At 45.0% G+C, this 461373-nt stretch carries 402 protein-coding genes, 10 tRNA genes, 3 rRNA genes, 8 pseudogenes, 3 riboswitches and 1 other annotated feature (1 of these 427 only partly in view); of the genes and pseudogenes, 317 read left to right on the forward strand and 106 right to left on the reverse strand.

Annotated features, from left to right (window positions below):
* Positions 1-529: 529 nt before the first annotated feature.
* The 6 genes from ABFV83_RS00005 (at position 530) to ABFV83_RS00030 (ending at position 5853) form a co-directional block, all read left to right on the forward strand.
* Positions 530-2061: ribosomal RNA gene (locus ABFV83_RS00005) — 16S ribosomal RNA — on the forward strand.
* 97 nt (positions 2062-2158) lie between these two features.
* Positions 2159-2276 (forward strand): 5S ribosomal RNA (rrf, locus tag ABFV83_RS00010).
* Between the two features lie 7 nt (positions 2277-2283).
* A tRNA-Ile gene (locus tag ABFV83_RS00015) sits at positions 2284-2357 on the forward strand.
* Positions 2358-2438: 81 nt separating this feature from the next.
* Positions 2439-2511 (forward strand) — tRNA-Ala (locus tag ABFV83_RS00020).
* 278 nt (positions 2512-2789) lie between these two features.
* A 23S ribosomal RNA gene (locus ABFV83_RS00025) occupies positions 2790-5682 on the forward strand.
* Together the 16S, 23S and 5S rRNA genes with 3 tRNA genes alongside form the textbook arrangement of a ribosomal RNA operon.
* Before the next feature lie 98 nt (positions 5683-5780).
* A tRNA-Gly gene (locus ABFV83_RS00030) sits at positions 5781-5853 on the forward strand.
* Between the two features lie 94 nt (positions 5854-5947).
* On the opposite strand, the gene ABFV83_RS00035 is transcribed toward ABFV83_RS00030, so the two are convergent.
* The 8 genes from ABFV83_RS00035 to ABFV83_RS00070 all read right to left on the reverse strand — a co-directional run bounded on the left by ABFV83_RS00035 (position 5948) and on the right by ABFV83_RS00070 (position 12905).
* Positions 5948-7207: a tyrosine-type recombinase/integrase gene (locus ABFV83_RS00035; RefSeq protein WP_349946719.1), complete on the reverse strand. Its 1260-nt coding sequence runs from the start codon at positions 7205-7207 to the stop codon at positions 5948-5950.
* Positions 7208-7561: 354 nt separating this feature from the next.
* A complete protein-coding gene (locus ABFV83_RS00040) occupies positions 7562-8569 on the reverse strand; it encodes a replication protein (protein ID WP_349946721.1) in 1008 nt (335 codons plus the stop codon).
* 356 nt (positions 8570-8925) lie between these two features.
* Positions 8926-9654, reverse strand: coding sequence for a hypothetical protein (locus ABFV83_RS00045; protein ID WP_349946723.1), 729 nt, complete (start codon positions 9652-9654; stop codon positions 8926-8928).
* A complete protein-coding gene (locus tag ABFV83_RS00050; protein WP_349946725.1) occupies positions 9644-10270 on the reverse strand; it encodes a hypothetical protein in 627 nt (208 codons plus the stop codon). The genes ABFV83_RS00045 and ABFV83_RS00050 overlap by 11 nt, the downstream gene beginning before the upstream one ends.
* Positions 10271-10361: 91 nt before the next feature.
* The gene (locus tag ABFV83_RS00055; protein ID WP_349946726.1) at positions 10362-10754 is read right to left on the reverse strand and encodes a hypothetical protein; all 393 of its coding nucleotides are present in this window, start codon (positions 10752-10754) and stop codon (positions 10362-10364) included.
* Between the two features lie 236 nt (positions 10755-10990).
* Positions 10991-11446, reverse strand: a complete 456-nt coding sequence (locus tag ABFV83_RS00060; protein ID WP_349946728.1) for a helix-turn-helix transcriptional regulator — start codon at positions 11444-11446, stop codon at positions 10991-10993.
* A gap of 202 nt (positions 11447-11648) precedes the next feature.
* Positions 11649-12401, reverse strand: a complete 753-nt coding sequence (locus ABFV83_RS00065) for a hypothetical protein (protein ID WP_349946730.1) — start codon at positions 12399-12401, stop codon at positions 11649-11651.
* 279 nt (positions 12402-12680) lie between these two features.
* Complete coding sequence (locus ABFV83_RS00070; protein ID WP_349946732.1) at positions 12681-12905, reverse strand: helix-turn-helix transcriptional regulator; 225 nt, start codon at positions 12903-12905, stop codon at positions 12681-12683.
* 168 nt (positions 12906-13073) lie between these two features.
* Here ABFV83_RS00070 and ABFV83_RS00075 point away from each other — a divergent pair, with 168 nt between their 5' ends.
* The 10 genes from ABFV83_RS00075 to ABFV83_RS00120 all read left to right on the forward strand — a co-directional run bounded on the left by ABFV83_RS00075 (position 13074) and on the right by ABFV83_RS00120 (position 31086).
* Positions 13074-13814 carry a hypothetical protein gene (locus ABFV83_RS00075; protein ID WP_349946734.1) on the forward strand — a complete coding sequence of 247 codons (741 nt, stop codon included), beginning with the start codon at positions 13074-13076 and terminating at the stop codon, positions 13812-13814.
* A gap of 24 nt (positions 13815-13838) precedes the next feature.
* Positions 13839-14705, forward strand: coding sequence for a hypothetical protein (locus ABFV83_RS00080; protein WP_349946735.1), 867 nt, complete (start codon positions 13839-13841; stop codon positions 14703-14705).
* 507 nt (positions 14706-15212) lie between these two features.
* Positions 15213-16673: a hypothetical protein gene (locus tag ABFV83_RS00085; protein ID WP_349946737.1), complete on the forward strand. Its 1461-nt coding sequence runs from the start codon at positions 15213-15215 to the stop codon at positions 16671-16673.
* A gap of 27 nt (positions 16674-16700) precedes the next feature.
* Entirely contained in the window at positions 16701-17606 is a 906-nt protein-coding gene (locus tag ABFV83_RS00090; RefSeq protein WP_349946739.1) for a DUF4238 domain-containing protein, read from the forward strand.
* A gap of 258 nt (positions 17607-17864) precedes the next feature.
* A complete protein-coding gene (locus ABFV83_RS00095) occupies positions 17865-19364 on the forward strand; it encodes a hypothetical protein (RefSeq protein WP_349946741.1) in 1500 nt (499 codons plus the stop codon).
* 79 nt (positions 19365-19443) lie between these two features.
* Positions 19444-24216, forward strand: a complete 4773-nt coding sequence (locus ABFV83_RS00100) for an SMEK domain-containing protein (RefSeq protein ID WP_349946743.1) — start codon at positions 19444-19446, stop codon at positions 24214-24216.
* A gap of 702 nt (positions 24217-24918) precedes the next feature.
* On the forward strand, positions 24919-26589 hold the full coding sequence (locus ABFV83_RS00105; protein ID WP_349946744.1) for a S8 family peptidase: 1671 nt from the start codon (positions 24919-24921) through the stop codon (positions 26587-26589).
* A 426-nt stretch (positions 26590-27015) separates the two neighbouring features.
* A complete protein-coding gene (locus ABFV83_RS00110) occupies positions 27016-28746 on the forward strand; it encodes an ABC transporter ATP-binding protein (protein WP_349946746.1) in 1731 nt (576 codons plus the stop codon).
* Complete coding sequence (locus ABFV83_RS00115) at positions 28743-30599, forward strand: ABC transporter ATP-binding protein (RefSeq protein ID WP_349946748.1); 1857 nt, start codon at positions 28743-28745, stop codon at positions 30597-30599. Before ABFV83_RS00110 ends, ABFV83_RS00115 begins: the two co-directional genes overlap by 4 nt.
* A gap of 58 nt (positions 30600-30657) precedes the next feature.
* Entirely contained in the window at positions 30658-31086 is a 429-nt protein-coding gene (locus ABFV83_RS00120) for a MarR family winged helix-turn-helix transcriptional regulator (RefSeq protein WP_349946749.1), read from the forward strand.
* A gap of 127 nt (positions 31087-31213) precedes the next feature.
* On the opposite strand, the gene ABFV83_RS00125 is transcribed toward ABFV83_RS00120, so the two are convergent.
* The 8 genes from ABFV83_RS00125 to ABFV83_RS00160 form a co-directional block, all read right to left on the reverse strand.
* Positions 31214-31612 carry a hypothetical protein gene (locus ABFV83_RS00125; RefSeq protein ID WP_349946751.1) on the reverse strand — a complete coding sequence of 133 codons (399 nt, stop codon included), beginning with the start codon at positions 31610-31612 and terminating at the stop codon, positions 31214-31216.
* 13 nt (positions 31613-31625) lie between these two features.
* The gene (locus ABFV83_RS00130) at positions 31626-32477 is read right to left on the reverse strand and encodes an AraC family transcriptional regulator (RefSeq protein ID WP_349946752.1); all 852 of its coding nucleotides are present in this window, start codon (positions 32475-32477) and stop codon (positions 31626-31628) included.
* 427 nt (positions 32478-32904) lie between these two features.
* Positions 32905-32977 (reverse strand) — tRNA-Lys (locus ABFV83_RS00135).
* Positions 32978-32980: 3 nt separating this feature from the next.
* Positions 32981-33052: transfer RNA gene (locus ABFV83_RS00140), tRNA-Gln, on the reverse strand.
* Positions 33053-33090: 38 nt separating this feature from the next.
* A tRNA-His gene (locus ABFV83_RS00145) sits at positions 33091-33166 on the reverse strand.
* A 34-nt stretch (positions 33167-33200) separates the two neighbouring features.
* Positions 33201-33274, reverse strand: a tRNA-Arg gene (locus tag ABFV83_RS00150).
* Positions 33275-33277: 3 nt separating this feature from the next.
* A tRNA-Gly gene (locus ABFV83_RS00155) sits at positions 33278-33348 on the reverse strand.
* A gap of 47 nt (positions 33349-33395) precedes the next feature.
* Positions 33396-33470, reverse strand: a tRNA-Pro gene (locus tag ABFV83_RS00160).
* A 420-nt stretch (positions 33471-33890) separates the two neighbouring features.
* On the opposite strand from ABFV83_RS00160, the gene ABFV83_RS00165 reads away from it, so the two are divergent.
* Positions 33891-34370, forward strand: a complete 480-nt coding sequence (locus ABFV83_RS00165; protein ID WP_349946753.1) for a methylated-DNA--[protein]-cysteine S-methyltransferase — start codon at positions 33891-33893, stop codon at positions 34368-34370.
* A 110-nt stretch (positions 34371-34480) separates the two neighbouring features.
* Positions 34481-35188 carry a hypothetical protein gene (locus ABFV83_RS00170; RefSeq protein WP_349946755.1) on the forward strand — a complete coding sequence of 236 codons (708 nt, stop codon included), beginning with the start codon at positions 34481-34483 and terminating at the stop codon, positions 35186-35188.
* Between the two features lie 64 nt (positions 35189-35252).
* On the opposite strand, the gene ABFV83_RS00175 is transcribed toward ABFV83_RS00170, so the two are convergent.
* The 3 genes from ABFV83_RS00175 to ABFV83_RS00185 are packed head-to-tail and all read right to left on the reverse strand — an operon-like array spanning position 35253 to position 37699.
* Positions 35253-35831, reverse strand: a complete 579-nt coding sequence (locus ABFV83_RS00175) for an ATP-binding cassette domain-containing protein (RefSeq protein WP_349946756.1) — start codon at positions 35829-35831, stop codon at positions 35253-35255.
* A 3-nt stretch (positions 35832-35834) separates the two neighbouring features.
* Positions 35835-36605, reverse strand: coding sequence for an ABC transporter permease subunit (locus ABFV83_RS00180; RefSeq protein ID WP_349946758.1), 771 nt, complete (start codon positions 36603-36605; stop codon positions 35835-35837).
* Between the two features lie 32 nt (positions 36606-36637).
* Positions 36638-37699 carry an MqnA/MqnD/SBP family protein gene (locus ABFV83_RS00185; protein ID WP_349946760.1) on the reverse strand — a complete coding sequence of 354 codons (1062 nt, stop codon included), beginning with the start codon at positions 37697-37699 and terminating at the stop codon, positions 36638-36640.
* Positions 37700-38020: 321 nt separating this feature from the next.
* On the opposite strand from ABFV83_RS00185, the gene ABFV83_RS00190 reads away from it, so the two are divergent.
* From ABFV83_RS00190 to ABFV83_RS00210, 5 genes are all read left to right on the forward strand, one after another.
* Positions 38021-38851 carry a purine-nucleoside phosphorylase gene (locus tag ABFV83_RS00190; RefSeq protein WP_349946762.1) on the forward strand — a complete coding sequence of 277 codons (831 nt, stop codon included), beginning with the start codon at positions 38021-38023 and terminating at the stop codon, positions 38849-38851.
* Positions 38852-39128: 277 nt separating this feature from the next.
* Entirely contained in the window at positions 39129-39368 is a 240-nt protein-coding gene (locus ABFV83_RS00195; RefSeq protein ID WP_349946764.1) for a (2Fe-2S) ferredoxin domain-containing protein, read from the forward strand.
* A 2-nt stretch (positions 39369-39370) separates the two neighbouring features.
* A complete protein-coding gene (locus ABFV83_RS00200; RefSeq protein ID WP_349946765.1) occupies positions 39371-41101 on the forward strand; it encodes a [Fe-Fe] hydrogenase large subunit C-terminal domain-containing protein in 1731 nt (576 codons plus the stop codon).
* Positions 41101-42282 (forward strand): SpoIIE family protein phosphatase, encoded by a 1182-nt coding sequence (locus ABFV83_RS00205; protein WP_349946767.1) that lies wholly within the window; start codon positions 41101-41103, stop codon positions 42280-42282. Before ABFV83_RS00200 ends, ABFV83_RS00205 begins: the two co-directional genes overlap by 1 nt.
* A gap of 55 nt (positions 42283-42337) precedes the next feature.
* Positions 42338-43789 (forward strand): 4Fe-4S dicluster domain-containing protein, encoded by a 1452-nt coding sequence (locus ABFV83_RS00210; RefSeq protein ID WP_349946769.1) that lies wholly within the window; start codon positions 42338-42340, stop codon positions 43787-43789.
* 52 nt (positions 43790-43841) lie between these two features.
* Here the strand turns inward: ABFV83_RS00210 and ABFV83_RS00215 are convergent, their stop codons facing one another.
* From ABFV83_RS00215 to ABFV83_RS00255, 9 genes are all read right to left on the reverse strand, one after another.
* Positions 43842-44087: a spore coat protein gene (locus tag ABFV83_RS00215; RefSeq protein WP_349946771.1), complete on the reverse strand. Its 246-nt coding sequence runs from the start codon at positions 44085-44087 to the stop codon at positions 43842-43844.
* Between the two features lie 13 nt (positions 44088-44100).
* Complete coding sequence (locus ABFV83_RS00220) at positions 44101-44274, reverse strand: hypothetical protein (RefSeq protein WP_349946773.1); 174 nt, start codon at positions 44272-44274, stop codon at positions 44101-44103.
* A gap of 104 nt (positions 44275-44378) precedes the next feature.
* Positions 44379-46250 (reverse strand): phosphate/phosphite/phosphonate ABC transporter substrate-binding protein, encoded by a 1872-nt coding sequence (gene phnD / locus ABFV83_RS00225; protein ID WP_349946775.1) that lies wholly within the window; start codon positions 46248-46250, stop codon positions 44379-44381.
* Between the two features lie 167 nt (positions 46251-46417).
* Positions 46418-46543 (reverse strand): hypothetical protein, encoded by a 126-nt coding sequence (locus ABFV83_RS00230; protein WP_349946776.1) that lies wholly within the window; start codon positions 46541-46543, stop codon positions 46418-46420.
* Positions 46544-46670: 127 nt separating this feature from the next.
* On the reverse strand, positions 46671-48416 hold the full coding sequence (locus ABFV83_RS00235) for an NADH-dependent [FeFe] hydrogenase, group A6 (protein WP_349946778.1): 1746 nt from the start codon (positions 48414-48416) through the stop codon (positions 46671-46673).
* A gap of 17 nt (positions 48417-48433) precedes the next feature.
* Positions 48434-50221, reverse strand: a complete 1788-nt coding sequence (gene nuoF / locus ABFV83_RS00240; protein WP_349946779.1) for an NADH-quinone oxidoreductase subunit NuoF — start codon at positions 50219-50221, stop codon at positions 48434-48436.
* Positions 50222-50233: 12 nt separating this feature from the next.
* Entirely contained in the window at positions 50234-50611 is a 378-nt protein-coding gene (locus ABFV83_RS00245; RefSeq protein WP_054739161.1) for an NAD(P)H-dependent oxidoreductase subunit E, read from the reverse strand.
* A 34-nt stretch (positions 50612-50645) separates the two neighbouring features.
* Positions 50646-51203 (reverse strand): ATP-binding protein, encoded by a 558-nt coding sequence (locus tag ABFV83_RS00250; protein WP_349946781.1) that lies wholly within the window; start codon positions 51201-51203, stop codon positions 50646-50648.
* A gap of 11 nt (positions 51204-51214) precedes the next feature.
* The gene (locus ABFV83_RS00255) at positions 51215-51709 is read right to left on the reverse strand and encodes an NAD(P)H-dependent oxidoreductase subunit E (protein ID WP_349946783.1); all 495 of its coding nucleotides are present in this window, start codon (positions 51707-51709) and stop codon (positions 51215-51217) included.
* A 209-nt stretch (positions 51710-51918) separates the two neighbouring features.
* Between ABFV83_RS00255 and ABFV83_RS00260 the strand changes: the two genes are divergently transcribed.
* The 9 genes from ABFV83_RS00260 to ABFV83_RS00300 all read left to right on the forward strand — a co-directional run bounded on the left by ABFV83_RS00260 (position 51919) and on the right by ABFV83_RS00300 (position 58610).
* Complete coding sequence (locus ABFV83_RS00260; RefSeq protein ID WP_349946785.1) at positions 51919-52269, forward strand: DRTGG domain-containing protein; 351 nt, start codon at positions 51919-51921, stop codon at positions 52267-52269.
* Positions 52266-52688 carry an ATP-binding protein gene (locus ABFV83_RS00265; RefSeq protein ID WP_349946787.1) on the forward strand — a complete coding sequence of 141 codons (423 nt, stop codon included), beginning with the start codon at positions 52266-52268 and terminating at the stop codon, positions 52686-52688. The genes ABFV83_RS00260 and ABFV83_RS00265 overlap by 4 nt, the downstream gene beginning before the upstream one ends.
* Positions 52689-52755: 67 nt before the next feature.
* Complete coding sequence (locus ABFV83_RS00270) at positions 52756-54168, forward strand: [Fe-Fe] hydrogenase large subunit C-terminal domain-containing protein (RefSeq protein WP_349946789.1); 1413 nt, start codon at positions 52756-52758, stop codon at positions 54166-54168.
* Positions 54146-54496, forward strand: a complete 351-nt coding sequence (locus tag ABFV83_RS00275) for a hypothetical protein (RefSeq protein ID WP_349946790.1) — start codon at positions 54146-54148, stop codon at positions 54494-54496. The genes ABFV83_RS00270 and ABFV83_RS00275 overlap by 23 nt, the downstream gene beginning before the upstream one ends.
* On the forward strand, positions 54477-55193 hold the full coding sequence (locus ABFV83_RS00280) for a PHP domain-containing protein (protein WP_349946792.1): 717 nt from the start codon (positions 54477-54479) through the stop codon (positions 55191-55193). Before ABFV83_RS00275 ends, ABFV83_RS00280 begins: the two co-directional genes overlap by 20 nt.
* 165 nt (positions 55194-55358) lie before the next feature.
* Positions 55359-56318, forward strand: a complete 960-nt coding sequence (locus ABFV83_RS00285; RefSeq protein WP_349946793.1) for a polysaccharide deacetylase family protein — start codon at positions 55359-55361, stop codon at positions 56316-56318.
* A 263-nt stretch (positions 56319-56581) separates the two neighbouring features.
* Positions 56582-57016 carry a GntR family transcriptional regulator gene (locus ABFV83_RS00290; RefSeq protein ID WP_349946795.1) on the forward strand — a complete coding sequence of 145 codons (435 nt, stop codon included), beginning with the start codon at positions 56582-56584 and terminating at the stop codon, positions 57014-57016.
* Positions 57013-57720 (forward strand): ABC transporter ATP-binding protein, encoded by a 708-nt coding sequence (locus ABFV83_RS00295; protein WP_349946797.1) that lies wholly within the window; start codon positions 57013-57015, stop codon positions 57718-57720. The genes ABFV83_RS00290 and ABFV83_RS00295 overlap by 4 nt, the downstream gene beginning before the upstream one ends.
* 17 nt (positions 57721-57737) lie before the next feature.
* The gene (locus tag ABFV83_RS00300; protein WP_349946799.1) at positions 57738-58610 is read left to right on the forward strand and encodes a hypothetical protein; all 873 of its coding nucleotides are present in this window, start codon (positions 57738-57740) and stop codon (positions 58608-58610) included.
* Between the two features lie 388 nt (positions 58611-58998).
* Here the strand turns inward: ABFV83_RS00300 and ABFV83_RS00305 are convergent, their stop codons facing one another.
* From ABFV83_RS00305 to ABFV83_RS00315, 3 genes are read right to left on the reverse strand one after another with little or no spacing between them, the layout of a single operon-like run.
* Positions 58999-60204: a class I SAM-dependent rRNA methyltransferase gene (locus tag ABFV83_RS00305; RefSeq protein ID WP_349946800.1), complete on the reverse strand. Its 1206-nt coding sequence runs from the start codon at positions 60202-60204 to the stop codon at positions 58999-59001.
* 14 nt (positions 60205-60218) lie between these two features.
* Positions 60219-60740, reverse strand: coding sequence for a hypothetical protein (locus tag ABFV83_RS00310; RefSeq protein WP_349946802.1), 522 nt, complete (start codon positions 60738-60740; stop codon positions 60219-60221).
* The gene (locus ABFV83_RS00315) at positions 60737-61168 is read right to left on the reverse strand and encodes a DUF4430 domain-containing protein (RefSeq protein WP_349946804.1); all 432 of its coding nucleotides are present in this window, start codon (positions 61166-61168) and stop codon (positions 60737-60739) included. Before ABFV83_RS00315 ends, ABFV83_RS00310 begins: the two co-directional genes overlap by 4 nt.
* Positions 61169-61379: 211 nt before the next feature.
* On the opposite strand from ABFV83_RS00315, the gene ABFV83_RS00320 reads away from it, so the two are divergent.
* From ABFV83_RS00320 to ABFV83_RS00340, 5 genes are all read left to right on the forward strand, one after another.
* A complete protein-coding gene (locus ABFV83_RS00320) occupies positions 61380-61997 on the forward strand; it encodes a hypothetical protein (protein ID WP_349946805.1) in 618 nt (205 codons plus the stop codon).
* Positions 61998-62068: 71 nt separating this feature from the next.
* Entirely contained in the window at positions 62069-62677 is a 609-nt protein-coding gene (gene hisH, locus ABFV83_RS00325; RefSeq protein WP_349946807.1) for an imidazole glycerol phosphate synthase subunit HisH, read from the forward strand.
* An 11-nt stretch (positions 62678-62688) separates the two neighbouring features.
* Positions 62689-63450 carry an imidazole glycerol phosphate synthase subunit HisF gene (gene hisF / locus ABFV83_RS00330; RefSeq protein ID WP_349946809.1) on the forward strand — a complete coding sequence of 254 codons (762 nt, stop codon included), beginning with the start codon at positions 62689-62691 and terminating at the stop codon, positions 63448-63450.
* A 38-nt stretch (positions 63451-63488) separates the two neighbouring features.
* Complete coding sequence (gene ung / locus ABFV83_RS00335) at positions 63489-64163, forward strand: uracil-DNA glycosylase (RefSeq protein ID WP_349946810.1); 675 nt, start codon at positions 63489-63491, stop codon at positions 64161-64163.
* 18 nt (positions 64164-64181) lie between these two features.
* Positions 64182-65015, forward strand: coding sequence for an undecaprenyl-diphosphate phosphatase (locus tag ABFV83_RS00340; protein ID WP_349946812.1), 834 nt, complete (start codon positions 64182-64184; stop codon positions 65013-65015).
* Positions 65016-65081: 66 nt separating this feature from the next.
* Here the strand turns inward: ABFV83_RS00340 and ABFV83_RS00345 are convergent, their stop codons facing one another.
* Entirely contained in the window at positions 65082-65351 is a 270-nt protein-coding gene (locus ABFV83_RS00345) for an HPr family phosphocarrier protein (RefSeq protein WP_349946814.1), read from the reverse strand.
* 278 nt (positions 65352-65629) lie between these two features.
* Complete coding sequence (locus ABFV83_RS00350) at positions 65630-66658, reverse strand: 3-deoxy-7-phosphoheptulonate synthase (RefSeq protein ID WP_349946815.1); 1029 nt, start codon at positions 66656-66658, stop codon at positions 65630-65632.
* Positions 66659-66831: 173 nt separating this feature from the next.
* On the opposite strand from ABFV83_RS00350, the gene ABFV83_RS00355 reads away from it, so the two are divergent.
* From ABFV83_RS00355 to tyrS, 8 genes are all read left to right on the forward strand, one after another.
* Positions 66832-67119 (forward strand): hypothetical protein, encoded by a 288-nt coding sequence (locus tag ABFV83_RS00355; RefSeq protein ID WP_349946817.1) that lies wholly within the window; start codon positions 66832-66834, stop codon positions 67117-67119.
* 28 nt (positions 67120-67147) lie between these two features.
* Positions 67148-67930: a MurR/RpiR family transcriptional regulator gene (locus ABFV83_RS00360; RefSeq protein WP_349946819.1), complete on the forward strand. Its 783-nt coding sequence runs from the start codon at positions 67148-67150 to the stop codon at positions 67928-67930.
* A 187-nt stretch (positions 67931-68117) separates the two neighbouring features.
* Positions 68118-69719: a PTS transporter subunit EIIC gene (locus tag ABFV83_RS00365; RefSeq protein ID WP_349946821.1), complete on the forward strand. Its 1602-nt coding sequence runs from the start codon at positions 68118-68120 to the stop codon at positions 69717-69719.
* Positions 69720-69750: 31 nt separating this feature from the next.
* A complete protein-coding gene (locus ABFV83_RS00370) occupies positions 69751-71076 on the forward strand; it encodes a 6-phospho-alpha-glucosidase (protein WP_349946822.1) in 1326 nt (441 codons plus the stop codon).
* A gap of 269 nt (positions 71077-71345) precedes the next feature.
* Entirely contained in the window at positions 71346-72716 is a 1371-nt protein-coding gene (locus ABFV83_RS00375; protein ID WP_349946824.1) for a PhoH family protein, read from the forward strand.
* A gap of 135 nt (positions 72717-72851) precedes the next feature.
* The gene (pdxS, locus tag ABFV83_RS00380; RefSeq protein WP_349946827.1) at positions 72852-73724 is read left to right on the forward strand and encodes a pyridoxal 5'-phosphate synthase lyase subunit PdxS; all 873 of its coding nucleotides are present in this window, start codon (positions 72852-72854) and stop codon (positions 73722-73724) included.
* An 8-nt stretch (positions 73725-73732) separates the two neighbouring features.
* Positions 73733-74293: a pyridoxal 5'-phosphate synthase glutaminase subunit PdxT gene (pdxT, locus tag ABFV83_RS00385; RefSeq protein ID WP_349946828.1), complete on the forward strand. Its 561-nt coding sequence runs from the start codon at positions 73733-73735 to the stop codon at positions 74291-74293.
* 69 nt (positions 74294-74362) lie between these two features.
* Positions 74363-74619, forward strand: a binding site (T-box leader).
* 39 nt (positions 74620-74658) lie between these two features.
* A complete protein-coding gene (gene tyrS / locus ABFV83_RS00390) occupies positions 74659-75882 on the forward strand; it encodes a tyrosine--tRNA ligase (protein ID WP_349948839.1) in 1224 nt (407 codons plus the stop codon).
* A 49-nt stretch (positions 75883-75931) separates the two neighbouring features.
* Here tyrS and ABFV83_RS00395 read toward each other — a convergent pair whose 3' ends face one another.
* Positions 75932-77257 carry an HD domain-containing phosphohydrolase gene (locus ABFV83_RS00395; protein ID WP_349946830.1) on the reverse strand — a complete coding sequence of 442 codons (1326 nt, stop codon included), beginning with the start codon at positions 77255-77257 and terminating at the stop codon, positions 75932-75934.
* Between the two features lie 210 nt (positions 77258-77467).
* On the opposite strand from ABFV83_RS00395, the gene treR reads away from it, so the two are divergent.
* From treR to treC, 3 genes are all read left to right on the forward strand, one after another.
* Entirely contained in the window at positions 77468-78181 is a 714-nt protein-coding gene (gene treR / locus ABFV83_RS00400; RefSeq protein WP_349946832.1) for a trehalose operon repressor, read from the forward strand.
* A gap of 149 nt (positions 78182-78330) precedes the next feature.
* Positions 78331-79740: a PTS system trehalose-specific EIIBC component gene (gene treP / locus ABFV83_RS00405; RefSeq protein WP_349946834.1), complete on the forward strand. Its 1410-nt coding sequence runs from the start codon at positions 78331-78333 to the stop codon at positions 79738-79740.
* Entirely contained in the window at positions 79741-81399 is a 1659-nt protein-coding gene (gene treC / locus ABFV83_RS00410) for an alpha,alpha-phosphotrehalase (protein WP_349946836.1), read from the forward strand.
* Here treC and ABFV83_RS00415 read toward each other — a convergent pair.
* The 3 genes from ABFV83_RS00415 to ABFV83_RS00425 all read right to left on the reverse strand — a co-directional run bounded on the left by ABFV83_RS00415 (position 81396) and on the right by ABFV83_RS00425 (position 84008).
* Positions 81396-81959: a manganese efflux pump MntP family protein gene (locus tag ABFV83_RS00415; RefSeq protein WP_349946838.1), complete on the reverse strand. Its 564-nt coding sequence runs from the start codon at positions 81957-81959 to the stop codon at positions 81396-81398. The genes treC and ABFV83_RS00415 overlap by 4 nt on opposite strands.
* A 135-nt stretch (positions 81960-82094) precedes the next feature.
* On the reverse strand, positions 82095-82616 hold the full coding sequence (locus ABFV83_RS00420) for an NYN domain-containing protein (protein ID WP_349946840.1): 522 nt from the start codon (positions 82614-82616) through the stop codon (positions 82095-82097).
* A 3-nt stretch (positions 82617-82619) separates the two neighbouring features.
* Positions 82620-84008 carry an MATE family efflux transporter gene (locus tag ABFV83_RS00425; RefSeq protein WP_349946842.1) on the reverse strand — a complete coding sequence of 463 codons (1389 nt, stop codon included), beginning with the start codon at positions 84006-84008 and terminating at the stop codon, positions 82620-82622.
* Between the two features lie 651 nt (positions 84009-84659).
* Here ABFV83_RS00425 and aspS point away from each other — a divergent pair.
* The 5 genes from aspS (at position 84660) to ABFV83_RS00450 (ending at position 90631) form a co-directional block, all read left to right on the forward strand.
* Positions 84660-85991, forward strand: coding sequence for an aspartate--tRNA(Asn) ligase (aspS, locus tag ABFV83_RS00430; protein ID WP_349946843.1), 1332 nt, complete (start codon positions 84660-84662; stop codon positions 85989-85991).
* Positions 85992-86091: 100 nt separating this feature from the next.
* Positions 86092-86385, forward strand: coding sequence for an Asp-tRNA(Asn)/Glu-tRNA(Gln) amidotransferase subunit GatC (gene gatC, locus ABFV83_RS00435; protein WP_349946845.1), 294 nt, complete (start codon positions 86092-86094; stop codon positions 86383-86385).
* Positions 86386-86397: 12 nt separating this feature from the next.
* Positions 86398-87879 (forward strand): Asp-tRNA(Asn)/Glu-tRNA(Gln) amidotransferase subunit GatA, encoded by a 1482-nt coding sequence (gene gatA, locus ABFV83_RS00440; protein WP_349946847.1) that lies wholly within the window; start codon positions 86398-86400, stop codon positions 87877-87879.
* Positions 87880-89313, forward strand: coding sequence for an Asp-tRNA(Asn)/Glu-tRNA(Gln) amidotransferase subunit GatB (gatB, locus tag ABFV83_RS00445; protein ID WP_349946849.1), 1434 nt, complete (start codon positions 87880-87882; stop codon positions 89311-89313).
* Positions 89314-89344: 31 nt separating this feature from the next.
* Entirely contained in the window at positions 89345-90631 is a 1287-nt protein-coding gene (locus ABFV83_RS00450) for an aminotransferase class I/II-fold pyridoxal phosphate-dependent enzyme (protein ID WP_349946851.1), read from the forward strand.
* A 69-nt stretch (positions 90632-90700) separates the two neighbouring features.
* Here the strand turns inward: ABFV83_RS00450 and ABFV83_RS00455 are convergent, their stop codons facing one another.
* From ABFV83_RS00455 to ABFV83_RS00470, 4 genes are all read right to left on the reverse strand, one after another.
* Entirely contained in the window at positions 90701-91579 is an 879-nt protein-coding gene (locus ABFV83_RS00455; protein ID WP_349946853.1) for a LysR family transcriptional regulator, read from the reverse strand.
* A gap of 100 nt (positions 91580-91679) precedes the next feature.
* Positions 91680-92228 (reverse strand): GNAT family N-acetyltransferase, encoded by a 549-nt coding sequence (locus ABFV83_RS00460; RefSeq protein WP_349946855.1) that lies wholly within the window; start codon positions 92226-92228, stop codon positions 91680-91682.
* 87 nt (positions 92229-92315) lie between these two features.
* Entirely contained in the window at positions 92316-93512 is a 1197-nt protein-coding gene (locus ABFV83_RS00465; RefSeq protein ID WP_349946857.1) for an NADP-dependent isocitrate dehydrogenase, read from the reverse strand.
* A gap of 72 nt (positions 93513-93584) precedes the next feature.
* Entirely contained in the window at positions 93585-94004 is a 420-nt protein-coding gene (locus ABFV83_RS00470; protein ID WP_349946859.1) for a metal-dependent transcriptional regulator, read from the reverse strand.
* Positions 94005-94309: 305 nt separating this feature from the next.
* Between ABFV83_RS00470 and ABFV83_RS00475 the strand changes: the two genes are divergently transcribed.
* On the forward strand, positions 94310-96427 hold the full coding sequence (locus ABFV83_RS00475) for a penicillin-binding transpeptidase domain-containing protein (protein WP_349946860.1): 2118 nt from the start codon (positions 94310-94312) through the stop codon (positions 96425-96427).
* A gap of 45 nt (positions 96428-96472) precedes the next feature.
* Here the strand turns inward: ABFV83_RS00475 and ABFV83_RS00480 are convergent, their stop codons facing one another.
* Together ABFV83_RS00480 and ABFV83_RS00485 are read right to left on the reverse strand one after the other, a co-directional pair.
* Entirely contained in the window at positions 96473-98269 is a 1797-nt protein-coding gene (locus tag ABFV83_RS00480) for a BlaR1 family beta-lactam sensor/signal transducer (RefSeq protein WP_349946862.1), read from the reverse strand.
* A 2-nt stretch (positions 98270-98271) separates the two neighbouring features.
* Positions 98272-98655, reverse strand: a complete 384-nt coding sequence (locus ABFV83_RS00485) for a BlaI/MecI/CopY family transcriptional regulator (protein WP_349946864.1) — start codon at positions 98653-98655, stop codon at positions 98272-98274.
* A 162-nt stretch (positions 98656-98817) separates the two neighbouring features.
* Here ABFV83_RS00485 and ABFV83_RS00490 point away from each other — a divergent pair, with 162 nt between their 5' ends.
* From ABFV83_RS00490 to ABFV83_RS00500, 3 genes are all read left to right on the forward strand, one after another.
* Positions 98818-99132: a FeoA family protein gene (locus ABFV83_RS00490; protein WP_349946866.1), complete on the forward strand. Its 315-nt coding sequence runs from the start codon at positions 98818-98820 to the stop codon at positions 99130-99132.
* Entirely contained in the window at positions 99123-100421 is a 1299-nt protein-coding gene (locus tag ABFV83_RS00495) for a ferrous iron transporter B (RefSeq protein ID WP_349946868.1), read from the forward strand. Before ABFV83_RS00490 ends, ABFV83_RS00495 begins: the two co-directional genes overlap by 10 nt.
* A 171-nt stretch (positions 100422-100592) precedes the next feature.
* Positions 100593-101888, forward strand: coding sequence for a cytochrome c biogenesis protein/redoxin (locus ABFV83_RS00500; protein WP_349946870.1), 1296 nt, complete (start codon positions 100593-100595; stop codon positions 101886-101888).
* A 76-nt stretch (positions 101889-101964) separates the two neighbouring features.
* Here ABFV83_RS00500 and ABFV83_RS00505 read toward each other — a convergent pair whose 3' ends face one another.
* Positions 101965-102672, reverse strand: a complete 708-nt coding sequence (locus ABFV83_RS00505; RefSeq protein ID WP_349946872.1) for a FadR/GntR family transcriptional regulator — start codon at positions 102670-102672, stop codon at positions 101965-101967.
* Positions 102673-102949: 277 nt separating this feature from the next.
* On the opposite strand from ABFV83_RS00505, the gene ilvD reads away from it, so the two are divergent.
* The 11 genes and pseudogenes from ilvD (at position 102950) to ABFV83_RS00560 (ending at position 119416) form a co-directional block, all read left to right on the forward strand.
* Positions 102950-104665, forward strand: coding sequence for a dihydroxy-acid dehydratase (gene ilvD, locus ABFV83_RS00510; RefSeq protein WP_349946873.1), 1716 nt, complete (start codon positions 102950-102952; stop codon positions 104663-104665).
* An 18-nt stretch (positions 104666-104683) separates the two neighbouring features.
* Positions 104684-106051, forward strand: coding sequence for a gluconate:H+ symporter (locus tag ABFV83_RS00515; RefSeq protein ID WP_349946875.1), 1368 nt, complete (start codon positions 104684-104686; stop codon positions 106049-106051).
* Positions 106052-106203: 152 nt separating this feature from the next.
* Positions 106204-106347, forward strand: a complete 144-nt coding sequence (locus tag ABFV83_RS00520) for a hypothetical protein (RefSeq protein ID WP_349946877.1) — start codon at positions 106204-106206, stop codon at positions 106345-106347.
* 661 nt (positions 106348-107008) lie between these two features.
* Complete coding sequence (locus tag ABFV83_RS00525) at positions 107009-113593, forward strand: doubled motif LPXTG anchor domain-containing protein (RefSeq protein WP_349946879.1); 6585 nt, start codon at positions 107009-107011, stop codon at positions 113591-113593.
* A 308-nt stretch (positions 113594-113901) separates the two neighbouring features.
* Positions 113902-114372 carry a methylated-DNA--[protein]-cysteine S-methyltransferase gene (locus ABFV83_RS00530; protein ID WP_349946881.1) on the forward strand — a complete coding sequence of 157 codons (471 nt, stop codon included), beginning with the start codon at positions 113902-113904 and terminating at the stop codon, positions 114370-114372.
* A gap of 23 nt (positions 114373-114395) precedes the next feature.
* Positions 114396-115166 carry a DNA alkylation repair protein gene (locus ABFV83_RS00535; protein WP_349946882.1) on the forward strand — a complete coding sequence of 257 codons (771 nt, stop codon included), beginning with the start codon at positions 114396-114398 and terminating at the stop codon, positions 115164-115166.
* Positions 115167-115244: 78 nt separating this feature from the next.
* The gene (locus tag ABFV83_RS00540; RefSeq protein WP_349946884.1) at positions 115245-115808 is read left to right on the forward strand and encodes an Ada metal-binding domain-containing protein; all 564 of its coding nucleotides are present in this window, start codon (positions 115245-115247) and stop codon (positions 115806-115808) included.
* Positions 115809-115914: 106 nt separating this feature from the next.
* Positions 115915-117546, forward strand: coding sequence for a recombinase family protein (locus ABFV83_RS00545; protein WP_349946885.1), 1632 nt, complete (start codon positions 115915-115917; stop codon positions 117544-117546).
* Between the two features lie 12 nt (positions 117547-117558).
* Positions 117559-118404 (forward strand): annotated as a pseudogene (locus ABFV83_RS00550) (nucleoside recognition domain-containing protein); the annotation flags it as partial.
* 66 nt (positions 118405-118470) lie between these two features.
* Positions 118471-118698 carry a hypothetical protein gene (locus ABFV83_RS00555; RefSeq protein ID WP_349946887.1) on the forward strand — a complete coding sequence of 76 codons (228 nt, stop codon included), beginning with the start codon at positions 118471-118473 and terminating at the stop codon, positions 118696-118698.
* A gap of 517 nt (positions 118699-119215) precedes the next feature.
* Entirely contained in the window at positions 119216-119416 is a 201-nt protein-coding gene (locus tag ABFV83_RS00560) for a hypothetical protein (RefSeq protein WP_349946889.1), read from the forward strand.
* A gap of 258 nt (positions 119417-119674) precedes the next feature.
* Here ABFV83_RS00560 and ABFV83_RS00565 read toward each other — a convergent pair whose 3' ends face one another.
* The 3 genes and pseudogenes from ABFV83_RS00565 to ABFV83_RS00575 form a co-directional block, all read right to left on the reverse strand.
* The gene (locus tag ABFV83_RS00565; protein ID WP_349946891.1) at positions 119675-120142 is read right to left on the reverse strand and encodes a DUF4430 domain-containing protein; all 468 of its coding nucleotides are present in this window, start codon (positions 120140-120142) and stop codon (positions 119675-119677) included.
* 106 nt (positions 120143-120248) lie between these two features.
* Positions 120249-120928: pseudogene (locus ABFV83_RS00570) on the reverse strand (helix-turn-helix transcriptional regulator).
* A gap of 893 nt (positions 120929-121821) precedes the next feature.
* Complete coding sequence (locus ABFV83_RS00575; protein ID WP_349946892.1) at positions 121822-122220, reverse strand: bacteriohemerythrin; 399 nt, start codon at positions 122218-122220, stop codon at positions 121822-121824.
* A 290-nt stretch (positions 122221-122510) separates the two neighbouring features.
* Here ABFV83_RS00575 and ABFV83_RS00580 point away from each other — a divergent pair, with 290 nt between their 5' ends.
* The 7 genes from ABFV83_RS00580 (at position 122511) to ABFV83_RS00610 (ending at position 128940) form a co-directional block, all read left to right on the forward strand.
* The gene (locus ABFV83_RS00580) at positions 122511-123299 is read left to right on the forward strand and encodes a pseudouridine synthase (RefSeq protein WP_349946894.1); all 789 of its coding nucleotides are present in this window, start codon (positions 122511-122513) and stop codon (positions 123297-123299) included.
* Between the two features lie 10 nt (positions 123300-123309).
* On the forward strand, positions 123310-125247 hold the full coding sequence (gene ligA / locus ABFV83_RS00585; RefSeq protein WP_349948840.1) for an NAD-dependent DNA ligase LigA: 1938 nt from the start codon (positions 123310-123312) through the stop codon (positions 125245-125247).
* 3 nt (positions 125248-125250) lie between these two features.
* Positions 125251-126171 carry a homoserine O-succinyltransferase gene (metA, locus tag ABFV83_RS00590; RefSeq protein WP_349946896.1) on the forward strand — a complete coding sequence of 307 codons (921 nt, stop codon included), beginning with the start codon at positions 125251-125253 and terminating at the stop codon, positions 126169-126171.
* Between the two features lie 332 nt (positions 126172-126503).
* Positions 126504-126749, forward strand: a complete 246-nt coding sequence (locus ABFV83_RS00595) for a hypothetical protein (protein ID WP_349946897.1) — start codon at positions 126504-126506, stop codon at positions 126747-126749.
* A gap of 116 nt (positions 126750-126865) precedes the next feature.
* The gene (locus tag ABFV83_RS00600) at positions 126866-127048 is read left to right on the forward strand and encodes a hypothetical protein (protein ID WP_349946899.1); all 183 of its coding nucleotides are present in this window, start codon (positions 126866-126868) and stop codon (positions 127046-127048) included.
* A 146-nt stretch (positions 127049-127194) separates the two neighbouring features.
* Positions 127195-127323 carry a hypothetical protein gene (locus ABFV83_RS00605; RefSeq protein ID WP_349946901.1) on the forward strand — a complete coding sequence of 43 codons (129 nt, stop codon included), beginning with the start codon at positions 127195-127197 and terminating at the stop codon, positions 127321-127323.
* Between the two features lie 201 nt (positions 127324-127524).
* Entirely contained in the window at positions 127525-128940 is a 1416-nt protein-coding gene (locus ABFV83_RS00610) for a glycosyl hydrolase family 18 protein (RefSeq protein WP_349946903.1), read from the forward strand.
* A gap of 85 nt (positions 128941-129025) precedes the next feature.
* Here the strand turns inward: ABFV83_RS00610 and ABFV83_RS00615 are convergent, their stop codons facing one another.
* The 3 genes from ABFV83_RS00615 to ABFV83_RS00625 all read right to left on the reverse strand — a co-directional run bounded on the left by ABFV83_RS00615 (position 129026) and on the right by ABFV83_RS00625 (position 132413).
* Positions 129026-129736 (reverse strand): hypothetical protein, encoded by a 711-nt coding sequence (locus tag ABFV83_RS00615; RefSeq protein ID WP_349946905.1) that lies wholly within the window; start codon positions 129734-129736, stop codon positions 129026-129028.
* Positions 129720-131261: a DUF1538 domain-containing protein gene (locus ABFV83_RS00620; protein ID WP_349946906.1), complete on the reverse strand. Its 1542-nt coding sequence runs from the start codon at positions 131259-131261 to the stop codon at positions 129720-129722. Before ABFV83_RS00620 ends, ABFV83_RS00615 begins: the two co-directional genes overlap by 17 nt.
* Before the next feature lie 177 nt (positions 131262-131438).
* The gene (locus ABFV83_RS00625; protein WP_349946908.1) at positions 131439-132413 is read right to left on the reverse strand and encodes a helix-turn-helix transcriptional regulator; all 975 of its coding nucleotides are present in this window, start codon (positions 132411-132413) and stop codon (positions 131439-131441) included.
* A 242-nt stretch (positions 132414-132655) separates the two neighbouring features.
* Between ABFV83_RS00625 and modA the strand changes: the two genes are divergently transcribed.
* From modA to ABFV83_RS00645, 4 genes are all read left to right on the forward strand, one after another.
* Complete coding sequence (gene modA / locus ABFV83_RS00630) at positions 132656-133549, forward strand: molybdate ABC transporter substrate-binding protein (protein WP_349946909.1); 894 nt, start codon at positions 132656-132658, stop codon at positions 133547-133549.
* A gap of 29 nt (positions 133550-133578) precedes the next feature.
* Positions 133579-134277, forward strand: coding sequence for a molybdate ABC transporter permease subunit (gene modB / locus ABFV83_RS00635; RefSeq protein WP_312445114.1), 699 nt, complete (start codon positions 133579-133581; stop codon positions 134275-134277).
* Position 134278: 1 nt separating this feature from the next.
* Positions 134279-135331: an ATP-binding cassette domain-containing protein gene (locus ABFV83_RS00640; RefSeq protein WP_349946911.1), complete on the forward strand. Its 1053-nt coding sequence runs from the start codon at positions 134279-134281 to the stop codon at positions 135329-135331.
* A 216-nt stretch (positions 135332-135547) separates the two neighbouring features.
* On the forward strand, positions 135548-135757 hold the full coding sequence (locus ABFV83_RS00645) for a TOBE domain-containing protein (protein WP_025234675.1): 210 nt from the start codon (positions 135548-135550) through the stop codon (positions 135755-135757).
* A gap of 85 nt (positions 135758-135842) precedes the next feature.
* On the opposite strand, the gene ABFV83_RS00650 is transcribed toward ABFV83_RS00645, so the two are convergent.
* On the reverse strand, positions 135843-137393 hold the full coding sequence (locus ABFV83_RS00650; RefSeq protein WP_349946913.1) for a polysaccharide biosynthesis protein: 1551 nt from the start codon (positions 137391-137393) through the stop codon (positions 135843-135845).
* A gap of 233 nt (positions 137394-137626) precedes the next feature.
* On the opposite strand from ABFV83_RS00650, the gene nifS reads away from it, so the two are divergent.
* The 6 genes and pseudogenes from nifS to ABFV83_RS00680 form a co-directional block, all read left to right on the forward strand.
* Positions 137627-138811, forward strand: a complete 1185-nt coding sequence (gene nifS / locus ABFV83_RS00655; RefSeq protein WP_349946915.1) for a cysteine desulfurase NifS — start codon at positions 137627-137629, stop codon at positions 138809-138811.
* A gap of 69 nt (positions 138812-138880) precedes the next feature.
* Complete coding sequence (gene nifU, locus ABFV83_RS00660) at positions 138881-139318, forward strand: Fe-S cluster assembly scaffold protein NifU (protein ID WP_349946917.1); 438 nt, start codon at positions 138881-138883, stop codon at positions 139316-139318.
* A 47-nt stretch (positions 139319-139365) separates the two neighbouring features.
* Complete coding sequence (mnmA, locus tag ABFV83_RS00665; protein ID WP_349946919.1) at positions 139366-140445, forward strand: tRNA 2-thiouridine(34) synthase MnmA; 1080 nt, start codon at positions 139366-139368, stop codon at positions 140443-140445.
* Complete coding sequence (locus ABFV83_RS00670) at positions 140442-141581, forward strand: N-acetylmuramoyl-L-alanine amidase (RefSeq protein ID WP_349946921.1); 1140 nt, start codon at positions 140442-140444, stop codon at positions 141579-141581. The genes mnmA and ABFV83_RS00670 overlap by 4 nt, the downstream gene beginning before the upstream one ends.
* A 136-nt stretch (positions 141582-141717) precedes the next feature.
* Complete coding sequence (locus ABFV83_RS00675) at positions 141718-142605, forward strand: patatin-like phospholipase family protein (protein WP_349946923.1); 888 nt, start codon at positions 141718-141720, stop codon at positions 142603-142605.
* A gap of 48 nt (positions 142606-142653) precedes the next feature.
* A pseudogene (locus ABFV83_RS00680) lies at positions 142654-142773 on the forward strand (GNAT family N-acetyltransferase); the annotation flags it as partial.
* 83 nt (positions 142774-142856) lie between these two features.
* Here ABFV83_RS00680 and ABFV83_RS00685 read toward each other — a convergent pair.
* Positions 142857-144083 (reverse strand): argininosuccinate synthase, encoded by a 1227-nt coding sequence (locus ABFV83_RS00685; protein ID WP_349946924.1) that lies wholly within the window; start codon positions 144081-144083, stop codon positions 142857-142859.
* A gap of 273 nt (positions 144084-144356) precedes the next feature.
* Between ABFV83_RS00685 and argC the strand changes: the two genes are divergently transcribed.
* From argC to ABFV83_RS00725, 8 genes and pseudogenes are all read left to right on the forward strand, one after another.
* Entirely contained in the window at positions 144357-145397 is a 1041-nt protein-coding gene (argC, locus tag ABFV83_RS00690) for an N-acetyl-gamma-glutamyl-phosphate reductase (protein WP_349946926.1), read from the forward strand.
* 38 nt (positions 145398-145435) lie between these two features.
* Positions 145436-145806 (forward strand): annotated as a pseudogene (locus tag ABFV83_RS00695) (GNAT family N-acetyltransferase).
* A 47-nt stretch (positions 145807-145853) separates the two neighbouring features.
* Complete coding sequence (gene argJ / locus ABFV83_RS00700; protein ID WP_349946927.1) at positions 145854-147077, forward strand: bifunctional glutamate N-acetyltransferase/amino-acid acetyltransferase ArgJ; 1224 nt, start codon at positions 145854-145856, stop codon at positions 147075-147077.
* A 110-nt stretch (positions 147078-147187) separates the two neighbouring features.
* Entirely contained in the window at positions 147188-148078 is an 891-nt protein-coding gene (argB, locus tag ABFV83_RS00705) for an acetylglutamate kinase (RefSeq protein WP_349948841.1), read from the forward strand.
* Complete coding sequence (locus ABFV83_RS00710) at positions 148068-149267, forward strand: aspartate aminotransferase family protein (protein WP_349946928.1); 1200 nt, start codon at positions 148068-148070, stop codon at positions 149265-149267. The genes argB and ABFV83_RS00710 overlap by 11 nt, the downstream gene beginning before the upstream one ends.
* A 188-nt stretch (positions 149268-149455) precedes the next feature.
* Positions 149456-151603 carry a methyl-accepting chemotaxis protein gene (locus ABFV83_RS00715; RefSeq protein WP_349946930.1) on the forward strand — a complete coding sequence of 716 codons (2148 nt, stop codon included), beginning with the start codon at positions 149456-149458 and terminating at the stop codon, positions 151601-151603.
* Between the two features lie 510 nt (positions 151604-152113).
* A complete protein-coding gene (locus tag ABFV83_RS00720; RefSeq protein WP_349946931.1) occupies positions 152114-153052 on the forward strand; it encodes a nucleoside hydrolase in 939 nt (312 codons plus the stop codon).
* A gap of 82 nt (positions 153053-153134) precedes the next feature.
* Positions 153135-154022 (forward strand): ribokinase, encoded by an 888-nt coding sequence (locus ABFV83_RS00725; protein ID WP_349946933.1) that lies wholly within the window; start codon positions 153135-153137, stop codon positions 154020-154022.
* A 57-nt stretch (positions 154023-154079) separates the two neighbouring features.
* Here ABFV83_RS00725 and ABFV83_RS00730 read toward each other — a convergent pair whose 3' ends face one another.
* Positions 154080-154619, reverse strand: coding sequence for an ECF transporter S component (locus ABFV83_RS00730; RefSeq protein WP_349946935.1), 540 nt, complete (start codon positions 154617-154619; stop codon positions 154080-154082).
* A 368-nt stretch (positions 154620-154987) separates the two neighbouring features.
* Here ABFV83_RS00730 and ABFV83_RS00735 point away from each other — a divergent pair, with 368 nt between their 5' ends.
* Together ABFV83_RS00735 and ABFV83_RS00740 are read left to right on the forward strand one after the other, a co-directional pair.
* On the forward strand, positions 154988-155620 hold the full coding sequence (locus ABFV83_RS00735) for a cyclodeaminase/cyclohydrolase family protein (RefSeq protein WP_349946937.1): 633 nt from the start codon (positions 154988-154990) through the stop codon (positions 155618-155620).
* A gap of 14 nt (positions 155621-155634) precedes the next feature.
* Positions 155635-156471, forward strand: a complete 837-nt coding sequence (locus ABFV83_RS00740) for a bifunctional 5,10-methylenetetrahydrofolate dehydrogenase/5,10-methenyltetrahydrofolate cyclohydrolase (RefSeq protein ID WP_349946939.1) — start codon at positions 155635-155637, stop codon at positions 156469-156471.
* Between the two features lie 97 nt (positions 156472-156568).
* Here the strand turns inward: ABFV83_RS00740 and thiT are convergent, their stop codons facing one another.
* Positions 156569-157240: an energy-coupled thiamine transporter ThiT gene (gene thiT / locus ABFV83_RS00745; protein WP_349946940.1), complete on the reverse strand. Its 672-nt coding sequence runs from the start codon at positions 157238-157240 to the stop codon at positions 156569-156571.
* A gap of 26 nt (positions 157241-157266) precedes the next feature.
* A riboswitch (TPP riboswitch) is annotated at positions 157267-157365 on the reverse strand.
* A 328-nt stretch (positions 157366-157693) separates the two neighbouring features.
* Between thiT and ABFV83_RS00750 the strand changes: the two genes are divergently transcribed.
* The 7 genes from ABFV83_RS00750 to rlmH all read left to right on the forward strand — a co-directional run bounded on the left by ABFV83_RS00750 (position 157694) and on the right by rlmH (position 163803).
* Positions 157694-158119 (forward strand): DMT family transporter, encoded by a 426-nt coding sequence (locus ABFV83_RS00750; protein ID WP_349946942.1) that lies wholly within the window; start codon positions 157694-157696, stop codon positions 158117-158119.
* Positions 158120-158221: 102 nt separating this feature from the next.
* Positions 158222-158977, forward strand: a complete 756-nt coding sequence (locus ABFV83_RS00755; RefSeq protein ID WP_349946944.1) for a helix-hairpin-helix domain-containing protein — start codon at positions 158222-158224, stop codon at positions 158975-158977.
* 21 nt (positions 158978-158998) lie between these two features.
* Positions 158999-159700 (forward strand): response regulator transcription factor, encoded by a 702-nt coding sequence (locus ABFV83_RS00760; RefSeq protein WP_349946946.1) that lies wholly within the window; start codon positions 158999-159001, stop codon positions 159698-159700.
* 175 nt (positions 159701-159875) lie between these two features.
* Positions 159876-160382, forward strand: coding sequence for a GNAT family N-acetyltransferase (locus ABFV83_RS00765; RefSeq protein WP_349946948.1), 507 nt, complete (start codon positions 159876-159878; stop codon positions 160380-160382).
* 12 nt (positions 160383-160394) lie between these two features.
* Complete coding sequence (locus ABFV83_RS00770; protein WP_349946950.1) at positions 160395-162251, forward strand: DUF6320 domain-containing protein; 1857 nt, start codon at positions 160395-160397, stop codon at positions 162249-162251.
* Between the two features lie 29 nt (positions 162252-162280).
* Positions 162281-163312 carry an alpha/beta hydrolase gene (locus tag ABFV83_RS00775; protein WP_349946952.1) on the forward strand — a complete coding sequence of 344 codons (1032 nt, stop codon included), beginning with the start codon at positions 162281-162283 and terminating at the stop codon, positions 163310-163312.
* Between the two features lie 11 nt (positions 163313-163323).
* The gene (rlmH, locus tag ABFV83_RS00780) at positions 163324-163803 is read left to right on the forward strand and encodes a 23S rRNA (pseudouridine(1915)-N(3))-methyltransferase RlmH (RefSeq protein WP_349946954.1); all 480 of its coding nucleotides are present in this window, start codon (positions 163324-163326) and stop codon (positions 163801-163803) included.
* Positions 163804-164035: 232 nt separating this feature from the next.
* Here rlmH and ABFV83_RS00785 read toward each other — a convergent pair whose 3' ends face one another.
* Together ABFV83_RS00785 and ABFV83_RS00790 are read right to left on the reverse strand one after the other, a co-directional pair.
* Positions 164036-165625 carry a response regulator gene (locus tag ABFV83_RS00785; protein ID WP_349946956.1) on the reverse strand — a complete coding sequence of 530 codons (1590 nt, stop codon included), beginning with the start codon at positions 165623-165625 and terminating at the stop codon, positions 164036-164038.
* 54 nt (positions 165626-165679) lie between these two features.
* Positions 165680-167398, reverse strand: coding sequence for a sensor histidine kinase (locus tag ABFV83_RS00790; RefSeq protein WP_349946958.1), 1719 nt, complete (start codon positions 167396-167398; stop codon positions 165680-165682).
* Between the two features lie 260 nt (positions 167399-167658).
* Between ABFV83_RS00790 and ABFV83_RS00795 the strand changes: the two genes are divergently transcribed.
* From ABFV83_RS00795 to recN, 35 genes are all read left to right on the forward strand, one after another.
* Positions 167659-168987: an extracellular solute-binding protein gene (locus ABFV83_RS00795; RefSeq protein WP_349946960.1), complete on the forward strand. Its 1329-nt coding sequence runs from the start codon at positions 167659-167661 to the stop codon at positions 168985-168987.
* A 21-nt stretch (positions 168988-169008) separates the two neighbouring features.
* Positions 169009-169881 carry a sugar ABC transporter permease gene (locus ABFV83_RS00800; RefSeq protein WP_349946962.1) on the forward strand — a complete coding sequence of 291 codons (873 nt, stop codon included), beginning with the start codon at positions 169009-169011 and terminating at the stop codon, positions 169879-169881.
* 14 nt (positions 169882-169895) lie between these two features.
* On the forward strand, positions 169896-170720 hold the full coding sequence (locus tag ABFV83_RS00805) for a carbohydrate ABC transporter permease (protein WP_349946964.1): 825 nt from the start codon (positions 169896-169898) through the stop codon (positions 170718-170720).
* A gap of 33 nt (positions 170721-170753) precedes the next feature.
* Positions 170754-171854, forward strand: a complete 1101-nt coding sequence (locus tag ABFV83_RS00810) for a Gfo/Idh/MocA family oxidoreductase (RefSeq protein WP_349946966.1) — start codon at positions 170754-170756, stop codon at positions 171852-171854.
* Positions 171851-172750: a sugar phosphate isomerase/epimerase gene (locus ABFV83_RS00815; protein WP_349946968.1), complete on the forward strand. Its 900-nt coding sequence runs from the start codon at positions 171851-171853 to the stop codon at positions 172748-172750. The genes ABFV83_RS00810 and ABFV83_RS00815 overlap by 4 nt, the downstream gene beginning before the upstream one ends.
* A gap of 9 nt (positions 172751-172759) precedes the next feature.
* Positions 172760-173482, forward strand: a complete 723-nt coding sequence (locus tag ABFV83_RS00820) for a glucosamine-6-phosphate deaminase (RefSeq protein WP_349946970.1) — start codon at positions 172760-172762, stop codon at positions 173480-173482.
* Entirely contained in the window at positions 173479-174564 is a 1086-nt protein-coding gene (locus ABFV83_RS00825) for a carbohydrate kinase family protein (protein WP_349946972.1), read from the forward strand. The genes ABFV83_RS00820 and ABFV83_RS00825 overlap by 4 nt, the downstream gene beginning before the upstream one ends.
* A 189-nt stretch (positions 174565-174753) precedes the next feature.
* Positions 174754-175413 (forward strand): pentapeptide repeat-containing protein, encoded by a 660-nt coding sequence (locus ABFV83_RS00830; RefSeq protein ID WP_349946973.1) that lies wholly within the window; start codon positions 174754-174756, stop codon positions 175411-175413.
* A gap of 228 nt (positions 175414-175641) precedes the next feature.
* Positions 175642-175926, forward strand: coding sequence for a CD3324 family protein (locus tag ABFV83_RS00835; RefSeq protein WP_349946975.1), 285 nt, complete (start codon positions 175642-175644; stop codon positions 175924-175926).
* Positions 175927-176053: 127 nt separating this feature from the next.
* A complete protein-coding gene (locus tag ABFV83_RS00840) occupies positions 176054-176770 on the forward strand; it encodes a DUF1062 domain-containing protein (RefSeq protein WP_349946977.1) in 717 nt (238 codons plus the stop codon).
* A 520-nt stretch (positions 176771-177290) separates the two neighbouring features.
* Positions 177291-177854: an alkyl hydroperoxide reductase subunit C gene (gene ahpC, locus ABFV83_RS00845; RefSeq protein WP_349946978.1), complete on the forward strand. Its 564-nt coding sequence runs from the start codon at positions 177291-177293 to the stop codon at positions 177852-177854.
* Between the two features lie 12 nt (positions 177855-177866).
* Positions 177867-179396 (forward strand): alkyl hydroperoxide reductase subunit F, encoded by a 1530-nt coding sequence (ahpF, locus tag ABFV83_RS00850; RefSeq protein ID WP_349946980.1) that lies wholly within the window; start codon positions 177867-177869, stop codon positions 179394-179396.
* Positions 179397-179622: 226 nt separating this feature from the next.
* Positions 179623-180162, forward strand: a complete 540-nt coding sequence (locus ABFV83_RS00855; protein ID WP_349946981.1) for a DUF3877 family protein — start codon at positions 179623-179625, stop codon at positions 180160-180162.
* A gap of 26 nt (positions 180163-180188) precedes the next feature.
* Positions 180189-180746, forward strand: a complete 558-nt coding sequence (locus tag ABFV83_RS00860) for a C40 family peptidase (RefSeq protein WP_349946983.1) — start codon at positions 180189-180191, stop codon at positions 180744-180746.
* Between the two features lie 165 nt (positions 180747-180911).
* Positions 180912-181919, forward strand: a complete 1008-nt coding sequence (gene spoIIIAA / locus ABFV83_RS00865; protein ID WP_349946985.1) for a stage III sporulation protein AA — start codon at positions 180912-180914, stop codon at positions 181917-181919.
* On the forward strand, positions 181912-182442 hold the full coding sequence (locus ABFV83_RS00870; RefSeq protein ID WP_349946987.1) for a stage III sporulation protein AB: 531 nt from the start codon (positions 181912-181914) through the stop codon (positions 182440-182442). The genes spoIIIAA and ABFV83_RS00870 overlap by 8 nt, the downstream gene beginning before the upstream one ends.
* 10 nt (positions 182443-182452) lie before the next feature.
* Positions 182453-182647, forward strand: coding sequence for a stage III sporulation protein AC (gene spoIIIAC, locus ABFV83_RS00875; protein ID WP_013273849.1), 195 nt, complete (start codon positions 182453-182455; stop codon positions 182645-182647).
* A gap of 8 nt (positions 182648-182655) precedes the next feature.
* Positions 182656-183042, forward strand: coding sequence for a stage III sporulation AC/AD family protein (locus ABFV83_RS00880; protein ID WP_349946989.1), 387 nt, complete (start codon positions 182656-182658; stop codon positions 183040-183042).
* Positions 183043-183059: 17 nt separating this feature from the next.
* A complete protein-coding gene (locus ABFV83_RS00885) occupies positions 183060-184235 on the forward strand; it encodes a stage III sporulation protein AE (protein WP_349946991.1) in 1176 nt (391 codons plus the stop codon).
* 5 nt (positions 184236-184240) lie between these two features.
* The gene (locus ABFV83_RS00890) at positions 184241-184924 is read left to right on the forward strand and encodes a stage III sporulation protein AF (RefSeq protein ID WP_349946993.1); all 684 of its coding nucleotides are present in this window, start codon (positions 184241-184243) and stop codon (positions 184922-184924) included.
* Positions 184872-185498 carry a stage III sporulation protein AG gene (locus ABFV83_RS00895; protein WP_349946995.1) on the forward strand — a complete coding sequence of 209 codons (627 nt, stop codon included), beginning with the start codon at positions 184872-184874 and terminating at the stop codon, positions 185496-185498. The genes ABFV83_RS00890 and ABFV83_RS00895 overlap by 53 nt, the downstream gene beginning before the upstream one ends.
* A gap of 15 nt (positions 185499-185513) precedes the next feature.
* Entirely contained in the window at positions 185514-186302 is a 789-nt protein-coding gene (locus tag ABFV83_RS00900; RefSeq protein WP_349946996.1) for a SpoIIIAH-like family protein, read from the forward strand.
* Positions 186303-186472: 170 nt separating this feature from the next.
* Positions 186473-186850: an Asp23/Gls24 family envelope stress response protein gene (locus ABFV83_RS00905; protein ID WP_349948842.1), complete on the forward strand. Its 378-nt coding sequence runs from the start codon at positions 186473-186475 to the stop codon at positions 186848-186850.
* Between the two features lie 134 nt (positions 186851-186984).
* Positions 186985-188412: a diguanylate cyclase gene (locus ABFV83_RS00910; protein ID WP_349946998.1), complete on the forward strand. Its 1428-nt coding sequence runs from the start codon at positions 186985-186987 to the stop codon at positions 188410-188412.
* 101 nt (positions 188413-188513) lie between these two features.
* Complete coding sequence (locus tag ABFV83_RS00915) at positions 188514-189299, forward strand: aspartate dehydrogenase domain-containing protein (RefSeq protein WP_349947000.1); 786 nt, start codon at positions 188514-188516, stop codon at positions 189297-189299.
* Between the two features lie 94 nt (positions 189300-189393).
* Entirely contained in the window at positions 189394-190302 is a 909-nt protein-coding gene (locus tag ABFV83_RS00920; protein ID WP_349947002.1) for an NAD(P)-dependent oxidoreductase, read from the forward strand.
* Positions 190303-190367: 65 nt separating this feature from the next.
* Complete coding sequence (nusB, locus tag ABFV83_RS00925) at positions 190368-190811, forward strand: transcription antitermination factor NusB (protein WP_025234595.1); 444 nt, start codon at positions 190368-190370, stop codon at positions 190809-190811.
* Positions 190812-190814: 3 nt separating this feature from the next.
* Entirely contained in the window at positions 190815-192089 is a 1275-nt protein-coding gene (gene xseA, locus ABFV83_RS00930; RefSeq protein ID WP_349947004.1) for an exodeoxyribonuclease VII large subunit, read from the forward strand.
* A 56-nt stretch (positions 192090-192145) separates the two neighbouring features.
* On the forward strand, positions 192146-192358 hold the full coding sequence (gene xseB / locus ABFV83_RS00935) for an exodeoxyribonuclease VII small subunit (protein WP_013273837.1): 213 nt from the start codon (positions 192146-192148) through the stop codon (positions 192356-192358).
* Complete coding sequence (locus tag ABFV83_RS00940) at positions 192348-193235, forward strand: polyprenyl synthetase family protein (RefSeq protein WP_349947006.1); 888 nt, start codon at positions 192348-192350, stop codon at positions 193233-193235. Before xseB ends, ABFV83_RS00940 begins: the two co-directional genes overlap by 11 nt.
* Positions 193236-193295: 60 nt before the next feature.
* Positions 193296-195221, forward strand: a complete 1926-nt coding sequence (dxs, locus tag ABFV83_RS00945; RefSeq protein ID WP_349947007.1) for a 1-deoxy-D-xylulose-5-phosphate synthase — start codon at positions 193296-193298, stop codon at positions 195219-195221.
* On the forward strand, positions 195218-196024 hold the full coding sequence (locus ABFV83_RS00950) for a TlyA family RNA methyltransferase (protein WP_349947009.1): 807 nt from the start codon (positions 195218-195220) through the stop codon (positions 196022-196024). Before dxs ends, ABFV83_RS00950 begins: the two co-directional genes overlap by 4 nt.
* Positions 196025-196069: 45 nt before the next feature.
* A complete protein-coding gene (locus ABFV83_RS00955) occupies positions 196070-196927 on the forward strand; it encodes an NAD(+)/NADH kinase (RefSeq protein WP_349947011.1) in 858 nt (285 codons plus the stop codon).
* Between the two features lie 11 nt (positions 196928-196938).
* Positions 196939-197388: an arginine repressor gene (gene argR / locus ABFV83_RS00960; protein WP_349947013.1), complete on the forward strand. Its 450-nt coding sequence runs from the start codon at positions 196939-196941 to the stop codon at positions 197386-197388.
* Between the two features lie 11 nt (positions 197389-197399).
* Entirely contained in the window at positions 197400-199058 is a 1659-nt protein-coding gene (gene recN, locus ABFV83_RS00965; RefSeq protein ID WP_349947015.1) for a DNA repair protein RecN, read from the forward strand.
* Positions 199059-199489: 431 nt separating this feature from the next.
* On the opposite strand, the gene ABFV83_RS00970 is transcribed toward recN, so the two are convergent.
* Positions 199490-200323 carry a prenyltransferase gene (locus ABFV83_RS00970; RefSeq protein WP_349947017.1) on the reverse strand — a complete coding sequence of 278 codons (834 nt, stop codon included), beginning with the start codon at positions 200321-200323 and terminating at the stop codon, positions 199490-199492.
* A gap of 55 nt (positions 200324-200378) precedes the next feature.
* Positions 200379-200819: an ASCH domain-containing protein gene (locus ABFV83_RS00975; protein WP_349947019.1), complete on the reverse strand. Its 441-nt coding sequence runs from the start codon at positions 200817-200819 to the stop codon at positions 200379-200381.
* 589 nt (positions 200820-201408) lie between these two features.
* On the opposite strand from ABFV83_RS00975, the gene spoIVB reads away from it, so the two are divergent.
* From spoIVB to ABFV83_RS01025, 10 genes are all read left to right on the forward strand, one after another.
* On the forward strand, positions 201409-202683 hold the full coding sequence (gene spoIVB / locus ABFV83_RS00980; RefSeq protein WP_349947021.1) for a SpoIVB peptidase: 1275 nt from the start codon (positions 201409-201411) through the stop codon (positions 202681-202683).
* Between the two features lie 531 nt (positions 202684-203214).
* Complete coding sequence (gene spo0A, locus ABFV83_RS00985) at positions 203215-204021, forward strand: sporulation transcription factor Spo0A (protein ID WP_349947023.1); 807 nt, start codon at positions 203215-203217, stop codon at positions 204019-204021.
* A 97-nt stretch (positions 204022-204118) separates the two neighbouring features.
* Positions 204119-205564, forward strand: coding sequence for a glycogen synthase GlgA (gene glgA / locus ABFV83_RS00990; RefSeq protein WP_349947025.1), 1446 nt, complete (start codon positions 204119-204121; stop codon positions 205562-205564).
* Between the two features lie 37 nt (positions 205565-205601).
* The gene (locus ABFV83_RS00995; RefSeq protein WP_349947027.1) at positions 205602-206171 is read left to right on the forward strand and encodes an HD family phosphohydrolase; all 570 of its coding nucleotides are present in this window, start codon (positions 205602-205604) and stop codon (positions 206169-206171) included.
* A gap of 13 nt (positions 206172-206184) precedes the next feature.
* A complete protein-coding gene (locus ABFV83_RS01000; RefSeq protein WP_349947029.1) occupies positions 206185-206643 on the forward strand; it encodes a divergent PAP2 family protein in 459 nt (152 codons plus the stop codon).
* Positions 206644-206846: 203 nt separating this feature from the next.
* Positions 206847-207404, forward strand: coding sequence for a putative ABC transporter permease (locus ABFV83_RS01005; protein WP_349947031.1), 558 nt, complete (start codon positions 206847-206849; stop codon positions 207402-207404).
* 81 nt (positions 207405-207485) lie between these two features.
* On the forward strand, positions 207486-208079 hold the full coding sequence (locus ABFV83_RS01010; protein WP_349947033.1) for a Maf family protein: 594 nt from the start codon (positions 207486-207488) through the stop codon (positions 208077-208079).
* Positions 208076-208858 carry an HAD family hydrolase gene (locus ABFV83_RS01015; protein ID WP_349947035.1) on the forward strand — a complete coding sequence of 261 codons (783 nt, stop codon included), beginning with the start codon at positions 208076-208078 and terminating at the stop codon, positions 208856-208858. The genes ABFV83_RS01010 and ABFV83_RS01015 overlap by 4 nt, the downstream gene beginning before the upstream one ends.
* Before the next feature lie 23 nt (positions 208859-208881).
* Positions 208882-209853 carry a peptidylprolyl isomerase gene (locus tag ABFV83_RS01020; protein ID WP_349947037.1) on the forward strand — a complete coding sequence of 324 codons (972 nt, stop codon included), beginning with the start codon at positions 208882-208884 and terminating at the stop codon, positions 209851-209853.
* A 29-nt stretch (positions 209854-209882) separates the two neighbouring features.
* Positions 209883-210116, forward strand: coding sequence for a hypothetical protein (locus ABFV83_RS01025; protein WP_349947039.1), 234 nt, complete (start codon positions 209883-209885; stop codon positions 210114-210116).
* 13 nt (positions 210117-210129) lie between these two features.
* On the opposite strand, the gene ABFV83_RS01030 is transcribed toward ABFV83_RS01025, so the two are convergent.
* Together ABFV83_RS01030 and ABFV83_RS01035 are read right to left on the reverse strand one after the other, a co-directional pair.
* On the reverse strand, positions 210130-210702 hold the full coding sequence (locus ABFV83_RS01030; RefSeq protein WP_349947041.1) for a hypothetical protein: 573 nt from the start codon (positions 210700-210702) through the stop codon (positions 210130-210132).
* Positions 210703-210856: 154 nt separating this feature from the next.
* Positions 210857-212143: a M18 family aminopeptidase gene (locus ABFV83_RS01035; RefSeq protein WP_349947043.1), complete on the reverse strand. Its 1287-nt coding sequence runs from the start codon at positions 212141-212143 to the stop codon at positions 210857-210859.
* A 357-nt stretch (positions 212144-212500) separates the two neighbouring features.
* Between ABFV83_RS01035 and ABFV83_RS01040 the strand changes: the two genes are divergently transcribed.
* The 8 genes and pseudogenes from ABFV83_RS01040 to ABFV83_RS01075 all read left to right on the forward strand — a co-directional run bounded on the left by ABFV83_RS01040 (position 212501) and on the right by ABFV83_RS01075 (position 219744).
* Positions 212501-212998 carry a DUF5721 family protein gene (locus ABFV83_RS01040; protein WP_349947045.1) on the forward strand — a complete coding sequence of 166 codons (498 nt, stop codon included), beginning with the start codon at positions 212501-212503 and terminating at the stop codon, positions 212996-212998.
* A 173-nt stretch (positions 212999-213171) separates the two neighbouring features.
* The gene (gene htpG, locus ABFV83_RS01045; protein WP_349947046.1) at positions 213172-215175 is read left to right on the forward strand and encodes a molecular chaperone HtpG; all 2004 of its coding nucleotides are present in this window, start codon (positions 213172-213174) and stop codon (positions 215173-215175) included.
* A 170-nt stretch (positions 215176-215345) separates the two neighbouring features.
* Positions 215346-215633 (forward strand): sulfate transporter, encoded by a 288-nt coding sequence (locus ABFV83_RS01050; RefSeq protein WP_349947048.1) that lies wholly within the window; start codon positions 215346-215348, stop codon positions 215631-215633.
* 218 nt (positions 215634-215851) lie between these two features.
* The gene (locus ABFV83_RS01055; RefSeq protein WP_349947050.1) at positions 215852-216694 is read left to right on the forward strand and encodes a DegV family protein; all 843 of its coding nucleotides are present in this window, start codon (positions 215852-215854) and stop codon (positions 216692-216694) included.
* A 188-nt stretch (positions 216695-216882) separates the two neighbouring features.
* Positions 216883-217979 (forward strand): annotated as a pseudogene (locus tag ABFV83_RS01060) (family 1 glycosylhydrolase); the annotation flags it as partial.
* A 188-nt stretch (positions 217980-218167) separates the two neighbouring features.
* On the forward strand, positions 218168-218371 hold the full coding sequence (locus ABFV83_RS01065; protein WP_349947051.1) for a hypothetical protein: 204 nt from the start codon (positions 218168-218170) through the stop codon (positions 218369-218371).
* Between the two features lie 52 nt (positions 218372-218423).
* Positions 218424-218630 carry a hypothetical protein gene (locus tag ABFV83_RS01070; protein ID WP_349947053.1) on the forward strand — a complete coding sequence of 69 codons (207 nt, stop codon included), beginning with the start codon at positions 218424-218426 and terminating at the stop codon, positions 218628-218630.
* A complete protein-coding gene (locus tag ABFV83_RS01075) occupies positions 218542-219744 on the forward strand; it encodes a CapA family protein (RefSeq protein ID WP_349947055.1) in 1203 nt (400 codons plus the stop codon). Before ABFV83_RS01070 ends, ABFV83_RS01075 begins: the two co-directional genes overlap by 89 nt.
* Before the next feature lie 2 nt (positions 219745-219746).
* Here ABFV83_RS01075 and ABFV83_RS01080 read toward each other — a convergent pair whose 3' ends face one another.
* Positions 219747-220691 carry a TIGR01212 family radical SAM protein gene (locus ABFV83_RS01080; protein ID WP_349947057.1) on the reverse strand — a complete coding sequence of 315 codons (945 nt, stop codon included), beginning with the start codon at positions 220689-220691 and terminating at the stop codon, positions 219747-219749.
* 304 nt (positions 220692-220995) lie between these two features.
* Here ABFV83_RS01080 and ABFV83_RS01085 point away from each other — a divergent pair, with 304 nt between their 5' ends.
* Complete coding sequence (locus tag ABFV83_RS01085; RefSeq protein WP_349947059.1) at positions 220996-222291, forward strand: galactokinase family protein; 1296 nt, start codon at positions 220996-220998, stop codon at positions 222289-222291.
* Between the two features lie 82 nt (positions 222292-222373).
* Positions 222374-223021 carry a cytidylate kinase-like family protein gene (locus tag ABFV83_RS01090; protein ID WP_349947061.1) on the forward strand — a complete coding sequence of 216 codons (648 nt, stop codon included), beginning with the start codon at positions 222374-222376 and terminating at the stop codon, positions 223019-223021.
* Between the two features lie 173 nt (positions 223022-223194).
* On the opposite strand, the gene ABFV83_RS01095 is transcribed toward ABFV83_RS01090, so the two are convergent.
* Both ABFV83_RS01095 and ABFV83_RS01100 read right to left on the reverse strand, forming a co-directional pair.
* The gene (locus ABFV83_RS01095) at positions 223195-224514 is read right to left on the reverse strand and encodes a DsrE/DsrF/DrsH-like family protein (RefSeq protein WP_349947063.1); all 1320 of its coding nucleotides are present in this window, start codon (positions 224512-224514) and stop codon (positions 223195-223197) included.
* Positions 224505-225644 carry an FAD-dependent oxidoreductase gene (locus ABFV83_RS01100; RefSeq protein WP_349947065.1) on the reverse strand — a complete coding sequence of 380 codons (1140 nt, stop codon included), beginning with the start codon at positions 225642-225644 and terminating at the stop codon, positions 224505-224507. Before ABFV83_RS01100 ends, ABFV83_RS01095 begins: the two co-directional genes overlap by 10 nt.
* Before the next feature lie 279 nt (positions 225645-225923).
* On the opposite strand from ABFV83_RS01100, the gene ABFV83_RS01105 reads away from it, so the two are divergent.
* Together ABFV83_RS01105 and ABFV83_RS01110 are read left to right on the forward strand one after the other, a co-directional pair.
* Positions 225924-226469 carry a glutathione peroxidase gene (locus ABFV83_RS01105; protein WP_349947067.1) on the forward strand — a complete coding sequence of 182 codons (546 nt, stop codon included), beginning with the start codon at positions 225924-225926 and terminating at the stop codon, positions 226467-226469.
* A gap of 41 nt (positions 226470-226510) precedes the next feature.
* A complete protein-coding gene (locus ABFV83_RS01110; protein ID WP_349947069.1) occupies positions 226511-226954 on the forward strand; it encodes a MarR family transcriptional regulator in 444 nt (147 codons plus the stop codon).
* A gap of 85 nt (positions 226955-227039) precedes the next feature.
* Here the strand turns inward: ABFV83_RS01110 and ABFV83_RS01115 are convergent, their stop codons facing one another.
* A complete protein-coding gene (locus tag ABFV83_RS01115) occupies positions 227040-228431 on the reverse strand; it encodes an FAD-binding oxidoreductase (RefSeq protein ID WP_349947071.1) in 1392 nt (463 codons plus the stop codon).
* Positions 228432-228641: 210 nt separating this feature from the next.
* Here ABFV83_RS01115 and ABFV83_RS01120 point away from each other — a divergent pair.
* Positions 228642-228743 (forward strand): annotated as a pseudogene (locus ABFV83_RS01120) (LysM domain-containing protein); the annotation flags it as partial.
* A 4-nt stretch (positions 228744-228747) separates the two neighbouring features.
* Here ABFV83_RS01120 and ABFV83_RS01125 read toward each other — a convergent pair.
* Positions 228748-229206: a hypothetical protein gene (locus ABFV83_RS01125; RefSeq protein WP_349948963.1), complete on the reverse strand. Its 459-nt coding sequence runs from the start codon at positions 229204-229206 to the stop codon at positions 228748-228750.
* A 128-nt stretch (positions 229207-229334) separates the two neighbouring features.
* Between ABFV83_RS01125 and ABFV83_RS01130 the strand changes: the two are divergent.
* A pseudogene (locus tag ABFV83_RS01130) lies at positions 229335-230054 on the forward strand (LysM peptidoglycan-binding domain-containing protein); the annotation flags it as partial.
* Positions 230055-230088: 34 nt separating this feature from the next.
* Here ABFV83_RS01130 and ABFV83_RS01135 read toward each other — a convergent pair.
* A complete protein-coding gene (locus ABFV83_RS01135) occupies positions 230089-230295 on the reverse strand; it encodes a hypothetical protein (protein WP_349948964.1) in 207 nt (68 codons plus the stop codon).
* Positions 230296-230429: 134 nt separating this feature from the next.
* Between ABFV83_RS01135 and ABFV83_RS01140 the strand changes: the two genes are divergently transcribed.
* From ABFV83_RS01140 to ABFV83_RS01170, 7 genes are all read left to right on the forward strand, one after another.
* The gene (locus ABFV83_RS01140) at positions 230430-230900 is read left to right on the forward strand and encodes an acetylglutamate kinase (RefSeq protein WP_349948965.1); all 471 of its coding nucleotides are present in this window, start codon (positions 230430-230432) and stop codon (positions 230898-230900) included.
* 199 nt (positions 230901-231099) lie between these two features.
* The gene (locus ABFV83_RS01145; RefSeq protein WP_349947073.1) at positions 231100-231549 is read left to right on the forward strand and encodes a GNAT family N-acetyltransferase; all 450 of its coding nucleotides are present in this window, start codon (positions 231100-231102) and stop codon (positions 231547-231549) included.
* Between the two features lie 154 nt (positions 231550-231703).
* On the forward strand, positions 231704-232045 hold the full coding sequence (locus tag ABFV83_RS01150) for a GIY-YIG nuclease family protein (RefSeq protein ID WP_349947075.1): 342 nt from the start codon (positions 231704-231706) through the stop codon (positions 232043-232045).
* Between the two features lie 21 nt (positions 232046-232066).
* The gene (locus ABFV83_RS01155; RefSeq protein WP_349947077.1) at positions 232067-232654 is read left to right on the forward strand and encodes a helix-turn-helix domain-containing protein; all 588 of its coding nucleotides are present in this window, start codon (positions 232067-232069) and stop codon (positions 232652-232654) included.
* 281 nt (positions 232655-232935) lie between these two features.
* Positions 232936-233574 (forward strand): GntR family transcriptional regulator, encoded by a 639-nt coding sequence (locus ABFV83_RS01160; protein ID WP_349947079.1) that lies wholly within the window; start codon positions 232936-232938, stop codon positions 233572-233574.
* Between the two features lie 117 nt (positions 233575-233691).
* Entirely contained in the window at positions 233692-234828 is a 1137-nt protein-coding gene (locus tag ABFV83_RS01165) for an ABC transporter ATP-binding protein (protein ID WP_349947081.1), read from the forward strand.
* Positions 234825-236390 (forward strand): glycine betaine ABC transporter substrate-binding protein, encoded by a 1566-nt coding sequence (locus ABFV83_RS01170; protein ID WP_349947083.1) that lies wholly within the window; start codon positions 234825-234827, stop codon positions 236388-236390. The genes ABFV83_RS01165 and ABFV83_RS01170 overlap by 4 nt, the downstream gene beginning before the upstream one ends.
* A 439-nt stretch (positions 236391-236829) precedes the next feature.
* Here ABFV83_RS01170 and ABFV83_RS01175 read toward each other — a convergent pair whose 3' ends face one another.
* Both ABFV83_RS01175 and ABFV83_RS01180 read right to left on the reverse strand, forming a co-directional pair.
* The gene (locus tag ABFV83_RS01175; protein WP_349947085.1) at positions 236830-237276 is read right to left on the reverse strand and encodes a hypothetical protein; all 447 of its coding nucleotides are present in this window, start codon (positions 237274-237276) and stop codon (positions 236830-236832) included.
* 322 nt (positions 237277-237598) lie between these two features.
* Positions 237599-238279 (reverse strand): AraC family transcriptional regulator, encoded by a 681-nt coding sequence (locus ABFV83_RS01180; RefSeq protein ID WP_349947087.1) that lies wholly within the window; start codon positions 238277-238279, stop codon positions 237599-237601.
* 408 nt (positions 238280-238687) lie between these two features.
* Here ABFV83_RS01180 and ABFV83_RS01185 point away from each other — a divergent pair, with 408 nt between their 5' ends.
* The 5 genes from ABFV83_RS01185 to ABFV83_RS01205 all read left to right on the forward strand — a co-directional run bounded on the left by ABFV83_RS01185 (position 238688) and on the right by ABFV83_RS01205 (position 241885).
* Positions 238688-239299, forward strand: coding sequence for a MarR family transcriptional regulator (locus ABFV83_RS01185; RefSeq protein ID WP_349947089.1), 612 nt, complete (start codon positions 238688-238690; stop codon positions 239297-239299).
* A 1-nt stretch (position 239300) separates the two neighbouring features.
* Entirely contained in the window at positions 239301-239834 is a 534-nt protein-coding gene (locus ABFV83_RS01190; protein ID WP_349947091.1) for a cation diffusion facilitator family transporter, read from the forward strand.
* A gap of 167 nt (positions 239835-240001) precedes the next feature.
* Complete coding sequence (locus ABFV83_RS01195) at positions 240002-240370, forward strand: metal-dependent transcriptional regulator (protein WP_349947093.1); 369 nt, start codon at positions 240002-240004, stop codon at positions 240368-240370.
* A gap of 332 nt (positions 240371-240702) precedes the next feature.
* A complete protein-coding gene (locus tag ABFV83_RS01200; protein WP_349947095.1) occupies positions 240703-241326 on the forward strand; it encodes a hypothetical protein in 624 nt (207 codons plus the stop codon).
* 271 nt (positions 241327-241597) lie between these two features.
* On the forward strand, positions 241598-241885 hold the full coding sequence (locus ABFV83_RS01205) for an AraC family transcriptional regulator (RefSeq protein ID WP_349947097.1): 288 nt from the start codon (positions 241598-241600) through the stop codon (positions 241883-241885).
* A gap of 75 nt (positions 241886-241960) precedes the next feature.
* Here ABFV83_RS01205 and ABFV83_RS01210 read toward each other — a convergent pair.
* A tRNA-Ser gene (locus tag ABFV83_RS01210) sits at positions 241961-242048 on the reverse strand.
* 291 nt (positions 242049-242339) lie between these two features.
* Between ABFV83_RS01210 and ABFV83_RS01215 the strand changes: the two genes are divergently transcribed.
* The 3 genes from ABFV83_RS01215 (at position 242340) to ABFV83_RS01225 (ending at position 245194) form a co-directional block, all read left to right on the forward strand.
* A complete protein-coding gene (locus ABFV83_RS01215) occupies positions 242340-242552 on the forward strand; it encodes an HPr family phosphocarrier protein (RefSeq protein ID WP_349948843.1) in 213 nt (70 codons plus the stop codon).
* Positions 242553-242785: 233 nt separating this feature from the next.
* A complete protein-coding gene (locus ABFV83_RS01220) occupies positions 242786-244369 on the forward strand; it encodes a ClC family H(+)/Cl(-) exchange transporter (protein WP_349947099.1) in 1584 nt (527 codons plus the stop codon).
* An 87-nt stretch (positions 244370-244456) separates the two neighbouring features.
* Positions 244457-245194, forward strand: a complete 738-nt coding sequence (locus tag ABFV83_RS01225; RefSeq protein ID WP_349947101.1) for a peptidoglycan recognition family protein — start codon at positions 244457-244459, stop codon at positions 245192-245194.
* Positions 245195-245251: 57 nt separating this feature from the next.
* On the opposite strand, the gene ABFV83_RS01230 is transcribed toward ABFV83_RS01225, so the two are convergent.
* Positions 245252-245677 carry a C-GCAxxG-C-C family protein gene (locus tag ABFV83_RS01230; RefSeq protein ID WP_349947102.1) on the reverse strand — a complete coding sequence of 142 codons (426 nt, stop codon included), beginning with the start codon at positions 245675-245677 and terminating at the stop codon, positions 245252-245254.
* Between the two features lie 44 nt (positions 245678-245721).
* Complete coding sequence (locus ABFV83_RS01235) at positions 245722-246498, reverse strand: hypothetical protein (protein ID WP_349947104.1); 777 nt, start codon at positions 246496-246498, stop codon at positions 245722-245724.
* Positions 246499-246756: 258 nt separating this feature from the next.
* Here ABFV83_RS01235 and ABFV83_RS01240 point away from each other — a divergent pair, with 258 nt between their 5' ends.
* The 9 genes from ABFV83_RS01240 to ABFV83_RS01280 all read left to right on the forward strand — a co-directional run bounded on the left by ABFV83_RS01240 (position 246757) and on the right by ABFV83_RS01280 (position 258446).
* A complete protein-coding gene (locus ABFV83_RS01240; protein WP_349947106.1) occupies positions 246757-247530 on the forward strand; it encodes a basic amino acid ABC transporter substrate-binding protein in 774 nt (257 codons plus the stop codon).
* 18 nt (positions 247531-247548) lie between these two features.
* Positions 247549-248241, forward strand: coding sequence for an amino acid ABC transporter permease (locus tag ABFV83_RS01245; RefSeq protein ID WP_349947108.1), 693 nt, complete (start codon positions 247549-247551; stop codon positions 248239-248241).
* A gap of 4 nt (positions 248242-248245) precedes the next feature.
* On the forward strand, positions 248246-248980 hold the full coding sequence (locus ABFV83_RS01250) for an amino acid ABC transporter ATP-binding protein (RefSeq protein WP_349948844.1): 735 nt from the start codon (positions 248246-248248) through the stop codon (positions 248978-248980).
* Positions 248981-249309: 329 nt separating this feature from the next.
* Positions 249310-251400 (forward strand): glycosyl hydrolase family 18 protein, encoded by a 2091-nt coding sequence (locus ABFV83_RS01255; RefSeq protein WP_349947110.1) that lies wholly within the window; start codon positions 249310-249312, stop codon positions 251398-251400.
* Between the two features lie 398 nt (positions 251401-251798).
* The gene (locus ABFV83_RS01260; protein WP_349947112.1) at positions 251799-253157 is read left to right on the forward strand and encodes an aldehyde dehydrogenase family protein; all 1359 of its coding nucleotides are present in this window, start codon (positions 251799-251801) and stop codon (positions 253155-253157) included.
* Between the two features lie 11 nt (positions 253158-253168).
* Positions 253169-254284: a 4-hydroxybutyrate dehydrogenase gene (locus tag ABFV83_RS01265; RefSeq protein WP_349947114.1), complete on the forward strand. Its 1116-nt coding sequence runs from the start codon at positions 253169-253171 to the stop codon at positions 254282-254284.
* Positions 254285-254311: 27 nt separating this feature from the next.
* Positions 254312-255760 carry a 4-hydroxyphenylacetate 3-hydroxylase family protein gene (locus tag ABFV83_RS01270; protein WP_349947116.1) on the forward strand — a complete coding sequence of 483 codons (1449 nt, stop codon included), beginning with the start codon at positions 254312-254314 and terminating at the stop codon, positions 255758-255760.
* Between the two features lie 39 nt (positions 255761-255799).
* Positions 255800-257116 (forward strand): acetyl-CoA hydrolase/transferase C-terminal domain-containing protein, encoded by a 1317-nt coding sequence (locus ABFV83_RS01275; RefSeq protein ID WP_349947118.1) that lies wholly within the window; start codon positions 255800-255802, stop codon positions 257114-257116.
* Positions 257117-257120: 4 nt separating this feature from the next.
* Positions 257121-258446: an acetyl-CoA hydrolase/transferase C-terminal domain-containing protein gene (locus ABFV83_RS01280; RefSeq protein ID WP_349947120.1), complete on the forward strand. Its 1326-nt coding sequence runs from the start codon at positions 257121-257123 to the stop codon at positions 258444-258446.
* A gap of 102 nt (positions 258447-258548) precedes the next feature.
* Here ABFV83_RS01280 and ABFV83_RS01285 read toward each other — a convergent pair whose 3' ends face one another.
* Positions 258549-258836 (reverse strand): NifU family protein, encoded by a 288-nt coding sequence (locus ABFV83_RS01285; RefSeq protein WP_349947122.1) that lies wholly within the window; start codon positions 258834-258836, stop codon positions 258549-258551.
* A 120-nt stretch (positions 258837-258956) separates the two neighbouring features.
* Here ABFV83_RS01285 and ABFV83_RS01290 point away from each other — a divergent pair, with 120 nt between their 5' ends.
* The 5 genes from ABFV83_RS01290 (at position 258957) to ABFV83_RS01310 (ending at position 263923) form a co-directional block, all read left to right on the forward strand.
* Positions 258957-259874 (forward strand): LysR family transcriptional regulator, encoded by a 918-nt coding sequence (locus ABFV83_RS01290; RefSeq protein ID WP_349947124.1) that lies wholly within the window; start codon positions 258957-258959, stop codon positions 259872-259874.
* A 157-nt stretch (positions 259875-260031) separates the two neighbouring features.
* Complete coding sequence (locus ABFV83_RS01295; protein WP_349947126.1) at positions 260032-261183, forward strand: acyl-CoA dehydrogenase; 1152 nt, start codon at positions 260032-260034, stop codon at positions 261181-261183.
* Between the two features lie 12 nt (positions 261184-261195).
* Positions 261196-261978 (forward strand): electron transfer flavoprotein subunit beta/FixA family protein, encoded by a 783-nt coding sequence (locus tag ABFV83_RS01300; RefSeq protein ID WP_349947128.1) that lies wholly within the window; start codon positions 261196-261198, stop codon positions 261976-261978.
* 23 nt (positions 261979-262001) lie between these two features.
* Entirely contained in the window at positions 262002-263045 is a 1044-nt protein-coding gene (locus tag ABFV83_RS01305; RefSeq protein WP_349947130.1) for an electron transfer flavoprotein subunit alpha/FixB family protein, read from the forward strand.
* A gap of 185 nt (positions 263046-263230) precedes the next feature.
* Positions 263231-263923, forward strand: a complete 693-nt coding sequence (locus ABFV83_RS01310; RefSeq protein WP_349947132.1) for a response regulator — start codon at positions 263231-263233, stop codon at positions 263921-263923.
* 78 nt (positions 263924-264001) lie between these two features.
* Here the strand turns inward: ABFV83_RS01310 and ABFV83_RS01315 are convergent, their stop codons facing one another.
* Together ABFV83_RS01315 and glpK are read right to left on the reverse strand one after the other, a co-directional pair.
* Positions 264002-264715: an MIP/aquaporin family protein gene (locus tag ABFV83_RS01315; RefSeq protein ID WP_349947134.1), complete on the reverse strand. Its 714-nt coding sequence runs from the start codon at positions 264713-264715 to the stop codon at positions 264002-264004.
* A gap of 32 nt (positions 264716-264747) precedes the next feature.
* Positions 264748-266244: a glycerol kinase GlpK gene (gene glpK / locus ABFV83_RS01320; RefSeq protein ID WP_349947136.1), complete on the reverse strand. Its 1497-nt coding sequence runs from the start codon at positions 266242-266244 to the stop codon at positions 264748-264750.
* Between the two features lie 214 nt (positions 266245-266458).
* Here glpK and ABFV83_RS01325 point away from each other — a divergent pair, with 214 nt between their 5' ends.
* The 22 genes from ABFV83_RS01325 (at position 266459) to ABFV83_RS01430 (ending at position 290289) form a co-directional block, all read left to right on the forward strand.
* Positions 266459-267259: a CoB--CoM heterodisulfide reductase iron-sulfur subunit B family protein gene (locus tag ABFV83_RS01325; RefSeq protein WP_349947138.1), complete on the forward strand. Its 801-nt coding sequence runs from the start codon at positions 266459-266461 to the stop codon at positions 267257-267259.
* Positions 267256-267627 carry a 4Fe-4S dicluster domain-containing protein gene (locus ABFV83_RS01330; protein WP_349947140.1) on the forward strand — a complete coding sequence of 124 codons (372 nt, stop codon included), beginning with the start codon at positions 267256-267258 and terminating at the stop codon, positions 267625-267627. The genes ABFV83_RS01325 and ABFV83_RS01330 overlap by 4 nt, the downstream gene beginning before the upstream one ends.
* A 22-nt stretch (positions 267628-267649) precedes the next feature.
* Complete coding sequence (locus tag ABFV83_RS01335; RefSeq protein ID WP_349947142.1) at positions 267650-269638, forward strand: CoB--CoM heterodisulfide reductase iron-sulfur subunit A family protein; 1989 nt, start codon at positions 267650-267652, stop codon at positions 269636-269638.
* Positions 269629-270078 (forward strand): hydrogenase iron-sulfur subunit, encoded by a 450-nt coding sequence (locus ABFV83_RS01340; protein ID WP_054739539.1) that lies wholly within the window; start codon positions 269629-269631, stop codon positions 270076-270078. The genes ABFV83_RS01335 and ABFV83_RS01340 overlap by 10 nt, the downstream gene beginning before the upstream one ends.
* Positions 270066-270941, forward strand: coding sequence for a 4Fe-4S dicluster domain-containing protein (locus ABFV83_RS01345; RefSeq protein WP_349947144.1), 876 nt, complete (start codon positions 270066-270068; stop codon positions 270939-270941). Before ABFV83_RS01340 ends, ABFV83_RS01345 begins: the two co-directional genes overlap by 13 nt.
* Positions 270941-271987, forward strand: coding sequence for a 4Fe-4S dicluster domain-containing protein (locus tag ABFV83_RS01350; RefSeq protein ID WP_349948845.1), 1047 nt, complete (start codon positions 270941-270943; stop codon positions 271985-271987). The genes ABFV83_RS01345 and ABFV83_RS01350 overlap by 1 nt, the downstream gene beginning before the upstream one ends.
* Positions 271980-272813 (forward strand): FAD/NAD(P)-binding protein, encoded by an 834-nt coding sequence (locus ABFV83_RS01355; protein ID WP_349947146.1) that lies wholly within the window; start codon positions 271980-271982, stop codon positions 272811-272813. Before ABFV83_RS01350 ends, ABFV83_RS01355 begins: the two co-directional genes overlap by 8 nt.
* Positions 272814-272824: 11 nt before the next feature.
* Entirely contained in the window at positions 272825-273499 is a 675-nt protein-coding gene (locus ABFV83_RS01360; RefSeq protein WP_092244266.1) for a 4Fe-4S dicluster domain-containing protein, read from the forward strand.
* A gap of 11 nt (positions 273500-273510) precedes the next feature.
* Entirely contained in the window at positions 273511-275112 is a 1602-nt protein-coding gene (locus ABFV83_RS01365; RefSeq protein ID WP_349947148.1) for an FAD-dependent oxidoreductase, read from the forward strand.
* 13 nt (positions 275113-275125) lie between these two features.
* A complete protein-coding gene (locus ABFV83_RS01370) occupies positions 275126-275968 on the forward strand; it encodes a fumarate hydratase (RefSeq protein WP_349947150.1) in 843 nt (280 codons plus the stop codon).
* 90 nt (positions 275969-276058) lie between these two features.
* Positions 276059-276616 carry a Fe-S-containing hydro-lyase gene (locus ABFV83_RS01375; protein ID WP_349947152.1) on the forward strand — a complete coding sequence of 186 codons (558 nt, stop codon included), beginning with the start codon at positions 276059-276061 and terminating at the stop codon, positions 276614-276616.
* Positions 276617-276718: 102 nt separating this feature from the next.
* The gene (locus tag ABFV83_RS01380; protein WP_349947154.1) at positions 276719-277831 is read left to right on the forward strand and encodes an Ldh family oxidoreductase; all 1113 of its coding nucleotides are present in this window, start codon (positions 276719-276721) and stop codon (positions 277829-277831) included.
* Positions 277832-278023: 192 nt separating this feature from the next.
* The gene (hemA, locus tag ABFV83_RS01385) at positions 278024-279187 is read left to right on the forward strand and encodes a glutamyl-tRNA reductase (RefSeq protein WP_349947155.1); all 1164 of its coding nucleotides are present in this window, start codon (positions 278024-278026) and stop codon (positions 279185-279187) included.
* Positions 279184-279828, forward strand: a complete 645-nt coding sequence (locus ABFV83_RS01390) for a bifunctional precorrin-2 dehydrogenase/sirohydrochlorin ferrochelatase (RefSeq protein ID WP_349947157.1) — start codon at positions 279184-279186, stop codon at positions 279826-279828. The genes hemA and ABFV83_RS01390 overlap by 4 nt, the downstream gene beginning before the upstream one ends.
* Positions 279818-280720 (forward strand): hydroxymethylbilane synthase, encoded by a 903-nt coding sequence (gene hemC / locus ABFV83_RS01395; protein WP_349947159.1) that lies wholly within the window; start codon positions 279818-279820, stop codon positions 280718-280720. Before ABFV83_RS01390 ends, hemC begins: the two co-directional genes overlap by 11 nt.
* A 13-nt stretch (positions 280721-280733) precedes the next feature.
* On the forward strand, positions 280734-282311 hold the full coding sequence (cobA, locus tag ABFV83_RS01400) for a uroporphyrinogen-III C-methyltransferase (RefSeq protein ID WP_349947160.1): 1578 nt from the start codon (positions 280734-280736) through the stop codon (positions 282309-282311).
* Positions 282308-283585 (forward strand): glutamate-1-semialdehyde 2,1-aminomutase, encoded by a 1278-nt coding sequence (gene hemL / locus ABFV83_RS01405; protein ID WP_349947161.1) that lies wholly within the window; start codon positions 282308-282310, stop codon positions 283583-283585. The genes cobA and hemL overlap by 4 nt, the downstream gene beginning before the upstream one ends.
* 227 nt (positions 283586-283812) lie before the next feature.
* Positions 283813-284379: a hypothetical protein gene (locus ABFV83_RS01410; protein ID WP_349947162.1), complete on the forward strand. Its 567-nt coding sequence runs from the start codon at positions 283813-283815 to the stop codon at positions 284377-284379.
* 164 nt (positions 284380-284543) lie between these two features.
* Positions 284544-285278 (forward strand): hypothetical protein, encoded by a 735-nt coding sequence (locus tag ABFV83_RS01415; protein WP_349947163.1) that lies wholly within the window; start codon positions 284544-284546, stop codon positions 285276-285278.
* A gap of 261 nt (positions 285279-285539) precedes the next feature.
* Positions 285540-286043 (forward strand): flavodoxin family protein BilS, encoded by a 504-nt coding sequence (bilS, locus tag ABFV83_RS01420; RefSeq protein ID WP_349947164.1) that lies wholly within the window; start codon positions 285540-285542, stop codon positions 286041-286043.
* Positions 286044-286066: 23 nt separating this feature from the next.
* Positions 286067-287944, forward strand: coding sequence for an ATP-dependent zinc metalloprotease FtsH (gene ftsH / locus ABFV83_RS01425; protein WP_349947165.1), 1878 nt, complete (start codon positions 286067-286069; stop codon positions 287942-287944).
* Positions 287945-288099: 155 nt separating this feature from the next.
* Positions 288100-290289, forward strand: coding sequence for a methyl-accepting chemotaxis protein (locus ABFV83_RS01430; protein WP_349947166.1), 2190 nt, complete (start codon positions 288100-288102; stop codon positions 290287-290289).
* A 708-nt stretch (positions 290290-290997) separates the two neighbouring features.
* Here ABFV83_RS01430 and ABFV83_RS01435 read toward each other — a convergent pair.
* Entirely contained in the window at positions 290998-291906 is a 909-nt protein-coding gene (locus tag ABFV83_RS01435; RefSeq protein ID WP_349947167.1) for a radical SAM protein, read from the reverse strand.
* 97 nt (positions 291907-292003) lie between these two features.
* On the reverse strand, positions 292004-292882 hold the full coding sequence (locus ABFV83_RS01440) for an AraC family transcriptional regulator (protein ID WP_349947168.1): 879 nt from the start codon (positions 292880-292882) through the stop codon (positions 292004-292006).
* Positions 292883-293148: 266 nt separating this feature from the next.
* On the opposite strand from ABFV83_RS01440, the gene uxuA reads away from it, so the two are divergent.
* From uxuA to ABFV83_RS01455, 3 genes are all read left to right on the forward strand, one after another.
* Positions 293149-294204, forward strand: a complete 1056-nt coding sequence (gene uxuA, locus ABFV83_RS01445) for a mannonate dehydratase (protein WP_349947169.1) — start codon at positions 293149-293151, stop codon at positions 294202-294204.
* Positions 294205-294247: 43 nt separating this feature from the next.
* Complete coding sequence (locus ABFV83_RS01450; RefSeq protein ID WP_349947170.1) at positions 294248-295096, forward strand: SDR family oxidoreductase; 849 nt, start codon at positions 294248-294250, stop codon at positions 295094-295096.
* A gap of 451 nt (positions 295097-295547) precedes the next feature.
* On the forward strand, positions 295548-297587 hold the full coding sequence (locus ABFV83_RS01455; RefSeq protein ID WP_349947171.1) for a methyl-accepting chemotaxis protein: 2040 nt from the start codon (positions 295548-295550) through the stop codon (positions 297585-297587).
* Positions 297588-297660: 73 nt separating this feature from the next.
* Here ABFV83_RS01455 and ABFV83_RS01460 read toward each other — a convergent pair whose 3' ends face one another.
* Entirely contained in the window at positions 297661-297864 is a 204-nt protein-coding gene (locus ABFV83_RS01460) for a hypothetical protein (RefSeq protein ID WP_349947172.1), read from the reverse strand.
* Between the two features lie 184 nt (positions 297865-298048).
* On the opposite strand from ABFV83_RS01460, the gene ABFV83_RS01465 reads away from it, so the two are divergent.
* Complete coding sequence (locus ABFV83_RS01465) at positions 298049-298570, forward strand: LytTR family DNA-binding domain-containing protein (RefSeq protein ID WP_349947173.1); 522 nt, start codon at positions 298049-298051, stop codon at positions 298568-298570.
* Between the two features lie 207 nt (positions 298571-298777).
* Here ABFV83_RS01465 and ABFV83_RS01470 read toward each other — a convergent pair whose 3' ends face one another.
* Positions 298778-299659 carry an aldose 1-epimerase family protein gene (locus tag ABFV83_RS01470; RefSeq protein ID WP_349947174.1) on the reverse strand — a complete coding sequence of 294 codons (882 nt, stop codon included), beginning with the start codon at positions 299657-299659 and terminating at the stop codon, positions 298778-298780.
* A 411-nt stretch (positions 299660-300070) separates the two neighbouring features.
* On the opposite strand from ABFV83_RS01470, the gene ABFV83_RS01475 reads away from it, so the two are divergent.
* The 15 genes from ABFV83_RS01475 (at position 300071) to ABFV83_RS01545 (ending at position 315167) form a co-directional block, all read left to right on the forward strand.
* Positions 300071-300787 carry a transglycosylase domain-containing protein gene (locus ABFV83_RS01475; protein WP_349947175.1) on the forward strand — a complete coding sequence of 239 codons (717 nt, stop codon included), beginning with the start codon at positions 300071-300073 and terminating at the stop codon, positions 300785-300787.
* Between the two features lie 84 nt (positions 300788-300871).
* Positions 300872-301540 carry an exonuclease domain-containing protein gene (locus ABFV83_RS01480; RefSeq protein ID WP_349947176.1) on the forward strand — a complete coding sequence of 223 codons (669 nt, stop codon included), beginning with the start codon at positions 300872-300874 and terminating at the stop codon, positions 301538-301540.
* A gap of 107 nt (positions 301541-301647) precedes the next feature.
* Positions 301648-301851, forward strand: coding sequence for a hypothetical protein (locus ABFV83_RS01485; RefSeq protein ID WP_349947177.1), 204 nt, complete (start codon positions 301648-301650; stop codon positions 301849-301851).
* The gene (locus tag ABFV83_RS01490) at positions 301839-302372 is read left to right on the forward strand and encodes a GNAT family N-acetyltransferase (RefSeq protein ID WP_349947178.1); all 534 of its coding nucleotides are present in this window, start codon (positions 301839-301841) and stop codon (positions 302370-302372) included. Before ABFV83_RS01485 ends, ABFV83_RS01490 begins: the two co-directional genes overlap by 13 nt.
* Before the next feature lie 226 nt (positions 302373-302598).
* Positions 302599-304245, forward strand: a complete 1647-nt coding sequence (locus ABFV83_RS01495) for an ABC transporter substrate-binding protein (RefSeq protein ID WP_349947179.1) — start codon at positions 302599-302601, stop codon at positions 304243-304245.
* Positions 304242-305252, forward strand: a complete 1011-nt coding sequence (locus ABFV83_RS01500; RefSeq protein ID WP_349947180.1) for an ABC transporter permease — start codon at positions 304242-304244, stop codon at positions 305250-305252. The genes ABFV83_RS01495 and ABFV83_RS01500 overlap by 4 nt, the downstream gene beginning before the upstream one ends.
* Complete coding sequence (locus ABFV83_RS01505; RefSeq protein ID WP_349947181.1) at positions 305249-306073, forward strand: ABC transporter permease; 825 nt, start codon at positions 305249-305251, stop codon at positions 306071-306073. The genes ABFV83_RS01500 and ABFV83_RS01505 overlap by 4 nt, the downstream gene beginning before the upstream one ends.
* A gap of 11 nt (positions 306074-306084) precedes the next feature.
* A complete protein-coding gene (locus ABFV83_RS01510) occupies positions 306085-307020 on the forward strand; it encodes an ABC transporter ATP-binding protein (RefSeq protein ID WP_349947182.1) in 936 nt (311 codons plus the stop codon).
* 1 nt (position 307021) lies between these two features.
* Positions 307022-307630: an ATP-binding cassette domain-containing protein gene (locus ABFV83_RS01515; RefSeq protein ID WP_349947183.1), complete on the forward strand. Its 609-nt coding sequence runs from the start codon at positions 307022-307024 to the stop codon at positions 307628-307630.
* A gap of 112 nt (positions 307631-307742) precedes the next feature.
* Positions 307743-308486 (forward strand): nickel pincer cofactor biosynthesis protein LarB, encoded by a 744-nt coding sequence (gene larB / locus ABFV83_RS01520; RefSeq protein WP_349947184.1) that lies wholly within the window; start codon positions 307743-307745, stop codon positions 308484-308486.
* A 1-nt stretch (position 308487) separates the two neighbouring features.
* Positions 308488-309849: a nickel pincer cofactor biosynthesis protein LarC gene (gene larC / locus ABFV83_RS01525; RefSeq protein ID WP_349947185.1), complete on the forward strand. Its 1362-nt coding sequence runs from the start codon at positions 308488-308490 to the stop codon at positions 309847-309849.
* The gene (larE, locus tag ABFV83_RS01530) at positions 309849-310679 is read left to right on the forward strand and encodes an ATP-dependent sacrificial sulfur transferase LarE (protein WP_349947186.1); all 831 of its coding nucleotides are present in this window, start codon (positions 309849-309851) and stop codon (positions 310677-310679) included. Before larC ends, larE begins: the two co-directional genes overlap by 1 nt.
* A 675-nt stretch (positions 310680-311354) precedes the next feature.
* Entirely contained in the window at positions 311355-312818 is a 1464-nt protein-coding gene (locus ABFV83_RS01535; protein WP_349947187.1) for an aminoacyl-histidine dipeptidase, read from the forward strand.
* Between the two features lie 83 nt (positions 312819-312901).
* Positions 312902-314824 carry an oligopeptide transporter, OPT family gene (locus tag ABFV83_RS01540; RefSeq protein ID WP_349947188.1) on the forward strand — a complete coding sequence of 641 codons (1923 nt, stop codon included), beginning with the start codon at positions 312902-312904 and terminating at the stop codon, positions 314822-314824.
* Positions 314814-315167 carry a PqqD family peptide modification chaperone gene (locus ABFV83_RS01545; RefSeq protein WP_349947189.1) on the forward strand — a complete coding sequence of 118 codons (354 nt, stop codon included), beginning with the start codon at positions 314814-314816 and terminating at the stop codon, positions 315165-315167. Before ABFV83_RS01540 ends, ABFV83_RS01545 begins: the two co-directional genes overlap by 11 nt.
* Before the next feature lie 270 nt (positions 315168-315437).
* Here ABFV83_RS01545 and ABFV83_RS01550 read toward each other — a convergent pair whose 3' ends face one another.
* The 3 genes from ABFV83_RS01550 to ABFV83_RS01560 form a co-directional block, all read right to left on the reverse strand.
* On the reverse strand, positions 315438-317111 hold the full coding sequence (locus ABFV83_RS01550; protein ID WP_349947190.1) for a S8 family peptidase: 1674 nt from the start codon (positions 317109-317111) through the stop codon (positions 315438-315440).
* Positions 317112-317187: 76 nt separating this feature from the next.
* Positions 317188-317658, reverse strand: coding sequence for a hypothetical protein (locus tag ABFV83_RS01555; RefSeq protein ID WP_349947191.1), 471 nt, complete (start codon positions 317656-317658; stop codon positions 317188-317190).
* A 109-nt stretch (positions 317659-317767) separates the two neighbouring features.
* On the reverse strand, positions 317768-318697 hold the full coding sequence (locus tag ABFV83_RS01560) for a LysR family transcriptional regulator (protein ID WP_349947192.1): 930 nt from the start codon (positions 318695-318697) through the stop codon (positions 317768-317770).
* 191 nt (positions 318698-318888) lie between these two features.
* Here ABFV83_RS01560 and ABFV83_RS01565 point away from each other — a divergent pair, with 191 nt between their 5' ends.
* The 11 genes from ABFV83_RS01565 to ABFV83_RS01615 all read left to right on the forward strand — a co-directional run bounded on the left by ABFV83_RS01565 (position 318889) and on the right by ABFV83_RS01615 (position 335296).
* Entirely contained in the window at positions 318889-319722 is an 834-nt protein-coding gene (locus ABFV83_RS01565; protein ID WP_349947193.1) for an ABC transporter permease, read from the forward strand.
* On the forward strand, positions 319715-320497 hold the full coding sequence (locus ABFV83_RS01570) for an ABC transporter permease (RefSeq protein ID WP_349947194.1): 783 nt from the start codon (positions 319715-319717) through the stop codon (positions 320495-320497). The genes ABFV83_RS01565 and ABFV83_RS01570 overlap by 8 nt, the downstream gene beginning before the upstream one ends.
* Before the next feature lie 11 nt (positions 320498-320508).
* Positions 320509-321543 (forward strand): ABC transporter ATP-binding protein, encoded by a 1035-nt coding sequence (locus ABFV83_RS01575; protein WP_349947195.1) that lies wholly within the window; start codon positions 320509-320511, stop codon positions 321541-321543.
* A gap of 73 nt (positions 321544-321616) precedes the next feature.
* Positions 321617-322687 (forward strand): ABC transporter substrate-binding protein, encoded by a 1071-nt coding sequence (locus ABFV83_RS01580; protein WP_349947196.1) that lies wholly within the window; start codon positions 321617-321619, stop codon positions 322685-322687.
* A gap of 13 nt (positions 322688-322700) precedes the next feature.
* Positions 322701-324398, forward strand: coding sequence for an adenine deaminase C-terminal domain-containing protein (locus ABFV83_RS01585; protein WP_349947197.1), 1698 nt, complete (start codon positions 322701-322703; stop codon positions 324396-324398).
* A gap of 124 nt (positions 324399-324522) precedes the next feature.
* Complete coding sequence (locus ABFV83_RS01590) at positions 324523-325860, forward strand: amidohydrolase (protein WP_349947198.1); 1338 nt, start codon at positions 324523-324525, stop codon at positions 325858-325860.
* Between the two features lie 314 nt (positions 325861-326174).
* A complete protein-coding gene (gene rpsO / locus ABFV83_RS01595) occupies positions 326175-326441 on the forward strand; it encodes a 30S ribosomal protein S15 (protein ID WP_054739605.1) in 267 nt (88 codons plus the stop codon).
* A gap of 360 nt (positions 326442-326801) precedes the next feature.
* Positions 326802-328931 (forward strand): polyribonucleotide nucleotidyltransferase, encoded by a 2130-nt coding sequence (locus ABFV83_RS01600; RefSeq protein WP_349947199.1) that lies wholly within the window; start codon positions 326802-326804, stop codon positions 328929-328931.
* A gap of 376 nt (positions 328932-329307) precedes the next feature.
* The gene (locus ABFV83_RS01605; RefSeq protein WP_349948846.1) at positions 329308-331911 is read left to right on the forward strand and encodes a cation-translocating P-type ATPase; all 2604 of its coding nucleotides are present in this window, start codon (positions 329308-329310) and stop codon (positions 331909-331911) included.
* Positions 331912-332020: 109 nt separating this feature from the next.
* On the forward strand, positions 332021-333322 hold the full coding sequence (locus ABFV83_RS01610) for a DUF1576 domain-containing protein (protein WP_349947200.1): 1302 nt from the start codon (positions 332021-332023) through the stop codon (positions 333320-333322).
* A gap of 90 nt (positions 333323-333412) precedes the next feature.
* The gene (locus ABFV83_RS01615) at positions 333413-335296 is read left to right on the forward strand and encodes an ABC-F family ATP-binding cassette domain-containing protein (protein WP_349947201.1); all 1884 of its coding nucleotides are present in this window, start codon (positions 333413-333415) and stop codon (positions 335294-335296) included.
* A gap of 213 nt (positions 335297-335509) precedes the next feature.
* On the opposite strand, the gene ABFV83_RS01620 is transcribed toward ABFV83_RS01615, so the two are convergent.
* Positions 335510-337285, reverse strand: a complete 1776-nt coding sequence (locus ABFV83_RS01620) for a methyl-accepting chemotaxis protein (protein WP_349947202.1) — start codon at positions 337283-337285, stop codon at positions 335510-335512.
* Between the two features lie 620 nt (positions 337286-337905).
* Here ABFV83_RS01620 and ABFV83_RS01625 point away from each other — a divergent pair.
* Positions 337906-338979 carry a PTS transporter subunit EIIC gene (locus ABFV83_RS01625; RefSeq protein WP_349947203.1) on the forward strand — a complete coding sequence of 358 codons (1074 nt, stop codon included), beginning with the start codon at positions 337906-337908 and terminating at the stop codon, positions 338977-338979.
* 121 nt (positions 338980-339100) lie between these two features.
* Here the strand turns inward: ABFV83_RS01625 and ABFV83_RS01630 are convergent, their stop codons facing one another.
* Positions 339101-339400, reverse strand: a complete 300-nt coding sequence (locus tag ABFV83_RS01630; protein ID WP_349947204.1) for a hypothetical protein — start codon at positions 339398-339400, stop codon at positions 339101-339103.
* Positions 339401-339616: 216 nt separating this feature from the next.
* Between ABFV83_RS01630 and ABFV83_RS01635 the strand changes: the two genes are divergently transcribed.
* From ABFV83_RS01635 to ABFV83_RS01685, 11 genes are all read left to right on the forward strand, one after another.
* Complete coding sequence (locus tag ABFV83_RS01635) at positions 339617-343393, forward strand: hypothetical protein (RefSeq protein WP_349947205.1); 3777 nt, start codon at positions 339617-339619, stop codon at positions 343391-343393.
* 457 nt (positions 343394-343850) lie between these two features.
* Positions 343851-344549: a GntR family transcriptional regulator gene (locus ABFV83_RS01640; protein ID WP_349947206.1), complete on the forward strand. Its 699-nt coding sequence runs from the start codon at positions 343851-343853 to the stop codon at positions 344547-344549.
* 381 nt (positions 344550-344930) lie between these two features.
* Positions 344931-345701, forward strand: a complete 771-nt coding sequence (locus tag ABFV83_RS01645) for an acyl-CoA dehydratase activase (RefSeq protein ID WP_349947207.1) — start codon at positions 344931-344933, stop codon at positions 345699-345701.
* A gap of 15 nt (positions 345702-345716) precedes the next feature.
* On the forward strand, positions 345717-346955 hold the full coding sequence (locus ABFV83_RS01650) for a 2-hydroxyacyl-CoA dehydratase (RefSeq protein WP_349947208.1): 1239 nt from the start codon (positions 345717-345719) through the stop codon (positions 346953-346955).
* Positions 346955-348073: a 2-hydroxyacyl-CoA dehydratase family protein gene (locus ABFV83_RS01655; protein WP_349947209.1), complete on the forward strand. Its 1119-nt coding sequence runs from the start codon at positions 346955-346957 to the stop codon at positions 348071-348073. The genes ABFV83_RS01650 and ABFV83_RS01655 overlap by 1 nt, the downstream gene beginning before the upstream one ends.
* A 15-nt stretch (positions 348074-348088) precedes the next feature.
* The gene (locus ABFV83_RS01660; protein ID WP_349947210.1) at positions 348089-349222 is read left to right on the forward strand and encodes a hypothetical protein; all 1134 of its coding nucleotides are present in this window, start codon (positions 348089-348091) and stop codon (positions 349220-349222) included.
* 40 nt (positions 349223-349262) lie between these two features.
* On the forward strand, positions 349263-350846 hold the full coding sequence (locus tag ABFV83_RS01665) for an AMP-binding protein (RefSeq protein ID WP_349947211.1): 1584 nt from the start codon (positions 349263-349265) through the stop codon (positions 350844-350846).
* A 12-nt stretch (positions 350847-350858) separates the two neighbouring features.
* Complete coding sequence (locus tag ABFV83_RS01670) at positions 350859-352001, forward strand: acyl-CoA dehydrogenase family protein (RefSeq protein WP_349947212.1); 1143 nt, start codon at positions 350859-350861, stop codon at positions 351999-352001.
* A gap of 28 nt (positions 352002-352029) precedes the next feature.
* Positions 352030-352815 carry an electron transfer flavoprotein subunit beta gene (gene etfB, locus ABFV83_RS01675; protein WP_349947213.1) on the forward strand — a complete coding sequence of 262 codons (786 nt, stop codon included), beginning with the start codon at positions 352030-352032 and terminating at the stop codon, positions 352813-352815.
* 26 nt (positions 352816-352841) lie between these two features.
* Positions 352842-354023, forward strand: a complete 1182-nt coding sequence (locus ABFV83_RS01680) for an electron transfer flavoprotein subunit alpha (RefSeq protein WP_349947214.1) — start codon at positions 352842-352844, stop codon at positions 354021-354023.
* 14 nt (positions 354024-354037) lie between these two features.
* Entirely contained in the window at positions 354038-355282 is a 1245-nt protein-coding gene (locus tag ABFV83_RS01685; protein ID WP_349947215.1) for a CoA transferase, read from the forward strand.
* Between the two features lie 343 nt (positions 355283-355625).
* On the opposite strand, the gene ABFV83_RS01690 is transcribed toward ABFV83_RS01685, so the two are convergent.
* Positions 355626-357134 (reverse strand): helix-turn-helix domain-containing protein, encoded by a 1509-nt coding sequence (locus ABFV83_RS01690; protein WP_349947216.1) that lies wholly within the window; start codon positions 357132-357134, stop codon positions 355626-355628.
* A gap of 170 nt (positions 357135-357304) precedes the next feature.
* Between ABFV83_RS01690 and ABFV83_RS01695 the strand changes: the two genes are divergently transcribed.
* From ABFV83_RS01695 to ABFV83_RS01830, 28 genes are all read left to right on the forward strand, one after another.
* Complete coding sequence (locus tag ABFV83_RS01695) at positions 357305-360118, forward strand: acetoacetate decarboxylase family protein (RefSeq protein ID WP_349947217.1); 2814 nt, start codon at positions 357305-357307, stop codon at positions 360116-360118.
* Positions 360119-360205: 87 nt separating this feature from the next.
* The gene (locus tag ABFV83_RS01700; protein WP_349947218.1) at positions 360206-360982 is read left to right on the forward strand and encodes an SDR family NAD(P)-dependent oxidoreductase; all 777 of its coding nucleotides are present in this window, start codon (positions 360206-360208) and stop codon (positions 360980-360982) included.
* Positions 360983-361182: 200 nt separating this feature from the next.
* On the forward strand, positions 361183-361344 hold the full coding sequence (locus ABFV83_RS01705; RefSeq protein WP_349947219.1) for a hypothetical protein: 162 nt from the start codon (positions 361183-361185) through the stop codon (positions 361342-361344).
* A 770-nt stretch (positions 361345-362114) separates the two neighbouring features.
* The gene (locus tag ABFV83_RS01710) at positions 362115-363473 is read left to right on the forward strand and encodes an aldehyde dehydrogenase family protein (RefSeq protein WP_349947220.1); all 1359 of its coding nucleotides are present in this window, start codon (positions 362115-362117) and stop codon (positions 363471-363473) included.
* Positions 363474-363485: 12 nt separating this feature from the next.
* On the forward strand, positions 363486-364601 hold the full coding sequence (locus ABFV83_RS01715; RefSeq protein WP_349947221.1) for a 4-hydroxybutyrate dehydrogenase: 1116 nt from the start codon (positions 363486-363488) through the stop codon (positions 364599-364601).
* Positions 364602-364717: 116 nt separating this feature from the next.
* Positions 364718-366166, forward strand: coding sequence for a 4-hydroxyphenylacetate 3-hydroxylase family protein (locus tag ABFV83_RS01720; RefSeq protein ID WP_349947222.1), 1449 nt, complete (start codon positions 364718-364720; stop codon positions 366164-366166).
* Between the two features lie 121 nt (positions 366167-366287).
* The gene (locus ABFV83_RS01725) at positions 366288-367604 is read left to right on the forward strand and encodes an acetyl-CoA hydrolase/transferase C-terminal domain-containing protein (RefSeq protein ID WP_349947223.1); all 1317 of its coding nucleotides are present in this window, start codon (positions 366288-366290) and stop codon (positions 367602-367604) included.
* Positions 367605-367608: 4 nt separating this feature from the next.
* The gene (locus ABFV83_RS01730; protein WP_349947224.1) at positions 367609-368922 is read left to right on the forward strand and encodes an acetyl-CoA hydrolase/transferase C-terminal domain-containing protein; all 1314 of its coding nucleotides are present in this window, start codon (positions 367609-367611) and stop codon (positions 368920-368922) included.
* Positions 368923-368943: 21 nt separating this feature from the next.
* Positions 368944-369267 carry a hypothetical protein gene (locus ABFV83_RS01735; protein WP_349947225.1) on the forward strand — a complete coding sequence of 108 codons (324 nt, stop codon included), beginning with the start codon at positions 368944-368946 and terminating at the stop codon, positions 369265-369267.
* A 142-nt stretch (positions 369268-369409) separates the two neighbouring features.
* Positions 369410-370300 carry a LysR family transcriptional regulator gene (locus ABFV83_RS01740; protein ID WP_349947226.1) on the forward strand — a complete coding sequence of 297 codons (891 nt, stop codon included), beginning with the start codon at positions 369410-369412 and terminating at the stop codon, positions 370298-370300.
* Between the two features lie 20 nt (positions 370301-370320).
* The gene (locus ABFV83_RS01745) at positions 370321-371046 is read left to right on the forward strand and encodes a MaoC family dehydratase (RefSeq protein WP_349947227.1); all 726 of its coding nucleotides are present in this window, start codon (positions 370321-370323) and stop codon (positions 371044-371046) included.
* Between the two features lie 6 nt (positions 371047-371052).
* Positions 371053-371289, forward strand: a complete 237-nt coding sequence (locus tag ABFV83_RS01750; RefSeq protein WP_349947228.1) for an acyl carrier protein — start codon at positions 371053-371055, stop codon at positions 371287-371289.
* Between the two features lie 18 nt (positions 371290-371307).
* Positions 371308-372384 (forward strand): acyl-protein synthetase, encoded by a 1077-nt coding sequence (locus tag ABFV83_RS01755; protein ID WP_349947229.1) that lies wholly within the window; start codon positions 371308-371310, stop codon positions 372382-372384.
* On the forward strand, positions 372374-373573 hold the full coding sequence (locus tag ABFV83_RS01760) for an acyl-CoA reductase (RefSeq protein ID WP_349947230.1): 1200 nt from the start codon (positions 372374-372376) through the stop codon (positions 373571-373573). The genes ABFV83_RS01755 and ABFV83_RS01760 overlap by 11 nt, the downstream gene beginning before the upstream one ends.
* A gap of 1 nt (position 373574) precedes the next feature.
* The gene (locus tag ABFV83_RS01765; RefSeq protein WP_349947231.1) at positions 373575-374987 is read left to right on the forward strand and encodes an AMP-binding protein; all 1413 of its coding nucleotides are present in this window, start codon (positions 373575-373577) and stop codon (positions 374985-374987) included.
* Positions 374988-375037: 50 nt separating this feature from the next.
* The gene (locus ABFV83_RS01770; protein ID WP_349947232.1) at positions 375038-376219 is read left to right on the forward strand and encodes an acetyl-CoA C-acetyltransferase; all 1182 of its coding nucleotides are present in this window, start codon (positions 375038-375040) and stop codon (positions 376217-376219) included.
* Between the two features lie 40 nt (positions 376220-376259).
* Complete coding sequence (locus ABFV83_RS01775) at positions 376260-377036, forward strand: enoyl-CoA hydratase-related protein (RefSeq protein WP_349947233.1); 777 nt, start codon at positions 376260-376262, stop codon at positions 377034-377036.
* Positions 377037-377085: 49 nt separating this feature from the next.
* Positions 377086-377925, forward strand: coding sequence for a 3-hydroxyacyl-CoA dehydrogenase NAD-binding domain-containing protein (locus ABFV83_RS01780; protein WP_349947234.1), 840 nt, complete (start codon positions 377086-377088; stop codon positions 377923-377925).
* A 22-nt stretch (positions 377926-377947) separates the two neighbouring features.
* Entirely contained in the window at positions 377948-379243 is a 1296-nt protein-coding gene (gene larA, locus ABFV83_RS01785; RefSeq protein WP_349947235.1) for a nickel-dependent lactate racemase, read from the forward strand.
* 21 nt (positions 379244-379264) lie between these two features.
* Complete coding sequence (locus tag ABFV83_RS01790) at positions 379265-380692, forward strand: FAD-binding oxidoreductase (RefSeq protein WP_349947236.1); 1428 nt, start codon at positions 379265-379267, stop codon at positions 380690-380692.
* A 34-nt stretch (positions 380693-380726) separates the two neighbouring features.
* A complete protein-coding gene (locus ABFV83_RS01795) occupies positions 380727-381863 on the forward strand; it encodes an acyl-CoA dehydrogenase family protein (protein WP_349947237.1) in 1137 nt (378 codons plus the stop codon).
* Positions 381864-381880: 17 nt separating this feature from the next.
* Positions 381881-382657: an electron transfer flavoprotein subunit beta/FixA family protein gene (locus tag ABFV83_RS01800; protein WP_349947238.1), complete on the forward strand. Its 777-nt coding sequence runs from the start codon at positions 381881-381883 to the stop codon at positions 382655-382657.
* A 12-nt stretch (positions 382658-382669) separates the two neighbouring features.
* Entirely contained in the window at positions 382670-383653 is a 984-nt protein-coding gene (locus tag ABFV83_RS01805) for an electron transfer flavoprotein subunit alpha/FixB family protein (RefSeq protein ID WP_349947239.1), read from the forward strand.
* Positions 383654-383685: 32 nt separating this feature from the next.
* Entirely contained in the window at positions 383686-385227 is a 1542-nt protein-coding gene (locus ABFV83_RS01810) for an L-lactate permease (RefSeq protein WP_349947240.1), read from the forward strand.
* A 16-nt stretch (positions 385228-385243) separates the two neighbouring features.
* Positions 385244-386032, forward strand: a complete 789-nt coding sequence (locus tag ABFV83_RS01815; RefSeq protein ID WP_349947241.1) for an electron transfer flavoprotein subunit beta/FixA family protein — start codon at positions 385244-385246, stop codon at positions 386030-386032.
* Between the two features lie 11 nt (positions 386033-386043).
* The gene (locus tag ABFV83_RS01820) at positions 386044-387237 is read left to right on the forward strand and encodes an FAD-binding protein (RefSeq protein ID WP_349947243.1); all 1194 of its coding nucleotides are present in this window, start codon (positions 386044-386046) and stop codon (positions 387235-387237) included.
* Between the two features lie 2 nt (positions 387238-387239).
* Positions 387240-388643, forward strand: a complete 1404-nt coding sequence (locus tag ABFV83_RS01825) for an FAD-binding oxidoreductase (RefSeq protein ID WP_349947244.1) — start codon at positions 387240-387242, stop codon at positions 388641-388643.
* A gap of 459 nt (positions 388644-389102) precedes the next feature.
* Positions 389103-391526 (forward strand): hypothetical protein, encoded by a 2424-nt coding sequence (locus tag ABFV83_RS01830; protein ID WP_349947245.1) that lies wholly within the window; start codon positions 389103-389105, stop codon positions 391524-391526.
* Here the strand turns inward: ABFV83_RS01830 and ABFV83_RS01835 are convergent.
* Together ABFV83_RS01835 and ABFV83_RS01840 are read right to left on the reverse strand one after the other, a co-directional pair.
* The gene (locus ABFV83_RS01835; protein ID WP_349947246.1) at positions 391512-392783 is read right to left on the reverse strand and encodes a hypothetical protein; all 1272 of its coding nucleotides are present in this window, start codon (positions 392781-392783) and stop codon (positions 391512-391514) included. The genes ABFV83_RS01830 and ABFV83_RS01835 overlap by 15 nt on opposite strands.
* 91 nt (positions 392784-392874) lie before the next feature.
* A complete protein-coding gene (locus ABFV83_RS01840) occupies positions 392875-393798 on the reverse strand; it encodes a tyrosine-type recombinase/integrase (protein ID WP_349947247.1) in 924 nt (307 codons plus the stop codon).
* Positions 393799-394010: 212 nt separating this feature from the next.
* Here ABFV83_RS01840 and ABFV83_RS01845 point away from each other — a divergent pair, with 212 nt between their 5' ends.
* Positions 394011-394433, forward strand: a complete 423-nt coding sequence (locus tag ABFV83_RS01845) for a DUF6508 domain-containing protein (RefSeq protein ID WP_349947248.1) — start codon at positions 394011-394013, stop codon at positions 394431-394433.
* Positions 394434-394583: 150 nt separating this feature from the next.
* Here ABFV83_RS01845 and ABFV83_RS01850 read toward each other — a convergent pair whose 3' ends face one another.
* Both ABFV83_RS01850 and ABFV83_RS01855 read right to left on the reverse strand, forming a co-directional pair.
* On the reverse strand, positions 394584-395381 hold the full coding sequence (locus ABFV83_RS01850) for an ABC transporter permease (protein ID WP_349947249.1): 798 nt from the start codon (positions 395379-395381) through the stop codon (positions 394584-394586).
* Entirely contained in the window at positions 395374-396141 is a 768-nt protein-coding gene (locus tag ABFV83_RS01855) for an ATP-binding cassette domain-containing protein (protein WP_349947250.1), read from the reverse strand. Before ABFV83_RS01855 ends, ABFV83_RS01850 begins: the two co-directional genes overlap by 8 nt.
* A gap of 323 nt (positions 396142-396464) precedes the next feature.
* On the opposite strand from ABFV83_RS01855, the gene rimP reads away from it, so the two are divergent.
* The 10 genes and pseudogenes from rimP (at position 396465) to ABFV83_RS01905 (ending at position 406407) form a co-directional block, all read left to right on the forward strand.
* Positions 396465-396932 carry a ribosome maturation factor RimP gene (rimP, locus tag ABFV83_RS01860; protein ID WP_349947251.1) on the forward strand — a complete coding sequence of 156 codons (468 nt, stop codon included), beginning with the start codon at positions 396465-396467 and terminating at the stop codon, positions 396930-396932.
* 29 nt (positions 396933-396961) lie between these two features.
* Positions 396962-398137: a transcription termination factor NusA gene (nusA, locus tag ABFV83_RS01865; protein ID WP_349947252.1), complete on the forward strand. Its 1176-nt coding sequence runs from the start codon at positions 396962-396964 to the stop codon at positions 398135-398137.
* Between the two features lie 48 nt (positions 398138-398185).
* Positions 398186-398455: a YlxR family protein gene (locus tag ABFV83_RS01870; RefSeq protein WP_349947253.1), complete on the forward strand. Its 270-nt coding sequence runs from the start codon at positions 398186-398188 to the stop codon at positions 398453-398455.
* A pseudogene (locus ABFV83_RS01875) lies at positions 398448-398750 on the forward strand (ribosomal L7Ae/L30e/S12e/Gadd45 family protein); the annotation flags it as partial. The gene ABFV83_RS01870 and the pseudogene ABFV83_RS01875, both read left to right, overlap by 8 nt.
* An 82-nt stretch (positions 398751-398832) precedes the next feature.
* A complete protein-coding gene (gene infB, locus ABFV83_RS01880; RefSeq protein ID WP_349947254.1) occupies positions 398833-401994 on the forward strand; it encodes a translation initiation factor IF-2 in 3162 nt (1053 codons plus the stop codon).
* 88 nt (positions 401995-402082) lie between these two features.
* Positions 402083-402445 carry a 30S ribosome-binding factor RbfA gene (gene rbfA, locus ABFV83_RS01885; protein WP_349947255.1) on the forward strand — a complete coding sequence of 121 codons (363 nt, stop codon included), beginning with the start codon at positions 402083-402085 and terminating at the stop codon, positions 402443-402445.
* 12 nt (positions 402446-402457) lie between these two features.
* Positions 402458-403408 carry a DHH family phosphoesterase gene (locus tag ABFV83_RS01890; protein WP_349947256.1) on the forward strand — a complete coding sequence of 317 codons (951 nt, stop codon included), beginning with the start codon at positions 402458-402460 and terminating at the stop codon, positions 403406-403408.
* A gap of 12 nt (positions 403409-403420) precedes the next feature.
* Positions 403421-404326, forward strand: coding sequence for a tRNA pseudouridine(55) synthase TruB (gene truB / locus ABFV83_RS01895; RefSeq protein ID WP_349947257.1), 906 nt, complete (start codon positions 403421-403423; stop codon positions 404324-404326).
* A gap of 49 nt (positions 404327-404375) precedes the next feature.
* Positions 404376-405329 carry a bifunctional riboflavin kinase/FAD synthetase gene (locus tag ABFV83_RS01900; RefSeq protein ID WP_349947258.1) on the forward strand — a complete coding sequence of 318 codons (954 nt, stop codon included), beginning with the start codon at positions 404376-404378 and terminating at the stop codon, positions 405327-405329.
* Positions 405330-405363: 34 nt separating this feature from the next.
* Complete coding sequence (locus ABFV83_RS01905; protein ID WP_349947259.1) at positions 405364-406407, forward strand: NlpC/P60 family protein; 1044 nt, start codon at positions 405364-405366, stop codon at positions 406405-406407.
* Between the two features lie 78 nt (positions 406408-406485).
* Here ABFV83_RS01905 and ABFV83_RS01910 read toward each other — a convergent pair whose 3' ends face one another.
* From ABFV83_RS01910 to ABFV83_RS01935, 6 genes are all read right to left on the reverse strand, one after another.
* Entirely contained in the window at positions 406486-407196 is a 711-nt protein-coding gene (locus tag ABFV83_RS01910; protein ID WP_349947260.1) for an ABC transporter ATP-binding protein, read from the reverse strand.
* Entirely contained in the window at positions 407183-408049 is an 867-nt protein-coding gene (locus ABFV83_RS01915) for an ABC transporter ATP-binding protein (protein WP_349947261.1), read from the reverse strand. Before ABFV83_RS01915 ends, ABFV83_RS01910 begins: the two co-directional genes overlap by 14 nt.
* Positions 408049-409203 (reverse strand): branched-chain amino acid ABC transporter permease, encoded by a 1155-nt coding sequence (locus tag ABFV83_RS01920; protein ID WP_349947262.1) that lies wholly within the window; start codon positions 409201-409203, stop codon positions 408049-408051. The genes ABFV83_RS01915 and ABFV83_RS01920 overlap by 1 nt, the downstream gene beginning before the upstream one ends.
* Positions 409204-409213: 10 nt before the next feature.
* Positions 409214-410095: a branched-chain amino acid ABC transporter permease gene (locus ABFV83_RS01925; protein WP_349947263.1), complete on the reverse strand. Its 882-nt coding sequence runs from the start codon at positions 410093-410095 to the stop codon at positions 409214-409216.
* A gap of 119 nt (positions 410096-410214) precedes the next feature.
* Entirely contained in the window at positions 410215-411393 is a 1179-nt protein-coding gene (locus tag ABFV83_RS01930) for an ABC transporter substrate-binding protein (RefSeq protein ID WP_349947264.1), read from the reverse strand.
* 372 nt (positions 411394-411765) lie between these two features.
* On the reverse strand, positions 411766-413370 hold the full coding sequence (locus tag ABFV83_RS01935; RefSeq protein ID WP_349947265.1) for a CTP synthase: 1605 nt from the start codon (positions 413368-413370) through the stop codon (positions 411766-411768).
* A 294-nt stretch (positions 413371-413664) separates the two neighbouring features.
* Here ABFV83_RS01935 and ftsH (ABFV83_RS01940) point away from each other — a divergent pair, with 294 nt between their 5' ends.
* The 5 genes from ftsH (ABFV83_RS01940) (at position 413665) to ABFV83_RS01960 (ending at position 422481) form a co-directional block, all read left to right on the forward strand.
* Positions 413665-415644, forward strand: a complete 1980-nt coding sequence (gene ftsH, locus ABFV83_RS01940) for an ATP-dependent zinc metalloprotease FtsH (RefSeq protein ID WP_349947266.1) — start codon at positions 413665-413667, stop codon at positions 415642-415644.
* A 293-nt stretch (positions 415645-415937) separates the two neighbouring features.
* Entirely contained in the window at positions 415938-417299 is a 1362-nt protein-coding gene (locus ABFV83_RS01945) for a Wadjet anti-phage system protein JetA family protein (RefSeq protein WP_349947267.1), read from the forward strand.
* A complete protein-coding gene (locus ABFV83_RS01950) occupies positions 417296-417946 on the forward strand; it encodes a DUF4194 domain-containing protein (protein WP_349947268.1) in 651 nt (216 codons plus the stop codon). Before ABFV83_RS01945 ends, ABFV83_RS01950 begins: the two co-directional genes overlap by 4 nt.
* Positions 417927-421307, forward strand: a complete 3381-nt coding sequence (locus tag ABFV83_RS01955; RefSeq protein ID WP_349947269.1) for an SbcC/MukB-like Walker B domain-containing protein — start codon at positions 417927-417929, stop codon at positions 421305-421307. The genes ABFV83_RS01950 and ABFV83_RS01955 overlap by 20 nt, the downstream gene beginning before the upstream one ends.
* The gene (locus ABFV83_RS01960; protein ID WP_349947270.1) at positions 421291-422481 is read left to right on the forward strand and encodes a Wadjet anti-phage system protein JetD domain-containing protein; all 1191 of its coding nucleotides are present in this window, start codon (positions 421291-421293) and stop codon (positions 422479-422481) included. The genes ABFV83_RS01955 and ABFV83_RS01960 overlap by 17 nt, the downstream gene beginning before the upstream one ends.
* A 247-nt stretch (positions 422482-422728) precedes the next feature.
* Here ABFV83_RS01960 and ABFV83_RS01965 read toward each other — a convergent pair whose 3' ends face one another.
* From ABFV83_RS01965 to ABFV83_RS01975, 3 genes are all read right to left on the reverse strand, one after another.
* Entirely contained in the window at positions 422729-423085 is a 357-nt protein-coding gene (locus ABFV83_RS01965) for a hypothetical protein (protein WP_349947271.1), read from the reverse strand.
* Between the two features lie 58 nt (positions 423086-423143).
* Entirely contained in the window at positions 423144-423542 is a 399-nt protein-coding gene (locus ABFV83_RS01970) for an ATP-binding cassette domain-containing protein (RefSeq protein ID WP_349947272.1), read from the reverse strand.
* Positions 423543-423960: 418 nt separating this feature from the next.
* Entirely contained in the window at positions 423961-424386 is a 426-nt protein-coding gene (locus ABFV83_RS01975) for a class I SAM-dependent methyltransferase (RefSeq protein WP_349947273.1), read from the reverse strand.
* Positions 424387-425146: 760 nt separating this feature from the next.
* On the opposite strand from ABFV83_RS01975, the gene uvrA reads away from it, so the two are divergent.
* The gene (uvrA, locus tag ABFV83_RS01980) at positions 425147-427972 is read left to right on the forward strand and encodes an excinuclease ABC subunit UvrA (RefSeq protein WP_349947274.1); all 2826 of its coding nucleotides are present in this window, start codon (positions 425147-425149) and stop codon (positions 427970-427972) included.
* Between the two features lie 230 nt (positions 427973-428202).
* On the forward strand, positions 428203-429744 hold the full coding sequence (guaA, locus tag ABFV83_RS01985) for a glutamine-hydrolyzing GMP synthase (protein ID WP_349947275.1): 1542 nt from the start codon (positions 428203-428205) through the stop codon (positions 429742-429744).
* 119 nt (positions 429745-429863) lie between these two features.
* Here guaA and ABFV83_RS01990 read toward each other — a convergent pair whose 3' ends face one another.
* On the reverse strand, positions 429864-430730 hold the full coding sequence (locus ABFV83_RS01990; RefSeq protein ID WP_349947276.1) for a MerR family transcriptional regulator: 867 nt from the start codon (positions 430728-430730) through the stop codon (positions 429864-429866).
* Between the two features lie 458 nt (positions 430731-431188).
* Here ABFV83_RS01990 and ABFV83_RS01995 point away from each other — a divergent pair, with 458 nt between their 5' ends.
* Complete coding sequence (locus tag ABFV83_RS01995; protein WP_349947277.1) at positions 431189-432184, forward strand: helix-turn-helix transcriptional regulator; 996 nt, start codon at positions 431189-431191, stop codon at positions 432182-432184.
* A 176-nt stretch (positions 432185-432360) separates the two neighbouring features.
* Here ABFV83_RS01995 and ABFV83_RS02000 read toward each other — a convergent pair whose 3' ends face one another.
* From ABFV83_RS02000 to ABFV83_RS02020, 5 genes are read right to left on the reverse strand one after another with little or no spacing between them, the layout of a single operon-like run.
* Entirely contained in the window at positions 432361-433479 is a 1119-nt protein-coding gene (locus ABFV83_RS02000) for a metal ABC transporter permease (protein ID WP_349947278.1), read from the reverse strand.
* Positions 433463-434389, reverse strand: a complete 927-nt coding sequence (locus ABFV83_RS02005) for a metal ABC transporter permease (protein ID WP_349947279.1) — start codon at positions 434387-434389, stop codon at positions 433463-433465. Before ABFV83_RS02005 ends, ABFV83_RS02000 begins: the two co-directional genes overlap by 17 nt.
* Positions 434389-435141 (reverse strand): metal ABC transporter ATP-binding protein, encoded by a 753-nt coding sequence (locus ABFV83_RS02010; RefSeq protein WP_349947280.1) that lies wholly within the window; start codon positions 435139-435141, stop codon positions 434389-434391. The genes ABFV83_RS02005 and ABFV83_RS02010 overlap by 1 nt, the downstream gene beginning before the upstream one ends.
* A gap of 14 nt (positions 435142-435155) precedes the next feature.
* Positions 435156-436094, reverse strand: a complete 939-nt coding sequence (locus ABFV83_RS02015; RefSeq protein WP_349947281.1) for a zinc ABC transporter substrate-binding protein — start codon at positions 436092-436094, stop codon at positions 435156-435158.
* Between the two features lie 28 nt (positions 436095-436122).
* Complete coding sequence (locus ABFV83_RS02020; protein ID WP_349947282.1) at positions 436123-436779, reverse strand: metal-dependent transcriptional regulator; 657 nt, start codon at positions 436777-436779, stop codon at positions 436123-436125.
* A gap of 411 nt (positions 436780-437190) precedes the next feature.
* Here ABFV83_RS02020 and ABFV83_RS02025 point away from each other — a divergent pair, with 411 nt between their 5' ends.
* Positions 437191-437682, forward strand: a complete 492-nt coding sequence (locus ABFV83_RS02025; protein WP_349947283.1) for an iron dependent repressor, metal binding and dimerization domain protein — start codon at positions 437191-437193, stop codon at positions 437680-437682.
* Positions 437683-438033: 351 nt separating this feature from the next.
* Here the strand turns inward: ABFV83_RS02025 and ABFV83_RS02030 are convergent, their stop codons facing one another.
* Positions 438034-439248: a cation:proton antiporter gene (locus ABFV83_RS02030; protein ID WP_349947284.1), complete on the reverse strand. Its 1215-nt coding sequence runs from the start codon at positions 439246-439248 to the stop codon at positions 438034-438036.
* A 52-nt stretch (positions 439249-439300) separates the two neighbouring features.
* A riboswitch (Fluoride riboswitch) is annotated at positions 439301-439377 on the reverse strand.
* 285 nt (positions 439378-439662) lie between these two features.
* Here ABFV83_RS02030 and ABFV83_RS02035 point away from each other — a divergent pair.
* Complete coding sequence (locus ABFV83_RS02035) at positions 439663-440235, forward strand: MgtC/SapB family protein (protein WP_349947285.1); 573 nt, start codon at positions 439663-439665, stop codon at positions 440233-440235.
* A 112-nt stretch (positions 440236-440347) separates the two neighbouring features.
* On the opposite strand, the gene ABFV83_RS02040 is transcribed toward ABFV83_RS02035, so the two are convergent.
* Both ABFV83_RS02040 and ABFV83_RS02045 read right to left on the reverse strand, forming a co-directional pair.
* Entirely contained in the window at positions 440348-440938 is a 591-nt protein-coding gene (locus tag ABFV83_RS02040) for an isoprenylcysteine carboxylmethyltransferase family protein (RefSeq protein ID WP_349947286.1), read from the reverse strand.
* A gap of 138 nt (positions 440939-441076) precedes the next feature.
* On the reverse strand, positions 441077-441964 hold the full coding sequence (locus ABFV83_RS02045) for a DMT family transporter (RefSeq protein WP_349947287.1): 888 nt from the start codon (positions 441962-441964) through the stop codon (positions 441077-441079).
* A 363-nt stretch (positions 441965-442327) separates the two neighbouring features.
* On the opposite strand from ABFV83_RS02045, the gene recQ reads away from it, so the two are divergent.
* The 14 genes from recQ to ABFV83_RS02115 all read left to right on the forward strand — a co-directional run.
* Positions 442328-444187 carry a DNA helicase RecQ gene (gene recQ, locus ABFV83_RS02050; protein ID WP_349947288.1) on the forward strand — a complete coding sequence of 620 codons (1860 nt, stop codon included), beginning with the start codon at positions 442328-442330 and terminating at the stop codon, positions 444185-444187.
* A 232-nt stretch (positions 444188-444419) separates the two neighbouring features.
* A complete protein-coding gene (locus tag ABFV83_RS02055; RefSeq protein ID WP_349947289.1) occupies positions 444420-445322 on the forward strand; it encodes a diguanylate cyclase in 903 nt (300 codons plus the stop codon).
* A 357-nt stretch (positions 445323-445679) separates the two neighbouring features.
* Positions 445680-448715, forward strand: coding sequence for an AAA domain-containing protein (locus tag ABFV83_RS02060; protein ID WP_349947290.1), 3036 nt, complete (start codon positions 445680-445682; stop codon positions 448713-448715).
* Between the two features lie 118 nt (positions 448716-448833).
* Positions 448834-450003 (forward strand): exonuclease SbcCD subunit D, encoded by a 1170-nt coding sequence (locus tag ABFV83_RS02065; protein ID WP_349947291.1) that lies wholly within the window; start codon positions 448834-448836, stop codon positions 450001-450003.
* Complete coding sequence (locus ABFV83_RS02070; protein ID WP_349947292.1) at positions 450000-453173, forward strand: SMC family ATPase; 3174 nt, start codon at positions 450000-450002, stop codon at positions 453171-453173. Before ABFV83_RS02065 ends, ABFV83_RS02070 begins: the two co-directional genes overlap by 4 nt.
* 123 nt (positions 453174-453296) lie before the next feature.
* A riboswitch (Fluoride riboswitch) is annotated at positions 453297-453370 on the forward strand.
* Positions 453371-453585: 215 nt separating this feature from the next.
* A complete protein-coding gene (locus ABFV83_RS02075) occupies positions 453586-453891 on the forward strand; it encodes a hypothetical protein (RefSeq protein ID WP_349947293.1) in 306 nt (101 codons plus the stop codon).
* A complete protein-coding gene (locus ABFV83_RS02080) occupies positions 453801-454379 on the forward strand; it encodes a chloride channel protein (RefSeq protein WP_349947294.1) in 579 nt (192 codons plus the stop codon). The genes ABFV83_RS02075 and ABFV83_RS02080 overlap by 91 nt, the downstream gene beginning before the upstream one ends.
* A 98-nt stretch (positions 454380-454477) precedes the next feature.
* The gene (locus ABFV83_RS02085; protein WP_349947295.1) at positions 454478-455101 is read left to right on the forward strand and encodes a hypothetical protein; all 624 of its coding nucleotides are present in this window, start codon (positions 454478-454480) and stop codon (positions 455099-455101) included.
* A gap of 21 nt (positions 455102-455122) precedes the next feature.
* Positions 455123-455614: a dihydrofolate reductase gene (locus ABFV83_RS02090; RefSeq protein ID WP_349947296.1), complete on the forward strand. Its 492-nt coding sequence runs from the start codon at positions 455123-455125 to the stop codon at positions 455612-455614.
* Positions 455615-455876: 262 nt separating this feature from the next.
* Positions 455877-456767 (forward strand): sulfide/dihydroorotate dehydrogenase-like FAD/NAD-binding protein, encoded by an 891-nt coding sequence (locus ABFV83_RS02095; protein WP_349947297.1) that lies wholly within the window; start codon positions 455877-455879, stop codon positions 456765-456767.
* Complete coding sequence (gene gltA, locus ABFV83_RS02100) at positions 456767-458155, forward strand: NADPH-dependent glutamate synthase (RefSeq protein WP_349947298.1); 1389 nt, start codon at positions 456767-456769, stop codon at positions 458153-458155. Before ABFV83_RS02095 ends, gltA begins: the two co-directional genes overlap by 1 nt.
* 133 nt (positions 458156-458288) lie before the next feature.
* Positions 458289-459677: an MATE family efflux transporter gene (locus ABFV83_RS02105; RefSeq protein ID WP_349948847.1), complete on the forward strand. Its 1389-nt coding sequence runs from the start codon at positions 458289-458291 to the stop codon at positions 459675-459677.
* Between the two features lie 196 nt (positions 459678-459873).
* Entirely contained in the window at positions 459874-461124 is a 1251-nt protein-coding gene (locus ABFV83_RS02110; protein ID WP_349947299.1) for an NlpC/P60 family protein, read from the forward strand.
* Positions 461125-461282: 158 nt separating this feature from the next.
* Positions 461283-461373 carry the 5' end (the start) of a nitrogen-fixing protein NifU gene (locus ABFV83_RS02115; RefSeq protein ID WP_013273550.1) on the forward strand. 602 nt of this gene lie beyond the right edge of the window, so 91 of the gene's 693 nt are visible here — the first part of the coding sequence; it begins with the start codon at positions 461283-461285; the stop codon falls past the right edge of the window.

Raw genomic sequence — 461373 nt, forward strand, 5'->3', positions numbered from 1 at the left:
ATAAATGTTGACTTTTGTCGAATGCTTTGGTATGATATAACTCGCCGCTGAAAACGGCGGCAAATTTCTTCTAAAACACATCGATGAACGATGAAAAAAGTTTTGAAGAAAATTCAAAAAAAGATTGACAGAAACAACCAGTTATGATATCCTATAAAAGTTACTGCTGAGACAGCGACACAGGAAAAAGCACTTTGAAAACAGAAGATTGAACAGTATGTAAAACCCTGAAAATTCTAATAAAACAAGTCATGTTTGATGACTTTGAATGAGAAAATTCAGAACGAATACAAGCAATTGTATACGAACCAAACAACAAGTAAAACGGGAAATAAATTAGCTAGTTAGTTGATTTTGACCCCGGATTGAACCGAATGGCAAGTCCAAGCGGTACGCTCATGAAGCTTTGCTTCATTCGCTACCATTTGCTTCGCAAATGTTCGGAGATTCGCAAAAAAAGTCCTTATGAAAGCGAACTTTCAACAGACTTTTCTACAAATCACCGACCGCTTTCAAAGACTATCTGCTTAAATTTGAGAGTTCGATCCTGGCTCAGGATGAACGCTGGCGGCGTGCTTAACACATGCAAGTCGAGCGAAGCGATTTTAAAGAAGTTTTCGGACGGAATTAAAATTGACTGAGCGGCGGACGGGTGAGTAACGCGTGGGTAACCTGCCTCATACAGGGGGATAACAGTTGGAAACGGCTGCTAATACCGCATAAGCACACAGTGCCGCATGGTACGGTGTGAAAAACTCCGGTGGTATGAGATGGACCCGCGTCTGATTAGGTAGTTGGTGAGGTAACGGCCCACCAAGCCGACGATCAGTAGCCGACCTGAGAGGGTGACCGGCCACATTGGGACTGAGACACGGCCCAAACTCCTACGGGAGGCAGCAGTGGGGAATATTGGACAATGGGGGAAACCCTGATCCAGCGACGCCGCGTGAGTGAAGAAGTATTTCGGTATGTAAAGCTCTATCAGCAGGGAAGAAAATGACGGTACCTGACTAAGAAGCCCCGGCTAACTACGTGCCAGCAGCCGCGGTAATACGTAGGGGGCAAGCGTTATCCGGATTTACTGGGTGTAAAGGGAGCGTAGACGGCAATGCAAGTCTGGAGTGAAAGCCCGGGGCTCAACCCCGGGACTGCTTTGGAAACTGTGTTGCTAGAGTGCAGGAGAGGTAAGTGGAATTCCTAGTGTAGCGGTGAAATGCGTAGATATTAGGAGGAACACCAGTGGCGAAGGCGGCTTACTGGACTGTAACTGACGTTGAGGCTCGAAAGCGTGGGGAGCAAACAGGATTAGATACCCTGGTAGTCCACGCCGTAAACGATGAATACTAGGTGTTGGGGAGCAAAGCTCTTCGGTGCCGCCGCTAACGCAATAAGTATTCCACCTGGGGAGTACGTTCGCAAGAATGAAACTCAAAGGAATTGACGGGGACCCGCACAAGCGGTGGAGCATGTGGTTTAATTCGAAGCAACGCGAAGAACCTTACCAAGTCTTGACATCGGAATGACCGGTCCGTAACGGGGCCTTCCCTACGGGGCATTCCAGACAGGTGGTGCATGGTTGTCGTCAGCTCGTGTCGTGAGATGTTGGGTTAAGTCCCGCAACGAGCGCAACCCTTATCCTTAGTAGCCAGCAGGTAGAGCTGGGCACTCTGGGGAGACTGCCAGGGATAACCTGGAGGAAGGTGGGGATGACGTCAAATCATCATGCCCCTTATGATTTGGGCTACACACGTGCTACAATGGCGTAAACAAAGGGAAGCAAAGGAGCGATCTTAAGCAAACCCCAAAAATAACGTCTCAGTTCGGATTGTAGTCTGCAACTCGACTACATGAAGCTGGAATCGCTAGTAATCGCGGATCAGAATGCCGCGGTGAATACGTTCCCGGGTCTTGTACACACCGCCCGTCACACCATGGGAGTTGGTAACGCCCGAAGTCAGTGACCCAACCGTAAGGAGGGAGCTGCCGAAGGCGGGACTGATAACTGGGGTGAAGTCGTAACAAGGTAGCCGTATCGGAAGGTGCGGCTGGATCACCTCCTTTCTAAGGAAGAAGAAGTAAGGGTTTTATATACTGTTGAGTCTTTGGTTTTCAAAGAAATAAAAAAGAATAATAGAAACACCAAGAAAGACAAAAGATTTCTGGTGCCGATGCGCTTAGGGGAGACACCCGTTCCCATCCCGAACACGATGGTTAAGACTTAAGCGGCCGATGGTACTATGCTGGAGACGGCATGGGAGAGCAGGTGGGTGCCAGATTATTTATGGGCTTATAGCTCAGCTGGTTAGAGCGCACGCCTGATAAGCGTGAGGTCGGTGGTTCGAGTCCACTTAAGCCCATTGGTTTATTAAACCAGATGATAATATAATAAAAGAATATAGGGATTGCCTTTACAGGGTAGACTCACATCCAAGTATTTTGGGGGTGTAGCTCAGTTGGGAGAGCACCTGCCTTGCAAGCAGGGGGTCAAGAGTTCGAATCTCTCCATCTCCATTTGGTGTAGTTACGAAGTGTATTTTTAACTGATAATCCTTCTGATTGCATCACGCATGTACCTTGAAAACCACATATTGAAATATATCTAGATAAAGTTTTTATACGTCAAAGTATAAAGACAATATCAAGACATCCGAGGTGTTACATCGCAAGATGTAACCAAACAAAACTCATTAAAGTAACCGTAACGTACGGTGAAATAACAACCTAAGACCAGAGATACAACGCTATGTATCTTAGATCAGTAGCCCGCACCCGCAGGTGAACATCGAATTGGTTAAGCTATAAAGAGCACAGGGTGGATGCCTTGGCACTAAGAGCCGATGAAAGACGTGATAAGCTGCGAAAAGCTTCGGGGAGGAGCAAATATCCTTTGATCCGGAGATATCTGAATGGGGAAACCCAGCTGAGCAAACCTCAGTTGTCGTATGGTGAATAAATAGCCATACGTCGGGAACCCGGGGAACTGAAACATCTAAGTACCCGGAGGAAAAGAAAGAAAACTCGATTTCCAAAGTAGCGGCGAGCGAAATGGAAGGAGCCTAAACCAGTATGCGTGCATACTGGGGTTATGGACTGCAATAAGTGAGACGATTTGTTACCAGAACGGTCCTGGAAAGACCGGCCATAGAAAGTGAAAGCCTTGTATGGGAAAGCAATAGTCAGCGAGCAGGATCCAAAGTACCACGAGACACGAGAAACCTTGTGGGAATTCGGGGGGACCACCCCCCAAGGCTAAATACTACTTAGTGACCGATAGCGCATAGTACTGTGAAGGAAAGGTGAAAAGGACCCCGGGAGGGGAGTGAAAGAGAACCTGAAACCCTGTGTTTACAAGCTGTGGAACCACGTTAAAGGTGGAACCGCGTACTTTTTGTAGAACGGTCCGGCGAGTTACCGTTACTGGCAAGGTTAAGCACTTAAGGTGTGGAGCCGAAGGGAAACCAAGTCTTAATAGGGCGAATGAGTCAGTAAAGGTAGACCCGAAACCGGGTGATCTACCCATGTCCAGGTTGAAGTTTCCGTAAAAGGAAATGGAGGACCGAACGCACATCCGTTGAAAAGGGTGGCGATGAGGTGTGGGTAGGGGAGAAATTCCAATCGAACCCGGAGATAGCTGGTTCTCCTCGAAATAGCTTTAGGGCTAGCCTCGTATTAGTCTGCCGGAGGTAGAGCACTGAATTTCCTAGGGGGCGTCAAAGCTTACCAAAGAATATCAAACTCCGAATGCCGGCCAGATGATGTACGGGAGTCAGACTGCACGAGATAAGTTGGGTAGTCAAAAGGGAAAGAGCCCAGACCACCAGCTAAGGTCCCAAAGTGCGTGTTAAGTGGAAAAGGATGTGGGATTTCACAGACAACTAGGATGTTGGCTTAGAAGCAGCCACACATTCAAAGAGTGCGTAATAGCTCACTAGTCGAGAGGTCCTGCGCCGAAAATGTCCGGGGCTGAAACACGACACCGAAGCTGTGGAATGTGTATTCATACACATTGGTAGAGGAGCATTCTTAACGCACAGAAGCATTACCGTAAGGAGATGTGGAGTGTTAAGAAGAGAGAATGCCGGAATGAGTAGCGAGATGGAGGTGAGAATCCTCCAGGCCGAATATCTAAGGTTTCCAGAGTAAAGCTGATCTGCTCTGGGTAAGTCGGGGCCTAAGGCGAGGTCGAAAGACGTAGTCGATGGACAACAGGTTGAAATTCCTGTACCGCATATCATCAGAACTGTGGGGACACAGAACCGAAGAAGAACCCGGGAATGAAAAGACCGGGGCAAGCACTGGACTGGCTGGGAAGGCAAATCCGCCCAGCAACAGGAAGGTGTGACGCGTACCGAACATAAGTAGGGAAGTCTTTGTAGGGGCTGTCAAGAAAAGCCGCTATTGTGTGATATGTGCCCGTACCGTAAACCGACACAGGTGGATGAGGAGAGAATCCTAAGGCCGGCGGGAGAAGCATTGTTAAGGAACTCGGCAAAATGACCCCGTAACTTCGGGATAAGGGGTGCCTGGGAAACCAGGCCGCAGAGAATAGGCTCAAGCAACTGTTTAGCAAAAACACAGGTCTATGCAAAACCGAAAGGTGAGGTATATGGGCTGACGCCTGCCCGGTGCTGGAAGGTTACGAGGAGGGGTTAGCGGCAACGCGAAGCTCTGAATTTAAGCCCCAGTAAACGGCGGCCGTAACTATAACGGTCCTAAGGTAGCGAAATTCCTTGTCGGGTAAGTTCCGACCCGCACGAAAGGCGTAATGATTTGAGCGCTGTCTCAACAATGCACCCGGTGAAATTGAAATACCAGTGAAGATGCTGGTTACCTGCGCCAGGACGGAAAGACCCCATGGAGCTTTACTCCAGCTTGATACTGGGATTCGGTACTGCATGTACAGGATAGGTGGGAGGCTATGAAACAGGGACGCCAGTCTCTGTGGAGCCGATGTTGGGATACCACCCTTGCGGTATTGGATTTCTAACCTGCAGCCATGACCTGGCTGGGGGACAATGTCAGGCGGGGAGTTTGACTGGGGCGGTCGCCTCCGAAAGGGTATCGGAGGCGCTCAAAGGTTCCCTCAGAATGGACGGAAACCATTCGAAGAGTGCAAAGGCATAAGGGAGCTTGACTGCGACACCGACGGGTGGAGCAGGTAGGAAACTAGGACTTAGTGATCCGGTGGTATAAAGTGGGATTGCCATCGCTCAACGGATAAAAGCTACCCTGGGGATAACAGGCTTATCACTCCCAAGAGTTCACATCGACGGAGTGGTTTGGCACCTCGATGTCGGCTCATCGCATCCTGGGGCTGTAGTAGGTCCCAAGGGTTGGGCTGTTCGCCCATTAAAGCGGTACGCGAGCTGGGTTCAGAACGTCGTGAGACAGTTCGGTCCCTATCCGGCGTGGGCGTAGGATATTTGAGAGGAGCTGTCCTTAGTACGAGAGGACCGGGATGGACTGACCTCTGGTGTATCTGTTGGCTATCAAAGCCATGGCAGAGTAGCCAAGTCGGGAAGGGATAAACGCTGAAGGCATCTAAGCGTGAAGCCCCCCTCAAGATGAGATATCCCATCGCAAGAGTAAGACCCCTTGAAGACGACGAGGTAGATAGGGCAGAGGTGGAAGCATGGCAACATGTGGAGCTGACTGTCACTAATAGGTCGAGGGCTTAACCAGGTTGGTTTAGGTAAGAGGAAGAACGGATGAAGATAGATATGTAACAATGTGTGGTTTTGAGGGTATATGCCTCAAAAGAAAAAGTTAAAAAGAGATGTGCGCGAGTGGCTCAGTTGGTGGAGTACGACCTTGCCAAGGTCGGGGTCGCGGGTTCGAGTCCCGTCTCGCGCTCTTTTTATTGGTAGCGGAAACCTAGGTTTTATCAGGGTTTCCGCTATTTTTTGATTTGTGAAAATGTCTTTTTTGGGGTAGACCGGGGTAGACATTAAACCGCTAAAGCTTTTTCCATATCGGATTCATTTTCTATGTTGGTTTTCCGGTTGAAACAGTAGTTTTTCAGGGTGGTGCGCTCGTCCTCATGACCGACTTGTTTTCGTATCTCATTGATGTTAATGCCCCCATCGAGTAGCGATGAAATATAGGTCTTTCTAATCGTATGAAGTCCTTTCTGCCTGATATTGATATGGTCGCAGTATTTACGGATACGGGTATCAACGGCTCTGGGATTGATTCGTTTTCCACCATGGATAAACAGGAAGCCATCATCATAGAAGCCATTCTCCTTATTGGAATCAAGAATCACTATAATAATACGCCTTGCTTCCTCTGTCAGATAAATCATGCGGTCACCAGCGGAGGATTTTGTATGCTCTACGGCTTCCCATCTGGCAGGATACCATGATCCGTCCGGGCGTTGCAGTTCTTGTTTCTGAACCATTCGTTGAATATGTAGGTATTTTCCGTCTGGGGAAATGTCGGTTTCTTTGATTGTTATAAGTTCTCCTAAGCGTACTCCTAATTGAAATGCTAGTGGAATGGCTAAGGCAGAAGTACAGCCCTTTTCCTCAAAGTCTAACCATGCTTCACACTCAATCAATGGGCGTTCATTGGTTAAAAATACTTGTGTCCCATCTTCCGGCTGTTTTACTTTCTTTAACAGCTTTTTGTCTACGGTAAACTGATTATAAGGATTTAAGGGAATCAGTTCATGGTCAACGGCATAATCAAGGCACTGACGGATAATCATGGACATGTTATAATACTGGGTTTTAGTTAGTTCTTTGTCCCTGACCTTATTTAATGCCCATTCCTTTAGGGTGGCTTTTGTAAAGGTTCGGATATCCATGTCAATGATAGAGTCGTTAACATAATAGGCGTTCCAGTCATTGTCTATGCGTCTGATATAGCTTGTGGCGGTTGTTTCCAGACCTTTGATATTCAGCCATAAAGGATAGATATTCCTTACGGTTGATAGCCGTTCCTGCTCTTTCTGGCTTTCTTCCTGCTGTTGCCGTTCCAGATAAAAGTTAATGATCTTTCGCTCCAGCTTTTCTTTCGTTGTAGCGGTAACGGGCTTTCGTCCCTTTGGTTTTGTGAAATCAGGAAGATACGAGAGAAAAGCTCCTTTGTCGTTTGTCCAGATATGGTAAAAGTTTTCAATGTGCTCTTGTAGAATGGCATTCTCTTTTTTAAGTTGTTTTTTCATGTCAATTAATTCGAGAAGCTCTTCTGTACTTAAGTCCATTATATCACATTTAGACAAATATATCCATCTATTTTGTTGTGTCTCATCTGATTTATTGTTAAAAATACACAATTATTATCACCTACTCGGTGCTAAGTAACTAGCAATTTTGTATTTGTTGTATTCAAAATTAAAGGCCTTTAAAATTGTTTAATCTTAATCTATTCTATATAAACCCAGGATTTGGAGTAAAATTGGGAAAGTGGAATCGTCATTCCACTTTTTTGTAAAACTATAGCTTTGATTTTTTTGCATTTGATTGCTTCTATAACTTCGGGAAGCGGTATCCCTGAGATTTTTGATAATTCAAAAGCTGTTACGAAAATTTCTTTAATGATGATACCTCCATATATTCTATTTGAACGGTAGGCATTGCTGTTCTTCTTTGCTTAATTTATGGAATTTTTCATGCCTTTTCAAATATTCCTCGACTGAATCGTAAGTGGTAACTTTTTCTTTTGTATAGACTTTTACTTTATGTATACGCCTTAAGAACGCTTTCCAGGTTTCACCGTCACCCTCCTGTATCTCAGGATATTGCTTTTCTAAAGACCAGTTCGATATTATGTAAACTACATTATAGCAGGCATACTTATTATTGAATCTTGCAGGTAATTCTAGTGGATAAATATCACAATAATTTAACATTTCCCTGATACGGAGAGAACTTCTAAATTCGTCAAAGACAAGGATAGGCTGGCAAGTATATCCATCAAAGGGGTGGTCGTAGTCGGTTACGCGATAAACATTCTCACACCCATGCTCTTGTAACACACCGCTGGTCTTGCCCGAACCAGTTTCACCATATACGTAGATCACTCGTAAATCAGTACGAAAAATCCCCTTAAATTTTTCCGTTAGAAGAGTAGTACGCACTTTGTCTATTTTATCCATGTTTAAAATATAATCTTGATTTATTGCGAGAATTTCAGCATTTGAAAGACCATCGGATACCATCTGGTATAGCTCGGTCATGTCGCCAAGCTTACCCTTACTGTCAGGCGGTGGGGTTCCATACTCGATGAAACTACCACCCACTTGTGTACCATGTTTGATATCATCTTGCCATTTACCAGATTTTTTTATGTAGGTAATATTATCAGTGACGGTACCTTTGCAGCTTTCTATATGAACCTCTGGAAAATGCTTCTGTATCATTGAAAACCGAACCCTTGAATCAAAGACTACAAAAATATGGGTATGGAAAGTTAAGCCTTGTTCATCTGCCATACAGCAGTAATTTAGGGTCTTAAAATTGTTCCTTAGAGTTTCAAAAATTTTTTCGTGGGTGTATCCCTTTTCGATGGGATTGTTAATGGTAAGCTGGTATTTATTGGATTGACTATCCTTTTTTTGTGCCATGTTGTTTTTCCCTTCTTGCCCGTTTTTTCTATGAATCCTAGGCATTTATCTAAGATAAAGTATATATGTGTTTGAGAAAACGTTCGATGGCCGAAACAGCAAAGTCTTGCCAGAAGAGCAATATTTTCATAAATACCTTGTTTTTGTTGCCCCATCATTTCTCTTTTCGTATTTTGTGCAGTTTGTGCAGTGATAACGAACATTGCTTTTCCCCTTGTAGTTACTGGGCTTTTTCATGTTTGTTCATTTTCGGGGTAATAGTAACCCGAAAAACGCAAGCGTAGCTAGCATTGCTACATTTGGGACTGCTTCGCTTTGGGCTTCGCCCACGCTATGCAGTCCCAAACTACGCAATATTACTTTTTGCTTGCATACTTCCTTAATAAAACCTTTAACTCCTCTTTGTTCGAAATACGAGGAATTACAAGGGGTTTTAAGGGCTGTCCATCGATTAGGATTAAGCCTTGCCCCTGACCGGGATCATACGTTTCCTCGAAGGCTTCATCTTCGAAATGCTCCCCAGCGAATAATGATTTACGGCTTTCAAAGTTTAACCTTGACATACCAACACATATTTGGTAATTATCTATCGCTCCTATGCCACTAGGGAACAGGCTGGCGCTCATACGTTGCTGGATACACCAGACGTAACAATGGCGTGAACGTCCCAACATCAGCAAATTTGAAACCTTTCCTTTAATTTCTTCGCACTTTTTTTTGTCGGCTTGTGTCAGCCATGTAATATAGCCAGCATATTCATCTATTATAAGCAATTTTATTGTTTTATTATTTTCTGGTGTTTCCTCAAAGGTCTTGTAAAAGTCCTCAATTAGATTAGTTACTTTGTCAAACTCTGAAAAGTTTTTACTCAATCCCTTATAGTCGCCAGATTTTTTGAAATCTCCTACCCAGAGTTCAACGTTTCCTACTGTTTTTAGAAGATTGTACAAAAAGTATAAAACTGCCATCGATTTCCCGGAACCAGTGCCTCCGATACAGCACAGATGGCCTATGTCGGAGAAATTAGCAACAATAGGGGTTCTGTATTGGGCATCATACCCCAGTTTTACTAGATTAATCTTCAAAATCTCCCCCGTCTCCTTCAAGTTCGCGTTCTAACTCATCATCAACAACAGGTTTAACCGAATTTTTTACTATGATTTCGGCTTGCCTTTTCTTGGTCATGACTAATCTTTTGAGATTTTCTTTTTCGGCATCTGAAACTGCATAGACAAGAAGGAGTTTATAACTGCTTTCTTCTAATTTCTGGAAACATATATTGTTATAAAAGCCTTGCAATCCACACTCTGCCATATGCTCTTTAAATACGTTGTTTAAAATATTCCTTATAATAGGAAAGTTTTCATCATTTTTACATACTATATGGATTGCGATGGCTGGCAATTTAAGCTTTGAATATGTACAAAGCTGCCATTCAGTGTAGGCTATAGGAAGCTCGTTATATGGTGCAAGACTTTCCATGAGCTTTCTGATCAAGACCTCATCAGGGATGTACTGGCTGTACTGAATTTGATCATCATTTGAAAACAAACCTATAAAAAATCTTAAAAGCTTTAAAATAGCAGTATCTACGACAGCTTTCGCGGTATTGGTATCGGTTTTTGCCATTACCTGGTATAAAGCGATTACGGAAGCGTACGCAAGAAACAAACTCATCATTAGTATAATTAAATCTTTCATGCCTTAAGTCTCCTTTCATTATTAAAGATATCTGGTTGGGGTTTCCGGCATAAGGTAATCAAGCCTGGAAATCCTCAACCTAAATCAATGTTTAATTTTCTGACAACTTTACAAATGGGACAGTAATTGAAAGAAATACCATGCCAAATTCCAATTTATAAATCTTTATTATGGCTTCATCAATAGGTATATTTAAGTGAATAGCTTCTGTAGCCTTATCAATGGTATCCTGCTCAATCACTGGTTTTGTAGTATTCACCTTGAATGTGACACTGTTGAATGTAAGAGGGTCGACGCAGGAATAGCTAATGCTATCAATTATATCTGTCTTTTTTCCACCGTCATAACGGAAGTTGATCTTTACCCCTCGTAAAACAAAATCTTCACTTTCAAAAAAAACTTTTCCTGTAAGAACTAAATCCTTAGCTTTAATTTTGTTGTCGCTCATTCTGATCGTATTGCTCAACATAATTGGATTGCTCATTCTATTTTCCTCCTTGTCATTTTGGCACCATAGATTTTTTCATCGGTGCATCGTTGTCTACTTGTGCAAATCTTTATGCAGTTTTTATAAACGGCATTGCTTTTCTCCTTTCTCGTTCCCAAAACCCAGAACGGCTATCTAAAAAAAGTATACAATAGATACAGAAAACGTTCGGTGCTGAAATGACAACATCTTGCCTGAAATATTGCTTTTCTGGCAAGATGTTATTTTGTAGTTTATTTATTATCCTGCAAAACTTTTTCCATGAAAGGCTGACGTCTATCTTCTGGTAAAAAATTCAGCATTGTTGATATTAAACAGTGGAAATTGCTTTCGTATTCCTCTGGAGCGTCTATATGATGGAGTTCCTTAATATCTGTACGACCCAATAAGTAATCAATAGAAACATTGAAATATTTTGAAAGTTTTAATATATGCTGTAGTGAAAATTTTCTTTCGCTGTTTTTTATTCTAGACAAGGAACTTCCATCTTCATATCCCAATATTCTTGAAAGCGTTTCATAATTTATATTTTTATCTTTCATCAAGTCTTTAATCCGGCCCCACATGACTTTCTCATATTCAACATCGGGGATTAAGTCTACTTCGGTATGATACTTCGTCTGGTTTTCCCTTGTTATTTCTGCATTTCCTTTTTTGTTTTCTACAACAGTTTCTTTAATCTCTTTCATATTATTGTCCTTTGGGACAAGTACTTGTCTTTTGTATTTCAGCTGATGAACTCATTATAGCTAAATAATGAAGTTCCAAAAAGAGAACACAAAAAAAGAGAGCCTTGTAGTTTGCTCTCTTTGCTTTACAGTCCTCTATATAAACATTTCTGTCCTAAACATAAACATATCCGTCCTAAGTAAGAAAATAGGACGGAAAACATTAAAAATTTTTATTTTTATTATAAACTATGCAGGAATTCACCTTTTCTAGATGTTCCCGAAGACATTTTTTATAGCTGTTAAGTGTCAGATTATCAGAACGCAAAAGTTCTGTATACTTGGTTGATTCTAAAAAAGCTTTGTTCCTTTCAATGGCATTCTGCTCTGCCTTAATTTCTCCCCTGGATTTTATAAAAGCAGTGGCAATCTGCATATTAGGCAGATATAAAAATTCCTGAATCAATTTATCGATGGTTTTGCTCTCATCCCTATAGCCATAGCTGTTCGATGATGAAAAGCGTGCTTCAGCAAATTTATGAAGTTTTGGTAAGGTGTTATTGTTTATAGGAATAAGGCATTCTTCTCCGGTAAATATAGAAGAATGTAGATGGGTTACTTTGGAAAGTCCGTTGATTTTCTTCTTAGCGGTAGTGTCTTCGCTCAATGCATTTATGGCGGTGTAATTTCCATGCATGATATCATCATAATAATCGTACGTTATATCAAACAAGCCATAGAAGTTAAAGTTTTCTACAGATTTTTTAGATACATAGGATACCTCATTTTTAATGAATATCTTAGTTTTTATGGTCACTTCAATAGGAAATTTTGTTTCCAGCCTGAATTTGCTGTCCCTTTCGTTAGGGTCGGATTGATCCCAAACCTCTTTATATGTTTTTCTCCAAAGTTTAGAAAATATGTACCAGTTTACACATAGAATGTGTTTTGCTTCCAGTCTTATTTCTTCCTGCATATGCGATTCTCCTATGAAAAGTTCAGGAATGGTAAAGATATGAATGGTAATCCATAGAGAAGGTATCGTTTACCATTCCTTTGATTATTAATATTAATTTTTATCAAAAGCATCTTTTTAAACTATTTTAAAAGAAAGTCAGCGCTTACCTGAAAAACAGAAGCAATAACAGCAACTTCATAATCAGCTACAAAACGAGTGCCTTGCTCCGCTCTTAAAACGGTAAGAATTTTCCCGGGTTATCTTATGGCTCTTCCGGCATGAGACATGGGTACTGTGTTAACGAAATTCAAATAATTTAGCAACCGGAATACTCAAGACTTTTGCAATGGTAAAAATTACATCAAGGGATACCGCACAGTCGTTATTTTCAATACGGGACATATGGGTACGGCTTATATCAACTTTATCAGCAAGTTGCATTTGAGACAGGCCTTGCTCTTTCCGATAGTATGCAATATTTAATCCAAGCTTCTTGTATTCTTCATGATGTTGTCGTTTCATACACTATATCACCTCCCGATATAGCGTATAAAATTTTCTTAATCAATGCGACAACGTATAATATAATATTTGTGATGATATACGTTGCAAAATGTGCTCTGTATGTGATATAATCATTGATATATTACAATATCTTAGCGTGTTGCTATTATAAAGGAGGAAAATACATTGGGAAAACAGGTAAGGAAAGTGTTAATCTTATCAGGATTAGTGTCATTAACATTGTTTAAAGGTAACGTAACAGCATTTGCAAGTGAGTCCGGGGCATATCTGTACGGAAATGAAGTTGCAGCTGTAAATGGAAGAATACAGGATTATTTTGCTATAGTCATAGGGGATTCAGATGGAATAATAGATAGAAACGAGTTGACCTTAGACATTGGAAATAGTGCCTTTGGATTTAGAAATATGGTCACTATAGGAAATGAAAGCGTCTCTACTTCAACAGATGATTTTGGGAATCCAATACCGGAACTGAAGAAGCAGAATGGTAAGTGGTTAAGTCCTCAGGAATTAATGAGTGGTTATTCATATCAATATAATGTCGGAGTAGCATTGGATTTTTATATTAGCAAGAACTCAGCTGATGGAGGAATGGTAAGTGGGCTAGGAGTTGTAAAACTACCTGATGGTGTAAATGTTTCGGAATTAAGTGCAGAATTGCAGAAGTATGTCATATATGCAAAGGATGTACAAGAAAAACAGCAAGGTTGGAAGTATGATAAATTTGGATGGTGGTATGTAAATGAAGATGGTACATATTTGGTAAATCAATGGAAGGAGATAGGTGGAAAGTTTTACTATTTTGGGGAAGACGGATACATGCTTGCAGGTACCCGTACACCTGATGGGTATTACGTGGGTTCAAACGGAGAATGGGTAGAGAGCAGATCACGATACAAGGTATAAAATATTAAAACTTTGATTAGGAGGATGAAAATAAAACGTATGAAAAATAAAAGTTTGTTAGCACTTTGCATGGGTGTAATAATAATTTTTGCATTTTCTAATATAGTTTATGCAGAAACAATTAATGGTTACACCAGAGAGGACTTTTTATCATCATATTATGGTTTACCGCCTGAAGAGTGGACGGATAGCGGAACTTATAGCGGTGAGGATGGTGGGACGTATGCGGTAGGTAAATATAATGCAGAGATAGACAGGCGTACAGTGCGTAGTGTTTACGGGGGTAAGTACAGTGGTCAAGTAGGATATGCAGATGCCAATATGAACATGGTAATTCCATTCACCGACAAGTGGGATAGTGTAGAGGATTTTTATAAGGGAAGGGCAATGACTACATACAATGACCGTGGAGTAGATGCATCTGGAAAATACTATAGTTATGATATGAGATACCTAATAGATGTTAATGGTAATGTACTTAACGAAATTAAATTGAAGTATAGTGGAGGTAATTTCGACTACAATGCTCGTGGTGGTTCGCTTATTACGTCAGATGGAGAAAAGTACTACTATCAAATATCTGGATTTGAAAAGCCTAAAGAATCTGCTGGGCTTGATGTAGAGGTTATTAAATACAGTGATGGAAGTTACTACAATCATTTCTATTCGTTTACTGACTATCCATTCCTCATTGATAGGTATAAGGAAGGAACACATGGAAATTCCTTAATGTTGTCAGACTTTGATAAAAATGGAGTGGCTGAATTAAAGTGCTACGATACGGATTCATGGGAATATCATCAACCAGTAGGAATAGGGGATTCAGGTTGGAGTTACACAAGGACAATAACCTTAGGAAAGATAACCATATGGGGAACTGTGATGCAATAAGTGTTTAGGGAGATAAAAGTATAAGTTTATTAAACAAGCTAGGAAAGGTGAAGAATCTTTCCTAGCTATTTCAATTTTTAGGTTTTTCTTTTCTGCTACAAGCTATCAAGGGCAAGCGTTGTTCCTGTGGAACCTTTGACAGCTTTTCTCTGTAATGCCAAAGTTTTGACGTTAGAGTATAGTAGAGGGGGGTAAGAAGCACAATAATTTTTATTTGATCTCTCTGGGTTAATTCCCCACATCTTGCTGAGAGGGCGTTTATTACATACTTTTGGTGAAAAAGTAAACTAGCTAACCTTATAATAAAATTGTAAAGAGTTGTTTTTATCTTTTATATTTTCTTTTCTTGTGCCAATCATCAATAGTTCTAATAATAGTATGGATATTTATATATTAGTGTGATAAAATGACTTTATTATTTAATTTAAAATGTAATTATAACAAAAATCATAATTTTAGTCGCTATTTACCATTGAAAATGTAGCTTGATAATAAGGTGTAAAGTATATGCGAAAGGAGAAAGTTTTGAATACGCTCGACTTGTCAGATTCAGATATCAATGAATATGAAAAGACAATAATATGTATTATTGCATCATATTTAAGGGTTTATCCAGTGGGTTTAGATAATTCACAATGGTATGATATTTCGGAATTTCTATGTATTAAAGTTGATTTTATAGAAAAACTGCTTGCTTTTGCAAACACCCAAAATGAATTTGGGTGTTCTCATTTAAATATAAATGGGGAAATTATAGATTTATCAGAATATTGGCTTAGCTATCAAATATTTGAATGTTTGCTTAATTATTATTTTATACGAAATTGTATTAGTCAAGTTTTAATTAATAATAAAAGAGCATCATTAAAAAGTAATTATCAATTATATCAAAGTGCTAAACATAATATGAATATGATGAATGTGTGCGCAGGTGCATATGAATGTTTCTGCAACCAAAAATTTTCTAGAGAGTATGCGCCGCAATCTTTTGAAAGCTTTCATCCAGATTGTTACATTGATGAATTAGAGATGTATTTATTCTCTGATGACTATTTTAAATTAAATAATAATATGTTACCTATTGTATATAGAATTATTAATTACGAAATTTTGTCCCATGCAAATTCAATGTATTTAATAGTGATATTTCAAATATTAAAGCACTCGATTTTTTATAATGATATTACACATAATATTGCTAAAGAGTTATATAATAATTTACATTTGTTGCTCAAGGATGCTAGGGTGGTTTCTGTTCAAACCAATTATTTATTTCAAGATACACACAAAAGTTATGATAAGAGAAATAGACAGACAGACAATACAACAAGATTACATATTGTCTATGGGTTTGATAATTATGACACTTATAGTTTACGACTTGATTTATCCCATAAGGGTATTGATTGGATTCATTATAATAATAATTCTCCAGGTGGAGTAAAGAGTTACTATTTTACACAAACAGATTACGATATAATAATTCAGGATATGCCTGACATGAAGAAGTGCTTTATTAATCAAGGAAATAAATGGTATTTGAAAGAAAAATGTAATTGTAACTTAAACCAAGAAGAAAATGAGTTATTTGATTTAATCCAAAGGCGAAATGAACATACTCACGTTTTTAATACTATATATTCAGAAGAAGATGTAATAACATTTTTAAATGAAATCAATAAATTTCTGTCAAATTTATCTGCGGGTGGCATAGATAAAACTGGAAAAAATGCAAAATACTGCTTTAATTTTGACAAGTTGATGAGTTTACTTGAGCTATTCCATGTTTGCCAAGTGAATTCGGATGCTGAAGGTATTGATAAGTTTATGAAATTGATTGTAGAAAGAGCTATAATTTATGATATTATTCTGCCATCTGATAAAAAGTGTTTTTTATCAAATGAGGGGATTCAAATAATAATTGATTTAGCTTATGATAGATGCTATCTAAAGAAACAAACTTTATAGAATCATTGCGAGGTGAATTAATATAAAATGAGTGAACCTAAAAAACAGCACTATGTGCCTCAAACATACTTGAGAAAATTTTCGTTTTCTGATGGCTCTGTTCAAAAGATCTTTTCACTACATAAAGACCAAAGCAAGATAATTTGTACAAATATTAGAGATACAGCTGCCGAAAGGCACTTTTACACTATAAAAAAAAGTGATGACCAATATATTTGGGAAAACATTTATGCCAAGGAAATAGAGCCTTTAATGAGTAATATTCTCTCACAAATAACTTCACAGTGTGAAAATGAGCTTATACAAGATTATTCTTTTGTTTTAACGCAAGAAATGAAAAAACAATTGTCAATAACCATGATATTTCAACTTCTTAGGGGCAGACAAAGTAGAGAATTTCAACGTAATATTTACTCTGAGGTTGTGCTATCCGTAATTAAAGATGTCCGTGAGCGTTTTTTGCCAATAGATGAGACAAAGGAGAAAATATTAAAGGCTGCTATTGAGGAAGATGATTATTTTAAATTAGCTTCTATGCAGGCAACATTTGATATTAAGAGACTTGAAAAATATATTAATATTCTTATTCGAAAGTGTTTTTTGGTGTATAGAATTATTGATAATGCAGAGTTTATTACCAGTGATAATCCGGTTATGTGTTTAGATGCTTTATCTTTGAGTGCTAAGCCATTTAATAATGGCCTTGCGCAAAACACCACTGTCATATATTTCCCGGTAACTTCCAGACTTCTTATAGCTGCATATGATTCGAGTTTTTATTTAGGAATGCTTTCAGAATATGATAAAAGGATTATTTTTCTTGATAGTTGTAAAGATCAACCTTTTATAAAAATGCAGAATCAAAAGCAATATGAGCAATGTTTTAATCAAGTGTACGCCAAAAGAAAAGAAGTATTGGAAGAACTCTACTGATAGAAATAATATACGGAATAAGTGTAAGGTATGTATAATTTCTTGTAGGCTAATTATGTTTAAGTATATAAAAAAGCATAATATAAGCAGGTATCACGGTTAAGAAGAAAACTAGTTATCATAGTCTGTAATTTTTAATTTGATTGAATCAAGTAACTATTTTGAAGCATGTTTTATAGTATTATATACAGTCCTTGTTTGCACTTATTTAATGATATATTAAAATAATTTATAAAAGGGTTCAAGAGGTGCAAGAAAATGATAGTAGATATTTCCGGATTTAATGACAGGTGCGTAAAAAGTTTTTTGTTTTATTTAATAACTTTTTTTCAGCCTTATTCAATTGATAACAGTAAGAATCAACGTTTGGTTGAAAGAATATTGAGAGATAAAATCCCTATGGGTGAGGAACTTTATAATTATTTGATGCGAGATATAACAAATATAAATAATATCTCAAAATTAGTAGATAATAATGGTAAGGAATATATAATAAAAAAAAAGAATGACATTTACAATTATTCACTGGGAGTTTTCTCGTTTGAAAATATGGATGAGTTAATAAATTTAATTAATGTAATAGGAAACACCGTAATAATTGAAGAAGAAAATTTAATATATCTACAAGGCTTACAAGAAGTTATTACTTTTTGGAACTATGGAATTAATTTTATTGAAGGCAAACGATTTTATGAGTTAAATGGATTTTATCCGGAAATTAAGGATTTAATTAATGGATATTTACAATCCCAGATAAGAAGCTTTAAATCTATGTTTAGTATTTTCTATAATTCAGCTGTAGAAATACATGTTTTTGATAAATATAAAAAAACTATAAATAATTACAAAAGAATGGTTAAGGATGAGATAAAATCGAAAAGTTTGACTATTAGATTTGTTTTAGCTTGTTTAGCATTTTTAGACTCACCGTTTTATTCTGATGATGAAAAAAAATTAATAGAAATTATTTATAACCAGACAAGAGAGATTTTAGTTAATTGTGATATTCATAATATTTATTTAGAACAGTCAGTGTTCTACAATTCAGAAATACCAGATGAGGAAAAAGGTTCCAAAGATAAAACAACAAGAATCCAAATGATTTTTTCCTTAGAAAACGATGATATTTATAGTTTGCGATTTGATATGCCACATAAGGGAGTAGATTATATTCATCTAAACATGGAAGAAGTGAAGGATGGAAAGGTGTTTTGTAGCGCGTTACCAATTACAGAGCGAAAAGAAGTTTTTTTAGTAAAAAAAATATGTGGAACTAAAGAGAAGAATTTTTTTATTGACTACGGCAACATGTGGTTCAAAAAAGATTTTACTAATAGTGTTGAGAGATCTATACTAGAAGAGAATAATAAAACTTATCTATTAGATCTGTATAAAAGAAATTCTCATTATAGAATAGACATTAAAAATGGGGTGGATTATTATGGGATATTTAATGAGTTTAGTAAGTTTCTAAAAGTTTATAATGAAGATTCTATAGTAATGCCAACAGAAAAAGTTGATATAGCTTTAATGATTTATAAAGCTAGAATAAAAAAATGGTTAAGAGATTATTGGGAAATTACAATTTTGAAAGTTATTAGTGGAGTGGATATTCATGATCATACAAAAAGAGCAAAAGAGAATATTATACACATTTTGTTTGATGAGTTAAGATATCAGGAGTTTTCGCGAAGCGATATGGAAGAGCTTGATTTCCCAGATATAATTGATATGATTTCAGAGTATATTAATTACTAAAAATTTGGATTGTGATTTTTCCAGTTGGGAAGGGGAAAATATCTTGTCCCAGCATTTCCATTGGTTAAGAGGTGAGATTATGAAAAATTCTGCTGAGAGAATTCAATATATTACAGAATATCTAATAAGTTATAAGCAAAAAATAGAGGCTTTGAATAAGAATGGGTTATTTGATGCAGCAACATTATATGAATTGTTTGCACTTGAAGTGTGTGCTTTATGGTTTGGACAGAAGTTCTCAAATCTTAATTCAGATACAGCCAATTTTCCGTATGTTGATCTGATATCAGCAGATGGTCAATTATATGTACAAGTAAGTACAGCACAAGATATTCCAGCAAAGGTTAAGAAAACTCTTGAAAAAATAAGTGATGCAAAATCCGGTAAGATTTCAGGTGTTAAACAGTTGTTCTTCTTTGTATTGGGGAATGGAAGTATAAACAGTATCAAGGATTATTCCGGTGCTGAAAAAATAGGTAATATTGATTTTGTTTCATCAGAACACCTTATAACCATCAATAATATTATAGAAAAATCTAAGAACAATCTTGAATTTCAAATAGGTTTATATGATGTTCTTTACAAGGAATCAGAGTTCTATAATATTAATGCTTTGAAGTTAAGTGAAATGTTAGACCTTGGGAAGGCACTTGTTTCAAAAAATATAGATAACCTGATAAATAACGAGTATGAGATTAATAGAGAAGAAATAATTGCTTCCATAAAAAAGGATAATCATCAATTTATATCAATACAAGGTGATGCTGGCGCTGGTAAATCTGCATTATGTAAGAAATTAGTGTTAGAAGAAGAACTTGTATTATATGCTCGTGCTGAAAGATTCACAGAAGTAACTGATTTAGATAGTATATGGGGAATAAGTGTTTGCAGAACATTAAAATATCTTAATGGAAAGAGAATTATTTTTTTTATTGATGCTCTTGAGTTTATTGCAGATGGAAAAAAGACAAAGATTGAACTCTTACAGCAGTTGTATGAATTGGCAGTACATAATGATAATGCATTTATTATTACATCATGTAGAACTTGCGATAAAACGGCATTTATTAAGCTTGAGGCGAATTATAACATATATGCATATCAATTACCAGAATTGACTGATGAAGAAATTATTCTTGTCGCTGATAAGTATCCGCTAATAAAAGAGATGTGGAATCTACATTCCTATACACAATTACTTAGAGCACCGTTTTATTTAAATCTGATTGTTAGTCAGATGAAGTCTGTAGATAACATAACAGATGTGAATGAATTAAGAAATTATATCTGGCAGAATATAATCTGCTTAAAGAACAAACAGATGCAAAATGATATCAATACATCAGATATCTATAATGCGGTTAATTCAATTGTTTTTACGAGAGCAAAAGAGTTTTCAACTGGGATATCGAGTGAGAGTATTAATAGCAAGATACTAACACTCTTAATTTCAGAAGGAGTGATCACAGAATCTGAAAATAAAGTTCGTTTGAAATATGATGTTTTTGAAGATATTTGTTTTGAACATTTCTTTGATGAAAAGTTTGATAATTGCAAAGGAAATTATTACACCTTTTTTTCTGAAATTGAGAGTTTAGGAAGGTGTGTTTATAGACGATATCAGATATGGGTTGAGAATAAGTTATTTGCAAAAAATAACCGAGAAAAATTTCTGTATAGCCTTATTGCTGCAAATATTATTCCGGAAACATGGAAACAGCAGACAATAATAGGGATGGTTAAGTCACGATTTTGTACGGATTTTTTTGAAGAATATGGAAGATATATTGCTGAAAACAATATAAAAGAATTTTTGAAAATCGTAAATATGTTTTCGTTTGAAACAAAAATCGTTTTGCCTAAGAGTGGAAATTCTTATACAGCTTTGAACCCTATTGGATATGGTCGTTCTTGCTTGATTAAGCTATTAAGAATAACCGATAAATATAAAAGTCTACCCCTAAAACAAGACTCGGTAAAAATATGTTCGGATTACGCCAGATGTACTGATATGGAATTAGAAACGGCTTCTGCTGCATGTGAAATATTAGAATATTATGTTGAAAATGTAATGGTAGATTTGAATAAAGAAAAGATTTATTCTTCTGATAAAATTGTTAATGAATATCTTGCTTCCATATATTTAATGGCAGAATATGCAGATGCTTGGATAAAGAAATTCTGGGAGCAGGTGGTTGCTGATTATAAATACCAAAATAATAAACAACAAGGTCAACTAGCAGAAGAAATAATAGAAAATGTATTGAATCACACAACAGCAGCTCTTGTAAAAAAATTGCCAGTAGAGCTTTGCCTTCTTGCAGAGACCTATTGGATATATGTTCCTGAAGATAATGGTAGCAATCTATATAGGATGTATCATGGAACTTCAATGTCCAGAAGTGAAGAATACGGATTAAATGATAATGCAGATCATTATTCTTATGAATTTAGATCTGTTGATGATAATGTATTTTTCTGGATGTTGACGAAATTCAATTATGCTGTCGCATTAGACTGGGCAATTAAAATGACAAATTATGTCGCAACCACATATAAAGAGAAAAATCCACAGTATGTACTGGACATAGAGATTGTGGTAAATGAAACCGGACAGTTGAAAAAATACATTGGAAGTCCAGAATTTTGGTTGGCAGGCGTACAAGAACATCGAATTCATGATTTAATCGGAGACATCATATACATTCTGAAACAGCAGGCTTTGGGATTAATTGAAAATAAGTATGTAGGCGAGCAGTATATAAAACGGTTTGCTGAATATTTGAAGAAGAGTATTTACGAAAAATCTAACAACATTATTATGCTTACAGTGATAGAAGAGATTGGACATCGATGCAGCCAAGTCTTACCAGGATATGCAATAGAGCTTGCAAGTAGCATAGAAATTATAATGTGGGATATTCAGAGAGTTGCACTGTTGCTTCCAGATTTTAATCGTATGCTGTTAGAAAAACAAATACTACTTGCTATGGGTATTCCATCTTTGGAATGTCGTTATTCTGTTAAAAAGGAATCTGTATATACTATGCAAGAATATGTGATGCGTATGCAAATGTGCAAGGACGAAAAAATAAGATTGAAAGCAGAAAATGTATTAGATTATCTTTATTCAAAGATACCAGATGATGCTGATAATGCTCATTATCATTTGCAAATTCAAAAAATGGATTTGAGAAATGCACAAATCTATAAGGTTAATGACAATACGTTTGCTATATCGCCTCAGATTTCTGGAGAAGCTGAGAAGATTGTAAATAATAATCAGAATGGTAACTTTAATATTGAACAAAAGTATATTTCAGAGATTGTAGATGAGTGCAACAAGAAAGTGAATGAAGAAACGTTTAGCACGGCCGAATGTTTAGCTGCTATAGATAGATTGTATAATATTGCTTCTTCGTCAGATCTTCCTTATACAACTGAAAAAATTCTCATAATGCTTATTTCTTGCGCACTTAGCAAAGATGATTTGAATAGAACTCGAAGATCAGAGTTGTGTAGGGTGTGGATTGATGGCATCAATAAGATTTTTAATAATAACAGTTTTACATACGATCATATACTATCAACAATGCTTTTTAAGCAAATTGAAGAAGAACTGGAAGATACTGTATCAGTAGCTTTAAAACAATTGATGTTGGATTGCTTATTGTATCATGGCCAGCAGGGAATAATATCAGACATAGCCAGATATCTTAAAGAATATTTACCTTCTAACCAGAAGTTGGCTAGAGCTCTTTTCAATACAATTGTGGCGCTATCAGAAGATGAAATGAACCACCATGTATTTAATGTTAATTATGCAGTAAAAAGAAATAAGAAAAAGCCCTTTGCCTATATAGCTAATAGACAACAACCCCCATATTGGATCGACAGAATAATTAAAGAAAAAGGGAAAAAGGGATTTAAGAGCAAGAGAGATGAATTAATATCAAAGTATCTTATGAATGAAGAAGAATTAGAATTAATAAATTTCGATATTAACCGCTATGATATTGCAACATTGTGTTATGTAGCTAATTGCGGATTAAATCTCAATACTTCTGCATTCTATAATGTTTTGAATGAAATTATCATAAACATGATCGATATTTGGCACTCTTGCGACGATTCTCATCATTTTTTGGATACATACGCTCGATGCGAAGTTACACATTTCTTTAACAAAGAACTTACATGTTCAGATGATATTAACTTAGCACTAGATTTGTTGTTTGCAGGTATAGACTATTCAAAATTTACAAAAGAAGTCTACGAGTTTTATGAAGATATAATGCTCCATTTTCTACCTGTATTTTTTGATGCTTACAACAATCCATCGGTACGGGAGCGTTGCATTAATAATATTCGAAATGTAGAAAAAAGGCTTATATCGATAACAAATGAAAAAGTTCGAACTGAGTTGTCAAAAATAATGTTCTCGACGTTAGGGAGATTTCATTTAAATGATTGGAATAAGCTTACGACTAGTTTTTCATATTCAGATAAATGTTTTCTGAATGATCTTTGGTCAAAATACGGAAAAAATCACCCAATTGGAATGCTTAATGTTATTCATCAGATGCACATAGACGAGTTGCTACCTGAAGTCCTAGTTTCAGTAAATAATTGTTTTGATGAGGTTAATAAGAAACCGGATTCATTTAGGCGTGCTATTAAAGAAGCAGAATTTATAGTAAATATACTTATTACAAAGGCTTTTTTGGATTTTAATGATGAAATAAAGCAAGATGAAGAACTGACACAAGCATACGAGAATATTCTTGAAACACTAATGACAGTAAATTTTGAGGAAGCAGCAGTTCTTTTAGATGAATTCAGAGTACATTAGACGTGGAGAGGTATTGAAAATAAATAGTGAGAAGACTTAAAAACCAATAATTAGAACATATCGTGAAATACCGTGTTACCTTAATTAAGTTTAACGCCTGAAAATCCATATCAGCTTATCCTTGCGTATTTAAAGAGTACAGAGGAATTTAACAGAAGGAAGAATTAACTGCGACAAATACCAAATTGAAGGGAGGGGACTTTCCCCCTTAGAAGTTAAAATGTGGGGTAGAGTATGGGATAGAGTACAGAAGAGCAACTCCAAAACCTCCTTTATTTACTGTGTTTTCGGAATGATGATGGGGTTCGAGTCCCGTCTCGCGCTCTTTTTATTTATAGCGGAAGCCTTTATTCACTAGGGTTTCCGCTATTTTTGCGTATTTGCAGCCTGTAAACAGTTGTATACAGCTGTTTACAGGCTGAAGAATACAACCTTCAGAACATTTATCTTACCATTTTGATGCAACAAATGAATTATAGGTTTCTGTTAAACTTTACTGGAATCTGGCTGCGGGATAGCCGGTATCTAGATTCTGACGGTAAGTGGTTCTGGCATAGTCCTCATATTCTTTCCCCTTCTGCCATAACATTTAATATGCATATCAGCCCGGCATCAATATCGGGATACTCCAATTTTAGACAGCCAATTTCATTTTGTCTATTGCATGATTGCTGCTGTCAGTAATCGTAAGGAGACTTAACTGTGAAAAAAATTTTGGATAACAATTATTTTGATTTAATCTTTACTAACCCAGTAATTTCAGCTCCCGACAATGATAGCATTACCTATTTAAACAACCGGCATTCCCTGCTGCATGTCCCGATTTCTAGCGTAAATATTTGTGAATTGGCAAGGTATCCCGTTCACACTTTTCCGACCTTGTTTACTCTCAATTCTACAGTCAGTCTTGAACAGACCGGTGTTGGGGAGGTGCAGCGGAATCCTGCCTTAGCCCTGTTCGGACAGGACGTAATTGTTGTAGTCATTGATACAGGTATTGATTATCAACATCCTGCTTTCCGCAACAGCGACGGTTCGACCCGTATCCTTACCATATGGGACCAGACTCAACAGGAGGGAACTCCTCCTGATACATTCACCTTTGGTACGGAATATAGCCGGGAGACAATCAATACCGCATTGAATTCTGAAGATCCCCTATCCGTTGTACCATCAACAGATACCAATGGACACGGAACGGCCATGGCAAGCGTTATGGCCGGCACTCCCAATATACTGGAAGCCTTTAGCGGGGTAGTCCCACAGTCTGATCTGGTAATCATAAAACTAAAGGAAGCAAAACAGAATCTAAAGAGTTTTTATTTTGTTCCCGATGATGCTTTATGCTTTCAGGAATCCGATCTTATGCTTGGCTTTCGTTATTCCCTTACCATCCAGGAAAGGTTTAACCGCCCTGTGGTTACCTGCTTTGCCGTTGGAAGCAGCCAGGGAGGCCATGATGGAAGAGGCCCCCTAAGCGGTTACCTAAATGACTTGGTATTGCAGCCCGGTATCGCCACATCCGTCTCGGCCGGTAATGAGGGAAACAGCCAAAGGCATTATTTTAATTCCACTGCATTAGAGCCTTATTACAATGATTTCGAATTAAGAATAGGGGAAAATGACAAAATGTTTGCTATGGAAATTTGGTCACATTCTCTAGGACGGGTTTCCATTGACATTTCCTCACCTAACAGGGAATCTACCCAGCAGATTTATCCTGCAATCGGTGATTGCAGAATGTTCAATTTTGTTTTTACTCCTACTACCCTTTATGTTAACAATTATATTTTTGAAGAGGAGACAGGAGATCAGATGATCCTGGTTCGTTTTCAGAACGCTATTCCTGGAATTTGGCGTATGCGGATCAGGAGCATTGAAAATGAGCCCTTAGCCTATCATGCCTGGCTTCCTGCAGGCAATCTTATATCCAACCAGACCTACTTTATTAACTCATCTCCGGATACCACCATCACAGCACCTGGAAACGGCAATCGCCAGCTGACTGTAACTGCCTACAACCAGACTAATAATTCAATGCTTGGCGAATCAAGCAGGGGTTATACAAGAATGGGCCTTGTTAAGCCGGATATTGCAGCTCCCGGTTACCAGCTCACCTGTGCAGTTCCTGGAGGCGGATATGGTTCTGTAACAGGAACAGGAGCTGCTGCTGCCCATACAGCCGGCATTATTTCCATGGTTTTTGAGTGGGCCATTGTCAGGGGAAATTACAGGACGATGAACGGAGTCAATGTCAGTCGGCTGATGATGAGGAGTGCGGTGCGAAGCAGCTCATACACCTATCCCAATAACATATGGGGATATGGCCAGGTGAATGTAGCCAGTCTGTTTAGGCAGTTTTCCAGTATTTAACCTCATCAGGTAAAGTCCCCCGCTTCAATGTCGGAAAGGCATAAGTGGCGTGTGGGACTTACTTGTGTCAGAAGGGAGCAAGCCTCTTCTGACAAGCTTTCGATAGCAGTTATAAAGTTATGCCCGGTAGAGCGGGACACGCTGTGAGCAAGTAGCGAAGCGGATTGCGAATATCCAATTGACTGGAATGGATTCAATAATATAGAACAAAATAAAATCAGTGCATAAGAGGTTGGTAGAGAATTCGGTCTACCAACCTCTTTACCTTATCCCGCAAATTTCACACATTCCGGATAAGGTATTTTTCTTATCATGGACAAATACTCATATAATCCATTGACAATTCGATGAATCAGGATATAATAGTTATGTGTGCAACTGTTGTAAGTGCAATAGTTGCCAAAACAACTAATGCGGGAGCCTGATATGAAAAACTTATTTTTCTATACAAAAAAATACAAAAAAGAATTCATTCTTGCAATCATCTTTATTGAGGCTGAAACCATTTTTGAATTAGTTATCCCCATGATTATGGCTGATATCATTGATGTGGGAGTTGCAAACGGTGATAGAAATTACATATTTCTAAAGGGATTTCAAATGGTATTCTTTGCCGTTCTTTCTCTTTTTCTGGGCCATGCATGCGCCCGGTATACCGCAATCTGCGGAAATGGTGTGGGGGCCCAGATCCGAATGGCTGAGTTTCAGAAAATGCAGTCTTATTCTTTCGCTAACACGGACCGGTTCAGCACCCCTTCTCTGGTAACAAGGCTTACAAGCGATATTACCACGATCCAGAATTCCATTACAAACGGAATGCGTCCCGGTTTCCGTTCTCCAGTGATGATGATGACGGCATTGATCGTTTCTTTCCGGTTGAATGCGGAACTGGCTGTGGTATTTTTAATTGCGGCCCCTGTACTGGCCGTTATTTTATTCACAATTATCAAAAACGTAAAACCCTTATATGCAAAAATGCAGGGAGCCGTTGATCTTGTGAACCGGATCATTCAGGAGAATCTGATTGCCATCCGCGTAGTAAAGGCTTATGTCCGGGGAGATTATGAGATAAGTAAATTTAAAGAGGGAAACATGAATTTACAGAATTCCTCCGAAAGGTCCTTTTCCCTGGCGGCCTTAAATATGCCTGCCTTACAGTTTATTATGTACGGGACCATATTAAGTATCCTGTGGTTCGGCGGAAACCTGGTTATGATCGGAAACATGAAGGTAGGCGCACTGACCAGCTTTCTCAGCTACGTGCTGCAAGTGCTTAATTCCCTTATGATGTTTTCCAATGTGTTTCTTTTGTTTACCCGGTCCTTAACCTCATGGAAGAGGATTTCAGAAGTCTTAGAGGAGGAACCGACCATTAATGATGACCGGGCAAAGGATATCTCCATCAAGGAAGGAAAAATCCGGTTTGAAAACGTATATTTTAAATACAAGGAAGATGCAAAGGAATATGTTCTTTCTGATATTTCCTTTGAGATTGGTCCCGGTGAGACCGTTGGAATCATTGGTCAGACAGGTGCAGCCAAAAGTACCCTGGTACAGCTGATTCCAAGACTCTATGAGGTGACAAGCGGTAATATTATTATTGACAGCCATCCCATATACGAATATACCCAGGATCATTTAAGGGATTCCATTGCCATGGTGTTACAGAAAAACACCCTTTTTTCCGGCTCAGTGAAGGAAAATCTTTACTGGGGAAAAGAGGATGCAACGGATGAAGAAATAGAAAGAGCATGCAGCATTGCCTGTGTGGACGAATTCATCGGCCGCCTGGACCATGGATATGATACGGAGCTGGGGCAGGGAGGTGTTAATGTCTCAGGCGGACAGAAACAGCGGCTTTGCATTGCAAGAGCCATCTTAAAAGCGCCAAAGGTGCTTATTCTGGATGATTCCACAAGCGCCCTTGATACTGAGACAGAAGCAAAAATAAAAGAAGGTTTGGAAAAATCCCTTCCTGGAATGACAAAGATCATTATCAGCCAGCGGATCTCCTCTATCATGGATGCCGACCAGATCATTATTCTTGATGACGGAAAAATAAATGCCATTGGAACCCATGAACAGCTTCTGGCTGATAATGAAATATATCAGGATATTTATTTTTCCCAGCAGAAAGGAGGCGGCCAGTCCTTATGAAGAATACCGGACATGTAAAACCAAAAGACACAAAAAAAGCCATGGTAAAGCTTTTAAGATATATAGGCCATTACAAGTTTTCCATGATGTTCATAGCTATCCTGGTAATCATCAGTGCATTTTCCGGAATCATGGGAACCTATTTGCTGAAACCGGTCATAAACGAATATATTCTGCCGGGAAATATACCCGGTCTTGTGAGAATGATTTTTATAATGGGACTGATCTATCTGGCGGGAGCCATTTCCTGTCTGCTTTATAACCGAATGATGGTCCATGTTTCCCAGCAGGTGGTCAGTGAGATAAGGATAGACTTATTCCGCCATACCCAGAAGCTGCCTTTAGAATTTTTTGATACCCATACACACGGGGATCTGATGAGCCATTTTACAAATGATGTGGACACTATCTCAGAAGCCCTCAACAACAGCTTTACATTGCTGATCCAGAGCTTTATCACTTCCGCAGGTACCATTATCATGTTAATTCTCCTGGACTGGAAGCTGTCATTAATCGTTGTATTTTTTCTTCTGATTATGTTAATATATATTCGTCACAATGGAAGGCTCAGCAAAAAATATTTTGCAGAGCAGCAGAAAAATCTGGGGAATATTAATGGTTATGTAGAGGAAATGGTGGAAGGCCAGAAAGTAGAAAAGATTTTCCGCCATGAAAAACAGGATCTTAAAAAATTTTGTGAACTGAATGAGAAATTGAGGATTTCCTCTACAATGGCCGCAACCTATACGGGCATTACCGTTCCTACGATTGTTTCTCTTTCTTACATTAATTATGCCATTTCTGCCTGCGTGGGCGGATTGTTTGCTCTTTCCGGACTGATTAATATGGGTACTCTGGCCTCCTATCTGGTTTATGTCAGGCAGAGTGCCATGCCCATGAACCAGTTTACCATGCAGATCAATTTTCTTATGGTGGCGTTGGCCAGTGCAGAAAAGATTTTTAATATGATGGAGGAAGAGCCTGAATGGGATGAAGGAACCGTCACCTTAAAGAGGGTGGTGCAGGAGGCCGATGGCAGCCTTAAGGAAACGGATGTTTATACCGGTTCCTTTGCCTGGAAGGTTCCTGACCGGGACCGTGGATATCTTCTGGTCCCTTTAAAGGGTGACGTGCGATTCCACGATGTGATTTTCGGTTATACAGGCGGAAACAGGATTTTAAACGGCATCAGCCTGTATGCCACGCCTGGTCAGAAGATCGCATTCGTCGGTTCTACCGGCGCGGGCAAGACGACAATCATCAACCTGATCAACCGATTTTATGAATTAAATGGAGGAACTATAACCTATGATGGAATCGATATCCGAAGCATAAAAAAGGATGATTTAAGACGTTCCATTTCTCTGGTCATTCAGGAAACCCACTTATTTACCGGAAGCATTGCCGATAATATCCGGTACGGAAGGCTGAATGCTTTCCATGAAGACATACTGGCAGCCGCAAAAATCGCAAATGCGGATTCCTTTATAAGACGTCTTCCTAATGGATATGATACCATGTTAGAAAGTGACGGCAGCAATTTATCACAGGGCCAGAGGCAGCTGATCGCCATTGCCAGGGCTGCCATATCACAGCCGCCTGTTCTTGTCATGGATGAAGCCACCAGCTCCATTGATACACGAACGGAAAAACTCATTGAAAAAGGTATGGATGCCCTTATGAAGGACAGGACGGTATTCGTCATCGCCCACAGGCTTTCCACCGTAAGAAACTCAGACGCCATTTTGGTTCTTGAAAAAGGAGAGATTATTGAGCGGGGCAGCCATGACGAATTGCTGCAGGAAAAAGGGAAATATTATCAACTGCATACAGGGCAGTTTGAATTAGAATAGGGGCACAACCTGTTTCATGATTTATTTGTGCCCTGCGCGAAGGGAAAGGGAAAAATATATGAAGCGACATAATGTGAGAGAGCTATTGGTTCGTGAAGAAAAGGCCAGAAAACAGATTGTTTCTCCCCTTCTGTCAAATATCGGACTGACGCCTGGGCAGGGACATGCCAGGGTCTTATATCACCTTTTACAAAAGGATCATGTCACCCAAAAAGAGCTGGCAGACCGATGCCTTTTCGATGCCGCAACCATGTCAAGAAATATAGACAAGCTGCAGGATATGGGGTTCCTTCTCAGGGAAAATAATCCGGACTGCAGACGTTCCGTTTTGATCAGTCTGACAGAAAAAGGGGTTGCTGAAGCCGAAGAGGTAAGAAAAGTTTTTCAGCAGTTTGAAGAGCTTATCTGCTCTGGTATCCCAGAAGACGAAATAGCCGTATTCTGTAAAGTATTAATGAAAATGTGTGATAATCTGGAAGCTTATTAAATTCCGGTAAGCCATAAAACAAAGGAGTGTGCAGCATAATGTTATGAAATCAGCGGCCATTTCACGCAGAGCCTGCCTTTTGGAATATCTCCATAGCAGTAAGCCGCTTAATGATTGGCCGCTGTTATTATGGGTTTAACTCTTTTTGCTCCCCATCCAGATGGAAGTCGTATCCCATGAGACATTTAGGGTTACATTCCTCTGGATTTATTAACCGCTTACACACAGATGCTTTTTTGATTTCATTCTTCATTTTTTCCGGCAAAGTATTTAAAAAGTTTTCATAAGCTTTTATGTGTTCCGGATAGATCCGTAATCTCATTCCGGCTTTCCGAAACACAAAAGTTGCTAAAACTTTTTTTGCAGTCCCCAGTTTATAAGAAGCGATAAATCCATTTTTGGCAGATTTGATTTCGCATTTACAATTGTTTTGTGTGAGGTATTCATTTATTTCCACAACGAAATCTTTATCGCGTTTATCTACTGCTTCAAGAAAAGCAGTAAAGTTTTCATTTGGCCTATCCATGGCTATCTCCTGGTTATTTCTTTACAACGGGTATCCATACTTCAAAGTTAGAGTTTTGGGGGTCAGGATTCAGATAGACTTCAATATCTGGTCCGTTATCGTATTCGTACCCAGAAGTGGGAAGCCAGTCGGTCACAATTCGTTTTTCTAAATCTTGTATTGCTTGAGGACATTGTCCTTCTCCGGAAAATATAGCCCATGTGAAGGGGGGAACAACATATTCCTCCAATGTATCATCAATTTCTTTTGTGCTGGCAGCGGCAATAAAGTACCGCCATTCTTCCGAGTCATTGCAGACGCTGACTCCTAATATCCCTGCAGGGGATCCCTCTATCATAGCAGCTAATTTAGGGAGTGTTCCGTCAACAGCAGCCTTGTACCACATTTGAGGTACGATCTCAAAATTCTTTTCAATTTCACGGTGTAAGGGCTGTACCGTACCTACAATCCGGAACGATTCCTTTTTTTCTATTCGATAATTCAATTCCTCCGCTCCTTTTATTGTTATTTTAAAACCAATGGGTGGATATGATTTTATGAATGCACCGCTTTCTTTTAGACGGGATGGTGCGATACCATGTATGTTCTGAAAAGCCCGGTTAAAAGCGGTTGGAGAATTATAACCGTATTTAAGTGCAACATCAATAATTTTATTATCCCCATTCTGCAGATCAACCGCGGCCAGGGACATGCGCCTGCGCCGGATATATTCAGATAATGGCAGATTTGCCATATATGCGAACATTCTTTGAAAATGATAAGTAGAACAGCAAGCTAGTTTTACAACTTGTTCATAGTCTATCTCTTCCGTTAAATGCTCCTCAATATACTCCATTGACTTATTTAATCCCTCAATCCATTCCATAAAATGCAATCCTTTCACACATATTGTATTTGCTATTTATTGGCCTGTCCTCTCTTTTTATGTACAAATTAGAGAGGAGATGTGTAACAAGTGCTGTGATTACTATTATAAATATTTAGGAACAGATAAACAATCCTTTCTTGCTTAAACTTTAAAAGCAAGTTGTTCAGGAAGGTTATCAGACCTATATGTAAATATAGAAGGAAACGTCTGCTAATCGCTTTTAAAGCGTTCATATGGCTACATGGCTATAAGGTAATGAAGACCGGGGATTGGAGGGCAGAAGAGGCATATAAGGCGTTATAGGCTGAAGTTATATAAAGCGAGGAATGGGAGAGGAAACGAGAAAGATCCTTATACCAGTTAAAACAGACAAAGCAAAAGACCGGGAAAATCATCTGATTTCCCGGCCTTTTCCGATCATTCATGAGACACCGGGGACTCGAACCCCGGACAACTTGATTAAAAGTCAAGTGCTCTACCACCTGAGCTAGTATCCCATACTGGGCTAGTTGGATTCGAACCAACGAGTGCAGGAGTCAAAGTCCTGTGCCTTACCGCTTGGCGATAGCCCAATAAAACTTGTGATAAAAAAAAATTCCCTAGAAGGGAAAGGTGAGTACAGGGATTCGAACCCTGGGCCTCCAGAGCCACAATCTGGCGCGATAACCACCTTCGCCATACCCACCATAAAATTTTCACATCTTGGTCAGAGATGTGAAACGAGCCTGAAGGGATTCGAACCCCCGACCCACGGCTTAGAAGGCCGTTGCTCTATCCAACTGAGCTACAGACTCAAAAGCGGGTGATGGGAATCGAACCCACGTATCTAGCTTGGAAGGCTAGTGTTCTACCATTGAACTACACCCGCAAAAGGCAAGAGAAACTAAAACTACCATTGACGGTTTTTCTCTTAAATCGGGGTGACAGGATTCGAACCTGCGACCCCCTGGTCCCAAACCAGGTACTCTAGCCAAGCTGAGCCACACCCCGATAGTGAAAGTATTTTTCGTCTTTCTCTTAGTTGCTTTTCCGCAACGCAAGAGTTATTATATATGATGGATATCATTTTGTCAATAATATTTTAGAAAAAAATTCAAATTCGTTATTAAGCCTGTATTTATGCGGTTTTTAAGGGAAAAAATACCCCTGAAATGGGAGGAACCGGCAGGTACATATCATGTTCCTGCCGGTTGAGTATGAAAAATAAAAAGTCAATGTTAAAAGGGTGGGGTTCCTTTTCAATAATTAGTATACGCGGAAAATATGACGGAAGTTTGACTAAGCCATAAACATTTCATAAAAAAACTAAAAGAATTATGAGGAATATTTGAAGAAACAGAAATCTTCCTTATGGTATAATGTATCCATATGAAAACGTGGTACAACTCACAACAGAAAGAAGGATTTGGAATGAAGTACTGGGAAGTTTATGAAAGCAAAATAGGACCTCTCACCTTACTATGTGACGATGAAGCGCTTCTGAGTATAGATTTTGGAAGGTCAGAGCCTAATGAAGCCATAAAAAAGCGAACCGGGCTGATCGAAAAAACCATCAGTCAATTGGAAGAATATATGACTGGAAAGAGAAAGAACTTTGATCTGCCTCTTAAGCCGGCAGGAACGGAATTTCAAAAAAGGGTCTGGGACGCACTTTTAACAATTCCTTACGGAGAAACAAAGAGCTATAAGGATATTGCGGTTCAGATTCATAACCCCAAAGGATGCCGTGCTGTGGGAATGGCAAATAACCGAAATCCCATACCTGTCATCATTCCCTGCCATCGGGTGATCGGAGCCAATGGAAGCCTGGTGGGTTATGGCGGAGGCATGGACATAAAGGTGAAATTGCTGGAGCTGGAGTGCCCGGATGCTTCCGCCTGTAATTATTAAGAATTTTTGGTGATTCTTTCAGTTCCTTTAATCCCCTATACATTTGATTCAGATAATGTTATAATCCTCATCGTCACCAGGAATAAGATTGATGATGAGGAGTGATTAAAATGAGAAAAAACAAAATGCTGGCAGTAATTGCAATCGCCATGGCAGTCATGATGGCGGCTACGGCCTGTGGATCAAAAGATAATGGTAAGTCCTCGCAGGATAATCCTACAGAAGTCAATGCTGCTGAGACGAAAGTAACAGGAGATGAATCAGAAGGTACAGATGAGACTACATTAGGTGAGGATGATTCTGACAGTGAGGAAGATGGAACCGCCGAAACTACGGAAACGACTGCTTCTGATGCAGGAACTTTGTCTTCCGGTGTCTTTACTTCCAAATCTGGAAAATATCAGATTACGCCGCCTCAGGGCTGGACCATTGAGGACGACGGAGATGAAAGCGCAGTGGCATTCACTTCTTCCAATGGCAGCGATATGCTGGAAGTTACTTATGTAGAAGGCGATGAGGCTGACGGAGCCAGAGAGATCTATCCGGATACCATGGAAGAATACAAGGAATTAGTCAGCCGTGGTGAGGATATGGAATTTGTCCGTTATAATGTAGAAAACGGCAGCGACGGAAGCCAGACCTTCCGCTATGCGATCCGGTATAAGACTTCTCAGGATGGGATCCGCTACTATGCAATTTCCGGTTCCTATAATGCTGCTACAAAGAAATACATCAGTGCGGCAGGAACGGTTGAATCACCGGACAGCGCGGTAGAAGGCCAGATTGAGGCAGCTCTTGATACCTTGAAACTGAAATAAAGCAGGAAATATGATATCAAAAAAACAGGGGCTAAAGCGGAAATATCTGCTTTAGCCCCTGTTTTTATAGTTTCATAAGGGTGCCGTTAAGGAGTTCTATATCCTCCTCCTGGTGGGTGCTTATGATGATCAGCTTGTCACGGGTCTTTTCTTTGATGTATTGGATTACGGTCAGTTTTGTGTTCTCATCAAGACCGGTAAAGGGTTCGTCCATTAAGACCATGTCGCAGGGAACCGACAAAGCTCTTACAATGGCCACACGGCGCTTCATTCCGCCGCTTAAGGTGGAGACGGGGCGGGATAAGGCTTCTTCAGGAAGAAGCCTTAAAAGCTCTTCTCTGGCCTGTTTTCTGTTTTGGGAGGAACGGCCGGGAATTACCATGGTAATGTTGTCCACCGGGGTAAATGACTGGCACAGACGGTTCTCCTGAAACACGGCGGAGGCTCTTATGCCTTGAAGCCCTTCAATGGAGCCGGAGTCGGCCTGCTCAAGTCCCAGAAGGATACGTAAGAATGTGGTTTTACCGGATCCTGAGGGTCCCATGAGACAGTAGATCTGGCCAGAACGAAGGGAAAGATTTACCTGCATGAGCACTTTAAGGCTTCCAAAGGACTTGGACAGATGATTTACCTTTAATTCCATGGATCAAACCTCCTGTTTTTTATGGGATTTTTGGCCGGCATCTGCAAGGCTTAAAAGCCATAAAAAGAATTTTTCGAAAAGGGCACTGATTATGATAATGACAAGGGTCCAGGCAAAAAGATCTGCAGTACTTAAATAAATTTTTGCCATATAGAGCTTTTCGCCGATGGAATGGTTTGGGACTCCAATCACCTCTGCGGCGACTCCGGATTTCCAGCCCATGCCCAAAGCCACCCTGCAGCCGCTTATGAGGTAGGGGAGAAGGGCGGGGCGGTAAATATATAAGAGCTTCTTTTTGCCTTGCATATGGAAAACCCGGGCCATTTCCAAAAGCTTTGGATCCGTACTCATAAATCCTGCCATGGTATTTATGTAAATGATGGGGAATACCACAAGAAAGGCAATAAAAACGGACAAATTTTCAGAACCTACCCAGATCAGGGCCAGTATGACAAAGGAAGCCACCGGAACCGACTTGATAAGGGACATAAGCGGTTCCAGCAAGTCCTTTAAAAGGGGGAAACGCCATGCAGCTCCCCCGGCCAGGATTCCTGTTCCAAAAGCCAGGAGGAATCCAAGGCTTATCTTTCCAAAGGAGAAGGCAATGGTTTTCCAGAAGCCGGACATGGCTGCCTGAATCCATAAAGCCTGGATTACCTCCAAAGGGCCTACCAGTATGATGCTGTTGCGCACGAACAGGCTTGCCGCCTGCCATGCCAGAAGCCAGAGAAAGATGATACCGGCCTTTTTAACCGGGAGAGCTGTTGGTTTCATAATGGGAATCTCCTTACAAAGCTTTACCTTAATTATGGCATATAGTAGAAATCATCGGCTGGCAGCGTTCCGCCCACGGAAGACGGCTCCATATCAAAAAGAACCTTTAAGTAACCGCTTAACAGGGACTTCATCTGGTCTCCGTCCACATAGGTGATGCTGCAGTATGGGATGGCTTTTTCTGCAACCGGGGCTTTCTCAATAATTCCGGCAGCAGCTACCAGAGCCGCGGTTTCGGCTACATTGGCATTGGCAAATTCAGCGGATTCCTTATGTTCCGCCATAAAGGCAGCAATGGCTTCCTCGTGATCTTTGATCACGTCATTGCGGCAGATGGTAACTCCGGTCACAAGACTGCCGCCGTTTTCACCGGCTGTGGCATCCCATTCCTTTGTCAGGTCAAGAACCATTTTAAGGGCGTCATTCTGAGCCATGGCTGCTGTTACAAAAGGCTGTGGAAGAAGACCCACTGCATCAGGCTTTTCCTTCAGGATCGAAGCGACCTCAGCGGCTTCGGATTTATATTCCAGGGTTACGTCGTCAGTGGTTAAGCCGTTGGCTTTAAGCACATGCTGAAGGGCATAGTCCGGTGTGGCTCCTTTGCCGGTTAAGTAAACGGTCTTTCCCTTTAAGTCTGCGGCTGTTTTGATGGAATCATCGGCAGATACCCCGTAGAGAACACCCAGGGTGTTAATATCCAGGACCGTCACCTCATGATTGGTTTTGTTATAAATGATAGAGGCCATATTGGCAGGCACAAGTGCCACATCCAATTCCTTGTTTACAATTTTTCCAAGGAGTTCGTCGGCAGCAGTCACCATGGTAAAATCATAGGAGCCTTTTGCATCGCCTTTTTCGGACTGGTCCATCAGCTTTACAAGACCCATGGAGGTAGGCCCTTTCAGGGAACCTATTTTTAAGGTATAGCTGTCGGCAGGTTTTTGGGCCTCAGACGTTTCTTCTGCTGTCTCAGAGGTAGTTTCCTTTTCTGAGGCAGAGGTTGTCTGGGTATTTTCGGTGCCGCCCTTTGCACAGCCGGAGAGAAGGGCAGCCGTTACGGCAAACGCCGTTAAAACTGATAATACTTTTTTCATAATGATCCTCACTTTCTGTCCGTACCTGTCATGTTTTTTTCTTTACGATTATGGAAAAAATCCCACACCAACAGGCATGGGATTTCCGGTTTACGTATTCTCCTCGCCTTCGCCGTCAGGGATCCTTCCGGGTTAGTACGAACACCTTCAGTATATCATTATTCCCCCATATTTGTCAAAATATTGATACAGAAATATGGGGAGATGTGGTATACTGTATATACCTATGTCTATCAAGTTTGACAGGAGTGTGAAACACCCTGCGGGTATCCCTGCATGTCTAAAAAGTGTGGACGGTAACAATGAAAGGAGAAAAGGTATATGAATGAAGTATATGCAAAGCTTAAAAATTGTTTGGAAAGTGTACGGGAGAAGACTGACTTTGTCCCGGAAATAGCTCTGATCCTGGGGTCTGGCCTTGGGGAATATGCAGAGGAGATAAAGGTGGAGGCATCCATTGATTATAAGGACATTGAAGGATTTCCGGTATCAACGGTGGCAGGACATAAAGGAAGGTTTGTATTTGGATATGTAAACGAGGTTCCGGTTGTCATCATGCAGGGACGGGTGCATTTCTATGAGGGGTACCCAATGACGGATGTAGTGCTTCCGGCAAGACTGATGGGTCTTTTGGGAGCAAAGGTCCTGTTTCTGACCAATGCCTGCGGCGGTGTTAATAAGGACTTTAAGCCAGGCGATTTCATGCTCTTAAGGGATCATATTGCAAGCTTTGTTCCATCTCCGTTAATTGGGGCTAATTTAGAAGAACTGGGACCCAGATTCCCGGACATGAGTGATGTTTACAGTAAAGAGCTGCAGCAGACCATCAGAGAGGCAGCAGGAGAAGAAGAGATCAGTCTTAGGGAGGGTATTTACATGCAGCTTTCCGGTCCGGCTTATGAGTCTCCGGCAGAGGTACAGATGTGCCGCATTCTGGGAGCTGATGCGGTTGGAATGAGCACAGCCTGTGAAGCGGTAGCTGCAAACCACATGGGAATGAAGGTTTGCGGTATTTCCTGCATCACCAATATGGCCTGCGGCATTACGGATCAGCCTTTAAGCCATGGAGAGGTACAGGAGACAGCAGACCGGGTTGCACCTTTGTTTAAACGGCTGATTACAGCTTCTATTACAAAAATCGCGGGCAAATAAGAACGAAAGGCACAGGCAAGAAGTCTTGGAACCGGGGATAGTATGAATCCTTCCATGACTCTTGCCTTTGTCAGCCTTCCGGCGGCTTTTAAAGCCGGGGTTTCATACATATGGGCTGATTGACGTAAAGAAGCAGGAGATAGCGGAGACAATTATTTCCTGTATTTGAAAAAGAACAGGAAACCGATAAAAAATTATTGATAAAAATATAACGATATGCGATAATATTTAAAAAGGGCAATCAAATACAAGGTATTTAATTGGAGGGAGAATATTCATGAGAGTAACAATTTGTATAGGGAGCGCATGCCATTTAAAGGGTTCCAGAGACATTATCGCCCAGCTGCAGACCCTTGTGAAAGAGAACCGCCTGGAGGATAAGGTGGACTTAAATGGTTCCTTTTGCTGCGGTGACTGCGTAAATGGCGTCTGTGTGACCGTGGAGGGTCAATTATACTCTTTAAAACCAGAAGATACAAAGGAGTTTTTTGACAAAGAAATCATGGGGAGGCTGTAATCATGGGAATCATTGATTTCAAGGCTACTAAATGCAAGCACTGTTATAAATGTATTCGTAACTGCGAAGTCAAGGCAGTCATGATTCGGGATGAGCGGGCTGAAATCATGCCGGATAAGTGCATTTTATGCGGAAAATGCATGCAGGTCTGTCCCCAGTCGGCTAAAACCCTGGTAAGTGATTTAGAACTGGTAAAGGGCTTTATTGACGCAGGGCTCCGGACGGTCATTTCCCTGGCCCCGTCTTATATGGGCTTGTTAAGCTATAAGACCATCGGCCAGGTAAACGGAGCGCTTCGGAAGCTGGGATTTGAGGATGTCCGGGAAACTTCGGAGGGAGCGGCTGTTGTAACAGCGGAATATGCAAGGCTTTTGGAAGAGGGGGAGATGGAGAATATCATCACCACCTGCTGTCCAAGCGTCAACGATTTAATTGAAATTTATTATCCTCAGCTGATTCCATATATGGCTCCTGTGGTATCTCCTATGATTGCCCATGGAAAGATGATAAAAGAAGAATTGGGATCTGAGGTAAAGGTGGTTTTCCTTGGACCGTGCATAGCAAAGAAAAAGGAAGCAGGAGACCCCCGCCATGATGGCTATATTGATGCTGTCCTGAATTTCAATGATATTTCCAGATGGCTTTCCGAAGAGGAAATTACCATTGAAGACTGCGAGGATGTCCCGTTTACCAGGGATCCCAGAGTCAACCGCCTTTATCCGGTTACCAATGGAGTGGTGAATTCTGTTCTTGCCACGGAAGAGGGACGGGATGGATACCGGAAGTTTTATGTCCATGGCAGCCTTAACTGCATGGATCTATGCGAAAGCATGCTGCGGGGAGGAATTAAAGGCTGCTTTATTGAGATGAATATGTGCTCCGGCGGCTGCATAAAGGGGCCAACCGTGGATGATGAGAGCGTATCCAGATTCAAGATCAAGCTTGATATGGAGGATGCCATTGAAAAGGAACCGGTGCCGATTGAGGAGTTGAACCCTGTCCTGGAACGTATTTCCTTCAGGAAGTTGTTTATGGACCGGGCGCCAAGAGATGTCATGCCAACGGAAGTCCAGATCCAGGAGATATTAAAAATGACCGGAAAGACCAGGCCTGAGGATGAGTTAAACTGCGGTGCCTGCGGATATTCCACCTGCCGGGAAAAGGCTATAGCAGTTTTCCAGAAAAAGGCGGAGCTTAATATGTGCATTCCCTTTATGCATGAAAAGTCAGAGTCCTTATCCAATCTGGTGATGCAGACCTCTCCCAACATTGTTCTGATTGTGGATAAAGATATGAAGATATTAGAGTATTCTGCAGTGGGGGAAAAGTATTTTGGAAAGACCAGGCAGGAAGCCTTAACCATGTATTTATATGAGTTTATTGATCCTTCTGATTTTCAGTGGGTTTATAATACCCATCAGAAGATCCATGGAAAAAAGGTGACTTACGGGGAATACCGTATTTCTACTCTTCAGAATATTATATACATCGAAAAAGAAGATGTGGTATTAGCCACCTTCATAGATATCACCAAAGAGGAAGAACAGGCAAGGCAGGAATACGAAAAGAAGCTGGAGACCATTGAACTGGCACAGAAGGTCATTCACAAGCAGATGATGGTGGCCCAGGAAATTGCAGGTCTTTTAGGGGAAACCACTGCGGAGACCAAAACTACCTTAACAAAGCTTTGCAGATCCTTATTGGATGAGGGAAGTGAAAGTGAGGTCAAGTGATGGGAGTTACCGTTGATGTTGCATACACGAGCCTGAATAAATTCAAGGAAGTATTGTGCGGTGATAAGGTAGAGCTTTTGCAGACCGAGGATTCCAATATCATGATTCTCGCTGACGGCATGGGCAGCGGGGTAAAGGCCAACATTTTAGCGACCATGACCTCCAAGATTCTTGGAACCATGTTCTTAAATGGTGCGACCCTGGATGAGTGTGTGGAAACCATTGTAGAAACTCTTCCGGTATGCCAGGTGCGCCAGGTGGCCTATTCGACCTTCAGCATCCTTCAGGTATTTCATGACGGCGAAGCCTATCTGGTAGAATTTGATAATCCCGGCTGCATCTTTATCAGGGACGGAAACCTGGTTTCCATACCTCAAAACGTCAGGATTATCCGTGATAAAAGGATCAATGAATACCGTTTTAGGGTGAAAAAAGGTGATGCGCTGGTCCTGATGAGCGATGGGACCATTCATGCAGGAGTTGGGAAGCTTCTGAACTTTGGCTGGCTGTGGGAGGATGTTGCTTCCTATGCTGTGAAGCAGTACCGTCTGACCATATCCGCAGCCCGTCTTGCTTCTGTTTTGAGCCGTGCCTGTGATGAACTGTATCAGTACCGGCCTGGCGATGATACTACGGTTGCTGTCATGAGGATCATTGACCGCAAGCCGGTGCATTTGATGACAGGCCCTCCAAAGAAGCCGGAGGATGACTGCAGTATGGTGAATGATTTTATGTCAGGAGATGAAACTGCCAAGAAAGTTGTCTGCGGAGGGACCAGTGCAAATATTGTTTCCAGGGTAACCGAAAGGAAGCTGTCAGTTTCCCTGGATTATGATGACCCGGAAATTCCACCCATCGCTTATATCGATGGAATTGAACTGGTTACGGAAGGTGTTTTGACTTTAAACAAAGTTTTAAAGCTTTTAAGGCGTTATGTGGAGAATGAATCCGTTACAGAGGAGTTTTTCCTGGAACTGGATAAGCCAAACGGCGCTTCCATGGTAGCGAAGATGATCATTGAGGATTGTACGGAGCTTAATTTATACGTAGGAATGGCCATTAACAGCGCTTACCAGAACCCTGGCCTGCCCTTTGATTTGGGGATACGCCAGAATCTTGTGGAGCAGTTAAAGCATGTAGTGGAAGAAATGGGGAAAAGGGTTATAGTAACCTATTATTGATTTGGAATAGACATTGATACAGCCACAAGATGTGGAAGTTACAAGGAGGAAAAATATGGCAACAAATGATGCAACATTACTTCGCATAAAGCATCAGGTTTTAAATGAAGTGGCGAAGCTTGCATGGGAAGGGAAGCTGGAGGCAGAAAGGAATGAGATTCCTTATAAGATCATTCAAGGCCCCAAGGCCCAGTTCCGCTGCTGCATTTACAGGGAACGGGAAATTATCAGAGAGAGAATCCGCCTGGTGGAAGGCCTATGTCCCAGCGGAAGGGATACGAAAAACATAGTCCAGGTAATCAGCTCTGCCTGCGAAGACTGTCCCATTACCCGGTATGTGGTAACCGATAACTGCCAGCTGTGTATGGGCAAGGCGTGCCAGGGTTCCTGTAATTTTGATGCCATCAGCATGGGACATGACCGTGCCTATATTGATCCTGATAAATGCAGGGAATGCGGAAAATGTTCTCAGGCATGTCCTTATAACGCCATTGCGGACCTGACCCGTCCATGTAAAAAGAGCTGCCCTGTGGATGCCATCACCATGGATGAAAACGGCATTGTAGTCATTGATGAGAGTAAATGCATCCAGTGCGGTGCCTGCATTCACGGCTGCCCCTTTGGAGCCATTGATTCCAAGACATTCCTTGTGGATGTCATTAACCTTATTAATGCAGGGAAACGGGTGGTTGCCATGGTCGCTCCGGCGACGGAAGGCCAGTTCGGCCCGGAAATCACCATGGCAAGCTGGAGAACGGCCTTAAAGAAAATCGGTTTTCAGGATATGATTGAGGTTGCTCTGGGCGGCGATTTAACCGCTGCAGCAGAAGCGGAAGAATGGGCGGAGGCTTATAAGGAAGGCAGGAAGATGACTACCTCCTGCTGTCCGGCCTTTGTAAACATGATCAAACAGCATTATCCTATGCTCCTTGAGAATATGTCCACCACCGTATCTCCAATGTGCGCCGTATCCAGAATGTTGAAGGAAAAAGACCCGGAGACGATTACTGTTTTCATTGGACCATGTATTGCAAAGAAGAGCGAGACTTTGGATTTGAATATTAAGGACAATGCAGATTATGCCCTGACCCTGGGAGAGATTCAGGCAATGATGGCAGCAAAGGGCGTGGAACTTGAGCCGGAAGAAAATACTTATCAGGCAGGATCCGTATTTGGTAAGCGTTTTGGAAATGGCGGCGGTGTGACTGCAGCTGTTCTGGAATGCTTAAAGGAATCGGGAGAAAGTACGGAGATTGAAGTCCTTAAATGCAATGGAGCAGCTGAGTGTAAAAAGGCTCTGATGCTCCTTAAGATTGGCAGGCTTCCTGGAGACTTTATAGAAGGAATGGCATGCGTGGGAGGCTGTGTAGGCGGCCCAAGCAGGCATAAGAGCGAGAATGAAGCAAAGAAAGCCCGCGATCTGCTGATCAAGCAGGCAGACGGAAGGGAAGTTCATGAGAACTTACGAAACCAGGGCCTTCAGGAAGTACCGATGCACAGACATTAATAAAAAAAGCTATGGCTGCCCCTTTTACGGGAACACCCATAGCTTTTTTATTTTACATTCCTGCGAACTGGTTCTTGACTTTGGAAAGTTTCTGCTGTTCTGCCTGATCTGTGGTATACCATCCCTTTGCAGTCATTTTTTTGTAGATATCGCTCTGCATGCACAGGCTGTCGTTTAATGCGGTATCAAAGGTCTGATGCACGTTCATGGTAGGAGATTCGATGGTTCCATGCAGGTATAAGTCACACACCCCTTTTGCGGTGTGGAGCAGATTCTCCATAATAAGCTTGTCATCCATATGTGATTCCTCCTTACACTAAGTTATAGAAGCTGTCAAAAATCTGCTGGTGCTTCTGTAAAAGCTGTTGTGCACAAGCTTTTAATTCAGGATCCTGCAGATTCTGTGTTGCTTCCTGGCACTGGGTTTTTAAAAATTTTTCATGACCAAGAGCATCTTCAATATAATTTAATTCTTTTGGGCTCATGTCTCATCACCTCCAGTCTTAGTATGGTGATTTTCACATAATCCATTCACGCTGGGATTAATTCTTTACTGATGGATTAAAATGGAAAAATTATGTATTCAAAATTAGTTGTTTAACCGTCTGATAATATCGTACGCTTTATCTTCATTCCTGACAAAGCCCTGAACAGTCGTATCAATCCCGCTGTGATTGCTGAAATCCACAAAGGCACTGCGGAGCTTTTCCATGAGCATCGAGGGCATGTCTTTTCTGACAGCCAGGGCATCTTTGGGAATTTCCTCCGTACGGGCAACAATGATCAGCTCATCCGTGAAAAGCCCGTCTGCATGTGCCTGATTGTAAACCTCGTCATAGGTAGCGCCTGCGTCCACTTCTCCGGCCAGAATGGCGTTGACAACATTATTGTGGTTGCCCAAAAAGACGACCTTTTCAAAAATAGTGTCCGGATCCATATGGTTTTGCTTCATCATATCCCGGGCGTACAGATACCCTGACGCGCTTTTTTTATCGACGTAGGCAAAGGTCTTTCCTTTTAAGTCATTGAGGGTATGTACCCTGCCGTCCTTGCGGGCCACAATGTAGCCGTGGTAGGAGCAGCGGCCCTGGACCTTTGGTGTAACGAGCACATTCGCCCCACATTTTTCATGGGCGCTTACATACGCGAACGGAGAAAACCAGCCCACGTCAATGATGCTCTTTTCCACGCTTTCACTGAGGGCATCATAGCTTCTGACGATTAAGGGGCGGCATTTCAGCCCTACGCTGGCACATACCTGCTCAAGGATGGGCACATAGGTTTTCCGGATACGTTCAGGCTCGATAAAGGGATTGACACCGAAGATAATTTCGTCCGGCTTTTTGAAAGCCATGGCACCCTGCTGCAGTATTTCTGCAGTTTCCCCGATTTTGTTGCAGAAGGAAAGAATGGTTTCGTTTTTCTTCTGCTGGACATTTACCATATCAATGGCGGAGCTGGAAACATGGTGGGTTTTTTGTACCGCCTCTGCCACATTCTCCACTGCGTTTTCAATCTCAGCCGCCGTATTCTTCTGAATCATCGACTCCTGGGTAAGACCGGAAATCGCCTTCTGAACATCCTTAAGGATCGAGTTGATTTCCTGAATGATCTGAGAGGATTCTGTGACAATGTTGTCCACATTTTTCATCTTGTCGCCGATTTCGGTCATGGCTGTGTTGGATGTCTGTATTTTATCCACAATATTTTTGACCACGCCTTCAATGACGGAGATCGCGTCGTTGGTCTGCATGGCGAGCCGCCGGATTTCCCCGGCAACAACGGCAAAGCCCCTGCCAGCCTCTCCGGCCCGGGCGGCCTCTATGGAAGCATTCAGTGCAAGAAGATTGGTCTGGCTTGATATTGTTCGGATAGAGTCCACAATTTCATTGATTTTCGCAGAGGATTCTTTAAGCGCCAGGTTGCTGTCGGAAGCGGCCTTGATGACTGTCGTAAGATCGAGGATGAAACTCCCGATGCTTTGGAGAGTCTGCTCATTTTTGTCCAGCATTTCAATGGAGGTTTTGGAATGATCCTCGATTTTTATAATCCCGGAATTCAAATTGGTACATGCTCCGACCAGCTCGTTGATGCCAGCATTGATTTCTTCCGAACTGGCTGCATTTTGTTCGCTGAGCTTTTCAATCTCATAAGAAAACTTTGCAACCTTTTCAAAGGTTTTCATGTTGTCGTTGGAAAGCCAGATCAGCTGCTGTGAGTCAAAGCCCATGGTTTCCGCGATCTGAAAAAGCCGTTCCCCCAGGTCGTTCTGCTGGACGGGGCGGGATTCCCCGCCGGTTTTTCTAAACAGGGCGGAGACGGCAGCCAGAATCAGGATGCTCCCGATCACGGAATAGAGAAAGCCGCCCATTCCACTGAATTGGAACAATAATCCTGCCGCCTGAAGAATGAGAATTGCAATTGCAGAAATAAGGACTGGTTGTTTCGATGTAAGTTTCATTTTTCTACCACCTTAGCAATCAAAAATTTTAGTTCAAAATTGATAAAGTTTCATTTCTTTACTTTCATGTTTCTTATGTACATAATTTTATTTTAAATCTTATAATCTAACAATGCTCTGCCAGTTTTCCGGTCAGAATCAGTTCCCGATACATCTACGGTCTTTGTTCATGCAGAAAGCTCAGACGGAGCAGTCCATATTTCCTCAAGTTGCAAACTCGGCTTTCCCGTCAATTTTAATGTTTGATAAAGCAGACCGTTAATTTTTGTATATTCAAATTCAAACTTTTCCATAAAGCAAATCCTCCAACAAAGATTATTTACAATTCATCGGTAATCGTTTGGCCATGAACTAAACAACTATGATTTTCGTAAACATCCTTATTGGAGGATTTCTAATTATAAAGGGTGTTTTTTTAAGTTAAACTTCGTTTATTTTCCTCTTAACGTAGGTCGTGTGAAGCAGGTGATGAGCCTTCTCACTTCCCGGCTCTCCAAGGTAGGTTTCATAAAGTTCCTTGATTGCAGGGTTTTCGTGAGATTTACGAATGGTCTTGGCAGCATCTTCATCATAAAGAACCTTGGCGCGCAGGCTGCGGATGTCGGTTGTATTACGTACATAGCCAGGCTGCTGGGGCTGGCCGCCTCCGTTTACACATCCGCCGGGGCATCCCATGATCTCGATGAAGTGATAGTTTGCCTCTCCGGATTTTACCCGGTTAAGGAGTTCTCTTGCATTGCCCAGGCCGGAAGCAACTGCAACATTGACATCCATATCGCCTACACGGTACGTGGCCTCCTTAATTCCCTCTGTTCCCCGGACATCGGTGAAGTCAGGTCTTTCAAGCTCTTCGCCGGTCAGGCTTTCTACAGCGGTTCTTAAGGCTGCTTCCATAACGCCGCCGGTGGCTCCAAAGATAACGGCTGCACCGGTACCAAGCCCTAACGGTGTGTCAAAATCTTCGTCCGGAAGTTCTGTAAACCGGATTCCGGACTGCTTGATCATTCTGGCCAGTTCTCTGGTGGTCATGGAATAATCTACGTCAGGAGCGCCGTTGGCATCCTGGTCATCTCTTCCGATCTCGAATTTCTTAGCAGTACATGGCATCACGCTGACGGATACAATATCCTCCGGCTTCAGACCCATCTTTTCCGCATAATAGGATTTGGCGATGGCACCGAACATCTGCTGCGGGGATTTGCAGGAGGATAAATTCTCTGTCATATCCGGGAAGTAGTGCTCGCAGTATTTGATCCATCCTGGAGAACAGGAGGTGATCATCGGAAGAACGCCGCCGTTTTGCACGCGTTCAATGAATTCATGTGCTTCTTCCATAATGGTCAAATCGGCACTGAAGTTGGTATCAAATACCTTGTTAAAGCCCAGTCTTCTTAACGCGGCCGCCATCTTGCCTTCCACATTGGTTCCGATGGGATAACCGAATTCTTCTCCCAGGCCTGCACGTACGGCAGGAGCGGTCTGGACGATCACATGCTTTGACGGGTCTGCAATGGCAGCAGCCACTTCGTCAATGCTGCTCTTCTCATAGAGAGCGCCGGTAGGACATACTGCGATACACTGCCCGCAGGATACACAGCTTGTTTCCCCAAGTCCCTTTTCAAAGGCGGAGCCGATAACAGTAGCAAATCCACGCTCATTAGGTCCGATCACGCCGATTCCCTGAACCTTTTCACAGATAGCGGAACAGCGGCGGCACAGGATACATTTGCTGTTGTCACGTACCATATGGGCTGCACTTTCATCAGGAGTAGTAGAAGTTTTTGCTCCATCGTAATAATCATCCACTTCAACGCCCAATTCCTTACATAAGGTCTGTAACTCGCAGTTTCCGCTGCGGACACAGGATAAACAGGAACGGTCGTGATTGGAAAGGATCAGCTGAAGCGTTTTCTTTCTGTAATCACGCAGCTTGGGCGTATTGGTCCATACTTCCATTCCTGGATTGATAGGGTATACGCAGGAAGCAGCCAGTCTGCCGCCATTGATCTCAACGGTACAGATACGGCAGGCAGCGATTTCATTCATATCTTTTAAAAAGCATAAAGTCGGTATCTCAACATGGGCCAGTCTGGCAGCTTCCAGGATGGTGGAGCCTGCCGGAGCGCTTACGTCCATGCCATTGATTTTTATTGTGATATTCTCCATGATCCAATTTCCCTCCATTATTTCTTGTAGACAGCGTCAAACTTACATTTCTCCATACATACGCCGCACTTGATGCACTTCTCAGGATCAATGACATGTGGGTTCTTAACGGAACCGGAGATGGCGTTAACCGGACAGTTTCTGGCACAAAGGGTACAGCCCTTACATTTCTCAGCATCAATATGGTAGGAGAGAAGCGCCTTGCACACACCAGCCGGACATGTCTTGCCGATAATATGGGCATTATATTCGTCGCGGAAGAACTTAAGGGTTGACAGAACCGGGTTTGGCGCTGTCTGGCCCAGTCCGCAGGCAGAGTTTTCTTTTATATAGTAGCACAACTCTTCCAGACGGTCTAAATCTTCCAGTTTGGCCTGTCCCTTGGTGATCTTTTCGAGGATTTCCAGCATTCGCTTTGTACCGATACGGCATGGCGTACATTTTCCGCAGGATTCTTCTACGGTGAATTCCAGGAAGAATTTTGCGATATCAACCATACAGTCGGTTTCATCCATTACGATCAGACCGCCGGAACCCATCATGGAGCCGATTGATATCAGGTTGTCGTAATCAATAGGAATATCGTAATGTTCCATTGGGATACAGCCGCCGGATGGTCCGCCGGTCTGGGCAGCCTTGAACTTTTTGCCGTTTGGAATGCCGCCGCCGATTTCTTCGATGATCTCACGGAGAGTAGTTCCCATAGGAACTTCTACCAGTCCGGTGTTATGGATCTTTCCGCCTAAAGCGAATACCTTTGTTCCCTTGGATTTCTCAGTACCCATGGAAGCAAACCATTCTGCTCCGTTTAATATGATCTGCGGAATATTTGCATAAGTTTCAACATTATTTAAGATGGTTGGCTTGCCGAATAAACCTTTCTGCGCTGGGAACGGAGGACGTGGCCTTGGCTCTCCGCGGTTGCCTTCGATGGAAACCATAAGGGCGGTTTCTTCGCCGCATACGAATGCACCGGCACCTAAACGAAGGTCAATATTAAAGGAGAAGCCTGATCCAAAGATATCGTCGCCTAAAAGCTCCATCTCTCTGGCCTGGTCAATGGCAATTTTTAAACGCTGTACGGCGATCGGATACTCTGCACGCACGTAAATGTAACCCTGGGAAGCTCCGATTGCGTAGCCGGCAATGGTCATAGCCTCCAATAGGGCATGAGGATCACCCTCTAATACGGAACGGTCCATAAATGCGCCTGGATCACCCTCGTCTGCGTTACAACAGACATACTTCTGGTCCGCATCGTTTTGACTGGCCAGCTTCCATTTGAGGCCGGTAGGGAAACCTGCGCCGCCCCGCCCTCTTAATCCACTGTCTAAGAGAGTCTGGATCACTTCGTCCGGAGCCATCTCGGTAAGAACCTTACCAAGGGCCTGATATCCGCCGGTACCAATGTATTCTTCGATTTCTTCCGGGTTGATGACACCGCAGTTGCGCAGAGCAATTCTGTGCTGCTTCTTATAGAAGTCCGTATCGCTTAAAGCCTTAATGCCGGCCGGAGTCACTGTCTCATCATAAAGAAGTCTTTCCACCGGACGTCCTTTTAATAAGTGCTCGGATACGATTTCTGCAATATCATCTTCTTTTACCATTGCATAGAAGGTGGCATCCGGATAAATGATCATGATCGGGCCTAAAGCGCAAAGGCCGTGGCAGCCGGTCTGTACAACGGATACTTCCTGATCCAATTCCTGTTTCTTTAACTCATCTCTTAATTTAACCATAATCTGCTGGCTTCCGGAGGAAGTACACCCTGTGCCGCCGCAAACTAATACATGTGAACGATACATCCTGTTTCCTCCTTATTTGATGTCAGCTGAAGCCAACGTGTAGTTTTGAACAATATGGCCACCCAGTAAATGCTCTTTATAAACTTCTTCTGCTTTTTCAGGGGTCATCTTGATATAAGTAACTTTTTCTTTTCCAGGTTCCAGAATCTCAACGATGGGTTCATACTGGCATAAGCCGATGCATCCGGTCTGGGTAACGGAAAAACGGTCTGTCATCTGGTTTTCCTGAACCAGGTTTGACAATGTATTAAGAACAGGTCTTGCACCGCTGGCAATTCCGCATGTAGCCATGCCCACCAGAATGCGTGTGCGTCCGTGGTCTTCACCGCGCATGCTGACCTGACCCTGCATCTTTTCTCGAATTGCTTTTAATTCTTCAAGAGTCTTCATGTTATTCCTCCAATTCAACTTTGATCCGACGGGCCTAAATGGCCGCGCCTCCGTCTGTTTCCAATTTGTTTTCACTGAGATATTCCTTTATGTAAACCGATACTTCTGGGGTATCAAAGGGGATATCTCCTAAAATCTCGCGGAAGTTTCTGGTATCCAGCTCAAATGACGCTTGGTTGTAACGATAGATATAGAGAAAGTCTGTGTCCGGATGACAGGTGATAAGGGTTTCAATGGTACTGTTTATATCACCAAGGGGCATGCGGTCGATATGGGATAGTCCAAAAACAGCGGTTACCACTGTTCCGGTTCCCGGCTCTGACTCAATGGAAAAACTTCCGCCTGTGCTTTCCGCCGCATATTTGAAAAACGGAATGCCAAGGCCCACCTTTCTGGTTTTTCTGGTGGTAAAAAAGGGATCGGTCACCTGATGTACCTGTTCCTTTGTCATGCCGCAGCCGTTGTCTTTAATGGTGGCAATCAGCTTATCTGCCGCAGAATCAACGGATACAAGAATGGTAACCAGGGCAGCCCCTGCCCGTGTGGAGTTTTCCGCCACATCCAGAATATTTAAAGAAATCTCTGTCATCATAAGCGTAATTTTTATTCGTACTTAGCAAGAATATCAGGAACATCGTCAGCGGTCAGCCTGCCGTAGACCTCTCCGTTCACCATCATGACGGGAGCCAGGCCGCAGGCACCTACACAGCGGCAGGAATCAAGGGAGTACTTTCCATCCGGTGTGCATTCACCGTTGGTAATTCCAAGGATTTCTTCAATCTTATGGAAGATGTCTCCGGAACCCTTTACATAACATGCAGTTCCAAGACAGACGGATATCTGGTACTTGCCCTTTGGCTGAAGTGCGAACTGGGCATAGAATGTTGCAACACCATAAATTTTCTCAAGCGGTATGCCCGTTTCATCAGAAATTATGGTCTGGACTTCAATTGGAAGATAGCCATAAATCTCCTGTGCCTTTTGCATGATAGGCATGAGAGATCCCTTTGTGTCTCTTAGCAGGGCGATTGCTTCTTTTAAAGCAGCTTCCTGCTCCTTTGTCCCATTAAACTGGACGCCTTGTTTTTTACAAGCCATTTGATAACCTCCTTAAATGTTGCTTATGCAATGTATCTGATATTTTACCATGTTATTGAGAAAAAATCTATAGTTTAATCAATATTCGACAAAAAAATAACAATCCTTCCGTGTAATATTTCTATACCTGACGTGCTATTTATGATATAATGATCAAAAATGATATGAATTGCGTGAATTGAGTGAATGAAGGAAAGGGGAGCGTTAATATGACAGTAAAAGATGTGAGAGATATACTTGGTGCCCGGGTGCTGGCAGGAGAGGACCATCTGGATGAGGAGGTCCGGAGTGCCTGCGGATCTGATATGATGAGCGATGTTCTGGCGTTTTCCAAGGATCATTCAGTTCTTCTTACGGGACTTTGCAATCCCCAGGTGATCCGTACGGCGGAGATGCTTGACATTGTCTGTATCGTGTTTGTCAGAGGCAAGATGCCGGATGAGTCAATGCTTTTGATGGCGGAGGAGCGGGGTCTCATTATTCTGTCTACCGGGCACCGCATGTTCTCGGCCTGTGGCATGCTTTATGAGGCAGGGCTCCATGGAGGTGCTGTTTCATGACGGATATGATAACGTTTCACTACAGGATTTCTCCTGATGATTTTACAAGGGCGGGAGAAGCCAGCAGTGATGTAAAGAGTAAGCTGAAAAAGATGGGGGTCACCCCGGAAGCTGTGCGCAAGGTGGCCATTGCCATGTATGAAGGGGAGATCAACATGGTAATCCACGCGCATGGAGGAGAAATAACCGTTAACATAACTCCGGACCGGATCGAGATGATCCTGGCTGATGTGGGCCCCGGAATACCGGATATCGGTTTAGCCATGCAGGCAGGATATTCCACTGCGCCGGACGCGGTGCGTTCCCTGGGCTTTGGAGCCGGAATGGGGCTTCCGAATATGAAAAAGTATTCGGATGAGATGGAGATCGATACGGTAATCGGAAAAGGAACGACCATTTGTATGGTGGTGTATATATGAGAACCTTCTTCTTTTAAAGAAGCGCCGCCAGAGGGCGTGGGCGATAACATGGAAACGAGGTAAAAAGGTGGATAAATTTTATCATTCCGTAAGGCTTGACGAGGAGCTTTGCATGGGGTGCATCAACTGCATCAAGCGGTGCCCTACCCAGGCCATCAGGGTGAGAAACGGGAAGGCACAGATCAACAGTAAATTCTGCATTGACTGCGGCGAGTGCATCAGGGTATGTCCTCACCATGCAAAACATGCCACATATGACAAGCTGGAGGCTATGAAACAGTATGAATATACGGTAGCATTGCCGCCGCCATCCCTGTACAGCCAGTTTAATAATCTGGATGATGTGAATATTGTCTTAAATGCCCTTCTCATGATGGGATTTGATGATGTATTTGAAGTAAGTGCCGCGGCGGAGCTGGTAAGCGAGGCAACCAGGGAGTATTTAAGTGAAAATCCGGACAAACTTCCGGCCATCAGCACCGCCTGCCCTTCTGTGGTGAGGCTCATCCGGGTCCGGTTTCCAAACCTGATTCCAAATCTGCTGCCCTTAATTCCTCCGGTGGAGGTGGCTGCCATTCTTGCGGCCAGGAAAGCCATGGAAAAAACCGGACTTGAAAGGGATAAGATCGGAATCATTTTCATTTCCCCCTGTCCCTCCAAGGTCACCTATGTAAAGTCCCCTCTGGGTACGGAGCACAGTGAGGTGGATAAGGTATTTGCCATAAAGGATTTATATCCCCAGCTTTTGCCCTGCATGAAGGCGGTGGGAGATGATCCGCCGGAGATCGGGACCTCAGGTAAAATCGGAGTCAGCTGGGGGCGCAGCGGCGGAGAGGCAAGCGGCCTGTTTACTGAAGATTACCTGGCAGCAGACGGCATTGAAAATGTTATCCGGGTCCTTGAGGATATGGAGGACCAGAAATTTACGAATCTGAAATTTGTGGAGCTGAGCGCCTGCAACGGCGGCTGCGTGGGCGGTGTGCTCACGGTGGAAAACCCGTATGTAGCAGAGGTAAAGCTGAAACGGCTCCGGAAGTACATGCCTGTGGCAAGAAACCATATGCATGCAGAGGCAGAGGAACTGGTGAAGTGGACCAAGGCGGTTCAATATGAACCGGTGTTTAATTTAGGTGAGACCATGATGGAAAGCTTTGCACGGCTTAACCAGGTGGAAAGACTTTTAAAGAAGCTTCCCGGCTTAGACTGCGGCTCCTGTGGGGCGCCCACCTGCAAGGCCCTTGCTGAGGACATCGTGCGGGGAGAGGCAGTGGAATCGGACTGCGTCTATTTCCTCAGGGACAATGTGCATAAGCTGTCGGAGGAGGTTTCCAGACTGGCGGCCGGTATCGTGGAAGGCGACAGGGACAGTTATGAGAAATTCAAAGTCATGACAAAGTACATTGAGAGAATTTCTGATGAAATGACTCAGCTTGACAGAAAAGAGGGGAGAAAACGAAATGACGGTAAAAGAATTGATTGACAGCAATTTATTTGAAGTGATAAATGCAGGAGAAGAGCTTGACCGTGAGATAAAAAAGCCGTTTTGCTGTGATTTATTAAGCATTGCAATGGGAAGAGCAGAAGAGGGGTGCGCATGGGTAACGGTGATGGGAAACATAAACACCCTTGCAGTAGCCTCCCTTGCCGACGCCGCCTGCGTGATCATGGCAGAGGGAACTGCTCTTGACGAAGCGGCTGTAAAAAAGGCGGCAGACCAGGAGATCACGGTTTTAAAAACAGAGCTGCCCATCTTTGAGGCTGCCCTGCTGATCTATCAAAGGCTGCCTCATGATGAACTTAACCTATGATCTTCATATTCATTCTTGCTTATCACCGTGCGGGGATGATGATATGACACCGGCAAATATTGTGGGAATGGCCGCCTTAAAAGGACTTGACGTGATCGCGGTGACGGATCACAATTCTTGCAAAAATTGTCCGGCTGTACTGCATTTTGCAAAGGAATACGGGATTGTTGCCCTGCCGGGTATGGAGGTCTGTACATCGGAGGAGGTACATGCGGTATGTCTGTTTTCTGATCTTGAAAAGGCCATGGAGTTTGATGCGTTCGTCTATGAACGGCTGATGGCATTTCCCAATAATGAGGAAATATTTGGAAAGCAGCAGATATATAATAAGGAAGATGTCCTATGCGGAACAGTGCCAAATCTTCTTATTAACAGTGTGGACATCTCTTTTGACCGGTTATGGGGTCTGGCCCGGTCTTATGGAGGCGTCATGTTTCCGGCTCATATTGACAAATCCGCCAACAGCCTGATCTCCAACTTAGGCTTTGTGCCTCCTGACAGTCAGTTTGCCACGGCGGAGGTAAAAGACCTTAAAAAGCTTCATGAACTTAGGAAAAACAACCCTTATCTGGAGGGCTGCCGGATCATCAGCAATTCTGATGCCCATTATTTGGAGGACATTCATGAGCCTGGGCTGACAATCCAGGCAGAAGAAAAAAGCATGGAGGCAGTGGTCCGGGCGCTTTTGCATCATTAGACTTTTTTTATTTAAGTTTAGAAATTTTCTTCCAATTTCTTCCTGTTTCCTGTATAGTAGTGGTTAGTATCCGTAATAACACCCTGCGGATATACCTGTACACCCAATAAAGCGGGTGGTCCTGCTTTAAAAGCATGGGCAAAATGGGGAAAGGAGAGATGCAGCATGAAAAAACTATTACAATGGGGCTTCGGCCTGATGACCGTGGCACTTGTGACAGCGTTCGTACCAGCGACACCGTTTCCTTCCATGGCGGATGAAGCGGCGTCGGGCCAGGAGGCAACGGAAGTACGGAATGGCTGGATAGATGAAAACCTGGGCCCTGGTGTAGCCAGGTGGGTAGATGGAGATGGAAATATTTCAGAGCAGCCGGGAAAGCAGGAGGAAGACGGGACTGGTGGTGAGAGCCAAAGCAGCGTGGAAACCCAGGACGCAAATGCCGGAACTGCAGCAGAGGGGCAGCAGGAAGCCGCTTCAGAGGAAAGCCAGGAGCAGGCGCAGACAGGACGCCAGATCGACCCTTCAAGGCCCATGGTAGCTCTGACCTTTGATGACGGGCCTTTTGCTCCCGTGGGAAATCAGATTATGGATTGTCTGGCCCAGTACGGTGGAAAGGCCACGTTTTTCGTGGTAGGCAGCCGGGTTTCCTCTTATGGGGCGGAACTGCAGCGCATGGTTGCGGAAGGGCATGAAATCGGCAATCACACTTATGAGCACAAAAATCTGACCAAATTAAGCGGAGCCCAGATCCAGAGTCAGATCAACCTTTGCAATGACGCGGTACAAGCTGCCAGCGGCGTTAAGCCTGCCCTGGTAAGAACACCGGGAGGAGCCAAAAATGGCACGGTTCTTGCAAATGTACATGCTCCTGTGATTATGTGGAGCATTGATACACGGGACTGGAAGACGCGGAATGCTAGTAAGACGGTAAATGCGGTAATGAGCCAGGTGCGGGATGGGGATATCGTTCTGATGCATGAGCTTTATTCCCAGAGCGGAGCGGCTGCCCTTGAAATTATTCCCAGACTTACAGAGGCAGGTTACCAGCTTGTCACGGTAAGCGAGATGGCCGCGCTCCGGGGAGGAGTTGCCCCAGGCGGAGTTTATTTTCACTTTTATCCATAAAGGATGAAGGAGCTCCAGAGATTTTAACCGAATCAAGTAGGGTCGCGGATTGCGAATATCCGCTTGACTAAGGAACTGAAAATGTTTGAGCATCCCTGTGTGGGGTGTTCAAACATTTTTTTATTCACGGTAAAAACCAATTTGATTTTTTAAATGCCCACATAGTCATCAGCCTGATCCATGAAGGGAGTATGCAATAAACAAGTTTTGGAAATAGTTTGAAAAGCAATATTAAAAAAATTATTGACAAATACGCAGAATAATTGTATTATTGTATTAACCGATTAGTACAACAATACAATAATACAAAAGGAGGCGGTATTATGATCTGGAAACTGACCGATGACCGGCCGATTTGGATACAACTTGTTGATCAGCTCACTTTGCGCATCGTATCCGGCGTATATGCTTCCGGCGCGGCTGTGCCAACGGTACGGGCCCTGGCCGGCGAGGCGGGGGTTAATCCCAACACGATGCAGCGTGCGCTGGCAGAGTTAGAGAGCAGGGGGCTGGTGGAAACGCGCCGCACAGCAGGGCGGCTGGTTACAGAGGATTTATCACTTATCCGCAGTGTGCGGGAGGAGCTTGCCTATGGGCGAATGGAGGAATTTCTTGCGTCCATGCGTGCCCTGGGCTATACCGATGAACAAACCCGCCAGCTGCTTGCAGCATGGGATAAAAAGGAGGAACATTTATGAATCAGGAACTCATTACTGCGCGCGGCCTGACTAAAATTTACGGCTCAAAGCCCGCGCTGGACCATATTGATCTGACGGTAGGACGTGGCCGCATTGTCGGCCTTCTGGGTCCAAACGGCTCAGGCAAGACCACCTTTATCAAGCTATTATGCGGACTCTTGCAGCCCACATCCGGTACGCTGGAGATAAACGGCAATGTCCCCGGCGTGGAGACCAAGACAGTTATTTCTTACCTGCCGGACCGCATGTATTTTGCCGACTGGATGAAGGCCTGTGACCTGACCGACTTTTTTGCCGATTTTTATATAGATTTTGACCGTACAAAGGCATTGGAAATGTTCGGGGCTCTTGGCATCCGGCCAAGTGACCGGCTAAAGACCATGTCTAAGGGGACGAAAGAAAAGGTGCAGCTTGCACTCATCATGAGCCGTAAGGCGCAGCTTTATCTGCTTGACGAACCGATCGGCGGCGTTGACCCGGCTGCACGTGACTTCATCCTGAATACGATTCTGACCAACTATAACGAAAATGGCACGGTTATGCTGTCCACACACCTGATTTCTGACATTGAGCGTGTGCTGGATGAGGCTATTTTCCTGCAAAACGGCAAGGTTGTGCGCCACGATACCGTGGATAACATCCGTGAACAGGAAGGCAAGTCAGTGGATCAGCTGTTCCGCGAAATCTTCGCGTACGGAAGCTGAGAAAAGGAGGAAGTAAGATGTTTGGCAAACTTTGTAAATACGAATTTAAATCCATTGTGCGCACGCTTGCGCCAATTTATCTGGCGGTTATCGTCATATCCATTCTTAATGCGTTTATGGGCGTAGGCTCGCTGGTCAACGGCTATTATAACAACCTGATGTCTGGCTTAAACTTTGGCAGCGGCCTTATGGGGCTGATTCAGTCGGTCTCTGTGATTGCCTACTTCGGCGTTCTGATTGCGATGAGTGTACTGACGCTGATCATTGTCATTCAGAGGTTTTATAAAGGACTTCTGTGCGATGAAGGCTATTTGATGTTTACCCTGCCGGTGAAACCCTGGCAGCTGATCGCAGCAAAGGGTACGGTAGCATTTGTGATGTCCCTGGCCAGCTTCCTGACGGCCATGGTATCCATTTTTATACTGGTGCTGGGCACCGCAGGTACTTCCAAGGTTTTTGCAGCATTGACCGATCCTCAGGTTTTGGATGTTATCAACAGCGGGTTAGCTCAGGTTCCATCCTGGCCGCTACTTGTGTTTGAGATGATTATTCTGGCTATCACCGGTGGGCTGGTAAAGCTTTACCACATGTACTTTTCCATGGCACTGGGCCATCTGGCAAACAAGTACCGAGTGATGATGTCTGTTGTAGCTTTTATTGTAATATCTATGATTTTTAGCTTTATTAACGGCTTGTTGATGATCATAATGGCAAATATACCATCCTTTCAGGCGTTCATCAACAGGATTGATACCATGCCTGACGTACAGGGGATTTCCTTAGTCATGCATTTGACCTTCATTGGTTCGGCTATTTACAACGTAATTCTGCTTGTAATATTCTTTTTCGGCACGGAGCGCATCTTGTCAAAGCGCCTTAATCTGGAGTAATTAAAAAAGTCTGAACATAAAAGCAGCAAAAGAGAGTGCCCATTAGCCAGTGACATTAAGCTAAAGGATTTATAAAATTCAACAATCAAAAATCCTGCCTCGCAATTAACTAAAAAATTAATTGTGAGGTGTTTTTTATGATTTGGATCCATTCGAACCCTTGATTCAGGAATGACAGCAAGGGGCACCTGTTATAAAAAAATGAAGGAGGCCGGCCCGCTGTTTTTGGAAAAAAAGGGATGATAATAAGAGGTACAAAATTGGGGAATAAGGTGATGGCAATATGCAAGTAATTGGTCGAGGGTATCCCAAAAGTTAAATTTAAAAATACTTTTGGGATACCCTCGGCCGATTGATTCAGAATGATAGAAGATATGATGAAATCCGTTTATTTCTCATCACAAACCTGAAAAATATAAAATTTCAGGTAATAAGAGGTTTCATCGCCTGCCCACAGAATGGGATGATCCGCTGCCTGTGTCCGGTATTCTACCTGGCGGAGCCGTTTGTGGACGTTAGCGGCTGCCTCCCGGATGGTTTTGGTGAAAAGTTCGGGGGTCATGAAATGGGAGCAGGAGCAGGTGGCTAAATAACCGCCGTCCCTGACCAGTTTCATGCCGCGAAGATTGATTTCACGGTAGCCTTTTACCGCATTTTTCACGGAGTTCCTGGATTTGGTGAAGGCAGGAGGATCCAGAATCACCACATCAAAGGTTTCCCCTTCTTTTTCCAGCCTGGGAAGAAGTTCAAAAACATCGGCACACTGAAAATCTACCCGGTCAGACAGGCCGTTTAATGCAGCATTTTCTTTTGCCTGGGCGACACCAAGCTCAGAGGCATCCACGCCAAGGACCTCCCTGGCTCCGGCAATGCCGGCATTTAAAGCAAAGGAACCGGTGTGAGTAAAGCAGTCTAAGACCCGCTTGTCCTTACATAAGCGCTGAATGGCAAGACGGTTGTATTTCTGGTCAAGGAAAAATCCGGTCTTCTGGCCTTCCTGGACGTCAACCAGGTATTTAACACCATTTTCTGTGATTTCCACTTTCGTGTCAAAGGAAGGTCCGATGAAGCCCTTAAAGCGCTCCATGCCCTCCTGGAGGCGGACCTTGGCGTCGCTTCTCTCGTAAACACCACGGATTTTTATTCCGTCTTCTTCCAGAACCTTTTTCAGCTTTTCCAGAATTACAGGCTTTAACCGGTCAATGCCAAGGGCCAGGGATTCCACTACAAGGACATCGTCGAACTTGTCCACCACGATGCCGGGAAGGAAGTCGGCCTCACCGAAGATGAGACGGCAGCTGGAGGTATCCACAGTGGCTTTGCGGTATTCCCAGGCGTTGCGGACCCGCATTTCAAGGAAGCTTTCGTTTATTGTTGTATCTTTTTTCCGGGACATGATGCGGACAGTTAACTTAGAATTGGTATTGATGAAGCCATGGCCCAGGAAATAGCCGTCAAAGTCCTCTACAGATACCATATCACCGTTGGTATAATCACCGGTGATGGTATCGATTTCATTATCATAGATCCACAGGCCGCCGGCTTTTAATGAACGGCCTTCTCCTTTTTTTAATCTTACGGTTGCTGATTCCATAAGCATACACTCCTTTATTGATGAGATTGACCTCGTTTCAGCGAGGTGAGCAGCCGGTACAACGGCTGGAACAAAATGAGGGACAGAAAGAAATTCCCTGTTCCGTGGATGATATCGTATGGAATTCCTGCAGCCCACCAGGTCAGGGCTGCACCGGGGCCTCCTGCAAGGAAGTAGAACCCGGAGCAGAATAATCCAAACAACATTCCAAAGATTCCGGAAACCAGGGATATGCCAAATGTCTTTGGCGTTTTGTTTTTGTAAATCAAAAATACGGCGGCCGGGAGAATGGGCCACACATACAGATAGGAAAACCACCAGAGGCCGAAGCCGTAGACCAACCCTTCCAATACAACAAACACGTATAGGATGAGCCATACGTGTTTTCGGAATACGAGGGTGTATAAAATTAGAAGCAGGGATACCAGTTCAATGTTGGGAAGCCAGGACAAACTTACCTGGCTGACAAATAAAAGGGCTGAAAGCAGTGCGTCTAATACCAGCTCCCTGGTGGTAAACAGGGGATGGTTTTTCATGATTTTTTTGTTTCCTCAGAGGACAGGGTGTATTGAAAGGTATAGCGCTCTCCATCCTTGATGGCCTGCTGGCTCACTCCATAATTGCAAGGTTCTCCGTTGCAGAGAAGAGCCCAGTAAGCGCTGTCCTTTTTGTAGTCTGCCCGTTTTCCATTAATTGTAGTGACCATCAGGCCAAGTTCTTCGGAAGTGGTTCCATCGATTTGAAGGTTTGGTATGGATTTTAGCGCTTCTGAGAGAAACTGCGCTTCTGTAGTTATCTGGTAATGGTCCGTAACTCCGTTATCATATACCACTTCAATGGAAATGCTTTTTGGCCCGGCCATTGGAACCGGTTTTGTCAGGGTATATACGACCAACAGAAGTGCCAGGACCGCAATGGCGGCGCAGCCTCCCAAAAAGGGAGAAAGCCTTTTAAACTTATTCATAATCTGCTGACTTCCTTTTTTATTATTTGCCTCCTATTGAATCAAGAGGATATGAATCAAGAGGGTATGCAAGCATTCCTGAATCTGACTAAATGCTTGCATTAGTATAGCATATATCCATGGCAGGCCGCAAGAACAGAATTTCCATCTTTTCTTAAAATACCCTTTGATGTATAATAAATGGGTATTGTTTGGGAAAGAAGGTGGATAGATGACTGTGAATGAGCAGATTTTAGAGGAAATAGCAGCTTGCGAAAAGCTTTTGATCGGAATCGGAGAGGAATGGAAGGCAGAGGGAATACCGGATATGGGAAGTCTTTATGAGAAGATGAACGGACTCATAAAGGACAAGGATTATTTTATTGTAACCACAGTTACCGATGGAGAGATACTGGGATCCCCTCTGGAACAGGGCCGGCTGGTAGCTCCCTGCGGGAACGAGACATGGAGGCAGTGTTCCAAATCCTGTACAAAAGATATCTGGGAGCCGGGTGAGATTCCCCAGGATGTCTGTCCCCATTGCGGGGAACCTCTTACGGGTAATACCATAGAGGCAGAGGATTACATAGAAGAGGGATACCTTCCCCAGTGGAAGGCATATACCACGTGGCTGGCAGGAACTCTTAATAAAAAGCTGCTGGTTTTGGAACTGGGGGCAGGCTTTAAGACTCCTACGGTCATCCGCTGGCCCTTTGAGAAAACCGTGTCCATAAACAATAAGGCCCATATGTACCGGATTCACCGGAAGTTTGCCCAGCTGCCGGAAACTGTAAAGGGAAAGGCTGACGCTGTTTTAGAGAATTCTACGGAATTCTTTCGGAAATTATAGCCTTATTTTGCGTTGTACATTACACGTTACTGTGTTAAAATGTTGGAAAAAGGCGTAAAGAGGTGACGGCTATGATTGCGATAATCGACTACGATGCTGGAAACTTAAAAAGTGTGGAGAAAGCCCTGACCGCTCTGGGAGAAAAACCGGTGGTAACCAGGGAAAAGGAAATCCTCCTTTCTGCGGATAAGGTGATTCTTCCGGGTGTTGGTTCCTTTGGCGATGCCATGGAAAAGCTTCATCAGTATGAGCTGGTGGATGTGATCCATCAGGTGGTTTCAAAAGGAACGCCTTTACTGGGGATATGCCTGGGACTTCAGCTTTTCTTTGAAAGCAGCGGAGAGTGCGAAGGGGTCAGGGGACTTTCCCTGCTTCCGGGTAAGATTGTAAGATTTCCGCAGACGCCGGGGCTTAAAGTTCCTCACATGGGCTGGAACCGTCTGGATATAAAGCCTGATGCAAGACTTTTTAAAGGGATTGATTCCGGGGCATATGTGTATTTTGTCCATTCATATTATTTAGAGGCGGGACGGGAATCTGATGTGGCCGCATCTGCAGTCTATGGAATCAGGTTCGGGGCATCGGTGGAACGGGAAAATCTTTTTGCCTGCCAGTTCCATCCGGAGAAAAGCGGCGATACTGGGTTAAAGATTCTGAAAAATTTTATTGAATTGACTTAAGGAGGTGCCGGATGCTTACGAAGAGGATCATTCCATGCCTGGATGTAATGGACGGAAGAGTGGTAAAGGGTGTTAATTTCGTGAATTTAAAGGATGCCGGGGATCCGGTGGAGATTGCTGCGGCTTATGATAAGGCCGGTGCCGATGAGCTGGTATTTCTTGATATCACCGCATCCTCTGATCACCGGAATACGGTGGTGGATATGGTGCGCCGGGTGGCGGAAAAGGTATTTATCCCCTTTACTGTTGGCGGAGGGATCCGTACGGTGGAGGATTTTAAAATGCTCTTGAGGGAAGGCGCGGATAAGATATCCATTAATTCCTCAGCCATCAACACCCCCCAGCTGATCTCCGAGGCAGCAGGCAAGTTCGGGCGCCAATGCGTGGTGGTTGCCATTGATGCCAGAAGGCGGATCGATGGAAGGGGCTGGAACGTATATAAGAACGGAGGCCGGATCGATACCGGGCTGGATGCGGTGGAATGGGCCATGAAGGCAGACTGCCTTGGAGCAGGAGAGATCCTGCTTACCAGCATGGATTGTGACGGAACAAAGGCCGGATACGATGATGAGCTGAACCGCATCATAGCAGAGAATGTTTCCGTGCCCGTGATCGCTTCAGGCGGTGCAGGCACTATGGAGGATTTCCATCACGCTCTGACATACGGAAAGGTAGATGCAGCTTTGGCGGCATCCCTGTTCCATTACAAGGAGCTTGAGATCATGGAATTAAAACGGTATTTAAAGGCCATGGAAGTACCGGTGAGGATTTAAGGATAAAAGTAAAACAAGGAAAATGCAAAGGAGAAAAAATGGGAGCAATTGAGAACGACTGGCTGGAACCCTTAAGCGGAGAGTTTAAAAAGCCATATTACAGGGAACTTTATCAGAAGGTGAAGCATGAATATGAAATGACCCAGGTCTTTCCGGACCCAAACGACATTTTTAATGCATTTCAGTTCACCCCCCTTTCCAATGTAAAGGTAGTGATTTTAGGGCAGGATCCTTATCATAATAATGGGCAGGCCCACGGGCTGTGTTTTTCCGTAAAGCCTGATGTGGATATTCCCCCGTCCCTGGTGAATATTTATCAGGAGCTGCGGGAAGATTTAGGCTGTGAGATTCCTAATAATGGATATTTAAAAAAATGGGCTGACCAGGGGGTCATGCTCCTTAATACGGTGCTTACCGTGCGCGCCCATGCGGCCAATTCCCATCAGGGGATCGGATGGGAGACCTTTACGGATGCTGCCATAAAGATTTTAAATGAACAGGACCGGCCCATGGTATTCCTTTTATGGGGACGTCCGGCTCAGAATAAGAAGGTGATGCTCACAAACCCCAGGCACCTGATTTTAGAGGCGCCTCATCCCAGCCCTCTTTCCGCTTACCGTGGATTTTTCGGATGTAAACACTTTAGCAGAACCAATGCTTATTTAAAGGAAAATGGGCTTAAGCCTATTGACTGGCAGATTGAAAATATTTAAAAAGACAGGGGAAAAGGAATGAATATCATTGAGATTTTAAAAGTAATTGTTCTTGGAATTGTGGAGGGCTTTACAGAGTGGCTTCCCATAAGCAGTACAGGGCATATGATCCTGGTGGATGAAATCATACACCTAAATCAGCCGACCGCCTTTAAAAACATGTTTTTGGTGGTAATCCAGCTGGGGGCGATCCTGGCAGTTCTGGTTCTGTATTTTGATAAGCTCAACCCCTTTTCAACCAGGAAGAAACCGGCCCAGAATCAGGCGACCCTGATTCTCTGGTCAAAGATTATTTTAGCCTGTATTCCGGCTGCAGTAATCGGGGTCCTGGTAGATGATATCCTTGATGAGTATCTGATGAACGGCTATGTGGTGGCAGCTACCCTGATCCTCTATGGTGTGTTGTTTATCATCATAGAGAACCGGAACCAGTACCGGAGTTTTGATGTGCAGAAGGTGGGGGATATTTCGTACCAGACAGCTCTTTGGATCGGCTTGTTTCAGCTTCTGGCCCTGATTCCGGGCACCTCCCGTTCCGGCGCTACTATTCTCGGAGCCATGATCCTGGGATGTTCCCGGGCAGCTTCAGCAGAGTTTTCCTTTTTCCTGGGAATCCCGGTGATGTTCGGAGCCAGCCTTTTAAAGGTTGTGAAATATGGATTGAATTTTACCGGTCCTCAGATATTCTATCTGATATTAGGCATGGTGGTGGCTTTTGTGGTTTCTATCTATTCTATTAAGTTCCTGATGGGATATATCAGACAGCATGATTTTAAATTCTTTGGATATTACAGAATTGTATTGGGCGCAGTGGTGCTTGTGTATTTTATCATTACGGCAATTCTTGGTTAAGGAAATAATGAAAAGAGAGTTGATAATCAGCGTTATGCTAATATCAACTCTCTTTTGGATGATAATTCATGAAGGTTCCTTTCTGGCGGATAATGGCTGAAACAGCATTTCAATCCGTCCTTCGGCGGCCTGTTCATCAATGCCGTCGAAATTAAACTGTAAATTCCGGTTCTGCGTGTTAACCCCTTTTTTCATCTCATCGTAGTCCTTGACATTTACCTTTGTTAAGCCATAGTCAATATAAATATCACAGTCAAAGGAATTAGCGACTTTGATTAAGAGTGCGAGAGGGATAGGGGGGTAACGCAGCTGGATATCGACTTCAATGGTCCGCATACCCATACCTCCTTTTCCAGGCGGCCGGATCAGACCGGCATGAACGTGTCAACAACTACATAGAGGTTTATAGAGGTACCAACAGAATGAAGATTCATTTCACTAACTGCAATTATATTTTACCATTTCTTATTGGAAAAACAAGAGAAAATTGAAAAATAATTAAAAAATGGGACGAATACTAACAACAATCAGGGGATAAAAGGAAAAATAAGCAAAATAAAATACCAGAAACAGTAAAAGATGTTTCTGGCATGATCTTAAATTAAGATGAGATTTTATGCATTTTCAGCGATTTCATATATCAGACGTTCGGAATCTTCCCAGCCCAGACAAGGATCGGTAATGGATTTTCCGTAGCAGTGTTCTCCTACCTTCTGGCTGCCCGGCTCGATGTAGCTTTCAATCATTAAGCCCTTAACCAGAGCACGTATTTCAGGTGAATGCTTTCTGCTGTGAAGGACTTCCTTGGAAATACGAATCTGTTCCCTGTATTTTTTGTTGGAATTGGAGTGGTTGGTATCCACGATGCAGGCCGGGTTCAGCAGATTGCGGCGGCTGTACATCTCATGGAGACGGAATAAGTCTTCAAAATGGTAGTTGGGGATGCACTGGCCGTGTTTGTTGACAGCGCCCCTTAAAATGGTATGAGACAGTGGATTACCGTTGCTTCTTACTTCCCAGCCCCTATAGGTAAAATCATGGGCCTGCTGTGCGGCCACAACGGAATTGAGCATAACGGAAAGATCACCGCTGGTAGGATTTTTCATGCCAACGGCAACGTCACAGGCGCTGGAGGTCAGCCGGTGCTGCTGGTTTTCCACGGAACGGGCGCCAATGGCAATGTAGGACATAATATCATCAAGGTATCCCAGGTTTTCCGGATAAAGCATCTCATCGGCTGTGGATAAACCGGTTTCTAAGAATACCTTCATGTGCATTTTGCGGATAGCGATCAGGCCTTCCTTAAGGTCCGGTTTCTTTTCCGGGTCAGGCTGGTGAAGCATTCCTTTGTATCCTTCGCCGGTGGTCCTTGGCTTGTTGGTATAGATCCTGGGGATGATGATCAGACGGTCTTTTGTTTTTTCCTGTACCTTAACAAGACGGCTTACATAATCGGAAACAGACTCTTCGTTGTCGGCGGAGCAGGGACCAATGATAACAAGGAATTTGTCGCTTTTCCCGGTAAGTACGCTTCTGATGGCCTGGTCTCGCTCTGTTTTGAGTACTTTTGCTTCTGGTGAAATTGGAAATTGTTCTTTGATCTCTTCCGGGCTCGGCAGATTGCTAATGTATTGAAATCCCATAATATCCTCCTGTGTATGTGCTTATTCTGTGTTTTTTCAGTTGATTATATAACAGAATGCAGGAAAAATCCAGCATTCATCGAAAATTTGGCAATGTGCTTCCCTAAAGTGTTTCTTTTTAACGAAAAATGGTGTATGATTGCATGGAATGAAAAGAGGAAGGATTGATTTCTATGGAACGATATTGGAATTGGCAGGGAAACTATATCGGTGTAAGGCAGAGGGATTATCTGGCTGCCTGTGACGGAAAAATTCTTGGAAAGTTTTTTGGTAAGGAAATCTATGACCAAAATGGGCATTATATAGGAGAGGTGGGCAGAGGCGGCCGGCTGATCAAAAATAAGACAAAAGAAGATTTTCGCCGCCAGGGATTCAGCGAGTATGTGAAAGGGACCATAACCGCACCTTTAAAGAACTGCGCTCCTTACCCCATGATCCATGGGTATGAAGATTTTTTCTAATAAGAGAACTCAAAAAGAGGGAAGAAAGATGGCAGGAATGGTAGATTTAAGCAAACTGACAGCAGGAAAGAACTTAACAGAAGTAGAAGACAGTGTGCTCCGCTACATCATTGATCACATGGATTCCATGCTGAAAATGGGAGTACGGGGAGTTGCAAAGGAAAATTTTACGTCTACTTCAACGATCATGCGCCTGACAAAAAAGCTGGGCTACAGCGGGTTTGTGGATATGTATTACAAGCTGCTTCCCCTTGTAAACAGCGCCAGGGACAATGAGGATGCCGGCATGCAGTTTATCAACAGCTTTTGCACCAATTCCCTCTTAAAATACAATTCCTATGAGGATATCCAGGAATTTGCCAGGCGGATCAGCCAACTGGAGGGGGGATACGTATTTTTGTATGCAACCGGTTTTTCCGCCATTCCGGTTGAATATCTGACAAAAAAGCTTCTGGTGCTTGGGATAAAATGCATTTATTCCAATGGAATGGATTCCATCGGAGTTTTTGAAAATAATCTGGAGAACATGAAAATGCTGATCGTGGTTTCCAGGTCCGGGGAAACGGACTGGGTGGCGGACCGGGTGAAAACTGCCGGGGAAAATGGAATTTTCACCGTGTCTTTTACCAATGAGGCGGAAAACCGGGTCAGCTCCATAACGGATATGCAGTTTCGCATAGAGGACAGCAATAAGCTGGACGATAGAAACATGATGGCAAACACATTTTTCCCCAACGTGTTTATGCTAATGGAGATTCTCATCTATGAGTACCATAGGGTGCTTCAAAATATGGATAAAGAAGAAGGATAAAGGTTCCGGATAACGCTTAAAAGGGCGGTATCCGGGACCTTTTTTGAAACCTGTTACTACCTGGAATAACAGGTTCCTATCCTTTCCCAAAGTATATACAAAGAGTGAGATGGCGACTATAATGTGGATATGATTTCACGTGAAATGAAAAAAGAAAACGAATCATTAATTATTGGAGGAAAAGAGAATGAAAGAAAAAGTGATGGATCAGCTGCAGCGCTTTTCAAAAGCAATGTTCATCCCGGTTTTAATTCTGCCCATCGCAGGTATTTTAATCGCTGTCGGAAACTTGTTTACAAATGCAAAGCTGCTGGAGTTTCTGCCATTTTTGGATAATCCGGTGACAAAGGGCTTTGGCACCATCCTGTCAGGTTCTTTGGTATCTATCTTAAATAACTTAGGACTGATCTTCTGTGTGGGACTTGCAGCAGGTCTTGCCAATAAGAAAAAATATGAGGCCGGATTTACTGCTCTTTTGGGATTCCTGGTATTCATTAACGCTATGAACAAATTCATGACACTGACGGGAATCCTGTTTACAGGGGAGTCTTTAAGAGGGACGGGTCAGGCCATGGTGATGGGAGTACAGATCCTGGATATGGGCGTATTCCTGGGAATTATTCTTGGAATTGTAACAGCCATGGTTCACAACAGATTTTGTGAAACAGAATTTAAAAATGCTTTTCAGATATATGGCGGATCCAGGTTTGTATTCATCGTATTGATCCCTGTAACCGTTCTTCTGGCAGTCCTTCTTACCTATGTATGGCCTTTTGTCCAGATGGGAATCACAAGCCTTGGGGTATTCATCAATCAATCCGGTAACTTCGGGATTTTTATTTACGGCGCGCTGGAACGTCTTCTCATTCCCACAGGCCTTCATCATCTGGTTTATACCCCGTTTTTATATACTTCCCTGGGAGGTGCTGCAACCATTGGAGGAGAAGTGTTTGAAGGAGCCAGAAACATTTATTATGCCGAAATCGCAGACCCTGCCATCGATATTCTGTCTAAGTCCGTGATCTGGGATGCCAGAGGAATCTCCAAAATGTTCGGCTTAATGGGCGCCTGTCTTGCCATGTATCATACGGCCAGACCGGAGAACCGCAATAAAATAAAAGCTATCCTGATTCCTGCCGCATTTACTTCTTTTATTGCAGGTGTTACAGAGCCCATTGAATTTTCCTTTATGTTCGTAGCTCCTGTTCTGTTTGTTGTTCATGCGGGTTTAAGCGGATTGAGCATGGTGGTTCTCAATATTTTAAACGTCCGCGCCATCGGTCCTAACGGCTTTTTAGATTTCCTGCTTTTCAATGTGCCTTTGGGAATCCATAAAACCGGATGGCCCATGTATATTGTCACCGGTCTTGGATTTTTTGTGATCTACTATGTAATATTCCGCGTTCTTATTACAAAACTGAATTTAAAGACCCTGGGCCGTGAAACGGAAGGGATGGAAATGAAGCTTCATACCAAAGCAGAGTACAAGGAAAAGATGGCTTCTGAGAAAGAGGGAAAGCTTGGGAAAGACGGCGAGGATGTGGATGCCGCACTGATCGTGAAAGCCCTGGGAGGCGCCGGAAATATTGAAAAGGTGGACAACTGCTTTACCCGTTTGCGCCTGATCATTACCAATCCTGATCTGGTTCAGGAAGATATTCTGAAAAATGACACCGGAGCCAATGGAGTAATGAAAAAGGGAAATAACGTTCAGGTAATCTATGGTTTAAAAGTAACTGCTGTAAGAAAGGCTGTTGACGAGGAACTGGGAAACAACGAAAATAGCTGACAGATCAGATGAAGCAAGGAGGAAAATTATCGTGAAAAAATTCTCAATCGTAATTGCCGGCGGCGGAAGCACCTACACGCCTGGCATTGTAATGATGCTGATGGATAACCTGCACCGGTTTCCTATCCGCTCTTTAAAACTTTATGACAATGACGGAGAGCGTCAGGAGACCCTGGCAAAGGCCATTGAAATTGTTATGAATGAAACAGCGCCTGATGTGGAGTTTTCTTATACAACAGACCCTAAGGAGGCTTTTACCGATGTGGATTTCTGTATGGCTCATATCCGGGTGGGCAAATATGCCATGCGGGAGCTGGATGAAAAAATCCCCATGAAATATCATGTGGTTGGACAGGAAACCTGCGGACCCGGCGGCATTGCATATGGAATGAGAAGCATTGGCGGGATGATGGAGCTGATTGAACTTATGGAAAAATATTCTCCGGACTGCTGGATGCTCAATTATTCCAATCCTGCTTCCATTGTGGCAGAGGCTTGCCGTGTATTAAAGCCTCATTCCAAGGTCTTAAATATCTGCGACATGCCGGTGGGAACCAAACGGCGTATGGGATATATTGTGGGCAGGGATCCTAAGGACATGGATGTAAAGTATTTCGGGCTGAACCACTTTGGCTGGTGGACCAGTGTAAAGGACAAAGATGGAACCGACCTGATGCCCCGGCTTTTGGATTATGTGTCTAAAAACGGATATTTAACGGAAAAGGCCGTGGAGACCCAGCATATGGATGCAAGCTGGCAGCTGACCCATAAAAAGGCGGCGGATTTATTAAAGCTGGAGCCTGACTTTCTTCCCAATACTTATTTAAAATACTACCTTTACCCGGATTATGTGGTGGAGCATACAGATCCTGACCATACCAGAGCCAATGAGGTAATGGAAGGAAGAGAAAAAGAGGTATTTGATGCCGCAAAAGCCATCATACAGGCAGGAACCGGAAAAGGCGGGGAATTCTCCATTGATAACCACGCTTCTTTCATTGTAGATTTAGCCTGCGCCATTGCCTTTAATACCCGTGAGCAGATGCTCTGCATCGTGGAAAATAAAGGTGCCATCTCTAATTTTGATCCAACTGCAATGGTGGAAGTGCCTTGTCTCGTAGGAAATGAAGGTCCGGAACCTATCTGTCAGGGAAATATTCCTACCTTTGAAAAGGGAATGATGGAAGAGCAGCTTGCTGTGGAGCGTCTGGTGGTGGAAGCATGGACCCAGGGAAGCTATTTAAAGCTGTGGCAGGCCCTGACTTTATCAAAGACTGTGCCAAGCGCTTCCGTTGCAAAACAGATTTTAGATGATCTGGTAGAGGCCAACAGGGAATACTGGCCGGAATTAAAGTAGGATTTTCTTAACTTCAATGATAAAAAAGATTCTTAGGGAGACTTTAGCCTCGTTCTTTTGACAGGACGGGGCTTTTTTTTGTTATATATTAACATTGCATTCCATCGATACGCTACAATTAAAATATTTTAAGTAAAAATATAGGCATGTATGAATACTTATAACTTTAAATTTACTTTCATTTTACTACAGATTGATAGATAAGTTTACATAATGCATTTATACTGGAAGTAGTAAAAAATAATACATATGTAGAAAGTAGGAGTGTAATGCCTAAAACTTATGTGCTAGATACCAATGTACTGATTCAGGCCCCTTATGCCTTAGAATCCTTTGAAGAGAACTGCATTGTCCTTCCCTTAGCAGTACTGGAAGAGCTTGACAGGCTTAAAAACTCCGACGGAGAACGCGGCAGCAACGCCCGGCAAGCGATTCGATTACTGGAAAATCTGCGCCTTTCCGGAAGCCTCAATGAGGGCGTTCCCCTTTCAAACGGTGGGTTTCTCCGATTGGAAGTAAACCATGTGGACGTTCCTCTGCCAGAAGGAATGCAGCCCAATAGCCAGGACAACCGCATCCTGAAAGTGTGCAGGGGATTGTGCAATCAAGGAGAATCTGTTATTTTAGTTACCCGGGATATTGTAGTCCGGATCAAGGCACAGATGATGGGAATTCCTGCGGAGGACTTTACTACCGATCAGGTTCCCGTTTCTTCGGGACAGTATACCGGGCGAGCGGAAGTATATGCTCCCGATGAAACCCTGTCCTCTTTTAAGAAAAAAGGAGTGCCGGCTGATCTGCTTTACACCATAGATGATCATGGGATATTTGTTCCGGTAAAACTTATGGAGAATCAGTTTGTACTGATCCGCTCGGATATTTCGGAAAAAAAGACGATACTGGGCCGCTTTCAGAAGGGGAAAGTTGTAGCTCTGGCCTACAAAAATATCCGGCCTTTCGGGGTAAAAGCCCGTAACGTGGGCCAGCAGTTTTTGCAGGAGGCCTTGATGCTTCCCGCTGATGAGGCACCTTTAGTGATTGTAAAGGGCCCTGCGGGTACGGCTAAGACGTTTTACGCTCTGGCGGTCGGATTGGAAAAAACAGTGGAACAGGCGCAGAAAGAATATCGCAAGCTTCTCATCTGCCGTCCCAATGCGCAATTTGATCAGGACATTGGATTTCTTCCGGGAAGTGAGCAGGAAAAAATCTCTCCTCTTCTCCGCCCCATCGTGGATAACCTTGAAATACTCTTAGACCATGGGCCCCATGAATCCCGCTGGGATGAAAAGGAACTGCACGGCAGAATCGATTATCTTTTTACGACAGGCATTATTTCAGCCGAAGCTATGAATTTCATGCGCGGGCGTTCCATCACCGATACCTGGCTTATTATCGACGAGGCACAAAATCTGACGCCACGGCAGGTGAAAGGGATTGTTACCCGGGTGGGCAAGGGCACTAAAGTTATTTTGCTGGGAGATCCGGCTCAGATAGACCATCCTCTTCTGGATGAGCGTACCAACGGTCTCTCTTATGCGGCAGAGCGGATGAAGGGCAGCCCGCTCAGTGTTCAACTTGCGATGCTCCCAGATGAATGCGTGCGCTCCGATCTGGCTTTGGACGCGGCCCAAAGGATGTAAATGCAGATGGGCAGTTGCTCTTAAAACTCCTAACTGGTATTGTTAAATAAATATAAACTGGCACTTTTGATAAGTCCAGTTTTGGGGCATAATAAGTGTATTAACTTAGACCCCAAAATACTAGGAGGATTTATTATGTCAGAACAATATGAACTCAATAAAAATCTGGCCCAAATGCTAAAGGGCGGCGTAATCATGGACGTCAGCACCCCGGAACAAGCACAAATAGCTGAAAAAGCCGGTGCGTGCGCTGTGATGGCACTGGAGCGGATTCCCGCCGACATTCGGGCTGCAGGCGGCGTTTCCCGGATGAGCGACCCTAAAATGATTAGAGGGATTCAATCAGCGGTTTCCATTCCCGTAATGGCAAAGGTACGCATTGGGCATTTTGTGGAAGCACAGCTTCTGGAAGCCATCGAAATCGACTACATAGATGAAAGCGAAGTACTTTCTCCGGCTGATGACATCTATCACATTGACAAAACTAAATTCCGCGCACCCTTTGTCTGCGGTGCCAAGGACCTTGGAGAAGCATTGCGCCGTATTGCCGAGGGCGCGTCGATGCTTCGTACCAAGGGCGAGCCAGGGACTGGAGACGTGGTGCAGGCAGTGCGGCATATGCGGAAAATTCAAAGCGAAATCCGGATGCTCACTGCATTGCAGGAGGATGAATTATTTGAAGCTGCTAAACAACTGGCTTCCCCATTGGATCTGGTGAAATGGGTGGCACAAAACGGCAAACTGCCTGTGGTGAACTTTGCAGCAGGAGGCGTGGCGACTCCTGCTGATGCCGCGCTGCTGATGCAGTTGGGAGCGGAAGGTGTGTTTGTGGGTTCTGGTATCTTTAAATCCGGCAATCCGGAAAAACGTGCCGCTGCCATTGTGAAAGCTGTTGCCAATTTTAATAATGCAAAATTAATCGCAGAACTTAGTGAAGACTTGGGAGAAGCGATGGTAGGTATCAACGAGCAGGAAATCGCCCTCTTGATGGCAGAACGTGGAAAGTAGAGTGAACGATGCGAATTGGAATACTTGCCTTGCAGGGCGCATTTATAGAGCATGGAAAGATGTTGTCAAAACTGGGGGCAGACAGCTTTGAAATCCGGCAGCGGGCAGATTTTACCGAAGAAATGAGTGGCTTAATTTTGCCCGGAGGCGAAAGCACGGTGATGGAAAAGCTGATGCGGGAATTAGAATTAAAGGAGCCAATCCTTCAGATGATTCAGAGTGGTTTCCCTGTGATGGGTACCTGCGCTGGTATGATCCTGCTGGCGAAAACGGTTATCGGAGGAGAAAACCATCTTGCCTGTATGGACATTACAGTGGAGCGCAACGCTTACGGGAGGCAGCTGGCCAGCTTCAAAACTGAATCGGAATTTGGCGGTGCGGGAACCATCCCCATGGTGTTTATCCGTGCGCCATATGTTGCAGATGTTGGTCAGGGAGTGGAGGTTTTAGCAAAGGTTGACGGAAAAATCGTGGCTGCCCGGGAAAAGAATATGCTGGCTTGTGCTTTCCATCCAGAGCTGACGGAAGATACGACCGTTCATTCTCACTTTTTGCACATGTGCAGATAAAAAATGAAAAAACCCCTCTTGACAAATAAAACTAAACAACATATACTAGTCAATAACTTCATAAAACAAGTAAAAGCGTTGATAAGAACAAGTAGCAGTACGATGGACCACACAGAAAGCAGCCGGCAGATGAGAGGCGCGTGGAAAACGAATTGCGAATACATCTTTGAGCTTCGCACCCAACGGCTGAGAGGCCAAGTAGGCTGCGACGGATTCCCGCACCCGTTATTGTGCTAGAGTATCGCATCAGGTACTCAAAGAGGTAGGCAGCGTGAGCTGTTTATAAACTTAAGGTGGTAACACGAGACTTCAGCCTCGTCCTTTTGATAGGACGGGGCTTATTTTTATGAAAAAGGAGAATAATGATGACAATTTATGACGAATTGAAAGCCCGTGGCCTGATCGCCCAGGTGACTAACGAAGAAGAAATCAGCAAAATGGTAAATGAAGGAAAAGCCGTATTCTATATCGGATTTGATCCCACGGCCGACAGCCTTCACGTAGGACATTTTATGGCCCTGTGCTTAATGAAGCGCCTTCAGGAGGCAGGCAATAAGCCCATCGCCCTGATCGGAGGCGGAACCGGTATGGTTGGAGATCCTTCCGGAAGAAGCGACTTGCGCCAGGTGATGACAGTGGAAACAATCCAGCATAACTGTGACTGCTTTAAAAAGCAGATGAGCCGTTTTATCGACTTTTCTGAAGGAAAGGCCCTTATGGTCAATAACGCAGACTGGCTGCTGAACTTAAATTATATCGATTTTCTCCGGGAGGTTGGCCCCCATTTCTCCGTCAACCGCATGCTGACTGCTGAATGCTATAAGCAGCGTATGGAAAAGGGCTTAAGCTTCCTGGAATTCAACTACATGATCATGCAGAGCTATGACTTCTATGAGCTGTTTAACCGTTATGGCTGCAACATGCAGTTTGGCGGAGATGACCAGTGGAGCAATATGCTTGGCGGCACAGAGTTAATCCGCCGGAAGCTGGGAAAAGATGCCCATGCCATGACCATTACCCTGCTTTTAAATTCCGAAGGAAATAAGATGGGAAAAACCCAGTCCGGCGCCGTATGGCTTGATCCGGAAAAGACTTCACCCTTTGATTTCTTCCAGTACTGGAGAAACATTGCCGATGCGGATGTGTTAAAGTGCCTGCGCATGCTGACCTTCCTTCCCATCGAGCAGATTAACGAGATGGATAGCTGGGAAGGCAGCCAGTTAAATGAAGCAAAAGAAATTCTTGCCTACGAGCTGACCAATCTGGTCCATGGGGAAGAGGAAGCGGAAAGGGCCAGGGAGAGTGCCAGAGCGCTGTTTACCGGCGGCAATGCGGCTGATATGCCCACCTGCGAACTGGAAGAGGCAGATTTTACGGACGGAAGCATTGACATCCTTGCCATTCTCCAAAAATCCGGTCTGGCTCCCACACGTTCCGAAGCAAGGCGCAATGTGGAACAGGGCGGAGTGACCGTAGAAGGTGAAACTGTTTCTGATGTAAAAGCTGTTTTTGCGAAAGAGAAATTCTCCGGAGAAGGAATTATAGTAAAACGCGGCAAGAAAAAGTTTGTAAGGGTAATTGCAAAATAAAGAAAAGAAGGTAGAAAAATCCGGCTGATTCCAGCCGGATTTTTCTACTTTATGGCCATGATGGCATTAGCTCCGGATCCTTTAAGGTAAGTGCAAAATGAAGCTTTTCATCATAGGACTCTAAATAAGGAAGAGATTCATATTCTTTTCTCAGCTTCTCGTAAATGCTTAATATAGGCTGACAGCGGATAGCGGTGGTGTCAAGGATTTCATCAAGATGTTCCACTGCCAGGTCAACGATGGCTTCATCCAACAGGCCGTCCCCCTTCATACTGAAGAGGATGGACAGAATGTGATCTTTTGGAAAGGAGTCTTTATAGCTTCTTGTACCGGTTAAGGCACTGATGATGTCGGCAATGGCTACCAACCGTTCTTCCGTAGTCAAATCTCGGGCTTTCAGCTTATTAGGATACCCGGATCCATCCAGCTTTTCATGATGACGCAGTGCGATGCGCTCAATGGCTTTATCAATACTGCCCCCGAATATTTTCTCCGTGTAATTTACATGGGTCCTCATAATTGCCATGGCCTGCCTGCTTAATTTTCCCGGATACTCAAGAATTTCCACCGGAACCGCGATTTTACCCAAATCGTGGAGCAGTGAGCCGCAGAGGACCATATTTAATTGTTCCTCATTAAAGGACAGGAGTTTTCCCAGCTCATAGCTGATGCTGGTGGTAGTTATGGTATGGGTCACCGTATGATGGCTTCTGAAATCAATGATAAAGACCAGCATTTTCAAATACTCTGTAGTCTCTTCTTCGGAAAGGGGAATGCTGGTTAAAAAGTCAAAGTATTCGGAATCGTTTCTCCATTCATTTTCAATGGAATCCTGAAAGTCAAGCTTAGAGGCAAGATCTACAATATGAGGTGCGAAAATGTTGTTGGCTCCCTGGGTTATCAGCTGGAGAGTTTCCTCCCAGGAATTCTTTTCCAGTGACATGGAGACATCAATGCGGTCTGCAATGTGAAGAATTTGTGCCAGATTTTTAATTTTTGTACTGGGCTCGTCCCCTTTTTCCAGGAAATTCCAGGTGATATGGTGTAAAAGCACTGCAGGAGCTAACTTTTTGAGGGGGGAAAAATATCGTATGAAAAGGTATCCGTAGAAGGAATGATTCCAAACATCATCGGTTTCAAATTGAAGCATTTTGGAGATTTCTTCTGTCTTATATGCCCCGATATCATGAAGCTGGGCCAGAAAACAGATATCACGAAGCTCCTGACTGGAATATTGCCCGGTATTTCGCAGCATGCGGGAAATGATATAAGCCACGTGGGAACCGTGTTCTGTCAGCCGTGGATCAATGTAACCGCAGAAGCGCCGGATAATGCCTAAGACGCTTTTGTTATTTATATTTTTTGTATACTGCATTTGCATGCATGAATCCTCCTTTGTAGTCATTGCTCTAAAGACAGTTTACCATATCAGTCCATATATGGAAAGAATAGAAAAGAGTTTGCTGCATAATAATTTGCTTTCATGTTTGAAACCGAATTATTTGACTAAGGTATACGTATATGTTAAAATAATAACCGATATCTAAATCAATGGAAATGACAGGTAAAGTGAGGATGTTAGCTTATGGAAAGTAAATACAGGCGTCTTTATAAGGAACTGCTTGAAAAAATAGAAAAACGGGAATACCGTCCGGGAGACAAGCTTCCGGCGGAAGGGGAGCTGATGGAAATTTACGGCGCATCCCGTGACACCGTCCGCAAGGCCCTGGGACTTTTGGAGGAGGATGGCTGCATCCGAAAAGCCAGGGGAAAAGCCGCCGAGGTAGTGGATAAGAGCAAGTTTAATTTTCCGGTATCGGAGATAGCAAGCTTTAAGGAAATCTACCGTTATTCGGAATCCAGGCCCAGAACCTTTGTGGAGAATTTAGAAATCGTCAAAAATAATAAAAAGCTTATGGAGGCGCTTCAGATCGGCCCGGAGGATGAGGCTTTTGTGCTGGAACGGGTCCGGGAGATCGATGGGGAAAAGATCATCATTGATAAGGATTATTTTTCCAGGAAGGTTGTGGAGAATCTGCCTTTGCGTGCTGCCCAGGATTCTGTTTATGAATACCTGGAGAATGAACAGGGGCTTAAAATTGGTTTTGCCATGAAGGAGATCACGGTCCATATGGCGGCCGATGAAGATTACCGCCTCCTTGATATGGGGCGTTATGATATGGTTGTGGTGGTAAAGAGTTATACGTATCTGGAGGATTCCACCCTGTTCCAGTACACCGAATCCCGCCACAGGCCGGACAAGTTTAAATTTGTGGATTTTGCCCGCCGGAAATTATAATTGCTGTCTTCACTGCCCTTGCCTGTATGCCCACAAGTTAATTTTCTTTTCTGCATATTGACAAAGTTATACGTATATGTTATAGTATGATTACAAAATAAACATATAAGTTCGCGAACGCCAAAAACATGTATGAAGGGAGTATGGATATGGGTAAGTATGAGAGCGATGCAAGGAAACTGTTAGAGTATGTGGGGGGAAAGGAAAATATAGGGGCAGTGACTCATTGTATGACGAGAATGCGTTTTGCACTGATTGACCCGGAAAAAGCGGATACAAAGCAGATCGGAGCCCTTTCAAGCGTCAAAGGCACCTTTACACAGGCCGGACAGTTTCAGGTAATTATTGGAAATGATGTACAGTCCTTTTACAATGACTTTGTTTCTGTATCCGGCGTGGAAGGAGTATCAAAGGATGAAGTAAAGAAAGAGGCAAAAGGAAACTTAAATCTTTTGCAGCGGGCGGTGGCGGATATTGCGGAGATTTTTGCTCCGTTGATTCCGGCGATCATCGTAGGCGGTCTGATCCTTGGCTTCCGCAACATAATAGGAGAGATCAAGTTCATGAATGGGGGAGCAGAAACCCTTATTCAGGTATCTCAGTTCTGGGCCGGTGTTCACAGCTTTCTCTGGCTCCTTGGTGAGGCGATCTTCCATTTCCTGCCCGTAGGAATCACCTGGTCTGTCACAAAAAAGATGGGAACCACACAGATCCTTGGAATTGTTCTGGGACTTACCCTTGTGTCTCCCCAGCTTTTAAATGCCTATGCCATGGCATCAGGCGCTGAGGTTCCGGTCTGGGACTTTGGATTTGTAAAAATGGAGATGATCGGCTACCAGGCTCAGGTCATTCCGGCTATTTTAGCAGGCTTTGTACTTGTTTATCTGGAGAGGTTCTTTAAGAAAATCACGCCTCAGGCGATCTCCATGATCGTGGTTCCATTCTTTTCCCTGCTGTTAGCAGTGATCGCTGCTCATGCAGTGGTAGGCCCTATTGGCTGGGTCATTGGTTCCTGGATTTCAAAAATTGTTTATGCAGGGCTTACTTCCAGCTTCCGCTGGCTGTTTGCAACCTTATTTGGCTTTATCTATGCTCCTTTAGTTATTACCGGCCTTCATCATATGACCAATGCCATTGACTTACAGCTGATGGCAGAGTTCGGAGGAACCATGCTGTGGCCTATGATCGCTTTATCCAACATTGCACAGGGTTCTGCAGTTCTTGGTATGATGTACCTTCAGAAAAAGAACGAGGAAGCAAAGCAGATCTCCATTCCTGCCTGCATTTCCTGTTATCTGGGAGTTACGGAGCCGGCTATGTTCGGTGTGAATTTAAAGAGGGGCTTCCCGTTTCTTTCTGCCATGATCGGTTCTGCTATAGCTGCTACAATTTCCGTGGGAATGAATGTTATGGCAAATTCCATCGGTGTGGGAGGCATTCCCGGAATCCTGTCCATTCAGCCTCAGTATATGGGAATATTCGGCTTGTGTATGCTGATTGCAATTGCAGTGCCCTTTACCCTGACAGTTATGGTTGGAAAAAAGAAAGGGATCGTATAAATGGAGAACTTTAAGAAATCATGTGTTTATCAGATCTATCCCAAATCCTTCCGGGACAGCAACGGAGACGGGATCGGAGATTTAAAGGGAGTGATGGAAAAACTGGATTACTTAAAAATGCTGGGAGTGGATTACCTCTGGCTGACCCCGTTTTTCTTATCTCCTCAGAATGATAACGGTTATGATATTAAGGATTACTGCCGGATCGATCCCCTGTTCGGGACCATGGAGGATTTAGACAGGCTGATCGCAAAGGCCGGTAAGCTGGGTATGGGGCTGATGTTTGATATGGTCTTCAACCATACATCCACAAGCCATGAATGGTTTCAAAAGGCATTAAGCGGTGATAAGAGGTACCGGGATTATTATTTCTTTAAGGAAGGAACTCCTGGAAACCCGCCTACCAACTGGCAGTCAAAGTTTGGCGGCAGCGCATGGGAATATTCGGAGGAAACCGGGAAATATTACCTCCATCTGTATGACAAGACCCAGGCTGATTTAAACTGGGAGAATCCCATGGTACGGGAAGAGATTAAAAAGGTGATCCGTTTCTGGAAAGAAAAGGGGATTAAGGGATTCCGGTTTGATGTGATCAATCTGGTATCCAAGCCTTCTGCCTGGGAAGACGATGAGGAGGGAGACGGCCGCCGGTTTTACACCGACGGTCCCCGGATTCATGAGTATCTGCAGGAGATCGTGGTGGATACGGGACTGGATGCCGATGATATGATTACGGTTGGAGAGATGTCCTCCACCACCATTGACCACTGCATCCAATATACCAATCCGGATGAAAAGCAGTTTAAGATGTGTTTTAATTTTCATCATTTAAAGGTGGATTATAAGGACGGAGATAAATGGTCTTTGATGCCCTTTGATTTTGAAAAGCTGAAAAAGATTTTCCACACATGGCAGACTTCCATGGCCGAAGGAAACGGCTGGAATGCGGTGTTCTGGTGCAATCACGACCAGCCCAGGGCCGTATCCAGGTTTGGCGATGACGGAATATACAGAAACCGCAGTGCAAAGATGCTGGCCACCGTCATACACGGGATGCGGGGAACACCCTATATTTACCAGGGAGAGGAAATTGGCATGACCAACGGGTATTTTACCCATATTTCCCAGTACCGTGATGTGGAAAGCCTTCATTATTTTGAAATATTAAAAGAACAGGGAAGAGCGGAAAAAGAGATTTACCAGATTTTAAGAGAGCGGTCCAGAGATAACAGCAGGACCCCCATGCAGTGGGAAGCAGGAGAGCAGGCCGGATTTACTACAGGCACTCCCTGGATCGGTGTCAATGAAAACTGTGAGGAGATCAATGTGAGGGAGAGCCTTGCAGAGCCTGATTCAATCTTTTTCTACTATCAAAAGCTGATCGAGCTGAGGAAACGCCACAACGTAATCAGTGAAGGAAGCTATGAGCCTGTACCCCTAAAGCAGGAAGGGATATTTGCCTATAGAAGAAGCTGGCAGGAAGAGAAACTTCTGGTCTTTGCAAATTTTACAGGAAAGCACCAGGAGATAGAAGGAATGGAGAACCTGGAGAACTGGGAGGTTCTGTTATCCAACTGCGGCTCCCCAAAGATCAATGGGAAAAAGCTTGAACTGGATCCATATGGCGCAGTGATGCTGTATTCCTGTGAGAAGGCTTAAAGTCCCAGCAAATGCTGTACCAGGATTTTGAGTCCCATAAGGATCAGGATCAGGCCGCCTGCAAATTCTGCCTTTGATTTATACCGTGTTCCAAATACATTTCCTACTTTAACTCCCAGGACTGACAGGGCAAAGGTGGTGGCTCCGATAAAGGAAACAGCCGGAACGATCTGTACCTGCAGGAATGCAAAGGTAACCCCCACTGCCAGAGCATCTATGCTGGTTGCGATTGCCAGCGGGATCATGTTTTTGGGGGCCATAGGGGAAACCTCACATTCTTCTACTTCTTTGCTGAAGGATTCCTTAATCATGCTGAAGCCAATGGCTCCAAGCAAAATAAAAGCGATCCAGTGGTCAAAAGCAGTAATGGCTTCCTTAAACTGTGACCCCAGCAGGTAGCCAATAAGAGGCATTCCCGACTGGAATCCCCCAAAATACAAACCTGCTATGATCCCATGGTTCCAGTTCATCTTTGGCATGCATAATCCCTTACAGATGGAGACTGCAAACGCATCCATGGATAAGGCTACCGCGATGATGAACAATTCCAGTAATGACATGAGATATTCCTCCTGTGTATTCGTTTTATAACTTATCTGAACTTGCCATGCAAGTGAAGATAAAAGGGGCGTATTTTGCCCCGTCCATCCGATTATCGAAAGCGTTTTTGGGCTTTCGGTAATATAAATATATGCCTAATCCTTTTTATTCAGCCGTATTTTTTCCAGATACTCCATAAGCTCCGGATCAACATTGTCGAAGAGGCGGTTTTTCTTTGAGGGAATTCGTTCCAGATGTTCCTTCTTAATCTCTAAATTTGTCTCTTCGATTTCTTTTTTTAAATCCCTGGCGGAGAGGCGTGTGCAGCCTTTTCCCAGAATGATGATCTGTTCCAGTTTGTCCGAAGTGGCTACCCGTACCTGATACTGCCTGCCGATTTGCTGGGAGATTTTTTCTATATACTGGTCCGCGGTTTCCGCTTCCTTAGTGAAAATTACGTGAATGTTGTGGTATTCCATGACCGTGCCCGGGTTTCCCTTGACTTTGTAACCGTCAAAGACCAGAATGACATTGCATTTTTTATAGCCCTGGTAGTTACATAGCATATCCTGAAGTTTCGTTCTGGCGGAGTCCATATTGGTCTCCGCCAGTTCTTTTAGCTCAGACCAGGCAAATATGATGTTGTAGCCGTCTATTAAAAGATAATCGGAACTCATTTTTTAACCTCTGTGAGAAACCTGTAGTTTTTTGATACGGTTTTCATAAATTCGTTTAAACAGGATGGTGCTTAAGACCAGGGCTATGATTTCAGCCATAGGGAAAGCATACCAAATTGCATTAAGACCAAATGCTTTCGCGAAAATATATGCAAAAGGCAAAATACATACAAGCTGTCTTGCAGCAGATACGATCAGGCTGTAGATGCCGTTTCCAAGAGCCTGAAACACGGAACCAATGATGATGCTGTAACCGGCAAAGAGGAACCCTGAGCTGATGATGCGAAGAGCAGGGACGCCGATGGAAATCATGTGCTCGGAGGCATCAAACAGGAGTAAAAGCTGCTTCGGGAAGGCCTGAAATATGATAAGTCCCAGGAACATAATGGAGACAGATCCTATGACGCTGGAGCGTATGGTTTTCATGATACGGTCCTTGTCTTTAGCACCCCAGTTATAAGCTACAATAGGAACCATACCGTTATTGAGTCCGAATACAGGCATGAAGATGAAGCTTTGCAGCTTAAAGAAAATGCCGAATACGGAGACAGCGGTTTCGGAAAACAAAAGAAGGATCTTATTCACACCAAAGGTCATGACAGAACCAATGGACAGCATGATAATGGATGGAAGCCCTACCTTATAAATATCAATAATGGTTTCTTTATGGGGACGGAAGCCCCGCATGTTTAAGTTAACATCAGGATTCCTGGTTAAATTAAAATACAAAAGGAGCAGCATGGCAATGATCTGGCCGATGACAGTTGCGACAGCGGCTCCGGCAATGCCAAGGCGGGGAAGGCCGAAGAGTCCGAATATAAGGATCGGGTCCAGTATGATGTTGATAATGGCTCCAAGCCCCTGGGTGATCATGTTATAGATGGTGCGGCCGGTGGACTGCATGATCCGTTCAAAAGCGATCTGCATATAAACACCGAAGGAGAATATGGTACAGATGGAAAGATAAGTGGTTCCCTGGCTGATGATCTCTTCATTGCCTGTCTGCACCGTAAAATAAAACCTGGAAAAGAAAATTGCTAACAGGGCGGAGACCAGATAGCTGAGAATGAAAACGAATATTCCATTAACTGTGGCCAGATTAGCCGCTTTCTGGTTCTTCTCCCCTAAGGAACGGGAAAGGAGAGCATTGACTCCCACACCGGTTCCTACGGCGATGGCGATGATCAGATTTTGTATGGGAAATGCAAGGGAGACTGCGGTAAGGGCTGTTTCCCCTATCTGCGCCACAAAAATGCTGTCGACTACATTGTAAAGCGCCTGTATCAGCATGGAAATAACCATGGGAATAGACATGGTCAGCAAAAGCTTGTTCACCGGCATGGTTCCCATCTTATTTTCTTCAGGTCTTAAAGCATCCATTGTCTCAGACATAAAAAAAGCCCTCCTGATTCTTTCGTAAACGTGATCATAATTGTAACTGTTTCCATAGAAAAAGTCAATATTGTATGATTTTTTAGGTTCTGTTTCCTAATATTGGAGGGAATTTGTGAAAAATAAATATTGCAGGTTAAAATGGATTGTGATATTATAAGTGAAATTCATTGTAGTGAAGTGATGAACTGTTATAAAACAGGCCTGTACAGGGAATCATGAAACTGCAGGAGTTATATTGTTAAAGGCAGAGAAGGAGACTCTGGCCTATGGACCTCTACAGGAAGAGGGCGTCACCGACTGAGAGCGCCGTCATGTGGGACTTGGCTAAGGGAACACTCCGGAGCCGATATGCCGAAGCGGCGGTCAATTCTTTCAGGGATAGACGGTGACATGAGTAGGCATATCCGTACACATGCGTTAAATGTTTGAGTGGGGGCATTTGCTTATCCGGCTGACATATCTGCGGCCGGAGGAAGAAGCAGCTGTCTCAATGCGGGTGGTACCGCGGGAACTTATAGCCATATAAATCCCGTCCCGGAATATGTAACTGTATTCCGGGGCGGGATATTTTTATGCTTAGCATGGCTAAACGATAAAATACCTTTACCGGAATCAAGACAATTACATTCAGGTAAGGAGAATGCAGATATGGAATTTATCAGTGGTGTAAAAGAAAAGGATATGGTCCCAATGGACCGCATTAAATCCGGCGGTTATGAGGGCCGGACCGTAAAAATGGAAGGATGTGTCCATACCATAAGGGATATGGGAGAGGTTGCTTTTGTGATCCTTCGGAAAGCAGAGGGCCTGGTGCAGTGCGTGTATGAGGAGGGGAAAACGGCTTTTGACTTAAGTCTTTTAAAAGAAGAGTCAGCGGTCCGGGTCACTGGAATCGTAACAAAGGAAGAGAGGGCTCCTCATGGGTTTGAGATCCGTCTTTTGGAGATTGACTTATTGTCCCAGCCGTCAGAGACCCTTCCTGTGGCAATCAGCAAGTGGAAATTAAACACTTCCCTTGAGACAAAGCTGACGCTGCGCCCTATTACCCTTCGAAACCCCATGGAAAGGGCAAAGTTCCGCATTCAGGAAGGAATTGTAAGAGGATTCAGGGACTTTCTTCACAGCCAGGGTTTTACGGAAATCCGTACACCAAAGATCGTAGCCCGCGGAGCGGAAGGCGGCTCCAACGTATTTAAACTGGATTATTTTAATAAAAAAGCAGAACTGGGCCAAAGCCCCCAGTTTTATAAGCAGACCATGGTAGGCGTGTATGACCGGGTATTTGAGGTCGCTCCTGTCTTCCGTGCGGAAAAGCATAATACAACAAGACATTTAAATGAATATACCAGTATGGACTTTGAAATGGGATACATTGACAGCTTTCAGGAGATCATGGAAATGGAGACAGCTATGCTCCAGTATACCTTTGGACTTCTTTGTGAGGAATACGAAACAGAGCTTAAGATGCTTAAAGTCACACTTCCCAATGTATCCAATATCCCGACAGTCCGCTTTGCAGAAGCAAAGGAGCTGGTTGCCGGAAAATACAACCGAAAGATCAAAAATCCCTATGATCTGGAGCCGGAGGAAGAAATGCTTATCGGCCGGTATTTTAAGGAAGAGCATGACAGTGATTTCGTGTTTGTCACCCACTACCCGTCAAAGAAGCGTCCTTTCTATGCAATGGATGATCCGGCACACCCTAAGTATACCTTGAGCTTTGATTTATTGTTCAAGGGGCTGGAAGTGACTACCGGAGGCCAGAGAATCCATGATTATGAAGCTATTATAAAGAAAATGGAGGCAAGGGGCATGAATCCGGAGGATATTTCTTCCTATTTAATGATATTCCGATACGGCATGCCGCCTCACGGAGGCCTTGGAATCGGTCTGGAGCGTCTTACCATGCGCCTTCTTGACGAAATGAACATAAGGGAAACCGCTTTGTTTCCAAGAGATGTAACGAGACTGGAACCATAAACACCCTGCGGGTATACCTTTATGCCCGGAAGGCGTGGGCAGGAAAATACCTTTACGCTCAGAATACATGGGCAGGAAAAAGGAAAGGTGAAAGAAAAAGATGGCACACATGATCGATGATGCTACAATCGAATACGTAGGAATCCTGGCACAGCTTGAACTTGACCGGACGGAAAAGGAAGCGGCAAAGAATGATATGGGCCGTATGCTGGATTATATTGATAAATTAAACGAATTGAATACCGAGGGCGTGGAGCCCATGTCCCATGTATTCCCGGTACGCAACGTTTTCCGTGAGGATGTGGTGGAAAACGGTGACGACAGAGAGAATATCTTAAAGAATGCTCCGGAAAGCAAGGATGGAACCTTTAAGGTACCAAAAACAGTGGAATAGGGGGAGTCTGGTATGACAGCGAAAGAAATATTATCCCTCACAGCGGTACAGTTGGGGAAAAAAATAAAAGACGGAGAGGTTACCTCCGCAGAAGCGGTAAAAGCAGTCCTGGGCCAGATAAAGGCCATGGAGCCGGTGCTTAACAGCTTTGTGACTATAGAGGAAGAAAAAGCACTGAAGCAGGCAGAGGAGGTGCAGAAACGGATCCAAGCCGGCCAACTGACCGGCCCTCTGGCAGGTGTACCGGTGGCGGTGAAGGATAACATCTGCATCGAAGGAATGAAAACCACCTGCAGCTCAAAAATCCTCTCTGATTTTGTTCCATCTTATACGGCTTCAGCGGTGGAGAATTTAAAAAAGGCCGGAGCGGTGATCCTTGGAAAAACCAACATGGATGAGTTTGCCATGGGAAGCACCACGGAAACCTCGGCCTACGGGGTCACGAGAAATCCATGGAACCCGGACCATGTTCCCGGCGGTTCCTCCGGCGGTTCCTGTGCGGCAGTTGCGGCGGCGGAATGCTTTTATGCCCTGGGTTCGGATACAGGCGGTTCTATCAGACAGCCTGCCTCCTTCTGCGGAGTTACAGGATTAAAGCCTACTTACGGGACCATTTCCAGGTACGGGCTTATTGCTTATGGATCTTCCTTAGACCAGATCGGCCCTGTTGCAAAGGATGTGACGGATTGTGCCGCGGTCCTGGAGGTTTTAGCTTCCCATGATGAAAAGGACAGCACATCCGTGGAGCGGAACGACTGTGACTTTACTGAGGCTTTAAGAGATGATGTGAAGGGTATGCGGATCGGCATTCCCGCGGATTATCTGAGCGAGGGCCTTGATCCTGAGGTAAAGGAGTCAGTTTTAAAGGCTGCCAGGGTCTTAGAGGAAAAGGGAGCCGTCTTAGAGACCTTTGATCTGGGGATGGTGGAATATGCGATCCCGGCATACTATGTGATCGCATCCGCAGAGGCCAGCTCCAACTTATCCAGATTTGACGGTGTGAAATACGGCTATCGGGCAAAGGAATACGAAGGACTTCACGGCATGTATAAAAAAAGCCGTTCCCAGGGCTTTGGACCGGAGGTAAAACGCCGCATCATGCTTGGCTCCTTTGTATTAAGCTCCGGTTATTATGACGCCTATTATCTGAAGGCTTTAAAAACAAAGGCTTTGATAAAGAAAGCATTTGACCAGGCATTTTCAAAATATGATGTGATTCTGGGGCCGGCTTCCCCTTCCACGGCACCAAAGCTTGGAGAGAGCTTAAGTGATCCTTTAAAGATGTATCTGGGCGATATTTATACCATTTCCGTGAACCTTGCCGGTCTACCTGGCCTTACGGTTCCCTGTGGCAGGGACTCCAAAGGACTGCCCATAGGAGTTCAGTTTATCGGGGACTGCTTTAAAGAAAAGAACATCATCCGGGCAGGCTTTGCTTTTGAGCAGAGCAGAAGCTATGAGATGCCCCCTATGGCAGGAAAGGAGGAGAGGTAAATGAGCAAACAGTATGAGACCGTCATTGGTCTGGAAGTCCATGTGGAGCTTGCCACAAAAACGAAAATCTTCTGCGCCTGCTCTACGGAATTCGGCGGAGCGCCCAATACCCACACCTGTCCGGTCTGCACCGGTATGCCAGGTTCCCTTCCTGTCCTTAATAAGCAGGTGGTGGAATATGCTCTTGCAGTAGGCCTTGCGGCAAACTGTCAGATCAACCAGCACTGCAAGTTTGACCGGAAGAATTATTTCTACCCTGATAATCCGCAGAACTATCAGATCTCCCAGCTATATCTTCCCATCTGCCATGACGGCTTTGTGGAGATTAACACACCGGCAGGAAAGAAGAAAATCGGGATCCATGAGATCCATATGGAAGAAGATGCGGGAAAGCTTATCCATGATGAATGGGAGGATTGTTCCCTGGTGGACTTTAACCGGAGCGGGGTTCCCCTCATTGAGATCGTGTCAGAGCCTGATATGAGAAGCGGAGATGAGGTGATCGCCTATCTGGAAAAGCTGAGACTCATCATTCAGTATCTTGGGGCTTCCGACTGCAAGCTTCAGGAAGGCTCCATGAGAGCCGATGTGAATCTATCCGTCCGTGAGGCAGGTTCAGCGGAATTTGGAACCAGGACGGAAATGAAGAATTTAAATTCCTTTAAGGCCATTGCCCGCGCCATTGAAGGAGAGCGGAAACGCCAGATCGAATTGATTGAAGAAGGAAAACAGGTGGTTCAGGAAACAAGGCGGTGGGATGACAACAAGGAATCTTCCTATGCCATGCGGTCCAAGGAGGATGCCAGGGATTACCGTTATTTTCCGGACCCGGATCTGCCTCCTGTGGTCATAAGTAATGAATGGATCAGCAGCATAAGGGCCAGGCAGCCGGAGCTGCGGACCGAGAAGATGGCCCGCTATCAGGAGGAGTTTAAGCTCTCTGAGTACGATGCGGATATCATCACCGGCTCCAAGCATATGGCGGATATTTTTGAGGCTGTCACCGCTATCTGCCATAAGCCGAAGGAAGCTGCAAACTGGCTGATGGTAGAGGCCATGCGGCTTTTAAAAGAGCATGACATGGATCCCGAAAAAATGACATTTTCTGCGGAAAACCTTGCAAAATTAATTGATTTAGTAGATAATGGTACCATTAACCGTACCGTGGGCAAAGAGGTTTTTGAAAAGATTTTTGCTGAAAACATTGATCCGGAGCAGTATGTGGAAGAGAACGGATTAAAGGTTGTTAATGACGAAGAAGAGCTGCGCAGGGTAATTGAGGAAATAGTTTCCGCAAATCCCCAGTCCGTGGAGGATTACCACAATGGGAAAGAAAAGGCTATTGGGTTTTTGGTTGGCCAGACCATGCGGTCCATGAAGGGAAAAGCCGATCCGGGAGCGGTAAACAGGATACTTAAGGAGCTATTAGGTTAAAGGAGTCTTTATGAGGAGGAAAAAGAAATCTATGAAGCCATATGTTGAGATGACAAAGGAAGAGTTACAGGAACTGAGAAAACAGCTTTCTGTGCAGTATAAGGAGTTTCAGGGCAAGGACTTAAGGCTTGATATGTCCAGGGGAAAGCCCAGCACGGAACAGCTGGATATATCCATGGGAATGATGGATGTATTGAGCAGTGACGACGATCTGACCTGTGATGACGGGACTGACTGCCGTAACTATGGGGTGCTTGACGGAATCAAGGAAGCAAAAGAGCTTCTTGCCGATATGATGGAGGTTGCGCCTGATCATATTATCATTTACGGCAATTCCAGCTTAAACGTCATGTATGATACGGTTTCCCGTTCCATGACTCACGGCGTTATGGGAAGCACTCCCTGGTGCAAGCTGGATAAAGTGAAATTCTTATGCCCTGTTCCAGGGTATGACAGGCATTTCTCCATTACCGAATACTTTGGGATCGAGATGGTAAATGTTCCCATGACCCCAACCGGTCCGGATATGGATATGGTGGAAGAACTGGTGGCAAATGATGATTCCATTAAAGGAATCTGGTGCGTTCCCAAGTATTCCAATCCTCAGGGAATTTCCTATTCCGATGATACGGTACGCCGTTTTGCCCGGTTAAAACCGGCTGCCAAAGATTTCCGCATTTACTGGGACAATGCGTACACCATCCATCATTTATACGACAGGGACCAGGATCATCTCATTGAAATCCTTGCAGAGTGCAAGAGAGCCGGAAATCCGGATATGGTTTACAAATTCGCCTCCACCTCAAAGGTCAGCTTTCCTGGCTCCGGTATTGCAACCATCGCTGCCAGCCAGAATAACCTGGTTGACATAATGAAACAGTTAAAGATTCAGACCATCGGCCATGACAAGGTGAACCAGCTGCGCCATGTGCGTTTCTTTGGAGATATTCACGGCATGGTGGAGCATATGAGAAAGCATGCGGACATCATGAGACCGAAGTTTGAAGCAGTGATCCAGATTCTGGAAAGAGAGCTGGGCGGACTTGGAATCGGAGAATGGACCAGTCCCAAAGGCGGCTATTTCATTTCCTTTGATTCTCTTGACGGATGCGCAAAGGCCATTGTGGCAAGGTGCAAGAAATCCGGCCTGGTCATGACCGGAGCAGGAGCCACCTATCCTTACGGCAAGGATCCCCGGGATAACAATATCCGCATTGCTCCTTCTTATCCTCCTTTATCTGATCTGATTCTGGCTATGGAATTATTCGCCCTCTGTGTGAAGATCGTAAGCATTGACAAGATTCTAAAGGAATTATAAATAAAAGCGCCGGAAAATGACAGCAGTTTCGTCATTTTCCGGCGTTTCTCTTTGGCCCGGCCTGGTCTTTTATTCGAACAGCACCAGATTGATAAAAGCCTGAAATGCTTCTGTCTGGAATTTATCTTTATGAAATACCACATGATTCATGCAGCTGATATCCAGGTTCTTCACTTCTATTTCCGTAACTTCCCCTTTTTTAACGGATTCATCAGCGAAAATCCTTGGAACAATGCCGATTCCGATATTTTCCTTTACTGCCTGCAGGATCACATCCGAATTGGTGCTGGACCAGAGAGGCTCCACTGATAAATTGTTTAAGGCCAGGGCACAGTCAAAGGTATCTCTGATGGTACAACCCTGTTCCCGTAAAAGCAAAGGCTCTTCAATGAGCCGGTCCAGCGCTACCGGCTGTGCAAGGCGTCCGGCAAAGGGATGGCCGGGGGCACAGATCACTGCGATAGGATAGGAAGAAAAAGGAATTCTTTCTAACTGTTCTTCCGCTATGACACCCTCGATAAGTCCAATGTCAAGTTCATTTTTTAAAAGCTTATTTGTGATCTCAAGGGAATTATCTACGGTGACCTTTAGCTGGATATCAGGATTAGTCAGGGCAAAGCGGGTGACCACCTTGGGAAGCAGGTAGCTGGCCAGGGTCACACAGGAACCGATCCGTAAAGGGGCCTGGAGATGCAGGACCCCGGAATAGTTTTCCAGATCCTGATACAATTCCAGGAGAGGGATGACCTTTGACAAATAAAATTTTCCGTTCTCATTAATAACCACTCTGCGGGATACACGGTCAAACAAAGGAGAACCAACGGATTCTTCCAGTTCATTGATGGCGTGGGAGATGGCAGGCTGGGTCATGGACAGCGCTTTGGCTGCTCCGGTGATGCTGCCTTCTTCACACACCGTTTTAAAGATAGTAAGATGTCTTAAGTTCATGTCAGAGATCCTTCCATTACCAAGATGTTATATAATAATCTTCATTATATCATTTTGATAATGATATGAACAGGGATTTTGGAAAAAATATGGAAAATTTTTAAAGCCTTACCATCATCAGATGGGCGGCCGCATAGCTCCCATCCCGGTATTTAAAACAATACTCTCTGATACCATAAGTCTTAAAGCCAAACTTTTTATAAAGAGCCAGGCCCCGCTGGTTTTCCTGCACCATTTCCAGTTCCAGCTGTTCATAGCCCATTTCCCGGGCTCCCCTTATGACGGCGGAAAGGAGATGAGAACCGATCCCAAGCCCCCAGTATGCCTTGCATATGGAGATGCCAAAGGAGGCCCGGTGGGCGTAACGCTCAAAGCCTGCGACGGGGTTGATTCCGGCATTTGCAATGATCTTTCCATTTACTACGGCACAGATCATTAAATCTTTCTGGCTTTTAAGGGTGGAAGAAAGAATATCCTGTTCATGGTGGAGGGAAATGTTGATCTCATCTGCGTACCTGGCCATATAGCTGGTTTCTTCTGAGGTCTGGATCATGAGTTTCAGGATCCCAGTTGCGTCGCAGGGGCCTGGACTTTTTAAGAGGCAGGGGCTCCCGTCTTTTAACAGGACTTCTTTTGGTTTGTATTCCATAATCGAATTACCTCCTGAAAGGAAAAAGAAAGCAGCTGATTTTGCGGCTTTCTTTTTCTGTCATAGTTTATTTGTAACCAGGTATCTTTACAGCCGTTTTGCAATGGCTTTTATAAATTCTTCACTGTTTAATACCGTTGGATCAGGAATGGTAGTGATAAGTGCCAGATCCTTTGTCATCTCACCGGCCTCAATGGTGTCGATGGTGGCCTGCTCCAGTTTATCTGCAAAAGCGGCCAGTTCTGGGTTTCCATCCAGTTCTCCCCGTTTTCTCAGTGCCCCGGTCCATGCAAAGATGGTTGCAACGGAGTTTGTGGAGGTTTCCTCTCCTTTTAAGTGCTTGTAGTAGTGGCGCTGTACGGTTCCGTGGGCGGCCTCGTATTCATAGTCCCCATCCGGAGATACCAGTACAGAGGTCATCATGGCCAGGGAGCCGAAAGCTGATGATATCATATCGCTCATCACATCGCCGTCATAGTTTTTACATGCCCAGATATAGCCGCCCTCTGATTTCATGACACGGGCTACTGCGTCGTCGATCAGGGTATAGAAATAGGTGATGCCGGCAGCCTTAAATTTGTCCTCATAATCAGCCTCAAAGATTTCACGGAAAATATCCTTAAAGGTATGGTCATATTTCTTTGAAATGGTATCCTTGGTGGCAAACCATAGATCCTGACGGGTGTCAAGAGCGTAATTAAAACAGCTTCTGGCAAAGCTTTCAATGGAATTGTCTAAGTTGTGCATTCCCTGTACGATTCCAGGACCGTTAAAGGAATGGACCAGTTCCCTTGCTTCGCTTCCGTCTTCTGCAGTATAGACCAGTTCCACTTTGCCGGCTCCCGGGATCTTCATTTCAGATCCTTTATAAACGTCACCGTAAGCATGCCTTGCTATGGTAATAGGTTTTTTCCAGTTTATCACACATGGTTCGATTCCCCTGACAACAATGGGGGCGCGGAATACGGTTCCGTCTAAGATTGCACGGATGGTGCCGTTGGGACTTTTCCACATCTCTTTTAAGCTGTATTCCTTTACACGGTCTGCGTTGGGAGTGATGGTGGCGCATTTGACGGCAACCTTATATTTTTTGGTGGCATTGGCGGAGTCAATGGTAACCTGGTCGTTTGTCTTGTCACGGTATTCCAGGCCTAAGTCGTAGTATTCAGTATTTAGATCAATATATGGCAGCAGAAGGTGATCTTTGATCATCTGCCAGAGAATCCTGGTCATCTCATCGCCATCCATTTCGACGATAGGGGTTGTCATCTTAATCTTATCCATGTGTTTGTCCTCCTTAGAAATGTTCGTGTTATGCTATAGTATACGATGAATTATAAAATCACACAAGCGTTTCTATGTAAACTTATCCAGCCATTTTTCAATATTATACACAGTTTTTGGCTCAATGAAATGTTCCACCTTTTCCACCTGCTCCAGTTCATTGGTATTTTGATTGATATAGCAGAAAAAACGGCGGAGGACTTCGTGGCGGAATAATAGGTATTCTCCCAGTTCCAGCCCCTCTTCCGTCAGGGAAACGGTGCCGTATTTCTCAAAGCGCACCAGCCCCTGTTTCCTTAAGTTCCCGGTCATTTTAGAAGCGGAGGAAGGCTTTACATGCAGGCATTCTGCCAGCTCCTTGATGCGGACAGGCTGGCCGTCACGATGGAGTCTGCATATCATTTCCAGATAATCTTCCATGGAAGAGGTGATTTGCGTATGCTCCAAAAGGGAGTAGCCTTTTAGAGTATAAAAATTATCGGTTTGGGCCATGGTTGATCCTTTCTCTTAACCTTTGAATATTACTTATATTTATTCTCTTCCACGGAGATCTATGAATGGGCAGGGCCTATTGCTGCAGTTTGGATGTCAACCCCATGATACTTTTTGATACAACAGTAGATATGTTTTTATAAAAAAGTTTACATCGGAATAAAATCCGTGTATAATGAAATCTTACAGATGTAAGATTAAAGGAGAAACAATTTGCACAGTTATAAATAATGGAAAAATAAGAAATTTTCCGGGCTACATATGGGGTGACGTGGCGAAAGGGACGGATTAACAGGAGGTATGTAATGAAGCATAGAAAAAGGGGATTTCTATTTAGTACTGTTTGCACACTGTTTATTTTGCTGGCCGGCCTGGCAGGAGCGGCACTGTTCTTTTGTATTCAGGGGAAAATCGGGGCGTCAGGGAAAAAACCGGATGTGCTGTTCCAGGAATACGTGGAATGCCTTTCTAAGGCAGATTATAAGGCCATGTATGAGATGTTAGATGAGCAGAGCCATTTAAATATCAGGGAAGAGGATTTTATTAACAGGCATAAAAATATCTACGAAGGAATTGAAGGCTCCGGAATAACCGTCCAGATCAGACAAGTAGAAGAAAAAGACGGGGAAGCAGTGGTCAGCTACAGCATGAGCCTTAGCAGCATTGCAGGGGAGATCAGCTTTAACAATCAGGTGAAATTCCGGAAGGAAAAGAAAAAAGGCTATGAGATGGTATGGGACCACAGCGTGATCTTTCCGGAGCTGGGGGCCGCCGATAAAGTGAGGGTATCAACGGATAAGGCCCAGAGAGGAAGTGTTTTCGACCGGAACGGTCTGATTCTTGCAGGAAAAGGCACCGCTTCCTCCGTGGGCCTGGTTCCCGGAAAAATGAGTGGGGATCCGGAAGGAGATCTGGAGAACCTTGGGAACCTCCTTGGGATGTCTGCGGATTCAATCAGGAAGAAACTGTCTGCCAAGTGGGTAAAAGAAGATTCTTTTGTACCGTTAAAGACCATTAAAAAGGTCGATGAGCTTAATTTAAATTCCATGGAGCCACGGGAGGACAATGTTAAAAATAAGGAATTCCAGGATGAACTTCTGGCTGTTTCTGGAGTCCTGATCACAGATACGGCTGTGCGCTATTACCCACTGGGGGAGAGCGGGGCTCATCTGGTGGGATATGTCCAGAATGTGACGGCAGAGGATCTGGAAAAGCATCCGGATGAGGACTATCTTTCAGACAGTGTTATCGGAAGGAGCGGAATGGAGGCATTGTTTGAGAAAGAACTGAAAGGGACCAATGGACGGACAGTCACCATTACTGATTCCGGCGGAGCCATTAAGAAAACCCTGGCAGCAAAGCCGCGGACAGACGGATCGGATATTACCCTGACCATTGACAGCACCCTTCAATCTGAAATTTATCAAACATTCAAAGAGGATAAGAGCTGTACGGTGGCCATGAATCCTTATACCGGCGAAGTGCTGGCCCTTGTCAGCACGCCATCCTACGATGATAATGATTTTATTCTTGGGATGTCTGAAGAAAAATGGGCTTCTTTAAATGATGACGAGAGAAACCCTATGTTTAACCGGTTCCGCCAGAGATTTGCCCCGGGATCTGCTTTTAAGCCCATAACCGGAGCCATCGGGCTTACCACCGGAGCCATTGATCCCAACGAGGATTATGGAAATGTGGGGTTAAGCTGGAGAAAGGATGAAAGCTGGGGAAATTACCATGTTACCACCCTTCATGATTACAGTCCTGTCATACTGGAAAATGCATTTATTTATTCGGATAACATTTATTTTGCAAAGGCTGCCTTAAAAATCGGCTATGATGATTTCATGTCCGGTCTGGATAAACTGGGGTTTAATCAGGAGATTCCTTTTGACATATCCGTAACAAAGTCTCAATATTCCAATACGGAACGGATCGAAACCGAGGTGCAGCTGGCTGACAGCGGATACGGACAGGGTCAGATGTTAGTTAATCCCATACACTTAGCCTCCCTTTATACCATGTTTGCCAATGATGGAAATGTCATGAAGCCGTATCTGCAGTACAAACCCGAGCCGCAGCCTGAAGTCTGGCTGTCCGGTGCATGTTCCCCGGAGATTGGGGACAGGATCCGGACCGCTCTCTGTAAAGTAATCAGTTCCGAACATGGGACCGGACACGCGGCATACCGAAGTGATATAGAGCTTGCAGGAAAGACAGGAACCGCTGAGATCAAGGCATCAAAAGGCGACAAAAGTGGTACGGAGCTTGGCTGGTTTGCTGTCTTTACAACGGATCCAAAGCTTGAGACTCCCATTCTTCTGGTCAGTATGGCAGAGGATGTAAAGAATCGGGGAGGAAGCGGCTACGTGGTAAGAAAGGACAAAGCCATATTAAATTCCTATATTCCAGGGGGACAGTAAAAAAGGCTGCCATACCGGTATGATTTCGCCGGTACGGCAGCCTTTTTATGGTGACTGGGTATAGATTCCTTTATCATTTAAAATATCCAATGTGATTTTTCCTGCTGTGCTGCCGTTAGCCGGTGTCTCCCCCTGAATATTGGTTGCAAACACATAGGTTTCTTTTCCGGTCTCCACAAAACCGATGAACCAGCCGTTCACATTTTCCCCTTCCACGGTCCCGGTTCCGGTTTTCCCGTACAGGGAGGCACTACCAGATGAAGAGAGGAATAAGGTCTCTTTTACCGCCTTTATATTTTCCTGGCGGAATGGAAGTGCATCCTGACAGAAACGGGCCAGAAGCTTTACCTGTTCCACCGGTGAGATCTTTAAGGAGGACTGGATCCAGTAACGCCCCAGGCCGCCGGATAAGTCCCTGTTGCCATAGCCTATGGTATCCAGGCATTGTTTTAACCTGGAAAGACCGGTCTTTTCGTCCAGGGAATTGAAATACCAGTTGACTGAACGCTCCATGGCAGTGTCCAGAGTCTGATCCTGGTTCCAGGCTTCAATAGGATAATTGGTCCCATCCCAGGAAAGCATGGAGGCTTCCGGGGTTATGGACCCATTTTCCAGGGCGGCTAAGGCACTGTAGATCTTATAGGTGGAATTAGGGGAAACCCTCCTTGTTCCGGCTTCCCGGTTATAGATGGAGTATTGTCCTGAATGTAACTCATACAGGACAAAGCTGCCATTGTATCCGTAGAAATAGGAGGATAAATCCAGGGAGATTACATTTTTTTCCTTGAAACTATATTCTGTACCGGTGCAGGCATTTGCAGACAGCACCGGGGTACAGCCCAAAACAACTGCTGCAATTACGGTAAAGAGGATCCTGCCCTTCACCTGATGCCAACCGGATTCTTTACGGTAACCGGCAATGTTTATAATGCGCTTTTTTATTTCCTTCCTGGTACCGCCTATTCTGGCAGCGGAATAGGAAAAAAGGGATATCTTTTCAGCAAAATTTATCAGCGTGTTTCCATAATCCAGGTAGCTGTTCTCATCAAGAAGGGACAGGACCGACGAATCGCAGGCGATTTCCCGGTCGCTTTGCATTTCGCTGAAAGCAAACCAGACAAGGGGATGGAACCAGTAAATGATCTGAGCCAGGGCCATAAGCCTGTTCACCAGAAGGTCCTTGTGTTTGCAGTGGAAAAGCTCATGGAGAAGGATGTACCGGATTTCTTTTTTGGAAAGCCCGGAAAGCATATGAATGGGAACAATGATGCAGGGATTCCATAATCCGGCTGCAATGGGAGAGGATACATAGGCGCTGCTATAGACAGGAATTTCTTTTTTAATTCCCGCTTCTTCCCTGCATTTTGTAAATAAATCCCGTACCTCTTTATTCTGAAGAGGAAGACAGGACTTTTTTAACTGCCTGATTTTTAAACAGGAATAAATGCTAAAGCCGGCCATCAATACCATGCCACCGATCCAGATCCCGGTTAAAGCAGAAGGAAAGGCCGGAAGGGCTCCATGGCTTACGGAAACAGAAAAGTCCTGCAGGAAATATTCGGTGGCTGCTGCGGTTTTATAGGAAGTTCCCATGGTTCCGGCATTTTCAGACGTAAAGGAGCCGCCCAAAAACCACAGCAGCCTGAAAATGTATCCGGTAAATAGATCAGAAAAGGGAAGAAAGGGGACAGCCAGCACAAACAGGAACAAAAACCATAGATTGTACCGGATCCTCGCTGTCAGATGCTGTTTCAATAAATTCCGGACCAGCAGGATTGCAGCAGGCAGAATAGTCAGGATGATGCTGTTAAGAAAAAAGCGCGTCATAAAAGAATCGGGCATTGTCAGTTTTCCTCCTCCTGACCGTTTAAAAGCAGCCTTCTAAGCTCTGCCAAGTCTTCGCTTGAAACGTGGTCACTGTTTAGATAGCTGGTCACCATGCTGGAGATCTTTCCATTATAAAAGCGGTTTAAAAAATGATCATTTTCTTTTCTTAAGTATTCTTTCTTTTCTACAAGCGGTGTATAGACGAAAACACGGCCTTCCTTCCGGTAAGTGGCGGCGCCTTTTTGGACCAGCCTTTTTAAGAGCGTGTGGATGGTCTTTGGGCTCCAGCTGGTGGTCTTTTCCAGCTTGTCCGTCACTTCGTTGGTACTGATGGGGGCATCATTCCATAACACCTTCATTACTTCATACTCTGCTTCAGATATTTGGGGCAGATGATTCATGTGCAGTCTCCTGTTCTGACAGTTGTAATAATATTATTATAAGAGCAGGCCACCCCCATGTCAATGGGTGGAAAAGGCAGTGTGAATAAAATGGAACCTGATTTTTATCTTCTGCATATGTTAGGATATGGAAACATTTTATAGAGAAATGGAGGCAAAGGGATGTCAGAGAAAATTTGTTTAACAGATTTAAAGAGGGGACAAAAGGCGGTGATCGCAAGGCTTTCCGCCTATGATGATATGAGAAGGCGCCTGCAGGATATCGGCCTTATTGAGGGCACCACAGTGGAATGTCTGGGAAGAAGCCCTTTAGGGGATCCTACGGCATTTCTAATACGCGGTGCGGTGATCGCCCTTAGAAGCGAGGACTCAGGCCGTGTTCTGGTGCAGTCAAATGGAGAGGAAAGGGAGAAAAGCCATTATGGTGAGGAGATGGTGGTTGCGAACCTTTCTCTGGAGGAAAAGGTATGGGATTAAGCAGGGAGTCAATGGGAATAAAGTCTGTGGACTGTGGTCTGGAAATCAAAAAGCGGAAGGAAGAGGATAAGGTCATTGCGCTGGCCGGAAATCCCAATGTAGGCAAGAGCACGGTGTTTAATCAGCTTACAGGAATGAATCAGCATACAGGAAACTGGCCGGGAAAGACGGTAGCCAATGCCCAGGGCTGGTGCACGGATGGCAGGCAGGGGTACGTTATGGTGGATATTCCGGGCTGCTATTCCCTGATGGCCCATTCCACGGAAGAAGAGGTGGCCAGAGACTTTATTTGCTTTGAGAACCCGGATGCAGTGGTGGTAGTCTGTGACGCCACATGTCTGGAGAGGAACTTAAATCTGGTATTGCAGATCATGGAGGCCACGGCAAATGTTGTGGTATGTGTAAACCTTATGGATGAGGCGAAAAAGAAAAAGATTTTCCTGCGCCTTGATATGCTGGAACAGCGCCTGGGAGTCCCGGTTGCGGGGACGGCTGCCAGGAGCAATGAGGGACTGGATCAGATTTACACCGGCTTAAACCGCTGCATGGAAGAAAAAGAGGAGAACGCTGCTCTCATCCAATACCCCCAATATATTGAAGACGCCATTAAAAGGCTCCTTCCTGCAGTGGAAAATATGGCTCAGGGAAAGACAGAGGCCCGATGGCTGTGCGCCAGACTGCTGGATGCCAATGAGAATCTGATGGAAGCGTTAAGGAAATATCGAAAGGCTGTTGCAGAGTCCGAAGAAGTATCTGCCTGCCTTGCTGAAATTTGGGAAGAATGGAGGGAGGCCGGGATCAGCCAGGAGCAGGTAAGCGATGACATGGCCACTGTTTTCATAAATAAGGCGGAAGATTTATGCAGCGGTGTAGTGGAATATGAAAGCCAGACCTATGACCGGAAGGACCGGAAGCTGGATCAGCTTTTTACCAGCAAGGCCACGGGCTTTCCCATTATGTTCTTAATTCTCCTTGGAACGTTCTGGCTCACCATAACAGGAGCTAATTATCCCTCTGAGCTGTTAAGCAATGTGTTGTTTAAAGTGGAGGATTGGCTATTCGGGCTGGCTAACGCTGCCGGTGTACCGGTCATTCTGTCAGAACTGCTGATTCACGGCGTGTACCGGGTTCTGGCCTGGGTGGTATCGGTTATGCTGCCTCCTATGGCAATCTTTTTCCCGTTGTTCACTCTTTTGGAGGATTTTGGATACCTTCCCAGAGTGGCATTTAATTTAGACCGCTGCTTTAAAAAGTGTTCCGCCTGCGGAAAGCAGGCGCTTACCATGTGACAAAAGAAATCTATGCTTTTTTGCTGGTTCTGCAATGATTGTCTTGACACGTTTTCGTGGAAATGATATAGTTACACCTGTAAACTGTAACTGAAAATAGTACAGAATCTTTGCTAAAAAAATAACAAAAATCAGTTAAAAATGGCGCAGCCTTAAAAGGAGGTACAGTATTTGGGATTTTCTATTGACGTAAGTATTCCTATTTTAACCGTGTTTCTTCAGGGGATAATCAGCTTCTTTTCCCCCTGTGTGCTTCCCCTCATTCCGCTTTACATAGGGTATCTGTCGGGAGGAACGGGAGTCCGTGGGGAGGATGGGCGGATTTATTATAAACGCAGCAAGGTCATGGTTCACACCGTTTGCTTTGTTATTGGTGTCAGCTTTGCATTCTTCCTGCTGGGACTGGGGTTTTCTGCTCTTGGAAGCTTTTTTAAATCAAACCAGCTTCTTTTTGCAAGAGCAGGTGGAATCCTGGTAGTTTTATTCGGTTTATACCAACTGGGAGCCTTTGGGACCTCTAACCTGCTTGGAAAGGAACGCAGACTGCCATTTTCCCTTGATGTCCTGGCCATGTCTCCCTTAACTGCGCTTATAATGGGATTCACCTTCAGCTTTGCCTGGACGCCCTGTGTGGGTCCGGCCCTTGCCAGTGTACTTCTTATGGCCGCTTCGGCCTCCACAAAGGCTATGGGCTTTGTCCTGATCGGAGTGTATACACTGGGATTTGTTCTGCCGTTTCTGGCAGTTGGATTCTTTACCACCACGGTGCTTGAATTTTTTAAATCTCACGGCAATATTACAAAATATGGGGTAAAAGTCGGAGGAGCTCTCATGGTATTTATGGGAATTTTAATGTTCACCGGAAAAATGAATGCGGTGACCGGATACCTTTCCTCCATTCCTTCTCCATCGGCTACAGAATCAAGAGAGGCACCGGAGCCGGAAACAACTACAGAAGCAGGGAAAGAAGAATCCACATCTGAGCAGGAAAAAACAGGGGAAACAGATGAAACCAAACAGCTTCTTCCGGCAGTTGATTTTACCTTAACAGACCAGTACGGCAATACACATTCTCTTTCTGATTATAAAGGAAAAACGATCTTTTTAAATTTCTGGGCAACCTGGTGTCCCCCGTGCAGGGCGGAGATGCCGGACATCCAGAAAATATATGAAACCGCTGATACAGAGGGAGATAATGCGCTGATCGTTCTGGGAGTGGCAGCCCCTAATTATGGCAGTGAAAAGGACGAAGCTGGAATTAAACAATTCCTGGAAGAAAACGGATACACATATCCGGTTCTTATGGACACCAATGGGGATCTGTTTGACGCATATGGAGTATTCTCTTATCCGACCACGTTTATGATTGATAAGGATGGAAATGTATTTGGTTATGCAAGCGGCCAGCTTTCCGAAGATACCATGCGAAGCATCATTGAGCAGACCATGAAGGGGCAGCGGAAATAATCTGCCGGCATTATTTATAAAAATTGTAAAATTTAAGGCATTCCAAAGTCGAAAAAAGATCTTTGGAATGCCTTTTTTATTGAGCAGAATTACTGGGGGTACTTTTTCCCCGGGCCTTGTGCAGGCGGTCCCGGTTGTAAATGAGATGAAGAGTCATGGCATCCTGTGCGGCAATGGCATCATTATTCTTCATGGCATTTACAATCGCCATATGTGTTCTTATGGTTTCTTCTTTTAACTCGGAATGGGTAATGTCAATAAACATATCAATCGCATGCATGATAAGAGGCTCAAGCTGAGGGACGATGACATTTCCGCTGATCTCTGCGATCCTGGCATGGAAGAGAGCATCGGCTTCTGAGTGGGACTTTCCTGCGTCATAGCATTCCGCCACCCGGTTTGCCAGGTGGAGAAGCTCTTCGGCCTGAGCCGGGGTGGCCTTTGATGCGGCCAGAGCGGCAACCCTTGGCTCGATCATCATGCGGAATTCCAGAAGATCAGCTACCAGTTTTTCTTTATCTTCTATAAATGTGAACCCCAGGGGATCATCAGCTACGCCTGTATTATGGCAGACGTAAATGCCGGATCCCTGCTGAACCGTCAGAATGTTGCGCGAAACAAGCGCGCGTATGGCTTCCCGCAAGGTGCTTCGCCCCACTCCCATAAGAGAGGAAAGCGTGGTTTCATTGGGAAGCTGTGCGCCTTCCTTTAATTTGTTATCAATAATGTATTTGATGATTCCTTCGGCTGTTGTATCGGCAAGAGATTTATGTGATGAGGTCATAGTGATTTCCTTTCAGTTGGTGGTAGTCTTATCTGAATTATAAACGCAATTCATGATTCCTTCAAGTGTAAATAAATCAGATGAATTTTATGAATAATAATATATTGGTCAGATGATTTTGAACTAATAATAAGAGATAGTAAGGCAATGTGCATAAAATAATGGGATGAAAATGAAAAAAACAATAACAAAAGCTAAAAAAATAGTTGACAATCATCTGATGACTTATTATAATATAGGATATCAAATATAAGATAAATGTGAAAGGAGCGTTGTTATGGTTAGTCAGGAGATTCGAAAGCTGGCTCCGGAAATGGACCCTCTCCGGATGGGCATGGGCTGGAAGGCCGAAGATCTTTCAAAAATGCAGATCATGGTGGAGAGTACCTTTGGTGACAGCCATCCGGGAAGCGCTCACCTGCTGGAACTGGTGGCCAGTACCGTAGATGGGGTGAAGGAGAAGGGAGGAAAAGCGGCAAGATATTTTACGACAGATATCTGCGATGGAATGGCTCAGGGCCATGACGGCATCAACTATTCCCTGGTTTCCAGGGATACGATCTGTAATATGATTGAAATCCACGCAGGCGCAACTCCCTTTGACGGCGGGGTATTTATTTCAAGCTGTGATAAAGGGGTGCCTGCACATCTTATGGCAATCGGCCGGGTGAATATGCCTTCCATTCTGGTGACCGGAGGTGTTATGGATGCCGGCCCGGATCTTCTTACCCTGGAACAGATCGGAAAGTACAGCGCCATGTGCCAGAGAGGTGAACTGGAGCCGGAAAAGCTGGAATATTATAAGCAGCATGCCTGTCCATCCTGCGGGGCCTGTTCTTTTATGGGAACGGCATCAACCATGCAGGTCATGGGAGAGGCCCTTGGCCTTATGCTTCCAGGATCCGCTCTTATGCCGGCAACCTGCCCGGATCTAAAAGAGATGGCTGCAAGAGCCGGCCATCAGATCATGGAGCTTGCAGCAAAAGGAATAAGGCCAAGAGATATGGTTACCATGGAATCCTTTGAGAATGCTATTATGGTCCATGCTGCCATATCCGGCTCAACCAATTCCCTGATACACATTCCTGCCATTGCTCATGAATTCGGTCTGGAAATAGACTCTGAAATGTTTGACAGGCTGCACAGAGGCGCCCATTACCTTCTTGACATCCGGCCAGCCGGAAAATGGCCGGCTCAGTACTTCTATTATGCAGGCGGAGTACCGAGGATTATGGAAGAGATCAAGTCAGTGCTTCATTTGGATGTAATGACAGTGACAGGAAAGACTCTGGGTGAAAATCTTGAGGCGCTGAAACAAAATGGCTTTTATGACAAATGCGATGAGTATTGCGCAAAGGTGGGAGTGAAAAAGGAAGAAATAATCCGGCCTTTTGAGGAGGCGATTGGAACCGATGGTGCAATTGCCATTTTAAAAGGAAACCTTGCACCGGAAGGTGCGGTCATCAAGCATACCGCATGTCCAAAGGAGATGTTCCAGGCAGTGTTAAATGCACGTCCTTTTGACAGCGAGGAAGAAGCGATCGACGCGGTTTTAAACCACCGTGTAAAGCCCGGGGATGCTGTGTTCATCCGGTACGAAGGCCCAAAGGGAAGCGGAATGCCGGAAATGTTCTACACGTCTGAGGCCATCTCCTCAGATAAGGAGCTTGGACGTACCATTGCCCTGATTACGGATGGTCGTTTTTCCGGGGCTTCCACCGGTCCTTCCATCGGCCATGTTTCACCTGAGGCAGCAGAAGGCGGGCCCATTGCCCTGGTAGAAGAAGGGGATATGATCCAAATCGATATTCCCAATAGATTCCTGGCAATCGTAGGCGTAAAAGGCCAGCGGAAAACAGAAAGCGAAATGGAAGAGATTCTTAAGGAACGGCGGGAAAGATGGCAGCCAAGACCATCAAAATACCCGTCAGGAGTATTGAAAATATTCAGTGAACGTGCAGTATCTCCAATGAAGGGCGGATACATGGATTGATAAAGTGGAGGAGAAGTTATGAATGATGCTTTTACAGCTGATCCAACAAGGCTTGTAATTGCCGCAGTATGCGGTTTGGCAATTTTGTTATTCTTGATAACAAAGGTAAAGTTTCAGGCATTTATTGCAATTTTAATATCAGCTCTGGCAATCGGTTTAATAGCAGGAATGCCGGCAGAACTGATTACCAGCACAGTGACAAAGGGAATGGGGGAAACTTTAAAAGGAATTGCACTGCTTATTGGACTTGGGTCCATGTTCGGCGCAATCCTGGAAATCTCAGGAGGTGCGGAACGGGTGGCCGTCACCATGATGAGCACCTTTGGCGAAAAGCGGGCCCCGTGGGCTTTAGGGATCACGGGCATGGTGGTTGCCATTCCTGTGTTCTTTGATGCAGGACTGATTATCCTGATTCCCCTTGCTTTTTCTCTTGCCAAGCGGTGCAGAAAATCGGTCATGTTTTATGTAATACCGCTTTTAGCTGGTTTGGCGGTTGGACATGCGTTTATTCCTCCAACTCCTGGTCCGGTTCTGGTTGCCAATATGTTAGAGGTTGACCTTGGGATTGTAATTGGCCTTGGAATTATCTGCGGTGCCTTTTCCATGGTGGCAGCAGGCCCGATCTGGGGGAAATACTGTGGAAGCCATTACGATGTGCCGGTTCCTGCCCAGTACGCAGAAACAAAGGAGTTTGACATTGATAAGATGCCTTCCTTTGGTACGGTAGTGACTATTATTTTGATTCCGCTGATTTTGATTATTGTAAATTCCATTCTTGGCGTAATTCCGAAAGGCAGCAGTGTGGACTTTTTAAGACCAATATTCAGCTTCCTGGGAACGCCGTTTGTGGCTCTTTTACTTGCCACCATTGCATCAGTATTTCTCCTTGGCACCCGTCACGGCTATACCAAGGAGGAACTGGAAAAGGTAATGACAAAATCCCTGGAGCCAACAGGCATGATTATGTTGGTGACGGCAGGGGGCGGTGTTCTTCGATACATGCTCCAGGATTCCGGTCTTGGAACGATTATCGGCAATGTGATCGGAGCGTCCTCCTTCCCCCTCATTGTAGTTGCATTCCTGATTGCATGTGCGGTTCGTGTTTCCGTAGGCTCTGCAACAGTTGCAATGACAATGGCTGCCGGTATTATCGCTGCCATGCCTTCAGTCTCCGGTTTGTCACCTTTATACAAGGCATGTCTGGTCATGGCCATTGCAGGTGGATCTACCGTATGCTCCCATTTTAATGACTCAGGTTTCTGGCTTGTGAAATCATTATGCGGGCTGGATGAAAAGACAACCTTTAAAACGTGGACTATTATGGAGACCATTGTGGGATTGACCGGTTTTGGCGTTGCATTAATCATTACATTATTTATTGGCTGATAATATGAATGGAAAAGGGTATGGTACAATAGCTGCCATGCCCTTTTTCCATCCCTGAAGGAATATCCGGGATTTTGGAAGTGGCTGACCGGAGGACTTTCCAGCATATGGTACAATCCGGCAGGAATAAGATTTCTCAGGAGGTGCATGAAATGGATTCATCAGATCAGGTAACCTATGAGGAAAAAAATATGACCGTAAAGGTGGAGCGGGTTTTTATTGGTGAAAAAACAGCAAAAGAGCTGGTTTTGGAATTATTGAAGAAACGGCGGGAGGCCGGGGAGTTTCAGTCATGACCGGAGCCAGCCATGATTGTTACTCAGGGCAGTATAAAGCAGGACTTAACAGGCCCTCCAATGGAGGAGGGGACCGGTCAAGTCCTGTTTTTTATATCTAATTTGCCTGTTGCTTAATGGGAGAATCATGGTGCATGCAATCTTAAAGAAATCTATGGATAAATATTCCGTTTGGTGAACAGAAATTACATGCAGGGCATATTTTTGTGGGTAAGAGTTGATGATAAATGGATTAAGGGCTGTGGCTGTCAGAAAGTTGAGTTTGCTGCCAGGAATGTCTGCCGGATAAAGATTCAATTAGAAATTGATGGAAATAATTGGAAATATAAGTGAATTGCCGCTGGAAATATTTTATAATGTAACCGGTATGTAATTGCAGTTGTATATGATATACGAAAGATAACATCAAACTGAAAATCCTGAAGTAGGAAATTGTATTCGTGGAAGGATGAATTTGATTATGTATAGAGAGCCTGGCTGTCACGTCCTGGAGCTTTTCAGGATAATTGCCATTTTGAGATTGCTCTCTCTTATATGTAAATGAAAAGGGGGTAAGAAAGGAAATGAAAAGGCGTTTACAGGATAGGATAAAGGGGGTCATGTTTATGCCCTTAAAAATACTTAACAATATTGGAAGAGCTTAGGCTGGAAAGGAGATTATATGAAAGGGCTAAAAAGGAAGTTCAGACAGAGTCTTGCAGGCATCCTTGCATTTTGCCTGACTATGACATCATTTAATATGGTGTCCTGGGCAGATGTGGAGAAGGCGTTTGAAAATGAGAATGCCATTTTTTTGATAAATGGAGATGATTTGAGGGATTCTGCACAAGCTGCTATTGATTCAGGCGAAACATTCCATGTAGAGGATTTAGGCCTTGGGGATAGGGATTTATCCCTGAAAAGGGAATATGAAAAATTACTTGGGGGAGGCATGGTATATGAATTTTTGCCCGCCTATGACATGGATGAAGAGGCCAACGCCGATGGAGCGGAGCTTCGCATGTTCATCCGTGTACCTGACAACCATGACGGTTACCGGTTGACAGGTAATGAAAAGGTCATATTCTTGTATGTAAATGAGTCTGAAAGCAAGATCACTTTCAGATCTGATATTGACGGATACCTGACCCAAAAGGTCAGCGTAAAAGCCTTTTCCCAAAATGCAGCGGTTGTTCCCGGTGAAGGCGCAAACGGTGGCTCCGGAGTAAATCCAGATGGGGAAGAACCTGGTGAAAGCGGTGCGAATCAGGAGGAAACCACAGCCGTTGATGAAACAGCAGGTAATGAAACAGAGGTAAATCAGGGCGAAACGTCAACTAATGAGACAGAGATAAATCAAGGTGAAACGGCAGATGAAGAAACAGAGGTAAATCAGGACGAAACAGCAGATGATGAAACAGAGGTAAATCAGGACGAAACAGCAGATGAAGAAACAGAGGTAAATTCTGGTGAAACAGCAGATGAAGAAACAGAGGTAAATTCTGGTGAAACAGCAGCTGAAGAAACAAAGGTAAATCCCGGTGAAACAGCAAATGACGAGACCCAGGTAAATTCTGGTGAAACAGCAGCTGATGAAGCTCCGGCAAGCTCCGGTGGGTCTTCTGCAGATGACGGAGCAGCAAAAGCGTCAGAGGAAGGAAAGGCGGTTAATAACAGCCGCCAGGATACGAAAAATAATGACAGCCAGCCTGACCATGACAATGCAGCTTCCAAAGACCAGGCGTCTGCGGATGTTCAGGCATCTATTTCAAGGCATGTGATTTCCGTTCTGTCATCATCAGAAAACAGTGCATTTAAGGAAGAATCCGACGAAGAGAAGAAGGATTTTTCTTATACAGAGTCCACGGTTTCGGAAGCGGATAAAGCTGAAAGTGGCGGAACGTCCGGCGGAAAAGCTTACGGTGCGGTGCTGTTAGATGAATCTTATTATGCAAAAGCATATGTTGCGACCTTAAATCAGCTTCACGTCGATGTATCGGCAGAAGGCTATGGAGTGACCTATGCCGTAGAACCCGTTGGAACGGCACACGCACAAGGGCCTGAAGCGGTAGCTGAGGACGGAACTCTTTCATTTACCGTGACACCGCAGATAGGCTATGAAATCAGTGGGGTTACAGTGAATGGAGAGACAGCAACGGCTGATGAAGTGGAAAATACCGATGCATCAGAACATGGAAAACGCCGCTATACCATAACCGGAGTGACAGAGGAGCAGGAGGTTGTCATAACCACGGCTGCAACCGGAGATCATCCGGAGTTTAAGTTTGAAAAGGCGATTAACGGAGTTACCGTAAACCTTCATGCCGAACAGGGAATTCTTCCGGCAGGAACAGAAGCGAGGATCATAGAAGTAACCGATAAAGTGGCGGAGGCTGTCAAGAAAAAAACGGCAGAAGAGGCAGCGGCGGAAAGCTCGGTCAATGATGTGCTTGCATACGACATAAAACTGTATTATAAGGGCGAAGAGCTGGATAACAGCTGGAGTGATCAGGGATATGTGAACGTGACCTTTTCCGGTGCGCTTATTAAAGAGAAAAGCCTAGCCGCAGATAGTGTTGAGATCATACACATGAGTACAGACGTGGAGGTGGCAGCTAAGACAGTGGAAAAAATCTCCGCAGAAGAAGTAACCGGTTTGGAAGCCGTAGCGGAACCAATTGCAGTAGACGGCGGAAAACAGGTGAGCCAGGTGTCATTTGAAGCGGAGCATTTCTCTGTATATACCATTACATTTTCCGGGAAGGCTGTTTTGAAAGTGCATGTAATGGATATAAAAACGGGAAATGAAATCGGAACAACAGCTGGAAGCCTTACACAAGATGGGGGGAACGGACAGGAATATACTGCTTCGCAGCTTGCTTCCTTAATACTAAACAAAATGGGTGAAGACGTAAAGAGGCAATATAGCTTTTCGAAGGCTACCCTGGCTGGCGGGAAGGAGCTGGATAGCTTTTATTATTCTTCGGGAAAGCTGTATACTACAAAAATCTGGAACTTATATTTTAATCAAATAACAGGTGATGTGTATTTTTGGTATCATTCCTTCAACGTTACTTTTGATTCTAATGGAGGGAATGGCGGGCCAGAGAAGGTGGCTGTAAACGGAACATTCGTATTGCCGGATCCGTCGACTCTGGGAATAAGCAAAAACGGCCGGATATTTGCAGGCTGGTCTACAGATAAAACAGGACGGGGAAGTGTCTTTGTATCAGGAATTGAAAATACAATAACAAAAGATACCACATATTATGCAATTTGGATTGATAAAAACGGTGAGGATAATACCAATGTTGCTTATTTTTATATCAGAATAGATGGTGAGATCCAATATGAACCAGCCGGTTATAGTAACAATTATTACTATCCTCTGGAATCGGCAAAGACTTTGCAAGGTAAGTTGAGAACCCCGGCAGCTGTTAACAACAACCTGGATAATGTGGCGGCAAATTTACAGGTGATACCAACTGATGAGGCTATAAAAGCGGTTTTGAACAAAGGAGGGGTCTCCTACGATCCGAATACCCAGCACATTCTCTGGTATGTAATTAAATACCGGGATAAAGACAATAACAAAACATATTGGAATGTAGATGGTATTGTCCGCGATAATGAAAAATATGAATTGATTTATAATCCCAACGGTGGGAATACCTCTGTCCCTGGCAGCAATGAATATAAAGCCGGATATAATGTAAAGATTCAATATGACCCGGCGCCCTCAAAAGCGGGATATGAGTTCCTGGGATGGGATGAGGATAAAGAGGCAGGATCACCGGCGTATAAAGTGGGAAGCAGCGCATTCCTTACTATGCCTGACCATGATGTGATCTTATATGCAATATGGAGGCCATCGGAAGCAACTGGATTTAAAGTGAATCATTGGCTGCAGAGATCAAATACAGCAGGAGATAAGAGTGATGATTTTGACCTGACAGATGAATCTCCGGAAATAAAGTATAAGGCTACGGAAAGTAAAGTGTATGATAAGGATTATGCAAAAACCATCAGCGGTTACATGTATGAGGAAGGAATCATTGATAATCTGACCGAAGCAGTTGTAAACGGAAACGGTACTACAGAATTAAATCTTTATTATCTCAAGAAATTGACCGTAAAGATAACCGCAGAATCAAAGACTAAAACCTACGATGGCAAATCGCTAACAGGCGGGTATCAGATCGATGGGGAGCTTCGTGCCGGTGATAAAGAAGAAGTGGCTGTAAGCGGCTCTATTACGGATGCGGGAGAGGAAGCAAACAAAATAGTAAGCTGCAAAATTAAGGATTCCAACAATGTGGATGTCACTGATAAGTATGTAATATCAACGGTTAATGGAACCCTGAAGGTAGACAGGGCAACTGCTAAAATAACAGCAAAGAGCGAAACAAAGAAATATGGAGAACCGAACCCGGAGCTGACCTATACGCCTGAAGATTTCTTAAACGGAGATAAACCAGAGACTCTGGGCATAACGGTAAATTTGAAGACAGAAGCCAATGCGGCCAGCAAGAAGGGCACTTATGCGATTACCTTTGATTCTCCGGTTACTCAAACAGACAACTATAATATTGCATATGTAGGCGGAACCTTAACTGTAACTAAAGCAGATGTAACAGTGACGGCCAATGATATTTGGAAGCAATATGGTAAGGATATGCCGGAGCTGACTTATACGGCAGCCGGATTTGTTAACAATGAATCCCCTGAAAGCCTGTACCTTAACTTAAAGCTTCAAACTGATGCGGTAAAGACCAGTGGAGCAGGAACGTTTGATATTACCTTTGCGGATAAAAAGGAAGCAGACAATTATAATATTACCTATGTAGATGGTAAGCTGCATGTAACTCCGAATCTGGATCATATCATCATTAAGGCATCAGATGCAATGAAGGTGTATGACGGAAAAGAATTGACCAAAGCTTCGTACAGTATGACAGGACGTCTTGCAGACGGAGACCGTATCAAAGAGGTCATAATGAAAGAGGATTCCAGGACTACAAATGCAGGAACAAAGGAAAACGGCATTGATCATGTAGTCATTGTAAATGAAAATGGTGACAATGTGACCTCCTGCTATGAAAACTTAAGGCTGGCTGACGGCCGGCTGATTGTGATAAAGGCACCTGTATTTGTAATGGCTAAGCCAGCATACAAAGCATACGGTGATGTCAATCCGAAGCTGGCTTATGAGGCTTCAGGCTTTGTAAACGGAGAGACGCCGTCCGGCCTGGGCATTGAACCAAAGCTGAAAACCAATGCAGATGAGAAGAGCCCGGCAGGTATCTATTCAATCACCTTTGATGAACCTGTAACGAGTACAGCCAATTATTCTATTATCTATATACCCGGATTTCTGGTTGTAAAGCGGAATGCATGGGATATTGTGATTACGGCAAAGAGCGGAACCCAGGTATATAATGGAACTGCACTGACAGAAAACGGCTATGAAGTAAGCGGCCAGCTTGCGTCCGGTGATTATGTTTCCAGTGTGGAGATGACAAAGGAATCTGTCATAACAGATGCAGGAACAAGAAAGAACGAGATCAAGTCAGTAGTGATCAGAAATGCGTCAGGTAAAGATGTGACGAAGAACTACAGCAGTTTAAAGACCGTAGCAGGAACCCTTACGGTGAGCAAGGCGCAGGTGACCGTAACGGCTGAAGATAAGGCAAAGAACTATGGAGAAGAAATACCGGTTCTTAATTATACGGTGAAAGGCCTTGAAAATGGAGAAACTTTTGAAGGGCTTCATGTGAGGGTAGAGCCTTATACAAAAGCGACAAAGTCCAGCCCTGCCGGAGATTACGTGATTTCTTTTAAAAATAAGGTAGAAGAAACGGAGAATTATAAGATCACCTATGAAAACGGAAACTTAAGTGTAGGAAAGAATGGGGAAGTCCTTGTAATTAAGGCTTTGGATGCTGATAAGCCATACGACGGAACAGAACTTACCAGGGCGGAGTACAGCATAACGGGAAATCTTGAAGATGGGGATTATATTGATAAGGTCGTCATGACAGCAGATTCCAGGATAACAGATGCAGGCACCCAGAGGAATAAGATAGACTATGTTGTCATCAGGAATGGAGCCGGCCTTGATGTAACAGAAAGTTATGCAGGACTGAGGATAGAAGAAGGAACCCTGACAGTAAGCAAAGCCCAGATCACAGTGACGGCTTTGGATAAGACGAAGGGGTATGGAGAGAAAGTACCGGACTTAGAGTATCAAGTGAAAGGTCTTAAAAATGAGGAAACTCTTAAAGACATCGGCGTAAAGGTGACACTGTCAACAAATGTGACAAAGACCAGCCTTGCCGGAGCTTACGGTATTACTTTTAAGGATCAGGAAAGAGAAACGAAGAATTACAGGATCAGCTATGAAGATGGAACTCTGATCGTGGAAAAGAACGGAGCGGCCATAGTAATTACGGCATTAGACGCAGAGAAGATATACGACGGCAAGGAATTGACCAGGGCTGAGTACGGCATGGCGGGAAGTCTTAGAGATGGAGACCATATTAATAAGGTTGTCATGACAGAGGACTCCAGGATAACAAATTCAGGAACACAGAAGAACAGGATTGCCTCCGTCCTCATCAAAAATGCGGCTGGCCAGGATGTGACGGACAGCTATGCAGGACTGGTAACAGAAGATGGTACCCTGACCGTTCATAAGACAAATATGATAGTAACTGCGGCAGATAAATCAAAGATCCAGGGCAGTTCCAATCCGGAATTAACTTATACTATCCAGGGACTTGTAAATGGAGAAACCCCGGAAGGGCTGGGTCTTAAACCACAGCTAAGGACAGAGGCAGCCGGAAACAGTGCGGATGGAAAATATGCTATCACATTTGCCGATCCGGTTTCAACGATAGCAAACTACAATATTTCTTATGCAGAAGGCGTAATAACAGTAGAGAGAAGAAATACAGGCGGAAGTTCAGGCGGCACAGGCGGAGGCAGCGGCAGCGGTTCATCACCTGATCCCAGCCGGCCATATACGCCAGGAGGTCCTGGAGACAATATGGTAACGGTTGAACAGGAACCTGTCCCACTTGCTGATTTACCCAATGGCGGAAATGCGGCAGACAATCTCCTTATTATTGATGACGGCAGCATCCCTCTGGCAGGACTTCCAAAAACTGGTGACAGAGGGCCGATTCAGGGTTTTGCAGCAATTGTATCAGGAATTTTGTTCGCTGTATACGCAGCTGTCAGCCGTATGAGGAAAGAAGAAAAGTAGTAATTTTGAAGTACGGCAAATAGAAAAAGCAAACAGATAATAATTAAGAGGTAAACGGTACCCCTTGTCAAGGCAGTAAAAAAGAGAGTCAATATCCACACTCTTTCTACAGCCTTGCTATGGGGGGACCGTTTACCTTTTTTTATAGACCCCAAATGGGGAGCTGCGACGGAAACAGAACGGCAGTTATGAGGATATATCCCTGCGGCGTAAGAATCGTATTCTATGAAAAAATTAAATGGTGCAAAATAGGAGGACACGCAGGTGGATTTCAGATATACTTAGAAAGAGAAAAGGAGGCAAACCTTATGAAACATACAGCATATATTAAAACCGTCTTAGGGCCGATTAAAATATCAGAAGTGGATGGTTTTATTACTGAGTTATTTTTTGCAAAAGATATCCATGAAATCCCCGGAGAACATAAAACACCTCTGTTGGAGAAAGCAGAAAAGCAGATTAAGGAATATATGGATGGGACGGGCAGGGTATTTGACTTGCCGTTTGCTGCAAAAGGGACAGAGTTTCAGAAGACCGTATGGGAGGCCCTGCACAGAATTCCATATGGAGAAACGCGAAGCTATAAACAGATCGCAGAACAGATCGGGAGGCCGGATGCATCCAGGGCTGTGGGCATGGCAAACAGCAAAAATCCGATACTGATCCTGACACCGTGTCACCGGGTAGTGGGTTCGGATGGCAAATTAACAGGCTATGCAGCCGGCTTGGAAGTCAAGGAACAATTATTGGAATTGGAACTGTCACATGCAGGCTGTTGAAATGAATAGGGTAGGATTATAGTATGGAAAAATGGAATAAAAAAAAGCTGGCGCCGGTTGAAAAGGTGCAGGAGGCTTATAACAGGATCACAGATCCTCACGTAATGATGGGGGATAATATAAAACAGCAATTAAAAGAACTGGCAGAGGAAGACTACCGGGTGTTCGCCTCCGGTCTGCTTCCTAATACTGACAATGTATTAGGCATCCGTCTTCCCATGCTGCGTAAAATAGCAAAGCAGATTGCAAGGTCGGATTGGCAGGGATATCTGGAGACAGCAAGGGAGGATTCCTTTGAGGAGATCATGCTCCAGGGAATGGTGATCGGCTGTGCGGCATGTCCGGCAGAAGAACGGTTATTCTATATTAAGGAGTTTGTTCCTAAAATCCAAAACTGGTCGGTGTGCGACAGTTTTTGTGCCGGGCTCAAATTCACCAGGAATAATTCAGAGCTGGTATGGGATTTTCTCAAGCCCTATTTTAAATCAGAACGGGCATTTGACCTCCGTTTTGCAGTTGTGATGCTTATTTTCTACTATATTCAGGAAGCAGCCATCAGTGAAGTGCTGACTGTCCTGGATAACGTGCGGCACGATGACTATTATGTAAAGATGGCTGTGGCATGGGCAATATCCATGTGTTATGTTCAGTTTCCGGGGCAAACCATGATTTATCTGAAAAACAACAGTTTGGATGATTTCACCTATAACAAAGCATTACAGAAAATCACCGAATCCTTAAAAGTAGATAAAGAAACAAAAAAGCAGATCCGGGCAATGAAACGGAAGCCATGAAAAGCTTACGTATCCTGTGAAAATAAGGTCCATTTTTATAGGCATTGTATAACAAAAAATGAAAGAAGGTGTTCCGCCATGCTGACAGAGGAGGAAAAATGGAAGGCAGCGCTGGAATGTGATGCGTCTTATGACGGCAGATTTTATTACGGAGTAAAAACAACAGGAATTTTCTGCCGTCCTTCCTGTAAATCCAAAAGTCCCAAACGTGAAAATGTGGAATTCTTTGATACGGCGGAGCAGGCACGTGAAAGCGGGCTTCGCCCCTGTAAGCGCTGCCGGCCGGATTTGCTGGAATTTCACCCGCAGAAAGAGACTGCGGAAAAAATCAAAGTAGTTTATGATCTTTATTATTCAGACCAGGATCGCTTAAAGGAGGAACTAAAAAAGCTTGGGCTAAGCAGAAACAGAATCCTCCAGGTGTTTCAGAATCAATATGAAAAGACCCCGGCAGAGTATTTAAACGGTTTACGTGTAGCCAGCGCAAAAAAGCTTTTAGCCAGCACCGCGGATAATATTTTGCAGATTGCTTTACAAAGCGGCTTTGAAAGTCTTTCAGCTTTTTACACACAGTTTAAGCGGATAACAGGTGTTTCTCCCAGGGAATACCGGGAGCGTTTTACTGGAAAGAAGGCTGATTAGAAGAATGGCGCGGGGGAAATGGAGGATGGGATTGCTGTAAGTCAAAAAGCCCCCATAGTATATGGTACAAACCTGCCGGAATAAGATTTTCCAGGAGGTGTAAGAGATGGATCCATTGGCTCAGGCAGCCTGCTACAGTGGGGCGCTTTACATGCGCTTATCAAAAGACGACGATGGCACAGGGGAAAGCTCCAGCATCAGCACCCAGCGGAAGATGCTTCGTTCCTATGCCGTGGAAAACGGCTTTGAAATATACGGGGAGTATGTGGATGACGGCTACAGCGGAACTAATTTTGACCGCCCGGCTTGGAAACGGCTGTTGAAGGATATACAAGCAAGGAAAGTAAATCTGGTGATCACCAAGGATCTGTCCCGTCTTGGAAGGGATTATATTATGACTGGACAGCTTACCGAAATCTATTTTCCTTCCAGAGGGATCCGATACATAGCAGTCAATGACGGGTATGATTCCAACAGTCCGTGGAGCGATATTGCACCCTTTAAGAACATTGTAAATGAGATGTATGCCAGAGATACTTCGAAAAAAATCCGCAGCGCATTTCAGACCAAAATAAAAGAGGGGGCGTTTATCGGAAATTTTGCTCCCTATGGCTATCAGAAGGACCCGGAGGATAAAAACCATCTTCTCGTTGATCCCGTGGCAGCTGTCATTGTCCGGGAAATATTTGAGAGGGCAGAGCAGGGAGAGGCTCCAGCCCGGATCGCTGAGGTTTTAAATAAGAGAAAGGTACTGACTCCGGCCGTGTACCGCTGCGCCGGGCGGCCTTATTTAAATCCTGATGATTATTCCAAAAGAAAGGAATGGACATCAGGCGCGGTCTGCAAGCTGTTAAGCAATCCCGTATATTTAGGCCACATCGTACAGGGTAAAACCGTGAAGGTTTCCTTTAAAAGCAATGTGACCCTTCGAAAGCCCAGGAAAGAGTGGGTAGTCGTTGAGGATATGCATGAGCCCCTTGTTTCCCGGGAGACTTTTGAACGGGTAAAAAGACGGAGCGTTTCCCGGAAAAACACGGCGGATACCGGTTTTACCAATATTTTCTCCGGATTTGCCAGGTGCAGAGACTGCGGCAGGAATATGTCGTCCACAGGAGCCGTGGGGAAAACGGGATCCCGCAAGCTGGTGTGCGGGGGGTATAAGCTGTACGGAAAAAGGGAATGTACGAATCACTTTATGGATTACGAACTTTTATATAAAGTGGTGCTTCAGGAAATCCGCTGCCTGCTTACCTTTACAGAAGGGGAAAAGGAAGAACTGGAAGAAGCCCTTCTGGAACCTTTTTGCCCGAAAGAAATGACAGGTGAAGAAAGAGCGGCGGTTTCACTTAAAAACAGGGAAAAAGAACTTGAGAGCATAATAAAAAAACTCTATGAAGACCGGGTAAACGGAAGAATCGGTGAGGATCGGTTTTATAAAATGCTGGATTCCTGTGAAAAGGAGGAAAGAGAGATTGAAGAATGTCTGTCCCTGTTGGAAAGACCCTGTTCTTTGATCCAAAAAGGAGAGCCTGCCGTTGCCGGTTTGTTTTCCAGCCTGTTAGAGGAAATAAGCCAGGAAAAAGGAATTTCCTCCGATTTGCTGGGGAAATTTATAGACAGAATTGAAGTTTTTCAGAGCTGTGAAGGGGAAGAGGGGAGAAAAGGACATAAACTCCAGAGGATCCGGATCTATTACAGGGTGTTGGCTCCGGAAAAAGAAGGGAATGGTTTGGCATAAATTTCCGCTGTCATGTGCATGGGGTTTGGATGCAATGCAGCAGGAATCATTGGCTGCCGGATCATCGATTCTCCAAGAGAACGGCTGATTGCCATGATCACCAATAATTTTGTGCCCTGCAACGGACGCTTCCCTACCATGATCGCCATTATTACCATGTTCTTTGTAGGAGGAGCTTCAGGAGCGTTTTCTTCCATATTATCGGCGGCTATCCTATCAGGTGTAATCATCCTTGGGATTTTTATGACCCTTCTCATTTCAAAGCTGCTGTCAGCCACCATATTAAAGGGGATTCCCTCCTCTTTTACCTTAGAACTGCCGCCTTACCGGAGACCTCAGATCGGCAAGGTTATCGTTCGTTCCATATTTGACCGTACCCTGTTTGTATTAGGCCGTGCTGTTTCCGTAGCGGCCCCGGCAGGCCTGGTCATCTGGCTTTTAGCCAATATAACGGTTGGAAATGCTACCCTGCTGGCCCACTGTTCCGGTTTTCTGGATCCTTTTGCCAGGCTCATGGGCTTAGATGGAGTCATCCTTCTGGCATTTATCCTGGGGTTTCCGGCCAATGAAATCGTGGTTCCCATTATCATCATGTCCTATATGGCGGAAGGAAGCATTCGGGATATCAGCGATTTATCCGTCTTAAAAGAGCTTCTTGTAGCAAATGGCTGGACCTGGATAACTGCGGTCAGCACCATGCTGTTCTCCCTGATGCACTGGCCCTGCTCCACCACCTGCCTTACCATCAGGAAAGAGACACAGAGCATAAAATGGACGGCTGTTTCCTGGCTGGTACCCACTGTGACCGGATTTGTGGTATGCTTTTTATTCACAACCATTGCAAGGGTTTTCCTCTGATGTTTAAATTTCCCTGTGATTGTCTACAATAGGAGTAGAACACCGAATGGGAAAGGAGGGTGAAGCGTGAGCAGGATCTACCACGTTTACGCCCTGTCAGACCGGTTGAAAGCCAGAAAAATCGAGGGCGAGATTGCCAAGGTTGACGGGGTGAAAGATATCAGAATCTCGGAAGACTTAAAAGAAATGAATATTGATGTGGACAAAGGAAAAATATCCGCTGTCATGGAGCGGGTGGTAAACATCTGCAGCCGGATCTCCTACGGCTGTGAAGTGAAATATAAGTTCATATAGGCAGTGTTTATGGTAATTTAACAAGCGCCACGGTGTACTGAAATTCAGTATTTCCGTGGCGTTTTGTATTGTCTTAGGTTATTGCAGTTTATCTTTGTGTGGGTATAGAGTGGGTGCGGATTAAAGTATCCTATGAGTGGCAAGAGGCGCTAAAACGGATATTGGACAGGCTACTTTGAAAAGAAAAGCAATGCAACCTGGACGATTTTACAGCTAATGCTGGAAGTCAAATTTATTACCTGTTTTACCAGAGATTATATAGCACATATAGGTTATAACCTTTAGGGCCAGCGGCGTGATTAAAAACGACGGCGGTGTCTGCCAAAAGTCCTATAATTTGTCAGAGAGTAAAATCATGAGGTATGGGCGGCCAGATTGGAGCATTGTCCAAGCAATGAAGTCCGGCTGGCTCCAGGAGGATGGCGACTGGAGATATTATCTGGGGAGTACTGGTCAGACCGTCCGAAGTGATTGGATTCAGAAGTAGGACAAGTAGTACTGGTTTGATGACGCCGGAATGATGGTCACAAGCACATGGTATCAATACAAGGGTGGCTGGTATTACCTCAACGCAGATGGCGTCATGCTCAAAGGTACTCTGATCGCGGAGTCCGGAAAGGTTTACTGTCAGGACAGTGAAGGTAAAATGATTGTGGAGCCGGTGACGCTCACGCCAGATCAGGATGGAGCATTGCGGTATCCGGGATTAGTGGGATAATCCATATACTTTATAAATATGAACAACTGGTTATTGAAATAATTATATCATAAGACAGGTGGATATACGGTATTTTAGTCCGCCTGTCTTATAGAATATGGTAAGTTTGATAGCCTGAACAGTAAAAGCATATTAGACATAGATCAGGTAATGGTAGATTGTTGCACTTAAAATTATTTCACACTTGATATTTTCTTATATTGTCATTTAATTTAAGTATATTGGCTATATAAACAGTCGGTAAACATCAGTCCCTTATTAATCTTCTGTTTTTTCATAACGCAGGTCAACAACATCTTTATCATTAATTTCATATAAGCTAATATTTTCTAACAATCTTTCTCCGTTTATGTAACAAGTCCAATATTGTCCATAATCATAAGAGATATCCATAATTGAAACGATAAACTTACCACCCTCACTGTCTTCCGTTTTAATCTTTAGGGTGTCAATATTACTCATTATTTCAAGCAAATTTGTCTTTTCGGTATTTACTTTCTCGCTGTAAATAACTTCTTCATTTATGTTATAAATACTCAATGTTATTTCAATGCCATCATCTTTCTGTTTTTCAGAAGAATTTGAAGTAGCTTGCCCCACAGTCTGAGAGGTGGCTGGTTCACTTGTTTTATCAGGAATTGATTGTACATTTTTACAAGCAATAAGGCTAAATAAACTAAAGATTAATACAATTAATAGTAATAAACTCTTTATACTTTTTTTCATGGTATTTCCCTCCAAATTTTCTAATGCGGATTAACGGGGTTTAACATTGGGTTCAAGTTCTCTTTGAAAAGAACAAGCATTCAATAATTTGAAATTTGCTCTTTTTTCATTTTACCAAACAAGTAAGCATTTGTCTTCTGTGTTTCTTCTTACCCTGCTTTTTGCCTGAATTTTTCAAATGCTTGGATTTTTGAAGCACCCTCATCATTACTTCAAACTTAACATCTGTCAGCTTGGTATAGTCAATCCCCTGCCGACGACAATACGGGGCAACCTGTTTTTTCTGTGCGTACCCTCAAGGTTGGAAACAAACTCAATGTCCTGCTACAATTCCCGCACGAAATCGGTTTCCGGGGCGCAGGTGCTGTCCTGCCTGTGGGCTTTCTTTATGTCCCTGATGATACTGGCAATTCCGTCCACATAAATCTCAATGTCAGCCAGTAGCTTCACAAAATCCCTGTGTGCCGCCATTTCAAATAGAAGCCGGGTATTGATTGCCCCGCTTTTTAATAGCTCTATCATAGTATCACTCAAATGCAGTTTCGCAAGGTCTGCGTTTGGGTGATTTTTTGATTCGGTCAGGCCCAGCAGATAATCAGCGGACACGTCGTAGAATTTCACCAGCGTCACAATGCTGGTGTGGCTGATGTCCTTGTAATTCTCTGTTTCATAGTTGCCCAAAGCGGATTTTGAAATGCCCGTTCGCTATTCCAACTGCTCCAGCGTCAGGTCCCGTTCCACCTGCAAATCCTTTAACCGTTCCTGTTTGGTCAAGGCCACATTCATAGCCATATCCCCTTTTTCCGTTTCGGTTTTCTCCCTGTTCCCATTATACCATATCTTTCCACAAGCGTGGAATTTTTTCGTTTTCAGGCTGTTTTCCAACCTTGTGGATATACGGGAGGGGCGGTCAAAAAGTATACACTTGGAGTAGTTCATCGATGGACAGCCGCAAGCAAGCCCTTGTCAAAGAGATAGCGGAACTGACGGTGGACACTATATCCCCTGAACAGGTATAGCAGATTTCCGGCTACCTGGATACATGGAAAATCTGACGGGCAGAACACCACCCGTCAGACCGTTACCCTGTGTAGTCCCTTGTAAACTGTAGTAAGCGCTGAAATGCTTGCGCCTGTTTCCAACTTGATTTCAGTTCCATCATTAAGAACCATTTTTCCTTGTTCATATAATTTTCCTGCCCGTTTCTAGGCAATAAAATAAGAGCTTTTCAGCTCTGGTTGATAAGTTTATTTACTCCATCAAAATAGCAATTGGCCTGCCTAAATTACCATAATTCATCTATTACTCATAACATAGAAAATCAACTTGAATCCGTATCGTATACCGCCGAAAACCGCATCACACCTATACTCATTAACCTGCTCACCGTCTTATCGTCTGTAAAATTCCGTCCTCTCCCTCAAACTTAAAAAGCAGCGGATACGGTAGACAGCCGGGCACATACCAAGCCATGCAGGCTATGGGGGATGGTTTGCCTCTTATTACACCGCTATTTATCTTTCGCACATTTGTGCCGATCCCAAATACTCCCATATAAATTCCTACCTATCATAGTATCGCTCAAACCATTTTGGCTGAATTTAAAGAATATATAAGTTTATTTAAACCGGACATGGAAAAAGGCGGCCAATGGGGCCGCCCTTTTTCATCTGAAACCATTATCGTGCATTCTTTGCATACTCGCCGATTTTTTTGTCCATGTTAGAAATATGTTTTGTAAGCCAATCCACTACCATCTGGTTGGCATTTAAAATCACCAGAAGATTGCCTCCGGAAGATTTATAATCATTCCTTAATTTCTCCAGTTGTGCAATGAAAGCGGTATGAGCCTGCTTTTGCTCGGCATAACCGGGATAGTGAATGCTCATCATGTATTTTTCTTCGTCTGCAAAATGCTTTTTTGTGTAATCATCCAAAAAATCAAGAAGCTCTCCGACGTATTCCTTTGCGCGGTTGTTTTTCCCAGCTTCAAACAGTTTTTCTGCTTTCTCAAACCACATTTTATGCTGATCGTCAATCATTGATATCCCTACGGATAAGTTCGGTGTCCACGGCATTGCAATTCCTCCTAAAGTTTTTAAACATTTTTACATCTTCTTACATCTTATACCAAAATTTCCAAAAGTTCAACTATGGATATAGAATAGAAAGGACATTTCAGATAAAATGGGGAAGTTAACATTGGAAAATGTGTTCCACAGGGAGCGGGGGAAACTGCGGTCAAAATATGCAGATGAATTGACGTACCTCCCTGGTAATGCTATAATTTTTACTTAGTATAGTAAGGGAGAAAGACCCCCTGCAGGAATACCGTTATGCCCCAAAGCATGGGCAGGAAAGAGGAAACATGGAGACAGAAGGAATCCGTCTGAATAAATTTTTAAGTGAAGCCGGGATATGTTCCCGAAGGGAGGCGGATCGCTTCATTGAGGCTGGGAAAGTCTGTATAAACGGACAGGCAGCCACGCCCGGCCAGAGGGTTTTACCCGGCCAGTCAGTTACCATAAATGGCCGCACCATATGCGCAGGAAAAGGAGATAACAGCCATAAGGAAGAATCAGTCCTTCTGGCAGTCCATAAACCCAGGGGCATCGTATGCACCACATCGGATAAGGACCGCGCTCCAAACATAGTGGATATGGTGGGTTATCCCGTAAGGATTTACCCCATCGGCCGTCTGGACAAGGATTCTGAGGGGTTGATCCTCATGACCAACCAGGGCTCTCTGGTGAATAAAATGATGCGCAGCGGAAATGCTCATGAAAAAGAATATCTGGTGAAGGTCAACCGCCCGGTAACCGATGAATTTATCCGGAAAATGAAAAAGGGAGTATTCCTGCCGGAATTAAATGTCACCACCAGGCCCTGCATGGTGTCCAAGGCCGGTGAAAAAGCGTTCCGCATCATTCTGACCCAGGGGCTAAACCGCCAGATCCGGCGGATGTGCGGCCAGCTGGGCTTTGAAGTACGGATGCTAAAACGATTGCGCATTATGAATGTTGAACTGGGAGATTTAAAGCCCGGAGCTTACCGGGAGCTTTCGAAAAGGGAGTACCACCAGATGAAAGAGGCCTTAAAAGGCTCGACGAATCGTTCCTATAAAGAACAGAAAAAGGAGATATCTGATGGACGCTAACATAAGCAGAATGAAAGAACTGGTTGCCGTTCTGACGGCAGCAGGAAAGGCTTACTACCAGGAAAGCCGGGAAATCATGAGCAATTTTGAATATGACAGGCTTTATGATGAGCTAAAGGAGCTGGAAGAGGAGACCGGAATCATACTCTCCCAAAGCCCCACCCAGAATGTAGGGTACCAGGTTTTAAGTGAGCTTCCCAAGGAGGCTCACGAAACTCCCATGCTTTCCCTTGATAAGACCAAGAGCACAGAAAGCCTTATGGAGTGGCTGGGTGGCCAGACCGGAGTGCTGTCCTGGAAGCTTGACGGGCTGACCGTAGTTCTTTCTTATAACCATGGAACCCTTCAAAAGGCCGTGACCCGGGGAAACGGAGAGATCGGTGAGGTTATCACAAATAACGCAAAAGTATTTTCCAACATTCCTTTAAATATATCCCATCAGGGAGAACTGGTTTTACGGGGGGAGGCAGTGATCAAGTATTCGGATTTTAGCCGGATCAACGAAGAAATTGAAGATGTAGCAGCCAAATACAAGAACCCCAGGAACTTATGCAGCGGTTCCGTAAGGCAGTTAAACAACCAGATCACAGCCCGGAGAAATGTGAATTTTAAAGCGTTTGGCCTGGTAACAGCAGAGGGCGTTGACTTTAAAAACTCCAGAAAAGAGCAGTTTGAATGGTTAAAGAGGCAGGGCTTTGATGTGGTGGACTATAAAATGGTGACCAGGGATACCCTGCCGGAGACGGTAGAGGAATTTTCCAAAGCCATTTCCTGCTATGATATTCCTTCAGACGGCCTGGTGCTTCTGTTTGATGATATCGCTTACGGAGAATCCCTTGGCAGAACGTCCAAATTCCCCCGTAATGCCATCGCCTTTAAATGGGCCGATGAAATCAGGGAAACAAGGCTTGACCACATCGAATGGAGTCCATCCCGGACCGGGCTCATCAACCCGGTGGCAATCTTTGATCCTGTGGAGTTGGAAGGAACCACGGTGAGCCGGGCCAGTGTCCACAATCTAAGCATTATGGAGGCATTGGAGCTGGGGGAGGGAGATGAAATCACGGTGTATAAAGCCAACATGATCATTCCCCAGATTGCCGATAACCTGACAAGAAGCAAAAAGATACAGATCCCTGAACAATGTCCTGTCTGCGGCGGAAAGACGGAGATCCGCAAGATAAATGATGTCAGGAGCTTATACTGCACCAACCCGGACTGCCAGGCCAAACGGCTGAAAGGTTTTACCCTTTTTGTGAGCAGGGATGCGTTAAATATTGACGGTTTATCAGAGGCGACTCTGGAGAAATTCATCGGAGCCGGATTCATACGGGAATATGCAGATATTTTCCATTTGGAGCAGCATGAGGAAGTCATCACCCAGATGGAAGGCTTCGGAAAAAAATCCTACGATAACCTGATAAAAGCGGTAAAGAAAGCTTCCCATACCACCCTTCCAAGGCTGATTTACGGCCTGGGAATCGCTGGAATCGGCCTGGCAAATGCAAAGATGCTGTGTCAGGAATTTAAGTTTGATTTTGAAAAGCTGCGCACCGCGGAGGAAGAGGAACTGACCACTGTCCCGGGCATCGGCAAGGTGCTTGCGGATGCATGGATCACTTATTTTAAGGAAGAGAAGAACAATGAGATGGTGGACCGCCTGTTGTCAGAGGTTACCATTGAGAGAGAAGCGGAGGCCAGCGGGAACGGAATCTTTGAAGGCATGGTATTTGTCATTACCGGATCCGTGACCCACTATGAAAACCGGAAGGCCCTTCAGGAGGTCATTGAAGCCCATGGAGGCAAGGCAACTGGTTCGGTGACCTCTAAGACTACCTATTTGATCAACAATGATACTACATCCAATTCTTCCAAAAATAAAAAGGCAAAGGAACTTGGAGTGCCCATTATTTCAGAAGAGGATTTCATAAAGATGCTGGAGGAATAAATTATGCCGATTAAAGTACAAAAGGATTTACCTGCAAAAGCCATACTGGAAAAAGAGAATATCTTTATGATGGATGAGGACCGTGCTTTAAGCCAGGACATCCGCCCTCTGGAGATTCTGATCATTAATCTCATGCCTATAAAGGAAGAGACAGAGACTCAGCTTCTCCGGGCCTTATCCAACACTCCTCTGCAGGTGGACTGTACCTTTTTGATGCTGGAGAGCCATACTTCCAAGAATACGTCAGCCAGCCATTTAAATAAATTTTATGTTTATTTTGACGAGGTAAAGAAAAAAAAATTCGACGGCATGATCATCACCGGAGCGCCGGTGGAGAACATGGAATTTGAAGAGGTTAATTACTGGGAAGAGTTAAAGAAGATCATGGAATGGAGCAAGACCCATGTGACCAGCACCCTCCACATCTGCTGGGGGGCCCAGGCGGGGCTTTATTACCATTATGGCATACAGAAATACAAAAGAGAGAGCAAGCTGTCAGGCATTTACCGGCATAAGGTTCTGGACCGGAAGGTCCCCCTTGTCCGCAGCCTGGATGATTATGTGATGGCTCCTCATTCCCGTTATACTGAGGTGAGGAGAGAGGATATTGAAAAGCAGCCGGAGCTGGTGATCCTGGCGGAATCAAAAGAGGCCGGAATCCTTCTGGTGATGAGCCGGGACGGAAAGCAGGTATTTGTCCAGGGGCATCCGGAATACGACCGCATGACTTTAGACGGGGAATATCACCGGGATCTGGGGAAGGGATTGGAGCCTGAAATTCCCTGTAATTATTATGAAGACGATGACCCCAATACGGTTCCTGTGTTAAATTGGAGAAATGTGGCGAATACGCTGTATGGGAACTGGCTGAACTTTTATGTATATCAGATCACGCCTTATCTGCTTGAGGTGGAAGAAAATTAGTCTTTATTTTACAAGGATTTCTGCAGTTTTAATTAATTGTTCGAGATTGGAAAAGTATCGCAAACTATCACATAATAACGGGTTTTATCATCTATATAACCCCTCTATTGGTTGTAATGATACAATTGATGGAGGGCTTATTTAGATGATAAATTGTAAAATTAAATTTTGTACATTGAATCTTATTGCTGCATAGGCAACAATAACTTGAACATATGGGCAATGAACTCTTATTTGCCTTGCGTGAATTATTTCCATAATTATCCACTGTATAAATTTGGTAATATATAATATAATTTATATATTACCATTTTTGTAAAGGAGTGAAGCATATGGCAAGAGGAGTTCGCAAATCACCGATTGAAAAACTTAGAGAAGAGCTAAAAAATACACAAGATTCCATAGAACAATATAAGACCGCAATCAAAACGCTTCATCAGAAAGAGAAACAGATACAGGAAGAAATTAAGTTGGAAGAATTTAAAGAAGTGTCAGCAATTCTTGAAGAGAAAAACATGTCGATATCTGAATTAAAAGATATACTTACCTCAAAAGAAGAAGGGCAGCAAGACGAATAAGAGATAGACCGGTTTCCATAAAAGATTCCGGTCTATTATTTTTTTAATAATTAAGAACATATGTTTGGATTTTGTTCACGCTTGTGTTATAGTAACATCAGAAAGGTGGGATTACCATGTCAAAACCCAAATTAAAAGAAAGACAACAACGAATATTAGTTTATATACGTCAAATAATTACAGATAGAGGGTATCCGCCTATTGTAAGAGAAATAGTCCAAGAACCATTGAAGTGGTTAAGGATGTCGATCCATTATTTATTGAACCAGTCGTTAAGGTTCCTTAGCTTGGAACCGTAGCTGCTGGAACACCAATTAAGCTGACCAGAATATTGAAACTTATTATTCAATCCCAGCGAGTAAATTTTAAATAACAAAGAAACCTTTATGCTCAATGTGCGCGGAAATCTGGACATTGATTCCTACGGAAAAGATTTGCAGGAAAAATGCCTGAAACCTGCCTGAAACCTGCACGGGACATCATGGTGGAAACTCTGGAGATGATGGATCAGACAATAAAAAACAGCGCAAAGCGTAAAGAAGCTTATGCGGTAGAACAGAGCAGACGTTTTTGAAAGTGGAGATAGTATTGTCGAAGAATAATATAGTAAAAACGTTGAAAATCAAAGCAAAATTATAGGAACAGAAATGATTGGAACGCAAAATCCAAAATAAACATATCCATAATTATGCATTTGATCCATTTTTTGCGCGTTGTTCAAGGAATAACCAGCATGTTATACTTGTAAAAACCAAAGAGAGAAAAGGATCAAGTGATGAATAAAAGTACTATGAAAAAAATATTTTTATCTGCTTCCGTTTTTATGCTGATCATTCTGGGGTGGGTCTTTAGCTGGGTAGCATTTGCTGAAAAGCCTGACAGAATTTCTAAGGAGTCATCCCAAAGCGCTGCAACCGCCACTCTTGCAGACACACAGGTAGCCCTTTCCCAGAAAGCCATTGCAGATAATCCGGAAACGGCAGCGTTCCTTGCTGCAGAAACATCTGCTCCGCCCGCAGCGGAATCGTCTGATCTGCCTGCAGTGAAATCGTCTGATCTGCTTGCAGCGAAATCGTCCGATCTGCCTGCAGCGGAACCGTCTGCTTCGCCCACAGCGGAACCCGCCCCTCTGCAGACTGGTAAATTAGTTGGGTATTATGCGGCATGGGCGGCCTATTATAATTACTATCCAAACCAGATTGATGCCGGAAAGCTGACCCATATAAATTATGCTTTTGCAAACATTGGTTCCGACTTAAAACTGACCCTTGGATATCCTGACGTGGATCCTTCCAACATAAAGCTTTTAAATTCCTTAAAACAGACCAATCCGGATTTAAAAACCTTAATTTCCGTGGGAGGCTGGAACTGGTCCGGGAAATTCTCAGATGTGGCCCTGACAGAGGAGACCAGAGCTTCATTTGCTGACAGCTGTGTTGATTTCATTAAAAAATACGGATTTGACGGTGTTGACCTGGACTGGGAGTATCCGGTCAGCGGAGGTCTGGAAACAAATGCCAGGCGCAGGGAAGATAAACATAATTTCACCCTGCTTCTTAAAAAAATTCGTGAAAAACTGGATGCTCAGGGGGCTGCTGACAATAAGCATTACTTACTGACCATTGCAGGAGGCGCGGATAATTCTTACATAAACAATGTGGAGCTGTCAAAGCTGGCTCAGTATCTGGATTATGCAAATGTCATGACCTATGATCTGCATGGATTCTGGGATTCAAATACAGACCTTCTCGCTCCTCTATATGACAACAGCGATCCATCCCCTCAGTATAAAGCCAGTGTGGATAAGGCTGTCACTGCCTGGCTGGGGGCATCCTTTCCGGCGGAAAAGATGGTAATGGGTATCCCGTTTTACGGATACTTATATTCTTCTGTGAATAATTCAAACAATGGTTTATACCAGTCCTTTGGCGGTTCCAATTCCATCGGATATCAGGCCATTAAAGATAATTACTTAAATAAACCTGGCTATACCAGTCATTTTCATTCCCAGTCAAAGGTTCCCTGGCTGTTTAACGGTACGATCTTTATAAGCTATGAGGATCCAAAATCCATAGGCTATAAAACGGATTATATCAAATCAAAGAAATTAGGCGGCGCAATGGTCTGGGAGTTGAGCCAGGACCCGGAGGGGGAGCTTTTAAGAGCACTGTATCAAGGATTGAAACAATAAAAGAAAGGCGCCAGTTCCATATCCCGGGAAGGGAATATGGGACTGGCGCCTGTTTTGGCTCCGGTCGGTCCAGATGAGGATTTTCTCATTTTTTCAGAGTGCTGAGTCCAGCCACTTCATCTACGGGAAGAGAAAAAGCGATGGCATGTTCTCCGGTTTCTTTTAACACTGTTTCGCAGATGGATTTAAGAACCGCCTGCTTATCCGTAACGGGAACCAGGATAAGGAGAATTTCCTTCTCACTGGAAAGAGTCAGACCAAAAAGCTTTTTTGAATCATCAGCAAGAGCTTCTCTGGCTTTGACCAGGGTTCCCCCCTTGCAGCCGGCATTTCTGGCAGCTTCCATAATGGGAGCGGAAAGGTCGGTATTGATGACAGTAGCAATTAGTTCGTATTTGGTCGTATCTGACATAGAGCGATCCTCCTTGTGATAATCTGTGGATACAGGCATATTCCCGCCTGACAGGGCATTTTCTAAAATACTGGAAGCTGCGGCGCTGATCCCTGACAGGGGGATGGTAAATACAATGCCATAGCCTGGTTTTTCAAGCTCCAATGCTTCATGGAGAGAGGATAATAAGCGTCCGGTAGCCGTTTCCTCTACGATTCCGATAACCAGATCCTTTTCCGGCTCGTCAAGTCCCAGGCAGTCCTTGATTGCAGAACTTGCGGTTCCATGTCCTCTGGTAATGAGAAGCAGTTCCTGATGATGTGCTTTAAAAACGGAAGCTGCTTTTTCGCCCTTTCCTCTGGCTACGATAACCGTGATCCAGTTTATTTTACGATTGGAAATCATCAGCTTGCTCCTTTCCTAAGTCAATAAATTCAAACTCCATATTAAGCTGCGGCTCATTGGACGGAACATTTGCTTTTCTGGTCTTATACTGATAAGAAACGCCAATGAGCTGTATGATGATCAGGGGCGTCATAGCGACCATGGCCACAATGCCAAAGGCATCGGTTACTATATTTCCTCCCAGGGCTTCACAGGCTCCCATGGCAAAGGGAAGCAGGAAGGTGGCCGTCATAGGGCCGGAAGCGACACCGCCCGAATCAAAGGCAATGGATGTAAAAATCGGCGGCACCACAAAAGACAGGCCAAGGGCCAGGGCGTAGCCGGGAAGCAGGAGAGCCAGTAAGGGAAGACCTGTCATGACTCTTAGGATTGACAATCCAAGGGAGATTGACATGCCGATGGATAATCCGGTCATCATGGTTTTTTCCGAGATGGAACCTCCTGTAATGTCCTCTACCTGCTTATTTAAAACCTGTACGGCAGGTTCGGCTTTTACGATAAAATATCCAATGAGCATACCGATAGGAACCATAACCCAGTTGTAAGGAAGAGAGGCCAGCTGCTGTCCCAGATAATTACCGGCAGGCATAAAACCTACATTAACACCGGTAAGGAAAAGGGTCAGTCCGATATAGGAGTAAATAAGCCCCACCATAATTTTGATCAGCTGTCTTTTCCTCAGCTTCAGAAAGAAGATCTGGAATATGATAAAGAACAGCAAAATGGGGAAAAGAGCTAAAAAGACCTCCCAGGCATAATCAGGAAGCTCATGCTGAAAGGCCAGCCAGAGATCCTGGGAATTGTTTATGGAAGGAATTATCATGGGTTCATAATCCGTGGCAGAGGATTTGTAAACCAGGCCCAGGATCATAACGGAAAGAATGGGTCCAACGGAACATAAGGCCACAAGCCCGAAGCTGTCGCTGTCCGAATTCTTGCCCCGGCCGATCGATGAGAGGCCCACTCCAAGAGCCATAATAAAAGGTACAGTAATAGGACCTGTAGTCACGCCGCCGGAGTCAAAGGCCACAGCCAGGAATGCCTTGGGTACAAAAGCGGATGTAACAAAAAGTACGGCATAGCAGATCATAAGGATGCGGGATAAGCTCCAGCTAAACAAGTTTCTTAAAAATGCGATTGCCAGGAAAAAGCCTACTCCTGCGGCCACAGAAAAAATCAGAATCATGTCAGGAACTGCCGGAGTCTGTCCGGCCAGGACCTGAAGATCCGGTTCTGCTATGGTAATGATAAAACCAATAATAAAACAGGCAAAAACAATGAGCGGGAGCTTTTTTGATTTTGCCAGATGGGCACCCGCTTTTTCACCGATGATCATCATGGACATATCAACACCGAGTGTAAAAAAGCCCATTCCAAGGATTAAAAGGGTTGCACCTACCAGAAACAGCATCAGTGGGTCAAGAGGCATGGGAGTGATCGTTATGCACAAGATCAACACGATACATGTAACGGGCAGGACAGATGATAAGGATTCTACAATTTTTTCTTTTAATTTTTGATTCAAAGAGATACCTCCTGTTGTCCGTTTTTATGAAAGGGATTCTTAAGAATGATAATTTGCACAGAATTGTGCATGAGCCTGCAGACTCTTTTTAGATCATAAATAGTTTAACACATAAATAGTTGCGAGTGCAACTAAAATTTTTATGAATAATTATCATTACTGGAAAAGTCCGCTTCTTCAGCCATTTACAAACGTGCATTTGCCTGTCTTACCAATTTCATATCCTTTAAATGGAAGAAGGCTGTTTTTAAATTCCCGGGAATTTACCGTGTCCACAATGTTTTGAAAGGCCCGATGGTTCATGGCTTCCTTAGAAAAGACCAGATCCATGAACAGGCTGGACAGAGGAATAAAGTCCAGCTGGGGATATGCAGCCAGGTGGGAGACATCGCCGATGCCTGCATCAGCAGCTCCCGATGCGACTGCATTTGCGGCTGACATATGGGAGAGGCATTCTGTCTGGTAGCCGGGAATGGCGGCTTTTTCAATGTTATGGGATGTAAGGAGGGTGTCCAGATAGATTCGGTACCCGTTCCCCTTCTCCCTGTTTATGAACCGGATATCCGGGCGGCATAGGTCCTTTACGGTGTGTAAGCCTCTGGGGTTTCCTTTTCTGATGTAAAAGCCCGCTAAAAGGCTGCAGATATGGAGGACTGCTGCTTCCTTTCCAGGGAGCAAACTCTGGATCTGCCGGATTTCCTGCCCTTCCTGGCTGTTGCTAAAGGATGTAAGGGCCATATGGGTCTTTTCATAGTACAGGGAATACAGGCTGTTATAATCATTCATATAGGAATGCAGAATGGGAAGGCTGTCCGGGCGCAGGCTCAGCTGGCTGCGAAGTAGCTCCACAACCCTGGATTCCTGGCTGCTTATGATCAGGCCGCTGGCGTTGAGAAGATAGTCCATCTGCCGGATTGCAAAATCAGCGGTAAAAAGCGGAATGTCCATGATTCCGGGAAGAGGCTCCTCTGCCTGGGAAGCGGCGGTGGTGTTTGGAGCCTTTAAATATTCCTCCAGCTGTTCCTGACTGACCCGTATCTGCTTTCCTACCTTTGATGCCTTTAATTCTCCCCGTTTTATCAGTTCATATACAGTGGATTTTTTGATTTTAAGCTGGTCAGCCACTTCCTGGGTGGTATATATTTTTTTCATACGTTTTCCTCTTTGCTTCCTGGGGTTTCCATCATTTATAAATAGTTATAGCATATATCCTTTCATTGTCAATCAAAGGGGGCGAAAGATGCCGGAAATCCCGATGTAATTATATAAATAGAATGGCATTGACATTCCTTAAGTTATCATCTAAAATAAATTGGTAATTACCAAACGGGTAAAAACCCAACAAAACACAATCAAAATGAACAATATTGTTCAAAAAACCAGGAGGAAGTATTATGAACCAGGGAAAGAAATTATTAGCAGTTATGTTGGCGGCTATGTTTGCTGCCGGTACTGTAGTGGGGTGCGGTTCAACCGGTGCAAAGGCTACCCAGGCGGATCAGACAACTGTAAAAGAGGAAACCAGTAAGGCTGAGGAAACTGCAAAGGCAGAAGAAACAACAGCGGCAAAGGCAGAGAAGGAAGACCTTTATGTTTTTATTGCTGCCAGCTTGAAGAACACAATGGAAAAGGTCAAGGAAACTTATGAAAAAGATCATCCTAATGTAAATATCATTTATAATGCGGACAGTTCAGGAACTCTTCAGACCCAGATCGAGGAAGGCGCTCAGTGTGACATCTTCTTTTCAGCCGCAACCAAGCAGATGGATGCGTTAAAGGAAGGCGGATTCGTAGTAGACGGTTCCATTACCAACCTGCTTGAGAATAAGATTGTCTTAATCAAGCCCACAGGTGGAAAAACTGAGGTAACCGGTTTTGATAATATCACAAAGGCATCAAGCCTTGCTCTTGCCGGAGAGGATGTACCTGTAGGCCAGTATGCAAGAAAGCTGTTCACCAACTTAGGAAACCTTGATCAGGTAATGAAAATGGAAATTAACGAAGGCGCCAATGTAACCGCTGTTTTAACCGCTGTTGCAGAGGGAAGTAATGAAGTGGGTGTTGTTTATGCAACCGATGCTGCTTCCATGGCGGACAAGGTTGAAATCATTGCAGAAGCAGATAAGAGTATGATCGATCCTGCTGTTTATCCGGTAGGCCTGATTATCGACAAGGAGGCATCAGAGGGGCAGGCAAAGGCAGCTGCTGAATTTAAAGAGTATCTTGTTAGCGATGAGGGCGTTATGAAGCTGTTTACGGATGCCGGATTTGCTATTTCTTCAAAATAAATAATATATAAAAAAGGGGGTGAAAATCTATGCTGGATCTGATGAAAACAATAGATTGGAGTCCCCTTTTTATTTCTCTTAAAACGGGGATTCTGGCAACGGTGCTGACCTTTTTTCTTGGAATAGGCGCCGCAAGACTGATCATGAAGCTGAATAATACGGCAAAATCCATTGTAGATGGAATCCTGACCTTGCCGCTGGTGCTTCCGCCAACTGTGGCCGGGTTCTTTCTTCTTTTGATCTTCAGCCTTCGCAGGCCTTTCGGCAAATTTCTTTTTGAGGAATTTAATATAAAAATGGTACAGACATGGCCTGGATGTGTCATAGCAGCTTTTGTCATCGCATTTCCTTTGATGTACCGGAATGCAAGAGCAGCCTTTGAGCAGGTGGATGTTGACATGATCCATGCGGGAAGGACTCTGGGGCTGTCGGAAAGGAAGATCTTCTGGAAGATCATCGTTCCCATTGCTGCACCTGGACTGGCTTCCGGGACCGTACTCGCCTTTGCAAGAGCCATTGGGGAATACGGGGCAACTGCCATGCTGGCAGGAAATATCCTTGGAAAGACCAGAACGGTTTCCGTTGCAATTGCCTCCGAGGTGGCGGCAGGAAACTGGGATACGGCTGCATTCTGGGTATGCGTGATTGTTATCTTGTCTTTTTTTATTGTTGCTGTTATAAATTATATATCCGGAAAAAATATGAAACATGTGAACAGGTGGATTTGATATGGCATTGCAGGTAAACATCCGAAAAAAGTTTTCAGGATTTGAATTGAATGTGGAATTTGAGGCTGACGGCGGCTGCATGGGGATCCTGGGAGCCTCAGGCTGCGGGAAAAGCATGACATTAAAATGCGTGGCAGGAATTGAAAAGCCGGATCATGGCCGGATCGTTTTAAATGGGAAGGTGCTGTTTGATTCGGAAAAGGGAATCAATATGCCTGCCAGAGAACGCCGTGTGGGCTACCTGTTTCAGAATTATGCCCTGTTTCCCACCATGACCGTAGAGGAGAATCTGGCAATCGTGCTTCCGGGAAAGAAAAAGGATAAGCTTCCCCTTGTTGCAGAACAGTTAAGGCGCTTTCAGCTGGAAGGCCTGGAAAAGAGGTATCCCTCCCAGCTTTCAGGAGGGCAGCAGCAAAGAGTGGCCCTTGCCCGCATGCTTTTATATAGTCCGGATATCATTATGTTAGATGAGCCGTTTTCCGCATTGGATGGTTTTTTAAAGGATACCCTTCAGATGGAAATGCTGGAGCTGATTAAGGACTATAGCGGCGATGTGCTCATGGTATCCCATTCCAGAGATGAAATCTACAAATTCTGTGACCAAATGATGCTCCTTTCAGATGGAAAGACCATATTAAAAGGCAGCACAAAAGATATTTTCCGAAGGCCGGAAAGAATGGAAGCAGCAAAGCTGACCGGCTGCAAGAATATTTCATCCATAGAGAAAATAAGCGATTATGAGCTTTATGCCTGCGACTGGAAGATAAAGCTTAAGACAGAGGAGAAAATCGAAGATTCCATCCGGTACGTAGGAATCCGGGGCCATAACCTGATTCCGGCCCAGGGAAGGTCGGAGGAAAATGTCATGGAAATTCAACTGGCCGGGTTCGCGGATACGCCTTTCCAAAGGCAGTATTTATTCCGGAATGCAGACGATAAAACCTCCTCTAAGATCTGGTGGCTCCAGGATAAAAAGGACTTTGAAGAAGGAATGCACCAGAACATTCCGTCATTTATCAGGTTTCCCAAAGAAGATCTTTTGCTTTTGTTTTAGTATTTCTGATAACCGGTTGACAATAAATACAGAAATGCTTACAATAACTTTATGAAAAAGCAGTATAATCTTCTGGTTTACAATCCATAATTACTGCTATGTATTTCCTTCTTTCTGCCCTTGTTTTTGGCAGAGCCCAGCCCGTTTTATGGGGTGTAAGGGTATATTCGGAAGGTGTTTTCATGGATCAGGATTGGATGAGAGGAGACATTTGAGATGAAACTCAGTGCAAGAAATCAGTTTAAGGGAAAAGTTGTAGGGATTGAAACAGGTGCGGTGAACGCCATTGTAACCATTGATATCGGCGGCGGCAATATCGTTTCTTCCACAGTTTCCATGGCAGCGGTAAAGGACCTGGGACTGGAAGTCGGGAAAGATGCATATGCCATCATTAAAGCGACTTCTGTAATGGTTGGAATTGATTAAAAACGGAATCTCCAAAAAACGGACTTATGACAGTCCGTTTTTTGCTTTTTGATTATGTAAACTGAGGAAGATGATCTTTAAAAACTTAAAACTCCCTGGGTTTCTCCCCTTTCATGATATGGGAAACAAGGAGGAGAACCAGATAGAATATGCTTAAAATTGCAATATGGAATGCAGTCTTAATAAATAAAGACATCCCCTGAAACGGATCTGCCACGGAAAACAACGCAAAGTAGATTCCAATGGCGAGTACCATCAGTGCTGCCGGCTTTGCGATCATATCCCAGGCGTTCCATATGAAATCAACTTTTTTCCGCAGGGTCAGCACATGCATCATGGCCAGAAGCAGTTCGCTGGCCAGCATTCCCACCAGGTAGGCTAAAATCCCATACCTGGGAATCCCAAAGAGAACAAATCCCAAACGGATTACCAGGGCAATGGCATTTTGGACAAAGGTGACAGAGGTTTTCCCCAGGCCGTTTAAAATACTTCCCATGGTTGTCACCAGATAGAGGAAGGGACAAAGCCAGGCTAAAATGGTCATATAGGTTCCGGCGGTATTGTCCCTAAATACGCTGAAGCCCAAGTCGTTTCCGAACAAGGTGAATATGCCGATGCACAGGATTCCCACGTACAGGCAGTAGCGCAGTGACATGGAAATGGCATCGCCGATCCTCCGGTCATTTCCTTCTGACTGGGCCTCGGCTACTGTTGGAAGCAAAAGGACGGCCAGGGAATTAAATACGGTGGAAGGGAACAAAATAAAGGGCAAAGCCATTCCGGTCAAAACGCCGTATACGGAAAATGCCGCCGAATCAGAAAGTCCTGACATTTGCAGTCTGCTGGGAATTAAAATGGCCTCTGCGCTTGCAAGGATATTTAATACCAGGCGGTTTCCCATAAGAGGCAGCGCCAGGTGCATGAGCCCGGGCGCGGTTTCATGAAAGGAGGAGGAGACTGCCGTAACGCCTGCAGGCATCTTGGGTGAAAAAAAACGGTAGGCCACAACCGTATAAAGAGAAGAAACGATTTCTCCTATCAGATGGCCCATGACTGCCAGCTGGACCGTGATTTTGATCCCGGATTGCACCATGATATCAGCAATAAGGAACACTGCCCCAATTCTTACGGTTTGTTCGATCACCTGGGCAAATGCCGGGACATGGGGGCGCTGCATACCATAATAATAGCCATTGATGCAGGCGTGAATGGCCGAACAGGGGACGGATACCGCAATAAAGAGCAGAAGAGGGGCGCAGCGGGGCTCCATCAGGATATTGACGGCCAGAAAGTCCTTAAACCGGATGATTAAGTATGCCAGGGCTATGGAAATGGCCACTGAAATGACGAGGCCGGTTCGGAAAATGGAGCGGCCTTTTCTCACATTAGCGGCTACGGACTGGGATATGGCGGTCTGGATGGAGCCGGCGCATAAGGCAAAGCAGACGCCAAACACCGGATGGACCAGGCTGAAGATTCCGAGTCCTTCTGCGCCAATGGTCCGTGAGAGAAAAATCCGGTAAAAAAAGCCTAACAACCGGGTGATCAGCCCGGCAGAAGTCAAAAGAAGGGTGCCGGTGAGAAGCGCATATTTTCTTGGCGTAAGCTTCCCGGGAAATTTCAGAGAATCATTCATGCAATCTCCTGAAAAAGTGAATTATTATTAATATATGGAATGGGCTTCTTCTTCATGACATTTGTTACAGTTCAGACATGCCATTCATAATTGACGGACAGAACAACTTCTGCATAGCAGAACTATAGTTATAATGAGAATCATTCCTATTGAAATTCTAGGAAATGTGTGTATAATAGAAAATGTAGATGAAGCTTTTAACTTTAGGACTACAGAAAGGCGGAACTAACAATATGAAGCAACTGATTTATCTTGACAACGCAGCGACTACCCAAACGAGGCCTGAGGTCGTGGAAGCCATGCTGCCTTATTTTACGGAGTATTATGGAAATCCATCATCCGTATACGAGTTTTCCGGCATCTCAAAAAAGGCCGTGGCAGGAGCCAGAGAAACCATTGCAAACGCTCTGGGTGCCAAGTCTAACGAGATCTATTTTACGGCAGGCGGTTCAGAGTCTGACAACTGGGCGCTGATTGCAACTGCAGAAGCTTATGCTTCAAAAGGAAAACACATTATCACCAGTAAAATCGAACACCATGCCGTGCTTCATACCTGTGAATATCTGGAGAAGCAGGGTTTTGAGGTGACCTATTTAAATGTAGATGAAAATGGGTTCATAAAGCTGGATGAGCTAAAAAAAGCGATCCGCCCAGATACCATCCTTATTTCCATCATGTTTGCCAATAACGAGATAGGAACCATAGAACCGATCAGGGAAATCGGAGAGATTGCAAAAGAGCGGGGAATATTATTCCACACAGATGCGGTCCAGGCATTTGGCCATGTGCCCATCAATGTGGATGATTACCATATCGATATGCTCAGTGCCAGCGGCCATAAGATCAACGGCCCCAAGGGCATTGGCTTCCTATATATCAGAAGCGGCATCAAATCCCGTTCCTTCATTCATGGAGGCGGACAGGAAAGGAAACGCCGCGCCGGTACGGAGAATGTGCCTGGAATCGTAGGCTTTGGCAAGGCTGTGGAGCTTGCGGAAGCAGGCATGGAAGAGAGAGCAAATAAAGAACGCCAGCTTTGCAATTATCTCATGGACCGTGTTATGGCAGAGGTCCCTTATACAAGAATTAACGGACACAGGAAAAACAGGCTGTCCAATAACGTAAATTTTGCATTCCAGTTTATTGAAGGAGAGTCCTTGCTCATCATGCTGGATATGAAGGGCATATGCGGTTCCAGCGGTTCTGCCTGTACTTCAGGCTCTTTAGACCCATCCCATGTGCTGCTTGCCATTGGACTGCCTCACGAGATCGCCCATGGCTCCCTTCGTCTGACCTTAGATGAACGCAACACAATGGAAGAGATGGACTATGTTGTGGAATCCATTAAGGAGATCGTGGAAAAACTGCGCAGTATGTCCCCGCTTTATGAAGATTATATTAAACATCAGGCGAAATGATTCAAGGAACCGCCTTTTGGCGGCTGGAAACAAAGCAGACAGATTACCTGGAAATGGAGAAAATAGATTATGTATACAGAAAAAGTAATGGATCATTTTGAGCATCCAAGAAATGTAGGGGAAATTGATAACCCCAGCGGTATGGGTACCGTAGGAAATGCCAAGTGCGGCGATATTATGAGAATTTATCTGGATATTGATGAAGATCAGATCATCCGTGATGTAAAATTTAAAACCTTTGGCTGCGGAGCCGCGGTTGCTACAAGCAGCATGGCTACGGAGATGGTAAAGGGAAAATCCGTTCAGGAGGCCATGGACGTGACGAATCAGGCGGTGTGCGAAGCTCTTGACGGATTACCTCCTGTAAAGGTGCACTGTTCCCTGCTGGCAGAGGAAGCCATCCACGCTGCCTTATGGGACTATGCAAAGAAAAACGGACTTGAGATTGAGGGCTTAAAGAAACCCAAGTCTGATATCGGTGAGGAAGAAGTGGAAGAAGAATATTAAGATGCCGGGCTTTTGCTTATCCGGCCAGAAAGTGGAAACATAAAGCTATGAGCAAAGGGAAAGTAGTAGTAGGAATGTCGGGAGGCGTAGATTCTTCTGTAGCGGCGTGGCTCCTTAAGGAACAGGGATATGAAGTCATAGGTGTCACCATGCAGATATGGCAGGATGAGGATACCGGGACCCAGGAGGAAAACGGAGGCTGCTGCGGTTTAAGTGCCGTAGATGATGCCAGACGGGTTGCCTGGGACCTGGGGATTCCTTATTATGTTATGAATTTTAAAGAAGAATTCAAATCCCAGGTCATTGATTATTTTGTAGGAGAATATCAGAAAGGGCGTACGCCCAATCCATGCATTGCCTGCAACCGTTATGTCAAGTGGGAGTCTCTTTTAAAGCGCAGCCTGGATATAGGAGCAGATTATATTGCCACAGGCCATTATGCCCAGATTGATAAGCTCCCTAACGGAAGATATGCATTAAAAAAGTCCGTGACAGCGGCAAAGGATCAGACGTATGCTCTTTACAATCTGACACAGCACCAGCTATCCCACACCCTGATGCCGGTGGGGGCCTATTCAAAGGACCAGATCCGCGAGATCGCGGACAGGATCAACTTAATGGTTGCCCATAAGCCGGACAGTCAGGAAATCTGCTTTATTCCGGATAATGATTATGCAGGATTCATTGAAGAAAGTGCAGGGGAAAAAGCGCCGGAGGGTAATTTTGTGGATGTTTCCGGTCTGGTGATCGGCCGGCACAAGGGAATTACCCATTACACGGTAGGCCAGAGAAAGGGGCTGGGCCTATCCATGGGCCACCCGGTTTTTGTGGTGGAGATACGGCCTGAGACCAATGAAGTGGTGATCGGAACTGGGGATGATGTATATGACTATACCTTGCGGGCCAACCACATTAACTGGATGGCAGTTCCCGGGCTTCATGGAGAAAGCATGCGGGTATCGGCAAAGATCCGCTACAGCCATAAGGGTGCCATGTGTACCATAGAGGAAGTGGAGGATGGTGTGATAGAATGTAAGTTTGACGAACCTCAGCGGGCTATCACTCCGGGACAGGCCGTGGTGTTTTATGATGGAGATTATGTTGTAGGAGGAGGAACCATACTTTGAAGAATTTAAGAAAAGGCCGCGGGTGGCTGTTATTGGCCTCAATCCTTCTTTGTACACTTATGCTTGCAGGCTGTGCCAGGAAATATGAAGCTGTAAAAGCACCGGCCCTGGAAGAAGCTCAGGGCGGTTTAGGTCAGGAGGAGGGAGAGGAGACATCTCCCGTATCCATTGCAGAGGATAAAACTGAAGAAACTGAGAGCGGAAAATCAGCGGAGACAAGCTCCCATGAAGCCGCTGTGACGATGGAGACAGCTCCTGCCTTTGAGGCGGCCGATGAGACCGTTTATGTTACCGGCTCCCAGGTGAATGTAAGAAAATTCCCGTCTGCCGGCGGAGAAATCATGGACAAGCTTGATAAGGGTGCCGCCCTTAAACGGACCGGATACAGCGAAAGCTGGAGCCGGGTTATTTACAAAGACAAGGAATGCTACATTTCCTCCCGGTATGTGTCAAAAGATAAACCGGTGCAGGAGACGGCAGGCACTGCTCCATCTGTTTCCGGAAACGGGGCAGGAAAGATCATTGCCATCGACCCAGGCCATCAGGCAAAGGGCAATTCCGAAAAGGAGCCCATTGGGCCAGGCGCTTCTGAGATGAAGGCAAAGGTGGCTTCCGGAACTCAGGGAACGGCAACCGGTATCCCGGAATACCAGCTCACTCTTGCGGTTTCTTTAAAATTAAAGCAGGAGCTTATAAACAGGGGCTATAAAGTCTACATGATCCGGGAAACCAATGATGTGAACATCAGCAATGCAGAACGCGCCCAGATGGCGGATAAAAGCGGAGCGGATATCTTTGTCCGTGTCCATGCCAATTCCTTAAATGACAGCAGCGTTCATGGTGCCCTTACCATGTGCCAGACGGCTAAGAATCCTTACAATGGGACCCTGTACAGCAAAAGCAAATCTCTTTCCAAGGCTGTTGTGGATGGAATCTGCAATCAGACCGGATTTAAGAATAGGGGAGTGCAGGAGACGGATTCCATGAGCGGTATCAACTGGTGTAATATACCGGTGACCATTGTGGAAATGGGCTTCATGAGCAACGCGGATGAGGATAAGAAGATGGCTGCCGAGGAATGCCGGGACAAGATCGTAAAAGGGATTGCCGACGGAATTGATGCGTATTATAAATGAGATGAAAGAAGAACAGTTGTTTTGAGCCTGACTCAAAACAACTGTTTTTCTTTGCTTTTGCCAGGCCAGGCATAAATGAAACAGAAATGGCATAGATTTTCCTGAAATGCGGCTGAAACGCAAGGAGAATGGAATCATGGCAGATTATGGACTGGCGATGGCAGGTGGCGGAACCAGGGGGGCAGCCCATGTGGGAGTATTATCTGCGCTGGAAGAAGCAGGACTTCTTCCTGACAAGGTAGCGGGGGCCAGTGCCGGAAGCATTGCCGCCGGGCTTTATGCAGCAGGCATGACAACAGGGGATATGCGGGAAACGGTGCGGTGGCTGGCAAAACACGGCAGAAGCCTGATTGATCCGGATATTTTGGGAATTGCATTATTTCTTCCTCAGTTCCTGCTGGGCAGGGAGACAACGCTTCAGGGACTTATAAAGGGGAACCGGCTTCAGCGTTTTCTCTGCGATTTAACAGATGGGATGGAGATACAGGGAAACTGCAAGAGCCTGCTGGTTCCGGCTGTGGATATTAACAGCGGGGATACAGTTGCATTTACCAACCTGTTTCAAGCTGAAATTCCCCATTCTGCATTAAGGCAGGAGCATGTGAAATGGGAGCGGAGCGGATTCCTTTGTGATATCATGATGGCAAGTTCCTCAGTACCTGCCGTATTCCGGCCAAGACAGATGAACGGCTTTCTGCTGGTGGATGGAGGAGTGACCAACAACCTTCCTGTGGACCTTTTGATCGCGGCAGGAGAAGCAAGAGTGATTGCGGTGGACATTGGAGAAGAATATGAAATGCCTCATGATCATTCCATCATTGAGACCGCCTTCCATTCCTTTTCTATTATGAGCAGGGAACTTAAGGACTGCCGTTCCAGGGGTGAGATCCTTTTGCTAAAGCCGCCCATGCCCAGAGGGGCAGGGCTTTTGACCTTTGAATGCATGGAAAAATGTATGGAAAGCGGTTACATTTATACAAAAAAAATGATGCCAAGGATCAGGCGGGCACTGGAAAAAAAGTAGAATTCATAGTATGCTGTTATTAACAGATTACGTTTGGGAGGAAGAGAAATGGAATTATCATTCAGATACGCCGAAAGAAAGGATACGGCTCTTATATTGAAATTCATAAAGGAACTGGCAGAATACGAAAACATGCTTCATGAGGTGGTGGCTACGGAGGAACTGCTGGCGGATTAATTTTGGATCTTTGCCTTATGGACATAAATGAAGGACGTACATGGAAAATATATCTGTGTACGTCCTTTTTTCACTTATTTATTTGTGTTTTCGATTTCCTGCATCTTCATAGCTCTTACCTTTAACGGAAGTCCGAACAGAGTGATAAAGCCTTCCGCATCATGGTGGTCATATAAATCGCCTGTTGTAAAGGAAGCCAGGGACTCGCTGTACAAGGAGTAAGGGGAGATTGTTCCTGCCTTAATGATATTTCCCTTATAAAGCTTTAACTTCACTTCTCCGGTCACATACTTCTGTGTGGATTCCACAAATGCCTGAACTGCTTCACGCAGGGGAGTAAACCATTTTCCCTCATAAACGATCTGTGCAAACTTATTGCCCATATCCTTCTTCACTTCCATGGTAGCACGGTCTAATACCAGTTCCTCTAACTGCTGATGAGCCTCAAGGAGGATGGTTCCGCCGGGAGTTTCATAAACGCCGCGGGATTTCATTCCAACAACCCTGTTTTCCACGATATCCACGATGCCGATGCCGTGCTTGCCACCCAGCTCATTTAACTTGGTAATGATATCAGAAACCTTCATCTTTTCCCCATTTACGCTGGTAGGAATGCCCTTTTCAAAGGTCATGGTCACATATTCCCCTTCATCCGGAGCCTTTTCCGGGGATACGCCCAATACTAATAAATGGTCATAATTTGGCTCGTTTGCCGGGTCTTCCAGCTCCAGGCCCTCATGGCTGATATGCCATAAGTTACGGTCACGGCTGTAGCTGTTGTCAGCGGAGAAGGGAAGGTCGATACCGTGCTGCCTGCAGTATTCGATTTCATCTTCCCGGGACTGCATGGTCCATACATCGGTCATACGCCATGGGGCAATGATCTTTAAATCAGGGGCCAGAGCCTTGATTCCCAGTTCAAAACGGATCTGGTCGTTTCCTTTACCCGTAGCGCCGTGGCAGATGGCGGTAGCGCCTTCTTTCCTTGCGATCTCCACCAGTCTCTTTGCAATGGCAGGACGGGCCATGGAGGTTCCTAATAAGTACTTGTTTTCATAAACTGCATTAGCCAGCACGCATGGAACGATGTAATTGTCGCAGAAGTCATCGACCAGATTTTCAATATATAATTTGGAAGCGCCGGATAATTTGGCTCTTTCCTCCAAACCGTCTAATTCATTTCCCTGGCCGCAGTCGATACAGCAGCAGATTACTTCATAATCAAAATTTTCCTTTAACCACGGAATAATGGCTGTGGTATCAAGACCACCGGAATAAGCTAAAATAACTTTCTCTTTCATTTATAGTTCCTCCTGGATTTTTATTGGATTTTTTTCATTGAACTTTCATAAATATACAACAAAACCATGAATAATGCAAGAGTAAAATAAAAAATATAAAAAAAACTTGCATAATATACGTTATCAATGTATAATTATGAATCATCAATAATTGAAAAACCTGGAAGGGCCTTCTTTTCAGCAGAAGAGCTTGTATAAATAAGGTATAAAGTGCCAAAAACCATCAAAAGTGAAAAACAGACTACCTATGAAAAAATATAAGGAGAGATGATTATGATTAAGGCAGGAATAATAGGGTCTACCGGATATGCAGGCGGCGAGCTTGTAAGACTTTTGCTTCAGAGAGATGATGTAGAGATCATATGGTACGGATCCAAAAGTTATGTGGATCAGAAATACGCTTCTATTTATCAAAACATGTTTCAGATTGTGGACGATTCCTGCCTGGATGACAATGTGGAGGCCCTGGCAGAAATAGCAGATGTGATCTTTACGGCAACGCCCCAGGGCTTTTGTGCTTCTCTTATGAATGACAATATATTAACGAAAACAAAAGTCATTGACTTAAGCGCTGATTACAGGATCAAGGATGTGGCTGTCTATGAAGAATGGTATAAGATGGAGCACAAGACGCCTCAGTTTATAAAGGAAGCGGTCTACGGGCTTCCGGAAATCAACCGGGAGAAAATTAAAAATGCCAGACTTATCGCCAACCCGGGGTGTTATCCTACCTGCTCTGCCTTATCCATATATCCTCTGGTAAAGGAAGGGCTCATTGATCCCAACACCATTATCATTGACGCCAAGTCCGGTACCTCCGGCGCTGGAAGAGGAGCCAAGACGGATCATTTATACTGTGAGGTCAATGAAAATATCAAGGCTTACGGCGTAGGCGTTCACAGGCACACGCCGGAAATCGAGGAACAGCTGTCTTACGGGGCAGGCCGTCCGGTTACCATAAGCTTTACACCCCATCTGGTGCCCATGAACCGGGGCATTCTCATAACGGCTTATGCGGCTCTTACCAGGCCTGTCTCTTATGAGGAAGTAAAGGCAGCCTATGATAAATATTATGCAGACGAATATTTTGTCAGGGTACTTAAAAAGGATGTGGTTCCTCAGACCAAATGGGTGGAAGGAAGCAATTTTGTAGATGTGAATTTCAAAATTGATCCAAGGACCAACCGGATGGTCATGATGGGGGCCATGGATAACCTGGTAAAAGGAGCCGCAGGGCAGGCGGTGCAAAATATGAATATCCTGTTTGGATTGCCGGAAAACAAGGGGCTTAAACTTATTCCCCTGTTCCCGTAAGACTGCAAATGAATGCTTAAATAAAGGAAAATAATATGATGATTCGTGGTATGACATTAGAGGATTACGACCAGGTCTATGAACTGTGGTCAGGCATTAGAGGCTTTGGAATCCGCGCCGAAGACGATTCCAGGGAAGGTGTGGAACGGTTTATCAGAAGAAATCCAGGAACCTGTGTGGTGGCAAAAGAGAATGGAAGGATCATTGGATCCGTTCTCTGCGGCCATGATGGGCGGCGGGGCTGCATGTATCACGTGTGCGTTGCAGAAGGATACCGGCAGCAGGGAGTTGGAAATCCAATGCCATAGGCAATGAATTCTGGAAAAAGAGCGGCTGGGTATTCCGGAAAGACATTCATTACTACGAATTCAGCTTAAATGAAAATAATATCGTAAAGTTTGTTGAATAACCAGGAGGAAATGAGAATGAATTTAAAAAGAATGGAGGAAGATTGATATGAAGCATACAGACGGCGGAGTAACGGCGGCAAAAGGATTTAAGGCGGCAGCCACGGCGGCGGGAATTAAATATAAAGACAGAAAAGACATGGCAATGATTTACAGTGAAGTACCTTGTAAGGCAGCGGCAACCTTTACCACCAATCTAGTGAAAGCAGCTCCTGTAAAATGGGATAAGGTGATTGTGGATAATTCCCCTTACGCCCAGGCAGTGGTTATCAATGCGGGAATTGCCAATGCATGCACCGGAGAGGAAGGGCTTCGTTACTGTATGGAAACGGCAGAAGCAGCGGCGGAGAGCCTTTCCATCTCTGTTAGTTCCGTGCTGGTGGCGTCCACCGGAGTGATCGGCAAACAGCTTCCCATGGACCGCATTGTGGCTGGCGTAAAAGCCATGGCTCCGGCCCTTGACGGCAGCCAGGAAAGCGGTACGGCTGCAGCCATGGCAATTATGACCACGGATACCGTCAAAAAGGAAGTTGCAGTTCAATTTGAAGCAGGAGGAAAGACCATCACCATGGGCGGCATGTGCAAGGGCTCCGGCATGATCCATCCCGACATGTGCACCATGTTAAGCTTTGTTACCACAGATGCGGCTATTTCCAAAGAGCTTTTGCAGGAAGCCTTAAGAGAGGATATCAAGGACACCTACAACATGATTTCCGTGGATGGGGATACCTCCACCAATGACACGGTGCTTCTCCTGGCAAACGGTATGGCAGGAAATGAAGAGATCCAGACGAAGAATAAAGATTATGAGGCATTTTGCAAGGCACTCAATTTCATTAATGAAGCCCTGGCAAAGAAGATGGCAGGTGACGGAGAAGGCTGTACCGCATTGTTTGAAGTGAAAATCGTCGGGGCAGAAACAAAGGAACAGGCTGTGACCCTTTCAAAGTCCGTCATTACCTCAAGCCTTACCAAGGCCGCTATTTTCGGCCATGACGCTAACTGGGGCCGGATCCTTTGCGCCATGGGCTATTCAGGCGCCATGTTTGACCCTGAAAAGGTGGATCTGTATTTTGAAAGCGCAGCAGGGAAGTTAAAAATCATTGAAAACGGTGTAGCCCTTCCCTACAGCGAAGAGGAAGCCACAAAGATTTTATCAGAGCCGGAAGTGACTGCAACAGCGGATATTAAAATGGGAGAGGCGGCCGCAACTGCCTGGGGCTGCGACCTGACCTTTGATTATGTGAAGATCAATGCGGACTACCGCTCATAAGACGAATGGGTATACTTCTATGCCCAAAGAGCATGGGCAGGAAATACCTTACAGGTATCCCTTTATGCCATAAAACAGGCAAAAAAGAGGAAAGGAGAAATCATATGGAACTGGATCACAGCATTATGGAAAAAGCGGAGGTGCTGATCGAGGCCCTTCCTTACATACAGCGTTTCAACCGCAAAACCATTGTGGTAAAATACGGCGGAAGCGCCATGGTGGATGAAGAACTGAAAAAGCAGGTCATCCAGGATGTAGTGCTTTTAAAGCTGGTCGGTTTTAAGCCTATCATCGTCCATGGTGGTGGAAAGGAAATCAGCAAGTGGGTGGAAAAGTCGGGAATGGAGCCACATTTTGTCAATGGCCTGCGGGTAACCGATGAACCTACCATGGAGATCGCAGAGATGGTGCTTAACCGGGTCAACAAAAGTCTGGTGCAGATGGTCAATGAGCTGGGGGTAAAAGCCGTGGGAATCAGCGGAAAAGATGGCATGATGCTAAAATGCCGGAAGCGCTATTCAAACGGAGAAGACATTGGATTTGTGGGAGATATTACAGATGTGGATCCCCAAATCATATATGATTTACTGGAAAAGGATTTTCTTCCCATCATCTGCCCTGTGGGCTTTGACGGGAATTATGAGACCTACAATATCAACGCCGATGACGCGGCCTGCGCCATTGCCACGGCCATGGAAGCAGAGAAGCTGGCTTTTTTGACGGATGTTGAGGGCGTTTATAAGGATTTTCAGGATAAGGAATCCCTTATCTCGGAAATGTCCATGGAAGAGGCCCAGGAATTTGTGGAAAGCGGGATGCTGGGAGGAGGAATGCTCCCCAAGCTTCAGAACTGCATTGATGCCATGAAGCAGGGAGTATCCAGGGTACATATCATGGATGGACGGATTCCTCACTGCCTGCTTTTGGAAATATTTACGAACAGGGGAATCGGTACAGCTATTATAAGTGCGGGAGAGGAGCGGTTTTATCATGCCAAGTAAGCAGGAATACATTGAGAAAGCGGAGTCAGAGCTTTATAAGACCTATAACCGTTTTCCGGTTGTTTTTGACCATGGGGACGGTGTCCGCCTTTATGACACGGATGGAGTGGAATATCTGGATTTTGGAGCCGGGATCGCAGTAATGGGTCTGGGCTATAATGACCCGGAATTTAATGAAGCATTAAAGGCACAGGTGGATAAGCTTCTTCATACCTCCAATTTATTTTATAATGTCCCGGCTGTGGAGGCGGGAGAGCTGATCTTAAAGGCATCTGGCATGGATAAGGTGTTTTTTACCAACAGCGGGACCGAAGCGGTGGAAGGTGCTTTAAAGATAGCAAGAAGATATGCTTACAATAAAGATGGCGGCCATGACCACGAAATAATTGCCATGAAACACTCGTTCCACGGCAGGAGCTTTGGTGCTCTTTCCGTAACAGGCAATGACCATTACCAGGAACCGTTTAAGCCTTTGCTTCCGGGAATCAAATTCGCTGATTTCAATGATCTGGACAGTGTGAAGGAACTGGTGAATCATAAGACCTGCGCCATAATCATGGAAACGGTCCAGGGAGAGGGGGGCATCTATCCGGCAAGGAAGGAATTTTTAAAGGGTGTAAGAGCGCTTTGTGATGACCATGATATGCTGCTGATCCTGGATGAGATCCAGTGCGGAATGGGACGGACCGGTGAGATGTTCGCCTGGCAGAAATACGGCGTAAAGCCGGATGTGATGACCGTGGCAAAGGCTTTGGGAAACGGTGTTCCTGTGGGAGCGTTCCTGGCAGCAGGAAAGGCCGGGGCAGCCATGTCTCCAGGTGATCATGGGACCACCTACGGCGGAAATCCCTTTGTAACGGCGGCAGTATTTAAGGTGTTGGAACTGTTTGAAAAGCGGAAGATCGTAGACCATGTAAAAGAGATGGGAGAGTATCTTGCAAAAAAACTTGATTTTCTGGGGGACCGGTATCATATCATAACCGACCGGAGAGGCACAGGGCTGATCCAGGGCCTGGAGTTTTCGGTGCCGGTGGCTTCCATTGTGAGTCAGGCTCTGACAGAGCAAAAGCTGGTACTCATCAGTGCCGGGGCCAATGTTATCCGCTTTGTTCCTCCGCTGGTCATTGAAAAAGAACATGTGGATGAAATGGTAAAGAAGCTGGAAGAAATATTGAAGCGCCATTCTTAACATTTTTGCCAGATTTGTCGAAATATATATAAATAGCACGAGAGGTGTTATGAATAAAAAGTAAAATGATGTATTTTTACTAAGAGAATTTGCTTTTTTTATCATAATCCTTATTCTTGCCAGCGGAATCGCTATATTGGTCCTGATATTTGTTATCGAAAGAAAAGATAACCAAAGGAAGAAACATAATGTGGCTTTCAAAGAAGAGAAATAAGGAAGCAGATTTAAAAGGGAAATTACTTTTAAATAATGGAGGGACAAATATGGCAAAAGAAAAACAAAAGTCAATTAAGAACAAGATACCTTTTATAAACAGTATACAATTTAAACTCATTTTAAGATCAGATGGTTTAGTTTGTATTGGTTTGGCGATTATCCTGGTGATGTTGGCAGTAAAAATCGGCGATAAAGCATTCACAGACTTTAAAGAAAATGCAAATAATCAATTAGGCATTGTTGAAAACTATATTAATGATTTTTATAATAAGCTGGATGACAATATTAATATGATTGCAACAGATCCTGCAATTATTAAAGCAGATGATACAATAACCAGTTATAAGAATTCTAAAACAAAAACTAATATGACACCTTCTAAGAACGGAGGCATTGAACAGGAGATTTTTGAAGTATTTAATCATTATGCTAAAAATCATCCGGAAACAATATATGTTTATGCCGCAACGGAAAGTGGAGGATATGTTGTATGGCCGGAAAGCAGTATTAATAAAGAATATGATCCTACCACAAGAGAATGGTATCAAGATGCAATAAAAGCAGATGGCAAAATAATAAGAACTTCTCCATATATTGATACTGCAACTAATTCTTTAATTACCAGTAATGCGAAAACATTAACCAATAGTCAGGGAAAAGTGATTGGTACAATTGGAATAGACGTTTCACAATCCGTTATTAGTGAAATGTTAAGTAAAATGAAAATGGGTAAAACGGGATTTTCTATGATTGTACATAATTCCGGAATTATTATGGCAGATGGTAATAATGCAAATAATAATTTTAAAAAACTTGATGAAACAGGTATTAATGGAATAGAAAAAATCCTTACTGATAAAGATTTGAAAATAAACATTGATAATCAAGTATATGTAGGCTTGACGAGAAAAGTTGAAGGCACAGATTGGATATTGGCATCTTTTATGTCGGAAAAGGAATTAAAGGAAAGTTCTAAAAATGTTATGACATCAGTAGTTTTGATTGGAATTTGTATACTCATAGCAGTAGTTTTACTTATGAGCTTAAGTATAAGAGACATTATTGTTCCATTAAAGAAACTTACAGTTATTGTTGATGATCTCTCACAAGGAAACCTTGATACTGAAATTAACATTAAATCAAAGAACGAAATAGGCAGCTTAGCGCGATCGATGGAAGTTTTGACTACAAGGCTAAAGACTTATATCGTATATATAAATGAAATATCCGAATTGTTAGCTCAGATCGGCGACGGAAACTTAAATTTAAGTTTCACCCAAGCATATGATGGAGACTTCGCGAAAATTAAGGAAGCACTGCTGCAGGCAACAAATAAGCTAAATAATACACTATTAGAGTGTAACTCCGCTGCAGACCAGGTTTCTAATGGTTCGAATCAGGTATCCTTAGGCGCACAATTGCTTGCAGAAGGAACAACGGAACAAGCAAGCAGCACGGAAGAGCTTTCTGCAACAATCACTGAAATTTCACAGCAAATCAAGCGTAATGCCGGAAACGCGCAACTTGCAAACACCGAAGCCATATCTGCAGGTGAGGAAGTTAAAAATAGTAATGGTCAAATGCAAACAATGATCGCTGCAATGAATGATATTAATAATAAATCTGCTGAAATCAGTAAAATTATCAAGACAATTGAAGAGATTGCATTCCAAACAAATATCCTGGCACTTAATGCTGCTGTTGAAGCTGCACGTGCTGGTGAGGCTGGAAAAGGATTTGCTGTTGTGGCCAGTGAAGTTAGAAACCTGGCACAAAAATCAGATGAAGCAGCAAAAAATACTACAATGCTTATTGAAGAAACAATACACGCCGTGGAAAACGGCGCCAATATAGCTGACAGCACTGCACAATCAATGGGAAATGTTGTTGAAAGTTTCGATAAGATGATTGGTCTTATCAATGAAATCGCACAAGCATCCAATGAGCAGGCATTTGCTGTTTCACAAGTGACTGCAGGTATTGATGAAATCGCCACTGTTGTTCAGACAAACAGTGCAAGTGCCGAAGAAAGTGCTGCAGCAAGCGAAGAACTTAATGGTCAGGCACAATTATTGAAAGATTATATTGGTCAATTTAAGTTAAAAGGGCTTAATTTCTAGCATTAGCTTTCATGTTTATACCGGAGCTTTCGGAAGAATTTCCAAAGGCTCCGGCTTTTTGTGGGATGTATAAAACAGAGATTGATCATGGACTGAATAATAGGAAAAGAGATGAAGCTTAAAGAAGATGGCGGATTAGATATGCTCATTATGGACGAGGCTGCGGCTTCCTTGCTGGATAGATAAAACAGAGGAAGGGCAGAATGAATCCGACATGAGCATCCGCAATAAGCTCTCTTTTTATGGTCCTAGTTCCATTTTTGAAAGAGATCTTTTACAACTGGTGCATTACCGAGAGGTTTGTTATAATACTGATTATACTGGTCTGGTTTGTATTTTATAAAACAGTATGGGGTCTTCGCTTAAGGGCAGCAGGCCAGTTTCCCATGGAGGCACCCACACCATCCTGACTGCGGACGGATGTCTGGTGTTTGGATTAACGGATTCCATAGGAGTCAGGCTACAGGCTTACGGAGTGCCTTGGCAAAAACTTAAAAAGGAGAAGGATCAATGGAAAAACAAAAGGTCATCCTGGACTGTGATCCGGGACATGATGATGCGGTAAACATATTACTTGCAGGAAGAAACAGCGGGCTTGAGGTGCTGGGCATTACAGTGGTGGCAGGAAACCAGTCCCTTGAAAAGACTACAAGAAATGCCTTAAATATCTGCCAGTACTTAGGGCTGGATATCCCGGTCTATGCCGGCTGCGGACAGCCCATGATCCGGGATAAGCAGCTCCTTGCAGGGGATATCCATGGAGAAAGCGGACTGGACGGTCCTGTTTTTGAACCCTTAAGGAGAAAGGAAGAGGCGGAACATGGGGTCCTGTTTCTCGTCCGTACGCTGATGGAATCAGAAGGTGACATTATCCTGGTGCCGACTGGGCCTCTCACCAATATTGCCATGGCCATGAGAATGGAGCCTCGTATTATACCAAAGATAAAAAGAATTGTCCTCATGGGAGGCAGCTATCAGATGGGGAATGTGACTCCGGCTGCTGAATTTAATATCATAGCCGATGCAGATGCAGCCCATGTGGTATTTACCAGCGGCCGTCCCATTACCATGGTAGGACTTGATGTGACCAGGAAGGTGCTCTGTTATCCCCAGATCGTAAAACGAATGAAAGAGACCGGTACCCCGGCGGCCCGTCTGTTTGCAGATCTGATGGGACATTTCAATAAGAGCCAGAAGGAAGTGTTTGGCTGGGAAGGCGGGCCTCTCCATGACCCGGTGACCATTGCATCAATGATTGATCCAAAGCTCCTTGTGACAAAACCCATGTATGCGGAAGTGGATATCAGAAGCGTACAAAGCTACGGAAGGACCAATTGTGACTTCTTTGGTTACAGTCACAGAGAAGCCAATGTGGATGTGGCGGTGGATATTGATGTGGAGCGTTTCTGGGATCTGATCGAGGCGGGAATCCGGGCCTACGGTTCATGAGGTGGATGATGGGATTGCGGTATTTGAACCGAAATTGATGATAAGAAGAAGTACCATGGGGAAGCGGACAGGAGTGAAGTATATGAAAATATTGAATTTTGGTTCTCTGAATATTGATTACGTTTACCAGGTGGATCATTTTGTCAGAGAGGGAGAAACCATATCCTCGGATTCTTTGGAGGTATTTTGCGGAGGAAAAGGCTTAAATCAGTCTCTGGCACTGAGTAAAAGCGGAGTCAAGGTCTGGCATGCCGGAGCAGTTGGGGAGCAGGACGGCGAAATATTGACCCGGCAGCTGGAGCAGTTTGGCATAGACACAAGGAATATTAAGCGAGTAAAGAATAAAACAGGCCATGCCATAATACAAAAGAATCCGGAAGGACAAAATGGCATTCTTTTGTATGGCGGAGCGAATCAGGAAGTAACAAAGGATCAGGTGGACTGTGTTTTAAATGAGTTTGGGGAAGGTGATTTTCTTATCCTTCAAAATGAAATCAACGAAGTTGGATATATTATGGAGCAGGCATATGGCAAAGGAATGAGAATTGTTTTGAATCCCTCTCCCATGAACCGTAAAATATGGAGCTATCCTCTTCATAATGTGGAGTTTTTTATATTGAATGAGATAGAAGCCGGGGATATCTGTCAAAGGTCCGGAAGCGTAAGAGAACTCCTGGGTCAGCTGTCTGAAAAATTCCCGGGCGCAAAGATTCTTTTGACCCTGGGGCAGGATGGATCGTTATACAAAGACGGTGATCAGGTGTTTGAGCAGAAAATCTATCCGGTACAGGTGGTTGATACGACCGGGGCAGGAGATACCTTTACCGGCTATTTTATAGGCGGACTTGCTCTGGGAGAATCTCCCGTACAGGCATTGGATCATGCGGCAAAGGCAGCCTCCATTGCAGTATCCAGAGCCGGCGCTGCGCCTTCTATTCCTACAAGGGATGAAGTTTTAAATGGTTATTGAAGTCAAAAGCAAAAAAGGAAGCCCTCTGGAAAACGGATCCAAGGGCTTTCTTTTCTGTTATGAAGCTGTCTCTTTATTCAGGTCCCGGATCTCCCGAACCCGCAGCAGAACAGGAAGCAAGGCTCCCGCTGCAATCAAACTGAACAGATTCTGCACCAGATTGAACGGAATATTAGAAATGGCAGCCGGTAAGCTGTATACTGCAAGTTCAAATACGAAATACCCTCCTGTGACTACTGCGCTGCATACCAATCCGGCAGCCAGAAAAGACAGTGGCCGGAAGCTGCCCGTCCGTCCACCGGAAGGCAGATGTCTGTACAAATATCCTCCTGAAAATGCCGCCAATGCTTTAATGATCAGGGTAGCCGGCGCATAAAAAGCGTAGCCGGACAGTAAATCCGCCATCATGGAGCCGATTCCTCCTGCGGCCGCACCGGCCATTGGCCCTAAGAGCATGCCGCTTAGCAATACCATCCCGTCCCCCAGATGAATATACCCGCTGAATGCAGACGGTATATGTATAACCATAGTAGCTGCAGTGGTAAGGGCTGCCATCAAAGCGCTGAAAACGATTTTTTTCGTTCTGTTGTTGTTCATATTTTCTCCTTTCTCGCAGATCATTTTATATTTTTGTTAAACCTATCATATGGAAAAACTGGCATTTTATAAATATCCAATTTGATTAAAATTATACATGCCAGTTTTGCTGCGGCCCATTCGTAGGATCCAGGTGTCGACTGGAAACGATGGTAAGAGCAGAGATGGGGCGTCTATATGGAAAAATCGGGCGGAAGACACCATGAATATATTTTCACCCATAGCAGCAAAATACGGAGATATAAGGCTGTAATCAGAGCTTGACGAGTTTTCCTTAAAACGCCTTTCAATATAAACTTGTATTTTTAAGGAAACCCTTATATAATAATGGAAAATAAAAATACGGTTGGAAAGGCGGATCAATAGTTATGATACAAGACTTTACAATTCACACATTCCTTGAAAAATTATCCTCAAAAAGCCCAACGCCGGGCGGCGGCGGGGCGGCAGGCCTTGGCGGCGCCATAGGGACAGCTTTGGGGGAAATGGTGGTGAACTTAACCCTTGGCAAAAAGCGGTATGCCGATGTGGAAGAAGAAATGCAGTCATTCCTTGAAAAGCTGGAAGCTTTAAAAAGTGAATTTTTAAGACTTGCGGATGAAGACGAAGTTGTATTTGTCCCCTTGGCGGCTGCATACGGCCTTCCAGCCGGTACGGAGGAAGAAAAAAAGCATAAAGCGGAAGTCCTTGAAACACATTTACTGGCTGCTACCCTGGTTCCTCTCATGGTCATGGAGCGGTCCCTTGAAACCCTTGATATCCTGGAGATTCTGGCAGAAAAGGGAAGCCGTCTGGCTGTCAGTGACGTAGGTGTTGGTGTGCAGTTCCTGCGTTCTGCGCTGTTGGGAGCAAAGATGAATGTTTCCATCAATACAAAATCCATGAAGCAGCGGGAAAAGGCTTTACAGCTTCAGGAACGGGCGGATAAGCTGGCAGAGGATGGAACCGGAAAGGCAGACGCCATTTATGCAAAAGTGGAAGCTGCATTAAAGGCAGAATAAGGAGGAAAACAGACATGATAACCTTAAAGGGCGCAGCTGTGTCTGCAAAAATCAAGGAACAGGTGGAAGAGCTTTTAAGCGGCTTAAAAGGAAGGACTCCAAAGCTTGCCATTGTTCGGGTGGGAGAACGTCCCGACGACTTATCCTATGAGCGGGGAGCCTTAAAGAAAATGGAAAGCTTTGGCCTTAAAGGGGAAAGCTTTCCATTTTCCCAGGACATAACCGATGAAGCGTTTAAGGAAGAGTTTGCAAAAATCAACGATGATCCGGACATTGACGGCATACTTCTTCTGCGCCCTCTGCCAAAGCAGATAAAGGAAAAAGACATTGAGCACATGATCCATCCGGAAAAGGATTTAGACGGCATATCTCCTGAAAATATCGCCAAAGTATTTGCTGGAGACGATACGGGATTTGCACCATGTACGGCAGAGGCAGTTGTGGAGGTATTAAAGGCCAATGATATCCCTTTGACCGGAAAGCGGGTAGCCATCATGGGCAGAAGCATGGTAGTAGGGCGTCCCTTATCCATGCTGATGCTAAAGGAAAATGCAACGGTCACCATCTGCCACACCCGCACAGAAGACTTAAAGGAAACCTGCAAAAATGCCCAGATCCTTGTAGCTGCCGCAGGCCAGGCCAGGATGGTGGATGCCTCTTATGTAGGAAAGGATGCCGTGGTGGTGGATGTTGGGATCAATGTGGATGAAAATGGGAAGCTTTGCGGTGATGTGGATTTTGATTCTTTAGAAGGCACCGCCTCCATGGCAACTCCTGTACCAGGAGGTGTGGGGGCTGTGACAACAGCTGTTTTGGCCAGGCACCTGGTGTTAGCTGCTCTTAAAAGATAGAATATGGAAAACTGATAAGACGGTATTGTAAAAATGAAACAAGCGGCATGGGAGCTTTCTGCTCCTTTCATGCCGCTTGTTTTTTATGAAAGCCTTCTTACCCATTTACGGCCTGCCGCTTCACCTGGCCAATGGCTCCCAGCACGGGAGGGAAATACAGGATTACAACGGTAAGGATCAGTTCCGGCAGGATATAGGTAGCATTATAGCCCAGGGTATAAGCAATTGGATTCATGCCTTCCGGCGTATAGGAAGCAAAGAATATATAGCCTGAAATCACATGGCACAGGTAACGGCCGGCGACACCCACCACATATCCGGTCACAAGGCCGTGCTTTTTATTGCTTAACAGCCCGGAAAGCCCCAAAGCGCCAAAGGCTAAGGGATAATCAAGGAGAACCTGGAGGGGAGCAAATATATAGGGTCCTGTTATTAACTGCAGCATCCCGTAGGCAACCCCGGTCATGACCCCGGCCCTTACGCCGTAAACATAGCCGATCAGGCAGATGAACAGCATGGAAAACAGGGTGATGGAGCCGCCAAAAGGAAGAGAAACAATTTTCATAAAGGAAGTTACCATTGCAAGCGCCATGGCGCCGGCGCAGTAAACCATCTGACGGGTCTGCAGCTTTTGAGATTTGGAAGATGATCTGCCCAGAAGATGCAGGGTGAAAAAAATTGCGGCAAACAGAATGATCACCAGCAGGTATCCGGCCGGCTTTAATAAGTACTCTTCGTTTTCCGCAGAGTAAGTTAGAAAAAATGACATAAAAAATCCTCCTTTGTGTGCGCAGGAGGGGACTACTGTTGCTTCCTTACGCCGGCATTATCCGGTTCAAGTAGTGAGGGTTCGGTTTCTACCAATCTCAGCCAAAGGCTCCCCTAGCGTGTGTGATTTATATAATTTTGCTGTGAGTATAGCGCAAAACTACAGGCTTGTCAAGCCATATAAAATTATACTGCGGTATGGATCTGGCATTTATCGTTTGACGGATTAAACGTATTTTTGAAAGGTGGATAATTATGCCATCAGGTGCTTCCCTATGTCTGATTTGTAACCAAATTGTAATTCAGTATAAAAATGCAAATAAAGTACAACCTAGTTAAAGAAATAAGGTTGAAAGAATTGTGTCTCTCAGCCTTGAGTCTGTGAATCAAGTGGATATGCGGGCGTATTCATTTGATTCATTCTATACAAATTGAAGATACGGAGGTTGTTTTAATGACAGGCTTTATTATAGCTCTTATATCCGGAGCACTTATGAGCATACAGGGGGTTTTTAATACGGGAGTGACCAAACAGACCAGTATGTGGGTATCTACGGGCTGGGTACAGCTTACGGCATTTTTGACCTGCATTATCCTGTGGTATTTCTCCGGCAGGGAGAACATTTCAGGCCTTTTTGACGTACAGCCCAAGTACTTATTGATTGGCGGCGTTATGGGTGCATTCATCACCTATACGGTAGTGAGGAGCATGGGAACTCTGGGGCCGGCCAAGGCGGCTCTGATTATCGTAATTTCCCAGATCATTGTGGCCTACGCTATCGAGCTGTTTGGCTTGTTCGGCGTTGAAAAGGTAGGATTTGAATGGAAAAAGCTGATCGGTGCTGTTGTTGCCATCATCGGAATCATGATATTTAATTAATTTGGAAATAGTGCTTGTATTTACCTATTTCTTTAGGTAGAATAGTAACATAGGCTGAAGATGGTATCCTTTTTTGAGAATTTTTGTAAGAGGAGGGATATCATGAAGTACCCAAAAGTTAAAATCGCCCTTATGGCCCTGTGTGTTTTAGGGGCTGGTGTATGTTACGGCTTGAACAGAAGCCAGGAGGCTCGCAGGCCGGGAATTTCTCTGTCAGAGGCATCGGCTTATGATTCCGGAGAAATGGTTACCGGAATTGAGGCAGCAGGTGATGGCAGGTCAGGGGATGACGGTCTGGCAGGAACCGGAATCCAGGAACCAGGCGGTGTAAAGCCGGTTTCCGGCGGAACCGGCCGGTTGGCTATAGAGGCGGCAGAGGGCAGCATAGGAAGTGCAGGAGAGGAAACGGTCCTGCCTTTCTACGTACATATCTGCGGAGAAGTTGTTTCTCCCGGTGTTTATGAGCTTAAGGAAGGAAGCCGGGTTTTTCAGGCAATCGAGAAGGCAGGCGGAGTCACTGACCGGGCTGCGGCAGAATATTTAAATATGGCGGAGCAGGTCAAGGACGGCATGAAGATCGTGGTCCCTGGCAAGGAAGAGGTGGAAGCGGCGAAGGCCAGGGGAGAGATTTCCTTACAGGCAGAGGCTTCATCCAGCGTACAAAAAAACAAGGTGAATTTAAATACAGCCACCAAAGAGGAACTGATGACCCTGCGGGGAGTCGGAGAAGCCAAGGCAAACGATATTCTTAAGTATCGGGAGAGCCACGGCGGATTTCAGAAGATCGAGGATATCATGAAGATATCCGGCATTAAAGATGCAGCGTTTCAAAAAATAAAAGACGACATAACGGTTTAAAATATAGGACAGAGGTGTAGTATGGCAAGCGTTTTAGTAGTTGATGATGAAAAACTCATCGTAAAAGGAATGAGATTCAGTCTGGAACAGGACGGTATGGAAGTGGACTGTGCCTATGATGGAGAGGAAGCCATTAATCTGGCAAAGCAGAAAGAGTATGATGTGGTCCTTTTGGATGTCATGCTTCCCAAATATGACGGTTATGAGGTGTGTCAGGCCATTCGGGAATTTTCCGAGATGCCCATCATCATGCTGACGGCTAAGGGCAATGATATGGATAAAATCCTGGGCCTGGAATACGGCGCCGACGATTATATTACAAAGCCCTTTAACATTCTTGAGGTAAAGGCCAGGATCAAGGCCATCCTGCGCCGGAATTCAAAGAAGAACAAGCGGGACAGCCAGGAAGACAGCCAGGTGGTGAAGGAAGGCGATTTGAAGCTGGACCGGGACAGCAGGAGAGTGTTTATTGCTGAAAAAGAGATTAATTTAACGGCAAAGGAGTTTGACCTTTTGGAGCTTCTTGCCTGCAATCCGGGTAAGGTTTACAGCAGGGAGCAGCTTCTTACTTACGTATGGGGAAATAAGGCTATGGATACGGGAGATGTCCGTACGGTAGACGTTCATGTAAGGCGTCTTAGAGAGAAGATCGAACCAAGTCCCAGCGATCCCAAATATGTGCATACCAAGTGGGGCGTAGGATATTATTTCTGCAAGCAATGAGTGAGGAGCAGGAATGCCTGCATTCCTGTATCTGGTGAATGCTGCAGGGTATTTGACCTTTGCGTCCAGAAAAAGAAAGAGGAGGATTTCCAACGGGATACCGGGGGAATCCGCCTTTTCTTAGTATGGGGAAGAAAAAACCAAGGATCAGTTTTGGAAACGGAGAAACAATAGGATGGATTACAAAATCAGAAGAGTAAGAAAAGAAGATTTAGACCGGGTAACGGAAGTGGAGGCCCTCTGTTTTCCTCCGGAAGAGGCGGCAGGGCGGGAGGCCTTTGAGCAGAGGATCAGTCATTTTCCTGAATGCTTCCTTGTGGCAGAGCTTTCCGACGGGAGGATTATCGGTTTTATTAATGGCTGCGCTACAGATGGGAATACTATTTGTGACGAAATGTTTGAGAAAGCTGATTTTCATAAACCAGACGGTGCTTACCAGAGCGTGTTTGGACTTGATGTAATAAAAGAGTGGAGGGAACAGGGAGTTGCCGCCGCTTTAATGAACCGTTTTATAGAAGAAGCAGTCAAAAGAGGCAGGAAAGGAATGATCCTCACCTGCAAGGACAGGCTGATTCATTACTACGAAAAATTCGGATACCAAAACATGGGCGTGTCCGGGTCTGTCCACGGAGGCGCTGTCTGGTATGATATGCGGCTCGATTTTATGGATACAGGGAAGTGAGGCACCTTCAGTATGAAAAGAAGTCCCCAGGGAGAACGGTGGAGACGGCTTGACAATACGGCAAAGATATTTCCGGTCATAGCCAGTGAGAATTTAAGTAATGTATTCCGGATCGCTGCGGTTTTAAAGGAAGAGGTGGACCCGGGTACTCTGCAAAGGGCACTGGAAGAAATCCTTCCCCAGTTCGAAGGATTTTCAGTGAGGCTGCGGAGGGGATTTTTCTGGTATTATTTTGAAAACAATAAGAGGATGCCGGTGATTGAACGGGAAACCACCTATCCCTGCAAATACATTGATCCTCACAGCAACCAGCTTTTTTTATTCCGGGTCACTTATTTTGCCAGGCGGATCAATCTGGAGGTATTCCATGCGGTCACAGACGGCCTGGGAGCGGTGAACTTTTTAAAGGCACTGGTTTACCGGTATCTGGATCTTAAGCAAAATTCCAGGACCGGCCACCAGGCGCCTCAGAAAATATCGTCGGATGTTTCCATGAATGTGGAGGACAGCTACGTCCGCCATTATAAAAAGACCGAAAAGCGCAAATACAGCTCCAGAAAGGCATATCATCTTACAGGAGAAGCCCTTCCTCTTGATGAGGAAAATGTTCTTCACGGTTATGTGGATTTAAAGATGCTGAAAACGGCTGCCAAAAGCTATGGGGTCAGCATCACCAGATTTTTAACGGCCGCCCTGATCTGGGCTATTTATCAGGAATATCTTGAAGGAAAGCCCTGGGAGGAATCCATCGGCATCAGCATTCCCATTAATTTGAGGACATTTTTCGGCTCGGAGACAACTGCTAATTTTTTTGCTGTGACCCTTATTGACTTTTTATCCACCAGTGAGGAACATACCTTTTCAGAGGTGCTGGAAGCGGTAAGCAGGCAGATGGATATAAAGATCACAAAGGAAAAGATGGAACAGATCATTTCCTATAATGTTTCCAATGAAAAGAAATGGTATCTGCGGGCTGCGCCCCTTTTTGTAAAATGGTGTGCTTTAAATCTGATCTTCCGGAAAAATGATAAAGCCTACACCATGACTCTTTCCAATATCGGCCCCATAGAAATAGAAGAGGATTACAGGGAAGAAATCGAGAGATTTTCCTTAATGATCGGCGTTTCCAAGAGACAGCCTATAAAGTGCGGGGTCTGTTCCTATGGGGAAGAGATGATCGTGACCTTTACTTCCGTATTTCAGGATACCAGGCTTCAGGACCGTTTTTTCGGATTTCTAAGGGAAATGGAAATCCCGGTTAACTTAGAGAGCAACGGAGTTCCGGACAACAGGGACAATCTGGGCATGTATCCTCAGATCCGGTATGACCGAAAAAGGCTTAAAAAGCTGGCATTCATTTTTTACGGCTTGCTGTTTTTGGTGGGAGCTGTTCTGGGGCTTATTAATTATGCCACCTATTCCGGCTCCATGTGGTCCATCATCGCCATCGGGCTTATGGCTTATACGGCTCTTACGGTCGAATATTCCATTTTACGCCATGCGAATCTGGCCTCAAAGATCCTATTGCAGACGGTAGCTGCGCAGGTGCTTTTAGTGGCCCTGGACCATTCTACAGGTTATAATGGCTGGTCCGTGAATTACGGGATTCCAAGCACCATTCTGTTTGCGGATTTATCGGTGGTCTTCCTGATTCTTGTGAACCGTATGAACTGGCAGAGCTATTTTATGTATCAGATCGCTGTTACAGTGTTCAGCTTTATTCCTTTGATTTTATGGGCAACGGGTTTGCTTACCAGGCCGCTTCTGGCCCTGATTACTGTGACGGTAACAGTGATCATTCTGGCTGTTACCATTTTACTTGGAGACAGAAGTGTGAAAACAGAACTGAAAAGGCGGTTTCATGTGTAAAAAAGTGCTGTAAAAGGAGGGGGATGTTGATGAGCCGAAGAAAAGTAAGTGTACGAGGAAGTCTGGTGAGGGATATGATGCAGAATGTAATGGAAACATCGCTGAAACAGCCTATCAGGACAGGAGAGCTGAGGAGAAATCCGGTGGAGCCTGCCTGGATCCGTCCGGCGGGATATGAATACGAAATCATAGAGCTTGGACATTTAAAAATGGAGTATCTGCGCCCCGCTGGAGTGGTGACGGAGCGGGTGATCCTGCAGCTTCACGGCGGCGGCTACATCGGGCCGATGAAGAACATTTACCGGAGATTTGCGGTCCGGTATTCCAAGCTAAGCTATGGCGGGGACGTTTTGACCCTTGACTACCGGGTGGCCCCGGAACATCCATTTCCGGCCGCTTTGGAGGATGCAGTGGCTGCTTATGAGTGGCTTATTGAGGAAAAAGGGTACCGGCCGGAGCATATTGTGGTGGCCGGGGATTCTGCCGGAGGCGGATTAAGCCTGGCGCTTGGGCTATATCTGAAAGATCATGGAATTGCTCTTCCAGGAGGGTTTATCACCATGTCAGCCTGGACGGATTTGACCAACAGCGGAGAAAGTCATGTGTCCAATTATGAAATCGATCCGCTGTTTGGAAATTCTACGGATAACATGCTTTACAATTCGGAATATATTGGCGGAGAGGACCCTGGTATTCCTTATATTTCTCCTGCGTTCGGGGAATATGAGGGATTTCCTCCTGTTCTCATGCAGGTGGGAAGCTATGAGGTGCTTTTGAGCGATACGCTGACTGTAGCGGATAAATTAAAAAATGCGGGAGTAAAGCGGCGGGTTTCCGTTTATGAGGGGATGTTCCATGTATTTCAGATGGGACTGGACTTAATTCCCGAAAGCCGGGAGGCCTGGGATGAGGTGGAATCGTTTTTGCAGATCATTTTCCATATCAATGTAAAGCCTGATGGGAAAGTGGTGCGGAAGGTGAAAACAGAGCACACAAAGCCGGCAAGAGATATGGCCAGGCTTCTCATTGCCATGATGAAAAAAGAATTGGATGATGCATAAAGGAGATACCAATGAAAATTACTCTGGTAACTGTGGGAAAAATAAAAGAGAAGTTTTATACAGATGCCATCGGGGAATACAGCAAAAGACTGAGCCGCTACTGCAAGCTGGATATTGTCCAGGTGTCCGATGAAAAGACGCCGGACTCTGCCAGTGAGGCGGTTGAAAGACAAATAAAGGATAAGGAAGGGGAAAGAATCCTTTCTTCGATTAAGGATGGGGCCTATGTCATCGCTTTAGCGATTGACGGGGAAATGCTGGATTCGGTCCAGCTGTCAGAGAAAATAAACGGGCTGGGAATCGGAGGAGTGAGCCAGATCGTTTTTGTGATCGGAGGGTCTTTGGGACTTTCTGATGCTGTTTTAAAGAGGGCGGATTATAGACTCAGCTTTTCCAGGATGACTTTTCCCCATCAGCTGATGAGAGTTGTTTTGCTGGAGCAGATTTACCGGAGTTATCGGATCATTAGCGGGGAACCGTATCATAAATGAATGCAATAATTCGAAATATTCAATTTATTTAGGATGACGGGCGGATGAACAACTAACAAAAGCATTAAAATAGTTTCGTAAAGAATTTGGAATATCATTGTATGAAACCGAATAATATAACACAAAGTTTACTTTGAAATACAAAAAATTATAATAAAATCAGTACTAAAATATCCCATCGTGGCTTGCAGGAGCTTTGATGGGATAATTTATAGCTTACATATATCATCAGTTAGTCCAATTTATTGTTTGCACACCTCTCATCGGCTTTTCCCCGGTAATCTTTAGGCTTTTCCCCAGTTTTTTTCTTGAAAATCCGTGAAAAATACACTGGGTCAGGAATGCCCACCCGCTCTGCCACTTCATAAGTCTTTAATGAAGTGGTGCACAGCAGTGTCTTTGCTTCTTCGATCCGCAGATCTTGTATATAAATGCTTAAATTTTCCCCTGTTTCTTTCTTAAAGAGCCGGCTTAAATAGTTGGGACTTAAGTGAACCATGGAAGCAAGAGACTCAAGGGATATGTCATCACCATAATGGAGGGCAATATAAGACTTTACGGAATGGATTATGCGTGCAGCATCATCAGAGGGAACTGCATGACGAAGCAGATGTTCCATAAAAACCATCATGATTTCTTCCGTGGAAGCAACCGAATTGCTTGCCACCAGTTGCTTTAAAGCAGAGAGATGGCTTCCTTCCATAGAAGTTTCTCCGTCGGACTGAAACACCATACCAATACAAAACTGGTGAATATAGACGCAAATGCTGCGAACGGTATCCAGCGGTAAACGGTTTTCATAAAATCCTGTAAACAATCGTTTCAGGATCTCCCTTGCTTTTTCCAGATTTTGATAATCAACAGCAGTCTTTAAAGCTTTTAAATCGTGATAAATGGTCTCCATCACAGTTTGAGGAACAGGGGGGACTTGGTTAATACACACAACCGGAAACTCCGGTGAGTGCTTGGCAAACTGAACCGCCTGGTTTGCCTGCTCCGCAGCTTTTTCAAGATCAAGAGGGTTATTCTGGTGCAGACTGATTCCGATATAAAGAAGAAACTGCGGAAAGCTGCTTAAGATATGAAAGGTTTCCAAGCATTTGTCTGCCACCGGATAGGCAGAGGGGGCAATCAGGATTCCATAGCAAACAAAGAGATCAGTGGGAATAAAATAAATCTTATAATCGCTGATACAGTCAGTAAGAATCCGTTTCATCTGCTCCAGATAATGTTGGGAGAGATCCCTTTCTTCTAACGGAGCCACATCCAGGCGTAAGACATAATAACTGGTTAAGTTAAGCTTAAGCGAGATCAGGCAGTTCGTTAAAAATAAATGAGAAATATCAGAATTTCGTAGCAGGTCGCGTAAAAACATCTCTTGCTGCAGTTCTAAATTCTGTTCGTTTTTACTGGCGAGTTCTTTCTTAAGCTGTAATCCGGTAGCAGCAGAAAGCACTTGTTTCTTTGCTTTTTCAATTGCCTCTGTCAGGTTTTCTAATGAAACAGGTTTTAGCACAAAGTCAACTACCTGATAGGAGATAGCTCTTTTTGCATATTCAAAATCAGGAAAGCCTGTCAGGATAATCACCTTAATCCAAGGGTAATGTTTGGAAATCTCCTGTGCCAGATCAAGGCCATCCATTCCCGGCATCCGGATATCGCTGATGACAATATCTGGCTGGGAACGGGAAATCTGTTCCAGGGCATCTACCCCGTCTTCTGCCTGTGCCGTGACGATACAGCCAAGACTTTCCCACTGGATGATATGAGCCAGTCCTTTTCGTATCGCAGTTTCATTATCAACAATCATTACCTTTAGCATGGTGGTCCTCCTTTTTTTAATTTCCCGGGGCGTGCAGCTTGGGACAATGAGTCTTTAAACACGCCCTAAGTCGATGGGAAGTGTAACGAGTACTTCACTTCCATTTCCCATTGCCGAAGTTATATGGATTCCGTACTTACTGCCATATAAAAGTTTTATACGGCGGTTGATATTGGCAAGTGCAATGTGATTGTGAGAAGTCTGGGAAACATCCTTGGTTGATTCGTTCCAATGAATGGAAGAGGGATCAAACCCAACTCCATTATCTGTGACCCGGATACAGACTTCCGACCTTTCTTCCCAGACGGAAATCCGTACAAACCCTCCTTTCCGCTGGTTTTCAAGACCGTGGACAAGACTGTTTTCCACCAGAGGCTGAATGGTTAGTTTCGGTAGATAATAGTTTAAAATATTATCGTCTTCCAGATCAATGGAATATTCCAGTTTCTCATGAAATCTCTCTTTTTGCAACTCCAGATAATAGCGGACATACTGAAGTTCATCAGCGAAACATATGGTTTGTTTATTCTTGTGAAGAATTCCCGCACGCAAAAGCTGTGCCAGATTGGAGACAATCCGGGCGATGTGGTTTTGCCCTGCCTCCATACAGCGGATGTGGATGAGCTGCAGTAAATTAAAAATAAAATGGGGCTCAATCTGGGAGTCCAAAGATTGAATCTCCGCATCCCGAAGAAGAAGCCCTTTTTCATAAACTTCATCAATAAGTTTTGCCATGCGGTCTGCCATATGGTTAAACGTAGAGGCAACCTGGTCGGTTTCTTTATAAGGTGTGGAATCCATTCGAACCGTTAAATCTCCCTCTGCAAGCAGTCCTAACTTCTGTACCATTTGTTTCAGCGGTTTAAAAAGAAAGGATAACAGGATAATATTGGCGGCCAGTGTAAGGAAGAGGACAACCAGTGTAAAGAAAACAGAAACCTTTACCGTCCAATGAATGGTTTCAAAGATTTCTTTACGGGGAATCAGGACATCAACCTGAATGTGGCTTTGAGATAACACTTTACTGGCATGGTAATACCAGACATCACCCAACTGCAAATACCCATCGGGATTGTAAGTGGGGATGGTTTCTTTTATGTTACGGTTGGAGGAAGCAATGATGCTGCCCGAAGTATTACGGAGTAATACATATGCCTCCTGGTAAATGGTATTGAGGTTGGCGGACTGGATAAAGGAAGTGAGATTCAGCTCAATGATCAGTTTCCCTAACGGTTTCATGGTATTTTTATCTAAATAATCCACAATAAAGTAGCTGTAATCCGGGTCGTAGGGCATAATAAATAAATCTCTGGCAGAATTAAGGTTACCATAAGCCTGGGAAACTTTCCTGATCCGTGCGGTGTTTCCCTGAAAAATCCCGCCTTTTATCAGGGAGAGCGGTTCTTTGTCCTTGATCAGATAAATTCCCGTAATAATATTGGAATTTGGCAATTGGTTTAATATTTGAATTCTGCCAAGACCTTCCTCGATCTTAAGCCGTTCCATCTGGGTGGGGGAATTGGGATTTTGCATTAATGTTAAGGTATCCGGGTCGCTCATAAGATAGTAGGCAGTGTTACGAAGTGCATCCAGAATCCGCCCGGTATCATTTGTAAATTGTTCCATATAAAAAGAGGCTGTTGATTCGGCAGTAGTTTCCAGTTTGGAAGACACCACATGGACAAAATACAGCAAAGAGCATAAAACAGGTATTAAAATCAGAATGCAATTTAATATGGTGGAAATCCATGAAATAGAAAATTTTCTCTTCATTTTTTTCTCCTGTTTGTAAATATTTTTGCAAAGATTCTTCTTTACTGTAGCATAGATTTGGGGAAATAGGAATAATTTATTCTGGTTTTAAGATAAAAAAAGTCTATTTTATGAGAAGTAGGAAAAAAATTGACTTAGAATCACAGATAGTACAAAATAGTACTAAAAATCGGGATATGAGTTCAATTGTTTATGCAGAGTGCATGAATTATAATAGAGTTACAAATCACAGATTAAAAAAGAGAAGGAGGAAATACCCAATGAAAAAGAAGTGGATAGCAGTTACCCTTGCATGGGCAATGGGGGTTACGATACTGGCAGGCTGTACTACGAAAAATCCGGACCAGTCCGGTGGGAATACTGCAAAAGATTCTGGAAACAGTGGGGAAATTGTGATCAATTATCCGACATTTCAGGTGGGGGTAAATACTGCAGCACCGGTAGTTTCTCAGCTTGTAGAGGAATTTAACAAAGAGTACAAAGGAAAATACCGCATTCAACTGGAAGAAGTTCCAGGTGACGCCAATTACGTGGACAAGATTAAAGTGCAGTTAGGGACGGGAGATTTGCCGCCGGTTGTCTATGGGGGCGGCTATAACTTACTGGACCTTGCAGTAGCCAAGGATCTGGTTCTTGATTTGACGGATACGGTAGGTGGAGATCCGGAGTGGAAAGGGCTGTATTCCGATGCATCGTTAGAAACAAACAGCCGCAACGGAAAAATCTATGCTTCTTCTGCAGAGGGTTCCATTATTGGTTATTTTTATAACAAAGAATTATTTGAAAAAGCAGGGATTACTGAACCAGCGAAAACATGGGATGAATTTTTTAAACAGTGTGATGCGTTAAAAGCGGCAGGAATTACCCCTCTTGCTATGGATACGGCAGATTCTGCATGGGTTACCCAGCTTTGGCTTGGTGCCATGGCAGCAACGGCAAATGAAGATGGTCTTAAGTTTATGGAAACCATGAATCCAGATGATTACAATACTCCGGAGATGATTGCAGCGGCGGAAAAAGTCCAAACCATGTTAAGGGAATATACGACTTTGGATGCCATAGGCGGAAAGTATGAAAATGCCGCAAATAATTTCCTGTCCGGTCAGGCGGCAATGATTGCCAATGGTCCGTGGATGATTGGGGATTTTGAAGATGAAGCAAAGGCAATGCCTGGTTTTTCTGATAAAGTAGGATCAGCAATCTATCCGGGAGGATTTGTTTATGACGCTCCCATTCAGGGATATTTTGTGACAAAGCAGGATGATCCGAAGCTGGAGGAAGCAGCGATTGCCATGGTAAAATTCTTTACCTCTGCTCATGCCCAGCAGCTTGGTTTAGAGACTCAGGGAATGATTCCTGCTTCCCAGACAGTGGAAATCACAGAGGAAGCAAAAAGGAAATATCCGTTATTAGCCGATTTCTTAAATCAGGCAGAAGAAGCTGCCATACGCAGTGACAATATGCAGTCGACGATGTATTCCAATTTACTTGATGTGATCAGCCAGGAGCTGCCAAGATTGTATTCCGGTGACTTAGACCCAAAAGGATTTTGCCAGTCTTTAACAGACGGGGCAAAAAAGAACCAGTAAGGCGGTAAAAGGAGAGGTGCTGTGAAAATTAATAAAATGTGGATTCCTGTTTTTTTACTGCCAACAGTTGTTTTATTCCTAATGATTTATGCAGTTCCTCTGGTGATGGTATTTGCCACATCCTTATTTGACTACCGTTTAAATGCAAAGGATATGACTTTTATTGGATTTGGAAATTACTCCCGGCTTTTTCGTGATCCTGATTTTTTTCAGGCATTGTCCAATACGGTGATGTGGATCCTTATCCAGTGTACGGTTCATGTGGCATTGGGAACGGTGGTTGCCCTGATCCTGTATAAACGGCCAAAAGGGTGGAAGTTTGTCCGTACTGCATACATGGTGCCAAATATTATTTCCAATGCAGCCATTGCCATGATCTTTTTAAATATTTTTAATCCTCAGTTTGGTGTGATTAATTCTGTGCTAAAGGCAGCCAGGCTGGAACATCTGACAAGAAACTGGCTGATGGACAGCCGTACTTCCTTTGTATCAGTAACCTTAATCTGGGTCCTGTTTGCAGGATACACCACAACGCTGGTACTGGCACAGGCACTTTCCATTGATGATACGATCATAGAGGCAGCAAAGGTAGATGGTGCATCACCATTTCAAAGAGATATTTTTGTTGTGCTGCCTCTCTTAAAGAAAGTAATTGGAACTACCATGGTGATGGCAGCTACCTATATGCTGCAAATGTTTGATTTGATTTATATCACCACCAACGGAGGGCCGGGAAAGGCAACCACCAATCTCCCTCTTTTGCTTTATAGTGTCTATAAAGGGGAGAATAATTATGGCTATGCCAATGCCATTGGTGTGTGTATTGTAGTAATTGGAATCGGAGCCATGGCACTCATTAATAAGGCATTAAAGGTGAATCAGGAAGAATACTAAAGGGGGAATATCAGGTGAAAAAATATACGTTATGTGTATTAAAGTATTTATTATTGGTCATCTGCGTATGTGTTGCACTGTTCCCCATTGTGTGGGTGTTCATGTCTTCCTTTAAAACCAATGCAGAGATTTTGGCAAATGGGGTTTCCCTGCCAAAAAGCTTTTCTTTGAAAGGGTATCAGGACGCATTGACGATTTCCCCGATTTTACGTTATTTTGGAAACAGTGTGGTGATTACCGTATGTTCTACCGGGTTTAATGTATTATTTTTGGCAATGGCAGCTTATGTGTTTGCCCGGTGTACTTTTTCTGGAAAGAATTTGCTCTATTTTATTCTTTCCCTGTCATTAGTTATTCCTATGACGGCATTGCTCCATCCGGTGTATGGAGTGATTTTGAAGATTGGTTTGTATGATACGAAAGCAGGGCTGATTTTGGTTTATACTGCTCTTAATTTACCGATGTCATTATTAATTCTCAGAGGAACTTTTTTGTCGGTTCCAAAAGCGTTAGAGGAAGCTGCATATGTAGACGGAGCAAATTTTGTACGTACCTTTTTCCAGATTATGCTGCCATGTGCAAAGGGGGGGCTGACCTCTGCGGCAGTATTGGCATTTTTAAACTCATGGAATGAATTTACCTTTGCTCTGGTATTGACAAGCGGGCAAAAGGCACGGACCCTTCCATTGTCATTAAGCTATTTTACAGCACAGTTCAGTTTTAATTATACGGCACTGTTTGCTGCCGTCACAATTGCGGTGTTTCCGTCTATTGCGGTCTTTGCCATCTTCCAGGAACAGGTGGTATCCAGCTTGACCACAGGGGCGGTAAAAGAATAGACAAATAAAAATAGACAGATAGGAGAAAATATTATGATGAAACTTGGAGTGATTGGTCTTGGGGAAGTTTCCCAGCTTATGCATCTTCCCATTTTACAGGATCTTTGTGAACAGTATACCATTACTGCTGTTTCAGATGTATCAGAAAGTCTGGTGGAGTTTGTACAGAAGAAATATCATATTCCCAATGGGTACTTAAATGCCATAGAGTTGATCGAACAGGCAGACATTGACGGGGTACTGATTCTTTCCCCTGACCAGTACCATGGAGAATATGCTGCTTGTGCATTAAAGGCAGGAAAGCACGTGTTTGTGGAAAAACCGGTTACTTTATGCAGCGACGAACTGAAAGAATTAATTGAGTTAAAAAAGAAGTATCCGGAATTAATTGTTATGGTTGGATATATGCGGCGTTACGCGGGACCTTTTTTAAAGGCAAAAGAAATTTTAGAAAGCCAGAAAAAAACCACAGAATACCTTCGTTTTCGCGATATCATCCTGGAAGGACCATTTTTTATTGGACAGACCAGACCTGTTTTTTATCCAAAGGATGTTCCGGCAGAGGTGATTGCAGAGGGAAATGCCAGAAGAAGGGCACATCTTGACCGGGCAATTGGCGCTTCGGCAACCGATGAAGAACGTACGACCTACCAGATGATGACCGGACTTGGCTGCCATTCTTTTTCAGCAGTCAGGGAACTGTTTGGCATGCCAAAGAAGATTCATTCAGTTATGACTGCTTTTGGTGGGGAACAAGTGATTGTAGTCATGGAATTTGATGGATTTTTGGCTACCTATGAATTAATAAATAATCAGAATGTGGTGCAGTTTGATGCAGCAATTGAGATTTTCCAAAAGAACCGGAAGATTCATGTGAAATACGAAACTCCTTATATCCGCTATCAGCCTGCCAGCGTAGAGGTGATTGATTCTACGGAGACAGAGACAAAAACAACTCACTATGGACCTGATTTCCGCGATGCATTCCAGACGGAACTGCTATTATTTGCAGAGTGTGTGAAAACAGGAAAGCAGCCGAAAACCGTATTGGAAGATGCGGTGGATGACTTGAAACTATTTGAAGAAATTATTGATGTCATGAGAAGACAACATGACGGACAGGAGAAGATATGAGTAAGATAACGATAGCGACCGCTCCCTGTTCCTGGGGCGTGTGGTATGCAGATGGAACACCGTCAAAAACCCCCTATCCTGTTTTTCTTGATCAGGCGGCTTTAGCAGGATACCAGTCATTGGAACTTGGACCAGATGGATATCTCCCTGTTGATGAGGGCAGGCTTTGGGAGGAATTGTCCGCACGTAAGCTGAATGTATGTGCCGGTACGGTCTGCTACCAGTTTGACAAAGAGCCGTCCTTTGCCTCGTTCCGCGGCCGGGTGGAAGCTCTTTGCCGCAGATTAAAAGCATTTGATGGAAAATATCTGGTGGCAATGGATGAATCGGATGTGGGATTATACAGTGAAAAGAAGCAGGAGATGCCGCCTGAGATATGGAATGAATTTTTAGAGAAAATCAACCAGATGGGGAAATTTACAAAAGAGGAATATGGGATTGAAGTGGTGTACCATCCTCATATTAAAAGTATGATCGAAACAGAAGAGGAGATTATCCGTCTGATGGATTACACCGGGTTAAACTTATGCTTTGATATCGGACATCATGCTTATGTGAACGGAGATGGAAGCTGTAAGGAAACCAGTGCCATTTCTTTTATCCGCCGTTACCCACAGAGAATTGCTTACTTACATTTTAAGAATGTAGACCATGATGTTCTTGCCCGTGTCAAAAGGGAACATCTTGATTCAGATACCGCATTTGATATAGATGTGATGGGAGATTTAAAGGATGGAATCGTGGACTATGAGGAATTAAAAAAAGTACTTGATGAGATTGGATTTGAGGGAATTGGAGTGATTGAACAGGATATGCCAAAGGCCACCACATCCCAGGCGTTTGCAGCGGCAAAACGAAATCTGGAATACTTAAGGAGTATTCACATGATTGATTAGGAGGATCAGATGAAAATCATCATTTGTAAGGATTATGAAGAAATGAGCCGGAAAGCGGCAGAACTGGTGGGGAAATGTATTGAGAATACACCAGAAGGACTGATCAGTTTTCCGGGAGGGGATACGCCTCTTGGAATGGTACATAAATTTACAGAGATGGTGAATGAAGGACAGATTGATATCAGCCGGATCAAGTATGTTTCCTTAGATGAATGGGTGGGGCTTTCTCATGAAGACGGGGGTTCCTGCGGGCTTTTTAATCAGGAGAATTTATTAAAGCCGCTAAAGAAGCCGTTTGAAAAGGTCCATTTGATTCATGGGGATGCAGAGGAGATCGAAGCAGAGCGGGAAGCATTGAATGATTATATCTTAAAATACGGTCCATTGATGGTATCGGTGTTAGGGATTGGGATGAATGGTCATCTGGGATTTAATGAAGCGGGAGTGGATTTCGGTGTAGAAGCCCATATCATTCCATTAGATGAAGTAACGAGAAGCGTGATGCCTAAATATTTTGGGGAAAAGTTTCATCCAACCCATGGAATTACCCAGGGATTAAAGCAGATTATGGAAGCAAAAACAGTGATTCTTATAGCAAATGGTGCCCATAAGGCAGATATTCTTTCCCAGACTGTTCATGGCCCGGTAACCAGGGAAGTGCCTGCAAGTATTTTGCAGACTCATCCGGATTGTTATTTAATTACCGACCAAGCGGCAGCGGTAAAATTATGAACCGGCTGTGTGATCTTTCCGGGAAACGGAAGGAAATAAGGGAAAAGCGTGTTGTTGCAGGGTTTGATGGATTTGTTGATACAACGGTGCGTCCGATTGCCCAAACGGCAACGGCTTCATCAAACGCAAAGATGTTTGCCACGATACAGGAGTTTGGTGAATTTCTGGTGAGTAAGGCAGGGAAAAGCTGTTCGGTGGAGCTAAAAGTGGAATCAAAGAGTCTGGGAGGAAATATGCCTTATTTCTCTCTGGGGGCGGGGACCCTTGGACTTGACGTTACCTGCATCGGAATGTTGGGAGAGGGAGGAAGGGCAGAAGATGTATTTTCTGCTCTTCCTTGTACCTTATATCCGTTTACACCTCCGGGGGAATCTACCTGTATGGAATTTCAGGATGGAAAGGTAATGCTTGCACCTTCCTGTGAATTATCCGGTGATGTATGGGAGCTGGTAATGAAGTGTACTTCCGGGCAGGCAAATCAGATGTTTTCTAAGGCTGATTTAATTGCACTGGTAAATTGGAGTGAACTGTCTTTTTCCCAACGCCTCTGGCAGGAGACTTACGACCATGGGTTGTCCAAGGAGTGCTGTAATAAGGGACAGTTTGCATTTTTTGATCTGTGCGATATTTCTCGAAAAATGCCGGAAGAGGTGGAAGGTGTTTTAAGGCTGATGGCAATGTTCTCCACAAAACGGACGACGATTTTAAGCATGAATGAAAATGAGGCAGTTACCATAGGAAAACAGCTGTTAGGAGGCTGTCAGGAAGGAACAGAGATTGCTCATGAAGTGAGGAAACGGTATGGGGTTGATGAGGTGTTAATCCACACATTAAAGGATAGTTTGCTGATGAGCAGCCGGGGACTGGTACGTATTCCTACTGATTTTGTAGAAAATCCGGTAAAGTCGACTGGAGCCGGAGATCATTTTAATGCAGCATCTTGTCTTGGGGTACTGATGGGGCTTTGTGATGAAGAACGGGTGGTCCTTGCTAACCGGGTGTCTTCTTTTTATGTCAGAAATGGATATTCGCCCAGGTTGGAGGAGATATCAGCTGGCTTTTGTAAGCTGATAGAGATATAGCAGGTAAAGGTGCCTGAATTCTTAAGTTGACGGCATTGCCCGTTTTACCGGCGGTTATGATTTGAAAAAAACATGAAAGTTTACAGCGTCTTCATTTTGTATGTACTTGAAAGTCATTTGAGAGTTTGGTAATATAAGGAAAGGACTATACTGTTTGGAATGAAGAAAAGATGAGAAAGGAAAGGGTATATGAGCCAGAAGCTTCTTATCCCCATCCTTCCGGAGGTGATGGATTTTGTTCTGGAAGGTGTAGATGAATTATACCGCAGAAAAGACCAGGAGGAAGCGGTAAACGATGTTCTCATAAGAAATCTTCATGTAATGGAGGAAGATCTCTCGCACATGCGTTTTTCCGCCGTCATATTTGAAAACTGCATATTTCAGGATTGCAGCTTTGAAAAAGGGGAGTTTACTGACGTGGCATTCCGGGCCTGCGACATATCCAACTGCAATTTTGAGGACAGTTATTTTAACCGGGTGGAATTTTCCTCCTCAAAGGGTATGGGAACAAAGTTCTGCGGGAATACCATGCTCCATACCGTAATAAAAGACTGCAATTTCAACTATGCTAATTTCGATTCTTCCAGACTGGAACACATCCGCTTTACCGATTCCCAGGTCCGGGGAGGTTCCCTGACCCAGTGCCGCTGCAAGGCGCTTGAATGGAACCGTGCAAATCTGGAAAATGCCAGCTTTTTTAAGACTATGATGAAAGGAATGGATTTTACCAACAGCACCATACAGGGGTTGGTGATGTCTGATAACTGTACGGAGATCAGGGGCGCTGTGGTGGACCTATACCAGGCGGCGGAACTGGCAAAGTATCTTGGCGTTGTCATAAAAAACTGAACATTGAAGCTCTGATACGTTTCTGAATCAAACATGAGGTTTACAATAATCCCTTATGTGATAGAATGGTTGTAATTATGTTGCAAGATAAGCGTTTATTTAAGGAGGCGAGCTTTTTTATGATGGAACCCTCAAAGGCTGCATAGCACGGGTTATGCAGTTAATATAAATAAGTAATTGTATAGCCTTTGCTATTCCTGACAGTAAAAATATGTTTGGGAGGCAGCAATGCGCTATCAGAAAGCGAATGAGATTTTACCGGCAGAGCTGGTGGAATTAATTCAGAATTATATAGACGGGGAATATGTTTATATCCCCAGAAAACAGGAAAATAAACGAACCTGGGGCCAGAGGACAGGAGCCAGAGAGGAAAGAAAGCGGCGGGATATATCCATTTATGCGGATTATGTTTCCGGCATATGCGTAAAGCATTTGGCGGAGCGTTATTACCTTTCCGAGAAAAGCATCCAGAGAATCGTACTTCAGGAAAAGAAAAATAAGGCAATACAATAGGGCGGTGCATCAGAAAGAAAATGGTGCGCCGCCTTTTCTTTGTTCCATAAGAGAGTATGAGGTGGGATAAAGAAAGATGGCGTGTTACAGTTGTCTAAAGAAACAACTGTAAAAATGGAGAAAGTACATGAATCGAAATTTACGAAAACAATGGATTGTCACGCCAAACCAGCTTCCAGCCATCATAAGAAGGTGCCCGAAATGCGGGAAAAAGACAGAATTCATAAACAGCGGAAAATTCAGAGTCAATGCCAATGGCCGCCTCATAGACGTCTGGCTGATTTACCGGTGCGGACAATGTGAGACCTCTTGGAATATGACCATATGGGAGAGAAGGCTGGCCAGTCGTCTGGAGAAAGAAGAGTATGAGGGATTTCTGCAAAATGATCCTGAACTGGCGGAAAAATACGGAAATGACAGGGACTTATTTGCGAGAAACAAGGTGGAAGCGGCAGTTTCAAAGGCGGAATATTATGTGACAACCGTGGACACTGCATTTCCCTGCGGGGAGAATCATGCCATGGAAATGGAAATAAGGATTCCGACTGGATTTGATTTGAGGACAGATATTTTTTTAATGCAGCAGTTGTCCGTATCCAGAAGCAGGATAAAGAAATGGTGTGAGGCCGGGTTGATTCTAAGCAATGGACAGGTTTTGCTTCCAAAAGGAAAAGTCAAAGACGGAATGCTTTTGCAGGTAAGGCGGGAAGCCTTCCAGCCGCAAGCTTCTCCCTTTTCCGGAAGAGCCTGGTCCACCATGAGGGAATCCAGGCTTCCGGAAGAAAATGCTCCTGGACCAGAACTTCCTTCTGCAGATTCTTCTCATCGGAATGATCCAGTCTAATATGGACAGTATCATAGGTTGGTTTATAATATCTGGCGGTAATTCTATTAATCATTTCTGTATGATCTAATTTCACGAATTCCAACGAGCTTAGTTTTTCCATATTCCTTTCTCTCGTTATTCCTGTGATATCATTACATGAATTGCAACATTGCATATTGTGTAATGTCAAGCAAAAAACTTTAAGGGTCTTATATGTTTCTTAATTACATACCCTATGTATTATTTAAACATGAAAAAGAATTGATATTTTTGGAAATGCCTATTGACAATCAGGGAATAATATTATATTATAAGTGTAGTTGATAATAGTAATTATTACTGATATTAATTATCAATTAGGTAATGCAAATATTCTTATTTGTTTTGCCACATGTCAAACCTACACACAGCCGCACAGCTGTTTTCCCGGGGGCCTGGCCTCCACGGAAAAAAGTACAGTTTCCGCCCATAGAAACAACGGAAACTCCTGATAAGTTAACATTTAATTAAAATATAAAATCATAGGAGGTAAATTATTATGTCATTAATCGGAACAGAAGTAAAACCATTCAAAGCGCAGGCGTATCACAACGGAAAGTTTGTAGAGGTAACAGAGGCAGATTTTAAGGGGAAGTGGAGCATTATCTGCTTTTATCCTGCGGATTTCACCTTTGTTTGCCCAACGGAGCTGGAAGATTTGCAGAACAATTATGAGACATTCAAGAAGCTGGGCGCTGAAGTTTATTCCGTATCTACGGATACTCATTATACCCACAAGGCCTGGCATGACAATTCAGATAAAATACGCAACTTGACCTATGTCATGATTGGAGATCCCTCTCATACACTTTCCCGCAATTTTGACGTATTGATCGAAGCAGATGGACTTGCGGACCGTGGTACTTTTATCGTTGACCCGGACGGCATCATTCAGTCAGTAGAGATCAACGCCGGAAACATTGGCCGCGATGCGAACATTCTTATTGATAAGATCAAGGCTGCCCAGTACGTAAGGAGCAACCCTGGCGAGGTTTGCCCGGCAAAATGGAAAGAGGGCGGAGCCACACTGAAACCAAGTCTTGACCTGGTAGGGAAAATCTAAGGAGTAAAGCTTATGATGCTGGATGCGGATATTAAGAATCAACTGGCTGAGTATCTCCAGCTTCTGGAAAACGATGTGCTGATTAAAATCAGCGCAGGATCTGACAGTGTATCAAAAGACATGATGGCTCTGATGGATGAGCTGACCGCCCTGTCACCGGGAATTAAGACAGAACAGGTAAAACTGCCCAGAACTCCCAGCTTTAGCATTAACCGTATGGAAGAAGACTTTGGGGTCACGTTTGCAGGCATTCCTTTGGGCCATGAATTTACCTCCCTGGTACTGGCTCTTTTACAGGTAAGCGGAAGAGCTCCCAAAGTTGACGGTAAATTAATTGACCAGGTGAAACGTATTAAGGGTGAGTATCACTTTGAAACCTATATCAGCTTAAGCTGCCATAATTGCCCGGAGGTGGTGCAGGCCCTTAACCTGATGAGCATTTTAAATCCCGGCATTACCCATACCATGATCGACGGTGCAGCCTTTAAAGATGAGGCGGAGAGTAAAAATATAATGGCTGTGCCTACGGTTTTATTAAATGGTGAGTTTTTTGGCGGCGGGCGCATGACACTGGAAGAGATTCTTGGAAAATTAGGCAGCGGGCCTGATATTTCAGAGTTTGAGAAGAAAGAACCGTTTGATATCCTTGTAATCGGAGGCGGTCCTGCAGGAGCCAGCGCAGCCATTTATGCGGCGCGCAAGGGCATACGCACAGGGGTTGTTGCTGAACGCTTTGGCGGTCAGGTGAGAGAGACACTGGGAATTGAAAATCTGATCAGCGTAGGATACACCGAAGGTCCCAAGTTTGCAGAAATCCTGGAGCAGCATGTTAGTAATTATGATGTAGATATTATGAATGCACAGCGTGCCAGACGCCTGGAAAGAAAAGAATTCATTGAGGTGGAACTGGAAAACGGCGCTGTCTTAAAAAGCAAGGCGGTGATCCTTTCCACGGGAGCCCGTTGGAGGAATGTTGGGATACCGGGAGAGGCGGAATTTAAGAATAAGGGAGTTGCTTATTGCCCCCATTGTGACGGCCCCCTTTATAAAGGAAAACAGGTGGCAGTGATCGGAGGCGGTAATTCCGGCATTGAAGCTGCTATCGATCTTGCAGGAATTGCCAGCCATGTAACGGTATTTGAGTTTATGCCTGAGCTGAAAGCGGATGCAATTCTCCAGAAGCGCCTTTACAGTCTGCCTAATGTAACAGTCTTAAAGAACGTTCAAACAAAAGAAATTACCGGAACTGATAAGGTAAACGGCATTACTTATATGGAACGTGAATCTGGAGCAGTCCATCATATGGAGCTGCAGGGGGTATTTGTTCAGATCGGTCTTATCGCCAATACGGACTGGCTGGGTGAAACCATTGAACGCAACCGCATTGGTGAGATTATTGTTGATGACCGCAATGCAACCAGTCTGCCTGGAGTTTTTGCAGCAGGAGACTGCACGGACAGTGTTTATAAGCAGATTGTCATTGCAATGGGATCTGGGGCCAGTGCTTCATTAAGTGCTTTTGATTATTTAATAAGAAATTGAGATTCAGATGCTGTTTGCTGCCGATTGACCGGCGGCAAACAGCATCTTTCCTGTGTTCTGAAACCTTGACATGTCCCATCTGTAACAGTATAATTAATTGACAGGCAGCGCTAACTGCTTGTCAGTTATGCCCGGTGAAGCGGGGCACGCTGTGAGCAAGCAGGGGCGCGGATTGCGAATATCCGCTTGACATGGACACTACTGGAAAATGACTGGAGTGATAAATATGCAATATGATGCCTTAGAGCAGATGCTCATGAATTCAATAAAAGAAGTGCAGATAAAATTAGGATATGAGAAAGAACCGATTCGTTTCTACTATCCTGGACGTCCATTGATGAAGATACTGAAAATACGCGAAGGCTCTCCTGAGGAAACAAGAGCCGCATTGGAAGGCTTTAAGGAATATGTAAAAGAGCATTTGGGAGAAATCAGAATCACAAAAAGCCAGGAACGCTTTTGCTTTGAGATTCCGCCGGAAGGAATTGAATACGTATATTACCATAAAAAGGACAATGGTTTCTTAAAGGAATTCATTGAAACCGTAGAAAAACCGAATACAACTTTAGAAGATATCTTGAAGGTCTTTCATAAATTTGCCGACGGCAAGGTTATCTGTTTGAAGTCTCAGGAAGAAGATTTCGATTACATCATATTTTTTGAGGATTCATCTATGGATAATTACCGTTATTATATTAAATTTCATGGAAATCACGCCACATACCACAGATTCTTATCCGAAGATGCAGCGGATATGGGCATATAACAATATCATATCAGGAGAGAAGAACAATGCAAAGAAAAAAGTGGATCGCAACCCTGTTTACAGGCCTGGTATTTATGGCCGCTAATCATTTTACTGCCAGAGCAGATATGGCCGCCAATACGGTGATTCCCATTGTGGCTCCGCCGCCCTTTGAGCAGCAGATTGGCCCAGGAGCTGGCCTTGGAGCTGGTCCCGGAAAAGATTTTTCCCAGACAGGACCGGATTTTCCGGCAGGAACAGGGGATCAGGTTGTTTCTTTTGCAAAACAGTTTCTTGGAAATCCTTATGTATATGGCGGGACAAGCCTTACATCAGGCGCCGACTGTTCCGGATTTGTGCTAAGCGTTTATAAGCAATTTGGCATTAACCTTCCAAGGACCTCTGAGGCCCAGGGAGAAGCAGGAATTGACGTAGGCGGAATTGAAAATGCCCGGCCTGGCGATATCGTATCTTACATAGGTCATACCGGTATTTACATAGGGCAGAATCAGCTGATCCATGCAAGCGGTCCAAAGGATGGGATTAAAATATCCTCCGTGGATTTTATGCCGGTTGTTTCAGTCAGAAGAGTATTAGGGAATTAAATCAAAATCAAATCATCTTTGGGCTTATTCCGATGTTTCGTAAGGATCATCAGAATAAGCTCTTTTTTTATGCCCGGCGTATTAAAATGCCTTTCAGCAAGCCAAAAGTTTTTCAGTCATAATTTGTCCCACCCTACATATATTGAGGTAAGAGGAGGGATGAAGGTGGAGAGGAAAGACGAGCTAATCAATATATTTTCCAGGAGCATAAGAGAAATTTTAAACCAGGTGACCGTCAGCTTCGACGAGGTTCAGGAAATCAGGCTCCGGGTAGCGGCTCCTCTTTTAATGGTATACCGGAATGAGGAGTATTATGTGACTCCCAGGGGTTCCCTGAGCAAAGAAGGAAAGGACGCCTATATAGTCTTGAAAAATGAGCTTAAGGAAACCATGGAGTACATGAGCAATTATTCTTTGTATGCCTTTGAAGAAGAGATGAAACAGGGGTTCATTACCATTCAGGGAGGACACCGGATCGGAATCGCTGGAAAGACCATTTTAGACGAATCCGGAATTAAGGCCATGAAATACATATCCTTTATCAACGTCCGGCTGTCCCATCAGGTGAAGGGCTGCGCCTCTGTGGTTTTGCCCTATCTTTATGAGGAAGGGAGAGAAATCTATCACACTCTGATCATTTCCCCTCCCAGATGCGGGAAGACCACTTTGTTAAGAGATTTGATCCGCCAGGTTTCCAACGGTTCTGAGGAGCATGCAGGCCTTACCGTAGGGGTGGTTGATGAACGTTCTGAGATTGGGGCCTGTTATCAGGGGACCCCTCAGAATGAATTGGGAATCCGTACCGATATTTTGGACTGCTGCCCAAAGGCAAGAGGGATGATGATGCTGATACGGACCATGTCTCCCAGGGTGATCGCCGTAGATGAGATCGGAAGCCGGGAGGATCTGGAAGCAATGGAATACGTGATGAACTGCGGCTGCAAGCTGATTGCCACGGTTCATGGGAACTCGATAGATGATTTAAAGCAGAAGCCGATTTTAAGAAAGCTGGTGGAAGAGCGGATCTTTGAGAGATATGTGGTGTTAAATAACCTGGGAAGGATCGGAAACATTGACCAGATTTATGATTCCAGGGGAACACAGCTCTACAAGGCACAGGTGCACCAGATGGGAATGCGGTGGGACAGGCAGGAGTGCATGGCTTATGGATAATACGTGGCTGCGGATATTAGGAGCTCTTCTGGTCATTATATCATGCTCCGGCCTGGGATTTTTTATGGCGGCCCAATGGAACGAGCATTTAAAGACCGTTGAGAAACTTCGTAAAATGATTTTTCTTCTGAAGGGTGAGATTGTTTATGCCAATTCCCCGCTGACGGAGGCATTCGAGCAGGCCGGCAGAAAGGCCGGGGGGGAGATCGGTGTTTTGTTTGAGCACGTGTCGGAACGGCTTTCCTCACAACAGAGGGAATCCTTTTATACCGTCTGGCAGGAGGAAATTGACAAGCTTCCCAGAGAAGTCTGCTTATCAAAAGAGGACAAACAGAATTTAAAAGGCCTGGGAGAGCATTTGGGGTACCTGGATATGGACATGCAGGAGCGGAATATTCTTTTATACTTAGAGCAGCTGGACTTAACAATCGGTTATTTGAGAAAACATAAGCAGGAGAAAAGCCGCCTCTATACCAGCCTGGGTATCATGGGCGGTTTATTCCTAACAATCGTTATGTATTAAGGAGGATAGCATGGGGGTCAATTTGATTTTTAAAATTGCAGCAGTTGGAATCCTGGTTTCCGTCATCTGCCAGGTATTAAAACACAGTGGGCGGGAAGAACAGGCATTCTTAACAAGCCTCGCGGGGCTGATCCTGGTGCTGTTCTGGCTGGTGCCTTATATTTATCAGTTATTTGAATCCATTAAAAATTTATTTGCATTGTAGGTGAGCGCATGACCGTAGTAACCATAGCCATAACAGGAATTGTAGCGGTGCTGTTAGCAGTTTCCTTAAAGGGAATGAAAGGGGAATACGGGACCTATCTGGTCATGGCGGCGGGCTTTTTTATCTTTTTTTACGGCATAGGAAAGCTTACCACCATTCTGGATACCATGAAGGAGATCCAGTCCTATATTAAGATCAACAGCATCTATTTATCCACTCTGGTGAAGATGATAGGAATTACCTATATCGCAGAATTTGCCGCCGGGATATGCAAGGATGCCGGATATGGAGCCGTTGGGACTCAGATAGAGATATTTGGAAAGCTGTCCGTTCTGGCTGTCAGCATGCCCATTCTCCTTGCGCTGATCCAGACGCTGCAGGTATTTTTATCATGACAGAAGGGAGAAAGACCATGAAAAGAACCGCCTTTTTCCTGATGTGCCTTTTGACAGTACTGTTTTTTTGTAAGGACAGCCTGGGAGCGGAAACATCTCCGGGAAAGGAAGCAGCAGCCCCGGCGGAAAATTTAGACCTGGATCAATATGATTTAACGGATATCCAGCAATTTCTGGACCAGGCAAAGGGGAACCAGGGCATGAACCTTTCCTTTAAAGAGCTTATGAAGGATCTGATGGATGGAAAATTAAACGAGGTTATGGGACAGGCCGGAAAAGCTCTTAAAGATCTGCTGATGGGAGAAATAAGAAACAGCGGACATATGATGGGACAGATCATGGTGCTTGGAATCATTGGAGCTGTGTTTTCCAATTTCTCCAGCGTATTTACTGGAAGCCAGATTTCAGAAACCGGATTTTTTGTCACCTATTTGCTTTTATTTACCTATCTGGCGGCCAGTTTTTTCACCAGCGTTACCATCACGGCAAATGTGGTGGGGCAGATCCTGGATTTTACAAAGGTATTGATGCCTGCCTATTTCCTGGCGGCGGCATTTGCGGGAAGCAGTGCATCGGCGGCAGCTTCTTATGAGTTCACATTATTTGTCATCGTTGCCGCCCAGTGGCTTTTGGGACAGGTGCTCTTGTCGCTCATAAGAGTTTATGCCCTTTTAGTCATGGCAGGCCACATTGCAAAGGAAGAAATGCTTTCAAAGCTTACGGAGCTGTTGGAACAGGTGGTTTCCTGGAGCCTAAAGACTCTGGTAGGAGTTGTGCTTGGATTCCATCTTATACAGTCCATGGTTCTGCCCTATGTGGATTCCATAAAGACAGGGGCCGTTCAGAAGCTGATCGGAGCCATTCCGGGAATCGGCCAGGGAGTCAGCTCGGTTGCCCAGATGGTGCTGGGGTCCGGGGTACTTATAAAAAATACCATTGGCGCGGCCGGTATTATCATACTCCTTATCCTCTCCGTGATTCCTTTGCTTAAATTGGCAGTGCTGATGGTTTTATATCAGTGCGTTGCCGCCCTTTTGCAGCCTGTCTGTGATAAAAGGATTGTTTCCTGTATTTCTGAAATGGCAAAAGGCCATAAAATGCTTTTATCTGTAGCGGCCTCCGCTGTGATCCTCTTTGTTGTTACCATAGCGCTTGTATGCGCTTCTACCAATGTGACCTATTATACAGGGTGAGTGGCATGGAAGAATTGTTTAGCTGGATACGTAATATAACCTATTACCTGATTTTTATAACCGTGGTGGGAAACCTCCTGCCAAATAAAAAATATGAAAAATACATAAAATTATTTTCCGGCATGGTTCTGATCCTTTTGGTGTTAAAGCCTATTACAGGGGGATTGAGGCTTGATGATACAATTGCTTACTATTTTGAGTCCATAAGCCTTAAAAAGGAAGCCGGAGAGCTGACAGGGAAGCTTTCAGATATGGAAGGCAAAAGGCTGGAGAGCATGATTGCCAGATATGAGGAAGCGGTTGGAACGGATTTAAAGACCATGGCTGAGACCGACGGTTTTACCTGCAGGGAGACCAGGGCGGAGATTGACAAGGATCAGGAAAGCAGTACCTTTGGCCATGTAGTGCGGGTGACCATGGTTTTGTCATCGGGAGGAACCGGAAAGGAGACGGAAGATATTGCGGTTTCCGGAAATGGGGGGATGCCGGTAAAAAAAGTACCGGAAGTGGAAGAAGTGAAAATAGCCGGTACGGAACAGGAACAAGTTGACGACAGGGCACAGGAGGACGTGAGAAAACAGAAGCAGGAAGAAAATTCCCGGCTTTCTGGTCTTAGAAGACGGATTGCGGAATATTATGATTTGGAGGAACAGGATATTGAAATTCAAATGGAAGATGGGAAAGGATAAATGGCTGATCCTGCTGGCGATTGGAATGATTATCCTGATCCTTACATTTCCCTCCGGTTCGGGTATGGCTGCCAGGGTAGAAAAGACAGCAGAAAGCAAAAACCAGACGACATTGCAGCAAGGGATTGTGACAGAGCCTGGGGATTCGCAAATGGCTGCCCTTGCAGGAACAGACCGGACCTATGAGGAGCAATTGGAGGCGAGGGTGAAGAAAATCTTAAAAACCGTGGATGGGGTCGGTCAGGTAGAAGTTATGATCGTGCTGAAATCCTCAGAGGAGAAGGTACTCCGGGTCGATAAGGACAGTTCGGATTCATCTACTGAGGAAAAGGACAGCTCCGGAGGAACCAGAAAGATCACCAGCGCAGAGAGCAAGGAAAACACAATTCTGACTGGTTCAGGAGAAAATACATCTCCCATTGTGGAGAAGGAGATACGTCCGGAAATAGAAGGAATTATCATCAGTGCCCAGGGCGGAGGCAGTCCAACGGTAAAAGCTGAAATTTCCGGTGCCATGGAAGCATTATTTAACCTGCCCCCACATAAAATAAAAGTATTAAAGAGGGTGGAATAAAAAGGAGTGTCATGTATGAGAATTTGGAAAACAAGCAATGAACCCAAGGTCCCTAAAACCCCAAAGAAAATGGATATGAAGAAACTGTTCCGAAGAAACCAGATTATTATCACCACCTTAGCCGTTATGATCGCTGCCGCTGGATATTTAAACTATGCAGGAAAGCAGGAGGCCGCTTCCGGGACAGACGTCTATGAGGCTGGAATGACTGATATTTCTGAAGAAGATATTTTTGCGGAAAACCAGTCCCTTACCGGCAGTGACAACAGTCAGGAAATTGCAAGTCTTGACCAGGATGCTGAGGATATTGATAAACTGGCAGCAGGAAGTACAGATACAGCTTTAGAAAGTGATGGATCTGTAGATCTGGCAGCTAATGAGACACAGGCAGCCCCAACCGGCCTTGACAATCCTGGAGAAGCAGTGCTTACCAGCGGAATGAACGTATCAGAATACATATCCAGTGTACAGTTAAACAGAGAGCAGGTAAGGGCAAAGAATAAGGATACCTTAATGAACTTAATTAACAATCCTAACATTGAGGAAGCCGCAAAGCAGCAGGCCATTCAGGAAATGATCGATATGACGGCGATTGCTGAAAAAGAAAATGCAGCAGAAACCCTTCTGCTTGCCAAAGGATTTGCAGATCCTGTGGTCAGCATTTCCAGCGGAAAAGTGGATGTTGTCATCAACGCTTCCAGCATCTCAGATCCTCAGCGTGCTCAGATTGAGGACATCGTTAAGAGGAAAACCGAAGTAGGGGCGGAAAATATCGTAATCACCCTTATGAAACTGGAAGAGTAAAAAGCCTTTGCAAACTGTGGACAGTTTTGCTATAATGATTCCAGAACCTAAATGGTTGAAAGTAAGACATCTTTCAATCTCCAGCTTGTGAATCAGGCGGATATGCCTGCATATCCAGTTGATTCATTAGTATACAAATATGAGTACAGGAGGGAATCGCTGTGGCAGAAATGGAAAGCAGAAATACTCACAAGGTATATGAAAAAGATAAAATTGGCGAAGTACAGATTGCAGACGATGTGGTGGCTATCATTGCAGGTCTTGCAGCAACCGAGGTAGAAGGTGTGGATTCCATGGCCGGCAATATCACCAATGAGCTGGTGGCAAAGCTGGGCATGAAAAATTTATCCAAGGGTGTTAAGGTGGAACTGACAGAAGAACATGTATCCGTGGATTTATCCTTAAACATCAAATACGGTTACAGCATACCTACCGTCAGTGAGAAAGTCCAGGAGAAGGTGCAGAACGCCATTGAGAACATGACAGGCTTGACGGTTCTGGATGTAAACATCCGGATTGCCGGTGTAGCATTGGATGAGAATAAATAGATAAAAAAGGTCTATCGCGGGGGCGAACCGGGAAAAGGTTCAGGCCCCCGCTTTTCTTTGCGTTCAAATGAGAAAAATTATTGAATGAACTCCAAATATATCAAAGAATTCTTAAAGGACAGGTGTTTTCATATATGATGACTGATAGGGAGAAAGACCGCTACTCGGTGAGGGTTATGACTTTGTTTGGTCTGGTGGTATCGGTAATTATGGGGATATTCGCTTTAAACATTTATTATTTCAGAGAGGTGGAACAAAGCCTGGCAGAACAGGCTTACCAGGATTTAAAGAGGGAGAATGACGAGGCATCAGCCTATCTTCAGAGAATAATCCGGGAAAGGTTTGAAATGCTGGAGGTGTTTTCTGCATACAGTGATATGCCGGAGGGAACGGAAAAAGAGAAATGGCAGGAAAAAACAGAGGCCTTTAAAAGGGAGGGCTTACGGTTTGGAATTTCCGACGGGCAGGGAATCATGTATTATGGAAACAATAAATCCCAGGATGTTTCTGCGCGCATTGATTATCAGAGAGCATTAAAGGGAGAAAACAGTGTTTTCAGGCTGCCTCCGGAAGACTTTAACGGGCTGGGCGGAATTGTTCTGACTGTTCCGGTCATAAGAGGGGACAGGGCAGAAGGGGCGGCATGTATGGAGTATACCTCTGAAGAACTGGGGAAGTATTTAAATAGTGTAGAGCCAGGCCCAAATGGTGCCAGTCTGGTATTCACAAAATCAGGAGAACTGGTGATCCCGTTCCCTGGGTACGAAAATTATGCCAATATTTTTGATATACTGAAAACCATGGAATTTAGGGAAGGACAATCTTTGGAGCAGATGGAAAAGACGGTAGAAAGCGGCTCTTCCGGGTATGCCACCTACTATCAGGGGGGCAGCAGAAAGCTTCTTTCTTATCAGCCTGCAGGAGTTGAAGACTGGATGGTGGCTTCCCTGGTGGAAGTGGAAGGCTATGATAGTGTTCTTTACAAGATCAGAAGACGGTCTGATATCTTTATTGCAAGCTCAGCGGCCATGGTGGCCTGTACGGTCTTTCTTCTTATTTGTATTATCTATTTACGGAAAAAGGAAACAAAACAGGCGCAAAAGGATTATTTAACAGGCGTTTATACCAGAGAAACAGCAAGAAAACTGGTGGAGCAGAGAATGAAAGGCGGAGGGAAAAAGAGGTTTTATGCCTGTATGTTTCTTGATATTGACGATTTCAAGAAAATTAATGACACCTTCGGCCATCATAAGGGAGATCTGGTTTTGACCCAGGCAGGGCGGATCTTGAGCGCCTGTACAAGAGAAGAGGATGTGATTGTCCGCTTTGGGGGAGATGAGTTTTGCGTCTGGCTGTACGGCTTAGGCGGGAGAAAACAGCCTGAGACCATTGCAAGACGGATATTAAATGCGTTCCACGCCTCCGGAACCATACATGCAAGTATTGGGATCACCCTGGTAGGAGAAAATGAGACGGAATACGACGCTATTTTAAGACGGGCTGATCAGGCATTGTATCAGGCAAAGAGAAAAGGAAAGAATCAGTTTACATTCCAGCTTTAGGCTCTGCAGAAGAACCATGGGGGCCGGCACTCCTTGAAAGTCCTGTTCATTTCAGGTATAATGAAATTTAATGTTTTTAAAATTACTAAAAGGAGAAAAGCATGAATAAGCTTAGACTTGGAATTATTGGAAACGGTTATCTTGGAGGGATTATTGCAGGAGCATGGAGAGATGGCTTATTGCCGGAGTATGAGCTGGTTGGGATCGTTGGAAGGACAAAGGAAAAGACAGATGCCCTTGCTAAGGAAGTTTGCTGCAGCTCCTGTTCTGGAATCGATGAACTGCTGGAATTAAAACCGGATTACATCGCTGAGGCGGCATCCGGAACTTCGGTTAAGGACATGGCGGAGAAGATCCTGTCAAATGGCTGCAATCTCATTGTGCTGTCTATTGGTGCTTTTGCGGATAAGGAATTTTATGAGAAAGTGAAGGCCACGGCCGTTAAACATAATACCAGGGTGCACATCGCATCAGGAGCGGTGGGCGGCTTTGATGTGCTCCGTACGGTTTCTCTCATGGGAGAGGCCACAGCCGGGATCGAGACAAGAAAAGGACCGGAATCCTTAAGAAATACCCCTCTTTTTGAGGAACATTTAATGACCGATGAAGAAAGCACCATGGTGTTTGACGGCAATGCAAAAGAGGCGATCGGGCTTCTTCCTACAAAGGTAAATGTTGCGGTAGCGTCTTCCCTGGCAACTGTCGGACCGGAGAAAACCAGAGTGAACATTCACAGTGTTCCGGGAATGATTGGGGATGATCATAAGATCACTGCGGAAATCGAAGGTGTGAAGGCTGTTGTGGATATTTATTCAAGCACCAGTGCCATTGCCGGTTGGAGTGTGGTGGCTGTTCTGCAGAATATTGTGTCACCCATTGTTTTTTAACCGAATCAAGTAGCAAGGCGGATTGCGAATATCCGCTTGATCCAATCAAGTAAGTCTGCGGATTGCGAATATCCGCTTAACGGAGGATAAGAAGATGTTTGAGAAGTTGGTTGCCATAGAGCCGGTAAGCTTGGTGGAAGAAGCGGAGAAAGAGCTTTTCCACTATGCAAAACAGGTAGTGATGTACCAGGATATTCCCAGTGATGACGAGGAGATCGTAAGGAGAATCGGAGATGCGGATGGGGTGCTTTTAAGCTACACCTCCAAAATCAGCCGGCATGTCTTTGAAAGATGTCCCAATATCAGGTATGTTGGGATGTGCTGCAGCCTTTATTCAAAGGAAAGCGCAAACGTTGACATCGCTTATGCGGAACAGCACGGGATTACGGTTTACGGGATCCGCGATTACGGCGATGTTGGAGTGGTGGAATATGCAATCTGTGAACTGGTGCGCTTTCTTCATGGATATGACAGGCCCATGTGGAAGGATATGCCGGTAGAAATCACCGGATTAAAGGTAGGAATTGTAGGAATGGGTGTTTCCGGCGGGATGGTCGGAAATGCTTTAAAGCTTCTGGGAGCGGATGTATCCTATTACAGCAGAAGCAGAAAGCCCCAGTACGAGGAAAAAGGAATCGGGTACCGCCCGTTAGGAGAGCTTTTAGAGGGCAGTGAAGTGGTATTTACCTGCTTAAATAAGAATGTGATCCTTCTGCACGAAGAAGAATTCAAAAGGCTTGGAAATGGAAAGATCCTGTTTAATACATCCATTGGGCCTGCTTTTGAACCGGAGGATTTAAAAAACTGGCTGGAGGCCGGTGACAACCGGTTTGCCTGCGATACGGCGGGAGCTGCCGGAGATGGAGAACTTTTAAAGCATCCCAGGGTGTTTTGCGTCAATGCTTCGGCCGGGAGAACCAGGCAGGCCTTTGGGCTTTTAAGCGAAAAAGTGCTTGATAATATCCGGCGGTTTTTGGAGAATAGCAAAGTTTCTATTGTATAAAAAACCCTGGTAAGGTATAATAATTCCAAATGTCCAGAAAATCACCAATAGGAGGACCATGGGAAATGACCAGAAGTAAAATGCGCGAACACTGCTTTAAAATGCTCTTTTGTGCGGATTTTTATCCAGCAGAGGAGAAGACAGGGCAGCTTATTCAATATTTTGAGGAACCAAAAGAGGATGATTTAAACGCCGAGGGCGTAGAGGAGATCATCCATGATGTGGATATGAGTGAAGAAAATGCTGCTTATTTAAGAGAAAGGGCAGAGTCCGTTATGGTCAGAATCCCTGAACTGGATTCAAAGATCAATGAAGTAGCCGAAGGCTGGAAGACAAAACGTATGGGTAAGGCTGAACTTACCATTCTCCGCCTGGCTCTGTATGAGATTTTATTTGATGAAGATGTGCCGGAAAAGGTAGCCATCAATGAGGCTGTGGAACTGGCTAAAAAGTACGGCGGGAATGAAGCTCCGGCATTTATTAACGGAGTCCTGGCAAAGCTGGTGTAATATATGGCAAGTGTGTATTCCGTTACCCAGGTCAATGCCTATATTAAGGATATGTTTGCCCAGGATTTTGCCCTGAACCGGATTTCCGTTAAGGGCGAAGTCTCCAACTGCAAGTACCATACTTCCGGCCATATTTACTTTACCTTAAAGGACGGGAAATCGTCTATGGCGGCAGTGATGTTTGCCGGGCACAGGAAAGGACTTGCTTTTAAGCTGGAGGAAGGGCAGCAGGTGGTGGTAAAGGGCAGCGTGGAGGTTTATGAGCGGGACGGAAGATACCAGCTCTATGCCCAGGAGATCACAAAAGAAGGAATCGGTGACCTGTTTGAAAGGTTCCAGAAACTGCGTGATGAACTGGAAGAGATGGGGATGTTTGCCCCTGAATATAAGAAACCCATTCCAAAGTACGGGAAAACCGTAGGAATCGTGACAGCTCCCACCGGAGCGGCTATCCGGGATATTATGAATATATCGGCCAGACGAAACCCTTATGTGCAGCTTTATCTCTACCCGGCCCTTGTCCAGGGGGAGAGCGCAAAGGAAAGCATTGTAAAAGGAATCGAAACCCTGGACCAGATGGGGCTTGATGTTCTGATCGTAGGCAGGGGCGGCGGTTCCATTGAGGATTTGTGGGCATTTAATGAGGAAGTTGTGGCAAGGGCTGTTTTTAACTGCAGCACTCCTGTGATCTCTGCCGTAGGCCACGAAACCGATGTGACCATTACGGATTATGTGGCGGACATGCGTGCCCCCACGCCTTCTGCAGCCGCAGAGCTGGCTGTATTTGATTACAGCCTGTTTGAGGAACAGGCGGAGATGTACGGCCACACCCTTTTAAGGACCATGGAAAGGAAGCTGGAACGCTGCCGGTTCCATGGGAACCAGTACGCCTTAAAACTAAAACTATATGACCCCAGGCGAAGTATCCATGAAAGCAGGCAAAGGCTTGTGGACATGGAGGACAAGCTAAAAAGCCTTATTCTGTCCAAGGCGGCCTCTGACCGTGCAAGGGTGGAAGAAGGAAAGCTTCGCATAAAACAGCTCATAGAAAAGCAGGCAGTCCGGGACAGACACAGGCTGGAGCTTTTTATCAGCCGCCTGGAAGCAGAATCCCCTTTAAAGAGGATGGGAGGCGGATACGGTTTTGTGACCGATGAAAATGATAAGCGGATCGATTCGGTGAAGCAGGTAAAAGCCGGTGACAGGATAGGGCTGAGGCTTAGGGATGGAAGCATGGAGGCTGTTGTCTCCCGCGTTACCCCGGCGGAATCCGGTTAATTTGGCGGCCGGCGTGACGAAGTTCATGGAGACAGGAAATAAGGAGAACCTGATTTATGGCGGCAAAAAAAGAAAAAACCATTGAAGAGACATTTGGAGAGCTGGAAGAGCTCATTAAAAAACTGGAAAGCGGAGAGAGCTCCCTGGAGGAATCCTTCCAGTATTATGAGACCGGCATGAAGCTGGTAAAGTTCTGCAATGAAAAAATAGATAAAGTTGAAAAAAAGATTATCGTGTTAGAGGAAAATGGTGAGGAACATGAACTTTAATGAAATGTTTTCTGCCCGTACAGAGGAAGTGGGGCGTGTTGTAGAAAACTACCTGCCTCCGGTGGAGGGCTATCAGAGTACGGTGCTGGCGGCAATGGATTACAGTGTCAGGGCCGGAGGAAAGAGGCTTCGTCCCATGCTGATGGAAGAAACCTACCGCTTATTCGGCGGCCAGGGGAAAGAGATTGAGCCTTTTATGGCGGCGATTGAGATGATTCATACCTCCTCTTTGATCCACGATGACCTTCCCTGCATGGATAATGATACCCTGCGCCGGGGGCTTCCTACGGCATGGGTCAAGTTCGGTTATGACATGGCGGTGCTGGCAGGAGATGGCCTGCTCATTTACTCCATGGAGACAGCTGCAAAAGCCCTTTCCATGACGGACAGACCGGATCTGGTCGCCAGGTGCATGGGGATTTTGGCAGAAAAAACAGGGATCTTTGGAATGATAGGCGGTCAGACCGTTGATGTGGAGCTGGCAGGAAAGCCCATTCCAAGGGAAAAGCTTGATTTTATTTACCGGCTGAAGACTGGGGCGCTTATAGAGGCCGCCATGATGATCGGAGCCGTTCTCGGCGGAGGGGATGAAAAACAGCTGAAAGTGGTGGAAAACATGGCCTCCTGCCTTGGGAAGTCATTTCAGATACAGGATGATATCCTGGATCTGACCAGCAGCGAAGAGGTTCTTGGAAAGCCTGTACTCAGCGATGAAAAGAACCATAAGACCACCTATGTAACCCTGGAGGGACTAAAAAAGGCGAAGCAGGATGTGGAGAAGATTTCGGAAGAGGCGGTTTCCTGTCTCCATGAGCTTCCAGGGCAGAATGAATTTCTGGAAGAGCTGATCCGTATGCTGGTAAACCGGGAAAAGTAAGCCGAAGTTCAGTTATGCAAATGGCTGAACGATGACGCAAATAAAGGATCTGATAAGAATATGATACTGGAATTAATTAACGGGCCAGAGGATATTAAAAAGCTGACAAAGCAGGAGCTTGAAATATTAAGCCAGGAAATCCGTGACTTTTTGGTAGGGAAAATAAGCATAACAGGCGGCCATCTGGCTTCTAACTTAGGAGTGGTGGAACTGACCATGGCCATTTACCTTGCTTTTGACCTTCCAAAGGATAAGGTTATCTGGGATGTAGGACATCAGTCCTATACTCATAAGATATTAAGCGGCAGGAGAGCGGAATTTGACGATCTGCGGCAGTACGGCGGCATGAGCGGCTTCCCCAAGAGAAAGGAAAGCCCATGTGATGCCTTTGATACCGGACACAGTTCCACTTCCATTTCAGCCGGACTGGGACTGGCCCAGGCAAGGGATGTGCTGGAAGAGGATCATTTTGTGGTATCCGTCATCGGAGACGGCGCTTTAACAGGCGGCATGGCCTATGAGGCTTTGAACAATGCGGCCAGAATGAACAAGAATTTCATTATCATTCTCAACGATAACAATATGTCCATCTCAGAAAATGTAGGAGGTATGCCCACTTATTTAAACAGCATCCGTACCGGAGAAGGGTATCTGGACTTAAAAAAGCACGTGACCAACGTGCTGTCCCGGATTCCGGTTGTAGGAGACCAGATCATCGATAAGATCAGCAGGACAAAGAACGGCATTAAGCAGCTGCTCATACCTGGGATGCTGTTTGAGAATATGGGGATCACCTATCTTGGCCCGGTGGACGGCCATAATATAAAGGCCCTTTCCAGGACTCTCCGGGAGGCAAAGAAGCTTCCCCATACCGTGCTGGTCCATGTGATCACTCAAAAAGGTAAGGGATATGCTCCTGCAGAGAGGAATCCCTCCAAGTTCCACGGGGTTGATCCTTTTGATATCATTACCGGGGAGCCGAAAAAGAAGAAGAAAAATCCCAGCTATACGGATGTGTTTTCCAAAACCATCTGCCGTCTGGCTGAAAAAGATAATAGAATTGTGGCGGTAACGGCAGCCATGCCGGATGGAACAGGCTTAAAGCGGTTTTCCCGTCTGTATCCTGACCGCTTTTTTGACGTGGGAATTGCAGAAGAGCATGCAGTGACTTCTGCAGCCGGAATGGCGGCAGGCGGCTTAAAGCCGGTTGTGGCCGTTTATTCGTCTTTTTTACAGCGAGGCTTTGACCAGATCCTTCATGATGTGTGCATCCAGAATCTGCCTGTAGTTTTTGCCATTGACAGGGCAGGGCTTGTTGGCAGCGACGGGGAGACCCATCAGGGGATTTTTGACTTATCCTTTTTAACAGCAATCCCTAATATGAGTGTGTTTGCACCGAAAAATTTATGGGAGCTTATGGATGGAATGGAGTTCGCTCTGTCCTACAATGGCCCATTTGCGGTGCGGTATCCAAGAGGAGAGGCTTACCAGGGTTTAAAGAAGTTTCGCACTCCCATTGAATATGGCAAGGGAGAGATGCTCTATGAGGAAAAGGATATTGCTCTTTTGGCAGTAGGCAGCATGGTGAGCACGGGTGAGCATGTAAGGCAAAAGCTGAAGGCAGAAGGCTGGAACTGTACTCTGGCCAACGGCCGCTTTGTGAAGCCCTTTGACAGGGAACTGGTGGACCGTCTGGCAAAGAAACACTGGCTCATAGCGGTAATGGAAGAAAATGTCCTTCAGGGAGGATTTGGTCCCGGGGTCACCGCCTATATCCACGAGAATTATCCGCATGTAAAGGTCATGAATATCGCTCTGCCGGATTCCTATGTGGAGCATGGCAACGTATCCCTGCTTCGGAAGGGGCTGGGGATTGACAGCGACTCTATCATATGGAGGCTCAAAAAGGAATATCTTGATATGGAGCGCCAGAATGCGGAATGGAAAAAATACAAAGATAAAACAGGGGAAATAAAAAGGAAATGAAAGAACGTTTGGATGTGCTTTTAGTAAAGCAGGGACTGGCTGAATCCAGGGAAAAGGCCAAAGCTGTCATTATGTCCGGGATCGTCTATGTGGACGGCGAGAAGGAAGACAAAGCAGGTACCGCATTTGAAGAAAATGCAACCATTGAGGTGAGAGGAAACACTCTGCGGTACGTGAGCCGCGGCGGCTTAAAGCTTGAAAAGGCCATGACTCATTTTGACGTGGTCCTGGAAGGCAAGGTATGCATGGATGTAGGATCCTCCACAGGAGGTTTTACGGACTGCATGCTTCAAAACGGTGCCATTAAGGTTTATGCAGTGGATGTCGGTCACGGTCAGCTTGCCTGGAAGCTTCGGAACGATGAGCGTGTGGTTTGTATGGAAAAGACCAATATCCGTTATGTTACTCCTGAGGATATTGCTGATCCAATAGAATTTTCCTCCATTGATGTTTCTTTTATTTCCCTGACAAAGGTATTGGGACCAGTGAAAGCCCTTCTTACGGATGAAGGGGAGGTGGTCTGCCTGATAAAGCCCCAGTTTGAAGCCGGCCGGGAAAAAGTGGGGAAAAAAGGTGTGGTAAGAGAGAAGTCTGTCCATCTGGAGGTGATCCGGATGGTTATTTCCCATGCATTAAGCATTGGGTTTCAAGTGCTTCATCTGGAATATTCCCCTATTAAGGGACCGGAAGGGAACATTGAGTACCTTCTTCACCTTAAGAATCATCAGTCAGAAGAAGCTTGCCCGGAAGCTGACCTTGATCCGGAAAAGATCGTAAACGAGGCTCACGGGAACTTGACATGACGCGAAAGCGGACAGCTAGTATCTTTGCAGGTAAGGAGTTTTATTATGAAGTATTTTTATGTAATCATGAATCCTGATAAAGAGGGAGCCAGAGAGACTGCAAAAGCCATTCGTGACTATCTTACCAGCCATGGGGCGGTCTGCCTGATCGGAGGAGAAGACCGGGAGAAGCAGAAGGGAAAAAGCCACTATACCGATGCTGCTATGGTGCCGGAAGAGACGGAGTGCCTCATTACCTTAGGCGGTGACGGGACTCTTATACAGGCAGCCAGAGACCTGGCAGGACGGAATATCCCCATGATCGGGATCAACCGGGGGACCCTTGGGTATCTGACCCAGGTATCCCGCACAGAGGATATCAATGATGCCCTTTCCGCTCTTCTTGCCAATGATTATAAGCTGGAAGAACGGATGATGTTAGACGGCTGTATTTACCGGAAGGGAACGGCTGTCTGCCAGGATATTGCCTTAAATGAGATCGTCGTAACCAGAAGTGAGCAGTTAAAGATGCTCCAATTTAAGGTTTATGTAAACCAGGAATTTTTAAATGAATACCGGGCGGATGGCCTCATTGCGGCAACGCCTACCGGTTCCACTGCCTATAATCTTTCCGCAGGAGGGCCGATCATTGTCCCGGATTCTAAAATGGTAGTCCTGACTCCAATCTGTTCCCATGCCCTGGGAACAAGGAGCATCGTCCTTTCCGCAGATGACTGGATCCAGATCGAGATGACAGGCAAAAAGGGAGTAAGCCAGGCTGCGGTATTTGACGGAGATACTTCTACGGAGCTTTATCCAGGCGATTGCATCGAGATTCGCCGGGCAGATATTAAGACCATTCTGATAAAGCTGAAAAACATATCATTTTTAGATAACCTGCGCAATAAGATGGCTGGTATATAGGGAGGGGCACTATGAAGCTGGAACGACACAGCAAAATTGTGGAACTTATTGGAAAACACGAGATTGAAACCCAGGAGGAACTGGCCGATTATTTGAACCAGGCAGGCTTTGCGGTTACTCAGGCCACGGTTTCCAGAGACATCAGGGAACTGAAGCTTACAAAGGTTCAGTCTGAGTCAGGAAGACAGAGGTATATGGTGCTTCAAAATCAGGGGTCCTTCAGTGACAAATACATCCGGATCCTGCGAGATGGCTTTTTAACGATGGACATGGCACAGAATATCCTGGTCATTAAGACTGTATCCGGCATGGCCATGGCGGTGGCAGCGGCCCTTGATGCCCTTAATTTCAGTGAAATAGTGGGGTGTATTGCAGGGGACGACACCATCATGTGCGCCATTCGAAGCGCCGATGACACCATACTTATGATGGACAAACTAAAAAAACTCATTACGGGATAAAGGAGGCCGCCATGCTTTCAGAATTACACGTAAAGAACTTAGCCTTGATCGAAAAAGCCGATGTGGAATTTGGACAGGGCTTTAATGTCCTGACCGGTGAAACCGGAGCCGGTAAATCCATTATTATCGGTTCGGTTACCATTGCCCTGGGGGGCAAGACGCCAAAGGATATTATTAGAAAGGGCGCGGAATACGCCTATATTGAGCTGATCTTTACGGTCAGCGATTCGGAAAAAGTCCGCCTGTTAAAAGCGTTTGATGTCTATCCGGATGGAGATGGTACTGTAATCATTTCAAAGAAGATCATGCCCTCCAGAAGCTTAAGCAAAATAAATGATGAAACAGTGACTGCAGGAAAACTGCGGGATATTACGGGCCTTCTCATTGACATTCATGGACAGCATGAACATCAGTCTTTACTCTACAAATCAAAACATCTTGAGATTCTGGACCGCTACCAGGAGAAAAAGTCCCATGAGCTAAAAGAGAATATTGCAGATACATATCGGGAATATGTCCGGTTAAAAGACCGCCTTTCCTCCTTCCTCCTTGATGAGGAAGCCAGGCTTAGAGAAATGGACTTTATCCGCTACGAGATAGAAGAGATCGAGAATGCCGGACTAAAGGAAGGGGAAAAAGAAGAACTGTCCTCCAGATACCGCCTTTTTTTGAATGCAAAGAAAATAACTGAAAGTCTTTCTATCGCCTATTCCGCCGTAGATACGGATTTCATCAGCCGTGCCTTAAAAGAGGTGGAAGGAGTTGCTTCCTATGATGACAGGCTCTCTGCCATAAGGGACCAGCTTTTTGATGCGGATTCCATTTTAAGCGATATCAGCCGGGAAATAAACTCTTACATGGATGACATGTCCTTTGACGAGGATGAATACAGGCAGATGGAAGAGCGCCTTGACGTCCTGCAAAATCTGGAAGCAAAATATGGAGGAAGCATAAAACAGATTTTTAAGAACCTGGAAGAAAAACAGAAACGTCTGGAAGAGTTGGAGGATTATGACGGAGCCAGAAAAAGAACGGCAGAAGAACTACAAAAGGTTTCGGACCGTCTGGAGCTTCTTTCCCAACAATTATCTGACATGAGAAAGCATACGGCTAAGGAACTGACAGAGAAGATAAGGGAAGGGCTTAAGGACTTAAACTTCATTGATGTGGAATTTTCCATGGAGTTTTCACGCCTTGGCCATTATACAGCTAACGGCTTTGACGAGGCGGAGTTTTTGATCTCCACCAACCCGGGAGAGGCTTTAAAGCCTTTGGGCATGGTAGCTTCCGGCGGCGAACTGTCCAGGATCATGCTGGCCATTAAGACTGTACTGGCGGATACTGATGACATACCGACTTTGATTTTTGACGAGATTGACACCGGAATCAGCGGGCGCACAGCCCAGAAGGTATCGGAAAAGCTGGCTTACATTGCCGGGAACCATCAGGTAATCTGCATCACCCATCTGCCTCAGATCGCTGCCATGGCTGACTGCCATTACGAGATCGCTAAATCGGTGGAAGAGGGCAGGACGGCCACTTCCATACGCTCTTTGAGCGGGGAAGAGGTGGTAGAGGAGCTGGCAAGGCTTTTGGGCGGAGCGGAGATAACCGAAGCAGTGAGAGCCAATGCAAGGGAAATGAAGCGGCTGGCAAAAGAGGGCAGATAACCCTTTAACCTTTTGCAAATATGCCTCACCTTTTGAATATATGGCCCACAGAGTTGTAGTGAAAGGAATAATCATTGAAGGATTATATTGCTGAATGCGTAAACATGTTAGGTGATTTTTGCGGGAAGAGGGATATTCTGGCTTATGCAATGAAGTAATGAATGCTTTTGAGAAATTGAAAAAAGAATACGCTCATATGATACGGACAGCAAATCCTTTGTACGTGTCAGTGAAATAAATTTCTATTTTTTGTGCCTATTTTCTCATTGGAATTTCTGTCCCTTTCAAACATGATTTTGAACCGTGTCCTGAGGGGTGATAAAATGCCGCAAACCGCATAAACATTATGTTTTTGCAGGATTGCGGCATATTCTTTTTTAAAACTGCTGCATTTTTTACTGTCTGTTTATACTGTTAAGCTTTCTTGCTTACTATTTATTTAAGTTTTTTAAGATTTCATTATAATGTCTTGTTGCTAATGCGCTGGGCTCGCCCTTTTTGCAGAAAGAGAGTTTTGCCAATTTAGGTACGACTCGCTCAACTATGATTTGGCCGTTAACTGTTTTTGATTTTAAATTTTCAAACGCTTCAAGGAAACGGCTATCGTTTTTTGCACGGTTATAAAAGGATAAGACATAGACGTATTCAAACAAATTGTAATTGCGGAAAGGGTATTCGACCTGCATAAACAGCGTTCCTATACCATAATGGCAAGGACCCATCGGTTTGCGGATAACCCAATGTTCAAGCAAAAAATCTACGGCTTTATCAAGCGCCTGTTCTTTGTTTATATAATCGCTAAAACGAAATGCATCAAGCACATTCAGCGTAGGCTTTGGATTGGAATACTCGGTTTCTTCGCCATGGCCAAATGAAAACTTATTGCAGCGCCAGCCTCCGTCTTTATATTGTGTATCCAAAAAATACCGAAAAGTTTTTTGGATTTTGCTATCAGAGGTATATCCCAAGTGACACAATACATTGGCAGCAATTGCTGTTTGGCATGGATAAATACTGCCTTTTGGATATATTTTGAAACGGCCGTCATCCTGCCATACACTGAAAATCAAATCAGCCGCCGCTTTCAAAACAGGCTCTTTAACTGACATTCCAAGTTCCGATAAATAAAGCACACTTTCAAAGGTTGAAAACGGCGAACCTTTCAAAAGCCGTTTGTCGGGAGTTGCCCAAAGGTCAGCTCCATTATCATGCCTATGAGATAATATGGTTTCAATATCTGATAAATATTGATTTTCTACCGCCATTTTGCAGTCCTCCACAACAGTTACGACGCCCATTTACTCGTCAAAAATCCGGATTTTATGGTTTATATACTAATTCAAATTCTTCGCATACTACAGGCATATTCTCATCAAATAATTTTCCGGCTTCAGCCATGCATTTGCTAAAAAACTCAACGTGCACCTTTCTCCAATATTCCAACGAACCATCGCCTTCGCCTTCTTTCCCGGCATGATCCCCACGAACTTCCCTAAATGGAACGATATAAACTTTCGTTGTTTTAATAATACATACCGCCTCATTCTTTGAATTAAGAATAACACTATAATCGCCTTTTTTTGGCAGTGATTCATTCTCCTTTTCATATAAAGGATATGCTGAGGCTGTTCCGGTTTTAATGCCTCTCAATACCAATTCTGCCAGTTCATCGGCAGCAGCGCCAAAGGCCCATGATTGATATTCTGTTTCTATGACTTGATTTTCAGCCACAAATTTATTCCACATCTGTTCTGCATTCATTATATTTTAAGCACCTTTTCTTTAAGATATCTTTTATATCGCAAAATATAAATTTTCGATATATCAGCTTTTACTTTATCAGAAAATTATACTATATTTCCTGTAATAATTCTACACAATTTCGTAATGAATATCTATTTACAAAAAGGTAATAGGGGTCTGGGATACCTGCAATTGAATTTTTGGAAGGGATATTCCTTTCCTGGATTTGCTCAAATTTTCACTCCTTAAAAATCGGTACACAAGGAAAAGGGAACAAAAGGGATAAGTGGAAAAGACTTTGTTAAAGCTATTTTAACCAACTGGTTTTGTACAATTTAAAATCAGTTTTTTCTGTTTAATCAATAAAAAAACGGAGATCATAATAGTAGATAAAAAGAATATTCATGATATTTTTTAAAATTATTAATTTTGAATTGTTCAGCCAGACTGATCATAAGGCTTAAAAAGATTTTCATTCTATTGAATGGCTGCCACCGAAAGAAAATAGTTACAACTAAAATATGACAGTGTGATTTAAACAATTTCTCACATACTAAGAAAGGAGCAAAAAATTGTCTCCTTTCATTCACCTAAGGAGGTATGCGAGATGGGAAAAAATAGAATTCATAAACTTATAGTAAGAGCGTTCTGGGTCAGCCTGATCTTTTGCATCGGATTTTCCTGGTTCTATATGAAGCGGGTAATTCCCGATAAGTTAAATATCGTTGCACAGGAAGAAGAGCAGTTTCATTTCTCCATGCCTTTTGATGTGACGCTGTCTTCCGACAGCGAGGAAGTGGTATTAAATAACGGATCAAATATTCCTTCCGATAAGATCCACCTTCAGGTAAACCAGCCATTTTCCCTGTATTCGGAAAACCAGGGAAGCTATAAGCTGGGGCTAAAACTCTTTGGCTGGATCCAGTTAAAGGACATACAGGTGAATGTAGTAGATACCAAATATGCCGTTCCTTGCGGCACTCCCATTGGAATCTACTTAAAATCTGACGGCATCATGGTAATTGGTACCGGAGATGTAACAAAATCTGACGGAATGGTTGTGGAACCGGCTTTTGGGGTCCTGCAATCAGGAGATTACATTGAGGCCATTAATGGAACCCCTTTAAAAGACAAGGAAACTCTGATGAATGAGCTTGGTAAGATAGGCTCCTCCGAAGCAGTGTTAAAAGTCAGACGGAACGGAGACACCATTGATGTAAAAATGAATCCTACGGAAGCGGAAGACGGAACCTACAAGCTGGGAGTCTGGGTCAGGGATGACACCCAGGGAATCGGTACCATGACTTATGTGGATATGAACGGACAGTTCGGCGCATTGGGCCATGGAATCAGTGACAGTGATACCGGTAATGTGGTCCAGATTACTGATGGGGCTCTTTATGAAACAGCGATTCTTGGAATTGAAAAGGGAACCTTTGGAAAGCCGGGAGTGATGAGCGGCATCATTTATTATGGACCTGGCTCAACTCTGGGAACCATTACCGCCAATACAGAAGAAGGAATATTTGGAAATGTAAACGAGAGATTTAAGCAGAGTATGGGACAGGATGCTATTCCCATTGGTTACCGGCAGGATGTGAAGAAGGGAACCGCCTACATCCGCAGCGATGTGTCCGGAAAGGTGCGGGATTATGAGATTGAGATCCAGCGTGTGGATTATTCCACCACTCATAAAAGCAAAGGAATGGTGATTAAGGTCACGGATCCCGACCTTTTGGCCCTGACCGGCGGAATCGTACAGGGTATGTCAGGAAGCCCGATTATGCAGGATGGAAAGCTGATAGGAGCCGTAACCCATGTGTTTATCCAGGACTCAACAAGAGGGTATGGGATATTTATCGAAAACATGATCAATCACTGATTTAAAAGCCAGAAAAGAAAAGAATAGAATCGTAAATAGTTACGGCTCCGTTCTTTTCTTTTTTCATATTTTTGTATAAATAATAATAATTACAATGGATTTTAGAGAAGAAATATTATTTTAGGAAGTTTTTCACAATAAATATGCAGATATATTTTACTTAATAGTCGAAATGTAGTAAATTAAGTTACGAGAAAACCTTTATTTTATAAATTATGCTTTTCAAGGTAATTATAATGTGATAATATAGGAATCGTGGGATGGAAAAAATAGGGATTTTTTTGCCGACAAGGAGTTTCAATTTTCAACACCATTGAAAAATAAAAGGGCCGGCAAGGCTTGGAACCGGGGTAGGGCTTTTCGACCTTTGACGCATCAAAGGAAAAAAAGTGTTCCGGAAAATTACTTAATAAGCAGATCCTATTGTCGAATAATGCGATAGAATCCCATTGCGGCATGAGCCAGGGCAAGACTATAATGGCTTTACACTAGTTTTAATCTATTTTGAAGAATCAGAAGGAGAGTATCAATATGTCAGAAATTAGTATTGCGATTGCAGATGATAACCTGCAGACATTGAATCTGCTGAATGATATACTGGAGGGAGAGGAGGATTTTCACGTCGTAGGAAGAGCGGATAATGGCGAAGACGCTTATAACATGATCCTCAAAACAAGTCCTGATGTTGTCTTATTGGATGTGATTATGCCGAGAATGGACGGAATATCGGTAATGGAGCGGGTGCGCGGAAATGGCGCTGTTACAAAGATTCCGTCGTTTATCATGGTCACAGCGGCAGGAAGCGAGAATATTACTGAAGATGCTTTCCGAATGGGGGCAAATTACTACATAATGAAACCGTTTAATAAGGACATTATCGTCGATAAGGTACGAAGGGTAGGACAGAGAAAGTCGAAGGCGTCCAGCCTTCAGGGGATGAAAAAAGTAAAACCCTATGTCAATAAAACGGAGTATATGGAACAGAATCTGGAAAATGATGTAACCCAGATGCTACATGAAATAGGAATTCCGGCACATATTAAGGGATATCAGTATTTGAGGGATGCCATTGTGATCTCCGTACAGGATCAGGAAATGCTTACCTCTGTCACAAAGATACTTTATCCATCCATTGCAAAGAAACATCAGACAACTCCCAGCAGAGTGGAGCGGGCCATTCGTCATGCCATAGAGGTGGCCTGGAGCAGGGGAAAGATGGATACGATCAATGAATTGTTTGGATATACCGTAAGTACCGGCAAAGGAAAGCCTACAAATTCCGAATTTATTGCTTTAATTGCTGATAAGATAAGACTGGACTATAAAAAACTTTCCTAATTTGTAAATTTTGATACTTCCTTATTTCCTTAAAATGCAGTATACTAAATAGAAATCGGCAATACCCCTGAGGGAAAAGGATAAGGGAGGTTTTTGGATGAAGAAGATATTATTCGTTGCATCAGAGGCAGTACCTTTTATTAAAACAGGAGGTCTCGCAGATGTTGTGGGATCCCTTCCCAAGTGCTTCGATAAAGAGTATTTCGATGTAAGAGTCATGATTCCCAAATACCTGTGTATCAAGGAAGAACTGAGAAACCAGATGACCTATATTGATCATTTTTATATGGATTATCTGGGGCAGAACAGGTATGTGGGGATTCTTCAGTATGTTTATGACGGCATTACCTTTTACTTTATTGATAACGAAGAATATTATAACGGTTCCAGACCCTATGGGGAATGGTACAATGATCTGGAAAAGTTCTGCTTCTTCTCCAGAGCGGCTTTGTCAGCCCTTCCAGTTATCGGTTTCCAGCCGGATGTGGTTCACTGCCATGACTGGCAGACGGCCCTTATTCCTGTTTTATTAAAGGACCGGTTTCATGATGGGGAGTTTTTCCGGAACATGAAATCAATCATCACCATTCACAATTTAAAGTTCCAGGGAGTATGGGATGTAAAGACCATACAGAAGCTTACCTGTCTGCCGGATTATTATTTTTCGCCGGATAAGCTGGAGGCTTATAAGGATGGCAACCTGTTAAAGGGCGGCATTGTTTACGCCGATGCCATCACAACGGTCAGCGATACCTATGCGGAAGAGATTAAGATGCCGTTTTACGGGGAAGGGCTGGATGGCCTGATGCGTGCACGGGCAGGAAATCTCCGGGGAATTGTCAATGGCATTGATTATGAAGAGTTTGATCCGGAAACCGATCAGTATATTGAAAAGAACTATAATTTAAAGAATTTCCGCAAGGAAAAGGTGAAGAATAAGCAGGCTTTGCAGCAGGAGCTTGGACTGAATCAGGATGAGAAGAAGTTTATGATAGGTATCGTTTCCAGACTGACAGACCAGAAAGGACTGGATCTGATCCAGTGTGTGATCGATGAGCTGTGCAGCGATGATATCCAGCTTGTAATCCTTGGAACCGGGGAAGAACGGTATGAGAATATGTTCCGCCATTATGCGTGGAAATACCAGGATAAGGTTTCTGCCAATATTTATTATTCAGAGGCAATGTCCCATAAGGTTTACGCCGCATGTGATGCATTCCTTATGCCGTCCCTGTTTGAGCCATGCGGGCTGAGCCAGCTTATGGCTCTCCGGTACGGTACCGTACCTATTGTACGGGAAACCGGCGGTTTAAAGGATACGGTTGAGCCGTATAATGAATTTGAGAACCGGGGAACCGGCTTCTCCTTCTCCAATTATAACGCCCACGAGATGTTAGGAATCATCCGGTACGCACAAGGGGTTTACTACGATAAGAAGCGTGAGTGGAACAAGGTCATTGACCGCGCCATGGCAAAGGATTACTCATGGAAAATTTCAGCCATGAAATATCAGGAACTTTATGATTGGCTGATTGGCTATTAAGCCGGCCATGGATTAGGAAAGAAGCGTTAGAACAAGGATGGAAAACATGCATTTGACCCGGGAAGAAAAAGAAGAAGTGATCCGATGGGCAGAAGATTCTTCCTGGGTAGAACGGGAAGATTATTGTGAAGATACGGATTATATGGACTGTGTCAGGGACATTATAGATAGTCCAATATTTCAGTCCATGGACAATTATATGCAGCACGGAGACACTACCTGTAAGGCCCACTGCATTAAGGTATCCTATATGGGATACTGCATCTGCAGAAAAAAGGGCTGGGATTATAAAGCAGTCGCAAGAGCCGGTCTCCTTCATGACTTGTTTTTGTATGACTGGCATACCCATGCAAAGGAAACCGGGGAGCACTTCCATGGTTATACTCATCCCCGGACTGCATTGAATAATGCAGTAAAATATTTTGAACTTACAGAAAAAGAGAAAGATATGATTTTACGCCATATGTGGCCGCTGACGCCCATTCCCCCAAAAAGTCTTGAGGGAATGGTGATCATTTATTCGGATAAATTTTGCGGCCTGATCGAAACAATGGCCAGGATCAAGCGTTGGATCTTATTTGGATTTGGAAAGAAAAGCGCTGCATAATACGGAGGAAACCATGACATTTTGGGAAGATATACTTGGGAATCAGGTTTTGATTACTGCAGTTGCCGGTTGGCTGGTGGCACAGATATTAAAGACGATCATTGACCTGGCCCTTAACAAAAACTTTAATCCGGAGAGGCTTGTGGGATCTGGGGGAATGCCCAGTTCCCATTCCTCAACGGTATGTGCATTGACGACCGCCGCCATTTACCGCTATGGCGTCGGTTCTTTTGAGTTTGCGGTCTGCTTTGTCCTATCCATGATTGTCATGTATGATGCCATGGGGGTGCGCAGGGAAACGGGTAAGCAGGCCAAACTGCTAAACAGCATCCTGCTGGAAAATCCATTTGAGTTTAGTGGGGAGATATTACAGGAAAAGCTTAAGGAATATGTAGGACATACTCCTCTTCAGGTAGCGGCAGGAGCAATTTTAGGAATCCTGCTTGCGCTTTTTATGGCCCAGTATTATTAGTTAAATATCTGCGAAGACATTCCGGCATTTGCAATTTCCCGGCAGCCGCCAGGGGCAGGGGAGTTGGCATTGATTCGTTGCATCTACTGGAATAAAGAAGAAAGTTTTCTGGGAATCGTAAGAAAATAGTCCTTGATTTCTTAAGATATCCATATTATACTTTAACAAGTTAAAAAATTGTTAAAATTGGAGGTAAAATGGATATGTCAATTTATCATAGGATAAACTGTTTTTTCCTATTCAGTTTTCTTGGATACCTTCTTGAATGTTCCGTACTAAGCTATGAGAATAAGAGGCCTGTGCTGAATCGTGGATTTGGCCACGGACCGTTCTGCATTATCTATGGATTTGGCGCAACGGGAGCGATGATACTGCTTAAGCCTTTGGCAGGCAATCCGGTTCATCTTTACTTTGCCTCTATGGCTATGGCAACCTTTATGGAGCTTTTAACAGCTCATATGATGATAAAGCTGTTCGGTTCATTCTGGTGGGATTACAGCCGGAAGCTGTTTAATTACAAAGGGATCATCTGTCTGGAAAGCAGCATTGCATGGGGATTTTTAGGGATTTTCTATTTCCGGTTCCTTAATGGATTTGTCAATCAGATGGCAGGAATGATTCCGGAGAATTTTGAGCGGTTGGTGGCAATGAGCCTTTTGATTTTTTATTTGGCTGATTTCATATACACCATGAGACTGCAGCTTCGGGGTGATTGTGACGATGATGATACGTCCATGATCGGGCGTTTGAAAGTATATTAATGAATGGCGGGATTCGATATGGGTCCCGCTTATTTGCTATTTTATACCATAAAGTCTTTAAGAGTGACATGGAGGTTAGAGATGAATAAGATAGACAAGCTTGTGCTGGCATCAGCTTCCCCAAGAAGGAGAGAGCTTCTGGCTCAGATCGGGATAACGCCGGAGATTGAGCCCAGCACCATAGAGGAGAATATCACCACAGACGTGCCGGAGGAGGCAGTGATGGAGCTGTCCCGCCAAAAGGCAGAAGACGTTGCCAGCCGCCAGCAGGCAGGGACATATGTCATTGGTGCGGACACCGTAGTTGCTGCTGGCGGTGAGATTCTGGGAAAGCCGGTCAGCCATGAAGATGCTTACCGGATGATCTCTTTGATTGAAGGAAAGACCCATCAGGTATACACAGGAGTCACCCTGGTGTATTGTGGAGGTCATAGGAATAAGGTGAGGACATTTGTGGAAAAGACGGATGTTCATCTCTATCCCATGTCTGACGGGGAGATAAGAACCTATGCTGACAGCGGGGAGCCTATGGACAAGGCCGGGGCCTATGGGATACAGGGAAAATTCGCAGCTTTTATTAAAGGGATTGACGGCGATTACAATAATGTAGTAGGATTGCCTGTAGGACGTGTGTACCAGGAGATGAAGCAGATGTTTAAGGAGGACAGGGAATGATTAAACTGATTGCATCGGATATTGACGGGACTCTTGTGCCGGATGGAGGCAATGAACTGAATCCTGAGCTGTATGATGTAATTTTAAAGCTGCGGGCAAAGGGGATCCAGTTCGCCGCTGCCAGCGGACGCCAGTGGCTCAGCATTGAATCCATATTTGAACCCATTAAGGAAAAGGTGTTCTATCTTTCAGATAACGGTGCTTATGTAGGCTTACATGGAAGGCGATTATATATCAACCCCATTGAGCGTAAGACGGTTATGGACATGGTACAGGATGTACGGAAGATGGAGGGGCTTGATGTCCTGATCTGTGGACCCGATGTGATTTATACGGAGACAGACAATCAGGAATTTCTGGACTGGATGGTAAACGGTTACCGGTTCCATGTGAAGCAGGTGGAGGATTTGACCAAGGTGGAATCTGAATTCATCAAAGTTTCCGTGTACCGTAAGACAAATGTGGAGGCTCATACCAGAACCTTGAGGGAAAAATACGGGGACCGCCTTAAAATGACCTTGGCAGGTGATATGTGGCTGGACTGTATGAGACCGGGAATTAACAAAGGACAGGCCGTAAAGCTTCTTCAGGACAGCCTGGGGATCAAGCCGGAGGAGACCATGGCCTTTGGCGATCAGTTAAATGATATTGAGATGTTAAAGCAGGCGTATTACAGCTTTGCCGTAGGAAACGCCAGGGAAGAGGTAAAGGCCGTTGCCAGATTTCGGACGGACACTAACGTAAACGATGGGGTCCTGAAAATACTGAAGCTGCTTTAAGCAGCGTGAAAAGAGGGAGGCTCATGAAAGGTCAATTTAAGAGTGTGGGAAAAGTCCTTCTGGCTGCTGCAGCGGCAATCGTCCTGCTATCCGGGTGCAGGGCTAATATCCCCCTTGTTTCTGAATCCTTTGAGACAAAGGCGTATACGCTGCCCCAATCCATGGTGATCGTAGCCACAGAGAGGAACCGGTATCAGCAGATTTATACCAACCAGATCTGGGGAGTGGACTTGCCAGGCGGACAGACCTTTGAAACCTATCTGGTGGATCAGGTGAAGGAATTTCTCCAGGAAATGAAGATGATGAATCTTCTGGCAAAGAACAAGGGAATCACCCTGACCAGCGCCGAAAAGGAAGAAGTCCGTAAGGCATCGGAAGAATATTATTCTTCCCTGACCAAGGAAGATATCTCCTACATGGGAGCCACAGAAACGGATGTGCGGACTATGTATGAAGAATATTGCCTATCCAATAAGGTTGTGGATGAACTGACAAAGGACATGAATCTGGAAATCAGCGACAGCGAAGCCAAGGTGATCCAGGTGGATCAGATCGTTATGTCCGATGGGGCTGCGGCTTCTGAGGTGCTTTTAAAGGCAGAGACTGAGGGAGCCGATTTTTCCTCACTTGCCAGAGAATATTCGGAGAATCCGGTCATAACGCGAAATGTGGGCAGAGGGGAAAATCCAGGTCCCTATGAGGAGGCTGCCTTTTCCCTTACAGCAGGCCAGATCAGTCAGGTGGTGGAGGATAAGGACAAATATTATATTATCCACTGCGTAAACGATTATGACGAAGACGCCACTCAGGAGCGGAAAGCCGGGCTGTACCGGAAACGGAAGAGAGAGGCCTTTGATCAAATCTATTCCCAGTTTAAGAAAGAAAATCCGGTCACCTTCAGCAATGAGATATGGAAGGATGTAAAATTCTCCAAAGATGACAGGACAACTGCCACGAACTTTTTTGAAATATATAAGAAGTATTTTTCTGACTAACCAAAGGGGAAGGATGGGGAAAACTACAGATGAAACCGGAAGAATATGATAGAAAAAGAGGGCACAGCCGCAGGCGCAGAAGAAACCGGGGACGGGAAATCCTAGTGGGATTTCTTAGGTTTCTTCTTGCCTTGTTTTTGCTAGTCTGCTTAACGGTAGGGGGCGTGTTTGGATACCGGTACTGGGAGGGGAGTAAAACCTCTGAATCTCCTTTGGAAACCAGCAGGGAAGTGGTGTCGGAGACCATGGGGGAATCGCATTAATGGGAAGGGGAAATCAGTGAGATGATTTCCCCTTTTCTTTGAAAGAATTCAGGAGCCAGGCAAAGGAATCTTCATCTTGTGGAAGAATCACATCTGCATACTCCATCACTGCCTCTGCCGTAGGCTTTATACTGGAAGAAGCGCTGCTCTCAATCATGACAAAGAGAGCCGGGTCAGCTACCAGGCGTACACTGTTGGATTCACATAGAACAAGGGCATTCTCCGGAACCAATTTAAGGGCTTCCTCTAATGCCTCTCTCAAATTTTCCTTATAGGCCCGGATGAGATAAACCTCTTTTGCTCCGGCCTTTTTCAGCAGCATGGTATCTTTTGTCCCGTTGCCGGTCTCCGGCGTTATGTCAAAGGAGCCTTTCAGTCCATGGCAGATCCCGCAGCCCTGGTCACCTCTGGGACATATATCCCCATGATTTCTTATGGTTATCAGCTTGAATGCAATAACCGGTATTTCATCTTTAAATGCATGGATAATCTGAAGAGCCAGGGTTGTTTTTCCACTGTTGCGTCCTGTCGCTCCGATTAAAATCATGTGTCTGGCTTGCAGAAGAGTTGTGTTTTCTGTACTCATATTTACTCCAATTTTGTAAAATTGCGGCACTTCACCATTCCTCCGTTTTATCCGGAATGCTCCGTTCCAACTGCATCATTGACCAGAAACAGGGCTCGGTCATATCGCCGGGGGATATGGTGGAGATTCTGTATTGGAAGCCGGAAAGATAAAATTACGCCTGGAAAAATGCCTCTGCCAGTTTCACAAGGGCTTCCTGGTCCTTAGCTCCCATAACTTCCCTTGCTGAGTGCATGGCAAGTATGGGCACGCCTGCATCGACTGTCCGCATGGTAAGAAGGGCGGAAGAGATGCTTCCCAAAGTGGAACCGCCTTTTACGTCAGAGCGGTTGGAGAACTTTTTATAAGGAATATTATTTTTACGGCAGATCCCTTCAATGACTCCGGTGCTGGAAGCGTCGGTGGCATAGGCCTGGCTGGATGCCAGCTTAATGGCGACCCCGTCTCCCATGAGGATCTGGTTCTTGATATCACATTTTTCCCCGTGGTTGGGGTGAATGGCATGGGCCACATCCAGGGACAGCAAAAATCCGCAAAACAGAACATTTAAGAAAGTTTCCCTGGAATATCCCAGAGATAAGCAGATCTTTTCAAGAATGCGCTCCATCAGGGCAGAAGCAGCTCCCTGCTTGGTATGGCTTCCGATTTCCTCATTGTCGTATAAGGCGATGGCATGAATTCCGTTTTTGCACGGACCGGCCATGATTCCGCTTAAGCAGGCCTGCACGGAGGTTAAGTTATCCAGACGGGGAGAAGAGTAAAATTCATTCTGTAAGCCTAACAGGGTTCCCTGCTCCCAGCTATAGATGCAGATTTCATAATCCAGAATATCTTCTTTTTTCACGCCTGCCTCTTTTGCCAGGGCTTCCAGGAAAAAGTCTTCCCTGCTTAACTCATCCGTGATCCGGGTAATGAGGGGAAGCATGTCTATCTGCGCATTGATGGCAACTCCGTCGTTGGCATCCCGGTTCATATGGATGGCCAGGTTCGGGACCGTAAGGAGGGGGCGTGAAAAGTCCACAAATATGGTTTCAGGCTTCATGGGAGATGCTCCGGCTACACAGACCTTGCCTGCCATGGATAAGGGGCGGTCAAACCAGGTTCCTAAAAGAGGGCCTCCGTATACTTCTACGTTAAGCTTTCCGTATTCCAGGGAAGTGACCTCAGGGGAGGGTTTTACCTTCAGGCATGGCCAGTCCGTATGGGAGGCAGCCAGTTTAAAGGCCGGTATTTCGCCCAACTCTTCCCCAACGGAAAATGCGATCAGGGTGGAGTCAAAAGCATTTATGTAGTATGACCCGCCCTGCTTTAACTCCCAGGGCTCAGCCAGAGACAGTTCCTTAAAGCCTGCGGATAAAAGCTGGTCCGCTGCCGCCATGATGCAGTGGTATGGAGAAACTGATGCGGCGATCAGTGTTTCTAACTGCTTGATATGATTCATATGGTTTCCTCTTTTCTGCCCATGCTTTTTGGGCATAGTGGTATGCCCGCAGGGCGCTTCCTCTTTTCTGCCCGTGCTTTTGGGCTTGAGTCCGCAGTGGAGCCAGGGGATCCTGCGGATCCCCTGGCTCACGGGCATTCGCCCTATGAAATAAGTCATGAAAAGATTTTCTTATGTGCAAGCACAACGAAAATCTTTCCCAGCCTTATTTCGCACTGCTCATTGCTTTCGTGGATAGTATACCACAGAAAAACCCTGTTTGGAATACTGAAGATCGTGGGAAATCCTGCGTTGACAGTCTGGGATGATCCGGTGTATAGTAAACGGATAGAGATTATAAAATGGGGAGAAATTGCCATGATCGCACTGAAAATTGAGGACCTCAAGCTCTTTACCTCCAAGCTGTTCGTGGGGGAAGTGTTTGACCAGTTCCTTGCAAAGGAAGCTGTTATTGTTACTTTTAATACATTTACCATAGACGGAACCATACGTTCCGGCTATTACTCCAAAGATGAAATGGAGGAAAGGAACATCGGACAGCTTTCTGACTGGGCCATGATGAAGCCTTTTTGTTTTTCATTAATTAAAGGAAAGAGACTTCCCGTCAGTTTCCGGATCATCCTGCAGATGTCAAAGGAAGGAACAGAGCGCTTTCTTGCATCACGCCAGATTGCCTTTACACCCGACCAGGTGAATGGGCTGTACATCAATATCCGTTATGAGGAAGATAAGCTTACCTGCGTGACAGGAACTTCGGTTTCTGTCTTTACTCTGGATAAGACCCTGGATGAGGAATGGGACCAGGCCTTTAAGGGGTTTTTAAAGCAAAATGAGATTCCATTTTTGGAAGAATAGAATTATTAGCACTCGTTTTAATTGAGTGCTGATTTTCTATTGACATTTCCATAATCGCGTATTAAAATATTCTTTGCAGGTAAAGTCTGAATGTGATTCATTTGTATACAAATTTGTGGAAATTCCATGGAAACATGGAACTGAAATAGAAAAAGAGTAAGGAGTGTTCTAGTATGGCAAAGACAGGTAGTTTAACAATTAACAGCGAAAATATTTTCCCGATTATTAAAAAATGGCTGTATTCCGACCATGATATTTTTTACCGCGAGCTTGTTTCCAATGGCTGCGACGCCATTACAAAGCTTAAGAAGCTGGAAATCATGGGAGAATGGCAAAAGCCTGAGGATCTGGATTTTAAGATCGAGATCACTACAGATTCCAATGAAAAGTCCATTACCTTTAAGGACAACGGCCTTGGAATGACCATGGATGAAGTGGATGAGTACATCAACCAGATCGCTTTCTCCGGCGCCCAGGATTTCCTTGAGAAATATAAGGACAAGGCCAATGAGGATCAGATCATCGGCCATTTCGGACTTGGTTTTTATTCCGCATTCATGGTAGCAGACAGAGTCACCATTGATACCTTATCCTATAAGGAAGGGGCTTCTCCAGTTCACTGGGAGTCTGACGGCGGTACGGAATTTGAGATGGAAGAGGGAGATAAGGCAGAGTTTGGCACCACCATTAAGCTGTATCTCAATGAAGAAAGCTTAGAGTTCTGCAACGAGTACCGCGCCAAGGAAGTTCTTGACAAATACTGTTCCTTTATGCCTGTTGCAATCTATTTGACCAGTTCATCTTCAGAGCCTCAGTATGAGACCATTGAAAAGGATGAGCTGACCGACAAGGACACTGTGATCGAAACCATTATTGAGGAAGCAAAGACAGAGGAAAAAGAGAACGAAAACGGTGAGAAGGAAGTCGTAGAGGTATCTCCTGCCAAAGAAAAATATAAGATTAAAAAACGTCCGGTACCTGTCAATGATATCAATCCTCTCTGGAACAAGCATCCCAACGACTGCACAGAGGAGGAGTACAAGACATTCTACCGCAAGGTGTTCAATGACTACAAGGAACCTTTATTCTGGATTCACTTAAATATGGATTATCCCTTTAATTTAAAGGGTATTCTTTACTTCCCCAAGCTGAATTTAAATTATGACAGCCTGGAGGGAACCATTAAGCTGTATAACAGCCAGGTATTTATTGCTGACAATATAAAGGAAGTGATTCCGGAATTCCTGATGCTGTTAAAGGGCGTGATCGATTGTCCGGATCTTCCCCTTAACGTATCCAGAAGCGCCCTTCAGAACGATGGTTTTGTAAAGAAGATTTCCGACTACATCACAAAGAAGGTTGCAGATAAATTAACGGGCATGTTTAAGACAGACCGTGAAAATTATGAAAAGTACTGGGATGACATCAATCCATTTATTAAATTCGGCTGCTTAAAGGACGAGAAATTTGCGGAAAAGATCAATGATTCCCTTATCTTTAAAAATCTGGAAGGCAAGTATTTAACTCTTTCCGATTGCCTGGAGGAGAATAAAGAGAAGCATGAGAACAGTGTATTCTATATCTCCGATGAAAAAGAGCAGAGCCAGTACATCAACATGTTTAAAGAGGCTGGTATGGATGCGGTCTATCTGACCCATAATATTGACAGCCCGTTTGTAGGTTATCTGGAACAGAAGAATGAGAATGTTAAATTCTTATGCATTAATTCTGATTTATCCGACACTTTTAAGGAAGAGGTAAAGGAAGAGGATAAGGAAGCCATGAAGGCAGACACAGAGGCCCTGACCGAGATGTTCCGCAAGGCATTAAGCAAAGAGCATCTGGAGGTAAAGGTTGAGAAATTAAAGAATGAAAATGTATCCTCCATGATCACGGTATCCGAGGAATCCCGCCGTATGCAGGAAATGATGAAGATGTATACGATGCCTGGAATGGATCCTTCCATGTTTGGAGCAGGCGGTGAGACCCTGGTTCTTAACTACAACAATAAGCTGGTGCAGTATATACTGGGACATAAAGACGGAGACCACACAAACTCCATTTGCGAGCAGCTCTATGATCTTGCGGCTCTCAGCCATGGTTCCCTGACACCGGAGCGCATGACGAAATTTATTGCCAGAAGCAATGAGCTGATGCTTGTGATGGCAGAGGAATAGAATGCAGATTCAATGGATTTAGGGATATCTTTTTTGGCCCGTTTGTGCTATATTAGATATAGCGATTTTGATATTGGCAGGAAAAAATACCTTTGGGGGGATCCTGCCCCCGCTTGATCGGGCATGTATCGATTGTCCAAATAGCACGGGCATTGAAAGGAGAAACTTTGATGAAGGAAAAGACGATGAAGATAAGGAAAGCAGTGCTGCGCCTTATGATGGCTCTTATGATCGGGATGTTTGCAGGAGCTGCACCTGGAGCCGTATTGGTATCTCATGCAGAGACAGTTGCTGTTTCTGAGGCCAACCTACCGGCAGAGGGAGCCTCAGATGAAATCGGAATGGACTTTATAATGAAATTTTTCGGAGGAATTATGCTTCTGATCCTGTTTGTTGTGGTAGTGGTAGTATGCTCCAGCATAAGTGCGGTAGGAGTATTTGATACGCAGGAAGATTAATCATATCAGATGGTAAGTTAAGGACTTGTATCTTGGAGAATTCCAGGTATAAGTCCTTCTTTACAATCCGGCGATCCATGAAAACAGGAATTAAGACTTATTCTGATAGCTGCCAGATAGTGCCAAATTATTCTATTGACATCCGGGTCTGGTTTCTCTATAATATATGGTAATGAATACTACATGATAAGTTTCGTGCCGGAAGGAAGGATAGAAATATGAGCTATAAAATCATTGGGGACAGCTGCCTGGATATTACGGCAGATTTAAGAAAGGATCCTCACTTTCAGATAATTCCCCTTATTTTACAAGTGGGTAATACTCAGGTAATCGATGACGAGACCTTCGACCAGAAGAGCTTTTTGGAGCTGGTGAAAAGCAGCAGCGAGTGCCCCAAAACAGCTTGTCCGTCACCGGAACTGTATAAAGAAGCCTTTGAATGCGACGCTGACCAGATTTTTGTGATTCCCCTGTCCGAGCATTTAAGCGGCAGCTATAACAGCGCAGTTCTGGGAAAAAAACTTTATGAAGAAGAACATGGGAATGACGGGAAAAAGATTGCAGTACTTGCTTCAAATTCTGCCTCTGCAGGACAGTTGAATATTGCTCTTTACGTTCAGTCCCTTTGTCAGGCATCCCTGACCTTTGAAGAGATTGAAGAGAAGGCAAGGATCTTCATTAAGAATATGCATACCTATTTTGTGCTGGAAAGCCTGGATACTTTAAGAAAAAATGGACGCCTTACCGGTCTTCAGGCTTTTTTTGCCACGGCCCTGAATATCAAGCCGGTCATGGGATCTGATTCCGGCGTGATCATTAAGCTGGACCAGGCCAGAGGAATCAATAAAGCGCTGGCCCGCATGGTGGAGATTGCCATTAAAGAGGGAGGAGATACCAGAGATAAAGTTCTGGTTATTTCTCATTGCAATAATCCGCAACGGGCGGAACATGTTAAGCAGGAGATGCTGAAGCAGGCTGTATACAAGGATGTGATCATTGCAGAGACAGCCGGAGTTGCTACGGTATATGCCAATGACGGCGGAATCGTCATGACACTTTAAAAAGTGTATCATAAATGCTTTACAAGTTTGGAAAAATATGTTAAAATTCTCACAAACAGAGAATTACTAGGTGCAACTGTAGTGAATCGTGCAGGCATAACTGGTTATATTTATACTTTTGCTCAGGCAAAGCGTAAATATGACCAGTTTTTTATTTAACTGAATCGAGCAGGATTGTGGATTGCATGTTTTATGAAGATTTCATTGATGAACTTTTAAAGTATAGGATCGAACCGGTAGTGACCATCTGCCATTTTGATGTGCCCCTGGCTCTTGTTGAAAAATACGGTTCCTGGAAGAACCGGAAGGTCATTGACTGTTTTGTGAAATACTGTGATGCCATATTCCACCGCTTCCGGGATAAAGTGACTTACTGGATTACATTTAATGAGATCAATATGCTTCTTCACCTTCCGTTTATGGGAGCTGGAATCCGGTTCTTTAAGGGAGAGGATGAAACCCAGGTGAAATACCAGGCTGCCCATAACGAATTAGTGGCTTCTGCCATGGCGACCAGACTGGCTCACCAGATAAATCCGGATTTTAAAATAGGCTGTATGCTTGCTGCAGGAAATTTCTATCCCTATAGCTGCAATCCGGAGGATGTTTAGGAAAGTATAAAAAAGGACAGGGAAAATTATTTCTTTATTGATGTACAGGCCAGAGGAGAGTACCCATCCTATGCCAGAAAAATGTTTGAACGGGAAGGGATAAAGCTTGAAATAGGGCCGGAAGATTATGAAATCCTGAAAGAACATACGGTGGACTTTATTTTTTTCAGCTACTACGCATCACGGTGTGCCAGCACATCGGAAGACGTCATTACAAAATCCACATCAGGCAATGTTATGAAGAGCATCAAAAATCCTTATTTAAAGGAATCGGAATGGGGCTGGCAGATCGATCCTCTTGGGCTTAGGATTATCTGGAATACCCTGTATGACCATACCAGAAACCTTTATTTATCGTGGAAAACGGCCTTGGTGCGGTGGATAATCTGGAAGAGGATGGGAGCATCAATGATGACTACAGGATAAGTTATCTGGAAGAGCATATTAAGGCGATGATAGAGGCTGTGGATGAGGAAGGAGTAGATTTATTAGGATATACCCCCTGAGGCTGCATTGACCTTGTCAGTGCGTCTACGGGAGAGATGAAAAAGCGATATGGTTTTATATACGTTGATAAGGATAACGAAGGAAAAGGAACCTTAAAACGCAGCAGGAAGAAATCCTTTGAATGGTATAAAGATGTAATCGCGAGCAATGGAGCCGTTTTAAAGTAAAGGTAAAGCCAATGGGAAAACTCTGTTTCCTGGATGTTTTCCGTCGGCGGATCCAGGAAGCAATGTAACATAAGGGGAGAAAAGTAAGCGCCTTTTTGGGAAGCAGCAGGGATTATTGCCGAATCCGCTCAAACCGAAAAGGTGCTTTTTTTATCTGTTTAAAAACATATTTTGTTGAAAAAATGAGAGTGCTTGAAGATGCTGTGACAAGAGGTGATATCTGCTGGCATGGACTGGCCTTTACCACTCATAGGGAACTGATGGATTGTGACCTGGTGAATTTTAATTTAAGCTATGGGATACAATACCTCCACATCGGAGTAAATGCCTCCTCCATGAATCCAATGGTTCCAGGAAGACTGCAGATTCCGGTATATCTTAAGCGTACATAATAAGTAAAAGGGAATATTTGACAAATTTATGGAACCAGTGTAAGATAAAAAAATGAAATATAATCCAGAGAAATATGAAAGAAAAGTTATGGAAAAACCCATGGTTTTTGTGGAAAAAGTAATGGAAAATGAAAACTCATGTGGAAATTGTCAACAATCAGGAGGAGTAGATGAAGAAAAAAAATGGGCTGATGAAGATTTTGATTTTCCTACCCATATTGCTGTTTGTTTTGCTTGTTGGGTGGATTGGGGTAAGTGAATGGAATGGAGCGGGGAGGAAAGTCATGCCTGTGACAGAGGCCGTTCCAGAAGAAAGCCTGGCCCAATCAGCGTCTGAGGCATCAGAGGAAACGGAAGTCCTGAAGGTGGGGGAATCCCAGTCTCAGGAAGAAAACGCTTCTGCAGGGGAAGAAACAGAGCCAAAACCAGCCGTTCATCTCCTCTTTGCTGGGGATATATTACTATCTAGTCATGTGATAGCTGCTTATGATAAGGAAGGAAGCATAAAAGGGGTCCTGGATGAGGGATATCGCACAGAAATCGGCGGTGCAGATATCTTTATGGCCAATCAGGAATTCCCTTTCAGCAGCCGGGGCTCTGCGGCACCGGATAAGCAGTTTACATTCCGTCTGCCGCCCTCCAAGGTTTTTCTGATGAATGAAATCGGAGTGGACATCGTTGCCCTGGCCAATAACCATTCTCTTGATTATGGAACGGATGCCCTTGTGGACACCTGTACAGCCCTTGATGGAGCCGGCATCAGATATGTGGGGGCGGGCCCTGACATGAACAGGGCAAAACAGCTTGAGAAGATAGAAGTGAATGGAAAGGCCATAGGCTTTCTGGCGGCATCAAGGGTCTATCCTGATCATAACTGGGTGGCGAACAGCAAAAAACCAGGCATGGTAAGCGGTTATGATCCAACCATCCTTTTGGAGGAAATTAAAAAGGCAAAAGAAATCTGTGATTATGTGGTGGTCTACATCCACTGGGGAGTGGAGCGGGATGAAAAACCCCAGGAATACCAGAGGATTCTGGGAAAACAGATCATCGACGCAGGGGCTGACCTGGTGATCGGAAGCCATCCCCATGTTCTTCAGGGAATTGAATATTATAACGGCAAGCCCATCTGCTACAGCCTTGGCAATTTCATCTTTGGAAGCAGTATCCCAAAGACAGCCCTTTTACGGGCCCAGGTGGATTTTGCCCAGGGAAGCACCACCTTGTCCCTGGTTCCGGGAACCTCCAAGGCAGGCTATACCAGAACCCTGACCCAGGAAGACGAGATTCAGGGATTTTACCAGTATTTCCAGGGCATATCCTTTGGCGTGTCAGTTGATGAAAACGGCGTCATTCACAATAACGGCAATTAAACTCAGACGAGGTATCTGTCACCCTGGCAGATGCCTCGTTCTTTTAACCGTTTTGCCAGAGTACCGAGGAACAGCTTTTTATTGCCGCTCCATAGAGGCGAAATAAGAAGCTTTTTTGGCCCATCTCCGCTGATCCGGTGTATGACTACCTCTGGAGGAAGGATGGCAATGCAGTCTATGATCAGGTCCACGTATTCTTCCAGGGTGTAGACAGGAACCAGGCCTTTTTCATATTCTGCGGCAAGGTCAGTTCCTTTTAATACATGAAGGAGCTGAAGCTTGATTCCGTTGGTCCCATGTTCTCCCAAATGGCCCAGATAGTTTACGGTTTCCAGAATCATGTCCCTGGTTTCCCCTGGAAGCCCTAAAATGACATGAGAAATGACCGTAAGCCCGGTTTCCGTTAAATTCTGGTAAGCTTCAAAGAAAGTATGAAGGGGATATCCTCTCCGGATATGGTCTGCTGTTGATTCATGAATGGTCTGAAGCCCCAGTTCTACCCAGACAGGCTTAATCCGGTTTAATCTTTTTAACAGTTCCAGGACATCAGGTGGAAGGCAGTCTGGACGGGTGGCAATGGAAAGGACCGCCACATCCGGATGGGAGATAGCCTGGGTAAACAGCTCTTCCAGATAGGGTACGGGAGCGTAGGTATTGGTGTAAGACTGAAAATAGGCGATGAAACGGCCTTCCCCCGGCTTTAGTTTCCCCTGGATCCTTTTACGGGCAGATTCGATCTGACTGGTGACAGAGGAATGAAGGGCAAGGGACTCGGCAAATTCTCCCGATCCTCCGCCGCTGCAGAAGATGCATCCCCCGGTTCCCAGGGTTCCATCCCGGTTGGGGCAGGTCATGCCGCCGTCAAGAGCCAGTTTATATATTTTTTGTCCGTATTGTTTCTTCATTTCATAGTCCAGGGAATGATAAGGTTTTTCGTTCCAGTACATGCTTTTCTCGTTTCCTCTTTTCTTTCCATGTTTTTTGGGCAGGATATACCCTTTTATCGGGTGTAAAGTATGCTTGCACGGTGTTTTCTCCGGGGTTATTTTTGATTGTTTCATTATACGGGAACCCCGGATGAGCTGTCAAATTATTTTATGGTTTTTCGTAAAATATTGTATTGTGAAATCTTTGGCATTTATGATATACTCGTAACAATGACAATACGTTGTCAATGAATGGAAAAAACCATCCAGGTTACCTTTAGCCCCAAAAGCGTGGGCAGTAAATCGGAAAAGGAGAGCAAATGACATGAAAATAAGCGATACGATTCAGCTGCTGGAGTCTAAAAAGTCAGAAAAGCTTATGGCCGCTTTATACGGAGAAGAGGCGGTCAGGGAAAATATAGAACGGTATCAGAGCCTTGTGAGTGACTTCCAGAAGAAATTTCCAGAGGATGATGTGATTTTGTTTTCCTCACCCGGACGTACGGAGATCAGCGGAAACCATACCGATCATAACCACGGAAAAGTGCTTGCTGGAAGCATTAATCTGGACTGCGTGGGCGTAGCCGCAAAAAACAACAGCAGGAAAGTGAATATTATCAGTGAGACCTATAACCAGAGCTTTGAGATTGATTTAGACGACTTAGCTCCAAGCGATAAGAAGGCAGGGACCATTGATCTGGTAAAAGGGCTTTTAAAGGGCTTTTTAGAGGCCGGCTACGAGATCGGCGGCTTTGATGCCTGCGTAACCAGCAATGTTATCAGTGCGGCAGGTGTCAGCTCCTCCGCTTCGTTTGAGATGCTGCTTTGTTCTATTTTAAATACATTCTTTAACAATAGCGCCATGGATACCGTGGCTTATGCCCATATTGGCAAGTTTTCTGAAAACGTGTACTGGGACAAGGCTTCCGGCCTTTTAGACCAGATGGCATGTGCAGCAGGGGGACTTATTACCATTGATTTTAAGGACCCGGCAGCTCCGGTTGTAGAGAAAATTGACTTTGATTTTGGTTCTAAAAACCACAGCCTTATTATTGTCAATACAGGAAAGGGTCATGCGGACTTAAGCGCGGACTATTCCTCAGTTCCGGCAGAGATGAAAAAGGTCGCTGAATTCTTTGGAAAAGAGGTCTGCGCCGAAATCACAGAAAAAGAGGTCATTGACAATTTACAGGAGGTCAGGGACTTTGCCGGTGATCGTTCTGTCCTTCGTGCCCTCCATTTCTTTGAAGAAAATAAGCGGGTAGAGGCGGAAGTTGCAGCTTTAAAGGAAAACCGGTTTGAGGACTTTTTAAAGAATATCACCGAATCTGGAAATTCTTCATGGAAATGGCTTCAGAACTGCTTTACCAATACCAGTTTCCAGGAACAGGGGATCACCATTGCCCTGGCTCTTACGGAACTTTTCCTTGCAGAGAAGAAGAAAGGCGCATGCAGAATCCATGGAGGCGGATTTGCCGGTGTTATCATGACTATGCTGCCTAATGAACTGGTAGATGAATATATTTCCTACATTGAGAAAGCCATGGGAGAGGGCAATGCTTACCGGATGAGCATCAGGCCTTATGGAGCCATCTGTTTCAATGAGATAATCAATCAATAATAATTGTAAATTCTGCCGCTATGGAGTAAAATAGAAGTAAGAAACATTAGAAAAGAACGTGTGGCAGAAGGAGGCGGACATTATGAAAGAAAAGAAAAATCTGGTTATCACCATAGGAAGGCAGTACGGCAGCGGCGGCCGAATTGTGGGAAAAGCCCTTGCAGAGGAACTGGGAATTCATTTTTATGATGAAGAGATTTTAACCATAACATCGGAGCAAAGTGCCGTTGGAGAGGTATTTTTCCGTCTGGCGGATGAAAAGGCAGGAAGCAACCTGCTTTATAAGATCGTAAGCGGCTTAAAGCCCCAGCTTGGGAAACCCTCTACGGATGCGGATATTGTGAAACCGGAGAATCTGTTCCGTTTCCAGTCCAAGGTCATTAAAGAACTGGCTTCGGAAGAGTCCTGCATTATTGCCGGACGGTGTGGGGATTACATCTTGGGCCGTGAAAAAGAAGCGTTCCCTGGTCTGGTAAAAATCTTTGTTTATGCAGACAACGAGACTCTCATCAAGCGTACCATGGAGGTCGATAATGTTGATGAGAAAGAAGCAGCAAAGCGTGTAAAAAAGATCAACCGGGAGCGGAAGGAGTATTACCGCTACTATACCGGTGGTAATTGGGAAGATTGGGACAATTATGACCTGATCATCAATACCAGTTGTATTGACTTGGAACAGACAGCGAAACTGATTAAGGATTATATTAAGCTTAGAGGAATTGAGTTATAAAGGAACGCATAACGGCGGCTTTGATTGTAATTTCAAAGCCGCCGTTTTCATTGTCCGGGCTGGTATATCATTGAATCAGTTTTAACATTCCGTGGATTTTTCCAGTACCAGTGCAGGCAAGGCACTATCTAAGTCATTCTTAAAATACACCAGATTTCCGATTTACAAAACAGCTAAATAAATAAATTCACGTTGGATTCTTCCGCATCCCCCAGATAAGCGCCTACGCCCCCAAGCTCCACCCCGTCGATCAATTCTTCGGGATGGATTCCCATGACATCCATGCTCATGGTGCAGGCCACAATCTTTACTCCGGATTTCATGGCCTTTTGGATCAGGGTTTCCAATGAATCCACATTTTTATCATTCATGATTTTTTTCATCATGGCGGTTCCCATGCCGCCCATATTCATTTTGGAAAGTTTTAATTTTTTACTGCCTCTGGGAAGCATGAATCCAAACATGGATTCCACCAGTGATTTGGGGACCGGCTGCTTTTCCGCTTTTCTTAATGCCGTCAGTCCCCAGAAGGTAAAGAACATGGTAACAGGTCTGCCCATGGCTGCAGCGCCATTGGCTATGATAAAGCTTGCCAGAACCTTGTCAAGATCACCGGAAAATACGATGATAGTCTTGCCTTCGGATGCTTCCTTTTTTTCAAGGGAAGCAGGACTTCCTTTTTTAACCAGTGCAACGTAATCCTTTCCCCGGAGTTCACAGGCCATAAGTTCATTTCCGGTACGCCTGCACCAGGCGCCGATGTCCCGGGTAAAGCCTGGATCCGAGGCAGATACCTCCATGACTGCCCCATCGGGCATTTCCTTCATGGTTTCAAATACCTTCATAATGGGACCGGGGCACTGCATTCCGCTGCAATCTAAGCGCATGGCAGAGGTGGGGATATTTTTGGTCTCCATCTGGCCGTTGTCGGCATAAAGAATTTGTTCGGAAGGCTGAAGAGCATCTGCCCCATAATGGGTCGACTGATAGAACCTGGCGCCGCCGGGATAAAGCTTGACATTATGAAATCCGTTGTGCATCAGGATGCGGACGGCATTGTAAGCCCGGACCCCAATGGCGCAGAAGACAATGGTTTTCCTGGAAGGATCCAGTTCCTTTAAACGGTTTCTTAGCTGCCCCAGTGGAATGTGGGTTGCATTTGGGAGGGAAAAGGCCATCAGCTCCGCATCCTCTCTTACATCAAGGATCACTGCTTCCGGACTTTGCTCTACCGCATCCCAGGAGGTAAATGCAACTTTTCCCGTAAGCAGGTTTTCAGCCACAAAGCCAGCCATGTTGACCGGGTCTTTTGCGGAAGAGAAGGGTGGGGCATAGGCCAGCTCCAGGTTCTTTAAGTCATGGATTCCTGCGCCAAGGCGGATTGCCACCGCCAGGGTGTCGATCCGTTTATCAACACCGTCCCGGCCCACGATCTGCGCTCCGAAGATCTTTTTTCCATTGGTGGAGAAAAGAAGCTTTAAGGTTATGGGCACGGCACCGGGATAATAGCCTGCATGGAGTTCTGGGTAATGATGATGCTTTCATAGTCCGTTCCCTTTTGAAGGCCCCTCCTGATCAGTGCCTTTTCATTTGCGCCGGTAGAAGCCACAGCTAAATCAAATACCTTTGCAACGGACGTTCCCTGAGTCTTTTCATAGGTTTCCTGCGCCCCTGCAATATTATTTGCTGCAATTCGTCCCTGTTTGTTGGCAGGTCCTGCAAGGGGGATCATTGCTGGTTCCCGGAATATAAGGTCGTTGACCTGAATCACATCGCCTACGGCATAGATATCAGGATCCGAGGTTCTTAAATAATCATCGACCACAATGCCGCCCCGTTCATTGACGGCAATGCCGGCTGCTTTTGCCAGTTCACTGTTGGGCCGGACTCCGATGGAGAGGATGACAAGCTCTGCAAAAAGAGTTTTACCGCTTTTTAGAGTAATGGCTACAGATCCATCCTGATCTTCAAACCCGGCAACACCGTCGCCAAGATGAAGGTCTACGCCGTTTTGCAGGATGTGTTCGTGGAGCAGTTGGGCCATTTCGTAGTCTACAGGCGTCATAACCTGGTCCAGCATTTCAATGAGTGAAACAGAAAGTCCTGCGTGGCGGAGATTTTCAGCCATTTCAAGACCAATAAAGCCCCCTCCGATGACAGCGGCAGTTTTGATTTTATTTTCCTTAATAAGAGCGCGGATGCGGTCGGTGTCAGGAACCGTCCAGAGAGTCTGGATTCGGGAAGATCCGATTCCGGGAATGGGCGGGCGGACCGGTGAGGAGCCGGTGGAAATGACTAAGGTGTCATAGGTTTCCTCATAGGTTTCCCCGGAATCCAGTCTGCGTACTGTGATTTTTTTATTCTCCTTGTCAATGGAGGTAACTTCATTTTTTACTCTGACATCGATGTCATACTTCTTTTTCATGGCTTCCGGAGTTTGCAGCAGCAATGCGTCCCTGGATTTAATTACATCACCTACATGGTAAGGAAGGCCGCAGTTAGCGTAGGAAATGTATTCCCCCCGTTCCAGCATGATGATATTTGCCTCCTCGTCAAGCCTGCGCAGCCTGGCTGCACAGCTGGCTCCTCCGGCCACTCCGCCGATAATTACAATTTTTTTCATAATATTCCTCCTGTTATATTTTTAAACGATTCAATGGTCATGTGTTTTTTCGTTAAGTATAAACAAATATTTAAAAGATGTCTGTGATTCAGTCACATAACAGCCATTGCCCGTGACAATGATCATGTTTTTATCGCACATAAAGCAAGAAAATATATGCATAATTAATTTTGTGCAATTAAATTTTGCAATTCCATTGACAAATGACCAATAACGTTTTATGATAAGAATAGTTTTAAAAAATGCAATTTTGTACAATATAAGAAGGAGGTACATGAAATGTCTGTTTATGATTTTACAGTGAAAGAAATGGATGGCACAGAGAAACCCTTATCCGATTATGCAGGCAAGGTGCTGCTGATTGCCAATACGGCAACGGTCTGCGGGTTTACTCCCCAGTATACGGATCTTCAGGCCATGTATGACGATTACGCAGGCAAAGGGTTTGAGATCCTTGATTTTCCCTGCAACCAGTTTGGAAACCAGGCGCCAGGAGACAACGAAGAAATTCATTCCTTTTGTACCGGACGCTTTGGAGTTACCTTCCCTCAGTTTGCAAAGATTGATGTAAATGGGGAGAATGCCATTCCCCTGTACCGTTACCTGGTGAATGAAAAGGGCTTTGAAGGCTTTGACCCGGGACATGAGCTGACTTCCCGCCTGGAACAGAAGTTTGAAGAGGTTAATCCGAATTATAAAAATGAACCGGACATTAAATGGAATTTCACCAAATTCCTTGTGGATCGTGAAGGAAATGTGGTCAGGCGTTTTGAACCGACCGCGGATATGAAGTATGTAAAAGAAAGTGTAAAAAGCTTATTGTGAAAAACCGGACGAGGATGGCAGAGGAAGAGGAGAGAGAAGTTATGGACTATGAGAAATTAAAATTGGAGAACCAGCTTTGCTTTCCGCTATATGCCTGTTCCCGCGAGATTATCAAACGGTATAAACCATTTCTTGATGAGATCGGGCTGACTTATACCCAGTATATTGCCATGATGGTATTATGGGAGAGAAAGCAGGTCACCATTAAGAAAATGGGCGAGCTTCTGTACCTGGACAGCGGCACCTTGACCCCTTTGTTGAAAAAGATGGAAGCCGCCGGCCTGCTTAGACGGAGCCGGGCCAGAGAGGATGAGAGAAGCGTGATCGTTGAACTGACGGAAAAGGGAGAACAGCTAAAGGATCAGGCTGTAACCATTCCTGACCGGATGTCCCAATGTATTTCCGTTAATAAAGAGGAATCCAGGGATTTGTACCGGCTTCTGTATCAGATTTTAGGCCAGACGGATCAAAGACCGGAAAAATAAATGAAGACCCAACGAAAGCACCCCCGCGTGAATTCTAATTTTCGCGAGGGTGCTTTTGTATTCATGCCTTGACTGTATGAAAGGTTTACCAGGAGAGGTTACAGCATCTGGGAGCCGTAAAATCCATGTTATAAAATTCGCCGATCCCCTGGGGAAAGGTAAAAATGTTAAACGGATCATATTTCTCCTTCACCTTTTTTAATCTGCAAACATGGGTACCATAATATTGTTCAAGATAGCAGGGAAGGCATGCATAGGGGAAATTCACATAGGAGCCGTTGGTAACTGATTCTAAATAGTTGAATTTTTCAGTTACCCAGGCGGCATTTTTACATCTATGGTCTTCAAATATGGTATCAAGCCAGACAATAAAGTTGGCATTGCGGTAGAAAAATGCAGTTTCATCTACATCCACCTCTGCCACCTTGCCTCCCAGGGCATAAAAGGAAATGCTGGCATAAACAGAACCTTGGGGCCGCTCTTTTATAAGACCGGCAATTTTTAAGCTTTCACAGTTGCTAAAGTCCCGCACAGCAAAACGGCTTGCTGATTTGAATTTTTCAAAGGGAGGATAAAAGTCCCCGATAATTGTAACAGCTTCCAGGAAGGTCACGTATTTTAAACTGTATTTAACACCTCCAAGCTCAAGGAGGGGAGCAATGATTCCCAGGGCTAACTCAGGAGGTCCGTAAAAGATCCCTCTTGCGATAATCCCAAGTCCTTCAAAAAGATCGTTGTAGATCCTTGAAATCAAGGTTACCCTCTGATCGGCATCTTTCAGCCAGTCCTGCCAGGTCAGCAGGAATAAAGACTGCTTCTCCTGGTCTGCATGGGGATATCTTATGTCAATAAGTGTAACTTTATTTACCTTCTGGGGAAGGCGGAAGGTCATGGAAACGACTACGCCAAAGTTTCCTCCCCCTGCTCCCCGGCATGCCCAAAATAAATCGGCGTTTTCCTGAGAATTGGCATTTACGATGCGGCCTTCGTAATCGACCATACGGATTTCTAAAAGATTGTCGCAGCCAAGGCCAAAGTGGCGGCAGGAGAGTCCGAAGCCTCCACCTAAGGCATATCCGCCAACCCCAACCGAGGGGCAGGTCCCGCCAGGGAAGGGGTAACCTTTTGATGAGACGAATTCATATAACTGTTTGTTTGTTACGCCTCCCTGAACGTGAAGTAAATGGGCGTCTTCATCTATGGCAAGCTGGTTCATTTCACTTAAATCAATGTCAAGCACATGATCGCCGGTGGAGTAGCCTTCATAGTTATGGCCTCCGCTTCGGATCCGCAGACAGACGTGGTTCTTTTGGGACCACAAAACCGCATTGCTGACATCTTCATGATTCCGGCAATAAACAATGGCCAGGGGGAATTTTTGGACCGCCCTGTTATATACTTGTCTTAATTCATGATAATAAGGGTCGTCTGGAGTAACAATACGACCGGTGAGCCCGTTAAAATTACAGGTGTTCATGAGGATTGCCTCCTTTCCTAATAACATTTTATTAAGAAGGAGGACATTTGGTTCGGCATGTATATTTCCCGTTCCCGGCCTGTCTTTGATTTCTTCCATTTTATTTTGTCAATATTTTACAAAAATATAATTTTTAAGGGCTGACAGGTACTATTCTGATTTCTAAATCATAAAATATGGAAAATTGTTTAATTGAAAGGCAGTAATCTTATGACTCCTTGCCCTGAAGGATTGTTCTCGTACACGATTCAATCCGGTGATACACTATGGCTTATTTCACAGCGTTTTCGTACTACTGTAGATGAAATTATGGCGGTTAATCCGGGAATAGTTCCAAATAACCTGTTAGTTGGGCAGGTAATCTGCGTTCCCCGCGGAAGCAGGAACAGCAATATGCCACCCCAGACCCGACCTCAGACGCAGCCAATGACGCAGCCGCGGACGCAGCCAATGACGCAGCCAATGACGCAACCGCAGACACAGCCGCAGACACAGCCAATGACACAGCCGCAAACGCAGCCGCAGACGCAGCCGCAGACACAGCCGCAAACGCAGCCAATGACACAGCCGCAGACGCAGCCGCAAACGCAGCCAATGACGCAGCCACGGACGCAGCCGCAGACGCAGCCAATGACGCAGCCGCAGACACAGCCGCAAACGCAGCCGCAGACACAGCCGCAGACGCAGCCAATGACGCAGCCGCAGACACAGCCGCAAACGCAGCCAATGACGCAGCCACGGACACAGCCCCAGACACAGCCAATGACTCAGCCATGGACACAGCCCCAGACTCAGCCTGCAACCCAACCCCAGACACAGCCACAGACTACTGTTCCGGAAAATCAAAATCTTGAAGATTTAATGAATATTTGTCCAGGTGGGATGCAATCCTACACAATTCAAGCCGGAGATACCCTGTGGCTTATTTCGCGGCGCCATTCTATTTCCGTTGACGAAATTATGGAAGCGAATCCAGGTATAAACCCGAATCGTCTGTTTATTGGTCAGGTAATCTGTATTCCACATGCGGGCGGAAACCGCAATATGCCTTCACAAGCCCAGCCACAGACGCAGCCTGTGACTCAACCACAAACGCAGCCTGTGACTCAACCACAAACGCAACCACAAACGCAACCGCAGACACAGCCACAGACTCAGCCTATGACGCAGCCTATGACGCAGCCGCAGACTCAGCCTATGACTCAGTCTCAATCCCAGACTTTTATTGAAGACGACTGGAGGCGCAGAAACAGAAGGGGCCGGTGTCCGGAAGGATCATATTCATACACAGTTGAAGCCGGTGATACTTTGTGGCTCATTTCACAGCATCATTGTACTACTGTAGAGGCCATTATGGAGGCAAACCCGGGTTTAACTCCTGCTAACCTGTTTGTTGGCCAGGTAATCTGCATTCCTCGCGGAGCAGGAGGCGCGGTACCTGAAAAAACACATATGCGGCCACGCAATGAGGAAGAACGAAGAGGGACCCGCGATGAGGAAGAGCGGAGAGGGGAACGCACAGAGAACCTCTGCCCAGGAGGATTGCATTCCTATATCATTGAGGCTAGTGATACCCTTTGGATTATTGCACAACGTTTTGAGACTACCGTTGAGGCAATCATGGCTGTAAATCCAGGTATTAATCCAACAAATCTGTTTATTGGTCAGGTGATTTGTATTCCATATGGGCACAAACTGCCACCAGTTTGTCCAACACCCCAGCCGCAGCCAGTTCCTCAGCCAAGGCCGCAGCCAGCTCCTCAGCCAAGGCCCCAGCCGGCTCCCCAACCAAGGCCGCAGCCAGCTCCCCAACCAAGGCCGCAGCCGACTCCCCAGCCGTTGCCGCAGCCAATTCCTCAGCCAATTCCTCAGCCCCAGCCGACTCCCCAACCCCAGCCCATTCCCCAGCCTCCTGTCATTATGTGTATCTCCGAGGCGGAACAAAGCTTAAGTAATTATCTGAGGCTTTTATGGTTACAGCATGTATACTGGACGAGAATGGTTGTCGAGAGCGTGGCTTTTGACCTTCCGGATGTGAAATTTGTAACAGATCGTCTGCTGGAGAATCCTAAAGATTTCGAAGAAGTATTGATTACGTTTTATGGGGAGGATAAAGCCGCTAAATTTGCAGAGCTGCTGACAACCCACCTTACAACCGCCAATGAACTTGTTATGGCGATGAAGGAAAGCAACGCTGATGCTGCTTCTGATGCGGAAAAACGCTGGTACGAAAACGCAGATCAAATCGCAACATTCCTCGCCAATATCAATCCCAATTGGTCGGCCGATGACTGGCAGGATATGCTCTATAATCACTTGGCAATGACAAAGACAGAAGCGGATGATATCCTGACACAGAATTTTGAAGACGGCATCAATATATTTTCAGACATTGAGATAGAAGCCCTTGAAATGGCCGATGTCATGACACAGGGAATCACACAACAGTTCATGCAGTTTTTTAGGTAGTTACAGGTATAAAAAAGAATGTATTCCAAAAGTCTATAAATGTCTTTTGAGATACATTCTTTTTTAATAATATGGCAAATGACCGATGCAACTGGCAGACTAAACTTTCATGTGATAAAATATCCATAAGCTTAAGGCAGTATTTTTAATGCTGTGATTTTAAATTTTGACAAAAGAACTATATAGATTGGGAGAGAAAATGATAATCAGGGAATATAATTCAAAGGATATTGAGGAAATAACCGCATTGTTTTATGATACGGTCCATGGAATATGCGCCAGAGACTACACTAAGGAGCAGCTTGATGCGTGGGCATCAAAGGATATGGATCGGGATGCCTGGGACCGTTCCTTAAAGGAGCATCATTCGCTTGTGGCTGTAAAAAACGGCATGATCGCCGGATTTGGGGACATGGATGATACGGGTTATCTTGACCGCCTCTATGTCCATAAGGACTATCAGGGGCAGGGGATTGCAACTCTCCTTTGTGACAGGCTGGAAGCTGGTTTTCCAGGTGGTACGGTGACAACACATGCTTCCATAACCGCAAAGCCATTTTTTGAATCCAGGGGGTACAGGGTTTTCAAAGAACAGCAGGTTGAGCGAAAAGGCGTTATTTTGACAAATTACGTTATGAAGAAATCTTAACAAAACCGTAAAAACCTTTCGGCTGACGTTGTTTTTTTCCTATATGAATATCACGATGAAACTCTACGGAGCGTAGATTGAAAAGCTCATGGCAGACAGCTACAATGATAGGTGGAGAAGAAACACGGAATGTTAGAAAGATGGTGAAAATAAAATGGATAAATCTTCAAGAAAAGCCCTGAAAGAGCAGTATCATAATAGAAAAGCAGTTGGGGGAGTATATTGTATAAAATGCAGTGGCAGAGATGATGTATGGTTTCGGGCAACAAAAGATATGCGGGGTGCAAAAAACCGGTTTCTATTTTCCGTTTCAACGGATTCATGCCCTGAAATATGTATGATGGACGCATGGAAGGAGTCCGGAGCATCCGGATTTTCCTTTGAAATTATAGAGGAAATAGAAAAAAAGGAAACACAGACGGATCGTGAATTTTCTGACGATGTAAATACACTGCTGGAATTATGGCTGGAAAAGAACGGGAATCCTGTCTCTTGATTCCTCATAAGGAGGTAAAGCATGGAAAACAGTAAAGTAGGGAGCATAATCCGCACCTTACGCCAGGAACACAATATGACGCAAAAGGAACTTGCAGATAAAATGAACCTTAGCGATAAAACCATTTCCAAGTGGGAACGGGGCCTGGGTCTGCCTGATATCTCTCTTATTCCGGAGCTTTCCAGGCTCCTTGGAATTGATATAATGAATTTACTGTCCGGCGATATGACACCCAATAATTTTGCAGGAGGTAATATGAAGAATACGAAATACTTTGTTTGTCCTACATGCCAGAATATAACGCTTTGCACAGGAGATGCGGAAGTCTCATGCTGCGGCAAGAAACTGGCTGCCCAACCCCTGAAAAAAGCGGAAGAAAACGAAAGGCTGACCGTTCAGATACTGGAAGATGACTGGTATATCACCAGCGGACATCCCATGGATAAAGAGCATTACATTTCCTTTGTGGCTTTGGCTTCTGGTGACAGGATCCAGATCATCAAGCAATATCCTGAATGGAATTTAAATGTGCGCATTCCCAAAAGGGGACATGGAATGCTGATATGGTACAGTACTGATGATGGCTTACGGTATCAGTTGTTAAAGTAAATTCTGGTCTTAAATTGCAGAAAAAGGGGGCGTTGCTATTTTGCAACGCCCCCAATCGGATGGACGGCGTGAAAAATTACGCCTTTTTATGAGAAGACTGCCTCTCATAAACCATACTACTGTCCCACAGATGTGCAATCATTGCAATCAGTTGCCCCATAAGGAGCGGCCCGGCGGGAGAAGGATAGGAAAAGGAAAATGATCCCACCTTGCTTTGTATTACGATTTAGGCTATACTGGTGTTGTTTTATACTATAATAGGCAAAGGAAACGTGATTTACATGGACATAGAGTTAAAGCATAAGACAGCAATCCCCCGCTATCAGCAAATTGCCGTAGAAGTGGCGGCCCGGATCGCCAATGGAGAATATAAGGTAGGTGAGAAGATATACGCCCGTTCTTCTCTTGCCGGCCAGTACAGCGTATCTCCGGAGACTGCAAGGCGGGCGATCTGTATACTTAGCGATTTAGGGATCGTAACCTCTGAAAAGGGCAATGGGATCATCATTAAATCCCAGAGGAAAGCAGCAGAGTACATCCAGCAAAACAGCAAAAGGCAGACCATTGATACCATTAAGGAAAATCTTTTAAAGAGTGTCAGCCGTCAAAAACAGGAAATGGAATACTTAAATGACTGTCTGCAGGATATGATAGAGGCCTCGGTTCACTTCCGGTCAATGAATCCATTTATGCCGTTTGAGATACGGATCACCAGTGAATGCGCCCATTTGAATAAGACGGTAACCGAAATCCAATTCTGGCAGCGGACCGGGGCGACTGTGATAGCAGTCAGCAGGAATGATACTGTCATAAAATCCCCCGGACCATACGTTGCTCTTTCGGAAAATGATACCATATATTTTATAACACAGGACGATACTCCTGACAGAGTCAGAGACTTTTTATATACTTCTAAATAGCAGTTTTATCCCAGCGCTTGAAGCCAGATTGCTTCAGGCGTTATTTTTTGAAATTTGACAAAGTGACAACTTTATAATATAATCAAGTTGTTACTTTGCTAAAAAGGAGGGAGATATATGATACAATTTGAACGTATTTCCAAGCGTTATAAGACAAAGCAGGTTCTTAATCAAATTACATTCACGATAAATAGCGGTAGTCTGGTTGCTATTATTGGTGAGAGCGGCTGCGGTAAGACAACACTCTTAAAAATGATCAACCGGCTGATCAAGCCTACATCAGGTACGATTTCCATTGATGGTGAAAATATCAGCGGCATGGATGAAGTGGCCCTGCGGCGGAAAATCGGATATGTGATCCAACAGACCGGACTGTTTCCACACATGACAGTTAAGGAAAATATTGAACTGATTCCAAAGCTTGAAAAAATGTCGTCCAAAGACGTTGAGGACAACACAAGGAAGCTGATGCAGATGGTAGGACTTGATTGTGAAGAGTTTTTGAATCGTTATCCGACAGAGCTCAGCGGAGGGCAGCAGCAGCGGATCGGCGTTGCCAGAGCCTTTGCCACGGATCCGAATATTATCCTGATGGATGAGCCTTTTTCGGCCCTGGATCCCATAACAAGATCAGATCTTCAGGATGAGCTGGTACAGCTGCAGGCCAAGTTAAAGAAGACGATTGTCTTTGTGACCCATGACATGGATGAAGCCATTAAGATCGCGGATATGATATGCATCATGAAGGATGGCGATATTCTGCAATACGATACACCGGAAAATATCCTGAACAATCCTGTGGATGAATTTGTTTCAAGCTTCGTAGGAAAAAACAGGATCTGGTCTTCACCGGAATTCATCAAGGTATCCGACATTATGATCGAACAGCCGGTCAGTGCAACCAAAGACCTATCTGTTCTGAAATGCATCGAAAAGATGCGGAGAAACAAGGTCGACAGCCTGCTTATCGTGGACCGGGACAGCCGGCGTTTGAGCGGAATTGTCAAGGCCAGCAAATTGAGAGGTATAGAAGACAGAACCCAATTGGCGGAACAATTTATGTATGAAGACTTTCCTACCCTTTTACCGGACCAATGTATACTGGATGCACTGAAAATAGTGACGGAAAACCAGGTGTCAACGGTTCCGGTGGTGGATGACCAAAGGCGTCTAAAAGGGCTCATTACCCGAAGCAGCCTGGTGACGACCATGAGTCAGCAATACTTTGACTATGAAGGAGGAGAGGCAGAATGAATTTTTGGAATTATATAATAATCAATTATCCCCAGATTCTTTCATTATTGATCGAACATCTGAAGCTGACAGCCATATCAGTGGGTCTGGCCATCCTGATCGGAGTGCCCCTTGGAATTTTTATTTCCTTTGCGGCAAAAGCCAGTAAGCCGATTTTAGCAATTGCAAACGTGACTCAGGCAATTCCCAGCATGGCACTGCTTGGCTTCATGATCCCGTTATTGGGAATCGGTATCATTCCTGCAATTGTTGCAGTCGTTCTTTATTCTCTTCTTCCCATTATTAAGAATACTTATACAGGAATTGATAATATCAATCCCCAGACGCTGGAGGCGGCCAAAGGGATTGGCTTGACGCCGTTTCAGGTACTGACAAAGGTGCAGATTCCCCTTGCTCTTCCGGTCATTATGGCAGGAGTGCGGATTGCTTCCGTAACAGCAGTAGGACTTATGACCATGGCAGCGTTTATTGGTGCGGGCGGTCTGGGATACCTGGTGTTTTCCGGCATACGGACGGTGAATAACAATCAAATCCTGGCTGGTGCCATTCCTGCCTGTTTATTGGCGTTGATGGTAGACTTTCTGATTGGTCTGACTGAAAAGCTTGTAACGCCCATCAGCCTTCAAAAGGGAGATGCCTCAGTTAAGAAAAAAAGCAGGAAAATCCAAAAGTCAATGCTGGGAGCGGCTGCCATGTTTATTGCGGCTGTATTCCTTTTCACATCCGTGGGAAGTGTATCAGGGGATGTGCGTACACTCTCAGTCGGCTCCAAGGATTTTACGGAGCAGGAGATTCTTAGTAATCTTGTAGCGGATTTAATAGAAGACAGAACCGATATCACCGTAAACAGAAAGCTGAGCCTGGGCGGGTCACAGGTATGCTTTTCTGCAATACAGACCGGAGATATTGATCTTTATGTTGACTATATCGGCACTTCATACACTGACATCCTCAAACATCCGCCTATCAGCGATATGGAGCAGGTGTATCAGACGGTAAAGAAAGAGTATAAGGAGCAGCTTGGTCTGGAAGTACTTAAGCAGATGAACTTTAATAATACTTATGCATTGGCCGTAACTCAGGAAATGGCAGAAGAGTATCATTTGGAAAAAGTAAGTGATCTTGCTAAAATAAGCGGATCCCTGATATCCGGTACCACCTTTGAATTCTCTAACAGGGAGGATGGATTATCCGGACTGCAGAAAGCCTATGGCTTCCAAATAGGAAAACGTCTTACATTAGACTCTTCTCCCCGCTATACAGCTCTGGAAACCGGTGAAGTAAATATCATTGATGCTTTCGCTACTGACGGACTTTTAAAGAAATTCGGCTTAAAAACCCTGGAAGATGATAAGAACTTTTTCCCGCCCTATTATGCAATTCCTGTTATCCGGGAGGATGCATTGGAGAAATGTCCGGAAGTCACCGGAATCATGGAAGAATTGGCGCCATATTTAACCAATGAGGTTATGATTGAACTGAACTACAAGGTGGATGAATTACAGCAGACACCTGCTGCTGTAGCCCATGACTTTCTAAAAGAGAGTGGATTGATATCATGATTTATGTAATTCTGCTTTTTTCGTTTCTTTCCCTTGTTTTTTCTTCTCCCAGGTGGCGGTGGCTGATAAGTGCTGATACGTCCCTGTCCCTAAGGGAAGAAAAAGCCGGTTTTCTGTTTGGACGATATATGCGGGATCTGGCTGTTGTGATGCTGATTTTGTGGTTACTTAGAACTTTGAACATTCCCTGGGTATATGTAACTGCAGGGTGTGTATTTTTCCTGCGTACATTGGGTTTTCTTATGCATATGGCTCAGGTTCTTATAAAAAATTAAATGATGTCCGGTAAGCCGGGGAAAATGTGAGGTTATGTTCAGTTTATCATAGGAGCTATTAAAAGCCAAAGTCCTTATGCAGGCATTGGCAGGACAATATTGGAAATATAACAAAAAAGGGCCGTTGCATCGGAAAAATGCAACGGCCTATTTTCAACCCTGCCTTACACACTTACATCAACCCTGGCTCCGCTGCACTGTATCAGGGGTTCCTTTAACCCTTCAAAGTTTTCCCCCTCATTTGTCATTTGGTCCTGCGGATTGCTCTGGCGTTCCCGTTCTTGGGTAAGCCGTTTATACTCATGAGGATTATTCTTTGGAAAACGCATCATAACAGACCTGGCATAGAGAGCCGAGTCATGTTTCATCAGATACTGATGGTCTGCCGGCGGGACCTTGTCTCCCCCAGCGATCCGCCTTGAAATTTCTAAACAGTTCAGCAGAATTTTCAGCTTTTCCCTTTCAGCCTTCGTCTGTTCCCCGGAAGTTTCCAGTTGCTGGCTCATTGCCGCCATATAGGATTCTTTTTCATCTTTCTGTTTTTCCAGGGGTTCCCTGGTCAAATTCCGGTTAACATCATAACCATAAGGATTTCCGTGCTCAATACGCATTTGCTTTCCCTCCTCAAACTACATAAACTTCATACGGCAGATTGTTGTTAGCTGGCTTCTACGATTGCAGGCAATGTATGTTCTCTTATTATGATATATCGATAGAATTTCCCAAAAGATTAGATGCAGGGCGGCGAATCTTCGGTTAGAGGTTGGTTTGACAATAATACCCACACCTGCAAATGCCAGCAGGATAAAGACAACATAGGAATACGTGTTGATATAATCAGCATTTGAAGTGTAAAACACAGATTTGGAACCAAAATGGCTCAAAGGTGAGAAAAATAAGCCCACCATATTTGGTGGGACTGGAGTTAATAAATTACTTTATACCATGGATCAGCCTGTATTCTTTTGGTGATACCCCATATAGTTTCTTAAACAGGCCGGAAAAGTGCCCTGCGTTAGAATAGCCGACCATTCCTGCAATTGTACGGATATCGAAATCAGAATCTCGTAAAAGCAGAAGCGCATTGTTCATCCGCAAAGCTTTTAGGTATTCATATACCGTAGTTCCATACACCTGCTTAAAGGCAAGCTGGTAACGAGATTCGCTCATGCTTGCTGCCTTTGCCAGCTCTTTGACCGAAGGATATGCAGACAGGTCTTTTTTCATAAAAGTAATTGTTTTCGATAGTGAACGCCGGTCTCTTTGGTCAAGTTTAACAGGTAAGCGGGTGTGCTGCCTGGCCTGATTAAAGTGATGTGTAACTAACGATAACACTTCCAGGACTTTGCCATCAAGATAGATTTGCAGGGCAGTACCCATGGCGGTACAGTCTCGTATTTGCTGAAAGATAAAATTTAATTCCGGCGAATTAGGATTTTGCGTCAAGTAACTAATCGTATTCAAAGAATTGCAGTAGGTGTCGCCGTAACGTTCATGAATAAACGTATCAAAATAATCCTGTGTAATCATTATCTTTGTGAAACGGGCCGGCTTGCCGGCTTCGCAATACGCATAAACTGTTCTGCTTGTATTGGCGTAGCAGCATATTCCCATCGCTTCCTGGCAGAAGCCGGAATTTAGCGGGTGCGTGCAAGGTAAATACGGAATTACCTGGATTATTTCAGCAATGAAATTTATGTAGTGCTGTGGTGCTTAATCTGGATATTTCATTTTCAATGAGCAGGACACACAGACGTAGAATCCATAAGCGTAATGATATTGCCCGTGGGGGAGCTTACTCTCTTCCCTGTACGGGCTTTTTTTGTTTCCAGCATTACCTTTCACCATTGTGGTAATGATTTTGAGATCACGCTCAGTGCATTGGGAAAGCAGCCGTACAAGATATTTATTGACAGAGAAAAACCATAATATGTTAGGTACCTAAAAATATATTGACATTTCATTTTTGCTATGTTATTTTAATTGTAAGGTACCTAATATTAAAAATTAAAGGGGAACATTATGAATAATAAAAATTTTGAAAATGGGCAAATTGTTGAAAAAAATATTGTATCTGAAAAGCTTTATTCTTTATTCTTGCGTTGCTCCCATGCTTTAAGCAGAGGACATCATCAGGAAAATGGAATACATCCGAGCCAGTGGCGTATTCTTTCAATACTTGCGCAGACAGGTGAAATGGCGCAACGAGATTTGCTTGAAGTATTACAGATACGAGCTGCTTCATTAAGTGAGCTTTTAAGCAAGCTCGAATCAAGAGGGCTTATTACCCGCGAAAAAGAAGCAGGAAATAAGCGTAATGTTAATGTTGAACTTACAGAACTTGGGAAAATGGCCATTGATGAAAATGCGAATGTACAATATGAAACAGCTCAAGAGTTATTTTCTATGATATCACTTGAAGAACAGCAGCATTTAATTGAGGTCTTAGAAAAATTAATTAACTCCTGGCATGAACAACATCATGGCAGTGCTGCAAAAAATCAGCACAAGCACGAGCATCATGAAGGCAATCATGACGATCATACTGGACATGATGATATGCACCACGGTGGAAGTCGCAGTCCTCGTGACCAGCATGGACACCACAGTCATCATTATAGAAAGGATTTTTAGCGTGTTTCCAAACAATAAATATAGCTTTCGGCAGAAAATCGGGCAACGTGCAGGATATATTGGGATTTCAGCCAATATTGTCCTTTTTTCTGCAAAATGTACAATAGGTCTTATTGGAAATAGCGTTTCAATTCTTGCAGACGCTTTCAACAATCTCACTGATTGTGCCGCTTCGGTTGTTGCCATTATTGGCTTTAAGTTATGCGGGAAAGAAGCGGATGATAAATACCCTAATGGTTATGGAAGAATGGAGTATATCAGTGGATTTATCGTATCATTTTTAATAATGGCAACTTCCTTGTCTTTTGGAAAGCACTCTATTGCAAGAATATTAACACCGCAAATCACAAGAATGCCATCTTGGTTTTTTTGGATACCAATAGCTTCCATTATCATAAAGCTGGCATTAGCACTGTATACACATATGGCAAATCGGGTAATCCAATCAGCAACGCTTCGTACAATGTTTAAAGACAATGTTTCAGATGCCATATTAACAGCGATGACCCTTAGCCACATACGATTTCGGCCCTGAAAAGCGGCTTGCTTTCGTACAGGTATGTTTAAAAGCAAGCCCTCATTTAGAAAATGTGCAAATAGCTATACAAAAGTTGACCGGCGACCTAAAACAAACACTTAATCTTGAAGCAACTATTTATTGGAATGCCGGCCACCATGAAAAGCAGAAAGGAAGTGACCTGGATGCCAGCGGAGAAACTCAGCATTTCAAAGGAGAATTATCTAAAAACAATATTAAGCATTGAACAGGAGCAAGAATCCGTGCGTGCCATAGATATAGCTAAGAAAATGGAGTTAAGCCGTCCCAGCGTATCCCACGCGATACAACTATTAAAGCAAGAAAAATATATTTATGTGGATGATACCCACAATATTTCTCTTACTCCACAAGGATTTAAGCTTGCCTGTGCAATTAAGGAGCGTTATGTCCTATTTTACAATTTGCTATTATCGCTGGGCGTACCAGCAACAATAGCCTCTTGTGACGCATGTAGAATGGAACATGCCATTAGCAATGAAACTTTATTACAATTAAAAAAAGTATTAATATAAATAAATTTATAGAAAGAATTTTGATAAGACTGAGGGTGCCGTCCTCCTCGGGGAACGAGCGCCGCCGGGAGTCCCTGCCAGTCAGACGACCACTGTACTCTAATACCAGAGCAAAACAATCTGAAAAAATATCTACCAAAGAAAGCTGATTGTATGGTATCATAAAGGCACTACTCCTTTTTGCGATAGGTAAATTTGTTTCTGGACAACTTGATTTTACCATAAACCAGTGAGGAGCTGTTTTATTTTAGGAAAGAAAAAAGTCTTGATTTACAAGGCGTGTGGCGTTTCACAAACGCCTAACTGCAATATAAAATGAGAGGAGAATGACATTGAAAAAAAGATTTGGGTTTCTGCTATTGATACTGATATGTGCATTTACAACTTCCTGTGGGAAGCCATCGGAGAATCTGGCTGAAAGCGATTTATCTGCGCCGTCAGGAATCGGCGATACGGAGAGCACTTTAGAAGTTGCAAGTGTTCCTCAATCTGAATTAAATGAGGGAAGTTCACAAACCATTGGAACGGATGAATTTGGGTATGTAACTATCCCTGCTACATGGGTTCGTTTTCAGGATTTGGATGGCGGAACGGATCTTCAGTATTCCGATTCGCTGGGTAATTCCATTATTACTTTGAACGTTTTTAATGACGAAGGGCTGAGCGAGGAAGATAAAGCGAAAATGACCGCTGAAACGGCAGCCAATAGCGTCTGGTATAATCTGGAACAGAATGAGGTACAAAAAATTGCAGGGGCACAGGTTACATTGGGGAAGTACGATGCATTTCAGATTTACGGCTCTTTTATCAGTGAGGATCATTCCCTGCCTAGTATCATTGTCTGCTGGATTTTTGAGGATGAAAACAACGTGCTCCATTATATTTCTGCGGAGGCTCCCGTAGAGAATTCAGCAGAAATCCTCTCATACATAGAAGACTCCTATACATTACCTTGAGGAAGTTCTTGCGAAGCCAGTATGAAATGCTTTTGAACATATAATCATTTTTAGCTGTACCTATAAAAAGCCAGAAAAAGGAAGAGCTTATTATGATGGCCCAGGGAAATTTTTGAACTGTATTACCTGGAAGCAGGGGAGCGTTACCATGTGGTCCGCGATCAGGTATATTGTATGCACTTAGGAGAGTCTTAGTACAATCCTTAATATGCTGTTTTTAACCCTGGTCCAGCAAGAACAGGTGGCAGTGCCCTTAGAGGAGCAGACCCGGATGGGGAGCGTGATTAATTATATCCACAACCACTACGCCGAGGATTTAAAGCTGGAAAAACTGGCTCAGATATTCTATATAAGCCCATATTATCTGTGTAGGGAGTTTAAGCGGCAAACCAACCGCACGATTACGCAGTACATTAACATTACGAGGATTATGAATGCCCAGCGCATGTTCATGGAGACCGACGAGAATGTGACAGAGATTAGTAAGGCCACGGGATTTTCCAATATAATCCATTTTAATCGGGTGTTTAAAAACGTGACCGGCATGATGGGAAACTAAACAAAATAATTTTTTGCAAAGACAGAAAAAAAGAAGAGCCTGATGCGGACATTAGCTGCATCAGGCTCTTTCCAGCGGAGCGGGTGGGATTTGAACCCACGTGCCGGTTGCCCGACAACCTGATTTCGAGTCAGGCTCGTTATGACCACTTCGATACCGCTCCATATTTTATTTTTATACACCAAATCTGGGCCAAAACTCAGGTTTTAACTCCGCTTTCTATTACAGCCCGCCTTAAACAAAAACGAACGATTCAATTATACACGATAAATAAGATTTTGGGTAGTACTTTCAGTAAAATTTTTACTTTTCCCCGTATAAGCTTCTATGCTATGGAAATAATAGGAATGTATATTAAAAAGTACACATTTTTTCCTGGAATATCCTTATTATTTTGGTTAAATAAGAGATAAATGATTGAAATCAAGGCATAGGAGGTCTTAATGTGAGACAAATGAAGCATACATTTTCCACAGTAGAAGAGCTGGTTGCATTTGTAGTAAGAGCAGAAAAGTGTAATTGTGATGTTAAAGTTGTTTATAACCAATTGGTTATTGACGGGAAATCACTGATGGGCATTATGATCATAGGCATTGGAAAACAGGTGGAAATCATTTGCTATAATGCGGCAGTGTCCCCTGAGGAATTGGTAGGCAGTGCAGCCTGATTGTCAGTCATAAATACAAGAAATAAACCGGTCCCCGCTTTTTATAACAGGAAGCGAAGACCGGTTTATTTTGTTAAAATACGGCTTTTCCTTGCAAACGGTATTTATAAGAGATATAATTTTTTATTGTTTGCAGGAGATTACCTGCTGATGAATAAAGTACAAGCCAGAAGCCCATGTAACCTTGTATTGCGCTGATAAAATGGGGCTTGTCTAAAAAAGGAGGAAATATTATGCGGACGGAAGGTAATACGGTAAAGAAAACCATAGACCGTTACCGCAGTTTTCGTTATGCATTAATACTGGAAGGCATTGCCGTAGGGGCTATATCAGGAGCCGTAGTTGTGCTTTTCCGGTATCTGTTAAGCTATGCAGATGGACTGCTGCGTTCGGTTTTGGATTACGGCAGGGATCATAGCTGGTTTGTGCCGGTATGGTTTATTATTTTGGCAGCCGCGGCATTTGTTGTGGCTCTTTTGCTTAAATGGGAATCATTTATATCAGGAAGCGGAATCCCTCAGGTAGAGGGAGAGATGATCGGAGAGCTGGATCCCTGCTGGTGGAAGGTTCTTGCTGCCAAACTGGGCGGAGGCCTGCTGTCACTGGGCTGCGGCCTGTCTCTTGGAAGGGAAGGTCCCAGCATTCAGCTTGGCTCCATGGCGGCCAAAGGGTTATCCCGTCTGACAGGGAGAGCTAAAACAGAGGAAAAGCTGCTTATCACCTGCGGGGCCAGTGCAGGCCTTTCAGCCGCTTTTAACGCTCCCATAGCAGGCGTTCTGTTTTCTCTGGAAGAGATTCATAAACATTTCTCACCGGAGGTGCTGCTCTCTACCATGGCCGCCTCCATCACAGCGGATTTTGTATCCAAAAATGTCTTTGGGCTGCAGCCTGTTTTTAACTTCCAGATCACGAAGATGATCCCTTTGAATGCCTATGGACATGTTATAGTTTTGGGTGTGATCATGGGAGCGCTGGGCGTGGTTTATAACACCTGCCTTTCAGGAACACAGGATTTGTACCAGAAACTGCCTTGTCAGGCAGCAAAGCTTATCATCCCGTTTTTATTGGCCGGAGTGTTTGGTTTTACCTATCCTTATGTATTGGGCGGCGGTCATTCCCTTGTGGAGATCCTGACATCGGGAGAGATGATGCTTGGATCCTTGTGCCTGCTCCTGGTTTTGAAATTCTTTTTCTCCATGATAAGCTTTGGCTCCGGTGCTCCCGGAGGAATCTTTCTTCCCCTTCTGGTCCTGGGAGCTGTGATCGGAAACATTTATTTCTCTGCGGTGGGAATGGTGTCCGATTCCCTTAACGGGCTTCTTGGAAATTTTATTATACTGGGGATGGCAGGTTATTTTTCTGCCATAGTCCGGGCGCCTATTACAGGCATTATTCTGATCAGTGAAATGACCGGCTCTTATTCCCATCTGCTGACCTTGTCCATGGTGTCTCTGGCAGCATATGTGGTCCCGGATCTGGTCCATTGCGCACCGGTATACGACCAGCTTCTTCACCGCCTCCTTTCAAGGCTGAATCCGGATAAAATGTCACCGACCACAGGGGAGAAGGTTCTGGTAGAAGGCATGGTTTTCCATGGAAGCGAAGCTGAGGGCCGGAAGGTTTCTGAGATCCAGTGGCCCAGAACCTGTCTTTTGGTATCCTTAATGAGAGGAGAGGCTGAGTTTGTCCCCGGAGGGGAGACAAAGTTTGCAGCAGGAGATAAGATCCTGGTCCTGTGTGACGAAACTGTGCAGGGAGAGCTTCACCGGGTACTGCAGGCGGTGTGTGAGACTGTGAAAATGGGCCGGAAAGTTTAAAGGTACAGGAAGAATGCCATGTTTTAGGTTGACTTTTCCATTAAAAAAGACGTAAACTTAAGGAAATGGAAATTCAGGAGTCAAAACATGAAAAATCAGGCAGAGGAAAGCTACGATGAACTGGAACGCCGCCGCCGTGCCAGGGATCGCAACAGGAAACGAAAGAAAAAACAGAAAAGAAAGCGGTTGCTTTACATAGGGGCTGAGGTTCTTGTACTGGCTGTTGTTTTAGCAGGGATCCTATGGATCCTGGGCCAGATATTTTTTAGAAGTTACGTGGATTTAAAGAAGATTCCCATGCCGGAATGGGTTTTACAGGATCTCCTTGATCCCAATCCGTATTCAAGACCGGGAACGGAAATGAAGCGGGTGAATGAAATCGTCATTCATTATGTGGCGAATCCAGGGACAACAGCCAGTCAAAATATGAATTATTTCAACAGTCTCAAGGATCAGACCGGGGTTAAGAAAATTTCTGCCAGCAGCCATTTTATCATAGGGCTTGAAGGAGAAGTCCTTCAGGGAATTCCCATCTATGAGATGGCCTATTCCACATCAAAGGAAAAGAATGTGAACACAGTCTCCATCGAATGCTGCCATCCCGATGAGACTGGGAAGTTCAATGAAGCAACCTATGATTCTCTGGTAAAGCTGACGGCCTGGCTTTGTAAGAACCTGGGGCTTACGGAAAGGGATGTCATAAGGCATTATGATGCCACAGGAAAGGACTGCCCAAGGTATTTTGTAGCTCATGAGGATGAATGGAAGAAGTTCCTTTCGGATGTGAAGACGGCCAGAAAGCAGCCGGATGAAGGGGAAAGATAAGAAAAGAGGGGCTGTTGCACCAAATAATTCGTGCTCAGCCCCCTCCTCATCCCCACTTTATTCTCCGCCAAATAATTCATGGTCTATGATCCTTACTGCATCTGCGATGCAGTCATTGCAGGAACGAAGGACATTTCCGGTTTCCACGCCCTTTAAATCTTTACAGATCACGCTTTTGTTCTGTTCTTTAAAGTCTGACAGGCACTTTTTGGATGATTGGTGGGAGGCCCGCTTGGAATCCGGCCGGTCCAGATGGCCGGTACTATTCTTTAGCCCGGAGAGTATGGCAGCAGCCCCGATGGCTCCGCAGGTACCTTCCATGCTTCCCATACCAAGGCCCATGCCTTCCGTAAACCGGAACATGATCTCTTCGTCAATGCCTGTTTTATCACAGAAAGCACAGGAGACGGACTGTGCGCAATTATACCCCTTTGCATGCTTGTTTAGAGCTTCTTCCACTCTTTTTGACGTTGTGTCTGACATGTAATGATTCCTCCTGAAGTAGTGATATCCATTGCATTGCCCGGTCAGTTTTCGGTCCGGGCAGAGAGCAAACGGAATTTAAAAAATATGATGTGAAACAGAAAGCCTCCCAGACAGGTGGCAAACAGATAAACGGCATTTCCTATGGATATGCCGTATTTTAACGCAATTTCATGAAAAACTACCTGGGCCGACGGGTAATAGGGGGAAATGTAGAACATATCCGCCTGACCCAAAGGCTTTGCCGTCCGATTGATAACGGAAGCAATGATGCAGCAGATAAAAAACAGGGGAAGGGTCCGCACGAATCCCAGTAGCGAGGTATCGGAAAGACGGGAAAATGCGATGACCAGCCCTATAAAAATCAAAAGCAGATGCCAGACCAGGCCGTGAAGGGTTAAAAACCAGTAAGGATGAAAAAGCCCGGAGGGTTCTGCCAGTGCCATGATGCCGCCTAAAAGGTTAAAATCCTGCATAAAGGTGCATAGTACTCTTTGACTGTCCTTTGAAGGGACAAAGGGCAGGATAAGGCAGAAATACATGGGAAGGCTGCAAAGCTGAAATGGAAAATACCACCAGTTGTAGGTCTGTTCATTTACCACATAATATAAAAAAAGCTGTTTCCAGCATTCGGTGGCTGCCAGAAGCATGCCGCAGATAAAAAGCAGCCGGGGAAGCCTTGAACTTTTCATTTTTCTGGTGGTGTAATAAGCCAGAAATACCACAGAGGCAAGCCCTATGCCGATAAAAACAATGTGGAACAGGGAATAAGGGGCCGGCGGATTCATGGGCCACGCTGTTTTTTTAAGGAAATCCTTCATAAGCCGTTTCAGACCTTTCTTTCTTGCTCCCGATTAAGCGATATTATGAAAACAAAAAGCTGTTTTCATAATCGGATTGATGTAATCCATATTATATAGGATTGCCTGAAATCATGCAAGATAAATGAAAATACCGCAGAAAAAATAAGAATCTTCTTCTTATAAGTACTTGATTAATTTCGAAAATGCTATATAATGTATAACTGACACTTTATTTAATAATTATGCATATTTGTGCATATAAGAGGAGGAATCATTATGAAAAAGAATGTAATTGCTATGGCAGGTGTTGTATGCATGGCAGCTTTATTAACTGCCTGTGCGGGTTCCGGAACAAAGACAGAGACAACTGCTGCAGGGCAGAAAGAATCTGCAGAAAAGCTGGTTATGGTAACCAATGCAGAATTTCCGCCCTATGAATATTATGATAATAATGAAATTGTTGGAATTGATGCGGATATTGCAAGAGCAATCGCTGATAAGCTGGGTATGGAGCTGGAAATTCAGGATATGGCCTTTGATTCCCTGATCCCGGCTGTTCAGTCCGGTAAGGGGGATTTTACCGCTGCCGGTATGACCGTCAGCGAAGACCGCAAGAAAAATGTTGATTTTACCGATACTTATGCAGAAGCAGCCCAGGTAATCATTGTTAAGGAAGGCAGCGAGATCAAAACACCGGATGAATTAACGGGAAAGAAGATGGGCGTACAGACCGGCACCACCGGTGATATTTATGCAGAGGATATTGAGGATGCGGTGGTTCAGCGTTTTAATAAGGGAATGGAAGCAGTTATGGCTCTTTCTCAGGGCAAAATTGATGCAGTCATCATTGACCGCGAGCCTGCAAAGGTATTTGTAAAGGAAAATGCCGGATTGATGATCCTCGACGAAGCATTTACTGAAGAAGAATACGCCATTGCAATTAAAAAGGATAACAAAGAGCTGTTAGACAAGATGAACGGAGCCATTAAGGAATTAAAGGAATCCGGTGAATTGAAGAAGATCGTGGATAAATACATTACTGCGGAATAATAAAAAAGGAAGAGTGCCATGTGGGAAAAGCTAATAGATGATTTTTATCAGAATTTTATCGTGGATAACCGTTGGAGATACATTACCGGCGGTCTGCAAAACACGTTAAAGATCACGTTTTTTGCAGTTTTGATCGGTATTTTACTGGGATTTCTGGTTGCCGTCATACGATCAACCTATGAAAATACCCATAAGCTGAAAATACTAAATGCAGTCTGCAACGTTTATCTGACGGTGATCCGGGGTACGCCGGTGGTTGTACAGCTTATGATCGTATATTTTGTCATCTTTGCGACCACGAATCCTGGGGAGGTGCCTACGGCCATTCTGGCGTTTGGAATCAACTCTGGCGCCTATGTGGCAGAAATCTTCCGGAGCGGTATCAGCTCTATTGAAAAGGGACAGTTTGAGGCCGGCCGCAGCCTGGGCTTTAATTACGCTCAGACCATGTGGTACATCGTTATGCCCCAGGCCTTTAAAAATGTGGTACCTACCCTTGCGAATGAATTTATCGTACTTTTAAAGGAGACTTCTGTAGCGGGGTACATAGGGCTGCAGGATTTGACCAAGGGCGGCGATATCATCAAGAGCCGTACTTATTCTGCATTTATGCCTCTGATTGCAGTGGCCATTATTTATCTGGTTATGGTTATGATATTTTCATATCTCGTAAAATTACTGGAGAGGAGGCTGCACAGAAGTGAGCATTGATAGAATGGAAAAACCCCTGATTCAGGTACAGAACCTGGGTAAAAAGTTTGGTGAGGCAGAAGTGCTTAAGGACATTTCCGTCGATATTTATAAAGGGGATGTGGTATGCGTCATTGGGCCTTCCGGTTCAGGAAAGAGTACATTTCTCCGCTGTTTAAACCGTCTGGAAGAACCAACCGGGGGACATATCCTGTTTGAAGGCGTGGACATTGTGGATAAGAAAACCGACATTGATAAGCACCGTCAGAAGATGGGAATGGTGTTCCAGCAGTTTAACCTGTTTCCCCATATGACTATTTTAAAGAATTTGACCCTTGCGCCCATAAAGCTTCAGGGACGCAGCAGAAAGGAAGCGGAAGAACAGGCCTTAGGGCTGCTTCATAAGGTGGGTCTTGCCGATCGGGCGGATTCCTATCCCAATCAGCTGTCCGGCGGGCAGAAGCAGCGTATTGCCATTGTCCGCGCCCTGTGCATGAATCCTGATGTAATGCTGTTTGACGAACCAACCTCTGCTCTTGATCCTGAGATGGTTGGTGAGGTCTTAAATGTAATGCGGGAGTTGGCCGAAGAGCGGATGACCATGGTCGTGGTCACTCATGAAATGGGCTTTGCCAGGGAAGTGGCAACCCGGGTGATGTTCATGGATGGCGGCTATTTCCTGGAAGAAAATGAACCGAATGAATTTTTTGCTAATCCGCAAAATGACAGACTGAAACTTTTTTTAAGTAAAGTGCTTTAAAAACAAAAGTTGCTGTAAAATCAACTGATAGAGATTTCATCAGTTGATTTTACAGCATTAATTTTATCTTCTTTTTTCACTTCTTGCTTCTGCTTCCCGTATGCTGTATTTTCTTTTTACCGTTATGGCTTTACTAACTATTTGAATCCTATTGGATGTGCTTGATTATAATAAGTTAATTTCATTGTTGTCGAATTTTATATAAAAATGTCTGAATTATTGCGATGAAAAAATAAATTAACAGTTTATATTTTGGAAAAATTTCTTTATTATATTAGTAGATACTAATCAATCCAATTAACCCAAGTAGAATAGAAAGGAGACTCAATATGAAACAAAACCGTAAAAAGAATGTATTACTTTCAACAGCGCTTATACTTGCGCTGGGGACAAGCAGTTACGCCACAATACCTGTCTGTGCCGTAGGCAATGAAAAAGCTGTTGAATACACAAAGGACAGCGGTAGACTCAAAAACGTTATGTATTATGGAGACTGGTCGATTTGGGGAGGGCAGGGGAATTTTTATCCCAAAGGGATTCCAATGGATCAGCTTACCCATTTGAACTTCGCATTTCTGGATTTCAATTCAAATGGGGATCTGGTATTCACTGACAAAGACGCAGCAGTTGGTGCACCCGTAGGCATGGAAGGCGCACAATGGGACGCACCGGGGTCCGGTATTTTGTCTGCCCTGCAGGATTTAAGAGCGCAATATCCTAATGTCAGGATTGGAGTTTCCATTGGTGGTTGGTCTAAGTCAGGAGATTTCTCAACAGTTGCCGCTAATCCGGCAGTCCGGCAAAACTTTGTTAATAATGTAATGAAGTTTATCCGTTACACGAATATGGACTTTGTGGACATAGACTGGGAATATCCTACGTCTGTCCGCCAGCCTGATTTGGTAGATAACAAAAATGATGAAGGGACTCCTTTCGCCATACCGGCGGATAAGCAGAACTACATCACTTTACTGCAGGATTTAAGGGAAGCTTTGAATGAACAGGGTAAAGAATTAGGCAGAGTGTACGAGCTTTCAGTGGCTTTGCCTGCTTCCAGAACTCTTTTAGAAGCAGGAATTGACATTCCCGCCTTATTTAACATCGTAGATTTTGCCAATGTCATGACCTATGACCTCCACGGTGCCTGGGATACACTCAGCGGACATCACACTGGCCTTTATACGAACCCCAATGACCCAGCAGAAGGTGAAGGACTGTCTGTAGACGCTTCCATACAGTATCTGCTGTCCGAGGGAGCTTTGGCGGATAAGATCGTAGTTGGCAGCGCTTTTTATACCCGGGGTTGGGAACGGGTATTAAATGACGGTCCGGATCAGAATCTTCCCGGACTGTTCGGCAGTGCCGAACAGGTGACAAAAGACGCAGATCAAACGCCCAGCAGAGGTGCGAAAAATGAAATTGCCATCGCTTCCGGAGATGGGGGACGCAGCAGCGGCGTATGGTCTTATCGTAATCTGGACAGTTTAAAAACAGCTTATCCGGGATTGAAAGAGTACTGGGATGACTATGCAAAAGCGCCTTATCTTTACAATGAACAGACGGGAGCATTTTTTACCTATGATAATATAAAGTCAATTCAGGAAAAAACCGCCTACGTAAAGAACCATAACCTGGGTGGAATCATAAGCTGGATGGCTTCGCAGGACGCGGAAAAGACCACAGGAAAACGGGATAAACTGACAAGTGCAATAAAAGAAGGTCTGTTTGGTTACGCAAAGCTTCCAGAGTATACTCTTTCCGAGCCAGAACTTAACGTAACCGCAACTATAAGAACATACAATGATTATGGCGCCAAGGGCTACGAAATAACAATCACAAACAATGAAACTTCTGACGAGAGTAATGCTGTACTGGCAGCTACGGAACTGTCTTATGAAACAGTTAAAAACCCAAGAGTCTATATTTCCACTTACAGTGGGGCTGTTTTATCCAGTGGCGGATACGGTTCTGGCAGCGTAACAATGAAGGATGGCGTTGCAATTGCTGATTTGTCCAGTGTTTACGATTATAAGAATTTAAAACAAGGTCATGCGGCAACATTCAAAATCAGTACCAATGGAATTGCAGATATAAACGATATCAAATCAATAGAAATATCTCAGCGTATCGTTCCTTCCAGTGTAGAAATCAGCCGTCAGAAACTATACGAAGGCACAGGAGCAGTGAGTCCCGGTACCGAGCCAGTGACCGAGCCAGTGACCGAGCCAGTGACCGAGCCAGTGACCGAACCGGAAACAGACATAGATACTGGTACAATCAGCCAATACTCTTCTGAGACAATCTACGTACAAGGAGATTTGGTAAGGTACAACGGAAACATTTACAAGGCAAAATGGTGGACGCAGGGAGACATACCCGGAGCAGAACAATGGGGACCTTGGGAATTAGTGCAGCAATAACAGAATTTCCTTTTTTCATTTTTTGAGTATAGTAGAAGGTGCTGAAAAATAGCTAAGTCATGGCTGTTTTCGGCACCTTCCTCTATGATAAACAAAAATAGAACTGGTGCAGGTTGTATTAAATAATCAAATCAGGAGTTGGCTGCAGAATTATTCAAATGAGCGGAAATGCCTGAGGAAAATCCGGCTATCATAGAAAAGTGATAAAACTACAAAAAAAACATAGAAAAGTATACCCTTCTATATCAGTAATGCAAAAAGATATGGAAGGGTATTTTGAATTTGTATAAAAAAATCCTATAATAAACGATCAATTATTGGTATTTTTCAACAAAGACAAATTGTGTTAAAATAAAAACAAGAGTGTTAAAAAAATAACTTGAAAGGGGTAACAAAGGATGGGTTCTTATGTTCAGACGTTGGTTGAGCGGTCCAGAAAAGCACAGGAGATACTGGCTACTTATGACCAGGCTAAAACAGATGAGATTGTAAAGATGTTCGCAAAAGTGGTTTTCGACCATGCAGAGCCTTTGGCAAAACTGGCTGTGGAGGAAAGCCGCATGGGAGTTTATGAAGACAAGATTATGAAAAACAAGGGGAAATCCAGGATTATCTGGAATGCGATGAAAGGCAGGAAATCTGTTGGGATCATCGGAAAAAACGAAGAGGCAGGAATCATTGAGTTGGCAAAGCCAATGGGCATCATTGCGGCAGCCACTCCCTGTACGAATCCGGTGGTCACGCCCATGTGCAATGCCATGTTTGCTGTTAAATGCCAAAATACCATTATCATTGCTCCTCATCCCAGAGGCAGGAAATGCGCGGCAGCGGTAGCGGACCTGTATTATAAGGAATTAGACCGTATGGGCGTGCCGAGAGATATCTTTCTTGTTATGGAGGAGCCCAGTGTAGAACTGACCACAGAACTTATGGCAGCCTGTGACGCAGTGATAGCCACCGGCGGTATGGCAATGGTGAAGTCTGCTTATTCCAGCGGAAAGCCCAGCTATGGCGTTGGTCCGGGCAATGTACAGGGATTGATTGATGAAGGAATCGATTACAAAGCAGCAGCAGGCCGCATGATTGCCAGCCGTATCTTTGACAATGGAATCATCTGCTCCGGCACTCAGAGCATTATCGCCCCTGAGAAGGATTATGATAAGATCATGAAGGAGTTTGAAGACCAGGGCGCATATTTTATTGACGATCCGGCCGTAACTTCCAAGCTGGCGGAAGTGGTGTTCCCGGGCGGAAACATCAGTAAGCATGTGGTGGGCCAGTCGGTGCAGGCCATTGCAGGGCTGGCAGGGATTTCCATACCTGAGGACAGGAAGGTGATTGTTGTCAAACCGGAAAAATATGGAGCAGGAGTTGTGTGGAGCAAGGAGAAAATGTGTCCCATAATGGCTGCTTACAGCTACAAAACCTGGGAGGAAGCCGTAGACATTGCTTATGAGAACCTGTTGGTAGAAGGGGAAGGTCATTCTGCTGATATTCAGTCGGATAATCGGGAGCACGTCGAATATGCAGGTGTGAAGCTTCCTGTAAGCCGGGTAATGGTGAACCAGACCAGTTCCAGCATGGCAGGCGGGGCTTTTGCCAATTCCTTAAATCCTACCACCACTTTAGGCTGCGGAAGCTGGGGCAATAACGCCATCAGTGAAAACCTGTTTTATACCCATCTGATGAATAAGAGCAGGATCGTTCTGATTAAGAAGAACTGGAAACAGCCGTCGGATGAAGAGATTTTTTCATAGGGAGAGCGGACATGACAGAATTAATATTAAATACACAGATCTCTTACTACGATACCTGCGCTGAATTCGCAAAAGAATTTAAACTAGGAAGAGGCGATCTGGTATTGACCAATGAATACATATACAATCCCTGTTTTGGAAATCTGGGGCTGGAAGTGGAGACGATTTTCCAGGAAGAGTACGGCAGCGGAGAACCTACGGACATTATGGTGGACCAGATCCTGGAAGCAGCAGAGAGAATGGATTGCCAGAGGATCATTGCCATAGGAGGCGGTACGGTCATCGACATAGCCAAAGTTCTGGCTGTTTCGACAGGAGAATCTCTGGATTCCCTGTATGAGGCGCCGGCTTCTGCGAAAAAGAGAAGGAAGCTGGTGATTCTTCCCACTACCTGCGGTACGGGCAGTGAGGTGACCAATATTTCCATTATCAACAGGACCAGGCTGGGAACGAAAATGGGCCTTGTATCTCCCGCTATGTATGCGGATGATGCGGTGCTGGTTCCGGAGCTTTTAAACGGACTTCCCTTTGGCGTATTTGCAGCCAGTTCCATTGACGCTCTGGTCCACGCTGTGGAATCCAGCTTATCTCCCAAGGCTACACCTTATACCAAGCTGTTCGGATACAAGGCCATTGAAATGATCATTAAGGGGTATCAGAAAATAGCGGCTGAGGGAAGGGAAGAATTAAAACCCCTTATGAAAGATTTCCTTATTGCCAGTAATTATGCGGGGATTGCTTTTGGGACCGCCGGATGTGCGGCAGTCCATGCCACCAGCTATCCTCTTGGAGGCAGCTATCACGTGGCTCATGGGGAAAGCAATTATGCCATGTTTACCGGAGTGTTAAAAAACTATATGGAAATACGCAGAGACGGGGAAATAGCAGTCTTAAACCAGCGTCTTTCCAGACTTTTGGGCTGTGGGGAAGAAGAGGTCTATGACAAGCTGGATGAACTTCTGGGAACGGTCCTTCCTAAGAAGTCCCTCCATGAATACGGCGTAAAGCCGGAGGAGCTTCCGGTGTTTGCAAAGAGCGTTATGGAGCGTCAGGGGAGGCTTATGGCCAACAATTTTGTACCCCTGGACGAAGAGAGGGTTTTAAAAATCTACAGGGAACTATATTGATTTTGAATTAAAAAGGGGGAAATAGCAATGGCATTGATGACAGGGGAAGAGTATGTAGAAAGCATACGCAAAATGAAACTGAATGTTTATATGTTCGGAGAGAAAATTGAAAATCCGGTTGATAACCCGATTTTACGGCCATCTCTTAATTCGGTAAAGGCGACCTATGATTTGGCGCAGATGCCGGAACATGAGGATCTGATGACTGTGACCTTGGAGGATGGCCGGAAGATCAACCGTTTTGCCAATATTCACAGGAATACGGATGATTTAATAAAAAAAGTAAAGATGCAGAGGCTCTGCGGCCAGAAGACAGCAGCCTGTTTTCAGCGGTGTGTGGGAATGGATGCATTTAATGCAGTATGGTCCACCACCTATGAGATTGATAAGGAGTACTCCACCCATTACCATGAGAATTTTAAGAATTACCTCCGCATGGTACAGGACAATGATTATACGGTGGATGGCGCAATGACCGACCCAAAGGGCGACAGAAGCCTGGCCCCTCATGCTCAGCCTGATCTGGATATGTATCTCCGGGTGGTGGAGCGGCGTGAGGATGGGATCGTAGTCAGAGGGGCAAAGGCCCACCAGACGGGTATTATCAATTCCCAGGAAGTAATTGTCATGCCTACCGTAGCCATGGGACCGGACGATAAGGATTTTGCCGTATCGTTTGCTGTGCCGACGGACGCAGAAGGAATTACCATGATAATCGGAAGGCAGTCCTGCGATACCAGAAAGCTGGAAGGCTCTTCCATGGATGTGGGGAACAGTGAATTCGGAGGCGTGGAAGCCCTGGTTGTGTTTGACGATGTGTTTGTACCCAATGACAGGATTTTCTTAAATGGGGAGCATGAGTTTGCCGGTATGCTGGTGGAACGCTTTGCAGGCTATCACAGGCAGTCCTATGGCGGCTGCAAGGTGGGCGTGGGAGATGTTCTGATCGGAGCCGCTGCCCTGGCTGCGGATTATAACGGAGTGCCGAAAGTCTCCCACATTAAGGATAAACTGATTGAAATGGTCCATTTAAATGAAACTCTCTATTGCTGCGGAATTGCCTGTTCTGCGGAAGGCAGTCCTACGGAGTCAGGAAACTATCTGATCGATCTTTTGCTTGCCAACGTATGCAAGCAGAATGTTACCAGATACCCCTATGAGATCGCGCGGCTGGCGGAAGACATTGCAGGGGGCATTATGGTGACCGCGCCTTCTGAAAAGGATTTAAGAAGCCCGGTGGTCGGCCCGATGGTGGAGAAATACTTAAAGGGAGTAGATGGAGTTTCTACAGAAAACCGCCTAAAGGTTCTGCGCCTGATCGAGAATCTGACCCTTGGAACAGCAGCAGTGGGTTACCGGACAGAATCCATGCATGGAGCCGGTTCTCCACAGGCACAGAGGATCATGATTTCCCGCCAGGGTAACATTGGAAAGAAGAAACAGCTTGCAAAAGAGATTGCAAAGATCCGGGATTAAGACGGGGTTTAAATGGATTTAACAGGGAGGATTGGGAGGATGAATTGGAAAGAACTGTATTTGTCAAAGCTTAAGACTGCGGAAGAGGCAGTGAAGATCATTAAGTCCGGAGACCGGGTGGTAATCGGCCATGCGGTGGGAGAGCCGGTGAAACTGGTAGATGCCATGGTGGACTATGCTGTAAAAATGGATTTGAGAGATATTGAGATCAACCAGCAGATCGATATGGGGCATTCACTTTATGCCCGGCCGGGAATGGAAAAACATTTCAGGCAGAACAGCTTTTTTCTGGGAGCCAATACCAGAGACTGTGTCAACAGCGGCCGGGGAGATTTTACGCCCTGTTTCTTTTACCAGATACCGGAATTGTTCCGCTCTTCTTTAAAGCCGGATGTGCTTCTGGCAACCTTTTCCCTGCCGGATGAGCACGGGTACTGCAGCTTTGGTGTAGCCTGTGATTATACCAAGCCGGCCGCGGAGATTGAGAGTGTAAAGGTGATTGGGGTATTAAACTCCACCATGCCAAGGACTCACGGAGACTGCTTTATACATATCAGTGACATTGACGTGATCGTGGAAGACGATACGCCGGTAACGCAGCTGCCCATTCCTGAGAGCGGTGACGTGGAACTGGCTATAGGAGAGCATATTGCCTCTTTAATAAAGGATGGGGACTGCTTACAGCTTGGAATCGGGGCTATACCTGATGCTGTTTTAAAATTCCTGGGAGGCAAGAAAAATCTGGGGATCCATTCGGAAATGCTGTCCGACGGCATTGTGGATTTATATGAGAAAGGCGTTGTTAATTGCAGTGCCAAGAACTTTAATCAGGATAAGATGGTGGTGTCCTTCCTTATGGGAACCAGGCGTTTGTACGATTTTGCAGATGACAACCCCTGCATTTACATGGCTCCCGTGGATTATGTCAATAATCCCGCAATCATAGGACGCAATGATAACATGGTATCCATCAATTCATCTCTGGAAGTGAATTTAATGGGTGAGGCCTGTTCGGAAGCTATGGGCTTAAAGCAGTTTTCCGGAATCGGCGGGCAGGTGGACTTTATCCGGGGAGCTGCGTTCTCAAAGGGCGGGCGTTCCATCCTTGCCTTTTCCTCCACTGCGAAAAAGGGTACCATTTCAAGGATCGTCCCATTTTTGACTCAAGGGGCAACTGTGACCACGTGCAGAAATGACGTGGACTATATTGTGACGGAATATGGGATCGCTAAGATGAAGGGCCGTACCTTAAGAGACAGGGCCCGTCAGTTGATCCGGATCGCTGCTCCCCAGTTCAGGGAGGGGCTTGCGCAGGAGTTTGAAAAACGTTTTTCTGAAAAATACCTGGAGGTGTAGGAATATGGACTGGAGAGAAATATATGCCTCAAAGCTGAAAACGCCGGAAGAGGCTGTGAAGGAGATCCATTCCGGAGATACGGTGCTGATTGCACATGCGGCTTCGGAGCCCGGAGTTCTTGTGGAGGCTATGGTGGATTATGCGGTAGAACAGGATTTGAGGAACATACGCATTGTCCAGCAGCATGATTTAGGGCCATGTAAGTATTTAGGGCCTGGAATGGAGCGGCATTTCAGCTTTAACAACCTGTTTGTAGGCCCTGCCAGCAGAAACCACATTGCAGCGGGAAAAGGGGATTATACGCCCTGCTTCTTTTATCAGATACCGGACTATGTGGTAAATGTGGAGCCTGCGGATGTTTTTTTAGTCACTTTGTCTCTGCCGGATGAGCATGGCTATTGCAGCTATGGCATTTCCTGTGATTTTGCAAAGGAAGCAGGACAAAACCCAAGGACCAGGGTGATCGGGTCTGTGAATCCCAATATGCCAAGGGTAATGGGAGACAATTTTATCCATGTCAGCAGGCTGGCTGCCATAGTGGAAAGTGATGAGCCGGTTCTTGAACATGGAAATTCCAAGATAGGCGAGACAGAGGCTGCCATTGGCTGTCATATTGCTTCCCTTGTACGGGACGGGGACTGCCTCCAGCTTGGAATCGGCGCCATACCGGATGCGGTTTTAAGGTGTCTGGACGATAAAAAGGATCTGGGAATCCATTCGGAGATGGTATCCGACGGAGTGGTGGATTTGTATGAAAAGGGAGTCATTACAGGAAAAAGGAAGAACATTGACAAAGGGAAAATGGTGGTTACCTTTATGCTTGGCACAAGAAGGCTCTATGACTTTGTAGATGACAATCCGGCCGTGTCCTTAATGCCTGTCAGCTATGTAAACGATCCTTTTGTCATAAGCCAGAATGACAACGTGGTGTCCATAAATTCCGCGCTTCAGGTGGACTTGATGGGGCAGGTGTGTGCAGAGGCCATTGGATTAAAGCAATATTCCGCAGTGGGAGGACAGGTGGATTTTGTGAGAGGTGCAGCCGCATCTAAGGGCGGGCGATCCATAATTGCATTCCCTTCTACTACAAAGGGGGGAAGCGTATCAAAAGTCGTTCCTTTCCTGTTGGAGGGAGCAGCCGTGACCACCAGCAGAAATGATGTGGATTATATTGTGACAGAATATGGAATCGCCCGTATGAAGGGAAAGACATTAAGGGAACGGGCCAGAGCACTGGTAAAGATTGCCCACCCAAACTTTCAGGAGGGGCTTAAAGAAGAGTTTGAAAAACGTTTTTCAGAACCGTTTTGCGACGGAAAAGCCTTGTAATATCTTTGAATCTATGGTATGTAAGAAATGCCGGGTCCTAAAGAAATGCCCGGTTTCCGGTCCGGAGGAATATAATCCGGACCGGGACTGTAACATTTGTCTTTAAGAAGGAAGCCCCAGCAGTTTCCTTGCCGCATCCAGTAATTCCTGGCTTGTTTCCTCTACCAGGACAACGTCTGCGACAGAGGGAAATGCGGCTTTGATCTCAGCTGCGATCAGCTCTTCGCTGGTGCGGCTGGCAGCGGGACATCCGGAGCATTTGCCGGTCAACCGGACTTTTAAAATGTCATTTTCAAAGCTCAGTACCGTGACGTTGCCTTCGTGCTTCGCCAAAGCCGGGCGTACCTTCTTATCGAGGATCATTTCAATTTGCTCTCTTGTTGCTTTCATGGCGAACCTCCTTTTGAAATAGTTTAACAGCAGGAAGGAGTTTTTGTCAATCCGGCGACTGATACGAATATCTGATGAATACAGATAGGAAAAAACAATAAAAGAAAAGAGGGAAAGGGTATGTCGGCTAATTTTGAACATTACAAGGTTTTTTATTATGTGGCAAAGTATAAGAACTTCACAAGGGCGGCCAACGCTCTTTTAACCAGTCAGCCATCAGTGACCTGCTATATACAGAACTTGGAAAACGTGCTGGGCTGCAAGCTGTTTATACGGTCGAAAAAGGGCGTTGTTTTGACTAGTCAGGGAGAACTGCTTTACAGCTATGTGGAACCTGCCTGCAGGCAGCTGATGCTAGGAGAGGAAGCCTTAAAGGAGAGCCTGGGAAGACATAGTGAGCAGATTAACGTGGGAGCCACTCAGATGGCCATGCATTCCTATCTGCTTACAGGACTTCATGAGTTTCAGGAACAATTTCCCCAGGTCAGGTTAAACATTTTTACCTATAACACGCCCCAGACTTTAAGCGAACTGAAGGCAGGAAAAATTGACTTGGGAATTATTACAACACCGTTTTACTGCGATGAGAACATAAAGGCAGTTAAAGTAAAGACCTTCCGCAGCCTGCTGGCGGGAGGAAAGAAGTATAAGGAATACGGCGGAAAACCCAGTTTCCTTTCGGAACTTTCGTCACTTCCGCTGATAACCATGTCAGGCGGCACAACTACCTTTGCCTTTTTTCAGGAATTTTACCATTCCTGCGGCCTGGTCATGCAGCCGGCCATTGAAGTGGCGGGAATTGACTTAGTTCTTCCGGTAATCATGAAAAACTTAGGAATTGGATTTGTTCCCGAAGAGCTGGCCCAGCCGGCCCTTGAAAAGGGAGAGATCGTAGAAATCAAGCTGCATGAACAGATACCGGAGCGGAGCATCTGCATTGTCAGCGACAGCCGCCGGCCCTTAAGCTCGGCTGCAAAGCAGCTTCAGCTGATGCTGGAAGACAATGTTGAGATGACACAATATCCACGAAAGCAATGAGCAGTGGGAAATGCAGCAGAAAAAGATTTTCGTTGTGCTCGCACATAAGAAAATCTTTTCCTGCTACATTTCATAGGGCGACTGCCCGTGAGCTGGTAAAACCGCAGGTTTTACCAGCTGCACTGCGGACTTATCATCTAAGAAAAGGAGCGTAAGCATGGATTTCAATTTATCGAAAAAACACCTTCTCGCCAGGACCCTGTTTCAGCATTTTGCTGAAAGTGAGGTAAAGCCCCTAGCTCAGGAGACCGACGAGACGGAAAAGTTTCCGAAATCAACCGTTGAAAAGATGGCAGAATACGGATTCCTGGGGATTCCGGTCCCCAGAGAATACGGCGGCCAGGGATGTGATCCCCTTACATACGTTATGTGCGTGGAGGAGCTTGCCAAGGTGTGTGCGACCACTGCCGTCATTGTATCTGCCCACACGTCTCTTTGCATTGATCCCATACTTACCTATGGGACGGAAGCACAGAAGCAAAAATACATCCCTGACCTGGCTTCCGGAAAGAAGCTTGGCGCCTTTGGACTGACAGAGTCCGGGGCAGGAACCGACGCCCAGGGACAGCAGACAAAGGCAGTGCTACATGAGGACCATTGGGTGTTAAATGGCTCCAAATGCTTTATCACCAATGGAAAAGAAGCGGATGTCTACGTGATCATTGCCGTGACCGGCACCGTGGAAAAGCGGGGAAAAAAGATGAAGGAAATCTCCGCCTTTCTTGTGGAAAAGGGGACTCCGGGCTTTTCTTTCGGGACAAAGGAAAAGAAAATGGGGATCAGGGGTTCATCTACCTATGAACTGATTTTCACGGACTGCCACATCCCTAAGGAAAACCTGCTTGGAAGCCTTGGAAAGGGATTTCAGATCGCCATGCATACCTTAGACGGCGGCAGGATCGGCATTGCTGCCCAGGCCCTGGGAATTGCGGAAGGAGCATTTGACTCCACGGTGAAATATGTTATGGAAAGAAAGCAGTTTGGCCGCAGCATAGGCCAGTTCCAGAATACCCAGTTCCAGATAGCAGATATGGCTGCCAGGATCGAAGCTGCAAAGCTGCTGGTCTACAAGGCTGCCATGGCAAAAGCAGCGCAAAAGAACTACAGCGTGGAAGCCGCCATGGCAAAGTTATATGCGGCGGAGGCTGCCATGGATGTGACCACAAAAGCAGTCCAGCTTCATGGTGGCTACGGATATACCAGGGAATATGAAGTGGAGCGCATGATGCGGGATGCCAAAATCACGGAGATATATGAAGGAACCTCGGAGGTGCAGCGCATGGTCATATCCGGGAATATTTTAAAATAAGGAGGACTTGTTGTGAAAATTGTAGTATGTATCAAACAGGTACCTGATACAAAGAACGGGGTAAAATTCAAGCCGGACGGCACTCTGGACCGGGGGTCCATGGCAAGTGTCATGAACCCGGACGACAAAGCAGGACTGGAAGCTGCCCTGCGCATAAAGGACCAGCATGGCGGGGAAGTGACTGCCATCACCATGGGACTTCCCAAAGCGGATGAGGTCTTGCGGGAGGCTCTGGCCATGGGGGCAGATAAGGGAATCTTAATAACCGACCGGGTGCTGGGAGGAGCCGATACCTGGGCTACTTCCTCCACATTGGCAGGCGCCATCAGAAACCTGGAATACGATCTGATTATTACAGGCCGTCAGGCCATTGACGGAGATACGGCGCAGGTGGGGCCACAGATTTCTGAACATTTAGGCATTCCGGTTATTTCCTATGCCCAGAATATCCGGGTAGAGGGAGACTGTGTGGTCGTGGAGCGCCAGTTTGAGGACCGGTATCACGTTTTAAAGGCAAAGCTTCCCTGCCTGATCACAGCGCTTTCCGAGCTGAACGAGCCACGTTACATGACTCCGGGCGGTATCTTTGATGCGTATGATGCGGATATCACGGTATGGGGAAGAGACGATTTAAAAGACGTAGCTGACACGGACATTGGATTAAAAGGTTCTCCCACCCAGATAGCAAAGGCTTCCGACAAGGTGAAAAAGGGAACGGGAGAGATGATAAGTGGAAGTCCTGGAGAATCTGCGGCGTTTATTGTGGAAAAGTTAAAGGAAAGACATGTTATTTAGCGGAATAGATGGGAGGCGGCTATATGAATCTGGAAGAATACAAAGGGATCTGCGTTTTTGCGCAGCAGACAGATAACCGGTTAAACAGCATTGCTTTTGAATTGCTTGGAAAAGGAAAGGAACTTGCAAAAGATTTAGATACAGATGTCACCGCAGTGCTCATTGGCTCCGGTGTTATGGGATTGGCGGATGAGCTTGCCGCATATGGTGCCGACAGGGTGATAGTCGTAGACGGTCCGGAATTAAAGGAGTACAGGGCAGAGCCTTATACCCATGCACTTGCTTCGGCAATCAGAAAATACAAGCCGGAAATTGTTCTCATAGGAGCAACTGCTGTGGGAAGAGAGTTAGGGCCTAAGGTGTCGGCCAGAATTGCAACAGGACTGACTGCGGATTGTACAAAGCTGGAAATCGGGAATTTTCCGTTAAATCCGGTTTCAGGAAAAGAACAGAAAGCAAATCAGCTTCTGATGACACGCCCTGCTTTCGGCGGCAATACCATAGCTACCATTGCCTGCCCCAATCATCGTCCCCAGATGGCCACGGTCCGTCCGGGAGTGATGCGCGCCGAAGAGAAAGTTCCGGGCAGAAAGGCAGTCATTGAGGAATTTGATCCTGGCTTTCTTCAAAAAAAGAATGATACGGAAATTCTTGAGATTGTGAAAGCCGTAAATGAAACAGCAGATATTATGGACGCCAAAATACTGGTGTCAGGGGGACGAGGCATAGGCTGTCCGGAAAACTTCCACCTTCTGGAAGAGTTTGCAAGGGCAGTAGGCGGAGAGGTAAGCTGCTCAAGGGCGGTTGTGGACGCAGGATGGAAGCCAAAGGACTTACAGGTGGGCCAGACCGGAAAGACCGTTCGTCCCAATGTGTATTTTGCCGTTGGAATTTCCGGGGCAATCCAGCATGTGGCAGGTATGGAAGAGTCTGATTTGATCATTGCCATCAATAAGGATGAAAGCGCACCCATTTTTGAGGTCGCAGATTACGGTATTACCGGAGACTGGAAGAAAATTGTGCCGGAACTGATCAGGCAGCTTCAGGCAGTGAGAGCCGGAATGTAAGAATCTCATCTTAAGCCGGATTGGTATTGAAATAGCAGATATGGTATGTTATAATAATTATATATCGTCCAGAGAGAAAGAGAGCGCACAGGACAACTTAACAGTTGTCTTTTAGTGCGCTTTTTTTGTGGGAAGATTAAGGGAACTTATTTGATGCCATTATTTTACAGGAGGGGTTGGGGAATATGTATCAAACAATCATCATTGAAGATGACCCTATCGTTGCTTCTATTAACCGTCATTATGTAGAGCTAAACAAAGACATGGAAGTATGCGGTTGTTTTTCCAATGGGCGGGATGCTCTTAATTATTTAGAGGAGCATTCCGTAGATTTGGCCATTACGGCACTGTATATGCCGAAAATGGATGGTATGGAGCTTTTACGGGAAATCCGGAGACAGGAGAAGGATCTGGATTTCATAGTAGTAAGTTCCGCCAATGATGTAAAGCATGTGAAGAAGTTTCTTTCGCTTGGAATTATCGATTATTTGATAAAGCCATTTGAATATAACAGGTTTAATCATGCTTTGGAGAAATTCACGAAAAGTCAGGAGTTGCTGAAACCGCGCAATTTCTCCCAGTCCCAGTTAGATAAACTGTTTCATGTTTCTTCTCTGCCACAGGCAGAAGAAAACAGTAAGGGAATCCAGGAAGCTACTTTGTATAACATATTGGATTATATGAAGATAAACCAGTTAAATCCAATGACAAGCGAGAAAATCGCCAAAGAGGTCCAGTTATCTAGTGTAACGGTCAGAAGGTACATGAACTATCTGCTGGAAAAACAAAGGGTTATCAGTGACATTGATTATAATACAGGAGGAAGGCCCGGTGTTGTTTACCGTTACATAGAACAAGAGGATCGCCTGGCAGAGTGAGAAAAGTGCCGGAAACACTATGGAAGTGTTCCGGCCTTTTTTCTTTCTGGTCACTTTTGCAGGTATGTAAAGAAAAAATTATACCCAGGGAATTGCGCTGTAGAGAAGTACTGCAGCAAGGCCGCCGATCACGGGGCCGAATAACACGATGGGAGCATATTTCCAGTTAGAACTGCCTTTATCCTTGATGGGAAGAACTGCGTGAGCAAGGCGGGGGCCTAAGTCTCTGGCAGGGTTGATCGCGTATCCTGTTAAGCCTCCAAGGGACATACCGATGGAAACGATGATTCCAAACACAAGAATGTTATTAACTCCTGCAGGAACAGCTCCTGCCTGTCCGATGCCTTTAATAGCAAATACCAGAACGAATGTCCCGACAATTTCGCTTAAAAGGTTGCGGCCGGTGTTTGGAATCGCAGGTGAAGTACAGAAAACGCCTCTTTTTGTGGCCTGGCATTCCGTTGCGTCAAGCTGATCCTTAAACAATAAGTAAACCAGGACGGCGCCGGTAAATGCTCCTGCAAATTGTGCGATCACATATCCCGGGACAAGGTCCCATGGAAGGCTTCCGTCTGCTGCCATGGCTATGGTAACAGCCGGATTAAAATGGGCTCCGGAAGCTGCGCCGAAGATGAAAGCAGGAATCATAACCGCGAACCCCCATGCAAAGGAGACTTGAATGGAACCTCCACCCTTCATACCTGACTTATCCAGGTTAACATTGGCGACCACGCCATCTCCAAGCAAAATCAAAATCATAGTTCCTAAAAATTCTGCTAAATACACTAACATACTTTTTCCTCCCTGAATCTATTATTTAATTTTCAATCTTCTTTTGCCCAATCAAAGGAATATTTCACAGCCCTGTTCCAGCCGCTGATCCTCTTAGTTCTTTCTTCCCCGCTGATAGCAGGTTCAAAGGTCCTGTCAATGGCCCAGTTCTTTATAACCTCTTCCTTGTTTGCCCAATATCCCACTGCCAGGCCTGCCAGATAAGCGGCGCCCATAGCAGTAGTCTCTACACATTGCGGACGGTTTACGGGGGCGTTTATGATATCTGCCTGTGTCTGCATGAGGTAATTGTTGGCACTGGCTCCTCCGTCAACCTTTAAGGCGGCCAGTTCGATTCCGGAATCAGACCTCATTGCCTGCAGTACATCATTTACCTGATAGGCCAGAGAATCCAGGGTGGCACGGATGATATGACATTTATTCACGCCCCGGGTAATTCCAACTACAGTGCCTCTTGCGTACTGATCCCAGTGGGGAGCTCCCAGTCCTGTAAATGCAGGAACTACGTAACAGCCGTTGGTATCCTTTACCTTGCGGGCCATATATTCGGAATCCTGAGCGGAATCAATGAATTTCATTTCATCCCGAAGCCACTGAACGGCGGCTCCTGCTACGAAGATGGAGCCCTCCAGGGCATAATTCACTTTTCCATCTAATCCCCAGGCAATGGTAGTTACCAGACCGTTGCTGGAAAATACAGGTTTTTCTCCGGTATTCATCAGTAAGAAGCAGCCGGTTCCATATGTATTTTTAGCTTCACCGGCGGTAAAGCAGGTCTGCCCGAAAAGTGCTGCCTGCTGGTCACCTGCCGCGCCGCTGACCGGAATAGGACCGCCAAAGTACTGAGGGTCAGATTCTCCATATATGCAGCTTGAAGGCTTTGCCTCGGGAAGCAGGGACTTTGGAATGTTAAGTTCTGAAAGAATGTCATCGTCCCACTCTAAGGTATTGATATTAAACATCATGGTCCGGGAAGCGTTAGAGTAATCGGTTACGTGAACCCGTCCCTTTGTCAGCTTCCAAATCAGCCATGTTTCTACGGTTCCGAATAAGAGTTCCCCTCTTTCGGCTCTTTCTCTTGCGCCTTCTACATTGTCCAGGATCCATTTTAACTTGGTTCCGGAAAAATAAGCGTCAATGACCAGTCCGGTTTTAGAGCGGAAGGTGTCGACCAATCCTTTTTCCTTTAGGGAATCACAGTATTCAGAAGTTCTGCGGCATTGCCATACGATTGCGTGATAGACGGGATCGCCTGTTGCCTTATCCCATACTATAGTAGTTTCTCTCTGGTTGGTGATTCCGATGGCAGAAATGTCTTCTGCAGACGCACCGATTTTGGACATGGCTTCCACTGCAACCCCCAATTGCGTGGACCAGATCTCATTTGCATCGTGCTCAACCCAGCCTGGTTTTGGAAAATACTGGGTAAATTCCTTTTGAGCAACGCTGCAGATTTCCCCTTTTTCATTGAACAGAATACACCGATTACTTGTAGTGCCCGCATCCAATGCCATTACATACTTTGCCATAAAAAAATTCTCCTTTGCTTTGTTATTTTTTATCATTATAGAAGAGTCCCATGGAAAAAAGAAGAATTGGAAAGTAAAGAATGAATTATGTAAGTAAGAAATACAAATCCGTTTATTTTACTTACATAATATATTTATTACTTGCTTATGATTTCACTCATTTCTGATTTATGATAAATTATTATCAATGTAAGAGGTTGGGAGGTTTTAGACAATGGTTTACAGTTATTATCCGGGCTGTACATTGAAGGCAAAGGCGAAGAAACTGGACCGCTATGCAAGGGAATGTGCCCATATATTAGAAATTGAGCTGGAAGAGATAGAGAACTGGCAATGCTGCGGAGGCGTCTATCCCGGGATGGCGGACGAACTGGCTACACGCCTTTCTCCTGTGCGTGCATTAAGGGAGGCAGGGGAGAAAAAGCAGGATCTGGTGACTGTATGCTCAGCATGTCACCACGTGTTAAAAAGGGTCAATGAGGATATGAAGACTTCCGGAGAAATAAGACAGAAGATCAATGCTTATCTGGAGCCTGAAAATGGTTATGAAGGTGAGACAAAGGTCATTCACTACTTGGAACTGCTTCGGGACCGTATCGGCTTTGACCGGATCAAAGAAAAAGTAAAACATCCTCTTAATGGAAAGAAGATAGCACCTTATTATGGCTGCCTGCTTCTAAGGCCTTTCCAGGTAATGAATTTTGATGATCCGGAAAATCCATCCATTATGGAAGAGTTTCTCCTTGCAATCGGCGCCCAGCCGGTTCACTACGCTTTAAAAAACGAGTGCTGCGGCGGATATGTGACTGTGGAAGATGAGAAATTTGCTTCTGAAAAAAGTTCCTCTATTATGGAAGCTGCTATGGACCAGGGTGCAAAAGGCATGATTACGGCCTGTCCGTTATGTAAATACAATCTGGAAAATGGCGGGCTGAAAGAGGACATTCCGGTTTACTATTTTACGGAACTTCTGGCGGAGGCTTTGGGAGTGAAAGAACAGGAGGAAGGAACGTGAGGGAAGAAATTTTAAGGATCAGCGGTGTGAACCCCTCAAAATGCATGAAATGCGGAAAATGTACAGCTACCTGCCCTGCATTTGAAAAGATGGAATATCACCCTCATCAATTTGTGGATATGGTTAAGAACAATCAGATATCCCCTCTTTTGGAATCGGAATCCCTGTATTGCTGTATGACCTGTCTGGCCTGTGAGGAACGGTGTCCCAGAGGGGTGAAGCCCCAGAAACTCATAGAAGCCGTCCAGGTTATAAAGCTGAGGGCATCGGGGGCCAACCGGCTGAAACCCCAGGATGTAGCGGAACGGCTGGATCCATCGCTTCCCCAGCAGGCCCTTATGGCGGCATTCAGAAAATACAGCAGGTGACAAAAGAAAGGAAGGGAAAATTTTGCAGAAAATAGGAGTTTTTGTCTGTTGGTGCGGAAGCAACATTGCGGCTACTGTGGATGTAAGTCAGGTCGCAGCTGCTGCCAAGGAAGAACCAGGCGTTGTTTTTGCATCTGATTATGCATATATGTGCTCGGAAGCCGGCCAGCTTATGATTCAAAACGCGATCAGGGAAAAGGGGCTGACCGGAATCGTAATATGCTCCTGCTCCCCGCGCATGCATGAGGCCACGTTCCGCAAAGCAGCACAGGCTGCGGGACTGAATCCCTACATGGTGGAAATTGCCAATATCAGGGAGCAGTGCTCCTGGATCCATAAAAATAAAGAAGAAGGAACGAAAAAAGCAATTCTCTTAGCAAAGGCCGCAATCGCCAAGGTCCATTTGAACGAACCGCTGACAGCGGGAGAAACTCCTGTGACAAAGCGGGCCCTGGTAATCGGAGGGGGAATTGCAGGGATCCAGACTGCCCTTGATATTGCTGATGCAGGATTTGAGGTTGACATTGTAGAGAAATCACCTACCATAGGCGGAAAAATGGCTCAGCTTGATAAGACCTTTCCCACTTTGGACTGTTCGGCCTGTATCCTTACCCCTAAGATGGTGGATGCAGCAGCCCATGAGAAGATCCGTTTGTTTACTTATAGTGAAGTAGAGAAGGTAAAAGGCTTTGTGGGGAATTTTACCGTAGACATCCGGAAAAAAGCCAGAAGCATACTGGAAGAGAAGTGTACGGGATGCGGAGTATGTACGACAAAATGTCCTTCCAGGAAAACGGGAAACGAATTTAACGAAGGGCTGGATAACCGGACAGCCATTTATATTCCCTTTGCCCAGGCAATTCCCAACATTCCGACCATTGACAGGGAAGCCTGTATCCATTTTAAGACCGGAAAATGCGGCCTGTGCCAGAAGACCTGCGGCGTGGGTGCCATTGACTTTGACCAGCAGGATGAGATCATCACCAGGAACTACGGTGCCATTGTGGCTGCCACAGGGTTTCAGACCATATCCCTGGAAAGGTTTGATGAATTCCAGTATTCCAAAAGTCCTGATGTCATCACTTCCTTAGAACTGGAGCGGCTGATGAATGCCGCCGGCCCAACTAAGGGAGAACTGGTAAAGCCTTCAAACCGGGAACACCCGAAAGATATGGTATTTATCCAGTGCGTCGGCTCCCGGGGAGAGTCCTGCAGGGAAAAGAGCTACTGCTCTAAGATCTGCTGCATGTACACGGCCAAACACGCCATGATGATCCGTGACAAATATCCGGACATCAATGTCCATGTATTTTACATTGACGTACGCACACCGGGAAAGAATTTCGACGAATTTTACCGCAGGGCAGTGGAAGATTACGGCGTTGATTACCGGAAGGGAATGGTAGGAAAGGTAATGGAGCAAAAGGACGGCAGGCTGTTGGTTCAGGCCTCCGACTTACTGAATGGACAACAGCTTTTGCTGCAAACCGATATGGTGGTACTGGCAACAGCCATAGAGCCTGATAAATCAGCCAGAAATCTTGCTACCATGCTCACTGCCAGCATGGACACCAACGACTTTTTTACGGAGGCCCATCCCAAACTGAGGCCTGTGGAAAGTCCCACTGCCGGAGTATTCTTATCAGGAACCTGTCAGGGGCCAAAGGACATTCCGGAGACTGTGGCTCAGGCAGGAGCGGCAGCAGCCAAGGTCATCGGACTTTTATGCAGGGATAAGCTTCTTAATAACCCTCAAGTGGCCCAGGCAAAGGAACGTTTGTGCAGCGGGTGCTCTAATTGTTCCAAAGTCTGTCCATACGGAGCCATTGATTACGAAGAGAGAGAAGTTTTGGATCATGGAGTCAGGGAAACGCGGAGGCTTGCTATGGTAAACGAGGCGGTGTGCCAGGGCTGCGGAGCCTGTACGGTGGCTTGTCCATCGGGAGCCATGGATTTAAAAGGATTTACCGTAAAACAGATTATGGCGGAGGTAGATGCGATATGCAGATAGAAGATAACAGCAACAAGGAGTTTAAGCCTCTCATCCTGGCGTTTTGCTGCAACTGGTGCAGCTATGCAGGGGCCGATCTGGCGGGGTCAAGCCGCTCTTCCTATCCGGCAGAAGTAAAGATTATCCGGGTTCCCTGTTCCTGCAGGGTGAATCCCTTATTCCTGTTAAGGGCCTTTGAACGGGGGGCGGATGGCGTGATCTTAGCCGGCTGCCATCCGGGAGACTGCCATTATTCCACAGGCAATTACTATGCCAGAAGAAGGATGACCCTTTTGTTTGGCATGTTGGACTACCTTGGAATCGAACGGGAAAGAACCATGGTGGAATGGATCTCCGCAGCAGAGGGCGCCAAGTTTTCTGCGACCATGAATGCTTTCACCCAGTCCATAAAAGAACTGGGACCAAACAGAAAGTTGAGGGATTTACGATGCATGCCATAGAAGAGACCATAAAAGAAACGTGTAAAAAGCTCTGGAATGAAGGAGAGATAAACCGGATTCTGGCATGGGAAAAAGGACTCTTTGACTACGAGGCGGCACCTGCCCTGTTCCGGAACCGGGAAAGCATCTCCCGTCTGGTTTACAATGAGCACTGCGGGGGAAATTTAAGCAAATTCCTTATAAAAGAAATGGGAAAAGAAGGAAAGGTACTGGTCCTTTTAAAGCCCTGCGATACATATGGATTTAACCAGCTTTTATCGGAAAAAAGGGTAAAACGGGAAAAGGTTTATATTCTGGGAGTTCCCTGTGGTGGAATGAGGGATGAAAAGGGCCTGCTTTTCAAATGCCAGTCCTGTAAGGGCAATGATTTTAAAGCCTTTGACCAGATCATAGAATCGGATCTGTCCGTTCCGGCTCCGGTCCCCTCGAAAGAAGAGGAAAAATTGAACCAGATGACTGCAGAAGAACGCTTTGCTTTTTGGCGGGGGCAGCTTTCCAAATGTATCCGCTGCAATGCCTGCCGTAACATATGTCCTGCCTGCAGCTGCATCAAATGCGTGTTTGATAACCAGGATTCCGGAGTAGAGGCAAAGGCTAATTCCGATGCCTTTGAGGAAAATCTGTTTCATATTATAAGAGCCTTCCATGTAGCGGGAAGGTGTACGGACTGCGGGGAGTGCAGCCGGGTCTGTCCCCAGAACATTCCACTTTATCTGCTGAACCGGAAAATGATTGAGGAGATCAATGAACGGTACGGAACCCATCAGGCAGGAGAAAGTCCTGACTCAAAGTCTCCGTTAACGGATTTTAAGGAGTCTGATCCGGAAATTTCGGCTATATATGGGAAAGGTGGTGTGTCTTGATGCTAAAAATGCCATTGGAACGTCTTGATGAACTTTTTTTTGAACTTTCAAAGGAGCATCAGATATTTGCTCCCATGGAAAAGGCTGGCAGTGTTTCGTTTTTTCCATGGAAAAAAGGGGATACCCTGTGTTTTGATACTCTTTTGACAGATCGTGCACCCAAGTCCTTTTTCTTTCCCCAGTCGGAGACTTTGTACCGAGCCAGGAAAGAAGAGGGGAGCCTTTCCATTGTGCCTGAAGAGGCAGAGGAAAAGAGCGCTGTTTATTTTGGTGTAAGGGCCTGTGACAGGAGAAGCTTTGAGCTTCTGGACCGGGTGTTCTTAAGCACACCCTGCGATTCCTGCTATGAATCCAAAAGAAGGAACGGGTATGTGGTGGCTTTAGCCTGTAAGAACCCTGAAAACACCTGTTTTTGCCAAAGCTTTGGCATCGATCCTGCCTGGCCGGGAGGAGATGTGTCCGTCTGGATCGCAGACGGAGAACTGTACTGGAAAAGCCTGACGGAAAAGGGAGATGCATTGACGGAATTAGTTTCAGAAATGTTTGAGGAGGGAGACCGTAAAAAGGTTGAGGAGCAGAAAGCAGAGATCCGTAAAAAGCTGGATGCTCTGCCCCTGAAGGATTTGAGTCTGGAACGGTTTGAACATCCGGATTCTTCCATGGAGTTGTTTGAGTCGGAACAATGGGAATCCTTATCCGAAACCTGCTTAGGCTGCGGAATCTGCACCTTTGTATGTCCTACCTGCCAGTGCTATGATATATGCGACTACAACGCAGGCCATGAAGTCAGGAAATTCCGCTGCTGGGATTCCTGTATGTATCCGGGCTTTACCGAGATGGCCCATGGAAACAACAGAAACAACCAGATGCAGCGGTTCCGCCAGAGATTCATGCATAAGCTGGTATATTTTCCGGAAAACAACGGCGGCATATATTCCTGTGTGGGCTGCGGAAGGTGCCTGCGTAAATGTCCGTCTTCCTTAAATATTGCCAGGGTGATAAAAGCCCTGGGAGAGAACGGCACGGAAGGAGGAAACCATGAGTGACAGAACCAATGTATTGATTCCGGAAATCGGTATGATTACAGATGTAAGAAGAGATACGCCGGATGTGAAAACTTTTCGCGTAAACGGGTTAGAGGGGAGAAAGCCCTTTGACCATATGCCGGGGCAATGTGCCATGCTTTCCATTCCAGGAGTGGGGGAAGCCATGTTTTCCATCACTTCCTCACCAACCAACAGGGATTACATGGAGTTTTCCATTAAAAAATGCGGCTGCCTCACCGACTGGCTCCACCAGATGGAAAAGGGGCAGGAAATTGCCCTGCGGGGTCCATACGGCAATTACTTTCCCGTTGATACGGAGTTAAAAGGCAAGAACCTGCTCTTTATCGCCGGCGGGATCGGAATCGCGCCTCTGCGGTCTGTGATTAATTACGTCATTGACAACCGGGCGGATTACGGCCAGGTGGATATTGTTTACGGGGCCCGTTCGGCAGAGGATCTGGTAGATTTAGAAGAAATGAGAAAAGACTGGTCAAAGGTCCAGGGCTTCCGTGTGCATCTGACCATAGACCGGGCTGAAGAAGGCTGGGAAGGGAACGTGGCTTTTGTACCTGATTATGTCAGGGAGCTGAAGTTTTCAAACGACAGAACCGTTTTGGTATGCGGTCCGCCTGTGATGATAAAATATGTGCTGAAGGCACTGGAAGAAATGGAATTTGCCAGTACACAGGTCTATACGACCATGGAACTGAAGATGAAATGCGGAGTGGGCAAATGCGGACGCTGCAACATAGGTGCTAAATACGTCTGCAAGGATGGACCTGTGTTCCGTTATGATGAATTGGGCGTCCTGCCCTCTGAATATTAGGAGGTTGACCAATGAATGATATGATTACTGTTTATCTGTTCGGTAAAAAATATACAGTTCCGTCCAATTTAACCATAATGGGAGCAATGGAATATGCAGGATACCAGCTTGTGCGGGGCTGCGGCTGCAGGTGCGGCTTCTGCGGAGCCTGTGCCACGATTTACCGTATCAAAGGAGACAGGGAATTAAAGACCTGTCTGGCCTGCCAGACCCAGGTCCGGGAAAACATGTATGTGGCCACCCTTCCCTTTTTCCCTCTGGTAAAGGAGGTTTATGACATAAGTAAGGTTTCGGTCAATGAACAGGTCATGATGGAGCTGTATCCGGAAATCTACAAGTGCATCGGGTGTGCAGCCTGTACCAAAAGCTGTCCCCAGGGCCTTGATACCATGCAGTATATTGCATATGCCCAGAGAGGGGAATTGGAGAAATGTGCCGAAGAATCCTTTGACTGTGTGATGTGCGGGATTTGTTCTTCCAGGTGTCCGGCCGGGATTTCCCATCCTCAGGTCGGCCTTCTGGCCAGACGGATCACCGGAAAATATCTGGCTCCGGAATCAAGGCACTTAACCAACCGGGTAAGAGAGGTAGAGGCGGGGGATTTTACGGAGCTCATTGAAGCGATCATGGCAAAACCCCTGGAAGAACTGAAAAACCTTTATAATACCAGAGAAATCGAAAAGTAGGAGGAATAGACATGTTTACAGCCAAGATGATGGATTCCGTAAAAAAGGTCGAGGCCACCAGGGAAGAACGGATGCAGACAGAGCCCCGGAGAATGACGGCAGAGGAAAAGGAAAAACTGCTGAAAGCCTATCACCCGGATTATAAAGAGGAAGAGTTTGCCATACTAAAGGCAGGCCCCAATAAGGGAGAAAAAGTGCCCAAAGAACTGGGAGTCCTTTTGCAGGCAAGGAGCCGGATCAGAGACACTGACGTGGATTTATCATCTCCGGACTACGATACGGATGTTCTGATCATAGGAGGAGGGGGAGCTGGCTGTGCGGCTGCCATTGAGGCTTACAGGGCAGGGGCAAAGGTACTGATAGCCACCAAGCTCCGTCTGGGGGATGCCAACACCATGATGGCGGAAGGCGGGATCCAGGCTGCGGACAAAGAAAACGATTCCCCCCAGATCCACTACTTAGACGCATTGGGAGGGGGACATTTCGCCAACCGGCCGGAGCTTTTGAAAAAGCTGGTCATGGAAGCTCCGGAAGCCCTTAAATGGTTAAATGAGCTGGGAGTGATGTTTGACAAGGACAAAGACGGAAACATGGTCACCACTCACGGAGGCGGTACTTCCAGAAAGCGTATGCACGCGGCGGCCGACTACACGGGTGCTGAAATCATGAGAGTGCTCCGGGATGAAGTATTAAACCTTCCGATTTCCGTGGCTGATTATACCTCTGCCGTGGAGCTCATTTTAGATGAGGATAAAAAGGCGGCGGGAGCAGTCCTTTTGAACATGGAAACAGGAGAACTTTTGACAGCCAGGGCAAAAACTGTTATTCTTGCCACAGGGGGAGCCGGACGGCTCCACTATCAGGGATTCCCCACCTCCAACCACTACGGGGCAACGGCCGACGGCCTGGTTTTAGCTTACCGGGCAGGAGCAAAGCTTCTCTATCAGGATACCCTTCAATACCATCCCACCGGAGTTGCTTTTCCGGAGCAGATTTACGGGGCTTTGGTGACGGAAAAGGTCCGTTCCTTAGGCGCCATGTTAGTCAATGCCTTGGGGGAAGCTTTCATGCATCCACTGGAGACCAGGGATGTGTCTGCAGCCTCCATTATCAGAGAATGTGCAGATGGAAAAGGAGTTGTCACTCCTCTTGGGAAGGGAATCTGGCTGGATACTCCCATGATCGACTTAATTCATGGGAAAGGAACCCTGGAAAAGCGTCTCCCCGGAATGCTGCGCATGTATTTGAAATATGAAATCGATATGAGAAAAACCCCTATCTTGATCTATCCTACCCTCCACTATCAAAACGGCGGAATCCAGATCCAAGCGGATTGCCAGAGCACCATAGAGAACTTGTTTGTGGCAGGAGAAGCAGTGGGAGGGATCCACGGAAGGAACAGGCTTATGGGAAATTCTCTTCTGGATATTATTGTTTTTGGCCGCAATGCCGGAAAATGTGCGGCCGGGCGCGTGAAAGACGTACATATAGGAAAGCTTGCTTTGTCACATATAAATGAAATGGAAGAGGAGTGCCAAAGAGCCGGTATTGTTATGGATAAAATTTCCCCGCTGCTTTTGCCAAAGTATGCCAGGACAGCGGGACAGCTATAAGGAGGAGGAAAAGATGAGAGAAATATCAGTAAAAACATTGATCGACGTAGTAGAAAAGCTGTGTATTGATGCAAACCAGTACCTGCCCGAGGATGTGAAGAAGGCGATCAAGACCTGCCGCGCCTGTGAGGACTGGGACATTGCCTGCGGAGTTCTTGACAAGATCATCGAGAATTTCGAAATCGCAGAAAGGGAAGATGTGCCCATTTGTCAGGATACGGGCATGGCCTGTGTGTTTCTGGAGATCGGCCAGGATGTCCACTTTATTGACGGGGACTTGACCGAAGCCATCAATGAAGGCGTGCGCAGAGGCTACGAAAAGGGATTTTTAAGAAAATCCGTGGTAAAAGACCCGGTAAGGCGGGGAAATACAGGTGACAACACTCCGGCTCTGATTTATACGGAAATCGTTCCGGGAGACAAAGTGAAAATTACCGTAGGACCCAAGGGCTTTGGAAGCGAGAACATGAGTGCCATCCGCATGTTTAAGCCTTCTGCAGGAATCCAGGGAATCAAGGATTTTATTCTGGAGACCGTATCCGCCGCAGGTCCCAATCCATGCCCTCCTGTAGTAGTGGGCGTAGGAATTGGAGGAAGCTTTGACAAGGCAGCCCTTCTGGCGAAAAAGGCTTTGATGAGAGAACTGGATTCCTCCCATCCGGACCCTTACTATGCTGATTTAGAAAAGGAAATGCTGGAAAAGATCAACCTTCTGGGAATTGGCCCCCAGGGCTTTGGCGGAAAGACCACTGCAATTGGAGTAAACATTGAGACCATGCCTACCCATATCGCAGGCATGCCCTGTGCCATCAACATCAACTGTCATGTGACACGCCATAAAACGGAAATAGTCTAATGTCTTTGAAAGGCTTAAGCGGTGAAAGACGCACGCCGTTTTTCCTTACATTTTCGTGCCGCAGGCGTCAGCGGCGGATTGGAGATAATAATGATAAAGCATATTACACTGCCTTTGACAAGAGAATTGTCCAAAACCCTTCACGCAGGAGATACGGTTTATCTGACCGGTGATATCTACACTTCCAGGGACGCCGGGCATAAGCGTATGTGTGAGACTCTGGCAAAAGGAGAGAAGCTGCCCTTTGATCCCATGGATGCCACGATTTATTACGTAGGGCCAACTCCCGCAAAGCCGGGCCAGGTGATCGGCTCTGCAGGACCTACTACCAGCGGCCGGATGGATGCCTATGCTCCCACCATGATGTCCGTAGGAGCCAGGGGAATGATTGGAAAAGGAGCCAGGCAGCCGGAAGTGATCGAAGCCATAAAGAAGTATGATGGTGTTTACTTTGGTGCCATTGGGGGAGCAGGAGCGTTGCTCGCCAAATGCATTAAAAAGCTGGAACCCATCGCTTATGAGGATTTGGGAGCAGAGGCTTTATGCAGATTATATGTAGAAGAAATGCCTCTTGTAGTCATTATCGACTGCGAAGGAAATAATCTCTATGAAGAGGGAAAAAATTCTTATTTAAAGTCAAAAGAGTAATTGGATTGATGAGTACCGGCTTTATGATGAAAAAGCAGTGGTTTCTGCCATATGGAAACCAATGTTTTTAAATAAATTATAAAAAATTACAGGAGGTATTTTATGGGAACCAAAACAAACATTGTGGATTGGAAGACAATTACGGATTTTGTAGTGGATGCATTCAAGGGATATGGGATTCCGGAAGAAGATGCGAAAATCTGTGCGGATGTATTGCTGGAGTCTGATAAGAGGGGCATCGAATCTCATGGGGTAAACCGCTTTAAGCCCATTTATCTGGACCGTATCAAAGCGGGAATCCAGAGCCCGGTAACAAATTTTGAAGTAGTAAAGGAAACAAAAACTACAGCAGTTGTTGACGGCCATGACGGCATGGGCCAGGTAATCGGTGTAAAATCCATGAATATGGCCATTGCGAAAGCCAAAGAATATGGCATGGGCATGGTTGTTGCCCGTAATTCCACCCATTACGGCATTGCAGGCTACTATGCAACCATGGCTTCCCAGGCAGGCTGTATCGGAATTACAGGAACCAATGCAAGGCCTTCCATAGCTCCTACCTTTGGTGTGGAAAATATGCTGGGAACCAATCCTATTACCTTTGGTATGCCTACGGATGAGGAATTCCCCTTTGTGCTGGACTGTGCTACTTCCATTACCCAAAGAGGCAGAATCGAATACTATTCCCGTATCGGCAAGTCCACTCCTTCCGGCATGGTAATCGGACGGGACGGAAAGCCCCAGACGGATTCAGATCAGATTCTTGTTGATTTGAATACGGGAAAAGCGGCCCTTGCACCTTTAGGCGGAATCGGTGAAGAACTGGCAGGCTACAAGGGATACGGCTATGCTACTGTGGTTGAAATTCTTTCCGCAGCTTTGCAGCAGGGAAATTTCTTAAGAGCCTTGACCGGCATTGGCGAAAATGGAGAAAAGGTACCCTTCCACCTTGGCCATTTCTTCATTGCCATTGATACGGAAGCCTTTATGGGCCTGGAATCCTTTAAAAAGACCTGCGGGGATATTCTCCGGGATCTTCGCGGTTCTGTTAAAGCTCCAGGGGAAGAACGCATTTATACGGCAGGTGAAAAAGAGTATCTGGTATGGCAGGAGCGCAAAAACAGCGGAGTGCCGATCAATGATGCAGTACAGAAAGAACTTATTAAGATCAGGGAGGAACTGGCACTTAACCAGTACCGGTTCCCATTTGAATAAGAAATATAATGCCATTTGATTAATATGCCCCCTTTCAGACAAACGAGTGAAGTAATAAAACTTGTTTGCCTGGAAGGGGGCATTTAGTGCCTGACCCTAAGGCATGGAATGTCTGGTTGCTCTTTTCTGTCGATCTATGTTAGAATAGGTAAGAGTTTTTATGAACTGATTCTAACGATAAGAAGGCTGGAAATGATGTATTGTATGAGTGTAAGCCATAAAAAGGCTTCGGTGAATATCCGGGAACGATTCGCCTTCCATGAAAAAGAGAAGACAGAATTTATAGAACGGCTGATGAGAAAGGAAGCGGTGACCGGCGTGGTTGTGCTTTGCACCTGTAACCGCAGTGAGATTTATGTTTCAGGAACAAAGCATGCAATCAGTGAGCTTCAGCGGGAGGCTGCTGATTTTAAAGGGATCCGCCTGGAAGAACTGCTGAAATATTTAAATATCTACAGCGGGGAAAGCGCCATCGGGCATTTGTTTAAAGTGGCCTGCGGGTTTGATTCCATGGTCCTGGGAGAAGACGAGATTTTAGGGCAGGCAAAGGCTGCCTATGAGATTTCCAGGGATCAGGGGGCAGTGGATTACGAAATGAATGTGCTGTTCCAAAGGGCGTTTGCCTGTGCCAAACGGATCAAAACAGATACCAATTTGTCCAGAACCCCTCTCTCCGTTGCAACTCTTGTAGCCAATGAGGTGTTCCGCTTTGAAAAAGAGGACGGGGAAAAGAATGTAATGGTAATCGGCATGACCGGTAAAATGGGAAATACTATAACAAAGAATATTTTAAGCAAGCCGGGCATCCGTGTTACAGGAACGGTCAGAAGCCATAAGTCCCATCTTACCATAGAGGGAAAGGGGGACCGGGTGAGGGTCGTAGATTACAAGGACCGCTATCAGTACATGGATGAGATGGATATCGTCATCAGCGCCACTTCGGGACCTCATTATACCGTGACCTGTGATGAACTGTCTGAGCGGATAGTTCCCGGGAAAAAACGGCTGTTCATGGATGTGGCTGTTCCTGTGGACATGGACGCTGAGATTGGGGAAATGGAAGGGCTGACCCTTTATAACATTGATTATTTTGACACGCTTTCAAAAAATAACACAGAAATAAAGCTAAAGGAGCTGGACCGGGCAGCCGTAATCATGGAAGAGGAGCTGGATGGGGCCATCAAGGAGGTGGTGTTCCATCCATATATCAAGAGAATGGCGGAACTAAAGGAAGCATTTGCGGGAAAACGTCTGGATGCCCTTCTCTATGAAATCAGGGATCATGTTTCCAGCGAGGACTTAAAGGTGGTCCTTAAAACCCTGGATGGCCTGGAGTACTGGATTAAGGAGGGATGACCGTGGCTTATTTTCCGTTTTTTGTTGATATTGAGGGAAAAAAGTGTCTGATCGCAGGCGGAGGAACCGTTGCCTGCCGCAAGGCCCTGACTCTCATGGATTATGGCCCGGATATTGTGATCGTGGCTCCCAGGGTGATTCCTGAGATGGAACAGCTCATAAAGGAGAGTAAGGGAAAACTCACATGGAGGTGTAGGAAATTCGAAGAATCCGATTTGGAACATATGGATTTTGTAATAGCGGCAACCTCGGATGAAGGGGTAAACCGGATGATATCCATCTGGTGCAGGAAGGGGAAAATTCCGGTCAATGTGGCGGATATCCAGGAGGAATGCAGCTTTATTTTCCCGGCTCTTATTAAGGAAGGGGAAATTACGGTAGGCATTTCCACGGGAGGAAGCTCTCCGGCCCTTGCCCGGTATTTAAAAAAGAAGCTTAAGGAAGCCATTCCAAAGGGACTTGGCAGTCTGGCAGGGCAGCTTGGTTCATACAGGGATACGGTCAGGGAAAGGGTGGATTCCCTTCCTGTCAGAAGGTCAATTTTTAAAGCCATGACAGAGGAGGGAATCCGCCAGGAAGGCTATACCAGAGAACAGGCAGAAGAACTGATAGAAAGGAAGCTGGCGGAGCATGAAAAGTAAGACCATTCGCATAGGAACAAGAAGAAGCGCTTTGGCCGTGGCCCAGGCAAACATAATGGCTGAGGCTCTTGTGAGAACAGGTGCCGGCCTGTCGGCAGAACTGGTGCTGAAACAGACGGAAGGGGACCGGATCCTTGATAAACCGCTTTTGGAATTCGGGGGAAAGGGCGTGTTTGTGACGGAATTTGAGCAGGCCCTTTTGCGGGGCGAGATTGATTTCGCAGTCCACAGCGCCAAGGATCTGCCCATGGACTTAGAAGAGGGCCTGGGAATTGTGGCAGTTTTGGAGAGGGAAGATCCCAGGGACGTTTTGGTGACGCCTGTATCCAGTGATCTTTCCGGAAAAAGAGAAATCATAATCGGAACCTCCAGTTTAAGAAGAAAGATTCAGATTGAGGAAATCGGAAAGACCATGTGGCCGGAGGCTTTGGTGCGCTGCGAGAATTTAAGGGGAAATGTACAGACCAGGCTTTCAAAGCTTATGGAAGGCTCTTATGACGGCATTATTCTGGCAGCCGCAGGATTAAAGCGGCTGGGACTTTGGGAAGATGGCCGGTATCATTACCATTGTTTTGATTGTGAGACCTTTATTCCGGCCGGAGGCCAGGGAATCCTTGCCGTGGAAGGACGGCTGGATTCCGGGCTTGAGACAGTGGCAAGACCTCTTGAGGATGAGGAAGCCAGGCTGTGCCTGTCTTTGGAACGGAAAATTTTAAGGCTTTTAGATGCAGGCTGCCATGAACCCATTGGCGTGTATTCCCGGCTTAAAGGCGGGGAAATGGAGATTCTTGGAATCAGCAGAAGAGGGGAAGAAATAAAGCGGATCCATCTGCGGGGAGAAACCGGGGAACTTGACAGGCTGGCGCAGCTGGCCGCCCAGGGCCTTGCGTAAAAAGGAGGATGCTATGAAGGAAACAGGAGTCGTCTATCTGGTAGGGGCCGGTCCCGGAGATCCGGGGCTTATTACAGAAAAAGGGTTGTCACGGCTGCGAATATGCGACGCAGTGGTTTATGATGCACTTCTTTCCTCACGCCTTCTTGATGAGGTACCGGACCAATGTCGGAAAATCCATGTGGGGAAACGGGCCGGGCATCATTCCATGAAGCAGGAGGAGATCAATCAGCTTCTGGTGGAACTGGCCGGGGAAGGTCTTTCCGTGGTGAGGCTAAAGGGCGGTGACCCCTTTGTGTTTGGAAGGGGAGGAGAGGAAATCATGGCCCTTTCTGAGGCTGGGATCCCATATGAGGTGGTTTCGGGAGTCACCTCTGCAGTTGCAGCCCTTGCAAGCGCCGGGATCCCGGTGACCCACCGGGCGGTAAGCAGAAGCTTTCACGTCATGACCGGACACACTCTTTCAGAAGAAGGAACGCTTCCGGCCGATTTTAATGAATTTGCCAGGCTTTCCGGCACATTGGTTTTTTTGATGGGGCTTGGAAATCTGTCTCTCATTGTAAAGGGGCTGTTAAATCAGGGGAAATCAGGAGAAACACCTGCTGCGGTCATTCAAAACGGAACCCTTCCTGGAGAGAGGACCGTCCGGGGGGCCTTAAGGGATATTGAGGAAAAGGTACTGGCGGCTGGAATAAAAAGTCCTGCCATCATTGTGGTGGGAGAGGTGGCTTCCCTTGATTTTTCTTCTACATTGAAACAGCCTTTAGAAGGGTGCCGGATCGGAGTGACAGGAACAGACTCCTTTACGGACAGGCTGAGAAAACAGCTTACATCTTTTGGAGGAACTTCGGAATCAATCCTGAGCCTATTGATAGAGTCCTGTCGTAAGAGCGGAAAAATGAAGGAAGCATATGAAAAACTGCCGTCTTATACCTGGATCGTGTTTACCAGCGCCAATGGAGTAAGGGAATTTTTCCATGGGCTTTTGGAATGGGGATATGATTTCCGGGCGGTGGGTCATGTGAAGTTCGCCGTGGTCGGAAGGGGAACTGCCGATGAATTGCTGCGGCATGGTTTTTCTGCCGATTACATACCAAAGAAATATCAGGTGCAGGACCTGGCAGCAGGCTTAAAAGGCCTGATTTCCGGGGAAGACAGGCTTTTGATCCCCAGATCATCAGGCGGCTCTAAGGAACTGAATGAGATTCTTGATGAAGCCGGGGCTTCTTATGATGACATCGTGCTGTATGATGTGGCCTCAGCAGGCATAAAGACGGAAAACAGGGCAGAGGCCTTAAAGCAATTAGATTATCTGACCTTTTCAAGCGCTTCCGGTGTGGAAGCCTTTTTCAGGGAAGCAGATGAGGAAATAAAGGAAGCCCTGGCAGGCCTTAAAGTGGTCTGTATCGGGGATATTACAGCAAAAGCCCTTATGGAGCATGGGAGGAAGGCGGATATCATTGCCGGGGTCTACACCATCCGGGGGATAACGGAAGCGATCTGCCGGGACTGGAAAGAGGAAGCGCCCTGCGGGCATACCATTATGCCCAAAAACCTGGGCAGGAAAGAGGAAAGGAGTCATACAAAATGAAAATAGAAGAATCCAAAGCATTATTTGAAAAATCAGGGGAGTATTTTCCGGGCGGAGTCAACAGTCCGGTTCGGGCATTTGGTTCTGTTAAAGGAACCCCGGTCTTTGTAAAACGGGCGTCTGGCTCCCATATTTACGATGAAGATGGAAATGAATACCTTGATTATGTGAATTCATGGGGACCATGCATTCTTGGACATGCCTTCGGGCCGGTAGTGGAGGCGGTAAGAGATGCCTGTATGGACGGCTTATCCTTTGGAGCGCCTACCAGAAAAGAACTGGTTCTTGGATCGCTTATCAGGGAGTGTATGCCTTCCATGGAGATGATGCGGATGGTAAGTTCAGGAACAGAAGCAGTCATGAGTGCGATCCGTGCGGCAAGAGGTTATACGGGAAGGGATAAGATCATTAAGTTTAAAGGCTGCTATCATGGACATTCCGATGGCCTGCTGGTCAAAGCCGGTTCCGGCGCTTTGACTGGTTCTGCACCGGACAGTGCCGGTGTACCGGCTTCCTATACCCAGCACACATTGCTTGCCGGTTATAATGATGAGGATTCTGTTAAAAAGCTGTTTTCAGAATATCCCCATGACATCGGGGCACTGGTGGTGGAGCCGGTTGCAGCTAATATGGGACTTGTTCCGCCAAAGCCCGGTTTTCTTGAATTTTTAAGGGAGATCACCACAAGGTATGGAGCGGTTCTCATCTTTGATGAGGTCATTACCGGATTTCGTATGGGTCTTGGAGGAGCACAGGGATATTACGGCGTTGTTCCTGATATGACGACTCTGGGAAAGATCGCAGGCGGAGGAATGCCCATGGGAGTATATGGAGGAAGAAAGGAGATCATGGAAGTGGTGTCTCCTTTGGGAAAGGTTTATCAGGCAGGAACCCTTTCCGGCAATCCTATTGCAACGGCAGCCGGAATCGTGACCATCAGGACCCTGATGGAACAGCCGGAAATTTATCCGGCCCTGGAAGAAAAAGCGGGAAAGCTTGTGAAGGCACTTAGGGAAGCTCTTCCGGACACCTGGGTGAATCAGGCTGGCTCTCTTTTCAGCGTATTTTTCACAAAAGATCCGGTCGTGGATTATGATACGGCTCTGGCTTCTGACACGGTCAAGTATGGAACCTATTTCCATTATCTTTTGGAGCATGGCATTTACACCGCTCCATCTCAGTTTGAAATTTTGTTTCTTTCTGCGGCCCATACGGATGAGGATATTGAAAAAACCTGCGGCATTATAAAGGCGGCGGCAGGGATTTTTTCTTAGGAGAGGCGAAAAAAGCTTTGGAATGGCTGGCAACAGCTTTTCCAAAGCTTTTTAAAAACCCCTCTGGGAGACGCGCTACTCCGGGTTAAGGAAATATGGTTGCTGGAGCAACGGCGCACCGGTACACAATTTTAAAAATAAATGGTTATATTTTCCATTTCTATGTCGATATATCAAATAAAGTAGTGCAAACTGACATTACCTAATAAAATTCAAGGGGGATTTTTATGTTTAGCATGAGTAAAAAAGTGAGAAAATGGAGTACGTTATTAATGCTGGTAATGAGTATATCTATGCTTTTCGGTGTTACCGCAATGGCTTCCGATGATGGAAAGTGCGAAAAAGCACTAAATTATTCAAATGACAACCAAGTTTTAAGCCGTGCCAATGGTTACCCCAGTGAGGTGAAGATTAATCAGTTAAAAGTATATCCTGCTAATGTTGATACGCAAAAAGCTTATACTGATGGATATTATACTTCCAGTGGACCAACAGATAACCAATGGTTAAGTACATATATAGGTTCAAAGACAACACAGGATTATAAAAAGAATAATTGCAATGGATTTTATATAGAATTGTATACTTCTAACTATAGTGTAGCTAATCGATATGAAGCATTAGATGGGAATAATGTGGTAAAAAAGGGGACTTCCACGTGGAAGATTGATTTTTTCGTAAGAACTAAATATAAGACTGGTGATTATGACTATGCTCGTTGGGAAGTAGATTTTTATGGTACTAAGAATCAGGGATTTCCTCTTTATGGGTCCATTTACGTAAAGTCCAATTAAAAGGCTGAAAATAGGGGAAATATAATCGATTTCCCCTGTTTTTTAGTTTTCTTTTGCGCTAAGGTACCATGACACCGCTTTTGACTATAGCACCTTAGGGTAGTTTGGAGAGGATTTGCAGTATACCAAATTCCCTAAATGGAACGAAAGGAATCGATATAATTATGAGAATCTCTAACAGTTTTTTTCCTGCCTCTGCTCCAATAAATAAAAAGGCAGAAATAAAGCAAAAATTTTCTGATATGTTTCAAATGAACAGGGACATTATTGACGTGGCTGGCAGTGTTCAGACATCGTCTGCGAATAAAGAAGAACCGCATAAAAAAGAATTAGAAGATGAGTTTGATGATGAAAAGCTGGCTTCTCATTTAGACGATTATTCTGGCAAAAAAATATCTACAGAAAAACATGTAAATTGGAATAGCTTAGGGCTGGGAAAACTGACTTTGCAACAATTAAATTATCTGAAATCGACTTATGATGTTGAAAACATGGATCCTCAATCTTGTTATGATCTTCTGGCTGATTTAAGTAATATGGGAGTATTGTCAGGTTATGATATTGTCAGACAGTATACCAGTTTTCCAGTTCCAGGAGGCAGAAATCCTGTGGGCGGGGGTTTTGATGGGCTCCCTCTTGAGAAGCTGATAGCCATGGGACGAGCAGTTCCTTTGCCTCAAGGAGGATATGAAATAAACAATACCATTTGCGCAGGTGGAAATGTATTAGAAAATCAACAAATGTCTTATGATTCTGCCTTAGGACGTTTAAGCTCAACTTTGAACAGCCCAACAGGTTTTGATAATCCGTCAGAGCATCAGAGAGCAATCGCAGAAGAAAGGATGGAATTATATGCCCATGAAAAATTTCTAAATATACTCAAACAGATTAAACGGTAACCATGAAAGGAATTATTTCAAACTATGATCCGAACTATGAAATTCCGAGTGGAACTTTAAGAAGCATATGCTGTCAGATTGTCAAGAAACCCCATTTTCAAACGGTGAAAATGGGGTTTCTTTTGACTTTAATTTAAGCTGGATGGCTGTGAACTTTGCCATATAGATTCTAAAAGTTACATAAATTGTATTAACATTTTCTCCAATCTCTTGATAAATAACCTGATTTGGTATATTTTAATCTCATAGGAGGCTGAATATATGGACTATTTAGTTGTATATACAAGTAATACTGGAAATACCCAAAAGGTAGCCATGAAAATTTTTGAGACGCTTCCCGGAAAATCCAAGGACATTGTCAGTCTGGAAGAACTTCATGGAGAGGAAGCAGATATGTATTTTGTAGGATTCTGGAATAACCGTGGAACCTGCAAGACGGAAGTGATTGACTTTCTTTCGGATCTCCACGGAAAACGAGTGGCTTTATTTGGTACCTGCGGGCTTTCCGGAAATAAAGAATATTTTAAGCAGGTGGAAAAGCAGGTATCCGTATTTCTGCCGGATGATAATGAATATCTTGGCTGTTTTTTATGCGGAGGGAAAATGGCTCCCCAGATTCTTGAAAAATACAGGCAAATGCAGGCAATTCACGATACTCCTCAGATCAGGGCCTTGATATCTGCATATGAGGATGGGATGTCGCATCCCAATGAACAGGATTTTAAGGACGCGGAAGAATTTGTAAAATCGGTCCTCAGGGAGTAACAGAAGAAAAAAGGAGGAGTATTATGGGTTTGAAAGATGACGGCAGTTCACAAAATAATCAGAAAAAACCGTTTATTTTTTATTATGTAATTGTTTTATTAATTATGATATTGTTTAATGCATTGACAGTTCCCTGGATTCAGTCCAAATCCGTGACTGAAGTTCCTTACAGCACGTTTCTGGAGATGGTGGATCAGGGGAAGGTTCAGGCAGTTGCAAAGACGGAAACAGAAATCCAGTTTAAATCCGATACCGGAAAGAAGGATTGGGAAGGCAAGCCTGTGTATGACGTATATAAGACCGGGCTGTGGCCGGATGATACGCTGACTGAAAGGCTGATTGCCCATGACGTTTCCTTTGAAAAGACCATAGTCGTGCAGATGTCCCCTCTGCTTTCTTTTTTGCTCACCTGGATCATTCCCATCCTGATCTTTGTGTTCCTGGGAAATTTTTTATCCGGCCAACTGCAAAAAAAGATGGGCGGCGGCAATGCCATGACCTTTGGAAAGTCCAATCCTAAAATCTATGCGGAATCAGAGACAGGAAAGACTTTCCGGGACGTAGCCGGACAGGAGGAGGCAAAGGAAGCTTTAAAGGAGATCGTGGATTTTCTTCATAATCCCCAGAAATATGCGGATATCGGAGCTTCCCTTCCAAAGGGCGCCCTGCTGGTAGGCCCTCCGGGAACCGGTAAGACACTCCTTGCCAGGGCGGTGGCAGGGGAAGCCCATGTGCCGTTTTTTTCCATATCCGGTTCTGAATTTGTGGAAATGTTTGTAGGTATGGGTGCGGCAAAGGTAAGGGACTTATTTAAGCAGGCTGGTGATAAGGCTCCCTGTATCGTATTTATCGATGAAATTGATACCATAGGTAAGAAACGTGACGGAGGCGGTTTTACCGGAAATGACGAACGGGAACAGACCTTAAACCAGCTTTTGGCTGAAATGGATGGATTTGACGGAAAAAAGGGCGTTGTCATATTGGCTGCCACCAACCGTCCGGATTCCCTGGATAAAGCGCTTTTAAGGCCAGGCCGTTTTGACCGCAGGATTCCTGTGGAGCTTCCTGACTTAAACGGACGGGAAGCCATATTAAAGGTTCACGGCAAAAATGTAAAACTTTCCGATGATGTGGATTTTCATGGAGTAGCCCTTGCCACGGCAGGGTCCAGCGGCGCAGAGCTTGCCAATATCGTCAATGAGGCGGCCCTCAGGGCGGTCCGCATGGGCAGAAAGACCGTAACCCAGAGAGATTTAGAGGAAAGCGTGGAAGTAGTGATCGCCGGATATCAGAAGAAGGACGCTTCTGTCAATGCCAGGGAAAGGAAGATCATTGCTTACCATGAGGTGGGCCATGCGCTGGTGGCTGCCTGCCAGAACCACTCAGCACCAGTTCATAAGATCACCATTATACCAAGAACCTCCGGCGCCCTCGGTTATACCATGCAGGTGGATGAGGAAGAACGCCACCTTTTGACAAAGGAGGCTGCCTTAAGTAAGATCGCCACCTTTACCGGAGGAAGGGCGGCAGAAGAACTGGTATTTGATACAGTCACCAGCGGGGCTTCCAATGACATTGAGCAGGCTACCAGGATCGCCAGAGCCATGGTGACCCGCTATGGCATGACCGATGAGTTTGATATGGTGGCCCTTGAGACAGTGACCAACCAGTATCTGGGCGGAGATACCGCTCTTGCCTGTTCTCCTGAAACGGCCAGGCAGATCGACAACGCTGTAATCAGAATTGTAAAGGATCAGCATCAAAAGGCTTTAAAGATTCTTAAGGACAATGAAACAAAGCTTCATGAGATCGCAGAATATCTTCTGGAACGGGAAACCATAACAGGAGAAGAGTTCATGAAGATCGCAGGATTTGATTCTGCAGGAACCCAGGAAAGTTAAAAAGCAGGCTTAAGAAAAGAGGGTTTGCCTGCCTGCTGGTTATGGATTAAGAAATTGTAAATATGTTCCAAAGAATATAGAAAATATGTTTCACACTTTGGTAAAATATGGTATAATCCCCGTAAACGTTGTAACTTATAGAGGGGGATTATGCAATGAAGGTACAGTTTTTCGGTAAATGGAAGAATCGTGGTTCAGGGCACAGAGGTATGTCATGGCTAAAGCAGAAAGGAGCAGGGAAATATAAGCTTTCAACTAAGATCGCATGCATCGCCGGAATCATGCTGGTGGTCGTTTTTACGGTTTTGATCGGAATCACTTCAAGAATGACAAAAGACGCCATGAAACAGTCCGCATTCAGGGAACTGAAGACTCTGGCATCTGAGAATGGAAAGGTGATCCAGCAGACGCTTGATGAGGCAAGGCAGGTATCGGACAGTATTGCGTATTATCTTGAGAATTCCACGGCTAACAGAAAGGTCCTTCAGGGGCTGAGGATTAAGTCAGGCCCTTCAGCCGAGCCGCTCTATAAGAGCCAGGTATTTGATAATATTACACTGGACAGCTATGGTATGAAAATGGAAGATTATATGCTGACGACCATCAAGTCCTCTGTTCTATACTCCGAAGATATTGTAGGAGTCGGTATCCTGTTTGAGCAGTATGCCATGAGCTCTGCAGCCAGAAGCTATGGCCTGTATGCCGGCAAGGATGGGGCGGTTAAGGACTGCGGTCTGTACGAGGATTATTCTTCTGCTGATTATTTTGCAAAGGTGATGGAGAAAAAGGCCCAGGTCATTACGCAGCCCTATGAATCAAATGGAATGATGATGATCACCATGGCGGTGCCTGTGATCGTAGGCGACAGGGTGCTGTGCGTGGTCACAGTCGATGTAGGCCTGGACCGTTTCAGCCAGATGAAAACAGCGGGTTCCTCTTATCCAAGCATGCAGACCTTCATTTTAAATGAATCAGGAACAATTATTTCAGAAAGCACAGGCAGCGGACTTGTGGGAACCAATGTTTCTGATTCCGTCAACAGTGGGACATGCAAGGAGGAAATAAGTACCAGAATTTCCTCTGGCTCTGATTTTTATACTGTGGATCCAGGCAAAAAAGGAGATACATATTATTTCTTTGAGCCGATTCAGCTAAATGGTTCCAACTGGTATTCCGTTACGGCGGTGGAAGCGGGAGACATGAACCGGGAAGCAGACAGGGTGTCTTCTTTGATGGTCATTATTTCCATCGTTGCCATGATTGTTATTCTATTTATCATTGCATTTATCATAAAAAGGCAGTTAAAGCCCATCCATAAGATCGTAGCAGCTGCCGGGAAGATTGCGGAAGGGGATTTAAACGTTTTTGTTGATGTGGAATCCAACGATGAAATCGGCCTTGTGGCGGCTTCCTTTGAACAAATGACCGTGAACCTAAAAGAGGTAATTGACCGCATCTCCTTTACGCTGAACGAAGTTGCGGATAACCATTTGGACTTAGACGTGGAACTGGGCCTAAAGGGAGATTTTTCCCAGCTTGAAAAAGCGGTAAAGCAGATTGTCATGAATTTAAATTCGGTTATGAATGAAGTCAATCAGGCAGCAGCCCAGGTGGCCCTAAGCTCCGGGCAGGTTGCAAACGGTTCCCAGCTTCTGGCAAACGGCTCGGAAGAGCAGGAAAGAACCGTTGACATGCTATCCGGTTCCATCAGCCAGGTTGCGGAAAAGGTCAGACGTCTGGCAGAAAAAGCCGGAGAAGTTTCCATGCAGGTTCAGATGACCGGTACAGAGGTGGTAAACTGCGATATGTCCATGCAGAATCTTTCCAGTGCCATGAATGAAATCCACGTTTCCTCCGGGGAGATCGGAAAGATCATCAAGGTAATTGAAGATATTGCATTCCAGACCAATATCCTGGCTTTAAATGCTGCCATAGAGGCGGCAAGGGCAGGGGAGTCCGGAAGAGGATTTGCAGTGGTTGCCGGTGAGGTGCGGAATCTGGCAGCGAAAAGCTCTGAAGCAGCAAAAAATACCACAGCTTTAATCAAGGATTCCATAAATGCTGTAGAAAAAGGCAATGAGATATTGGATGAAACCGTTCAATCCATGATGAAGGTTTTGGAGGATTCCGCCCTGGCAGTGGAATCCGTGGATTCCATCTCAAACATAGCTTCCCAGGAAGCAAAAGCAGTAGAAGAGGTGACAAAGGAGCTTGGAAGGATCTCTTCCGTAGTTCAGAACAATGCTGCAGCCGCGGAAGAAAGTGCGGCCTCCAGTGAAGAGTTATCCCAGCAGGCACAGCTTTTGCGGGAACTGGTAAAGAGCTTCCGCCTGAGAGAGGAATAAATGATCCATAATTAATCTTATACAGGAATGAGGAAACAGAGTTAAATGATGCTCACATTTAACTCTGTTTTTTCTGTTCAGACGTATAAAAAATATATAATTTTCAAATAAAAGCAAAAATATGTTTTTAAACAAAATTATGAAAATGAATATAAAATCTAAATAATTATAATCAATTTGAAAATTAACAAATAATATATAAAAATAATTAAAGAAGTATTGACAAAATAGAGCTTGTACGCTATAATAAAGCCATAACAAAAGTAACTAATTAAAAGAGATCAAATCTAACGAAAGGAGGTACAGTCCACCAGAAAGAGCAGTCTGGCTTCGTTTATATAATGATAAATGAAGCAAAAGGAAAACCAATCTGCCGATGTGAAAAGCCAATCTTTGAAGCAATGATCAGTCATTAATGAAAAAGAGAGAATTCATGAGAAGGAAAAACTGTAAGAGATCCAAAGGTCAAGAAAAGAGATTTTAAGACATATGAGGAAACAGTTAAGTAAGAGAGCAAAGCCCATGAATCTGGTGTATAACAACGGGGAGCGGAAAAATTAATATAGATCATGCTGAAAAACGTGTACCATGTACAAGGCAGCAGACATGAGAGAAACGAGGTATCAAGACCAATGGACGAGATAATATAGAAACGGGTATCGATGGTAAAGAAATTTCAAATCGGTATCCGTTTCTATCTGTTTTTTATTAAAAGATCCCTTCTAAATTAAAGGACGGCGTGTATTCTTCTTTTGCGCTGCTTTTTTCCTGCATAAATCCCTGATCCAACCCAAGTCTGATGGCTTCATCCAACACTTTTCCATATTCATAAGATGTAATTCTCCGGTTAATTTCCGGGAAGCTTCCGCTCCGGTAGAATGGGGTGTACTGGCTCATAAGACTGATGTAATACATTCCCTCCGGCAGCTCATCTTTCATCCAGTGAAGAAGGCGGATGGAATCCTCCTTTGCCCCTGGAAGCACCATATGGCGTATGATGACACCCTTTTTAATAAGTTCTCCTTCAGAATCAAACTGTGGAGCTCCGGTCTGGAGTATCATCTGTTTTATTGCCTTTGAGGCCGCAGCAAAATAGTCAGGTGCCTTGCTGTAGCGTGAGGAAAGCTCAGAACTGAAGTACTTTAAATCAGGAAGCCACACATCGATGTATGGGGCCAGCTCCTTTATGATTTCTTCTGATTCATATCCTCCGCAGTTATAAACTACAGGAATCGTAAGCTCTGATTTTATAAGATCCAGGGCCTTTAAAACAGAGGGAAGATACTGGGTGGCCGTGACCAGATTAATGTTGTGGGCGCCTTCCTCCTGAAGCCTTAAGAAAATACGGGAAAGCTCTTTGCTTGCGATTTCCTTTCCTAAACCCTCCTGGCTGATGGTATAATTCTGGCAAAAGCAGCAGCCAAGCGTACAGCCGGAAAAAAATACGGTACCGCTTCCCCGGCTTCCGCTGATACAGGGTTCCTCCCAGTGGTGAAGTGCGGCCCGGGCCGCTTTTATGGTATCGCCGCACCCGCAAAAGCCGGTACTTACATGGCGGTTGACTCCGCAGCTTCTGGGACAGAGGCTGCAGGATTCGTATAGATGTTCTAGGTTCATATGTTAAACTCCTGTTATTTATGAAGGCAGCCAGCCGGGAGGACATGCCTGCATGTTCATTGGGCTGCTGCTGTTATGACGATAAGAAATTTGCAAATCAATATCCTTTTGGCAGAACGGCCTGCTCCCGGTATTCTTTGGGGGAAAGGCCGAATTCCTTTTTAAAGGCCCGGTAAAAGCTGGTGTAATCCGTAAAGCCGTACTGATGGTACAGCTCCCCAAAGGGGATGCCGGAGAGGATTCCGTTTTTACTGGCCTGAAGCCTTTTTTTCAGGATGTACTGGTGAAGAGAAATCCCCATATTATCCTTAAATACATGGGAAATGTGATATTTGCTGGCATAAAAGAAGGAGGCCAGATGGTCCAGGGACAGATTTTCTTCCAAATGGTTGTTAATATAATCACAAATATTTAAATAAAGCACGTTTTCATAGGCAGCAGGCACCTGATGGAGCATGTCGTAAGTGATCCGGTTCAGCAGCAGCATGAAGGAATGGATCTGCAGCTCTGAATTCAGCTTATGGAATGCCTTATTTCCGTGAATTTCTTCAAGCAGATCCAAAAGACGGCCCTGGATATTCTGAAATGTGACAAAATCCCTGCGGAAATGGTAATGTTTATTCTCCGATACATAACGAAAACTGTAAGAAAAATCCTCTGACCAGGAACACATGGTCTCAAAATAATAACGGCTGATCCAGAGAACGATCCGCTGATAGGTTTTTCCGGTGGAATGGAAAATAGGGTGGTGCTTTACTTCGGGAGGAATTAACAGGTAATCCCCGTACTGCAATGGATACTGTTTCCCTTCCACATCATAGGTCACATCTCCGTTTAAGAAAAAATACACCTCATAATAGGAGTGGCTGTGGTCCACAACATGATTCAAGTCCAGATCTTTATAAAAAAACACTTCAAATTCTCCTGAATTCATATATTGCCGCTCATTAAAGCCGGTGGACAATTCTTTTCTCATTTAAAAATCTCCTTTCCCGTTTTTCTCATGTTAAAGGATATTATGAAAACAAAACGATGTTTTTATAAACCCATGGACGGGCTAAAAAACAGTCCCTTTATCTTCCCTTGGATTGCAGCTTCTGATAAGTTGTATTATAAGCCATGACCGCAAGTTTTGCAATGTGAACGGCAAATAAATCCATGGTAATAAGGTAAGGTTTTGTTTATACTGAATCCACAAGGCAGGAAAAGAAACTTATTATAGGATTGCTAAGGAGGTATTTTATGAAATTATCATTCAGATGGTATGGAGACGATGACAAGGTAACCTTACAAAACATCCGCCAGATTCCAGGCATGCATTCCATTGTAACGGCTGTTTACGATGTTCCCGTAGGGGAAGTGTGGAGCAGAGAAAGCATTGCCCACTTAAAAGAAGAAACGGAAAAAGCAGGACTTGCTTTTGAAGTGATTGAGAGCATTCCGGTTCATGAGGATATTAAATTAGGAAAGTCAACCAGAGATATGTATATTGCTAATTATTGTGAGAACATCAGGCGTGTGGCAAAAGCAGGGATCAAGTGCATCTGCTATAACTTTATGCCGGTGTTTGACTGGACCAGGACCCAGCTGGATCATGTGCTGGAGGATGGTTCTACCTCTCTGGTCTATTATCAGGATCAGGTTGATAAGGTCAATCCCCTGGAAAGTGAAAGCGACTTAAGTCTTCCCGGCTGGGATTCCAGTTACACAAGAGATGAGCTTAAGCAGGTGGTAAGCGAGTACAATTCCATGTCAGAGGATGACCTTTGGGATAATTTAAAATATTTTCTGGAGGCGATCATTCCTGTTGCAGCGGAATGTGACGTAAACATGGCGATCCATGAGGATGACCCATGCTGGAGCATCTTTGGGCTTCCAAGAATCATTACCTGTGAGGAGAACCTGGACCGTTTCTTAAAGCTTGTGGATGATAAGCACAATGGAATCACCCTCTGTACCGGTTCATTAGGCTGCTCCAATAAAAATGACGTGGTGAAGATGGCTGCCAAATATGCGGCTATGGGACGTATTCACTTTGTCCATGCAAGAAATGTGGCTATTCTGGAAGATAACCAGGGCTTTGAAGAGCGCGCCCATTTGTCAGCCTGCGGTTCCCTGGACATGTTTGCCATCTTAAAGGCTCTTCATGACAATGGATTTGACGGTTACATGCGTCCGGACCACGGCCGTATGATCTGGGGTGAAACAGGCCGGGCCGGTTACGGGCTTTATGACCGTGCGCTTGGCGCAACCTATTTAAACGGTCTTTGGGAAGCGATTGAAAAAACCAGCAAATAAAAGGCACTCTGAATGGACAATAAATAGGAAAGAGGGAATTCATATGGCATTATCATTTGGAACGGATTTAAGCGGCAAGGTAGCAGTTGTAACAGGAGCAGGCGGAGTATTATGCGGCATGTTTGCAAAGACTCTTGCAGAAGCGGGCGCAAAGGTAGCGGTTCTGGATTTAAACGAAAGCGCTGCAGAGGAAATTGCGGCTTCCATTAATGAAGCAGGCTATAAGGCAAAGGCTTATAAGGCCAATGTTCTGGAACGGGCAAGCCTTGAGGAAGTTCATGCAAAGGTTTTGGCGGAGCTTGGTCCCTGCGACATCCTGGTAAACGGCGCAGGCGGTAATAACCCAAGGGCCAATACGGATAAGGAATATTTTGAGATGGGAGATATTGAGGCGGATACAAAATCCTTCTTTGATCTGGACCAGACTGGTGTTGAATTCGTTTTCAACTTAAACTTTCTTGGAACCCTGCTTCCCTGCCAGATTTTTGCAAAGGACATGATTGGCAGAGAGGGCTGCAGTATTTTGAATATTTCATCCATGAATGCCTTTACTCCCCTTACAAAAATTCCGGCATACAGCGGTGCAAAAGCTGCTATCAGCAACTTTACCCAGTGGCTTGCAGTCCATTTTTCCAAGGTGGGTATCCGGGTAAATGCAATAGCACCTGGCTTTTTCGTTACAGCGCAGAATGAGAAGCTTCTGTTTCATGAAGATGGCACTCCCACACCAAGGACCAACAAGATTCTGTCTGCAACTCCAATGGGACGTTTTGGAGAAGCAGAGGAATTAAACGGCGCCCTGTTATTCCTTTTGAACCATGGGGCAGCAGGCTTCATCACCGGCGTGGTACTGCCTATTGACGGCGGATTTTCTGCTTATTCCGGCGCATAATCAGAACATTAAAAAATATCAGCCATGTCTAAAAAACAAGGTATGGTTTCAGTCAAGCCATACCTTGTTTTACTTTGCAGAGAAATTAAAAAGCCGGGGTTGGGGTGTCTGTACGCCAGCCCTGTTTGCCGTTTAGCGGAAAGCCCTAAACCAAGCGGGTTTCTATTACAAATGCAATAAGGCGTGATAAAATGTACTTATATATAGCTGCTATTTTATATAGTAAAAGGAGCAAAGAATGAATATAAGGGGCTATTTTTTTGTCAATGGATTTTCACCAAAGGAAAAAATAAAAAATACTTAGTTGTAATTTCTTTTTAATGAAAATTCGACAAAATTCTTTTCCATTTTCTGGATGCGTTGACAAATGGTTACAAAATATTGTATAATGAGAAAAACCATAAACAAAGTGTTATGGTTTACATTTACCAAAGACGAGGAGCATAAGGCAATGAAGACATCGGGGGATAAGAAACGAAACCTGAAAGCGTTACTAGCGACGAAGAGAGTGAAGCCGGAAAAAACAGGAAGTAAGAGTACATTCCTGAAATCACTGAAGATGAAAATGCTGGCATTCATTATCGCAATTATTTTGGGATTGGCTGTGACCAACATGGTAATCAGTATTACAGTCAGTTACAAAGGAATCACAGATGTTGTGAAAAATGATTTGGAATCAACGGGTAAGCTTGTGAACAGCCTGGTAGTACAGAACTTAAATCAGATGAAGCTAAGCGTTGAGGCCAGTTCACAGGGCGGTAGCTTAAAATCGATAAATTCCAGAGTTGTGACGGAATATCTTTCCAACCAGTGCAAGCTTTACGGTTACAAAGACCTTGAAGTGATCAGTATGGATGGCACTATAACCCGAAGTGCAAGCGGAGAGAATATCGGAGGGAAATACGAAGTCACAGGATACCTTGAAAAGGCCATGAATGGTGAGACCAGCATTTCCACCACGGAATATAACAATAACAACGAATTGGTGATCCGTGTTGCGACTCCTTATGAGTATGGAGTTCTTTTAGGAACTTATGACGGCTCCGTTTTAAGTGCTCTGATCAGTGACTTAAGGATCGGAGAGACCGGCAATGCCTTTATTATTGATAATACAGGAACTATGATCGCCAATATAACACCAGAGCTGGTTCATGACCGCCAGAATTTTATTGAGCTTGCAAAGTCAGATAAATCTTATGCTTCTGTAGGCCGTATGATCCAGACCATGCTGAGTGGAAAAACGGGAACCGGCAATTACGAATACAAGGGAGACAACCGTTTTTGCTTCTACAGCCCGGTAACAGGCAGCGACGGCTGGGCTTTGGGCGTGGCAGCATCGGTTAAGGAAACCACTGCTTCCATCTATATGGTAGTTTTTGCAATGGGCGTGTTTGCCGTTATATCAATTGTTGTCGGTTGCTTCCTGGCATTCTGGTTCGCAGGATCCATTGCAGGTCCGGTATCAGCTATTGCAGCGAGAATGAAGCTCTTTACGGAAGGAGATTTATCCAGTGAAGTTCCGGTTGTAAAGCGCAAAGATGAGATCGGCCAGCTTGCCGATGAGATCACCAGTTCCGTACATAGCGTTAAATCCTATATCACTGAGATCGCAGCTGTATTAGGAAATATCGCATCCGGAGATTTCAGCCAGTCCGTTGGCATGGAATTCCAGGGAGATTTTAAGGTGATTAAAGACTCCATTGACAGAGCGGAAGACTTGCTTTCAAAGACCATGGAAACCATTAGTATTTCTGCGGATGAAGTGGCAAAGGGCAGTACCCAGGTGTCCCAGGGGGCGCAGAATTTAAGCCAGGGTTCTGTGGAACAGGCAGCCTCTGTGGAAGAGTTATCTTCCTCAGTTAATGAGATATCTAACAGCCTTATGAGCACGGCTAAGGCTGTGGAAGATGTGAATAAGCAGGCAGGACGGGTAGGAGAAGCCATGGAGAGCGGAAATGCCCAGATGCATGAAATGATGCAGTCCATGGATCAGATCAACAGAAAATCCAAGGAAATTGAAAAGGTCAATAAGCTTATCGAAGATATTGCCTTCCAGACAAACATTCTTGCACTTAATGCCGCCGTAGAAGCAGCCAGGGCAGGCGAAGCGGGAAAAGGCTTTGCAGTTGTTGCGGATGAGGTCCGCAATCTTGCAGGCAAGAGTGCCAATGCGGCAAAGGATACCTCAAGCCTGGTCGCAGATACCATTGCAGCTGTTAATACGGGAACCAACATTGCATCATCAACAGGGGAAACATTGAACGGAGTTCTTTCAGAAACCAAGAGCATGGTTTCCGCCATTCGCAGATCAGCAGAGGAACTGAAAGAGCAGAGTGATAAGGTTACCCAGGTAACCTATGGAATTGAGCAGATTTCTTCCGTAGTTCAGAATAACTCTGCTACTGCAGAGGAAAGCGCTGCCGCCAGCGAAGAATTATCCGGCCAGGCAGAAGGCTTACGGGAATTAATGAGTAAATTCCGGCTGCGTTAAGGCTTTGGAGTTTTAAAATATTAAAAATAAGAAGACCCTCTTAAGGGGTCTTCTTATTTTTGGATTCATTTTCTCAGTCCTTATCCACATTTTTTGCATGGGTAATGTAGGGATAAAGATCTTCATATGCTTCCAGTTCAGCTTCAGACTGTGGAGCCGCGGGAATAAGTCCCGTGCAGTCTGTAGCGGAACAGGTCTGAATGTCGATATCATAATTATTTTTAGAGGTTAAGGATTCAGACTTCTTTTTATTGGTCTCTTTTTTTCCTGATTTCATTTCATATTCTCCTTCCGGCAGTCTAATAAGAATTTCTTCTTTTAGTTTGAGGAAAACCAGCATAATTATTCGTTGCCTGTATGATCTCTTTTATTTTTGCGTTATAAGACACACTGAAAACCGTTTTATAGGTAACAAGACAGCGTTGTTCATCAGCAAATGAGTGTAACGGGAGGGAATGAATATGAAGATTGCCTTTTTTATAAATGAAAAACAGATGCCGAGATCAGAAAAGGCCTGTCCCGGTAATTGGAACTGCCTGCCAAAGGTCGATTATTTTCCCATAAAAGATGGGATTTTCCCGACGGTGGAATGTTCCGTGTATGACGTGATTGTAATTTTTCCAAAAGGGAAAACAGGCTTATTTCAGGAAAAATATTCTGTATTCTTTAACGGTCAGTCCTACATACTGGATATCAGGGATATTCTTTATCTGGAATCCTATTACCGGAAAACCAGCGTGGTGGCAGGCAGCGGCAGGATCCGGATCAGGGCAAGGCTTGATGAAGAGGAAGAAAAACTTCCAAAAGACCGGTTTGTCAGAATCAGCAGGCATAACATCATCAACATGCAATATGTGAGGAATGTAAAAGGAGAGGCTGTTGAGATGCAGAACGGGGAGGTTCTGTATGTCAATGGCGGGAGAAGAAAAAAGTTTGAAAAAATATACAGGGACTTTTTAAAAAATAATTGTATTCTATTGTAGAAGCATTTTGAAAAAGTGTAATAATTCCATTAAAAAGCGCAAACCGCCTTGCGCTGGGTAAAAGACCATGATAATGTTATTCCTATCGAAAGAGATAAGGATTTCATTTCAAAAGTCGGAAGATCACATCTAAATCCATTCTACATATTCTGTAAAATCAGGACAGGCAGCGAGAATCGGCCGATTTCGCTGCCTGTTTTTTTATCGTCAAAGAATCTCTATGGAAAGGCCATAGTTTTTTATATTCCCTGGACTTAAGGTCTGCACATGGTTCTTATGGATGAATTCATCATCTTCCGTAGCATAGATGGCAGAACCATTCCATGGCTCCACACAGATAAAGGGTGCTTTTGCAGGATAAGGGGTCCAGAAGGCTACGGTTTCAAAGCCTGGGAAGGAAACTTCCACACCCCGGCCGGTTTTTCTGTTTACAATGGAAACTTTTCTGGACTCTAAATCGTCAAAATAAATAGCATCATCTTTAAATAATTCACGGTTCAGGGAAAGGGTATTGGTTCCTTTCAGCTGATCGATCCTGTTTTCGGGGTTGAATTCCAGATGTTCGGAATCATATATCATACTGGATATGGTTTCCTTCTTTTCAAACACCAGATCATAATCTTCAAATACAGCGCTATCATCCATTGGGCAGTTAAAGCCAGGATGAGCGCCCAGACAGTAGTATATGGTCCGGTCATCGGTGTTTGCAACCTGGTATTCCATTAATAAGGTTCCGTCTTTGAGGGTATAGGCGAGACTTAAACGGAAGGAATAGGGATAAATCTTTTTTGTTTCTTTAGAATCCCTGATTTCAAAGGTCACGGATGTGTTTGTCTGCTCAGCGGCGGTAAAATCCATTTCCCGGCAAAAGCCGTGCTTGGGGATTTCCCATGTCTGCCCTTCCAGGCGGGTCCGGCCATTTCTGCAGTTTCCTACAATGGGGAAAAGAAGAGGAGAGCATTTGCCCCAGAACCGGGGATCTCTCTGCCATATGTATTCCGTGCCGGCAGAATCTTTAAATGAGATGAGCTGGGCACCGATGGAATCGATGACAGCTGTTGCTTTGGAATCGTGAAGTGTAACCAGCATTTTAAAATTACCTCGTTTCTTTGTTCAGTTGTTTTACCTTTTGAATGGCCGTTCTCAGCCTTATCTTAAGATAAGTATACTAAATAAGAAAAGAAAATTCTATGGGTTTTGTAAAAATTAACAATTCCAGCTATTGCCGGCTTTTTCCTTAGTTTCATTAATTTGTAAGAACTGGTAAGGGATTTGTCAGAACATGTCCGAAAACTTTAGGGAAATATAAGGAATTATTCCTGTTTTTAGTGGAACTCTATGATACAATTTAATCAGAATTATGACATATCATATAATAAAAATCCCTTCCATGGATACCTGTATGCCAAACGGCCGTGGGAGGATAAGAGGAAATATCCTGGGGGTATCCCTATATACCCAAAAAGCGTGGGCAAAAAAAGGAAAGGAGGCAGTGTATCTATGAAAATTGGAACGTTTATAAGAAGAACTTTATTTTTACTGATGACGGTATGTCTATTGGCCGGATTCAATGTGACATATAAGGGGTATGAGATGTACCGGAAAGCCCTTTTAGAAACCGGGCTCCAGGACCGGGTGGAGGCTGTCCGGGATAAGGAAGGATATACGGAATATGAAAACCTGCCCCAGATTTATGTGAATGCAGTCATATCCGTTGAGGATCACCGTTTTTACCACCATAACGGAATCGATCTGATCGCCATTGCCCGGGCCGCAGCTAATGATATCAGAGCCGGACGGTTTGTGGAAGGCGGCAGCACCATAACCCAGCAGCTTGCTAAGAACTTATATTTTGACCAGGACAAAGAGATTGCCAGAAAAGCGGCTGAAGTGTTCATGGCCTTTGACATTGAGAAGAATTATACCAAGGATGAAATATTTGAATTGTATGTAAACTGTATTTATTTTGGGGATGGATATTACAGCGTGGGCGATGCCAGCGAGGGCTATTTTAAAAAGGAGCCTGAGGAAATGACTGAGTATGAGAGCACTCTCTTAGCCGGTGTTCCTAACGCCCCTTCCAGATACGCTCCGTCCAAGAATCCTGTTCTGGCGGAGAAAAGGCAGATGAAGGTCCTCCAAAGAATGGAGAAGTGCGGATATTTTTCAGCGGAAGAGGCGGAGACCGTGGCGGAGCAGATGGTGGCCATTCGTTGATTTTTGCTTGATGAATGAAAGGATAGAGGGTATAATGGAGATGTTACATGTATCCTTTTTACTTACAAAAGAATGGAGGAATCGATGTCCATCAGACAGTTCACAGGCAGACGTTTAAACCAATATGCAGATAATTACGTAGTATTTGATCTAGAAACAACAGGAATCAGCGCCGAAGAAGATTCCATTATTGAGATTTCCGCCATCAAGGTGAGGGGCCATGAGCCTGTCGCCGAGTTTAATACACTGGTTAATCCCGGGACCCATATTCCGGCTGGAGCTACGAATGTAAATGGAATTACAGATGACATGGTAAGGGAAGCCCCTGGACTAAAGGAGGTTCTGCCGGATTTCCTCACCTTTATTGAAGGGGAGATTCTGGTAGGGCATAACATTCAGTCCTTTGACCTGCTTTTCCTTTACAGGGCAGCAGAGGAGCTTCTGGGAAGAGAGGTGGCAAATGATTACGTTGACACTCTTTTTATGGCGAGAGCCTGTTTGCCCCAGCTAAGCCGTTACCGCTTAACGGATATTTCAGCGTATTTTCATATTGATACAGTGGGAGCTCACCGGGCACTTGCTGATTGTATCATGAATCAAAGGTGCTACGAGCATATGGGAAAGCTGGATTATAAAGAGGAGGCTGAGATCTGCCCCCAATGCGGCGGAGTGCTTAAGCGCCGCAGCGGAAAATTCGGGGAATTTTATGGCTGTTCTAATTTTCCCCAGTGTCGTTTTACAAGGAATGTTTAAGAAACCGGCTATGAGTGTTATTTCTGCAGGCAATGAGCCGGGCTCAGGAATGCAGGAATACTCAGGAAGCATAGACTGGTTACATAATGGAAGAAAGGGGAAAGGGTATGGAAGATAAAAATTTATATAATAAGATTATGCTGATCGCATTTTGTCTGATTGTGATTTTGCTTTGTGCCGGTATGTACAGCTGGTTCCATGGCGGGAGTACTGCGCCGGAGGTGGGAGTGCCCCAGGAAAAGGTCCAGGTCCTTCAATGGGAAGCCAGAGAGCCTGCTGTTTTTGAGGAAGATGGGATATGGAATTTTTGATTGAGAGGACAGTCCATGGGGATTATCAGCTGGTGGCTGACGTGATTCAAAGGGTTTGGCAGCAAATTCAGGAGAAGGACTGGTTTGTTGCAGATGATTCGGAATACATATTCCATACGCTTAAGGAGGGAAACGGGATCGGTTATAAGGCTTTTGAAAAGGATACCGGGGCTTTGGCAGGTGTATTTATTGCTGCGCTGCCGGGAAAGGGAGAAGAAAACCTTGGCCTGGACATCGGCCTTCCCGAAGAAGAGCTGGCAAAAGTCGCCCATATGGAGACGGTCGCCATTCTCCCCGGATACCGGGGAAACGGCCTTCAGTATTCCATGATGAAATCCGCAGAAGAAGAACTTTGGAAACAGGGTTACCGGTATCTGATGTGCACGGTTCATCCGGAGAACAGATACAGCAAAGACAATATGATCAAACAGGGTTATAAGGTCGTCATGACCAAAGAAAAGTACGGCGGATATTTAAGAGATATCTTATTAAAGAAACTTTCTTTAAATGCTGGGATTTGAAAATATTTGCATAAAAGCCGTTGACGTACAGGAAATTTTTTTGTATACTTTTTCTTAACGGCTGACAGAAGTCACCACTGATAGGAAGATTGAAAATCGAATCATAAATGATAACAGATACCAGGAAGGTATGGGTATTCCCAAGGAATACGTATGACTGTTTCTGGTATCTGTTTTTTTGCGGTAATACCGGATACGGAACAATTTCTTATGGAGGAGGAGAACAATGATAAAGCAAAGATGGGGTCTTGCCGCTGCTTTGGTACTGTCTGCCATGGTTATGAGCGGCTGCGGAAAGACCGCCGGGACTCAGGATGGGAAACAGGCCCAGGCAGTGACAAAATCGGTGGAAGCAGATAATGCAGGGAAAAAGGACGGGGTCGTAGTGGTGATGAACGTCAGTTCAGAGCCTGAGGCAGGATTTGATCCGGCTTATGGCTGGGGAGCCGGGGAGCACGTCCATGAACCTTTGATTCAAAGCACCCTTACTGTCACGGATAAGGATTTAAAGATCGGCTATGATCTGGCAACGGACTTAGCAGTCAGCAGCGACGGACTGAGCTGGACCGTTAAGATCCGGGATGATGTTTTCTTTACAGATGGGGGGAAACTGACCGGACAGGATGTGGCATTTACTTATAATACATTGAGAGACACCAGTTCGGTGAATGATTTCACCATGCTGGACAGGGCGGAGGCAATCGATGACACCACCGTGATATTCCATATGAAGCATCCCTATTCCATCTGGCCTTATACCATGGCTGTGACAGGGATCGTGCCGGAGCATGCATATGGGCCGGATTATGGGGAACACCCCATCGGATCCGGCAGGTACATATTAAAACAATGGGACAGAGGGCAGCAGGTGATCCTGGAAGCCAATCCGGACTATTATGGAGAAGCGCCAAAGATGAAAAAGGTCACGGTCCTCTTCATGGAAGAGGATGGGGCTTTGGCAGCGGTTCAGTCCGGTCAGGCGGATATTGGGTATACGGCTGCCTCCTATACGGACCTTACGGTACCTGGCTATGGACTTTTGGACTGTAAGACCGTGGATAACCGGGGCTTTAACCTTCCGGCCATTCCTTCCGGAAGCGTATCGGAAGAGGGAGTTCCTCTTGGAAATGATTTTACCAGTGATGTAAGGGTCAGAAGGGCGATCAACATCGGAATTGACCGGGATGAAATGATAAATAATGTGCTCAACGGCTACGGCAGTCCCGCTTACAGCGTTTGTGATAAAATGCCATGGCATGAGCCTTCTGCAAAGATAGAGTATGATCCGGAAGGGGCAGGGGCATTGCTTGATGAGGCAGGCTGGATCATGGGCAGCGACGGAATCCGGGTGAAAGAGGGAAAACGGGCGGAGCTTCATTTCCTCTATACGGCAGGAGATTCCGTAAGGCAGGCCCTTGCGGCGGATACCATCAATCAGTTAAAAAAGCTGGGAATTGACGGACAGATGGAAGGAGCAGGCTGGGATACTGCCTATGACAAAGCCCAGACACAGCCTTTGATCTGGGGCTGGGGCGCCCACACTCCTATGGAGCTTTATAATATTTACCATACCATGGAGGAAACAGGGCTGGCTTCCTATTCTCCTTATGCCAGCCAAAAGGTAGACCAGTACATGGATGAAGCTCTTGCGGAAAGTGATCTGGAAAAATCTTATGAGTTATGGAAAAAGGCCCAGTGGGATGGGGAAACAGGCATTACCCAGAGCGGAGATATTCCCTGGATCTGGCTTGTGAATATCGATCATTTATATTGGGTAAGAGATGGATTAAAGGTTGCAGATCAGAAGCTTCATCCCCACGGGCACGGCTGGACCATTGTTAATAACGTGGATCAGTGGAGTTGGGAACCATGAAAAGCAGCCTGTCTGGAAGGAAAAACCTTTGGTTTTTACTGAAACAGCTTGGCCGGATGGCAATCCTTCTTTTTCTGGTAAGTTTGGCGGCTTTTTTTCTGGTAACAGTTTCTCCCATTGATCCTTTAAAGGTCAATGTGGGTCAGGCTGCTCTTGGCTCCATGAGCCAGGAGCAGATCGCAAAGCTTTCGGAATACTGGGGAACTGACTTACCGCCGATAGAACGCTTCCTTTCCTGGGCCGGCGATTTTCTGAAAGGGGATATGGGAACCTCTCTGTTATACCGCCAGCCCGTATCCCATGTGATCGGAGTGAAGCTGTCAAACTCTCTTTGGCTGATGGCAGTTTCCTGGCTGGTTTCCGGGGCGGCTGGTTTTGCCCTGGGAACCCTGGCAGGCGCAAACAGGGGAAAAGCAGTGGATAAGGTGATCTCCGCTTATGCTCTCATGACTGCAAGCACGCCTGCTTTTTGGCTGGGCCTGGTGCTTTTGATGGTGTTTGCTGTCTGGCTTAAGCTGCTTCCTATCGGCTTAAGCGTTCCCATAGGCATGGAAGCGGCAGAGGTTACGTTAAGGGATCGGGTGGTGCATGGGATTTTGCCCTGCCTGACCCTTTCCATTTCCGGAATGTCCGGCATTCTTCTTCATACAAGAGGGAAAATGATTCAGGTTATGGAGAGCGATTATGTCCTTTTTGCAAGGGCAAGAGGTGAGTCCAAAAGCCAGATCGTATTCCGGCATGGAATCCGGAACGTTCTTCTGCCTGCCCTGACCCTTCAGTTTGCTTCGGTCAGCGAAATTTTTGGAGGTTCGGTCCTGGTGGAACAGGTATTTTCCTATCCGGGACTGGGACAGGCGGCTGTGACAGCCGGACTTGGCGGTGATGTCCCCCTGCTTCTGGGAATCACGGTCATCAGTGCTGCCATTGTATTTACAGGGAATTTTACGGCAAACCTGCTTTACGGCGCGGTGGACCCAAGAATGAGGAAAGGGAGGAAAAGCGCATGAAACAATGGAATGGCCGGAAGTCCATGATCTGCCTCCTGGTGCTTTTTACCGTTCTTTTGGCGGCTGTGGCCATTGCCGGGCAGTTTTACAGGACAGAGGCCCTGGTCACTGATTTTTCTAGAAAGAATCTGCCGCCCTGCTTTTCCCATCCCTTTGGTACGGACTGGATGGGCCGGGATATGTTTGCGCGGACCATGACAGGCCTTTCCATGAGCATCCGGATTGGTCTTCTCACAGCAGCGGTCAGCACAGTGATCGCTTTTTTTCTGGGGCTTTTTGCAGCTTCCATGGGAAAGGCGGCGGATGGGCTTGTAATCGGGCTCATTGATCTTGTGATGGGGATTCCCCATATTCTTTTGCTGGTTTTGATCTCCTTTGCCATGGGAAAGGGCTTTAAGGGCGTTGTGGTGGGAATCTCCCTGACCCACTGGACCTCCCTTGCAAGGCTGATCAGAGGGGAAGTTCTTCAGCTTAAGGAGAGCCAATACATAAAAATTGCCCGTAAGCTTGGCCACGGCGGATTTAAAACAGCCCTTAAGCATATGACGCCTCATTTGATCCCACAGCTTTTGGTGGGGCTTGTGCTGTTATTTCCACACGCGATCCTTCATGAGGCCAGCATTACGTTTCTTGGCTTTGGGCTTTCTCCTGAGCAGCCTGCTATCGGCGTGATCCTGTCAGAAAGCATGAAATACCTGGCAATGGGAAAATGGTGGCTGGCCCTGTTTCCGGGGGTGTTTCTGGTTGCTGTTGTTCTGCTGTTTCATTTAACAGGAGAAATGGTGAGCAGGCTCATGGATCCGGGCTTTGTGCATCAATAGGAGGGAATGGATTGGAAGAGAAGAAAACGGTTCTGTCGGTAAAAAACCTGTCAGTTTCATTTACCCAATATGAACGGTGGATCCAAAGGACAACTCTTTTGGCTGTCAAGGACGTGAGCCTGACTGTAAAAGAAGGGGAGCTGGTGGCTGTAGTGGGTTCCAGCGGCTCGGGAAAGAGCCTTCTGGCTCATGGAGTGCTGGGAATCCTGCCTTATAATGCTTCCTGGTCAGGGGAGATATCGTATTATGGGGAAAAGCTTACGGAAAAACGGATGGAGAAGCTTCGGGGAAAGGAGATCGTTCTGGTTCCCCAAAGCGTTTCCTATCTGGATCCTTTAATGAAAGCAGGTCCTCAGATCAGAAAAGGAAAACGGGATCAGGACAGCAGGAACGAAAGCATTAAGACCCTTAGGAGATATGGACTTGATGAGACTGTGGAAAAGCTCTATCCCTTTGAACTGTCGGGGGGAATGACCAGAAGAATCTTAATTTCCACTGCGGTCATGGAAAGGCCTAAGCTGGTCATAGCAGATGAGCCTACCCCAGGTCTTCATCTGGAGGCGGCAAAAAGGGTATTGTCCCATTTCCGGGAAATAGCTGATGAGGGAGCAGGTGTGCTTCTCATCGCTCATGATCTGGAGTTGGCACTTAAAGTTGCGGACCGAATTGTGGTATTCTATGCAGGAACCAGCGTTGAGGAGGCTTCTGCCGCTGATTTTAAGGAGGAAAGATCTCTTCGCCATCCATATTCAAAGGCTCTTTACAGGGCTATGCCTGAGCATGGATTTTGGGCGGTGCCGGGAACCCAGCCTTATTTAAAGGACCGCCCTTCAGGCTGCCCCTATGCCCCCAGATGTGAGCTTCGGGAGGAAAGGTGTTTAAGGGAAGTGGAATACGTTGGCCTGGCTGGTGGAATGGTCCGGTGCGTAAAGGCAGAGGAGGAATAAGGTGAGGTTGGAAGCGAAAAACATATCATTTCGGTATGATAATGGGAATAAGCAGATATTAAACAATCTGTCTATGTACATGGACAGCGGAGAACGGCTGGGGCTGGTTGCGCCCAGTGGTTTTGGAAAAACCACCTGCTGTAAAATTCTTGCCGGATATGAAAAGCCGGACAAGGGAGAGATACTTCTTAATGGAAAGCCCCTTTCTTCCTACAAGGGCTATTGTCCGGTTCAAATGATCTGGCAGCACCCGGAAAGCTCCGTAAATCCAAGGCTTAAGCTTAAGGAGGTTTTAAAGGAGGGGGACGGGGTGGAAGACCGGGTGATAAAAGGGCTGGGTATTGAACCGGAATGGTTAAACCGGTACCCTTCCGAGGTTTCGGGAGGTGAGCTTCAGCGCTTTTGCATAGCCCGGGCACTGGGCGGAGGAACCAGGTTTCTCCTTGCGGATGAGATCAGCGCCATGCTGGATTTAATTACCCAGAGCCAGATCTGGAATTTTCTCATGTCAGAAGTGGAGAGACGGGGAATCGGCCTTTTGGTAGTCAGTCATTCCCAGGGCCTTTTAGAACGTGTATGCACAAGAAAACTTGATTTGGGCGGGCAATGAACCAGGAGTTGGCTTGCCGTCATTTGACCAATGCAGCGCAGGCTGAGAAAAAACCGAAATGTATGTTTTTCTAAGCCGAAACGGAACACCGTAAGAGGAGGGAGTCGGGATAATGGATGTTAGAGATATGCTTAACCTGGTAAAATCAGGTGAAATGGAAATCCTGGAAGCAGAACGGCTGTTAAAGGATCTTCCTTATGAGGATCTGGGCTATGCAAAGCTGGATCACCACAGGGCGCTTCGTTCCGGCTTTGGTGAAACAGTTTTTTGTCAGGGAAAGCCGGATCAATACCTGGTGGAGATTTACAGGAAATTTTATGAAAGAGACGGTGAGGTACTGGGGACCAGGGCCTGCAAAGAGCAATTTGAGCTGGTAAAATCCGCTGTGCCGGATGTCCTGTATGATCCTATATCCAGGATCTTAAAGGTGGAGCGGCCGGGTAAAGAAAGAAAGGGGTGTGTGGCGGTCTGTACAGGCGGTACGGCAGACATCCCGGTAGCGGAGGAAGCGGCACAGACTGCGGAATATTTCGGCTGCAATGTGGACCGGATATTCGATGTGGGGGTAGCCGGAATCCACCGCCTTCTGTCCCAGAGAGACAGAATCAGGAATGCCAGATGTATTATTGCGGTGGCAGGGATGGAAGGAGCCTTGGGAACGGTCATCGCCGGGCTGGCAGACTGCCCGGTCATTGCGGTTCCCACCTCGGTAGGCTATGGAGCCAGCTTTCATGGGTTGTCTGCTCTTCTTACAATGCTTAATTCCTGCGCAAATGGAATTTCTGTTGTAAATATTGATAATGGATACGGGGCCGGGTATATTGCAACACAAATCAATCGACTGGCGGTGAGATAAAATGGGAAAAGTGCTGTATTTGGAATGTAATTCAGGAATCAGCGGCGATATGACGGTAGGCGCTCTTTTAGACCTGGGAGCGGATAAGGAAGCTTTAATAAAGGCTTTGCAAAGTCTGGGGGTGGCTGGCTATCATCTTTACTTTGGCAGGACCAGGAAATGCGGGTTGGATGCTTATGATTTTGACGTTCTTCTGGAAGATGAAGGGCATGGACATGAGGGGGATCGCGGACATGACCATGGTCATAGCCACGAGCAAGGTCACGAGTGTGACTATGGTCATAGCCATCAACATGATGACAGCAATAACCATGAGCATTGTCAAGAACATGATGACAGCAATAACCATAAGCATTGTCACGACCATGAGTGTGGCCATAGTCATGACCATGACCACCTCCAGGTTCACCGGAATCTTCAGGATATATATACTATCATCGACCGGCTGGATTCCGGCAGCAAGGTAAAGGCAATGGCAAAGCAGATGTTTGGTATGGTGGCAGAAGCAGAGTCAAAGGCTCATGGAATCCCTGTGGAAGAGGTTCATTTTCATGAGGTAGGAGCCATTGATTCCATTGTGGACATCATCAGCGTGGCGGTCTGTGTGGACAGCCTGGGAGTGGATGAGATCGTGGTATCTCCTCTGGCGGAAGGTCATGGCAGTGTCCGGTGCCAGCATGGCGTTATCCCGGTTCCTGTTCCGGCTACGGCCAACATTGCGGCGGCCCATGGTCTGAAGCTTCGTTTCACGGACAATGAAGGGGAGATGGTGACTCCCACCGGAGCAGCTATAGCGGCGGCTCTTGAGACAAGAAAAAATCTTCCCTCCTCCTTTCAGATCTTAAAGACAGGGATTGGTGCAGGAAAAAAGGACTTTAAACAGGCAAACGTTCTGCGGGCCATGCTTCTTCTGGAAGAGGAAGAAGGCACAGGAGAAAATATGTGGGTTTTGGAAGCCAATATTGACGACTGCAGTGGGGAAGCCTTTGGCTTTGCCATGGAATCCTTATTGGAGGCCGGAGCGGCTGATGTCTGGTATACCCCTGTTTTTATGAAAAAGAACCGGCCTGCCTATATGCTCAGCCTGATCTGCCGGGAAGAGGAGATAAGCAGAATGGAAGATATCCTGTTCATTCAGACTACCACCATAGGAGTCAGAAGATACCCGGTATTGAGAACCATTCTGGACCGGAAAAAAAGGAAGGTCATGACAGAATTCGGTGAGGCAGAGGTGAAAGTCTGTACCTACAAAAGCAGGACGTTCTGCTACCCGGAATTTGAAAGTGTAAGAAGTATCTGCAAAGAAAATGGACTGGATTACCAGACCGTATACAATGTCATACGCAGGGAGGCGGAGAAATAATGGAGGAGAACATTCTGAAAATGAAAATAAGGCTGGAACAGATGATGGCGGATTATGCCAAAGAGGATATCTGCCTGGCTTTTTCTGGGGGAGTGGATTCCAGCTTATTGCTGAAGGCAGCGGCAGATGCTGCAGGAAAAACGGGAAAAAACGTTTATGCAGTAACCTTTGACAGCCGTCTCCATCCTTCCTGTGATTTAGAGATCGCAGCCAGAGTGGCAAAGGAGCTGGGGGGCGTTCATAAAGTGGTTTCCGTCAATGAGCTGGAACAGGAGGAGATACGCTATAATCCGGTAAACCGGTGCTATCTGTGCAAAAAGAAGCTGTTCCAGTCTTTGAAGGATTTTGCACAGGAAATGAACATTCCTTATATCATGGATGGGACCAACGAGGATGATCTTCATGTTTACCGTCCTGGAATCAAGGCTTTAAGGGAACTGGGGATCATCAGTCCCCTGGCTGAGCTTCACATTACCAAGTCCCAGGTCAAGGAACTGGCTTCATGGTACGGAATCTCCGTGGCGTCCAGGCCTTCTGCTCCATGTATGGCGACCCGTCTTCCTTATAATACGGAAATTGATTATGATATCCTGAACCGCATTGGAAAAGGAGAGGAATTTGTAAGTTCTCTTGTGAAAGGAAATGTGCGGCTGAGGTTTCATAATGACATTGTCCGCATTGAGGTGGACCGGGACGCAATGGGAGAAGTGATGGAAAAGAGTAAGGAAATTATCTTTTATCTGAAGGAATTGGGATTTACATATATTACCATGGATTTGGAAGGATTCCGGTCCGGAAGCATGGATGTGGGAATGGAATCCATTGGGTAAAATTGATTGTGCTTCTTATGAAGTTACTGATATTGCTGTGTTAATTTTTGATTTCATACTGATACGAAAAAGTGCGGTTCCATGTTCGGGAACCGCATTTTTTTTCGTGTATTTAGTATTCTCTGTTCCAATGATATAGAGCTATCATGAATCAAAAGTTCCTTGTAAGCTTATTCATGCTTCTGCTTGCCTTAAGGCAGATTATGTTTCACAATATGGCCTCCTTGTCTGATGCATCAGGACGATTTTCTAACCTCAATTCCTGGTAGCTGTACCATAGACGCTGAATTTTATGATAGGAACCGGAAAATGCTGTATGAGGGCTTTAGGCAATGGGGTTTTCCTGCTGCATTATAGAATGGTGTACATAATTCAACAGTATTCTTAATCAATGTCGGTTTATATCAAGGGATATGGGAAATATCGAAAAGATTGGACGGCATGTCCAAAACAAATTTATTAATTATAACCTAAAATATAGGATATAAATAAGAATAAATGTCGAATTATGATATAAAATGTAAGTTTATGAAGAAAGTTAATGTGAAAATGCACAATGAATTCTATTGTACTTTGGGTTTGTTTGTGCTAATATATTAATGGGTTTTTTGCCCATAAATCCTGTTTTTTTAAACACATGGAGGGCAAATTTTTTAGTAAAGGAGATAATATACCGTGGGTAACAGAGCATTGGAAAACATGGAACCGGTGGAAGTGTTTCAGTATTTTGAGGAAATTAGCAGTATTCCCAGGGGTTCGGGAAATGAAAGAAGAATCAGCGATTATCTGGTTTCTTTTGCCAAGGAACACAAGTTGGAGGTCATACAGGATAAAGCGCTGAATGTGATCATCAAGAAACCAGGCTCCAAGGGCTATGAAGAAAGTCCCGGCGTTATCATTCAGGGACATATGGATATGGTATGTGAGAAAAGGCCTGACGTAACCCATGATTTCATGACAGACCCCATTAAATTGAAAATCCATGGAGATATGATTTACGCAGACGGTACAACTCTTGGAGGAGACGATGGTATTGCGGTCGCCATGGGGTTAGCGGTTATGGCATCGGATACACTGGAACACCCTCCCATTGAATTGTTAGTTACCACCGCCGAAGAGACCGGAATGGATGGTGCCCATGCGCTGGATCCTAAAAACATATCGGGCAAAACCCTTATTAATATCGATTCAGAGGAAGAAGGAATCCTGACGGTAAGCTGTGCAGGCGGCTGTTCCTCTAAAATCAATATTCCCATAATATGGGAAGGTGCAGACAGCAGCAGGGCTGCTTATGAAATTGAAATTACGGGCCTGCAGGGCGGCCACTCCGGAGTGGAAATACATAAGGGCAGGGCAAACGCCAATAAATTGATGGCCCGGCTGCTGAAACGTGCATGTTCGGAGACAGATTTACATTTATGCTCCATAAACGGAGGTTCCAAGCATAATGCCATTGCCCGTGATGCACAGGCTGTTGTGTGTGTAAATCCAGAGGAAGTCCCAGAGTTAAAAGAGCATATCTCCAGCCTGGAACAAATATTTAAGGATGAATACAAAGCAGCGGATCCGGATATCAAAATCGAGCTAAAGCCGGTTGATCATATGCCGGAACGAATCATGTCGAAAGATACAAGGGAAAACATCGTTAATTTTATGTATCTGATTCCAAACGGAGTCCAGAGCGTAAGCATGGATATTGAGGGCCTGGTAGAGAGTTCATTGAATCTGGGGGTAGTTGAGACAAAGGGAGACAACATTGAAATCATCAGTTCCATAAGAAGTTCCGTGGGAAGTATAAAGGATAATATTTTCCATATCGTAGCCGCTATTGCCGGCCTTACAAACGGAAAGGTGATTGCTGAGTCGGATTACCCGGAATGGAAATATAATTCCGATTCAAAAGTAAGACTGCTTTTTACAGAATTATACGAGAAATTATTTGGTGAAAAACCGCTGATCAGCGCGATCCATGCCGGACTCGAATGTGCGATTTTTGATAAAAAGTTTGAAGGAAAACTGGATATGATATCCGTTGGGCCTACAATAATCGGGGTGCATACTGCGGAGGAACATTTAAGTATCCCATCAACCCAGAGGACGTGGAAGTATTTGACAGAAGCACTGAAAGCCCTCAAATAGCAGCAGATAGACCGTTAATAATAAAAGTTTAAATTTGTGCCAATAACTGATCGAAATATGATGAATATAAGGGAGTACTGTGTATGAATCAAAAATTATCTAAAGGCGCATATGGCGGTGTAAAAGGGCAAGATTACGTACCATATGTTTCCCCAAAATCCGGATCGGGTGGAAATATTGCGGTATTAATCATTGGTATAGCTCTGTCTGCATTGTTCGCCGCATCAACAGCTTACTCTGGCATGAAAGCAGGCCTTACTGTTGCTGCCGGAATACCTGGCTCCATATTAGGTTCTGTATTTATTGCCATGTTTGCCAGGGAAAAAGGAATTCTTGGAAAGACACTTCTTCAGGGAATGGCCAGCGGCGGGGAATCCATTGCCAGCGGCATGATATTTGTTTTTCCTGCAATTCTTTTGATCGGTTCCCGGGTAACATTTCTGGAAGGTCTTGTGATCGGTGTGGGCGGTGCTTTATTTGGCATAGGTGCAGCTTCTCTGGTCTACAATTATTTGATTGTGGAAGAGCATGGAAAATTAATGTATCCTGAGTCAATGGCTATTTCAGAAACCTTAGTCGCCTCGGAAGGGGCCAAGGATTCCCTGAAATTTATGGGAATCGGATTTGGAATCGGCGGTTTAATAACCGCGGTAACCAGCTCATTCTTAAACATCACCAACAACGTGATCAGCTTTGTGCATGAGCCCTTTTACAAATGGAAATTTCAGCTGGAAGTGAACCCCTTGCTGCTTGGGATAGGATTCATCGTGGGAATGGAAGTATCCTTGACCATGTTTGCCGGTTCTATATTATCTAACTTTGCCATTACGCCTCTCATCGGTTATTTTGCTTCTTTAGGCAGTGGCGGCCCGGCCGTGTGGAATAATCCTTCTGTAAGCGTAAACGCTATGGGAGTCGGCGATATAGCAGGCAGCTACGTAAAATATATCGGTGCAGGCATGATGCTTTCCGGCGGTCTGATCGGTGCTATAAAACTGATTCCAACGGTTATCGCTTCCATAAAGGAAACCATGAATGCCAGAGGAAAAGGCTCCGGCGGCGCTGGATCTTCTGTTGAAACTGTTATTTTACTGTCAGGTATCATCGTAGGCTTTATCGGCGGTTTCCTGGTATCAGGCGGCAACATTGCCATGGCTGTACTGGGTTCTGTTTTATCCATGGTGCTGTCTTTGATGTTTGTAATTGTTTCCGGCCGTTTAACCGGTACCATCGGAACTTCAAACCTTCCTGTATCCGGTATGACAATTGCTTCCATCGTTATCGTAACATTACTATTTGTGGGATTAGGCTGGAAGAGCGTAGATGATAACAAGGCTCTGTTGTTATTCGGTTCCTTTATTGTTACTGCAATCGCTGCAGCAGGCGGTTACTGCCAATCACAAAAAGTTTCTTTTATCATTGGTGGAAGCAAGAATGAAATGCAGAAATATTTTGCAATATCTTCTATTGTAGGTGTTGTGGTAGTTACCTGCGTTATTTTATTGCTTTCCAATCAGCTCTCAATGACTGGTGACAATGTTCCGTTTGCATTGCCTCAGGCGAATTTAATGGCAACATTGACAGCCGGAATCATGTCGGGTCAGTTGCCCTGGGTCATGATCATCTGCGGCATTATAATGGGAATCGTTTTATTTTTACTGAAACTCCCTGTAATGACAGTTGCAATCGGGTTTTATTTGCCCATATCCACAACTTCCATCATTTTGCTAGGAGCCCTGGTTCGTTTCTTCGTTGAGAAATATTCCAGAAATGAGAGAGAAAAGGAAGCGAAAGTTTCTAACGGTGTAAGCCTGTCGTCAGGGCTTGTTGCCGGCGGATCAATCATTGGACTTATCGGAATCGTTTTACAGGTAACTGGCATCATCAGTGGTGCAGGCCCAAGCGGATTTGCAAATTCAAATGGAATGGCATTTATCTTATTGATCATTCTTGTAGCAGCGACCGCTATCCCGCTTATTAAGAGTGAAGTGAAGAATGCGAAATGACAATGATGAGGTTTTAAATTTAATATTTAAAATTTCCGATAAACTGGAATACGAGGTTGATAAAAACGGTATTGTGACCATGCTTATAAAACAGGATCACAAGATTCAACGGGTTTTTAGAAAACTCGGTTTCAAAATTCCGGAATATAAAAGAATTGCAATGGATGAGTATGGAAGCTGCGTCTTTCTACAAATTGACGGCAGTAAGACCATTAGGGAAATTGGAAAAAGCCTTGAAGAAACGTATGGTGACAAGGTAGAGCCGCTGTATGAAAGACTGCTGTTATTTGTCAGTCACTTAGAGCAGCAATTTCACTATATCGAAAATACCAGCAAGGTGTAAGAAAGAGTCTGTAAAGCAGGCAGATCGGTGCCGGGAATTAATTCCTGGCACCGATCTTTTAAGGTGGGGCATTTTGTCCGCCTGCGAAAGCCAGTGCCATTCAGGATATTGAGAAGTATCATTCCCTTTAAGGGAGTGATTATGACTGATGCCCCCAGTATGGATGCTATTAAGAACAGTACTTCGGATGCGGCTGTCCTGGCCATTATTGTAAAAATGCGGTTCACAGTGAACCGCACTTTTTAAGTATAACAAAACATTTTATTGGGTTTAAGCACCATCAACTACTTTAAAAAAGTTACTAATTTCCACCTTTCCATATCCCCATATGTTATTTGGATAAGCATTGTTATCGTCGCGCATTGCATTCCAGACCAACTGCCGGTTAATAATGTTGCCGGTCATCTGGATATAATTCCCTCTGACAATTGCCCATTCAAAAACCATTGCCATAATTCCTGCCGTGTGGGCCGCCGCTGTTCCTGTTCCTGTGGCAGTGCCGTATCTGTTTCCCGGAAGCGCACACGGAATACGATAGCCCGGAGCTGCAATATCAGGCTTAATTAATCCTAGTCTTGTGTAGCCTCTTCCTGATTCTTCCAGAATGCTGTCATTGAACTGATCATAGGCGGTAATGGTCAACAGGCTTCTTGTGTTTCCCGGAGAAGTTATAGTAACGTCCGGATCTGAATTTGTAAAGTATGTTTCGTCTGAGATCAAGTCTCCTGTTGGGAGCCATGCATGAAAGGAAAAAGAATCCTGATTAATATTTTCCGCATGAATATGCCAGGTTCCTGGTATGGTGTTTTTGAAACGCAGCAGGATTAGCTGGTCTCCGGTGTTTTGCTCAAAAATAATATTATTTATCCAGACGTCTGTCTGGCTTAAATGGAAGGTATAATTTATGCAGCTATTTATTGCCGGAGGAATTAATTGGGTAGACTCATGGTTGGGTGAGGTGATACTGACGGAGACCTGTGCCGGTGAATATGCCCAGATTTCCATGGAGAACATACTGTCATCATTTCCCACATTTAATTCAAAATCATTGTAAAAGAATTGGGGTACAGGGGCATGGAAATAATGTCTTCGTTTGTTTCCTTCATTTCCGGCTGCAACTGCAACCCCAATCCCGGGAATCTGTGCCAGGTCATCCAGAAAGCTGCTTAAAGGGCCGTTTCCGTCGTGTCCGCCCTGACTTGATCCAAGGGCAATGCAGATAACGATTGGCTTATTCAATCTCTGGGAGACAGAAACCAGATAACGTGCGGCAAGCATAATATCAGATTCCTGAAAACACAGAACATCGTCCGGTACTAAAAAAATATCTTTTAAATTTTTTTTGGCTTCTTTTAGTTTTACCACTACCAGATCAGCTTCCGGGACAACACTGTGGAGTCTTTGGTCATTGGTTGAGGTACCGGCCACAATACTGGAAATTGCCGTGCCATGGCCATTGGTATCAACCGAAGGAACGATGGATAAAGGATCGTTCGACTGTAAAGCTTTGTTTATTAAATCCCTGCTGTATTCGGAACCGAATGTAAAGCTTTCAGGGGAGGAGCCGCTTTGTATGGTCTGATCCCATATTGATTGAATGCGGGTGGTTCCGTCTTTGTTTTTAAAAGCTTGGTGCCGGTAATCAATGCCGGTATCTATAATTCCTATGAATACATCTTTTCCAAACAAGCTTAAATCAGGATTGTTCTGAACCGCTGTAATTCCGGATTTGTCTATGCTTGCCAGTGAACTCAGGGTATAAATTGACGAAAAGCGGCTGTAAGGATACAGCCCTAAGTCGCAGATGTTCATGGATTCTACCGGGATATGTTCCAATGAAAGCGTTTGATTAAGGTGAGTAAAATCATAGTAAGTTGGATATAGTGGAATGAGAGCGTTATTTATGAATAGATCATAATAATTATTATCAAGTACTTTTTGCAAAAGCAAGCCCCCCCTTTTATATCTAGTGTCTCACATAAATTTATGCAAATAGATACAAATTATGAATAAGAAGCCTTTACTGCGGAATAAGGCATTGATTTTTGTCAAAGCCCCCTGCATTCATGCTGTCCTGATATATGTTTTCCAACTCATCCAGGTAAAAGGTCCCTTCCTTTACCTGGTAATATTTTTTTGTATCCGGCAGATAGAACATGCCCATTTCGTCTACATTCACTGCTCCGGTCTGGCCGTCAGAGCTGGAAAAATAGATCTGGTAGGTGGTGGCGCTGTCCAGGCTTCCGTCCGGGACCTCCTTTAAAGAAAAGCCGTGAAACAGATCCGCCACCCTGGCTATGGTTTCCTTGTTCTCGTCATAAAAGGAATAACAGATGGAACCATAATATATGGAAACGGATTCGGTTTTTGATATGTCAATGGGAATGCCTGCAAGATCCTTTGCCGTCTCTTTTTTCTGGCTCTGGCATGAAGTAAGGGATAACAGAAGCAGGATAATAAGGAAAAAAGTTTTTTGTGTTATTTTAGCCATAGGAAACCTCGTTTTTAATCGAATCAAGTAGGGGCGCGGATTACGAATATCCGCTTGACTCTATATTACCATAAGTTCCGGGAAAAGCAATGATAAGGAAAGGAAAGTATTACCCATGTTTTGTCTGGTAATAAGCGGCCAGAATATTTAGATAGGCCTTGGCGTATTTTGGCAAATACCGGTTTTTCTGGTAAGCGGCTATAAGGGTGTTTTCAATTCGTTCTTTTCCAATGGAAAGGCAGACAGAGGAGCTAGGTTCCCTGTCTTTTAAATAATGATAATAGCTTTCAGGAGCAAAGGCGGCCCCCAGGCCTTCCATGGCAAGGCGGATGGACATTTCACTGCTTCTGGTGTGAAGCAGGACATTTGGTTCCAGGCCGTAATCCTCAAAGAATTTAAGAGCAAGTCCTCCCGTGTTCTGATCCGGGTAGAGAAGGATAAAGGGTTCGCCAGCAAGAAGTCTTAGATCGATCCAGGGGTATTGAAAGCCTTCTTTCATTTCAGCCTTTTTAACCAGAGGATTTGAAGCGGACAGCACCAGAACCATCTCTTCCTTTCCTATGATCTGGTAATCCAGGCCGGTGGGAAATTCATGAACATTGTAAAACGTCAGGTCAACGGTGTGGTCGGTCAGGGTATGCTCGGCCACAAAGTTGACTTCCTCCATCATATTGACCGTGACATTGGGATACAGCTGATGGAATTTTGAAAGAGTGGGACCGATCAGGCTGTTTCCAAGCATAATGGGAATGGCAATATTTAACCGTCCATGGTTTTGATGCATAATGTCATCAAATTCCATGTCCCATTCCATGCCGTATTCTACGATTTTTTCTGCATAATGGATGTAGCGTTCTCCGATGTAGGTTGGAAAATAACTGCTTCCGATCCGGTCAAAAAGGCGGACTCCAAGCTGATGCTCTAAGTTTTTTAAATATTTGCTTAAGGATGGCTGGGAGATAAACAGGGACTCCGCTGCTTTGCTGATGTTTTTTTGTCTGGCAATGGCCAGAATATATCTTGCTTCTTTCAGTTCCATAGGTATTCCTCCTTTTGCACAGGTGATAATATGCTCTATTATAGCTTTACTGCATAAAAAATATAGATTATATGTATTTGACGTACAGTATATCATAAATTATAATAAAAGTATAGATATAAATTAACACAGCTTATAAGTGATGATAAGTGTTGACAATGAATGGGTGTAAAACCCATGGGGAGGTCAAGATGAAGAAAAGTAGTGCATTTATAATGGTCGTGCCAGGGCTTGTGATTCTGGCAGTGTGTCTGTTTCTTCCGCTTTTAAGGGTATTGATCCCGTCTTTTCACACCGGAGATTATCCTTTCAGCGCCTATGTGGAATTTTTCCGGGATGAGTATTATCTTAAGATTTTCATGAGGACGGTTAAGGTTGCCTTCATCACTACGGCTGTCTGTATGGCAGCAGGAGTTCCAACTGCGTATTTTATCAGCCGGTGCAGGAAAAAATGGAGAGGGATTCTTCTGTCTGTCTCAATTTTTCCTCTGATGACCAATTCTGTCATCAGAAGCTTTGCCTGGATCAATATTTTAGGCAGCAACGGCATCATCAACCGGTTCCTTTTGGCAGCCGGCTTTTTGGAAAAACCTGCCAAGCTGTTATACACGGACTTCTCCATCATCATCGGCTCGGTTTACTTATTTCTTCCCCTGATGATCGTTACGGTGGCCGGTGTTATGGAAAACATTGATAATGACATGATGGAAGCAGCCCTCAGTCTGGGAGCGGACCGGTTCAAGGCTTTTATGAAGGTGATTTTCCCCATGAGCCTTCCCGGGATCATTGTAGGAGGTATCCTGGTGTTTACCGGGACTTTGACGGCTTATACCACGCCTCAGCTTTTAGGAGGCAATAAACATATGGTCCTTGCCACATTCATCTACCAGAGAGCCATGAGCGTGGGAGACTGGAATGGGGCCGCGGTCATTTCCCTGATCATGATCGTCTCTACTCTGGTTGTTATAAAGGGACTGAATGCCCTGTCGGCCAGACTGGACAGAAGAGGAGGAAGCCATGCGTAAAAATAAAATGCTTACGGTTTTTGCAGTGCTGGTATTTATGTTTTTGATCCTGCCCCTTGTGATCATTACTGTGACTGCTTTTGGAGAGGGCAGTGCCATCACCTTTCCTATTGAATCTTTTTCATTCCGTTGGTTTATCAATGTGTTTAAACTAAAATCCTTCCGGGTTTCCTTTTTGACCAGCTTAGAAATTGCCCTCCTTGCCACCGTAGCCGCTCTTATTGCAGGAATTCCGGCTGCCTATGCCTTGGCAAGGTCCGGTATGAAGGGAAAGGGGATCTTAAAATCCATATTCCTTTCACCGACCATTGTGCCTGGAATCGTAATCGGCTTTGTTCTTTATCAGTTTCTGGTGCTGACCTTAAGGGTTCCGGTCTTTGCAGGACTTTTGGCAGGACATTTCATGGTGACTCTGCCCTATGTGATCCGGGTAGTGGGCTCCAGCTTAGACCAGTTTGATTTTTCAGTGGAAGAGGCGGCCTGGAGTCTGGGCTGCACAAAAACGGGAGCATTTTTCCGGGTGGTGCTGCCTAACATTACATCGGGAATCTCGGCGGCTTTTATGCTGGCATTTATTAACTCCTTTAATAACATTCCGGTTTCCATGTTTCTCTCAGGTCCCGGGGTATCCACATTCCCTGCGACCCTCATGAATTACATTGAATATAATTATGACCCTACCGTGTCTGCGGTTTCCGTGCTTTTGATGGCCATAACGGTCCTTATCATGGTAATTGTTGACAGGACCCTGGGAATTGCCGCTTTGGCGAAATAGGAGGAAAAACCATGGCATATATGAAACTGCAGGATATTGATGTCTGTTATGATAAGAAGAAACAGATTTTAAAAGGACTTAACCTGGAGGTACAGGAAGGGGAACTGGTCTCTCTTTTAGGACCAAGCGGCTGCGGAAAGACCACGACTCTTCGGGTAGTGGCCGGGTTTATCGAGCCTCAGAACGGAGTTTTCTCTTTGGATGGGTCGGACCTTACAAAGGTTCCGGTACATAAGAGAAATTTTGGGATCGTATTTCAAAGCTATGCCCTGTTTCCCCATTTGAGCGTTTATGACAATGTGGCCTTTGGACTTAAAATGAGAAAGCTTGACAAGGCGGAAATTGATAAAAAGGTGGATCAGATCCTTGAGGTCTGCGGCCTTACGGAATTTAGCGGACGGTTTCCCCAGCAGATGTCCGGCGGCCAGAGACAAAGAGTGGCCCTTGCCAGGGCGCTGGTGATCGAGCCAAAGCTTCTTCTCCTTGATGAGCCTTTAAGCAACCTGGATGCAAAGCTGCGCATCAATATGCGGATGGAGATCAAGAGGATCCAGAAAAAGCTGGGCATTACCACCTTGTTCGTCACCCATGACCAGGAAGAGTGTTTCTCCATATCGGATAAGGTAGCGGTCATGAACCAGGGCGTCATCGAACAGTTTGACACACCGGAAAACATTTATCACAGGCCCAACACGGAATTTGTTGCCAGATTTATTGGTTTTGAAAATTTTCTTCCTTTGAAGAGGCAGGGGGATGTATATAAAACCCAGGCCGGCGCAGTATTTAATGTAGAAACCCAACCAAGGGAAGGTGCCTGCATGGGCACCATACGGCCGGAGGATATCCGGGTGGCAGATGAGGGGCAGGATAACAACATCCTGGAAGGCACTGTAGGTGTCCGGACATTTCTTGGAAAAGGCTATCAGTATGAGGTCCTTACGGCAGCAGGGAAGTTTCTGGTAAACAGGCCGGCAGAAGAAACTTATGAAGAGGGCAGCAGGATCCGTCTTTATTTGCCGGAGTCAAAACTGATCCTTGTATCTTAATAGTCATGATTTAAGCTTTAAGGTAACAACGGCTGATAAAGCCGTGGAATTATGATAAGAGAGGATGAAGATTATGAAGAAAGTATTGGCATTATCCCTGTGTGCAGCCATTGCATTGACAGGCTGCGGCGGTGCCGGATCTGCAGGAACAACAGCGGCAGACGAGAAAAAGAACGGCACAGAAGTAAAGAAACTGGTATTATCCACTTACGGCTTAAGCGAGGACATTTCGGAAGAAGAGGTGTACAAGCCTTTTGAGGACCAGTACAACTGCAAGATCGTAACAGAGACAGGAAGCACCAATGAGCGTTACACAAAGCTTTCCGCCAACGCCGAAAGCACCATTGATGTGATCGAACTGTCACAGGCTATGACCGCAAAGGGAATTGAAGAGGGCTTATTTGAGCCTCTGGATTTAAGCAAGATCGAAAACAGCCAGTATTTGATCAAAGCGGCAAAGACCATGGCTGACGCGGGACAGGGCGCTGCCTATACCATTAACAGCATCGGCATCATGTATGATCCGGAAGCAGTAGGATTTGAGATCAAGAGCTTTGATGATTTATGGAAAGCGGAACTGGAAGGAAGCGTTGCCATTCCGGATATTACTACTACCTTTGGTCCTGCCATGGTTTATATGGCAAGCGATTACAAGGGCGTTGATGTGACCAGTGACAAGGGAGCGGCTGCTTTTGAGGCATTGGAAGAATTAAAGCCAAACCTTGTAAAAACTTATGCAAAGTCTTCTGACTTAATCAACATGTTCACTTCCGGGGAAATCAAGGCTGCTATTGTAGGTGACTTCGGTGTTCCTACCATCAAGGAAGCAAGCCCGGATCTGGTGTATGTGACTCCTGATGTGACCTATGCAAACTTTAACACCATCAGCATTACCAAGAACTGCAAGGACAAAGAGCTGGCTTACGCATACATCAATTACCGCTTAAGCAAGGAACTGCAGAGCAAAACCACAAAGGCATTAAACGAAGCGCCCACCAACAACCAGGTGGAGGTATCAGAAGAAGATTCTGCAAACATGACTTATGGAGAAGCTGCAGAAAGTGCAAAGGTTCTGGATTATTCCTTTGTCAATCCCATCTTAAGCGACTGGATTGATCAGTGGAACCGGATCATCAATAATTAAGGACAGAGAGAACATGAAGGTTGACTTGCTTATTAAAAACGGATGGGTCTACCGGACATACAGGCAATGTTTTGAAAAAATGGACATTGCGGTTGCAGGGGAAAGGTTTTACGACATTTCCCCTGCTCTGTTATATGAGGCAGAATGTGTGGTGGATGCTACAGGAAAATACATGATACCGGGGCTGATCGATATTCACATGCATATCGAAAGCTCCATGACATATCCGGAAGAGTTTTCCAGAGTGGTCCTGCCCTGGGGAGTCACCTGTGTGGTGGCTGATCCACATGAGATCGCCAATGTATTTGGGCTGGAAGGAATCAAAAGCTTTATGGAGCAGGAAACCGAGCTGGATATTTACTATGGGATCCCATCCAGTGTTCCTTCCACCGGAAGCAGCCTGGAAACCTCGGGTGGACAAATCGGGGAAGAGGAAGTCCGGGAGCTTTTAAAGGATGGGAAAGTCATCTGCCTTGGAGAGGTGATGAATGATTTGGATCTGGTTTCCGGGGAAGATACCCTGATCAAACGCATTGTCAGGCTGTGCCAGGATGGGAACCGCAGGCTAAAGATCGAAGGGCATTGCCCCGCCCTGTCAGGAGAAGCGCTGGCGGGCTTTATCCGGGGCGGCGTGGATGCGGACCATACTCAGCAGACGCCGGAGTCGGTTCTGGAAAAGACGGACATGGGCATGTTTTTGGAACTGCAGGCAAAATCTCTGACATCTGATGTTGTGGAAACGGTGGTATCCCATGGTCTTTATGAAAATGTGGCTCTTGTAACAGATGATACCATGCCGGATCATTTGGCAAAGGGCCATTTGAACCAGATCCTTAAATTGGCTGTGGAACGGGGAATGCCGGCAGAAAAGGCCATTTACTGCGGGACTCTTACGCCTGCAAGGAGAATGGGCCTTGATGACAGGGGGATGATTGCGCCTGGGAAGCTTGCGGATTTCATTGTCCTTGATGATCTGGTAAGTTTTTGCCCTTCTGCGGTTTATAAGAACGGAAAACAGCATAAAAAAGGCCCTGATTCTCCAAAAGCAGTTTTCCCGGACCATTTTTACCAGTCCGTAAAATGCCGCCTGGCTCTTGCATCCGATTTTAAACTGAACCGGTGTGAGATAGGGGAGGGAACAGCAGTTGTAAATGTCATGGAGATTCAGGACTTTGGAACAAGGGTCAGGCATGTGAAAAGAGAAATTCCCGTCCGGAACCGCTGCATATGCTGGCAAGAGGCAGGACTTTGCCTGGCAATGGTATTTGAACGCTACGGAAAGACAGGAGAAGTGTCCTATGGGCTTGTGGAACATGCCTTTCAGTCTCCAGGAGCGGTGGCAACTACCTGGAGCCATGACAGCCATAATCTGCTGGTGCTTGGTAATTCGGTGGAGGATATGGTGCTTGCCCAGAACCGGGTGGTCCATATGCAGGGCGGCTATGTAACGGTCCGGGGCGGTAAAATTACTGCTTCTGCAGCCCTTCCCGTAGGAGGTATCCTCTCTGACGGAAGCCTTTTAAAGCTTTCGGAGGAACTGGCTGAGGTGAGGGAGGAAATCGAGGCCATGGGGTATGAGAACAGCAATGTCATCATGTCTATTTCCACCCTGACCCTTCTGGTCTCACCGGAATTAAAGATAAGCGACAAAGGTCTGTTTGATGTAAAAACAAAGCAGAAGGTTCCGCTGGTGGAAAGATATGAGTCTTAAAAAGGAAATATCCTGGGAGTATCCCTTTATGTCCAAAGGCCATGGGCAGTAACAAGGAAACACCCGCCGGGTATCCCTTTATGTCCAAAGGGCATGGACAGTAACAAGGAAAAGGTTGATAAGTGTGAAAACGATAATTATAAATGTAACTGTAGTAACAATGAATGAACAGCGGAAAATCCACCATCCCGGTTTTGTGATGTTTCAAAATGATATCATCACAGCGGTAGGAGATATGAAAGATTTACCGGAAGAGGCCGGAATTCCGGATGCATTAACGGTAGACGGAAAAAACGGCATCCTGATGCCGGGAATGGTGAATCTCCATACCCATATGGGAATGATTCCCTTCCGCGGGCTTGGGGATGACTGCAAGGACCGGCTCCGGGTATTTTTGCTTCCAATGGAACAGAAGGCTATGGATGAGGAGCTTGTTTACTTATCTTCCCGCTATGCAGCAGGAGAGATGCTCCTTGGCGGTGTGACCACGGCTCTTGATATGTATTACTTTGAGGAAGAAGCTGCAAAGGCCATGGATGAGATGGGAATGAGGGGGATTGCAGGGCAGACAGTGATGGAAGAAGGGGCCTGCGATTTTGATGATCCCTATAAGGCATTGGCCTATGGAGAAGAATTGATAAAAAAATATCAGTCCCATCCCAGAATATCAGCCTGCATTGCCCCTCATGGAACCAGCACCTGTGGGGAAAAGCTGCTTTTGGAAGCTTACCGCCTGGATTGGTCCTTCAAGGTTCCTTTTACTCTCCATACGGCGGAGATGGATTATGAAATGGATTATTTCCGGAAGGAATACGCCATGTCTCCGGTTCAGTATTTAGACAGCATTGGGGTATTGGGAAAAGAAACCCTGGCAGCCCACTGCATCCATATGAAGGAAGAGGATCTTCTGCTTTTAAAGGAACGGGGAGCAAGGGTGGCTCACTGCATTGGCTCCAATGCAAAGGCGGCAAAGGGAGTGGCACCGGTAAGCGCCATGCTTCACCTGGGAATTCCCGTAGGCCTTGGAACGGATGGCCCTGCCAGCGGAAACACCCTGGATATTTTTACACAAATGAAGCTCTGCGCCGATTTTCATAAAAATGAGACCAGAGACCGGAGTGCATTTCCGGCGGAAACCATTGTGTCAATGGCTACGGATCTGGGAGTAAAGGCCCTGGGGCTATATGATATTACAGGCTCCTTAGAACCGGGAAAGCAGGCGGATCTGGTTTTAGTTGAAACCTGTTCCGCCAACATGTTTCCTGTTTACAATCCCTATTCTGCCCTTGTTTACAGCGCCAATTCTTCCAATGTGGAGACAGTATACGTGGCCGGGGAATGTGTGGTAAAGGAGAAGAAACTTGTAAAGGCAGATATGGCAGAAATCAGGAAAATGCTATTAAAAAAGATGAAAATAACGGATTTTGGAATTTATATGGAAAAAATGGGAAATATTTATTGAGTAAGGATATGCAGGATGATTATAATATAGTTATCTGAACTTGCAACACAAGTTTAGATAAAAGGGCTGTTTTTAGCCCGTTCATCCGATTGTGAAAACATCTTTTGGTTTTCATAATATATCTATCTGAAGTATATAATTTACAGAGGTTTTAATTACGATTCACCGGTTGTTATTTATTAGAAATAATTGACAACCATATTTCCCTGTGGTAAACTGTATCAGTACAAATACGCGCCGATACTTGGTATTCCGGATACTCCAACCAATACTTGGTATGAGGTGAGACTTTAAGACTAAAGGAGGAAATCAACATGATTTCAAAGGAAAAGAAAGCAGCTATCATCGCTGAATATGGCAGAAAAGCTGGAGACACAGGTTCACCAGAAGTACAGATCGCAATTCTGACAGAAAGAATCACAGAATTAACTGATCATCTTCAGAAGAACCCAAAAGATCATCATTCCAGAAGAGGACTTCTGATGATGGTTGGACAGAGAAGAGGTCTTCTTGATTACTTAAAGAAGACAGACCTGGAAGGCTATCGTTCATTGATCGAGAAGTTAGGAATCAGAAAATAATAAACCATTTAGGGTGGAGGACTTCTCCACCCTATCTGTCTATTAAGAAAAGAATATTAAAAGTAGAAGCATTCCCCGAGACCGCTGATGTGCGCGTAATAAGCAGAGCCAGGAGGCGGGAGGGGTAGAAGGATATGCAAGCATATCCTTCTACCCCTCCAGTCTCTTGGCGAGCAACCGCGAATGAGGGACCAAAGGTCCCGAATTTGCGGCTGCGCATTCTGCCAAAGGCAGAATCTGCTTATGCCCCCCAGCGGGCAGCATAAGCAAACTTAAAACGCATTTCTTGCGCGCAGATCAGTAGTTTCGGCGTCTTCTACTGTTAATATAAATATTAATCCAGTAAAAGGAGATACCAGTATGTACAAGAGTTTTAGTATGGAACTGGCCGGCAGAACATTAACCGTTGATGTCGGCAGAGTAGCAAAGCAGGCAAGCGGCGCGGTACTTATGCACTATGGCGATACCGTAGTATTAGCAACCGCAACTGCGTCTGACAAACCAAGAGACGGAATTGATTTCTTCCCGCTGAGCGTAGAATACGAAGAAAAATTATACGCCGTAGGAAAGATCCCAGGCGGCTTCAACAAAAGAGAGGGAAAAGCGTCTGAGAATGCAATTTTGACCTCCCGTGTCATTGACCGTCCAATGAGACCTCTGTTTCCAAAAGATTACCGTAACGATGTGACTTTAGATAACATCGTTATGTCTGTAGACCAGGATTGCAGTCCGGAGCTGACAGCGATGTTAGGCTCAGCCATTTCAACCTGCATTTCCGATATTCCTTTTAACGGACCCTGTGCTTCCACCCAGGTGGGACTTGTAGACGGAGAACTCGTCATCAACCCGACCCAGTCCCAGAAGCAGGTTTCCGACATGGCGCTTACGGTTGCATCTACAAGAGAGAAAGTCATCATGATCGAGGCCGGAGCCAATGAGGTACCGGAAGATAAGATGATCGAGGCCATTTTCAAGGCTCATGAAGTAAACCAGGAAATCATCAAATTCATTGACACCATCGTAGCAGAGTGCGGAAAGCCGAAGCACCAGTACACCAGCTGCGCAGTGCCGGAAGAGTTATTTGCTGCCATCAGGGAAATCGTTACTCCTGAGGAGATGGAAGTTGCCGTATTTACCGATGAAAAGCAGATAAGAGAAGAAAACATCCGTAAGATCACCGCAAAACTGGAAGAAGCCTTTGCAGAAAAGGAAGAATGGCTGTCAGTGCTTGGAGAAGCCATTTACCAGTACCAGAAAAAGACCGTCCGCAAGATGATCTTAAAAGACCATAAGCGTCCTGACGGCCGTGCCATGGATCAGATCCGTCATCTGGCAGCGGAAATCGATATGCTTCCAAGAGTTCATGGTTCCGCCATGTTCACCCGCGGCCAGACTCAGATTTTAAATATTTGTACCTTGGCCCCATTATCAGAAAGCCAGAGATTAGACGGCATTGATGATATGGAAACCTCCAAGAGATATATGCACCACTACAATTTCCCATCCTTCTCCGTAGGAGAGACAAGGCCTTCCAGAGGACCTGGACGCCGGGAGATCGGCCATGGCGCCCTGGCAGAGAGAGCACTCATTCCGGTTCTTCCGTCTGAGGAAGAATTCCCCTATGCGATCCGTACCGTTTCCGAGACCATGGAATCCAATGGATCTACCTCCCAGGCAAGCATCTGTTCCTCCTCCATGTCCTTAATGGCTGCCGGTGTTCCTATTAAATCGGCTGTTGCAGGTATTTCCTGCGGACTTGTTACAGGAGATTCCGATGACGATTATATCGTCTTAACCGATATTCAGGGTCTGGAAGATTTCTTCGGTGATATGGACTTTAAGGTAGGCGGCACCCACAAGGGTATCACTGCGATCCAGATGGATATTAAGATCCACGGCCTTACAAGACCGATCATTGAGGAAGCCATCCGCACCACCAGAGAGGCAAGGCTTTACATTCTTGATGAGGTTATGGCAAAAGCCATTGCAGAGCCGCGTAAGGAAGTAGGTAAGTATGCTCCGAAGATCGACCAGATTTCCATTGATCCTCAAAAGATCGGCGATGTGGTCGGAAAGCAGGGGAAGGTGATCAATAAGATCATTGAAGAAACCGGCGTGAAGATCGATATTAACGATGACGGAAATGTATCCGTATGCGGAACCGATCAGGCCATGATCGACCGTGCGATCCAGATCATTAAGAGCATTGTTACGGAAATCCAGGCAGGACAGATTTTCACAGGCAAGGTTGTCAGAATCATGAACTTTGGTGCTTTCGTTGAACTGGCTCCCAACAAGGATGGTATGGTTCACATTTCCAAGCTGTCTGATAAGAGGGTGGCAAAGGTTGAAGATGTTGTCAACATCGGTGACGAAGTGACCGTTAAGGTAATGGAAGTCGACAAGATGGGCAGAATCAACTTAAGCATGAAGCCGGGAGATCTGGCTGCAAAGGCAGAAGATAAAAAAGAGGAAAAAGAAGCAGAATAAAGCAGCTATGCCTTGTGGCAGACGGCAGGAAATAAAGTCATGTTAATGAAAATGTTTATTGACAAATGAACCATTAGAACGTATAATTGTCTGGATCGAAGACATAAATATCTGATTTATAATTGAATACGCTTCATTAAGAGGGAGTAGTTTTAATGCATCATCAACATCCTGACTGCCAAAGGGCAGCCTGGTGGTGCATGCCAGACAATGGTTACCAGACTTTTAATGTATTTATTCTGAATATTAAATATTTTTCAGAATAAGTGCATTAAAAGTCTTTTTCTTTTTCTTTTTGTGGCAATAATAAATCAGAGAGGTCAAACAGTACATGTTGATGCAGGCTGTCTCTATGGGCAGCAGAATGGAGGAAAGTTTGAAAGACTGGTATCAGAAAACAGAAAAAGAAGTATTAGAAGAGCTTCGTACATCAAAGGAAGGGCTAAGCGAAGAGGAAGCTGCCGGACTTCTTGCCAGCAAAGGAGAAAATATCCTGGAAGAAGGAAAGAAAAAAAGCACCCTTCAGGTATTTGCTGAGCAGTTCCGCGATCTGCTGGTGGTCATTCTGATTGCAGCGGCTGTCATTTCCATGCTTTCAGGAAATGTGGAAAGCACCATCGTCATAGTGGCGGTCATTGTGTTAAATGCGGTTCTTGGAACAGTGCAGCATGAAAAAGCCCAAAAATCCCTGGCCAGCTTAAAATCCTTATCATCACCAACGGCCAAGGTAATCCGGTCCGGACAAAAAATTGAGATCGCTTCAAGAGGCGTGGTTCCTGGAGATATCCTGCTTCTGGAAGCCGGAGATATGGTAGTGGCTGATGGAAGAATTCTTAATAATTATTCCCTTCAGGTAAACGAAAGCTCTCTGACCGGCGAATCCACCAATGTGGATAAGGAAGAGGGAACTCTTGAAATAGAAGCACCCCTGGCAGACCGGACTAATATGGTTTATTCCGGAAGCCTGGTTACTTACGGCAGGGCGGTAGTGGCTGTCACCGGAACAGGAATGGATACGGAGATCGGAAAGATCGCCAGCTTAATGAATGCTACAAAGGAGAAGAAAACTCCTTTGCAGGTCAGCTTAGACCAGTTCTCCAGCCGCCTTGCCATGGTCATCATGGTGATCTGCGCCCTGGTGTTCCTGTTAAGCATTTACCGTAAAATGCCGCTTTTAGATTCCCTGATGTTTGCGGTGGCTCTTGCCGTCGCTGCCATACCAGAGGCCTTAAGTTCCATCGTAACCATTGTTCAGGCAATGGGAACCCAGCGGATGGCCAGGGAAAACGCTATCATTAAAGAATTAAAAGCGGTAGAAAGCCTGGGCTGTGTTTCCGTTATCTGTTCCGATAAGACCGGAACCCTGACCCAGAATAAGATGACTGTACAGGAAATCTATGTGGACGGCAAAGTCTGTAAGCCGAATGAATTAGATCTTCGCAACCAGCTCCACCGGTACCTTCTTTATGATGCGGTGCTGACCAATGATTCTGCCATTGTGGAGGGAAAGGGGATCGGAGATCCTACGGAGTATGCCCTTCTTGAAATGGCGGGAAAAGTCAGCTTAAGCCATGATCTCATCAGAGAAATGATGCACCGTTTGGAAGAGCTTCCCTTTGATTCCGACCGGAAGCTGATGAGCACCAAATACCATCTCCATGGAGTTCCTACCATACTGACAAAGGGAGCGGTGGATGTATTGCTGTACCGGACCACCCATATCCGTACCGCTGAAGGAGTCAGGGAACTGTCAGAAAAGGACAGGGAGGAGATCCTTGAGCAGAATATGAGATTTTCAGAAAATGGGCTTCGGGTGCTTGCCTTTGCTTATAAGGAAGTGGAAGAGGATCATGTGCTTTCTTTAAATTCTGAAAACGGTTTTATCTTTATTGGGCTTATTTCCATGGTGGATCCGCCGAGAGAGGAATCGAAAGAAGCGGTAGCCGATGCCAAACGGGCAGGGATCCGTCCGGTAATGATCACCGGTGATCATAAGATCACGGCGACTGCCATAGCAAAGCAGATCGGTATTTTTGAAAACGGAGATATGGCTGTGACCGGTGCAGAATTAGACGCCATGACCGATGAAGAGCTGGACACAAATATTGCAAAGACCTCCGTATATGCCAGAGTATCACCGGAAAATAAGATCCGGATTGTAGATGCATGGCAGCGGCGGGGAAATGTTGTCTCTATGACAGGAGACGGAGTCAATGATGCGCCTGCCTTAAAGAAGGCTGACATCGGAGTGGCTATGGGAATCACCGGTACAGAGGTTTCCAAGGATGTCGCATCCATGATTCTGGCCGATGATAATTTTGCGACCATCATTAAGGCAGTTGCCAATGGCCGTAACGTGTACCGGAACATAAAAAACGCCATTCAGTTTTTGCTTTCCGGCAACATGGCAGGAATCATTTCCGTCCTTTATACATCCATCATGGCCCTTCCTATTCCCTTTGCTCCGGTTCATCTGCTGTTCATTAACCTGCTTACAGACTCCCTTCCGGCAATCGCCATTGGTATGGAGCCTGCGGAGCATGGCCTTCTTAACAGGAAGCCAAGAGATCCCAAAGAGGGAATCCTGTCCAGGGAATTTATGATTAAGATCCTGTCCCAGGGCGCATTGATTGCCATATGTACCATGACAGCTTTCCATATTGGTTTAAACCAGGGCAGTGCAGCTACAGCCAGCACCATGGCATTTTGTACCCTGACTCTTTCCCGGTTGTTCCATGGTTTTAACTGCAGAAGCCGCCATTCTATTTTCCGGCTGGGCTTTGCAAGCAACTGGTACAGCCTGGGAGCATTCCTGGCAGGCGTTTTCCTGCTAAGCCTTGTCATGTTTGTACCGTTCCTTGCAAAACTGTTTTCCGTTACGCCGCTTTCGGCCGGTCAGACCGGTATCGTATATGGCCTTGCGGTCATTCCTACGGCAATCATACAGCTTGTAAAAGTTATAAAAGAAAACAGGAAATAATTTCTTGATAAAAAAGAGGTTTAAACGCAAAAAAGTGTTGAACCTCTTTTTTAAAAATGATAAAATACTTCAGTAAATAAAAATTTAATATAGGAGAAGGGGACGACACATGACAGGACAACTTTCACTTAAAGTGAGAAATTGCGGACCGCTGTCCAGGCGGACGAAATTCCAAATTCTTGCCCTGGTGCCGATTTATTTTATTGTTGCAGGCTTCTTTCTGCAGCCGTTTGATGGAATTTGGAGGGGTATCATTACAATTGTCAGGGAGCCAGATTTCCTGATTACAGATTATTTTGCTATTGGCGGCGTAGGAGCAGCCTTTGTAAACGCGGGTTTATTAACCTTATTAAGTATTGCAATTGTGTATTTTCTTGGTATGGAGATGAGCGGCCATACTATAACTTCATGCTTTCTTATGTTTGGTTTTTCCTTGTTCGGGAAAAATATTATGAACATATGGGCTATCATGATGGGCATCTGCCTGTATTCTTATTATCACAAAACTTCCATTACACGTTATATTTATGTTGGCTTTTACGGGACTTCTTTGTCCCCGATCATCACACAGATCATGCAGATCGGTAATCTGCATCTGGTTCCCAGGCTCATCCTGAGCATTTTTGTTGGATTGAGCATTGGATTTGTGCTTCCGCCCTTATCCACTCATACCCACTATGCCCACAAGGGATATTCTCTTTATAATGTGGGGTTTTCCGCAGGTATTATTGCCACGGTCATAGTCTCCCTGTTTAAATCCTTTGGGATTTCCATAGAGAAAAGGCTTATCTGGTATGAGGGCGATAATAGGCTTTTTGCAGGCTTGCTTTTGTTCTTATTCTTTGGTATGATAATTTTTGCATTTATGCTGTCAAAGAATGTTGGGAAGCGTTATCTGAACATACTGAAAACCTACGGCATCAGCGGAACCGATTACGTAAAAAGTGAGGGATTTGCGCCTACTCTGCTTAATATGGGGATTAACGGTATTGCAGCAACGCTGATTCTTGTTGTGTTGGGAGGAGCTTTAAACGGACCTACCATTGGAGGGATATTCACCATTGTAGGCTTCAGCGCAACAGGAAAGCATCTTCGAAACATTTGTCCCATCATGATGGGGGTTATTCTCGGAGGGGTTATTCAGAACTGGAGCATCACCGATCCAAGTGCCCTTCTGGCCCTTTTATTGTCCACGACCCTTGCGCCGATTGCCGGTGAGTTCGGCGTTATAGCAGGTGTGATAGCAGGATTTCTTCATTCTGCGGCTGCCCTTAATGTAGGCATTGTTTACGGCGGAATGAATCTTTATAACAATGGCTTTGCAGGAGGCCTTATCGCCACCTTCCTGGTACCGGTCTTTCAGTCTATCAGGGACAGAAGCGCCCGGGCCAAGGTCCATGATTCCTTATAGCTCATGAGAAACAGGAGCAGGAATAAAATTTAACCTCATTAAGCAGGAATGCGGATATCCGATTGATTTTGAGAACAGGAAAATTTGAAAATGTTGTATCAGATAAAGGATGGGACAGTCACTGCCGGAGGCAGCATGATCCTGTCACATATTGATTTTGAAATACACGGCAAGGAAAAGATTGCTGTGGTAGGAAACAACGGAGCCGGAAAAACCACACTTTTAAGGCTGATAGCCGGAGAAGTGGATCTGGACCGGGATGATAAGCGGGAAGGCCCTGGAATCACCAGTTCCAGAAAACTGACCGTAGGATACTTAAAACAGCAGGCATTTGAGGATAAGGACAGGACAGTGGAGGAAGAACTGCTGTCCTCTTGTCCGTTTGGGGATTCCTTTACTACAGAGCGGTTTGAGTATGAACGGGAATATGATACGCTGTTTACCGGATTTGGATTTACAAAGGAAGATAAGAAGAAAAGGATTTCCCAGTTTTCCGGCGGAGAGCAGACAAAGATCGCCCTTATCCATCACCTGCTGTTAAAACCGGATATCCTGCTTTTAGACGAGCCTACCAATCATCTGGATATTCAGGCAGCGGAATGGCTGGAGCAGTATATGAAGCAGTATGAAAAATCAGTGGTAATGGTATCCCATGACCGCTTTTTTCTGGACCAGACGGCATCCGTGGTATATGAGCTGTCGGGCAGGAAGCTTACCCGGTACCCGGGAAACTACACCCATTACCGGGAAGAAAAAAGGAAGGCGGTCAGGATACAGACAAAAGCCTATGAACGGCAGCAGGAAGAGATCAAACGCTTAAATGATCTGGTGGAACGGTTTAAGAATAAACCCCGCAAGGCCGCATTTGCCAGGGAAAAAAGAAAGGCAATCGATCGGATGGGCCAGGCAGTGAAGCCGGTGGAAGAGGATATCCACATGTTCACAGGGCCTTTGGAACCGGCTTTCTTAGGCAGTAAATGGGTTTTTGAAGCGGAACATTTGAAGATCGGTTATGATCATCCCCTTATGGAGCTGACCATGAGGATCCGCAGGGGGCAGAAGATCGGAATCCTTGGCCCAAACGGAGCAGGAAAAAGCACCTTTTTGAAAACAGTGGCAGGTCTTATTCCTCCGGTCACCGGGGAGTATTCTCTGGGAAACCAGATTACCATGGGATATTTTGACCAGCATTCTTCGGAAATTGATTCCCATAAATCAGTTGCCCGGCACTTCCATGATCTGTTTCCCTCCCTGACAGAAAAAGAAGTGCGGAGCATTTTGGGGGCATACCTGTTTGGTGGCAAAGAGGCTGAAAAACGGGTTGGCCTCCTGTCAGGAGGAGAAAAGGCAAGGCTTGTCCTGGCAGAGCTTTTGCAGAGCAGGCCCAATTTTCTGATTCTGGATGAACCTACTAACCACATGGATATCAGGGCAAAGGAAACCCTGGAATCTGCATTCCGGGCTTATACGGGCACCATTTTATTTGTATCCCATGACCGTTATTTTTTAAGCCGGGTAGCAGAATCAGTTCTCATCTTTGAGAACCAGTCCGCCTTCTACTATCCATTCGGTTATGAGCATTATCTGGAGCGGAGCAAAAGGGCAGAAAATGGAGAAGGGCTTGCGGCTCAGATAAGGGCGGAGGAGCAGGCTCTGATCGCCGGAATACGGGCAGTCCCCAAGGCAGAAAAACACAGGCTGAGAGAAATACCGGTGGAGGAAGCCTATTTGGATTGGAAGCTTGGACTGGTTCTGGAACGGCTTTTGCCGGCAAGGGATAAGGTAATGGAACTGACTGCTGCCATGGAGGAGATGAAGGAAAGATGGCTGGAATCGGAAGACTTCTGGACGGAAGGAGAGTGGGAAGAATCCGGCCGTTATGAGGAACTGAAAAAAGAGCGGCAAAAGGCATGGGAGGAGTGGCATGAGCTATGCCTGGAATGGTTTGATACGGCTTATGAGGAAGAGAGGTAAGAGCCTGTTCCATAATAAATCTGCATTGCCGGTGTACACTATAAAATATAAAAAATGAGCTTTGAAAGCTGATACGCTCCCCTTATTATAGGACATTTATATTTCATTGTCCATACAGGGGAGCATATCGCCAATCAAGGCTCATTTTTTATATAGTATTTGGACTGGACTATTTTAGAACAGCCCTATGTAATCTTAGAATATCCTGTCCAATCAATACTTGCCTGTATAATCATAGGCTGTTGCTGCTTCGGTATAATATTCCGGTTCCGCACTCTCAAAGGAAGGCACGTATTCTTTATGAAAATCCGTTTGCTCTCCGTTTAACTTGAATCTTCCGACTTCCTGCTGCAGTGTCTCGGACTGGGCAGCCAGCTCTTCACTGGAAGCGGAGCTTTCTTCTGCGGTTGCTGCGTTAGTCTGTATTACAGCAGATACCTGTGACAGCCCCTGGTTGATCTGGTCGATTGCCATGACCTGCTCGGAAGAAGCTGATTCGATTTCCTGGATCGCCTGTTCCACAAACCTTGATTTTTCCTCCACTTCCTTAAGGATTCTTGCAGTATCAGCTGCCATTTGCCTGCCTTCTGTAACGGCTTCTACGGAATGGACGATAAGGTTTGCCGTTTCTTTTGCCGCCTCAGCAGATTTTATTGCAAGGTTCCTCACTTCATCAGCTACCACTGCGAATCCCTTTCCGGCGCTGCCGGCACGGGCGGCTTCAATGGCGGCATTTAAGGCAAGAATATTTGTCTGGAAGGCGATGTCCTCAATCACCTTCGTGATGTTTGAAATTTCTTCGGAAGCTGCGTTGATCTTATTCATAGAAGCATTCAGGCTTTGCATGCGTGTATTGCTTTCGTTGACTCCGGCTCCGTTTTGTTCTACGTATTTATATGCCAAACGGACATTGTCTGCATTTTGGCTTGCCTGTCTTGATACGGTTGTAATGGCTGCGTTAAGCTCTTCCACGGTTGCGGCCTGTTCTGTAGAGCCGGAAGCCAGGGCCTGTGCTGCGGAGGATACCTGACCTGCGCCGCTATTGACCTGTTCGGCTGCCGTGCTTATAAGAAGCAGGGTCCGATTGAGATCCTTTTCAATTTTACGAAGTGCCAGACCAAGTACGTCTTCCTCAGAACGAAGGGGGATTTCCTGTGTAAAATCTCCATTGCTGACTTTTTCGGCAATGAGAACCTGAGCCCGGATGCCAGACAGCATGGAGGTAAAAGCAGAGGCAAGCTGACCGGTTTCATCCTTGGAGTTTACATCCTTTAAGTCAACATCCACATGCCCAAGAGCGATTTTGTCGGCAGCCTTTACGATCTGCCCGATAGGCAGGCTGATCATGCGGGAAATTCTTAAGCCAAAGTATATGGCAATGGCTGTTCCTGCTAAAAAGATGACGCAAAGAATAATGGTGAGGATGATTGCGGTAGAGTCGTTGGTTTTACTGCTCTCACTGGCAACCCTCATCCGGACATCCACCAGCTTGTCATAATTATCAAATATCTTTTGGATGTTGTCCTTCTCATTATCAAAAGCATGCAATGCTGTGTCTTTAGATCCCTGTTTGGCTACGTTTAAGCATTTTTGAATAGAGGGATCAAAGGAATCATTAAATAACTGGGCTGCCTCATCAATTAAAGTGAGGGCTTCTGTATTTTTGATGCTTGTCCGGTACTCGGCAGAGCTGGTAAGAAAGTTGTTCTTTGCTTCCCTATAGCTTTGCTCCAGGGTTTCCAGTTCCGTGGTGTTACCGGCATGAATGACCATTGCGTTGGCATCTGCGCGAAGCTGATACAGATTTTTGGTGGCAATGATTAAGTCTTTCATGGGAACCGTCTGCTCTTTGTACAAAAAGGTGTCCAACCTGTTGATCCGGGCCATGCCTAAAACGCCTGTGATGCCGATCACAAGCATAATAAGTGCCATGCTGAGAAAGGCTGTAAGCAATTTTTTGGTGATGCTGTAGTCCTTGAATTTCTTCATACTGATACCTCCTGGTTTTTCATTAGTTTCCTTATGTATGATCGTTTTCATTTGGTTTGTCATGTTCCTCAAAACACGAACTGGTAGTATACATACAACGTCTGAAGCCCCGTTTTCGGTATACAATATGAACCAATATTTTGTGAACATCCCAAGGCAGAAATTTTACTAAAAACCTGCCATCCATTTTTAGACAAATATCGACATTGTTCATTATATAATACATAATTATTGTTTGTCAATCGAAAGAAAAAGAGTGTAAAATTTGAGGATTAAATTTATTTTGATAGATAATAAAAAGTATTTTGTTTAAATTTTAAAACATTCATTTTTATAAATTTGAACATGAGAAAAAAGTATTTTAAAAACAGGGGCAATGAGAAGTTTTCTGGACTTTTGGGCCCGGGAAAGCTGCTGTGTGTGGGAAAGGTACAGATATCCACAGTATGATATGATCGAAAGAACGAAACAGGTTTTATGGATTGCTGCACCTTATGTTTTTCAGGGTGGTGCAGTGTCAGATAAAATTCATATGGAAAATGATATAAAATATGATACAATGGCTAAGGCGGCAAGAGGAAGCTTTAGCTGAGAACGTCTTACCATAGGAGAAGGCATGCATGAAAGAAAATAAGTCTATGATTAATGTTGTGATTGATGGGATTTCCGGAATATTTCTGCCCATTATAAACCTGCTAAGCGCAGCAGGAATCTTGAAGGGAATATTGGCCATTTTAACGGCAGCAAATATTCTGTCAGGAACAAGTGAAACTCATCTGGTGTTAAATGCCATGGCAGACAGTTTGTTTTATTTTCTGCCTATGATACTGGCATTTACCGCGGCAAGGAAGTTTGGTGCGGATCCATTTACTGCGGTGGTTATTGGAGGAGTACTTTTGTATCCTTCTTTAACGAAAGTATTTGAGTCGGGCACTGACATTCTTTTCGCCGGAATACCAATGAAGGCCGTTATATATCATTCCGGTGTAATACCCATTATCCTTGCGGTAGGATTGCTTGTATATGTGGAGCGGCTGGTAAATAAAATATTGCCGGATCTGATAAAAGGTTTTCTGGCACCTTTAATCTGTATTGTGGTAGTTGGACTGGTCACTTTGTTTGTATTTGGGCCAATAGGAAATGTAATAGGAGACGGACTGGCTGCTGCTTATGAGTTTGTGTATCATATCAGTCCTATGATTGCAGGGGCGATTTTGGGAGCAGTGATCCAGCCAATGGTTATTTTTGGATTCCACTGGAGTTTTGTACTGGTTGCCATGAACAACATTACTGTAAAGGGCTCCGATACCATACTGGCTTTAATCGGACCGCCGGTATTTGCCCAGGCAGGTGCGGCCCTTGCGGTATGTTTAAAAAGTAAGGATAAAAAGTTCCGCTCCCTTTGTCTGTCCGCCGTATTGTCCGCCTGTTTTGGAGTTACGGAACCGGCCATGTTCGGCGTGAATCTGCCCCTAAAAAAGCCTATGGTTGCAGTATGCATCGGCGGCGGTGTGGGCGGTGCCATAGCAGGACTTTCAGGAGCCCAGGCCATGACCTTCGCATTTCCAAGTGTAGTTACATTGCCTGTTTTTCTGGGAAAGGGATTTGGTTTGTTTGTTTTAAGCTGCTTTGTTGGATTTTTAACGGCATTTTTGCTGACGATTTTCCAGAAAGTGGAGGGGCCGGCTGTCTAAAGACCAGGCAGGCCAAGTCAGAACAGGTTATAAATTCCCATTCTATATCATGGGGAAGAAGGAATAAAGGACAGGCGGTTTATCTGCCTGTCCTTTCGCATACCGGAAAGCCGGGTAAGTGTCAGTGGATCCTCATTATTTCATTGGCCCACACCGCTGCCAGATTTACTGCCCCATGGAATCCCGCAAGGGGAGGTTCATAGGAATGCCGCCAGATGTCATCAGGTGCTGCAATCTGCAGGCTTTGGTCTTTTTTAGCCATACGCAGCAGCTCGCCGCTGCCCATAAGGATGCCCCTTGGATCGCCGGCAATCCTCTCTTTGGCATCATCATCCAGATAAGCCATATGAGGGCAGTCGCAATAACAATCGGCTTTTGTGAAACCAAAACATTCTTTACCATATTCACCGATTCCTTGCACTACATCGGCATGTCCGGCAGAAGATCTTTCCCTATCATCATACCACAGGTGTTCTGTTATGAAAAAGGTATTCGCAGAAACATCATGAACTTTACAAAAAGGCTATTGAGAAAAAGACTCATTCCTTCTTTCATATCTGCATTGACAACAGGTTACCTCCCCGATATACTGAGATGGCAATAGTTAGCTTAGACTAACTGAAAACAGGAGGATGCAATGGTTAAGAAAGAGTTGATTCAAAAAGCAGTGGCACCAATATTGACAGCCGCTTGTGTACTTTCCCAGTTTGGCATAGCCTGGGCGGGCGTTACAGGCAGTTCCACGGCAATCAGAGAGAGGGGCATATACATACAAGGCGACTGGAAATATGAAAATGAAAGCTGGAAGCATTATGAGGGCACAGGAACCTTAAGTGCCGGCTGGATCCAGAAGGCATCGGGCTGGTATTATCTTCGCCCGGAAGACGGAACCATGATGACAGGATGGTTTCAGGATGATAAGGGAATAAAGTACTATCTCAATACTTCCAATGATGGTACAGAGGGGCAGATGCGCTCCGGCTGGTACCAGGATGGAAGCGGAACATGGTACTTTTTTAATACGGCCAATGAGGGAACCTTCGGGGCCATGAAGACAGGGTGGCAGTGGATTGACGGATATTGCTATTATTTTAATGCTGCTGACGGAACAGACATGGGAAAGATGTATACAGGCCAGACAACTCCGGATGGATATTTTGTCAATGGAGAAGGCTGCTGGGCGGAGTCTGACGGTAACGTCCATTATGAGGCGGGCAGAGGCTTAGCTTCGGTGCCTGCGTCAGAAAACACAAAGAAAACAGCATCTTCCGGTGGGGGAAGCAGTTCCTCTGGAAGAAACAGTTCCTCAAGTGGAGGCAGTTCCTCCGGCAATGAGAATAACGGAAGCAGTCCCAATGGGAATGAGGGCAATCATAACGAAGAAAGCAGAAACCAGGAAGGCAAGGATGTTTTTGTTAATGAGGAAAAGACAAAACTGGTAGACTTAGGCTGGATACAATATGCAGTAATTGCTTTCCAGGAAGGAAGTATAGACGATTATACCATTGATGCAGATGGGACAGATATTACAGATGTATGCACAAGCGTAGACGATGACGGAACTGTGGTTAAATGGCAGACGACCTTATGGAATCCTGGTACCATTACAGTTACCAGGATTTCTGACGGCAAAGAGCAGAAGGTAAAGGTTGGAAAGGGCTCTATGGCAGAATTGCCGGAAAGAGGCAGCCTTGATTCGGCTCCCAGTGCGATCCTGACCAACGGCTCCATATCAGTCTTTGATTATTGGCTGGATAATTACGATAATGACGGCAATGTACGTGTAAGACCTGAGAAGACTACCTTTCGTTTAAGCGGAAAGAGTCAGGAGGCTTCTCCTGAGGTGCCTGCTGATTATTACCTCCCGGATACCATGATTGATAAAGATGGAAAGGGCAGGATCCAGCTTAAGCTGTCTTTAAAGACGCTGGCACAGGAAAAATGGTTTGACCAGTTAAAAGCCATTAAGGCTCTGGATGCTGAGAACTCTATTTTAAACAAGAACCTTGTTTTTACTACTGCAATCGAAACAGAATATGGAAAAACAGGAGTAATTACAATCCAGCTTCCTCAGACTAACCTTTTTACCCGTGGGCGTTATCAGCTGAATCTGTCTTCCGGATCCAGTAAGGCAACCATGAATGTGCCCCTCCATCTTGTGGACAACAGGCTTTTTGTGATGAACTTAAATGCCTTAAATCCCAGTCCAAAGCAGGGAGAAGACTTTGCCTTTCATATTACTGGACCGACTGGGGAAAGCTTTGGAACAGAAATCCTGTCACCGATTTACAGGGTGGATCTGACAATGCCTTCAGGAAAAGTAAAGTCTCTTACAGAAATAAACCAATGGTATGAGATTGGCCCTATGCTTCATATCTGCGGTACAGATACGGATGATAATGTGATTACGGATGAAAGCGGTATCTATACGGTTACTGCATATGCAAATGGCTACCAGACAATGTCTAAGAAGGTGGAAGTGGGCAGCAATTCCCAGTCTGAAGCAGGTGACATCAAAATTCATGCAATGGCAGGATCTTACAGCATTGACGCCATGTCCAGTGCTACGGTTGTCATACCGGATGGCGGTTCCGGCGGCTCCGGCTCTTCCGGAGGTTCAAAAATGAACGGATTCCTGATATTTGACCATGACCTGCTGGCAAATGCATTGATTTTACATGAGATCGACCATGTAAGTGAGGACAGCGAGGCAGTCGTGCAGTGGTGGTATGACCAGAAAGCACAGGCTGTTATGGATGAAAACGCTGAGGTTTTTTATGATTTTACCCATTATTTAAATGCCGTTAAAGATGAGAAGCTGGGGGCTGGTAAATATCTTTCCTTTGAAAAATACAAGGAGATCCAGGCAGGAGGAGAGACTTTAAACCGCCCATACCAGATTAAGCGGGTCCTGGAAGACGGAAAATTAGGAACAGTTGAAAGTCTTCTTTCTGTAGTAGGAAAGGCGGCTCCGGCCCTTAAGGGTGCAGAAGGAAAGCTGGGCGAGGATCTGGTGCTGACTTCTGATAAGGATTTGGAGTATATCTCCAAGATAACAGCACTTTATCTGGACAATTCTGCAATCGCTCTTAGAAGTGATGATTACATTAGAGCTTATAAGATCAGCGAGGCAAAGGAAAGCGTTTCCATTCTGTCAAAAACACAAGGAACAGGAGGCGGTACACTTCAGCTTACGGAAGGGGAACACAAGCTGCGAGTTGTGGCAGAAGGATACAAGGAGCAGACGGTTGTTTTACATGTTGTTAAGGAATTGGAAAAGTTTAATCTTTCTCTGGCTGATAACCCTGACAGGGCTGAGGCTGAGGAAACGACAGCTTACCATGTGGGACAGATGGTTTCCATCAATGCGGCAGCCGATGAAGCCGATGAAAGCCAGGAGAAGCTTCGCGGTGATTTTATGAAGAACTTAACAGGGGTGACTCTGACCGGCCCGGATGACAATACAAGGAAAGTGCTCTCCAAGGAACAGGGAGGATTGTTCAGCCAGGACAATTATGAAAAAGGAGAATATTCTCTCACACTTCAGAAAGATCTGTTTCAGAAGGCCGGCAGGTATACGGTTCTGGTGACTGCTGAAGGGTACACTGCCAAGACCCTGACCTTTGAGATCCTGGAAGCTGCCGGAAAACCGGCTGAAAATGAAAAATCAGCTCCTGGTGTGGAAACGACAAAATACGCGAAAGCAGCAATCTCCAATCCGGCATATTACCGTGTAACCTTTGACGTGACAGATGAGAAGGCAGCAAAAGAGTACCTGAATGCAGATAAAACAGTTTTTGTAAACGGAATTCCTTATAAAAAGGTCATATCGTTCTCAGGTTCCAAACCAAATGAATTTAAAGTATCAAAGGATGAATCCTATGGAGTTGTGAAATATCTTGACTTCACAGCAGATGGCTTTACAGAAGAAGAAAATGAAGTGGTTATTGAGGTAAATGGCTACGAGACATTGACGTTTATTGTTCCGTTATCTGCCTCTGAAACAGGTGTGGAAGGAAAGAGTGCTTCTGTCTCCCTTAAGGCAGAGGAAAAGGCTGCAGAAATGAAGGAAGAACCGGCAGAAACTGAGGAAGAGAAAACAGAAGAACCAAAGGAAGAACCGGCAGAAACTGAGGAAGAGAAAACAGAAGAACCGAAGGAAGAACCGGCAGAAACTGAGGAAGAGAAAACAGAAGAACCGAAGGAAGAACCGGCAGAAACTGAGGAAGAGAAAACAGAAGAACCGAAGGAAGAACCGGCAGAAACTGAGGAAGAGAAAGCAGAAGAACCGAAAGTAGAACCGAAAGAAGAACCGGCGGGAACAGCGGAAGACAAGACAGAAGACACTAAGAAAGAAACCGTAGAAATCAAGGAGGAAAACGCAAAAGAAGCTGCAGAGAGCAAGACAGAATAAATTCAGAAAGATATTGTAAAAACCAATGAGAAAGCTTCTGACTGCCAGGGAAAAGAGCCGAAGGAAGAAGTGAAAATCATAAAACGGCTGATGTGTCAGTTGGAGAATTAACAGGTGAATTAAAACACAGTGTAAAAGAGGGGAACAGTTCAATTTACCCCTCTTTTTCATATTTAATTTTAAATATATTTTAATCATTTTTCAAGAATCGGTATTCTGGAAAAATATTTTTAAACATGGCATTTGCCTGATAAAGTATGGGCGAAACAATGCACAGCTTACGATGCTCCCCACCACCAGATCCATGGGAAAGAGTTGATGGTACAGTAAAACAGGATCAGGTTTGGAGCGGCTGACAGCCATACCGTGAATAAGAAACGAATTGACAGAAAACTATAGTCAAGAGTATAATCGTTTCATAACTAGAGACCATTAATACGAATTGAAGGTAAGGAATATGAATTATATTAAAAGTAACAGCCAGCCGGTTTCCGCTGATTATGTTTTCAACAACATCAGAAAACGTATTTTAAAGCTGGAATTAGAGCCTGGAACCAGGATCAGTGAAAATCAGATGGCAGAAGAATACGGGGTATCAAGAACCATCATCCGTAACGCCTTTGCAAGGCTGAATCAGCTTGGGCTTCTTACGGTGTACCCCCAAAGAGGAACCTATGTAAGCCTGATTGATTTAAAACTCATCGGAGACCTGTTGATTTTAAGGACTGCCGTGGAAAAGGAAGAGCTTTACGAGCTGTTGTCCCAGAGGGACGAAGAGAAAATTAATAAGCTTGTAAAAGAACTGGAGGATAATTTAGAAAAGCAGGAGGCCTACCGGAATGTAGAAGGGTATGACCTGGAATTTCAAAAGCTGGATTCGGCATTCCACCGGGCCATTGCAGAAAGTGTGGAACGGTATAATCTTATAAAATTGCTGGAGGATTTAATGCTCCACATTTCAAGATGGCGGAATTTCGACGTGGCACTTGGCAAACGGATGCCCTTCCTGATCGATGAGCACCGCAGGATCGTCGATGAAATCAAAGGCGGCGATTTTGTCAAAGCCCAGCAGGCTATGGCAGATCATCTGGAAACCATATCTGAAATCAGGGCCAAAGCAAAGGAAAGGTATTCTCAGTATTTCTTAAACATTTAATCCGGCTGGACAAGAAGAAATGGCCGGAAATCCGCAGCCATATGGATTTTAAGCTATTTGCAGTAAAAACAGCCGATTATTTGTTTGTAAGAAAGAGATTGTCACAAATTAGACGATTGCCAGGAGAGAAGGAGAGAGGCATCGTTTGAATCAAGTTCCATATAATATATAAAGAGCATCCTGTTTTTTTAAAAAGTTATTGACAAATTGAACAAATTTTGATAATCTATGCATGAAAAAGTGTATCTTAGTTACATTTTATTTTTTATATTAACTTGTATACAAGGATACACTTTTTCATAATTGCAACTTGTATACATGTATACATATATATTTTTTTCGAAAAGATCGTTATAAAATAGACAAAGAAAGGAAATAGCCATGTTCACATTAGGAGTTGACATAGGCTCTACCACCTCCAAAGCGGTCATTCTGAAAGACGGACAGGAGATTCTGGCCACTTCTCTGGTTGGGGCGGGGACAGGAACCGACGGACCGGACCGGGCAATTGAGGCAGTACTTTTGGCAGGGAGCCTGAAGCTGGAAGAGATAACCTCTGTCTATGCCACCGGTTATGGGAGGAAGCTGTTGAAAAATGCCGACGGTGAGATGAGTGAACTGAGCTGCCATGCAAGGGGCGTCCACCACCTGCTCCCGGAAGTGCGGACCATCATCGATATCGGCGGCCAGGATGCAAAGGTGCTTTCCCTGGGGGCTGACGGGCGTCTGACGGAATTTTTGATGAATGACAAATGTGCGGCAGGAACCGGACGGTTTCTGGATGTCATGGCAGGAATCCTTCAGCTTAAGATTGAGGATCTGGAAAAACAGGCGGCCCTTTCAAGTCAGCCAGTTAAAATATCCAGTACCTGTACCGTATTTGCTGAATCCGAGGTCATATCCCAACTGGCAAATGGAGTCCAGATCCCGGATCTGGTTGCCGGTATCTGCCAGTCTGTAGCCAGCAGAGTGGCGTCTCTGGCGAAGCGGACCGGTGTGAAAGAAACAGTGTGTATGAGCGGCGGCGTTGCCAAAAATGGCGGAGTACGAAAAGCCATGGAGCAGGAGCTGGGCCTTCCAATTACCTATTCGCCAATGGCTCAGCTCATGGGTGCTTTAGGAGCGGCGCTTTACGCTTATGATAAATTATAAAAGGAGGAAGTTTTCATGGGTGAAGGAGAAACAAAACCAAAGTTTACCATTGATCCTAATTCAGCCAAATTTAAGCTGAATGAGATAGTGGCAAAGCATTACAAGGAGGTCCAGGAGGCAAAGGACAGAGGAGAAAAAATCGGCTGGTGCGCCAGCAATTTCCCTCAGGAAATTTTCCAGACCCTGGGTATTAAGGTGTGCTATCCTGAAAATCAGGCGGCAGCCATTGCGGCAAGAGGGGCAGGGCAGCGGTTATGTGAGATTTCAGAGGCGGAAGGTTATTCCAATGATATCTGCGCTTATGCAAGAATCAGCCTGGCACATATGAAAACCGGGGAAACTCCGGAACAGAACATGCCTCTTCCCGACTTTGTGCTCTGCTGCAATAACATCTGCAACTGCATGATCAAATGGTATGAGAACATTGCAAAAGAACTTAACATTCCGCTTATTCTCATTGACATTCCCTTTAATCCTGATTATGAGGTTTCAGATGCCCAGGTCGATTATGTCAAGAGCCAGTTTCTGGCGGCAATTGAACAGTTAGAGGAGATCACAGGCAGGAAATGGAGCGACGAGAAATTCAAGGAAGTCATGGAAATCTCAAACAGGACTTCCAGAGCATGGCTGGAGGCTACATCCTATACCAGGTATACCCCTTCCCCGCTTAACGGTTTTGACTTACTAAACCATATGGCAGTGGCTGTCTGTGCCAGGGGGACTGTTGAAGCAGCCGAAGCCTTTGAAACCTTGCTGGAAGAATACAAAAAAGCGGTGAAAGAGGGAACCAGTACCTTCCGTGCAGAGGAAAAATACCGGATCATGTTTGAGGGAATCGCCTGCTGGCCTCATTTAAGAGCAACGGCAACCGGCTTAAAATCCCGGGGAATCAACATGGTGGCAACGATTTATGCCGATGCCTTTGGATTCATTTATGATGACTTTGATGGTCTGATCCGTGCCTACTGCAACGTGCCCAATGCCATGAACTTAGAGCATGCCCGGGATAAGAGAGAGGCCATTGTAAATAAGACTCACGCAGAAGGGCTTCTGGTACATACCAACCGTTCCTGTAAGCTCTGGAGCGGCTTCATGTATGAAATGAGCCGCCAGATCGGAGAGGACTGTGGGATACCGGTCACCTCATTTGACGGCGACCAGGCAGATCCCCGGAACTTCTCGGAAGCGCAGTATGAAACAAGAGTTCAGGGGCTGACGGAAATCATGGAATCTAACAAGGGGGGTAAAGACTGATGGCAACATTGAATGAATTATTAGATAATTTTCATGAAATTGCGTGTTCACCGAAAAAACAGCTGAATGCTTATGTGGAACAGGGAAAAAAGGTTGTAGCCTGTGTCCCTGTCTACACTCCGGAAGAGCTGATCCACTCCATGGGGTTTGTTCCTATGGGAGCATGGGGAGCGGATATTGAGCTGAAAGAGTCAAAAAAATACTTTCCTGCATTTATCTGTTCCATCATGCAGAGCATTCTGGAACTGGGGATCAAGGGAGAATACAAAGGCATTTCAGCCATTGTCATTCCTTCCCTCTGTGACTCTTTAAAGTGCCTGGGGCAGAACTGGAAATATGCGGTAAAGGACATTCCTTTTATTCCGATGACATATCCCCAGAACCGGAAGCCAGAGTCTGGGAAAAAATTCACCAAAGCTTCCTATGAGCGTGTCATAAAAGACTTAGAGGCAGCAACTGGTGAAAAATTCAGTGAAGCTTCCCTGGCCCGGTCCAATGAAATCTACAATGAGCACAACGGGGCAATGAGAAAGCTGGCAGAGGTTCTGGAGCAGCATCCTTCCATCACCGCAGTCCAAAGAAGAGATATTTTTAAAAGTGCTTATTTCATGCGGAAGGAAGAACATACGGAACTGGCCAATCAGCTGATGGAGGTTTTGTCACAGACAGAGGAGAAGGAAGGCAAAATCAAGGTAATCACCACCGGAATTCTGGCTGACAGCGAAGGACTTCTTAAAATCTTTGATGAGCACGGGATCCAGATTGCTGCAGACGATGTTGCCCATGAATCCAGACAGTACCGTACGGATGTGAATCTGGAACTGGAACCACTAGAAGGACTTGCTGATAAATTCTCCCGGATGGACCATTGTTCCGTTCTGTATGATCCGGAAAAGAAGAGAGCAGGCTATATTGTTGATCTTGCAAAGAAATACAAAGCAAAAGGCGTGGTGGTTCTGCTGACGAAATTCTGTGATCCAGAAGAATTTGATTATGTAATGATTAAAAAAGCCTGTGATGGGGCAGGAATTCCTATCATTCAGATGGAAGTCGACAGGCAAATGGTAAATTATGAGCAGGCAGGAACTATGATGGAAGCATTTAAGGATATGCTCTAACAGGAGGAGAAGGATATGATCGATAAAAATAAAATGCCGGTAGCGGTGGGCGTTGCATTCGTATGGTTTACCACACAGTTTGGCGGAGGATTTGCATCAGGCGCACAGTTAGTCCAGTATTTCGTTGCCTTCGGAATTTGGGCGCTTATTACCCCGATTCTTGCTCAGGCCATCGGAGCGGTGTTCCAGTGGTATGGACTCCGGTTTGCGAAGCTTCATGATGCCTATGATTACAGAACCTTTAACAACAAGTTTTATGGAAAATTCGCACCTATTTTTTCCAACCTTTATGAGCTTGTATACATATTATTGCTGTGTCTGGCTCCCTCTGTTGCATTTGCGACCGGAGGCTCCACCATGCAGTCCCTGACTGGAATCCCATATATGGCATGTACTTTGATCATAGGTTTGTTTATCTTTGTGGTGACCATTTTTGGTACGGATTTTGTCAGAAAAGCTGCTTCTACCTTATCAGTCATTATCATAGCAGGTCTTTTGATCGTGTACGTACCAAACATTATTGTCAGCTGGGGTGATATTGTAAAAAATGTTAAGATTCTGGGAGCTGATCCGGCACCTGCCGGCCCTGCTTTATGGAGCTGCTTTATTTATGGTGCCTTCCAGCTGGCTTCCATTGGATTGCTGTACCAGCATGCGGAATCATTTAAAACGGAAAAAGAAGCCGGAACCAGCATGATTTACGGATTTATCGTAAACTCCGGATTGATTATGCTATCCACTTTGGGAATTATGGCGGTTGCGACCAATCCGGATTTATCCAAGGACCCCCTTCCGGTTATCACTCTGATCAAAGGCGGGGTTGGAGCCGGCTTCATGAACCCGATGATTTCCATACTTATTATTCTGGGAGCAGTATCAACGGCGGTCAACATGATTGCAGGAGCAGTCCAGAGAGTAGTGGTTGCACTGGAAAAGCCGGAGGAAAGAAGAAGTGACGGAAAGCCTACGGCAAAAACTTTAATCTGTGCTTTGTTATGCACCATTCTTGCTTTTGCTATTGCTCAGTTCGGACTTCTTCCCCTTGTTAAGGTAGGATATGGATATCTTGGTTATGTAACCATTGTAGTGGTACTGATTCCGTTCCTGATCCGGATGATCGGAGAAGCTATGGGTAAAATCGAGAAATAACTGACAGAAACATGGGGCAGGGGTTAGCAGGAGAATGAATATGACAGGCCTTTTATCAGAAACAATCGGAGAACTGCTTCATAAAAGAGCTGTTCTTACGCCGAATGGAGCAGGAATCTGCTGCCAGGACAGAAGTTATACCTGGAAAGAGGCGGATGAAATTTCGGATTTTTGGGCGGCTGACTTTATTAGAAGAGGAATATCGCGGGGGAAACATGTCGCGTTGTGGGGGATAAACAGCCCGGAATGGATCATGGCGTATTTTGCTTTTATGAAGTCCGGGGCGATTGTGCTCCCGGTCAATACATGCTATAAGGAACAGGAATTAAAGCAGGTTTTAAAGGAAGCGGATGCAGACTATCTGTTCTATGGGAAGGGCTGCAGGAATGCGGACTACGGACCGGTCATTTCAAAAGCAGGGTTAGACCGGCCGGACAGCTTCTTAAAAGGGATCGCATCCCTGGACCGGCTGCCTGGCTGTGAAACAGGTGAAAACAGGGAAGAGGATAAGCGGATTTTAAGAGAAGCAGAACAGAACCTGTCCTCAAAGGATACCGCTAACATACTTTTTACCTCAGGTACCTCCGGCGTTCCCAAAGGAGTGATGCTAAGCCACCATAACCTGGTCAACAATTCTGCCGAAATGGTACGTTCCATGCATTGGAACGAAAGTGACCGCATGTGTTTATCTGTTCCTCTGTTTCACTGCTTTGGCATCACAGCGGGCATTTTGTCCGCTGTCCATGCCGGAGCGGCAATTTATATAAATCCGTATTATAAGTCCATTGGAGTTATGGAAAATATAGAGAAAAATTCCTGTACCATTCTAAACGGTGTTCCCAGCATGTTTCTGGCTATGGTAAAGAATGGCAGGAGAAATGAATACGATCTAAGTTCCTTAAAGAGCGGAATTATCGCTGGTTCCGCCATTCGCCCCACAGATTATATGAATATCTGTGAAGAACTGAAGATGGAACATCTGCAGCCTTCCTATGGGCAGACCGAGTCTTCTCCTGCGATTACCATGACCGGATATTGGGATCCAATCTGCCGAAAGGCCCTTACGGCAGGAAAAAAGATCCCTTATACGGATTTAAGAATCTGGGATGAAAGAAGAAAGTGCGTTGCCAAAACAGGCAGTGTGGGAGAAATCCAGTCCAGGGGATATCACATTATGAAGGGCTATTACAACAGAACCAAAGAAACGGAAAAGGTGCTGGACAGGGAAGGCTGGCTTCATACAGGGGACTGCGGTTATCTGGATGAAGAAGGCTGTCTTTATATAACCGGACGGAAAAAAGAGATGATTATCCGGGGCGGTGAAAACATAGCGCCGGTGGAAATTGAAAACTGCATCCTGGAGCTTCCGGAAATCAAGGATGTGAAGATAATAGGAGTTGATGCCCAGGTTCTTCAGGAAGAAATTGCGGCCTGTATCATCATGGAGCCTGGGACAGAGTTTTCTGAAGAGAGGGTCAGGGAACAGGTCCGTCAGAAGCTGGCGGATTATAAGGTTCCAAAATATGTTTATCGGTTTGAAGCATTTCCTTTTGGCAGCAGCGGAAAGGTTAAAATCCATGAGTTACGTCAGGAGATCGAGAAACGGTTAGCGAAAAGAGGTTAAGGAGGAAACAACATGTATTTTACAAAACAGCATGAGCTTGTCCGGAAACTTGCGAGGGAGTTTGCGGAAAAAGAACTGACCAATGAGATCCTCGATGAGGTTGAGGAAAGCGGGATATTTCCGGAGGATATCCTTTGCAAAATGGGAAAGGCCGGATTTTTCGGCATTAAAACGCCAAAGGAATACGGAGGTTCAGGCGGTGACGCCCGCTGTTACGTGCTGGTAATGGAGGAAATGGCAAGAGTCAGCGGAGTCGCAAGCATTTATGTATCTTCCCCCAATTCTCTTTCCGGAGGTCCTCTGTTATTATCCGGCACAGAGGAGCAGAAACGGAAATACCTTCCCCCATTGATAAGCGGGAACAAAAAGCTCTGCTTTGCCCTGACGGAGCCGGGAGCAGGTTCCGATGCGGGCGGCATGCAGTCCACCGCAGTAAAAGAAGGGGATTCCTACATATTAAATGGAAGAAAGACCTTTATCACCATGGCGCCTCTGGCAGATTATGCGGTGATATACGCAAAGACGGATATGACAAAGGGAACAAAAGGAATCAGCGCCTTTATTGTAGATATGAAAAATACCCCTGGAATTTCCTGTGGAAAGCCGGAACATAAGATGGGTGTCATCGGTTGTGCCACCAGCGATATCATTATGGATAACGCAAGGATTCCGGCAGAAAATCTTCTGGGTGAGGAGGGCATGGGCTTTATAAATGCCATGAAGACCCTGGATACCGGCCGTATGGGAGTGGCTGCCCAGTCCATCGGAGTTGCCCAGGGGGCTCTTGATGAGGCGATTAAATACGCAAAGGAAAGAAAACAGTTCGGCAGACGAATCGGAGATTTCCAGGCAATTGCATTTATGATCGCAGATATGGCAACTAAGCTAGAGGCTGCCAAGCAGCTGGTTTATAAGACTGCCTATTTAATGGATACCCATCAGCCTGCAACCATGGAAGCTTCTATGGCAAAGTATTATGCTTCTGAAGTCTGCAATGAAATCGCTTCAAAATCCCTTCAGATCCATGGTGGTTACGGATTTATCAAAGATTATAAGATTGAGCGCATGTACAGGGATTGCCGTGTGTTTACCATTTACGAAGGTACCTCACAAATCCAGCAGCTGGTGATTTCCGGAAAACTGCTTAAGAAATAATGACTACACGGAAGGAGTAATGAAAACGATGAAGATTTTGGTTTGTGTGAAACAGGTGCCGGATACCAACGAAGTAAAGATCGATCCGGTAAAGGGTACATTGATCCGTGACGGAGTTCCCAGCATTCTAAACCCTGATGATGCAAATGCCCTGGAAGAGGCATTGAAAATAAAAGACAAAAAGCCTGGAACAACGGTTTCCGTTATTACCATGGGACCGCCTCAGGCTGATGATATGTTAAGAGAATGCCTGGCAATGGGAGCGGATGAGGCTTATCTGCTCAGTGACAGGGCCTTTGGCGGGGCAGATACCTGTGCCACCTCCACCACCATTGCTGCCGGCATTCAAAAAATCGGAGATTATGACATTATTTTCGCAGGCCGCCAGGCCATTGACGGGGATACGGCCCAGGTAGGCCCTCAGGTAGCCTGGAGGCTTGGCATCCCGGTTGTGACCTATGTTCAGGATGTAAAGCTTTGCGAAGAAAAGGTGATCGTACAAAGGCAGATGGAAAACGGATATGAAATTCTGGAGGTCCAGATGCCATGTCTCCTTACTGCAGTAAAAGAACTGAATGAGCCCCGTTACATGAGCATAGGCGGAATCATGGATGCCTATGCAAAAAAAGTTACCGTATGGAATCATGAGGATGTGGGACTGGATCCCAAAGACTGTGGTTTAAATGCTTCTCCGACCCAGGTTTTCCGTTCCTTTACTCCCGCCCCAAAGGGAAAAGGGGAGATGCTTGACGGAACAGTGACCGAAATGGCAGAGTTGTTGACTGAAAAACTGAAAGAGAAGCATTATCTTTAAGACCCAGGAAAAGGAGGAAGGTTCATATGGCTGTAAATGTAATAAAAGAAAAATGCAGGGGCTGTTCCATCTGCGTAAAGAACTGCCCGTTTGAAGCAATTACAATGGAAAATAAACTGGCTGTCATTGGTTCTGCCTGCACCGGATGCGGTGTTTGTGTGGAAAAGTGTCCCTTTGATGCAATAGAAAAGTCAGAAGAGCCAAAGGATACGGTCGATTTATCGGAATACCGGGATGTATGGGTATTTGCGGAACAAAGAGAAGGAGCGCTCATGCCGGTAGTAAAAGAACTTCTGGGAGAAGGACGGAAGCTGGCAGATGAGATCGGATGCAGCCTTTGTACGGTATTATGCGGGAACCAGGTGGAAGGACTTGCGGATGAACTGTTTGAATACGGAGCGGATAAGGTTTATCTTGCGGATCATAAAGAACTGGAAGCCTACCGCACTGACGCTTATACGGCTGTGATTCATGATGCCATCAGATCCTACAAGCCTGAAATCGTCCTTTTGGGAGCGACTCACATCGGCCGTGACTTAGGTCCCTGTCTGGCAGTCCGCTGTAATACCGGACTGACTGCCGACTGCACCAGGCTGGAAATAGATGAAGAGGATAAGAAGATCAAGCAGACCCGTCCGGCCTTTGGCGGGAATTTAATGGCAACCATTGTCTGCCCGAACCACAGGCCCCAGATGTCCACGGTACGTCCGGGAGTCATGGAAAAGGCCGAAAGGCAGGCAGGGCGGAAGGGCCAGGTCATTCCTCTTTCCGTTTATTTTGAAAGAGATGATATCAGGACACAAATCCTTGAGGTAGTAAAGCAGGCTGGAGAAGCAGTATCCTTAACCGATGCGGAGATCATTGTATCCGGCGGTATGGGCCTTGGCGGAGCCGAGGGATTTGAACTGTTAAAAAAGCTGGCTGATAAACTTGGCGGTGTGGTTGCTGCGAGCCGTGCTGCAGTAGACGCAGGCTGGATCGATCATTCCTATCAGGTGGGGCAGACCGGGACAACGGTGCGTCCCAAGCTGTATTTTGCATGCGGTATTTCCGGTGCCATTCAGCATGTGGCAGGCATGCAGAACTCGGAGCAGATCATTGCCATCAATAAAAACCCGGCAGCTCCGATCTTTGAAGTGGCCGATTACGGCATCGTAGGGGATTTAAACCAGGTGATCCCTGCATTGATAGAAGCACTGGACAAATAAAGGAGGGTATTAATATGGGAAAGAAGCTGTTGGAAGGAATCAAAGTAGTGGAGCTGGCAACCTTTATTGCGGCTGCAGGAGCAGGACGTTTTCTTGCGGACTGCGGAGCGGATGTGATTAAAATCGAATCCGCAAAGGGGGATCCCTTAAGGCATACGGCTCCGTCCGAAGGAAGGCCTTTGGATATGTATGAAAATACGACCTGGGATCTGGAAAATGGAAACAAGCGCTGCATCTCTCTTAATATGAAAGCGCCCGAGGGAAAAGAGGCATTTTTTAAGCTTTTAGAGGATGCGGATGTGCTGATCACCAACTGGAGAGTCCAGGCTCTTGAACGGGCGGGGCTTGACTATGAAACCTTAAAGGTGAAATATCCCAGGCTGGTTTATGCCATGGTAACCGGATACGGAGAATACGGCCCGGATAAGGACCTTCCCGGGTTTGATTTCACGGCGTTTTTTGCAAGAGGAGGCTATCTCCATTCCCTCCGCCAGAAAGGAACGGTTCCAATGAATGTGGTTCCAGGAGTTGGGGATCATAACGTGGCCATGAACCTGGCAGCAGGAATTCTTGCGGCATTGTATCATGCAAAAGAAACCGGACAGGGTGAAAAGGTGGAAACCAGCCTGTTTGAGACGGCTGTCTATAACATGGGAATGATGATCCAGGCAGCCAATTATGACGGCCCGGCAAGAGAATATCCCATTAACATCAGAGAGAGCGCCAACCCCTTTAACGCGGCATGGAGGACAAAGGATGACAGATTCATTCAGACCTGTATGCCGGATTACAACACCTATTATAAGCAGTTCATGAAAGCTCTTGGAAGAGATGATTTATTAGAGAATGAGAATTACTTCCCTATCCAGAACCTTCAGGCAAAAGGCTTAGGCACAGAGGTCTATGACATCTGTATGGATGCAATGGAAAAAAAGACAGCCAAAGAATGGGTACCGGTTTTAAAGGAACATGACATCGCTTTCAGCGTTGCCCAGTCCTGGGAAGAGATTTTAGAGGATGAGCAGGCATGGGCCAATGACTGCTTCTATAAAATGCAGTACGGCAATGGAAATGTGCGCACACTGGTAAGACCGCCGGTCAAATTCCAGGAAATGGGCGTTCCAGAGTACAATGGCGGTCCTTTGATCGGAGAGCAGGGACCGGAAATCCTGGAAAATCTGGGGTATACCAAAGAAGAGATCAGGGAATTTCAGAAAAAGGGAATCCTTTATGTGTGGAAGGATGAGAGAAAAAACTAGATCTGTAATTCAATAAGGAAAGTCAGAAAAGGGGTAAATTTACCCCTTTTCTTCTTTTAAGAGATTTGAATATATCATACAAGGCATTTTGCTGATCCATTTGATCAGTAGTTGATATCGGAAACCCATTTCACCTTAAAAATCAGGATGGTTGTAATGAGGGCGGCCATGTAATTGGAAAATAAGTTGCCCCAGAATACGGAATAAAAGCTTAAAGAAATAATATGGTCGCAGAGACGGAGCCGTTAAGAATTAAATCCCGCCTCTGCTCGTTGCTTTGTTTTAAAAAGTTTGATTGCATGGTCGATTCACCTGATTAGTAGATTTGCGGTAATTATGTGTTTTATTTCGTATACCGGTCTATGAAGTAGGAGAGCCGCAGCAGGAACAGGGTATTGATATCCGTCAAATCAAGGCGGCATAAGCCGGTGATGCGGTTTAAGCGGTAGGCCAGGGAATTACGGTGTATGTACAGGCTTTCGGAGGCCAGCTTGATGTTGCAGCCCTTTTCAATAAAGACACAGAGGGTTTTGTATAATTGAGAACTGTTTTCCCGGTCATACTGTTTCAGCACTGAAAGGGCGGGATGGCAGAACCGTTCCAGACGGCCGGTATCTTTTACCTCGGAAAGCAGGTGAAAAATCTGATAATCCTGGTAAAAGCACACAGGTTCTTCGCTTCCTAATTTCTGTCCCATTTCCAAGGCGGCAAGCGCCTGATCGTAGTGGCGTACAAAGGTTTCAATGTCAGTAAAGCAATTACTGATTCCAATCTGCATAGGTTCTTTTTGACACAATGCCTTTAAGCTTTCCAGTATCCCAGGGCCTGGATCTTCTTCCTCATCTAAGGGAATGATTCCTACGATGCCTTTTTTATGGCAGGTAACAAGAATGCCGGGGATAGAAGTTTTCAGACTCTTGCATGCAAGAGAATTTAAGTGCTGCTGTCCCATATATTTTGCAGGACGGAGAAAGATCACCTGCATTCTGGAAGGAAAACGGAGCTTTTTAAGCCTTGGCTGAATATCTCTTAAAGGCGCTCCTATCAGCATTTCGTACAGCAGATCGTGATACAGGCCGGTCCCTTCAAACAGCCCGGGCGTGTAACAGGTAATGGTATAACTAAGGGCATGGCTTATGATGCTCAGCATTTCAAAATGAAAGGGGAGGAAGGGATTTTCTCCCTCAATGGTCAATAAAAAGCCTATTTGCGTCTGGTTGTGAAACACCTTGCTGGCCAGCTTCCGGTAGGGGGATATGGGACAGGTGACTTCCGCCGCCGCAGTAGTCTGAGGCGTATTGCGGACGCACTGCATGCTTTTTACCCCATTGATAAATTCATAGCCGCAGTAGCCCCGCTTTGTATTCTCGATCCAGAGAGGATCAGGGACCGGGTAGGAGTCAGAGCTTGCAAGAATTTTGAAATTCATGTCGCAAAATAACAGGGAATTGCCAAGCTTTACGGAAGCGGCTTCAATTACAGACTCTATGGTGCGGGTTTCATCAGCCAGGGTCGTAAGCTCGGTATAAATGCCATCGTTCCTTGTGGACTCAACCAAAGTTTTGATATCATTAAATATAGAAAACAGGGAATTTTCCGGGACCAGAGCTGCATTGCCTTCCGGTGAAAATGGCAGTATGTTCTCACCGGTTCCGGCCAGAATGCAATGGGCAGGAAAAGACTTTGCAGCCGCCAGTTGTTTATCGTAACCAAAGTAAAGGGTGTTTTTGGCGGCAGGATTCTGTCTGCCATCCAGAAAAGCAACATTTTGTATTTCGGAATTTTCCTCCTGAGAGAGGATATCTATGTTATATTCTTCAGAAATTCTTTCAATCAGCTTTGAAAATGTCATGGTTTTCCTCATTTCCTGGTTGAATGGGTAATGGCTTTTTCTTAACTATAGTGCATCGTAAACAAGTTGTCAAATCCTTATCGTTTATCATATACGTTGTGATATGGCTGCACTTCTTTTATACTGATGTCAAGACTGGAAACGTTTGCAAACGGAACAGGAGGTATATGATGTATAACAGGTTATTTGAAGAGGGGAAAATCGGTAAGGTGGTACTAAAGAACCGTCTGGTAATGTCACCAATGGGATGCGGACTTGCCAACTTAGATGGTACGCCCACAGAGGATATGCTGGCCTTTTATGAGGCAAGAGCAATTGGAGGGGCAGGATTAATCATTCCGGAAATTACCCGGATTAATGATGTGCATGGAGCGGGGCTTATGAGGCAGCTCTCCGTTACAAAGGACAGGCATATTGAGCCTTTGGCAAGGCTTGCCCAGGTGGTTCACAGGCATGGAAGCAGGATTTTTATACAGCTGCATCATCCGGGACGTGAAACGGTATCGGCCCTTCTGGGCGGCCAGCCCGTTGTGGCACCATCTCCAATCCCCTGCAAGGTGTCTAAGCAGGAGACCAGAGGCCTTACAACAGAGGAAATAGAAGAAATTATCAAACAATTCATTGACGGTGCTGCCAGAGTACAAAAAGCAGGCTGTGACGGCGTTGAGCTGCATGCTGCCCACGGCTACCTGCTTCACCAGTTCCTGTCTCCCTATACCAATAAAAGAGATGATGAATATGGGGGCAGCTTTGAGAACCGGCTGAGAATTGTAACTGACATCATTGCAGGGATCAGAAAGGCATGCGGCCCGGATTTTGTAGTTGGTGTCCGGTTGAGCGTGGAGGAGTTCCTGGATAAAACCGGAGTGACGGAGGAATATTTACATATACAGGACGGCATAAAGATTTCCATGGTCTTGGAACAGGCGGGAATCGATTTTATTGATGTCAGCTGCGGCTTATATGAAACAGGAATGACCTGTGTGGAGCCAATATCCTTTCCTCAGGGGTGGAGACGTGATTTGCTGGCAGCCATAAAAAACCATGTGACGATCCCGGTAATCGGTGTATCTGTCATCAGAGAGCCTGCAGTGGCAGAAAAATTTCTGGAAGAGGGAGTTGTGGATTTCGTATCCATGGGGCGTTCCTGGATTGCAGATGAAGAGTGGGGTAAAAAGGTACTGGAGGGCAGAGAGGATCAATTGAGAAAGTGCGTATCCTGCCTCCGCTGCTTTGAAAGCTTAAGCGAATACAATGCCGCCGGTTTGCCGCCGGAATGTTCTTTGAACCCAAGATATGCAAGAGAAAGAAAATACGGGGACTTAGTCCAGGATATAAAAGGGCACAGGGCAGTGGTCGTGGGAGGCGGACCGGCAGGCATGTGTGCGGCCCAGACACTTGCCCAGCGAGGGGTGGAGGTGATTTTGCTTGACCGTCATTCAGAGCTTGGCGGCATGGTAAATCTGGCAAAAATACCGCCCCGGAAGGAACGGTTGCAGTGGATTGCAGATTATTACAACAGGGAATTCAGCCGGCTTGGTGTAGAGGTCCGGTTGAACACGGAGGCAACAGCCGAGACGATCTTAGCCTGTAAGCCTGACGCGGTCATCCTTGCCACCGGTTCCTCCTCAATCGTTCCGGGCAGGATTCCGGGAATTAACGGCGGTAATGTATTTACCGCAGAGTCTGTTCTGTCCGGCAAAGCGGACTTAAAAGGAAAAAGGGTCACGTTAATAGGAGCCGGTCTTACAGGACTTGAGACAGCAGAATATTTGTGCGGGAGAGGAAATAAAGTTACTATTGTAGATATGGCTGAAAAACCGGCACCCAACGGAAACCGCACCAATGTGGCCGATGTATGCGGGCGGCTGGAAAAAGCCGGGGCTGTTTACCTTCTTGGGCATTCCCTTAAGGAGATCACACCGGAGGGGGTTGTGTTAGAAAAACTTGAGATTCAGGAAGAGGTCTTTGCGGCATCAGATGCCGTGGTATTGTCGCTGGGATTTCTTCCGGATCAGTCACTGCTTCAAAGCCTGCAGGCAGAGGGAGTTCCGGTGAAGATAATTGGAAGCGCCTTAAAAGACGGAACCATAGCGCCGGCAGTACGCACCGGTTTTGAGGCCGGACGGGAATTATTTGCAGAGAAAGAAAAAACGCCCAGTTTTCTTATTACAGGGGAAGACATGGCAAACTTCGGAAGGATTTCTCTTATGGATAACCAGGAGGGGATTTATATCAGCTATCTGACTGATCCGGAAGCTGTTGCCAGAATACTGCCGCCTCCGTTAAAACCCTTTTCCATGCCTGTTGTAACCCTTTCCGTCTGCCGCGTTAAGAACCCGACCTTTGCAGATGATTACTACGAAGCAATTCTTGGTGTTTATGCAACTTACGGAAAATCCCTGGGCTTATATCCCCTGGGCCTGGTGCTTGGAGGTCCGGGATCAGAAATGGCGGTACAGTGCGGCCGTGATAACGGGAGTATTCCAAAGAAATCAGGAGCCGAATTTGTTATCCGGAAGAATGGTGACATGATCACTGCAGGTGTTACAAGAAGGGGGACACAGCTGGTAGAGGCAACTGTAAGATCAGGTGAATACAACAATCCCATGGCAGCAGCTCTTTACCAGTATCCGGCAGCAGGTAAACAGACCTTTGGAGGCGGTTTCTATTTTCATTTTGACCGCATCCCCGATGAAAAGGGAACATCCCATTTCACAAACGGCGCCTTGCTCATGAACCAGTGTGAGTACAATTATCAGGCCTGGGAGCCAGGATTTGCAACCTTAAATCTTACCTCCAGCGTGGATGATCCATGGGGAGAGCTTCCCATCAATACCATTATCGGGGGAGCTTATTCAAAGAACAGCCTGCTTGTACACAAGCTGAATCTGATGGAAAAGCTGGATGCAGACGAAATTGTTCCGTATTTGCTGACCGGGCGCTATGACCGGACGGCATTTATGGAGACTGGACGTATTTAAGTCCGGAACCCTTGTGTTTTGAACTGCCATACAGGAAAATTCCTGTTGTTTAATGCAGATACATTTTAAGAAGGAGGATTTAATATTATGGAAAATTTATTTGATTTATCGGGAAAGGTAGCAGTTGTAACAGGAGCCAGTGCAGGGCTTGGGGCAGATGCAGCTCTTGCTTATGCGAAAGCAGGGGCAGATGTGGCCTTATTAGCAAGGCGTATTGAGAAACTGAACGGGGTGAAAGCAGAGATCGAAAAATTAGGGCGCAAAGCCATGGCAGTGTCTTGTGACATCACACAGGAAGACAGCGTAAAATCAGCTATGGAGAATGTGCTGGCTGCTTTCGGCCACATTGATATTTTACTGAACAATGCAGGCGTTGCGGTCCGTGGCGGTGTTGACAGCATGACAACAGAGGAATGGGATAAGTCCTTTGACACCAATGTAAAAGGAATCTTTTTAGCAAGCAAATATGTGATTCCCCAGATGAAGGAAAAAGGCTATGGAAAAATCATAAACATTGCTTCTGTCAATGCGGTCATTGCAGATAAAAGCGATGTGTTTATCAGGCATGCCTACAACTCCTCAAAATCAGCGGTTATTGGATTGACAAAGGGAATGGCCTGTTCTTATGCAAGATATGGAATTACGGTAAATGCCATTGGGCCTGCACTTTTTGAATCAGAAATGACTGCCGACACCTTATTTAAGTCAGAGCAGTTCTTAAGCTTATACAATACGGCGAATCCGGCAGGGCGTCCCGGACGCAGGGGAGAGCTAAACGGTACCATTCTCTATCTTTCTTCCGATGCCTCCAGTTATGTCCAGGGACAGTTTATCATTGTGGACGGCGGCGGATCAATCGTATAAAACATTTTTAACTCAAAACAGACTGCCTGGTTGCAGCATATAAACCGGGCAGTTTGTTTCATTCGGCTCAGATAATACCATGCATGCCGCATCAAAAATACATGAATAGGATAGAATTAAAACAGCACTTTTATTCTTGTATCTTACGCTGATTCGAAGTATAATGAGGCTATATTAAAACATGAGAGGAGATGAATGAAATGATAAAATCAAATTTTATTCAGGTGCCGGAACATTTAAATTATACGGAAGCTGACGCAATACAGGCTTTAAAGTCGGAACTGGAAAAGGGAATTGAAAGTATGGAGCGCGGTTCAGTGTATACAATTGAAGACGCGTGGAAAGAAATTGACGCAATTTAGGAGAATGTATGGGAAACCGTACTGGCAGTCCGTTATAAAAAGAATCAATTCTTTCGATTTAGAAATCTTTTAATCAGAAAATCTTTTAATCAAAAAATCTTCGAAGTTTTATGAATATTCTATCATATCATTTTATCCCCTTAGCTAAAAAAATAGCTTTCATAGATTCAAATCACCCAAATTTATTTTAATCTTACTATTGCTTCCCAAACGTAATTCACTTAATCCAGGCATAAAGTCTTCTTCTTTGTGAAAATGTTTGTTTTGGTGACTTCATTCTAACAAAGTTGGAACTTTTTTTCCATTGTACCATGAAAGGCGGGTTCTTCGGAATCTGCCTTTTTCAGTCCTTATAATAAACAGAGCTGGCGGTCCGAAGGTTTTTCTGTTTTCAGACACAATCCCCCTTTTGCTGTATGCTGTTTATTTTATAACAATAATGTTCGCGGTATGGGTAAAAGTACTGGAATTAAGGAGAGAAACCAGGTCATCTTTATGCGGAAAGCACTATAAACCAGTTCTTTTAAGCAAATTTGTATTTGGTGGTTTTGTCAATAAAGATAACAAAAACAAAATAAAAAACACGTATAGATATAACGCTTTCATAATAGACTTATAAATTATTGTATAAAATGCATAAAAAGTGGCATATAAAAATTCTATCGTTTATGATAAAAAACTAGTATTTTTAATTATTGAGAATAAGAGTTAAACTAGTATAAGAAACAATGTTAAAAAAATCACTAATAACAAGTAGGGAGGAAACCAAAATGAATCAATTTATTCAGTCATTGGTAGAACGTTCCAAAAAGGCACAACAGATTTTATGCACTTATGATCAGGAAAAGACAGACGAAATTGTAAAAATGTTCGCAAAGGTTGTTTTCGATCATGCGCAGCCGCTGGCAAAGCTGGCCGCAGAGGAAAGCAGAATGGGTGTATACGAGGACAAGATTACTAAAAATAAGGGCAAATCAAGAATTATCTGGAATTCGCTCAAAGGAAAGAAATCCATCGGCATCATTGGAAGAGATGAGGAGGCAGGTCTCATTGAAGTAGCAAAGCCCATGGGAGTCATCGCAGCTGCGACTCCATGCACCAACCCGGTTGTAACACCCATGTGCAATGCCATATTTGCAGTCAAATGCCAGAATACCATTATCATAGCTCCTCATCCCCGCGGCAAAAAATGTGCTATGGCGCTGGCAGAGCTTTATTATAAGGAGTTAGACCGCATGGGCGTTCCCAGAGATATCTTTCTGGTAATTGAAGAGCCTACCATTGATCTGACCACAGAACTGATGTCAGCCTGTGATGCAGTCATTGCAACCGGAGGTATGGGGGTTGTGAAATCAGCTTATTCCAGCGGAAAACCAAGCTATGGAGTTGGGCCTGGAAATGTCCAGGGACTGATTGATGAAGGGATCGATTACAAGGCAGCAGCAGGCCGTATGATAGCCAGCCGTATCTTTGATAATGGAATCATCTGTTCCGGTACCCAGAGCATCATTGCACCTGAAAAGGATTATGACTCCATTATCAGAGAGTTTGAAGCTCAGGGCGCTTATTATATCGATGATCCGGCAGTGGTAGCCAGTCTGTCAGAGGTCGTATTCCCGGGCGGCGTCATTAATAAATACGTGGTCGGACAGTCGGTTAAGACCATTGCAGGACTGGCGGGTATTTCCGTTCCTGAGGGAACAAAGGTCATTATCGTCAAGCCGGAAAGGCATGGTGCCGGTGTGGCATGGAGCAAGGAAAAGATGTGCCCCGTGATGGCGGCCTACAGCTATAAGACATGGGAAGAGGCAGTGCAGATTGCTTATGATAACCTTTTGGTAGAAGGAGAAGGCCACTCGGCAGATATTCAGTCTGATGATAAAGCACATATCGAATATGCAGGTGTGAAGCTGCCTGTAAGCCGTGTGGTTGTGAATCAGACCTGTTCCAGCATGGCCGGAGGTGCTTTTGCAAATGCATTGAACCCCACCACAACTCTTGGCTGCGGAAGCTGGGGGAACAATGCCATCAGCGAGAATCTATTCTATACTCATCTGATGAATAAGAGCCGTATCGCATTTGTCAGAAAAGATTGGAAACAGCCGTCTGATGAAGAAATTTTTGCATAGGAGAGCCCGTTTATGAAGGAAGTTATTTTAAAATCCCAGATTTCATATTACGAAACCTGTTCTGAATTCGCTGAGGATTTTAATCTGGGAAGCGATGATCTGGTATTGACTAATGAATACATATATAACCCGTATTTTGGTGCTATGTGCTTAAAGGTACATACAATCTTTCAGGAAACCTATGGTACAGGAGAACCTACGGATGTCATGGTAGATGCGATTTTAGAAGAAGCAGCAAAGACTGACTGCAAACGGATCGTCGCCATAGGCGGAGGTACGGTAATTGACATTGCAAAGATTCTGGCTGTGTCAGCCGGAGAATCCCTGGATTCTCTTTATAATGCGCCGGAGAAGATAGAAAAGAAACGAGACCTGGTGATTCTTCCTACCACCTGTGGGACGGGAAGTGAAGTAACCAATATTTCCATCATTAACCGGACCAGACTGGGGACTAAGGTAGGACTGGTATCTCCGCATATGTATGCGGATGATGCGGTGCTTGTACCGGAGCTTCTTAAGGGACTTCCCTTCGGGGTGTTTGCCACCAGCTCCATTGATGCACTGGTTCATGCAGTGGAATCCAGCCTTTCTCCAAAAGCCACCCCTTATACAAAGCTGTTTGGCTACAAAGCCATTGAGATGATTATCAGGGGATATCAGAAGATTGCGGCAGAGGGAAGGGAAGCAAGGATACCGATTATGAAGGATTTCCTGATTGCAAGCAACTATGCCGGAATTGCTTTTGGAACAGCAGGATGTGCGGCTGTTCATGCCACCAGCTATCCACTTGGAGGAACCTATCATGTGGCCCATGGGGAAAGCAATTACGCCATGTTTACAGGTGTTCTGAAAAATTATATGGAAATACGCCAGGATGGAGAAATTGCTGTGATGAACCAGTGTTTGGCAAGACTTTTGGGATGCGGTGTCCAAAACGTTTATGACAAGCTGGATGAGCTGCTCGGGACCATTCTTCCTAAAAAGCCTCTTCATGAATACGGCGTAAAACCGGAAGATCTTGAGGTGTTTACAAAGAGTGTCATGGAGCGGCAGGGAAGGCTTATGGCAAATAATTTTGTGCCCTTAGATGCACAAAGAGTCCTTAAGATTTACAAAGAGCTATTTTGATCTTAATGATGCAATCACACTTTACTCTCATCAAGTAAGTAGTGAAGCGGATTGCGAATATCCGATTGACAAGGCTGGAAGACAGTCTGCAAAGTTAAAAAAAGGAGAAGATGGTTATGGCATTGATGACAGGGGAAGAGTATGTGGAAAGCATGCGCAGAATGAAACTGAATGTTTACATGTTTGGAGAAAAAATTGATAAACCCATTGACAATCCGATTCTAAGACCGTCCCTTAATTCTGTAAAGGCCACTTATGATCTGGCTCAGATGCCGGAATATGAAGATTTAATGACAGTGACTTTAGAAGATGGGCGCAAGATCAACCGGTTTGCCAATATTCACAGAAGTACGGATGATCTGATGAAAAAGGTAAAGATGCAGAGACTTTGCGGTCAGAAGACGGCTTCCTGCTTTCAACGGTGTGTAGGTATGGATGCATTTAATGCGGAATGGTCCACCACCTATGAGATTGATAAAAAGCATGGAACCCATTATCACGAGAACTTCAAAAAATATTTAAGAATGGTTCAGGATGAGGATTTAACCGTAGACGGAGCCATGACGGATCCAAAGGGTGACAGGGGGCTGGCGCCTCATGATCAGCCGGATCAGGATATGTATTTGAGAGTGGTGGAGCGAAAGAAAGACGGGATCGTTGTAAGAGGTGCCAAAGCACATCAGACCGGTATTATCAATTCCCAGGAAGTAATTGTAATGCCTACCGTTGCCATGGGGCCTGATGATAAGGATTTTGCGGTATCCTTTGCGGTTCCAACGGATGCGGCCGGAATTACAATGATAATCGGAAGACAGTCCTGTGACACCAGAAAGCTGGAAGGAGGCCAGATCGATGTGGGCAACAGCGAATTCGGAGGAGTGGAAGCGCTGGTTGTATTTGACGATGTATTTGTCCCCAATGACCGTATCTTCCTGGATGGAGAATATGAATTTGCTGGTGTTCTGGTGGAACGTTTTGCAGGATACCACAGACAGTCCTACGGCGGGTGCAAGGTAGGAGTCGGTGATGTTTTAATCGGTGCAACCGCTTTGGCGGCAGATTATAATGGAGTGCCCAAGGCTTCCCATATCAAGGATAAACTGATTGAAATGACTCATTTAAATGAGACCCTGTATTGCTGCGGCATTGCCTGTTCCGCAGAAGGAACTCCGACAGAATCCGGAAATTACATCATTGACCTTCTGCTGGCCAATGTATGTAAGCAGAACGTCACCAGATTTCCATATGAGATTGCACGTCTGGCAGAAGACATTGCCGGCGGTCTTATGGTAACGGCGCCGTCTGAAAAGGATTTAAATGATCCGGTCATCGGCGGCTATGTGGAGAAGTACTTAAAGGGAGTTGAGGGAGTCTCGACAGAAAACCGTTTAAGGATTCTCCGTCTGATTGAAAATCTGACTCTTGGTACGGCAGCTGTGGGATACAGAACTGAATCTCTCCATGGCGCCGGTTCTCCCCAGGCGCAGAGAATCATGATTTCCCGCCAGGGCAACATTGGAAGAAAGAAAGAGCTTGCAAAAGCCATAGCTAAAATTAAGGATTAATTAAATAGAAGCTTGAATGTATGCGGCTTATTGAAGAGGAATATCCGCCATAAACATATGGGACTGGATTTATGGCGGATATTTTCATATCAAAATATTGTGTCAGGGAGGTTACATAAGTATGAACTGGAAAGAGATATATCTATCAAGACTTAAAACCATGGAAGAAGCCGTGCAGCTTATAAAATCAGGTGACCGTGTGGTAATAGGGCATGCAGTAGGGGAACCGATGAAGCTGGTTGACACAATGGTGGATTATGCGGTAAAGGCTGACTTAAGAGATATTGAAATTTTTCAGCAGGTGGATATGGGGCATTCTCTTTATGCACAGCCTGGTATGGAAAAGCATTTCAGAGAAAACAGCCTGTTTTTGGGAGCAAATACAAGAGACTGCGTAAACAGCGGCCGCGGGGATTTTACGCCATGTTATTTTTACCAGACTCCTTATTTTTACCAGAATGTAAAAAAGCCTGATGTGGTTTTGGTCACCTTATCCCTGCCTGATGAACATGGCTATTGCAGCTTTGGAGTATCCTGCGATTATACAAAACCGGCAGCAGAGGCGGAAGGGGCAAAGGTGATCGCTGTAGTGAATCCCAATATGCCAAGGACCATGGGAGACAGCTTTATCCATGTGAGCGATATCGATGTGATTGTGGAGGATGATACTCCGATTCCGGAGCTTGGGCTTCCCCGCATCGGCGATGTTGAGATGGCAATCGGAGAACACATCGCATCTTTGGTGCATGACGGTGACTGTCTGCAGCTTGGAATCGGTGCCATTCCGGATGCAGTTTTAAAATTCCTTGGAAATAAGAAAAATCTTGGCATTCATTCTGAGATGATTTCAGATGGTGTGATTGACCTTTATGAGCGTGGAGTAATTAATTGCAGCGCAAAGAATTTTAACCGGGATAAAATGGTGGTGTCATTTCTTATGGGAACCCGGAAACTCTATGATTTTGCAGACGACAATCCTGGCCTATACATGGCTCCGGTGGATTATGTCGATCATCCTACGATCATTGGAAGAAATGATAATCTGGTTTCCATTAACTCGTCGGTGGAAGTAAATCTCATGGGAGAGGCCTGCTCTGAGGCCATGGGTTTAAAACAGTTTTCCGGAATCGGCGGTCAGGTCGACTTTATCCGCGGAGCATCTTTTTCCAGGGGAGGAAGAGCTATATTAGCATTTCCTGCCACTGCGAAAAAAGGAACCATTTCAAAGATCGTGCCGTTCCTGACCCAGGGAGCTACGGTAACAACTTCCAGAAATGATGTGGATTATATTGTAACCGAATATGGAATTGCAAAAATGAAGGGTAATACTTTAAGAGAAAGGGCGCGTCAGCTGATCCGTATTGCAGCTCCTCAGTTTAAGGACGGATTGGCAGAGGAATTCGAAAGACGTTTTGCCGAAAAATATCAGGAGGTGTAGCTACGTGGACTGGAAAAAAATCTATGCTTCAAAGATGAAATCCCCTCAGGAAGCTGTAAAACTCATTCATTCAGGGGATACGGTGTTAATTGCTCATGCGGCTTCAGAACCGGATCTGCTTGTGAGCGCAATGGTTGATCATGCGGCTCAGGAGGATTTAAAGGGCATTCATATTGTCCAGCAGCATGATATGGGAGCCTGCAGGTTTTTTGAACCTGGAATGGAGAAACATTTTAAATACACATCCCTGTTTGTAGGCTCGCGCAGCAGAAGCTATATAGCAGACGGAAAGGGCGATTTCACCCCTTGTTTCTTCAACCGGATACCAAATTATGTAACACAGGTTAATTCTGCGGATGTATTTTTAGTAACCTTATCACCGCCCGATGAACACGGTTACTGCAGCTACGGCCTTTCCTGTGACTTTGCAAAAGAAGTGGGAGAGCAGCCGGGCACCAGGGTAATTGCAGCGGTCAATCCCAATATGCCAAGGGTTATGGGAGATAATTTTATCCATGTCAGCAAATTAGAAGCCATTGTGGAAAGCAATGAGCCGATTCATGAGCATGGCCGTCCGGTAATCGGAGCAGTAGAGGAAAAGATAGGAGAAAACATCGCCAGCCTTGTGCGGGATGGAGACTGTCTCCAATTGGGAATCGGAGCAATTCCGGATGCAGTTTTAAAATTCCTGGGGGATAAGAGGGATCTTGGGATTCATTCAGAGATGATTTCCGACGGCATCATAGATCTTTATGAAAAAGGGGCAATCACCGGGAAAAAGAAAAACATTGATAGGGGAAAAATGGTCATAACCTTTATGATGGGCACCAGAAGACTGTATGATTTTGTACACGACAATCCTGCCATTTGTATGATGCCGGTCAGCTATGTAAATGATCCCTTTGTCATAAGCCAGAATGATAATGTGGTATCCATAAATTCCGCATTGCAGATTGATCTCATGGGTCAGGTATGTGCGGAAGCCATCGGTCTAAAGCAATATTCAGCAGTAGGAGGACAGGTGGACTTTGTAAGAGGGGCTTCTGCCTCAAAGGGAGGCCGGTCAATCATTGCCTTTGGCGCTACCACAAAGGGAGGAACCATCTCTAAGATTGTACCGTTTCTGGCAGAGGGGGCAGCGGTTACCACCAGCAGAAACGATGTGGATTATATTGTGACGGAATATGGAATTGCCCATTTAAAAGGAAAATCCTTAAGGGAACGGGCAAGGGAACTGATAAAAATTGCGGCACCGGCCTTCCGGGAAGAATTATCAGGAGAATTTGAAAAGCGGTTTGGGGAAGTGCTTTTAGTGTAGTGAAAACAAAGGAGGGGATATATGAATATTATTATGATTTCTAATTTGCTGGAAACGCTTATGATTGTGTTTTTTGGCTTATCCTGGCCGTTTTCCATTCATAAGTCTTATGTGTCCAGAACTGCAAAAGGGAAAAGTCTTTCTTTTGAAATTTTCATCTGGCTGGGATACATATTTGGAATTGTAAGAAAGTTTTTGCTGTATGGATCATCCCCTTCAGGGAATGACTGGCTGTTTTTTCTATCCTGGTTCTTTTACTTTTTAAATTTTATTGAAATTACATTCGATATGTGGCTTTATAGCAGAAATGTAAGATTAGATAAAGAAAGAGAGCAGGGGAAGTAAGCCTTGCCTTTGCATCAGGAAAAGATTCGATTTGTGTAATTGTGGTATCCATAGTAACCTCCTTGGCATAATGGCCTGCCAATGCGGAGACAGTTTGCCAATGGAGATTGCTATATGAATATTTTATGAAAGAAGTGATGGTATGACTGCTAATTTTGAGCATTATAAAGTCTTTTACTATGTAGCCAAATACAAGAATCTCACCAGAGCCGCAAATGCCTTGGTAACGAGCCAGCCATCAGTTACATATTGCATGCAGAATCTTGAGAGCATGCTGGGGTGCAAGCTGTTTATACGATCCAGAAAAGGCGTCACGCTGACAGCCGAAGGAGAACATCTCTACAGCTATGTGGCTCCTGCATGCAAACAACTGATGCAGGGGGAAGAAACGCTGAGAGAATTGCTGGGAGAGCAGCATGACCATATCAATGTAGGGGTAACTCAGGTGGCTATGCGGTCTTACCTGGTAGAAAAACTGAAGGTTTTCCAGGAACAGTATCCTCAGGTGAAGCTTAATATCTTCAATTATAATACGAAGCAGACGCTCAGTGAACTGAAAGCCGGAAAGATAGATCTGGCGATTATCACAAACCCTATTGACTATGAACAGAGCTTAAAGGTAGTTGAAGTCAAATCCTTTAAGAGCATTCTGGTGGGTGGAAGGATGTATAAGGAATATGGGGAGAGGAAAATGTTCCTCTCAGAGGTAGTGAAGCTTCCTCTTATCACCATGTCCAGTACCACCACCACCTTTGGCTTTCTTCAGGAGTTCTACCGTTCCTGCGGCCTTACCATGCAGCCGGCCATTGAGGTGGCTACTATGGATCTTATTATTCCGGTTATCCGAAAGAATCTTGGAATCGGGTTTGTGCCGGAGGAGTTTGCCGGACCATTCCTTGAGGCAAAGGATATTCTGGAAATAAAGCTTCATGAACAGATTCCTGAGCGTAAGATCTGCATTGTCAGTGACAGCAACAGGCCCTTAGGCACTGTGGCCGAGGAACTGCAAAGCATGCTGGAATGCCAGAAGTAGTCAGGTTTTAGGAGGTGGAGATGGTAATTGGGATTAAGTACTGCGGGGGCTGCAATCCTGTATATGACAGGGCAAAGCGAGTCGGAAAATTAAGAGAAACAAATCCTGGGCATGAATACGTGACACCAAAGGGAGACGAAGTCTGCGATTATTGGGTGGTGGTCTGCGGCTGCAGCAGAAGATGTGCGGAAGTGAAAAATTTAAAAGCACGTTACAAGGTGGCTGTGGTATGGGATGAAGAAAGCTTCAGACAGATGGAGCAGGAGCTTTTAAAATCAAATGGGAAAACTCCCTCCCTGTCCCAGGAAAAAAGAATGCTGCATCTTCATGAAACGGCAGCGGCAAAGAGAACCATAACGAAAGAGGATATAGAAATGTTTGCCAGGCTGACTAAGGATGAAAGCAGGCTTCATCAGGATACACAGGTCGCTTTAAAAACTGGATTTGACAGACCGCCGGCTCATGGAATGTTCATTGATTCCCTGGTTTCCGCCCTTATGGGAACAAGTCTTCCCGGAAGCGGAACGGTGTACATGGAACACAATACCAGATTCATACGGCCGGTTTTTTGCGGGGACACGGTAGAAATTACCGTCCAGTTTGTGTCCTTTGAGGAACAGGAAAATTGTTACATCGGACTTTTTTTCGGTACCTGTAAAAATCAGCACGGAGAAAGAGTTCTTACAGTCAGGAGCAGGCAGATGATGATGAAAACATTGTTTGCCGTGGCAGGAGAAAAGGAGTGAGATTTTATGACAAATCTGGAGACTTACAACCGGTTATTTATCCGGGCTTTAAGAGTAAAGGAAGAGGACCTTCCTGGTCTGAAATACAGAGGAACCAATTCCTGGGATTCTTTGGGACATATGGATCTGATTTCAGATCTGGAGGAGACCTTTGATATCCATATCAGTACTTCGGATGTAATGGCTTTTTCATCCTACGAAAAAGGAAAAGAAGTTTTGGCAAAATACGGTGTTGTGATTTAAAAAAGGGGGAAGCCATTCATGATGGATTATGAAGGCATTCTGAGCAGGAAGCCGTTTTCCGCAGCAAAGGATGAGAAAAAACTGATGTACGGAGAATGGCTGACAGAATTGACGGATTATCACAGAAAACACTGCCCTTCATACGGACAATTGTTGAAACACCTTATGATTCGGGAACATGGTCAGATGAGAGAGGAAGAGATTCCTATGCTTCCGGTTGGACTTTTTAAGGAAATGGACTTAATCAGCATTCCAGGCGACAAAGTATTTAAGACCATGACTTCTTCCGGAACAAAAGGGCAGACGGTATCAAGAATTTATCTGGACAGGGATACGGCAAACTACCAGCAGAGGGCACTGGCAAATATTGGAGGAGACTTTTGGGGAGAGGAACGACTTCCCCTTCTGGTCCTGGACAGTCCGGATGTATTAAAAAATAGAAACCTGTTTTCGGCCAGAGGAGCGGGAATCCTTGGATTTTCCATTTTTTCCTCCAGAATCTGTTATGGGCTGGACCAGGATATGAACCTTGATATGGAAAGAATCAAACAATTTCTGGACCGTTATACGGGAAAACGGATCCTGATATTTGGTTTTACCTATATAATCTGGAAGTATTTCTATCAGGCCCTTGCAAAGTCCGGACAGAAGCTGGATATTCCGGAAGGAATCCTTATTCATGGGGGAGGATTTAAAAAGCTTGAGGATCAATCGGTTTCCCCACATGAATTTAAGGAGAGGATCAGGGAAGTGTCCGGGATAAAGGAAATTCATAATTATTATGGAATGGCAGAACAGACAGGCAGTATCTATATGGAATGTCCCCAGGGTCACCTTCATGCAAGCTTATATTCCGATATCATAACCAGACGGGTAAAGGATTTTGGCGTTTGTTCCCATGGAGAAAAAGGGATCATACAGGTACTTTCTCCCCTTGCCCTTTCTTATCCCGGGCACTCCATACTTACGGAGGATGAGGGAATCATTCTGGGAGAGGATGATTGTCCCTGCGGCCGTCTGGGAAAATATTTTAAAGTATTGGGGAGAATAAGCCAGGCTGAGATAAGGGGGTGCAGTGACACCTATGATGGATGATGTTACATATCTGGCAGGAGTAATCCAGCCAAAAGCTGAGCCGTTAAAACCTTTTTCAGAACCTGTTTTGGATTTTCTGGAAGAGCTTTCTGGTGAAATACGCAAAAGGAGAAGGGAGTTTGAAACGTACCGTGAAATCCCGGCTTTTGGGTTCTGGTTAAGAAGGACCCATATGGAGGAATTCCGGATGAGGTACGAGGATGGGAAACTTCGCATAGGCAGAGGCGTGATATTCCATATTGTTTCTTCTAATGTCCCCGTGTTGTTTGCCTACAGTATGGTCATCGGTTTATTGGCTGGAAACAGCTGCGTGGTACGGATCTCTTCCAGAAGCCGGAATGAGGATCAAAAGCTATGTGAAATAATTGACAATCTTTTGGGCCGGCCGGAATTTTCTTTGGTCAGAAACCGGATTTCTGTTTTTTCATGTAAAAGAGATAATGAAATCGTCAAATGCTGGCTGGAGGAATGCGATGGTCTTATGGTATGGGGAGGAGATCAGGCCATACAATCGGTCAGAGGAATGAAACTAAGACCGGATGCCGTGCAGGTCATGTTTCCAGACCGGTATTCCATCTGTATTCTGGATACCGAACGGATCGGAACGATTCCTGATGAAGGACTTCAAACGCTGGCATACGGATTTGTAAAGGATGCTTATGCCATGGATCAGAATGCCTGCTCCAGTCCTCAGTTTGTCATTTGGAACCAGGAAGAGGAAACGGAAAGGACAGAACAGATCCGCAGAAGATGGTGGAACGCCGTAAGGAAAGAAGCAACCGCTTATGAGTTAAACCCTCATAAGGCCACGAAAAAATATGAGACCTTATGTAGATATGCCATGATAACGGAGGAAATCTTAAGGATAGAGCAGTACGATAACCTGCTTTATACGGTCCTGCTTTCTAAAATTCCTCCAAATCCGGAAACGTACCGTGGGACCTGCGGATTGTTTTTTGAGTACCAGGGAGATTACCGGACGGCGGTCAGGCAATTGGCAGCCAGAAAGCTTCAGACGGTGACGTATTACGGAATCCGCAGGGAGGAACTGACAGATTATATTATAAATAACCATTTATATGGAATCCACAGGGTGGTGCCCATAGGGGAAGCCTTGAACATGGATCTTGTATGGGATGGGCAGGATCTGATTGAGATGCTGTCCAGGGAAATTGTCTGGGAGGAGTAATATGTGTCTGTTTCAGGAAGAAAAATCATACAAAGACCGGCTGCTGGCAGCAGATGATGCCGGACAGACGGTAACATACCGGGATCTGGATTTTTTTACAGAGGAGTTTTACCGGTATATCGGAGGAAAAAAACTGATTTTTATATTATGCCAGAATACCATTGGATCTCTCCTTGGGTATCTGGGCTGCTTAAAAACAGGGGTGGTTCCTTTGATGTTGGAAAAACACATTAACCAGGAGCTTTTAATGCGGCTGATCCGTGAATACCACCCGTCTTTTTTATACATACCGGAGGATTGTATTTTAAAGGCAGAGGAATGTGAGATCGTATGGAAAACACAGGGATACTGTCTGTGCCGCAGAAAGGAGAAGCTCTCACCTTCCCTTTACGGAGAGCTTTCCTTACTTCTGACTACATCAGGGAGCACAGGAAGTCCAAAGCTTGTGAGGCAGAGCGGAAGAAACATCGATGCCAATGCAGAGTCCATTTGCAAGTATCTTTCCATCCATGAGAAGGAAAGACCTGTTACCACACTGCCCATGAATTACACCTATGGATTATCCATCATCAACAGCCACGTGAAAGTGGGGGCAGCCCTTTTGCTTACGGTCCGCAGTATGGTAGAGCAGCCGTTTTGGGATTTTGTAAAGGAAAAAAAGGCCACATCCTTTGGCGGAGTTCCCTATACCTACCAGGTTCTGAAACGGATCGGGTTTCTCCAGATGGATCTGCCGGATTTACGGACCATGACACAGGCAGGAGGAAAGCTTCCCATGAACCTTCATAAAGAGTTTGCTTCCTATGCAGAAAAGACTGGAAAGCAATTTGTTGTTATGTATGGGCAGACAGAGGCCACGGCAAGAATGGGATATCTGCCCGCTGCAAAAGCAGTGGAGCGATGCGGGAGCATGGGAATTGCCATACCAGGAGGCAGGTTCTGGCTGGAGGATGATAAGGGAAAAGAAATCAAAGAACCGGATACCCAGGGAGAACTGGTGTATGAAGGGGAGAATGTAGCGCTTGGATATGCCTGCTGTCCTGAGGATTTAATAAAAGAAGATGAATGGAAGGGCGTTCTGCATACCGGTGATATGGCAAAACGGGATCAGGACGGTTATTACTACATCACTGGAAGAAAGAAACGTTTCATCAAAATGTTTGGAAACAGGGTCAATCTTGATGAAGCAGAGCGGCTGTTAAAGGAACATTTTGAAGGAATTGACTTTGCCTGTGTGGGAACAGATGACAATCTGGTCATTTATACAGATCACAGGGAGGAATCCGGAGAGGAGCTGATCCTGGAACATCTTTATCAGATGACAGGAATAAATTCCAGGGCAATAGGGGTCCGCCGGGTGGATAAAATTCCGAAGAACCAGTCCGGAAAAACTCTTTACAAGGAGCTTTTATAAGGAACGCAGCTTATGACATGGTTGTATTTGATAGAAAAGGAGGTCTTATTATGGGGGAAAGAGTTGTATTGGCAGGAGCCTGCCGTACTGCAATCGGAACCATGGGAGGAGCATTAAGCACAGTTCCTCCCCAGGATATGGGAGCAGCCGTTATCCGTGAGGCATTAAAACGGGCAGGAGTCATGCCGGATCAGGTTGATCTGGTCTATATGGGATGCGTGATCCAGGCTGGTCTGGGACAGAATGTGGCCCGCCAGGCTTCCTTAAAGGCAGGGATTCCGGTGGAGACTCCTGCAGTTACCATCAATGTGGTATGCGGTTCCGGGTTAAACTGTGTGAATCTGGCAGCCCAGATGATCCAGTGCAAAGAAGCGGATATTGTAGTGGCCGGAGGAACGGAAAATATGTCCATGGCCCCTTATCTTTTAAAAGATGCCCGTTTCGGATACCGCATGAATCACGGACAGCTCATGGATGCCATGGTAAATGACGCACTATGGGATGCATCTTGTGATTACCATATGGGCGTAACGGCAGAAAATGTGGCGAAACAGTGGGGGCTTACAAGAGAGGAGCTTGACCGTTTTGCAGCCTCCAGTCAGATGAAGGCCTGTGCAGCCATTGAATCCGGCCGTTTTCAGGAAGAGATTGTACCAATGGAGATCAAAAAGAAAAAGGAAACCATTGTCTTTGACCGGGATGAAGGTCCAAGGCCCGGAACAACGGCGGAAGGAATCTCAAAACTGCGTCCGGCCTTTCAAAAGGATGGAGTTGTTACGGCTGCCAATTCCTCCAGTATAAACGATGGTGCGGCAGCAATTGTAGTCATGAGTGAAGAAAAGGCCAAGGAGCTTGGCGTTAAGCCCATGGCATACTGGGAAGCAGGTACCCTTGCAGGCGTAGCACCTGAGATTATGGGCGTGGGCCCGGTGGCTGCAACCAGGAAGCTTCTTAAAAAGACCAATATGACGGTGGATGAGTTTGATCTCATTGAGGCCAATGAAGCATTTGCGGCCCAGTCATTAGCCGTGGCCAAAGATTTAAAGTTTGATCTGTCAAAGGTAAATGTAAATGGCGGAGCCATTGCTCTTGGCCATCCGGTAGGAGCATCCGGCTGCCGCATTCTTGTGACTTTGCTTCATGAGATGGAAAAACGGGATGCGAAAAAGGGGCTTGCTACCCTTTGCATCGGAGGCGGTATGGGCTGTGCCACCATTGTTAAAAGAGAATGAAGCGGTTCACATAGCAATGAAAGAAATGAGGTGTCGGTACATGGAGTTTGTTACATACGAAGTGGAAGGTATGATAAGTATCATTACCATTAACCGTCCCAATGCTTTAAATGCGTTAAACAGCCAGGTTTTAGAGGAACTTGACCAGATTCTTAACCAGATTGACACAGCTTCGGTCAGAGCATTGATTCTTACGGGAGCCGGAAATAAGTCCTTTGTGGCGGGAGCGGACATTGCAGAAATGAGTACCTTCACAAAAAAGGAAGGAGAGGCCTTTGGAAAAAGGGGAAACGATCTCTTCCGCCGTCTGGAAACCTTTCCCCTTCCGGTCATAGCTGCAGTCAATGGATTTGCTCTTGGCGGAGGCTGCGAACTCTGTTTAAGCTGCGACATACGGATCTGTTCTGAAAATGCCGTATTTGGACAGCCGGAAGCAGGTCTTGGCATTACCCCCGGTTTTGGAGGCACCCAGAGGCTGGCAAGAATCATTGGCCCCGGAATGGCGAAACAGATGATATTTACTGCAAGAAATATAAAGGCAGAGGAAGCTTACCGGATTGGTCTTGTCAATGCCATATACCCTCAAAAGGAGCTGCTTTCTGAGGCAAAAAAGATGGCAAAAGGAATTGCTGACAATGCTCCCATTGCGGTGAGAAATTGTAAAAAAGCCGTCAATGACGGTCTTCAGGTGGATATGGATCGGGCGGTTGCCATTGAAGAACGGCTTTTCGGAGACTGCTTTGAGACCCTGGATCAAAAGGAAGGAATGGGAGCATTTCTTGAAAAACGGAAAGAGAGAACGTTTCTTATGAAATAAGAGGGGAGATTTATCCCAACTCATACAAACATAGAAGGAGGGATATGGGATGAAAGTCGGAATTATAGGTGCAGGGACCATGGGGTCAGGAATTGCCCAGGCCTTTGCCCAGACAGAGGGATATGAAGTATTTTTATGCGATATCAGTGAAGAGTTTGCGGCAAATGGAAAAAAGAAAATTGCAAAGGGCCTGGAACGGAGAGTCGCAAAAGGAAAAATGACACAGGAAAGTGCTGCAGCCGTTCTGTCCAAAATTCAAACAGGAGTAATCAGTATCTTCCAGGACTGTGACCTGGTGGTAGAAGCAGCCATAGAAGATATGGCAGTAAAAAAACAGACGTTTCAGGAACTCCAGGATATATGCAAAAAAGAAGCAATGTTTGTAAGCAATACGTCCTCACTCTCCATCACAGAGCTTGGGGCAGGGCTTGACCGGCCTGTTGCTGGAATGCATTTTTTCAATCCGGCGCCGGTTATGAAGCTGGTGGAAGTCATTGCAGGACTTAACACTCCTCCTGAAATGATTGCAGAAATCAAGAAAATAGCCGCTGACATAGGAAAGGTCCCTGTACAGGTAGAGGAGGCCGCAGGATTTGTGGTAAACAGGATTCTCATACCCATGATCAATGAAGGAATCGGAATCTATGCAGAAGGAGTTGCAGACCCGGAGGGAATTGACAGCGCCATGAAGCTGGGAGCCAACCATCCCATGGGACCTTTGGAACTGGGAGACTTAATCGGGCTTGACGTGGTTCTTGCCATTATGGAAGTGCTTTATTCGGAAACCGGAGATCCCAAATACCGTCCCCATCCTCTGCTTAAGAAAATGGTACGGGGCGGAAAGCTTGGACAGAAAACAGGAAGCGGTTTCTATCAATACAAAAGATAACGGATAAGGAGGAGAAAGAAATATGGCGGTTGTGAAGCTGCCCTTTGGAAGGGAAAAAATCAGTTTAAATATTCCTGACAGCAGATTAAACGGGCTGCTTATGTCAGGGGCTCACAGCTATCAGGCAGAGGGTGGGGAAGAGGAACTGGTCCGAAAGGCCATGGAACATCCCATTCACTCCCCAAGGCTGAAAGAACTGGTTAAGGGTAAGAAGAACATTGTCATGATAGCAAGCGACCATACCCGGCCGGTTCCAAGCCGGGTGATAGCGCCTGCGGTCATAGAGGAAATCAAAGAAGGAAATCCTCAGGCGCAGCTTACAATCCTCATTGCCACCGGATTTCACAGATCCACCACCAGGGAGGAATTGATTGATAAGTTCGGTCAGGAAATTGTTGACAGGACGGATATCCATTTTGTTGTTCATGAAAGCCAGAAGGATGAGGATATGGTTTTCATAGACACTCTTCCCTCAGGGGGAAAGCTTTTGATTAACCGGATAGCGGCAGAGGCAGATATTCTTATATCGGAAGGCTTTATAGAACCTCATTTCTTTGCAGGCTTTTCCGGCGGAAGAAAAAGCGTGCTGCCGGGAGTCTCAAGCGGGGTAACGGTCATGGCAAACCACTGCTCTGAGTTTATTGACAGTCCATATGCAAGAACCGGTATTCTGGAGGGAAATCCCATACATAGGGATATGGTCTATGCCGCAGAACAGGCAAAACTTGCTTTTATTGTCAATGTAGTGCTGGATGAAAATAAGAAAGTCATAAAGGCCTATGCGGGCCATTTCAACGAAGCTCATAAGGAAGGCTGCAAGTTTGTGGACCAGCTCTCAGGAGTGGATGCCATTCCGGCAGATATTGTAATCACTACCAACGGCGGATATCCCCTGGACCAGAATATATACCAGTCGGTAAAAGGCATGACGGCAGCAGAGGCCACCTGCAATCCCGGGGGTGTCATCATCATGGTATCAAGCTGCAGCGACGGCCATGGAGGCCAGTCCCTTTATGATACCTTTGCAGGGGGAGAAGAGAAGGATGCAATCATGAACCGGTTTCTTTATACGCCCCGGGATCAAACCGTGCCGGATCAGTGGGAAGCACAGATTCTGTGCAGAATTCTCTTAAAATATAAGGTGATCATGGTCACTCAGGCTCCCGGGGAAATGGTCCGTAACATGCAGATGGATTATGCAGACAGCGTGGAAGAGGCAATTTCCATGGCAGATCATTATCTGGGTAAGGCAGATGGGAAAATTACGGTCATTCCTGACGGGGTTTCCGTAATCGTCAGGAGCAGACAGACTTGGTAATTACCGTAAAGGAGAAATAAGATGGAAGAAGTAACTTACAACAAAGTTACCCCGGAACTCATAGAGGAATTTAAGAAAATTGTTCCGGGTAAAGTTCATGAGAAAGAAGAAATGAATGAGGATTATTTCCACGATGAGATGCCGATCTATGGAAAAGGCATTCCGGATGTGGTAATTGAAGCCACCAGTACGGAGGACATTGCTGCCATTGTAAAGCTGTGCTTTTCAAACAATGTTCCAGTGATTCCAAGGGGAGCAGGAACCGGCCTTACGGGAGCGGCAGTTGCCCTTCACGGCGGAGTTTTACTTGATATGAGTAAGATGAACCGGATCCTTGATTATGACAGGGAAAATTTTGTTGTCCGTGTCCAGCCCGGCGTTCTGTTAAATGATCTTGCGGAGGATGCCAGGCGTCAGGGACTTTTATATCCGCCGGATCCAGGGGAAAAGTTTGCAACCCTGGGAGGTAATGTTTCAACAAATGCAGGCGGTATGAGGGCCGTCAAATACGGTTGTACCAGAGAGTATGTAAGAGCCATGACCGTGGTGCTTCCTACGGGCGAAATCATCAGTCTGGGTGCGCCTGTTTCCAAGAGCTCTACCGGCTACAGCCTGATTCATTTAATGATCGGCTCGGAAGGAACCCTTGGGATTATCACCGAACTGACTCTTAAGGTAATTCCGGCGCCCAAAGAAACCATAAGCCTTATTGTTCCCTTTGAAAATCTAAAGGACTGTATCGGGACTGTGCCTAAAATATTCATGGCCGGCTTAAAACCCCAGGCACTGGAGTTCATGGAGAAAGAAATTGTTCTTTCCTCGGAACGCTATCTGGGAAAGAATGTATTTCCAAAGGAAGTTGATGGCGTTGATATCGGCGCTTACTTACTCATCACTTTTGACGGTGATAAGCTGGAGCTTTTAGAAGAACTTTCGGAGCAGGCGGCAGAAGTGGTTTTGGAGGAAGGAGCCGTAGACGTCCTGGTGGCAGATACGCCGGTGAAAAAGAAGGAAGCCTGGGAAGCCAGAAGTACCTTCCTGGAAGCCATTGAGGCGGAAACAAAGCTATTGGATGAGTGTGATGTAGTAGTGCCGGTAAATCAGATCCCTTCCTATCTTTCCTTTGTTAAATCACTGGAAAACCGGTATGATTTTTCCATAAAGAGCTTTGGCCATGCAGGAGATGGAAACTTACACATCTATACCTGTGCCAATGAAATGGAGGAAGAGGAATTCAAAGGGCAGGTAGCAGAATTTATGGATATTATATACAAAAAAGCATCGGAATGCGGAGGTCTTATTTCCGGTGAACACGGCATTGGTTATGGCAAGATGGAGTATCTGGCAGCTTTTGCAGGTGAAACAAGCATGCGCCTCATGAAGGGCATCAAGGAAGTATTTGATCCAAAGATGATTTTGAATCCCGGAAAAATCTGCTATAAACTTTAAAACATTAAATTTATTTGACCAGGAGGAGAGCAAAATGGCATATTTGATATCAGAAGAAGCGCAGGACTTATTGCAGGATGTGAAAAATTTCTGTGAGAAGGAAGTGAAGGAGGCGTGTAAGGAGTACGACGTATCCGGAGAATGGCCAAAGATTATTTATGATAAGGCAATTGAACAGGGCTATCAGGCTCTGGAGATTCCGGAGGAATACGGAGGACCTGGATTAAGCCGTGTGGATGTGGCTGCTTTGATCGAGCAGATGGCAATTGCAGATGCAGGCTTTGCCACCACAATTTCGGCCAGCGGCCTTGCCTTAAAACCTGTGTTGATTGCAGGCAGCAGGGAACAGAAAGAACGTGTGTGTGAAATGGTTTTGGAAGGAGGATTTGGTGCATTCTGCCTGACAGAACCAGGGGCAGGCTCTGATGCAGGAGCAGGCAAGACAACTGCTGTAAAGGCTGGAGACCAATACATACTAAATGGAAGAAAGTGCTTCATCACCAACGGAGAAGTTGCCTCCTTTTATTGTGTCACTGCAATGACAGATAAGACAAAAGGTGTAAAAGGAATGTCCATGTTCCTTGTGGAAGCAGGTACTCCGGGACTTAGCACAGGGAAAGAAGAAAACAAGATGGGAATCAGGACCTCTAATACCTGTGATGTTGTTCTGGAGGATGTAAGGATACCGGCCTCCAACTTAATCGGTGAGGAAGGAAAGGGATTTTCCATTGCAATGAAGACACTGGATCAGGCCCGTACCTGGATGGGTTGTATTGCGGCAGGCATTGCCCAAAGAGGCATTGATGAGGCTGTTGGGTATGGGAAAGAACGAATCCAGTTCGGGAAACCTGTGATCAAAAACCAGGCCATGCAGTTTAAAGTTGCCGATATGCAGATCAAGACGGAGACTGCCCGCCAGATGGTAGCCCATGCACTGACCAGGATGGATATGGGACTTTCCTATACTATGGAATCTGCCATTGCCAAGTGCTATGCCTCAGACATTGCCATGGAGGTGGCTTCGGAAGCCATCCAGATGTTTGGAGGTTATGGATACAGCCGGGAATATCCGGTAGAAAAGCTGTTAAGAGACGCGAAGATATTCCAGATCTTTGAGGGAACCAATGAAATCCAGAGAATTGTTATTGCAGGCAATATCATTGGGAAATAAAAAGGAGTGTGCCAATCATGGAAATGTTAGTTTGTATCAAGCAGGTACCCGATGACTCCGTGGAAATCTCCCTGGATCCGGCAACAAAAGAACCGGCTTTGGAGGGAGTGACACCGGTGGTGAACGCCTTCGATACCTATGCCCTTGAAATGGCTGCCAGATTAAAGGAAGCCCTGGGCGGTGAAATTACAGTGATCTCTATTGGGAATGAAAGTGTAAAAAATTCTTTGAAAAACTGTCTCGCCGTGGGCGCAGACGGTGCATATCTGATAAATCATGAAAATGCAGAGTCTCTGGATCCCTTAAGTATTGCAAGGATATTAAGGAAAGCAGCCAATGAAATAGAAGAAAATATGGGCAAAAAATTTGATCTTATTTTCTGCGGAAAGGAATCTACAGACTATGCCTCCAGCCAGGTTGGACTTCTTCTGGCGAAAGAGTTTTCCCTGCCGGCAGCAACCAATGTAATCCAGGTAGAGCCTGGGGATGGCATGATGAAAATAAAGCAGGAAACAGAGGAAGGCTATCGGATTATGGAAGTGCCTGCTCCCTGTGTGGTTACGGTTCAGAAGCCTAATTACGATCCCAGGTATCCCACCATTAAAAGTAAGATGGCTGCCAGAAAAAAGGAGATTAAGGAATTAACACCTTCTGAGGAAGGGGACAGCATGCTAAAGGTTCTCCGGGTGTTTGAACCGGAAAAGCGGGCAGCAGGCATTAAAATAAAAGCGGACAGCCCGCAGGAGGCAGTTGCGCAGGCGATGTCAGTCATGGCAGAGGCCAGGATCTTTTAGGAGGAAAAAGAAATGAGTGTTTCAAATGGAAAAAATATTATGGTTTATGTTGAGACCGTTTCTGATACTCCTGTGGGCGGTGCGCTGGAGGTGCTTACAAAAGCCCATAAGCTGGCAGAAGCCAGGGGAGAAGAGGTAATTGCTGTTTTAATCGGCAGAGATCTGGTGGATGCGGCCCGTACTGCTATTATGGCAGGAGCAGACAAAGCGGTAATTGTAAAAAAAGAGAGTTATCAGATGGAGGAATACGGAACAGTCCTTACAAAACTGGCAGAGAAATTTAAGCCTTTCCTGATTCTTTCAGCAGGAACTCTTGTGGGAAAAGATCTTCTTTCCATGGTTGCAGGAACACTGCATACGGGCTGTGCTATGGATGTAATGGATATATCGGACAGAGACCAAAGCCTTATCTTTACCTGCCCGGTTTACGGGGGGACGATTCTCAATGATCTTGTCATAAAGGGGACGCCGGCAGTTGCAGCCGTCAGATCAGGGGCCTTTGTAAAGGAACTTCTGGCGGAACGAACCGGTAAAATTATGGAAGAGAAGGTGGAATCAGAAGAATCTGTTTACACGAGGATCGTTGATGTGGTAAAAGAAATGGCAGAAGCGGTAAACCTTGAGGAAGCGGAGGTCATCGTATCCGGCGGCCGTGGGATGGGAAGCAAGGAGAATTTTAAACTGGTGGAGGAGCTTGCCTTAGCCTGTCATGGTGTTGTGGGGGCAACAAGACCGGCTATTGAGGCAGAATGGGTACCCCGTTCCCACCAGGTAGGACAGTCTGGAAAAATTGTGGCACCGAAACTATATATTGCCTGCGGGATATCAGGGGCGACCCAGCACGTATCCGGTATGATCGGTTCAGGATATATTGTGGCAGTCAATAAAGATGAGGATGCTCCTATTTTTGATATTGCGGATGTAGGGATTGTTGGTGATGCAGTCAAGGTAATCCCTCTCCTGATCGAGGAGATCAAAAAGATTCAGTCACTGTAGGGAGAACCATGAAAGTTGTATTGGGGGCATTTATGAATAGTATAATCTTTCTTTTGGCATTATCACCTATTTTATGGCTTATGATTGCATTGAGCCTGCTGAAGCTTCCGGCATTTAAAGCCTGTCCCATTGCACTGGTAATTGCCATTGTACTATCTGTGACATTCTTTAAAATGCCGGCAGCAGATTGCCTGACCGGAGGCTTAGAGGGGATCGCTCTTGCGCTATGGCCAATTAGCCTGGTGATTCTTGCAGCCATTTTTACATATAATCTTTGCATTGCAACCGGAAGCATGGACTGCATCAAACAGATTCTGGCCGGAGTATCCAGGGATAAGCGGATTCTGCTCCTGATCATCGGCTGGTGCTTTGGAGGCTTTATGGAAGGCATGGCAGGCTTTGGAACTGCAATTGCAATTCCGGCCAGCATGCTGTGCGGTATGGGCTTTCCTCCGATTGGGGTAACGGCAGCATGTCTGGTTGCCAATGCATCTCCAACGGCATTTGGTTCCGTAGGAATCCCTACGGTCACTGCAGCCCAGATCGCAGAACTTCCAAGTGGGGAAGTGGCATTTTCGGCAGCCCTTCAGTTAACTCCGTTTATTTTGATCGCACCCTTTCTTATGGTGTGCATCATCGGAAAATCGGTAAAGGCATTAAAAGGAGTCTGGCCGGTTGCCCTTATTTCTGGAATATCTTTTGCGGTACCGGAGCTTCTTGCAGCAGCTTTTCTTGGGGCGGAGCTTCCGGTGATCATCGGTTCCATCTGTTCCATGGCAATTACCATTGGTGTTGTGAAGAAATGGTTTAAAAATCCAGACCCGGAATATGAGATTGAGGGCAATAAATCTAACGGGAAAAATAAAATAACGGGCAGGGAAGCAGTGAAAGCCTGGATGCCTTTTCTTTTAATCTTTGTATTTTTACTCCTTACTTCCCCAATGGTTCCGCCTGTAAATCAGATGCTTTCCGCTGTTAAAACGTCAGTTCCCATTTATACAGGGGAGGGAGCAAAGCCATATACCTTTGTCTGGCTGGCAACACCGGGTGTTTTGATTGCAGCAGCGGCAGTGATCGGCGGTAAGATACAGGGAGCGGATTTCAGACTTATGGGGAAGGTATTTATCAGTACCATAAAACAGATGTGGAAAACAATCCTGACCATTGTTACCATATTGGCCATGTCAAAAATTATGGGATACAGCGGAATGATTGCCGCCATTGCAGGCACGATGCTGGCACTGACAGGAAGCTTCTATCCTTTTGCAGCTCCCCTTGTGGGGGCGTTGGGTGCATTTGTAACAGGAAGCGGGACTTCTTCCAGTGTTCTGTTCGGCAGCCTGCAGGCTCAGACGGCTGCAAACCTGGGCATCAGTCCGGTCTGGCTGGTTGCCTCAAGTACCGTAGGTGCCACCATCGGTAAAATCATATCCCCTCAGTGCATAGCCATTGGCGCTGCGGCAGCCAATTTGTTAGGCAGTGAGAGCAAGGTATTGAATCAAGCAGTGAAATTCAGCGCTGCTTTCATTATAATTGCCGGCGGTATCGCGTATTTTGGAAGTAGGGTTTATTAGGAAAGGAAGAAAAAGAATGAAGATCCTTGTTTGTATCAAACAGGTACCTGATAGCAATAAAGTTGAGGTGGATCCTGTTACAGGCGTGTTAAAAAGAGACGGAGCGGCTTCAAAGATGAATCCCTATGACTTGTATGCCATTGAAACGGCCCTTCGGATCAAAGAGAAAATGGGAGGTATTGTTGACGTTATTTCCATGGGACCTCCTCAGGCCATGCAGGTCATTAAAGAAGCGTTTTCCATGGGAGCAGATCATGGAACGCTTTTGTCAGACAGACGTTTTGGAGGAGCCGATGTCCTTGCGACCAGCTATACCCTGGCACAGGGAATTAAGGCAATGGGGGAGTATGACTTAATTCTTTGCGGTAAGCAGACCACAGACGGGGACACCGCGCAGGTAGGCCCGGAAATATCGGAGTGGTTAAATCTTCCAAGCGTATCCAATGTGGTGAGAATCCGGAAGCTGGAAGAAGATGGAATTACGGTAGATATGGATCTTCCCGATGAGGTGGAGGTAGCGAAAGTAAAATTCCCATGCCTTTTAGCAGTGGATAAAGATATCTTTCAGCCAAGACTCCCGTCCTATGTAAAAAAATCAGAGACAAAGGACAGACAGATTCAGGTCCTTACCCTTGATGATATAAAGGATAAAAACGAAATGAATTACGGTCTTAACGGATCGCCCACTCAGGTACAGAAGATCTTCCCTCCGGAAACAAACGATAAAAAGGAAGTATGGGATGAAACAGGAGACGTGCTTGCGAAAAAGCTATTTGACAAGATTGAAGAGCTGAAATTTGTTTAGGAGGTGAAGAGATGGCAAGGTTAATCATACATCAGGAGAGAATTCCTGATCATCAGGAACTGATAAAAATATGTCCCTTTGGAGCGCTGGAGGAGCAGGATGGAAAAGTTATTGTAAATGCTGCCTGCAAGATGTGCCGCCTTTGTGTAAAAAAGGGTCCTGAAGGCGCAGTAGAGTATGTGGAGGACGTAAAAAAGACCGAGATCAACAAAGATGAATGGAAGGGAATTGCTGTTTATGCAGACCATGTAGATGGCGACATTCATCCGGTCACCTTTGAATTGATTGGAAAGGCAAAGGAGATGGCAGCAGTTACCGGGCAGGAGGTATATGTTCTGTTCATGGGAAAGGATATCCGTGAAAAAAGTGAAGAAATCCTCCATTACGGAGCTGATAAAGTCTTCCTATATGATAAAGAAGAGCTGGCTCGTTTCAAAATAGAGCCCTATACAGCAGTCTTTGAAGATTTTATCAAAAAGGTCAAGCCCTCCTCCATTCTGGTAGGAGCAACCACCGTAGGACGTCAGCTTGCGCCAAGAGTGGCTGCCAGAATGAAAACCGGCCTGACTGCGGATTGTACCATTCTGGAAATGAATGAAAATACGGATTTATCCCAGATCCGGCCAGCCTTTGGCGGCAACATTATGGCTCATATCAAGACTCCAAACCATCGTCCTCAGATCGCTACAGTCCGGTATAAAATCATGAATGCCCCGGCCCGTTCGGAAGTTAAATCGGGGGAGATCGTGGATTGTGATATGGATAAGGGGAAGCTTGTCTGTCATGTGGATGTCATTGACATTCTGCCAAAGGAGAAGGAGTCCTTTATTGAGAACTCTGAAGTTCTGGTGGTTGCAGGAAGAGGAGTGAAAAAAGAAGAGGATTTAAGCATGCTCCGGGAGCTGGCAGATCTTACGGGAGGCCAGGTGGCATGCACCAGGCCAATGGCAGAATCCGGCTGGCTGGATGCAAAATATCAGATCGGCTTAAGCGGCCGTACTGTCAGGCCGAAGTTAATCATCACCTGTGGAGTTTCCGGCGCCATTCAGTTTGTGGCCGGCATGAACCATTCAGATGCCATATTTGCAATCAACAACGACCCCAAGGCACCGATCTTTAAATCAGCTCATTATTGTCTGGTAGGCGATCTCTATGAAATTCTCCCTAAACTGATTGCACGGATAAAAGAGAAGAAAGGAGTATAATCATGGAATATAAGAAACTGGATAAAGATGATATTGCTTACATAAAAAGTATCATTCCGGACGACGAGCGTATTCTGACCGGTGATTTTATTAATGAAGAGTACAGCCATGATGAATTAAGCGGTACCAGCAGCTATCCTGACATTGTAGTGAAAGCAAAATCAGCAGAAGAGATATCTGAAATTATGAAGTATGCTTATAAAAATGTCATACCAGTGACTCCAAGGGGTGCCGGTACCGGCCTGGTAGGATCATCTGTCGCAATGGAACACGGAATCATGATTGATACCACATTAATGAATCAGGTACTTGAACTGGATGAGGATAATCTGACAATTACGGTGGAGCCAGGTGTTCTGCTGATGGAGCTTTCTGCTTACGTGGAAGATCATGATCTGTTCTACCCGCCGGATCCGGGCGAAAAGTCTGCTACCATTGGGGGGAACATCAGCACCAATGCAGGAGGCATGCGCGCCGTAAAATATGGAGTGACACGTGACTATGTAAGGGGGCTGGAAGTTGTCCTTCCAAGTGGTGAGATTACAGAATTCGGAGGTAAGGTCGTAAAAAACAGCTCCGGGTATGCCCTTAAGGATTTAATGATCGGAGCTGAGGGAACTCTCGGTTTTATTACAAAGGCCACGTTAAAGCTGATTCCCCGCCCCAAGATGGTGATCAGCCTGCTGATTCCTTTCCCTACCCTGGATCATGCAATCAATACGGTTCCTTTAATTGTCAAATCAAAGACCATTCCAACAGCCATTGAATTCATGCAGCGGGAAGTTATTATTGATGCAGAGCAGTATTTAGGAAAGGCATTTCCGGATAAACAGTCAGATGCTTATCTGCTCTTAAAATTTGACGGAAATTCGGCAGAAGAAATTGAAAAGGCATATGACAGTGTTGCAAAGCTATGCCTGGAACAGGGTGCTTTAGATGTTCTGATTTCTGATACTGAGGAGAGAGAAGAATCCATCTGGAAGGCCAGGGGAGCATTCCTGGAAGCCATCAAAGGCTCTACCACCTATATGGATGAGGTTGATATGGTGGTTCCAAGAAGCTCAGTCAATGAAATGGTCACTTATCTTCATGGCCTCCAAGAAGAATGTGAGTTAAGGATTAAGAGCTTCGGACATGCAGGAGACGGGAATCTCCATGCCTATATGCTTAAAGATGATTTAAGCGACGGCGAATGGGAAAAACGCATGAGCACAGCTATGGAGAAGGTTTATGAAAAGGCCAGGAAGCTGGGTGGTCAGGTTTCCGGAGAACATGGGATTGGTTTTGCTAAGAAGCCTTATCTTAGGGAATCGCTGCCGGAGGTGAATCTGAATCTGATGAACGGAATAAAAAAGGTGTTTGACCCTAATAATATTTTAAATCCTCATAAGATTGCCCAAATGTAACGGGATTTGTTTTTTAAAATAGTACAGGGAACGTGAGTTATATAATAAAGGAGCTTTAAGCCTTATGGATAAATTCCAATCCATAAGGCTAAAGCTCTTTCTAAAAAACTAAAATTTGATTTTCTTCTCCAGCAATGCAATCCCCTGATACATAATTTCCGATACGATACACAGTATTACAATGCTCATTACCACCAGATCCATCTGGAAGGGCTGTGGGTACGAAATGATTTGGTTGGAAAGGGTGCTTTTACTAATAAATTTTGTATTTAGAGCTACTAATTTGAACTCAAGCTATGATATGTCAGATATATTTTGGATAGGTGTTTGTGGAGCAGTGACTAATAAGAAAAGATATGTTTTATTGTTGAAACATAGTGCAAATGTTGATGTATTATGTTATTATTCTAAATAAAGGATAATAAGTAATTATCATGTATGCTCTTGGAGGAAAACGATATGCGTAATCGGCATTTTAATTATATTGCATTCACCTTATTTATAGTATTTATTTTTATTTCGGCAATTCCAATTTTCTTGCCGTTATTAACATATAACTCTCTCTTAGTCATAGAAATTCCAAAGCCTTTATCGAACTACCTAGATGCAGAAACGCCACTTTTAAATGTTAGTAGTTGGATGCTTACAGTGCTTTTTGGTTGCTTTTCCGTTAAATTACGAAAAGCTGTGTTAAAACCTGAAACATATTGCCGAGATGAATATTTCGTTGATCGTGTACAGGAGCGCAGTATTCTTTTTTCATTTTTGGAGAGGGATAATAAGGATAATGGTGCACTTTTTTTTCTGAAGGGTGGTATGTGCCGAGGTAAAAGTATATTAATAAAAAGATTTGCCGATGATGTAAATAGAAATATCAGGATGGGCAACTTATTAAAGAATTATCCAGAAGAAAAACAATATTCCGCTTACTACGTTCCGATAGATGGGAATAAAAATGATATATTTTTGTGTATTAGTCAAATTTTACATAATGATGATTCCTTAAATACATGTGAAAAAGTTGTTCGTTTTATTAAAAAGGCTAGCTATCGTTCCAAGGTCTTGCTTATTATTGATAATATATGTAAGGAGCAAAGCCGTGCTGCAATTGAAGCCGCACATGCACTTTTATACAAAAGTGCTTTTTTAAAGATTATTTTGGTTATAACTGTAGATACAAAAATCGAAGAGTCAGATGCTTTAATACCGCCCCTGTTTGGCGAAATGCATATCCAAGAACTTTCCCAAGTTTACAATAAACCGTTATCATCCGAAGAGCAACAGCAAATTCTTCGTATTTCTGGTGGAATACCGTCTTATGTCAGAATGCTTTTTGACACTAAAGTCTCACAAACGTCGTTTCAATTATCCAATATTGAAGATATTCAGCATGTCATTAAGAATCAATTTGAAACGCTCGCTGACCAGAAAAAGATTGTTGTTTATTTATCATATTTAAATCTCTGCTATGAAGGAGGAATTCCAAAGAAAGACATATTAGATATTTCTGAATCTCCGGAAGACCATCTTTCATCAGTTTTAGATACAGCCTTAGCCCATGAATATAAGCAGCATCAAAAATCATATATTCGAATGGATAGTCTCGTAGCAGGATATTGCCGACAGTTTGGATACCCCGATGATGTTCTTAAAGATATTTGTTCTTTTTATTTTAAGAAAGATACAGAAAGTGATATTGCATTAACGGCAATGCTTATGCTACATGTTCAAGAAGAACTAAATGTTCCTAAGGACATATTCAGGAAGAAATATGCACAAAACGACTTTTTTTTCTTTGTAAAACTCGGGAGGTTGGATCAAGAAAACAAACTAGTATATTTAAATGAAAACAAAGAATTTAATAACGAATTTCGATACTATCATCTAAATTCATTACTACAATTGGGGCAGTATTCTCAGGCAATAGATGAATTAAAACGTTATGAAAGTTCTGAAATTTCTTTGCCCTCACTTCGCAAAACTAATGACTTATTGGGGTTTGAGATGCAGTATTTAATAATTGATTTACACCATCTTAGCAATCAATTTGATTTAGCTTTAGACGAAATTGACGCTCTTTTATCTCAAAAGGAAAATATAAAAGAAGATTATATGAATAGATTTTTGTACCTTAAGGCTCACTGCATCAAACATAAGGGTGATAATTTGCCCTTAGCAGATAGCATTCTACAAAGACTGTCTGAAAAAAAATTGACCCAAACTATGCGCGTCAGAGTGCTTTATTCACACATGGCGATTCATTTGTTTTGGGGAAATAAAAGCTTTCCTTATGAATCTACAATACAAATGCTTCGTGACACTGCTGAAAAGAACAGTCCGGAACAAGTGCATATGCAGAGGCATATCGCAAATTACTATTGGAAGATTCAAAACAACTCTCATGAGGCATTAAATATAATTAACTCATGCTTAGAACAACTGGAGAAGACCAGATGGCGCATAATCTATGATTTTTATTTTGAAAAGGCTGAGTTAATGCGTATACAAAATGAAGAAAAAACAGCCAAACATGATATCAACGCTATTTTACATTTATACGACCAAGCAATTGACTTTGCTGAGGAAAACAAAGATATAAATCTAGCGTGTTGTTCCCGTTTAGGGAAAATCTTGACATTGTGGTCCTCCCCGCAGAATTCTGCTGCATGGCGCAAAAAACAATTTCACATTGTTGAAGATGAATATGAAAAAGTTAAAGAAGCAGACTTACTAATAAATTCAGCATATGCTGCGTATGTAAAATTTCTTCTGTCTGATGAAAAGCCACTACAAGAATTTTTAATTTACTGCAAACAAAATAATTATTATGATTTAGTGAAACAGATTGATAGTCCGGGAATTTTAAAATTAACTGTTATGTAATATTTTATCTATCTTGCAAAGGACTTCTTCTTCAAAGGTATAGTAAACCTTTTTGTTTTTTGCAAGATTAGATATTTTGTTTTCAATTAATCGATTGTCGGAGCTGTTATAATAAATTGCTGTCATAATATCGGCGATTTCATCCATTTCATTATTGCCCCAACCATACCGTGTAACTTCTTGTAGCCCCAAGCGAATTCCTGCATTTCGATATAATTTTTTATATCTAGCATTTAGTGTTATCCCCAATTCTTTGCATCTTTTTACATATGTTTCTAGATGCGTAATTGACATAGGTAAAAACAGTTGGTGAGTTGTGGTGTAGAGTCCTTTCTCGTCTTTAATGACATTAAATCCGTTTTTTTCTAATTTCTTACCAAGGTAATTAGCATTATATATAATTTTTTCACTATAAGCTTTACCATATACTTCAAGTTCCATGAGGACTAAGGCTAAGCTAAGTACATGGTGAAACTGAACATTTCGTAAATAATCTGGATTTATTTTTTTATCAAAGCTTTTTGCCAGTTCAATGTTTCTCGTCATAATAAGCCCACAGGTTGGCCCAGGTATTGTCTTATGTGTCGCCCCCATGAGAATGAATCGAGCATCATCAGGAAATTTTAGCAGAGGGTTCTCATTTGCCCCATGTGGCATCAAGCCTAATGTTTGAGTTGCATCATAAATTAGAGTACAATCCGGTGGTAAAATTAAGTTCTCTAATTTAGGTTGCCAAAGCAGATCTGAAGGACAAATAAGCACGCCATGTATTTTTTTTGTTTTTAGAATATGATTTATGGAATCATAGTCAAAATCCATCGTACAATAATCAAAAGGTAATTCTATGGTGGAAATCCCTAATCGCTTACAAATAAGAGCCATGGAGCTATGTCCTCCACTGTCTTCGGAAGAAATAAGGAGTGTATCACCTTCTTTAAATATGCTCATTAAAAGTACCATAACGGCATTAACACCTGACAATGCTCGAGGATCCGCGTATAAACTATGATAAAGTTCTATACATTGCGTGTTAATTAGTTGATAAAATTTAAAGAGCAATTCGGCTTCCATAAAATTATTATCGGCATCAAAATCGTGAACTCCACCCATAATATATTTCTCTTGAATAAAAGAATCCAATGCAATTTTCGCAAAAGGAGATACAACATTTTCAGCTGCACACAAGGGAAGCGCAGACTTCTCTCTTTTCGCCATATCAGTACACAACAATTCAAAAATAGGTAAATATTTTGACATAAAGACCTCCATATTGAATAGAGGATAATTACTTATTATCTTTCATTCAAATAAGGGCCGAGCATCATTATAATGCACTTGGCCTTTAGTCTCATTTCACACACATATGATTTCTTGGATGTTTTATACTCAATATATCATTTTGCTTTTTAGTGGATACATGAGTATAAATTTGTGTTGTTGTTATGGAGCTATGCCCTAAAATTTGCTGTATATAACGTATATCAACATCTTCTTCCAGAAGCAGTGTTGCAAAGGAATGTCTAAACATATGTGGGGTCAAATGTTTACAGATATTTGCTTTTTTTGTATAATTATTAATTATGATACGAACAGATTGTTCTGAAAGCCGTTTTCCTTTTCTGTTTATAAACAAATATTCTATAGAATCGTTTTGCCCATTAAAAGTTGAGCGATATTCTCTGATGATTTTAAGTACTTCTGGGTTGGCAATTGTAACAATTCGTTCTTTTGCACCTTTTCCCCAGATTCGAATTTCACCGTTCCTCAAATTAATATCATCTGTCTTTAATGAACAAAGTTCCGAAACTCTCATACCACTTGCAAACAATAACTCTAATACTGCAATATTTCGCAGATGAACTTGTTTTTGGTATGCCGTAACATTTATATTTGTGGGCTCATTGTAGGCTGTTTGTAACAGATGTTCAATGACGTCAAAGGAAATCGTTTTAGGAAGAACTTTGGGCTCATGAAATTTTAAATTAATTTTAGAAAAAGGGTTCTCTTTAATAGTTTCTTCGTATTCCAACCATGTAAAAAAGGCCTTAATGCTAGCTATTTTTCTTTTTACTGTTTTGGGTTTATATTCTTTATGTAAATATGTAATATAAGAAGATAGAAGGTTTTTGATACCATCATATTCAGTACGCATCATATATCTTTGAAATTGCGTAATATCAATACGGTAAGCTTTCAGGGTTTTTTCGCTTAGTTTTTTTTGATATTGACAATATTCAAGATAATGCTTAGTGAGTTGTGTATAATTTAACATTCATTATGTCCTCCTAGAATTAGTTAGAATACATTATGATGTTTTTTTCACTGAATGTCTATGAAATAAAATAGTAAAATTAAATCGATGTAGTAGCTTTTATATAATATGAAATAGAAAAATAATACATTTTGGAATAGTATATAAACAATAGATATTTAGGAAAAAGGCTTATTAATTAAGATAAAGTTATATTTTAGGAGGTGTAGTGTATGGCAGAGAGATTTGTAATATTAACAAAATATATATCACAACTTACAAAAGCTGAGTACGGTAACTGGATAATTGATAAGAAAAATAAAGGAACCGTAGAAAACCCAATTCAAATGCCATTTGTTAAGTACTCAGATTTTGTCAGTACATTCATTCAAGATGTATATAGATGCATAGATGAAAATAAAGATATGGAATTAAATCGCTATGGAGAGATTTTAGAAAAGAATGGTCTTCAATGGGGAATTGAATCTATGAAAGATGCAGAGGTGTCGTCATTAGATGCTCAGTGTATCATGGCTCTCATCATAGGAGCTGTTCGCGCTGAGAGGTTCTGTGATGGAGCGTTACTGGACTTCTTTAAAAGCGGCTGTTTTGAAAAATGGTTGAATAGATTAAAGGATATAGATTCTCGGAAATAGATTTCCTGATGTTCTATTAAGTAAACATAATTATCAGTAAATGCAAGCATATGATTGATAATAAAAGCAGGTAGTGAAGTGAGAAATGGATAAAAGGAGGTTTTACAGCATGATTCATATACTGCAAGACCTCCTTTTATCAAGTGAAATCTAAAACTTAATTTTCTTCTCCAGCAAAGTAATCCCCTGATACAAAATCGCCGATACAATACAAAGGATCACAATACTCATCACCACCAGATCCATCTGGAACACCTGGCTTCCATAAATAATCAAATATCCCAGTCCCTTATTCGCCGCCAAGAATTCTCCAATAATAACGCCAACCAGACAAAGCCCGATATTGACCTTTGTATTGCTGATGATGAGGGGTACAGAACCGGGAAGCAGTACCTTGAAAAGAACATCCTTTTTTGTTCCGCCAAGGGAATAGATCAGCTTTATCATGTCAGGATCCACCTGGGAGAAACCGGTATGGAGCGTCATGATGCATCCAAAAACTGCCACGGAAATGGAGGCGACAATAATGGTCTTAATGTTGTTGCCCAGCCATACAATTAAGATGGGAGCAAGGGCGGATTTTGGAAGGCTGTTAAGCACGACAAGATAAGGCTCCAGTACTTCCGATACGCTGCGGCTGGACCATAACAGAACAGCGATCAGCAGGCCGGAGACGGTGACCAGAGCAAAGCTTATGAGGGTTTCCATCACGGTTACCCCGATATGCATAAAAATACTTTTGTCCACTACCATATTAAAAAAACAGGTGGTCATACGGGAAGGAGAGCTGAATATGAAGTCATTGATCATGCCCAGTCTTGCACACAACTCCCATAGAGAAAGAAGCAGTACCAGCAGCATGGTACGCCATACCCGGACATTGCGCCGGTGCAGCTTTTCCTTTTCAATAAACTCCTGTTGGGCTAAGGTGGGATGAGTCTCAACCATGATTTTGCAGCTCCTTCCATACCTGATTAAAGTAAACAGAAAATTCCGGCATGTTCCGCCGTGTCAGAGGCCGTATATAGTTATCCCCAAAGGAAACGGGTATAATGGCTTTTATTTTGCCCGGCCTGCTTGTCAGTACGATGACCCTGTCGGCAACACTGATGGCTTCAGAAAGGTCATGTGTAATAAGAATCGCAGTTTTATGAGTGCTTTTTATAATGGAACTGATATCATCACAGACGGAAAGCCTGGTCTGATAGTCCAATGCGGAAAATGGTTCGTCTAATAAAAGAAGGTCCGGATCCAGGGCCAGGGTACGGACCAGTGCGGCACGCTGCCGCATGCCTCCGGACAGTTCAGACGGCTTTGCCTGCTCAAAGCTTCCAAGGCCATAAGTATGGAGCATCTGATGCAGCTTTTCTTTGGAGCTTTTATTTCGCTTTTTCTGAATTTCCAGCCCCAGTTCGGCATTTCCCATAATGGTACGCCATTCAAAAAGGTGGTCCCGCTGCAGCATGTAACCGATATTGACGCCGGATTTTGCCTGGGAGACGCCGTCAATTAAGATTTCTCCTTCGTCTGGAACTAATAATCCGCTAAGAAGAGATAGAAGGGTTGATTTCCCGCAGCCGGATGGACCGACAATTGCAAGGAATTCCCCGTTATCTGCAGTAAAAGATATATTGGAAAGGGCCAGTGTCTCACCCTCAAGGGAATGATAGGAGTAACTGATCCCGCGAACTTCCAGTTTTGGCTTCATGGGTCCTCCTTATATGACAGATTTGATCTGATATAATGTTATGATATGTACAAAAAAAAGGAGTGTGAAGGACTGGGCCTTCCCATCCTTAATACAAAATGCCGGATTGCTGTTTTTTTCTGTCACAGCCTGATTTTGGACCCGGTTACAGGAAAGGCTGATAAAAATGGCGGAATATATGGCGGAAATGCTGGGAAAATAAGAAAAAACCCTTGCAATGGGGAATAAACGGTGTTATACTGTCTAAGATAACATGACAGTTAAAATGATAAAGAGTGGGCGAAAGTCCACTCTTTAAATTTGTTTGGAAAGGTGGGAGATAGATGGCGAGGAGAGAAGAGTACGAGGCAAAGACAGAAAGCTTTTTGCTGCCCCTTATGGAAGAAAACAATTATGAACTGGTTGATGTAGAGTACGTAAAGGAGGCAGGAAACTGGTATCTGCGGGCCTATATAGATAAAGAAGGCGGAATTACGGTGGATGATTGTGAAACCATAAGCCGAAGACTGGGAGATTGGCTGGATGAAAAGGATTTTATTGCGGACAGTTACATTTTAGAGGTCAGCTCTCCAGGGCTTGGAAGACCGCTTAAAAAAGATAAGGATTTTAAGAGAAGTATCGGAAAAGACGTGGATATTAAGTTATATAAACCATTAAACAAACAAAAGGATTTTACAGGAACGCTTACATCCTATGACAGGGAAACAGTGACCATTACCCAGGAAGACGGAATAGAGCTTGTGTTGAACCGCCCGGAAATCGCTTTGATCCGGCTGGCATTTGATTTCTAAACAGTAAGAGATATTAGGAGGATAAAAAAATGAATAAGGAACTGTTAGAAGCACTGAATATTCTGGAGAAGGAGAATAATATCAGCAAGGACACCCTGTTAGAGGCAATTGAGAATTCTCTCCTTACGGCGTGCAAGAACCATTTCGGAAAAGCGGATAATGTCAAGGTCACCATCAATCGTGAAACCTGTGATTTTAATGTATTTGCAGAAAAAGAAGTGGTGGAAACAGTTGAAGATCCCCTGCTGCAGATCAGCCTGGCAGATGCAAAAATGGCAGATCCTAAGTACGATATCGGCGATGTGATCCATTGCCAGATTGACTCCAAAAAGTTTGGAAGAATTGCCACACAGAATGCAAAGAACGTAATCCTGCAGAAGATCCGTGAGGAAGGCAGAAAATCTCTTTTTAACGACTGGTACTGCCAGGAGAGGGAAGTTGTCACAGGAATTGTGCAGAGATATTTAGGCAGGAATGTAAGCATTAATTTAGGTAAGGTGGATGCCATCCTGAATGAAACAGAAATGGTAAAAGGAGAAGTATTTAAGCCTACAGAAAGAATCAAAGTGTTCGTTCTGGAAGTAAAGGACACTCCAAAGGGCCCAAGAATTTCCGTATCCAGAACCCATCCGGATCTTGTAAAGCGCCTGTTTGAATCCGAGGTCGCAGAAGTAAAGGACGGAACCGTGGAAATCAAGGCAATTGCAAGGGAAGCAGGATCAAGGACAAAAATTGCTGTTAAATCCAATGATGCCAATGTGGATCCGGTGGGCGCATGCGTAGGCTTAAACGGTGCAAGGGTCAATTCCATAGTGAATGAGTTAAGAGGAGAGAAAATCGATATCATTAACTGGGATGAGAATCCGGCCTACTTAATTGAAAACGCATTAAGCCCGGCAAAGGTTATCTGCGTTGTTGCAGATGAGGAATCAAAGGAAGCACAGGTTATTGTTCCTGATTACCAGTTATCACTGGCCATCGGTAAGGAAGGACAAAACGCAAGGCTTGCAGCCCGGCTTACCGGATATAAGATTGACATTAAGAGCGAGACACAGGCAAGAGAGCTCGGCCTGTTTGAAGAACTGGGGCTTGATTATCAGGAAGCAGGAGCCGGATATGAAAGCTATGAAAATGAATACCATGACGGCGGAAACAGCGAAACGCAGTACTACCAGGAAGAGGATCAGGACGGCTATCAGGAATAAGACCCGGCTGGTGATTACCAGAATAAAAAACAGGAAGTGATGGAAAACGTGAGTACAAAGAAATTACCGCTCAGACAGTGCATCGGCTGTGGTGAGATGAAAAATAAAAAAGAAATGATTCGTGTTCTGAAAACCTCAGAGGATGAGATTCTTCTTGATGCAACCGGACGTAAAAACGGACGGGGAGCTTACCTCTGTCCTTCTATGGAATGTTTTAAGAAGGCAGTAAAAAACAAAGGGCTTGAGCGTTCCTTCAAGATGGCGATTCCGAAAGAAGTATACGAAGCATTGGAAAAGGAGATGGAGCAGTTTGAATGACAGACAAAAGATCCTTAATCTGATTGGTCTGGCCACAAAAGCAGGAAAGACTGTAAGCGGAGAATTCATGACAGAAAAGTCCGTAAAAAGTGGGAAAGCATCGTTAGTGATCATTTCCGGGGAAGCCTCGGAGAATACTAAGAAAATGTTTACCAATATGTGTACTTACTATAAGGTTCCAATCTACTTTTTTGGGGGAAAAGATGAACTGGGCCACGCTATGGGTAAGGAGATGCGAGCATCTTTAGCTATCGTGGATCATGGGTTTGCAAAGGCAGTCGTGAAACTGATGAATACAAAGGTCGGTAGTGAGTGTGAAGAGGACCTTTCACATCTACCGGTATGTGCTGCAGAGCGCGCACAGAATGGAGGAAAGCATGAGAGTATATGATCTGGCAAAAGAACTGGGAAAAGACAGTAGTAAGGAAATACTGGATATCTTGGAGAAACATAATATAAATTTAAAGAGTTCTTCCAACGTTACGGATGAGCAGGCGGCAATCGTGAAAAAGGAAGTGGGCGGCCACAATCGGGGAACCTCATCGGCTCAATCCAATGCACCGGCCGGGGATGATTCCGATGCGCCGAAGAAAAAGATCGCGGCGGTATTCAGACCGCAGAACGCGCAGATGAACCCTCAGGGACAGCATTCCCAGACACAGAAGGGAAGATCTTATCAGTCTGACCGTCAAAGCGGGGAGCAAAGAAACCGTCAGGTAACAGAGCAGTCTTTATCAGGAACTCCTGAACATTCAAGAGAACAGAATACAGGAAGCCGGGAAGGCGGAAGACCCCAGGGAGGCTATCAGGGAAACCGCGACAACCGTGACGGAAGACCGCAGGGCCAGGGAGGCTACCAGGGCAACCGTGACAACCGTGACGGAAGACCGCAGGGCCAGGGAGGCTACCAGGGCAACCGTGACAACCGTGACGGAAGACCGCAGGGTCAGGGAGGCTATCAGGGAAACCGTGATGGAAGACCGCAGGGCCAGGGAGGCTACCAGGGAAACCGCGATGGAAGACCGCAGGGCCAGGGAGGCTACCAGGGAAACCGCGACGGAAGACCGCAGGGCCAGGGAGGCTACCAGGGAAACCGTGACGGAAGACCGCAGGGCCAGGGAGGCTATCAGGGAAACCGCGATGGAAGACCGCAGGGCCAGGGAGGCTATCAGGGAAACCGTGATGGAAGACCGCAGGGCCAGGGAGGCTATCAGGGAAACCGTGATGGAAGACCGCAGGGCCAGGGAGGCTACCAGGGAAACCGTGACGGAAGACCGCAGGGCCAGGGAGGCTATCAGGGAAATCGTGACGGAAGACCGCAGGGCCAGGGAGGTTACCAGGGAAACCGTGACGGAAGACCAGGCTACCAGGGAAACCGCGATGGAAGACCGCAGGGCCAGGGAGGCTATCAGGGAAATCGTGACGGAAGACCGCAGGGCCAGGGAGGCTATCAGGGAAATCGTGACGGAAGACCGCAGGGCCAGGGAGGCTATCAGGGAAATCGTGACGGAAGACCGCAGGGCCAGGGAGGCTACCAGGGAAACCGTGACGGAAGACCACAGGGACCACGTACAGGCAGAGATGGCGCTTCAAAGACAGGTTCCTTTGATACTCCCATCCAGGCAAAGCCTACCAGCAACAGGGCCACAAAGAACGCTTATAAAAATGGCAGATTTGATAAAAGAGATAAAGATGATGAGGCTAAGAAAAGAGCACAGGGCAAGGGTGGAAAGCCATTAAAAACTCCGGTTCAGCCCCCAGTGCATGTAGAGCCTAAGGTAGAAGAGATAAAGACCATAACGATTCCGGAGGTTATGACCATTAAGGAGCTGGCTGAGAAGATGAAGCTTCAGCCATCTGCCATTGTAAAGAAGCTGTTTTTACAGGGTAAGATCGTTACGCTTAATACGGAAATCGATTTTGATCAGGCAGAAGAGATCGCAATGGGATATGATGTTCTCTGCGAGAAGGAAATAAAAATAGATGTTATTGAGGAACTGCTGAAAGAGGAAGAGGAAAATGAGACAGATATGGTTTCCAGACCGCCGGTAGTCTGCGTTATGGGCCATGTTGACCATGGTAAAACCTCACTTCTTGATGCCATCCGCCAGAGCCATGTAACCTCCAGAGAGGCAGGCGGAATCACACAGCATATTGGTGCTTATACTGTTGAAGTAAAAGGAGAGAAGATCACATTTTTGGATACTCCCGGACACGAAGCCTTTACTGCCATGCGTATGAGAGGCGCTCAGTCTACCGATATCGCAATTCTTGTAGTAGCAGCCGATGACGGCGTGATGCCTCAGACTGTAGAGGCAATCAACCATGCCAAGGCAGCCGAAGTGGAGATCATTGTTGCTATTAATAAGATTGATAAACCAAGTGCTAATATTGACAGGGTAAAGCAGGAATTGTCTGAATATGAACTTATTTCTGAAGATTGGGGCGGAAGCACCGTATTTGTTCCGGTTTCAGCTCATACCAAAGAGGGCATCAAAGAACTTCTGGAAATGATCCTTCTCACCGCAGAAGTAAAGGAATTAAAGGCTAACCCGGATCGCCGGGCAAGAGGTCTTATTATCGAGGCAGAGCTTGATAAGGGCAAGGGACCGGTTGCTACCGTACTGGTACAGAAGGGAACTCTTCATGTGGGCGATACAGTTGCCGCAGGCTCCTGTTACGGAAAAGTCCGCGCCATGATGGATGACAAGGGCCGCAGAGTAAAAGAAGCAGGTCCATCCACTCCGGTTGAGATTTTAGGACTTAACGATGTTCCCAATGCAGGCGAAGTCCTGGTTGGAACTGAAAATGAGAAAGAAGCAAGAAGCTTTGCTGAGACATTTATTTCCGAAGGTAAGAATAAATTACTGGAAGATACAAAAGCTAAGTTATCACTGGATGATTTATTCAGCCAGATCAAAGCCGGTAACATCAAAGAGCTTCCGCTCATCGTAAAGGCGGACGTACAGGGTTCCGTGGAAGCGGTAAAGCAGAGCCTTGTGAAGCTGTCTAACGAAGAGGTTATGATAAAGGTAATTCACGGAGGCGTAGGCGCAATTAATGAGTCTGACGTTTCACTGGCTTCCGCTTCTAATGCGATCATCATCGGCTTTAACGTAAGACCGGATGTGACTGCAAAATCCATAGCGGACCGGGAAAAAGTGGATATGAGGCTTTACAAGGTAATCTATCAGGCCATTGAGGACGTAGAGGCAGCTATGAAGGGAATGCTTGATCCTGTATTTGAAGAGAAGGTCATCGGCCATGCAATCGTGCGCCAGACCTTTAAGGCTTCCGGCGTAGGCACCATTGCAGGCTCCTACGTAATGGATGGGAAATTCCAGAGAGGCTGCAGCGTCCGTATTACACGTAACGGTGATAAGATTTACGAAGGTCCTCTGGCTTCCTTAAAGAGATTTAAGGATGATGTGAAGGAAGTTGCAACAGGTTACGAGTGCGGCCTTGTATTTGAGAAGTTTAATGATATCCAGGAAGACGATATGATCGAAGCATATGCCATGGTAGAGGTTCCCCGCTAGGAACCTGCATCCTGGAATTTTGAAAAGATGAGCCCGTAACTGCGGGCTGGTCTTTTTGAAAATGCGGACAAAAAGCGAAAGGAATAACATGCGTAAAAATAGTATAAAGAATACAAGAATCAACATGGAGGTCCAGAGGGAATTAAGCGAGATTATCCGTCTGGAAATCAAAGACCCAAGAATCCATCCCATGACTACCGTGGTTGACGTCCAGGTTACTCCAGATTTAAAATACTGCAAGGCATATATCAGTATTCTGGGAGATGAGGAGGCCGGAAAGGCTACCATTGAAGGATTAAAGAGTGCAGAAGGTTACATCCGCCGTGAATTGGCAAGGAGAGTGAACCTTCGCAACACGCCGGAGATCAAGTTTATTCTGGACCAGTCCATTGAGTATGGAGTAAATATGTCCAAATTGATAGACGAGGTAACAAAAGATATCAGAGATTAGGGAGGTGCCCTTGTGAGTTTTTTTGACACAGTGCTTGAAGATGTAAAAACGGTAGCAATCATCGGTCATGTCCGTCCGGATGGAGACTGTGTTGGTTCCTGTCTGACGGCTTACAACTACCTGGAGGAGAATCATCCGGAAGTGGAGGCTGTGGTTTATCTTGAGACCCCTCCTTCAAAGTTTGATTATCTTAAGAATTTTGGCTGCATTGTCAGCGACTTTTCAGAGGATAAGGAATATGATCTCTGTGTTTGCCTTGACTGCAGCGATACGCTCCGGTTCGGAGAGGCATTAAAGTTCTTCACTGCCGCCAAAAAGAGTCTCTGTGTGGATCACCATGTTACCAATTTAAGATACGCAGAAGAGAATATAGTACAGGATGATGCCAGTTCCACCTGTGAGGTGCTCTACGGCCTTTTGGATGAAAATAAGATATCCAAAGAAGTCGCGGAATGCATTTATACCGGCATCATCCATGATACCGGAGTGTTTAAATATGACTGCACCTCGAAGAAAACCATGGAGATTGCAGGAAAGCTGATGGAAAAGGGCATCGACTTTTCAAAGATCATCGATGACAGCTTTTACCGGAAGACCTATATCCAGAACCAGATTCTTGGCAGGGCTTTATTAGAGAGCATAACCTTTCATGGCGGCCGGTGTATTTTCAGCGCCGTAAGCAAAAAGGATATGGATTTTTACGGTGTTACCGGTGCAGATATGGATGGAATCATTGATCAGCTTCGAATCACAGAGGGTGTGGAATGCGCCATATTCATGTATGAGGTCTCATGCAGGGAGTATAAAGTGAGCCTGCGCTCCACCACGGATCTTGATGTGAGCAAAATTGCCGTTTATTTCGGCGGCGGCGGTCATAAAAAAGCGGCCGGCTGTACCATGGCAGGAAGCGTTCATGACGTGATCAACAATCTGTCGAACCAGATTGCAAAACAGCTTAACTAGGAGACAGGAGCTATGGCAGACGGCATTATCAATGTATACAAGGAAAAAGGATTTACCTCTCATGACGTTGTGGCGAAAATGAGAGGTATTTTAAAGCAGAAAAAGATAGGACATACAGGAACCCTGGACCCAATGGCAGAAGGAGTGCTGCCCGTATGCCTGGGAAAGGCGACCAAGCTTTGCGATATGCTGACGGATAAGACCAAAACTTATGAGGCAGTCCTGCTTCTTGGCAGGGAAACCGATACCCAAGACACCACGGGAAAAGTTCTGGCGGAATATCCGGTTAATATAGATGAGACTCAGGTGAAGGAAGCCGTACTAAGCTTTCTGGGCCATTACGATCAGATACCTCCCATGTATTCGGCTTTAAAGGTGGATGGAAAAAAGCTTTATGAGCTGGCCAGAGCCGGAAAAGAAGTGGAGCGGAAAGCCCGGCCTGTGGAAATATTGGAGATCAGTGTAGACCGGATCGAGCTTCCCCGGGTAACCATGACCGTAACCTGTTCCAAGGGAACCTATATCCGGACCCTTTGTTATGATATCGGAAGAAAGCTTGGCTGCGGGGGCTGCATGGAATCCCTTCTCCGTACCCAGGTTTCCGGGTTTTGCTTAAAGGACAGCCTGACCCTGGCCAGGATCGAGGAACTTCGGGATGAGGGAACCCTGGAAGAACACATCCTCGCTGTGGACAAGGTGTTTTCAGAATATCCGGCTCTTAAGATGAAGCCGGATTTTGATAAGCTGGTCCACAATGGAAACCCATTTTACAGAAACCAGGCTGAGGGAGATTCCTGGTTTCCTGACGGGCCTGTAAGAGTATATGACAGCAGAAACCAGTTCATCGGTGTTTACGGACCTGACAGAGAGAAGAAGCTTCTTAAGCCTCAAAAGGTATTTTTGGGAGGAGCGCCTTAAGGGATCCCTATATGCCTTGAGAAGCCGGGCAAGAGAGAGGAAATGAATCATGGAATATATAGCCGGAACCAGAGAATTTCAGATTAAAGAGCCTGCAGTTGTAACTCTGGGGAAATTTGACGGACGCCACAGAGGCCACCAGAAGCTGTTAAAGCGGATGGGTGAGATAAAGGAAGAAAAAGGGTATAAGACGGCTGTCCTTACCTTTGATATGTCCCCTAATGTACTTATGACAGGAAGTCCCCAGAAGGTTATTACTACCAATCTGGAGAGAAAAAATAATCTGGAAAAGATCGGTATTGATTATCTAGTGGAGTATCCCTTTACAGAGGAAACCTCCCATATGGAGCCGGAGGAATTCGTAAAGCGTGTTCTGGCAGGTCAGATGAACGCCAGGATTATCGTAGTTGGCACGGATTGTTCCTTTGGTTATAAAGGAGCCGGAAATGCGGACAGCCTTTCCCAGTGGAAGGACCGGTATGGATATGAACTGATGGTTATTCCAAAAGAGCAGGATGAGCACCGGGATATCAGCAGTACCTACATCAGGGAACAGTTGGATGCCGGAAATATGGAAAAGGCCAACGAGCTTTTGGGAGAGCCGTATGCCATACATGGAACCGTAGTTCACGGTAACCACATCGGAGGGGCTGTTCTGGGATTCCCCACGGCCAATATCATGCCCCCGCCGGAGAAACACCTTCCTTTATTCGGCGTGTATGTGTCCAAAGTATATGTTGACGGTACTTATTATGGAGGTATTACTAATATCGGAAAAAAGCCCACGGTGGAGGGAATTTCACCTGTTGGAGCAGAAACATTTATTTATGGTATAAATGATGATATTTATGGAAAGACTATAGAAGTACAGCTTTTGCATTTCATCCGTCCTGAACGGAAATTTGAAGGGCTGGAACAATTAAAGGCACAGATTGGAAAGGATAGAGAATACGGGATGCGGTATTTAAAAGCCCTTTCAGATCAGCAAATCACTCATTTGTAAAAGGAAAGGCCAAAACTTGCGAAGGAAAGTGCATATGACTGACAAAGCATGGAAGGTACTAGGCTTTGCTATTGCATGCGGCAGCGCCGTATGGATAGGAACAGCAGATGTACAGGCCGCAAAATCAGAGCCTTCTGTCAAGACCGGTTCGCCAGTAGCAGGCATTTCGGTCTATATGGATCAATATCAGGAATCCATGAAACAGGCAGGAGCGGAAACGCCGGCCGGTCTTACGCAGGAAAAAGTGAGGTATGGAACCTTCAACTCAATATTTCAGAATCTTGGAGTGAGTGTGGTGGAGGATTCCTTGAACATCAGGAAAGAACCAAAGAATGATGCGGAAATCGTGGGGAAATTAAAAAACCATGCCGGCAGCAGCGTGCTGTCAGAAGAAAATGGCTGGTATAAAATAAAGTCAGGGCAGATAACCGGTTATGTATACGGAAAATATCTGACTACCGGACAGGAAGCCAGAGCAATTGCCTACTATGACATGAAGCTGATGCTCCGGGTAGACACTGAGACCCTTCGGGTCCGCAGCAAACCGAATACGGATTCTGAAGTACTGGGCAGGATTCACGAAGGTGAAACCTATCCTTTTATCTCCAACAAAGGGGGATGGGCAACAATCCAGTATAAGGGTCAGAAAGCTTATGCCTATATACCGGAAAATGCCACGGTCGCATATACCATACCTGAAGCGGAAAAATGCAGTGACCTCCGAAATCAGGTCGTAAACTATGCGGTCGGGTTTGTAGGGAACCCATACCGGTGGGGCGGCACCAATCCCAATACAGGGGCGGACTGCTCCGGTTTTATCCAGTATGTAATGGAACATGCCGCTGGAGTCCATTTAGACCGTACCTCCAGGCAGCAGGCCGAAGAGGGAGAGGTCATACCTGCTTCCAGCATGGAGCCTGGCGACTTGCTGTTCTATGCAAGCGGAAGGCAAATCGACCATGTGGCCATGTATATTGGAAAGGGAAAGATCGTCCATGCGGCAAATAGCAGGAGCGGGATCAAAATCTCCTCCTGGAATTACAGGAAGCCGGTCACCATACGGCGGGTGATCCCGTGACAATGATAAGTAAAACAAATGAAAAGGTTGCAGACTGACGCCCCATAAGAAAGGGGATGCCGGTCTGCAACCTTTATTTTAGTCTTTCTTTTTTCCAAGATAAGCCGCTTTTACCGACTCGTCGGCCAACAGCTTTTTCCCGGACCCTTTCATGGTGATGCACCCGGTTTCCAGCACATAGCCGATATCAGCCGTATGAAGGGCCATATTGGCGTTCTGCTCAATAAGAAGCACGGTCACACCCTTTTTGTTGATCTCACGGATAATGGAGAAAATATCCTTTACAATCAGCGGAGCAAGCCCCAGTGAGGGTTCATCCATCATTAGGATCCTTGGATGGCTCATAAGAGCTCTGGCAACTGCCAGCATCTGCTGTTCACCTCCTGAAAGGGTACCGGCAAGCTGCCAGCTCCTCTCTTTCAGCCTGGGAAATAAATCATAGACCCAGTTAATATCTTCCCTAAGATCGTCATTTCTTAAGTAGGCTCCGATCTTGATATTTTCAATAACAGTCATATCCGGAAACACATGGCGCCCTTCCGGCACCAGGGCAATTCCCTTAGATATAATATCCGGCGTATCTTTGCCGATCAATTCTTCCCCATCCAGGGTGATGCTGCTTTCAGCAGACGGTTTTACCAGCCCTACTATGGACTTTAAAGTCGTACTTTTTCCGGCTCCATTGGCCCCGATAAGGGTCACAATGCTCTTATCCGGCACTTCAAAGGAAATTCCCTTAACGGCTTCGATTCCGCCGTAATTCACTCGCAAGTTATCAATCTTCAGCATCGTCGCTCACCCCCAGATATGCTTCAATTACCCGTTCATTGTTCTGGATCTCCTCAGGCGTTCCCTGTGCGATCAGCTTGCCGAAATCCAGAACATAGATGCGGTCCGAAATCTGCATGACCAGATCCATATGGTGTTCGATCATGAAAACCGTAAGATGGTAGGAATCCCGGATCTTTTTAATAAAATCCGTTAACTCCTGGGTTTCCTGGGGATTCATGCCTGCTGCCGGCTCATCAAGAAGCAGAAACTTTGGTTCCGTTGCAAGGGCCCTGGCAATTTCCAGGCACCTTTGTAAGCCATAGGGAAGGGAGGAAGCGATTTCATCCTTTAAATGAAGCAGGTTCTGTTCCTCTAAAAGGGCAGTGGTCTCCGCCCGCATCCGTTCCTCTTCCCTGCGGTTTAACCGGAGAGTTGCGGAAAATACATTCTGCTTTGCGCGCATGTGCTTTGCAATGAGCACGTTATCGAATACGGTCAGCTGTCCGAAAAGCCGGATGTTCTGGAAGGTACGGGCAATGCCCTTTTTTGTGATCACATCCGGTGTGCTGCTGATCACAGGAATGGGTCTTGGCGCTACTTCTCCCAGATAGTTTTTTTTCATTTTTCCCTTTGGAGTGTTGGAAAGAATGGTTTCTCCCATAAAATCCACCTGTCCGAAGGTAGGCTCATAAATACCGGTAACACAGTTAAATGCCGTTGTCTTACCCGCACCGTTGGGGCCGATCAAAGCCACGATCTCTCCCTGGTTTACATCAAGGGTCAGACCGTTTACAGCCACAACGCCGCCGAACTGCATGGTAATGTCCTGCATGTGGAGCACGTTAATGGTCGTATTTGCTGTATTTGACATTATGCGTTATCTCCTTTCTTATTGCTGTCCACGCTTTCTGGAGATAAAGGTATACCCGCAGGGTGCTTCTGTGCTTTGCTTTTTCTCTTCAGCCTGGATGGAATGCTGCGGATAAGCCGTCCAAGCCCTTCCCAGGAGAATTCGTTGCTGCCCATAATTCCGCGGCGGTAGAAGAGCACGACCACCATCAATAAAATAGAAAAGATGACCATACGGAAACCGGAGCGGAACAGGGGGACTTCAAATCCCCCGATAACCAGAGGATTATCAAAGAAACGGAGCCATTCCCTTCCAGCGGTGACCAGGAAGGCGCCGATAATGCTTCCCGTAATGCTTCCGATTCCTCCAAGGACTACGATCAGCAGGATATCGTAGGTCAGATTGATGGAAAAGGTCTTTGAGTCAATGGAGCGCATGAATATGGCCAGAAGTCCGCCTCCTACGCCTGTGAAAAAGGAAGAGATGACAAAGGCCAGCTCCTTGTAACGGAATAGGTTCAGCCCCATGGCCTGGGCGGCCACCTCATCTTCACGGAGAGCCTTAAACGCCCGCCCATAAGAGGAATTAATGAGAAGGACCATTAAAAGGATGCAAAGGACCGGGAGCCCAAAGGCTGTAAACAGGTTGGGAAAACCGGGGATGCTTTTTAAACCGTAGGAACCGTTGGTGATCCTGTCTAACTGGGGTGCCGCAATGACAGCCCGGATGATCTCGGAAAAGCCCAGGGTGGCAATGGCCAGATAATCACTTTTTAACCGGAGAACCGGAATGCCGATTAGGGCGGCCATGGCTGCGGCAATGAGTCCTGCAATAATAAGGGCCAGCCAGAAAGGACAGTGCAAGTTTGCGATAGCAGGAGAGATGCCGTTAACGTAGTAAACACTTGCTCTGCTGTCAACAGGAATGGTAAGGATGGCTACGGTATAGGCTCCGATTGCCATGAAACCGGCCTGGCCTAAGGAGAATAATCCGGTAAAACCGGTAAGCAGGTTCATGGAAACGGCAACGACCGCGTAAATGGCGCTCCGTTCCAGGATGGAGATCTGATAGCTGTACCTGGAAGTGTTAGCCTGTAAAAAAGCCAGCAGGCCGATGATGACTAAAAGAGCGGCCAGAGTATAAAGTTTGTTTTTGGAAACTGTGTTTTTCTTCATAGGGGGCACCTCACACTTTATCGGTCGTCTTCTCGCCGAACAGTCCCGTAGGCTTGATCAGGAGAATGATGATTAGCAGAACAAAGGTAAATGCGTCACTGAAGGTAGAATATCCCATGGCTACCAGGGCGGTTTCGCCAAGACCAAGGATAAAGCCTCCAATCACGGCACCTGGAATGCTGCCGATACCGCCGAATACTGCGGCAACAAAGCATTTTAAGCCAGGCAGAGAGCCGGAGAATGGGAATACGGTCATACGGTCCGTAAAATAAAGTACGGAGCCGACAGCAGCTAAAAGAGAGCCAATAGCAAAGGTAAAGGTGATGATGCGGTTGATTTTGATCCCCATAAGGGCGGCAGTATCATAATCCTTTGCAACTGCGCGCATGGCCATGCCAATTTTTGTCTTATTGATCAGGGTAATAAGCCCGTAAACAATAATAAGAGTCAGGACCGGCGTTAAGAATGTGACAAAGGATGCGGAAAGGCCGCCGATCTGATAGATCTTCTTTAGAAACGGAATTTCCGGATATCCCTTTGGCAGAGCCGTGAACAGATAGGTTGCCAGGTTCTGCAAAAGGTAAGAGACGCCGATGGCAGAGATCATGACGGACATTCTGGGAGCGGTGCGTAAAGGGCGGTAAGCTACCCGTTCAATGGATACCCCTAATAATACGGTGACCAGTAAAACCACTGGAATGGAAATGTACCATGGAAAACTTGCCATGGCAAATATCATAAAGTAACCTGCCATCATGAAGATGTCGCCGTGGGCGAAGTTAATGAGCCGCAGGATACCGTAAACCAGGGTATAGCCAATGGCAATCAGCGCATAAGCGCCGCCCAGGGAGATACCGGTCAGGCACTGCTGGAAAAAGGTTGTAAGACTCATGTGGCGAAATGCCTCCTATCTGTTGAGTATGGAATATTGCTTGTGCAAATGGAACGAGTGGGGAAGGAAATACGTCCCCACTCATCTGGTAATGACTGCGTTATCACGGTATCTTAATATTATTTTACCGTAGTAGTCGTTAAAAATTTGAACTTGCCGTCTTCAATGGTCTTGATGAAGGCCATGTCTTTTTTTGCATCTCCATTTTCATCAAAGGAAATGCTTCCGGTAACGCCGTCAATGGATACGCCTTTTAATGCTTCACAGATGGCAGCGCCGTCTGTGGAGCCTGCGGTTTCAATTGCCTTTAATGCGCTGAGGTAAGCATCATAGCCCAGTGCAGATACGGCCGGGATGATTTCGTCCTGCTTATTTTCCTTTAAATAGTTCTTAAAGCCGGAGATGAAGGCAGCTGCTTCCTCATTAGCCGGCTCTGCTTCGTCAAAGAAGGTGGAAAGAACAACGCCTTCTGCGGAATTGCCGGCGTTTTCAATGATGGTGGAATTCTCCCATGTATCGCCTGCAGCGATGGTAGCTGTAATTCCAAGTTCACGGGCCTGTTTGATGATGAGAGGAGCCGTGGTTATGGAAGAAGGTGCAAAGATGATGTCAGGATTCTGAGCCTTGATGTTTGTAAGGATCGCCTTAAAATCGGTCTGGTTGGTCTGGAACTGTTCTTCGCTTACAACAGTGCCGCCTAATTCTGTGAATGCTGTTTTGAAGAAGGAACCAAGGCCGGAGGAATAATCATCTCCTAACTGGGTGATGACGGCAGCCGTCTTTGCCCCGTTGTCATTGGCATAATTGGCCATGACCGTACCCTGGAACGGATCCAGGAAGCATACCCGGAAATAGAAATCATTTCCCTGGGTTACCTGAGGGTTGGTACAGGAGGCGCCTATGGCAGGAATTTTTGCATCTGCAAATATCTGTCCTGCGGCAATGGAAACACCGGAGCCATAGCTTCCAAGCACAACGGAGACCTTTTCACTGACAAGCTTCTGTGCTGCGTTGACTGCTTCCGTTTTATCGGATTTGTTATCCACTTCCACCAGTTTTACCTGATACTCTTCTCCACCGATTTTAACCGTTGGATGGGTCTTGTTTGCATAGCGCATTCCCAGGACTTCCTGTAACCCGCCGCCCCCGTTTTCTCCGGTGGTAGGTTCGAACACGCCGATCTTAACGACCTTTTCACCATCGGAAGCAGAAGATGAGGAACCAGTGCTGCAACCGGCAATCAGGCTGGCAGTCATACATGCTGCAAGAGTGATTGCAAATACTTTTTTTAATTTCATAATGATTATCCTCCTTTATATGTATCTAGTGCAAACACAACTGTCTCTGTAGCAGATACACGTTGCATTATATTATATACAGAAGATCACAAAAGTGCAAGAAAAAAATGAAAGAAAATAATAATATAAAGAAAAATATTAATTTAACCGAATCAAGTAAGTCCCCCACTTCAAATACGAAAAGCGTTAAGTGTGTGTGGGACTTGCTTGTATCAGGTGGAGTACAAGCTCCACCTGACAAGCAGCGATAGCTGCTATTCGGTTATGAGCAAGTAGCGAAGCGGATTGCGAATATCCGCTTGACCCATAAAACAGGGAGCCCGGACCCTTGATAAGAGTCCGGACTCCCTGTTTTATCTTAAACCTGATTGTTTATTGGTCTTCAATGGCCGCACCGATGAATTCCCGAAACAGCGGATGGGGTCTGTTTGGCCTTGATTTAAACTCGGGATGAGCCTGGGTGGCCAGAAACCAGGGGTGGGAAGGAATTTCCACCATTTCCACAATTCTCCCGTCAGGCGAAATGCCGGAAAGCTTCATTCCTGCATTTACCAGATCTTCACGGTAGTCATTGTTTACTTCGTAACGGTGTCTGTGACGCTCATGGATCAGCTCTTCTCCGTATACTTTATAAGCCCTGGAAGACTTGTCCAGCACACAGGGATAGGATCCAAGGCGCAGAGTTCCGCCGATGTCCTCAATGCCGTCCTGGTCAGGCATTAAGTGGATGACCGGGTGGGTGGTGTCCGTGTCAAGCTCTGAGGTATGGGCGTCGGAAAATCCCACTACATGGCGGGCAAACTCCACGATGGCCATCTGCATGCCAAGACAGAGGCCGAGGAATGGGATGTTGTTTTCCCGGGCATAACGGATGGATGAAATCTTTCCTTCAATACCCCGGCTGCCAAAACCGCCAGGAACTAAAATCCCGCTTACATCGCTGAACAAACTGGCTGCGTTCTCATCGGTAACAAGTTCTGAATCGATCCATTTAATATGAACCTTGGCCCGGTGGAATACACCGCCGTGCTTTAATGCTTCCACTACGGAAATATAGGCGTCGTGAAGCTGGATGTACTTGCCTACCAGGGCGACTGTCACTTCCTTTTCCGGATGCTTCCAGTTTTCGATCATGGAAGTCCACTCCGTCAGATCAGGCTTTGGGCATGGGAGGTTTAAGCTTTCACATGCGACTTCCGCTAAATGCTCTTCCTCCATGGCAAGAGGAAGTTCATATAATACTTCCACATCCAGATTCTGGAGTACATGGGTCTTGGGAACGTTACAGAATTGTGCGATCTTGCTTCGGATCCCGTCATCAAGGGGCAGTTCAGAACGGCATACAATGATGTCGGGCTGGATACCCATTCCCTGTAAGTCTTTTACACTGGACTGGGTCGGTTTGGTTTTCAGTTCGCCGGAAACCTTTAGATATGGAACCAGGGTCACGTGGATGAGAATGACATTCTCGTGGCCTGCTTCGTGCTGGAATTGACGGATCGCTTCGAGGAATGGCTGGCTTTCAATGTCGCCTACCGTTCCGCCTACTTCTATGATGGCGATCTCTGTTTCAGAGGAGTTGCTGTTGCTGCAGTGAAAACGGCTTTTGATTTCGTCGGTAATATGAGGGATAACCTGTACGGTGCCTCCCCCGAAGTCCCCGCGCCGTTCACGGGTCAGTACGGTCCAGTAGACCTTACCGGTGGTAACGTTGGAATTCTGAGTCAGGTTTTCGTCGATAAAACGTTCGTAGTGGCCAAGGTCAAGATCGGTTTCAGCGCCGTCCTCGGTGACGAAAACCTCACCATGCTGTACTGGATTCATGGTGCCTGGATCCATGTTGATGTAGGGATCAAATTTCTGCATCGTGACTTTGTAGCCTCTTGCCTTTAGCAGACGTCCAAGAGATGCTGCGGTAATACCTTTGCCAAGCCCGGACACGACTCCTCCGGTGACAAATACGTATTTCACTGACATAACAGTGTAACCTCCTTTTGTGATATTGTGATAGTATGTGAATAATTTCAAAAACGACATTATACAGCTATTTTTTGAAAAAATCCAGAGTCTTATGAAAAAAACTTAGAATATTAAGTGTAAAAATTTGCATGGAAGCTTTCCTATGATAAAAAAACTCATTGCTGTTAAATAAAACCAGCCCGGTGTTTATAAGGATTTAATAATTCTTTTCTTGATTTATGGGGAAACTGACACTATAATGATAGAGGTATAAAATGGGTAGAAACTATCCGGATTGGAGAATTCACACAGATGGATAACAAGAATCAAAATAATAATAAGATGCCGAAGAATGCCCAAGCTATCGCCATATGGGTCATCGCGTTTCTTATTGCGGTAGCAGGGATCTCTTATCTCCACGGCGCAATTACGATGCGGGCCAATAAGGAGCTGAGCTATGACACCTTTATGAATATGGTAGATAATAAGCAGGTGGAGTCGGTTAATGTAGAAGATTCAAAGATCACTATCAAACCCAAGAAAACCTGGGAAGGATATAAGCCTGGCGTTTCCTATTATACGGTAAGGATGGACAACGATTTAAATCTTGCTGAGCGGCTTCGCACTGCCGGAGTGGAAACCCTGCGGACCCGCCGTGACGGCAACTTTTTCATTCAGACCATTGTCAGCTATCTGCTTTTGTTTGCTGCCATGGGATTCCTTTTGAATTTCATGATGCGCAGGGTCGGCGGAGGCGGACTCATGGGCGTGGGAAAGAGCAACGCCAAGGTTTATGTGCAGAAGGAAACAGGTATTACCTTTAAGGACGTGGCAGGTGAAGATGAGGCAAAGGAATCCTTAACTGAAATCGTGGATTTCCTCCATAATCCGGGAAAATATACAAAGATCGGAGCAAAGCTTCCCAAGGGAGCGCTCCTTGTAGGCCCCCCCGGAACAGGAAAAACCCTGCTTGCCAAGGCGGTTGCAGGAGAGGCCCATGTTCCCTTTTATTCTCTGTCCGGTTCTGATTTTGTAGAGATGTTTGTAGGTGTGGGAGCTTCCCGTGTCCGGGATTTATTTAAGCAGGCCCAGGAATCCGCTCCCTGTATTATTTTTATAGACGAGGTAGATGCCATCGGAAAGAGCCGTGATTCCAAATTCGGCGGAGGAAACGATGAGAGAGAGCAGACCTTAAACCAGCTGCTTTCTGAGATGGATGGTTTTGATTCCTCTAAGGGACTTTTAGTTCTGGCAGCAACCAACCGTCCTGAGATCCTGGATCCTGCTCTTCTCCGTCCGGGCCGTTTTGACCGCCGGATCATTGTGGATAAGCCGGATCTAAAAGGCCGTGTGGATATCTTAAAGGTTCATGCAAGGGATGTGCTTCTTGACGATACCGTTGATTTAGATGCCATTGCTCTGGCAACCTCAGGAGCCGTTGGTTCTGATCTTGCCAACATGATCAATGAATCTGCTATCCTGGCGGTGAAGAACGGCCGTCATTCGGTGTCTCAGAAGGACTTATTTGAGGCTGTGGAAGTGGTGCTTGTAGGTAAGGAGAAAAAGGACCGCGTCCTTAACAAGGAGGAGCGTCGCATTGTTTCTTATCACGAAGTGGGACACGCCCTGGTCAGCGCCCTTCAAAAGGATTCAGAGCCTGTGCAGAAAATCACCATTGTTCCAAGAACCATGGGTGCTTTGGGATATGTAATGCATGTGCCGGAAGAAGAAAAGTTCTTAAATTCCAGGAAAGAGCTTCATGCCATGCTGGTAGGCTATCTGGCCGGCCGCGCGGCAGAAGATATTGTCTTTGACACCGTAACCACCGGTGCTGCCAATGATATTGAACAGGCTACCAAGGTGGCGCGGGCCATGATCACCCAGTACGGCATGTCGGAGAAATTTGGCCTTATGGGGCTGGCAACCAAGGAAGACCAGTACTTAAGCGGACGTACCGTAATGAACTGTGCGGAAGCCACTGCTTCCCAGGTAGATGAGGAAGTCATGAAGATGCTCAAGGAAGCTTATGAAGAAGCCAAGAGCCTTCTGGCGGAGAACCGGGATGTAATGGATAAGATCGCAGAATTCCTGATTGAGAGAGAGACCATTACCGGTAAGGAATTCATGAAGATATTCAGGGAGGCAAAGGGAATTCCGGAGCCAGAGGAAGAGAATAAGGATTCTGAGAACGGCGAAGGGACAAAGGAAGTGGAAGACGGCCTTTCCGATTGGACAGATGAAAAGAAAGAAATGAAAGAATCTGTTTTAGACGTTGGAAATATTAAAGATTAAAGATATTAAAGATTAAAGACATTCAGGCAGCTGATGCATGGACAGAGCCGTGCAGCAGCTGCCTTTTTTATCCATTGACCGCTGGTTCCATAATTTTATTGTAAGAAAAGAAGATTTTTGTTATAATAGAAAGAAAGAGGCCTTGGATTAAACGAATAACCCGTGAAAACGAAGATCAATCGGCTGTCATAAATCGTGATAGCCGTTTCTTTTTGTCTGCTTTTATAAGATAAGGCCGGTAATTCATGGTTTAAGTTAAAGGAAGCAGAAAAACAGGAGATGAACAGAAACAAATGATATTAATGAATGAGATACCGGACCGGTTCTGGGGATTGTTCCGTTCCATTAACCGGTCCACCTACATAGAAGCTTTGTTAAAAATCAATGAGGAATATGAATACAGCAATTACTTTTTAAGCCGTGAGGTCTGCATTCAGGTTTTAGAGGAGTATTTTGCTGCGAAACGGCTGGTCATCTGGCAGGATGAGCTGGAAGATGAGGCGGATGCCTTAGAGCCTCCTGCGTCCAGGGTCTTAAACTGGCTATTAAGGGCAGGCTGGCTTCGGAAAGTGGATGACTATGCCTCCATGACGGTCAATATCGTAATCCCTGATTATGCTGCCGTCATGATCGAGGCATTTTTTAAGCTTGCAAGTGATGAAGAGGATGAGACCCAGATTTACATCCAGAATGTTTATGCCATTCTGTTCTCCTTGAAGAATGATCCAAGAGCCGGGATAAGCCTTTTGAATACGGCTTATGTCAATACAAAGCGGCTTAACAAGACTTTACAGGACATGCTTCACAACATGGACAAATTCTTTGCAAGCCTTTTGGAGCAGAGGGCATATGGGGAACTGTTAAAGGAACATCTGGAAGGATATGTGGAGGAGATTGTAAAAAAGAAATACCACTTATTAAAGACTTCAGATAATTTTTATCTTTACAAAAATGATATCAAGCGGTGGATCAGCTCCATGCGGGAAGATGGAGAATGGATGGAACAGATGAGCCGCCGCAGCGGCCAGAAGGTGACGGCAGCAGATATTGGGGAAAAGCTGGATCAGATCGAAAGAGGATTTGATGATATCGAACACCGCATTGCCAATATGGACAGGGAGCATTCCCGGTATATCCGCGCAACCGTTACAAGGCTTAATTATCTGTTAAATCAGGAAGACAGCATGAAAGGGCTTGTTATCAGGCTTTTAAATCACCTGTCTGAGTCTGAGGACCAGGATGAGGCTATAAAAGAAGTGGGAAGCCACATGAATTTATCCCAGATATCCATTCTCTCTGAAAAATCCCTTTATAAAAAGAGAAGGGCCAGGTCAGGCTTTAAGGAGAATTTAATGCCTGAGGAAGAGGCTGTGGAGCTTACCATGGAAGAGGTCCTGGATTTAAACCGTTTAAAAAGCCGCTACAGCGGTCAGGAGATCGAAAACTACATCGAAGCCCATCTGGAAAATGGCCGCATGGAGGTAAAGGAAGATACGGTTCATTCCCCTGAGGAATTTGAAAAGCTGATCCTTGCCTATGATTACTCCACCAGAAGGAAAAGCCTGTATCAGGTGGAGGATCAGGAGACGGAGCTCATTGACAACGGCAGGTACCGCTATCCCAAGCTGGTATTTGTAAGGAGGAAAGAATCATGACCTATGAAGAAAGTGCTGGCATTATCAGCCAGATTCCATATTATGACGCCCTGGGACAGGGGGAAAAGGATGAAGTAAGGGCAGGCTTAAAGCTTCTTCTTCAGCAGACCTTTGTTCTGGAGCACAAGTACGACAAGCGGACAAGCCGGTTTGCCTTTAACCCGGAATTTAAAATCTGCAACAAGCATCTGGAATTTATCCGGGCCTATCTGGCTGTCAGCGGAGTGGCTGTTATGGAAAACAGCCAGCTTGGTATTATTTATATCCAGGGAGAAAACACGGTGGGAGACAAGCTTCCCAAACTGGCCACCCTTTATCTGCTGATCTTAAAGCTGATCTATGATGAGCAGATGGCGGCAGTTTCCACCAGCGTCAACATCTACACCACATTAAGCGAGATCCATGAAAAGCTGGGAAATTACCGCTTATTTAAGAAACAGCCAGCACCCACGGAAATCCGCCGGGCAATCACATTGTTAAAAAAGTATCAGATTCTGGAGCCTCTGGATATTTTGGAGGACTTGGATGGGGACAGCCGCATGATCATCTATCCCTGTATCAATGTGGTGCTGTTCGGAGATGACGTGCGGGCCCTGTTAGAAGCATTTGGAGAAGGAGACGATGACGATGACGAATCAGAAATTTGAAGCCCTGTCCCGGATACTCCTTAATAACTGGCATTATATCAGCCGGAAGACCTTATCCTTTAACCAGGAGATCAACTTTTTCACCGGACATTCAGGCAGCGGAAAATCCACGGTCATTGATGCCATGCAGATTCTCCTTTACGCCAATACTGACGGACGCGGATTCTTTAATAAGGCTGCTGCCGATGATTCGGACCGGAGCCTGATCGAATATTTGCGGGGTATGGTGAATATCGGTGAGAACAACGAATTCGCCTATTTAAGGAACCAGAATTTTTCTACCACCATTGTGCTGGAATTAAAACGGACGGACACAGGAGAATGCCAGTGCATTGGAATCGTCTTTGACGTGGAGACAGCCACCAATGAAATATCCAGGAAATTCTTCTGGCACAAAGGCCCTCTTTGGGAAAATGGCTACCGTACCGGTTCAAGGACCATGACCACTCATGAAGTAACCGCTTATTTGCAGACCATTTACCCCAAAGACGCTTATTTTACGACCTCCCATAACGAGCGGTTCCGCAGGCAGCTGTATGATGTATATTTAGGCGGCCTTGATTCGGAAAAGTTCCCCCTTCTGTTCAAGCGGGCCATTCCCTTCCGCATGAACATCAAGCTGGAGGACTTTGTAAAGGAATACATCTGTATGGAGCAGGACATTCATATCGAGGATATGCAGGAAAGTGTCATGCAGTACGGACGGATGCGAAAGAAGATCGAAGACACGGTCCAGGAGATCGGTTACTTAAAAGGAATGAGGGAAAAGTTCTCGGCAGTTCTTGAAAAAGAAGAGGAGATAGGCAAAAATACATATTTCTTCCGCAAGATGGAGATTCTGGATTATCAGGCCAGAATCCAGGCTTTGACGGATAAGTCAAGGCTTGCAAGAGAGGATTTAGACCGCCAGGAAGGTCAGAGGACAGCCCTTGAAGGCCAGATGGAAGACTTGACTAGGCAGGGGAATGAGCTTCTTAAGCGGATTTCTTCCACCGGCTATGAAGATCTTAAGAATCAGCTGGACTCTGCAAAGGAATTATCGTCCCATTTAAATAAAAGCTTTACCAAATGGTTCCAGGCAGGGGAGAGGCTGAAGGAATGGATCGACGAAGAGGCAACCTCCAACCAGACCATATGGGACATAGAAGAGTTTGAAAAGAATACCATTGATGAGGAGAAGCTAAACCGCCTGAAAAAATCCATTGCCGAAATGAGGAAGGAAACAGAAGAAGCCCAGAAAGAGGCGGAAGGGATTCTCAGGGATATCCGGAAAAAAGAGCGCCAGACAAGTGAAGAACTGGCTCAGCTAAAGGCTGGAAATAAGGCGTATCCAAAGTATCTGGAACGCGCCCGGTCCCTGATCCAGCAGAGGCTTTTGGAGGAAACCGGCAAGGCGGTGGAGGTCCATGTGCTTGCAGATCTTCTGGATATCAGGGATGAGACCTGGAGAAATGCAGTGGAAGGCTATCTGGGCAATAACAAGCTGTCCCTGGTAGTAGCTCCGGCTTATGCAGAAGCGGCCATGGCTGTTTACGGGGAACTGGACAGGACTGAATATTTTAATGTGGCGGTCCTGGATACGGAAAAGGTGGGGCAGAATTCCTATGAAGTGGTAAAAGACGGCCTTGCCGAAGAGATTACGGTGAGAGAGGCTTATTTACAGCCATACATTGACCTGTTATTGGGAAGGGTCGTCAAGTGCAGAACCTTAGAAGAACTGCGCCGCTGCCGCATTGGAGTGACCCCTGACTGCATGTTATACCATACCTTCCGCCTGCAGCATATGAATCCCGATAATTATACGAAATTTGCATATATCGGCAAGGACAGCGTCAGGAGAAGGATCCGGCTTCTTGAGAAGAACCTTGTTTCCATGGAAGAGGAGAAAAAGCCTCAGGAACAGGTTTTAAAGGAATGCCGGCGGATCTTATCCATGGAGGACTTAGGCGAAAACACAGGTGTTTACCTGGAGTGGCAGCAGGACATGGAGGCTCTTAAGGAAAAGGAAAAAGAGATCAGGCGGCTGGAACAGAAGCTGGAAAAGCTGAAGGCCCAGGATGTAGAAGAATGGGTAAAGGAAAGGGAGGCCATCTTGCAGCTTTGCGATAGAAAGAGGGCGGAGCAGAGCAAAATGACCGAGCTGATTTACGGTATCAACAGCGATTTAGAACGGTTCCGCGGAGAATCCCTGCAGCTGCAGGAAGAACTGGTTTTAAGAGAACGGGAATTTGAACCGGATGAGGAACTGGAATCCAGGATAAATGAAATTTTGGAAGGCAGGGAAAATCACCGGTACGACCAGCTTAAAAATAAATTTTTCGGAGAATGCAGAAAGGCAGAGGAAGCCCGTGACCAGGCGTTCCAGGACCTTGTAGGTTCCAGAGGCGAGTATGCCAGAAAATATCCCAACCGGAATTTTTCTCTGACAGCAAAGGATAATGGAGAATACGACCGCCTTCTTGAGACCATGGAGTGCGGAAATCTGGAAGAATATAAAAAGATGGCAGCCGAGCAGGCAAAGTCTGCTGTCCTTCATTTTAAGGATGACTTTATGTTCAAGATCCGAAGTGCCATAAGGGATGCGCTTTTGCGAAAAGATGAACTGAACAAGATCATCAGCAAGCTGGATTTTGGAAAGGATAAGTACCAGTTTGTCATTGGAAGGAATAAGGGACCGGATGGGAGATATTATGATATGTTCATGGATGACTCCCTGGAGGTAAATCCTGCCTGTCTTACGGATTCTTTGGATAACCAGATGAACTTATTCACCATTGAACATGAGAATCAGTACGGGGAAATCATCAATGATTTAATAAACATTTTCATCCCGCCGGAAAACGCTACGTCGGAGCAGATGGAGGAGGCCAAGCGGAACATGGATAAATATGCGGATTACCGGACGTATTTATCCTTTGACATGCAGCAGATCATTCAGAACGAGGATGAGGTCATTAAGATCCGTTTGAGCAAGATGATCAGGAAGAACTCCGGGGGCGAGGGACAAAACCCCCTTTACGTGGCCTTATTGGCCAGCTTTGCCCAGGCTTACCGGATCAGCCTGTCTCCCAAAATACAGAGAAATCCTACCCTCCGCCTGGTAGTGCTTGATGAGGCGTTTTCCAAGATGGATGCAGAGAAGGTGGCAAGCTGTATTGAACTAATCAGGGGACTGGGATTCCAGGCCATTATCAGTGCAACCAATGACAAGATACAGAATTATGTTGAGAATGTAGACAAGACCTTTGTGTTTGCCAATCCCAATAAGAAGTCCATATCCATTCAGGAATTTGAGAGAGAGAGCTTTCCGGAGCTGATGCGGGAGCTTGATGATGAGGAGAATTATGCAGACGTTGATTGATATGATTATTAGTGAAATAGAAAGAAGCACTGTGGCTTGGAGAGAGGGTGCAAAAGGCAATAGAAATATTGAAATTAAACAAAAGGATTTAGATGCCCTTGGAAAACAGAATTTTTTAAAGCAGGCTGCAGAACTAGAGAGTCAGGGGCTTGTACGATGTAAATGGATTATCGACAGGTCGGATATTTCTCATGTAAATTATGCTTACGGCGATGTAAGAGCGCTTTATAAAAAGGCAGGGAAGATTCCTAAATCAGACCGTATCAGGGAAATGAAGGAAGCTGTGGAAGAACAGGTAAAAAAGATTCATAAACCATGGATCCGGGCTTATTATGACGGAGTTCTTAAAAGCTTAGAGGCTGGCAAGGAACCGAAGGAACTCAGCCATGAAAACAGGGAACTGAATTTTAACTGTTTTTTGGGAATTGACAGGTTAGAAGGATCTGTATACAAAAGAGTGTTCAGTAAACAATATTTAGGAGGTTCCAAGGTCTTTGAGAAAAAGTTACAAAAGAGTATAGCATTAATTGCCAAAAAATATTATGATATTATCGATGACAATATGACCGAGTCGGAGATCCTGGCTCAGATTTATTTGGATCACTACGCGGATGAATTATCATTAAAAGGAGATCTGCTTATCAAAATCGATGATAAAGAGATTGATTTATCCCTTTTTCCCTATGGAACGGTTTTAAATAGTGTAACTCTTAAAAATGTTTCCATTGTTCCTAAACAAAAGATTAAAAAAATTATAACTGTGGAAAACAAGGCTAATTATATGACATTTCCCTTTGAAGCAGGAACCCTTGTTTTGTTTTCTCATGGATATTTCTCTCCTAGTGAGAGAAGGGTTCTTGGAGAGCTGGCTTCTATCCTTCCGGAAGAGAAGGTGGAATTTTACCATACCGGAGATTTGGATTATGGTGGAATCCGGATTTTTGAATTTATCAGGAATCAAATGTTCCCCAGGCTCAGACCCTTGCACATGGACATGGAGACTTGGGAAAAATATTCAAAATATGGTTATCAGATTGAAGAGTCAAAACGGGAAAAGCTGAAAGCCATGCTTGATGAAAATAAGATACAGGAGCCAGACTTACAGAAACTGGCTGCCACAATCTGTGAGACAGGAATTGGTATTGAACAGGAAAGTTTTCTGTTCACGGAATAAAGTGTTATAAGCGAAAAAAAGGCCACTTCATTGGCTGCCCCAGGCATCTGTCCTTTGGTTTTAGATCAGAAGGAGGTTTTTCCTCAAGCTATTTCAAGGCTTGAGGAAGGACCTCTTGCCTATGTTCAGCCGGACATCTCCTAAAAACACTGCATAAAGCCCAATTATGATGAAAACAGACAGCAAAGAAAAAACACTGCACTTTTGTCTCGAAAGAACAGCTTTAAATTACGTTCAATAAATACCCTCATTGCCGCAGCTCCCTTCCTGTAATTCCGATAAATGCTTCATCCATGGTGCCCTGTAAGACCTGAAAGCTGTTAATATAGTTTTGGCATTTTTCCGCTATTGGGATAGCTGCCATGATATCCGGCAGCTTTACAACAAACTCGCCTGCCGAAACGGTAAAATCCAGCTTTAGTTCCTCCATGATTTGCCGCAGGGCCGATTCATCCAGAACGGACAATCTTAAGGTATCAGTGGTATACCGCGTCTTTAATACGGCAGGCGTACCCTTGGCAGCAATTTCCCCATGGTCGATTACAATTATATAATCCGATTCGGCAGCTTCCTCCATGTAATGGGGCGTCAGAAAAACCGTCATGCCTGTTTTTATTTGAAGCTGCCTGATCGTGTTCCAAATGCTTTTCCGGGTTTGGGGATCAAGGCCGGTCTACAAATTCTTCCAATTCTGCTGCTGCCACGGCTTCCTGTACGGCTTTTTTGATTCTGACTTTATCCGATGTATATAAGCCTGCCCTGATGGTCAGATTTTCTCTTACAGTAAGTAACGTATCCAATACGCCGTCCTGAAACACGACACCGATCATTTGCCGGATCGCCTGACTATTCTGCCTGAGGTCAAGGCCGTTGATAGTGATTTTCCCACCATCAAAATCCAATAAGGTACATAAAGTATCAATGGTGGTGGATTTCCCAGCACCATTAGGACCAAGAAAGGAAAAAAGCTTGCCCTGTTCCACATAAAAACTGATATCTTTTACAGCAGTTATCTTACCGTAATTTTTTCTTAGATTGGCTACTTCTATAATTTTTTTCATAGTATGATCTCCCTTTTCCCATCTACGATATCAAAGCCTGTAAAACTTCCCGATACCGAAAGCCGTATCCGGTAAATCGGGCAAATTAAGCGGTAAAAAAGGACGGCAATCTGCAATAAGCAAACCGTCCCGGCATTATAACTATAAATAGCATTGTCGTTCTAGGCTTTCGTTCTTCATTTGTCATACACAGTTGCTTTTATGCTAAAGGACATTGGGAACTTATCCGTATTATAATCATAATTAAAAAGTCCATCTCCTATATTGCGCAAGCCGCCGGCATCAAAAAAGTTTTCCTTGAATTCATTGAAATGCTGGACATGCAGCCCTGCAGAAGTAAGGGAATTGATTAAATCTGAAACCGTATACATCCAAAAATATGCCTTAACACCATGCTTTGGCTCTGAGGCATATCCACCTATAGAATCATCAACATCGGGTTCTTTCCCCATCTTTTCAGATCAGGAAGCCAACCGATTGCCCCCTCAGACACGAATACGACATCATATTTTTCCTTATGATGGTCCATAAACTTCAAGATATCGGATTCTATAAAATCAATATTTGTAATATTCAAATCTTCTGCTAGTTTTTTTGCATAGTGGATATTATCCGGCACTAAGTCAACGCCCGTTGCACTGGCTCCCATTCGAGCAAGCAATATAGTATCTGCTCCAGTATTGCATTGTAAATGTATGATCTTTTTACCACTCAGATCTCCAAGTTCATTTTGAATATATTTATTGAACTTATGGCTTCCATTTAAAAGGGATTTCTTAAATGCAAAATAGTGGTCTTGTGAAACCTGGCTCCATGCGTGTTTGTTTGAATCTATTTCTTTCATGCTCCTACCCCTAATCATTGAAATTATAAAAACTTATACAGCAGGTAAATTGGTGAGACCTCTGACGCTTATTCTGTTATTATGTGTGACTTCTCCATGCAGAGTGTTAAAAAGTCTGTTGTTTTTTTGTCTGGCCGCCGCAATGCTTTGCGCGTTGTGAGTAGAACCTATCATATACTTTTTTGTAATTATACTTTTGGAAATATAATGATATTTCTGTGCCACCACCACCGGCAAACACGTCGCAATCTTTATTTAGAATCTACTTTTTAATCCTTAGAGGCCAGATACTTATCCTTTGCAGATTAAAGTTCATGCTATTATTATTACATTTTGCGTATGCCATATTATACCATCTCTTATTTAAGAGAACAAGCTTTCCTTAATCTTCCAGTATGCAAATAAAAACAATGATTGATGCGGCAGAAAAGAGGAAATGCAGCATCTGTGAGAAAAATGAGCAGTTAAATGAACAAAAGTTAGTATTTAATGTTCATTGTTTATTAATTCTAACTGGCAAGAGGGCAGGACTCTCCATTTTGTCCATCCTGTTAACTGGAAAAGACTGCATATCAAACGGACTCTGTTGGAGCCGGGCCGGTCATGACGCGGCAGAAGCCAAGGGATTTTCGAACAAATGTTTGCAATAAGAAAAAAGATATGATATAATAGAGAAAATCGGTTGCTGAGTGATTTAAGTGCGGGCCAGATATGGTCCGCATTCCATATTCATGATTTTAGTTTATTACAGGAGTTTATTATGGCAAAACAGTATATCAAGATAAGAGGTGCCAATGAGCATAACTTAAAGAACATTTCCGTGGATATTCCAAGAAATGAGCTGGTTGTCTTAACCGGTCTCAGCGGTTCGGGAAAGTCTTCCCTGGCTTTTGATACCATCTATGCCGAGGGGCAGAGACGCTATATGGAGTCTCTTTCCTCCTATGCCCGGCAGTTCTTAGGACAGATGGAAAAGCCGGATGTGGAGAGCATTGAAGGGCTGTCACCGGCTATTTCCATTGACCAGAAGTCTACCAACCGCAACCCCCGTTCCACGGTGGGCACGGTTACTGAGATTTATGATTATATGAGGCTTTTATACGCCAGGATCGGCATTCCCCATTGCCCCAAATGCGGGCGGGAGATCCGCAGGCAGACCATTGATCAGATGGTGGATCAGATCATGGAACTGCCGGAGCGGACAAAGATCCAGCTTCTGGCCCCTGTTGTCCGGGGACGGAAAGGGGAGCATGCAAAGGTTTTGGAGCACGCCCGGAGAAGCGGATACGTAAGGGTACGCATTGACGGAAATCTTTATGAGCTTTCTGAGGAAATCAAGCTGGATAAGAATATCAAGCACACCATTGAGGTTGTGGTGGACCGTCTTGCGATCCGGGAAGGAATCGAAAAGCGTCTGACCGATTCCATTGAGACGGTTATGGAGCTGGCAGGCGGTCTGATGACCGTGGATGTGGTGGATGGACAGCCTATTAATTTCAGCCAGAGCTTTTCCTGTCCGGACTGCGGTATCAGCATTGATGAGGTGGAGCCCAGAAGCTTTTCCTTTAACAATCCTTTCGGTGCCTGCCCGGACTGTTTTGGACTTGGATATAAGATGGAATTTGACGAGGATCTGATGATCCCGGATAAGAGCTTGAGCATTGACCAGGGAGCCATTGTGGTGCTGGGCTGGCAGTCCTGTACGGATAAGGGCAGCTATACCCGGGCTGTTTTGGAAGCTCTTGCAAAAGAATATAAATTCCGTCTGGACACGCCGTTTGAGGATTACCCGAAGGAAATCCATGACGTTCTCATTAATGGAACCAATGGAAAGGAAGTAAAGGTCCATTATAAGGGACAGAGGGGAGAGGGCGTATATGACGTGGCCTTTGAGGGTCTGGTTCAGAATGTTGCCCGAAGATACCGGGAGACTTATTCTGAGTCCTCCAAGGCAGAGTATGAATCCTTTATGCGGATCACTCCCTGTCCTTCCTGCGGCGGGATGAGGCTGAAAAAAGAGTCTCTTGCTGTTACGGTAGGGGATAAGAACATTTACGAAGCAACCAACATGTCCATTGTTAAGTTTCGGAATTTTATGGACGCGATGGAACTGACCCCTATGCAGCATGCCATTGGGGACCAGATATTAAAGGAAATACGGGCCAGGATTTCGTTCCTCATTGATGTTGGACTTGACTATCTGACCCTGACCCGTGCTACAGGAACCCTGTCCGGCGGAGAAGCCCAGAGAATCCGTCTGGCGACCCAGATCGGTTCCGGCCTGGTAGGCGTAGCTTACATTCTGGACGAGCCAAGCATCGGCCTTCATCAGAGAGATAATGATAAATTACTAAAGACCCTTTTGCACCTCCGGGATTTGGGAAACAGCGTCATCGTGGTAGAGCATGACGAGGATACCATGATGGCAGCAGATTACATTGTGGATATCGGACCGGGAGCTGGGGAGCACGGTGGAAATGTGGTGGCCACGGGGAATGCCAGGCAGATCATGAAGAATAAGAATTCCATTACAGGCGCTTATTTAAGCGGACGGATTAAGATTCCGGTTCCAGAGGAGAGAAGACAGCCTGCTGGTTATCTGACTGTTAAGGGTGCGGCAGAGAACAATTTAAAAAACATTGACGTCACCTTCCCTCTGGGAGTCATGACCTGCGTAACCGGTGTATCCGGTTCTGGAAAGAGCTCTCTGGTCAACGAGATCCTTTACAAATCCCTGGCGAGAAAATTGAACCGTGCCAGAATCATTCCGGGAAAACATAAGGCAATTGGGGGAACAGAGCAGCTGGATAAGATCATTGCCATTGACCAGTCCCCTATTGGGCGGACACCAAGGTCCAATCCGGCAACCTACACGGGAGTATTTGATTTGATCCGTGACTTATTTGCCTCAACGCCTGACGCAAAGGCAAAGGGATATTCCAAGGGACGTTTCAGCTTTAATGTAAAAGGCGGACGCTGCGAAGCCTGCAGCGGCGACGGAATCATTAAGATCGAGATGCATTTCCTTCCCGATGTTTTTGTTCCCTGCGAGGTCTGCGGCGGGAAACGGTATAACCGTGAGACATTGGATGTAAAATATAAGGGAAAGAATATTTATGACGTCCTGAATATGACAGTAGAGGAAGCATTGAAATTTTTTGAAAATGTTCCTTCCATTGCAAGGAAGATCTCCACTCTCAATGATGTGGGACTTTCCTACATCAGACTGGGACAGCCGTCTACGGAGCTTTCCGGTGGAGAAGCCCAGAGAATTAAGCTAGCTACGGAACTGAGCAAGCGGGGAACAGGAAAGACCATTTACATTCTGGACGAGCCTACGACCGGCCTTCACTTTGCGGATGTGCATAAGCTGATTGAGATTTTACGTAAGCTGTCGGAAGGCGGCAATACGGTGGTTGTTATTGAACATAACCTGGATGTGATCAAGACTGCAGATTACCTCATTGACATCGGACCGGAGGGCGGCGAAAAGGGAGGTACCATAATCGCCCAGGGCACGCCGGAAGAGGTGGCGGAATGCCCATCTTCATACACAGGATATTATGTGAAAAAATATTTAGAATAGGCCCTGTTGGGTGAATGAGATAAGGTTGAAAAGAATATCTTTCAGCTTTGAATTTATGAATCAAGTGGATGTGTAAGCATATTCGCTTGATTCATTCATTTATAAAAATTAAAGAGAGTTGTGAAAACAGGGCTGGGAAGATTTCAAGAAAATACTTGTCAAGCAAGTGGAAGTAGAATATAATGTAACCCAAAGCTTTATTTGTTGAAGACTAATTTAGGAGGAATACCGTGGAGAGAGAAATGATTATCGTTCTGGATTTCGGTGGACAATACAACCAGTTGATTGCCAGAAGGGTCAGAGAATGCAATGTTTACTGTGAGGTTCATCCCCACACACTGTCACTGGACAAGATCAAGGAGATGAATCCGAAAGGAATCATTTTTACAGGTGGTCCAAACAGTGTATATAAGGAGGAATCTCCACGCTGTACGAAGGAAATCTTTGAAATGGGAATACCGATTCTGGGAATCTGCTATGGTTCTCAGTTAATGGCATATATGCTGGGCGGCAAGGTTGCCACAGCGCCTGTCAGTGAATACGGAAAGACAGAAGTTGACGTAGAGGCTGACAGCAAAATTTTAGAAAATATAAGCTCTAAAACGGTCTGCTGGATGAGCCATACGGATTATGTTGAAAAAGCGCCGGAAGGGTTCCATGTTACAGCTCATACACCGGCATGTCCGGTTGCTGGTATGGAATGTGAGGAGCGCGGCCTTTATGCCGTACAGTTCCATCCTGAGGTTATGCATACCCAGGAGGGCACCAAGATGCTTTCCAATTTTGTTTATAATGTCTGCAAGTGCTCCGGTGACTGGAAGATGGACTCCTTTGTGGAGGCTTCCATTGCGGCCATCAGGGAAAAAGTTGGAGACGGCAAGGTACTTTGCGCCTTATCCGGCGGTGTGGATTCCTCCGTAGCTGCAGTTATGCTGGCAAAAGCTGTCGGAAAACAGCTTACCTGTGTCTTTGTTGATCACGGCCTTCTCCGTAAGAACGAGGGAGATGAGGTTGAGGCTGTATTTGGGCCGGAGGGACCTTATGATTTGAATTTTATCCGTGTTAATGCACAGGACCGCTTCTATGACAAGTTGTCAGGAGTGGAAGATCCTGAGAGAAAGCGCAAGATCATTGGCGAGGAGTTTATCCGTGTGTTTGAGGATGAGGCTAAGAAGATCGGAAAAGTAGATTTCTTTGTTCAGGGAACCATTTATCCTGACGTGATCGAGTCCGGTCTTGGCAAGTCTGCTGTGATCAAGTCCCATCACAATGTGGGGGGACTTCCTGAGCATGTGGATTTTAAAGAGATTATTGAGCCTTTAAGGCTGCTGTTTAAAGATGAGGTGAGAAAAGCAGGCCTGGAGCTTGGTATTCCGGAATATCTGGTTTACCGTCAGCCATTCCCAGGTCCGGGACTTGGCGTCCGTATCATCGGTGCAATTACTCCTGAGAAGGTGAGAATCGTTCAGGAGGCAGATGCGATCTATAGAGAAGAGATTGCTAAAGCTGGTGTTGATAAGGGACTTGGACAGTACTTTGCGGCATTGACTAATATGCGCTCTGTTGGCTGCATGGGAGATGAGAGAACCTATGATTATGCCATTGCACTGAGAGCGGTGCTTACTTCCGACTTTATGACGGCTGAATCTGCGGAACTGCCTTGGGAGGTTTTGGGGACAGTGACCAGAAGGATTGTCAATGAGGTGAAGGGCGTGAACCGGGTGCTTTATGATTGTACGGGGAAACCGCCGGCTACGATTGAGTTTGAATAAAACATTCAGAGTCAGAAATCCTTGTGAATTCAAAGATTTCTGACTCTTTTTGAATGGAGGTGATGCCGGTTTCTTTTTTCCACATTGATCTAAATCGGCTCAGTTTATTATTTGAAAGTTTAAGCGTGAAAATAATATTGCAATGCCTTCATAATATATTCGGAAGCACCGGCTCCATATTTTTTATCAGTGATTTCCCTGACAGTATCATGGGAATAGCTTTCTATTACCATATCCCAGAAGCCATCACCCATATCTATTCCTAAATTGTTTTCGCCGGAAAGCTCCACTATTTCGTGAACAGTATCCTGAATTTCTCTAGAAGCAGCATCTTTTGTTAAATCAGAAGTTAAATTCACGTATAAATCATTGTTTTTCTGCAATAGTTCGTCCTTATTTTTGACGAGTTCTTTTGATTGTTCCATTAAATCCGAAAAATGTTCCAGATTGTATTTCATGGCTTCTGTGTATTTTTCAATACTTCCAAATTGTTTAATGGCAAGTTTAGCTACGTTGGATTCATCATCTTTAATTTTTTGTATAAGCTGATTGAAGTTTTCGATGCTGCCCCAATGCTTTATAACATCGTCTTCTTTTTGATTTTTGAATTGCTCCAATGCTTCGATATATTCACTTAAGTCAAATTCTTTAAAACTCATGCACTGTTCTCCTTTTTCTAATCGATCCAGAAGCTTAATAAGTTTGTTTATCCGATCACGTTTTAAACAGAGTAACTTCTTTTGCTTCTTAAAAGCTTCCACTTTATCAAATTCTGGTTTTTGCAGTATTTCATTAATTTCTTTCAGTTTAAAATCCAGTTCTTTAAAAAATAAAATTTGCTGCAGCTTTTGCAAAACTTCATCGCTGTACAAGCGATAACCAGATGGCGATAATTCACTTGGTTTTAAAAGACCAATTTCATCATAGTATTGCAACGTGCGTGTGCTGATACCTGTTAATTCAGCAACCTGGCTTATAGTTTTCATGATTATCAGCCCCTTTAACTTAAATAATTGTGAGAACAATACAGATATCTGCCGGCGGATATCCGGTTTCGTTCCATGACTAAATGGTACACTATCACGTTACGTAGTAGTCAAGGCTTTTCTTCATATTTTAATGTATTATTTTTTTGGATATAGTTTAACAATAATTTACTTTGTCCTTAAACCCAATTTTCAGTGGTCGGGTCAGAAATGAAACTATAAAGATCCTTTTAGTATTTCAGTTAAATCATCACATTTGTATTGTAAAAAAGGTCATTGATATAGTAAAGTATAATCTGCAACCACCAGTTGACAAATTATACAGTGCACTTGGTAGTTGTCAACCGTTAAAAGTCCTATAATGCAGACAGTCATATATCCCCAGATGAACTCAGGTATTAATTACTGGACATTTAAAGATGGAATGACATAAATAAATTTTGAAAGGATGGTGCATTGTGATATTAGCAGAAAAAATTATTGCATTGCGAAAGAAGGCTGGATGGTCCCAGGAGGAACTGGCTTACCAGATGGGCGTATCAAGGCAGTCCGTATCCAAGTGGGAGTCAGGAACTTCAATTCCTGATTTAGAACGAATTTTAAAACTTAGTCAGGTATTTGATGTCAGCACGGATTATTTATTAAAGGAAGAGATGGAGACCGCTCCGGCATCTATTACCATGGATTCTGATTGCGATGAGGTACAAAACACGGTTACTCTTGAAATGGCCAACAATTTCATGGAGACCAAGGTCCGCGGAGCGAAAAAAGTGGCTTCGGGTATAGCGGCTTATATTTTGTCTCCTGTCGTGCTGATTTTTCTGGGAGGATTATCAGAATTAAAAGATGTAAACATCAGTGAAAACATGGCGGGAGGATTTGGAGTGGCTATATTGCTTCTGATTGTTGGAATTGCCACAGTGTTTTTTGTAATGTATGGAATGAAAATGGAATCTTACAAATATTTAGAGAAAGAAGGTTTTCGCCTGGAATATGGAGTGGAAGGGATAGTCCGGAAAAGGATGGCAGAGTATGAAGGAACCTATAGAATCAGTAATGTGGCAGGTGTTTTCCTGTGTATTATCTGCGCTTTGCCATTGATGACAGCGATTGCGTTAAGCAGTTCAAACCTTGTCTATGTAATATGCATTGATTTCCTGCTGATCATAGTAGCCTGTGCTGTATTTTTGTTCGTAATAGCAGGAGAAAAAAAGGGCTGTTTCCAGATGCTGCTGCAAGAGGGAGATTATACGGCAGAGAAAAAACTGGAAAAGAAGCGGACAGAACACCTGCATGCAATCTATTGGTGTACCATTACCGCAGTGTATCTCGGCATCAGTTTTTATACGGGAAATTGGAGCAGGACATGGATCATCTGGCCTTGCGCAGGAATCATGTATGTGGCAGTGCAGGCGTCAGCTGCTGCATTGAAAGCTAAGAAAATGCATAATTAACCGAGTGAAATATGTTTCAGGTAAATCTACATCCCAGCAGCTTTTATGTTTAAATATCAAAAACAACTATTAAAAATCCAGACCCTTCCTGTTTGATGTGATCACCAAAAGTCAGACCTAAAAAATCTAACGATTGGAGGTCAGCTCTAAGGATAGGGTCTGGATTTTTCTAAATATTATGGTGAGAAAAGCGTGATATAGTTACGCATAATGGCATACCGTCCTTCCGGCGTCAATTTTACCAAACCACCGGATAGCTGAACACAGTCCTCCCGTTCTAAAGATCTGATGATTTTCGAAGTAAACTCACCAGTCCAGTGCAGATGCGTCTTTATGGTATCAACGCCTGCTTCCGCATTTTCTTCTGCACTGTTCTCATGATTAGAAAGATGAAATAAAAGCGTCGCTTTAGCAAACTCCAGTTTTTGATTCCTCCGCCTGAGAAGTGAACGGATCAGTCCTCTGCGAGGCGCAAAAACAAACACAAGGAAGAAGACCAATCCAGTTACAACAGCCATGCTGCCCGCAATGGAAACATCCAGCAGCGCTGCCGCCTGATACCCCAGAATTCCGTTGACTGCTCCAATGATCCCGCTTAAAATCAGCATCCATTTTAGATCATCTGTCAGCAGGTAAGCCGTCACTGGAGGACCGATCATAAAGGCTACCACCAATACAGATCCTACCGCCTGAAATGCCCCGACTGTGGTAAGGGATACCAGTGCCATCAGCCCGTAATGCACCAATGCAGGGGAAAAACCCAGCACGGCGGCCAGCATGGGATCAAAGGTTGCTATCTTTAGTTCTTTAAAGAAAACGATGATTGCCGCCAGATTGATCAGCAGCAGAATTCCTGTTGTGTAAATCGCTTTTGCGCCTATATCCACGCCGCCTATGACCATACGGTCAAAAGGAGCAAAAGCCAGCTCTCCCAATAGTACTGAGTCAGTATCCAAGTGTACCGAGCCGGCATAACGGGTAATCAGGATAATGGCTATAGAAAAGAGCAGGGGGAACACCACGCCGATGGCAGCGTCCTCCGCCAGCAGCCGTGTCCGGCTCAGAAGCTCCGTCAGCCATACGGTCACCACCCCCATCAGTGCGGCTCCCATAATCAGCAAAGGCGAGGAAAGATCGTGGGTGACGAAAAAAGCGAGCACAATTCCCAATAGAATCGTATGGGTAATGGAATCCGACATCATTGACATTTTACGAAGTACCAGAAAGGTTCCGGGGAGAGCACAGGCCACAGCTACAATAACGGCTATGATTTGAATTTCAATTTGCGGTGCCATCCGATACACCTCCTTCAAACTTATATAAAACTTTATTTTTTCTGCGTTGATATACTCTGTGCAAAACACCGCGCCCAGGGGCAAACAGAACGCTGATGGTCACGATGGCGCTAACGCAGACCACGATAGCCGGGCCTGTGGGCAGCTTTGGAACGAGAGAACTGGCTGCCGTTCCTAAGATGCCGGACACGGCTCCGAAAAGTGCTGAGAGCGTCACCATGCCCCATAGCTTATTGGTCCACTGGCGTGCGGCAACCGCAGGAGTAATCAGCATGGCGCTCATGAGGATAACGCCTACCGTCTGCAATCCGATAATGATTGCCAGCACGATCATAAATGACAGCAGGAGATTCAGTTTCTTTGGGGAAAAGCCAAGACTTTGGGCAAAGTCGCTGTCAAAAGTGAAAAGCTTAAATTCCTTCCAGAACAGCAGCACCAGTGCAAACAATATAAGGCCGCAAATTACCATCAGAATGATATCCCGCTTTAAAAGCGTGGACGCCTGCCCGAAGATAAAGCGTTTAAGCCCAGCCTGATTGGAATTTGGAATCTTCTGGACGTAGGTGAGCAGCACCAGGCCCAGTCCAAAGAATACCGACATCACCAGAGCCAGAGCACTGTCAAACTTTACCCGGGTATGCCGCACAATACTGACAATGAACAGCGTTGCCAGCAAACCGGAAATAAGGGCGCCTAGCAGGAGAACTTCTGTATTTTTACTGCCTGTCAGGACAAAGGCCATTACCACGCCGGGGAGGGCAGCGTGGGATACTCCGTCTCCCAGAAGGCTCTGTCTGCGAAGCACTGCAAAGCTGCCGAGCACTCCGCTGATCAGGCCTAGGAGGGCGGAACCAAGAGCCACTGTCTGAAATGTATAATCGGAAAATAACGAAATAATACTGTTAAACATCACATCACACCCCTTAGCAGCGCACCGGAGCTGTGGTAGGTCTTTTTCAGGTTGTCTTCGTGGAACACTTCCTCCACAGGCCCACAGGCAACCACGCGCAGATTGATCAGGGTAACCCAGTCAAAGTAATCGGGTACCGTTTGCAGATCGTGATGGACCACCACCACGGTTTTATTCTGCTCCTTCAGTTCTTTTAACAGTGCTACGATCGCCCGTTCCGTCTGAGCGTCTACCCCCTTGAAGGGTTCATCCATAAAGTAGACCTCTGCTTCCTGTGCCAGGGCGCGGGCCAGGAAAACCCGCTGCTGCTGGCCGCCGGAGAGCTGGCTGATCTGGCGGGAAGCATACTCCTGCATGCCTACCTTTGCCAACATTTGTTTTGCCAGCTCCACATCCGATTTACGGGGACGGCGGATCCAGCCTAGCTTGCCGTAGCAGCCCATCAGCACCACATCCTGTACTGTGGCCGGGAAATCCCAGTCCACGCTGCCGCTTTGAGGTACATAGCCGATGCGGTTTTTCAAGGTACGTATATCTTCATTACCGTCCAGAAACCGGACGGCTCCGGTGACAGGCTTTAAGAGCCCCAGCATGGCTTTGATTAAAGTAGTTTTACCGGCTCCATTTGGACCGACCACCGCCATCAGCTTTCCCTTTGGGATTTTTAAGTCAATATCCCAAAGGACAGGCTTGGCGTCATAGGCTACGGTTAAATCTTCTACCTCCACCGCATAGTTTTGTTGTCTTTCCATATGATTCCCTCCTGTCACTTTAAGGCATCCACAATCGTGTCAATATTTGCTTTAACGGTCAGGACATAAGTATCGGCTTCAGACTCGGCATCGCCCAGGGAGTCAGAATAAAGTTCCCCGCCGATGGAAACATCAAAGCCCTTCGCTTTTACCGCAGCCTGCAGCGCTTCAATGGTTTTTGGCGGCACGGAAGATTCTACGAAAATCGCCTTAATCTGCCGTTCCACTATAAAATTAGCCAGATCACTTACATCGGCTGTGCCTGCTTCTGCATCGGTGCTGATGCCCTGCAGGCCCCGTACCTCAAATCCGTAGGCTTTACCAAAGTATTGAAATGCATCGTGAGCGGTTACCAGTACGCGCTGTGACTCCGGCAGCTCAGCAGCCCGGCTGCGAATGTACGCATCCGTCTCATCAAGTTCTTTTAAATAGGCGTCCAGATTTGCTTCATAGTCTGCCTTTCCAGTGGGATCGGATTCTGCTAATCCCTTTGCAACGGTTTTAGCTGCATCCTTCCATAAGGAAACATCGAACCAGATATGAGGATCGTGGATGGAATTGTCATTCTCCCATGCAAGAAGCATGGATTCGTCTAAGCCCTTTTCAATGCAGATGACGGCAGGTCCCTGACTGGAGAGATTTTCAAATATTTCTCCCATTTTTCCTTCCAGATGCAGGCCGTTATATACCACCACATCCGCTTTCTGCATCAGGGAAACATCTCCGGCACTGGCTTGATACAAGTGCGGGTCAATACCTGGCCCCATAAGGCCGTTTACTGTAACCCGTTCTCCGCCTATGACTGCAGTCAGATCAGCCAGCATGGTGGTGGTGGCTACAATATTTAATTTATCTTTTGAAGAGTCTGTGTTTACCGGCGGAGCAGAGCAGCCCGTAAGTAATAATGTGAAACTCAGGATCATGCCAAGAAGGCCTTTGGTTTTTTGATTCATGGGAAACCTCCTAAAAATATATTTGGTGTCAAATCCCTTGGATTTCGTCTACATAGATTTGACAGGCGGCCTTATAACTGATTTGAACATGCCTGCCTTCCAGATCAAGCGTCAGCGGGCCTTCATATGCTGCTGCATCAATAATGCGGACAGAGCAACCAATGGTGATTCCGCTTTCCTGCAGATAGTCCAGCAGTTCCTTTTCTTCCTTTACACGCCGTATATGGGAAGCTGTTCCCATAGGAAGCAGGTTCAAGGTCAGCAGCTGAGCGCGGTCGATTTGGCCGTCAGGCTGGGGAATTGCGCTGCCGTGGGGGCAATAGGCAGGGTAATTCAGAAACTGATCCAACCGGGCTGTCAGGCGTGGCGGTGTAATATGTTCCAGCAGTTCCGCGTCTTCATGTGCCTCACTCCAGGAGTAGCCAAGATGGCGCATCAGAAAAACCTCCCAGAGCCGGTGGCCCCTTACCAGCGAAATGGCAACCTGAATTCCCTCAGGCGTCAGGCACGAGCCTTTATAAGGCTCATAATGGATCAGCCCTTCCCGCTTCAGCTTTCCCAGCATTTCTGTCACAGAAGCAGGAGCGATCTGCAAAGTTTCCGCAATCTGCTTATTGTTTACCAGTTCTTCCATGCCTCCCAGTTTATAAATGGCTTTTAAATAATCTTCTTTATTTGGTGTCATTTTATCTTCCTCCGTTTTAGGCATATAAACCCCGCCATTGGCGTGGGTAAAGATATTGTTTAAAGAGTGTTCTTTTAAACCGCTAAAATTTTCCCAATCCATCCAATCAACAGGATAAGTGCGGTTATTGTTAAAGCAGGTATCTTACTTCGAAAAAGCCGTTTTGTACAAATATTCATAATTTCCTCCTGTTGTGTTGTTTTCGATATAAATTTAGGCATACCTAAATCTTATTATATTATATGCCTAAATATATAAAAATGCAAGTGGTTTGCAAATGAAATCAATCTTTTCATCTTCCCGATCCGTTAGGGGAGGGAAATACTGTTTTCCTTGGCTAATTTATGAGACCTAAGTAGAAAGTGTTACGAATACACTATATAAAGTCTGAAAAACAGAGGATGAATGACAATGAGCCAATTTCCGCCTCAGGAATTCCATACCGTCCGGGGATATGAACTGAAAAAACAAAAAGAGAGCAGACTTACGCCTGCTCTTGAGGACTATCTTGAAATGGCGTATCGATTATGCCTGGAAGAAAACTGCACTCGCATAAACAGACTTTCAGGGAAGCTGCACGTCCGTCCATCGTCTGCGTCAAAAATGGTATCCAAGCTTGTTCAGCTTGGATATTTGAGATACGATAGTTTTGAAAATATCCTGCTGACTGATGAGGGAAGAATAACCGGCGATTATCTGCTGCAACGTCATAATACTTTGGAGCGTTTTTTTACCATGCTCAGAAGTCCGCGTCCTTTGGAAGAAGCAGAATTGGTTGAGCACATGCTGGGAGATCTGACTGTATTGGAAATAAAGGTGCTGATGGAGTTTTTTATCCAAAATCCGGATATTGAAAAACAGTTTAAGAATTTCAGAGATATGATAATCCTTCCTAATAAATAAATGGTCTTCCGTAAGTAAAGGATTTTAGCAAAAATCAGTTAGGAAATGAATGAATTACTTATTTATTAATGTCTGACCAAGTATTTAAACAATTAGGCAAGATTGAAAAACGTTAAAATGATAAATGGAGTTATATTTCTTTTGCCACAGAACTTCATAGGCATTTTAAAAACTTTTACTTATGGTGAACTGTGTTACATAACTTTGTTCTTGCTGTGAATTAAATAGGCTTACAGACTGCCTTGAAGACAAAAAAACCACATGCCCCTTTCAGGTTTGGGGCATGTGGCAGAGTTGCAGGGGTCTTTAATTGACCATCAAGGAATACCCCATACAACCGGCACGATTATATTACTGTTTACCGGGCGTAAAGGTTTTCGCGTGGCCGTCATTTCTTACAAGCAGCCTTTTATAAGTTGCATCCACGCCAATCGCCCCAAGGGGAGCAGTGATCAAGATCGCTAAAACAGCAACCGTCAGAATTGTATTACCTGCTGCAACTCCTGCCGCCAAAGGAAGCCCCCCGATTGCCGCCTGTACAGTTGCTTTTGGCAAGTAGGCAATGGCACAAAACATGCGTTCCCTTGTGTTTATTTTAGTTTTTGCAAGGCAGACAAATACACCGCATACCCGAATCAGCAGGGCGATAAGGATAAGAACCACAGCCATAAATCCGGACTTTGCCGCATAGCTTATGTCCACCGTTGTGCCCACCAATATGAACAGCATCAATTCCGCGGCCACCCAGATTTTTGAGAACTTGCCGGACAGACGCTTTGCTAAGATACCATACTGCTTCAGGATGGTACCGCCTAAAGCCATGACAGCCAACAAGCCGGACATGGGCACATAGGCTTTCATGGCTGTTTCAAGAGAAACCAGCAGAAACGCAGTGCTTAATACAATCAAAATCTTAGCGGTATCGCGCATGTGGATTTTTTGAAACAGCTTTACCAAAGCCAGGCCCACTAAAATACCCACAAGCAAGCCCGTCACAATGGCAACAGGTATTTTTATAAGGCTTATGGCATCAAAGCTGCTTCCTTCGTACATACCCATAAATGATGTAAAAAGGACAATTACATAAATGTCATCAACGGAAGCTCCGGCCATAATAAGCTGTGGTATACTCTTTGCCCGGCCGTAGCCACTTTCCATCAGCTTTAGCATTTTAGGAACGATAACTGCCGGTGAAACCGCCCCCAGCACGGTTCCCATGATAGCTGCTTCTAAATGAGAAACAGGGAAAAACATTGGTGCAAAAATAGTAATGGCGGCTATTTCAAAACTTGCCGGAATGAAGCACATAAGGATTGCCGGGCGTCCAACCTTCTTTAAGTCCTTAATATCCAGCGCGAGTCCTGCCCTTGTAAGGATCACGATCAGGGCAATCTGCCGCAAATCAGCGGAAATATTCAGCAGCTCCGGCGCGATCAAATTCAGCGCATACGGCCCTAACAAAATACCGGTGAGAAGCATCCCCACAAGGCCGGGGAGTTTTAGTTTCTGCATGGTTCCGCTCAATATCATACCGCAAAGAACCATCATTGCAAGACTGAAAAGCATATATATCCTCCTTTGTGCAGAAATGCAAAAAAGCCGACACTTCTGCAATGAAATAATCGCAGAAGTCATCAGCTTAATAAGCGGTTCGGCTTTAATCAGCGCAGGGAGAACTTCATTCCCATGGGTTATTATAGCAAAGATGGATGTAAATTTCAAGGAATATATGAATGGGGGTGATAAACTTAATATCCTCAAAATATCTTATTTAGATCCAAATCACACGTCCCTGTTTAAAAACTGTTCATTATACATCTTCTGCGCATGATTCAATGCAACAGTGGGTGATTGAACATTACTGTAAGCATTTTTTACGCCATACCCACAATGCTCAAAAAGTGGCGTTTATCAAAAGGAAATCCGGACAATTCGGACACCCGGCGGCTGTATTTTGAAACGCCAAGAGTTCCGCCGCCGATGACTGGGTTTCGGACGTATATGCTGGTATGTATGGGATCGGCAGCCGTGATGATGACCAACCAGTATATTTATCAAACTTTTGGCGGCTCAGATCCCTCAAGGCTGGGCGCGCAGGTAATCAGCGGAATCGGCTTCTTAGGAGCAGGGATCATCATAGTGACCAAAAATAATCAGGTGCGGGGCTTAACCACTGCCGCAGGATTATGGGCGGCTGCCTGTGCAGGGCTGGCTGTTGGCATCGGGTTCTATAAGGGAGCAATGCTTATGGGATTGGCCATCAGCCTGATTATGACAGTTTTCCAAAAAGTTGATAACCGGCTTTTGACAACATCAAGAATCTTTAATCTGTATATGAACTTCAATGCTGCGGCTAATTTGAATTTGTTTCTGGAAAGCTGCAAAGACCGGAATATACAAATTATTGATATGCAGGCATTTAAAGCAAAGGGCAAGGGAGAAGACGGCATTGTTGCCATAATTACATTGAAAACTGCAAAAAGAGAGCCCCGGGGGAACGTATTGCAGGTTTTTGGCATGGCCGAGGGGCTTAAGTATATGGAGGAATTGTAGTTTAATAAAAAGAGTCATCGTATAGTCAGCAATGTATATATTTGTCATGAGATACAAAAGGAGCATATTGTTGTATTGGGGACTGGTCCGGCTTCATCACCCTAAGTAAGGCTCAGAAAAACAGAAAGTACCGCGGTGTGCGGCTCTTGTACCGCAAATATTCATCTCCAAAAGCACGAGGCAAATACTTTTCTTCTTCTAAAATCTGAAAATGCAGCAAAAGGATGCCAATGACCGCGGCAGCGGTCATGATCACATTTGGCAGGGAAAGTGCAGATCCAATATACAACATATCAAAGCCCACAAAAGCCGGATTCCTGCTGACCTTGTATATGCCCCTTGTGACAATGGAAGTCTTCTGGGTTTCGTCCACGCCTGCGCGCCAACTGTCACGCATGGAGGTAATAGCAAGTATAAAGAAAATAACCCCGCCCCCGGTAATTACAATTCCTGCCCATCGTACACCTGCAGGAATTGAAAGAGAAAGCATGAATCGGGAAAAGAAAACGCTTACGTACTGAATAGCTGCAATGCCGTAGGTCGCTGCAAGAAGAGCCGTTTCTACTACAGCTGTTTTAGTAGGTTTGCGGCCCTTTGCCAGCCGGTTTGTGTAAATGCCCTTTTTCCGAAGAAGGATTTGCTTCATAAAATAGGCAATGTAAAAACAGGTAATTAGCGCAAATATGCTGATCTGAAAAATCATTCTATCACCGCCTTATATGTAATATCACAAAGTATACCATGGAAACGTCAAAATGAACATCATAATAAGATTGATTTAATCGGCCGGATACTTTAAGAGTGCTGGGAACTCATGGAGGCCAAAAAGCGGTTATCAATATTATCGATCCTTATGTATTTGAGGGCTGATAAAAAAGAGTACCAGTCCTAATAGAATCGTTGTTATCCCCATACCCTGCTGAAAGGAAATTGCCTCATTTAATATAAAATAGGCCAGAATACATGTACCTATGGTTTCTCCTAATATGCTCATGGATATCATTGTTGCAGGAATCCATTTTAACAGCCAGTTAAAAATAAATTGTCCAAAAACGGTTGAGATCAGTGCCAGTCCCCCAAAGGCCATCCAGGCAGCTTGAGGATATCCAATGAAAGAGTTACCCTCAATCAAGGCATAGCATCCTAAAAACAAGGAACTGCTTAAATAACTTATGATGGAATAAGGAACCGCGGATAATTCCTTTCTCATTGCCTGGCCTATAAAAAAATAGATACTGATAACACCAGCCGCTAATAACGCTAATAAATCTCCAAACAGGGCCTGAGAGCTGATTTGAAAATCTCCCCATCCGATCATAAAGCAGCCCATAATGGCAATCAGGCATCCCCCGATTGCCAGCTTGTGAAAACGTTCCTTCAAAAAGATATATCCGATTGCAATTGAAAAAAGAGGCTGCAATGTTACAATAACTGTTGAGCTTGCCACCGACGTATGCCGCAGGGATTCAAACCACATCACATAATGGGCAGATAAAAGCAGCCCTGACAAAATCCCAAGTGCCCATTGTTTTTTAGAAAGGGTTAGCAGTTGGCGCTTATTTTGTTTGCTGCTTAACAAAAATGGCAAAAGGATCAGTGAAGCAAAAAATAGCCGGAAAAACGCTATTATGGCAGAAGGAGCATTTGCCAGGCGCACGAAAATTGCGGAGGTGGAAAGGGAAAAGACGCCGAAAAGCAGAGCAAGGTATAATCCAATATTCGTTTTCAAGATTTTTCTCCTATGTTGTAAATTAAAAATACAAAATCCAATAAAATGTATTAGTAATTATAGTATGGTTGTTTGCTAAAATCCAGCGTTATTTAGCATTTCCATTAAGTTAAGACAAAAAGTTAAAAATATAATATGCAGACGGCTGATCTGCACCACACCGGCAATCCTCCTTTCTTAATCAAAGCATGAATATTGCATATACAAAACCACAATTATAACCATCATACGTAATCTGTTACCAACGGCAGGAAAAACAATCCCCCAATTCAAGAAAGCCTGTGGCATATTTTAAGTACAAATGATATAATAAAATAAAACTAATTGAAAAAACAAAGGATAAGGAGAAGAAACAAAAGTTATATGGATAAATTTCAAGCATTAAAGCACTATTTCGGCTACGACAGTTTCCGGGAGGGGCAGGAAATTCTTATCGACAGCATTTTGTCAGGAAGAGACGCCCTCGGGATCATGCCCACCGGTTCAGGAAAATCCCTGTGCTTCCAGATACCGGCTCTCATGATGGAAGGAATTACACTGGTTATTTCCCCCCTGATCTCCCTCATGAAAGATCAGGTGACAACTCTCAATCAGGCAGGCATTCATGCCGCATATCTTAACAGTTCTTTGACTGCAAGTCAGTATTATAAGGCCCTGGCCTATGCGCGGGAAGGGCGATATCCCATTATTTATGTAGCTCCGGAACGTCTTGTAACGGATGAATTTCTGGATTTCGCATTAAACTCAAACATTTCCATGGTAGCGGTGGATGAAGCTCACTGTGTATCCCAGTGGGGACAAGATTTCAGGCCCAGCTATTTAAAAATTGTGGATTTTATTGATAAGCTTCCCAAACGTCCGGTCATCAGCGCATTTACGGCCACTGCTACAAAAGAAGTCCGTGAAGATGTGATTGATATTCTCATGCTCAGGGAGCCTGCCGTGGTATCTACAGGATATGACAGGCCCAACCTCTATCTGGGCGTTCAATCACCCAAGGATAAGTATGCTACGTTAAAGAACTACGTGGAATGTCACCCGGATCAGTGCGGGATTATTTACTGTCTGACCAGAAAGCTGGTGGAAGAGGTATGTGACCGGCTGAATCAGGAGGGCTTTTCGGCAACCAGATACCACGCAGGGTTAAGCGATGAGGAGCGGCGGAGGAATCAGGATGACTTTATTTACGACAGAAGCCAGATCATGGTGGCGACCAATGCCTTTGGCATGGGAATCGATAAATCCAATGTACGGTTTGTTATCCATTACAACATGCCCAAAAATCTGGAATCCTATTATCAGGAAGTTGGCAGGTGCTCCAGAGATGGGGAGCCGGGGGAATGCATTTTGTTATACAGCGGCCAGGATGTGATGACCAATCAGATGTTTATTGACAACAACCAGGATAATCAGGAGCTGGATTCCCTTACCCGCCAGATGGTCATGGAGCGGGACCGTGAACGGCTTAAGAAGATGACCTTTTATTCCTTTACCAACGAATGTCTCAGGGACTACATTCTGCGGTACTTTGGAGAGTATGGAGAGAATTACTGCGGCAACTGTTCCAATTGCCTGAGCCAGTTTGAAACAGTGGATGTGACGGATATTGCCAGGGGGCTGATAGGTTGTGTGGAGTCTTGCCGGCAGCGGTATGGCGTAAATGTGATTATTGATACCGTTCATGGAGCTAATACTGCGAAAATTCGGAATTACCGGATGGATCAGAATGCCTATTATGGAGTGTTGGCAAAGGTGCCTGCTTACAAGCTGAGACAGGTCATGAATTATTTGATGTTAAATGAATTCCTGACAGTCACAAATGACGAGTATGCCATTGTGAAACTGACCGGGAAATCAAAGGGAGTTTTAGCGGATGGTGAGGAGATTGTCATGAAAATGGCAAAGGAACAGGAACATCCGGTGAAGGCAAAGGAAGGGAAGAAATCAAAGACACGTAAAATGTCAGCAATATCCGGTTCTGTTCTTTCAGAAGCAGATGAAGAGCTGTTTGAGACCTTACGGGCACTTCGCATGGAGATTGCCAAAGAGGAAAAAGTACCTCCTTATATTGTTTTCTCTGACAAGACGTTAGTACATATGTGCATGGTAAAACCGAAGACAAAAGAGGAAATGTTGTCGGTGTCCGGGGTAGGAGAATTTAAGTATGAGAAATATGGGGAGCGGTTTTTAGTCTGTGTGAAGGAATCGAGTGGTGATTTCTGAGACGGATATACTGGAAATGTATTACGTAATTCCTGCGAAAAAGGGGTGTAATCCAGAATAATCTTACCTTGACAATATAAACGTCACAGGGTAAAATTGTAAAACAAAAGTTTTGCCAATGTACATATCAAAATGGATGGCATCCAAATGGCTGCCACCAGTATTTTTATGAGTATTTGCACATTGGATGTTTCTGGCCATTTTAGTTCGGCGAAAGCACAGGGAGATTATCATGGAAGGTGAAACTGTATATAAAATACTCATTGTTGAGGACGGAAAAGTAAGCCAGAAGGTGTTGATGGAAACCTTACAAGATACATATAATGTCAGGGTCGTCTCCACTGGCAAAGAAGCAATGCAAATGGTCAAACAATTCCGGCCGCATCTGATCTTGCTTGATATCATGCTGCCGGATACCAACGGGTTCGATGTTCTAAAGGAACTGAAAGAAACCCAATCCACTCAGAGTATTCCCATTATCGTTATCACAGGACTGGATAACGATCAGGACGAGGAGAAAGCACTGTGTTTAGGTGCGGTCGACTATATACGGAAGCCTTTTAACAAAGTTTTGGTGAATGCACGCGTGAAGATCCATATTAAAATCGTAGAACAACTGCTTACCATTGAAAAATTTGGTTTTTATGATGGATTGACCGGCCTTGCGAACCGTCGTAAGTTTGATTATCATATGGAATATGAATGGCAAAGGGCATTGCGGAAAAAGACCACCATCGGGCTGTTGATGATGGATCTGGACAACTTTAAGAATTACAATGATACATATGGCCACAGGCAGGGAGATATTATGTTAAAAGCTGTGGCAGGGGTTTTGAATAAAACTTTAAATCGGGCCACTGACTTACCGTGCCGTTGGGGCGGCGAAGAATTTGCTGTTCTCATATCGGAAACCAGTCTGGAAAAAGTATTATTAATTGCGGAGAAAATACGTTCAAGCATTGAGGCTTTAGAAGTGCCAAGGAGTAATTCGGATGAAATTACAAGAATAACTGCCAGTATTAGTGCGATCTGTGCCGCTCCATATCAATGCGAACAACTGGAAGGTTTCTTTGAAAACGCTGACTGTCTCCTGTATCAAGCTAAAAAAGAAGGGAGAAACCGGGTGCGGTTTTGATTGTTTAGCCTATGAGAGCTATGGAGAGCGGTTTTTAACTAGAGTGAAGGAAATACCTTCAAACGGTTAATAATACTAGGAATTGGGAATTTAGGTTGAAAAACGGATTAGTGTAAAGGTAATGGTATGAGGTATTTCTTTATATGCAGAAGGTACAGAATAAGATTGTGGAGTGGCGTCTGAAATCAGATAAAACACAAGAGAAAGAATGAAAAAATATAAGGCGGCAGCTTGTTCCCACAAGCGGCCGCCTTTTTAAGAAGGGTACTCTTTCTTTCTCTCCCTGTTCAGTACTTAAGAATTATGGTATGATTGAAAAAACAGATTACAGGTACAGAGAGCAAAGGACGAATTTTTATGGAACAGACAGCCAGAAATATTTTCAGAGCAGTCCATGAGGGAAAGTGGCTGAGCATTGAGTACAGGAATAAAAAGGAAGAAATAACCAAATACTGGATCGCTGTTCACGGCATTGACGCAAAGAAGAAAACCTTAGAGGTAGAGGGTTTTCATCTCACCTTGTTTACGGTGGATAAATTTCCTTGCATTTATGTGGATTCCATTCTCTCTTCCTCCGTGGTGGACGGATCTTACTATGAACCAGATCCCATACTTGTTCAGGATATCAATGAAAATCCTGAAAAATACCGGAATCTTTTTGCCTCCCCTGTGAATTTAAAGATACTGGATTATTTGACGGATTGCAGCCGCCTGGACACAAGACCCTATCAAAGCGATTATTCTATTATCCGCCATCTGGACGGCGAATGCTTAAACAGTGAGGAGTATCCCTTAAGCGACCAACAGTTTAAAGAGATCGTGAACCGCTTTCAGGAAGATGCAGCAGGAGCGGGAAATAGGAAAAACTGGAAGCTGCGCCAGCTTTGCATGAATGTGCTCAGTATTGTAGTCAAGGGGAAAGGAAGGCAGCGGGAGTCTCTTTATGTCCTGGCATACAAACGGCTCTTTCTTGATGTAAAGCGGCGTGTGCTGAAACCGGCAAAGGAGATCACCATATGCAGGGAGTTTACCATTGGGGGAGAGTGTCAGAGCATCCGGAAGTTTCTGGATCCTTCCGATTATGAGCTTTTGGAGGATTTTGAAAAGAATCAGGAGCTTATAAAAGACCGGATCATAAACGAAAGCCGTGCCGCCGGGGGAGTGGATGACAGGCCTTATCTCATTGCCCTGGAATCAGAGGTGAAAGTAGACCTAACCTATGAATACGGCGGCATACTCACCATGTTTGAGGAAAACCGGGCAACCTATCCGGTCAAAGCCTTTTTTGGAAACCTGACCGCAAAGGCAGACAGAAGAAAGGACTATCCCATTACCCTGCTTCAGCGCCGGGCAAATTTAGACCAGCTTCTTGCCATCCATAATGGGGTAAAATATCCGGTGACCTATGTCCAGGGCCCTCCTGGGACCGGGAAATCCTATTCCATTGTCAATACCATTGTTACGGCCTTTTTTAACGAAAAAACTGTGCTTCTCACCTCCTATAACAACCAGCCCATTGATACTGTAGTAAAGGATCTCCAGTCCATTTCCTACAAAGGAACCGGTCTGATTCCCTTTCCAATAATCCGCCTGGGAAGCGATGAAAAAGTTTATGAGGCCCTTTCTTATATAAAGGAACTTTATGAGCAGGTGAAGAAATGGAAGGTATTTGAAAACACCCTGGAAAAGAACAGGGACGATAAGGCAAACCGCATGAAGCAGCTGACCGCTCTTCTTAAACGGCACGAAGAGATCCTGGCTTTAAGGGAACAAAAGGAAGCCATTGAATGCCTGATGGCGGTAAATAAGCATCTGACCTTCCAGACCGATCTTCAGGGGCGCCAGCTGGAGCGCGTAAAGGAAAAGCTTCAGAAAATAGGAGAGGTGACCGAGGAACAGGCTCTGGCTCTTCTGGAGGATGATGAAGAGGAGTTTAAAAAATATCTTTATTTTACCTCCGTAAAATATTTAAAAAGGCTGGGAGAACCTAAAAATGCAGACCTCTGGAATATTCTGGAGATAAAAGACAAGGCAGATCAGGTGAAGGCGTTTAATGAATATCTGGGAAATCCTGAGAATGTGAGAAAATTCCTCCGCATTTTCCCCGTGGTGGCATCAACCTGCATTTCTTCCCATAAAATCGGACATCCGGAGCCTTATTTTGATCTGGTGGTAATGGATGAGGCCAGCCAGTGCAACACGGCCCTTTCCCTGGTTCCTATTATCAGAGGGGAGAATTTAATGCTGGTGGGAGATCCCCAGCAGTTAAACCCGGTGATCCTTCTGGATAAAAAGGACAATGACATCTTAAAGAAACGGTATATGGTTCCAGATGAATATGATTACTGCAAGAATTCCATATACAAGGCCTTCCTTGCCAATGATTCCGTCAGTGACGAGATCCTTCTCCGCCATCATTACCGCTGCAGCAAGCAGATCATTCAGTTCAACAACATGAAATATTATAACAACCGGCTGAATATAGAAAGCAGGGTCCAATCGGAAAATCCCCTGGTCTTTATGGATATCCAGGACAACAGGACCGACTATAAAAACACGGCTCCCAGGGAGGCCGAAAAAATCGTAGAATATGTAAGATCCAATCCGGACCGGAAAATCGGCATCATAACGCCCTTTACCAATCAAAAGGAATGCATTAGTGAAATGCTGGCTGAAAACGGGATCCATGACGTAAGCTGCGGCACGGTCCATGCATTTCAGGGAGATGAAAAGGATATCATCCTGTTTTCCCTGGCTCTTACGGACCAGACTTCAGAAAAGACCTATGAATGGCTTAAGAACAACCGGGAGCTGATCAATGTAGCCACTTCAAGGGCAAGGGAACAGCTTGTGATCGTATCTGACAGGAAGAACCTGGACAGGCTACACAGCGGAGAAGAAAAGGACGATGTATATGAACTGGTGGAATACGTAAAAACAAGAGGAAACTGTAAAGTCACTCCTGATGAGGTCCATTCCCGGGCGTTGGGCGTAAAGCCTTACAGCACGGAAACAGAAAAAGCCTTTTTGACCAGCTTAAATCACGCCCTTGAAAATATACTGGGTGATAACAGGAAATGCTCGGTAAAAAAAGAGGTAGCCATATCCCAGGTATTTGAAGAAAATACCACGGGAGACGGCCTGTTTTATAACGGGCGGTTTGATTTTGTCCTGTATGAAAAGGATTTCGGCGGCAGAGAGATCCCGGTACTTGCCATTGAGCTGGATGGAAAGGAACATCTGGCAGATGAGTCCGTAAAAAAGCGGGATAAGAGGAAAGAGGCCATATGCCGGGAACATGGATTTGAACTGATCCGGGTGGAGAACTCTTATGCAAGACGGTATTATTATATAAAACATGTGCTGGAAGAGTATTTTAAACATTTAAGATAAAAAATGCTTGTGAGGTAAGACCATGGGGCCATACCTTCACGTCCGATGCCCAGTGGTGCGGGGCATGCTGTAAAGCGGGACGAGCTTTGCCAAAAAGCGTGGGCAGGAAAGAGGAAACATGAAAATTTTTCATTTGTCTGATCTGCATATCGGAAAGCAGTTAAACGGCTACAGCTTAAAGGAGAACCAGGAAGCAGTCTTAAAACAGATCGTGGATTATGGGTTGGTCCATCATCCGGATGCAATCCTGATCTGTGGCGATATTTATGATAAAACGGCTCCTTCCGGGGAGGCCTACACCATGTTCGGCAATTTTCTGGAAGCTCTTTCCGGGATAAAGCCTCAGATTTCAGTTTTGATCATCGCAGGAAACCACGATTCTCCGGAACGTCTGTCCTATGCAGGGGCCTTTTTGGAACGGCACCACATTCATTTATCCGTGTTCCCTCCTAAAAGCCCTGAGGAGTACTTAAAAAAGGTGGTATTGAAGGATGAAAACGGCCCTGTGAATTTCTATTTTCTTCCCTTTTTAAAACCAGGGTACGTAAGGCAGGTTTTTCCGGAGAATCAGCCGAATGGATACGAGAGTGCCGTAAAGGCTGTATTAGAAAGGGAAACCATTGATACAGGGGAGCGGAACGTCCTTTTATCCCATCAATTTTACACAGGAGGAAATAAAGACCCGGAAACCTGTGAATCAGAGCAGGCAGTCATCATGGCAGGCGGCCTGGACCGAATAGATGCTGATGTTCTTTCTGCATTTGATTACGTGGCCCTTGGCCATCTTCACGGTTCCCAAAAAGTAGGCAGGGCTTCGGTCCGGTACTGTGGGACACCCTATAAATATTCCGTCAGTGAGGAGAACCATAAAAAATCCATCACAATGGTGAATCTGGGGAAAAAGGGGGAGGAGCCGGAGCTGGAATTTCTCCCTCTTCATGGAATCCAGGATGTAAGGCGGGAAAGAGGAAGCTTATCTGAAATCCTTAAAAGGGCGACCGAAGAAAACCGCCATGATTTTGTCAGCGTTACCCTTACCGATGAAGAGGATCCTTACCGTGTCAGAGAGCGTTTGGAAGAGGTTTTCGATCATTTGCTGGAGCTTCGGGTGGACAATGAGCGGACCAGGAAAAAACGGATGGAAGAGGGAGAAACGGTGCCAGTCCTTAGGCCCTTGGAGGCATTCAGGCAGTTTTACAAGACAGTAAGAGGCGGAGAGATGACAAAAGAGGAAGAAAAGGCCATGGAACGGATCGTGCAGGAAGCAAAGGAGGAAGAGGGATTATGAAGCCATTGCAGTTGACCATGTCCGCCTTTGGTTCTTATGGGGGAAAGGAAACCGTGGATTTTGAGAAAATCGGCCATGGCATTTTCCTCATTACCGGAGATACGGGGGCAGGAAAGACCACCGTTTTTGATGCGGTGGCATTTGCCCTGTTCGGGGAAACCAGCGGACAGCGTCGGGAGCCTTCCATGATGCGAAGCCAGTATGGGTTAGAAGACCAGGAAACCTATGTTTCCCTGAAATTTTCCCAGGGTGGGGAAGTATATGAAATTATCAGAAGTCCTGCCTATACAAGGATCAGCAAACGAAAGAATAAAAACGGGGAATATACTACTGTCCCGGTTCCGTCAAAGGCCTCCCTTCTTTTGCCCGATGGGTCGGAATATGCAGGCAGCCTTCGGGATATTAATCAGAAGATCCAGGAGATCGTGGGCGTGGACCAGAACCAGTTCTCACAGATCGCCATGATTGCCCAGGGAGATTATTTAAGACTTCTTCATGCATCTTCCAGGGAGCGGAAGGAGATATTTTCCAGGATTTTCAACACCGGAATCTACAGCCGGATCCAGATGAAATTAAAAGAAAAGAACAGCCAGCTTTATGACAGCCTGGAAGACAACCGAAAAATGTGCTTCCATGAGCTTGAAAATGTGGAGCTTTTGGAAGAAAGTCCTTATAAGGAATCATGGCGGCAGCTTTTAGCTTTTAAGGAAACAAGGACGGAAGAGATCCAAAACCTGTTAGGCTCTATCCTGGAAGAGATAAAGGAAAAGGAACAAAAGCTTTCTGAGGAACGGCATCATAAAGGAAAGGTTCTTTCCCAGGTGGAAGGGCAGTTGAGCCGGGCCCAGGAGGTAAACCGTCTTTTTGACGGCCTTGTGCAGGCAAAGGCTCATCTGGAGCTTTTGGAAGGCAGGAAGGAACAATGGCTTAAGCTGACGGAGCGGTTAAAGGAAGCCGTCCGGGCGGAAAAGGCAAATGGCCCGGAGGCCCAGTATGTGGATAAAAAGAAAGAATATGAAGAGGCTGTAAAGAGAGCCGGGCAGCTTGAAAAAGAGCTGGAGGACATAACCCTTGCCCTTTCTTCTGCGGAAAAAGAGGCGAAAGAAACTAGAGAGGCTTCTGCCGGTGAGGTGCCGGAACTGTCGGTCCTCATTGCCCGGCTGCAGGAAGCCATGCCCCTTTACCAGCGATGGAAGGCAATAGAAAAGACTTCTGCTGAAAAGAAACGGGAGGAAGCGGAAGGGGAGAAATGCCTTCGAAACATTGAAGCAGAACTGGCTCGTTTAAAGGCCCGGCTGTCAGCAAACGAAACAAGGCAGGAGCAGGCGGAGAAGAAGGCAGGGAATCTGCCGGAAATCAGGCAGAAGAAGGCAGAACTTTTGGGGCGGCAGCAGGCCATGGAAACCCTTGAGAAGGCGGTCAGGGAAGAAGAAGCGGCGGGCGTAAGTAAAGAAAAATGCCAGGAAGCGGCCTTATTGGCCCAGGGAGAATATGAACAGGCTGAAAGGCATTACAATGACAGGTTTCAGGAATTTCTGGCATTGCAGGCCGGAATTATGGCCAGAGAGCTGACAGAGGGGAACCCCTGTCCTGTCTGCGGTTCCATACATCATCCCCTGAAAGCGGAATTGACAGACGGCGCTGTCACCCAGGAAGAGGTGGAACAGGCAAAGGCGGCCAGAAACCGGGCAGAGGAACGGCGTTCCCAAACCGCCCAGGCTGCAGTCAAGGCGTTAGAAGCCTTCCGCCAGAAGAAGGAGCAGCTGGAAGGGGAGGAAGAAAAGTGGTTTAAGGCAACCTTCCATCAGGATCAGCTGAAAGCTCTTATGTCTGATGAAAGGAATCGTGCCGGTGTGCTGCTTAAGGAAGCAGAGAAGGAAGAACAGGAGGCTTTGGAGGCGGACAGCCTTTTAAAGAGGATTCTGGAAGAAAGAAAAGCGGACCGGAACAGACTTGAGGAGCTGGAGCTTGATAAAGAAAAGGCCATGAAAGACTGGCAGCTAAAACAGGTGAATAAGGCAGCCGTTCTGGCAGAGGCAGATCACGTGAAGAACCTTCTGCCATATCCTGAGGAAGAGAAAGCTGTAAGAGAGCTGGAACGCTTCAAAAAGAGGAAGGAAGAGCTTTTAAGGGCAGAGGAGCAGGCGGATAAACGGTTCCGGAACATTTTGGAAAAGGAAAAAGAAGAAAAGGGACGTTTGGCTTCGGAAAAGGAAAACCGGGAGATGCGGAGGCTTGCCATGGAACAGGCGTATCATGCCTTTCAGTCTGCTTTGGATGCCCTGGGATTTTCAGGAGAAGAGGATTACCGCAGGGCGGGGCAGACGCCGGAAACCTTAAAGCAGTGGGAGCAGGAAACCGGGAATTACGAAAAGGAGCTCTTAAAGGCCCGCACCGTTTACAGCCAGTATGAGGAGCAGACAAAGGGGCGTGAACGGATAGAAACGGAGCAGTGGAAGGAACAGGCCGAGACCCTTAAGGAGGAGCAGAAACAGTTACAGGCGAAAGAAGCCAGAGTCACAGCGATTGGCAGCAGGGCTTTTCACGCAGCCGAAAATCTGAGACGGCTGTGGAAGGAGAGAGAACAGCTGGAAGAAACGTACCGGCTCTATCACACTTTATTCCAGACTGCCAATGGGAAAATGGCCGGTACTGCCAGCCTGGATTTTCAGACCTATGTCCAAAGGCAGTATTTTAACCAGATGATCCATGCGGCAAACAAACGGCTGGATGTCATGACAGACGGCCAGTTCCTGCTTCAGTGCAGGGATTTGGAGACCCTTGGAAAGCAGGGTGAGGTGGGCCTGGATCTGGATGTATACACCATGGCAACGGACAAAGTAAGGGATGTAAAGACACTTTCCGGCGGAGAATCCTTTATGGCGGCTTTGGCCATGGCCCTTGGCATGGCAGATATCATCCAGAGTACGGCAGGAAATGTGAGCATGGATGCTCTTTTCATTGACGAAGGCTTTGGATCTCTGGACGAAGAATCCAGGCTTAAATCGGTCCGCATCCTACAGGAGCTGGCAGGGGAGAGAAGGCTGATCGGAATCATTTCCCATGTGACGGAATTAAAGGAACAGATCGGAAAGAAGCTGGTGGTGAAAAAGACGGAAAAGGGTAGCAGGATCTTGTGGGATATGGATACCCTTCCCGGCAGCGGTTGACAAAAGGCCAGAGGGAGATTTCCGTATTTATCCAATGGGACAGTTCCAAGGAGGAAGTACCAAAGAGACAGTTCCAATTGAACAATTAAAACCTTGACATGAGAAGAGAAACTTGTATAATAAGTTTGAAATGGGAATGAAGCGTTCCCATGATAGGAATATCAAAACCGCAATTTGCTGATGGCTTCTGTATATTTTGATTGAATATACAGGAACTGTCAGCTTTTTATTTGCGCGGGCAATGAGCTGAATGAACAGGCTGGAATATTCATTGAGCGAATGCCGCGGCAGCTGCGGAAAACACGCTTTCGAGTTTTTCGCAGCTGCCAGTGTTTGAATTCGTATAAAAACGCAAAATATAAAGTGACCAAAGGTTTTACAGGTTGTCATGATCTCGTGGAGGAATTGGTATATGCTGGAGAAAAAACTGATAAAGTACAGGGAATTGCTGATCTTAGGGATTTGCGGAGTGGTGATCGGCGGAGTCGTGGGGATATTGGATACAGGCTTTGGCAAGGTTTTGATTTATGTGACAGAATTACGGGAAAAATATTTTATTCCACTGATTATTTTTCTTCCTGCTGCAGGAGTTCTGGCAGTCAGATTGTATCGTTGGGATGAAGGAAAATGCATAAAAGGAATGGGATTGATTTTTCAGGTCGGTCATGGGGAGGAAGACAGAATTCCTTTACAGCCAGTACGGTATCAAAAGCACTGAAATTGGAAAAATTCCATTATGACCTTGGTGCCAGGCTCCAGATGGATGCTCCATTTGTGGTGAAGCTGATCGTAATAGGGATCCTGTTCGGCCTGGTAGGTTCAATGTTTGCATACGGTCTTGCTTTTATGAAAAGCAGGCTTGGGAAAATCTTCCAGGATCCGGCTAAAAAAGCGGCAATAGCCGGCACGTTTCTGGTAATCCTGTTTATTCTGCTTGGAATGGGAAGATATTCCGGGCTGGGAACAAATTTGATTTCCGCCGGTTTCCATGGAGGAGAGGTCACACCTTTGTTTGCCATAGGAGCAAGCCTGAGGGCAGCCATTGGGGGAATCCTGGGGTTACCTGTTGAGTTTGTTGCAGCAATGGGATATGCAGCGGTTTTCGGCTATTCTTATCTGCCATATTTTTTTGTGGTCTGCAACATTGCGTATATATTTAATGGAAACAGATCCATTTATACGGCACAAAAAAATTATACGATATAGGACTTCTTGACAAATAATTCAATGGATGAAACGGGTATTATGCTCTATAATGAATAGAGCCATGAAACAAGGATTAACACAACAGAGAGGAAGATACCATGTTAAACTGCGAAAGAACCAGTGTAATGAACATAGAAAATGCCATTCGGGGTGCAAGAAATCCCATGAACAGCTGGAACCGGATGGACAGCGAATATAATGAAGAGGGAGAATACATCCTTGGACCTAATGATCTTGGCCTTGCCAAACGGCTGAGAAAGGCTGGAAGCGATCACCGCAAATACATCCGGCAGATCCTGGTGTCTGTGGATATTACGGCTCCCCTTTACTGGTGGAAAGAATACGATACCTATAAAGTGGCCACCGTGGCCAATTCCACCAGCACCATGCACAAGATCCACAGCAAGTCCTTTGAACTGGAAGACTTCAGCCATGACCGTATGACAGAAGGGACGCTGGCTTTTATGGAAACCGTGGTGGCTGAATTGGAAAAGATCCGTCTCCGTTACATAGAGACAAAGAAAAAAGAAGACTGGTACGATTTAATCCAGCTTCTTCCCTCCAGCTATAACCAGATGAGGACATGCACCCTGAATTATGAAACCCTGATCAACATCTATTTTGCAAGACGCAGCCACAAGCTGGAAGAATGGCATACCTTATGCCGGTGGATCGAAACTCTTCCTTATGCAAAAGAACTGATTATTGGGGAAGAAGAATAAAGGAAAAGGAGGGGGTGACCTATGAATATCGTTGTTGCAGTGGATAAAAACTGGTCCATCGGCAATCAGGGCCAGCTTCTTGTTTCCATCCCGGAGGATAAAAAGCTGTTTCGGGAGGAAACTATGGGAAAGGTGATCGTCATGGGACGAAAGACCCTCGAGAGCCTTCCCGGTAAGCAGCCGCTCTATGGAAGAACCAATATCATATTGACCAGGAACCCGGATTACAAAGTAAAGGGAGCGATTGTCTGCCACAGCCTTTCAGAAGCTCTGGAAGAACTTGGCAAATATTCGGAAGAGGATTGTTTTGTCATAGGAGGGCAAAGCGTTTATGAGCAGTTCCTCCCATATTGTGATACGGCCCATGTGACTTATATTGACTATAGGTACAGCGCTGATACCCATTTCCCTAATTTAGACCAGGATCCGACATGGGAAATGGCCGCGGAGAGCGATGAGCAGACCTATTTTGATTTATGCTATACCTTCCGCATGTATCGGAGAAAAGGTTGAAAGTAAGGCGTTTTTCAGCCTTTCTTTTGTGAATCGACTGGATATATAAGCATATCCAGTTGATTCATCAGGATACAAAACCTGGTAAAAAATCGGCAAAGTTCGACCGTATCTATAAATTTTTATTGATATTTTTTTAATAAATGTTGTCAGTGCCCTTTAAAAATGGTAAGATGATACGAGTACTATTTCACCTGATCGTTGGGGAAGGCTATCAGGAAAGGTGTACAGGTATATTCACGAAGACATTAGGAGGATGAAGATGTATAAGATTTTAAAAGCAGAGATGTTAGCTGACAAGATCTATCTGATGGATGTGGAAGCACCTCGGATTGCCAAAGCCTGCCAGCCTGGAGAATTTGTTATTGTCAAGATGGATGAAAAAGGAGAGAGAATTCCCCTGACCATCTGTGATTATGATCGTGAGAAGGGCAGCATTACCATTGTATTCCAGACAGTAGGCGCAAGTACAGAAAAGATGGCTGTGTTAAAGACCGGAGACAGCTTTACAGACGTGGTAGGTCCTCTGGGCAATGCCTCAGAATTCGTACACGATGACATAGAAGAACTGAAGAAAAAGAAATATTTATTTGTAGCCGGAGGTGTGGGAACGGCTCCTGTTTATCCCCAGGTAAAATGGATGAGAGAACACGGTATTGATGTGGATGTCATCATGGGAGCAAAGACCAAGGACTTATTGATTCTGGAAGATGCCATGAGGGAGCAGGCCGGAAATTTATATGTGACCACAGATGACGGTTCCTATGAAAGAAAAGGCCTGGTAACTGAGGTAATCAAGGACCTGGTTCAGAACCAGGGGAAGAAATACGATGTGTGCGTTGCCATCGGACCCATGATCATGATGAAGTTCGTCTGCCTTGTGACCAAGGAACTGGGTATTCCTACCGTTGTCAGCTTAAACCCGGTCATGGTAGACGGAACCGGCATGTGCGGTGCCTGCCGTGTCACTGTTGGCGATGAAGTGAAATTTGCCTGCGTGGATGGACCGGAGTTTGACGGCCATCTGGTGAATTTTGACGAGGCCATGAAGCGCCAGATGATGTATAAATCTGAAGAAGGGCGCGCGGTTTTAAAAGAACGTGAAGGCGATACTCATCACGGCGGCTGCGGAATGTGTGGAGGTAACGAGTAATGGATGTATTAAAGAAAGTACCAGTAAGAGAACAGGATCCAAAAGTAAGAGCGACCAACTTTGAAGAGGTTTGTCTTGGATATAACGAAGAAGAAGCAAAAGAAGAAGCCAGCCGCTGCATTAATTGCAAAAACCCGAAATGCGTGGCAGGCTGCCCGGTATCCATTAATATTCCAGGATTTATTAAGGAAGTAGAAAACGGAAATCATGAAGAGGCTGCCAAGATCATTGCACAGTCCTCTGCACTTCCTGCAGTCTGCGGCCGGGTATGTCCTCAGGAGAGCCAGTGCGAAGGCAAGTGTATCCGCGGAATCAAGGGTGAACCCATTTCCATCGGAAAGCTGGAGCGTTTTGTGGCGGATTGGTCCAGAGAGCACGGTTTCGTACCGGCTGCCCCGGAAAAGACCAATGGCAAGAAGGTGGCTGTCATCGGTTCCGGTCCTTCCGGATTAACCTGTGCCGGTGACCTGGCTAAACTGGGCTATGAGGTTACTATTTTTGAAGCTCTTCATGAGCCGGGCGGCGTATTGACCTACGGCATTCCTGAATTCCGTCTTCCAAAGGAAGGGGTAGTTCAGCCAGAGATTGACAACGTGAGAAAGCTTGGCGTTAAGATCGAGACCAATGTAATCATCGGCAAGTCTGTGACCATTGATGAGCTTTTGGATGAAGAAGGATTCCAGGCTGTATTCATCGGTTCCGGAGCAGGTCTTCCCATGTTCATGGGAATTCCGGGAGAGAACGCAAACGGCGTATGCTCTGCCAACGAATATTTAACCAGAAGCAACCTGATGAAGGCTTTCCGCAGTGATTATGATACTCCTATCGTAGCGGGCAGCAAGGTTGCAGTGGTAGGCGGCGGTAACGTTGCCATGGATGCTGCCAGAACGGCCCTTCGTCTTGGCGCAGAGGTACACGTTGTATATAGAAGAAGTGAGGCGGAGCTTCCTGCAAGAGCGGAAGAAGTTCACCATGCAAAGGAAGAAGGAATCATTTTCAATCTTTTAACCAACCCGGTAGAGATTCTCACCGATGAAAAAGGCTGGGTAAAAGGAATGAAATGCATCAAAATGGAGCTTGGCGAGCCGGATGCTTCCGGAAGAAGAAGACCCGTGGAGATAGAAGGATCTGAATTCATCATTGATGTGGATACCGTTATCATGTCCCTGGGTACTTCACCTAACCCACTTATATCAAATACAACAAAAGGACTGGATATCAATAAGCGCAAATGTATCATTGCTGAGGAATCGACTGGAAAGACCAGCAAAGAGGGCGTTTATGCAGGAGGAGATGCGGTAACAGGTGCTGCAACCGTTATTCTGGCTATGGAAGCCGGACGGGCTGGAGCAAGAGGGATTCATGAATACCTTTCTTCCCAGGAATAATCCAGATAGTCAAATATCCGCAGCATTTACCGGATACAGGAATGGAACCATTCCTGGGTCTGGCTCATTGCCTGTAGAAATTAAGGGCCGCCATTTAATGGCGGTCCTTTTGAAAGGTTGTGACACATATTTTATGAACAAGAAAATTGATTTATTAAAAGGACACATTTTTACATCACTGACCGGTCTGGCCCTTCCTATTATGGTCACGGCCCTGGTTCAGATGGCCTATAGTCTGACAGATATGGCCTGGATTGGTTTTGTTGGTTCACCTGCTGTTGCGGCGGTGGGTGCAGGGGGCATGTACGTCTGGCTTTCCCAGGGCGTTGTGGCTCTGGCAAAAATGGGCGGCCAGGTAAAGGTAGCCCATTCTCTTGGAAAGGGAGACAGAAAAGAAGCGGCAATCTATGCTTCCGGTTCCATTCAGATGGGGCTTTTGTTTGCGCTGCTGTATGGCATGGTGACATTTTTGGGGGCAAGGCCTTTGATCGGATTTTTCGGACTGAACGATGCTTCCGTTGCCTATAATGCCCAGGTTTATTTAAAGATCACCTGTGGTTTGATTATATTTTCCTATTTGAATTCGATTATTACCGGGATCATGACAGCTATGGGAGACAGCAGAACACCGCTGCTTGCTAACTTTATCGGCCTGGTTTTGAATATGATACTGGATCCTGTCCTGATCTTTGGGGTGGGGCCACTGAAAGGTTCAGGAGTGGCGGGAGCGGCTGTTGCTACGGTCATGGCCCAGGCAGTAGTTACCACAGTATTCTTAATAGCCATACGAAAGGACCAGGTGGTGTTTGATAAGGTGAAGGTACTTTCTAAGGTACCCTGGGATTATATGAAAGCCATGATTCAGATTGGTTTTCCTGCCTCTGTTCAGAACTTTATCTACACCAGCATTTCCATGATCCTGACCCGGTTTGTGACCGGATTTGGGGATACAGCTGTGGCAGTGCTCCGGGTGGGCGGCCAGATCGAATCCATATCATGGATGACGGCAGATGGATTTGGAGCAGCCATTAATTCCTTTGTGGGGCAAAATTACGGGGCCGGACAGTATGGAAGAGTGAAAAAAGGCTATTTTACGGCTACTGGAGTTATGTTTGTATGGGGATTGTTCTGTTCCGTTCTTCTGGTCTGCTTTCCGGAGCAAATATTCGGATTGTTCATCCATGAACCAGAGGTTATTCCCATGGGAGTGCGTTATCTGGTGATCCTGGGCTACTGCCAGATGTTCATGTGCATTGAACTGACAACAGTAGGGGCTCTCTCTGGCCTTGGCCGGACCCTTCTCTGCTCGGTCATCAGCGTTGTGTTTACTTCTGCCAGAATACCTTTTGCTATGATATTAAGCAGTACATCCCTTGGCCTTGACGGAATCTGGTGGGCTTTCACGATTTCAAGCATTATCAAAGGAATTTTATTCTTTCTCTCTTTCCTTATTGTGTCGGGAAAACTGCCCGGGGATAAACACCTGGTCCAGACGGAAACGGGTCTTGAACAGACGGATTAAAAGAGAAATAGGCACCTGCCGTATTTTACAGCAATCATGATCTGCGCACTGCTGGGGAATAGAAGAGAATGAGGGGTGAAGAGGCCATAATCCAGTTATTTCATAAATATTTCAAAATTTAACAAAATAGTACTTGAATTTTACCATGAATATACGATAACATATAAGGTAGAAAAAAAGGGAAAAGGAACTGACGATGAAACGAAAAATACAGAATATGTATGAAAGAAACAGGAGAATGTTCAAAAAGCTTCTCTGCGGTCTGTTGGTAAGTGCAATGGTCTGCGGCCAGACTGTTCCCGCCTGGGCCACGTCAAAAGCGGAAAAAGAAAAACAGGAAGCGCAAAAAAAGCTGGAAGAGGCAAATAAAAAGGCCCAGGATGCTGAAAGCAAAAAGAGCGCTGCACAGAATCAGGTGTCAAAGCTGACCTCTGATCTGACTGTTCTTTTGTCTGATATCAAGGTTCTGGAAAGTGATATGGCCAACAAGGAAGCAGAGATCAAGCAGGCTGAGCTTGATTATGCAGAGGCCAAGAAAGATGAAGAAAAGCAGTACGTCTCCATGAAAAAGAGGATCCAGTACATGTATGAAAAGGGAGATACCGAATATCTGGATATTTTCCTTCAGGTGAAGAACATGTCTGACCTTCTTAATAAGGCGGAATACGTAGAAGGAATTTATACATACGACCGGGATATGCTCATAACCTTCCAGGAGACAAAGCAGAAGGTGGCCGATTATAAGTCAGACTTAGAAGAGGACAAGGCTGAGATGGAGGTCATGGAGCTAGAGTACAAGGAACAGCAGTCCGCACTTGAGAATCTGATCTCCACGAAGAAGAAGGAAGTATCTAATTTTGACAGCCAGCTTGCACAGGCTAAGCAGGATGCGGCTGCTTATGCCAAGACGGTAGCAAAGAAGAATGAGGAGATCCGTAAGGCAAAAGAAGAGGAAGCCAGGAAGAAGGCAGCCGAAGAAGCCAGGAAAAAGGCGGAGGAAGAGGCCAGAAGGAAGGCTGCGGCAAACACCAGCTCAAAGCCCAAGTCCTCCAATCCCAACAACAAGTACACCGGTCCGTCTGCAGCCAAGAGCAACGGCGGAACAGCGGAAGGCCGTGCGGTTGCGGATTACGGACTTCAGTTTGTGGGGAACCCCTATGTATTTGGAGGAACCAGCCTGACCAATGGTGCAGACTGCTCCGGATTTGTACAGGCTATTTACAGGCATTTCGGGTATTCTCTTCCAAGAAGCTCTTCGGAGCAGCGCTCTGCCGGCCGTGAGGTATCCTATTCCGAGGCCCAGCCGGGAGATCTTATCTGCTATGCAGGCCATATCGGGATCTATATCGGCAATGGACAGATTGTTCATGCCAGTTCTCCAGCAACGGGAATTAAGGTGGGAACAGCTACTTACAGGACGATCCTTTCCGTAAGAAGAATTTTATAGGGAATAAGGAAACAGGAGGGGATAATCATATCCCCTCCTGTTTCCTTAAAAAGGGCTTGCGGAATTCGACATTATATGAGAAAATGTAATCAAGTATGATGTGATATATTTAACAAAGTACTGTTCACAATTATTACTTATTCGAAAGGAGTTTTAACATGATTTATTCACAGGAAGTAGAAGAGATGTGCACAGTGGCACAGGGCGTTCATCACGGCGCTGCTCCAATCCCAGAAGAAGCAAAATGGG

The organism is Lacrimispora sp. BS-2 (assembly GCF_040207125.1).
Lineage (GTDB): Bacteria > Bacillota > Clostridia > Lachnospirales > Lachnospiraceae > Lacrimispora.

Excerpts from the sequence above, each read along its gene's own strand:
- ABFV83_RS00035 (WP_349946719.1), bottom strand. The coding sequence starts at position 7,207 with ATGGACTTAAGTACAGAAGAGCTTCTCGAATTAATTGACATGAAAAAA.
- ABFV83_RS00040 (WP_349946721.1), bottom strand. The coding sequence starts at position 8,569 with ATGGCACAAAAAAAGGATAGTCAATCCAATAAATACCAGCTTACCATT.
- ABFV83_RS00050 (WP_349946725.1), bottom strand. The coding sequence starts at position 10,270 with ATGAAAGATTTAATTATACTAATGATGAGTTTGTTTCTTGCGTACGCT.
- ABFV83_RS00055 (WP_349946726.1), bottom strand. The coding sequence starts at position 10,754 with ATGAGCAATCCAATTATGTTGAGCAATACGATCAGAATGAGCGACAAC.
- ABFV83_RS00060 (WP_349946728.1), bottom strand. The coding sequence starts at position 11,446 with ATGAAAGAGATTAAAGAAACTGTTGTAGAAAACAAAAAAGGAAATGCA.
- ABFV83_RS00065 (WP_349946730.1), bottom strand. The coding sequence starts at position 12,401 with ATGCAGGAAGAAATAAGACTGGAAGCAAAACACATTCTATGTGTAAAC.
- ABFV83_RS00070 (WP_349946732.1), bottom strand. The coding sequence starts at position 12,905 with ATGAAACGACAACATCATGAAGAATACAAGAAGCTTGGATTAAATATT.
- ABFV83_RS00080 (WP_349946735.1), top strand. The coding sequence starts at position 13,839 with ATGAAAATAAAACGTATGAAAAATAAAAGTTTGTTAGCACTTTGCATG.
- ABFV83_RS00085 (WP_349946737.1), top strand. The coding sequence starts at position 15,213 with ATGCGAAAGGAGAAAGTTTTGAATACGCTCGACTTGTCAGATTCAGAT.
- ABFV83_RS00090 (WP_349946739.1), top strand. The coding sequence starts at position 16,701 with ATGAGTGAACCTAAAAAACAGCACTATGTGCCTCAAACATACTTGAGA.
- ABFV83_RS00095 (WP_349946741.1), top strand. The coding sequence starts at position 17,865 with ATGATAGTAGATATTTCCGGATTTAATGACAGGTGCGTAAAAAGTTTT.
- ABFV83_RS00100 (WP_349946743.1), top strand. The coding sequence starts at position 19,444 with ATGAAAAATTCTGCTGAGAGAATTCAATATATTACAGAATATCTAATA.
- ABFV83_RS00110 (WP_349946746.1), top strand. The coding sequence starts at position 27,016 with ATGAAAAACTTATTTTTCTATACAAAAAAATACAAAAAAGAATTCATT.
- ABFV83_RS00115 (WP_349946748.1), top strand. The coding sequence starts at position 28,743 with ATGAAGAATACCGGACATGTAAAACCAAAAGACACAAAAAAAGCCATG.
- ABFV83_RS00120 (WP_349946749.1), top strand. The coding sequence starts at position 30,658 with ATGAAGCGACATAATGTGAGAGAGCTATTGGTTCGTGAAGAAAAGGCC.
- ABFV83_RS00125 (WP_349946751.1), bottom strand. The coding sequence starts at position 31,612 with ATGGATAGGCCAAATGAAAACTTTACTGCTTTTCTTGAAGCAGTAGAT.
- ABFV83_RS00130 (WP_349946752.1), bottom strand. The coding sequence starts at position 32,477 with ATGGAATGGATTGAGGGATTAAATAAGTCAATGGAGTATATTGAGGAG.
- ABFV83_RS00165 (WP_349946753.1), top strand. The coding sequence starts at position 33,891 with ATGAAGTACTGGGAAGTTTATGAAAGCAAAATAGGACCTCTCACCTTA.
- ABFV83_RS00170 (WP_349946755.1), top strand. The coding sequence starts at position 34,481 with ATGAGAAAAAACAAAATGCTGGCAGTAATTGCAATCGCCATGGCAGTC.
- ABFV83_RS00175 (WP_349946756.1), bottom strand. The coding sequence starts at position 35,831 with ATGGAATTAAAGGTAAATCATCTGTCCAAGTCCTTTGGAAGCCTTAAA.
- ABFV83_RS00180 (WP_349946758.1), bottom strand. The coding sequence starts at position 36,605 with ATGAAACCAACAGCTCTCCCGGTTAAAAAGGCCGGTATCATCTTTCTC.
- ABFV83_RS00185 (WP_349946760.1), bottom strand. The coding sequence starts at position 37,699 with ATGAAAAAAGTATTATCAGTTTTAACGGCGTTTGCCGTAACGGCTGCC.
- ABFV83_RS00190 (WP_349946762.1), top strand. The coding sequence starts at position 38,021 with ATGAATGAAGTATATGCAAAGCTTAAAAATTGTTTGGAAAGTGTACGG.
- ABFV83_RS00195 (WP_349946764.1), top strand. The coding sequence starts at position 39,129 with ATGAGAGTAACAATTTGTATAGGGAGCGCATGCCATTTAAAGGGTTCC.
- ABFV83_RS00200 (WP_349946765.1), top strand. The coding sequence starts at position 39,371 with ATGGGAATCATTGATTTCAAGGCTACTAAATGCAAGCACTGTTATAAA.
- ABFV83_RS00205 (WP_349946767.1), top strand. The coding sequence starts at position 41,101 with ATGGGAGTTACCGTTGATGTTGCATACACGAGCCTGAATAAATTCAAG.
- ABFV83_RS00210 (WP_349946769.1), top strand. The coding sequence starts at position 42,338 with ATGGCAACAAATGATGCAACATTACTTCGCATAAAGCATCAGGTTTTA.
- ABFV83_RS00215 (WP_349946771.1), bottom strand. The coding sequence starts at position 44,087 with ATGGATGACAAGCTTATTATGGAGAATCTGCTCCACACCGCAAAAGGG.
- ABFV83_RS00220 (WP_349946773.1), bottom strand. The coding sequence starts at position 44,274 with ATGAGCCCAAAAGAATTAAATTATATTGAAGATGCTCTTGGTCATGAA.
- phnD (WP_349946775.1), bottom strand. The coding sequence starts at position 46,250 with ATGAAACTTACATCGAAACAACCAGTCCTTATTTCTGCAATTGCAATT.
- ABFV83_RS00230 (WP_349946776.1), bottom strand. The coding sequence starts at position 46,543 with ATGGAAAAGTTTGAATTTGAATATACAAAAATTAACGGTCTGCTTTAT.
- ABFV83_RS00235 (WP_349946778.1), bottom strand. The coding sequence starts at position 48,416 with ATGGAGAATATCACAATAAAAATCAATGGCATGGACGTAAGCGCTCCG.
- nuoF (WP_349946779.1), bottom strand. The coding sequence starts at position 50,221 with ATGTATCGTTCACATGTATTAGTTTGCGGCGGCACAGGGTGTACTTCC.
- ABFV83_RS00245 (WP_054739161.1), bottom strand. The coding sequence starts at position 50,611 with ATGAAGACTCTTGAAGAATTAAAAGCAATTCGAGAAAAGATGCAGGGT.
- ABFV83_RS00250 (WP_349946781.1), bottom strand. The coding sequence starts at position 51,203 with ATGATGACAGAGATTTCTTTAAATATTCTGGATGTGGCGGAAAACTCC.
- ABFV83_RS00255 (WP_349946783.1), bottom strand. The coding sequence starts at position 51,709 with ATGGCTTGTAAAAAACAAGGCGTCCAGTTTAATGGGACAAAGGAGCAG.
- ABFV83_RS00260 (WP_349946785.1), top strand. The coding sequence starts at position 51,919 with ATGACAGTAAAAGATGTGAGAGATATACTTGGTGCCCGGGTGCTGGCA.
- ABFV83_RS00265 (WP_349946787.1), top strand. The coding sequence starts at position 52,266 with ATGACGGATATGATAACGTTTCACTACAGGATTTCTCCTGATGATTTT.
- ABFV83_RS00275 (WP_349946790.1), top strand. The coding sequence starts at position 54,146 with ATGACGGTAAAAGAATTGATTGACAGCAATTTATTTGAAGTGATAAAT.
- ABFV83_RS00280 (WP_349946792.1), top strand. The coding sequence starts at position 54,477 with ATGATGAACTTAACCTATGATCTTCATATTCATTCTTGCTTATCACCG.
- ABFV83_RS00285 (WP_349946793.1), top strand. The coding sequence starts at position 55,359 with ATGAAAAAACTATTACAATGGGGCTTCGGCCTGATGACCGTGGCACTT.
- ABFV83_RS00295 (WP_349946797.1), top strand. The coding sequence starts at position 57,013 with ATGAATCAGGAACTCATTACTGCGCGCGGCCTGACTAAAATTTACGGC.
- ABFV83_RS00300 (WP_349946799.1), top strand. The coding sequence starts at position 57,738 with ATGTTTGGCAAACTTTGTAAATACGAATTTAAATCCATTGTGCGCACG.
- ABFV83_RS00305 (WP_349946800.1), bottom strand. The coding sequence starts at position 60,204 with ATGGAATCAGCAACCGTAAGATTAAAAAAAGGAGAAGGCCGTTCATTA.
- ABFV83_RS00310 (WP_349946802.1), bottom strand. The coding sequence starts at position 60,740 with ATGAAAAACCATCCCCTGTTTACCACCAGGGAGCTGGTATTAGACGCA.
- ABFV83_RS00315 (WP_349946804.1), bottom strand. The coding sequence starts at position 61,168 with ATGAATAAGTTTAAAAGGCTTTCTCCCTTTTTGGGAGGCTGCGCCGCC.
- ABFV83_RS00320 (WP_349946805.1), top strand. The coding sequence starts at position 61,380 with ATGACTGTGAATGAGCAGATTTTAGAGGAAATAGCAGCTTGCGAAAAG.
- hisH (WP_349946807.1), top strand. The coding sequence starts at position 62,069 with ATGATTGCGATAATCGACTACGATGCTGGAAACTTAAAAAGTGTGGAG.
- hisF (WP_349946809.1), top strand. The coding sequence starts at position 62,689 with ATGCTTACGAAGAGGATCATTCCATGCCTGGATGTAATGGACGGAAGA.
- ung (WP_349946810.1), top strand. The coding sequence starts at position 63,489 with ATGGGAGCAATTGAGAACGACTGGCTGGAACCCTTAAGCGGAGAGTTT.
- ABFV83_RS00340 (WP_349946812.1), top strand. The coding sequence starts at position 64,182 with ATGAATATCATTGAGATTTTAAAAGTAATTGTTCTTGGAATTGTGGAG.
- ABFV83_RS00345 (WP_349946814.1), bottom strand. The coding sequence starts at position 65,351 with ATGCGGACCATTGAAGTCGATATCCAGCTGCGTTACCCCCCTATCCCT.
- ABFV83_RS00350 (WP_349946815.1), bottom strand. The coding sequence starts at position 66,658 with ATGGGATTTCAATACATTAGCAATCTGCCGAGCCCGGAAGAGATCAAA.
- ABFV83_RS00355 (WP_349946817.1), top strand. The coding sequence starts at position 66,832 with ATGGAACGATATTGGAATTGGCAGGGAAACTATATCGGTGTAAGGCAG.
- ABFV83_RS00360 (WP_349946819.1), top strand. The coding sequence starts at position 67,148 with ATGGCAGGAATGGTAGATTTAAGCAAACTGACAGCAGGAAAGAACTTA.
- ABFV83_RS00365 (WP_349946821.1), top strand. The coding sequence starts at position 68,118 with ATGAAAGAAAAAGTGATGGATCAGCTGCAGCGCTTTTCAAAAGCAATG.
- ABFV83_RS00375 (WP_349946824.1), top strand. The coding sequence starts at position 71,346 with ATGCCTAAAACTTATGTGCTAGATACCAATGTACTGATTCAGGCCCCT.
- pdxS (WP_349946827.1), top strand. The coding sequence starts at position 72,852 with ATGTCAGAACAATATGAACTCAATAAAAATCTGGCCCAAATGCTAAAG.
- pdxT (WP_349946828.1), top strand. The coding sequence starts at position 73,733 with ATGCGAATTGGAATACTTGCCTTGCAGGGCGCATTTATAGAGCATGGA.
- tyrS (WP_349948839.1), top strand. The coding sequence starts at position 74,659 with ATGACAATTTATGACGAATTGAAAGCCCGTGGCCTGATCGCCCAGGTG.
- ABFV83_RS00395 (WP_349946830.1), bottom strand. The coding sequence starts at position 77,257 with ATGCAGTATACAAAAAATATAAATAACAAAAGCGTCTTAGGCATTATC.
- treR (WP_349946832.1), top strand. The coding sequence starts at position 77,468 with ATGGAAAGTAAATACAGGCGTCTTTATAAGGAACTGCTTGAAAAAATA.
- treP (WP_349946834.1), top strand. The coding sequence starts at position 78,331 with ATGGGTAAGTATGAGAGCGATGCAAGGAAACTGTTAGAGTATGTGGGG.
- treC (WP_349946836.1), top strand. The coding sequence starts at position 79,741 with ATGGAGAACTTTAAGAAATCATGTGTTTATCAGATCTATCCCAAATCC.
- ABFV83_RS00415 (WP_349946838.1), bottom strand. The coding sequence starts at position 81,959 with ATGTCATTACTGGAATTGTTCATCATCGCGGTAGCCTTATCCATGGAT.
- ABFV83_RS00420 (WP_349946840.1), bottom strand. The coding sequence starts at position 82,616 with ATGAGTTCCGATTATCTTTTAATAGACGGCTACAACATCATATTTGCC.
- ABFV83_RS00425 (WP_349946842.1), bottom strand. The coding sequence starts at position 84,008 with ATGTCTGAGACAATGGATGCTTTAAGACCTGAAGAAAATAAGATGGGA.
- aspS (WP_349946843.1), top strand. The coding sequence starts at position 84,660 with ATGGAATTTATCAGTGGTGTAAAAGAAAAGGATATGGTCCCAATGGAC.
- gatC (WP_349946845.1), top strand. The coding sequence starts at position 86,092 with ATGGCACACATGATCGATGATGCTACAATCGAATACGTAGGAATCCTG.
- gatA (WP_349946847.1), top strand. The coding sequence starts at position 86,398 with ATGACAGCGAAAGAAATATTATCCCTCACAGCGGTACAGTTGGGGAAA.
- gatB (WP_349946849.1), top strand. The coding sequence starts at position 87,880 with ATGAGCAAACAGTATGAGACCGTCATTGGTCTGGAAGTCCATGTGGAG.
- ABFV83_RS00450 (WP_349946851.1), top strand. The coding sequence starts at position 89,345 with ATGAAGCCATATGTTGAGATGACAAAGGAAGAGTTACAGGAACTGAGA.
- ABFV83_RS00455 (WP_349946853.1), bottom strand. The coding sequence starts at position 91,579 with ATGAACTTAAGACATCTTACTATCTTTAAAACGGTGTGTGAAGAAGGC.
- ABFV83_RS00460 (WP_349946855.1), bottom strand. The coding sequence starts at position 92,228 with ATGGAATACAAACCAAAAGAAGTCCTGTTAAAAGACGGGAGCCCCTGC.
- ABFV83_RS00465 (WP_349946857.1), bottom strand. The coding sequence starts at position 93,512 with ATGGATAAGATTAAGATGACAACCCCTATCGTCGAAATGGATGGCGAT.
- ABFV83_RS00470 (WP_349946859.1), bottom strand. The coding sequence starts at position 94,004 with ATGGCCCAAACCGATAATTTTTATACTCTAAAAGGCTACTCCCTTTTG.
- ABFV83_RS00475 (WP_349946860.1), top strand. The coding sequence starts at position 94,310 with ATGAAGCATAGAAAAAGGGGATTTCTATTTAGTACTGTTTGCACACTG.
- ABFV83_RS00480 (WP_349946862.1), bottom strand. The coding sequence starts at position 98,269 with ATGCCCGATTCTTTTATGACGCGCTTTTTTCTTAACAGCATCATCCTG.
- ABFV83_RS00485 (WP_349946864.1), bottom strand. The coding sequence starts at position 98,655 with ATGAATCATCTGCCCCAAATATCTGAAGCAGAGTATGAAGTAATGAAG.
- ABFV83_RS00490 (WP_349946866.1), top strand. The coding sequence starts at position 98,818 with ATGTCAGAGAAAATTTGTTTAACAGATTTAAAGAGGGGACAAAAGGCG.
- ABFV83_RS00495 (WP_349946868.1), top strand. The coding sequence starts at position 99,123 with ATGGGATTAAGCAGGGAGTCAATGGGAATAAAGTCTGTGGACTGTGGT.
- ABFV83_RS00505 (WP_349946872.1), bottom strand. The coding sequence starts at position 102,672 with ATGACCTCATCACATAAATCTCTTGCCGATACAACAGCCGAAGGAATC.
- ilvD (WP_349946873.1), top strand. The coding sequence starts at position 102,950 with ATGGTTAGTCAGGAGATTCGAAAGCTGGCTCCGGAAATGGACCCTCTC.
- ABFV83_RS00515 (WP_349946875.1), top strand. The coding sequence starts at position 104,684 with ATGAATGATGCTTTTACAGCTGATCCAACAAGGCTTGTAATTGCCGCA.
- ABFV83_RS00520 (WP_349946877.1), top strand. The coding sequence starts at position 106,204 with ATGGATTCATCAGATCAGGTAACCTATGAGGAAAAAAATATGACCGTA.
- ABFV83_RS00525 (WP_349946879.1), top strand. The coding sequence starts at position 107,009 with ATGAAAGGGCTAAAAAGGAAGTTCAGACAGAGTCTTGCAGGCATCCTT.
- ABFV83_RS00530 (WP_349946881.1), top strand. The coding sequence starts at position 113,902 with ATGAAACATACAGCATATATTAAAACCGTCTTAGGGCCGATTAAAATA.
- ABFV83_RS00535 (WP_349946882.1), top strand. The coding sequence starts at position 114,396 with ATGGAAAAATGGAATAAAAAAAAGCTGGCGCCGGTTGAAAAGGTGCAG.
- ABFV83_RS00540 (WP_349946884.1), top strand. The coding sequence starts at position 115,245 with ATGCTGACAGAGGAGGAAAAATGGAAGGCAGCGCTGGAATGTGATGCG.
- ABFV83_RS00545 (WP_349946885.1), top strand. The coding sequence starts at position 115,915 with ATGGATCCATTGGCTCAGGCAGCCTGCTACAGTGGGGCGCTTTACATG.
- ABFV83_RS00560 (WP_349946889.1), top strand. The coding sequence starts at position 119,216 with ATGATGGTCACAAGCACATGGTATCAATACAAGGGTGGCTGGTATTAC.
- ABFV83_RS00565 (WP_349946891.1), bottom strand. The coding sequence starts at position 120,142 with ATGAAAAAAAGTATAAAGAGTTTATTACTATTAATTGTATTAATCTTT.
- ABFV83_RS00575 (WP_349946892.1), bottom strand. The coding sequence starts at position 122,220 with ATGCCGTGGACACCGAACTTATCCGTAGGGATATCAATGATTGACGAT.
- ABFV83_RS00580 (WP_349946894.1), top strand. The coding sequence starts at position 122,511 with ATGGAGACAGAAGGAATCCGTCTGAATAAATTTTTAAGTGAAGCCGGG.
- ligA (WP_349948840.1), top strand. The coding sequence starts at position 123,310 with ATGAAAGAACTGGTTGCCGTTCTGACGGCAGCAGGAAAGGCTTACTAC.
- metA (WP_349946896.1), top strand. The coding sequence starts at position 125,251 with ATGCCGATTAAAGTACAAAAGGATTTACCTGCAAAAGCCATACTGGAA.
- ABFV83_RS00595 (WP_349946897.1), top strand. The coding sequence starts at position 126,504 with ATGGCAAGAGGAGTTCGCAAATCACCGATTGAAAAACTTAGAGAAGAG.
- ABFV83_RS00600 (WP_349946899.1), top strand. The coding sequence starts at position 126,866 with ATGTCAAAACCCAAATTAAAAGAAAGACAACAACGAATATTAGTTTAT.
- ABFV83_RS00605 (WP_349946901.1), top strand. The coding sequence starts at position 127,195 with ATGCCTGAAACCTGCCTGAAACCTGCACGGGACATCATGGTGGAAACT.
- ABFV83_RS00610 (WP_349946903.1), top strand. The coding sequence starts at position 127,525 with ATGAATAAAAGTACTATGAAAAAAATATTTTTATCTGCTTCCGTTTTT.
- ABFV83_RS00615 (WP_349946905.1), bottom strand. The coding sequence starts at position 129,736 with ATGATTTCCAATCGTAAAATAAACTGGATCACGGTTATCGTAGCCAGA.
- ABFV83_RS00625 (WP_349946908.1), bottom strand. The coding sequence starts at position 132,413 with ATGAAAAAAATATATACCACCCAGGAAGTGGCTGACCAGCTTAAAATC.
- modA (WP_349946909.1), top strand. The coding sequence starts at position 132,656 with ATGAACCAGGGAAAGAAATTATTAGCAGTTATGTTGGCGGCTATGTTT.
- modB (WP_312445114.1), top strand. The coding sequence starts at position 133,579 with ATGCTGGATCTGATGAAAACAATAGATTGGAGTCCCCTTTTTATTTCT.
- ABFV83_RS00640 (WP_349946911.1), top strand. The coding sequence starts at position 134,279 with ATGGCATTGCAGGTAAACATCCGAAAAAAGTTTTCAGGATTTGAATTG.
- ABFV83_RS00645 (WP_025234675.1), top strand. The coding sequence starts at position 135,548 with ATGAAACTCAGTGCAAGAAATCAGTTTAAGGGAAAAGTTGTAGGGATT.
- ABFV83_RS00650 (WP_349946913.1), bottom strand. The coding sequence starts at position 137,393 with ATGAATGATTCTCTGAAATTTCCCGGGAAGCTTACGCCAAGAAAATAT.
- nifS (WP_349946915.1), top strand. The coding sequence starts at position 137,627 with ATGAAGCAACTGATTTATCTTGACAACGCAGCGACTACCCAAACGAGG.
- nifU (WP_349946917.1), top strand. The coding sequence starts at position 138,881 with ATGTATACAGAAAAAGTAATGGATCATTTTGAGCATCCAAGAAATGTA.
- mnmA (WP_349946919.1), top strand. The coding sequence starts at position 139,366 with ATGAGCAAAGGGAAAGTAGTAGTAGGAATGTCGGGAGGCGTAGATTCT.
- ABFV83_RS00675 (WP_349946923.1), top strand. The coding sequence starts at position 141,718 with ATGGCAGATTATGGACTGGCGATGGCAGGTGGCGGAACCAGGGGGGCA.
- ABFV83_RS00685 (WP_349946924.1), bottom strand. The coding sequence starts at position 144,083 with ATGAAAGAGAAAGTTATTTTAGCTTATTCCGGTGGTCTTGATACCACA.
- argC (WP_349946926.1), top strand. The coding sequence starts at position 144,357 with ATGATTAAGGCAGGAATAATAGGGTCTACCGGATATGCAGGCGGCGAG.
- argJ (WP_349946927.1), top strand. The coding sequence starts at position 145,854 with ATGAAGCATACAGACGGCGGAGTAACGGCGGCAAAAGGATTTAAGGCG.
- ABFV83_RS00710 (WP_349946928.1), top strand. The coding sequence starts at position 148,068 with ATGCCAAGTAAGCAGGAATACATTGAGAAAGCGGAGTCAGAGCTTTAT.
- ABFV83_RS00715 (WP_349946930.1), top strand. The coding sequence starts at position 149,456 with ATGTGGCTTTCAAAGAAGAGAAATAAGGAAGCAGATTTAAAAGGGAAA.
- ABFV83_RS00720 (WP_349946931.1), top strand. The coding sequence starts at position 152,114 with ATGGAAAAACAAAAGGTCATCCTGGACTGTGATCCGGGACATGATGAT.
- ABFV83_RS00725 (WP_349946933.1), top strand. The coding sequence starts at position 153,135 with ATGAAAATATTGAATTTTGGTTCTCTGAATATTGATTACGTTTACCAG.
- ABFV83_RS00730 (WP_349946935.1), bottom strand. The coding sequence starts at position 154,619 with ATGAACAACAACAGAACGAAAAAAATCGTTTTCAGCGCTTTGATGGCA.
- ABFV83_RS00735 (WP_349946937.1), top strand. The coding sequence starts at position 154,988 with ATGATACAAGACTTTACAATTCACACATTCCTTGAAAAATTATCCTCA.
- ABFV83_RS00740 (WP_349946939.1), top strand. The coding sequence starts at position 155,635 with ATGATAACCTTAAAGGGCGCAGCTGTGTCTGCAAAAATCAAGGAACAG.
- thiT (WP_349946940.1), bottom strand. The coding sequence starts at position 157,240 with ATGTCATTTTTTCTAACTTACTCTGCGGAAAACGAAGAGTACTTATTA.
- ABFV83_RS00750 (WP_349946942.1), top strand. The coding sequence starts at position 157,694 with ATGACAGGCTTTATTATAGCTCTTATATCCGGAGCACTTATGAGCATA.
- ABFV83_RS00755 (WP_349946944.1), top strand. The coding sequence starts at position 158,222 with ATGAAGTACCCAAAAGTTAAAATCGCCCTTATGGCCCTGTGTGTTTTA.
- ABFV83_RS00760 (WP_349946946.1), top strand. The coding sequence starts at position 158,999 with ATGGCAAGCGTTTTAGTAGTTGATGATGAAAAACTCATCGTAAAAGGA.
- ABFV83_RS00765 (WP_349946948.1), top strand. The coding sequence starts at position 159,876 with ATGGATTACAAAATCAGAAGAGTAAGAAAAGAAGATTTAGACCGGGTA.
- ABFV83_RS00770 (WP_349946950.1), top strand. The coding sequence starts at position 160,395 with ATGAAAAGAAGTCCCCAGGGAGAACGGTGGAGACGGCTTGACAATACG.
- ABFV83_RS00775 (WP_349946952.1), top strand. The coding sequence starts at position 162,281 with ATGAGCCGAAGAAAAGTAAGTGTACGAGGAAGTCTGGTGAGGGATATG.
- rlmH (WP_349946954.1), top strand. The coding sequence starts at position 163,324 with ATGAAAATTACTCTGGTAACTGTGGGAAAAATAAAAGAGAAGTTTTAT.
- ABFV83_RS00785 (WP_349946956.1), bottom strand. The coding sequence starts at position 165,625 with ATGCTAAAGGTAATGATTGTTGATAATGAAACTGCGATACGAAAAGGA.
- ABFV83_RS00790 (WP_349946958.1), bottom strand. The coding sequence starts at position 167,398 with ATGAAGAGAAAATTTTCTATTTCATGGATTTCCACCATATTAAATTGC.
- ABFV83_RS00795 (WP_349946960.1), top strand. The coding sequence starts at position 167,659 with ATGAAAAAGAAGTGGATAGCAGTTACCCTTGCATGGGCAATGGGGGTT.
- ABFV83_RS00810 (WP_349946966.1), top strand. The coding sequence starts at position 170,754 with ATGATGAAACTTGGAGTGATTGGTCTTGGGGAAGTTTCCCAGCTTATG.
- ABFV83_RS00815 (WP_349946968.1), top strand. The coding sequence starts at position 171,851 with ATGAGTAAGATAACGATAGCGACCGCTCCCTGTTCCTGGGGCGTGTGG.
- ABFV83_RS00820 (WP_349946970.1), top strand. The coding sequence starts at position 172,760 with ATGAAAATCATCATTTGTAAGGATTATGAAGAAATGAGCCGGAAAGCG.
- ABFV83_RS00825 (WP_349946972.1), top strand. The coding sequence starts at position 173,479 with ATGAACCGGCTGTGTGATCTTTCCGGGAAACGGAAGGAAATAAGGGAA.
- ABFV83_RS00830 (WP_349946973.1), top strand. The coding sequence starts at position 174,754 with ATGAGCCAGAAGCTTCTTATCCCCATCCTTCCGGAGGTGATGGATTTT.
- ABFV83_RS00835 (WP_349946975.1), top strand. The coding sequence starts at position 175,642 with ATGCGCTATCAGAAAGCGAATGAGATTTTACCGGCAGAGCTGGTGGAA.
- ABFV83_RS00840 (WP_349946977.1), top strand. The coding sequence starts at position 176,054 with ATGAATCGAAATTTACGAAAACAATGGATTGTCACGCCAAACCAGCTT.
- ahpC (WP_349946978.1), top strand. The coding sequence starts at position 177,291 with ATGTCATTAATCGGAACAGAAGTAAAACCATTCAAAGCGCAGGCGTAT.
- ahpF (WP_349946980.1), top strand. The coding sequence starts at position 177,867 with ATGATGCTGGATGCGGATATTAAGAATCAACTGGCTGAGTATCTCCAG.
- ABFV83_RS00855 (WP_349946981.1), top strand. The coding sequence starts at position 179,623 with ATGCAATATGATGCCTTAGAGCAGATGCTCATGAATTCAATAAAAGAA.
- ABFV83_RS00860 (WP_349946983.1), top strand. The coding sequence starts at position 180,189 with ATGCAAAGAAAAAAGTGGATCGCAACCCTGTTTACAGGCCTGGTATTT.
- ABFV83_RS00870 (WP_349946987.1), top strand. The coding sequence starts at position 181,912 with ATGGATAATACGTGGCTGCGGATATTAGGAGCTCTTCTGGTCATTATA.
- spoIIIAC (WP_013273849.1), top strand. The coding sequence starts at position 182,453 with ATGGGGGTCAATTTGATTTTTAAAATTGCAGCAGTTGGAATCCTGGTT.
- ABFV83_RS00880 (WP_349946989.1), top strand. The coding sequence starts at position 182,656 with ATGACCGTAGTAACCATAGCCATAACAGGAATTGTAGCGGTGCTGTTA.
- ABFV83_RS00885 (WP_349946991.1), top strand. The coding sequence starts at position 183,060 with ATGAAAAGAACCGCCTTTTTCCTGATGTGCCTTTTGACAGTACTGTTT.
- ABFV83_RS00890 (WP_349946993.1), top strand. The coding sequence starts at position 184,241 with ATGGAAGAATTGTTTAGCTGGATACGTAATATAACCTATTACCTGATT.
- ABFV83_RS00895 (WP_349946995.1), top strand. The coding sequence starts at position 184,872 with ATGATTTGGAGGAACAGGATATTGAAATTCAAATGGAAGATGGGAAAG.
- ABFV83_RS00900 (WP_349946996.1), top strand. The coding sequence starts at position 185,514 with ATGAGAATTTGGAAAACAAGCAATGAACCCAAGGTCCCTAAAACCCCA.
- ABFV83_RS00905 (WP_349948842.1), top strand. The coding sequence starts at position 186,473 with ATGGAAAGCAGAAATACTCACAAGGTATATGAAAAAGATAAAATTGGC.
- ABFV83_RS00910 (WP_349946998.1), top strand. The coding sequence starts at position 186,985 with ATGATGACTGATAGGGAGAAAGACCGCTACTCGGTGAGGGTTATGACT.
- ABFV83_RS00915 (WP_349947000.1), top strand. The coding sequence starts at position 188,514 with ATGAATAAGCTTAGACTTGGAATTATTGGAAACGGTTATCTTGGAGGG.
- ABFV83_RS00920 (WP_349947002.1), top strand. The coding sequence starts at position 189,394 with ATGTTTGAGAAGTTGGTTGCCATAGAGCCGGTAAGCTTGGTGGAAGAA.
- nusB (WP_025234595.1), top strand. The coding sequence starts at position 190,368 with ATGACCAGAAGTAAAATGCGCGAACACTGCTTTAAAATGCTCTTTTGT.
- xseA (WP_349947004.1), top strand. The coding sequence starts at position 190,815 with ATGGCAAGTGTGTATTCCGTTACCCAGGTCAATGCCTATATTAAGGAT.
- xseB (WP_013273837.1), top strand. The coding sequence starts at position 192,146 with ATGGCGGCAAAAAAAGAAAAAACCATTGAAGAGACATTTGGAGAGCTG.
- ABFV83_RS00940 (WP_349947006.1), top strand. The coding sequence starts at position 192,348 with ATGAACTTTAATGAAATGTTTTCTGCCCGTACAGAGGAAGTGGGGCGT.
- dxs (WP_349947007.1), top strand. The coding sequence starts at position 193,296 with ATGATACTGGAATTAATTAACGGGCCAGAGGATATTAAAAAGCTGACA.
- ABFV83_RS00950 (WP_349947009.1), top strand. The coding sequence starts at position 195,218 with ATGAAAGAACGTTTGGATGTGCTTTTAGTAAAGCAGGGACTGGCTGAA.
- ABFV83_RS00955 (WP_349947011.1), top strand. The coding sequence starts at position 196,070 with ATGAAGTATTTTTATGTAATCATGAATCCTGATAAAGAGGGAGCCAGA.
- argR (WP_349947013.1), top strand. The coding sequence starts at position 196,939 with ATGAAGCTGGAACGACACAGCAAAATTGTGGAACTTATTGGAAAACAC.
- recN (WP_349947015.1), top strand. The coding sequence starts at position 197,400 with ATGCTTTCAGAATTACACGTAAAGAACTTAGCCTTGATCGAAAAAGCC.
- ABFV83_RS00970 (WP_349947017.1), bottom strand. The coding sequence starts at position 200,323 with ATGGCGGTAGAAAATCAATATTTATCAGATATTGAAACCATATTATCT.
- ABFV83_RS00975 (WP_349947019.1), bottom strand. The coding sequence starts at position 200,819 with ATGAATGCAGAACAGATGTGGAATAAATTTGTGGCTGAAAATCAAGTC.
- spoIVB (WP_349947021.1), top strand. The coding sequence starts at position 201,409 with ATGGGAAAAAATAGAATTCATAAACTTATAGTAAGAGCGTTCTGGGTC.
- spo0A (WP_349947023.1), top strand. The coding sequence starts at position 203,215 with ATGTCAGAAATTAGTATTGCGATTGCAGATGATAACCTGCAGACATTG.
- glgA (WP_349947025.1), top strand. The coding sequence starts at position 204,119 with ATGAAGAAGATATTATTCGTTGCATCAGAGGCAGTACCTTTTATTAAA.
- ABFV83_RS00995 (WP_349947027.1), top strand. The coding sequence starts at position 205,602 with ATGGAAAACATGCATTTGACCCGGGAAGAAAAAGAAGAAGTGATCCGA.
- ABFV83_RS01000 (WP_349947029.1), top strand. The coding sequence starts at position 206,185 with ATGACATTTTGGGAAGATATACTTGGGAATCAGGTTTTGATTACTGCA.
- ABFV83_RS01005 (WP_349947031.1), top strand. The coding sequence starts at position 206,847 with ATGTCAATTTATCATAGGATAAACTGTTTTTTCCTATTCAGTTTTCTT.
- ABFV83_RS01010 (WP_349947033.1), top strand. The coding sequence starts at position 207,486 with ATGAATAAGATAGACAAGCTTGTGCTGGCATCAGCTTCCCCAAGAAGG.
- ABFV83_RS01015 (WP_349947035.1), top strand. The coding sequence starts at position 208,076 with ATGATTAAACTGATTGCATCGGATATTGACGGGACTCTTGTGCCGGAT.
- ABFV83_RS01020 (WP_349947037.1), top strand. The coding sequence starts at position 208,882 with ATGAAAGGTCAATTTAAGAGTGTGGGAAAAGTCCTTCTGGCTGCTGCA.
- ABFV83_RS01025 (WP_349947039.1), top strand. The coding sequence starts at position 209,883 with ATGAAACCGGAAGAATATGATAGAAAAAGAGGGCACAGCCGCAGGCGC.
- ABFV83_RS01030 (WP_349947041.1), bottom strand. The coding sequence starts at position 210,702 with ATGAGTACAGAAAACACAACTCTTCTGCAAGCCAGACACATGATTTTA.
- ABFV83_RS01035 (WP_349947043.1), bottom strand. The coding sequence starts at position 212,143 with ATGAATCATATCAAGCAGTTAGAAACACTGATCGCCGCATCAGTTTCT.
- ABFV83_RS01040 (WP_349947045.1), top strand. The coding sequence starts at position 212,501 with ATGATCGCACTGAAAATTGAGGACCTCAAGCTCTTTACCTCCAAGCTG.
- htpG (WP_349947046.1), top strand. The coding sequence starts at position 213,172 with ATGGCAAAGACAGGTAGTTTAACAATTAACAGCGAAAATATTTTCCCG.
- ABFV83_RS01050 (WP_349947048.1), top strand. The coding sequence starts at position 215,346 with ATGAAGGAAAAGACGATGAAGATAAGGAAAGCAGTGCTGCGCCTTATG.
- ABFV83_RS01055 (WP_349947050.1), top strand. The coding sequence starts at position 215,852 with ATGAGCTATAAAATCATTGGGGACAGCTGCCTGGATATTACGGCAGAT.
- ABFV83_RS01070 (WP_349947053.1), top strand. The coding sequence starts at position 218,424 with ATGAAATATAATCCAGAGAAATATGAAAGAAAAGTTATGGAAAAACCC.
- ABFV83_RS01075 (WP_349947055.1), top strand. The coding sequence starts at position 218,542 with ATGAAGAAAAAAAATGGGCTGATGAAGATTTTGATTTTCCTACCCATA.
- ABFV83_RS01080 (WP_349947057.1), bottom strand. The coding sequence starts at position 220,691 with ATGTACTGGAACGAAAAACCTTATCATTCCCTGGACTATGAAATGAAG.
- ABFV83_RS01085 (WP_349947059.1), top strand. The coding sequence starts at position 220,996 with ATGAAAATAAGCGATACGATTCAGCTGCTGGAGTCTAAAAAGTCAGAA.
- ABFV83_RS01090 (WP_349947061.1), top strand. The coding sequence starts at position 222,374 with ATGAAAGAAAAGAAAAATCTGGTTATCACCATAGGAAGGCAGTACGGC.
- ABFV83_RS01100 (WP_349947065.1), bottom strand. The coding sequence starts at position 225,644 with ATGAAAAAAATTGTAATTATCGGCGGAGTGGCCGGAGGAGCCAGCTGT.
- ABFV83_RS01105 (WP_349947067.1), top strand. The coding sequence starts at position 225,924 with ATGTCTGTTTATGATTTTACAGTGAAAGAAATGGATGGCACAGAGAAA.
- ABFV83_RS01110 (WP_349947069.1), top strand. The coding sequence starts at position 226,511 with ATGGACTATGAGAAATTAAAATTGGAGAACCAGCTTTGCTTTCCGCTA.
- ABFV83_RS01115 (WP_349947071.1), bottom strand. The coding sequence starts at position 228,431 with ATGAACACCTGTAATTTTAACGGGCTCACCGGTCGTATTGTTACTCCA.
- ABFV83_RS01125 (WP_349948963.1), bottom strand. The coding sequence starts at position 229,206 with ATGGCTGAGTCATTGGCTGTGTCTGGGGCTGTGTCCGTGGCTGCGTCA.
- ABFV83_RS01140 (WP_349948965.1), top strand. The coding sequence starts at position 230,430 with ATGGTTGTCGAGAGCGTGGCTTTTGACCTTCCGGATGTGAAATTTGTA.
- ABFV83_RS01145 (WP_349947073.1), top strand. The coding sequence starts at position 231,100 with ATGATAATCAGGGAATATAATTCAAAGGATATTGAGGAAATAACCGCA.
- ABFV83_RS01150 (WP_349947075.1), top strand. The coding sequence starts at position 231,704 with ATGGATAAATCTTCAAGAAAAGCCCTGAAAGAGCAGTATCATAATAGA.
- ABFV83_RS01155 (WP_349947077.1), top strand. The coding sequence starts at position 232,067 with ATGGAAAACAGTAAAGTAGGGAGCATAATCCGCACCTTACGCCAGGAA.
- ABFV83_RS01160 (WP_349947079.1), top strand. The coding sequence starts at position 232,936 with ATGGACATAGAGTTAAAGCATAAGACAGCAATCCCCCGCTATCAGCAA.
- ABFV83_RS01165 (WP_349947081.1), top strand. The coding sequence starts at position 233,692 with ATGATACAATTTGAACGTATTTCCAAGCGTTATAAGACAAAGCAGGTT.
- ABFV83_RS01170 (WP_349947083.1), top strand. The coding sequence starts at position 234,825 with ATGAATTTTTGGAATTATATAATAATCAATTATCCCCAGATTCTTTCA.
- ABFV83_RS01175 (WP_349947085.1), bottom strand. The coding sequence starts at position 237,276 with ATGCGTATTGAGCACGGAAATCCTTATGGTTATGATGTTAACCGGAAT.
- ABFV83_RS01180 (WP_349947087.1), bottom strand. The coding sequence starts at position 238,279 with ATGGGAATATGCTGCTACGCCAATACAAGCAGAACAGTTTATGCGTAT.
- ABFV83_RS01185 (WP_349947089.1), top strand. The coding sequence starts at position 238,688 with ATGAATAATAAAAATTTTGAAAATGGGCAAATTGTTGAAAAAAATATT.
- ABFV83_RS01195 (WP_349947093.1), top strand. The coding sequence starts at position 240,002 with ATGCCAGCGGAGAAACTCAGCATTTCAAAGGAGAATTATCTAAAAACA.
- ABFV83_RS01205 (WP_349947097.1), top strand. The coding sequence starts at position 241,598 with ATGGGGAGCGTGATTAATTATATCCACAACCACTACGCCGAGGATTTA.
- ABFV83_RS01215 (WP_349948843.1), top strand. The coding sequence starts at position 242,340 with ATGAAGCATACATTTTCCACAGTAGAAGAGCTGGTTGCATTTGTAGTA.
- ABFV83_RS01220 (WP_349947099.1), top strand. The coding sequence starts at position 242,786 with ATGCGGACGGAAGGTAATACGGTAAAGAAAACCATAGACCGTTACCGC.
- ABFV83_RS01225 (WP_349947101.1), top strand. The coding sequence starts at position 244,457 with ATGAAAAATCAGGCAGAGGAAAGCTACGATGAACTGGAACGCCGCCGC.
- ABFV83_RS01230 (WP_349947102.1), bottom strand. The coding sequence starts at position 245,677 with ATGTCAGACACAACGTCAAAAAGAGTGGAAGAAGCTCTAAACAAGCAT.
- ABFV83_RS01235 (WP_349947104.1), bottom strand. The coding sequence starts at position 246,498 with ATGAAGGATTTCCTTAAAAAAACAGCGTGGCCCATGAATCCGCCGGCC.
- ABFV83_RS01240 (WP_349947106.1), top strand. The coding sequence starts at position 246,757 with ATGAAAAAGAATGTAATTGCTATGGCAGGTGTTGTATGCATGGCAGCT.
- ABFV83_RS01245 (WP_349947108.1), top strand. The coding sequence starts at position 247,549 with ATGTGGGAAAAGCTAATAGATGATTTTTATCAGAATTTTATCGTGGAT.
- ABFV83_RS01250 (WP_349948844.1), top strand. The coding sequence starts at position 248,246 with ATGGAAAAACCCCTGATTCAGGTACAGAACCTGGGTAAAAAGTTTGGT.
- ABFV83_RS01255 (WP_349947110.1), top strand. The coding sequence starts at position 249,310 with ATGAAACAAAACCGTAAAAAGAATGTATTACTTTCAACAGCGCTTATA.
- ABFV83_RS01260 (WP_349947112.1), top strand. The coding sequence starts at position 251,799 with ATGGGTTCTTATGTTCAGACGTTGGTTGAGCGGTCCAGAAAAGCACAG.
- ABFV83_RS01265 (WP_349947114.1), top strand. The coding sequence starts at position 253,169 with ATGACAGAATTAATATTAAATACACAGATCTCTTACTACGATACCTGC.
- ABFV83_RS01270 (WP_349947116.1), top strand. The coding sequence starts at position 254,312 with ATGGCATTGATGACAGGGGAAGAGTATGTAGAAAGCATACGCAAAATG.
- ABFV83_RS01275 (WP_349947118.1), top strand. The coding sequence starts at position 255,800 with ATGAATTGGAAAGAACTGTATTTGTCAAAGCTTAAGACTGCGGAAGAG.
- ABFV83_RS01280 (WP_349947120.1), top strand. The coding sequence starts at position 257,121 with ATGGACTGGAGAGAAATATATGCCTCAAAGCTGAAAACGCCGGAAGAG.
- ABFV83_RS01285 (WP_349947122.1), bottom strand. The coding sequence starts at position 258,836 with ATGAAAGCAACAAGAGAGCAAATTGAAATGATCCTCGATAAGAAGGTA.
- ABFV83_RS01290 (WP_349947124.1), top strand. The coding sequence starts at position 258,957 with ATGTCGGCTAATTTTGAACATTACAAGGTTTTTTATTATGTGGCAAAG.
- ABFV83_RS01295 (WP_349947126.1), top strand. The coding sequence starts at position 260,032 with ATGGATTTCAATTTATCGAAAAAACACCTTCTCGCCAGGACCCTGTTT.
- ABFV83_RS01305 (WP_349947130.1), top strand. The coding sequence starts at position 262,002 with ATGAATCTGGAAGAATACAAAGGGATCTGCGTTTTTGCGCAGCAGACA.
- ABFV83_RS01310 (WP_349947132.1), top strand. The coding sequence starts at position 263,231 with ATGTATCAAACAATCATCATTGAAGATGACCCTATCGTTGCTTCTATT.
- ABFV83_RS01315 (WP_349947134.1), bottom strand. The coding sequence starts at position 264,715 with ATGTTAGTGTATTTAGCAGAATTTTTAGGAACTATGATTTTGATTTTG.
- glpK (WP_349947136.1), bottom strand. The coding sequence starts at position 266,244 with ATGGCAAAGTATGTAATGGCATTGGATGCGGGCACTACAAGTAATCGG.
- ABFV83_RS01325 (WP_349947138.1), top strand. The coding sequence starts at position 266,459 with ATGGTTTACAGTTATTATCCGGGCTGTACATTGAAGGCAAAGGCGAAG.
- ABFV83_RS01340 (WP_054739539.1), top strand. The coding sequence starts at position 269,629 with ATGCAGATAGAAGATAACAGCAACAAGGAGTTTAAGCCTCTCATCCTG.
- ABFV83_RS01345 (WP_349947144.1), top strand. The coding sequence starts at position 270,066 with ATGCATGCCATAGAAGAGACCATAAAAGAAACGTGTAAAAAGCTCTGG.
- ABFV83_RS01350 (WP_349948845.1), top strand. The coding sequence starts at position 270,941 with ATGCTAAAAATGCCATTGGAACGTCTTGATGAACTTTTTTTTGAACTT.
- ABFV83_RS01355 (WP_349947146.1), top strand. The coding sequence starts at position 271,980 with ATGAGTGACAGAACCAATGTATTGATTCCGGAAATCGGTATGATTACA.
- ABFV83_RS01360 (WP_092244266.1), top strand. The coding sequence starts at position 272,825 with ATGAATGATATGATTACTGTTTATCTGTTCGGTAAAAAATATACAGTT.
- ABFV83_RS01365 (WP_349947148.1), top strand. The coding sequence starts at position 273,511 with ATGTTTACAGCCAAGATGATGGATTCCGTAAAAAAGGTCGAGGCCACC.
- ABFV83_RS01370 (WP_349947150.1), top strand. The coding sequence starts at position 275,126 with ATGAGAGAAATATCAGTAAAAACATTGATCGACGTAGTAGAAAAGCTG.
- ABFV83_RS01375 (WP_349947152.1), top strand. The coding sequence starts at position 276,059 with ATGATAAAGCATATTACACTGCCTTTGACAAGAGAATTGTCCAAAACC.
- ABFV83_RS01380 (WP_349947154.1), top strand. The coding sequence starts at position 276,719 with ATGGGAACCAAAACAAACATTGTGGATTGGAAGACAATTACGGATTTT.
- hemA (WP_349947155.1), top strand. The coding sequence starts at position 278,024 with ATGATGTATTGTATGAGTGTAAGCCATAAAAAGGCTTCGGTGAATATC.
- ABFV83_RS01390 (WP_349947157.1), top strand. The coding sequence starts at position 279,184 with ATGACCGTGGCTTATTTTCCGTTTTTTGTTGATATTGAGGGAAAAAAG.
- hemC (WP_349947159.1), top strand. The coding sequence starts at position 279,818 with ATGAAAAGTAAGACCATTCGCATAGGAACAAGAAGAAGCGCTTTGGCC.
- cobA (WP_349947160.1), top strand. The coding sequence starts at position 280,734 with ATGAAGGAAACAGGAGTCGTCTATCTGGTAGGGGCCGGTCCCGGAGAT.
- hemL (WP_349947161.1), top strand. The coding sequence starts at position 282,308 with ATGAAAATAGAAGAATCCAAAGCATTATTTGAAAAATCAGGGGAGTAT.
- ABFV83_RS01410 (WP_349947162.1), top strand. The coding sequence starts at position 283,813 with ATGTTTAGCATGAGTAAAAAAGTGAGAAAATGGAGTACGTTATTAATG.
- ABFV83_RS01415 (WP_349947163.1), top strand. The coding sequence starts at position 284,544 with ATGAGAATCTCTAACAGTTTTTTTCCTGCCTCTGCTCCAATAAATAAA.
- bilS (WP_349947164.1), top strand. The coding sequence starts at position 285,540 with ATGGACTATTTAGTTGTATATACAAGTAATACTGGAAATACCCAAAAG.
- ftsH (WP_349947165.1), top strand. The coding sequence starts at position 286,067 with ATGGGTTTGAAAGATGACGGCAGTTCACAAAATAATCAGAAAAAACCG.
- ABFV83_RS01430 (WP_349947166.1), top strand. The coding sequence starts at position 288,100 with ATGAAGGTACAGTTTTTCGGTAAATGGAAGAATCGTGGTTCAGGGCAC.
- ABFV83_RS01435 (WP_349947167.1), bottom strand. The coding sequence starts at position 291,906 with ATGAACCTAGAACATCTATACGAATCCTGCAGCCTCTGTCCCAGAAGC.
- ABFV83_RS01440 (WP_349947168.1), bottom strand. The coding sequence starts at position 292,882 with ATGAGAAAAGAATTGTCCACCGGCTTTAATGAGCGGCAATATATGAAT.
- uxuA (WP_349947169.1), top strand. The coding sequence starts at position 293,149 with ATGAAATTATCATTCAGATGGTATGGAGACGATGACAAGGTAACCTTA.
- ABFV83_RS01450 (WP_349947170.1), top strand. The coding sequence starts at position 294,248 with ATGGCATTATCATTTGGAACGGATTTAAGCGGCAAGGTAGCAGTTGTA.
- ABFV83_RS01455 (WP_349947171.1), top strand. The coding sequence starts at position 295,548 with ATGAAGACATCGGGGGATAAGAAACGAAACCTGAAAGCGTTACTAGCG.
- ABFV83_RS01460 (WP_349947172.1), bottom strand. The coding sequence starts at position 297,864 with ATGAAATCAGGAAAAAAAGAGACCAATAAAAAGAAGTCTGAATCCTTA.
- ABFV83_RS01465 (WP_349947173.1), top strand. The coding sequence starts at position 298,049 with ATGAAGATTGCCTTTTTTATAAATGAAAAACAGATGCCGAGATCAGAA.
- ABFV83_RS01470 (WP_349947174.1), bottom strand. The coding sequence starts at position 299,659 with ATGCTGGTTACACTTCACGATTCCAAAGCAACAGCTGTCATCGATTCC.
- ABFV83_RS01475 (WP_349947175.1), top strand. The coding sequence starts at position 300,071 with ATGAAAATTGGAACGTTTATAAGAAGAACTTTATTTTTACTGATGACG.
- ABFV83_RS01480 (WP_349947176.1), top strand. The coding sequence starts at position 300,872 with ATGTCCATCAGACAGTTCACAGGCAGACGTTTAAACCAATATGCAGAT.
- ABFV83_RS01485 (WP_349947177.1), top strand. The coding sequence starts at position 301,648 with ATGGAAGATAAAAATTTATATAATAAGATTATGCTGATCGCATTTTGT.
- ABFV83_RS01490 (WP_349947178.1), top strand. The coding sequence starts at position 301,839 with ATGGAATTTTTGATTGAGAGGACAGTCCATGGGGATTATCAGCTGGTG.
- ABFV83_RS01495 (WP_349947179.1), top strand. The coding sequence starts at position 302,599 with ATGATAAAGCAAAGATGGGGTCTTGCCGCTGCTTTGGTACTGTCTGCC.
- ABFV83_RS01500 (WP_349947180.1), top strand. The coding sequence starts at position 304,242 with ATGAAAAGCAGCCTGTCTGGAAGGAAAAACCTTTGGTTTTTACTGAAA.
- ABFV83_RS01505 (WP_349947181.1), top strand. The coding sequence starts at position 305,249 with ATGAAACAATGGAATGGCCGGAAGTCCATGATCTGCCTCCTGGTGCTT.
- larB (WP_349947184.1), top strand. The coding sequence starts at position 307,743 with ATGGATGTTAGAGATATGCTTAACCTGGTAAAATCAGGTGAAATGGAA.
- larC (WP_349947185.1), top strand. The coding sequence starts at position 308,488 with ATGGGAAAAGTGCTGTATTTGGAATGTAATTCAGGAATCAGCGGCGAT.
- larE (WP_349947186.1), top strand. The coding sequence starts at position 309,849 with ATGGAGGAGAACATTCTGAAAATGAAAATAAGGCTGGAACAGATGATG.
- ABFV83_RS01540 (WP_349947188.1), top strand. The coding sequence starts at position 312,902 with ATGAATCAAAAATTATCTAAAGGCGCATATGGCGGTGTAAAAGGGCAA.
- ABFV83_RS01545 (WP_349947189.1), top strand. The coding sequence starts at position 314,814 with ATGCGAAATGACAATGATGAGGTTTTAAATTTAATATTTAAAATTTCC.
- ABFV83_RS01555 (WP_349947191.1), bottom strand. The coding sequence starts at position 317,658 with ATGGCTAAAATAACACAAAAAACTTTTTTCCTTATTATCCTGCTTCTG.
- ABFV83_RS01560 (WP_349947192.1), bottom strand. The coding sequence starts at position 318,697 with ATGGAACTGAAAGAAGCAAGATATATTCTGGCCATTGCCAGACAAAAA.
- ABFV83_RS01565 (WP_349947193.1), top strand. The coding sequence starts at position 318,889 with ATGAAGAAAAGTAGTGCATTTATAATGGTCGTGCCAGGGCTTGTGATT.
- ABFV83_RS01570 (WP_349947194.1), top strand. The coding sequence starts at position 319,715 with ATGCGTAAAAATAAAATGCTTACGGTTTTTGCAGTGCTGGTATTTATG.
- ABFV83_RS01575 (WP_349947195.1), top strand. The coding sequence starts at position 320,509 with ATGGCATATATGAAACTGCAGGATATTGATGTCTGTTATGATAAGAAG.
- ABFV83_RS01580 (WP_349947196.1), top strand. The coding sequence starts at position 321,617 with ATGAAGAAAGTATTGGCATTATCCCTGTGTGCAGCCATTGCATTGACA.
- ABFV83_RS01585 (WP_349947197.1), top strand. The coding sequence starts at position 322,701 with ATGAAGGTTGACTTGCTTATTAAAAACGGATGGGTCTACCGGACATAC.
- rpsO (WP_054739605.1), top strand. The coding sequence starts at position 326,175 with ATGATTTCAAAGGAAAAGAAAGCAGCTATCATCGCTGAATATGGCAGA.
- ABFV83_RS01600 (WP_349947199.1), top strand. The coding sequence starts at position 326,802 with ATGTACAAGAGTTTTAGTATGGAACTGGCCGGCAGAACATTAACCGTT.
- ABFV83_RS01610 (WP_349947200.1), top strand. The coding sequence starts at position 332,021 with ATGACAGGACAACTTTCACTTAAAGTGAGAAATTGCGGACCGCTGTCC.
- ABFV83_RS01615 (WP_349947201.1), top strand. The coding sequence starts at position 333,413 with ATGTTGTATCAGATAAAGGATGGGACAGTCACTGCCGGAGGCAGCATG.
- ABFV83_RS01620 (WP_349947202.1), bottom strand. The coding sequence starts at position 337,285 with ATGAAGAAATTCAAGGACTACAGCATCACCAAAAAATTGCTTACAGCC.
- ABFV83_RS01625 (WP_349947203.1), top strand. The coding sequence starts at position 337,906 with ATGAAAGAAAATAAGTCTATGATTAATGTTGTGATTGATGGGATTTCC.
- ABFV83_RS01635 (WP_349947205.1), top strand. The coding sequence starts at position 339,617 with ATGGTTAAGAAAGAGTTGATTCAAAAAGCAGTGGCACCAATATTGACA.
- ABFV83_RS01640 (WP_349947206.1), top strand. The coding sequence starts at position 343,851 with ATGAATTATATTAAAAGTAACAGCCAGCCGGTTTCCGCTGATTATGTT.
- ABFV83_RS01645 (WP_349947207.1), top strand. The coding sequence starts at position 344,931 with ATGTTCACATTAGGAGTTGACATAGGCTCTACCACCTCCAAAGCGGTC.
- ABFV83_RS01650 (WP_349947208.1), top strand. The coding sequence starts at position 345,717 with ATGGGTGAAGGAGAAACAAAACCAAAGTTTACCATTGATCCTAATTCA.
- ABFV83_RS01655 (WP_349947209.1), top strand. The coding sequence starts at position 346,955 with ATGGCAACATTGAATGAATTATTAGATAATTTTCATGAAATTGCGTGT.
- ABFV83_RS01660 (WP_349947210.1), top strand. The coding sequence starts at position 348,089 with ATGATCGATAAAAATAAAATGCCGGTAGCGGTGGGCGTTGCATTCGTA.
- ABFV83_RS01665 (WP_349947211.1), top strand. The coding sequence starts at position 349,263 with ATGACAGGCCTTTTATCAGAAACAATCGGAGAACTGCTTCATAAAAGA.
- ABFV83_RS01670 (WP_349947212.1), top strand. The coding sequence starts at position 350,859 with ATGTATTTTACAAAACAGCATGAGCTTGTCCGGAAACTTGCGAGGGAG.
- etfB (WP_349947213.1), top strand. The coding sequence starts at position 352,030 with ATGAAGATTTTGGTTTGTGTGAAACAGGTGCCGGATACCAACGAAGTA.
- ABFV83_RS01680 (WP_349947214.1), top strand. The coding sequence starts at position 352,842 with ATGGCTGTAAATGTAATAAAAGAAAAATGCAGGGGCTGTTCCATCTGC.
- ABFV83_RS01685 (WP_349947215.1), top strand. The coding sequence starts at position 354,038 with ATGGGAAAGAAGCTGTTGGAAGGAATCAAAGTAGTGGAGCTGGCAACC.
- ABFV83_RS01690 (WP_349947216.1), bottom strand. The coding sequence starts at position 357,134 with ATGACATTTTCAAAGCTGATTGAAAGAATTTCTGAAGAATATAACATA.
- ABFV83_RS01695 (WP_349947217.1), top strand. The coding sequence starts at position 357,305 with ATGTATAACAGGTTATTTGAAGAGGGGAAAATCGGTAAGGTGGTACTA.
- ABFV83_RS01700 (WP_349947218.1), top strand. The coding sequence starts at position 360,206 with ATGGAAAATTTATTTGATTTATCGGGAAAGGTAGCAGTTGTAACAGGA.
- ABFV83_RS01705 (WP_349947219.1), top strand. The coding sequence starts at position 361,183 with ATGATAAAATCAAATTTTATTCAGGTGCCGGAACATTTAAATTATACG.
- ABFV83_RS01710 (WP_349947220.1), top strand. The coding sequence starts at position 362,115 with ATGAATCAATTTATTCAGTCATTGGTAGAACGTTCCAAAAAGGCACAA.
- ABFV83_RS01715 (WP_349947221.1), top strand. The coding sequence starts at position 363,486 with ATGAAGGAAGTTATTTTAAAATCCCAGATTTCATATTACGAAACCTGT.
- ABFV83_RS01720 (WP_349947222.1), top strand. The coding sequence starts at position 364,718 with ATGGCATTGATGACAGGGGAAGAGTATGTGGAAAGCATGCGCAGAATG.
- ABFV83_RS01725 (WP_349947223.1), top strand. The coding sequence starts at position 366,288 with ATGAACTGGAAAGAGATATATCTATCAAGACTTAAAACCATGGAAGAA.
- ABFV83_RS01735 (WP_349947225.1), top strand. The coding sequence starts at position 368,944 with ATGAATATTATTATGATTTCTAATTTGCTGGAAACGCTTATGATTGTG.
- ABFV83_RS01740 (WP_349947226.1), top strand. The coding sequence starts at position 369,410 with ATGACTGCTAATTTTGAGCATTATAAAGTCTTTTACTATGTAGCCAAA.
- ABFV83_RS01745 (WP_349947227.1), top strand. The coding sequence starts at position 370,321 with ATGGTAATTGGGATTAAGTACTGCGGGGGCTGCAATCCTGTATATGAC.
- ABFV83_RS01750 (WP_349947228.1), top strand. The coding sequence starts at position 371,053 with ATGACAAATCTGGAGACTTACAACCGGTTATTTATCCGGGCTTTAAGA.
- ABFV83_RS01755 (WP_349947229.1), top strand. The coding sequence starts at position 371,308 with ATGATGGATTATGAAGGCATTCTGAGCAGGAAGCCGTTTTCCGCAGCA.
- ABFV83_RS01760 (WP_349947230.1), top strand. The coding sequence starts at position 372,374 with ATGATGGATGATGTTACATATCTGGCAGGAGTAATCCAGCCAAAAGCT.
- ABFV83_RS01765 (WP_349947231.1), top strand. The coding sequence starts at position 373,575 with ATGTGTCTGTTTCAGGAAGAAAAATCATACAAAGACCGGCTGCTGGCA.
- ABFV83_RS01770 (WP_349947232.1), top strand. The coding sequence starts at position 375,038 with ATGGGGGAAAGAGTTGTATTGGCAGGAGCCTGCCGTACTGCAATCGGA.
- ABFV83_RS01775 (WP_349947233.1), top strand. The coding sequence starts at position 376,260 with ATGGAGTTTGTTACATACGAAGTGGAAGGTATGATAAGTATCATTACC.
- ABFV83_RS01780 (WP_349947234.1), top strand. The coding sequence starts at position 377,086 with ATGAAAGTCGGAATTATAGGTGCAGGGACCATGGGGTCAGGAATTGCC.
- larA (WP_349947235.1), top strand. The coding sequence starts at position 377,948 with ATGGCGGTTGTGAAGCTGCCCTTTGGAAGGGAAAAAATCAGTTTAAAT.
- ABFV83_RS01790 (WP_349947236.1), top strand. The coding sequence starts at position 379,265 with ATGGAAGAAGTAACTTACAACAAAGTTACCCCGGAACTCATAGAGGAA.
- ABFV83_RS01795 (WP_349947237.1), top strand. The coding sequence starts at position 380,727 with ATGGCATATTTGATATCAGAAGAAGCGCAGGACTTATTGCAGGATGTG.
- ABFV83_RS01800 (WP_349947238.1), top strand. The coding sequence starts at position 381,881 with ATGGAAATGTTAGTTTGTATCAAGCAGGTACCCGATGACTCCGTGGAA.
- ABFV83_RS01805 (WP_349947239.1), top strand. The coding sequence starts at position 382,670 with ATGAGTGTTTCAAATGGAAAAAATATTATGGTTTATGTTGAGACCGTT.
- ABFV83_RS01810 (WP_349947240.1), top strand. The coding sequence starts at position 383,686 with ATGAATAGTATAATCTTTCTTTTGGCATTATCACCTATTTTATGGCTT.
- ABFV83_RS01815 (WP_349947241.1), top strand. The coding sequence starts at position 385,244 with ATGAAGATCCTTGTTTGTATCAAACAGGTACCTGATAGCAATAAAGTT.
- ABFV83_RS01820 (WP_349947243.1), top strand. The coding sequence starts at position 386,044 with ATGGCAAGGTTAATCATACATCAGGAGAGAATTCCTGATCATCAGGAA.
- ABFV83_RS01825 (WP_349947244.1), top strand. The coding sequence starts at position 387,240 with ATGGAATATAAGAAACTGGATAAAGATGATATTGCTTACATAAAAAGT.
- ABFV83_RS01830 (WP_349947245.1), top strand. The coding sequence starts at position 389,103 with ATGCGTAATCGGCATTTTAATTATATTGCATTCACCTTATTTATAGTA.
- ABFV83_RS01835 (WP_349947246.1), bottom strand. The coding sequence starts at position 392,783 with ATGTCAAAATATTTACCTATTTTTGAATTGTTGTGTACTGATATGGCG.
- ABFV83_RS01840 (WP_349947247.1), bottom strand. The coding sequence starts at position 393,798 with ATGTTAAATTATACACAACTCACTAAGCATTATCTTGAATATTGTCAA.
- ABFV83_RS01845 (WP_349947248.1), top strand. The coding sequence starts at position 394,011 with ATGGCAGAGAGATTTGTAATATTAACAAAATATATATCACAACTTACA.
- ABFV83_RS01850 (WP_349947249.1), bottom strand. The coding sequence starts at position 395,381 with ATGGTTGAGACTCATCCCACCTTAGCCCAACAGGAGTTTATTGAAAAG.
- ABFV83_RS01855 (WP_349947250.1), bottom strand. The coding sequence starts at position 396,141 with ATGAAGCCAAAACTGGAAGTTCGCGGGATCAGTTACTCCTATCATTCC.
- rimP (WP_349947251.1), top strand. The coding sequence starts at position 396,465 with ATGGCGAGGAGAGAAGAGTACGAGGCAAAGACAGAAAGCTTTTTGCTG.
- nusA (WP_349947252.1), top strand. The coding sequence starts at position 396,962 with ATGAATAAGGAACTGTTAGAAGCACTGAATATTCTGGAGAAGGAGAAT.
- infB (WP_349947254.1), top strand. The coding sequence starts at position 398,833 with ATGAGAGTATATGATCTGGCAAAAGAACTGGGAAAAGACAGTAGTAAG.
- rbfA (WP_349947255.1), top strand. The coding sequence starts at position 402,083 with ATGCGTAAAAATAGTATAAAGAATACAAGAATCAACATGGAGGTCCAG.
- truB (WP_349947257.1), top strand. The coding sequence starts at position 403,421 with ATGGCAGACGGCATTATCAATGTATACAAGGAAAAAGGATTTACCTCT.
- ABFV83_RS01900 (WP_349947258.1), top strand. The coding sequence starts at position 404,376 with ATGGAATATATAGCCGGAACCAGAGAATTTCAGATTAAAGAGCCTGCA.
- ABFV83_RS01905 (WP_349947259.1), top strand. The coding sequence starts at position 405,364 with ATGACTGACAAAGCATGGAAGGTACTAGGCTTTGCTATTGCATGCGGC.
- ABFV83_RS01910 (WP_349947260.1), bottom strand. The coding sequence starts at position 407,196 with ATGCTGAAGATTGATAACTTGCGAGTGAATTACGGCGGAATCGAAGCC.
- ABFV83_RS01915 (WP_349947261.1), bottom strand. The coding sequence starts at position 408,049 with ATGTCAAATACAGCAAATACGACCATTAACGTGCTCCACATGCAGGAC.
- ABFV83_RS01920 (WP_349947262.1), bottom strand. The coding sequence starts at position 409,203 with ATGAAGAAAAACACAGTTTCCAAAAACAAACTTTATACTCTGGCCGCT.
- ABFV83_RS01925 (WP_349947263.1), bottom strand. The coding sequence starts at position 410,095 with ATGAGTCTTACAACCTTTTTCCAGCAGTGCCTGACCGGTATCTCCCTG.
- ABFV83_RS01930 (WP_349947264.1), bottom strand. The coding sequence starts at position 411,393 with ATGAAATTAAAAAAAGTATTTGCAATCACTCTTGCAGCATGTATGACT.
- ABFV83_RS01935 (WP_349947265.1), bottom strand. The coding sequence starts at position 413,370 with ATGTCAGTGAAATACGTATTTGTCACCGGAGGAGTCGTGTCCGGGCTT.
- ftsH (WP_349947266.1), top strand. The coding sequence starts at position 413,665 with ATGGATAACAAGAATCAAAATAATAATAAGATGCCGAAGAATGCCCAA.
- ABFV83_RS01945 (WP_349947267.1), top strand. The coding sequence starts at position 415,938 with ATGATATTAATGAATGAGATACCGGACCGGTTCTGGGGATTGTTCCGT.
- ABFV83_RS01950 (WP_349947268.1), top strand. The coding sequence starts at position 417,296 with ATGACCTATGAAGAAAGTGCTGGCATTATCAGCCAGATTCCATATTAT.
- ABFV83_RS01955 (WP_349947269.1), top strand. The coding sequence starts at position 417,927 with ATGACGAATCAGAAATTTGAAGCCCTGTCCCGGATACTCCTTAATAAC.
- ABFV83_RS01960 (WP_349947270.1), top strand. The coding sequence starts at position 421,291 with ATGCAGACGTTGATTGATATGATTATTAGTGAAATAGAAAGAAGCACT.
- ABFV83_RS01965 (WP_349947271.1), bottom strand. The coding sequence starts at position 423,085 with ATGACGGTTTTTCTGACGCCCCATTACATGGAGGAAGCTGCCGAATCG.
- ABFV83_RS01970 (WP_349947272.1), bottom strand. The coding sequence starts at position 423,542 with ATGAAAAAAATTATAGAAGTAGCCAATCTAAGAAAAAATTACGGTAAG.
- ABFV83_RS01975 (WP_349947273.1), bottom strand. The coding sequence starts at position 424,386 with ATGAAAGAAATAGATTCAAACAAACACGCATGGAGCCAGGTTTCACAA.
- uvrA (WP_349947274.1), top strand. The coding sequence starts at position 425,147 with ATGGCAAAACAGTATATCAAGATAAGAGGTGCCAATGAGCATAACTTA.
- ABFV83_RS01990 (WP_349947276.1), bottom strand. The coding sequence starts at position 430,730 with ATGAAAACTATAAGCCAGGTTGCTGAATTAACAGGTATCAGCACACGC.
- ABFV83_RS02000 (WP_349947278.1), bottom strand. The coding sequence starts at position 433,479 with ATGGCACCGCAAATTGAAATTCAAATCATAGCCGTTATTGTAGCTGTG.
- ABFV83_RS02005 (WP_349947279.1), bottom strand. The coding sequence starts at position 434,389 with ATGTTTAACAGTATTATTTCGTTATTTTCCGATTATACATTTCAGACA.
- ABFV83_RS02010 (WP_349947280.1), bottom strand. The coding sequence starts at position 435,141 with ATGGAAAGACAACAAAACTATGCGGTGGAGGTAGAAGATTTAACCGTA.
- ABFV83_RS02015 (WP_349947281.1), bottom strand. The coding sequence starts at position 436,094 with ATGAATCAAAAAACCAAAGGCCTTCTTGGCATGATCCTGAGTTTCACA.
- ABFV83_RS02020 (WP_349947282.1), bottom strand. The coding sequence starts at position 436,779 with ATGACACCAAATAAAGAAGATTATTTAAAAGCCATTTATAAACTGGGA.
- ABFV83_RS02025 (WP_349947283.1), top strand. The coding sequence starts at position 437,191 with ATGAGCCAATTTCCGCCTCAGGAATTCCATACCGTCCGGGGATATGAA.
- ABFV83_RS02030 (WP_349947284.1), bottom strand. The coding sequence starts at position 439,248 with ATGCTTTTCAGTCTTGCAATGATGGTTCTTTGCGGTATGATATTGAGC.
- ABFV83_RS02035 (WP_349947285.1), top strand. The coding sequence starts at position 439,663 with ATGACTGGGTTTCGGACGTATATGCTGGTATGTATGGGATCGGCAGCC.
- ABFV83_RS02040 (WP_349947286.1), bottom strand. The coding sequence starts at position 440,938 with ATGATTTTTCAGATCAGCATATTTGCGCTAATTACCTGTTTTTACATT.
- recQ (WP_349947288.1), top strand. The coding sequence starts at position 442,328 with ATGGATAAATTTCAAGCATTAAAGCACTATTTCGGCTACGACAGTTTC.
- ABFV83_RS02055 (WP_349947289.1), top strand. The coding sequence starts at position 444,420 with ATGGAAGGTGAAACTGTATATAAAATACTCATTGTTGAGGACGGAAAA.
- ABFV83_RS02060 (WP_349947290.1), top strand. The coding sequence starts at position 445,680 with ATGGAACAGACAGCCAGAAATATTTTCAGAGCAGTCCATGAGGGAAAG.
- ABFV83_RS02065 (WP_349947291.1), top strand. The coding sequence starts at position 448,834 with ATGAAAATTTTTCATTTGTCTGATCTGCATATCGGAAAGCAGTTAAAC.
- ABFV83_RS02070 (WP_349947292.1), top strand. The coding sequence starts at position 450,000 with ATGAAGCCATTGCAGTTGACCATGTCCGCCTTTGGTTCTTATGGGGGA.
- ABFV83_RS02075 (WP_349947293.1), top strand. The coding sequence starts at position 453,586 with ATGCTGGAGAAAAAACTGATAAAGTACAGGGAATTGCTGATCTTAGGG.
- ABFV83_RS02080 (WP_349947294.1), top strand. The coding sequence starts at position 453,801 with ATGCATAAAAGGAATGGGATTGATTTTTCAGGTCGGTCATGGGGAGGA.
- ABFV83_RS02085 (WP_349947295.1), top strand. The coding sequence starts at position 454,478 with ATGTTAAACTGCGAAAGAACCAGTGTAATGAACATAGAAAATGCCATT.
- ABFV83_RS02090 (WP_349947296.1), top strand. The coding sequence starts at position 455,123 with ATGAATATCGTTGTTGCAGTGGATAAAAACTGGTCCATCGGCAATCAG.
- ABFV83_RS02095 (WP_349947297.1), top strand. The coding sequence starts at position 455,877 with ATGTATAAGATTTTAAAAGCAGAGATGTTAGCTGACAAGATCTATCTG.
- gltA (WP_349947298.1), top strand. The coding sequence starts at position 456,767 with ATGGATGTATTAAAGAAAGTACCAGTAAGAGAACAGGATCCAAAAGTA.
- ABFV83_RS02105 (WP_349948847.1), top strand. The coding sequence starts at position 458,289 with ATGAACAAGAAAATTGATTTATTAAAAGGACACATTTTTACATCACTG.
- ABFV83_RS02110 (WP_349947299.1), top strand. The coding sequence starts at position 459,874 with ATGAAACGAAAAATACAGAATATGTATGAAAGAAACAGGAGAATGTTC.